This window comes from Streptomyces sp. CB09001 (genome assembly GCF_003369795.1).
Classification (GTDB): domain Bacteria; phylum Actinomycetota; class Actinomycetes; order Streptomycetales; family Streptomycetaceae; genus Streptomyces.
In genome coordinates, this window is sequence record NZ_CP026730.1 from 4,281,346 (window position 1) to 4,731,489 (window position 450,144).

Annotated in this window: 423 protein-coding genes, 4 tRNA genes, 3 pseudogenes and 3 riboswitches (1 of these 433 only partly in view); of the genes and pseudogenes, 273 read left to right on the forward strand and 157 right to left on the reverse strand. The window is 71.7% G+C overall.

Going from position 1 to position 450,144, the window contains the following annotated elements:
• The 10 genes in view from nuoE to nuoN are tightly spaced (at most 14 nt apart) and all read left to right on the forward strand, a layout consistent with a single transcriptional unit that may run on beyond the window.
• A protein-coding gene (gene nuoE / locus C4J65_RS19975; protein WP_115743628.1) for an NADH-quinone oxidoreductase subunit NuoE crosses the window boundary here: on the forward strand, positions 1 to 183 show its end. Its footprint begins 690 nt before the window's first position; 183 of the gene's 873 nt are visible here — the last part of the coding sequence; its start codon lies off the left edge, out of view; the stop codon is at positions 181 to 183.
• On the forward strand, positions 180 to 1,529 hold the full coding sequence (gene nuoF / locus C4J65_RS19980; RefSeq protein WP_205351039.1) for an NADH-quinone oxidoreductase subunit NuoF: 1,350 nt from the start codon (positions 180 to 182) through the stop codon (positions 1,527 to 1,529). Before nuoE ends, nuoF begins: the two co-directional genes overlap by 4 nt.
• The gene (locus C4J65_RS19985) at positions 1,526 to 4,030 is read left to right on the forward strand and encodes an NADH-quinone oxidoreductase subunit G (RefSeq protein WP_115743630.1); all 2,505 of its coding nucleotides are present in this window, start codon (positions 1,526 to 1,528) and stop codon (positions 4,028 to 4,030) included. Before nuoF ends, C4J65_RS19985 begins: the two co-directional genes overlap by 4 nt.
• Complete coding sequence (nuoH, locus tag C4J65_RS19990) at positions 4,027 to 5,436, forward strand: NADH-quinone oxidoreductase subunit NuoH (RefSeq protein WP_115743631.1); 1,410 nt, start codon at positions 4,027 to 4,029, stop codon at positions 5,434 to 5,436. Before C4J65_RS19985 ends, nuoH begins: the two co-directional genes overlap by 4 nt.
• Complete coding sequence (gene nuoI / locus C4J65_RS19995; RefSeq protein ID WP_162833256.1) at positions 5,429 to 6,106, forward strand: NADH-quinone oxidoreductase subunit NuoI; 678 nt, start codon at positions 5,429 to 5,431, stop codon at positions 6,104 to 6,106. The genes nuoH and nuoI overlap by 8 nt, the downstream gene beginning before the upstream one ends.
• Complete coding sequence (locus C4J65_RS20000; RefSeq protein ID WP_115743632.1) at positions 6,103 to 6,957, forward strand: NADH-quinone oxidoreductase subunit J; 855 nt, start codon at positions 6,103 to 6,105, stop codon at positions 6,955 to 6,957. Before nuoI ends, C4J65_RS20000 begins: the two co-directional genes overlap by 4 nt.
• Complete coding sequence (nuoK, locus tag C4J65_RS20005; RefSeq protein ID WP_059299944.1) at positions 6,954 to 7,253, forward strand: NADH-quinone oxidoreductase subunit NuoK; 300 nt, start codon at positions 6,954 to 6,956, stop codon at positions 7,251 to 7,253. Before C4J65_RS20000 ends, nuoK (C4J65_RS20005) begins: the two co-directional genes overlap by 4 nt.
• 14 nt (positions 7,254 to 7,267) lie before the next feature.
• Entirely contained in the window at positions 7,268 to 9,232 is a 1,965-nt protein-coding gene (nuoL, locus tag C4J65_RS20010) for an NADH-quinone oxidoreductase subunit L (protein ID WP_115743633.1), read from the forward strand.
• A gap of 5 nt (positions 9,233 to 9,237) precedes the next feature.
• The gene (locus tag C4J65_RS20015) at positions 9,238 to 10,809 is read left to right on the forward strand and encodes an NADH-quinone oxidoreductase subunit M (protein ID WP_115743634.1); all 1,572 of its coding nucleotides are present in this window, start codon (positions 9,238 to 9,240) and stop codon (positions 10,807 to 10,809) included.
• Positions 10,806 to 12,464: an NADH-quinone oxidoreductase subunit NuoN gene (gene nuoN, locus C4J65_RS20020; protein ID WP_115743635.1), complete on the forward strand. Its 1,659-nt coding sequence runs from the start codon at positions 10,806 to 10,808 to the stop codon at positions 12,462 to 12,464. Before C4J65_RS20015 ends, nuoN begins: the two co-directional genes overlap by 4 nt.
• A gap of 85 nt (positions 12,465 to 12,549) precedes the next feature.
• Here the strand turns inward: nuoN and C4J65_RS20025 are convergent, their stop codons facing one another.
• Positions 12,550 to 13,149: a Uma2 family endonuclease gene (locus tag C4J65_RS20025; RefSeq protein ID WP_115743636.1), complete on the reverse strand. Its 600-nt coding sequence runs from the start codon at positions 13,147 to 13,149 to the stop codon at positions 12,550 to 12,552.
• Positions 13,150 to 13,381: 232 nt separating this feature from the next.
• On the opposite strand from C4J65_RS20025, the gene recQ reads away from it, so the two are divergent.
• Positions 13,382 to 15,406: a DNA helicase RecQ gene (gene recQ, locus C4J65_RS20030; protein ID WP_115743637.1), complete on the forward strand. Its 2,025-nt coding sequence runs from the start codon at positions 13,382 to 13,384 to the stop codon at positions 15,404 to 15,406.
• A gap of 44 nt (positions 15,407 to 15,450) precedes the next feature.
• Here the strand turns inward: recQ and C4J65_RS20035 are convergent, their stop codons facing one another.
• From C4J65_RS20035 to fahA, 8 genes are all read right to left on the reverse strand, one after another.
• Positions 15,451 to 18,189, reverse strand: a complete 2,739-nt coding sequence (locus C4J65_RS20035; protein ID WP_115743638.1) for a fumarate reductase/succinate dehydrogenase flavoprotein subunit — start codon at positions 18,187 to 18,189, stop codon at positions 15,451 to 15,453.
• Between the two features lie 11 nt (positions 18,190 to 18,200).
• Positions 18,201 to 19,019, reverse strand: a complete 819-nt coding sequence (locus C4J65_RS20040) for an ABC transporter ATP-binding protein (protein WP_115743639.1) — start codon at positions 19,017 to 19,019, stop codon at positions 18,201 to 18,203.
• Positions 18,997 to 19,893, reverse strand: coding sequence for an ABC transporter permease (locus C4J65_RS20045; protein ID WP_115743640.1), 897 nt, complete (start codon positions 19,891 to 19,893; stop codon positions 18,997 to 18,999). Before C4J65_RS20045 ends, C4J65_RS20040 begins: the two co-directional genes overlap by 23 nt.
• Entirely contained in the window at positions 19,890 to 21,248 is a 1,359-nt protein-coding gene (locus C4J65_RS20050) for an ABC transporter substrate-binding protein (RefSeq protein ID WP_240330640.1), read from the reverse strand. The genes C4J65_RS20045 and C4J65_RS20050 overlap by 4 nt, the downstream gene beginning before the upstream one ends.
• Positions 21,249 to 21,307: 59 nt before the next feature.
• Positions 21,308 to 21,535 (reverse strand): ferredoxin family protein, encoded by a 228-nt coding sequence (locus tag C4J65_RS20055; protein WP_030145386.1) that lies wholly within the window; start codon positions 21,533 to 21,535, stop codon positions 21,308 to 21,310.
• 41 nt (positions 21,536 to 21,576) lie between these two features.
• The gene (locus tag C4J65_RS20060) at positions 21,577 to 22,365 is read right to left on the reverse strand and encodes a GntR family transcriptional regulator (RefSeq protein WP_115743642.1); all 789 of its coding nucleotides are present in this window, start codon (positions 22,363 to 22,365) and stop codon (positions 21,577 to 21,579) included.
• Between the two features lie 172 nt (positions 22,366 to 22,537).
• The gene (locus tag C4J65_RS20065) at positions 22,538 to 23,476 is read right to left on the reverse strand and encodes a M56 family metallopeptidase (RefSeq protein WP_115743643.1); all 939 of its coding nucleotides are present in this window, start codon (positions 23,474 to 23,476) and stop codon (positions 22,538 to 22,540) included.
• 324 nt (positions 23,477 to 23,800) lie between these two features.
• Positions 23,801 to 25,039, reverse strand: a complete 1,239-nt coding sequence (gene fahA, locus C4J65_RS20070; RefSeq protein ID WP_115743644.1) for a fumarylacetoacetase — start codon at positions 25,037 to 25,039, stop codon at positions 23,801 to 23,803.
• A gap of 490 nt (positions 25,040 to 25,529) precedes the next feature.
• Between fahA and C4J65_RS20075 the strand changes: the two genes are divergently transcribed.
• Complete coding sequence (locus C4J65_RS20075; protein ID WP_115743645.1) at positions 25,530 to 26,339, forward strand: HAD family hydrolase; 810 nt, start codon at positions 25,530 to 25,532, stop codon at positions 26,337 to 26,339.
• Positions 26,340 to 26,376: 37 nt separating this feature from the next.
• Here the strand turns inward: C4J65_RS20075 and C4J65_RS20080 are convergent, their stop codons facing one another.
• On the reverse strand, positions 26,377 to 26,868 hold the full coding sequence (locus C4J65_RS20080; protein WP_003974365.1) for a transglycosylase SLT domain-containing protein: 492 nt from the start codon (positions 26,866 to 26,868) through the stop codon (positions 26,377 to 26,379).
• A gap of 4 nt (positions 26,869 to 26,872) precedes the next feature.
• Positions 26,873 to 27,041, reverse strand: a riboswitch (cyclic di-AMP (ydaO/yuaA leader).
• 675 nt (positions 27,042 to 27,716) lie between these two features.
• On the opposite strand from C4J65_RS20080, the gene C4J65_RS20090 reads away from it, so the two are divergent.
• From C4J65_RS20090 to C4J65_RS20105, 4 genes are all read left to right on the forward strand, one after another.
• Positions 27,717 to 28,727, forward strand: a complete 1,011-nt coding sequence (locus C4J65_RS20090) for a polyprenyl synthetase family protein (RefSeq protein WP_115743646.1) — start codon at positions 27,717 to 27,719, stop codon at positions 28,725 to 28,727.
• Positions 28,728 to 29,043: 316 nt separating this feature from the next.
• Positions 29,044 to 30,288 (forward strand): outer membrane lipoprotein carrier protein LolA, encoded by a 1,245-nt coding sequence (locus tag C4J65_RS20095; RefSeq protein ID WP_115743647.1) that lies wholly within the window; start codon positions 29,044 to 29,046, stop codon positions 30,286 to 30,288.
• A 52-nt stretch (positions 30,289 to 30,340) separates the two neighbouring features.
• Positions 30,341 to 31,324 carry an ABC transporter ATP-binding protein gene (locus C4J65_RS20100; protein WP_115743648.1) on the forward strand — a complete coding sequence of 328 codons (984 nt, stop codon included), beginning with the start codon at positions 30,341 to 30,343 and terminating at the stop codon, positions 31,322 to 31,324.
• Positions 31,311 to 32,249, forward strand: coding sequence for an ABC transporter permease (locus tag C4J65_RS20105; RefSeq protein WP_240330475.1), 939 nt, complete (start codon positions 31,311 to 31,313; stop codon positions 32,247 to 32,249). Before C4J65_RS20100 ends, C4J65_RS20105 begins: the two co-directional genes overlap by 14 nt.
• Before the next feature lie 36 nt (positions 32,250 to 32,285).
• Here the strand turns inward: C4J65_RS20105 and C4J65_RS36740 are convergent.
• Positions 32,286 to 32,480 (reverse strand): annotated as a pseudogene (locus C4J65_RS36740) (flavodoxin); the annotation flags it as partial.
• Between the two features lie 193 nt (positions 32,481 to 32,673).
• Here C4J65_RS36740 and C4J65_RS20115 point away from each other — a divergent pair.
• A complete protein-coding gene (locus C4J65_RS20115; RefSeq protein WP_115743649.1) occupies positions 32,674 to 34,098 on the forward strand; it encodes a tetratricopeptide repeat protein in 1,425 nt (474 codons plus the stop codon).
• 118 nt (positions 34,099 to 34,216) lie between these two features.
• On the opposite strand, the gene C4J65_RS20120 is transcribed toward C4J65_RS20115, so the two are convergent.
• Entirely contained in the window at positions 34,217 to 34,687 is a 471-nt protein-coding gene (locus C4J65_RS20120) for a VOC family protein (RefSeq protein ID WP_115743650.1), read from the reverse strand.
• A gap of 93 nt (positions 34,688 to 34,780) precedes the next feature.
• Between C4J65_RS20120 and C4J65_RS20125 the strand changes: the two genes are divergently transcribed.
• Positions 34,781 to 35,362 (forward strand): CGNR zinc finger domain-containing protein, encoded by a 582-nt coding sequence (locus C4J65_RS20125; protein ID WP_205351040.1) that lies wholly within the window; start codon positions 34,781 to 34,783, stop codon positions 35,360 to 35,362.
• 24 nt (positions 35,363 to 35,386) lie between these two features.
• On the opposite strand, the gene rarD is transcribed toward C4J65_RS20125, so the two are convergent.
• The 7 genes from rarD to C4J65_RS20160 form a co-directional block, all read right to left on the reverse strand.
• Positions 35,387 to 36,466: an EamA family transporter RarD gene (gene rarD / locus C4J65_RS20130; RefSeq protein ID WP_115743651.1), complete on the reverse strand. Its 1,080-nt coding sequence runs from the start codon at positions 36,464 to 36,466 to the stop codon at positions 35,387 to 35,389.
• 155 nt (positions 36,467 to 36,621) lie between these two features.
• Positions 36,622 to 37,476 carry an SDR family oxidoreductase gene (locus C4J65_RS20135; RefSeq protein WP_115743652.1) on the reverse strand — a complete coding sequence of 285 codons (855 nt, stop codon included), beginning with the start codon at positions 37,474 to 37,476 and terminating at the stop codon, positions 36,622 to 36,624.
• 179 nt (positions 37,477 to 37,655) lie between these two features.
• Positions 37,656 to 38,714, reverse strand: coding sequence for a 2-oxoacid:ferredoxin oxidoreductase subunit beta (locus C4J65_RS20140; protein WP_115743653.1), 1,059 nt, complete (start codon positions 38,712 to 38,714; stop codon positions 37,656 to 37,658).
• Positions 38,707 to 40,644: a 2-oxoacid:acceptor oxidoreductase subunit alpha gene (locus tag C4J65_RS20145; RefSeq protein WP_115743654.1), complete on the reverse strand. Its 1,938-nt coding sequence runs from the start codon at positions 40,642 to 40,644 to the stop codon at positions 38,707 to 38,709. The genes C4J65_RS20140 and C4J65_RS20145 overlap by 8 nt, the downstream gene beginning before the upstream one ends.
• 304 nt (positions 40,645 to 40,948) lie before the next feature.
• Positions 40,949 to 41,608 (reverse strand): response regulator transcription factor, encoded by a 660-nt coding sequence (locus tag C4J65_RS20150; protein WP_275898184.1) that lies wholly within the window; start codon positions 41,606 to 41,608, stop codon positions 40,949 to 40,951.
• 263 nt (positions 41,609 to 41,871) lie between these two features.
• The gene (locus C4J65_RS20155) at positions 41,872 to 43,239 is read right to left on the reverse strand and encodes a sensor histidine kinase (protein ID WP_115743655.1); all 1,368 of its coding nucleotides are present in this window, start codon (positions 43,237 to 43,239) and stop codon (positions 41,872 to 41,874) included.
• A 113-nt stretch (positions 43,240 to 43,352) separates the two neighbouring features.
• Positions 43,353 to 44,579 (reverse strand): sensor domain-containing protein, encoded by a 1,227-nt coding sequence (locus C4J65_RS20160; protein ID WP_115743656.1) that lies wholly within the window; start codon positions 44,577 to 44,579, stop codon positions 43,353 to 43,355.
• A 195-nt stretch (positions 44,580 to 44,774) separates the two neighbouring features.
• Here C4J65_RS20160 and C4J65_RS20165 point away from each other — a divergent pair, with 195 nt between their 5' ends.
• From C4J65_RS20165 to C4J65_RS20225, 13 genes are all read left to right on the forward strand, one after another.
• Positions 44,775 to 45,215, forward strand: coding sequence for an NADH-quinone oxidoreductase subunit A (locus C4J65_RS20165; protein WP_059299971.1), 441 nt, complete (start codon positions 44,775 to 44,777; stop codon positions 45,213 to 45,215).
• On the forward strand, positions 45,206 to 45,907 hold the full coding sequence (locus C4J65_RS20170) for an NADH-quinone oxidoreductase subunit B (RefSeq protein ID WP_115743657.1): 702 nt from the start codon (positions 45,206 to 45,208) through the stop codon (positions 45,905 to 45,907). The genes C4J65_RS20165 and C4J65_RS20170 overlap by 10 nt, the downstream gene beginning before the upstream one ends.
• A complete protein-coding gene (locus tag C4J65_RS20175) occupies positions 45,904 to 47,394 on the forward strand; it encodes an NADH-quinone oxidoreductase subunit C (RefSeq protein ID WP_115743658.1) in 1,491 nt (496 codons plus the stop codon). Before C4J65_RS20170 ends, C4J65_RS20175 begins: the two co-directional genes overlap by 4 nt.
• Entirely contained in the window at positions 47,391 to 48,359 is a 969-nt protein-coding gene (locus C4J65_RS20180) for a complex I subunit 1 family protein (RefSeq protein WP_115743659.1), read from the forward strand. The genes C4J65_RS20175 and C4J65_RS20180 overlap by 4 nt, the downstream gene beginning before the upstream one ends.
• The gene (locus tag C4J65_RS20185; protein WP_115743660.1) at positions 48,359 to 48,955 is read left to right on the forward strand and encodes an NADH-quinone oxidoreductase subunit I; all 597 of its coding nucleotides are present in this window, start codon (positions 48,359 to 48,361) and stop codon (positions 48,953 to 48,955) included. Before C4J65_RS20180 ends, C4J65_RS20185 begins: the two co-directional genes overlap by 1 nt.
• On the forward strand, positions 48,952 to 49,605 hold the full coding sequence (locus C4J65_RS20190) for an NADH-quinone oxidoreductase subunit J (RefSeq protein ID WP_115743661.1): 654 nt from the start codon (positions 48,952 to 48,954) through the stop codon (positions 49,603 to 49,605). Before C4J65_RS20185 ends, C4J65_RS20190 begins: the two co-directional genes overlap by 4 nt.
• A complete protein-coding gene (nuoK, locus tag C4J65_RS20195; protein ID WP_115743662.1) occupies positions 49,605 to 49,997 on the forward strand; it encodes an NADH-quinone oxidoreductase subunit NuoK in 393 nt (130 codons plus the stop codon). Before C4J65_RS20190 ends, nuoK (C4J65_RS20195) begins: the two co-directional genes overlap by 1 nt.
• Positions 49,994 to 51,988 (forward strand): NADH-quinone oxidoreductase subunit L, encoded by a 1,995-nt coding sequence (locus C4J65_RS20200; protein ID WP_115743663.1) that lies wholly within the window; start codon positions 49,994 to 49,996, stop codon positions 51,986 to 51,988. Before nuoK (C4J65_RS20195) ends, C4J65_RS20200 begins: the two co-directional genes overlap by 4 nt.
• Positions 51,989 to 51,994: 6 nt before the next feature.
• Positions 51,995 to 53,593 carry an NADH-quinone oxidoreductase subunit M gene (locus C4J65_RS20205; protein WP_115743664.1) on the forward strand — a complete coding sequence of 533 codons (1,599 nt, stop codon included), beginning with the start codon at positions 51,995 to 51,997 and terminating at the stop codon, positions 53,591 to 53,593.
• On the forward strand, positions 53,590 to 55,140 hold the full coding sequence (locus C4J65_RS20210; RefSeq protein WP_115743665.1) for an NADH-quinone oxidoreductase subunit N: 1,551 nt from the start codon (positions 53,590 to 53,592) through the stop codon (positions 55,138 to 55,140). The genes C4J65_RS20205 and C4J65_RS20210 overlap by 4 nt, the downstream gene beginning before the upstream one ends.
• A gap of 223 nt (positions 55,141 to 55,363) precedes the next feature.
• Entirely contained in the window at positions 55,364 to 56,227 is an 864-nt protein-coding gene (gene htpX, locus C4J65_RS20215; protein WP_115743666.1) for a zinc metalloprotease HtpX, read from the forward strand.
• On the forward strand, positions 56,224 to 56,640 hold the full coding sequence (locus C4J65_RS20220; protein WP_115743667.1) for a YccF domain-containing protein: 417 nt from the start codon (positions 56,224 to 56,226) through the stop codon (positions 56,638 to 56,640). The genes htpX and C4J65_RS20220 overlap by 4 nt, the downstream gene beginning before the upstream one ends.
• Positions 56,641 to 56,737: 97 nt before the next feature.
• Positions 56,738 to 57,331, forward strand: a complete 594-nt coding sequence (locus C4J65_RS20225) for an SMI1/KNR4 family protein (RefSeq protein ID WP_115743668.1) — start codon at positions 56,738 to 56,740, stop codon at positions 57,329 to 57,331.
• A 79-nt stretch (positions 57,332 to 57,410) separates the two neighbouring features.
• Here the strand turns inward: C4J65_RS20225 and C4J65_RS20230 are convergent, their stop codons facing one another.
• Positions 57,411 to 58,655, reverse strand: coding sequence for an APC family permease (locus tag C4J65_RS20230; protein ID WP_115743669.1), 1,245 nt, complete (start codon positions 58,653 to 58,655; stop codon positions 57,411 to 57,413).
• A 139-nt stretch (positions 58,656 to 58,794) separates the two neighbouring features.
• Between C4J65_RS20230 and C4J65_RS20235 the strand changes: the two genes are divergently transcribed.
• Entirely contained in the window at positions 58,795 to 59,061 is a 267-nt protein-coding gene (locus tag C4J65_RS20235; protein WP_115743670.1) for a GlsB/YeaQ/YmgE family stress response membrane protein, read from the forward strand.
• A 100-nt stretch (positions 59,062 to 59,161) separates the two neighbouring features.
• On the opposite strand, the gene C4J65_RS20240 is transcribed toward C4J65_RS20235, so the two are convergent.
• On the reverse strand, positions 59,162 to 59,650 hold the full coding sequence (locus C4J65_RS20240) for a YajQ family cyclic di-GMP-binding protein (RefSeq protein ID WP_059299986.1): 489 nt from the start codon (positions 59,648 to 59,650) through the stop codon (positions 59,162 to 59,164).
• Between the two features lie 235 nt (positions 59,651 to 59,885).
• Between C4J65_RS20240 and C4J65_RS20245 the strand changes: the two genes are divergently transcribed.
• The 3 genes from C4J65_RS20245 (at position 59,886) to C4J65_RS36745 (ending at position 63,443) form a co-directional block, all read left to right on the forward strand.
• Positions 59,886 to 59,967, forward strand: a tRNA-Tyr gene (locus C4J65_RS20245).
• A gap of 162 nt (positions 59,968 to 60,129) precedes the next feature.
• Positions 60,130 to 63,156 carry an FxSxx-COOH system tetratricopeptide repeat protein gene (fxsT, locus tag C4J65_RS20250; RefSeq protein WP_115743671.1) on the forward strand — a complete coding sequence of 1,009 codons (3,027 nt, stop codon included), beginning with the start codon at positions 60,130 to 60,132 and terminating at the stop codon, positions 63,154 to 63,156.
• 68 nt (positions 63,157 to 63,224) lie between these two features.
• Positions 63,225 to 63,443, forward strand: a complete 219-nt coding sequence (locus tag C4J65_RS36745) for a hypothetical protein (protein ID WP_087807771.1) — start codon at positions 63,225 to 63,227, stop codon at positions 63,441 to 63,443.
• Between the two features lie 8 nt (positions 63,444 to 63,451).
• On the opposite strand, the gene C4J65_RS20260 is transcribed toward C4J65_RS36745, so the two are convergent.
• Entirely contained in the window at positions 63,452 to 64,108 is a 657-nt protein-coding gene (locus C4J65_RS20260) for an SDR family oxidoreductase (protein ID WP_115743672.1), read from the reverse strand.
• A gap of 89 nt (positions 64,109 to 64,197) precedes the next feature.
• Positions 64,198 to 65,502 carry a hydrolase gene (locus C4J65_RS20265; RefSeq protein ID WP_115743673.1) on the reverse strand — a complete coding sequence of 435 codons (1,305 nt, stop codon included), beginning with the start codon at positions 65,500 to 65,502 and terminating at the stop codon, positions 64,198 to 64,200.
• 223 nt (positions 65,503 to 65,725) lie between these two features.
• Between C4J65_RS20265 and C4J65_RS20270 the strand changes: the two genes are divergently transcribed.
• From C4J65_RS20270 to C4J65_RS20290, 5 genes are all read left to right on the forward strand, one after another.
• Positions 65,726 to 65,798, forward strand: a tRNA-Thr gene (locus C4J65_RS20270).
• 46 nt (positions 65,799 to 65,844) lie between these two features.
• Positions 65,845 to 65,917 (forward strand) — tRNA-Met (locus tag C4J65_RS20275).
• 91 nt (positions 65,918 to 66,008) lie between these two features.
• Positions 66,009 to 66,173, forward strand: coding sequence for a 50S ribosomal protein L33 (gene rpmG, locus C4J65_RS20280; RefSeq protein WP_003948671.1), 165 nt, complete (start codon positions 66,009 to 66,011; stop codon positions 66,171 to 66,173).
• Positions 66,174 to 66,284: 111 nt separating this feature from the next.
• Positions 66,285 to 66,737 carry a MaoC family dehydratase N-terminal domain-containing protein gene (locus C4J65_RS20285; protein WP_115743674.1) on the forward strand — a complete coding sequence of 151 codons (453 nt, stop codon included), beginning with the start codon at positions 66,285 to 66,287 and terminating at the stop codon, positions 66,735 to 66,737.
• A 19-nt stretch (positions 66,738 to 66,756) separates the two neighbouring features.
• Positions 66,757 to 67,185 carry a MaoC family dehydratase gene (locus C4J65_RS20290; protein WP_115746549.1) on the forward strand — a complete coding sequence of 143 codons (429 nt, stop codon included), beginning with the start codon at positions 66,757 to 66,759 and terminating at the stop codon, positions 67,183 to 67,185.
• An 88-nt stretch (positions 67,186 to 67,273) separates the two neighbouring features.
• Here C4J65_RS20290 and C4J65_RS20295 read toward each other — a convergent pair whose 3' ends face one another.
• Entirely contained in the window at positions 67,274 to 68,107 is an 834-nt protein-coding gene (locus C4J65_RS20295; RefSeq protein ID WP_115743675.1) for a class I SAM-dependent methyltransferase, read from the reverse strand.
• Between the two features lie 63 nt (positions 68,108 to 68,170).
• Between C4J65_RS20295 and C4J65_RS20300 the strand changes: the two genes are divergently transcribed.
• The 5 genes from C4J65_RS20300 (at position 68,171) to C4J65_RS20320 (ending at position 72,572) form a co-directional block, all read left to right on the forward strand.
• Positions 68,171 to 68,776, forward strand: coding sequence for a TetR/AcrR family transcriptional regulator (locus C4J65_RS20300; protein WP_115743676.1), 606 nt, complete (start codon positions 68,171 to 68,173; stop codon positions 68,774 to 68,776).
• A gap of 65 nt (positions 68,777 to 68,841) precedes the next feature.
• A complete protein-coding gene (locus C4J65_RS20305) occupies positions 68,842 to 69,414 on the forward strand; it encodes a TetR/AcrR family transcriptional regulator (protein ID WP_115743677.1) in 573 nt (190 codons plus the stop codon).
• Between the two features lie 110 nt (positions 69,415 to 69,524).
• Entirely contained in the window at positions 69,525 to 71,003 is a 1,479-nt protein-coding gene (locus C4J65_RS20310; RefSeq protein ID WP_115743678.1) for an MFS transporter, read from the forward strand.
• A 32-nt stretch (positions 71,004 to 71,035) separates the two neighbouring features.
• Entirely contained in the window at positions 71,036 to 71,416 is a 381-nt protein-coding gene (locus tag C4J65_RS20315; RefSeq protein WP_115743679.1) for a DUF3291 domain-containing protein, read from the forward strand.
• Positions 71,417 to 71,516: 100 nt separating this feature from the next.
• Positions 71,517 to 72,572, forward strand: coding sequence for a UDP-N-acetylmuramate dehydrogenase (locus C4J65_RS20320; protein WP_115743680.1), 1,056 nt, complete (start codon positions 71,517 to 71,519; stop codon positions 72,570 to 72,572).
• Positions 72,573 to 73,016: 444 nt separating this feature from the next.
• On the opposite strand, the gene C4J65_RS20330 is transcribed toward C4J65_RS20320, so the two are convergent.
• Positions 73,017 to 74,048, reverse strand: coding sequence for an adenosine deaminase (locus tag C4J65_RS20330; protein ID WP_115743681.1), 1,032 nt, complete (start codon positions 74,046 to 74,048; stop codon positions 73,017 to 73,019).
• Positions 74,049 to 74,172: 124 nt separating this feature from the next.
• A complete protein-coding gene (locus C4J65_RS20335) occupies positions 74,173 to 75,399 on the reverse strand; it encodes a pyridoxal phosphate-dependent aminotransferase (protein ID WP_115743682.1) in 1,227 nt (408 codons plus the stop codon).
• A 239-nt stretch (positions 75,400 to 75,638) separates the two neighbouring features.
• Between C4J65_RS20335 and C4J65_RS20340 the strand changes: the two genes are divergently transcribed.
• The 12 genes from C4J65_RS20340 to C4J65_RS20400 all read left to right on the forward strand — a co-directional run bounded on the left by C4J65_RS20340 (position 75,639) and on the right by C4J65_RS20400 (position 90,473).
• Positions 75,639 to 75,711 (forward strand) — tRNA-Trp (locus tag C4J65_RS20340).
• A 108-nt stretch (positions 75,712 to 75,819) separates the two neighbouring features.
• Positions 75,820 to 76,107, forward strand: coding sequence for a preprotein translocase subunit SecE (gene secE / locus C4J65_RS20345; RefSeq protein ID WP_007443916.1), 288 nt, complete (start codon positions 75,820 to 75,822; stop codon positions 76,105 to 76,107).
• An 80-nt stretch (positions 76,108 to 76,187) separates the two neighbouring features.
• Positions 76,188 to 77,063 carry a transcription termination/antitermination protein NusG gene (gene nusG / locus C4J65_RS20350; RefSeq protein ID WP_115743683.1) on the forward strand — a complete coding sequence of 292 codons (876 nt, stop codon included), beginning with the start codon at positions 76,188 to 76,190 and terminating at the stop codon, positions 77,061 to 77,063.
• A gap of 186 nt (positions 77,064 to 77,249) precedes the next feature.
• Positions 77,250 to 77,684, forward strand: coding sequence for a 50S ribosomal protein L11 (rplK, locus tag C4J65_RS20355; RefSeq protein ID WP_003974315.1), 435 nt, complete (start codon positions 77,250 to 77,252; stop codon positions 77,682 to 77,684).
• Between the two features lie 82 nt (positions 77,685 to 77,766).
• Positions 77,767 to 78,492 carry a 50S ribosomal protein L1 gene (gene rplA, locus C4J65_RS20360; RefSeq protein ID WP_109034190.1) on the forward strand — a complete coding sequence of 242 codons (726 nt, stop codon included), beginning with the start codon at positions 77,767 to 77,769 and terminating at the stop codon, positions 78,490 to 78,492.
• A gap of 160 nt (positions 78,493 to 78,652) precedes the next feature.
• Complete coding sequence (locus tag C4J65_RS20365; RefSeq protein WP_115743684.1) at positions 78,653 to 79,510, forward strand: hypothetical protein; 858 nt, start codon at positions 78,653 to 78,655, stop codon at positions 79,508 to 79,510.
• A 154-nt stretch (positions 79,511 to 79,664) separates the two neighbouring features.
• Positions 79,665 to 80,513 (forward strand): DUF1396 domain-containing protein, encoded by an 849-nt coding sequence (locus C4J65_RS20370; protein ID WP_115743685.1) that lies wholly within the window; start codon positions 79,665 to 79,667, stop codon positions 80,511 to 80,513.
• A gap of 317 nt (positions 80,514 to 80,830) precedes the next feature.
• Complete coding sequence (gene rplJ, locus C4J65_RS20375) at positions 80,831 to 81,361, forward strand: 50S ribosomal protein L10 (RefSeq protein ID WP_007443924.1); 531 nt, start codon at positions 80,831 to 80,833, stop codon at positions 81,359 to 81,361.
• A gap of 118 nt (positions 81,362 to 81,479) precedes the next feature.
• On the forward strand, positions 81,480 to 81,869 hold the full coding sequence (gene rplL / locus C4J65_RS20380; protein ID WP_115743686.1) for a 50S ribosomal protein L7/L12: 390 nt from the start codon (positions 81,480 to 81,482) through the stop codon (positions 81,867 to 81,869).
• A 588-nt stretch (positions 81,870 to 82,457) separates the two neighbouring features.
• Positions 82,458 to 85,943: a DNA-directed RNA polymerase subunit beta gene (gene rpoB, locus C4J65_RS20390; RefSeq protein WP_115743687.1), complete on the forward strand. Its 3,486-nt coding sequence runs from the start codon at positions 82,458 to 82,460 to the stop codon at positions 85,941 to 85,943.
• A gap of 97 nt (positions 85,944 to 86,040) precedes the next feature.
• A complete protein-coding gene (locus C4J65_RS20395) occupies positions 86,041 to 89,940 on the forward strand; it encodes a DNA-directed RNA polymerase subunit beta' (protein WP_115743688.1) in 3,900 nt (1,299 codons plus the stop codon).
• Between the two features lie 131 nt (positions 89,941 to 90,071).
• Positions 90,072 to 90,473 carry a DUF3592 domain-containing protein gene (locus C4J65_RS20400; RefSeq protein ID WP_115743689.1) on the forward strand — a complete coding sequence of 134 codons (402 nt, stop codon included), beginning with the start codon at positions 90,072 to 90,074 and terminating at the stop codon, positions 90,471 to 90,473.
• Between the two features lie 24 nt (positions 90,474 to 90,497).
• Here the strand turns inward: C4J65_RS20400 and C4J65_RS20405 are convergent, their stop codons facing one another.
• Positions 90,498 to 91,790, reverse strand: a complete 1,293-nt coding sequence (locus C4J65_RS20405) for a hypothetical protein (RefSeq protein WP_205351153.1) — start codon at positions 91,788 to 91,790, stop codon at positions 90,498 to 90,500.
• A 100-nt stretch (positions 91,791 to 91,890) separates the two neighbouring features.
• Here C4J65_RS20405 and C4J65_RS20410 point away from each other — a divergent pair, with 100 nt between their 5' ends.
• From C4J65_RS20410 to tuf, 5 genes are all read left to right on the forward strand, one after another.
• Positions 91,891 to 92,928 carry a glycosyltransferase family 2 protein gene (locus C4J65_RS20410; protein WP_115743691.1) on the forward strand — a complete coding sequence of 346 codons (1,038 nt, stop codon included), beginning with the start codon at positions 91,891 to 91,893 and terminating at the stop codon, positions 92,926 to 92,928.
• 288 nt (positions 92,929 to 93,216) lie between these two features.
• On the forward strand, positions 93,217 to 93,588 hold the full coding sequence (gene rpsL / locus C4J65_RS20415; RefSeq protein ID WP_003948652.1) for a 30S ribosomal protein S12: 372 nt from the start codon (positions 93,217 to 93,219) through the stop codon (positions 93,586 to 93,588).
• Between the two features lie 2 nt (positions 93,589 to 93,590).
• Positions 93,591 to 94,061: a 30S ribosomal protein S7 gene (gene rpsG / locus C4J65_RS20420; protein ID WP_003974303.1), complete on the forward strand. Its 471-nt coding sequence runs from the start codon at positions 93,591 to 93,593 to the stop codon at positions 94,059 to 94,061.
• A 39-nt stretch (positions 94,062 to 94,100) separates the two neighbouring features.
• Positions 94,101 to 96,227 carry an elongation factor G gene (gene fusA, locus C4J65_RS20425; protein WP_115743692.1) on the forward strand — a complete coding sequence of 709 codons (2,127 nt, stop codon included), beginning with the start codon at positions 94,101 to 94,103 and terminating at the stop codon, positions 96,225 to 96,227.
• Between the two features lie 173 nt (positions 96,228 to 96,400).
• Entirely contained in the window at positions 96,401 to 97,594 is a 1,194-nt protein-coding gene (tuf, locus tag C4J65_RS20430; protein ID WP_115743693.1) for an elongation factor Tu, read from the forward strand.
• 109 nt (positions 97,595 to 97,703) lie between these two features.
• Here tuf and C4J65_RS20435 read toward each other — a convergent pair whose 3' ends face one another.
• Together C4J65_RS20435 and C4J65_RS20445 are read right to left on the reverse strand one after the other, a co-directional pair.
• The gene (locus C4J65_RS20435; RefSeq protein WP_162833257.1) at positions 97,704 to 100,187 is read right to left on the reverse strand and encodes an FtsX-like permease family protein; all 2,484 of its coding nucleotides are present in this window, start codon (positions 100,185 to 100,187) and stop codon (positions 97,704 to 97,706) included.
• Positions 100,181 to 100,921 carry an ABC transporter ATP-binding protein gene (locus C4J65_RS20445; protein WP_115743694.1) on the reverse strand — a complete coding sequence of 247 codons (741 nt, stop codon included), beginning with the start codon at positions 100,919 to 100,921 and terminating at the stop codon, positions 100,181 to 100,183. The genes C4J65_RS20435 and C4J65_RS20445 overlap by 7 nt, the downstream gene beginning before the upstream one ends.
• A gap of 180 nt (positions 100,922 to 101,101) precedes the next feature.
• Here C4J65_RS20445 and C4J65_RS20450 point away from each other — a divergent pair, with 180 nt between their 5' ends.
• The 3 genes from C4J65_RS20450 to C4J65_RS20460 all read left to right on the forward strand — a co-directional run bounded on the left by C4J65_RS20450 (position 101,102) and on the right by C4J65_RS20460 (position 104,343).
• A complete protein-coding gene (locus C4J65_RS20450) occupies positions 101,102 to 102,397 on the forward strand; it encodes a sensor domain-containing protein (RefSeq protein ID WP_115743695.1) in 1,296 nt (431 codons plus the stop codon).
• Positions 102,397 to 103,029: a response regulator transcription factor gene (locus C4J65_RS20455; RefSeq protein WP_115743696.1), complete on the forward strand. Its 633-nt coding sequence runs from the start codon at positions 102,397 to 102,399 to the stop codon at positions 103,027 to 103,029. Before C4J65_RS20450 ends, C4J65_RS20455 begins: the two co-directional genes overlap by 1 nt.
• Positions 103,030 to 103,200: 171 nt before the next feature.
• Entirely contained in the window at positions 103,201 to 104,343 is a 1,143-nt protein-coding gene (locus tag C4J65_RS20460; protein WP_115743697.1) for a hypothetical protein, read from the forward strand.
• 84 nt (positions 104,344 to 104,427) lie between these two features.
• On the opposite strand, the gene C4J65_RS20465 is transcribed toward C4J65_RS20460, so the two are convergent.
• The 3 genes from C4J65_RS20465 to C4J65_RS20480 form a co-directional block, all read right to left on the reverse strand.
• A complete protein-coding gene (locus C4J65_RS20465; RefSeq protein ID WP_115743698.1) occupies positions 104,428 to 105,798 on the reverse strand; it encodes an alpha-lytic protease prodomain-containing protein in 1,371 nt (456 codons plus the stop codon).
• A 182-nt stretch (positions 105,799 to 105,980) separates the two neighbouring features.
• Entirely contained in the window at positions 105,981 to 106,928 is a 948-nt protein-coding gene (locus tag C4J65_RS20475; RefSeq protein ID WP_115743699.1) for a LysR family transcriptional regulator, read from the reverse strand.
• 64 nt (positions 106,929 to 106,992) lie between these two features.
• Complete coding sequence (locus C4J65_RS20480; RefSeq protein ID WP_240330477.1) at positions 106,993 to 107,958, reverse strand: YafY family protein; 966 nt, start codon at positions 107,956 to 107,958, stop codon at positions 106,993 to 106,995.
• A 75-nt stretch (positions 107,959 to 108,033) separates the two neighbouring features.
• On the opposite strand from C4J65_RS20480, the gene C4J65_RS20485 reads away from it, so the two are divergent.
• Positions 108,034 to 108,426, forward strand: coding sequence for a VOC family protein (locus tag C4J65_RS20485; RefSeq protein WP_115743701.1), 393 nt, complete (start codon positions 108,034 to 108,036; stop codon positions 108,424 to 108,426).
• A 69-nt stretch (positions 108,427 to 108,495) separates the two neighbouring features.
• Here the strand turns inward: C4J65_RS20485 and C4J65_RS20490 are convergent, their stop codons facing one another.
• The 5 genes from C4J65_RS20490 to C4J65_RS20510 all read right to left on the reverse strand — a co-directional run bounded on the left by C4J65_RS20490 (position 108,496) and on the right by C4J65_RS20510 (position 112,627).
• On the reverse strand, positions 108,496 to 109,425 hold the full coding sequence (locus C4J65_RS20490) for a hypothetical protein (protein WP_162833258.1): 930 nt from the start codon (positions 109,423 to 109,425) through the stop codon (positions 108,496 to 108,498).
• Positions 109,422 to 110,006, reverse strand: a complete 585-nt coding sequence (locus C4J65_RS20495) for a hypothetical protein (protein ID WP_115743703.1) — start codon at positions 110,004 to 110,006, stop codon at positions 109,422 to 109,424. Before C4J65_RS20495 ends, C4J65_RS20490 begins: the two co-directional genes overlap by 4 nt.
• A gap of 137 nt (positions 110,007 to 110,143) precedes the next feature.
• Positions 110,144 to 111,007 (reverse strand): hypothetical protein, encoded by an 864-nt coding sequence (locus C4J65_RS20500; protein WP_115743704.1) that lies wholly within the window; start codon positions 111,005 to 111,007, stop codon positions 110,144 to 110,146.
• A 56-nt stretch (positions 111,008 to 111,063) separates the two neighbouring features.
• Positions 111,064 to 111,939, reverse strand: coding sequence for a helix-turn-helix domain-containing protein (locus tag C4J65_RS20505; protein WP_115743705.1), 876 nt, complete (start codon positions 111,937 to 111,939; stop codon positions 111,064 to 111,066).
• A gap of 253 nt (positions 111,940 to 112,192) precedes the next feature.
• Entirely contained in the window at positions 112,193 to 112,627 is a 435-nt protein-coding gene (locus C4J65_RS20510; protein WP_115743706.1) for an ATP-binding protein, read from the reverse strand.
• 112 nt (positions 112,628 to 112,739) lie between these two features.
• Between C4J65_RS20510 and C4J65_RS20515 the strand changes: the two genes are divergently transcribed.
• Positions 112,740 to 113,588: a helix-turn-helix transcriptional regulator gene (locus C4J65_RS20515; RefSeq protein ID WP_115743707.1), complete on the forward strand. Its 849-nt coding sequence runs from the start codon at positions 112,740 to 112,742 to the stop codon at positions 113,586 to 113,588.
• Positions 113,585 to 113,776 (forward strand): DUF397 domain-containing protein, encoded by a 192-nt coding sequence (locus C4J65_RS20520; protein WP_115743708.1) that lies wholly within the window; start codon positions 113,585 to 113,587, stop codon positions 113,774 to 113,776. Before C4J65_RS20515 ends, C4J65_RS20520 begins: the two co-directional genes overlap by 4 nt.
• Here the strand turns inward: C4J65_RS20520 and C4J65_RS20525 are convergent.
• Positions 113,727 to 114,635 carry a helix-turn-helix transcriptional regulator gene (locus C4J65_RS20525; RefSeq protein WP_205351041.1) on the reverse strand — a complete coding sequence of 303 codons (909 nt, stop codon included), beginning with the start codon at positions 114,633 to 114,635 and terminating at the stop codon, positions 113,727 to 113,729. The genes C4J65_RS20520 and C4J65_RS20525 overlap by 50 nt on opposite strands.
• A 77-nt stretch (positions 114,636 to 114,712) precedes the next feature.
• On the opposite strand from C4J65_RS20525, the gene C4J65_RS20530 reads away from it, so the two are divergent.
• The 4 genes from C4J65_RS20530 to C4J65_RS37080 all read left to right on the forward strand — a co-directional run bounded on the left by C4J65_RS20530 (position 114,713) and on the right by C4J65_RS37080 (position 117,623).
• Positions 114,713 to 115,471, forward strand: coding sequence for an SDR family oxidoreductase (locus C4J65_RS20530; RefSeq protein ID WP_115743710.1), 759 nt, complete (start codon positions 114,713 to 114,715; stop codon positions 115,469 to 115,471).
• 1 nt (position 115,472) lies between these two features.
• Positions 115,473 to 115,682 carry a 4-oxalocrotonate tautomerase family protein gene (locus tag C4J65_RS20535; RefSeq protein ID WP_115743711.1) on the forward strand — a complete coding sequence of 70 codons (210 nt, stop codon included), beginning with the start codon at positions 115,473 to 115,475 and terminating at the stop codon, positions 115,680 to 115,682.
• 174 nt (positions 115,683 to 115,856) lie between these two features.
• Positions 115,857 to 117,215 carry an NADP-specific glutamate dehydrogenase gene (gdhA, locus tag C4J65_RS20540; RefSeq protein WP_162833259.1) on the forward strand — a complete coding sequence of 453 codons (1,359 nt, stop codon included), beginning with the start codon at positions 115,857 to 115,859 and terminating at the stop codon, positions 117,213 to 117,215.
• A gap of 273 nt (positions 117,216 to 117,488) precedes the next feature.
• Positions 117,489 to 117,623 (forward strand): hypothetical protein, encoded by a 135-nt coding sequence (locus tag C4J65_RS37080; protein WP_275898163.1) that lies wholly within the window; start codon positions 117,489 to 117,491, stop codon positions 117,621 to 117,623.
• A 36-nt stretch (positions 117,624 to 117,659) separates the two neighbouring features.
• Here the strand turns inward: C4J65_RS37080 and C4J65_RS20550 are convergent, their stop codons facing one another.
• Positions 117,660 to 118,019 (reverse strand): hypothetical protein, encoded by a 360-nt coding sequence (locus tag C4J65_RS20550; protein ID WP_115743713.1) that lies wholly within the window; start codon positions 118,017 to 118,019, stop codon positions 117,660 to 117,662.
• Positions 118,020 to 118,068: 49 nt separating this feature from the next.
• Positions 118,069 to 118,425, reverse strand: a complete 357-nt coding sequence (locus C4J65_RS20555; RefSeq protein ID WP_115743714.1) for a MerR family transcriptional regulator — start codon at positions 118,423 to 118,425, stop codon at positions 118,069 to 118,071.
• Between the two features lie 515 nt (positions 118,426 to 118,940).
• Between C4J65_RS20555 and C4J65_RS20560 the strand changes: the two genes are divergently transcribed.
• The 37 genes from C4J65_RS20560 to truA all read left to right on the forward strand — a co-directional run bounded on the left by C4J65_RS20560 (position 118,941) and on the right by truA (position 144,786).
• Complete coding sequence (locus C4J65_RS20560; protein WP_115743715.1) at positions 118,941 to 119,273, forward strand: cupin domain-containing protein; 333 nt, start codon at positions 118,941 to 118,943, stop codon at positions 119,271 to 119,273.
• Between the two features lie 165 nt (positions 119,274 to 119,438).
• Positions 119,439 to 120,617, forward strand: coding sequence for an acyltransferase (locus tag C4J65_RS20565; protein ID WP_240330478.1), 1,179 nt, complete (start codon positions 119,439 to 119,441; stop codon positions 120,615 to 120,617).
• Between the two features lie 84 nt (positions 120,618 to 120,701).
• Entirely contained in the window at positions 120,702 to 121,349 is a 648-nt protein-coding gene (locus tag C4J65_RS20570) for a hypothetical protein (RefSeq protein WP_115743717.1), read from the forward strand.
• Entirely contained in the window at positions 121,346 to 121,813 is a 468-nt protein-coding gene (locus C4J65_RS20575; protein WP_115743718.1) for a hypothetical protein, read from the forward strand. Before C4J65_RS20570 ends, C4J65_RS20575 begins: the two co-directional genes overlap by 4 nt.
• A 90-nt stretch (positions 121,814 to 121,903) precedes the next feature.
• Positions 121,904 to 126,457: a DUF6531 domain-containing protein gene (locus tag C4J65_RS20580; protein ID WP_115743719.1), complete on the forward strand. Its 4,554-nt coding sequence runs from the start codon at positions 121,904 to 121,906 to the stop codon at positions 126,455 to 126,457.
• A 106-nt stretch (positions 126,458 to 126,563) separates the two neighbouring features.
• The gene (locus C4J65_RS20585; RefSeq protein ID WP_115746551.1) at positions 126,564 to 126,911 is read left to right on the forward strand and encodes a hypothetical protein; all 348 of its coding nucleotides are present in this window, start codon (positions 126,564 to 126,566) and stop codon (positions 126,909 to 126,911) included.
• A 413-nt stretch (positions 126,912 to 127,324) separates the two neighbouring features.
• Complete coding sequence (rpsJ, locus tag C4J65_RS20590; protein WP_003948644.1) at positions 127,325 to 127,633, forward strand: 30S ribosomal protein S10; 309 nt, start codon at positions 127,325 to 127,327, stop codon at positions 127,631 to 127,633.
• 17 nt (positions 127,634 to 127,650) lie between these two features.
• On the forward strand, positions 127,651 to 128,295 hold the full coding sequence (gene rplC, locus C4J65_RS20595; protein ID WP_007443982.1) for a 50S ribosomal protein L3: 645 nt from the start codon (positions 127,651 to 127,653) through the stop codon (positions 128,293 to 128,295).
• Between the two features lie 7 nt (positions 128,296 to 128,302).
• Positions 128,303 to 128,962, forward strand: a complete 660-nt coding sequence (rplD, locus tag C4J65_RS20600) for a 50S ribosomal protein L4 (protein ID WP_115743720.1) — start codon at positions 128,303 to 128,305, stop codon at positions 128,960 to 128,962.
• Positions 128,962 to 129,381, forward strand: a complete 420-nt coding sequence (rplW, locus tag C4J65_RS20605) for a 50S ribosomal protein L23 (protein ID WP_003974265.1) — start codon at positions 128,962 to 128,964, stop codon at positions 129,379 to 129,381. The genes rplD and rplW overlap by 1 nt, the downstream gene beginning before the upstream one ends.
• Before the next feature lie 40 nt (positions 129,382 to 129,421).
• A complete protein-coding gene (gene rplB / locus C4J65_RS20610) occupies positions 129,422 to 130,258 on the forward strand; it encodes a 50S ribosomal protein L2 (RefSeq protein WP_030400225.1) in 837 nt (278 codons plus the stop codon).
• A 12-nt stretch (positions 130,259 to 130,270) separates the two neighbouring features.
• Entirely contained in the window at positions 130,271 to 130,552 is a 282-nt protein-coding gene (gene rpsS / locus C4J65_RS20615) for a 30S ribosomal protein S19 (protein ID WP_003974263.1), read from the forward strand.
• Between the two features lie 41 nt (positions 130,553 to 130,593).
• On the forward strand, positions 130,594 to 130,941 hold the full coding sequence (rplV, locus tag C4J65_RS20620) for a 50S ribosomal protein L22 (RefSeq protein ID WP_003974262.1): 348 nt from the start codon (positions 130,594 to 130,596) through the stop codon (positions 130,939 to 130,941).
• The gene (rpsC, locus tag C4J65_RS20625; protein WP_115743721.1) at positions 130,941 to 131,771 is read left to right on the forward strand and encodes a 30S ribosomal protein S3; all 831 of its coding nucleotides are present in this window, start codon (positions 130,941 to 130,943) and stop codon (positions 131,769 to 131,771) included. The genes rplV and rpsC overlap by 1 nt, the downstream gene beginning before the upstream one ends.
• Positions 131,772 to 131,776: 5 nt before the next feature.
• Positions 131,777 to 132,196, forward strand: a complete 420-nt coding sequence (gene rplP, locus C4J65_RS20630; protein WP_004927269.1) for a 50S ribosomal protein L16 — start codon at positions 131,777 to 131,779, stop codon at positions 132,194 to 132,196.
• Complete coding sequence (gene rpmC, locus C4J65_RS20635) at positions 132,196 to 132,420, forward strand: 50S ribosomal protein L29 (protein WP_003974259.1); 225 nt, start codon at positions 132,196 to 132,198, stop codon at positions 132,418 to 132,420. The genes rplP and rpmC overlap by 1 nt, the downstream gene beginning before the upstream one ends.
• A complete protein-coding gene (gene rpsQ / locus C4J65_RS20640) occupies positions 132,420 to 132,707 on the forward strand; it encodes a 30S ribosomal protein S17 (RefSeq protein ID WP_003974258.1) in 288 nt (95 codons plus the stop codon). The genes rpmC and rpsQ overlap by 1 nt, the downstream gene beginning before the upstream one ends.
• Positions 132,708 to 132,814: 107 nt before the next feature.
• The gene (gene rplN / locus C4J65_RS20645; RefSeq protein WP_003974257.1) at positions 132,815 to 133,183 is read left to right on the forward strand and encodes a 50S ribosomal protein L14; all 369 of its coding nucleotides are present in this window, start codon (positions 132,815 to 132,817) and stop codon (positions 133,181 to 133,183) included.
• Between the two features lie 2 nt (positions 133,184 to 133,185).
• Positions 133,186 to 133,509 carry a 50S ribosomal protein L24 gene (gene rplX / locus C4J65_RS20650; RefSeq protein ID WP_003974256.1) on the forward strand — a complete coding sequence of 108 codons (324 nt, stop codon included), beginning with the start codon at positions 133,186 to 133,188 and terminating at the stop codon, positions 133,507 to 133,509.
• Positions 133,509 to 134,066 carry a 50S ribosomal protein L5 gene (gene rplE / locus C4J65_RS20655; protein ID WP_003974255.1) on the forward strand — a complete coding sequence of 186 codons (558 nt, stop codon included), beginning with the start codon at positions 133,509 to 133,511 and terminating at the stop codon, positions 134,064 to 134,066. The genes rplX and rplE overlap by 1 nt, the downstream gene beginning before the upstream one ends.
• A gap of 5 nt (positions 134,067 to 134,071) precedes the next feature.
• The gene (locus C4J65_RS20660) at positions 134,072 to 134,257 is read left to right on the forward strand and encodes a type Z 30S ribosomal protein S14 (RefSeq protein ID WP_003948630.1); all 186 of its coding nucleotides are present in this window, start codon (positions 134,072 to 134,074) and stop codon (positions 134,255 to 134,257) included.
• A gap of 235 nt (positions 134,258 to 134,492) precedes the next feature.
• On the forward strand, positions 134,493 to 134,891 hold the full coding sequence (gene rpsH, locus C4J65_RS20670) for a 30S ribosomal protein S8 (RefSeq protein ID WP_003974254.1): 399 nt from the start codon (positions 134,493 to 134,495) through the stop codon (positions 134,889 to 134,891).
• A 24-nt stretch (positions 134,892 to 134,915) separates the two neighbouring features.
• Entirely contained in the window at positions 134,916 to 135,455 is a 540-nt protein-coding gene (rplF, locus tag C4J65_RS20675) for a 50S ribosomal protein L6 (RefSeq protein ID WP_003974253.1), read from the forward strand.
• Positions 135,456 to 135,458: 3 nt separating this feature from the next.
• Complete coding sequence (gene rplR / locus C4J65_RS20680) at positions 135,459 to 135,842, forward strand: 50S ribosomal protein L18 (RefSeq protein WP_003974252.1); 384 nt, start codon at positions 135,459 to 135,461, stop codon at positions 135,840 to 135,842.
• A 43-nt stretch (positions 135,843 to 135,885) separates the two neighbouring features.
• Positions 135,886 to 136,491, forward strand: a complete 606-nt coding sequence (gene rpsE / locus C4J65_RS20685) for a 30S ribosomal protein S5 (protein ID WP_003974251.1) — start codon at positions 135,886 to 135,888, stop codon at positions 136,489 to 136,491.
• Between the two features lie 2 nt (positions 136,492 to 136,493).
• Positions 136,494 to 136,676 (forward strand): 50S ribosomal protein L30, encoded by a 183-nt coding sequence (gene rpmD / locus C4J65_RS20690; RefSeq protein WP_003974250.1) that lies wholly within the window; start codon positions 136,494 to 136,496, stop codon positions 136,674 to 136,676.
• A 2-nt stretch (positions 136,677 to 136,678) separates the two neighbouring features.
• Positions 136,679 to 137,134 (forward strand): 50S ribosomal protein L15, encoded by a 456-nt coding sequence (rplO, locus tag C4J65_RS20695; protein WP_031041533.1) that lies wholly within the window; start codon positions 136,679 to 136,681, stop codon positions 137,132 to 137,134.
• A 257-nt stretch (positions 137,135 to 137,391) separates the two neighbouring features.
• A complete protein-coding gene (gene secY, locus C4J65_RS20700; protein ID WP_115743722.1) occupies positions 137,392 to 138,705 on the forward strand; it encodes a preprotein translocase subunit SecY in 1,314 nt (437 codons plus the stop codon).
• Positions 138,705 to 139,358, forward strand: coding sequence for an adenylate kinase (locus tag C4J65_RS20705; RefSeq protein WP_115743723.1), 654 nt, complete (start codon positions 138,705 to 138,707; stop codon positions 139,356 to 139,358). The genes secY and C4J65_RS20705 overlap by 1 nt, the downstream gene beginning before the upstream one ends.
• A gap of 165 nt (positions 139,359 to 139,523) precedes the next feature.
• A complete protein-coding gene (map, locus tag C4J65_RS20710) occupies positions 139,524 to 140,360 on the forward strand; it encodes a type I methionyl aminopeptidase (RefSeq protein WP_003974246.1) in 837 nt (278 codons plus the stop codon).
• A 162-nt stretch (positions 140,361 to 140,522) separates the two neighbouring features.
• Complete coding sequence (gene infA / locus C4J65_RS20715; protein ID WP_003948620.1) at positions 140,523 to 140,744, forward strand: translation initiation factor IF-1; 222 nt, start codon at positions 140,523 to 140,525, stop codon at positions 140,742 to 140,744.
• A 68-nt stretch (positions 140,745 to 140,812) separates the two neighbouring features.
• Entirely contained in the window at positions 140,813 to 140,926 is a 114-nt protein-coding gene (gene rpmJ / locus C4J65_RS20720) for a 50S ribosomal protein L36 (protein ID WP_003974245.1), read from the forward strand.
• Positions 140,927 to 141,129: 203 nt separating this feature from the next.
• The gene (gene rpsM, locus C4J65_RS20725; RefSeq protein WP_003974244.1) at positions 141,130 to 141,510 is read left to right on the forward strand and encodes a 30S ribosomal protein S13; all 381 of its coding nucleotides are present in this window, start codon (positions 141,130 to 141,132) and stop codon (positions 141,508 to 141,510) included.
• Positions 141,511 to 141,577: 67 nt separating this feature from the next.
• Positions 141,578 to 141,982, forward strand: a complete 405-nt coding sequence (gene rpsK / locus C4J65_RS20730; protein ID WP_003948617.1) for a 30S ribosomal protein S11 — start codon at positions 141,578 to 141,580, stop codon at positions 141,980 to 141,982.
• 138 nt (positions 141,983 to 142,120) lie between these two features.
• Positions 142,121 to 143,143: a DNA-directed RNA polymerase subunit alpha gene (locus tag C4J65_RS20735; protein ID WP_003966937.1), complete on the forward strand. Its 1,023-nt coding sequence runs from the start codon at positions 142,121 to 142,123 to the stop codon at positions 143,141 to 143,143.
• A gap of 116 nt (positions 143,144 to 143,259) precedes the next feature.
• A complete protein-coding gene (gene rplQ / locus C4J65_RS20740) occupies positions 143,260 to 143,766 on the forward strand; it encodes a 50S ribosomal protein L17 (protein ID WP_115743724.1) in 507 nt (168 codons plus the stop codon).
• Between the two features lie 165 nt (positions 143,767 to 143,931).
• Complete coding sequence (gene truA / locus C4J65_RS20745; RefSeq protein WP_115743725.1) at positions 143,932 to 144,786, forward strand: tRNA pseudouridine(38-40) synthase TruA; 855 nt, start codon at positions 143,932 to 143,934, stop codon at positions 144,784 to 144,786.
• A 19-nt stretch (positions 144,787 to 144,805) separates the two neighbouring features.
• On the opposite strand, the gene C4J65_RS20750 is transcribed toward truA, so the two are convergent.
• Positions 144,806 to 145,717 carry a hypothetical protein gene (locus C4J65_RS20750; RefSeq protein ID WP_115743726.1) on the reverse strand — a complete coding sequence of 304 codons (912 nt, stop codon included), beginning with the start codon at positions 145,715 to 145,717 and terminating at the stop codon, positions 144,806 to 144,808.
• 139 nt (positions 145,718 to 145,856) lie between these two features.
• On the opposite strand from C4J65_RS20750, the gene C4J65_RS20755 reads away from it, so the two are divergent.
• The 4 genes from C4J65_RS20755 to glmM all read left to right on the forward strand — a co-directional run bounded on the left by C4J65_RS20755 (position 145,857) and on the right by glmM (position 149,852).
• Positions 145,857 to 147,062 carry a glycosyltransferase family 87 protein gene (locus tag C4J65_RS20755; protein WP_240330479.1) on the forward strand — a complete coding sequence of 402 codons (1,206 nt, stop codon included), beginning with the start codon at positions 145,857 to 145,859 and terminating at the stop codon, positions 147,060 to 147,062.
• A 208-nt stretch (positions 147,063 to 147,270) separates the two neighbouring features.
• Complete coding sequence (rplM, locus tag C4J65_RS20760) at positions 147,271 to 147,714, forward strand: 50S ribosomal protein L13 (protein ID WP_031041507.1); 444 nt, start codon at positions 147,271 to 147,273, stop codon at positions 147,712 to 147,714.
• A 42-nt stretch (positions 147,715 to 147,756) separates the two neighbouring features.
• The gene (rpsI, locus tag C4J65_RS20765; protein WP_003974238.1) at positions 147,757 to 148,269 is read left to right on the forward strand and encodes a 30S ribosomal protein S9; all 513 of its coding nucleotides are present in this window, start codon (positions 147,757 to 147,759) and stop codon (positions 148,267 to 148,269) included.
• 224 nt (positions 148,270 to 148,493) lie between these two features.
• Positions 148,494 to 149,852, forward strand: coding sequence for a phosphoglucosamine mutase (glmM, locus tag C4J65_RS20770; protein ID WP_115743728.1), 1,359 nt, complete (start codon positions 148,494 to 148,496; stop codon positions 149,850 to 149,852).
• A 110-nt stretch (positions 149,853 to 149,962) separates the two neighbouring features.
• On the opposite strand, the gene C4J65_RS20775 is transcribed toward glmM, so the two are convergent.
• Both C4J65_RS20775 and coaA read right to left on the reverse strand, forming a co-directional pair.
• On the reverse strand, positions 149,963 to 150,904 hold the full coding sequence (locus C4J65_RS20775) for a DUF389 domain-containing protein (RefSeq protein WP_115743729.1): 942 nt from the start codon (positions 150,902 to 150,904) through the stop codon (positions 149,963 to 149,965).
• 62 nt (positions 150,905 to 150,966) lie between these two features.
• Positions 150,967 to 151,956, reverse strand: a complete 990-nt coding sequence (gene coaA / locus C4J65_RS20780; RefSeq protein WP_003974235.1) for a type I pantothenate kinase — start codon at positions 151,954 to 151,956, stop codon at positions 150,967 to 150,969.
• Between the two features lie 273 nt (positions 151,957 to 152,229).
• Between coaA and C4J65_RS20785 the strand changes: the two genes are divergently transcribed.
• Positions 152,230 to 153,036 (forward strand): hypothetical protein, encoded by an 807-nt coding sequence (locus tag C4J65_RS20785; RefSeq protein WP_115743730.1) that lies wholly within the window; start codon positions 152,230 to 152,232, stop codon positions 153,034 to 153,036.
• Between the two features lie 111 nt (positions 153,037 to 153,147).
• The gene (gene glmS, locus C4J65_RS20790) at positions 153,148 to 154,995 is read left to right on the forward strand and encodes a glutamine--fructose-6-phosphate transaminase (isomerizing) (RefSeq protein ID WP_115743731.1); all 1,848 of its coding nucleotides are present in this window, start codon (positions 153,148 to 153,150) and stop codon (positions 154,993 to 154,995) included.
• A 31-nt stretch (positions 154,996 to 155,026) separates the two neighbouring features.
• Here the strand turns inward: glmS and C4J65_RS20795 are convergent, their stop codons facing one another.
• Both C4J65_RS20795 and C4J65_RS20800 read right to left on the reverse strand, forming a co-directional pair.
• Positions 155,027 to 155,539, reverse strand: coding sequence for an ASCH domain-containing protein (locus tag C4J65_RS20795; RefSeq protein WP_115743732.1), 513 nt, complete (start codon positions 155,537 to 155,539; stop codon positions 155,027 to 155,029).
• A 41-nt stretch (positions 155,540 to 155,580) separates the two neighbouring features.
• Positions 155,581 to 157,038 (reverse strand): NAD(P)H-hydrate dehydratase, encoded by a 1,458-nt coding sequence (locus C4J65_RS20800; protein ID WP_115743733.1) that lies wholly within the window; start codon positions 157,036 to 157,038, stop codon positions 155,581 to 155,583.
• A gap of 169 nt (positions 157,039 to 157,207) precedes the next feature.
• Here C4J65_RS20800 and C4J65_RS20805 point away from each other — a divergent pair, with 169 nt between their 5' ends.
• Positions 157,208 to 157,819: an XRE family transcriptional regulator gene (locus tag C4J65_RS20805; protein ID WP_115743734.1), complete on the forward strand. Its 612-nt coding sequence runs from the start codon at positions 157,208 to 157,210 to the stop codon at positions 157,817 to 157,819.
• Positions 157,820 to 157,828: 9 nt separating this feature from the next.
• Here C4J65_RS20805 and C4J65_RS20810 read toward each other — a convergent pair whose 3' ends face one another.
• Positions 157,829 to 158,200: a holo-ACP synthase gene (locus tag C4J65_RS20810; RefSeq protein WP_115743735.1), complete on the reverse strand. Its 372-nt coding sequence runs from the start codon at positions 158,198 to 158,200 to the stop codon at positions 157,829 to 157,831.
• Positions 158,201 to 158,272: 72 nt separating this feature from the next.
• On the opposite strand from C4J65_RS20810, the gene alr reads away from it, so the two are divergent.
• The 4 genes from alr (at position 158,273) to C4J65_RS20830 (ending at position 161,807) form a co-directional block, all read left to right on the forward strand.
• Positions 158,273 to 159,448, forward strand: coding sequence for an alanine racemase (gene alr / locus C4J65_RS20815; RefSeq protein ID WP_115743736.1), 1,176 nt, complete (start codon positions 158,273 to 158,275; stop codon positions 159,446 to 159,448).
• A 119-nt stretch (positions 159,449 to 159,567) separates the two neighbouring features.
• Entirely contained in the window at positions 159,568 to 160,824 is a 1,257-nt protein-coding gene (locus tag C4J65_RS20820) for an alpha/beta hydrolase (RefSeq protein ID WP_162833261.1), read from the forward strand.
• Positions 160,825 to 160,924: 100 nt separating this feature from the next.
• The gene (gene tsaE / locus C4J65_RS20825) at positions 160,925 to 161,395 is read left to right on the forward strand and encodes a tRNA (adenosine(37)-N6)-threonylcarbamoyltransferase complex ATPase subunit type 1 TsaE (protein WP_275898185.1); all 471 of its coding nucleotides are present in this window, start codon (positions 160,925 to 160,927) and stop codon (positions 161,393 to 161,395) included.
• Between the two features lie 148 nt (positions 161,396 to 161,543).
• Positions 161,544 to 161,807, forward strand: a complete 264-nt coding sequence (locus tag C4J65_RS20830) for a hypothetical protein (protein WP_115743738.1) — start codon at positions 161,544 to 161,546, stop codon at positions 161,805 to 161,807.
• A 33-nt stretch (positions 161,808 to 161,840) separates the two neighbouring features.
• Here the strand turns inward: C4J65_RS20830 and C4J65_RS20835 are convergent, their stop codons facing one another.
• Complete coding sequence (locus C4J65_RS20835; RefSeq protein ID WP_115743739.1) at positions 161,841 to 162,395, reverse strand: hypothetical protein; 555 nt, start codon at positions 162,393 to 162,395, stop codon at positions 161,841 to 161,843.
• A gap of 182 nt (positions 162,396 to 162,577) precedes the next feature.
• Between C4J65_RS20835 and tsaB the strand changes: the two genes are divergently transcribed.
• The 8 genes from tsaB (at position 162,578) to C4J65_RS20875 (ending at position 169,267) form a co-directional block, all read left to right on the forward strand.
• A complete protein-coding gene (gene tsaB / locus C4J65_RS20840; RefSeq protein WP_115743740.1) occupies positions 162,578 to 163,231 on the forward strand; it encodes a tRNA (adenosine(37)-N6)-threonylcarbamoyltransferase complex dimerization subunit type 1 TsaB in 654 nt (217 codons plus the stop codon).
• A 44-nt stretch (positions 163,232 to 163,275) separates the two neighbouring features.
• The gene (gene rimI / locus C4J65_RS20845; protein ID WP_205351154.1) at positions 163,276 to 163,761 is read left to right on the forward strand and encodes a ribosomal protein S18-alanine N-acetyltransferase; all 486 of its coding nucleotides are present in this window, start codon (positions 163,276 to 163,278) and stop codon (positions 163,759 to 163,761) included.
• Positions 163,754 to 164,872: a tRNA (adenosine(37)-N6)-threonylcarbamoyltransferase complex transferase subunit TsaD gene (tsaD, locus tag C4J65_RS20850; RefSeq protein ID WP_115743742.1), complete on the forward strand. Its 1,119-nt coding sequence runs from the start codon at positions 163,754 to 163,756 to the stop codon at positions 164,870 to 164,872. Before rimI ends, tsaD begins: the two co-directional genes overlap by 8 nt.
• Entirely contained in the window at positions 164,869 to 165,141 is a 273-nt protein-coding gene (locus C4J65_RS20855) for a hypothetical protein (RefSeq protein WP_115743743.1), read from the forward strand. Before tsaD ends, C4J65_RS20855 begins: the two co-directional genes overlap by 4 nt.
• 84 nt (positions 165,142 to 165,225) lie before the next feature.
• The gene (locus tag C4J65_RS20860) at positions 165,226 to 166,293 is read left to right on the forward strand and encodes a LacI family DNA-binding transcriptional regulator (RefSeq protein WP_115743744.1); all 1,068 of its coding nucleotides are present in this window, start codon (positions 165,226 to 165,228) and stop codon (positions 166,291 to 166,293) included.
• A gap of 138 nt (positions 166,294 to 166,431) precedes the next feature.
• The gene (locus tag C4J65_RS20865) at positions 166,432 to 167,469 is read left to right on the forward strand and encodes an LCP family protein (protein WP_115743745.1); all 1,038 of its coding nucleotides are present in this window, start codon (positions 166,432 to 166,434) and stop codon (positions 167,467 to 167,469) included.
• Between the two features lie 119 nt (positions 167,470 to 167,588).
• Positions 167,589 to 167,945, forward strand: coding sequence for a YciI family protein (locus C4J65_RS20870; RefSeq protein WP_115743746.1), 357 nt, complete (start codon positions 167,589 to 167,591; stop codon positions 167,943 to 167,945).
• Positions 167,946 to 168,007: 62 nt separating this feature from the next.
• On the forward strand, positions 168,008 to 169,267 hold the full coding sequence (locus C4J65_RS20875; RefSeq protein WP_115743747.1) for a sigma-70 family RNA polymerase sigma factor: 1,260 nt from the start codon (positions 168,008 to 168,010) through the stop codon (positions 169,265 to 169,267).
• 5 nt (positions 169,268 to 169,272) lie between these two features.
• Here the strand turns inward: C4J65_RS20875 and C4J65_RS20880 are convergent, their stop codons facing one another.
• The gene (locus C4J65_RS20880) at positions 169,273 to 170,454 is read right to left on the reverse strand and encodes a class I SAM-dependent methyltransferase (protein ID WP_162833262.1); all 1,182 of its coding nucleotides are present in this window, start codon (positions 170,452 to 170,454) and stop codon (positions 169,273 to 169,275) included.
• A 90-nt stretch (positions 170,455 to 170,544) separates the two neighbouring features.
• Here C4J65_RS20880 and C4J65_RS20885 point away from each other — a divergent pair, with 90 nt between their 5' ends.
• The 4 genes from C4J65_RS20885 (at position 170,545) to groL (ending at position 174,599) form a co-directional block, all read left to right on the forward strand.
• The gene (locus tag C4J65_RS20885; RefSeq protein ID WP_205351042.1) at positions 170,545 to 171,465 is read left to right on the forward strand and encodes a polysaccharide deacetylase family protein; all 921 of its coding nucleotides are present in this window, start codon (positions 170,545 to 170,547) and stop codon (positions 171,463 to 171,465) included.
• Positions 171,462 to 172,208: a polysaccharide deacetylase family protein gene (locus tag C4J65_RS20890; protein WP_115743750.1), complete on the forward strand. Its 747-nt coding sequence runs from the start codon at positions 171,462 to 171,464 to the stop codon at positions 172,206 to 172,208. The genes C4J65_RS20885 and C4J65_RS20890 overlap by 4 nt, the downstream gene beginning before the upstream one ends.
• A gap of 342 nt (positions 172,209 to 172,550) precedes the next feature.
• Positions 172,551 to 172,859, forward strand: a complete 309-nt coding sequence (groES, locus tag C4J65_RS20895) for a co-chaperone GroES (protein WP_003974211.1) — start codon at positions 172,551 to 172,553, stop codon at positions 172,857 to 172,859.
• Between the two features lie 120 nt (positions 172,860 to 172,979).
• Positions 172,980 to 174,599, forward strand: a complete 1,620-nt coding sequence (groL, locus tag C4J65_RS20900) for a chaperonin GroEL (RefSeq protein ID WP_115743751.1) — start codon at positions 172,980 to 172,982, stop codon at positions 174,597 to 174,599.
• A 228-nt stretch (positions 174,600 to 174,827) separates the two neighbouring features.
• Here groL and C4J65_RS20905 read toward each other — a convergent pair whose 3' ends face one another.
• From C4J65_RS20905 to C4J65_RS20915, 3 genes are all read right to left on the reverse strand, one after another.
• Positions 174,828 to 175,772 (reverse strand): hypothetical protein, encoded by a 945-nt coding sequence (locus tag C4J65_RS20905; protein WP_240330480.1) that lies wholly within the window; start codon positions 175,770 to 175,772, stop codon positions 174,828 to 174,830.
• 488 nt (positions 175,773 to 176,260) lie between these two features.
• On the reverse strand, positions 176,261 to 177,034 hold the full coding sequence (locus C4J65_RS20910; protein ID WP_115743753.1) for an SDR family oxidoreductase: 774 nt from the start codon (positions 177,032 to 177,034) through the stop codon (positions 176,261 to 176,263).
• Positions 177,035 to 177,043: 9 nt separating this feature from the next.
• Positions 177,044 to 177,757 (reverse strand): MOSC domain-containing protein, encoded by a 714-nt coding sequence (locus tag C4J65_RS20915; protein WP_205351155.1) that lies wholly within the window; start codon positions 177,755 to 177,757, stop codon positions 177,044 to 177,046.
• Between the two features lie 96 nt (positions 177,758 to 177,853).
• Between C4J65_RS20915 and C4J65_RS20920 the strand changes: the two genes are divergently transcribed.
• Complete coding sequence (locus C4J65_RS20920) at positions 177,854 to 178,774, forward strand: LysR family transcriptional regulator (protein ID WP_115743755.1); 921 nt, start codon at positions 177,854 to 177,856, stop codon at positions 178,772 to 178,774.
• 46 nt (positions 178,775 to 178,820) lie between these two features.
• On the opposite strand, the gene C4J65_RS20925 is transcribed toward C4J65_RS20920, so the two are convergent.
• On the reverse strand, positions 178,821 to 179,159 hold the full coding sequence (locus tag C4J65_RS20925) for a WhiB family transcriptional regulator (RefSeq protein ID WP_029394253.1): 339 nt from the start codon (positions 179,157 to 179,159) through the stop codon (positions 178,821 to 178,823).
• A gap of 381 nt (positions 179,160 to 179,540) precedes the next feature.
• Between C4J65_RS20925 and C4J65_RS20930 the strand changes: the two genes are divergently transcribed.
• From C4J65_RS20930 to C4J65_RS20945, 4 genes are all read left to right on the forward strand, one after another.
• Positions 179,541 to 180,152 carry a response regulator transcription factor gene (locus C4J65_RS20930; RefSeq protein WP_003948568.1) on the forward strand — a complete coding sequence of 204 codons (612 nt, stop codon included), beginning with the start codon at positions 179,541 to 179,543 and terminating at the stop codon, positions 180,150 to 180,152.
• A 282-nt stretch (positions 180,153 to 180,434) separates the two neighbouring features.
• Positions 180,435 to 181,022 carry a sigma-70 family RNA polymerase sigma factor gene (locus C4J65_RS20935; protein WP_003974204.1) on the forward strand — a complete coding sequence of 196 codons (588 nt, stop codon included), beginning with the start codon at positions 180,435 to 180,437 and terminating at the stop codon, positions 181,020 to 181,022.
• Between the two features lie 139 nt (positions 181,023 to 181,161).
• A complete protein-coding gene (gene guaB, locus C4J65_RS20940) occupies positions 181,162 to 182,667 on the forward strand; it encodes an IMP dehydrogenase (protein WP_115743756.1) in 1,506 nt (501 codons plus the stop codon).
• A gap of 140 nt (positions 182,668 to 182,807) precedes the next feature.
• A complete protein-coding gene (locus C4J65_RS20945) occupies positions 182,808 to 183,932 on the forward strand; it encodes a GuaB3 family IMP dehydrogenase-related protein (RefSeq protein WP_052839813.1) in 1,125 nt (374 codons plus the stop codon).
• A 631-nt stretch (positions 183,933 to 184,563) separates the two neighbouring features.
• Here the strand turns inward: C4J65_RS20945 and C4J65_RS20950 are convergent.
• Positions 184,564 to 185,781 carry a nucleotide sugar dehydrogenase gene (locus C4J65_RS20950; RefSeq protein WP_115743757.1) on the reverse strand — a complete coding sequence of 406 codons (1,218 nt, stop codon included), beginning with the start codon at positions 185,779 to 185,781 and terminating at the stop codon, positions 184,564 to 184,566.
• A 302-nt stretch (positions 185,782 to 186,083) separates the two neighbouring features.
• On the opposite strand from C4J65_RS20950, the gene C4J65_RS20955 reads away from it, so the two are divergent.
• The 8 genes from C4J65_RS20955 to C4J65_RS20990 all read left to right on the forward strand — a co-directional run bounded on the left by C4J65_RS20955 (position 186,084) and on the right by C4J65_RS20990 (position 201,800).
• Positions 186,084 to 187,790, forward strand: a complete 1,707-nt coding sequence (locus C4J65_RS20955; protein ID WP_115743758.1) for a glycerol-3-phosphate dehydrogenase/oxidase — start codon at positions 186,084 to 186,086, stop codon at positions 187,788 to 187,790.
• Between the two features lie 100 nt (positions 187,791 to 187,890).
• Positions 187,891 to 190,014 carry a serine/threonine-protein kinase gene (locus tag C4J65_RS20960; protein WP_115743759.1) on the forward strand — a complete coding sequence of 708 codons (2,124 nt, stop codon included), beginning with the start codon at positions 187,891 to 187,893 and terminating at the stop codon, positions 190,012 to 190,014.
• Positions 190,015 to 190,187: 173 nt separating this feature from the next.
• The gene (locus C4J65_RS20965) at positions 190,188 to 193,070 is read left to right on the forward strand and encodes a protein kinase (RefSeq protein WP_115743760.1); all 2,883 of its coding nucleotides are present in this window, start codon (positions 190,188 to 190,190) and stop codon (positions 193,068 to 193,070) included.
• 145 nt (positions 193,071 to 193,215) lie between these two features.
• Positions 193,216 to 195,039: a serine/threonine-protein kinase gene (locus C4J65_RS20970; protein ID WP_162833263.1), complete on the forward strand. Its 1,824-nt coding sequence runs from the start codon at positions 193,216 to 193,218 to the stop codon at positions 195,037 to 195,039.
• A 96-nt stretch (positions 195,040 to 195,135) separates the two neighbouring features.
• A complete protein-coding gene (locus tag C4J65_RS20975) occupies positions 195,136 to 196,323 on the forward strand; it encodes a serine/threonine-protein kinase (RefSeq protein ID WP_115746554.1) in 1,188 nt (395 codons plus the stop codon).
• A gap of 92 nt (positions 196,324 to 196,415) precedes the next feature.
• Positions 196,416 to 198,131 (forward strand): serine/threonine-protein kinase, encoded by a 1,716-nt coding sequence (locus C4J65_RS20980; RefSeq protein WP_240330481.1) that lies wholly within the window; start codon positions 196,416 to 196,418, stop codon positions 198,129 to 198,131.
• A gap of 139 nt (positions 198,132 to 198,270) precedes the next feature.
• Complete coding sequence (locus C4J65_RS20985) at positions 198,271 to 199,884, forward strand: succinic semialdehyde dehydrogenase (RefSeq protein ID WP_115743762.1); 1,614 nt, start codon at positions 198,271 to 198,273, stop codon at positions 199,882 to 199,884.
• Positions 199,885 to 199,982: 98 nt separating this feature from the next.
• Positions 199,983 to 201,800, forward strand: a complete 1,818-nt coding sequence (locus C4J65_RS20990; protein WP_115743763.1) for a GMC family oxidoreductase — start codon at positions 199,983 to 199,985, stop codon at positions 201,798 to 201,800.
• 119 nt (positions 201,801 to 201,919) lie between these two features.
• Here the strand turns inward: C4J65_RS20990 and C4J65_RS36375 are convergent, their stop codons facing one another.
• The gene (locus C4J65_RS36375) at positions 201,920 to 202,732 is read right to left on the reverse strand and encodes an LPXTG cell wall anchor domain-containing protein (protein ID WP_240330482.1); all 813 of its coding nucleotides are present in this window, start codon (positions 202,730 to 202,732) and stop codon (positions 201,920 to 201,922) included.
• On the opposite strand from C4J65_RS36375, the gene C4J65_RS36750 reads away from it, so the two are divergent.
• Positions 202,731 to 202,955: a hypothetical protein gene (locus tag C4J65_RS36750; protein WP_162832948.1), complete on the forward strand. Its 225-nt coding sequence runs from the start codon at positions 202,731 to 202,733 to the stop codon at positions 202,953 to 202,955. The genes C4J65_RS36375 and C4J65_RS36750 overlap by 2 nt on opposite strands.
• A 366-nt stretch (positions 202,956 to 203,321) precedes the next feature.
• Here C4J65_RS36750 and C4J65_RS21005 read toward each other — a convergent pair whose 3' ends face one another.
• On the reverse strand, positions 203,322 to 203,609 hold the full coding sequence (locus C4J65_RS21005) for a chorismate mutase (RefSeq protein ID WP_162833264.1): 288 nt from the start codon (positions 203,607 to 203,609) through the stop codon (positions 203,322 to 203,324).
• A gap of 345 nt (positions 203,610 to 203,954) precedes the next feature.
• Here C4J65_RS21005 and guaA point away from each other — a divergent pair, with 345 nt between their 5' ends.
• Complete coding sequence (guaA, locus tag C4J65_RS21010; RefSeq protein ID WP_115743767.1) at positions 203,955 to 205,535, forward strand: glutamine-hydrolyzing GMP synthase; 1,581 nt, start codon at positions 203,955 to 203,957, stop codon at positions 205,533 to 205,535.
• Between the two features lie 15 nt (positions 205,536 to 205,550).
• Here guaA and C4J65_RS21015 read toward each other — a convergent pair whose 3' ends face one another.
• On the reverse strand, positions 205,551 to 206,036 hold the full coding sequence (locus tag C4J65_RS21015) for a pyridoxamine 5'-phosphate oxidase family protein (protein ID WP_240330483.1): 486 nt from the start codon (positions 206,034 to 206,036) through the stop codon (positions 205,551 to 205,553).
• A gap of 127 nt (positions 206,037 to 206,163) precedes the next feature.
• Between C4J65_RS21015 and C4J65_RS21020 the strand changes: the two genes are divergently transcribed.
• From C4J65_RS21020 to C4J65_RS21030, 3 genes are all read left to right on the forward strand, one after another.
• Positions 206,164 to 206,967: a class II aldolase/adducin family protein gene (locus tag C4J65_RS21020; protein ID WP_115743769.1), complete on the forward strand. Its 804-nt coding sequence runs from the start codon at positions 206,164 to 206,166 to the stop codon at positions 206,965 to 206,967.
• 211 nt (positions 206,968 to 207,178) lie between these two features.
• On the forward strand, positions 207,179 to 208,474 hold the full coding sequence (locus C4J65_RS21025; protein WP_115743770.1) for a hypothetical protein: 1,296 nt from the start codon (positions 207,179 to 207,181) through the stop codon (positions 208,472 to 208,474).
• A 149-nt stretch (positions 208,475 to 208,623) separates the two neighbouring features.
• Entirely contained in the window at positions 208,624 to 209,139 is a 516-nt protein-coding gene (locus tag C4J65_RS21030; protein WP_115743771.1) for a DoxX family membrane protein, read from the forward strand.
• Here C4J65_RS21030 and C4J65_RS21035 read toward each other — a convergent pair.
• Both C4J65_RS21035 and C4J65_RS21040 read right to left on the reverse strand, forming a co-directional pair.
• Complete coding sequence (locus tag C4J65_RS21035) at positions 209,136 to 209,363, reverse strand: hypothetical protein (protein ID WP_115743772.1); 228 nt, start codon at positions 209,361 to 209,363, stop codon at positions 209,136 to 209,138. The two genes, C4J65_RS21030 and C4J65_RS21035, sit on opposite strands and share 4 nt — an antisense overlap.
• On the reverse strand, positions 209,350 to 210,744 hold the full coding sequence (locus C4J65_RS21040; RefSeq protein WP_115743773.1) for a PspC domain-containing protein: 1,395 nt from the start codon (positions 210,742 to 210,744) through the stop codon (positions 209,350 to 209,352). The genes C4J65_RS21035 and C4J65_RS21040 overlap by 14 nt, the downstream gene beginning before the upstream one ends.
• A gap of 190 nt (positions 210,745 to 210,934) precedes the next feature.
• On the opposite strand from C4J65_RS21040, the gene C4J65_RS21045 reads away from it, so the two are divergent.
• Complete coding sequence (locus C4J65_RS21045) at positions 210,935 to 212,227, forward strand: ATP-binding protein (RefSeq protein ID WP_115746555.1); 1,293 nt, start codon at positions 210,935 to 210,937, stop codon at positions 212,225 to 212,227.
• The gene (locus tag C4J65_RS21050; RefSeq protein ID WP_115743774.1) at positions 212,224 to 212,970 is read left to right on the forward strand and encodes a response regulator transcription factor; all 747 of its coding nucleotides are present in this window, start codon (positions 212,224 to 212,226) and stop codon (positions 212,968 to 212,970) included. The genes C4J65_RS21045 and C4J65_RS21050 overlap by 4 nt, the downstream gene beginning before the upstream one ends.
• A gap of 21 nt (positions 212,971 to 212,991) precedes the next feature.
• On the opposite strand, the gene C4J65_RS21055 is transcribed toward C4J65_RS21050, so the two are convergent.
• The 3 genes from C4J65_RS21055 to C4J65_RS21065 form a co-directional block, all read right to left on the reverse strand.
• Entirely contained in the window at positions 212,992 to 214,035 is a 1,044-nt protein-coding gene (locus C4J65_RS21055) for a TIGR03086 family metal-binding protein (protein WP_115743775.1), read from the reverse strand.
• On the reverse strand, positions 214,032 to 214,394 hold the full coding sequence (locus C4J65_RS21060; protein WP_115743776.1) for a metalloregulator ArsR/SmtB family transcription factor: 363 nt from the start codon (positions 214,392 to 214,394) through the stop codon (positions 214,032 to 214,034). Before C4J65_RS21060 ends, C4J65_RS21055 begins: the two co-directional genes overlap by 4 nt.
• Before the next feature lie 141 nt (positions 214,395 to 214,535).
• Positions 214,536 to 215,576 (reverse strand): C40 family peptidase, encoded by a 1,041-nt coding sequence (locus C4J65_RS21065; protein ID WP_115743777.1) that lies wholly within the window; start codon positions 215,574 to 215,576, stop codon positions 214,536 to 214,538.
• A 308-nt stretch (positions 215,577 to 215,884) separates the two neighbouring features.
• On the opposite strand from C4J65_RS21065, the gene C4J65_RS21070 reads away from it, so the two are divergent.
• Entirely contained in the window at positions 215,885 to 216,238 is a 354-nt protein-coding gene (locus C4J65_RS21070) for a hypothetical protein (protein WP_115743778.1), read from the forward strand.
• Here the strand turns inward: C4J65_RS21070 and C4J65_RS21075 are convergent.
• Together C4J65_RS21075 and C4J65_RS21080 are read right to left on the reverse strand one after the other, a co-directional pair.
• Entirely contained in the window at positions 216,216 to 217,232 is a 1,017-nt protein-coding gene (locus C4J65_RS21075) for a tellurite resistance/C4-dicarboxylate transporter family protein (RefSeq protein WP_115743779.1), read from the reverse strand. The genes C4J65_RS21070 and C4J65_RS21075 overlap by 23 nt on opposite strands.
• A gap of 27 nt (positions 217,233 to 217,259) precedes the next feature.
• The gene (locus tag C4J65_RS21080) at positions 217,260 to 218,438 is read right to left on the reverse strand and encodes a C40 family peptidase (protein WP_115743780.1); all 1,179 of its coding nucleotides are present in this window, start codon (positions 218,436 to 218,438) and stop codon (positions 217,260 to 217,262) included.
• A gap of 6 nt (positions 218,439 to 218,444) precedes the next feature.
• Positions 218,445 to 218,626, reverse strand: a riboswitch (cyclic di-AMP (ydaO/yuaA leader).
• Positions 218,627 to 218,879: 253 nt separating this feature from the next.
• On the opposite strand from C4J65_RS21080, the gene pcrA reads away from it, so the two are divergent.
• Positions 218,880 to 221,372, forward strand: coding sequence for a DNA helicase PcrA (gene pcrA / locus C4J65_RS21085; RefSeq protein WP_115743781.1), 2,493 nt, complete (start codon positions 218,880 to 218,882; stop codon positions 221,370 to 221,372).
• Positions 221,373 to 221,471: 99 nt separating this feature from the next.
• Here pcrA and C4J65_RS21090 read toward each other — a convergent pair whose 3' ends face one another.
• The gene (locus tag C4J65_RS21090; RefSeq protein WP_115743782.1) at positions 221,472 to 223,112 is read right to left on the reverse strand and encodes a M23 family metallopeptidase; all 1,641 of its coding nucleotides are present in this window, start codon (positions 223,110 to 223,112) and stop codon (positions 221,472 to 221,474) included.
• A 196-nt stretch (positions 223,113 to 223,308) separates the two neighbouring features.
• On the reverse strand, positions 223,309 to 224,304 hold the full coding sequence (locus C4J65_RS21095; protein WP_115743783.1) for an alpha/beta fold hydrolase: 996 nt from the start codon (positions 224,302 to 224,304) through the stop codon (positions 223,309 to 223,311).
• Positions 224,305 to 224,700: 396 nt separating this feature from the next.
• Between C4J65_RS21095 and C4J65_RS21100 the strand changes: the two genes are divergently transcribed.
• A complete protein-coding gene (locus tag C4J65_RS21100) occupies positions 224,701 to 225,117 on the forward strand; it encodes a cobalamin B12-binding domain-containing protein (protein WP_003974171.1) in 417 nt (138 codons plus the stop codon).
• A gap of 29 nt (positions 225,118 to 225,146) precedes the next feature.
• Here the strand turns inward: C4J65_RS21100 and C4J65_RS21105 are convergent, their stop codons facing one another.
• Complete coding sequence (locus C4J65_RS21105) at positions 225,147 to 226,949, reverse strand: DUF5691 domain-containing protein (RefSeq protein WP_115746556.1); 1,803 nt, start codon at positions 226,947 to 226,949, stop codon at positions 225,147 to 225,149.
• Positions 226,950 to 226,984: 35 nt separating this feature from the next.
• Entirely contained in the window at positions 226,985 to 228,124 is a 1,140-nt protein-coding gene (locus C4J65_RS21110) for a hypothetical protein (protein WP_115743784.1), read from the reverse strand.
• A gap of 83 nt (positions 228,125 to 228,207) precedes the next feature.
• On the opposite strand from C4J65_RS21110, the gene C4J65_RS21115 reads away from it, so the two are divergent.
• The 6 genes from C4J65_RS21115 (at position 228,208) to sucD (ending at position 237,181) form a co-directional block, all read left to right on the forward strand.
• A complete protein-coding gene (locus C4J65_RS21115; protein WP_115743785.1) occupies positions 228,208 to 229,329 on the forward strand; it encodes an AAA family ATPase in 1,122 nt (373 codons plus the stop codon).
• Between the two features lie 102 nt (positions 229,330 to 229,431).
• A complete protein-coding gene (locus C4J65_RS21120; protein WP_115743786.1) occupies positions 229,432 to 231,876 on the forward strand; it encodes a DUF5682 family protein in 2,445 nt (814 codons plus the stop codon).
• 140 nt (positions 231,877 to 232,016) lie between these two features.
• A complete protein-coding gene (locus C4J65_RS21125) occupies positions 232,017 to 233,204 on the forward strand; it encodes a VWA domain-containing protein (RefSeq protein ID WP_162833607.1) in 1,188 nt (395 codons plus the stop codon).
• Between the two features lie 170 nt (positions 233,205 to 233,374).
• On the forward strand, positions 233,375 to 234,379 hold the full coding sequence (locus tag C4J65_RS21130; RefSeq protein ID WP_115743787.1) for a hypothetical protein: 1,005 nt from the start codon (positions 233,375 to 233,377) through the stop codon (positions 234,377 to 234,379).
• Between the two features lie 704 nt (positions 234,380 to 235,083).
• A complete protein-coding gene (gene sucC / locus C4J65_RS21140) occupies positions 235,084 to 236,268 on the forward strand; it encodes an ADP-forming succinate--CoA ligase subunit beta (protein WP_030145559.1) in 1,185 nt (394 codons plus the stop codon).
• 28 nt (positions 236,269 to 236,296) lie between these two features.
• Positions 236,297 to 237,181, forward strand: a complete 885-nt coding sequence (gene sucD, locus C4J65_RS21145; RefSeq protein WP_003974163.1) for a succinate--CoA ligase subunit alpha — start codon at positions 236,297 to 236,299, stop codon at positions 237,179 to 237,181.
• Between the two features lie 104 nt (positions 237,182 to 237,285).
• On the opposite strand, the gene C4J65_RS21150 is transcribed toward sucD, so the two are convergent.
• Positions 237,286 to 238,422, reverse strand: coding sequence for a helix-turn-helix domain-containing protein (locus tag C4J65_RS21150; protein ID WP_162833265.1), 1,137 nt, complete (start codon positions 238,420 to 238,422; stop codon positions 237,286 to 237,288).
• A gap of 96 nt (positions 238,423 to 238,518) precedes the next feature.
• Here C4J65_RS21150 and C4J65_RS21155 point away from each other — a divergent pair, with 96 nt between their 5' ends.
• On the forward strand, positions 238,519 to 240,159 hold the full coding sequence (locus tag C4J65_RS21155; RefSeq protein ID WP_115743788.1) for a DUF6350 family protein: 1,641 nt from the start codon (positions 238,519 to 238,521) through the stop codon (positions 240,157 to 240,159).
• Between the two features lie 130 nt (positions 240,160 to 240,289).
• On the opposite strand, the gene C4J65_RS21160 is transcribed toward C4J65_RS21155, so the two are convergent.
• Positions 240,290 to 241,087 (reverse strand): hypothetical protein, encoded by a 798-nt coding sequence (locus C4J65_RS21160; protein ID WP_115743789.1) that lies wholly within the window; start codon positions 241,085 to 241,087, stop codon positions 240,290 to 240,292.
• Positions 241,088 to 241,381: 294 nt separating this feature from the next.
• Between C4J65_RS21160 and purN the strand changes: the two genes are divergently transcribed.
• Together purN and purH are read left to right on the forward strand one after the other, a co-directional pair.
• Positions 241,382 to 242,029 (forward strand): phosphoribosylglycinamide formyltransferase, encoded by a 648-nt coding sequence (gene purN / locus C4J65_RS21165; RefSeq protein ID WP_115743790.1) that lies wholly within the window; start codon positions 241,382 to 241,384, stop codon positions 242,027 to 242,029.
• Entirely contained in the window at positions 242,026 to 243,597 is a 1,572-nt protein-coding gene (purH, locus tag C4J65_RS21170) for a bifunctional phosphoribosylaminoimidazolecarboxamide formyltransferase/IMP cyclohydrolase (RefSeq protein WP_115743791.1), read from the forward strand. The genes purN and purH overlap by 4 nt, the downstream gene beginning before the upstream one ends.
• A 65-nt stretch (positions 243,598 to 243,662) precedes the next feature.
• Here the strand turns inward: purH and C4J65_RS21175 are convergent, their stop codons facing one another.
• The 9 genes from C4J65_RS21175 to C4J65_RS21220 form a co-directional block, all read right to left on the reverse strand.
• A complete protein-coding gene (locus C4J65_RS21175; RefSeq protein WP_162833266.1) occupies positions 243,663 to 244,256 on the reverse strand; it encodes a peptidoglycan-binding domain-containing protein in 594 nt (197 codons plus the stop codon).
• A gap of 316 nt (positions 244,257 to 244,572) precedes the next feature.
• A complete protein-coding gene (locus tag C4J65_RS21185; RefSeq protein ID WP_115743794.1) occupies positions 244,573 to 245,220 on the reverse strand; it encodes a hypothetical protein in 648 nt (215 codons plus the stop codon).
• A gap of 11 nt (positions 245,221 to 245,231) precedes the next feature.
• Entirely contained in the window at positions 245,232 to 247,418 is a 2,187-nt protein-coding gene (locus C4J65_RS21190; protein ID WP_115743795.1) for a glycoside hydrolase domain-containing protein, read from the reverse strand.
• An 85-nt stretch (positions 247,419 to 247,503) separates the two neighbouring features.
• Positions 247,504 to 248,838 carry a protein kinase gene (locus C4J65_RS21195; RefSeq protein WP_115743796.1) on the reverse strand — a complete coding sequence of 445 codons (1,335 nt, stop codon included), beginning with the start codon at positions 248,836 to 248,838 and terminating at the stop codon, positions 247,504 to 247,506.
• Positions 248,835 to 249,578: an FHA domain-containing protein gene (locus tag C4J65_RS21200; RefSeq protein WP_115743797.1), complete on the reverse strand. Its 744-nt coding sequence runs from the start codon at positions 249,576 to 249,578 to the stop codon at positions 248,835 to 248,837. Before C4J65_RS21200 ends, C4J65_RS21195 begins: the two co-directional genes overlap by 4 nt.
• Positions 249,579 to 249,790: 212 nt before the next feature.
• Positions 249,791 to 250,261, reverse strand: coding sequence for a hypothetical protein (locus C4J65_RS21205; protein WP_115743798.1), 471 nt, complete (start codon positions 250,259 to 250,261; stop codon positions 249,791 to 249,793).
• A gap of 98 nt (positions 250,262 to 250,359) precedes the next feature.
• Positions 250,360 to 252,183, reverse strand: a complete 1,824-nt coding sequence (locus tag C4J65_RS21210) for a protein kinase (RefSeq protein WP_115743799.1) — start codon at positions 252,181 to 252,183, stop codon at positions 250,360 to 250,362.
• Entirely contained in the window at positions 252,180 to 252,926 is a 747-nt protein-coding gene (locus C4J65_RS21215) for an FHA domain-containing protein (protein ID WP_162833267.1), read from the reverse strand. The genes C4J65_RS21210 and C4J65_RS21215 overlap by 4 nt, the downstream gene beginning before the upstream one ends.
• A 125-nt stretch (positions 252,927 to 253,051) precedes the next feature.
• A complete protein-coding gene (locus C4J65_RS21220; protein WP_115743800.1) occupies positions 253,052 to 253,642 on the reverse strand; it encodes a hypothetical protein in 591 nt (196 codons plus the stop codon).
• A 295-nt stretch (positions 253,643 to 253,937) separates the two neighbouring features.
• Between C4J65_RS21220 and C4J65_RS21230 the strand changes: the two genes are divergently transcribed.
• The 9 genes from C4J65_RS21230 (at position 253,938) to C4J65_RS21270 (ending at position 265,990) form a co-directional block, all read left to right on the forward strand.
• Positions 253,938 to 254,792: a bifunctional methylenetetrahydrofolate dehydrogenase/methenyltetrahydrofolate cyclohydrolase gene (locus C4J65_RS21230; protein WP_115743801.1), complete on the forward strand. Its 855-nt coding sequence runs from the start codon at positions 253,938 to 253,940 to the stop codon at positions 254,790 to 254,792.
• Complete coding sequence (locus tag C4J65_RS21235) at positions 254,782 to 255,339, forward strand: DUF3017 domain-containing protein (protein WP_115743802.1); 558 nt, start codon at positions 254,782 to 254,784, stop codon at positions 255,337 to 255,339. Before C4J65_RS21230 ends, C4J65_RS21235 begins: the two co-directional genes overlap by 11 nt.
• 453 nt (positions 255,340 to 255,792) lie before the next feature.
• On the forward strand, positions 255,793 to 257,133 hold the full coding sequence (locus C4J65_RS21240; protein ID WP_205351045.1) for an XRE family transcriptional regulator: 1,341 nt from the start codon (positions 255,793 to 255,795) through the stop codon (positions 257,131 to 257,133).
• Between the two features lie 383 nt (positions 257,134 to 257,516).
• Complete coding sequence (locus C4J65_RS21245; RefSeq protein WP_115743804.1) at positions 257,517 to 258,506, forward strand: malate dehydrogenase; 990 nt, start codon at positions 257,517 to 257,519, stop codon at positions 258,504 to 258,506.
• A gap of 229 nt (positions 258,507 to 258,735) precedes the next feature.
• Entirely contained in the window at positions 258,736 to 260,265 is a 1,530-nt protein-coding gene (locus C4J65_RS21250; protein WP_115743805.1) for an aldehyde dehydrogenase family protein, read from the forward strand.
• 56 nt (positions 260,266 to 260,321) lie between these two features.
• Positions 260,322 to 261,854: a GMC oxidoreductase gene (locus C4J65_RS21255; RefSeq protein WP_115743806.1), complete on the forward strand. Its 1,533-nt coding sequence runs from the start codon at positions 260,322 to 260,324 to the stop codon at positions 261,852 to 261,854.
• Positions 261,851 to 263,056 (forward strand): glycine betaine/L-proline ABC transporter ATP-binding protein, encoded by a 1,206-nt coding sequence (locus C4J65_RS21260; RefSeq protein WP_115743807.1) that lies wholly within the window; start codon positions 261,851 to 261,853, stop codon positions 263,054 to 263,056. Before C4J65_RS21255 ends, C4J65_RS21260 begins: the two co-directional genes overlap by 4 nt.
• Positions 263,056 to 265,002, forward strand: coding sequence for an ABC transporter permease subunit (locus C4J65_RS21265; RefSeq protein WP_115743808.1), 1,947 nt, complete (start codon positions 263,056 to 263,058; stop codon positions 265,000 to 265,002). Before C4J65_RS21260 ends, C4J65_RS21265 begins: the two co-directional genes overlap by 1 nt.
• Positions 265,003 to 265,039: 37 nt before the next feature.
• On the forward strand, positions 265,040 to 265,990 hold the full coding sequence (locus tag C4J65_RS21270) for an ABC transporter substrate-binding protein (RefSeq protein WP_162833268.1): 951 nt from the start codon (positions 265,040 to 265,042) through the stop codon (positions 265,988 to 265,990).
• A 3-nt stretch (positions 265,991 to 265,993) separates the two neighbouring features.
• Here the strand turns inward: C4J65_RS21270 and C4J65_RS21275 are convergent, their stop codons facing one another.
• From C4J65_RS21275 to C4J65_RS21285, 3 genes are read right to left on the reverse strand one after another with little or no spacing between them, the layout of a single operon-like run.
• Positions 265,994 to 266,725 carry an isocitrate lyase/phosphoenolpyruvate mutase family protein gene (locus tag C4J65_RS21275; RefSeq protein ID WP_115743810.1) on the reverse strand — a complete coding sequence of 244 codons (732 nt, stop codon included), beginning with the start codon at positions 266,723 to 266,725 and terminating at the stop codon, positions 265,994 to 265,996.
• Positions 266,722 to 267,168, reverse strand: a complete 447-nt coding sequence (locus tag C4J65_RS21280) for a carboxymuconolactone decarboxylase family protein (RefSeq protein ID WP_115743811.1) — start codon at positions 267,166 to 267,168, stop codon at positions 266,722 to 266,724. The genes C4J65_RS21275 and C4J65_RS21280 overlap by 4 nt, the downstream gene beginning before the upstream one ends.
• Positions 267,165 to 267,674 carry a carboxymuconolactone decarboxylase family protein gene (locus C4J65_RS21285; protein ID WP_115743812.1) on the reverse strand — a complete coding sequence of 170 codons (510 nt, stop codon included), beginning with the start codon at positions 267,672 to 267,674 and terminating at the stop codon, positions 267,165 to 267,167. The genes C4J65_RS21280 and C4J65_RS21285 overlap by 4 nt, the downstream gene beginning before the upstream one ends.
• Before the next feature lie 46 nt (positions 267,675 to 267,720).
• Here C4J65_RS21285 and C4J65_RS21290 point away from each other — a divergent pair, with 46 nt between their 5' ends.
• Complete coding sequence (locus tag C4J65_RS21290; protein ID WP_115743813.1) at positions 267,721 to 269,109, forward strand: PLP-dependent aminotransferase family protein; 1,389 nt, start codon at positions 267,721 to 267,723, stop codon at positions 269,107 to 269,109.
• 318 nt (positions 269,110 to 269,427) lie between these two features.
• A riboswitch (ZMP/ZTP riboswitch) is annotated at positions 269,428 to 269,516 on the forward strand.
• 35 nt (positions 269,517 to 269,551) lie between these two features.
• A complete protein-coding gene (locus tag C4J65_RS21295) occupies positions 269,552 to 270,997 on the forward strand; it encodes a glycine hydroxymethyltransferase (protein ID WP_115743814.1) in 1,446 nt (481 codons plus the stop codon).
• Between the two features lie 15 nt (positions 270,998 to 271,012).
• On the opposite strand, the gene C4J65_RS21300 is transcribed toward C4J65_RS21295, so the two are convergent.
• Positions 271,013 to 271,681, reverse strand: coding sequence for a hypothetical protein (locus tag C4J65_RS21300; RefSeq protein ID WP_115743815.1), 669 nt, complete (start codon positions 271,679 to 271,681; stop codon positions 271,013 to 271,015).
• A 103-nt stretch (positions 271,682 to 271,784) separates the two neighbouring features.
• Here C4J65_RS21300 and trpS point away from each other — a divergent pair, with 103 nt between their 5' ends.
• Together trpS and C4J65_RS21310 are read left to right on the forward strand one after the other, a co-directional pair.
• Positions 271,785 to 272,804, forward strand: coding sequence for a tryptophan--tRNA ligase (gene trpS, locus C4J65_RS21305; RefSeq protein ID WP_115746560.1), 1,020 nt, complete (start codon positions 271,785 to 271,787; stop codon positions 272,802 to 272,804).
• Between the two features lie 189 nt (positions 272,805 to 272,993).
• Positions 272,994 to 273,572 carry a 2'-5' RNA ligase family protein gene (locus tag C4J65_RS21310; RefSeq protein ID WP_115743816.1) on the forward strand — a complete coding sequence of 193 codons (579 nt, stop codon included), beginning with the start codon at positions 272,994 to 272,996 and terminating at the stop codon, positions 273,570 to 273,572.
• A 7-nt stretch (positions 273,573 to 273,579) separates the two neighbouring features.
• Here C4J65_RS21310 and C4J65_RS21315 read toward each other — a convergent pair whose 3' ends face one another.
• Positions 273,580 to 274,335 carry a decaprenylphospho-beta-D-erythro-pentofuranosid-2-ulose 2-reductase gene (locus tag C4J65_RS21315; RefSeq protein WP_115743817.1) on the reverse strand — a complete coding sequence of 252 codons (756 nt, stop codon included), beginning with the start codon at positions 274,333 to 274,335 and terminating at the stop codon, positions 273,580 to 273,582.
• Positions 274,336 to 274,371: 36 nt separating this feature from the next.
• Positions 274,372 to 275,745 carry an FAD-binding oxidoreductase gene (locus C4J65_RS21320; RefSeq protein ID WP_115743818.1) on the reverse strand — a complete coding sequence of 458 codons (1,374 nt, stop codon included), beginning with the start codon at positions 275,743 to 275,745 and terminating at the stop codon, positions 274,372 to 274,374.
• Between the two features lie 143 nt (positions 275,746 to 275,888).
• Here C4J65_RS21320 and C4J65_RS21325 point away from each other — a divergent pair, with 143 nt between their 5' ends.
• Genes C4J65_RS21325 through C4J65_RS21340 form a run of 4 tightly spaced genes read left to right on the forward strand, consistent with a single transcriptional unit; the run spans position 275,889 to position 278,746 of the window.
• Complete coding sequence (locus C4J65_RS21325) at positions 275,889 to 276,398, forward strand: phosphatase PAP2 family protein (RefSeq protein WP_115743819.1); 510 nt, start codon at positions 275,889 to 275,891, stop codon at positions 276,396 to 276,398.
• Entirely contained in the window at positions 276,391 to 277,359 is a 969-nt protein-coding gene (locus tag C4J65_RS21330; RefSeq protein ID WP_115743820.1) for a decaprenyl-phosphate phosphoribosyltransferase, read from the forward strand. The genes C4J65_RS21325 and C4J65_RS21330 overlap by 8 nt, the downstream gene beginning before the upstream one ends.
• Positions 277,320 to 277,826: a GtrA family protein gene (locus C4J65_RS21335; RefSeq protein WP_205351046.1), complete on the forward strand. Its 507-nt coding sequence runs from the start codon at positions 277,320 to 277,322 to the stop codon at positions 277,824 to 277,826. The genes C4J65_RS21330 and C4J65_RS21335 overlap by 40 nt, the downstream gene beginning before the upstream one ends.
• Positions 277,814 to 278,746, forward strand: coding sequence for a YihY/virulence factor BrkB family protein (locus C4J65_RS21340; RefSeq protein ID WP_240330484.1), 933 nt, complete (start codon positions 277,814 to 277,816; stop codon positions 278,744 to 278,746). The genes C4J65_RS21335 and C4J65_RS21340 overlap by 13 nt, the downstream gene beginning before the upstream one ends.
• Here C4J65_RS21340 and C4J65_RS21345 read toward each other — a convergent pair.
• Complete coding sequence (locus tag C4J65_RS21345; protein ID WP_240330485.1) at positions 278,694 to 279,968, reverse strand: D-alanyl-D-alanine carboxypeptidase; 1,275 nt, start codon at positions 279,966 to 279,968, stop codon at positions 278,694 to 278,696. The genes C4J65_RS21340 and C4J65_RS21345 overlap by 53 nt on opposite strands.
• Before the next feature lie 91 nt (positions 279,969 to 280,059).
• Here C4J65_RS21345 and C4J65_RS21350 point away from each other — a divergent pair, with 91 nt between their 5' ends.
• Entirely contained in the window at positions 280,060 to 280,299 is a 240-nt protein-coding gene (locus C4J65_RS21350; protein ID WP_115743824.1) for a hypothetical protein, read from the forward strand.
• A 54-nt stretch (positions 280,300 to 280,353) separates the two neighbouring features.
• A complete protein-coding gene (locus C4J65_RS21355) occupies positions 280,354 to 281,679 on the forward strand; it encodes a metallophosphoesterase (RefSeq protein WP_115743825.1) in 1,326 nt (441 codons plus the stop codon).
• Here the strand turns inward: C4J65_RS21355 and C4J65_RS21360 are convergent.
• The 9 genes from C4J65_RS21360 to C4J65_RS21405 all read right to left on the reverse strand — a co-directional run bounded on the left by C4J65_RS21360 (position 281,670) and on the right by C4J65_RS21405 (position 288,291).
• Entirely contained in the window at positions 281,670 to 282,425 is a 756-nt protein-coding gene (locus C4J65_RS21360) for a TetR family transcriptional regulator (RefSeq protein WP_115743826.1), read from the reverse strand. The genes C4J65_RS21355 and C4J65_RS21360 overlap by 10 nt on opposite strands.
• 11 nt (positions 282,426 to 282,436) lie before the next feature.
• On the reverse strand, positions 282,437 to 282,925 hold the full coding sequence (locus tag C4J65_RS21365; RefSeq protein WP_115743827.1) for a DUF393 domain-containing protein: 489 nt from the start codon (positions 282,923 to 282,925) through the stop codon (positions 282,437 to 282,439).
• Between the two features lie 4 nt (positions 282,926 to 282,929).
• A complete protein-coding gene (locus tag C4J65_RS21370; RefSeq protein ID WP_115746561.1) occupies positions 282,930 to 283,337 on the reverse strand; it encodes a hypothetical protein in 408 nt (135 codons plus the stop codon).
• A gap of 96 nt (positions 283,338 to 283,433) precedes the next feature.
• Positions 283,434 to 283,844, reverse strand: a complete 411-nt coding sequence (locus C4J65_RS21375; protein WP_115743828.1) for a VOC family protein — start codon at positions 283,842 to 283,844, stop codon at positions 283,434 to 283,436.
• A gap of 243 nt (positions 283,845 to 284,087) precedes the next feature.
• A complete protein-coding gene (locus tag C4J65_RS21385; RefSeq protein ID WP_115743829.1) occupies positions 284,088 to 284,861 on the reverse strand; it encodes a succinate dehydrogenase iron-sulfur subunit in 774 nt (257 codons plus the stop codon).
• Positions 284,861 to 286,615 (reverse strand): succinate dehydrogenase flavoprotein subunit, encoded by a 1,755-nt coding sequence (gene sdhA / locus C4J65_RS21390; RefSeq protein WP_115743830.1) that lies wholly within the window; start codon positions 286,613 to 286,615, stop codon positions 284,861 to 284,863. Before sdhA ends, C4J65_RS21385 begins: the two co-directional genes overlap by 1 nt.
• 19 nt (positions 286,616 to 286,634) lie before the next feature.
• Complete coding sequence (locus C4J65_RS21395; protein WP_115743831.1) at positions 286,635 to 287,117, reverse strand: succinate dehydrogenase hydrophobic membrane anchor subunit; 483 nt, start codon at positions 287,115 to 287,117, stop codon at positions 286,635 to 286,637.
• A gap of 5 nt (positions 287,118 to 287,122) precedes the next feature.
• On the reverse strand, positions 287,123 to 287,503 hold the full coding sequence (gene sdhC / locus C4J65_RS21400; protein ID WP_003974113.1) for a succinate dehydrogenase, cytochrome b556 subunit: 381 nt from the start codon (positions 287,501 to 287,503) through the stop codon (positions 287,123 to 287,125).
• Between the two features lie 254 nt (positions 287,504 to 287,757).
• A complete protein-coding gene (locus tag C4J65_RS21405) occupies positions 287,758 to 288,291 on the reverse strand; it encodes a 2-oxo-4-hydroxy-4-carboxy-5-ureidoimidazoline decarboxylase (RefSeq protein ID WP_205351157.1) in 534 nt (177 codons plus the stop codon).
• Between the two features lie 227 nt (positions 288,292 to 288,518).
• Here C4J65_RS21405 and C4J65_RS21410 point away from each other — a divergent pair, with 227 nt between their 5' ends.
• From C4J65_RS21410 to C4J65_RS21445, 8 genes and pseudogenes are all read left to right on the forward strand, one after another.
• Positions 288,519 to 290,090, forward strand: coding sequence for a glycoside hydrolase family 20 protein (locus C4J65_RS21410; RefSeq protein WP_115743832.1), 1,572 nt, complete (start codon positions 288,519 to 288,521; stop codon positions 290,088 to 290,090).
• A 108-nt stretch (positions 290,091 to 290,198) separates the two neighbouring features.
• A pseudogene (locus C4J65_RS37200) lies at positions 290,199 to 290,591 on the forward strand (hypothetical protein); the annotation flags it as partial.
• Positions 290,592 to 290,900: 309 nt separating this feature from the next.
• Positions 290,901 to 291,500: a hypothetical protein gene (locus C4J65_RS21420; protein WP_115743834.1), complete on the forward strand. Its 600-nt coding sequence runs from the start codon at positions 290,901 to 290,903 to the stop codon at positions 291,498 to 291,500.
• 179 nt (positions 291,501 to 291,679) lie between these two features.
• Positions 291,680 to 292,105: a hypothetical protein gene (locus C4J65_RS21425; protein ID WP_240330641.1), complete on the forward strand. Its 426-nt coding sequence runs from the start codon at positions 291,680 to 291,682 to the stop codon at positions 292,103 to 292,105.
• Positions 292,106 to 292,239: 134 nt separating this feature from the next.
• A complete protein-coding gene (locus tag C4J65_RS21430; protein ID WP_162833271.1) occupies positions 292,240 to 292,857 on the forward strand; it encodes an RNA polymerase sigma factor in 618 nt (205 codons plus the stop codon).
• Positions 292,854 to 293,738 (forward strand): hypothetical protein, encoded by an 885-nt coding sequence (locus tag C4J65_RS36125; RefSeq protein ID WP_205351047.1) that lies wholly within the window; start codon positions 292,854 to 292,856, stop codon positions 293,736 to 293,738. Before C4J65_RS21430 ends, C4J65_RS36125 begins: the two co-directional genes overlap by 4 nt.
• Positions 293,739 to 294,101: 363 nt before the next feature.
• On the forward strand, positions 294,102 to 294,764 hold the full coding sequence (locus C4J65_RS21440) for an RNA polymerase sigma factor (RefSeq protein WP_115743837.1): 663 nt from the start codon (positions 294,102 to 294,104) through the stop codon (positions 294,762 to 294,764).
• Positions 294,764 to 295,930, forward strand: coding sequence for a hypothetical protein (locus C4J65_RS21445; protein ID WP_115743838.1), 1,167 nt, complete (start codon positions 294,764 to 294,766; stop codon positions 295,928 to 295,930). Before C4J65_RS21440 ends, C4J65_RS21445 begins: the two co-directional genes overlap by 1 nt.
• Before the next feature lie 237 nt (positions 295,931 to 296,167).
• Here C4J65_RS21445 and C4J65_RS21450 read toward each other — a convergent pair whose 3' ends face one another.
• Entirely contained in the window at positions 296,168 to 297,025 is an 858-nt protein-coding gene (locus C4J65_RS21450) for a L,D-transpeptidase family protein (RefSeq protein ID WP_115743839.1), read from the reverse strand.
• Between the two features lie 250 nt (positions 297,026 to 297,275).
• Between C4J65_RS21450 and C4J65_RS21455 the strand changes: the two genes are divergently transcribed.
• Positions 297,276 to 298,856, forward strand: a complete 1,581-nt coding sequence (locus tag C4J65_RS21455) for a methylmalonyl-CoA mutase family protein (protein WP_115743840.1) — start codon at positions 297,276 to 297,278, stop codon at positions 298,854 to 298,856.
• Positions 298,857 to 298,911: 55 nt separating this feature from the next.
• On the opposite strand, the gene C4J65_RS21460 is transcribed toward C4J65_RS21455, so the two are convergent.
• Entirely contained in the window at positions 298,912 to 300,351 is a 1,440-nt protein-coding gene (locus tag C4J65_RS21460) for an FAD-dependent oxidoreductase (protein WP_115746562.1), read from the reverse strand.
• 96 nt (positions 300,352 to 300,447) lie between these two features.
• On the opposite strand from C4J65_RS21460, the gene C4J65_RS21465 reads away from it, so the two are divergent.
• A complete protein-coding gene (locus tag C4J65_RS21465) occupies positions 300,448 to 301,098 on the forward strand; it encodes a TetR/AcrR family transcriptional regulator (protein ID WP_115743841.1) in 651 nt (216 codons plus the stop codon).
• Here the strand turns inward: C4J65_RS21465 and C4J65_RS21470 are convergent.
• The 6 genes from C4J65_RS21470 to C4J65_RS21495 all read right to left on the reverse strand — a co-directional run bounded on the left by C4J65_RS21470 (position 301,083) and on the right by C4J65_RS21495 (position 309,659).
• Positions 301,083 to 302,090, reverse strand: a complete 1,008-nt coding sequence (locus tag C4J65_RS21470; protein ID WP_115743842.1) for a class I SAM-dependent methyltransferase — start codon at positions 302,088 to 302,090, stop codon at positions 301,083 to 301,085. The two genes, C4J65_RS21465 and C4J65_RS21470, sit on opposite strands and share 16 nt — an antisense overlap.
• Before the next feature lie 77 nt (positions 302,091 to 302,167).
• The gene (locus tag C4J65_RS21475) at positions 302,168 to 303,319 is read right to left on the reverse strand and encodes an acyltransferase (RefSeq protein WP_115743843.1); all 1,152 of its coding nucleotides are present in this window, start codon (positions 303,317 to 303,319) and stop codon (positions 302,168 to 302,170) included.
• A gap of 44 nt (positions 303,320 to 303,363) precedes the next feature.
• Complete coding sequence (locus C4J65_RS21480; RefSeq protein ID WP_115743844.1) at positions 303,364 to 304,311, reverse strand: class I SAM-dependent methyltransferase; 948 nt, start codon at positions 304,309 to 304,311, stop codon at positions 303,364 to 303,366.
• Positions 304,312 to 304,495: 184 nt separating this feature from the next.
• Complete coding sequence (locus tag C4J65_RS21485; RefSeq protein WP_115743845.1) at positions 304,496 to 307,162, reverse strand: glycosyltransferase family 4 protein; 2,667 nt, start codon at positions 307,160 to 307,162, stop codon at positions 304,496 to 304,498.
• Between the two features lie 185 nt (positions 307,163 to 307,347).
• Positions 307,348 to 308,682: a polysialyltransferase family glycosyltransferase gene (locus C4J65_RS21490; RefSeq protein ID WP_115743846.1), complete on the reverse strand. Its 1,335-nt coding sequence runs from the start codon at positions 308,680 to 308,682 to the stop codon at positions 307,348 to 307,350.
• On the reverse strand, positions 308,679 to 309,659 hold the full coding sequence (locus tag C4J65_RS21495) for a glycosyltransferase family 2 protein (RefSeq protein ID WP_115743847.1): 981 nt from the start codon (positions 309,657 to 309,659) through the stop codon (positions 308,679 to 308,681). The genes C4J65_RS21490 and C4J65_RS21495 overlap by 4 nt, the downstream gene beginning before the upstream one ends.
• Positions 309,660 to 309,857: 198 nt before the next feature.
• Between C4J65_RS21495 and C4J65_RS21500 the strand changes: the two genes are divergently transcribed.
• From C4J65_RS21500 to C4J65_RS21565, 13 genes and pseudogenes are all read left to right on the forward strand, one after another.
• Positions 309,858 to 311,198, forward strand: a complete 1,341-nt coding sequence (locus C4J65_RS21500) for a DUF6716 putative glycosyltransferase (protein WP_115743848.1) — start codon at positions 309,858 to 309,860, stop codon at positions 311,196 to 311,198.
• 332 nt (positions 311,199 to 311,530) lie between these two features.
• On the forward strand, positions 311,531 to 312,829 hold the full coding sequence (locus C4J65_RS21505) for an N-acylneuraminate cytidylyltransferase (RefSeq protein WP_115743849.1): 1,299 nt from the start codon (positions 311,531 to 311,533) through the stop codon (positions 312,827 to 312,829).
• Between the two features lie 13 nt (positions 312,830 to 312,842).
• The gene (locus C4J65_RS21510; RefSeq protein ID WP_115743850.1) at positions 312,843 to 313,781 is read left to right on the forward strand and encodes an N-acetylneuraminate synthase family protein; all 939 of its coding nucleotides are present in this window, start codon (positions 312,843 to 312,845) and stop codon (positions 313,779 to 313,781) included.
• Positions 313,782 to 313,824: 43 nt separating this feature from the next.
• Positions 313,825 to 314,892, forward strand: a complete 1,068-nt coding sequence (locus C4J65_RS21515) for a hypothetical protein (RefSeq protein WP_115743851.1) — start codon at positions 313,825 to 313,827, stop codon at positions 314,890 to 314,892.
• 239 nt (positions 314,893 to 315,131) lie between these two features.
• Positions 315,132 to 316,370, forward strand: coding sequence for a M20 family metallopeptidase (locus C4J65_RS21520; RefSeq protein ID WP_115743852.1), 1,239 nt, complete (start codon positions 315,132 to 315,134; stop codon positions 316,368 to 316,370).
• A gap of 195 nt (positions 316,371 to 316,565) precedes the next feature.
• Positions 316,566 to 317,609, forward strand: coding sequence for a BMP family ABC transporter substrate-binding protein (locus tag C4J65_RS21525; protein ID WP_115743853.1), 1,044 nt, complete (start codon positions 316,566 to 316,568; stop codon positions 317,607 to 317,609).
• Positions 317,610 to 317,882: 273 nt separating this feature from the next.
• Complete coding sequence (locus tag C4J65_RS21530; RefSeq protein ID WP_115743854.1) at positions 317,883 to 318,929, forward strand: BMP family ABC transporter substrate-binding protein; 1,047 nt, start codon at positions 317,883 to 317,885, stop codon at positions 318,927 to 318,929.
• Positions 318,930 to 319,165: 236 nt separating this feature from the next.
• Positions 319,166 to 320,806, forward strand: coding sequence for an ABC transporter ATP-binding protein (locus C4J65_RS21540; RefSeq protein WP_115743855.1), 1,641 nt, complete (start codon positions 319,166 to 319,168; stop codon positions 320,804 to 320,806).
• Entirely contained in the window at positions 320,806 to 321,930 is a 1,125-nt protein-coding gene (locus C4J65_RS21545) for an ABC transporter permease (protein ID WP_115743856.1), read from the forward strand. The genes C4J65_RS21540 and C4J65_RS21545 overlap by 1 nt, the downstream gene beginning before the upstream one ends.
• Positions 321,927 to 323,201: an ABC transporter permease gene (locus C4J65_RS21550; RefSeq protein WP_115743857.1), complete on the forward strand. Its 1,275-nt coding sequence runs from the start codon at positions 321,927 to 321,929 to the stop codon at positions 323,199 to 323,201. The genes C4J65_RS21545 and C4J65_RS21550 overlap by 4 nt, the downstream gene beginning before the upstream one ends.
• Positions 323,198 to 323,590 (forward strand): cytidine deaminase, encoded by a 393-nt coding sequence (locus C4J65_RS21555; protein WP_115743858.1) that lies wholly within the window; start codon positions 323,198 to 323,200, stop codon positions 323,588 to 323,590. The genes C4J65_RS21550 and C4J65_RS21555 overlap by 4 nt, the downstream gene beginning before the upstream one ends.
• 38 nt (positions 323,591 to 323,628) lie before the next feature.
• Positions 323,629 to 324,906, forward strand: a complete 1,278-nt coding sequence (locus C4J65_RS21560) for a thymidine phosphorylase (protein WP_205351159.1) — start codon at positions 323,629 to 323,631, stop codon at positions 324,904 to 324,906.
• Positions 324,907 to 324,981: 75 nt separating this feature from the next.
• Positions 324,982 to 325,571, forward strand: a pseudogene (locus C4J65_RS21565) (Uma2 family endonuclease).
• A gap of 1 nt (position 325,572) precedes the next feature.
• On the opposite strand, the gene C4J65_RS21570 reads toward C4J65_RS21565, so the two are convergent.
• Positions 325,573 to 326,493, reverse strand: coding sequence for an AEC family transporter (locus C4J65_RS21570; RefSeq protein ID WP_115743860.1), 921 nt, complete (start codon positions 326,491 to 326,493; stop codon positions 325,573 to 325,575).
• 144 nt (positions 326,494 to 326,637) lie between these two features.
• On the opposite strand from C4J65_RS21570, the gene C4J65_RS21575 reads away from it, so the two are divergent.
• Complete coding sequence (locus C4J65_RS21575) at positions 326,638 to 327,024, forward strand: STAS domain-containing protein (protein ID WP_115743861.1); 387 nt, start codon at positions 326,638 to 326,640, stop codon at positions 327,022 to 327,024.
• Here C4J65_RS21575 and C4J65_RS21580 read toward each other — a convergent pair.
• Both C4J65_RS21580 and C4J65_RS21585 read right to left on the reverse strand, forming a co-directional pair.
• Complete coding sequence (locus C4J65_RS21580; protein WP_115743862.1) at positions 326,917 to 327,921, reverse strand: sigma-70 family RNA polymerase sigma factor; 1,005 nt, start codon at positions 327,919 to 327,921, stop codon at positions 326,917 to 326,919. The genes C4J65_RS21575 and C4J65_RS21580 overlap by 108 nt on opposite strands.
• A 111-nt stretch (positions 327,922 to 328,032) precedes the next feature.
• Positions 328,033 to 329,343 carry an MFS transporter gene (locus tag C4J65_RS21585; protein ID WP_115743863.1) on the reverse strand — a complete coding sequence of 437 codons (1,311 nt, stop codon included), beginning with the start codon at positions 329,341 to 329,343 and terminating at the stop codon, positions 328,033 to 328,035.
• A gap of 63 nt (positions 329,344 to 329,406) precedes the next feature.
• Here C4J65_RS21585 and C4J65_RS21590 point away from each other — a divergent pair, with 63 nt between their 5' ends.
• Positions 329,407 to 330,360, forward strand: a complete 954-nt coding sequence (locus C4J65_RS21590; protein ID WP_115743864.1) for a LysR family transcriptional regulator — start codon at positions 329,407 to 329,409, stop codon at positions 330,358 to 330,360.
• Between the two features lie 92 nt (positions 330,361 to 330,452).
• On the opposite strand, the gene C4J65_RS21595 is transcribed toward C4J65_RS21590, so the two are convergent.
• Entirely contained in the window at positions 330,453 to 331,034 is a 582-nt protein-coding gene (locus tag C4J65_RS21595; RefSeq protein WP_115743865.1) for a TetR/AcrR family transcriptional regulator, read from the reverse strand.
• Positions 331,035 to 331,144: 110 nt separating this feature from the next.
• Here C4J65_RS21595 and C4J65_RS21600 point away from each other — a divergent pair, with 110 nt between their 5' ends.
• Positions 331,145 to 332,023: a hypothetical protein gene (locus C4J65_RS21600; RefSeq protein ID WP_115743866.1), complete on the forward strand. Its 879-nt coding sequence runs from the start codon at positions 331,145 to 331,147 to the stop codon at positions 332,021 to 332,023.
• Between the two features lie 87 nt (positions 332,024 to 332,110).
• Here the strand turns inward: C4J65_RS21600 and C4J65_RS21605 are convergent, their stop codons facing one another.
• Positions 332,111 to 332,872, reverse strand: coding sequence for an alpha/beta hydrolase (locus tag C4J65_RS21605; protein WP_115743867.1), 762 nt, complete (start codon positions 332,870 to 332,872; stop codon positions 332,111 to 332,113).
• Between the two features lie 135 nt (positions 332,873 to 333,007).
• On the opposite strand from C4J65_RS21605, the gene C4J65_RS21610 reads away from it, so the two are divergent.
• Both C4J65_RS21610 and C4J65_RS21615 read left to right on the forward strand, forming a co-directional pair.
• Positions 333,008 to 334,198: an adenosine deaminase gene (locus C4J65_RS21610; protein ID WP_115743868.1), complete on the forward strand. Its 1,191-nt coding sequence runs from the start codon at positions 333,008 to 333,010 to the stop codon at positions 334,196 to 334,198.
• Between the two features lie 140 nt (positions 334,199 to 334,338).
• Entirely contained in the window at positions 334,339 to 334,707 is a 369-nt protein-coding gene (locus tag C4J65_RS21615) for an ATP-binding protein (RefSeq protein ID WP_115743869.1), read from the forward strand.
• A gap of 88 nt (positions 334,708 to 334,795) precedes the next feature.
• Here the strand turns inward: C4J65_RS21615 and C4J65_RS21620 are convergent, their stop codons facing one another.
• The 5 genes from C4J65_RS21620 to afsQ1 form a co-directional block, all read right to left on the reverse strand.
• The gene (locus C4J65_RS21620; RefSeq protein ID WP_003974070.1) at positions 334,796 to 334,999 is read right to left on the reverse strand and encodes a PspC domain-containing protein; all 204 of its coding nucleotides are present in this window, start codon (positions 334,997 to 334,999) and stop codon (positions 334,796 to 334,798) included.
• A gap of 95 nt (positions 335,000 to 335,094) precedes the next feature.
• Positions 335,095 to 335,646: a VanZ family protein gene (locus C4J65_RS21625; protein WP_115743870.1), complete on the reverse strand. Its 552-nt coding sequence runs from the start codon at positions 335,644 to 335,646 to the stop codon at positions 335,095 to 335,097.
• A gap of 127 nt (positions 335,647 to 335,773) precedes the next feature.
• Positions 335,774 to 336,385: a hypothetical protein gene (locus C4J65_RS21630; RefSeq protein ID WP_115743871.1), complete on the reverse strand. Its 612-nt coding sequence runs from the start codon at positions 336,383 to 336,385 to the stop codon at positions 335,774 to 335,776.
• Positions 336,385 to 338,019, reverse strand: a complete 1,635-nt coding sequence (gene afsQ2, locus C4J65_RS21635) for a two-component system sensor histidine kinase AfsQ2 (protein WP_115743872.1) — start codon at positions 338,017 to 338,019, stop codon at positions 336,385 to 336,387. The genes C4J65_RS21630 and afsQ2 overlap by 1 nt, the downstream gene beginning before the upstream one ends.
• The gene (afsQ1, locus tag C4J65_RS21640) at positions 338,016 to 338,693 is read right to left on the reverse strand and encodes a two-component system response regulator AfsQ1 (RefSeq protein ID WP_003974066.1); all 678 of its coding nucleotides are present in this window, start codon (positions 338,691 to 338,693) and stop codon (positions 338,016 to 338,018) included. The genes afsQ2 and afsQ1 overlap by 4 nt, the downstream gene beginning before the upstream one ends.
• A 211-nt stretch (positions 338,694 to 338,904) precedes the next feature.
• Here afsQ1 and C4J65_RS21645 point away from each other — a divergent pair, with 211 nt between their 5' ends.
• Positions 338,905 to 339,645, forward strand: a complete 741-nt coding sequence (locus C4J65_RS21645) for a SigE family RNA polymerase sigma factor (protein WP_162833272.1) — start codon at positions 338,905 to 338,907, stop codon at positions 339,643 to 339,645.
• 231 nt (positions 339,646 to 339,876) lie between these two features.
• Here the strand turns inward: C4J65_RS21645 and C4J65_RS21650 are convergent, their stop codons facing one another.
• Positions 339,877 to 340,479 carry a uridine kinase gene (locus C4J65_RS21650; RefSeq protein ID WP_162833609.1) on the reverse strand — a complete coding sequence of 201 codons (603 nt, stop codon included), beginning with the start codon at positions 340,477 to 340,479 and terminating at the stop codon, positions 339,877 to 339,879.
• Between the two features lie 192 nt (positions 340,480 to 340,671).
• Here C4J65_RS21650 and C4J65_RS21655 point away from each other — a divergent pair, with 192 nt between their 5' ends.
• Positions 340,672 to 341,076, forward strand: a complete 405-nt coding sequence (locus C4J65_RS21655; protein WP_115743874.1) for a hypothetical protein — start codon at positions 340,672 to 340,674, stop codon at positions 341,074 to 341,076.
• Positions 341,077 to 341,234: 158 nt separating this feature from the next.
• On the forward strand, positions 341,235 to 343,346 hold the full coding sequence (locus C4J65_RS21660) for a bifunctional serine/threonine-protein kinase/glutamate ABC transporter substrate-binding protein (RefSeq protein ID WP_115743875.1): 2,112 nt from the start codon (positions 341,235 to 341,237) through the stop codon (positions 343,344 to 343,346).
• 69 nt (positions 343,347 to 343,415) lie between these two features.
• Here the strand turns inward: C4J65_RS21660 and C4J65_RS21665 are convergent, their stop codons facing one another.
• The 3 genes from C4J65_RS21665 to deoC are packed head-to-tail and all read right to left on the reverse strand — an operon-like array spanning position 343,416 to position 346,763.
• Positions 343,416 to 344,315: an aldehyde dehydrogenase family protein gene (locus tag C4J65_RS21665; protein ID WP_162833273.1), complete on the reverse strand. Its 900-nt coding sequence runs from the start codon at positions 344,313 to 344,315 to the stop codon at positions 343,416 to 343,418.
• On the reverse strand, positions 344,308 to 345,750 hold the full coding sequence (locus C4J65_RS21670; protein ID WP_115743877.1) for an aldehyde dehydrogenase family protein: 1,443 nt from the start codon (positions 345,748 to 345,750) through the stop codon (positions 344,308 to 344,310). The genes C4J65_RS21665 and C4J65_RS21670 overlap by 8 nt, the downstream gene beginning before the upstream one ends.
• 5 nt (positions 345,751 to 345,755) lie before the next feature.
• Positions 345,756 to 346,763 (reverse strand): deoxyribose-phosphate aldolase, encoded by a 1,008-nt coding sequence (deoC, locus tag C4J65_RS21675; protein WP_115743878.1) that lies wholly within the window; start codon positions 346,761 to 346,763, stop codon positions 345,756 to 345,758.
• Positions 346,764 to 346,899: 136 nt separating this feature from the next.
• Between deoC and C4J65_RS21680 the strand changes: the two genes are divergently transcribed.
• A complete protein-coding gene (locus tag C4J65_RS21680; RefSeq protein ID WP_115743879.1) occupies positions 346,900 to 347,607 on the forward strand; it encodes a PH domain-containing protein in 708 nt (235 codons plus the stop codon).
• Positions 347,608 to 347,989: 382 nt separating this feature from the next.
• Here the strand turns inward: C4J65_RS21680 and C4J65_RS21685 are convergent, their stop codons facing one another.
• The 3 genes from C4J65_RS21685 to C4J65_RS21700 all read right to left on the reverse strand — a co-directional run bounded on the left by C4J65_RS21685 (position 347,990) and on the right by C4J65_RS21700 (position 351,407).
• Positions 347,990 to 349,630, reverse strand: coding sequence for a phospho-sugar mutase (locus tag C4J65_RS21685; protein WP_115743880.1), 1,641 nt, complete (start codon positions 349,628 to 349,630; stop codon positions 347,990 to 347,992).
• Between the two features lie 409 nt (positions 349,631 to 350,039).
• Complete coding sequence (locus tag C4J65_RS21695) at positions 350,040 to 350,876, reverse strand: purine-nucleoside phosphorylase (RefSeq protein WP_115743881.1); 837 nt, start codon at positions 350,874 to 350,876, stop codon at positions 350,040 to 350,042.
• Between the two features lie 93 nt (positions 350,877 to 350,969).
• Positions 350,970 to 351,407 carry a gamma-glutamylcyclotransferase gene (locus C4J65_RS21700; RefSeq protein ID WP_115743882.1) on the reverse strand — a complete coding sequence of 146 codons (438 nt, stop codon included), beginning with the start codon at positions 351,405 to 351,407 and terminating at the stop codon, positions 350,970 to 350,972.
• Between the two features lie 86 nt (positions 351,408 to 351,493).
• On the opposite strand from C4J65_RS21700, the gene C4J65_RS21705 reads away from it, so the two are divergent.
• Both C4J65_RS21705 and C4J65_RS21710 read left to right on the forward strand, forming a co-directional pair.
• Positions 351,494 to 352,942, forward strand: coding sequence for an NAD(P)H-quinone dehydrogenase (locus tag C4J65_RS21705; RefSeq protein ID WP_162833274.1), 1,449 nt, complete (start codon positions 351,494 to 351,496; stop codon positions 352,940 to 352,942).
• A gap of 178 nt (positions 352,943 to 353,120) precedes the next feature.
• On the forward strand, positions 353,121 to 354,116 hold the full coding sequence (locus C4J65_RS21710) for a DeoR/GlpR family DNA-binding transcription regulator (protein WP_115743883.1): 996 nt from the start codon (positions 353,121 to 353,123) through the stop codon (positions 354,114 to 354,116).
• A 108-nt stretch (positions 354,117 to 354,224) separates the two neighbouring features.
• On the opposite strand, the gene C4J65_RS21715 is transcribed toward C4J65_RS21710, so the two are convergent.
• Positions 354,225 to 355,997, reverse strand: a complete 1,773-nt coding sequence (locus C4J65_RS21715; RefSeq protein ID WP_115743884.1) for a biotin carboxylase N-terminal domain-containing protein — start codon at positions 355,995 to 355,997, stop codon at positions 354,225 to 354,227.
• Between the two features lie 374 nt (positions 355,998 to 356,371).
• Between C4J65_RS21715 and C4J65_RS21720 the strand changes: the two genes are divergently transcribed.
• Positions 356,372 to 356,854 (forward strand): hypothetical protein, encoded by a 483-nt coding sequence (locus C4J65_RS21720; RefSeq protein WP_115743885.1) that lies wholly within the window; start codon positions 356,372 to 356,374, stop codon positions 356,852 to 356,854.
• Here the strand turns inward: C4J65_RS21720 and C4J65_RS21725 are convergent.
• The 4 genes from C4J65_RS21725 to C4J65_RS21740 form a co-directional block, all read right to left on the reverse strand.
• Positions 356,823 to 357,443 (reverse strand): nucleoside triphosphate pyrophosphatase, encoded by a 621-nt coding sequence (locus C4J65_RS21725; RefSeq protein WP_115743886.1) that lies wholly within the window; start codon positions 357,441 to 357,443, stop codon positions 356,823 to 356,825. The genes C4J65_RS21720 and C4J65_RS21725 overlap by 32 nt on opposite strands.
• Before the next feature lie 32 nt (positions 357,444 to 357,475).
• A complete protein-coding gene (locus C4J65_RS37085; protein ID WP_109033116.1) occupies positions 357,476 to 357,604 on the reverse strand; it encodes a hypothetical protein in 129 nt (42 codons plus the stop codon).
• A gap of 110 nt (positions 357,605 to 357,714) precedes the next feature.
• Positions 357,715 to 357,924 carry an acyl-CoA carboxylase subunit epsilon gene (locus tag C4J65_RS21735; RefSeq protein WP_115743887.1) on the reverse strand — a complete coding sequence of 70 codons (210 nt, stop codon included), beginning with the start codon at positions 357,922 to 357,924 and terminating at the stop codon, positions 357,715 to 357,717.
• Positions 357,925 to 357,933: 9 nt separating this feature from the next.
• Positions 357,934 to 359,526, reverse strand: a complete 1,593-nt coding sequence (locus C4J65_RS21740; RefSeq protein ID WP_115743888.1) for an acyl-CoA carboxylase subunit beta — start codon at positions 359,524 to 359,526, stop codon at positions 357,934 to 357,936.
• A 110-nt stretch (positions 359,527 to 359,636) separates the two neighbouring features.
• Here C4J65_RS21740 and C4J65_RS21745 point away from each other — a divergent pair, with 110 nt between their 5' ends.
• Both C4J65_RS21745 and C4J65_RS21750 read left to right on the forward strand, forming a co-directional pair.
• Positions 359,637 to 360,512 (forward strand): biotin--[acetyl-CoA-carboxylase] ligase, encoded by an 876-nt coding sequence (locus tag C4J65_RS21745; protein WP_115743889.1) that lies wholly within the window; start codon positions 359,637 to 359,639, stop codon positions 360,510 to 360,512.
• Positions 360,513 to 360,627: 115 nt separating this feature from the next.
• The gene (locus C4J65_RS21750) at positions 360,628 to 361,770 is read left to right on the forward strand and encodes an adenylate/guanylate cyclase domain-containing protein (protein ID WP_115743890.1); all 1,143 of its coding nucleotides are present in this window, start codon (positions 360,628 to 360,630) and stop codon (positions 361,768 to 361,770) included.
• Positions 361,771 to 361,810: 40 nt separating this feature from the next.
• Here the strand turns inward: C4J65_RS21750 and C4J65_RS21755 are convergent, their stop codons facing one another.
• Positions 361,811 to 362,467 (reverse strand): hypothetical protein, encoded by a 657-nt coding sequence (locus C4J65_RS21755; RefSeq protein WP_115743891.1) that lies wholly within the window; start codon positions 362,465 to 362,467, stop codon positions 361,811 to 361,813.
• Positions 362,468 to 362,677: 210 nt separating this feature from the next.
• Between C4J65_RS21755 and C4J65_RS21760 the strand changes: the two genes are divergently transcribed.
• From C4J65_RS21760 to hutH, 3 genes are all read left to right on the forward strand, one after another.
• On the forward strand, positions 362,678 to 363,478 hold the full coding sequence (locus C4J65_RS21760; protein WP_115743892.1) for an enoyl-CoA hydratase-related protein: 801 nt from the start codon (positions 362,678 to 362,680) through the stop codon (positions 363,476 to 363,478).
• A gap of 156 nt (positions 363,479 to 363,634) precedes the next feature.
• Positions 363,635 to 364,783: a sensor domain-containing diguanylate cyclase gene (locus C4J65_RS21765; protein ID WP_162833275.1), complete on the forward strand. Its 1,149-nt coding sequence runs from the start codon at positions 363,635 to 363,637 to the stop codon at positions 364,781 to 364,783.
• A gap of 128 nt (positions 364,784 to 364,911) precedes the next feature.
• Entirely contained in the window at positions 364,912 to 366,450 is a 1,539-nt protein-coding gene (gene hutH / locus C4J65_RS21770; protein ID WP_115743893.1) for a histidine ammonia-lyase, read from the forward strand.
• A 139-nt stretch (positions 366,451 to 366,589) separates the two neighbouring features.
• On the opposite strand, the gene C4J65_RS36130 is transcribed toward hutH, so the two are convergent.
• Positions 366,590 to 366,919 (reverse strand): hypothetical protein, encoded by a 330-nt coding sequence (locus C4J65_RS36130; protein WP_174855143.1) that lies wholly within the window; start codon positions 366,917 to 366,919, stop codon positions 366,590 to 366,592.
• Between the two features lie 157 nt (positions 366,920 to 367,076).
• Here C4J65_RS36130 and C4J65_RS36135 point away from each other — a divergent pair, with 157 nt between their 5' ends.
• Both C4J65_RS36135 and C4J65_RS21780 read left to right on the forward strand, forming a co-directional pair.
• Positions 367,077 to 367,382, forward strand: a complete 306-nt coding sequence (locus tag C4J65_RS36135) for a hypothetical protein (protein WP_231908971.1) — start codon at positions 367,077 to 367,079, stop codon at positions 367,380 to 367,382.
• Between the two features lie 230 nt (positions 367,383 to 367,612).
• The gene (locus tag C4J65_RS21780) at positions 367,613 to 368,857 is read left to right on the forward strand and encodes an Ig-like domain-containing protein (protein WP_115746567.1); all 1,245 of its coding nucleotides are present in this window, start codon (positions 367,613 to 367,615) and stop codon (positions 368,855 to 368,857) included.
• A 75-nt stretch (positions 368,858 to 368,932) separates the two neighbouring features.
• Here C4J65_RS21780 and C4J65_RS21785 read toward each other — a convergent pair whose 3' ends face one another.
• On the reverse strand, positions 368,933 to 369,454 hold the full coding sequence (locus C4J65_RS21785; RefSeq protein ID WP_115743895.1) for a carboxymuconolactone decarboxylase family protein: 522 nt from the start codon (positions 369,452 to 369,454) through the stop codon (positions 368,933 to 368,935).
• Between the two features lie 182 nt (positions 369,455 to 369,636).
• Between C4J65_RS21785 and sigJ the strand changes: the two genes are divergently transcribed.
• A complete protein-coding gene (gene sigJ, locus C4J65_RS21790) occupies positions 369,637 to 370,551 on the forward strand; it encodes an RNA polymerase sigma factor SigJ (RefSeq protein WP_115743896.1) in 915 nt (304 codons plus the stop codon).
• A 30-nt stretch (positions 370,552 to 370,581) separates the two neighbouring features.
• On the opposite strand, the gene C4J65_RS21795 is transcribed toward sigJ, so the two are convergent.
• Positions 370,582 to 371,364 carry an MBL fold metallo-hydrolase gene (locus tag C4J65_RS21795; RefSeq protein ID WP_115743897.1) on the reverse strand — a complete coding sequence of 261 codons (783 nt, stop codon included), beginning with the start codon at positions 371,362 to 371,364 and terminating at the stop codon, positions 370,582 to 370,584.
• 102 nt (positions 371,365 to 371,466) lie between these two features.
• Between C4J65_RS21795 and C4J65_RS21800 the strand changes: the two genes are divergently transcribed.
• A complete protein-coding gene (locus C4J65_RS21800; protein WP_115743898.1) occupies positions 371,467 to 372,069 on the forward strand; it encodes a TetR/AcrR family transcriptional regulator in 603 nt (200 codons plus the stop codon).
• Positions 372,070 to 372,075: 6 nt separating this feature from the next.
• Here C4J65_RS21800 and C4J65_RS21805 read toward each other — a convergent pair whose 3' ends face one another.
• Entirely contained in the window at positions 372,076 to 372,489 is a 414-nt protein-coding gene (locus C4J65_RS21805) for an ATP-binding protein (protein ID WP_162833276.1), read from the reverse strand.
• On the reverse strand, positions 372,486 to 372,704 hold the full coding sequence (locus tag C4J65_RS21810) for a hypothetical protein (protein ID WP_115743899.1): 219 nt from the start codon (positions 372,702 to 372,704) through the stop codon (positions 372,486 to 372,488). The genes C4J65_RS21805 and C4J65_RS21810 overlap by 4 nt, the downstream gene beginning before the upstream one ends.
• A 115-nt stretch (positions 372,705 to 372,819) precedes the next feature.
• Between C4J65_RS21810 and C4J65_RS21815 the strand changes: the two genes are divergently transcribed.
• Both C4J65_RS21815 and C4J65_RS21820 read left to right on the forward strand, forming a co-directional pair.
• Positions 372,820 to 373,692 carry a helix-turn-helix transcriptional regulator gene (locus C4J65_RS21815; protein WP_115743900.1) on the forward strand — a complete coding sequence of 291 codons (873 nt, stop codon included), beginning with the start codon at positions 372,820 to 372,822 and terminating at the stop codon, positions 373,690 to 373,692.
• Positions 373,652 to 373,879, forward strand: a complete 228-nt coding sequence (locus tag C4J65_RS21820) for a DUF397 domain-containing protein (protein ID WP_115743901.1) — start codon at positions 373,652 to 373,654, stop codon at positions 373,877 to 373,879. The genes C4J65_RS21815 and C4J65_RS21820 overlap by 41 nt, the downstream gene beginning before the upstream one ends.
• On the opposite strand, the gene C4J65_RS21825 is transcribed toward C4J65_RS21820, so the two are convergent.
• Positions 373,869 to 374,750, reverse strand: coding sequence for a helix-turn-helix transcriptional regulator (locus tag C4J65_RS21825; RefSeq protein ID WP_115743902.1), 882 nt, complete (start codon positions 374,748 to 374,750; stop codon positions 373,869 to 373,871). The genes C4J65_RS21820 and C4J65_RS21825 overlap by 11 nt on opposite strands.
• 167 nt (positions 374,751 to 374,917) lie before the next feature.
• Between C4J65_RS21825 and C4J65_RS21830 the strand changes: the two genes are divergently transcribed.
• The 6 genes from C4J65_RS21830 to narI all read left to right on the forward strand — a co-directional run bounded on the left by C4J65_RS21830 (position 374,918) and on the right by narI (position 383,925).
• Positions 374,918 to 375,958, forward strand: a complete 1,041-nt coding sequence (locus tag C4J65_RS21830; RefSeq protein WP_115743903.1) for an NAD(P)-dependent alcohol dehydrogenase — start codon at positions 374,918 to 374,920, stop codon at positions 375,956 to 375,958.
• 161 nt (positions 375,959 to 376,119) lie between these two features.
• Positions 376,120 to 376,908 carry an NAD(P)H-binding protein gene (locus C4J65_RS21835; RefSeq protein WP_115743904.1) on the forward strand — a complete coding sequence of 263 codons (789 nt, stop codon included), beginning with the start codon at positions 376,120 to 376,122 and terminating at the stop codon, positions 376,906 to 376,908.
• Between the two features lie 216 nt (positions 376,909 to 377,124).
• On the forward strand, positions 377,125 to 380,832 hold the full coding sequence (locus C4J65_RS21840; protein ID WP_162833277.1) for a nitrate reductase subunit alpha: 3,708 nt from the start codon (positions 377,125 to 377,127) through the stop codon (positions 380,830 to 380,832).
• Positions 380,832 to 382,520: a nitrate reductase subunit beta gene (gene narH, locus C4J65_RS21845; RefSeq protein ID WP_162833278.1), complete on the forward strand. Its 1,689-nt coding sequence runs from the start codon at positions 380,832 to 380,834 to the stop codon at positions 382,518 to 382,520. The genes C4J65_RS21840 and narH overlap by 1 nt, the downstream gene beginning before the upstream one ends.
• 80 nt (positions 382,521 to 382,600) lie before the next feature.
• Positions 382,601 to 383,215, forward strand: coding sequence for a nitrate reductase molybdenum cofactor assembly chaperone (gene narJ / locus C4J65_RS21850; protein ID WP_240330487.1), 615 nt, complete (start codon positions 382,601 to 382,603; stop codon positions 383,213 to 383,215).
• Positions 383,212 to 383,925: a respiratory nitrate reductase subunit gamma gene (gene narI, locus C4J65_RS21855; RefSeq protein WP_115743905.1), complete on the forward strand. Its 714-nt coding sequence runs from the start codon at positions 383,212 to 383,214 to the stop codon at positions 383,923 to 383,925. Before narJ ends, narI begins: the two co-directional genes overlap by 4 nt.
• A gap of 18 nt (positions 383,926 to 383,943) precedes the next feature.
• On the opposite strand, the gene C4J65_RS21860 is transcribed toward narI, so the two are convergent.
• On the reverse strand, positions 383,944 to 384,981 hold the full coding sequence (locus C4J65_RS21860) for an aldo/keto reductase (RefSeq protein ID WP_115743906.1): 1,038 nt from the start codon (positions 384,979 to 384,981) through the stop codon (positions 383,944 to 383,946).
• A gap of 146 nt (positions 384,982 to 385,127) precedes the next feature.
• Here C4J65_RS21860 and C4J65_RS21865 point away from each other — a divergent pair, with 146 nt between their 5' ends.
• Positions 385,128 to 385,724 carry a TetR/AcrR family transcriptional regulator gene (locus C4J65_RS21865; protein WP_115743907.1) on the forward strand — a complete coding sequence of 199 codons (597 nt, stop codon included), beginning with the start codon at positions 385,128 to 385,130 and terminating at the stop codon, positions 385,722 to 385,724.
• A 72-nt stretch (positions 385,725 to 385,796) separates the two neighbouring features.
• Here the strand turns inward: C4J65_RS21865 and C4J65_RS21870 are convergent, their stop codons facing one another.
• Entirely contained in the window at positions 385,797 to 386,192 is a 396-nt protein-coding gene (locus C4J65_RS21870; RefSeq protein ID WP_115743908.1) for a helix-turn-helix domain-containing protein, read from the reverse strand.
• 120 nt (positions 386,193 to 386,312) lie between these two features.
• On the opposite strand from C4J65_RS21870, the gene C4J65_RS21875 reads away from it, so the two are divergent.
• Positions 386,313 to 387,140 carry an enoyl-CoA hydratase/isomerase family protein gene (locus tag C4J65_RS21875; RefSeq protein WP_115743909.1) on the forward strand — a complete coding sequence of 276 codons (828 nt, stop codon included), beginning with the start codon at positions 386,313 to 386,315 and terminating at the stop codon, positions 387,138 to 387,140.
• 324 nt (positions 387,141 to 387,464) lie between these two features.
• Positions 387,465 to 387,977 carry a peptide-methionine (S)-S-oxide reductase MsrA gene (gene msrA / locus C4J65_RS21885; RefSeq protein WP_115743911.1) on the forward strand — a complete coding sequence of 171 codons (513 nt, stop codon included), beginning with the start codon at positions 387,465 to 387,467 and terminating at the stop codon, positions 387,975 to 387,977.
• Between the two features lie 70 nt (positions 387,978 to 388,047).
• Here the strand turns inward: msrA and C4J65_RS21890 are convergent, their stop codons facing one another.
• Positions 388,048 to 389,166, reverse strand: coding sequence for a hypothetical protein (locus C4J65_RS21890; RefSeq protein ID WP_115743912.1), 1,119 nt, complete (start codon positions 389,164 to 389,166; stop codon positions 388,048 to 388,050).
• 96 nt (positions 389,167 to 389,262) lie between these two features.
• On the opposite strand from C4J65_RS21890, the gene C4J65_RS21895 reads away from it, so the two are divergent.
• On the forward strand, positions 389,263 to 390,417 hold the full coding sequence (locus C4J65_RS21895) for a cystathionine gamma-synthase (RefSeq protein ID WP_115743913.1): 1,155 nt from the start codon (positions 389,263 to 389,265) through the stop codon (positions 390,415 to 390,417).
• A gap of 16 nt (positions 390,418 to 390,433) precedes the next feature.
• On the opposite strand, the gene C4J65_RS21900 is transcribed toward C4J65_RS21895, so the two are convergent.
• The 3 genes from C4J65_RS21900 to C4J65_RS21910 all read right to left on the reverse strand — a co-directional run bounded on the left by C4J65_RS21900 (position 390,434) and on the right by C4J65_RS21910 (position 391,896).
• A complete protein-coding gene (locus C4J65_RS21900) occupies positions 390,434 to 390,691 on the reverse strand; it encodes a hypothetical protein (RefSeq protein WP_115746572.1) in 258 nt (85 codons plus the stop codon).
• Between the two features lie 46 nt (positions 390,692 to 390,737).
• Positions 390,738 to 391,244, reverse strand: coding sequence for a sigma factor-like helix-turn-helix DNA-binding protein (locus C4J65_RS21905; RefSeq protein WP_115743914.1), 507 nt, complete (start codon positions 391,242 to 391,244; stop codon positions 390,738 to 390,740).
• 145 nt (positions 391,245 to 391,389) lie between these two features.
• Positions 391,390 to 391,896 carry a MarR family transcriptional regulator gene (locus C4J65_RS21910; RefSeq protein WP_162833614.1) on the reverse strand — a complete coding sequence of 169 codons (507 nt, stop codon included), beginning with the start codon at positions 391,894 to 391,896 and terminating at the stop codon, positions 391,390 to 391,392.
• Between the two features lie 163 nt (positions 391,897 to 392,059).
• On the opposite strand from C4J65_RS21910, the gene ilvA reads away from it, so the two are divergent.
• The 3 genes from ilvA (at position 392,060) to C4J65_RS21925 (ending at position 395,311) form a co-directional block, all read left to right on the forward strand.
• Positions 392,060 to 393,289: a threonine ammonia-lyase gene (gene ilvA, locus C4J65_RS21915; RefSeq protein WP_115746573.1), complete on the forward strand. Its 1,230-nt coding sequence runs from the start codon at positions 392,060 to 392,062 to the stop codon at positions 393,287 to 393,289.
• Positions 393,290 to 393,449: 160 nt separating this feature from the next.
• Positions 393,450 to 394,457, forward strand: a complete 1,008-nt coding sequence (locus tag C4J65_RS21920; protein ID WP_115743916.1) for an ATP-binding cassette domain-containing protein — start codon at positions 393,450 to 393,452, stop codon at positions 394,455 to 394,457.
• A complete protein-coding gene (locus C4J65_RS21925; protein WP_115743917.1) occupies positions 394,454 to 395,311 on the forward strand; it encodes an ABC transporter permease in 858 nt (285 codons plus the stop codon). The genes C4J65_RS21920 and C4J65_RS21925 overlap by 4 nt, the downstream gene beginning before the upstream one ends.
• 56 nt (positions 395,312 to 395,367) lie before the next feature.
• On the opposite strand, the gene greA is transcribed toward C4J65_RS21925, so the two are convergent.
• The gene (greA, locus tag C4J65_RS21930) at positions 395,368 to 395,865 is read right to left on the reverse strand and encodes a transcription elongation factor GreA (RefSeq protein WP_115743918.1); all 498 of its coding nucleotides are present in this window, start codon (positions 395,863 to 395,865) and stop codon (positions 395,368 to 395,370) included.
• Between the two features lie 180 nt (positions 395,866 to 396,045).
• Entirely contained in the window at positions 396,046 to 396,444 is a 399-nt protein-coding gene (locus tag C4J65_RS21935) for a DUF4307 domain-containing protein (protein WP_115743919.1), read from the reverse strand.
• Between the two features lie 147 nt (positions 396,445 to 396,591).
• Between C4J65_RS21935 and mca the strand changes: the two genes are divergently transcribed.
• Entirely contained in the window at positions 396,592 to 397,452 is an 861-nt protein-coding gene (mca, locus tag C4J65_RS21940; RefSeq protein WP_162833615.1) for a mycothiol conjugate amidase Mca, read from the forward strand.
• Positions 397,445 to 397,681, forward strand: coding sequence for a hypothetical protein (locus C4J65_RS21945; protein WP_174855371.1), 237 nt, complete (start codon positions 397,445 to 397,447; stop codon positions 397,679 to 397,681). Before mca ends, C4J65_RS21945 begins: the two co-directional genes overlap by 8 nt.
• Positions 397,682 to 397,736: 55 nt before the next feature.
• Here C4J65_RS21945 and C4J65_RS21950 read toward each other — a convergent pair whose 3' ends face one another.
• Positions 397,737 to 401,003, reverse strand: a complete 3,267-nt coding sequence (locus C4J65_RS21950; protein ID WP_115743921.1) for a tetratricopeptide repeat protein — start codon at positions 401,001 to 401,003, stop codon at positions 397,737 to 397,739.
• Between the two features lie 581 nt (positions 401,004 to 401,584).
• Here C4J65_RS21950 and C4J65_RS21960 point away from each other — a divergent pair.
• The 5 genes from C4J65_RS21960 (at position 401,585) to C4J65_RS21980 (ending at position 409,171) form a co-directional block, all read left to right on the forward strand.
• Positions 401,585 to 403,111, forward strand: coding sequence for an FAD binding domain-containing protein (locus tag C4J65_RS21960; protein WP_115743923.1), 1,527 nt, complete (start codon positions 401,585 to 401,587; stop codon positions 403,109 to 403,111).
• Complete coding sequence (gene xdhB / locus C4J65_RS21965) at positions 403,108 to 405,528, forward strand: xanthine dehydrogenase molybdopterin binding subunit (protein ID WP_115743924.1); 2,421 nt, start codon at positions 403,108 to 403,110, stop codon at positions 405,526 to 405,528. Before C4J65_RS21960 ends, xdhB begins: the two co-directional genes overlap by 4 nt.
• Position 405,529: 1 nt before the next feature.
• Positions 405,530 to 406,339 (forward strand): xanthine dehydrogenase accessory protein XdhC, encoded by an 810-nt coding sequence (gene xdhC / locus C4J65_RS21970; protein WP_115743925.1) that lies wholly within the window; start codon positions 405,530 to 405,532, stop codon positions 406,337 to 406,339.
• Positions 406,340 to 406,529: 190 nt separating this feature from the next.
• Positions 406,530 to 407,033 (forward strand): nucleoside deaminase, encoded by a 504-nt coding sequence (locus C4J65_RS21975; protein WP_115743926.1) that lies wholly within the window; start codon positions 406,530 to 406,532, stop codon positions 407,031 to 407,033.
• Positions 407,034 to 407,128: 95 nt separating this feature from the next.
• The gene (locus C4J65_RS21980; RefSeq protein WP_162833280.1) at positions 407,129 to 409,171 is read left to right on the forward strand and encodes a thioredoxin domain-containing protein; all 2,043 of its coding nucleotides are present in this window, start codon (positions 407,129 to 407,131) and stop codon (positions 409,169 to 409,171) included.
• Between the two features lie 32 nt (positions 409,172 to 409,203).
• Here the strand turns inward: C4J65_RS21980 and C4J65_RS21985 are convergent, their stop codons facing one another.
• The 4 genes from C4J65_RS21985 to C4J65_RS22000 form a co-directional block, all read right to left on the reverse strand.
• Positions 409,204 to 409,554 (reverse strand): hypothetical protein, encoded by a 351-nt coding sequence (locus C4J65_RS21985; RefSeq protein WP_162833281.1) that lies wholly within the window; start codon positions 409,552 to 409,554, stop codon positions 409,204 to 409,206.
• 49 nt (positions 409,555 to 409,603) lie between these two features.
• Positions 409,604 to 410,335, reverse strand: a complete 732-nt coding sequence (locus C4J65_RS21990; protein ID WP_115743929.1) for a Mut7-C RNAse domain-containing protein — start codon at positions 410,333 to 410,335, stop codon at positions 409,604 to 409,606.
• Positions 410,336 to 410,368: 33 nt separating this feature from the next.
• A complete protein-coding gene (locus C4J65_RS21995; protein ID WP_162833282.1) occupies positions 410,369 to 411,061 on the reverse strand; it encodes a TetR family transcriptional regulator in 693 nt (230 codons plus the stop codon).
• Between the two features lie 72 nt (positions 411,062 to 411,133).
• Positions 411,134 to 411,838 (reverse strand): hemolysin III family protein, encoded by a 705-nt coding sequence (locus C4J65_RS22000; protein ID WP_115743931.1) that lies wholly within the window; start codon positions 411,836 to 411,838, stop codon positions 411,134 to 411,136.
• Between the two features lie 307 nt (positions 411,839 to 412,145).
• Here C4J65_RS22000 and C4J65_RS22005 point away from each other — a divergent pair, with 307 nt between their 5' ends.
• A complete protein-coding gene (locus C4J65_RS22005; RefSeq protein ID WP_115743932.1) occupies positions 412,146 to 413,975 on the forward strand; it encodes a phosphoenolpyruvate carboxykinase (GTP) in 1,830 nt (609 codons plus the stop codon).
• Positions 413,976 to 414,210: 235 nt separating this feature from the next.
• Here the strand turns inward: C4J65_RS22005 and C4J65_RS22010 are convergent, their stop codons facing one another.
• From C4J65_RS22010 to C4J65_RS22030, 5 genes are all read right to left on the reverse strand, one after another.
• Positions 414,211 to 414,828, reverse strand: a complete 618-nt coding sequence (locus C4J65_RS22010; protein ID WP_205351048.1) for a hypothetical protein — start codon at positions 414,826 to 414,828, stop codon at positions 414,211 to 414,213.
• Positions 414,815 to 416,392, reverse strand: coding sequence for a VWA domain-containing protein (locus tag C4J65_RS22015; RefSeq protein ID WP_115743933.1), 1,578 nt, complete (start codon positions 416,390 to 416,392; stop codon positions 414,815 to 414,817). The genes C4J65_RS22010 and C4J65_RS22015 overlap by 14 nt, the downstream gene beginning before the upstream one ends.
• Positions 416,389 to 417,591, reverse strand: a complete 1,203-nt coding sequence (locus C4J65_RS22020) for a toxic anion resistance protein (RefSeq protein WP_240330642.1) — start codon at positions 417,589 to 417,591, stop codon at positions 416,389 to 416,391. The genes C4J65_RS22015 and C4J65_RS22020 overlap by 4 nt, the downstream gene beginning before the upstream one ends.
• An 80-nt stretch (positions 417,592 to 417,671) precedes the next feature.
• On the reverse strand, positions 417,672 to 418,751 hold the full coding sequence (locus C4J65_RS22025) for a substrate-binding domain-containing protein (protein WP_115743935.1): 1,080 nt from the start codon (positions 418,749 to 418,751) through the stop codon (positions 417,672 to 417,674).
• Between the two features lie 139 nt (positions 418,752 to 418,890).
• Positions 418,891 to 419,847, reverse strand: a complete 957-nt coding sequence (locus C4J65_RS22030; protein WP_115743936.1) for a hypothetical protein — start codon at positions 419,845 to 419,847, stop codon at positions 418,891 to 418,893.
• Between the two features lie 220 nt (positions 419,848 to 420,067).
• Here C4J65_RS22030 and C4J65_RS22035 point away from each other — a divergent pair, with 220 nt between their 5' ends.
• Entirely contained in the window at positions 420,068 to 420,250 is a 183-nt protein-coding gene (locus tag C4J65_RS22035; protein WP_115743937.1) for a hypothetical protein, read from the forward strand.
• Positions 420,251 to 420,343: 93 nt separating this feature from the next.
• On the opposite strand, the gene C4J65_RS22040 is transcribed toward C4J65_RS22035, so the two are convergent.
• Positions 420,344 to 420,766 carry a hypothetical protein gene (locus tag C4J65_RS22040; RefSeq protein ID WP_115743938.1) on the reverse strand — a complete coding sequence of 141 codons (423 nt, stop codon included), beginning with the start codon at positions 420,764 to 420,766 and terminating at the stop codon, positions 420,344 to 420,346.
• 86 nt (positions 420,767 to 420,852) lie between these two features.
• The gene (locus tag C4J65_RS22045; protein ID WP_115743939.1) at positions 420,853 to 422,064 is read right to left on the reverse strand and encodes a pyridoxal phosphate-dependent aminotransferase; all 1,212 of its coding nucleotides are present in this window, start codon (positions 422,062 to 422,064) and stop codon (positions 420,853 to 420,855) included.
• A 234-nt stretch (positions 422,065 to 422,298) separates the two neighbouring features.
• Between C4J65_RS22045 and C4J65_RS22050 the strand changes: the two genes are divergently transcribed.
• Positions 422,299 to 423,144 carry a serine protease gene (locus C4J65_RS22050; RefSeq protein WP_115743940.1) on the forward strand — a complete coding sequence of 282 codons (846 nt, stop codon included), beginning with the start codon at positions 422,299 to 422,301 and terminating at the stop codon, positions 423,142 to 423,144.
• A 49-nt stretch (positions 423,145 to 423,193) separates the two neighbouring features.
• Here C4J65_RS22050 and C4J65_RS22055 read toward each other — a convergent pair whose 3' ends face one another.
• Positions 423,194 to 424,804: a D-aminoacylase gene (locus C4J65_RS22055; protein ID WP_115743941.1), complete on the reverse strand. Its 1,611-nt coding sequence runs from the start codon at positions 424,802 to 424,804 to the stop codon at positions 423,194 to 423,196.
• A gap of 46 nt (positions 424,805 to 424,850) precedes the next feature.
• Entirely contained in the window at positions 424,851 to 426,158 is a 1,308-nt protein-coding gene (locus C4J65_RS22060) for an amino acid deaminase (protein ID WP_115743942.1), read from the reverse strand.
• A gap of 136 nt (positions 426,159 to 426,294) precedes the next feature.
• On the opposite strand from C4J65_RS22060, the gene C4J65_RS22065 reads away from it, so the two are divergent.
• From C4J65_RS22065 to C4J65_RS22090, 6 genes are all read left to right on the forward strand, one after another.
• Positions 426,295 to 427,350 carry a sugar kinase gene (locus tag C4J65_RS22065; RefSeq protein WP_115743943.1) on the forward strand — a complete coding sequence of 352 codons (1,056 nt, stop codon included), beginning with the start codon at positions 426,295 to 426,297 and terminating at the stop codon, positions 427,348 to 427,350.
• Positions 427,347 to 428,111, forward strand: coding sequence for an IclR family transcriptional regulator (locus C4J65_RS22070; RefSeq protein ID WP_115743944.1), 765 nt, complete (start codon positions 427,347 to 427,349; stop codon positions 428,109 to 428,111). Before C4J65_RS22065 ends, C4J65_RS22070 begins: the two co-directional genes overlap by 4 nt.
• Positions 428,108 to 428,518 carry a RidA family protein gene (locus C4J65_RS22075; RefSeq protein WP_115743945.1) on the forward strand — a complete coding sequence of 137 codons (411 nt, stop codon included), beginning with the start codon at positions 428,108 to 428,110 and terminating at the stop codon, positions 428,516 to 428,518. The genes C4J65_RS22070 and C4J65_RS22075 overlap by 4 nt, the downstream gene beginning before the upstream one ends.
• A 121-nt stretch (positions 428,519 to 428,639) precedes the next feature.
• Positions 428,640 to 430,118 (forward strand): gluconate:H+ symporter, encoded by a 1,479-nt coding sequence (locus C4J65_RS22080; protein ID WP_115743946.1) that lies wholly within the window; start codon positions 428,640 to 428,642, stop codon positions 430,116 to 430,118.
• A gap of 89 nt (positions 430,119 to 430,207) precedes the next feature.
• On the forward strand, positions 430,208 to 430,849 hold the full coding sequence (locus C4J65_RS22085) for a hypothetical protein (protein ID WP_115743947.1): 642 nt from the start codon (positions 430,208 to 430,210) through the stop codon (positions 430,847 to 430,849).
• A 67-nt stretch (positions 430,850 to 430,916) separates the two neighbouring features.
• The gene (locus C4J65_RS22090) at positions 430,917 to 432,242 is read left to right on the forward strand and encodes an Nramp family divalent metal transporter (protein ID WP_162833283.1); all 1,326 of its coding nucleotides are present in this window, start codon (positions 430,917 to 430,919) and stop codon (positions 432,240 to 432,242) included.
• Between the two features lie 619 nt (positions 432,243 to 432,861).
• Here C4J65_RS22090 and C4J65_RS22095 read toward each other — a convergent pair.
• Both C4J65_RS22095 and C4J65_RS22100 read right to left on the reverse strand, forming a co-directional pair.
• Positions 432,862 to 434,124: a hypothetical protein gene (locus tag C4J65_RS22095; protein ID WP_115743949.1), complete on the reverse strand. Its 1,263-nt coding sequence runs from the start codon at positions 434,122 to 434,124 to the stop codon at positions 432,862 to 432,864.
• Between the two features lie 79 nt (positions 434,125 to 434,203).
• Positions 434,204 to 434,713 carry a SigE family RNA polymerase sigma factor gene (locus C4J65_RS22100; protein ID WP_115743950.1) on the reverse strand — a complete coding sequence of 170 codons (510 nt, stop codon included), beginning with the start codon at positions 434,711 to 434,713 and terminating at the stop codon, positions 434,204 to 434,206.
• Between the two features lie 346 nt (positions 434,714 to 435,059).
• Between C4J65_RS22100 and C4J65_RS22110 the strand changes: the two genes are divergently transcribed.
• A complete protein-coding gene (locus C4J65_RS22110; RefSeq protein WP_240330488.1) occupies positions 435,060 to 435,962 on the forward strand; it encodes a hypothetical protein in 903 nt (300 codons plus the stop codon).
• A 70-nt stretch (positions 435,963 to 436,032) separates the two neighbouring features.
• Here the strand turns inward: C4J65_RS22110 and C4J65_RS22115 are convergent, their stop codons facing one another.
• Positions 436,033 to 437,751, reverse strand: a complete 1,719-nt coding sequence (locus C4J65_RS22115) for a glycoside hydrolase family 18 protein (RefSeq protein WP_115743952.1) — start codon at positions 437,749 to 437,751, stop codon at positions 436,033 to 436,035.
• 317 nt (positions 437,752 to 438,068) lie between these two features.
• Between C4J65_RS22115 and C4J65_RS22125 the strand changes: the two genes are divergently transcribed.
• From C4J65_RS22125 to C4J65_RS22185, 13 genes are all read left to right on the forward strand, one after another.
• Complete coding sequence (locus tag C4J65_RS22125) at positions 438,069 to 439,016, forward strand: hypothetical protein (RefSeq protein ID WP_115743953.1); 948 nt, start codon at positions 438,069 to 438,071, stop codon at positions 439,014 to 439,016.
• A gap of 152 nt (positions 439,017 to 439,168) precedes the next feature.
• Entirely contained in the window at positions 439,169 to 439,876 is a 708-nt protein-coding gene (gene cpaB, locus C4J65_RS22130; RefSeq protein WP_115743954.1) for a Flp pilus assembly protein CpaB, read from the forward strand.
• A gap of 7 nt (positions 439,877 to 439,883) precedes the next feature.
• On the forward strand, positions 439,884 to 441,158 hold the full coding sequence (locus C4J65_RS22135) for a P-loop NTPase (protein ID WP_115743955.1): 1,275 nt from the start codon (positions 439,884 to 439,886) through the stop codon (positions 441,156 to 441,158).
• Complete coding sequence (locus tag C4J65_RS22140) at positions 441,155 to 441,550, forward strand: TadE/TadG family type IV pilus assembly protein (protein ID WP_115743956.1); 396 nt, start codon at positions 441,155 to 441,157, stop codon at positions 441,548 to 441,550. The genes C4J65_RS22135 and C4J65_RS22140 overlap by 4 nt, the downstream gene beginning before the upstream one ends.
• A 1-nt stretch (position 441,551) precedes the next feature.
• Entirely contained in the window at positions 441,552 to 441,944 is a 393-nt protein-coding gene (locus tag C4J65_RS22145) for a TadE/TadG family type IV pilus assembly protein (protein ID WP_115743957.1), read from the forward strand.
• 18 nt (positions 441,945 to 441,962) lie between these two features.
• Positions 441,963 to 443,300, forward strand: a complete 1,338-nt coding sequence (locus C4J65_RS22150; protein WP_115743958.1) for a CpaF family protein — start codon at positions 441,963 to 441,965, stop codon at positions 443,298 to 443,300.
• Between the two features lie 9 nt (positions 443,301 to 443,309).
• Positions 443,310 to 444,260 carry a type II secretion system F family protein gene (locus C4J65_RS22155; RefSeq protein WP_115743959.1) on the forward strand — a complete coding sequence of 317 codons (951 nt, stop codon included), beginning with the start codon at positions 443,310 to 443,312 and terminating at the stop codon, positions 444,258 to 444,260.
• A gap of 19 nt (positions 444,261 to 444,279) precedes the next feature.
• A complete protein-coding gene (locus C4J65_RS22160) occupies positions 444,280 to 445,182 on the forward strand; it encodes a DUF5936 domain-containing protein (protein ID WP_115743960.1) in 903 nt (300 codons plus the stop codon).
• Between the two features lie 262 nt (positions 445,183 to 445,444).
• Positions 445,445 to 445,645, forward strand: coding sequence for a hypothetical protein (locus C4J65_RS22165; protein WP_115743961.1), 201 nt, complete (start codon positions 445,445 to 445,447; stop codon positions 445,643 to 445,645).
• The gene (locus C4J65_RS22170; protein WP_115743962.1) at positions 445,645 to 446,241 is read left to right on the forward strand and encodes a pilus assembly protein TadG-related protein; all 597 of its coding nucleotides are present in this window, start codon (positions 445,645 to 445,647) and stop codon (positions 446,239 to 446,241) included. Before C4J65_RS22165 ends, C4J65_RS22170 begins: the two co-directional genes overlap by 1 nt.
• A gap of 32 nt (positions 446,242 to 446,273) precedes the next feature.
• Positions 446,274 to 446,852: a hypothetical protein gene (locus tag C4J65_RS22175; RefSeq protein WP_115743963.1), complete on the forward strand. Its 579-nt coding sequence runs from the start codon at positions 446,274 to 446,276 to the stop codon at positions 446,850 to 446,852.
• Positions 446,853 to 446,860: 8 nt separating this feature from the next.
• Positions 446,861 to 447,481: an OmpA family protein gene (locus tag C4J65_RS22180; protein ID WP_115743964.1), complete on the forward strand. Its 621-nt coding sequence runs from the start codon at positions 446,861 to 446,863 to the stop codon at positions 447,479 to 447,481.
• A gap of 18 nt (positions 447,482 to 447,499) precedes the next feature.
• The gene (locus C4J65_RS22185; RefSeq protein WP_240330489.1) at positions 447,500 to 448,027 is read left to right on the forward strand and encodes a hypothetical protein; all 528 of its coding nucleotides are present in this window, start codon (positions 447,500 to 447,502) and stop codon (positions 448,025 to 448,027) included.
• A 20-nt stretch (positions 448,028 to 448,047) separates the two neighbouring features.
• On the opposite strand, the gene C4J65_RS36380 is transcribed toward C4J65_RS22185, so the two are convergent.
• Positions 448,048 to 448,401 carry a hypothetical protein gene (locus tag C4J65_RS36380; RefSeq protein ID WP_205351049.1) on the reverse strand — a complete coding sequence of 118 codons (354 nt, stop codon included), beginning with the start codon at positions 448,399 to 448,401 and terminating at the stop codon, positions 448,048 to 448,050.
• Positions 448,402 to 449,074: 673 nt separating this feature from the next.
• On the opposite strand from C4J65_RS36380, the gene C4J65_RS22195 reads away from it, so the two are divergent.
• A complete protein-coding gene (locus C4J65_RS22195) occupies positions 449,075 to 450,085 on the forward strand; it encodes a helix-turn-helix domain-containing protein (RefSeq protein ID WP_162833284.1) in 1,011 nt (336 codons plus the stop codon).
• The last annotated feature ends 59 nt before the right edge of the window (positions 450,086 to 450,144 follow it).

The following is a 450,144-nucleotide window of genomic DNA, read 5'->3' on the forward strand; positions in this document are numbered from 1 at the left end:
GGCGAAGTGCCCGCCGCACGCGTGGTGCACCCGCGGGACGGCGGACCGCACGACGCGCCGCAGGACCGGGCTGTGCACGACCCGTCCCCGACGGAACACCTCAGCTCGCACGACGCGCCGCAGGACACATCGGCATCCGACCCTTCCAACCCGGCAGGGCCTACCGCCGAGGAGGGGGAGTGATGACCGTGGCAGCCGAGATCAGGGGCAGCAGCCCGGAGAAGCTGCTCGCACCCGTGCTGTCGGCCTTCTGGGACGAGGACGAGTCGTGGACTCTCGACGTCTACCGGAGGCACGAGGGGTACGAGGGACTTCGCAAGGCGCTGGCGATGGCGCCGGACGACCTGATCGCGTACGTCAAGGAGTCCGGTCTGCGTGGACGCGGCGGTGCCGGGTTCCCGACGGGGATGAAGTGGCAGTTCATTCCTCAGGGGGACGGCAAGCCTCACTATCTAGTTGTCAACGCCGACGAATCGGAGCCGGGAACCTGCAAGGACATCCCGCTCCTCTTCGCGAACCCGCACAGCCTCATCGAGGGCATCGTCATCGCGTGTTACGCCATCAGGTCTTCGCATGCCTTCATCTATCTGCGTGGTGAAGTCGTCCCAGTGCTGCGGCGGTTGCACGAGGCCGTGCGCGAGGCCTACGCGGCCGGCTTCCTCGGCGAGAACATCCTGGGCAGCGGACTCGACCTCACCCTCACCGTGCACGCGGGCGCGGGCGCGTACATCTGCGGTGAGGAGACCGCACTGCTCGACTCGCTCGAAGGCCGCCGGGGTCAACCGCGGCTCCGTCCCCCCTTTCCTGCCGTCGCGGGCCTCTACGCGTGCCCGACTGTGGTGAATAACGTCGAATCCATCGCTTCAGTTCCCGCGATCCTGAACAAGGGCAAGGACTGGTTCAGGTCGATGGGCAGCGAGAAGTCCCCGGGCTTCACGCTCTACTCGCTCAGCGGCCACGTCGCGGGCCCCGGCCAGTACGAGGCCCCGCTCGGCATCACACTGCGCCAGCTCCTCGACATGAGCGGCGGCATGCGCCCCGGCCACCGCCTCAAGTTCTGGACGCCCGGCGGTTCCTCGACGCCGATGTTCACCGAGGAGCACCTCGACGTCCCCCTCGACTACGAAGGAGTGGGCGCCGCCGGTTCCATGCTCGGCACCAAGGCGCTCCAGTGCTTCGACGAGACGACCTGCGTCGTGCGCGCCGTCACCCGCTGGACCGAGTTCTACGCCCACGAGTCCTGCGGCAAGTGCACACCCTGCCGCGAAGGCACCTACTGGCTCGTCCAGTTGCTGCGCGACATCGAGGCCGGCAAGGGACAGATGTCCGACCTCGACAAGCTGAACGACATCGCCGACAACATCAACGGCAAGTCCTTCTGCGCCCTCGGCGACGGTGCCGCCTCGCCGATCTTCTCCTCGCTCAAGTACTTCCGCGAGGAGTACGAGGAGCACATCACGGGCCGCGGCTGCCCCTTCGACCCGGCCAAGTCGACGGCCTGGGCCGACCGCACGGAGGTGAAGGCATGACAGTGACCACCAATGCTCCCTCGGGAGGGGGAGAGGCGGCGGTCCCGCCGGAGGACCTCGTATCGCTGACGATCGACGGCGCCGAGATCAGTGTCCCCAAGGGCACGCTGGTCATCCGGGCCGCCGAGCAGCTCGGCATCGAGATCCCCCGGTTCTGCGACCACCCCCTCCTCGACCCGGCCGGCGCCTGCCGCCAGTGCATCGTCGAGGTCGAGGGCCAGCGCAAGCCCATGGCGTCCTGCACCATCACCTGCACCGACGGCATGGTGGTGAAGACACAGCTCACCTCCCCCGTCGCCGAGAAGGCACAGCACGGTGTGATGGAGCTGCTGCTCATCAACCACCCGCTGGACTGCCCGGTCTGCGACAAGGGCGGCGAGTGCCCCCTGCAGAACCAGGCGATGTCGCACGGCCAGGCCGACTCCCGCTTCGAGGGCAAGAAGCGGACCTACGAGAAGCCGGTGGCGATCTCGACGCAGGTGCTGCTCGACCGCGAGCGCTGCGTGCTGTGCGCCCGCTGCACCCGGTTCTCCAACCAGGTCGCGGGCGACCCGATGATCGAGCTGATCGAGCGGGGCGCGCTCCAGCAGGTCGGTACCGGCGAGGGCGACCCCTTCGAGTCGTACTTCTCCGGCAACACCATCCAGATCTGCCCGGTCGGCGCCCTGACCTCGGCGGCCTACCGGTTCCGCTCCCGGCCCTTCGACCTGATCTCCTCGCCGTCGGTGTGCGAGCACTGCTCCGGCGGCTGCGCGACCCGCACCGACCACCGGCGCGGCAAGGTCATGCGGCGCCTCGCGGCCAACGAGCCCGAGGTCAACGAGGAGTGGATCTGCGACAAGGGGCGTTTCGGCTTCCGGTACGCCCAGCAGCGGGACCGGCTCACCACGCCCCTGGTGCGCAACGCCGAGGGCGAGCTGGAGCCGGCCTCCTGGCCGGAGGCGCTGCAGATCGCCGCGCAGGGACTGCTTGCCTCCAGGGGCCGCACCGGCGTCCTGACCGGCGGGCGGCTCACCGTCGAGGACGCCTACGCGTACAGCAAGTTCGCGCGCGTGGCGCTCGACACCAACGACATCGACTTCCGCGCGCGCGTGCACAGCGCCGAGGAGGCCGACTTCCTGGCCGCCCGGATCGCCGGACGCGGCCGCGACCTGGACGGCACCGGCGTCACGTACACGTCGCTGGAGAAGGCGCCCGCGGTCCTGCTGGTCGGCTTCGAGGCCGAGGAGGAGGCGCCCGGCGTCTTCCTCCGGCTGCGCAAGGCCTGGCGGGGGCACGGGCAGAAGGTCTTCTCGCTGGCCACGCACGCCACGCGGGGCCTGGAGAAGGCGGGCGGCACCCTGCTCCCCGCCGCCCCCGGCACCGAGACCGAGTGGCTGGACGCCCTCGCGAGCGGCGTCGGCCTGGAGGAGGGCGGCGCCCAGGCGGCCGAGGCCCTGCGCGCCGAGGGCGCCGTGATCGTCGTCGGCGAACGGCTGGCGTCCGTGGCCGGCGGCCTCACCTCCGCCGTACGGACCTCGACGGCGACCGGCGCCCGGCTGGTGTGGATCCCGCGCCGGGCCGGAGAGCGCGGCGCGATCGAGGCGGGCGCACTGCCGTCGCTGCTGCCCGGTGGGCGCCCGGCGACCGACCCGCGCGCGCGTGAGGAGGTCGCCGCCCTGTGGGGCCTGGCCGACCTCCCGCACCGCTACGGCCGCGACACCGGCGAGATCATCGAGGCCGCGGCCCGGGGCGAACTCCAGGCGCTGCTCGTGGCGGGCGTGGAGGTCGCCGACCTGCCCGACCCCACGCGCGCGCGTGCGGCACTCGACGAGGCCGGGTTCGTGGTGTCGCTGGAGCTGCGGCCCAGCGAGGTCACCGAACGCGCCGACGTCGTCCTGCCCGTCGCCGCGGTCGCCGAGAAGCCCGGCACCTTCCTGAACTGGGAGGGCAGGGTGCGCTTCTTCGAGGCCGCGCTCAAGCCCGACCAGATGACCCGCCGCCTGGCCCCCGCCGACGCCCGCGTCCTGCAGATGCTGGCCGACGCCATGGACGTCCACCTCGGCCTGCCCGATCTGCGCACCACGCGCGCGGAGATCGACCGGCTCGGTGCCTGGGACGGGCCGCGGGCCGGTGAGCCGCTGCAGACCGCGAGCGCGCTGCCGCGGCCGGCCGCCGGAGAGGCCGTACTGGCCGGGCACCGGCTCCTGCTCGACCAGGGCCTGTTGCAGCAGGGCGACGAGGCGCTCGCAGGCACCCGGCACGCCGCCCGCGCGCGGCTGTCGGCCGCCACGGCAGCCGAGGCGGGCGTCAAGGACGGCGACGTCCTCGCCGTGACCGGCCCCGCCGGAGTCGTCGAACTCCCGCTGCAGGTCACCGAGATGCCCGACCGGGTGGTCTGGCTTCCGCTGAACTCGGCCGGCTCCGGTGTCGCCTCCGACGCCGGGGTACTGCCCGGAACCCTCGTCCGCATCGGTCCGGCGACGCCCGCGGGCGCCGCCCCCAAGGAGGTGGAGGCATGAGCCCGTACCTCGCCGCTGAAGACCTCTCGATGTTCGGCACCGACCCCTGGTGGCTGGTGGTCGTCAAGGCGGTGTTCTGCTTCGCCTTCCTGATGGTGACCGTGCTGTTCTCCATCGTGTGGGAGCGCAAGGTCGTCGCCTGGATGCAGCTGCGCATCGGTCCGAACCGGCACGGCCCCTGGGGCATGCTCCAGTCGCTCGCCGACGGCATCAAGCTGATGCTCAAGGAAGACCTCGTCGTCAAGCGCGCCGACAAGGCGGTCTACATCCTCGCGCCGATCGTGGCGGCCATCCCGGCCTTCATGGCGATCGCGGTGATCCCCTTCGGACCGGCCGGCAACGAGGTCTCGATCTTCGGCCACCGCACCGCCATGCAGCTCACCGACCTGCCGATTGCCATGCTGTTCATCCTGGCGGTCGCCTCGGTCGGCATCTACGGCATCGTGCTCGCCGGCTGGAGCTCCGGATCGACGTACCCGCTGCTCGGCGGCCTGCGCTCCTGCGCCCAGATGATCTCCTACGAGATCGCGATGGGGGCCGCGTTCGCCTCGGTGTTCCTCTACTCCGGGTCGATGTCCACCTCGGAGATCGTTGCCCAGCAGGACGACCGCTGGTACATCGTGCTGCTGCCGGTCTCCTTCATCCTCTACATCGTCACGATGGTCGGCGAGACCAACCGCGCCCCCTTCGACATGCCCGAGTCCGAGGGCGACCTGGTGGGCGGCTTCAACACCGAGTACTCGTCGATCAAGTTCGCGATGTTCATGCTCGCCGAGTACGTGAACATGGTGACGGTCTCGGCGGTCGCCACCACGCTGTTCCTCGGCGGCTGGCGGGCCCCCTGGCCGATCAGCACCTTCTGGGAGGGCGCCAACCACGGCTGGTGGCCGCTGCTCTGGTTCGTGATCAAGGTCCAGTTGCTGCTGTTCTTCTTCATCTGGCTGCGCGGCACTCTTCCCCGGGTCCGCTACGACCAGTTGATGAAGCTCGGCTGGAAGGTCCTCATCCCGGTCTCCCTGGTCTGGCTGATGCTGGTCGCGACCGTGCGGGCCCTCAGGAACGAGAACTACGGCTTCAGCGACATCGCCCTCTACATCGGCGGCGGCGTCCTGGTCCTGCTGCTGTTGTCTTTCCTCGTCGACATGTACCGCGACAAGGGCGGCAAGGCCGCCGACCGGCCTGCCGAGACCGAGACCGAGACCGGGACCGGGACCGGGACCGAGGCCGCCTTCGACCCGATGGCCGGCGGATTCCCCGTCCCGCCGATGCCCGGACAGCAGGTGCCGCCGGTGCCCAGGCGCCGTCCCCGCCGGGAGCGGGAGCTGATTGTCAGTGGTGGGCCCGATACTCACAGTGACGGACCTGCGGGCGGACCTACGGATGGAAAGGAGGCGTCCGATGGCTGAGGAACGCGAAGAACACAGGGACAACACGGAACACGTGGACCACAAGGGGACCGACCCCGGTTTCATGAATCCCGTGGCCGGCTTCGGCGTGACCTTCAAGGCCATGTTCAAGAAGCGGCTGACCGAGCAGTACCCGGAGCAGCAGAAGACCACCGCTCCACGCTTCCACGGACGGCACCAGCTCAACCGCCATCCGGACGGCCTGGAGAAGTGCGTCGGCTGCGAGCTGTGCGCCTGGGCCTGTCCCGCCGACGCCATCTACGTGGAGGGCGCGGACAACACCGACGAGGAGCGCTACTCGCCGGGCGAGCGGTACGGCCGCGTCTACCAGATCAACTACGCCCGCTGCATCCTGTGCGGCCTGTGCATCGAGGCGTGCCCCACGCGCGCGTTGACGATGACCAACGAGTTCGAGCTGGCCGACTCCAGCCGTGCCAACCTCATCTTCACCAAGGACCAGCTGCTCGCCGGTCTGGAGGAGGGCATGGTCGACTCGCCCCACGCCATCTACCCGGGCACCGACGAACAGGACTACTACCGGGGCCTGGTCACCGAGGCCGCGCCCGGCACGGTCCAGCAGGTCGCCCACTCCAAGGGCGAGGTGGTCCAGGAGGGCGACTCGACCTTCGGCGCGACGGAGCCGGCGTCGGAGGAGGTGATCCGCCGATGAGCGCGCAGCTCGCCGCCGCGGCCACTCTCTCCGCCGGTACCTCCACCGGAGAGGCCGTCCAGTTCTGGATCCTCGGCACGGTCGCGGTGATCGGCGCCCTGTGCACCGTCTTCATGAAGAAGGCCGTGCACAGCGCGCTGTGCCTCGCCGGGACGATGATCGTCCTGGCGGTGTTCTACCTCGCCAACGGCGCCTACTTCCTGGGCATCGTGCAGATCGTCGTCTACACCGGCGCCATCATGATGCTGTTCCTGTTCGTGGTGATGCTCGTCGGTGTCACCGCGGCGGACTCGTTGAAGGAGACCATCAAGGGCCAGCGCTGGCTGGCCCTGCTGTCCGGGCTCGGCTTCGGCATCCTGCTGATCGCCGGCATCGGCAACGCCTCCGTCTCGGAGTTCACCGGCCTCGCCCAGGCCAACGCGAACGGCAACGTGGAGGGCATCGCGTCCCTCATCTTCACCAAGTACGTCTTCACCTTCGAGATCACCGGTGCCCTGCTCATCACGGCCGCCGTCGGTGCCATGGTGCTCACCCACCGCGAGCGCACCGAGCGCGCCCGAACCCAGCGCGAGCTGTCCGAGCAGCGCATCCGCGAGGGCAGGCACCTGCCGCCGCTGCCGGCACCCGGCGTGTACGCCCGGCACAACGCGGTCGACATCGCGGGGCTGCTGCCCGACGGCACCCCCTCCGAGCTGACGGTCAGCAAGACGCTGCGCGAGCGGGGCCAGATCCGTGACGTGTCGATGGAGGCCCTGGGCGACCTGAAGGCGCTGGAGCAGCGGGCCGAGGACCGGCTGGAACGCAAGGCGGCCGGTCCCGACTCCAAGCAGTCCGAGGAGGCGTCGAAGTGAACCCCGTCAACTACCTCTACCTCGCGGCGCTGCTGTTCACGATCGGTGCCACCGGCGTGCTGGTCCGGCGCAACGCGATCGTGGTCTTCATGTGCATCGAGCTGATGCTCAACGCCTGCAACCTCGCGTTCGTCGCCTTCTCCCGCATGCACGGCAACCTCGACGGCCAGATCATCGCCTTCTTCACGATGGTCGTCGCCGCCGCGGAGGTCGTGGTCGGGCTCGCGATCATCGTGTCCCTGTTCCGTTCCCGCCACTCGGCCTCGGTCGACGACGCCAGCCTGATGAAGCTGTGAGGGGCTGCTGAAACGTGGAGAACCTGATTGCGCTGCTGGTGGCGGCGCCCCTGCTCGGAGCGGCGGTCCTGCTGTGCGGCGGACGCCGGCTGGACCGCGTCGGCCACTGGATCGGCACGCTGCTGGCCGCCGTGTCCTTCGTGATCGGCGTCGTCCTCTTCGCCGACCTGCTCGGCAGCGGCGCCGAGGACCGTACCCTGACGCAGCACCTGTTCAGCTGGATCCCGGTGGAGGGATTCCAGGCCGACGTCGCCTTCCGGCTCGACCAGCTGTCGATGACGTTCGTCCTGCTGATCACCGGCGTCGGCTCGCTCATCCACCTGTACTCGGTCGCGTACATGGAGCACGACGAGCGCCGCCGCCGTTTCTTCGGCTACCTGAACCTGTTCCTCGCGGCGATGCTGATCCTCGTCCTCGCCGACAACTACCTGCTGCTGTACGTCGGCTGGGAGGGAGTCGGCCTCGCTTCGTACCTGCTGATCGGCTTCTGGCAGCACAAGCCCAGTGCCGCCACCGCCGCGAAGAAGGCATTCCTGGTCAACCGCGTCGGCGACATGGGCCTGTCCATCGGCATCATGCTGATGTTCCTGTGGTTCGGCACCTTCGCCTTCGGACCGGTGCTCGGCGGCCACGGGGAGGCCGGGCTTGCGGCCGGGGCGGACGAGGGCAAGCTCACCGCGATCGCCCTGATGCTGCTGCTCGCCGCCTGTGGCAAGTCGGCCCAGGTGCCGCTGCAGTCCTGGCTCGGCGACGCGATGGAGGGCCCGACCCCGGTCTCGGCCCTCATCCACGCCGCGACCATGGTGACGGCGGGCGTGTACCTGATCGTCCGTTCCGGCGCCATCTTCAACGGCGCGCCGGACGCGCAACTGGTGGTCACCATCGTGGGCGCGGTCACGCTGCTCTTCGGTGCGATCGTCGGTTGTGCCAAGGACGACATCAAGAAGGCCCTGGCCGGTTCGACCATGTCGCAGATCGGCTACATGGTGCTCGCCGCGGGCCTCGGCCCGATCGGCTACGTCTTCGCGATCATGCACCTGGTGACGCACGGCTTCTTCAAGGCCGGCCTGTTCCTCGGCGCCGGTTCCGTCATGCACGGCATGAACGACGAGGTCGACATGCGCCGCTACGGCGGACTGCGCAAGTACATGCCGGTCACCTTCGTCACCTTCGGTCTCGGCTACCTCGCCATCATCGGCTTCCCGGGCCTGTCCGGCTTCTTCTCCAAGGACAAGATCATCGAGGCGGCGTTCGCCAAGGGCGGCACCGAGGGCTGGATCCTCGGCGCCTGCGCCCTGCTCGGCGCGGCCATCACCGCGTACTACATGACACGCGTGATGCTGATGACGTTCTTCGGCGAGGAGCGCTGGCGCAACGCCCCGACGCCGTCGCCCGCGAAGCCGGACGTGGAGCCCGCCGCCAAGACAGGCGGCGAGTACGAACCGCCGCACCCGCACGAGTCGCCGGGCCTCATGACGATCCCGATGATCGTGCTGGCCGTCGGATCGGTCGGGGCCGGTGCCTTCTTCAGCATCGGCGACCGTTTCATGCACTGGCTGGAGCCCATCACCGGGCACAGCCACGGCGACTCGCCGATCAGCGCCGGGGCGGTCACCGGGGCGACGGTGGCCTGCATGGTCATCGGCGTCGCCGTCGCCTGGGCGCAGTACGGGCGCCGTCCGGTCCCGGCCGTCGCCCCGCGCGGATCGCTGCTCACCCGGGCCGCCCGGCGCGACCTGCTCCAGGACGACTTCAACCACGTCGTCCTGGTCCGTGGCGGCGAGCACCTGACGCGCTCCCTGGTCTACGTCGACCACACCGTGGTCGACGGAGTCGTCAACGGGACGGCGGCCTCGGTCGGCGGCCTGTCCGGGCGGATGCGCAAGCTGCAGAACGGCTTCGCGCGCTCGTACGCGGTCTCGATGTTCGGCGGTGCGGCACTCCTCGTCGCCGCGACCCTGCTGATGAGGGCGGTCTGATACCGATGTCCTTTCCCCTGCTGACAGTCACGGCGGCCCTCCCGGCCGTCGGGGCGATCGCCACGGCAGCCGTGCCGGCCGCGAAACGCACCGCGGCCAAGTGGCTGGCGCTGCTGGTCTCGCTGGCCACGCTCGGGCTGGCGATCGCGGTCCTGGTCCGCTTCGACCCCGACGGCGACCGCTACCAGCTCACCGAGTCCCATTCCTGGATCGCGGACTTCGGCGTCCGCTACGAACTGGGTGTGGACGGCATCGCGGTGGCGCTGATCGCGCTGACCGCCCTGCTGATCCCGTTCATCATCCTCGCGGGCTGGCACGACGCCGACCCGCTGGAGACCGGCAGCAGCCGGTGGCGGCCGACGCAGGGCTTCTTCGCCCTGATCCTGGCCGTCGAGGCGATGGTGATCATCTCCTTCGAGGCCACCGACGTCTTCCTCTTCTACATCTTCTTCGAAGCGATGCTGATCCCGCTGTACTTCCTGATCGGCGGCTTCGGGGACCGGGCGCACGAGCACGGCGAGAAGACGGCGGCGACCCAGCGGTCGTACGCCGCGGTGAAGTTCCTCCTCTACAACCTGGCCGGCGGTCTGATCATGCTGGCCGCGGTGATCGGGCTGTACGTGGTCGCCGGGAACTTCTCGCTCACGGAGATCGCCGAGGCCCGGGCCAACGGCTCGCTGGACATGGCGACCAGCACCGAGCGCTGGCTCTTCCTCGGCTTCTTCTTCGCCTTCGCGGTGAAGGCGCCGCTGTTCCCGCTGCACACCTGGCTGCCCAACGCCATGGGGGAGTCGACCGCGCCGGTCGCCGTGCTCATCACGGCGGTCGTCGACAAGGTCGGCACCTTCGCGATGCTCCGCTTCTGCCTCCAGCTCTTCCCGGAGGCCAGCAAGTGGGCGACGCCGGTCATCCTGGTCCTGGCGGTCATCAGCATCATCTACGGCGCGCTGCTCGCGGTCGGCCAGCGCGACATCAAGCGGCTGATCGCCTACGCGTCGATCTCGCACTTCGGCTTCATCATCATGGGCATCTTCGCGATGACCAGCCAGGGCCAGTCCGGCGCCACGCTGTACATGGTCAACCACGGCATCTCGACCGCCGTGCTGATGCTGATCGCCGGATTCCTGATCTCGCGGCGCGGCTCGCGGCTCATCGCCGACTTCGGCGGTGTGCAGAAGGTCGCCCCGATCCTGGCCGGCACCTTCCTGATCGGCGGCCTCGCGACCCTCTCCCTGCCGGGCCTCGCGCCCTTCGTCAGTGAGTTCCTGGTCCTGGTCGGCACGTTCACCCGCTATCCGGTGATCGGCATCATCGCCACCTTCGGCATCGTCCTCGCCGCCCTCTACACCCTCGTCCTCTACCAGCGGACGATGACGGGCCCGGTGAAGGCCGAGGTGAACGGGATGCCCGACCTGCGGGTGCGTGAGCTGGTGGTCGTGGCACCGCTGGTGGCGCTGCTGATCTTCCTGGGCGTCTTCCCGAAGCCCGTGACGGACATCGTCAACCCGGCGGTGGAGCAGACCATGTCCGACGTACACAAGACGGACCCCCAGCCTGAGGTGGAGGCGGCCAAGTGAGCGCATCAGCCGTCCACAGCCTGTGGACAACGGCGGCGACGGCGGCCGACCCGATCGCCAAGATCGACGCGCCGAAGATCGAGTACGGGCAGCTGTCGCCCGTCCTCATCGTCCTCGGCGCGGCGATCATCGGAATCCTGGTCGAGGCCTTCGTGCCGCGCAGGTCCCGCTACTACGCGCAGATGTTCGTGTCCGCCGTCGCCCTGATCGCGGCGTTCGCGGCGATCGTCGCGCTCGCGGCGGGCGGGTACGGCACGACCAAGGCCGGGATCGCGGCGATGGGCGCCGTCGCAGTCGACGGACCGGCCCTGTTCCTGCAGGGCACCATCCTGCTGACCAGCCTGGTCGGCCTGTTCACCTTCGCCGAGCGCCGCCTCGACCCGGAGGTGCACGGCAACCGCGTCGACTCCTTCGCCGCGCAGGCGGCCGCGGTGCCCGGCAGCGAGAGCGAACAGAAGGCGGTCAAGGCCGGCTTCACCACGACGGAGGTCTTCCCGCTCCTCCTGTTCGCCGTCGCCGGCATGCTGGTCTTCCCGGCGGCCAACGACCTGCTGACGCTCTTCGTGGCGCTGGAGGTCTTCTCCCTCCCGCTGTACCTGCTGTGCGCCCTGGCCCGCCGCAAGCGGCTCATGTCGCAGGAGGCGGCGGTCAAGTACTTCCTGCTGGGCGCCTTCGCCTCCGCGTTCACCCTGTTCGGCATCGCCCTGCTCTACGGCTACGCGGGCTCGATGTCGTACGGCACGATCGCCCAGGTCGTCGACGGCACCGTGCAGAACGTCACCCCGGCGCTCGCCGACACCATGGGCAACGACGCGCTGCTGCTCGTCGGCTCCGCGCTGATCGTCATGGGCCTGCTGTTCAAGGTGGGCGCGGTGCCGTTCCACATGTGGACGCCGGACGTGTACCAGGGCGCGCCGACGCCCGTGACCGGTTTCATGGCGGCGGCGACCAAGGTGGCCGCCTTCGGCGCCCTGCTGCGCATCCTCTACGTCGTCCTGCCGGGCCTGCGCTGGGACTGGCGGCCGGTGATGTGGGGCGTGGCGATCGTCACGATGCTGGCCGGCGCGATCGTCGCGATCACGCAGACCGACATCAAGCGGCTGCTGGCGTACTCGTCGATCGCGCACGCGGGCTTCATCCTCGCCGGTGTCATCGCGACCACGCCGGAGGGCATCTCGTCCGTCCTCTTCTACCTGGCCGCGTACTCCTTCGTCACGATCGGCGCCTTCGCGGTCGTCACGCTGGTCCGCGACGCGGGCGGCGAGGCGACGCACCTGTCGAAGTGGGCCGGGCTCGGCCGCAGGTCACCCCTGGTGGCGGCGGTATTCGCGGTGTTCCTGCTGGCCTTCGCCGGTATCCCGCTGACCTCCGGGTTCTCGGGGAAGTTCGCCGTGTTCAAGGCGGCGGCGGAGGGCGGTGCGGCCCCGCTGGTCGTGGTCGGTGTGATCTCGTCGGCGATCGCCGCGTTCTTCTACATCCGGGTGATCGTGCTGATGTTCTTCAGCGAGCCGCGCCCGGAGGGCCCGACCGTCGCGGTGCCGTCACCGCTGACGATGACGGCGATCGGCGTGGGCGTGGCGGTCACGGTGGTGCTCGGTGTGGCGCCGCAGTACTTCCTGGACCTTGCGGGGCAGGCGGGGGTGTTCGTGCGCTGACGCGAGGTTTGCGGCTTTGTGGCTTCGCGGTTGTGGTCCGGCCCCTCTTCGAGGGGGTGCCGGACCACAGCCGTGTGTGCCGGGACTACTCGCCGCCGCGGCGCGGTTTGATGGCCGTCAGGTCCAGATCCATCGGGAAGGGCGCGCTCATCTTCATGCGTTCGCGGAAGATGCCGACGCTGGTATAGGCGCCGGTGGTGGGCTCCAGCTCGAAGGCGTGGACGACGGCGAGGCCCTTCTCGTTCTCCACCCGCCAGTAGTGGGCGATGCCCGCCCGGGCGTACTTCAGGGGCTTGGTCTCGCGGTCGCGGGACACCGATTCGGGGGAGACGACCTCGACGGCCAGAGTGACGGCCTCGGCGGGGTAGCGGGTCTGCTCCGGGTCGTCCACCACGTCGCCTCGCACGACGATCACATCGGGCTCGGGCCGGTTCTGCCGGTCGATGTCGATGGTGAACTCCCGGATGACCTCGAACTCCGCCGGGGCGAGTGACTGGAGCTGCCATTCGAAGAAGCTCACAGCGCGTGAGTGGAAAAGAGTCTGCGGACTCACGAAGACGAGGCTCCCGTCGATCAGCTCCGTATGCGGAGGCAGGTTCGGAAGCCGGTCCAGGTCGTCCGCGGTCCAGCCGCCCTCCGGCGGGGTCGGCCAGTCGGGCGTGGACGCCTTCGGTGCGACGCTCATCAGTGCTCCCATGGGACGGAGTCTCGCGGGTGCAATCAGACTATCCGCCGGAAACGGGCGGGTCTCCCGCGAACGTGTGAACGATCGTCGTGTCCTTGACGCGGGCGGTGCCGGGCAGCCTGTGGATAACTCTCGGGCTGTCGGTGCGGACCCCTATCGTTGAGGCAGTGGTCGGGGCAGGACGGACCAGGCAGGCCGGACGGGCGAGGTAGTACGTACGGGGGACCAGACGATGGGCGGGACGGGCGTGATCGGCGAGATGGCAGGGACGGCGCAGGTGAGGGACGGGGACAGCGAGGCGCTGGCCACCCTGCACCGGGTCTTCGGGTACGACGCCTTCCGCGGTGAGCAGGAGGCGGTCGTCGAGCACGTGATCGCCGGCGGGGACGCCGTGGTGCTCATGCCGACCGGCGGCGGGAAGTCGCTGTGCTACCAGATCCCGTCCCTGGTCAGGCCCGGCACGGGCATCGTGGTCTCGCCGCTGATCGCGCTGATGCAGGACCAGGTCGACGCGCTGCGGGCGCTCGGCGTGCGGGCCGGGTTCATGAACTCCACGCAGGACTTCGACGAGCGGCGCGTGACCGAGGCCGAGTTCCTGGCCGGCGAGCTGGACCTGCTGTACCTGGCGCCCGAGCGGCTGCGGCTGGACAGCACCCTCGACCTGCTCTCCCGCGGCAAGATCTCCCTGTTCGCCATCGACGAGGCGCACTGCGTCTCGCAGTGGGGCCACGACTTCCGGCCCGACTACCTCGCCTTGTCGCTGCTGGGCGAGCGCTGGCCGGACGTGCCTCGGCTCGCGCTCACGGCGACGGCCACCGACGCCACCCACCGCGAGATCACCGAGCGGCTGCACATGCCGTCGGCGCGGCACTTCGTGGCCAGCTTCGACCGCCCCAACATCCAGTACCGGATCGTGCCGAAGTCCGACCCCAAGAAGCAGCTCCTGGGCTTCCTGCGCGAGGAGCACCCCGGCGACGCGGGCATCGTCTACTGCCTCTCGCGCAACTCGGTCGAGAAGACCGCGGAGTTCCTGTCGCGCAACGGCGTCGAGGCGGTGCCGTACCACGCGGGACTGGACGCGGGGACCCGCGCGGCGCACCAGTCGCGGTTCCTGCGCGAGGAGGGCCTGGTGGTCGTGGCCACCATCGCCTTCGGCATGGGCATCGACAAGCCTGACGTGCGATTCGTCGCCCACCTCGACCTGCCGAAGTCGGTCGAGGGCTACTACCAGGAGACCGGCCGCGCGGGGCGGGACGGCCTGCCCTCCACGGCCTGGATGGCGTACGGCCTCAACGACGTCATACAGCAGCGCAAGCTGATCCAGTCCGGCGAGGGCGACGAGGCGTTCCGCCGCCGGGCCCAGTCCCACCTGGACGCCATGCTCGCCCTGTGCGAGACCGCCCGGTGCCGCCGGGGCCAGCTCCTCGCCTACTTCGGCCAGGACCCGGACGGGTCCGCCTGCGGCAACTGCGACACCTGCGTGACCCCGCCCGAGACCTGGGACGGCACGGTGGCGGCGCAGAAGGTGCTGTCGACGGTGGTGCGGCTGAAGCGCGAGCGGGGGCAGAAGTTCGGCGCCGGGCAGATCATCGACATCCTGCTGGGCAAGCGCACCGCCAAGGTCATCCAGTTCGATCACGACCAGCTCTCCGTGTTCGGCATCGGCGAGGAGCTGACCGAGGGCGAGTGGCGGGGCGTCGCCCGGCAGCTGCTGGCCCAGGGCCTGCTCGCGGTCGAGGGGGAGTACGGCACGCTGGTGCTGACCGAGACCAGCGGTGAGGTCCTGCGGCGGGAGCGGGAGGTGCCGCTGCGCAAGGAGCCCAAGAAGCCCGCCGTGGCCAAGTCGGCGGGCGGCGGACGTGGCGAGCGCAAGGCGAAGGCGGCCGTCGCCGAGCTGCCCCAGGAGCTGGCCCCCGCCTTCGAGGCCTTGCGCGCCTGGCGCGCGGAACAGGCCCGCGAGCAGGGCGTCCCGGCGTACGTCATCTTCCACGACGCCACCCTGAGGGAGATCGTCACCGTGTGGCCCACCTCGGTCGGGCAGCTCGGGGGCATCAGCGGGGTCGGCGAGAAGAAGCTGGCGACGTACGGGGAGGGCGTGGTCGAGGTGCTGGCGGGGCTGGAGGGACCGGGCTCCGCCCCGGCGCCCGCCCCCGCCCCGTCGGACGGACCGGGAACCGGTTCGGGTGCGCAGGCCGGTGCGGACGACTGGCCCGAGCACGAGCCGGAGCCCGAGCCCGAGCCCGACGACTGGATATAGGGACACAGGGCCGGGCCGAGGCCGGCCCTCGCGCCCGCCACGCGTCAGAGCGCCCGTGCCGCGTACGCCCTGACATCGGCGTCCGGGTCGCCCGTGACCGTCGCGAGAGCCGTCCGGGCGTCCTCGGTGGCTGCCGTGTGCCGGGTCAGGGCGAGAACGGCCGCCTTGCGGACGTCGGCGTTCCGGTCGGCGAGGGCCTTGGCGAGGACGGGGACCGCGAGGTCGGGCCCGGCGGCGGACAGCGCGGTGGCCGCGCCCGCCCGTACCTGCCAGGCGGGGTCGGACAGCGCGGTGACCGCACGGGCCGCCAGGGGGGCGGGGCAGCCCGTGTCCGCCAGGGCCGCGAGGGCGGCGCCGCGGACCAGGGCGTCGGGGTCCTCGGTGAGCCGGTCGAGGGGGCTGCCGGTACGGGGCGCCGCCCGCAGCGTCCCCAGCGCCTTGGCGACCGCGACCCGCACCTCGCGGGACGGATCCTCGGCGGCCGGGGAGAGCGCCTCCGCGGCGTCCAGCGAGACCAGCCCGCGCACCGCCTCGATGCGCACCGGGGCGTCGGGGTCGCGGAGAGCGGCGGCGAAGGTGCCGGCGGGACCCAGCCGCAGGATGCGCAGCAGGTCGAGGGCGGTGGCGCGGACGACGGGGTCGGGCCGGGCCAGGGCTTCGGCGAGGAGCTCACCCAGGGCGGGTTCGGGCGTCAGTGTCTCGGCCAGTTCACGCAGGGAGGCGGCCGCGGCGGCGCGCACCTCGCCGTCGGGGTCGGACAGGGCGGCGGCGAGAGCCGGGCCGGTACCGGCCGGGACGGTCTCGGTGAGCACGGTGACCGCCGTGCGCCGGATGCCCGGTGCGGGATCGGACAGGTACGGACGGAGGGCGGAGAGGTCGGGTTCGTTCTCGGCCAGTGAGAGCAGTTCCAGCAGCCTGGGGGATCCGGCGGCGCCGGGCTCGGCGGCCGCGGCGGTCGCGGTGACTGCGGTGACCGGGGTGGCCGTGGGGCGGGCCCCGGTGGCGAGGGGCGCGGCATCGCGGTCCCCGGCCGTCGCCACCTGCTCCGGGTGCACCTCGCCGAGGTGCCGGGAGGGGCCGCCGACCGGTGTGAACTCGTCGATCGGAACCAGATAGGGAGCCACGGGACGTGCCGTGAACTCCATCGCACCAGAGGGGGACTTGTGCAGATCGAGGTGGTGGAACCAGGACGCGTCGTCGCGCTCGGGGATGTCGACGCGCTCGTGGTACAGGCCCCAGCGGGATTCCGTGCGGGCCAGGGAGGACCGGGCGGCCATCTCCGCGCAGTCGCGGATGAAGGTGACCTCGGCGCAGCGCATCAGCTCGTGCGGGGTACGGGCGCCCATGGCCGCGATGTCCGTGCGCATCCGCTCGAAGGACTCCAGGGCGAGCGACAGCCGGGCACCGGACTTCGGCGGCGCCACGTAGTCGTTGACGAGGCGCCGCAGCTTGTACTCGACCTGGGGCTGCGGCGGGCCGTCGGGGTTGCGCAGCGGGCGGTAGACCAGCTCGTGCGCCTCGCGCAGCTGTTCCGGCGGCAGTTCACCCGCGTAGGCCGTGTACCGGGCGGCGTCCGCGCCCGCCAGATCGCCGAAGACGAACGCGCCGATCATGTAGTTGTGCGGCACGCAGGCCAGGTCACCGGCGGCGTAGAGGCGGGGGACGGTGGTGCGGGCGTGGTCGTCGACGCGGACGCCCGAGGCGGAGTGGCCGCCGCACAGCCCGATCTCGGAGATGTGCATCTCGACGTCGTGGGTGCGGTAGTCGTGCCCGCGGCCGGCGTGGAAGGTGCCGCGCGTGGGACGTTCGGTGGAGTGCAGGATGGATTCCAGGGCGGAGACCGACTCCTCCGGGAGGTGGCTGAGCTTCAGGTAGACCGGCCCCCGGTCGCTGGCGACCTCTGCCGCGAACTCGGCCATCATCTGGCCCGACCAGTAGTCGGAGTCGACGAAGCGTTCGCCGTGCCGGTTGACCTGGTAGCCGCCGAAGGGATTGGCGACGTACGCGCACGCCGGGCCGTTGTAGTCCTTGATCAGCGGGTTGATCTGGAAGCACTCGATGCCGGTCAGTTCGGCACCGGCGTGGTAGGCCATGGAGTAGCCGTCACCGGCGTTGGTGGGGTTCTCGTAGGTGCCGTAGAGGTAGCCGGAGGCGGGCAGACCGAGCCGGCCCGCGGCGCCGGTGGCGAGGATCACGGCACCCGCGCGGACGGTCACGAACCGCCCGGTGCGGGTGTTGAAGCCCGCCGCGCCCACCGCCCGTCCCTCCGCCGTCAGGACCCGCACCGGCATCACGCGGTTCTCGACGCGGATGCGCTCGCGCATCTCACGCCGCCGCAGTTGCCGGTACAGGACCTTCTTGACGTCCTTGCCCTCGGGCATCGGCAGCACGTAGGAGCCGGACCGGTGCACCTGGCGGACGGCGTAGTCGCCGTGCTCGTCCTTCTCGAACTTCACCCCGTACGACTCCAGCCGCTGGACCATGGCGAAGCCGCGGGTGGCGGTCTGGCGGACGGTGGACTGGTCGACGATGCCGTCGTTGGCGCGGGTGATCTCGGCGACGTAGTCGTCGGGTTCGGCGCGGCCGGGGACCACGGCGTTGTTGACGCCGTCCATGCCCATGGCGAGGGCGCCGGAGTGGCGGACGTGGGCCTTCTCCAGCAGCAGTACGTTCGCGCCGTGCTCGGCGGCGGTCAGCGCGGCCATGGTGCCGGCGGTGCCGCCGCCGATGACGAGGACGTCGCAGGAGAGCTCTTCGGCGTCGGTGCGGGCGGGGATCTCCACCAGGGGGCCTTTCAGGTGCCGAGGGATGTCAGGACGTCGCGCCGCAGCGCCACGCGGGCCGGGTCGTCGTGCGCGGTGCGGTCCCGGGGGCGGGGCACGTCGCGCACGTCGGTCAGGTGGCCGGTGCCGAGCAGCGCGACACGGTCGCCGAGGTACAGGGCCTCGTCCACGTCGTGGGTGACGAAGACGACGGTGGCTCCCGTGCCGTGCAGTACCTCCACCAGCAGGTCCTGCATGCCGGCGCGGGTCTGGGCGTCGAGCGCACCGAAGGGCTCGTCCATCAGGACGGCGCGGGGCCGCCCGGCCAGCGCGCGGGCCAACTGGGCGCGCTGGCGCTGGCCCCCGGAGACGCGGTGCGGCAACTGCCGGGCCTGGGTGGCGAGTCCGACCCGTTGCAGCCAGGCCGCCGCCTGGTCCCGACGCTCGGCGCGGGGCAGGCCCTGGACGGCGAGCGGGAGTTCGATGTTGGCGCGCAGGGTGCGCCACGGCAGGAGGGCGTCCTCCTGGAAGACCAGTGCGCGGTCCGCGCCCGGGCCGACGATCGGGCGCCCGTCCTGTTCCGCCGTCCCGGCCAGCGGCGGCAGCAGGCCGGCCAGCGTGCGCAGCAGCGTCGACTTGCCGCAGCCCGAGGGTCCGACCACGGTGAGTATCTCGCCGGGGGCGACGTCGACGTCCACACCGCTCACCGCGGCGGCGTCCGGGCGGCCGAGGGTGGCGTCGCGCAGGGTGAGCCGGGTGCCGCGAGGAGACGCCCCGGCTTCCGTCTCGGTCTCGGTCTCGGTCTCGGTTTCGGTTTCGGTTTCGGTCTCAGTCTCGGACGAGGTACTCATCGCGTGCCTCCTCGGGACGGGCGCGGGGGTCCTTGCGTACGGCGGCGCGGGCGGGCGACGGCGCCGCACCGGCCCGTGCGGGTTTCGGACGGGCGGCGGGACCCTGTGCCGTGCGCGGCAGCCAGCGGGTCAGGCGGCGGCCCAGCAGTTCCACGGCCGTGGACGTCAGCCAGCCGAGTACGCCGATGGTGACCATGCCGACGAAGACGCCCGGGTAGTCGACGACGGTGTAGTCCTGCCAGGTGCGGTACCCCACGCCGTACTGACCGGAGATCATCTCGGCGGAGATGACGCAGATCCACGAGACGCCGATGCCGACCGACAGGCCACCGAAGACACCGGGCAGCGCGCCCGGCAGGACCACCGAGCCGAGGACCCGCCACCGGCCGCCGCCCATGGTGCGGACCGCCTCCTCCCACACGGGCGTCAGCGCGCGTACCGAGTGCCGGGTGGAGACCAGCACGGGAAAGAAGGCGGCGGCGCAGGTGATAAAGACGATGCCCTGCTCGTTGGAGGGGAACAGGAGGATCGCCACGGGGACGAGGGCGATGGCGGGAATGGGCCGGATCACCTCGAGGACCGGGCCGAGCAGGTCCTCGGCCAGCCGCGAGCGGGCCACGAGCACACCGGTGGCCACACCCAGGACGGCGGCGAGCAGGAAGCCGCTGAGGATGCGGGTCAGGCTGTCGGTGAGGTCCGTCCAGTAGTCGGGCCCCGTCAGCCGGTCGGCGAAGGTGTGGGCCACGTCGGTGACGGTCGGGAACTGCGAGAAGCGCAGCCACAGGTCGATGTCCTGGCTGGTCAGCACCTGCCACAGGCCCAGGGCCAGCGCGAGCGAGGCGATCCGCAGCGCGTATCGGGCGGAGCGGTTCACGACGCCCGCTCCAGTGCCTCGGCGTACGGGACGACGCGCGCTCCGCCGTGCCCGGCGACGTACGTCTGCGCGGTCTCCGGTGTGACGAAGGGCAGCAGGTCGCCGCCGTCCGCCACCCACACCGCCCGGTCGGCGAACCACAGGGTGCCGGTGGTGGTGTCGGGGACGTAGGCGGCGCGGACCTCGTCGCGATGTCCGGCCACGTGTCGCAGCAGCGCCGTGGGGGAGGAGAAGGCCAGGGTCTTCTGAGCGCCCTCGGGCCAGACCTCGCCGGCCGGTTTCGGGGGCGCGGAGGCGAGCCGCTCGGCGTACTCGGCCGGGCCGAGCGCCTTCTTCACGTACTGGTCGTCGACGAAGGCGTCCACGTCCACGTCGCCGGTGAGCTTCGCGTCCTTGAGGACCGAGACGTCCTTCTTGAGGGCCGCGACGAGCTGCGGCTTGATCGCCGGGTCGAAGGTGGCGATGCCCTGGGCGCCGTTGTAGAGGTAGACGGTCTCCGCAGGCAGGCCGGTGGCCTTCGCGACCTTCTCGGCGGCGGCCACGGGGTGCGTGTCCAGGTAGTCGGTCGCCTGCGTCTGAGCCTTCAGGAAGGCCTCCAGCACGGCAGGGCGTTGCTTAGCGAAGTCCTCGGCAGCGGTGACGCCGTGGAACGTGGGCAGGTTCAGCTGCGCTCCGTCGTACAGCGCCTTCGCCTTGCCCTGGTGGGCGAGCAGGCCGGGCCAGGCGACGAACTGCGAGAGGGCGTCCGCGCTCCCCGAAGCCAGGGCCGAGGCGCCCACCGCGGGCTGCTGGTTGAGCTTCTCGATGTCCTCGGCGGCGTCGAGGCCGGCGCGTTGCAGCGCGCGTACGAGGGTGCCGTCGGCGGCCGAGCCGACGCTCGTCGAGACCTTCCTGCCCTTGAGGTCCTTCAGGGAGGTGAGGGAGGAACCGGGCGCGACGACGATGGTGTTCAGGCCGCCGCGGAGGTTGTAGCCGGTGACCGAGACCAGGCGGGTCGGCTTGCCCAGTTGCTTGCCGCGGGCCGCGTTGATGAGCAGGGGGAAGTCGCCCATCGAGCCGATGTCGATCTTCCCGGCGGTCATCTGGGCGGTGATGGGCGCGCCGGTCGCGTAGTCCTGCCAGTCGACCTTGTAGGTGACGCCGTCGCCGAGGGAGTTGAGCTGCTTCTCGAAGTAGCCGAGGGAGCGCAGCAGGGTTCCGGCGGTGACGGTGTTGATGGTCCTCGACTGGTAGCCGACGGTCACGGTGACCGTGGAGCCGTCCCCGCCGGCGGAGGCGTCGCCGCCGCATGCGGTGGCGGAGAGGAGCAGGGCCACGGCGGCAGCGGCGGCGGGGAAGACGGACGAGGATGACAAAGCGGGCAAGGCGGGCAAGGGGAGGGTGATGCGTTTCGGTTTCATGGGGAGTCGGCCTCTCACCGGAGCAGGTAGGGCATGTTGACCGTGACCGCCCCGGTGGGGCAGCGGGCGGCGCACGGGCCGCAGTACCAGCACTCGTCGACGTGCATGTAGGCCTTGCCGTTGCGCTCGTCGATGGCGAGGGAGTCCAGCGGGCACATGTCCACGCAGAGCGTGCAGCCTTCGATGCACTTCGACTCGTCGATGGTCACGGGCACGTCGGCCCGCTGGGGCGCCAAAGGCATGGCTGTCTCCAGGGAGGGTGCGCAAAATGGGGTGGAAGGGGTTACAGGGAACGGTGCAGCAGGCCGCTCATCGCGATGCGGTCGCCGCGGAAGCGGACGAACTCCAGGTCGACGGGGCGGCCGTCGGCGAGATGGGTGAGCCGTTCCAGCATGAGGACCGCCGTGCCGCGCGGAGCCTCCAGCACGGCGGCGGAGTGCGCGTCGGCGGTGACGGCCTCCAGGGTGATCTCGGCGTGCCCGAGTGGCCGGCCGGTGACGGACTCCAGGAGCCGGAAGACGTCGGTGTTCTCCAGGTCGGCGCCGAGCAGGGCGGTCCCGATGTCGAGGGGGAGGTAGGTGAGGTCCAGGGAGAGGGGCACGCCGTTCAGGCGGCGCAGGCGCTCGACGTAGAGGACGTCGGCGCCGGGTGGGACGCGAAGGCGTTCGGCGACCGGGCCGGGGGCCGGGACGGGGACCGTGGTGCGGACCTCGTTGGTGACGCGTCCGTGTTCGTGCAGGGTCTCCGCGAGGCCCATCAGACGGTCCAGCCCGTGGGCGTACTTGCGGGCCACAACCACCGTGCCGATGCCGGGCTGCCGGGCCACCAGGCCTTCGGCGCGCAGCAGGTCGAGTGCCTGGCGGACGGTGTTGCGGGTCGTGTCGTAGTCGGTGGCGAGGGTGTCCTCGTGGGGGAGGGTGCCGTCGGGGAAGGCGTCGTCGAGGAGTTGGCGGCGGAGCAGGTCGGCGAGTTGACGGGCCCGGTCGGCGCGCAGCCGGCGCCGCGTGCGGTGGGCGGCGACGGTGGTCGCGCCCTGGCCGGCGTGGTCTCGGATGCGGTCGGTGGGCGGCATGGCTGGAACCATACCTATCCGGTCGGATTAGTGGTGTTGCTGGAATGTTGCGCCACCGGGAGCTTCGCCGGCTGCGCGGGTGAGCTGGGGTTTCTCATGGGGGTGGGGGAGTTCCGCCACCGGGTCCTCCTGCCGGGGGGCGCGAGGTGCCCGCAGTCGGGGCGGGCGCCAATCAGGCCAGGGCCGTCAGGCCGGGGGCGAAGGTGATCAGGAGGGGGATGAGCGGGACCAGGGCCGCTGTCGCCGTGGTCAGGGCCCGGTGGCGGCGGGGCAGGCGAGGGCGCGGTTCCAGGAGGCGGTCGACGCGTTCGCCGAGGAGGCGGTGGCTCGAGGCGCAGGAGAGGACTCCGCGGTGCTGGTTCAGCTCGATCAGGGCCAGCGCGGTGGTCAGGTGGCCGCAGCGGCGGGAGGCGGTGTCGTCGGCCGAGAGCTCGACCAGGCGGTGGGTCTGGTCGCAGAAGTGCGCGAAGAGCGGGACGCTCGGGAAACCGGTGGCCAGGGCGGTCGACAGGTGCAGCAGCCAGTCGTGGCGGGCCCGGGCGTGGCCGCGCTCGTGGGTGAGGACGGCGTCCAGCTGATGGTCGGTGAGGCGGTGCAGCGCACCGGTGGTGACGATCAGCTGGGGCGGGCTGCCGGGCATCCACCAGGCGTCCGGGTACTCGTCCTCCAGGACCAGCAGCGGACCACGGGCCGCCGGGAGCCCGGCGGGCAGGTCGGGGGCGCGCTCGCGCAGGTGGGCGCGGGACCGGGCGCGCCGACGGCGGGCCTCGACCAGCTCGCGGGCGAGCATCGCGGTCGTCCACGCGGCGCCGGCCGCCAGCAACAGGGTGAGGACGGCCGCCCAGACCGGGCCGGCGGAGAGGTTGTACGCCGCGGTCACCGCGGGCGGTGCCGGCGCGAAGAGCTGGGCGCGGACGGTCCCGAAGACGGCGGTGGCGCCGAGGGCGAGTGCCGTCAGACAGCACAGCAGCACCGTAGCGACCAGGCACTGCCACACCCACAGCCCCACCACCGGATCCCGCTCGGGCCACGCGGAACGGGTCAGCGCGCGGGGCACCGGCACCGCGGCGGTCACGGCGACGACGAACAGCAGGAGCAGGCAGACGGTCATGCCACTGGCTCCGGATCCTGGTCGAAGGATGGGCGGCTCTGGCTGTACAGGGGTGGTGCTCTGGGCCGGGCCGTGCGCGCACACCGCCCGACGCCAGTATGACGGGGCCGGGCGGTGTGAGTCAGGTGTCGGCGGACACCGGTTCCGGAACCTGGGCGTACGGAACCTGGGCGTACGCGGCTCGAACGTACCGGCCTGGGGCGTACGGGTCTCGAACGTACCGGCCTTGGGCGTACGCGGCTCGAATGTACCGGCCTGGGGCGTACGGGTCTCGAACGTACCGGGCTTGGACGTACGGGCCCCGCATCCCGCCCGGGCGTACCGTCAGACGCCTCGTCCGGCCCCCGGACCGACCACCCGCCCGGTCGCCTCTCCCAGCCCCACCCGGACACCGTCCGGGCCCGGGGCCCAGGCCGACAGGGTCACCACGTCGCCGTTCTCCAGGAACGTCCGCTTGCCGTCGGGCAGTTCCAGCGGGTCGCGGCCGTTCCAGGTCAGTTCGAGCAGCGACCCGCGCTCCCGCTCGGTCGGCCCGCTCACCGTGCCCGAGCCGTAGAGGTCGCCGGTGCGCAGCGAGGCGCCGTTGACCGTCATGTGGGCCAACTGCTGTGCGGCCGTCCAGTACATGGTGGAGAACGGCGGCTCGGAGACGACGTGGCCGTTGACGGCGACGGAGATCCGCAGGTCGTAGCCGCCGGGGTCGTCCTGATCGGGGTCCGTGTCGTCCAGGTAGGGCAGCAGTTCGTGCGTGCGCTCGGGCGGCGCCACCCGGGCCTCCTCCAGGGCGTCCAGCGGCGTGATCCACGCCGACACCGACGTGGTGAAGGACTTGCCGAGGAACGGGCCGAGGGGGACGTACTCCCAGGCCTGGACGTCCCGCGCGGACCAGTCGTTGAGCAGGCAGAGCCCGAAGACGTGCTCGCGGAAGTCGCCGAGCGCGACCGGACTGCCCAGTTCGGACGGCACTCCCACCACGAAGCCGACCTCCGCCTCGATGTCGAGGCGTACGGACGGGCCGAAGACGGGTGCGGCGTCGGCCGGGGCCTTGCGCTGCCCCGACGGGCGTACGACGTCCGTGCCCGAGACGACGACCGTGCCGGAGCGGCCGTGGTAGCCGATCGGGAGGTGCTTCCAGTTCGGGGTGAGGGAGTCGGCGGCGTCGGGGCGGAAGATCTGGCCGACGTTGCGGGCGTGGTTCTCGGAGGCGTAGAAGTCGACGTAGTCGGCGACCTCGAAGGGCAGGTGCAGGGTCACCGACGACAGTGGGTGGAAGAACGGCTGAAGGGCCTCGCGGTGGGAGGGGACCGTCACCCACGCCGTCAGTGCGCGCCGCACGTCCGACCACGCCGTGCGCCCGGCCGCCAGCAGCGGGTTGAGAGTGGGCCGCGCGAGGAGCGACCCGTACGGCGAGCCGAGCGCGTGGGCCGCCGCACCCGCGTCGAGGACGTGGTCGCCCAGCCGTACGCCCACCGTCCGGTCGACCGAGCCGGGGATCGAGAACACGCCGTACGGAAGGTTGTGCGGGCCGAAGGGGTCGCCCTCGGGGACATCGAAGGGGGGCATCGGGTGCTGCCTCGCTTTCGTGCTCGCCATGTGCGCCGTGCGCGCCGTGTGCGCCACGTGATCGGTGTGCGTCGCGTGACACGTGGTCGGGCCACACGTTACGGGTGACGTGCCGCTCTTGGGCAGTGCGGCCGGAGGCGGCGGCGCCCGGGACGCGGTCTTGGCGCAGTGGCGCGAACGGGGACACTCTGGGCGGTGCCGGAAGGTCTTGGGGAGGAGTTCTCGGGGGAGGGGCCTTCGACGGCAGGCGCGCCTCCCCGGTCAAGCCCCCCTGAACAAAAGGAAGTACCGCGGGAGGGTGGGCAGCGCCCCATCCCGATGCCAACCGGGGCACAGGCCCTGAATCGGCTTTAGCCGATGATGTGTCAGGATCCGGACATGATCGGGCGTCCTCGTGCAACCCCGTGCGGGTTCGAGCGCACTCGTTACGCCCTCGTTCGGAAGCGGTCACGGGTGAGTCCGGCGGGTGCGGTGTCCGTATTCTCTGATCATGGACCGCACCGCATACTCACTCGTCGCCACCGACCTGGACGGCACGCTGCTCCGAGGCGACGACACCGTCTCCGACCGGTCGCTGGCCGCGCTGGCGCGGGTCGCCGGTGCCGGTGCGCGGCACCTGGTGGTGACGGGACGGCCGGCACCCAGGGTGCGCCCCCTCCTCGACCGGCTCGGCTGCACGGGGCTCGCGGTGTGCGGACAGGGCGCGCAGGTGTACGACGCCGGCGCGCACCGGATGCTGTGGTCGGTCACCCTGGACCGGGAGCTGGCCGAGACCGCGCTCGGCAAGATCGAGGCCGAGGTGGGCCAGGTGCACGCCGCCGTGGACCAGGACGGCGTCGAGGGGCTGACGCTCATCGAGCCGGGCTACCTGATGCCCCACCCGACGCTGCCCGCGGTGCGCGTCGAGCGGCGTGAGCAGCTGTGGTCCACGCCGATCAGCAAGGTGCTGCTGCGCCACCCCGAGCTGACCGACGACGAACTGGCGGCGACGGCTCGCGCGGTGGTCGGTTCGCTCGCGACGGTCACCATGTCGGGGCCCGGCACGGTGGAGCTCCAGCCCTGCGGCATCACCAAGGCCACCGGCCTGGCGCTGGCCGCCGAGCACCTGGGTCTGGAGCGGCGGCGGACGATCGCCTTCGGGGACATGCCCAACGACATCCCCATGTTCCATTGGGCGGCCCACGGTGTCGCCATGGCCGGCGCCCACCCCGAACTCAAGGCGGTGGCCGACGAGGTCACCACGACGAACGAGGACGACGGCGTGGCCGTCGTCCTCGAGCGGATCTTCGGTACCTCTTGATGCGCTACCGCTTGGTGCGCTGCCGCGGCGGCGCGGCTCAGTACGCGCTGAAGACGTTGTCCATCGAGCCGTAGCGGTCGGCCGCGTAGTTGCAGGCGGCGGTGATGTTGGCGACCGGGTCGTACGGGTCCCAGGAGGTGCCCTCCACGTGGTACGCCTGGAAGGTCGGGTCGATCACCTGGAGCAGACCCTTGGACGGGGTGCCGTTGATGGCGTTGATGTCCCAGTTGTTGATGGCGAGCGGGTTGCCGGAGGACTCACGCATGATGTTGCGGTGAATGCCCTCGTAGGTCCCGGGGATGCCGTGCTGGGCCATGATGTCGAGCGACTCGCGGATCCAGCCGTCGAGGTTGTCCGGGTAGGCCGTGGCCGCCGTGGTGGCGGTCGTGGCGGCGGCCGGGGTGGCCGCGGAAGCGGTGGTGGCGCCGATGAGCGGCAGCGCGAGCACCGCGGCACCGGTGCCGGCGACGGCGAGCTTTCGGGCGAGGCGGCTGGTGCGGGCGTGACGGTTCTGACCGTTGGCAGACATGCGGTGTCCCTCTCCTTACGCCTACGAGGTGAGCTGTCGGGTTCGGGCGGGGAGGTGCCCGGCCGTGCCCTGACGGGTACGGCTTCACCCCGAGCCGCTCCGGTGGTGACCGGTGCGGCGACTTACCTGGGTCCCCCGCTCCTGCCTGCGAGTTTGTTGGGTGGATGACTGTGCGACGGGCGGTGGCAGGATTCGGCGTCCACCCGACAGGCCGGGAACGTATGCGAGAGCACATGTCCGGAACAAGTGCAGGAATCACCCAACATGCCTGTTGACCTTGGTCTGACGTCTTTGGGGCCCTTGATCCTTTGCTGTTGCCAATCCCCAACTGGCTTGCGGGGCAAAGGGAGGGCACAGGTTTCGGTGGGGTTGCCTGCGGGGCGCCCGGAGTGAGCCAACTCACTGGCTTCAACAAGCACGGCAAATAGGGCATTAACCCCAACTAGGAGCCAACCGGCCGCGGGTGGGGACGGCTTCGGGTGTCGAGCGGGGAGGGGAGGGAAGCGGGGAGGGGGAGGAGGTGGGGAAGGGGGCGGGAGAGGGGTGGGTGCGTCTGTCGGGTGACGTTCTCGAAGTGCGGGCCGTTGGGAGGAGTGATGGGATCTTCGGTGGCGGCTCCGGCCCGTTCGCCCTCCGGCTCCGGCTCGTCCCCTCTGGCGATATCAATCAAAATCTGCTCATATCACCTGATCAAAAACATACCGTTCATGATCCGATACCGACCAGCCTGTAACGGTGGGCGCTAGCGGTGATCGAAACGTGACCGGATACGCTGACTTGAGTGGTGGCAGCGACCTATCGACAAACCAGGTAATCGCCAGTAGACACCAGCAGACAGGAGACCCCTCGTGACCGTCGTCGGGCCGTTCGGGCTGAGCGTGCGGGACCAGGCTCTGGAAGCCGATGTCCAGGCCGGATTGGTTGCTGTCGAGGAAGGGTTGCTTGAGGCAACCAAAAGCGAGGTGCCGTTCATCACGGAGGCCGCCCAGCACCTGGTGCGGGCCGGCGGGAAACGGTTCCGGCCGCTGCTGGTGATGCTCTCGGCCCAGTTCGGAGACCCCTACGCCCCCGGGATCGTGCCCTCGGCCGTGGTCGTGGAGCTGACCCACCTCGCCACGCTGTACCACGACGACGTGATGGACGAGGCCGCCGTGCGGCGCGGGGTGTCCAGCGCGAACACCCGCTGGGGCAACTCGGTCGCGGTCCTCACCGGCGACTTCCTGTTCGCCCGAGCCTCCCAGATCCTCGCCGACCTCGGTCCCGAGGCGGTCCGCGTCCAGGCCCTCGCCTTCGAGCGGCTGGTCACCGGTCAGATCCTGGAGACGGCCGGCCCGCAGGACGGCCGCGACCCGGTCGACCACTACCTGGACGTGCTGGGCGGCAAGACGGGCTCCCTGGTGGCGGTCTCCTGCCGGTTCGGCGCGATGATGTCCGGCGCCGACGAGACGGTGGTGGACGTCCTCACCCAGTACGGCGAGCGGCTCGGCGTCGCCTTCCAGCTCGCGGACGACGTCCTGGACATCGCCTCCGACTCCGACGAGTCCGGCAAGACGCCCGGCACGGACCTGCGCGAGGGCATCCCCACCCTGCCCGTACTGCGGCTGCACGAGCGGGCGGCCCGGCTGGGGCTCGCCGAGGACATCGCGCTGTGCGAGCTGCTGGACTCCGACCTGAGCGACGACGCGCGGCACGCCGAGGCGCTGCGCCTGCTGCGCGCCCACCCCGCGCTGGAGCAGGCCCGCCGGGACACCGTCCGGTACGCCGAGGAGGCCCGGGCCGCGCTGGCCCCGCTGCGGGAGTGCGATGCGAAGGCCGCGCTGGTGGAGCTGTGCGACGCCGTGGTCCACCGGGCCGGCTGACCGCCCCCGGCGGTCCGTCGCCGCCTCCACGGCCAGTGGTCGGCCCCACGGTCCGTCGCTGTCTCCACGGCCAGTGGTCGGCCCCACGGTCCGTCGTCGGCCCCTACGGGCCGGAGGAGTCGGCACCCCTGCGTGTCATCCCGCAGGAGTAGGCGGAGTTGAGCCCGCGGTCTGACGCGTGTGCTCCGGCGATTTGGTCAGATGGACACCACGGAAAAACACCAATCCTCACCGATTCGGGTGAGAATGGCGGCTCACGGGTGAACGAGTGCGAGGTCGCGAGACAGCCGCCGCCGACGACGGAGGTAGGGCACACATGGCACCGATCGATTCCGACGACAACACGACCGCCGGGGAGGGCGAGGAGCTGCGGGCCGGACGGCGCAAGGCCGCGCGGTACGTCGTCCCGGTCGCGGTGATGGGAGTGGCGGCCGCGACGATCGGGCTCGTCCCCGCACTCGCCGACTCCGGGGACCCCGACCTGCCGAAGGTCACCGCGGAGCAGCTCATAGAGAAGATCGCCAAGTCGGACGTCCAGCAGCTGTCCGGCACGGTGCGTATCAACACCGACCTGGGTCTGCCGGACCTCGGCGGGCTGGAGAGCGGCCTGATGTCCGGGATGTCCGGAGGTTCGGGCTCCGGCGACGACGAGGGCTCCGCCGCCGACCCGTCGGCCAAGCTCACCGAGCTGGTGTCCGGCAGCCACACCTTGCGCGTCGCGGCCGACGGCCCCGACCGGCAGAAGCTGTCCCTGCTGGAGAACGCCGCGGAGTACAGCCTGATCCACAACGGCAAGGACGTCTGGGGCTACGACAGCCGGTCCAACGAGGTCTACCACTCCACCGCCGCCGGCAGCGCCGAGCGGCCGGAGAAGGACGTGTCGGGCCAGGACGTGCCGGCCACCCCGAAGGACTTCGCCGACCAGGCGCTCAAGGCGGTCGACGACACGACGTCGGTGACCGTCGGCGGCACCGCGCAGGTGGCGGGCCGGGACGCCTACCGCCTGGTCGTCGAGCCCAAGCAGGACGGGTCCACGGTCGGCGCGATCACCGTGGCCGTGGACGCCGAGACCGGCACGCCGCTGAAGTTCACCCTGACCCCGGCGAGCGGCGGCGCCGCCGTCGTGGACGTGGGCTTCACCAAGGTCAGCTTCGCCAAGCCGGACGCGTCGACGTTCGACTTCATGCCGCCCGAGGGGGCCAAGGTCACCGAGGCCGACGAGGCCGGCGAGCGGGCCAAGGTCCCGGAGCGCGGGCGCGGGGCCGAGGGCGGTCTCGCCAAGGGGATGGACGGCCTCGAGGTCATCGGCGAGGGCTGGAACGCGATCGCCGCCTTCGACACCGGGGCCGGGGGCGGCCTGCCCACGGCGTCCGCGGGCGGCGACCTCGGCGACCTCGGTGGCTTCCTGGGCTCCTTCGGCGACCCGGTCAAGGGCGACTTCGGCTCGGGCACGGTCTTCAAGACCCGCCTGGTCAACGCCCTGATCACGGACGACGGCAAGGTCTACGCCGGTGCGGTCACCAAGGACGCCCTGGTGAAGGCGGCCGACGCCGCGAAGTAGAACGCACGCAGCACCCCACCCGTACGGCCAAGAGGACGAAAAGAGGGAGCCGATGGCCGAAGCGTCCGCCACGGAGCCGGAGCGCCCGGGCCTGGACCGCGCGGATGACGCCGTCATCGCCACCCGCGGGCTCACCAAGCGCTACCGCGGCGGACAACTCGCCGTCGACGGTCTGGACCTGACCGTCCCGGCGGGCAGTGTCTTCGGCTTCCTCGGGCCCAACGGCTCCGGCAAGACCACCACCATCCGCATGCTGATGGGGCTGATCGAACCCACCTCGGGCAGCGCCCGGGTTCTCGGCCGGCCCATGCCGCGCGCGTCCCGCGTCGTACTGCCCCGGGTCGGCGCCCTCATCGAGGGCCCGGCCCTGTACGGCTTCCTGTCCGGGCGGGACAATCTGCTGCGCTACGACGCCGCCGACCCGACCGCCGACCCGCGCACCCGTCGCGAGCGCGTCGCTGCGGCGCTGGACCGGGTGGGCCTCGCGGCCGCCGGCGGCAAGAAGGCGAAGGCGTACTCGCTCGGCATGAAGCAGCGGCTGGGTCTCGCCGCGGCGCTGCTCCAGCCGCGCCGGCTGCTGGTTCTGGACGAGCCGACCAACGGACTCGACCCGCAGGGCATGCGCGAGATCCGCACCCTCGTGCGCGAACTCGCCTCCGACGGCACCACCGTCTTCCTCTCCTCCCACCTGCTGGACGAGATCGAGCAGGTGTGCACCCACGCCGCCGTGATGGCACAGGGACGGCTGATCACCCAGGGCTCGGTCGCCGACCTGGCGGCCGGGGCGCGCGGCCGGCTGGTGGTCACCACGCCGGACGCGGGCGACGCCGCCCGGGTGCTGAAGGAGCAGGGGGCCGCGGACGTGGTCGTCGACGGGGACCGGGTGACGGCGGAGCCGCCGGAGCGCGACCTCGCCGAGCTGAACGCGGCGCTGGTCGCGGCCCGCGTCCGGGTCCGGGGCTTCGTTGTGGAACGGGCCTCGCTGGAGGACGCGTTCGTGGCACTGACCGGGGAGGGTTTCGATGTCGCGGGCTGAGGTACGGGGCGAGCCGGTGGGAGAGTCCGAGGCCACGGTGTCGCCTGCGGTGCCGGACCCGGTTGCCGCGCGGGCCCCGAGTCCGCTGTGGTCCCTCGGGCTGTTCCGCAGCGAACTGCTGACCACCTTCCGGCGCTGGCGCACCCTCGCCCTGCTGGCCGTGCTCGCCGCCGTGCCGGTCCTGGTCGGCATCGCGGTGAAGATCGAGACGAGCGACGGGTCCTCGCTCGGTGGCGGTGGCGGCGGTGGCGAGGGACCGGCGTTCATCTCCCAGATCAGCAACAACGGGCTGTTCCTGGTCTTCACCGCGCTCGCCGCGACCCTCCCGTTCTTCCTGCCGATGGCCATCGGCGTCGTCGCGGGCGACGCGATCGCGGGCGAGTCGAGCGCGGGCACGCTCCGCTACCTCCTGGTCGCCCCGGCGGGCCGCTCCCGGCTGCTGCTCACCAAGTACGCGACGGTGATCGCCTTCTGCCTCGCCGCCACCCTGGTGGTCGCGGTCTCGGCGCTGGCGGTCGGCGCGCTGCTGTTCCCGGTCGGCGACCTGACCACCATCTCCGGCACCCGGATCACCTATGCCGAGGGTCTGGGACGGGCGCTGCTGATCGCCGTGGTCGTGGCCGCCTCACTGGTCGGCATCGCGGCTCTCGGCCTGTTCGTCTCCACTCTGACCGGCAGCGGCATCGCGGCGATGGCCACCACGGTCGGACTGCTGATCACGGTCCAGATCCTCGACCAGATCCCCCAGCTCGACGCCCTCCAGCCGTACTTCTTCTCGCACTACTGGCTCTCCTTCGCCGACGTGATGCGCGAACCGGTCTACTGGGACGACCTGGTGAAGAACCTCGGTCTCCAGGCCCTCTACGCGGCGGTCTTCGGCTCGGCGGCCTGGGCCCGGTTCACGACGAAGGACATCACCGCGTAGTCACGACGCGGTCAAGGGCCGGGAGTGGGGGAGCCTGCCCATGTGCGCCGCGGAGTTGTTCAGGGCGCCGGTCAGCGGGTCGGCGACCTCCCGCTCCTCGTGGGCGAGCGCGGTGACGCCCCACAGGGTGCGGCCGGCCAGGTTCGCCTTGAAGTCGAGGCCGGGGGTGCGCAGCAGGCCGGCGTTGCCCTCCGTGGGGCGTGTGTGGTCGCTGTCGGGCCGCAGGTCCTCATGAGGACCCCAAGGTTGATGTGGGTGCGGTCATCGCGCGGCGTGACCTCCTGGAACGAGCCTGTGACACCCCGGTGACGTGAGAATCGGGAGCGAGCGGAGAGACTCGACAGTAGGTGCACAACAGGCATGACAGGCTCTGGACGGCAGGAACGGAAACCGCCGACGGAAGCCGCCGATGAGTGGGGGAACGATGTCTCGACTCGGCCGCGACGAGCAGCGGGAACACGAGCGCGCCGACGGCTCGCCCGGTCCCGCGACGACGCCGATCGACGTCCGCGTGCCGGACGGCGACTCCGGCACACGCGGTGCCGCCTCGGTCGACGGTTCACTGGTCGTCGCGGCCCCGGGCGAGGAGATCCAGAACGCCGTCCTGAACCGCCTCCACCGCCTCGCCCTCGCCGCCGGTCATCCTGTCCTCGCCACGATCCACGACCGGCGCATCGGCTATTCCGTCCCCCTCCGGGTCGACCCGGACGGCTCGAGTCACCTCGCCGCGGACCCGGTGCCGACGGCATCGGAGGAGGCGCACGAGGAGGCTGCCATGGAGGCTGCCATGGAGGCGCCCGTCGAGGCATCCGTCGAGGCACCCGTGCGGTACGACCGGCCCACGCACGTCCTGCGCTCGGTGGTACCGGTCCGGGACGGCACGCCGACGTTTCCGCTGCCGGCGGTGCCCGGGCCGGAGCGGGAGCGGTCCGGCAGCGCCTCCGCGCCGACCTTCACGCTGCGCGCCCTGCCGGAGCCGGCCCGGGTGACGCCGCCCGGCACGGTGGCGCCGCCGACGGGTGAGTTCGGGCCGCCGCCCCGCATGGACGGTGCGTCCACGACCGGCGCCGCGCAGGACGCGTCGCCGCGGCCGATGTACGGTCCGTTCGCCGCACCGGAGCCGACGCCGGTGCCCGAGCCGGCATCCGTGCCGGAAGCCACGCCCAAGCCCGCCCCCGCCCCCGCTCCCGCTCCCGCTCCCGCTCCCACGCCCGCCCCCGCTCCCACGCCCGCCCCCACGTCCACGCCCGCCCCCGCCCCGGACCTCGGCCCCCGCCCCGACCCGTACTCCGACCCCGACCCCAGGCCCACTCCGGCGCGCGGCTTCGACGCCGTGGCCGAGGCCGTGCTCGGGGACGCGCCGCTCACCGCACCCGGCGACGCCACCGTCCCCGCCCTGCTCGCGGAGCCGACGGCCCGTATCAACGAGGCCGTCAAGGAGGGGCGTACGGAGGTCGCGGCGCGGCTGGCGGAACAGACGGTGGCGGATTCCTCGCGCACGCTGGGGCCGGAGCACGCCGAGGTGCTCCGGCTCCGTGAACTCACCGCGTACATCGCCTACTTGTCCGGCGACCCGGACCGCGCCTTCCAGCTCTCCCTCGACCTGGCCCGGATACACCGGCGCTCGGGCGACGCCGAGGCCGCGTACGGCAACGTCCAGAGCGCCGCGACCGCCTGGCGTGCCGTACGCGACCCCGCACGGGGCCTGGAGCTGGGGACCGACCTGGTCGGCCTGTGGGCCGAACTGGCCGCCGAGGACGGCCCGGCCGCCGAGGACGCCGAGCAGCTGGAGTCCGCCCGCACCCGCATGGGCCGCCTCACCGAACGCGCCCGCGCCCAGGTCGGCTGACGTCGACGGGCCGGTGTCCGCGCGGGACCGCTCGCCCTACTGCGACAGTTCCCGGACCGCGTGGGCGATGGCGTCGCCGTTGCGGTCCAGGGCCGTGTCGTCGATGACGGCCTCGGCCCTAGTGGACGCAGAACTCGTTCCCCTCGGGGTCCGTCATCACCACCCACTCCCCGCCCGGCTCCTTCACCTGCCGCTGCACGCTCGCCCCCAGTGCCTGGAGCCGGGCCACCTCCTCCTCGCGCCCGCCGTCCGGCGCGTGCACGTCGAGGTGGACCCGGTTCTTGACGGACTTGGCCTCCGGCACGCGCTGGAACAGCAGTCGGCGTCCCAGCCCGGCGCCGCTCTCCTCCTGGAAGGGGTCGTCGGGGTGGCGCACGGCGGCCAGGTCGCGCCAGGCGCGGCGGCCGTGGGACTCGACGGTCAGCTCCGCCGGTACCGCCCCGAAGCCCAGCAGCCTCTCGACGAGGGCACTGTTGTCCTCCACCTCGTAGTGGAGGGCCGAGGCCCAGAAGTCCGCCTGCGCGTGCGGAGCCGCCGCATCGACGACGATCTTGATGTGCAGGGGAGCGGGACGTGGGGTCGAAGTCATGTAACCACTTATACTGGTTGCATGAGCGAGCGGGTAGGGGAATCGCTGGAACTCCCACAATCGCCGAAGCCGGCCCCGGACCGTCCTCCCGGAATGACGCTGGTGTCGCGCGAGGGCAGGCCGTACCGCTTCGACCCGGGTGCGCTCTGCCTCGAACTGCTGACGACAGGAGGGCCGGGCGCCTTCGCGCGCTGGGAGGTGCTGCACGAGCCCGCCGACCTGATGACCTGGGCCGGGCGCAGCCGACTGCCGGACGGGCTGGACCTGTCCATGGACGGGACGGACGTGGCACGGGCCAGGACCCTGCGCGACGCCCTCTTCCTCCTCGCCGCCGACCGCGCCCACGGACGGCCGCCGCAGCGAGACCACCTGGAAGCCGTGAACGCCGCCGCCGCCGGACCCCCGCTCGTCACCCGCCTCGAACCGGACGGCACTCGCGGCTGGGCGCCGGGCGCCACGGGGTCGCGCCTGCTGTCGACGGTGGCCCGCGACGCGATCGAGCTGTTCACCGGCCCGTACGCGAACCGCATCCGTGAGTGCGGTGCCCACAACTGCTTCCTGCTGTTCGTCGACACCTCACGTCCCGGCCGCCGCCGCTGGTGCGCGATGGAACACTGCGGCAACCGGGAGAAGGTCCGTGCGCACCGCGCCCGGCGGGCGCCCGACAAGCGCTGATCCGGGCAGCGTACGAAGGGGCCGCTACGGCTTCCCGGCTCTGGTGCCGGGCTGCGCCTGCGCCTGCGGCTGCTGCGGTGGGCCCGGCGCGTCGCTGGAGCCCGGCACCGGAGTCCCGGAGGCCACGACCCCCGGTTCCCGCGCGGCGGCGGCCTCCTTGAGCGGCGGTACGCCCGTGCCCGCCCGGTCCAGTTGGTCCCTCAGCGCCCGCGCGGTCCGGCGGGCGGTGCGCAACGCGTCCCAGGTGAGCAGCGTCAGCGCCAGCCAGACCAGCCCGAAGCCGGCCCAGCGCTCGGGCGGCATGGCCTCGCCGAAGTACAGGATGCCGAGCAGGAACTGGAAGACCGGTGCCAGGTACTGCAGCAGCCCCAGTGTGGACAGCGGCACGCGGATCGCCGCCGCGCCGAAGCAGACCAGCGGGATCGCCGTGACGACGCCGGTCGCGGCGAGCAGGGCCGAGTGCCCGGCGCCCTCCGTGGTGAAGGTCGACTCGCCCTGCGCGCCCAGCCACAGCAGGTAGCCGAGCGCCGGCAGGAACTGGATCGCCGTCTCGGCGGCCAGCGACTCGACCCCGCCGAGGTTGACCTTCTTCTTCACCAGTCCGTACGTGGCGAAGGAGAAGGCGAGGCAGAGCGAGATCCACGGCGGCTGGCCGTAGCCGACGGCGAGCACGAGCACGGCCGCGAAGCCGGTGCCGACCGCCGCCCACTGCGCGGGCCGCAGCCGCTCCTTGAGCAGCAGCACGCCCATCGCGATGGTGACCAGCGGGTTGATGAAGTACCCGAGCGAGGCCTCGACGACATGGCCGCTGTTCACGGCCCAGATGTAGACGCCCCAGTTGACGGTGATGACCGCGGCGGCCACCGCGACCAGGGCGAGCCTGCGCGGCTGCCGCAGCAGCTCGCCGGCCCAGGCCCAGCGCCGTACGAAGAGCAGGGCGACGGCGACGAAGGCGAGGGACCACACCATCCGGTGGGCGAGGATCTCCCCGGCCCCGGCGGGCTTGAGCAGCGGCCAGAACAGCGGGACGAGCCCCCACATCCCGTACGCCGCGAAGCCGTTCAGCAGGCCTACTCGCTGCTCACTCCTGGACGACCCGGCCACGGGCACCTCCTTCTCGCACACGGCATGCCGGGGACGGGGAGGCATGCCAGGACGAAGGTAGCGCCGCACCCGGCCGCCTGTCATGCCCGTATCGCAATACGGTCATGACAGGCGGGGTGGAGCCGGTACGGGACGGAGTCCGGGGGGTGTGAGGGTCAGCCCTTGAGCGCGGCGGCGACGGCCTCGGCCAGCGGTGTCGTCGGGCGGCCGGCCAGCCGGGACAGGTCACCGGTCGAGACGACCAGCTCGCCCTTGGCGATGGCGGCGTCCACGCCCGCGAAGACGTCCGCGAGCGGTCCGGGCACCCCGGCGCCGGTCAGGATGCCGGTGTAGGCCTCGGTGGAGACGGGGTTGTAGACGATCTCCTTGCCCGTCTGCCGGCTCAGCTCGGCGGCGTACTCGGCGAAGCTCCAGGCCTCGTCGCCGCCCAGCTCGTACGCGGTGTTCTCGTGGCCCTCGCCGGTCAGTACGGCGACGGCGGCGGCCGCGTAGTCGGCGCGGGAGGCGGAGGAGACCCGGCCCTCGCCGGCCGCCTGGACGACGGCGCCGTGCTCCAGGGCCGGGGTGAGCTGCTCGGTGTAGTTCTCGTGGTACCAGCCGTTGCGCAGCAGCGTGTACGGCACGCCCGAGCCGACCAGCACCTCCTCGGTGGCGCGGTGGTCGTCGGCGAGCGTGGCCTTGAGGCTGCTGGGGGCGCTGGTGTAGGCGAGCAGGGCGACGCCGGCCTTCCTCGCCGCCTCGATCACGACCGTGTGCTGCCGTACGCGGCCCTTGTCGAACTCGTTGCCGGAGATCAGCAGGACCCGGTCGCCGGCCGCGAACAGGGCGTCGAAGGTCTCGGGGGAGTTGTAGTCGGCGACCGCGAGCCGTACCCCGAGGGCGGAGAGGTCGGCGGCCTTGTCGCGGTCCCGGACGACCGCGGTGACCTGGTCGGCCGGCACCTTCTCCAGCAGCTGCCGCACGACGTGGCGGCCGAGGTGTCCGGTGGCTCCGGTGACGACGATGCTCATGGTTTCAGTGCTCCTTGTGGGGGTGCGTTGTCACTAACCCTAAAAGCTGCGCTAACCAAAGGAAAGTGCCCACTTTGAAGTAAGGTACTTACCCTTGGGTAAGCGGGAGGGGCCCGGACGACAGTCGTCCGGGCCCCTCCCGTGCGCCTTGAACACGCGTGCGGTGAACGGCGGTCTCGTCAGCCGACGACCGTCCACGTGTCGTTGCCGGCCAGCAGCGCGGCGAGGTCGCCCTTGCCGTTCTGCTCGACGGCGGTGTCCAGCTGCTCGGACATGAGCGTGTCGTAGACCGGTCGCCCGACCGAGCGCAGGACGCCGATCGGGGTGTGGTGCAGGGTGTCCGGGTCGGCGAGGCGGGAGAGCGCGAACGCCGTGGTCGGGGACGCGGCGTGGGCGTCGTGGACCAGGATGTCCGCCTCGTTGTCCGCGGTGACCGTGACGATCTCCAGGTCACCGGTCCTCGGGTCCCGTACGACACCCTTGGCACCGTCGGCGCCGAAGCGGATCGGCTGCCCGTGCTCCAGACGGATCACCGCCTCCTCGGCCTGTTCCCTGTCCTTGAGGGCCTCGAAGGCGCCGTCGTTGAAGATGTTGCAGTTCTGGTAGATCTCGATCAGGGCCGTGCCCGGGTGCTCGGCGGCCTGGCGCAGCACCTCGGTCAGGTGCTTGCGGTCCGAGTCGACCGTCCGCGCGACGAAGGACGCCTCCGCGCCGAGGGCCAGCGAGACCGGGTTGAAGGGCGCGTCCAGCGAACCCATCGGGGTCGACTTGGTGATCTTCCCGACCTCGGAGGTCGGGGAGTACTGGCCCTTCGTCAGGCCGTAGATCCGGTTGTTGAACAGCAGGATCTTGAGATTGACGTTGCGGCGCAGCGCGTGGATGAGGTGGTTGCCGCCGATGGAGAGCGCGTCGCCGTCCCCGGTGACGACCCAGACCGACAGGTCGCGCCGGGAGGAGGCGAGCCCGGTGGCGATGGCGGGGGCGCGGCCGTGGATGGAGTGCATCCCGTAGGTGTTCATGTAGTACGGGAAACGGGAGGAGCAGCCGATGCCGGAGACGAAGACGATGTTCTCCTTCGCCAGCCCGAGCTGGGGCATGAAGCCCTGCACGGCGGCCAGGATCGCGTAGTCGCCGCAGCCGGGACACCAGCGCACTTCCTGATCGGACTTGAAGTCCTTCATGGACTGCTTGCCCTCGGCCTTGGGGACGAGCTGGAGCAGTGCGTTGGCGTCAGCCATCGATGGCCTCCTTCAGGACCGTGGCGAGCTGTTCCGCCTTGAACGGCATGCCGTTGACCTGGTTGTACGACTGGGCGTCGACCAGGTACGTCGCCCGGATCAGGGTGGCGAGCTGACCGAGGTTCATCTCGGGGACCACCACCTTGTCGTACCGCCCGAGCACGGCGCCGACGTTGGGCGGGAAGGGGTTGAGATGCCGCAGGTGGGCCTGGGCGACCTGCTCCCCGGCCGTACGCAGCCGGCGCACGGCGGCGGTGATGGGCCCGTACGTCGAGCCCCAGCCCAGCACCAGCGTCCGCGCGCCGTCCGGGTCGTCGACCTCCAGGTCGGGGACGTCGACGCCGTCCACCTTGGCCTGCCGGGTGCGGACCATGTAGTCGTGGTTGGCCGGGTCGTAGGAGATGTTCCCGGTGCCGTCCTGCTTCTCGATGCCGCCGATCCGGTGCTCGAGCCCCGGTGTGCCCGGCACCGCCCAGGGGCGGGCGAGGGTCTGCGGGTCGCGCTTGTACGGCCAGAACACCTCGGTGCCGTCGTCCAGGGTGTGGTTGGGACCCTGTGCGAACCGCACGGCCAGGTCCGGCAACTCGTCCGGCTCGGGGATCCGCCACGGTTCGGAGCCGTTGGCCAGGTAGCCGTCGGAGAGCAGGAAGACCGGAGTCCGGTACGTCAGCGCGATCCGTGCCGCCTCCAGGGCGGCGTCGAAACAGTCGGCCGGAGTGCGCGGAGCGACGACTGGGACCGGTGCCTCGCCGTTGCGCCCGTACATCGCCTGCAGCAGGTCGGCCTGCTCCGTCTTGGTCGGCAGACCGGTGGAGGGACCGCCGCGCTGGATGTCCACCACCAGCAGCGGCAGCTCCAGACTCACCGCGAGCCCGATCGTCTCGCTCTTGAGCGCCACCCCCGGGCCGCTCGTCGTCGTCACGGCCAGCGAGCCGCCGAAGGCCGCGCCGAGCGCCGCGCCGATCCCGGCGATCTCGTCCTCCGCCTGGAAGGTGCGCACACCGAAGTTCTTGTGGCGGCTCAGCTCGTGCAGGATGTCCGAGGCCGGGGTGATCGGGTACGAGCCCAGGAAGAGCGGCAGGTCCGCCTGCCGGGACGCGGCGATCAGGCCGTAGGCCAGGGCCAGGTTCCCGGAGATGTTGCGGTAGGTGCCGGGCGGGAACGCCGACGCCGCCGGTGCCACCTCGTAGGAGACCGCGAAGTCCTCCGTGGTCTCACCGAAGTTCCAGCCCGCGCGGTAGGCCGCGATGTTGGCGGCCGCGATGTCGGGCTTCTTCGCGAACTTCGACTTCAGGAACTTCTCCGTGCCCTCGGTGGGCCGGTGGTACATCCAGCTCAGCAGCCCGAGCGCGAACATGTTCTTGCTGCGCTCGGCCTCCTTGCGGCTGAGGTCGAACTCCGTGAGCGCCTCGACGGTCAGCGTGGTCAACGGCACCGGATGCAGGTGATAGCCGTCGAGGGAACCGTCCTCCAGCGGAGAGGTGTCGTAGCCGACCTTCTGCATCGCCCGCCTGGTGAACTCGTCCGTGTTGACGATGATCTCGGCGCCGCGCGGCAGGTCGCCCACGTTCGCCTTCAACGCCGCGGGGTTCATCGCCACCAGCACGTTGGGGGCGTCGCCCGGCGTGAGGATGTCGTGGTCGGCGAAGTGCAGCTGGAAGGAGGAGACGCCCGGCAGGGTGCCGGCGGGCGCCCGGATCTCGGCCGGGAAGTTCGGCAGCGTCGACAGGTCGTTGCCGAACGACGCCGTCTCCGAGGTGAAACGGTCACCGGTGAGCTGCATCCCGTCGCCGGAGTCCCCCGCGAACCTGATGATCACCCGGTCCAGCCGGCGGACATCCTTCGCCCCGACCGGTTTGCGCTGCGCTCCCACGACGGTCTCGTCGGTTCCGTCTGCCTGCTCCGCTGGGCTGCTGACCTGGCTGGTCACTTAACTGGACCTCCCTCGGGACGGCTGTCCGGGGACTGGTCTCCCACCGACCGTCCCAGGATCAACCCTACGTCCGCGCGCCGTGACTTCCGGTGGACATTCGCATGATGGACACGACTTCGAGATGGCCCACAGCCCCGGAATACCAAGGCGTTCGGGCCCGCCGACACGGGTACGGACGCACCCCGCCCGTCCTCCGGATTCTCATTCGTCCGGATGAGTGTCCGCTGAGCATCCGCTGAACGTCCGCCGAGCGTCCGCACCACGGACCGGACCGGTGCTTCCGAGGCGTGGGCCGCCGGTGTCAGGAGTTGAGATACGTCAGCACCGCGAGCACCCTGCGGTGATCACCGTCGCTCGGGGACAGCCCCAGCTTCATGAAGATGTTGCTGACGTGCTTCTCGACGGCCCCGTCGCTCACGACGAGCTGCCGGGCGATCGCCGAGTTCGTCCGTCCCTCGGCCATGAGTCCCAGCACCTCCCGCTCACGCGGGGTGAGCCCGGCGAGGACGTCCTGCTTGCGGCTGCGCCCGAGCAGCTGCGCGACCACCTCCGGGTCCAGCGCCGTACCGCCCTGCGCCACGCGCACCACCGCGTCCACGAACTCCCGCACCTCGGCCACCCGGTCCTTGAGCAGATAGCCGACGCCTCGACTGGAACCGGCCAGCAACTCCGTCGCGTAGCGCTCCTCCACGTACTGCGACAGCACCAGCACGCCGAGACCGGGATGCGCCTTGCGCAGCCGCACCGAGGCCCGCACCCCCTCGTCGGTGTGCGTGGGCGGCATCCGTACGTCCGCCACCACGACGTCCGGCAGTTCGCCCTGGGCGTCCAGCTCGGTGATGGTCTTGACCAGCGCCTCACCGTCGCCGACACCGGCCACGACCTCGTGCCCGCGGTCGGTCAGCAACCGGGTCAGCCCCTCTCGGAGCAGCACTGAATCCTCGGCGATGACCACCCGCACCCTGTCCTCCACGATCCTCGGCCCCCCACAGCCCCGTGCACCTCACGGCCCGCGCGGCACGCGCCGCGTCCACGAACCGTCCGTGCGACAGGTCCAGCATCCCAGCATCGGAGGCCGGATGCCCCAGGGCAACGGGAAGAGAACGGGAAGTCCCGGGTATCGGTCCCGTATGGGTTCCGGTATCGGTCCGGGTTCGGCCACTCGATGGCCGGTTCTCGACGGGCGGTCCCCGTCGCGGCACCGGAGGGCCGCCGCTGTGCCGGTCAGCCGGTGAGCGGCTCGTTCCGCCAGGGCAGCTCCGCCGTGATCCGTGTCGGGCCTCCGGCCGGCGAGTCCACCACGAGGATCCCGTCCACCGCGTCGAGCCGCTCCGCCAGACCGGCCAGCCCGGACCCGGCCGACGCGTCGGCCCCGCCCACGCCGTTGTCGACGACCTGGAGCATCAGCCGGTTCTCCACCCGCCACACCTCCACGGCGGCCGACGTGGCCCGCGAGTGCTTGCTGACGTTCTGGAGCAGCTCCGAGACGGTGAAGTAGGCGATGCCCTCGATCGCCGAGGCCGGCCGCTCCGCCAGGTCGACCTCCACCCGCACCGGCACGGTGCAGCGCGAGGCCACCGAGGAGAGCGCCGCGTCCAGACCGCGGTCGGTCAGCACCGCGGGGTGGATGCCCCGGGCCAGATCCCGCAGCTCCTGGAGCGCCGTCTTCACCTCGCCGTGCGCCTCGCCCACCATGACGGCCGCGGCCCGGGGGTCCTCCTTCAGCTTCTCCTTGGCCAGACCCAGGTCCATGGCGAGGTTGACCAGGCGGGCCTGTGCCCCGTCGTGCAGGTCGCGCTCGATGCGACGCAGGTCGGCGGCGGCCGTGTCGACCACGACCCCCCGGTCGGACTCCAGCTCCACGACCCGCGTCGCCAGCCGCGACGGTCCGAGCAGCCCGTGCACCATGACCCGGTCCACCGTCGTCAGCGCCCGCACCAGCCACGGCGTCGCCAGCGTGAACAGCAGACCGACCAGCGCGGTCACGGCGATCTCGAAGGGGTTGTCCAGGTAGACCTGGTGCGTCTCGTCGCCGTACAGCTGGAGCCCGTCCTGGCCCCCGTACATCGGGAACACCCAGAACCACAGCGGGTACGTCAGCATCGCCCACCCGAACGCCCAGACGTTCACGGCGACGACGAACGAGAACACCGACCACGGGAACTGCAGCACCGCGTACAGCAGGCTCCGCCAGGAGGCGCCGCTCTTGAGCACCGCGCCCATCCAGCCCATCGCGCCCTGCTTCTTCAGCCGCAGCGGCTCCGGCTCGGACACCCGCAGGCCCAGCAGGGCACGGGCCCGCGCCCGCTCCATCGCCCCGAAACCCCTGCACCCGGCGAGGGCGGCCGCCAGCACCGGCACCCCCAGGAACGTCACCAGCAGGCCCGCCCCCAGCGACACCATCGTCACGGCGTACGTGAAGAGCAGGATGCCGACCGGCAGGCCCACCAGGACGTAGCCGAACTCCCGCCAGCTGCGCGCCTCGAACGGTGCCCGCAGCCCCGCCGGCAGCCGGTGGCGCCGCTCACCGGTGTGCCCGGGGAAGCCGGACCCGTTCCCGAGCCCGTAACCCTGTCCGTATTCCGTGGCCATCGGTGCCGTCCCTCTCCTCGTCGCGCTACGGCTGTGCTGTCGTAACTCCACCCTCCTCGACCGCGACGCCACGGCCCATGGAGCCCGTCGGCGTCTGCGGAGTGGGGTTTTCCCTACCCCCTGGGGCGCGAGCCGGCCGGGTCGGCTCCCGTGCGGTCCCGCCACGGCAGCTCGGCCGTGATCGTGGTCGGGCCACCCTCCGGCGAGTCCACGACGAAGAGACCGTCGACGGCGGACAGCCGGTCGGCGAGGCCCTTCATCCCCGTACCACCATCGAGGAGCGCGCCGCCGTGGCCGTTGTCCTCCACCTGTATGAGCAGCCGGTCGGACGACCGCCACACCTCCACGGAGGCCGAACTCGCCCCACTGTGCTTGCTCACGTTCTGGAGCAGCTCCGAGACCGTGAAGTAGGCGATGCCCTCGATGGCGGCCGCGGGGCGCTCCGCCAGGTCGGCGGTCACCTTGACCGGCACGGTGCAGCGGGAGGCGACCGAGGAGAGCGCCGCGTCCAGACCGCGGTCGGTCAGGACGGCCGGATGGATGCCGCGAGCCAGATCCCGCAGCTCCTGCAGGGCCAGCTTCACCTCGCCGTGCGCCTCGTCGACCATGGCCGCCGCCGCGTCGGGGTCCTCCAGGAGCTTCTCCTTCGCCAGGCCGAGACCCATGGCGAGGTTGACCAGCCGGGCCTGTGCCCCGTCGTGCAGGTCGCGCTCGATGCGCCGAAAGTCGGCGGCGGCCGTGTCGACCACGACCCCCCGGTCCGACTCCAGCTCGGCGATCCTCCGCTCCAGCTCGTCGGACGGGGACAGCAGCCCGCGCACCATCGCCCGGTCGGCGTTGGCCAGGCCCCGCGCGACGAACGGCAGCACGGGCCACAGCACGAACAACGACGTCAGGGTGACGAGAAAAGTGGCGACGCCCCAGGGGAACCGGATGAACGCGTACAGGACCGTGCGCCAGCCCACCGGGTCCTTCAACGACATCCACAACTGTGCGAAGAAGCCGCGCCCGCTCCGCAACGGCAGCGGGCTCGGCTCGTCCACCCGCACCCCGAGCAGCGCCCGGGCCCGCGCCCGCTCCAGCTTGCCCAGCTGCCGCGCGCCCAGCAGGCCGCCCGCCAGCAGCGGGAGCCCGATCACCGTGACCGTCAATCCGATGCCGACGGACAGCATCGTCACCACGTAGGTGAAGCCGAGCAGCGCCGCCGGGAAATTCGCCAGCAGATGGGCGATCTCCTTCCAGGTGTGCCGGTCGTAGGCGAAACGGGCCGGCGGCAGGCGGTCGCCGGCCGCTGCGCCGGTGGTCCCGGCGAGACTGGATGTCGAGAGGCGTTCGGTCATACACGTCAGCGTGCCGTGCGGGGCGGCGCCGCGCCATGAGGTGGACCGCCGGGATGCACTGAGGAAAACCCCACCCCCGCGTCTCAAGGTGCGACGGGCTGCTTACCGTCCCTTTATCAGGCTCTAGACTCCCGTGCGTACGGATCGTCGAACGGCAGCGTTCACGAGGTTCACGACAGGGAGCGAGGGGCGCACGTGCCGGAACCGACCGTGGGTGACGCGACCGCCGGCGCCGTGACCACCGCCGATGCGACCGTCGGGCTCGCCGCGGACTACTTCCAGTCCTACTCGGTCGTCGGCCTGCTCGCCGTCGTGGGGGTGCTCTTCGTCGCCGTGGCCTTCGGTGCCGGGCGACTGCTGCGACCGGTGGTCCCGACGCCCGAGAAGCTGCTCACGTACGAGTGCGGCGTCGACCCCGTCGGAGAGGGCTGGGCGCACACCCAGGTCCGCTACTACGTCTACGCGTTCCTCTACGTCATCTTCGCGGTCGACTCGATCTTCCTCTTCCCCTGGGCGACGGTCTTCGCCGACCCTGGTTACGGGGCCACGACCCTCGTGGAGATGTTCATCTTCCTCGGCTTCCTCGCCGTGGGTCTGTTGTACGCATACAAGAAGGGCGTCCTGTCGTGGACGTGAACCCCGCCGAACCCGTACCCGTGCCGCTCCCCGAGCCCAAGAGGCTGGGCACGCTCGCCCGCCTCGCCCCGGAGCCGATGAAGGTCGTCCTGAACTGGGGCCGCCGCTACTCGCTCTGGGTCTTCAACTTCGGCCTCGCCTGCTGCGCGATCGAGTTCATCGCCGCGTCGATGGCCCGCCACGACTTCATCCGGCTCGGTGTCATCCCGTTCGCGCCCGGCCCCCGCCAGGCCGACCTGATGGTCGTCTCGGGCACGGTGACCGACAAGATGGCTCCGGCCGTCAAGCGCCTGTACGAGCAGATGCCCGAGCCGAAGTACGTCATCTCCTTCGGCGCCTGCTCCAACTGCGGCGGCCCCTACTGGGACTCCTACTCCGTGACGAAGGGCGTCGACCAGATCATCCCCGTCGACGTCTACGTCCCCGGCTGCCCGCCGCGCCCCGAGGCGCTGCTCCAGGGGATCCTCAAGCTCCAGGAGAAGATCGCGCGGGAGTCCCTGGGGGAGCGGTACGGCGTCTCGCCCCGGCCGTCGACGGCCGCGCTGCGGAGCGGCCTGGTACGACCGCCGGCCCCGGACCAGGACTCGGCCCAGGACCCGGCCCCGGACCAGGACTCGGGCCCGGCCCCGGCCCCAGGCCCGGACTCGGATCCGGACCCGGACCCGGGCTCGGATGCGGGGCGAGGCCGATGACGGCGGTCGGCTGGCTGCCCGCAGGCGTCGAGGACCTCTTCGGCACGGACGCCTCGGCGGAGGAGTCGTACGGCCTCCTGACCGTCGACGTGCCGCCCACCTCCTGGATCACCGCCCTGGAGACGGCGCGCGACCGGCTGGGCTGTACGTACTTCGACTGGCTGAGCGCGGTCGACGAACCGGGCACCGGATTTCGTGTCGCGGCACATGTCGCGGCGCTGGGGCCGGTACGCAGGCTGCTGCTGCGCACGACCGTCCCGCACGACGCCCCGGCCCTGCCCAGCGCCGTCGGGGTGTACGCGGGCGCGGCCTGGCACGAGCGCGAGACCCACGAGATGTTCGGTGTCGCCTTCGAGGACCACCCCGCGCTGGACCACCTGCTCCTTCCTGAGGGCTTCGAGGGCCACCCGCTGCGAAAGGACTTCGTCCTCGCCGCACGCGTCGCCAAGGCCTGGCCCGGGGCCAAGGAGCCCGGCGAGTCCGAGCACGGCGGTCCCCGTCGCCGTCAGATGCTGCCGCCGGGCGTCCCCGACCCCAACGAGTGGGGCCCGCTGAAGGGCCAGCTGCCGCCCGCTCCGGCCCGCCCGGCACGCGGTGCGGGCCGGGCGGCGGGGGAGCGCCCGGTCCGCGGGGCAGGCGAACGCCCGGCCCGCCGGACCCGTACCGCCGCCGAGGGCTCCGTCGGCCAGACGGCTCCCGGCGCCGAGACCCCGGCCGCGCCGCGCCGCTCCCGCACGGCGGCCGAAGGCTCGGCCGCCCAGACCTCCCCGGCCGACGAGCCGACGGCACCGGCGCCCGCACCGACGAGCGCACCTGGCCCCGCACCGACGCCGCGGCGGTCGCGCAGTGCGAGCCAGGGCTCCGCCTCCCAGCGAGCGGCCGGTCCGGCGGACGGGCCCACCGCCGACACGACTGCCGGGCAGGGAGACGTCACCGACACCGGTGCCCCGGCGACCGGACGGACGCCCGGCACCGACGTCGCCTCGGACCCGCAGCGGGAGCGGCCGGGCGGGACGGGCCGGTCGGCCGGGACCGCCGGCCCCCGTCGCAGCCGGAGCGCGTCGCAGGGTTCGGCGAGCCAGCGGGAGGCCGCCCCCGCCGGGCAGCCGGACGACGCGGGATCCGGAAGCGCCCCCGAGGGCGGCGACGACACCACCTCCTCAGGCGCCTCCGAGGGCGGCGACGACACCGCCTCCTCGCCCGCGGCGGAACCCGCCCCGAAGCCGGTGCCCTCGACACCGCGCAGCCCGGACGCCCCGTGGCACCACGCCCGCCCGGCGTTCGACGAGCCCGACGCGGCGGGGGATCCGGAGGCGGCGGGCGAGCCGGAGGCGGCGGGCCATGCGGAGGCGGCGGGCGAGCCGGAGGCGGGAGAGGAGCCGGAGGCGTCCTCCGAGTCACCGGAAGCGGAGTCGGACACCCCGGGCGACACCGACGCCCCCGGTAACCCCCCGAACCCACCCAACCCCCCAGGAGGCCGGCAGTGAACGACGCACTCGACGTCACCCTGCGCCTTCTGGTCGTCTTCGTCGTCTTCCTCGCGTTCCCCTTGATAGTCGGCCAGACCGAGCACAAGGTGATGGCCCACATGCAGGGCCGCCTGGGCCCGATGTACGCGGGTGGCTTCCACGGCTGGGCCCAGCTCGTCGCGGACGGCGTGAAGTTCGCGCAGAAGGAGGACGTGGTCCCCGCCGAAGCGGACCGCCGCATCTTCCAGCTCGCTCCGGCGGTGGCCCTGCTGCCGTACCTCCTGGTTCTCCTGGCCATCCCGGTGGGGCCCGGAGAGGGCGCGGTCGGGCAGGCCGTCGACGCGGGAGTCTTCTTCGTCCTCGCCGTCATGGGCGTGGGCATCCTCGGCTCGCTCATGGCCGGCTGGTCGTCGGCCAACAAGTTCTCCCTCCTGGGCGGACTGCGCACCGCCGCCCAACTCCTCGCCTACGAACTCCCGATGCTGCTGACCGCCGCCTCCGTCGCCATGGCGGCCGGCACGGTCTCCCTCGTCGGCATCCTCGACGCCTTCGAGTGGTGGTGGCTGCCCTGGCAGATCGTCGGCGCGATCGTCTTCTTCGTCGCCGGGCTCGCCGAACTGCAGCGGCCCCCGTTCGACATGCCCGTCGCCGACTCGGAGATCATCTTCGGTGCCTACACCGAGTACACCGGCCTGCGCTTCGCCCTGTTCCTCCTGGCCGAGTACGCCGGAATCGTCGTCCTGTGCGGTCTGACCACCGTCCTCTTCCTGGGTGGCTGGCACGGTCCCTGGGGCGCCGACGGACTCGGCTGGGTGTGGACCCTGCTCAAGGCGGCCGTCCTCGCCTTCGTCGTGATCTGGCTCCGCGTGACCTACCCGCGCCTGCGCGAGGACCAGCTCCAGAAACTGTCCTGGACGCTCCTCGTCCCCCTCTCCCTCGCCCAGATCGCCCTCACCGGCATCGTCAAGGTGGTGATCGCGTAATGGCCCCCGTCCCCGGCAGCGGCCTGGCCAAGGGCCTGGCCGTCACGCTGCGCACGATGACGCGGAAGACCGTCACCGAGCAGTACCCGGACGCCCAGCCGGAGCTGCCGCCCCGTACCCGCGGCGTGATCGGCCTGTTCGAGGAGAACTGCACGGTCTGCATGCTGTGCGCCCGTGAGTGCCCCGACTGGTGCATCTACATCGACTCCCACAAGGAGACGGTCCCCGCGGCCACCCCCGGCGGACGTGACCGCAGCCGCAACGTCCTCGACCGCTTCGCCATCGACTTCTCCCTGTGCATGTACTGCGGCATCTGCATCGAGGTCTGTCCTTTCGACGCCCTGTTCTGGTCCCCGGAGTTCGAGTACGCGGAGACCGACATCCGCGACCTCACCCACGAGCGCGACAAGCTCCGCGAGTGGATGTGGACCGTGCCGGCCCCGCCCGCCCTGGACCCCGGCTCGGAGGAGCCCAAGGAACTCGCCGCCGCCCGTAAGACCGCCGACAAACTGGCCGCGCAGCAGCAGCCGGACCAGCCCGGGCAGCCGGACCAGCCCGGGCAGCCGGACCAGCCCGGGCAGGAGGACCGGACATGACCCTCGCCGCCGCATCCCACGGCTTCCTGTCCCCGACCGGCGTGGAGATCGCCTTCCTCCTCGTCGGCCTGGTCACCCTCGCGGCAGCCGTCGTCACCGTGACCACCCGCCAACTCGTCCACGCGGCCCTGTGGCTGGTGGTGGCCCTCGGCGGCCTCGCCGTCGAATACCTGCTGCTCACCGCAGAGTTCATCGCCTGGGTCCAGGTCCTCATCTACGTCGGTGCCGTCGTGGTCCTCATCCTGTTCGGGCTGATGCTCACCAGGGCGCCCATCGGCCGGTCGCCTGACGCCGACTCCGGCAACCGCTGGGCCGCCCTCACCGTGGCCGTGGCCTCCGCGGCGGCCCTGGTGTGGGTCGTCGTCGACGCCTTCCGCACCACCTGGATCGACCTGGACGGCCCGGCCGCGGGCTCCACCGCCGTCACCGGGGCGAGCCTGTTCCAGAACTGGGTTCTCCCCTTCGAAGCACTCTCCGTCCTCCTCCTCGCCGCCCTGGTCGGCGCCATCGTACTGTCCCGCAAGGCCAAGGCGGCCCGCGCCGACGAAGGGTCCCAGCCCGGAACCCCCGAGCCGGGAACCCGCGAGCCCGGCACCTCCGAACCAGGCACATCCCGGCCCGGAACCTCCCGGACGGGCGGTGCCCGCTGATGCACCTCGCCTATCCCGCCGTCCTCTCCGCCCTCCTCTTCTGCACGGGTCTCTACGGCGTCCTCGCCCGCCGCAACGCGATCCTGGTCCTGATGTCCGTCGAGCTGATGCTCAACGCCGTCAACCTCAACCTGGTCGCCTTCGACGTCTGGCTCAGCAGGACCGCGGAGGAGACCCTGCACTCCGGCCAGGCCCTGACCCTGTTCACGATCGCCATCGCGGCCGCCGAGATCGGCATAGGCCTGGCGATCGTCCTCGCCGTCCACCGCAACCGCGGCACCTCGGACATCGACCAGCTCCGTGACACCGCCGAGGGCCACGAGCCGGACGGCCCCGACACCGACACCCCCGCGACCGGGACGGCCGCCGAGAAGGCTGAGGCCACCGCGTGACCACGACCACCCTCGCCGTCCTCGTCCCCCTCCTTCCCTTCCTCGGGGCAGCCGCCGTTCTCCTCCTGGGCCGGTCGGCCCCCGGATTCGTCCGTCCCCTCGCCGTCCTGCCGACGCTGGCGGCCCTCGTCCTCGCCGCCCTCGTCGCGGCTCATCAGGGCGGTGGCCGCGCCCTCGATGCCGTCACCGAGCTGACGCCCACCGGTTCGGTCCCCGTCGAACTCGCCCTGCACATCGACGGCTTCGCCGCCCTCGTGGCCGTCCTGGTCGGCACCGTCGCCACCTGCGTGCAGATCTACTCCACGGGTTACCTGCGCGACGACCCGCGCTACGCCTCGTACGCCGCTCTCGTCTCCCTGTTCACCTCCGCCATGTTCCTCGTCGTCTACTCCGGCGACCTGATGGTGCTGCTGGTCGGCTGGGAAGTCATGGGCATCTGCTCGTACTTCCTGGTCGGCCACTACTGGGAGACCCCGGAGGCGCGCGCCGCCTCCCTCAAGGCCTTCCTGGTCACCAAGCTCGGCGACGTCCCTTTCCTGATCGGTCTGCTGGCGCTGGCCACCGAGGCGGGCTCCTTCCGCATCACCAAGATCCTCGGAGCGGTCGCGAGCGGCTCGCTCGACCACCCGACGCTGATCGCGCTGCTGCTCCTGGCCGGTGTCGCGGGCAAGTCGGCGCAGTTCCCGCTGCACACCTGGCTCCCGGACGCGATGGCGGGCCCGACGCCCGTCTCCGCGTTGATCCACGCCGCGACGATGGTCGCCGCCGGCGTGTACTTCGTCGCCCGGCTCCTTCCGCTCTTCGAGGCCTCGCGGGCCGCGATGGTCGTCCTCGCCGTCATGGCCGCCGTCACGATGGTCGGCTCCGCGCTCGCCGCCCTCGCCCAGGACGACATCAAACGTGTCCTGGCCTACTCGACGATCGGACAGCTCGGCTACATGACCGGCGCCCTCGCCACCGGCGACCGGGGTGCCGCCGTCTTCCACCTCCTGTCCCACGGCGCCTTCAAGGCGCTCCTGTTCCTCGCCGCCGGGGTGATCATCCACGCCGCCGGAACCAACTCGCTGGCCGCCATGTCCCGCATGCGGGACCTGCGCGACCGCGTCCCCGACGCCTACTGGACGATGACCGTGGCCCTGCTCGCGCTCGCCGCGATCCCGCCCTTCAGTGGCTTCTTCTCCAAGGAGTCGGTCCTCGGCGCCGCGGAGCACGTCGCCACCGGTCACACCGCGCACGCGCCCGGCGCCGCGGGCTGGACCGTGCTCGTCGCCGGCCTGATCACGGCCCTGCTCACCGCCGCCTACGCGACCCGCCTGTGGCTGCTGGCCTTCCGCGGCCGCGGCGCCGAGGCCCCCGACCACGGCAGGCAGCCGCTGGTCATGAACGCCGTGCTCTGGGTGCTCGCCCTCCCCTCACTCGCGCTGGGCGGACTCGCCTTTCGCCTGCTGCCCGACTGGTTCGACGGCCAGGACCTCACCCCGACCCTCACCACCTCCGTGCTCGGCACGGGTGTGGCCCTGGTCGGCGGCGTCATCACCTACGCCGCCTGGCGGCACACCACGGCGCTCGCCGACCGCACGCCGCTGGGTGCCGTCGCGGCCCACCCCGAGGGCGACGCCGGCCTGGTCGAGGCCGAGGCGATCGCCGCCCACCGGGCCGCCTACGGAGACCTGGCCTCCGCGCCCGACCCGTCGGATCCGGGACGGCTCCTGTTGGGCCCGGTGCACCGGCACGCGGCCGCGGGCTTCCACCTGGACGCGGTCTACACGACCCTCTTCGTCCGCCCGGTCCAGGCAGGCGCAAGCCTCGTCCGGTTCCTCGACCGCGAGGTCGTCGACACCTACGTACGCGCGGCGGGCGTCCTGCCCCGCCTGCTCGGGGCCGCCGTACGACGTGCCCAGACCGGCAATGTGCAGACCTATGTGAGCGCGCTGCTCGCCGGCACCGTCGTCCTCGCGGTCGCCGCCGTCCTCGTCGCCACGGGAGCGTGAGCAGACGTGATCGATATCAACGAGTCCGTGATGCAGGTCCTTCTCGCGTTCCTCGTCGTCGGCCCGCTCCTCGGTGCCGTCGCCGCCCTTCTGCCGGCCCCGCCCGGACTGAAGGGGAAGTCACCCGAGCAGGCCGTGCTCCGGCACGGTGTCACCGTCACCGGCGCCGTCCTCCTCGCGGCGATCGTCCTCGTGCTCGGCTTCGACCACGACCATCCGTCGAAGATGCAGGCCAGCACGGACATCAGCTGGATCCCCGCACTCGACGTACGCATCCACCTGGGCATCGACGGCATCTCCCTCCCCCTGCTGGTCCTGACCGCGCTGCTGACCTTCCTCTGCGCGCTCTACTCCTACTTCAAGCAGCGACACGAGCGGCCGACGCCGCGGGCCTCAGGCCCGAGCCCGAAGGCGTTCGTCGCCCTGCTGCTCGTTCTCGAGTCCGGGACCCTCGCGGCCTTCGCCGTCCTCGACCTGATCCTCTTCTTCCTCGCCTTCGAGATGGTCCTCATCCCGATGTACTTCCTCATCTCCCGCTGGGGCGGCGAGGGACGGGCCGGGGCCGCCTGGAAATTCATCCTCTTCACGCTCCTCGGCTCCGTCGTCATGCTGCTCGGCCTGCTCCTGATCGGAATCACGGCGGGCACATTCGACATGGTGGCACTCGCCACTGACAACGGCCGTTCGCTGACCACATCCGTGCAGGTCATCGCCGTTCTGGCGATCGGGATCGGGCTCGCGGTGAAGACCCCGATGTGGCCGCTGCACAGCTGGCTGCCCGACGCCCACACCGCCGCGCCGACCGTCGGCTCGGTCCTGCTGGCCGGCGTCCTGCTGAAGATGGGCACGTACGGGTTCATCCGCATCCTGCTCCCGGTCGCACCGGACGGCTTCCGCACCTTCGCGCCCTACCTCGCCGCCTTCGCCGTCGTCGGCATCATCTACGGCTCCCTGGCCTGCCTGGCCCTCGCCAGAAGAGGCGCGAAGGGCGACCTCAAGCGCCTCATCGCCTACTCCTCCGTCGGCCACATGGGCTTCGTCCTGCTCGGCGTCGCGACCATGACCCCGACCGGCGTCAACGGAGCCCTCTTCGCGAACATCGCCCACGGCCTGATCACCGGCCTGCTCTTCTTCGTGGTCGGCGCGCTCAAGGACCGCACCGGAACGACCGACCTCGACACCCTCGCCGAGGAGTCCGGTCACGCCCTGTACGGCAAGGCACCGCGCCTCGGCGGACTGCTCGCCTTCGCCGCGGTCGCCTCGCTCGGTCTGCCGGGCCTGGCCGGGTTCTGGGGCGAGATGCTGGCCCTGTTCGGCGCCTTCGACCCGCACGACGACCTCAGCCGCCCCGCCTTCCTCACCTTCATGGCGATCGCCGCCTTCGGCACCCTGCTGACCGCCGCGTACATGCTGATCGTGGTCCGCCGCGTCTGCATGGGCGCCGTACCCCGGGACACCCCCCGCCTCGCCGACGTGCGCACCTACGAGTTCGCCGCCTGGACGCCGCTCGTCGCCCTCACCGTCGTCGCCGGACTGTGGCCCAGGACCCTCCTCGGGCTGACCGACCCGGCCGTGCAGCAGCTCCTCTCAGGAGGCACCCGATGAGCTCCTCGGCCCAGCCCCTCGCCGAGGCGGCCCTGGCGCAGCCCCCGGCCCAGAACCTCGTCCAGTCCGTCGACTGGCTCGCCATCGCACCGCCCACCATCACGGCGGTCGTGGGACTCGCCGTCCTCGTCACCGACCTGTTCGTCAAGGACGCCCGCAAAGGCCTGCTCGGCTGGATCTCGGTCGCCGGACTCGCCGCCTCCGCCCTCATGCTGCTGCCGCTCGTCAACGACGACCGCTCGACGTTCTGCCTGACCGGCGAGCCCGGCGCCTGCAGCTACACCGCGGACACCTTCACCCTCGCCATCCAGTTCCTGGTCCTGGGCGGCGCCCTGCTGACCGCGCTCCTGTCCGTCACCGCGGTGAAGGACGCCGACCGGAGGCTGCCCGAGGGCGAGTTCTGGTTCCTGCTGCTGTCCTCCGCGGCGGGCGCCGCCCTCCTGCCCGCCTCCCGCGACCTCGCGACCCTGATCGTCGCCCTGGAGGTCGCCTCGCTGCCCGCCTTCGCCCTCGTCGGCCTCCGACAGGGCGACCGCAAGTCCTCCGAAGCGGCCCTGAAGTTCTTCCTGTCCTCGGTCACCGCGACCGCTGTCAGCCTCATGGGCATCAGCTTCGTCTACGCCACCACCGGCACCCTCTACCTCACCCAGGTGGCCGACCGCATCCAGAACGTCGACGGGCAGTTCACCACTCTCGCCCAGACCGGCGTCGTCCTCACCCTCGTCGGTTTCGCCTTCAAGACGGCCGCCGTCCCCTTCCACTTCTGGGTGCCCGACACCTATGTCGGCGCCCCCCTGCCGATCGCGGCCTACCTGTCCGTGATCGGCAAGGCGGTCGGCTTCTCCGGCCTCATCCTGGTCACGGTCGTCGCCCTGCCGTCCTACGCCGACGTCTGGGGCCCCGCCCTCGCGGCACTCGCCGCACTCACCATGACGGTCGGCAACGTCGGCGCCCTCCGGCAGCAGGCCACGCGCGCGTACAGCGCGGTACGCCTGCTCGCCTGGTCGTCCGTCGGCCAGGCCGGCTACCTCCTGGTGCCGATCGCCGCCGCCGCGTACTCCGACGACCCCGAACACTCCGTCGGCTCCACCGTCGCCTACGCCCTCATGTACGCCGCGGTGAACCTGGGCGCCTTCGCGGTGGCCGCGCTCGTCGGCCGCACGAAAGCCCGGAACCGCGTGGCGGACTACCGCGGCCTGTACGCGTCCAACCCCCTCACCGCGCTGCTTCTGGCCTTCTTCCTGCTCTGCCTCGCCGGACTGCCGCCCGGCATCATCGGCCTCTTCGCCAAGGTCACGGTCTTCTCCGCGGCCGTCGACGCCGGACTCGGCTGGCTGGCCGTCGTCATGGCCGTCAACGTCGTGATCGCGCTCTTCTACTACCTTCAGTGGACCGCGCTGCTGTTCCGCGCCCCCGAGGACGCGACCGCCGGTCACCGCGCCCCCGCCCCCCTCACGGCCGCGATCACCGTGACGGCGGTCCTCGCCGTCGCCCTCTCCGGAGTACCCCAGCTGATCCTGCGCTTCGCCGACAGCGGGCTCTTCTGAACGCAGCCGCGCGTGCCGCCCACCGCGGCCGTCACCCGTACGGACCACACGCCCCGCGCCGGGCGCCGGGGAACTGGTGGCCCTCGCCTGGCGTTGACCAGTACGGAAGGGTCCACTGGACGTGTCACCACGACACCGGTGGCACCGGAGACCAGGAAGCAGCCACAGCGAGCGAGACCAGCAAGCAAAGGGTTCCCCTGCTGCACGACTTGGAGGGCGTACCGTGCACCGCCGGCACAACGGGCTCAGGACCGCAGTACTCCTCGGGGGACTGTCCGCGCTCATCATCGTCATCGGCAGCTTCTTCGGCCGAGCGGGGCTCGTCGTCGCCGTCCTCGTCGCCCTGGGCACCAACGCGTACGCGTACTGGAACAGCGACAAGCTCGCCCTGCGCGCGATGCGCGCGCGCCCGGTCAGCGAGTTCGAGGCCCCGGCGCTGTACCGCATGGTCCGCGAGCTCTCCACCCAGGCCCGGCAGCCGATGCCCCGCCTGTACATCTCGCCGACGGACGCCCCGAACGCCTTCGCGACCGGCCGCAACCCGCGCAACGCGGCCGTGTGCTGCACCGAGGGCATCATGCGCCTGCTGGACGAGCGCGAACTGCGCGGCGTCATCGGGCACGAACTGAGCCATGTCTACAACCGCGACATCCTGATCTCCTCCGTCGCCGGCGCCCTCGCCTCGGTGATCATGTTCCTGGTCAACTTCGCCTGGCTGATCCCCGTAGGACGGTCCAACGACGATGACGGACCCGGTCTGCTGGGCATGCTCCTCATCATGCTGCTCGGACCGCTCGCCGCCACCGTCATCCAACTGGCGATCAGCCGCTCCCGGGAGTACGAGGCCGACGCCTCCGGCGCCCAGCTGACCGGCGACCCGATCGCCCTGGCCGGCGCCCTGCGGAAACTGGAACTCGGCACCAAGCAGCTTCCGCTGCCCCCGGAGCCCCGGCTCGAGACCGCCAGCCACATGATGATCGCCAATCCCTTCCGCCCGGGGCAGGGGCTCTCGAAGATGTTCTCCACCCATCCGCCCATGGCGGAGCGAATCGCCCGACTCGAAAAGATGGCAGGTCGTCAGCAGTGAAGACCATCCTCAACGTCATTTGGCTCGTGCTCAGCGGCTTCTGGCTGTTCCTCGGCTACCTGCTCGCGGGCGCGCTCCTCTGCATCACGATCATCGGCATCCCCTTCGGCATAGCGGCCTTCCGCATCGGCGTCTACGCCCTGTGGCCCTTCGGATACACGACGGTCGAGCGGCGCGGCGCCGGAGCACCCTCCTGCATCGGGAACGTGCTGTGGCTCGTCCTCGCCGGCTGGTGGCTGGCCCTCGGCCACATCGTCACCGGCATCGCGCTGTGCGTCACGATCATCGGCATCCCGCTCGGCGTCGCCAACTTCAAGCTGATCCCCGTCTCACTGCTCCCGCTGGGGCGCGAGATCGTGCGCACGGACCAGCCGTTCACCGCCGCGGCAACGACGCAGCGGACCGGTTGGTAGGGGGCCGTTCGCGGACCCTCGCGGCCCTCGTTGTCCACAGCTTCCGGGTTGTCCACAGGCCCGCCCGGATGTCAGTGGCGGTCTGCATCATGAATCCATGACCGAGAGCGAGCAGTTGCTGGAACGGGTGGCCGCCAAGGCGCGGAGCACCCGACCGTGGGGCTGGGGTTCCCTGCCCGCGCCCGTGGACGGGGAGGCGCCGGGCCGCGCCGAGGCCGCCCTGGGCTTTCCTCTCCCCGTACTGCTCGCCGAGCTGTACCTGCGCATAGGAGACGGCGGATTCGGCCCGGAGTACGGCCTGTTGCCGCTGCTCGACAACGCGCCCTCGGGCGAGCCCGCCGCCGTGGCCCAGTACCTGGCCAACCGGGACGGCGGTGCCAAGGACCCCGACTGGCCCTGGCCCGAGGGCGTCCTGCCCATATCCCACTGGGGTTGCGCGATGTACGCGTGCGTCGACTGCCGCTCCCCCGAGGCCACCGTCCTCCTCTTCGAGCCCAACGCGGGCGACGCCGACCATGCCTGGTACGTCGACGCGCCGAGCCTCGTCGACTGGTTGGACACGTGGATCGAGGGCACGGGCTGGTACGAGGAGGGCCACGAGGGCCCGGAACCGACCCCGTGGGCCGCTCTCCCCCTGCGCACCGGAAGACGGCCCGCCCCGACCGGCACGTCGCCCGCACAGGCGTCCTGAGGCAGACCGGCCGAGCCCCTCCCGTCGGGACCTGCCTGGAGGCACCGACGCGCAGCCACCGGGACACCCCGGCCGCCCTTCACCGCGGGACCTGCTGCCCCCGCACCCCGTACGCCACCACACCCACCGCCAGCACCCCCACACCCACGACGACCGACAACGCCGGAAGCGAGAAAGCGAGCACCACGCACCCGATCAGCCCCAGCGCCGGTACGACCCGCGACAGCCTCGACGGGTCGAGCGTCCAGGCCGACGCGTTGGCCACCGCGTAGTACGCCAGCACACCGAAGGAGGAGAAGCCGATCGCCCCACGCACGTCCACCGTCGCCGCCAGGACCGCGACCACCGCGCCCACGGCCAGCTCCGCCCGGTGCGGCACCTGGAATCGCGGGTGCACCGCGGCCAGCGCCTGGGGCAGATGACGGTCCCGGGCCATGGCCAGCGTCGTCCGGGAAACACCCAGGATCAGCGCCAGCAGCGAGCCCAGCGCGGCCACGGCGGCGCCGGCCCGCACGAGGGGCACCAGCCCCGGCAGGCCGGCCGCCCGTACCGCGTCGGCCAGGGGTGCCGTCGCCTGCCCCAGACCGGCCGGGCCCAGCACGGAAAGGACAGCCACCGCGACACACGCGTACACCGCCAGGGTGAGGCCCAGCGCCAGGGGGATCGCGCGCGGAATGGTGCGCCGCGGGTCCCGCACCTCCTCACCGAGGGTCGCGATGCGCGCGTAGCCCGCGAACGCGAAGAACAGCAGGCCGGCCGCCTGCAGGACTCCGCCCGCTCCGCCCGACAAGCCGATGTCCAGCCGTCCCGCGTCGGACCGCCCGGACCCGAGACACACCACCACCACGGAAGCGAGGACAGCGAGGACCACCGCCACGATCACCCGCGTCAGCCAGGCGGACTTCTGGATCCCGCCGTAGTTCACCGCGGTCAGCGCCACCACGGCGCCGACCGCCACGGTGTGCGCCTGCTCCGGCCAGACGTACGCGCCCACAGTGAGCGCCATGGCAGCACAGGAGGCCGTCTTCCCGACGATGAAGGACCAGCCCGCGAGATAGCCCCAGAACTCCCCGAGCCGTTCACGCCCGTAGACGTAGGTGCCGCCCGAGGCCGGATACCGGGCGGCCAGCCGCGCCGAAGACGTGGCATTGCAGTAGGCGACGACGGCTGCCGCGGCGAGGGCGAGGAGCAGACCGGAGCCGGCGGCGTGGGCCGCCGGTGCCAGAGCGGCGAAGATCCCGGCGCCGATCATGGAACCGAGCCCCACGACGACGGCGTCGCCCAGGCCGAGGGTGCGACGAAGCTCCGAACCCGCAGGTGTCATGGGCCGCACCCTACTGATCAGCGCAACCACCCGGCGCGGTCGGAACGTCCTCTCCACCAAGAGGACATGAACACCGCGGAGGAACGGGCCCGCAGCACTGGCACAGTGTGGGCACAGAAAGAAAGGGCAGGGTCACGGCATGACCGTCATCAGCTGGATCATTCTCGGACTGTTGGCCGGAGCCATCGCCAAGTTCCTGCTTCCGGGCCGCGACCCCGGAGGGCTCATCGGCACCACCCTCATCGGCATCGCGGGCGCTTCCCTCGGCGGCTGGATATCGGCCCGCTGGCTGGACCACCCGATCAGCAAGGACTTCTACGACGGCGCCACCTGGGCTGCGGCGATCGGCGGTTCGCTGGTGCTCCTGGTCGCCTACCGGCTCCTGTTCGGCAACTCGCGCGACTGAACGCGCGCGGACCGCAGCCGAGGAGGGGTGGGCACCGTCGGGTGCCCACCCCTCCTCGTCGACGGAGGCGTACATGCCACCGCGTCGCCCGCTCAGCAGCTCACCGGTAGTTGACGAACTGCAGCGCGAAGTCGAAGTCCTGGCCCTTCAGCAGAGCGATCACGGTCTGCAGATCATCCCGGCTCTTCGAGGAGACCCGCAGCTCCTCGCCCTGCACCTGGGCCTTCACGCCCTTGGGGCCCTCGTCGCGGATGAGCTTGGCCACCTTCTTCGCGTTCTCCTGGGAAATGCCCTCCTCGATCGACGCGAAGATCTTGTACTCCTTGCCGGAGAGCTGGGGCTCGCCCGCGTCCAGAGCCTTGAGCGAGATGCCGCGCTTGATCAGCTTGGACTGGAAGACGTCGAGGACCGCGGTCACCCGGTCCTCGGAGTTGGCCTCCATGAGGATCTTCTCCCCGGACCACGAGATCGAGGCGCCCACGCCCTTGAAGTCGTAGCGCTGCGAGATCTCCTTGGCGGCCTGGTTGAGGGCGTTGTCGACCTCCTGCCGCTCGACCTTCGAGACGATGTCGAAACTGGAGTCGGCCATGTCCTGTGGCTCCTTGTATCTGGGTGCGTGTCGGGCCGCGTAGCGGGTCCGTACCGGCATACGTCGGCGGCCGCCGGGCCCGGCGGGGACCTCGGCCGCATCCGGACAAGCCTAGTCACCCGCCGCCGTCCGAGCGGCGATCAATCGGGTGGCGAAGCACCCCTCCACATCAGGTATTGTTTACGTCGTTGCCACGGAGCGCCACCGAAGAGCGGCTCGACGGGCAGCAAACCCCGGCGGTGTGCCCGAGCGGCCAAAGGGAGCAGACTGTAAATCTGCCGGCTCAGCCTTCCCAGGTTCGAATCCTGGCGCCGCCACACGACCGAAAGGGTCTGTGACCAGCAGCAATGCTGATCACAGACCCTTTCGTCGTTCACGGGGTCCACGAGATCTCGGCGTTCTCTGCCCTGGCCCGCGCTGTACGCGAGATCATGGCCCGTGCTCCACGTTGTGAGCGTCAGGGGATTCGGGGGGCAACGGTGACCGACACCACGCAACGTATCTTCGTCAGCTACGCAGGCCCGGACCAGGCCTGGGCGGAGTGGGCCGGCTGGCAGCTCCAGCAGGCCGGGCACCAGGTCGAGCTGGACCGGTGGCACTGGCGCACCGGAGACGACTTCGTCCAGAAGATGAACCTGGCTCTCGGCAAGGCGGACGCGGTGGTGGCCCTGTTCTCCAGGCACTACTTCGACCCCAGACGATGGACCAGGGAGGAGTGGTCGGCCGCCGTGGCCCTGCGGGGGCGCCTCGTTCCGGTGGCGATCGAGCTCCTGACCGACGACGACATCCCCGCCCTCCTGGCCGGAATACTGCGCACAGACGTTCACGGGCTGGACGAGACCGCCGCCACCGCCGCCCTGCTCGAAGCCGTTCACGGACCAGTTCCCCCTACCGGTCCGGTCGGCTTCCCCGGTGCCGCCTCCGCCGACACGCCCACGCCACCCGATGCACAGCGTCCACGACTGCCCAGTAGCGTCGGCCTGCCCGAGGTGTGGAACGTCCGTCGCCGCAACCCCGACTTCTCCGGCCGCGAGGCGGTCATGGGGCAGCTGCGTACCGGGCTGCTCAGCGGACGCCAAGCAGTGGTACAGGCGCTCCACGGCATGGGCGGCATCGGAAAAACCCAGATCGCCCTGGAGTACGCCCACCGTTTCGCCAGCCAGTACGACCTGGTGTGGTGGGTCGATGCCGAACAGGCCGACCAGTTGCCCGTCCGCTACACCGAACTCGCCGACCGCCTCGGCATGGCCAAATCCGACGCCGGCTCCGAACCCAACGCCCGTGCCCTCCTCCAGCACCTGCGGACGCGGCACCGCTGGCTTCTCGTCCTCGACAACGCCGAACACCCCGATCAGATCGAGCCCTGGCTCCCCGAGGGGCCGGGCCACGTTCTGATCACCTCACGCAACCCCGACTGGCACGGGATCGCTCACCAGAGTGACCTGGACGTGTTCACCCGCACCGACTCCCTCGCCTATCTCAAGGGTCGTATCTCGGGAATGACCACCGAGCACGCCGATCTCCTCGCGCAGGACCTCGGCGACCTGCCGCTCGCGCTCGCCCAGGCTTCGGGAGTTCTGCGCAGCGGCATGACCCTGGACCGCTACCGTCGCCTTCTGACCACGGACACCGCACGCCTCCTGCAGGAGAGTGACGTGCGTGACTATCCCGCGCCGCTGGCCGCGACCGTCAACATCGCCGTCACCCGCCTCGTGGACGAAGGCCACGCCGACGCCACCGCTCTGCTCCGCCTCGGCGCGTTCCTCGGCCCCGAACCCATCCCCACTGCCTGGCTGGAGACGGCCCGCCCCCGGCTGGCCACCATCCCCGGCGACCCGGACGATCCGATGTGGCTGCGCAACGCCCTCCAGCCCCTCGGCCGCTTCGGACTGGCCCGCACCGACTACGACGCCTTCCAGATCCACCGGCTGACCCAGGCCATCCTCCGCACCCAGACCGGTCCCGATCCGGTCGCCGCGATCCGCGACGACGTCACCGCCGTCCTTGCCGCAGTCGACCCGGGAGACCCGCAATCTCCCGCCGACTGGCCGGCCTGGGCCTCTCTCACCGCCCACCTCACCGCTCCCCACGTCACCACGGCGGTCGCCAACCAGGCCGCACTGCGCGCCACGTTCTCGAAAGCGGCTCACTTCCTCATCTGCAGCGGCCTGCCACGCGCCGCCCACGACCTCAGCGCAGCGCTGCACCAGGCCTGGAGCACCGATCTGGGGCCGGATCACCCCGACACCCTCACCTGCGCACAGTTTCTGGGCCACGCGGCCGTCGAACTGGGCGACTACGCCCAAGGACGCCTCATCATCGAGGACGCCCTTGCCCGTCGCCGCCGGGTTCTGGGCGAGGACCACCCCGACACACTCCACTCGGCCAACGACACGTCCACCAACCTGTCGTTCCTGGGGGAGCATGTGGAGGCCCGCCGCATCCAGGAGGATGTTCTCGCGCGTCGCCGACGGGTTCTGGGCGAGGATCATCCCGATGCGCTCACGTCCGCGGGCAACCTCGCCAGCATCCTGAACGCCTTGGGGGAGCATGCGGAGGCCCGTCGCATGGAGGCGGATGTTCTCGCGCGTCGCGGCCGGGTTCTGGGTGAGGATCACCCCGACACCCTGAGTTCCGCGAACAACCTCGCCGGCATCCTGAACGACCTGGGGGAGTACGCGGAGGCCCGCCGTATGAATGGGGATGTTCTCGCGCGCCGCCGCCGGGTTCTGGGTGAGGATCATCCCGACACCCTGAGTTCCGCGAACAACCTCGCCGGCACCCTGAACGCCTTGGGGGAGCATGTGGAGGCCCGCCGCATGCATGGGGACGTTCTCGCGCGTCGTGAGCGGGTCCTCGGTGTGGATCACCCCAACACCCTCGGTTCCGCCAACAACCTCGCCACCACCCTGAACGACCTGGGGGAGCGCGTGGAGGCCCGCCGCATGCACGAGGACATCCTCGCGCGTCGCGGCCGCCTCCTGGGCGAGGACCATCCCGACACCCTCACTTCCGCCAACAACCTGGCCAGCACCCTGAACGACCTGGGGGAGCACGCGGAGGCGCGCCGGATGCAGGAGGACGTTCTCGCGCGTCGTGGCCGGGTTCTGGGTGAGGATCATCGCGACACCCTCACTTGCGCCAGCAACCTGGCCAGCACCCTGAACGACCTGGGGGAGCATGCGGAGGCGCGCCGGATGCAGGAGGACGTTCTCGCGCGTCTTGGCCGGGTTCTGGGTGAGGATCATCCCGACGCCCTCATCTACGCCAACAATCTCGCCAGGACCCTGCACACCCTCCGTCAGTACCCGGAGGCGGCACGTCTCTTCAAGGAGGTGCGTGCCGGCTACGCACGCCTCTTCGGCGCGAACCACCCCAGAACCGAGCGCGCCACCCGGAATCTCGCCGCCGTATTGACCGCGATGGGAAAGACGCATGAGGCACAGCAGCTGACCGGCCGGAAGCCGAACAAGGGCAAACGCCGCTTCGGCCGCAAACGCCGTTGACGAGACAGCCGTTGACGACGCCCCGTGGGCGCGGCTCATGGTGTCGCCCGGGCGGGCAGACTGGTGGCATGGCCTCGTCCTCCCGTCGCAGAACCTGCCCAGAGTGCCGTCGCGAGATCGCCGTCGTCGCGGGGCGGTACGCGCGCCATGACCCCCCTGGGGCGCGGGGGAGCGGTGAGCTGGTGTCCTGTCCGGGCTCGCGCCGATCGGCCCAACTCGGCGCGGCGCAGCCGTCCTTGGACGGGTACGTCGTCCCCGACTTCCCCGGACAGCTGCCCCTCTTCTAGCTGCGCCGTCAGTTCCCGGCCACCGACTTCACCGCCACCGACACGGGTGCCGAGCCGCTGATCAGCTCCAGGGTCAGCCCGTTCGTGGCCGGGGTGTCGACCAGTTCCGCCAGGACCGCGGCGACGTCGTCGCGCGGAACGGGGCCGCGGCCGGTGTGCGCCTCCAGACGCACCAGGCCCGTGCCCGCGTCGTCCGTCAGGGCGCCGGGGCGCAGGATCGTCCAGTCCAGGGCGCCCAGTGAGCGGACGTACGCGTCCGCCTCGCCCTTGGCGCGCAGGTAGACGTCGAAGATCTCGTTCCCCTGGTGCGCCGGGTCGGCGCCCATGGACGACACGATCAGGAAGCGCCGTACGCCCGCCCGGACCGCCGCGTCCGCGAAGAGGACCGCCGCCGCCTTGTCCACCGTGTCCTTACGGGCCACCTCGCTTCCGGGCCCCGCCCCCGCCGCGAAGACCGCCGCGTCCGCACCCCGCAGCCGCTCCGCCACCTCCTCGACCGAGGCCGACTCCAGGTCCAGCACGACCGGTTCGGCGCCCGCCGCACGCAGATCGTCGGCCTGTTCGGCCTTGCGGACGATGCCCGCCACCTCGTCACCGCGCGCGGCGAGCAACCGCTCCAGCCGCAGCGCGATCTGACCATGACCACCAGCGATGACAATGCGCATGTCTTCGACCGTACGCCCCGGCGACCGCCCGCGCCGCACGGCTTCGGCCACCCCGGCGCCGGGGCCGCCCGCCCTCCGCCCGGCCCCCTTCAGCCCGTGTCCCCACGCCGGCCAGGCCCGCCGCGCCCGTCACGCCGGCCCCGCCCCGCACCGCCCTGCCGCGGCAGCCCCAGGTCGGACGCGGTGGTCGAGTCGCCGTACTCCCGTACCGCGCTGGTCCGCGCCACCACGCGCCCCCGGTGTACGACGACCCGGCTGTACGCGAGGGACAGCGCGCCCGCCAGCCGGTCCCCGCGTACGGCGACCAGTTCGGCCGGGAAGCCCGCCTCCACCCGCACCTCCGGCAGGCCGAGGGCCGACCGCGCCGCCGCGCTCACCGCGTCGTACGCCTCCTCGGGGCGCAGCCCGTGCCGGGAGGCCAGCAGGTACGCCGCCTCCAGCGGATCGCCTCGCCCGACCGGGTTGGCCACGTCCCGCAGCGCGCCGCTCCCGGCGGCGACCCGCACCCCGGCCGCTCGCAGCAGCCGTACGGGAGCCGTGCCGTCGGGGTGGTCCACCGTCCCGCAGGCGCCCTGCGGCAGGCAGACCACCGTCACGCCGGCCGCCGCGAGCCGGTCCGCGGCCCGCGAGGCCGCCTCGGCGGGCAGCCGGCCCAGGCCGTCGCAGGGGCCGATGGCCACGCCCGGGCGCAACCCGCCCGCCGTGGCCGCCAGACGGGCCAGTCGCGCCGGGTCGGCGGCGTCCGTGTGCAGGTCGACCGGGCAGCCGTACTCGGCGGCGACCTCCAGGACGGTCTCCACGTACCCCGCCGGATCGGGGTCCAGGTCCGGGCACCCGCCCACCACGTCCGCGCCCATCTTGACCGCGTCCCGCAGTATCGCCAGCCCGTCGGCACCGGCCACCCCGGTCAGCACCCTCGGCATCGCCACCGCGCTCAGTTCGGCGAGGCCGCGCAGGGAGCGCCGGGTCCGCAGTACGGCGGTCAGCGCACCCAGGCCCGCGACGTCCCCCACCCGCACGTGCGCCCGCAGCGCGGTGGCACCGTGTCCCAGCTGGAGCAGGGCGGCCTCGGTGGCCCGGCGCTGGACGTCCTCGGGGTCGTAGGAGACGGGGCCGGGGACGTCGGCCGTGAGGGCGGTGTCGGCGTGGACGTGGGGATCGGCCGGGGCGGGCAGGAGCAGGTAGCCGCCCAGGTCCAGGTGGCCGCCGGGGCCGGACGCGCGGCCCGGGGTCAGGCTGCCGGCCGTGCCGACCGCCTCGATGCGTCCGCCGTGGAGCCGTACGTCCACGGTCCTGCCGTCGGTGAGCCGCGCCCCGGAGAGCAGGAGTGAGCCGCGGTCGGCGGGGCCCGAGGGGGAGGGCGAGTGGGGCGGCTGCGGCTGGCTGTCGGGCATCGCGCTCCTCTGGGCTCGGGGCTGCGCAGTGGGGACGCAAGATCACGCAGAGTGAGTCGAGCCTAGGACGGTGATCAGCCCGTGGCGCGGAGGAGCGCAATAGTCGTACCGGTGCCGTCCGCGCGGTCGGGCCGCCCAGCTGTGCGGTCCGGACGGGACGGGGCAGGGGCGGCGAAACGGATTTGGGCGAACGGCGGGCGACCGTGTAATGTCTTCATCGCTCGCCCCAATAGCTCAGTCGGCAGAGCGTCTCCATGGTAAGGAGAAGGTCAACGGTTCGATTCCGTTTTGGGGCTCTGGTGTGAGAGGTTCCCGTCGCGAGGCGGGGCCCGATCGCATCACAGCGGTGTAGCTCAGTCGGTAGAGCAAGCGGCTCATAATCGCTGTGTCACCGGTTCAAGTCCGGTCACCGCTACTCTCAGTAGCCGATTGCGGGGTCGGTCCTTCAATCGGCTACTCTTTCTTGCGTTAATACCATCAATCCGTTCGTCAAGGAGTGCACTCACGTGGCTGCCACCGACGTCCGCCCGAAGATCACGCTGGCCTGCGTGGAGTGCAAGGAGCGGAACTACATCACCAAGAAGAACCGGCGTAACAACCCGGACCGACTGGAGATGAAGAAGCACTGCCCGCGTTGCAACGCGCACACCGCGCACCGCGAAACGCGATAGAAACAGGCTCGTACACGAGGCCGTCCCCGAGGTTTGGGGGCGGCCTCGTGTCGTTGTCCCAGGCATTCGTTGGCACCGCTACGAAGAGCAGCAGCAGGAGGTTGCGAGCCCATGGCGCTCGACCAGTCGTTCGTGGGGCGGAGTTATCCGCCCACCGCGCCCTACGAGGTGGGCCGGGAGAAGATTCGCGAGTTCGCGGAAGCGGTGGGGGACGCCAACCCGGCGTACACCGATGCGGAGGCCGCGAAGGCGCTCGGCCATCCGGATGTGATCGCCCCGCCGACCTTCGTGTTCTCGATCACGTTCAAGGCGGCCGGTCAGGTCATCGAGGACCCGCAGCTCGGGCTGGACTACAGCCGCGTGGTGCACGGCGACCAGAAGTTCGCCTACGCCCGCCCGGTGCGGGCCGGTGACCGGCTCACGGTCACCTCGACCATCGAGGCGATCAAGTCGATGGCCGGCAACGACATCCTGGACATCCGCGGCGAGGTCCACGACGAGGCCGGCGAGCACGTCGTGACCGCCTGGACCAAGCTCGTGGCCCGCGCGGCCGAGGAGGCGTGAGCGCCGCATGACGAATCCCCTGACGGCGAAGGTCGCGTACAGCGACGTCGAGGTCGGCACCGAACTGCCCGCGCAGAGCTTCCCCGTGGACCGCGCCACGCTCGTGCGGTACGCGGGTGCCTCCGGCGACTTCAACCCGATCCACTGGAACGAGAGGTTCGCCAAGGAGGTGGGCCTGCCGGACGTCATCGCGCACGGCATGTTCACCATGGCCGAGGCGATCCGCGTGGTCACCGACTGGACCGGCGACCCGGGCGCGGTCGTGGAGTACGGCGTCCGCTTCACCAGGCCCGTCGTCGTCCCGAACGACGACCGGGGTGCCGTGATCGAGGTCAGCGGCAAGGTGGCCGCCAAGCTCGACGACAACACCGTCCGCGTCGACCTCACGGCCACCAGCGCCGGCCAGAAGGTCCTCGGCATGTCCCGCGCGATCGTACGACTGGCCTGACGGTCCGTCTCCCGGCGCCCACCGCCGGTCCCCTGGCCGGGCTCTGAGCGACCCGGCCAGGGCGGGTCGGCGCGGGCCGGGGGGCGGGTCAGTGCGTGCCGGCGCGTACCGCCGTGGTCGCCAGCGTCGTGTACCGCATCGTGAAGCGGCCGCCCAGAGCGTCGACGGCGCGGCCGACCGCGCCGAGTATTCCGGCCAGTTGACCGGGGCGGAGCCGGGTGAGGCGGCCGGTGGTGGGGAGCAGCTCCAGCCACTGGTCGCGGGTGTACGACCGCTCCCAGTCGAATCGCCACTGCTCCGGTTCGTGGAACCGCCCGGACTCGCGGATCCGGTCGGCGATCTGCGCGTACCCCGCCAGGTACATCTCCAGCGGACGTCGCGCCGGCTGATCGCTGAACGGTGATTCCGGTGCCGCCCGACGGTAGGCGTCCGCGAACGGCTCGGCCACCTCGGCCGGCGGCTCGAACACGTGCCCGAAGACTGCCAGGCGCCCCTCGGGGCGCAGCACCTGGGCCGCCTTGGCGGCACCGGCGACCGGGTCCACCCAGTGCCACGACTGGGCGGCGATCACGGCGTCGAAGGCTCGGCCGGCGGGCTCCCAGGCCTCGAAGGCCGCCACCTCGACCGGCAGACCGCGGTCCCGGGCGAAGCCGGCCATCCGCGCGTCCGGCTCGACACCGAGTACGGCGCAACCGGCGGCCTGGAACTGACGGGCCGCGATGCCCGTGCCGCAGCCGACGTCGAGGACGTCGGACCCCGGGCTCCCCGCGACGACACGCGTCACCAGGTCGTCGGGGTAGGGCGGTCGGGCCCGGTCGTAGCGCTGCGCGTCGGCACCGAAGGACTCGGCCGTCCGCCTGGCCTGATGCGGCGGCATCGGTTCCGGCTGTTCCGGCTGTTCCGGCGAGGGTAGAGTGGGCATGCGTTCACTTTAGTGGGCGAGCGCCCACAAGCCAATGAGTGGGCATCGAGAGAGGAACCGCGAGTGCCGACCGGAGTGCACCTTCGCGACGCGCGGCAGCAGCTGTTCGACGCCGCCGAGCACGTACTTCTGCGTGCCGGCCCGAACGGGCTGACCAGCCGGGCCGTCACGGACGAGGCGGGCTGCGCCAAAGGCGTCCTGCACCGCCACTTCACGGACTTCGACACCTTCCTCGCCGAACTCGTGCTCGACCGGGCCGCGCAGCTCGACGCGCAGGCGCTGGCGCTGCGGGAGGCGGTGGGCTCCGGCACCGTGTCCGACAACCTGACCGGCGCGCTGACCACCCTGTTCGGGCCGGTTCCCGTGGCGATCATCCCGCTCATCACCTTCCGGGACGAGTTGCGCGCACGGCTGCGGCAGGTCATGCCCAACGGGGGAATCGCGATCCTCGCCCAGGTCACGGCCGCGGTCTCCGGCTATCTGACCGAAGAGCGCGCGAGGGGCCGTATCTCGGCCGACGCGGACATCGACTCGCTCACCCTCTCCCTGGTCGGAGGGAGTCATCTCCTGTTCGCGGACCGCGACCCCGGCCGCCCGCCGGCCCCGGCGGCCGTCGGCAAGCTGGTCGACACGGTGCTCGCCGACGTCGTCCAGCGACGCCCGCGCTGACGCGGCACTGCCCGCCGCGCGCGTCACCCTTGACGAAGTTAGTGATTGAGTACTAACTTACTTCCATGGTCAGGATGAGCGCAGAGGAGCGACGCGAGAGCGTCATCCGCGCGGCGACGAGCGAGTTCGCCCGGGGCGGCTATCACGGCACGTCCACGGAGGTCATCGCGAAGCGGGTGGGGGTCTCCCAGCCGTACCTCTTCCGTCTTTTCCCGGGCAAGAAGGCGATCTTCCTCGCGGTGGCCGAGCGCTGCCTGCGGGAGACGCGCGAGGTCTTCGAGAAGGCGTCCGAGGGCCTGCGCGGCGATGAGGCTCTGCACGCCATGGCCGACGCCTACACGCGGCTGATCGCGGAGCATCCCGAGAAGCTCCAGATGCAGTTGCAGGTGTACGTCACCGTCGCCGCCGCCGAGGCGGCCGGGGACCACGAGTTCGGCGAGATGGTGCGCAAGGGCTGGCTCGAACTCTGGGACGCCGTGCACCTGCCCCTGGGGGCCGACATCGGTCAGACGACGACCTTCCTGGCGTACGGCATGCTGATCAACACTCTGGTCGGCATCGGGTTCCCGCCGGGTCACCGCGTCTACGGCGGTATCTACGAGTCGGGGCAGGCCAAGACCCGCCCGGAAAACGCGTAGGGGCGCGCGGAGGAACATGCGGAAGCGGTGCTTTGCCGGTTCTGCACGCCCCGCGAAGTTAGTTATCAATTACTAATCACGCATGGCAGTGCACGCCCTCTGGGGGAGAGATGTCACAGCAGAGAGCACGTCGGAACACCCGCGGCGGGGGAGCGGCCTGGGCCCTCGTCATCACCAGCGTCGCCGGCTTCATGGCGGCCCTGGACAACCTCGTCGTCACCACCGCTCTGCCCTCCATCCGCAAGGACCTGGGCGGCGCGCTGCACGACCTGGAATGGACCGTGAGCGCCTACACGCTCACCTTCGCCGTCCTCCTGATGTTCGGCGCGGCCCTCGGCGACCGCTTCGGCCGCCGCAGGCTCTTCCTGGTCGGCCTCACCGTCTTCACCGGGGCGTCCGCCGCCGCGGCCATGGCGCCGGGCATCGACTCGCTCATCGCCGCCCGCGCGGTGCAGGGCGTCGGCGCGGCGATCATGATGCCGCTGACGCTGACCCTGCTCACGGCCGCCGTACCCGCCGAACGCCGGGGGATGGCGTACGGCATCTGGGGGGCCGTCAACGGGCTCGCCGTGGCCTCCGGGCCGCTGGTCGGCGGCAGCCTCACCGAGCACATCTCGTGGCAGTGGATCTTCTGGCTGAACGTTCCGCTGGGCCTGGCCCTGCTGCCCCTCGCCCGCCTCCGCCTCGCCGAGTCGCACGGCACCGGCGCCCCGCTCGACATACCCGGCACCCTGCTGGCCAGCGGCGGACTCTTCGGCATCGTCTACGGCCTGGTCCGCGGCCCCGTCGACGGCTGGACCGGCACGCTCGTGCTGACCTCCCTGTTCGCCGGGACCGCGCTGCTCGTCGGCTTCGTCCTCTACGGCACCCGGGCCAGGAACCCCATGCTCCCCATGCGGCTGTTCCGCTCCCGTGCCTTCGCGGGAGTCAACGCGGCGAGCCTGCTGATGTTCCTGGGCATGTTCGGCTCGATCTTCCTCCTGAGCCAGTACATGCAGGGCGTCCTCGGCTACTCGCCCACCGAGGCGGGCCTGCGCATGCTGCCCTGGACCGGCATGCCGATGCTGGTCGCGCCGATCGCCGGCATCCTCTCCGACCGGATCGGAGGCCGCCCGGTCGTCGCGACCGGACTCTTCCTCCAGGCGGCCGGCCTCGGCTACCTGGCCTCCGTGATCACGGCCGACGCCTCCTACGCCGTTCAACTGCCCGGTCTGATCATCAGCGGAATCGGCATGGCCCTCTACTTCGCCCCCGCCTCCGCCCTGGTGATGACCAGCGTGGCCGCCAAGGAGCAGGGCATCGCCTCCGGCGCCAACAACGCACTGCGCGAGGTGGGCGGCGCGCTCGGCATCGCGGTCATGTCGTCCATCTTCGCGGCGCAGGGCGGCTACGAGTCCGCGCAGACCTTCGTGGACGGACTGCGGCCCGCGATCGCCGTGGGTGCCGCGGTGGTGGCCCTCGGCGGCATGGCGGCCCTGGCGATCCCGGCACGCCGCCGCACCGGCGGACAGGGCCCCACGGCCGCGCCGAAGACGGAGCCGGCCCCCGAACCGGCCCTCGCCACGACGGCACCGACGCCCCGGCACTGACCGCACGACACAGCACACGAGAGGAGTACGACATGCCCACCCTTCCCTGGACCGTGCCGAACGAGACTCCCCGCGCCACCGAGGTCCACGTCTTCGCCTCCCGCTTCGAGACCCGCACCCTGTGGGGAGCGCTGAAGTTCCTCGCGCGCACGCCGGGCGTGTGGCGGCAGGTCGGCGGCGCACCCGGAGCGTACGGGGCCGCACTGAAGGCGGAACCCTTCAAGCGGACCTTCTGGACGCTCTCCGCCTGGGAGTCGCCCGAGGCCCTCAGGACCTTTGCCCGCTCCGGCACCCACGCACCGACGTCGCGCGGGCTGTCGGCGCAGATGCGGGACTCGAAGTTCGCCTCCTGGCCGGCGTCGAGCGACGAGCTCCCGGTGAGCTGGGCGGAGGTGCGCAGGCGCCTGTCGTGAGGGCACGCCCCGCCACGCCCCGGCCGACCGGTCGGGGCGTCGCCGTGTTTCCCCTTCCCGCGGCCCGGGGCTGTCGGTGCCGTCTCGTAGTCTTGAGCGCGTGCAGGAACTCCACGACGCCCCCCTCGCCCCCCTGACCACCTTCCGCCTGGGCGGGCCCGCGACCCGGCTGCTCACGGCCACCACCGACGCCGAGGTGATCGCCGCCGTCCGCGAGGCCGACGACGCCGGGACCCCGCTGCTGCTCGTAGGCGGCGGATCCAACCTGGTCATCGGCGACAAGGGCTTCGACGGCACCGCCCTGCACATCGCCACGCGAGGCTTCCGCCTCGACGGCACGACGCTCGAGCTGGCGGCCGGCGAGATCTGGACCGACGCCGTCGCCCGCACCGTGGAGGCGGGCCTGGCGGGCGTCGAGTGCCTGGCCGGCATCCCCGGCTCGGCCGGCGCGACCCCGATCCAGAACGTCGGCGCGTACGGCCAGGAGGTCTCCGCCACGATCACCGAGGTCACGGCGTACGACCGCCGCAGCCGCGAGACCGTCGCCCTCTCCAACGCCGACTGCTCCTTCTCCTACCGCCACAGCCGCTTCAAGGCCGAGCCCGAGCGGTACGTAGTCCTGCGTGTCCGCTTCGAGCTGGAGAACGCCGACGGGCTCTCCGCGCCCCTCCGCTACGCCGAGACGGCCCGCGCCCTCGGTGTCGAGGCGGGCGACCGGGTGCCGCTGACGGCCGCCCGGGAGACGGTGCTGAAGCTGCGTGCCGAGAAGGGCATGGTGCTGGACCCCGAGGACCACGACACCTGGTCGGCCGGGTCGTTCTTCACCAACCCGATCCTCACGGACGACGAGTTCGCCGCGTTCCGCTCCCGCGTCGCCGGGCGCCTCGGTGCCGCCGCGGAGCCGCCCGCCTTCCCGGCCGGGGAGGGCCGCGTCAAGACGTCCGCGGCCTGGCTGATCGACAAGGCGGGCTTCACCAAGGGGTACGGCACGGGCCCCGCCCGCATCTCCACCAAGCACACCCTCGCCCTCACCAACCGGGGCGAGGCGACGACCGAGGACCTGCTCGCGCTGGCCCGCGAGGTCGTCGCCGGGGTCCACGAGGCCTTCGGCGTCACGCTGGTCAACGAACCGGTGACGGTGGGCGTCGCCCTGTAGCCCGACCCCGCGTCCACGTGCCGGCGGTAGGCGCCGTGCCCCGGCGTTGCGGGGTGCCTCCCCCAGTGCCTGAACGGCCTGGGAGGTACCCCCACCGCCCACCCGTGCCGCCCCAGCGGCACGACTGCCCGCAGCTGGGCCGCGTGGCGACGGCCCGCAGCTGGGGCGGGGGCGACGCGGCGGCAGCCGCGTACGGCGAGGAGCGGAACGCGGAGAGTGGGCGGGCGGCAGTCGCGTACGGCGAGCAGGGGTCGTGTCGGGGGGTGTCCACCCGCAGCGGTTGGCGCGTCAACGGAGTTCGCTTCTGTGGCCGACCGATTCCGCGCCGTTCCGAGGACGGACACCCCCCGGCGCGGCCCCGACCCACCCACCGGAGATACCGCGCTACGCGCACCCCCACCGAACCCGCGCAGGCCGCCGCAGGCATCCGCCGCAGCCCACCGCCTACGCCGCAAGCCAGTCGTCCACCCCCGCCAACAGCTTCCCCTTCACCTCCTCCGGCGCCGCCGACCCCCGCACCGACTGCCGCGCCAGCTCCGCCAGCTCCGCGTCCGTGAACCCGTGGTGCTCGCGCGCGATCTCGTACTGGGCGGCCAGCCGGGACCCGAACAGCAGCGGATCGTCCGCGCCCAGCGCCATCGGCACCCCCGCCTCGAACAGCCGACGCAGCGGCACGTCCTCCGGCTTCTCGTACACCCCCAGCGCGACGTTCGACGCCGGGCACACCTCGCACGTCACCTGCCGGTCCGCCAGCCGCTTCAGCAGCCGGGGATCCTCCGCCGCCCGCACACCGTGCCCGATCCGGTCCGCCTCCAGGTCGTCCAGGCAGTCCCGCACCGACGCCGGACCGGTCAGCTCACCCCCGTGCGGCGCGCTCAGCAACCCCCCGTCCCGCGCGATCGCGAACGCCCGGTCGAAGTCCCGCGCCATCCCGCGCCGTTCGTCGTTCGACAGCCCGAAGCCCACCACGCCCCGCTCCGCATACCGCACCGCCAGCCGCGCCAGCGTCCGCGCGTCCAGCGGATGCTTCATCCGGTTCGCGGCGACCAGCACCCGCATCCCGACCCCGGTGTCCCGCACGGTCGTCTCCACCGCGTCCAGGATGATCTCCAACGCCGGGATCAGCCCGCCCAGCCGCGGCGCGTACGACGTCGGATCGACCTGGATCTCCAGCCACCCCGACCCGTCCCGCAGATCCTCCTCTGCGGCCTCCCGGACCAGCCGCTGGATGTCCTCCGGCGTCTGCAGACACGACCGCGCCGCGTCGTACAGCCGCTGGAAACGGAACCAGCCGCGCTCGTCCGTCGCCCGCAGCTTCGGCGACTCGCCGCGGCCCAGGGCCTCGGTCAGCGTCTCGGGCAGCCGCACGCCGTGCTTGTCGGCCAGTTCCAGCAGGGTGGCGGGCCGCATCGACCCGGTGAAGTGCAGGTGGAGATGGGCCTTGGGCAGTTCAGAGACATCACGTACACGCTCCATTCGGTGATCCTGCCGCACGACACGCCCGGCCGGACAGCACTTTCCCCGTACGTGGTCTTGCTCGCACAAACAAACAGGGCCACCCCTCAACGTTGAGGGGTGGCCCCGCGGGACGACGGAACGGTCAGTCCCGCGCCTCCGCCAGCAGCTTCTGGATCCGGCTCACGCCCTCGACGAGGTCCTCGTCACCGAGCGCGTACGACAGCCGCAGGTACCCCGGTGTGCCGAACGCCTCACCCGGCACCACCGCGACCTCGGCCTCCTCCAGGATGAGCGCGGCCAGCTCGACCGAGTCCTGCGGACGCCTGCCGCGGATCTCCTTGCCGAGCAGCGCCTTCACCGACGGGTAGGCGTAGAACGCGCCCTTCGGCTCGGGGCACAGCACGCCGTCGATCTCGTTGAGCATCCGCACGATCGTCTGGCGGCGCCGGTCGAAGGCCTCCCGCATCTTCGCCACGGCGTCCAGGTCGCCCGAGACCGCGGCCAGCGCCGCCGCCTGGGACACGTTGGCCACGTTGGACGTGGCGTGCGACTGGAGGTTGGTCGCGGCCTTGACGACGTCCTTCGGGCCGATGACCCACCCGACCCGCCAGCCGGTCATCGCGTAGGTCTTCGCCACGCCGTTGACCACGATGCACTTGTCGCGCAGCTCGGGCAGCAGCGCCGGCAGCGACACGGACACGGCGTCGCCGTAGACGAGGTGCTCGTAGATCTCGTCGGTCAGCACCCACAGGCCGTGCTCGACGGCCCACGTGCCGATCGCCTCGGTCTCGGCCTCGCTGTACACCGCCCCCGTCGGGTTCGACGGCGACACGAAGAGGACGACCTTGGTCTTCTCGGTGCGCGCGGCCTCCAGCTGGTCCACCGTCACCCGGTAGCCGGCCGTCTCGTCGGCGACCACCTCGACCGGGACACCGCCGGCCAGCCGGATGGACTCGGGGTACGTCGTCCAGTAGGGCGCCGGGACGATGACCTCGTCGCCCGGGTCGAGGATCGCGGCGAACGCCTCGTAGATGGCCTGCTTGCCGCCGTTGGTGATGAGGATCTGCGACGGGTCGACCTCGTAGCCGGAGTCGCGCAGCGTCTTCGCGGCGATGGCGGCCTTCAGCTCGGGCAGCCCGCCGGCCGGCGTGTAGCGGTGGAACTTCGGGTTCTTGCACGCCTCGACGGCGGCCTCGACGATGTAGTCCGGCGTCGGGAAGTCGGGCTCACCCGCGCCGAAGCCGATCACGGGACGTCCGGCGGCCTTGAGGGCCTTGGCCTTGGCGTCCACGGCGAGGGTCGCGGACTCGGAGATCGCGCCGACTCGGGCGGAGACCCGGCGCTCGGTGGGAGGGGTTGCAGCGCTCATGACCCCATCGTTCCAGACCGGAAACCTCACGAGCACAGGGGTTTCACGGACTGAACCGAACCGGTCCAGGACCTGAACGCCAGTCCGGTCCACGGCCTGAACATCAGTCCGGACATGCTTTCTGTTCGACGCCCGGCCCGTGAGCACGTACACTCTCACCTCGTTGGCCTTCAGCGGTCCGCGATCACCCGGTGCACACCAAGCATCCGGGCGGATGCGGTACGTTGGGGGACGAACAAAGGGTCGTAGCTCAATTGGTAGAGCACTGGTCTCCAAAACCAGCGGTTGGGGGTTCAAGTCCCTCCGGCCCTGCTACACACACCATCGCCAGGATGTGTGCGCATGTACGTACAGCAATGCACCGCCGTGCGGCTCCAACCGGGCGCGGCACGGCCACGACCCGGAATCAGGTGAGGACGAGTGACGGACGCCGTGGGCTCCATCGACATGCCTGATGCCCAGGACGAGGCGCCGGACTCCAAGAAGAAGTCCCGCAAAGGCGGCAAGCGCGGCAAGAAGGGCCCGCTGAAGCGGCTCGCGCTCTTCTACCGCCAGATCGTCGCCGAGCTGCGCAAGGTCGTCTGGCCCAGCCGCAACCAGCTGACGACGTACACCACCGTGGTGATCATCTTCGTGGTCATCATGATCGGCCTGGTGACTCTGATTGACTATGGCTTCTCTCACGCCGCCAAGTACGTCTTCGGCTGAGTCGAGAGCGAAGGGCGCCGAGGTACCCGGCGCCCCTTTCGCGTGTTCCACCCCTATGTATCCAGGAAGAAGCAGCCACAGTGTCTGACCCGAACGTGAACGACGCCATCGAGCCGGTCGAGTCCGTCGAGGACGAGCCCGGCACCGTCGAGGGCGCCGACAACGAGGACACCGAGGCCTCCGCCGAGGCCGAGGCTGCCGACGACACGGTCGTCGCGGAGACGGACGAGGACGCGACGGACGCGGAGGCGGACGAGACCGCCGAGGCGACCGACGCAGAGGCCGAAGCCGACGCCGACGCGGCGGAGTCCGAGGAGCCCGCGGCCGAGGAGCCCGACCTCGACCCGATCGAGAAGCTCCGCCAGGAGCTGCGCGTCCTGCCCGGCGAGTGGTACGTCATCCACACCTACGCCGGTTACGAGAACCGCGTGAAGACCAACCTCGAGCAGCGCGCCGTCTCCCTCAACGTCGAGGACTACATCTTCCAGGCCGAGGTGCCGCAGGAAGAGGTTGTCCAGATCAAGAACGGCGACCGCAAGACGATCCGTCAGAACAAGCTGCCGGGTTACGTCCTGGTCCGCATGGACCTGACCAACGAGTCCTGGGGCGTCGTCCGCAACACCCCCGGCGTCACCGGCTTCGTCGGCAACGCCTACGACCCGTACCCGCTGACGCTGGACGAGATCGTCAAGATGCTCGCCCCGGAGGCCGAGGAGAAGGCCGCCCGCGAGGCCGCCGAGGCCGAGGGCAAGCCGGCTCCGCAGCGCAAGGTCGAGGTCCAGGTCCTGGACTTCGAGGTCGGCGACTCGGTCACCGTCACCGACGGCCCCTTCGCCACCCTCCAGGCCACGATCAACGAGATCAACGCCGACTCGAAGAAGGTCAAGGGCCTCGTCGAGATCTTCGGCCGCGAGACCCCGGTCGAGCTGAGCTTCGACCAGATCCAGAAGAACTAGTACCCACCGGTACTCCGTACTCCTCTGGACGTACTACTTCCGACCAGGTCAGGCGCCCGCTCGCGCGGCGTCTGACCTGCTCGGTTTTTGGCCGCGCATCCATACCCGTTATCGTTGTGCGGTATGCCTGTGTCCGGGTAGCTCCCGAGCGCGGGCAGGACCCGAATCGAAAGGACCCGGAGAGCTATGCCTCCCAAGAAGAAGAAGGTCACGGGGCTCATCAAGCTCCAGATCCAGGCCGGTGCCGCGAACCCGGCTCCGCCGGTCGGCCCCGCGCTGGGTCAGCACGGCGTCAACATCATGGAGTTCTGCAAGGCCTACAACGCCGCGACCGAGTCGCAGCGCGGCTGGGTCATCCCGGTGGAGATCACGGTCTACGAGGACCGCTCCTTCACCTTCATCACCAAGACGCCGCCGGCCGCCAAGATGATCCTCAAGGCCGCGGGCGTGGAGAAGGGCTCCGGCGAGCCGCACAAGACCAAGGTCGCGAAGATCACGCGTGACCAGGTCCGTGAGATCGCCACCACCAAGATGCCCGACCTCAACGCCAACGACCTGGACCAGGCGGAGAAGATCATCGCCGGTACCGCCCGTTCCATGGGCGTCACGGTCGAGGGCTGACCTCCACCCCCGTAACCAAAGCAGTAGTGGCAGGGCCTGCTCGGCCCATACCACGACTCCTCAGAAGCCACCAGGAGCAGTAGTGAGCAAGCGCAGCAAGTCTCTCCGCGCTGCGGACGCCAAGATCGACCGGGACAAGCTCTACGCCCCGCTCGAGGCCGTCCGTCTCGCCAAGGAGACCTCCACGAGCAAGTTCGACGGCACCGTCGAGGTCGCCTTCCGCCTGGGTGTCGACCCGCGCAAGGCCGACCAGATGGTCCGTGGCACCGTGAACCTCCCGCACGGCACCGGTAAGACCGCCCGGGTCCTGGTCTTCGCGACCGGTGACCGTGCCGAGGCCGCGACCGCCGCGGGCGCCGACATCGTCGGCTCCGACGAACTGATCGACGAGGTGTCGAAGGGCCGTCTGGACTTCGACGCCGTCGTCGCCACCCCGGACCTCATGGGCAAGGTCGGCCGCCTCGGCCGCGTGCTCGGTCCCCGTGGTCTCATGCCGAACCCCAAGACCGGCACCGTGACCCCGGACGTCGCCAAGGCTGTCAACGACATCAAGGGCGGCAAGATCGAGTTCCGCGTCGACAAGCACTCGAACCTGCACTTCATCATCGGCAAGACGTCGTTCGACGACACCAAGCTGGTGGAGAACTACGGCGCGGCGCTGGAGGAGATCCTCCGTCTGAAGCCGTCCGCCGCCAAGGGCCGCTACATCAGGAAGGCCGCCCTCAGCACCACGATGGGCCCGGGCATCCCGCTCGACTCCAACCGCACCCGCAACCTCCTCGTCGAGGAGGACCCGGCCGCGGTCTGAGCGAACAGCTCGCCCCACCGGTTCACGGGCCCCGCACCTACCGAGGTGCGGGGCCCGTCCCTTTTGGCCCGTCCCCTTTTCGGACGCCCTGGGTTAGCGTGCGGGCAACGGACCCGCGCACGGGGCGCGGTGGGCCGTACGGGGCGCAAGGGGTGGGCGGATGACGGGCAGGACGGCACGCCGTACGGTCGTCTCGGTCGCGGTGTCGGCCGCGCTGGCGTGCGCCACCGCGTGCACCGGCCCCGGGGGATCCGACGACTCCGGCGATGCCACCGGTCCCACCGGCTCGGCCCGGCCGTCCGCCTCCGCTTCGGCCTCCTCCCGCGCCCCGGCCCTCACCGGGCCCTCGGCGGACGCGCTGCGGTCCGTCGAGCGGGCCACCGGGCGGGCGGGTTCCGCGCGGGTGGAGTCCACGACCGTGATGGGCCGCGAGCTGTCCCTGGAGGCCGCGGGCGCCCTCGGCTGGGACGACGGCCTCACCGGCACCCTGACGATCACCTACACGGGCGGCACCACCGCCGAGACCATGCGCCGCCTCGGCACCACCGCGATGGAGGCCAGGTACCTGCCCGACGCCTACTACGCCAGGATGGGCGACGAGTTCGCCGAGCGGGTGGGCGGCCGGCACTGGATCAGGTACGTGTACGAGGACCTGGAGGAGCTCGACGGCGGCGCGGGCGCCGGATTCGCCGACCAGATGCGCAACACCACGCCCAACCAGGCCGTGAAGCTCCTGCTGACCGCCGAGGACGTGCGCAGGGTGGGCGAGGAGACGACGCGCGGCCGGCGCACCACGCACTGGTCCGGCACGATGGGCGGGGCCACCGCCCAGACCGTCGACATCTGGGTCGACGACCGGGACCTGCTGGTCAAGAAGGTCGAGCGGGGCCGCACGGAGACCGGGGAGCTGACCCAGACCGCGTACTACAGCGACTACGGCGTCAGGGTCTCCACCGAACGCCCGCCGGCCGCGGACACGGCGGACTTCAAGGAGCTGCTGGCGTCTCAGGGACGCTAGCCGGGGGTCCGTCCGGCGGAGAAATCACAAAATCGTTCGAACCGATTCGGATACGATCGCGTCCTTGTTTCAAAACGAATGCTGTGGAGCGGCGGTGCGTCTCCTGTGCCCCTCATGCTCCTGTGCGCACCTTGAATCCCGTGGGGGGATATCGATGAAGACTTCCGTACGTGTGCCCGTGGGCGCCTCACTCGCCGCGCTGCTGCTCGCCGCGGGGGCGGTCGGCTGCTCCAAGGAGGACCAGGCCTCCGAGTCCCCGGAGATGACGCCTGCGGCCGCCGTCGCCAAGGCGGCGAAGAACACGGAGGAGATCAACTCCCTCCACTACCGCATGACCGGCAAGGTCCCCGAGGAGGGCCGGGTCAAGGCCGAGGCCCAGATGCAGATCAAGCCCACGCTGGCGATGAGCATGAAGATGACGGCGCTCGACCAGGGCGCCGAAGGGACCGCGGAGATCCGGCTCGTCGACAAGGCCATGTACATCGGCGGCGGCCCCGAGGCGGCCAAGGAGATGGACGGCAAGAGCTGGATCAAGTTCGACCTGGCCGCGATGGGCGCCGGCGACGAGCTGAACCAGCTGGGCGGCGCCTCCCAGGCCGACAAGAACCCGGCGACCGAGTCCACCTTCCTCACCGGGGCCAAGGACGTCGAGAAGGTCGGCTCCGAGACGGTCGACGGCGTGAAGACCACCCACTACAAGGGCACGGTCACCCTCGCCGACCTGGAGAAGTCCCTCGGGGACGAGGACAAGGCCACCCGGGACAAGCGCCAGAAGAGCATCGAGCAGTACGAGAAGATGGGCCTCGACAAGCTCACGATGGACATGTGGGTCGACGGCGACGACCAGACCAAGCAGTTCCGCATGCGCGGCGACGCCGAGAAGGGCCCGCTGGACATGACCATCACCTTCCTCGGCGTCAACGAGCCCGTGAAGGTCACCGCCCCTCCGGCCGGGGAGGTCGCCGACCTGGCCGACATGATGAAGGAGGCCCAGCAGGGCTGAGGGGCCGCACGCCCGGCCGCTCCGGTCGCCGCGGGGGCGGATTTGCTTGACGCCGCCCCGTTCACGTACGCTTCCACAGAAGCCAAAGACCGCTGGTCGTTGCCGTGTGTTCGAAAGAGGACACGGTGGCCGAAGGATCCGCTGAACTGCGGACGACCCGCGCAGGTGACTGTGGATGAGCTCCCGGAAGTCCCCGCCCCGTGCGGATGACGAACGGTCGAGCCACGCCCCGAGCGCCTGCGCCGGGGCGTTTCGTTTTTCCCAGTCCTCCTTCGGGTCCGCGCGGTCCGAATCACCCGGAAGGAGGCCGAGGCTCTATGGCGACGCCCGAGAAGGCTGCCGCGGTTGCCGAGCTGACGGACAAGTTCCGCAGCTCCAACGCCGCTGTGCTGACCGAGTACCGCGGTCTCACCGTGGCGCAGCTCAAGACGCTGCGCCGGTCGCTCGGTGAGAACGCCCAGTACGCCGTGGTGAAGAACACGCTGACCAAGATTGCGGCCAACGAGGCCGGGATCACGCTCGACGACCAGCTCTTCGCTGGTCCGACGGCCGTCGCCTTCGTCACCGGTGACCCGGTGGAGTCGGCGAAGGGTCTGCGCGACTTCGCCAAGGACAACCCGAATCTCGTCATCAAGGGCGGTGTCCTTGACGGCAAGGCGATGTCCGCCGACGAGATCAAGAAGCTTGCGGACCTCGAGTCCCGCGAGGTTCTGCTCTCCAAGCTGGCCGGTGCCATGAAGGGCAAGCAGTCCCAGGCTGCCTCTGTCTTCCAGGCGCTGCCGTCGAAGCTCGTCCGCACCGTGGACGCGCTCCGTGCCAAGCAGGACGAGCAGGGCGGTGCCGAGTAATTCGGCTCGCTTTCTGATCCGGGCCGCCTGAGCGCGGCACGGATCGCAGCGGGCCCGACGTACGCCCGCCTCACCCCGTACACCCGGCACCTGCCGAATTAGTGGAAGGACCGCCATCATGGCGAAGCTCAGCCAGGACGACCTGCTCGCCCAGTTCGAGGAGATGACCCTCATCGAGCTCTCCGAGTTCGTGAAGGCCTTCGAGGAGAAGTTCGACGTCACCGCCGCCGCGGCCGCCCCGGTCGTCGTCGCCGGTGGCGGTGCCGCCGCCGGTGGCGCCGAGGCCGCCGAGGAGAAGGACGAGTTCGACGTCATCCTCACCGGTGCCGGCGACAAGAAGATCCAGGTCATCAAGGTCGTGCGCGAGCTGACCTCCCTGGGTCTGAAGGAGGCCAAGGACCTCGTGGACGGCGCCCCGAAGCCCGTCCTCGAGAAGGTCGCCAAGGACGCCGCCGAGAAGGCCGCCGAGTCCCTCAAGGGCGCCGGCGCCTCCGTCGAGGTCAAGTAAGACCGCACCGGCACCACGGATCCGTCAGGGTCTGTAACGCCGTAGCACCGAAGAGCGATCATCCATCCGGGTGGTCGCTCTTCGGCGTATCCGGAGTCCGGCGGCGGTCGCCTTGCACGTGTGACGGTGAAGAGTAGGGTGATCTTCGTCGTGCCGTCGCCGGGGCCCTGAGAGCCCCTTGCGGCAACCGGTTTGGGCAAGGGGGGCCTTGACGAACCGCACGCAGCGCGCAATTCTCAGGGCGTCGTCACAAGGATCCGAATCCGAGGCATGGATCGACGGCGAAGAGGGCAGTATCTGGGTGCGTTGAGGGCGAGGCCTTGCCGCACAGGTGGTGAGAACAACGAGGAGTGAACACGGTCCCCGAGAACCGCACTGGACATCAGTGTGCCAAGTGGCTACACTGACCCTTTGCGCTGCCTGTTAGCTGCCCCCTGCCCGTCACCAGGGGTCTGCCCTCGCCCGAGCACTGACGACCAGAGCATGCCCGACCTGGCTCTTTAGCCACATCTGGCACCCCCTGTCTTCGTGCACGGAAGAGGGGCCGGTACGCGCGTAGTGAGTCCGAGCCCTCGGAAGGACCCCCTCTTGGCCGCCTCGCGCAATGCCTCGACCGCGAATACGAACAACGCTGCCAGCACCGCCCCGCTGCGCATCTCCTTTGCAAAGATCAAGGAGCCCCTCGAGGTTCCGAACCTTCTCGCGCTGCAAACCGAGAGCTTCGACTGGCTGCTCGGCAACGACGCGTGGAAGGCTCGCGTCGAGTCGGCTCTGGAGTCCGGTCAGGACGTCCCCACCAAGTCCGGTCTGGAAGAGATCTTCGAGGAGATCTCGCCGATCGAGGACTTCTCCGGGTCGATGTCGCTGACGTTCCGCGACCACCGCTTCGAGCCCCCCAAGAACAGCATCGACGAGTGCAAGGACCGTGACTTCACGTACGCGGCCCCGCTCTTCGTCACCGCCGAGTTCACCAACAACGAGACCGGCGAGATCAAGTCCCAGACGGTCTTCATGGGCGACTTCCCGCTCATGACCAACAAGGGCACCTTCGTCATCAACGGCACCGAGCGTGTCGTCGTGTCGCAGCTGGTCCGTTCGCCGGGTGTCTACTTCGACTCCTCCATCGACAAGACGTCCGACAAGGACATCTTCTCCGCCAAGATCATCCCGTCCCGGGGTGCCTGGCTGGAGATGGAGATCGACAAGCGCGACATGGTCGGTGTGCGCATCGACCGCAAGCGCAAGCAGTCCGTGACCGTCCTGCTCAAGGCCCTCGGTTGGACGACCGAGCAGATCCTCGAGGAGTTCGGCGAGTACGAGTCCATGCGCGCCACCCTGGAGAAGGACCACACCCAGGGCCAGGACGACGCGCTGCTCGACATCTACCGCAAGCTGCGTCCGGGCGAGCCCCCCACGCGTGAGGCCGCGCAGACGCTGCTCGAGAACCTCTACTTCAACCCGAAGCGCTACGACCTCGCCAAGGTCGGCCGCTACAAGGTGAACAAGAAGCTCGGCGCGGACGAGCCGCTGGACGCCGGCGTGCTCACCACCGACGACGTCATCGCCACCATCAAGTACCTGGTGAAGCTGCACGCCGGTGAGACCGAGACGGTCGGCGAGTCGGGCCGGGAGATCGTCGTCGAGACCGACGACATCGACCACTTCGGCAACCGCCGCATCCGCAACGTCGGCGAGCTGATCCAGAACCAGGTCCGTACGGGTCTCGCCCGTATGGAGCGCGTCGTGCGCGAGCGCATGACCACCCAGGACGTCGAGGCGATCACGCCTCAGACCCTGATCAACATCCGGCCGGTCGTCGCCTCCATCAAGGAGTTCTTCGGCACCAGCCAGCTGTCCCAGTTCATGGACCAGAACAACCCGCTGTCGGGGCTGACGCACAAGCGTCGTCTGAACGCCCTCGGCCCGGGTGGTCTCTCCCGTGAGCGGGCCGGCTTCGAGGTCCGCGACGTGCACCCGTCGCACTACGGCCGCATGTGCCCGATCGAGACGCCCGAAGGCCCGAACATCGGTCTGATCGGCTCGCTCGCCTCGTACGGCCGCATCAACCCCTTCGGCTTCATCGAGACGCCGTACCGCAAGGTCGTCGAGGGCCAGGTCACCGACGAGGTCGACTACCTGACCGCCGACGAGGAGGACCGCTTCGTCATCGCGCAGGCCAACGCCGCGCTGGGCGACGACATGCGGTTCGCCGAGGCCCGCGTCCTGGTCCGCCGCCGTGGCGGCGAGGTCGACTACGTCCCCGGTGACGACGTCGACTACATGGACGTCTCGCCGCGCCAGATGGTGTCGGTCGCGACCGCGATGATCCCGTTCCTGGAGCACGACGACGCCAACCGTGCCCTCATGGGCGCGAACATGATGCGTCAGGCGGTGCCGCTCATCAAGAGCGAGTCCCCGCTGGTCGGCACCGGCATGGAGTACCGCTCCGCCGCCGACGCCGGTGACGTGGTCAAGGCCGAGAAGGCGGGTGTGGTCCAGGAGGTCTCCGCGGACTACATCACCACGACCAACGACGACGGCACGTACATCACGTACCGCCTGGCCAAGTTCTCCCGGTCCAACCAGGGCACCTCGGTCAACCAGAAGGTCATCGTCGCCGAGGGCGACCGGGTCATCGAGGGCCAGGTCCTGGCCGACGGTCCGGCCACCGAGAACGGCGAGATGGCGCTCGGCAAGAACCTGCTGGTCGCGTTCATGCCGTGGGAGGGTCACAACTACGAGGACGCGATCATCCTGTCGCAGCGCCTCGTGCAGGACGACGTCCTCTCCTCGATCCACATCGAGGAGCACGAGGTCGACGCCCGTGACACCAAGCTCGGCCCCGAGGAGATCACCCGGGACATCCCGAACGTCTCCGAGGAGGTCCTCGCCGACCTCGACGAGCGCGGCATCATCCGCATCGGTGCCGAGGTCGTCGCCGGCGACATCCTCGTCGGCAAGGTCACGCCCAAGGGCGAGACCGAGCTGACCCCGGAGGAGCGCCTGCTCCGCGCGATCTTCGGTGAGAAGGCCCGCGAGGTCCGCGACACCTCGCTGAAGGTCCCGCACGGCGAGATCGGCAAGGTCATCGGCGTCCGCGTCTTCGACCGCGAGGAGGGCGACGAGCTTCCCCCCGGTGTGAACCAGCTGGTGCGCGTGTACGTCGCGCAGAAGCGCAAGATCACCGACGGTGACAAGCTCGCCGGCCGCCACGGCAACAAGGGCGTCATCTCCAAGATCAACCCGATCGAGGACATGCCGTTCCTGGAGGACGGCACCCCGGTCGACATCATCCTGAACCCGCTGGGTGTCCCGTCCCGAATGAACCCGGGGCAGGTCCTGGAGATCCACCTCGGCTGGCTCGCCAGCCGCGGCTGGGACGTCTCCGGCCTCGCGGAGGAGTGGGCGCAGCGCCTCCAGGTGATCGGCGCCGACAAGGTCGAGCCCGGCACCAACGTCGCCACCCCGGTCTTCGACGGTGCGCGCGAGGACGAGCTGGCCGGCCTGCTCCAGCACACCATCCCGAACCGCGACGGCGAGCGCATGGTGCTCCCGTCCGGCAAGGCGCGGCTGTTCGACGGCCGCAGCGGTGAGCCGTTCCCGGAGCCGATCTCGGTCGGCTACATGTACATCCTCAAGCTCCACCACCTGGTCGACGACAAGCTGCACGCCCGGTCGACCGGCCCGTACTCGATGATCACCCAGCAGCCGCTGGGTGGTAAGGCCCAGTTCGGTGGCCAGCGCTTCGGTGAGATGGAGGTGTGGGCGCTGGAGGCTTACGGCGCCGCGTACGCCCTCCAGGAGCTGCTGACCATCAAGTCCGACGACGTGACCGGCCGCGTGAAGGTCTACGAGGCCATCGTCAAGGGCGAGAACATCCCTGAGCCCGGCATCCCCGAGTCCTTCAAGGTGCTCATCAAGGAGATGCAGTCCCTGTGCCTCAACGTGGAGGTGCTGTCCTCGGACGGCATGTCCATCGAGATGCGTGACACCGACGAGGACGTCTTCCGCGCAGCGGAGGAGCTCGGCATCGACCTGTCCCGGCGCGAGCCGAGCAGCGTCGAAGAGGTCTGACGGGAGTCAGGCGGGGCCTTCCACCCGGAGGCCCCGCCGATCCCGCGACCCCCGTTTCAGACCACAGACTTACAACCCTGAGAGGGATTGACGCATAGTGCTCGACGTCAACTTCTTCGACGAGCTCCGGATCGGTCTGGCCACCGCTGACGACATCCGTCAGTGGAGCCACGGCGAGGTCAAGAAGCCCGAGACCATCAACTACCGCACCCTCAAGCCCGAGAAGGACGGACTCTTCTGCGAGAAGATCTTCGGTCCGACCCGGGACTGGGAGTGCTACTGCGGCAAGTACAAGCGCGTCCGCTTCAAGGGCATCATCTGTGAGCGCTGCGGCGTCGAGGTCACTCGCGCCAAGGTGCGCCGTGAGCGGATGGGCCACATCGAGCTGGCCGCCCCCGTCACCCACATCTGGTACTTCAAGGGCGTCCCGTCGCGCCTGGGCTACCTGCTGGACCTGGCGCCGAAGGACCTCGAGAAGGTCATCTACTTCGCCGCGTACATGATCACGTTCGTGGACGAGGAGCGCCGCACCCGCGACCTGCCCTCGCTGGAGGCCCACGTCTCCGTCGAGCGTCAGCAGATCGAGCAGCGCCGCGACTCCGACCTGGAGGCCCGCGCCAAGAAGCTCGAGACGGACCTCGCCGAGCTGGAGGCCGAGGGCGCCAAGGCCGACGTGCGCCGCAAGGTGCGCGAGGGTGCCGAGCGTGAGATGAAGCAGCTGCGCGACCGTGCGCAGCGCGAGATCGACCGCCTCGACGAGGTGTGGAACCGGTTCAAGAACCTCAAGGTCCAGGACCTGGAGGGCGACGAGCTGCTCTACCGCGAGCTGCGCGACCGCTTCGGCACCTACTTCGACGGCTCGATGGGCGCCGCCGCGCTGCAGAAGCGCCTGGAGTCCTTCGACCTCGACGAGGAGGCCGAGCGCCTCCGCGAGATCATCCGCACCGGCAAGGGCCAGAAGAAGACCCGTGCGCTCAAGCGCCTCAAGGTCGTCTCCGCGTTCCTGCAGACCAGCAACAGCCCCAAGGGCATGGTGCTGGACTGCGTGCCGGTCATCCCGCCGGACCTGCGTCCGATGGTGCAGCTGGACGGTGGCCGCTTCGCGACCTCCGACCTGAACGACCTGTACCGCCGTGTCATCAACCGCAACAACCGCCTGAAGCGGCTTCTCGACCTCGGCGCGCCCGAGATCATCGTGAACAACGAGAAGCGCATGCTCCAGGAGGCCGTCGACGCGCTCTTCGACAACGGCCGCCGCGGCCGCCCGGTGACGGGCCCCGGCAACCGTCCGCTGAAGTCGCTGTCCGACATGCTCAAGGGCAAGCAGGGCCGCTTCCGGCAGAACCTGCTCGGCAAGCGAGTCGACTACTCGGCGCGTTCCGTCATCGTCGTCGGCCCGCAGCTGAAGCTGCACCAGTGCGGTCTGCCCAAGGCCATGGCGCTGGAGCTCTTCAAGCCGTTCGTGATGAAGCGCCTGGTCGACCTGAACCACGCGCAGAACATCAAGAGCGCCAAGCGCATGGTCGAGCGCGGCCGCACGGTCGTGTACGACGTGCTGGAAGAGGTCATCGCGGAGCACCCGGTTCTGCTGAACCGTGCGCCCACCCTGCACCGCCTCGGCATCCAGGCCTTCGAGCCGCAGCTGGTCGAGGGCAAGGCCATCCAGATCCACCCGCTCGTCTGCACCGCGTTCAACGCGGACTTCGACGGTGACCAGATGGCCGTGCACCTGCCGCTGTCCGCGGAGGCGCAGGCCGAGGCCCGCATCCTGATGCTGTCCTCGAACAACATCCTCAAGCCGGCCGACGGCCGTCCGGTGACGATGCCGACCCAGGACATGGTCCTCGGTCTGTTCTTCCTCACCACCGACTCCGAGGGGCGTGGCCCCAAGGGCGAGGGCCGTGCCTTCGGGTCCGCCGCCGAGGCGATCATGGCGTTCGACGCGGGAGACCTGACGCTCCAGGCGAAGGTCGACATCCGCTTCCCGGTGGGCACCATCCCGCCCCGCGGGTTCGAACCCCCGGCCCGCGAGGAGGGTGAGCCGGAGTGGCAGCAGGGTGACACCTTCACCCTGAAGACCACGCTGGGCCGCGCGCTCTTCAACGAGCTGCTGCCCGAGGACTACCCGTTCGTCGACTACGAGGTCGGCAAGAAGCAGCTCTCCGAGATCGTCAACGACCTCGCCGAGCGCTACCCGAAGGTCATCGTGGCGGCGACGCTCGACAACCTGAAGGCGGCCGGCTTCTTCTGGGCCACCCGTTCCGGCGTCACCGTCGCCATCTCCGACATCGTCGTCCCCGACGCGAAGAAGGAGATCGTCAAGGGCTACGAGGCGCAGGACGAGAAGGTCCAGAAGCAGTACGAGCGCGGTCTGATCACCAAGGAAGAGCGCACGCAGGAGCTCATCGCGATCTGGACCAAGGCGACCAACGAGGTCGCCGAGGCGATGAACGACAACTTCCCGAAGACCAACCCGGTCTCCATGATGGTGAACTCGGGTGCTCGCGGAAACATGATGCAGATGCGTCAGATCGCCGGTATGCGCGGTCTGGTGTCGAACGCCAAGAACGAGACGATCCCGCGTCCCATCAAGGCGTCCTTCCGTGAGGGTCTGTCCGTGCTGGAGTACTTCATCTCCACGCACGGTGCCCGTAAGGGTCTGGCGGACACCGCTCTGCGTACCGCCGACTCGGGTTACCTCACGCGTCGTCTGGTCGACGTCTCCCAGGACGTCATCATTCGCGAGGAGGACTGCGGCACCGAGCGCGGTCTGCGGCTGCGGATCGCCGAGCGCGGCGCCGACGGCGTGCTGCGCAAGGCGGAGGACGTCGAGACCAGCGTCTACGCCCGCATGCTCGCCGAGGACGTCGTCATCGACGGCAAGGTCATCGCGCCGGCCAACGTCGACCTCGGTGACGTGCTCATCGACGCCCTGGTCGCCCACGGCGTCGAGGAGGTCAAGACCCGCTCGATCCTGACCTGCGAGTCCCAGGTCGGCACCTGCGCCATGTGCTACGGCCGCTCGCTGGCCACCGGCAAGCTGGTCGACATCGGTGAGGCGGTCGGCATCATCGCCGCCCAGTCCATCGGTGAGCCCGGCACCCAGCTGACGATGCGTACCTTCCACACCGGTGGTGTGGCCGGTGACGACATCACGCAGGGTCTGCCGCGTGTCGTCGAGCTCTTCGAGGCCCGTACCCCGAAGGGTGTCGCCCCGATCTCCGAGGCCTCCGGCCGCGTCCGGATCGAGGAGACCGAGAAGACCAAGAAGATCGTCGTCACCCCCGACGACGGCAGCGACGAGACGGCGTTCCCGATCTCGAAGCGTGCCCGTCTGCTGGTGGGCGAGGGCGACCACGTCGAGGTGGGCCAGAAGCTCACCGTGGGTGCCACCAACCCGCACGACGTGCTGCGCATCCTGGGTCAGCGTGCCGTCCAGGTCCACCTGGTCGGCGAGGTCCAGAAGGTCTACAACTCGCAGGGCGTGTCGATCCACGACAAGCACATCGAGATCATCATCCGGCAGATGCTGCGCCGCGTGACGATCATCGAGTCCGGCGACGCCGAGCTGCTGCCCGGCGAGCTGGTCGAGCGTACGAAGTTCGAGACCGAGAACCGTCGCGTGGTCCAGGAGGGCGGTCACCCGGCCTCCGGTCGTCCGCAGCTGATGGGTATCACCAAGGCCTCGCTGGCGACGGAATCCTGGCTGTCGGCCGCCTCCTTCCAGGAGACGACCCGAGTGCTGACGGACGCGGCGATCAACGCCAAGTCCGACAGCCTCATCGGCCTCAAGGAGAACGTCATCATCGGTAAGCTCATCCCGGCCGGTACGGGCCTGTCCCGCTACCGCAACATCCGGGTGGAGCCGACCGAGGAGGCCAAGGCCGCGATGTACTCGGCCGTCGGCTACGACGACATCGACTACTCGCCGTTCGGCACGGGCTCCGGCCAGGCCGTTCCGCTGGAGGACTACGACTACGGTCCGTACAACCAGTAAGCGGGCAGGTTGAACGAAGGGCGGTCACCCCGTGGGGGTGGCCGCCCTTCGGCGTGTTCGGGCCGCGGGGCAGAATCACGTGCGTCGTTCGATCCGCGCACCATCCGCCCTTCGGCCCCGGGAGTTGTCACGTGCTTGCGATAGGAATCATCCTCGTCGTCCTGGTGTGCGGCTCGACATTGGTGCTGGGCACCAATCTGTACGCCCTGCGGAAGGCGAGGCGGCTGGAGTCCGCGGGCACCCGCGTCGAGGGTGAATGCGTCGGCCACTACTGGCCGAGCGGCGGCTACGTGGGCGCCGTCTGCACGTACTCCACAGGAACCGGGCAGGAGCTCACGGTCCGCTCGTCGAGGTACTCCGTCCCCCCGGTGGAGGTGGGTGACGTGGTGGAGGTCGTCCACGAGCCGGGGAGGCCGGAGCGCGCGATGCTGCTGTTCGAGGCGACCCGGCGGGTGGGGTACGACACGGCCCTGACGGCCGTCATGGGCGCGCTGTGGGCGGCGGCGGTGACGGGGCTGCTCTTCGCGCTGTGACGGCGCCGCCGCACCGCGCGGTGGCTAGGGCACGCCCAGTTCGAAGATGACGTAGTGGGCGTACCAGCCGGAGGCGATCGACGCCGTGGCGAAGAAGACGATCAGGCTCGGCAGCCTCAGGCGGCTCAGGGCCACGGCCGGGGCCAGGAGGAGGGGGAAGGCGGGGAGCAGGTAGCGCATGGTGTTGCCGAACATCTGCTGGGTGCCCAGGACCGTGACGATCGTCGCCAGGGTGTAGGCGACCAGGACCAGTGGGGGCCTCTTGCGCAGCATCAGGGCGATGAGGAAGGGCAGCGCTAGGACCAGCTGGAGGGAGAGCAGGTCCGGGGTGGAGAAGGCGAAGGGGTAGTCGCCGCGGCCCACCGCGAGGTTGCGCAGCACGTCCCAGGTGTAGGCGCCGTAGTCGAAGAAGTGGGCCCAGCCCTCGCGCTGGAGGGTGAAGTACGCCGTGGCCTCGCCGGTGCTCCAGCCGACCCAGGCGATGTAGGAGAGCAGGCCGAGCGGTGCGACGAGCATCGCGTACACCGGGCCGCGTACGCCGTGCTCGCGCCGGGACGCGGGGCGGGCCAGCGTCACCAGCGCGGCCAGTCCCACGGCGCCTATGAGGACGGCGGACGTGGGCCGGTTCAGGCCGACCGTGAAGGCCAGCAGGCCCGCCGTCGCCCAGCGCCCCTTCATCACGGCGTAGCAGGTCCAGGCGGCGATGGCGACGAACAGGGACTCGGAGTACACCGCCCACTCGACGCCCGCGCCCGGCGCCACCGCCCACAGTCCGGCCGCCACGGTGCCCGCCCGCGCGCCCGCGAGCAGCGAGATCACGGCGTAGATCCCCGCCGCCGCGATGAACGACGAGACGACGGAGACCAGGATCCCGGAGCCGTACAGGCCGAGGCCGGTGGACTCCGAGACCATGCGGATGAGCGCCGGGTAGAGCGGGAAGAACGCGACCGAGTTCTGCTGGACGGTGAACAGGCCGTCCGAGTCCAGCCGGACCAGGGCGGGGCTGTAGCCGTGCTCCGCGACCTGGAGGTACCACCAGCCGTCCCAGGTGGCCAGTACGTCCCACCAGTGGGCGCCGCCGCCGAAGCGCGGGTTCTTCCCCCGGAAGTCCCCGGCGTGGGTGAGGAGGGAGGCGAAGACCCCGAGGCCGACGAGTTTGGTGACGCCGTACAGCACCAGGGGGGCGAGGTAGGGCCGGGCACCGGGCGGGAGGGCGGGGAGCCGGCTCCGCCAGGAGTGTGCCGCCCCCTCGCCGGCCGGCCGTTCGCCGGTACCGTCCGGCCCGTCGGTCACCGTGTCGTCGGCAGCCGTGTCCATGGCTGTCATCCCCCTCGGGCCACCCTCAACCGTCCATTGCTGCCATAAGATCGCACAAGAGTCGCACATCTGTACTCAAGGTCATGAGGAGGGAGGCGCGGTGCCCGAGGGACGGGACGCGGAGCAGCACGGACCGGTCGTGCTGTCGGTCGTCATTCCGATGTTCAACGAGGAAGACGTCCTGCCCGCGCTGGTCACCAGACTGCGTCCGGTCCTCACCGAGCTGGGCGTCCCCCACGAGGTCGTCGCCGTCGACGACGGCAGCGGCGACCGCACGGCGGAGCTGCTGGACGCCTTCCGGCTGGGCTGGCCGGAACTGCGCGTGGTGGCGCTGCGGCGCAACTCCGGTCACCAGGCGGCGCTCACGGCGGGCCTCGACCGGGCCCGCGGCGCCTACGTGGTCAGCCTGGACGCCGACCTCCAGGACCCGCCGGAGAAGATCCCCGAGATGCTGGCGCTGGCCCGCGCGGAGGGCCTCGACATCGTCTACGGCGTGCGCGCCGACCGCAGCAGCGACTCCGGGTTCAAACGGTGGTCGGCGGGCGTGTACTACCGGCTGATGCGGCGCCTGGCGGGCCCCTCGGTGCCGGCCCAGGCGGGCGACTTCCGGTTGCTCAGCCGGGCCGCCGTGGACGCCCTCAAGGCCCTGCCCGACCAGCAGCGGGTGTACCGGCTCCTGGTGCCGTGGCTGGGCTTCCCGAGCGGGCAGGTGACGTACGAGCGCGCGCCGCGTACGGCGGGCCGCACGAAGTACCCGCTGGGCCGGATGATCCGGCTGGCGGTGGACAGCGTCACCGGCTTCTCCGCGGCGCCGCTGCGCATCGCGACCTGGCTGGGCGCCGGGGCCTTCGTGGTCTGCCTGGGGCTGCTGGTCTACACGCTGACCGCGTTCGCCCTGGGCCGTACGGTGCCCGGGTGGACCTCGCTGTTCACCGGCATCGTGTTCATCGGGGCCGTACAGCTGGTCTGCGTCGGCCTGCTCGGCGAGTATGTCGGGCGCATATACACGGCCGTGCAGAACCGGCCGACCTATTTCGTCCGCCACGACACGGCGGCACCCGGGCCCCCACCCGGCCCCGCACCCGTGCCCGCCGACGTGGACGACGACAAGCCGGGTGTTCCGCTCCCGAGGGCCTGAGAAGGCTCATGTCGATCACGGCAAAGTGGGATGAACCGGGCGGCGGTGCCGGTGCCGCCCATTTGTTTTGACCGCAGCGAATGCGCTAGGTACGCTCAGACCTTGTGCCTGGGGTGTGCCCTGGCCCTCGTGCGTGTCTACAGCCGCATCGGGGCCGTGTGTGGCCACCGCATTTCGCGTCTCCTTCCGCCTCGCGGACGGAGTTCGCGGCTTCGACACACCCGACCGCGTGGGTCGGTGACGTTCCAGGTTAGCTCCACCATTCGGCACACAGAAACCGGAGAAGTAGTGCCTACGATCCAGCAGCTGGTCCGGAAGGGCCGGCAGGACAAGGTCGAGAAGAACAAGACGCCCGCACTCGAGGGTTCGCCCCAGCGCCGTGGCGTCTGCACGCGTGTGTTCACGACCACCCCGAAGAAGCCGAACTCGGCCCTGCGTAAGGTCGCGCGTGTGCGTCTGACCAGTGGGATCGAGGTCACCGCTTACATTCCGGGTGAGGGGCACAACCTGCAGGAGCACTCCATCGTGCTCGTGCGCGGCGGCCGTGTGAAGGACCTGCCGGGTGTTCGCTACAAGATCATCCGCGGTTCGCTTGACACCCAGGGTGTGAAGAACCGCAAGCAGGCCCGCAGCCGCTACGGCGCCAAGAAGGAGAAGTAAGAATGCCTCGTAAGGGCCCCGCCCCGAAGCGCCCGGTCATCATCGACCCGGTCTACGGTTCTCCTCTGGTGACCTCCCTGATCAACAAGGTGCTGCTGAACGGCAAGCGCTCCACCGCCGAGCGCATCGTCTACGGCGCCATGGAGGGTCTGCGCGAGAAGACCGGCAACGACCCGGTCATCACGCTCAAGCGCGCTCTCGAGAACATCAAGCCGACCCTCGAGGTCAAGTCCCGCCGTGTCGGTGGTGCGACGTACCAGGTGCCGATCGAGGTCAAGCCCGGTCGCGCCAACACCCTCGCGCTGCGCTGGCTCGTCGGCTACTCCCGCGCCCGTCGCGAGAAGACCATGACCGAGCGTCTGCTCAACGAGCTCCTCGACGCCTCCAACGGCCTCGGTGCCGCTGTGAAGAAGCGCGAGGACACGCACAAGATGGCCGAGTCCAACAAGGCCTTCGCGCACTACCGCTGGTAGTCGCTACCCACATCGAGACCGAGAGAAGACTGAAGCCTTATGGCTACCACTTCACTTGACCTGGCCAAGGTCCGCAACATCGGGATCATGGCCCACATCGACGCGGGCAAGACGACCACCACCGAGCGGATCCTGTTCTACACCGGCGTCTCGTACAAGATCGGTGAGGTCCACGACGGCGCCGCCACGATGGACTGGATGGAGCAGGAGCAGGAGCGTGGCATCACGATCACGTCTGCTGCGACCACCTGTCACTGGCCGCTCGAGGACAACGACTACACGATCAACATCATCGACACCCCGGGGCACGTCGACTTCACCGTCGAGGTGGAGCGTTCCCTGCGTGTGCTCGACGGTGCCGTGACCGTGTTCGACGGTGTCGCCGGTGTCGAGCCGCAGTCCGAGACGGTGTGGCGTCAGGCCGACCGTTACGGCGTGCCCCGCATCTGCTTCGTCAACAAGCTGGACCGCACCGGCGCCGAGTTCCACCGCTGCGTGGACATGATCTCGGACCGCCTGGGCGCCCAGCCGCTGGTCATGCAGCTCCCGATCGGTGCCGAGGCCGACTTCCAGGGCGTCGTGGACCTGGTCCGCATGAAGGCGCTCGTGTGGTCCGCCGACGCGGCCAAGGGCGAGATGTACGACGTCGTCGACATCCCGGCCACGCACACCGAGGCCGCCGAGGAGTGGCGCGGCAAGCTGGTCGAGGCCGTCGCGGAGAACGACGAAGAGGTCATGGAGCTGTTCCTGGAGGGCCAGGAGCCCACCGAGGAGCAGCTGTACGCGGCGATCCGTCGCATCACCATCGCCTCCGGCAAGTCCGAGGACACCACGGTCACCCCGGTGTTCTGCGGCACCGCGTTCAAGAACAAGGGCGTCCAGCCCCTGCTCGACGCGGTCGTGCGCTACCTGCCGACCCCGCTCGACGTCGAGGCCATCGAGGGCCACGACGTCAAGGACCCCGAGGTCGTCGTCAAGCGCAAGCCGTCGGAGGACGAGCCGCTCGCCGCGCTCGCCTTCAAGATCATGAGCGACCCGCACCTCGGCAAGCTCACCTTCGTCCGGGTGTACTCCGGCCGCCTGGTGTCCGGCACCGCGGTGCTGAACTCCGTCAAGGGCCGCAAGGAGCGCATCGGCAAGATCTACCGCATGCACGCCAACAAGCGTGAGGAGATCGAGTCGGTGGGCGCCGGTGACATCGTCGCCGTCATGGGCCTGAAGCAGACCACCACCGGTGAGACGCTGTCCGACGACAAGAACCCGGTCATCCTGGAGTCCATGGACTTCCCGGCGCCGGTCATCCAGGTCGCCATCGAGCCCAAGTCGAAGGGCGACCAGGAGAAGCTCGGCGTCGCGATCCAGCGCCTGGCCGAGGAGGACCCCTCCTTCCAGGTCCACACCAACGAGGAGACCGGCCAGACCATCATCGGTGGTATGGGCGAGCTGCACCTCGAGGTGCTGGTCGACCGCATGCGCCGTGAGTTCAAGGTCGAGGCCAACGTCGGCAAGCCCCAGGTCGCCTACCGTGAGACGATCCGCAAGACCGTCGAGCGCGTGGACTACACCCACAAGAAGCAGACCGGTGGTACCGGTCAGTTCGCCAAGGTGCAGATCGCGATCGAGCCGATCGAGAGCGGCGACGCCTCGTACGAGTTCGTGAACAAGGTGACCGGTGGCCGCATCCCGAAGGAGTACATCCCTTCGGTCGACGCCGGTGCGCAGGAGGCCATGCAGTTCGGCATCCTGGCCGGCTACGAGATGACGGGCGTCCGCGTCACGCTCATCGACGGTGGCTACCACGAGGTCGACTCCTCCGAGCTCGCCTTCAAGATCGCCGGTTCGCAGGCCTTCAAGGAGGCCGCGCGCAAGGCTTCGCCCGTGCTCCTCGAGCCGATGATGGCCGTCGAGGTCACCACGCCCGAGGACTACATGGGCGACGTCATCGGTGACATCAACTCCCGCCGTGGCCAGATCCAGGCCATGGAGGAGCGGATGGGTGCCCGCGTCGTGAAGGGCCTCGTGCCGCTGTCGGAGATGTTCGGCTACGTCGGGGACCTCCGCAGCAAGACGTCGGGTCGCGCAAGCTACTCGATGCAGTTCGACTCCTACGCCGAGGTTCCCCGGAACGTCGCCGAGGAGATCATCGCGAAGGCCAAGGGCGAGTAACGGGCTACTCCGTTTAACGGACCCCGTTCTCACGCTTTAGGCTTGACCCCGGAGCCTGCATGGGGCATTCCGCCGCGAACCCGGCGGAATGCCCCCGGCACCCGGGCTTTCCAGCAAAGATCACCTGGCGCCGATGAGTAAGGCGTACAGAACCACTCCACAGGAGGACCCCAGTGGCGAAGGCGAAGTTCGAGCGGACTAAGCCGCACGTCAACATCGGCACCATCGGTCACATCGACCACGGTAAGACGACCCTCACGGCCGCCATTACCAAGGTGCTGCACGACGCGTACCCGGACATCAACGAGGCGTCGGCGTTCGACCAGATCGACAAGGCTCCCGAAGAGCGCCAGCGCGGTATCACCATCTCGATCGCGCACGTCGAGTACCAGACCGAGGCGCGTCACTACGCCCACGTCGACTGCCCCGGTCACGCCGACTACATCAAGAACATGATCACGGGTGCCGCGCAGATGGACGGCGCCATCCTCGTGGTCGCCGCCACCGACGGCCCGATGCCGCAGACCAAGGAGCACGTGCTCCTGGCCCGCCAGGTCGGCGTTCCGTACATCGTCGTCGCCCTGAACAAGGCCGACATGGTGGACGACGAGGAGATCCTGGAGCTCGTCGAGCTCGAGGTGCGTGAGCTCCTCTCCGAGTACGAGTTCCCGGGCGACGAGCTGCCGGTCGTCAAGGTCTCCGCTCTGAAGGCCCTCGAGGGCGACAAGGAGTGGGGCAACTCGGTCCTCGAGCTCATGAAGGCCGTGGACGAGTCCATCCCGGAGCCCGAGCGCGACGTCGACAAGCCGTTCCTGATGCCGATCGAGGACGTCTTCACCATCACCGGTCGCGGTACGGTCGTCACCGGCCGCATCGAGCGTGGTGTCCTCAAGGTCAACGAGACCGTCGACATCATCGGCATCAAGCAGGAGAAGACCACCACCACGGTCACCGGCATCGAGATGTTCCGGAAGCTCCTCGACGAGGGCCAGGCCGGTGAGAACGTCGGTCTGCTGCTTCGCGGCATCAAGCGCGAGGACGTCGAGCGCGGCCAGGTCATCATCAAGCCGGGCTCGGTCACCCCGCACACCGAGTTCGAGGCCCAGGCCTACATCCTGTCGAAGGACGAGGGTGGCCGTCACACCCCCTTCTTCAACAACTACCGTCCGCAGTTCTACTTCCGTACGACGGACGTGACCGGCGTCGTGACCCTCCCCGAGGGCACCGAGATGGTCATGCCGGGTGACAACACCGAGATGAAGGTGGAGCTCATCCAGCCCGTCGCCATGGAAGAGGGCCTGAAGTTCGCCATCCGCGAGGGTGGCCGGACCGTGGGCGCCGGCCAGGTCACCAAGATCAACAAGTAAGCTCCGCTTGCTTGTCGGTCGACCCGACCTGACATGGGCTGATGCCTGAAAGGGCCCGTACGACTTCGGTCGTACGGGCCCTTTCGTCGTGCGGGCGGCCGTGACGGCGTCACTCACGGGCGACGACCGGGCGGCGGCGTACCAGCACGGCGGCGGAGGCGAGCGACGCCGTCACGGTGAGGGCCGCGCAGGTGATCGCGGTCATGGCGACGGCCGTCCATGGGACGACCGGTGTGGCGGGTACCGCGAGCAGGTGCAGGGCCGCCCCCATGCCGGCGAGGTTGAGACCGGTGACCAGCAGGCCCAGCAGGGTGCCCACCGCGGTGACCGTCAGGGACTCGGCGGCGAGCAGCCGCAGCACCTGCCCGCCGGTGGCGCCCGTGATCCGCAGGACCGCCAGGTCGCGGACCCGGTCGGACGTGGCCGTCAGCGTCGTGTTGACCACGGAGATCCCCGTGTAGAGCAGGGCGATGCCCAGGACCAGGAAGAGGCCCGTCCGTGTGGTGCCGCCGGACTCGGCGGAGGCCGCTTCGGCCCACTCGTCGCCGCTCGACACCCGTCCGCCCACCGACGCGACCGCCCCGCGCAGCCCGGCGGCCACCGCGTCGGCGTCGGCGCCGTCGGCGAGGGCGACGTCCACCCGGTCGACGGGGGCGCCGGCGGCATTGGCAGCGGTGACGTAGACGCCGTTGTCGCCGGTGCCGGTGTGCATCACGGCGGCGATGCGCAGGGTCTTGTACGTGCCGTCCCCGAGCCAGACCCGCACCCGCCGGCCGACCGTGTGCTCCTCCCACTCCTCGTTCACGATGATCGAGTGGTCGTCGAGGTCGGACGCCTTCCCCGCGGCGAGCGGGAGGCGGGTCGTGGCGGTGAGGGGCTCGGGGGCGGCGACGGCACGCGCGTCGGACCTGATGAGGGCCACACCGTCCTCCAGGACGTACACCGCGCTCGACGAGGTCGGGGAGATCTCCGCCCCGGACACCGCGCGCAGGCGGTCCACGGTCGCCGCGTCGAAGCCCGCACCGGACGGGGCGGTGACCACGAAGGCGGCGGCGGTCCGCTCCCGGACCTCGGCGGCCTTCGCCCCGTTCAGGGTCGCGACGGCGCCGAGCAGGGAGCCCGCGAGCGCGACCGTGACCAGCACCGGCGCCGCGACGGCGGCGGTACGGCGGACACCGGCCACCGTGTTCTCCCGGGCCAGCAGACCCGTGGCGCCCGGCAGGCGGGCCGGCAGCCAGGTGAGCAGGCGCACCGACGGCCGCACCACGACCGGCGCGAGCAGCGCGGCCGCGGCGATCAGCGGCATCGGGCGGCTCACGTACGTCTTGCGGTGCAGCAGGTCCCCGGGGTCGCCGGCCAGGGCGAGTACGAGCGTGACCAGCGCGGTCAGCAGCAGCCCCGCCCCGCACACCCACCGGCCCCGGGTCATCGTCCCGGTGTCGACGGAGGCCTCGCGCAGGGCCTCGACGGGACCGGTGCGCCCCGCCCGCCACGCCGCCGCCGTCGCGCCGCACAGGGCGACGACGAGCCCCGTCCAGAAGGCCAAGTGGTACGGCCAGGTGTGGTCCCCGATGGCGAACCAGGTGGGTGCCAGACCCTCCTCCACCACCCGGGCCGCCAGATGCGGCGCGGCGTACGCGCCGAGCACGCAGCCGGCCGCGGAGGCGAGCACGCCGACCCCGAGGGCCTCGGCCAGCACCGTCCGGCGCAGCTGTCCCGGCGTCGCCCCGGCCGTGCGCAGCAGCCCGAACTCCCGGCGCCGCCGGTCCACTGCGAAGGCGAACGTGGACGCCACGACGAACACCGACACGAACGCGGTGACGCCGCCGGCCGTGCCGAACAGGGCGTTCAGACCGGTCAGCGCCTCGCGGTCCCGCTCGGGGTCCGCGTCCGCGTACCGCCGGTCGTCCCCGGCGAGCACCCGGACGCCCGCACTGCCCGGCACCGAGTCCCGTACGGCGTCCCGTACCGCCTTCCGTACGGCGGACACCTCCGCGTCGACCGCCGCCTGCACGCCGACCGGGGCGAGCCGGGCGGCCCGCGCGTCGGTGAAGAAGACGGCGTCCTCGAACCCGCGGCCGGGCACCGTGCCCACCACCCGCAGGGTGCCCCGGTCCGTGCGCACCCGCTCGCCCGGGGCGGCCCAGCCGCCGGTGACGACGACCTCGTCGGCGGCGCGCGGCGCGCGACCGGCGTCGATCCGGTACGGGGCGAACGCCGCGGTGGACCAGGGGTGGCCCACCAGCTCACCGGGGCCGTGCCCGCCGCCCCGTACCCGCACCGGGAAGGACCGGTCCTCGACGACGGTGCCGAGCCGCTTCAGCCGGGCCACGACGGCGTGGGGCACGGCACGCGGCCGCGCCAGCTCCTCCGTACGCTCCCCGGAGGCCGTCGGCACCCGCAGGGTGTCCTGCCCCCGGACCACGACCGGCGCGGCGGCGAACCGCTCCGGTTTCCGGTCGGGCGCGTCCAGCGTGGAGGCCAGCGCCAGCCCCGACACGGACAGCAGGGCGACACCGAGCGCCAGCGCGACGAAGCTGCCGGTGAAGGCGGCCCAACGGGTGCGCAGGGTGTGCAGGGCGGTGGTCAGCACGGGGCCGTCTCCAGGCGGGTCAGGTGGGCGGCGACGGTGTCGGCGGCCGGGGCGGACAGTTCGCCGTGCACATGGCCGTCGACGAGGAACAGCACGCGGTCGGCGTACGAGGCGGCGACCGGGTCGTGGGTGACCATGACGACCGTCCGGCCCTCGCCGTCGGCCATGGCGCGCAGCAGGGTAAGCACCTCGCGGCCGGCGCGCGAGTCCAGCGCCCCCGTCGGCTCGTCGGCGAACAGCACCTCCGGGCGGGTGATCAGCGCGCGGGCCAGGGCGACGCGCTGCTGCTGGCCGCCGGACAGCTCGGTCGGCCGGTGCCTGGCGCGGTCGGCCAGACCGACCTGGCGCAGCGCCTCGCGCACCCGGTCCCGCGGCGGGCGGCGTCCGGCCAGCCGCAGGGGGAGCGCCACGTTCTGCGCGGCGGTCAGGGACGGCAGCAGGTTGAACGCCTGGAAGACGAAGCCGACGCGTTCCCGGCGCAGCAGGGTCAGCCGCCGCTCGCTCAGCCCCGTCAGCTCCGTGCCGCCGACGACGACCGATCCCGACGTGGGCCGGTCCAGTCCGGCGGCGCACTGGAGCAGTGTCGACTTGCCCGAGCCCGAGGGGCCCATGACGGCGGTGAAGCTGCCGCGGGGCAGGGAGAGGGACACGTCGTCGAGGGCGGTCACGGTGCCGTCGCCCGCGCCGTACCGTCTGCTGACGGAACGCAGTCGGATCGCGTCGTCGCTGGTCATCAGTCTCCACTTCCCGATGTCCGAGCTGTTCGATGGGATGCCCGGTGCGCCAACGAAACCGTGCGGGGCGGCACCGGCGCAGTGCGGCAGGGGCTAGAGCGGGGGTATGGCCTGCCCTACCTCCGTTGCTCCGCCTGGGCCGATGGCCGCGCCGCCCGTCGCGGTCCTACGGTGAGCCGCATGCGCTCTCGCGACCTGTGGCAGGCCCTGTCCGCCCGCCGCTACCTGCTCTCCGCCTGGCCGTGGCGGGCGACCGCCTACCTGGTGACCGGGGCGGCGGCCGGCGCCGCGACCCTGGTGGGGCTCGCGGCCGCCCTCGTCGTCGGCGGTGTCCTCACCGTCGTGCTGGTGGGACTGCCGCTGCTGGTGCTCACCGTCCTCGCCGGCATCCCCCTGGCCCGCCTGGAGCGGCACCGGCTGCGCCTGATCGACCCCGCCCCCGCCCCCGCCCGGCCGGTACGGCAGCCGCCCGCCACCGGGCCGTGGCCCTGGCTGCTCACCCGGCTGCGGGAGCGGGCGACCTGGCGGGAGCTGGGCCACGCGCTGCTGTTCGCCCTTCTCCTGTGGCCGCTGGACGCCCTGGCCGTGGCCCTCGCCCTGGCGGCACCGCTGCACCTGGCCGCCACCCCGTTGGTGATGGCCACAGCGGGCGGCGGCGAGGAGGCGAAGGTCCTCAAGCAGTGGACGGTCACCACCTGGCCGGCCGCGTCCGGCGTCGCCGCGCTCGGGCTGCTCCTCCTCGCCCTGGGCGGCTACGCGCTGGGCCTGGCGGCGGGCGTGCGGGCCGAGCTGGCCCGGGTGCTGGTGGGCGTCCCGGGCGAGGGCGATCCGGAGGCCAGGGTCGTCGAACTCACCCGCTCACGGGCCCGGTTGGTGGACGCCTTCGAGGCCGAGCGGCGCCGCATCGAACGCGACCTGCACGACGGCGCCCAGCAGCGCCTGGTCGCCCTGACGATGGCCCTCGGCCTGGCCCGCCTGGACGCGCCGCCGGGACCGCTGGCCGACCAGCTGGCCAAGGCGCACGGCGAGGCGGGCAGGGCGCTGGAGGAACTGCGCGAGCTGATCCACGGCATCCACCCCAAGGTCCTCGCCGACTACGGACTGCCCGCGGCGGTCGCCGACGCCGCCGACCGCTCCGCCGTCCCCGTCGACGTCGCCCTGGAACTGCCCGGACGGCTGCCCCGGGCGGTGGAGGCCGCCGCCTACTTCGTGGTCTGCGAGGCCCTCGCCAACGTCGGCAGGCACAGCGGCGCCGACCGCGCGGAGGTGACCGGCGGCCACCGCGACGGACGGCTCCTCCTCTGCGTCCGCGACGACGGCCGGGGCGGGGCCGACGTCGCGGCGGGCAGCGGGCTGACCGGACTCGCCGACCGGGTGTCGGTCCTCGATGGCAGACTCTCCCTGTCCAGCCCGCCGGGTGGACCGACCCTGCTGAGCGTGGAGATTCCTTGCGAGTGGACCGAACGCTTCGGGTAGTGCTCGCCGAGGACAGCGTGCTGCTGCGGGACGGCCTGACCGGCCTGCTGGCCCGCTTCGGCCACCAGGTCGTGGCGGCTATCGGCGACGCGGAGGCACTCGTCGCCGCGGTCACGGAGCACGCCCCGGACATCGTCGTCACCGACGTCCGTATGCCGCCCGGCTTCCAGGACGAGGGCCTGCACGCGGCCGTCCGCCTGCGCGAGGAGCGGCCCACCCTGCCCGTCCTGGTCCTCAGCCAGTACGTGCAACGGGCCTACGCGGCCGAGCTGCTGGACTCCGGCGACGGCACCGGCGTCGGCTATCTGCTCAAGGACCGCGTCGGCCAGGTCGAGGAGTTCGTCGACGCGCTGGCCGAGGTCGCGGCGGGCGGCACGGTCGTCGACCCGGAGGTGGTGCGCCAGTTGCTGCGCCGCCGCCGGGATCCGCTGGAGCGGCTCAGCCCGCGCGAGCGGGAGGTGCTCGCCCTGATCGCGGAGGGCAGGTCCAACGCGGCGATCGCCCGGCAACTCGTCGTCTCCGAGGCGGCCGTGGGCAAGCACATCGGCAGCATCCTCGCCAAGCTCGACCTGCCCCCGGCGACCGAGACGCACCGCAGGGTGCTGGCGGTACTGACGTATCTGCGGGGCTGACGCGGTCCGGGCGTCGCGGGGCGAACGAAGGTGTACAGATTTTGTCACGAATCCTGCACGGGGCGGCACTTCATCTCCACATGGCGGCACGATTGATCGCCGCAAGCCCCGCCCCGGCGGTAGCCCCGGCCGCCCGTACCCACTTGGTACCGCTACCAGGAAAGTGAGCCCGTGAGTTCCGTCCCGCCTCCCGACCGTTCCGACGACGAACCGGCCCCCTCGATCTCCGACGAGCAGTTGGAGGCGTTCCTGCGGGAGGCCGCCGAGGGCGGTGGCCGCCCCGCGCCCAAGGAGCCCTCGGCGCGGGCGCGGATGGTGGCCCGGCGGTTGCGCGAGGAGAAGGAGCCGACGCCCTGGCGAGCCCCGCAGGGCAGCCCGAGGGGCGACGGCCGCGGCCGTCGGCGCCTGGTGGGCGCGGTGGTCGGTGTGGTGGTGCTGGCGGCGCTCGCCGTCGTCGCCGTACGGCCCTCCCTGGTCCTGGACCGGCTGCCCGGCGGGGGCGACGACGCCCCGGCGTCCCCGACACTGGCGGCCGAGTCGGCGCGGCCGACCGGCGCCCCCGGGGAGGCGGCCGGGGCCGAGCGTGCCACGCGCGAGCACCCGTTCCGCGGCTCACCCGCCGAGCGGTGGGCCGAGGGCGCCGACGCCATCGAGGTGCCGGCGGCGAAGGCGCTGTCCGGCATGAGCAAGGAGGACGTGGCGTTCGCGCTGCGCCGCACCAAGGAACTCCTGGTCGCCGCCAACCTGGACCCCGCCGTACTGCGCGGGGAACGGCCGGACGAGGCGCTGGACGTGCTCGACCCGAAGCAGCCGGAGCTGCTGCCCAAGCTGCGCCGCTCACTGAGCGACCCGGACGCCGACCACGACCCGCTCCGGCTCTTCACCCGCTTCGACCCGGCCGAGACCCGCCTGGCCGGTGACGTCGTCAAGGTCCGTGGCCGCATGACGCTCGCCGCGGGCGAACCGGGCGTGGTGAAGGTCGACGCGGACTACACCTTCGTCTACCCGCTGGTCCGGGCCGACGACACCGACGGGCCGGTCGCCCGCACGATCATCCGCCGCGAGCTCACCCTGACCCTGAACGACCCGGCGAAGTGGAACGTGACCGAGGGCAAGCTCCTGGTGGAGAAGTACTTCTCCGAGTACGGCAACACCGACTGCGACGTCTACGACGGCTACCTGCACCCCGGCTTCCCCGACGACGACGGTCCCGGCGGCGCGCGGCCCACCGGCCCGCTGACCGACCCCTACGACCGGAGCCGACCCCTCTCCGGCTCCGGTTCGGAAGGCTGCGGCCAGGTCACCCGTACCTGACCCGGACGTGACCGGGCCCGGGCGCTCTCCCTCACGCACGCCCGGACCCGTCCCCCGTTGTCCCCTGTGGGGGTCAGTGGGGTGTCACACTCGCTGCCACAGCGCCGGGACGTTCGGCGGCTCCCAGCCCGCGTAGGCCTGGTGGCCCTGCAGGCAGCGGAAGGTGGCGCCGCCGTAGGTCACGGTGTCGCCCGGCTGGTAGACGGTGCCGGCCGCCCAGGTGCCGCCGGGCTCCCCGGGCTCCTCGCCGCCGTCGTCGCCGCCGGTGGTCTTGAGCGTGAGCCCGTAGTTCTGGAGCAGCGCGTTGATCGGCTGGAAGAAGGTCTCGCCGCCGGTGCGGCAGTCGCCCGAACCGCCCGAGGTGACGCCCTGCGCCTGGCTGCCGGAGATGTAGGAGCCGCCGGAGTCACCGGGCTCCGCGCACACCGTGGTCTTGGTGACCGGGGAGATGGTGCCTTCCTGGTAGGTGACGCTGGTGTTCAGCTGCGTGACGGTGCCGCAGTGCCAGCCCGTCGTCGAGCCGGACCGGCACACGGACGCGCCGACCGGGGACGCCGTGGAACCGGTGACCTGGACGTTCTGCCCACCGGCGCCGAGCACGTACGGGGTCGCCGTCCACTGGGAGTTGGTGGCCACCCACGCCATGTCGCGGCCCGGGAAGATCGAGCCCTGGAAGGTGCCCTGGGCCACCCGGTTGGCGCCCGTCGTACTGGCGCCGGCCCGGCCGCAGTGGCCCGCGGTGGCGAAGCCCTGCTGGGTGCCCTTGGTGATCGGGAAGCCGATCGAGCAGCGGCTGCTGTTGTTGATGTAGTACGCCTCGCCGCCGCGGAGGTCGTAGAAGGTGCGGGGCCGCTCGGTGCGGTTCTTCACGCGGGCGAGGGAGTCGTCGACACCGGCCGCCGAGAGCAGCTTGCGGGCCGCGGCGGGACGGATCGCCTCGACGACGACGGTGTTGGTGCGCGTGTCGACGTACCAGACGGGCGCGTCGGCGGTGTTCACACCGGCCGCCGCCTTGTCCAGGCGGGCCTTGGCCGCGTCCAGGTCGGCGAGCGAGTGGCGCACGACCTTCGCCTCGGCGCCCCGCGCCTCGATCGCGGCGACGTCGCCCGCGTCGGTCGTCGCCACGGCCAGGGTGCCGGACTCGGCACCGCGCACCCACGCGCCCGCGAAGTCGCCGCCGAGCGCGGCCCGCAGCCGGCCCGCCGTGGCGCCCGCCTCGGCCTCGTTGACGAGGCGGCGCTCCGCCTGCCGGCGGTCGAGGCCGAGGTCCCGTTGCATGGCCTTGAGGAGAGCGGGGGGCGCGGCGTCGGTGCGCAGCGTCTCGGCCGCGGTGGGGGCGGGGTCGGCGGGTGCCGTTCCGGCGCTCGCGGAGCCGCTGAGCCCGGCCACGAGCAGGGCCGCGGTCGCGGCGACGGCGGCACCCACGGCTCTGTGGTGTCGGTGTCGATGGGACATGGGGGATCTCCTCGGTCTCGGTGGGGAGGTGCCGAAACCGTAGGGAGGGGCGACCGGCCGGCATAAGAGGTCAGCCGTCCCTCTCCCCGGCGTTATGGAACCCGGTCTTACGGAACCCGGTCTTACGGAACCCGGTGTTACGGAACCCGGCCTTACGGAACCCGGCCTTACGGAACCCGGTGTTACGGAACCCGGTGGGCCGACATCCACTCCGTGTAGCTGTCGCTGCTCGCCGCCACGCTCGCGTGCGCCATGCGCGCCTGCGAGAGGACCGCGGCGGCGGTGTCCTGCCGCTGCGTCGCCGCGTGCCAGCCGAGCAGGTGCCGCCAGGTCAGCGGGGTGTCGGCCAGGGGCCGGGTCACGATTCCGGGCGTGGTCGGGAAGGTCGCCCGGCACAGCCCGACCGCCCGCCCCACCTGCACCAGGTGCACGAGGGACGCGGTGTCCGTCTCGTACATGCGGCGCGGGGTGAAACCGGACCGGGCGCACGACGCGGTGAAGCAGTCGCCGAAGCAGCCGTCGCCGGGTACGCAGGCCCACTCCTCGTCGGCCAGCGCGGTCAGGTCCACCTCCGCGCGGTGGGCCAGCGGGTGGCCGTCGGTCATCATGACGAACACCGGGTCGACGGCGACCTCCCGCCACACCAGTCCCTCACCGGAGGGCGGCGACGCGGTGCCGCAGGTCCCGGCCAGCGCGAAGTCCAGCCGCCCCTCGGCGAGCTGCCCGGCCAGCTCCCGCTCGGACCAGGAGGTGCAGGTCGTCATCCGGGCGTCCGGCGCCACACCGGCCAGCCGGTCGAGCAGGGCGCCCAGTAAGGGGCCGTGGGTGCCGCCGATCCGCAGCCGCTCCGCCGTGCGCGGCGCGCGGGCGAACCGGGCCGCCTCCTGCTGCAGCTCGGTCACCGCCGGGAGCACGATCCGGCTCCGCTCCAGCACCAGTTCGCCCAGTGCGGTGGCCCGCACACCGTGCCGGCCGCGGACGAACAGCGCGCCGCCCAGGGCTCGTTCGATCCGCTTGAGCTGTGCGCTCAGCGCGGGCTGCGCGAGACCGAGAGCCGTCGCCGCCCTGGTGAGGCTGCCGGCGTCGGCGATGGCCCGGACCGTCTTGAGATGCCGCAACTCCAGCTCCATGAGGGGAGCTTGCGACGCGGGGAGGGCGGGGGCAAGAGGTTGGTACGGACCTCTGGAGGAAACTTCAAGTACTTGCGTCGCCGTTCGCCGCGAGCAGCTCCCGGGTCCGGCGCAGCAGCGCCTCCCGCACGGAGTCCGGCGCCAGCACCCGCAACGGCGTGGCGAGGCTGAACAGATACCGGGCCAGCCCCTCCGTGCTCGACCCGCCGATCTCGACGACCGTGGCGTCCGGCCCGTCGGCCCGGTGCAGTCCGACCGTGGCGGGAACGGACCGCAGCGCCTGCTCCATGGGCACCGGCAGGCGGACGGTGGCCAGCACGGCGTACGGCCCGGTCGCGCTCGCGCGGGACACGAGCAGCGCCGGATCGGGCAGCGGTTCGGTGAACTCGACGGGCCGCCCGCCCGGCTGCACCCGCTCGACCCGGTCCGCCCGGAACGTCCGCCACTCGCCCCGCTCGACATCCCGTGCCACGAAGTACCAACGCCGCCCGGTGTGCACGAGCCGGTACGGGTCGACGTCCCGCACACTGGCCCGCCCTTCCCAGTCCCGGTACGCCATCCGGGCCCGCTCGCCCCGCCGGCACGCGGCCGCCAGCTCCAGCAGCATCCCCGCGGCGACCTGCGGCTCACCGGCCCGCGGCGTCTGCACGAACGCGGCGTCCATGTCCCCGAGCCGGTCGCCCAGCCGCTTGGGCAGCACCTGCCGCAGCTTCAGCAGCGCCGACAGCGCCGCCTGGTCCCCGCCGAGCGCTCCGCTCAGCGCGGCCTCCCGCAGCCCGACGGCCACGGCGAGGGCCTCCTCGTCGTCGAGGATCAACGGCGGCGTGCGCGTCCCCGGCCGCAGCCGGTACCCGCCCCACGGTCCCGGGTCGGAGTCGACGGTGTACCCCAGCTCCCGCAGTCGCGCGACGTCCCGCCGCACCGTCCGCTCCGTGACCTCCATCCGCTCGGCCAGCTCGCCGCAGGTCCAGGCGGGGCGGACGGCGAGCAGGGAGACCAGCCGCAGCAGCCGGGCGGAAGTACTGAGCACGGTGGGGAAGTCTGCCACGATCCACCGACGTGACCAGGACCGAACCTGTCCTGGTCACGTCCTACGGTCTCTCCCATGACGACAACGCAGAATGCCTCGGCACCGACCTTCCGCTACTCGGCCGTCACCTTCGACTGCTCCGACCCCGCCGCGCCGGCCCGCTTCTGGGGCGCGGCCCTCGACCTCCCCGTCGCCTTCAACACCGACGACTTCTACCTCCTCGGCGGCAAGGACGGCGCGCCCGGCCTCGGCTTCTACCGCCTCCCCGACTACCGCCCGCCGACCTGGCCGGGCACCGACCAGGAGAAGCAGGCCCACATCGACGTGGGCGTCGAGGACCTGGACGCGGGGGAGGCCCGCCTGCTCGCCCTGGGCGCCACGAAGCCCGACTTCCAGCCGTCCCCGGACCGCTGGCGAGTACTGCTGGACCCGGCGGGGCACCCGTTCTGTGTGTCTACGGTGGCGTGACAGCGGTCGGTACGGTTCGGTACGGCGCCGGTGATGTACGGCCCCCGGCCGCCGTGGCGCCGCCCGGGCTCAGGAATCCAGCGTTAGAGGCACCTGCTCCGCGGCTGGGCCCAAGTAGGTGTACTCGGTGGCCCGTGCGATACCCACGGCATCCAGGCTCTGTCTGAACCGGACCCGGAAGTGGACGTTGTCCCCAAGGCCGGGGCGCATACGCAGCAGTGCCTCGGGCTCCTCGAAGTGGACGTCGTAGGCGGGCGCGTTCTTGGCCGTGCCCGTCTTCACCTTGACCCACCCGCTCTCTCGCAACTCTGTGATGCGGCCGGAGATGGTGAGCTCTTGGTCTCGGGGCTGGGTCTCGCGGAGACGGGCGACGAAGTGTCGGCCACGTTCGCTCAGGCGGGCGCTGCGCACACCACCATTGGCGTCGTACCAGGTCACATCCAGGTTCAGCGCGTACTTGTCCAAGGCGCGTGCTACGGCATCCACGGAGTCGAAGAGCCGTGACCACTCCTGGACGTCCTCCTCGGACTCCAGCGCGTCCAGGAGCCGGGTGAAGGCATGCATGCCCGTGCTGGTCGCGGAGGTGGCCGGGACATCGAGTACCGCCTCGTCCGTGGCGTGTGCGGAGACAGGGCGGGCATGGATCACGGTGCTTCCCGCCGAGAGGCCGGTGAGTTCCAACTGGACCGGGGTTCGCGCGGCTGCGGAGACGGCCCGCTCCACGGGATCCAGCAGGGCATCACCCCACTGGAAGCGGAGTGCACCGCTCCCAGTGTCCGGTCCGGTGAGGCGGAGCCGCAACTCCTCGTCGAGGCGGGCGTTCGGCTCGTACTCGCGTGCCGCGGCAAGGCGGCTCGCCCGGTGATCGGCCTCGATCGCGTCGTCGTGGCGTTCCTCTGTGCCCATGTCCGCCAACAGGCGTTCTGCGGCCTCTGCGGCTCCGGGGTCATCCCTCAGAAGCGCGCGTCTGCGCTTACGCCAGCTGTCACTACTGGTCACAGTCGCACCTCCAGATACCCGCGCGCCGGGACAGCACTGTCCTCCGAGGGGGAACGGACCGCGTGGTCGGGCAACCGGCAACGCTGCCACCAGTCGTCCCACACACCCCTTTCCATAAAGTATGTCCGTTCCTCAGGGGTCATGCGCTCAGGCCGGAAGACGTTGCCGACGGGGCGGTACCCGACTCTCGTAGGCGAAACGCCGTACCTTTCCTTCACGCTGTCCCTGCTCTTGAACGCGACGGTGAGCCACTTGGAGCCGGGTTTACCGCGTACCGCGCGCTCGGCCCTGGTGTCGATCAGCAGAGTCGCATCGATGTTCTGTGGGTCGATCTTTGCGCTGACGTAGCTGCCGCCCAGCCACAGCCTGTGGACGAGGACGAGTCCGCCGAGTTCGTCGGCGTATGTGTCCTCAAGGGTGAGGAATCGCTCCAGATAGCCGTGTAGCCCGTCCCACAGTTGGGTGCGGGTGGCGGACTCGCGGAACTCGGGCGCGCTGACCAACGTGGATTCTGCTTCGTCGAAGGAAACCGAGTACCGGCCCAGCGGCAGGAATCCGTTGGGAGCGAAGGAAGGCAACACGGGCTGTGGTCCTGTCGGTGCGTTGGCGTCCAGGGGGAGTCACGACGTGCCGTGCGGTCCATCCTGCCGTCACGGGAGGTGGGCCGACGGCGTTTTCGCCGACGTGACTCGTCCTACGGAGCACGCCGGGCAGTACGTCACTCGTCGTCAAAGATCTCTTCTGTGGTGGACGCCGTGACGGCGCGGAGAAGCCAACGGAGCTGGGTCTCAGGGTCCTGACAGTCCGCGACCTCTTTGCGGGTGGCCTCAGAGAGGACGAGCCCCCGCTCTCCCAGAAGCAGCAGGAGATGCTCCGTGCGGAACTTCGTGATGCGCTCAACACGGTCCTTCTCGCGGTCCCGCTCAAAAATGATCGTGCTCACGAGATGCTTCCAGACGATCCCGGTCGGGTGGGTGTGAAGACCCTGGGCCGTCAGAGCGATGAGAGGGTTGGCGTTCACGACGGGGAGATCCCGCAAAGCGGTGGACAACGTGTCCAACGCAAGCCCGATGCCCCGTGTGGCCGGATGCATGATGGCCGACAGCGCGGTCAGGGCCGGGTCGGCGCGGATTTTGTCGGGGTCGGTGATCAGCGGCAGATTGTCGGGTCCTGCGACGAAGGGGTGGAGAGTGAGGGCGGGCGGCTGAACCGGCCCGCTGGCCACGGGCTGCGCGGCCCAACGCGCTGTGTCCTGGTCGGGGCACATGATCAGCAGAGCCGTAGGTAGCCGAAACTCGGTCCACAGGTATGCGACGTGGTGCGCCCAGTGCGCGGGCCGTCGGCGATCCTGCCGGTCCTGTGCCTCGATCAACAGGAGAAAGTTCTCCTGCCCTGCGGTTTCCAGCTGTAGCACCGTGCTTCCCCGGCAGGCGAGAGCGCTCCAGTTGCCTGCGCCCGAGAACAACACAGTCGCCTGAGTGATGGTGGGAACGGCGATCCCCAGCTGTGGTGCTACGCGAGCGAACAGACCGGGATCCTGATGGAACAGGCGATGCATCGCGTCGACGGGTGGGCTGGGCATGGGGACACCGGGTTTCTGGGGAGAAGCGTTGAACGAGATGGGCCGGACTGTGCACTTCAAGCGATTACCCCTGCCGTCCGGCAGTCGCGGCAGCGGTTTTCAGCCTCGGGGGCCCGGAAGCCGCGGTCGCAGCCCTCGCAGTTCTGGAGTGGGTGCCGCGGCGGCGGTACGGCGGCCGACGGCGTACGGAACGGGGGCGGCGGTGGCAGCCGGTCGGTGAGGCGGTGGGCCAGGAGGGCGGCCGGGCGGCGCAGGGGCTCGTCGGGGAGGTCGGTGGTCAGGGCGTGGCGTACGGCGCCGGGGGCGACGTCGCGCTCCAGCCAGGCGGCGACGCCCGGGACCAGGTGGGCGGTGTCGGTCGCGGAGAGCAGCAGCCGGGAGTCGTGGCGGCGCAGGGTGGCGAGGAGGTCGAGTGCCTGCTGGAGGAGCGTGGGGGCGGTGCTGCTCGGCTGCGGTACGGCGGGGAGTGCCTTGTGGACCGTACGGCGTGGCGGCGGGGGCGTGCGCTTCGCGGGTGGGCATCCCGTGTCGGCCGGTTCGCGGCGGCGGTCCGCGTGGGGCTGGTTGCAGGAGACCGTGCGGGTGACGATGCGGCCGGTCTGCGTGCGGTGGCGTTCGCGGCGCAGGTAGCCGTGGGCCTCCAGTTCGCGCAGGGCGGCGGCGATACGGGTCGGCCCCTCCGGGAAGCGGGCGGCGAGCGATTTGATGTCGGCGCCCGCGCCGGTGGGCAGCGACTGGAGGTGGCAGCCGAGGCCGATCGCGAGGAGCGACAGGTCCTTGTGCTGGACCAGGTGGTTGCCGATCACCACGAAGCGGGTGGTGTGGCGGGTGTTGTCGTGGGTGATGCCGCCGCCGTGGCGACGCGTACGGGTCGGATTGTCGGCTGGGGCTGACTGGGCGCGCGAGGGCGCGCTAGGGTCTTCGGTATCCATCGGGAAGGTTCTGTTCCTTGCTTCCTGGGTGGTAGGCCCTCGCACCGGGATGCCAGTCCCAGCGGGGGCCGATGTCTTTTCGGTTGTGCTTGCTTGCGCTGAGAGTAGGGGAGTTGGGGACCCGGAAATCCAGCTCAACCGGCGATGTTCACCCACCCGAGTGACGAAGCGCCTCGGGCGGGAGGGGTGGGGCTTGGTAGGGGTCATTTCCCCGGGTTTTTTGTCTTGGTAGGGCACCGACGGCACCGGAACCTCAGAACGTGGGTTCCGGTGCCGTACAGCGCAGTTCGGCCCACACGGTCTTGCGCGGGAAGCGGCCCTCCGTCACTCCCCAGCGGTGCGCCAACGCCTCGACCAGCAGCAGGCCCCGGCCGGATTCGGCGTCGGAGGCCGGCTTTTGAGGGGCGGGGAGTTCCTGGCCCCGCGTGTCGGTGACCTCGATGCGGAGGATGTCGCCGACGACGTACAGGGTGAGCCGGAAATCGCGGCCGGGGACGCGTCCGTGGTCCGCCGCGTTGTTGGCCAGCTCGGCGACGAGGAGGCGTGCCGGGTCCAGGGGTAGGCCCCAGGAACGCAGCTGCTCGGTCGCGAGCAGGCGGGCGAGGCGGGCGCCGCGTGGGGTGGGAGAGAGCTGCACGCTGAAGTTGCGGACGGACGCGGTGAGTTCGGTGGTGGATTTCTGGTTCACGTCACTCAGCGTGGCGATGTGTGCGTACCGTGAGAAGTGACTCAGCGGGTACGTACGGTGACTGTCCGGCGCTTGTCCAGTGGTGTCGGCGCTGTCGGGGAAGGGGCACGGGATGACGGTCGAGACGGACGAGTCGGGGTGGGAGGTCGACCCCGACGACGAGTGGGGCGTCGCGGTCATCACCACGGTGGGACGGCAGTTGAAGCTTCGCCGGGAGGCGGCGGGGATGCGCGCCGGCGACTTCGGAGTGGCGGTCGGGTACGGGGAGGACCTCGTCTACAAGGTCGAGGGCGGCAAGCGGATTCCCCGGCAGGAGTATCTGGACAGGGCCGACGAGGTGCTGGGGGCCGGTGGGCTCCTCTCGGCGGCCTGGGAGGACGTGAAGAAGGTCCGGTACCCGAAGAAGGTGCGGGAGCTGGGGAAGCTGGAGGCGAATGCGGTTGAGATCGCGCTGTACGAGTGCCACATCATCCCGGGGCTGTTGCAGACGCGGGAGCACGCACGCGCTGTGATCGGAGCGGCTCAACCGCCGTACTCGCCGGATGACGTGGAACGCATGGTGGCCGCGCGTCTGGCCCGGCAGTCGGTCTTCGAACGCTCACCCGCACCCGCGCTCAGCTTCGTCCTGGAAGAGGGCCCTCTGCGACGGCCCATCGGCGGCACAATGGTCTGGCGTGAGCAGCTTGAACGCCTGCTGGAGGTGGGTCGGTTGCACAACGTCGTGCTTCAGGTGATGCGGACGAACTGCGACACCCATTCCGGCTTGGACGGGCGGATCGAGCTGCTGAAGTTCCCGGACGGCACGGCGGTGGGGCGCTCCGACGGAGCCTTCAACAGCCGACCGATCGCCGAGCCCAGACACCTGCGCATCCTCGAACTGCGGTATGGCACGATCCGGGCTCAGGCACTCTCACCGGGGGAGTCGCTGGCGTTCATCGAGCAACTGCTGGGAGAAACATGATCCGCAAGACCGAACTGGTCTGGTTCAAGAGCAGCTACAGCGGCGGAAACGACGGCAACTCCTGCGTAGAACTGGCGTTGACCCCCGCCACCATCCACATCCGGGACTCCAAGCACACCGACGGCCCCCGCCTCACCCTCACCCCTGCCGCCTGGGCGAGCTTCCTGCCGTACGCGGCGCAGCGCTGACCTCGCTGACCTCCTGCGTGCCGACGACCGACAGCAGCTCCAGCAGACCCGCGCTGTCGGTCCCGACGGCCGGGGTGAACCACAGGAGCCGCTGGCGGCCGTCCTCGCTGAAGAGGTTGAGGCAGTTGACCTCGACCAGGCCGATCACCGGGTGGACGAGCCGTTTGCGGTCGTGGCGCCGGAACGCCACGTCGTGGTCGGCCCACAGCGCGGCGAACTCGGGGGAGACGCCGAGCAGCGTACGGATCATCGCGCCGGCCTCCGTGTCCTTCGCGTCCCGCCGGGCGGCGGCGGCCCGCAGGTCGGCGACGAAGGAACGGGACTGGTACGCGTGGTCGGCCTCGGGATAGAGCAGCCGGGCCTCCGGCTCGGTGAACCACCGGTGCACGAAGCTGGCCCTGGGCCCCCGGTAACCCGACTGGTCCCCGAGCAGCGCCACGGCCAGCGGATTCTGTACGAGGGTGACGTGCAGGTCGGTGATCACCTGTGCCGGGGTCGAGTCCAGTTGCCCCAGCAGGTCCAGCATGCCGGGGTGGACGTGCGACGCGGCGCCGCCCTGCACGGGTACCGGCCGGTCGGCGAGCCGGTACAGGTAGTCCCGCTCGTCGGCGGACAGCCGCAGCGCACGCGCCAGGGCGGCGATCATCTGCTCGGACGGCTGGGACCCGGCGCCGCGCTCCAGCTCGTTGTAGTAGTCCACGGACGCCCCCGCGAGGTGGGCCACCTCCTCGCGGCGCAGCCCCGGCACCCGGCGGCGCGGTCCGGCCGGGAGTCCGACGTCGGCCGGGCGGATGCGCTCGCGCCGCGACCGCAGGAACGATCCCAGCTCGGCGTACTTCACAGCGCTCATGCGGTCCATTCTGCGCCGGGCCGGGCCGCCGACCCAGGGGATGGCATCCCCTGGCTGCGGCGGCCGACCGGGCGCATCGTGGAGCCATGACCACGCACACGAATCAACAGACCGCCGTCGAACGGGTCGCCGTCGTCACCGGCGGATCCCGCGGCATCGGCCGGGCGGTCTCCCAGAAACTCGCCGAGGACGGCCTGGCCGTCGTCGTGAACTACGCCAGTGACGCCTCGGCCGCCGACGAGACGGTGGCGGCGATCACCGACGCCGGTGGACGGGCGATCGCCGTACGGGCGGACGTGGCGGAGGAGAAGGAGGTCGCCGCCCTGTTCGACCGGGCGGAGGAGGAGTACGGCGGTGTCGACGTCGTCGTGAACGCGGCCGGGCGGATGACCCTCTCGCCGATCGCCGACCTGGACCTGGCGGCGCTGGACGCCATGCACCGCACCAACATCCGCGGCACCTTCGTCGTCGCCCAGCAGGCGGCACGGCGACTGCGTACCGGGGGGTCGTTCGTGGGCTTCTCGACGTCCGTCGTCGGCACGCAGTTCCCCACGTACGGCGCCTACGCGGCGAGCAAGGGCGCCGTGGAGGCCATGACCATGATTCTCGCGCGTGAGCTGCGCGGCCGGGACATCACCGTGAACACGGTCGCGCCCGGACCGACGGCGACCGACCTGTTCCTCGACGGCAAGACCCCCGAGCAGGTGGACAGGCTCGCGAAGACCCCGCCCCTGGAGCGGCTGGGCACCCCGGAGGACATCGCCGCGGTGGTCGCCTTCCTCGGCAGCCCCGCCGGGCACTGGGTGAACGGCCAGATCCTGCGCGCCAACGGAGGGATGATCTGACATGCCTTTCGCCCACTTCAAGGTCCCCGCGGGCACTCTCTCGGCGGAGGACAAGAAGAAGATCGTCGAACGCACCACCGACCTCTACGCGGAGATCTACGGGGAGCGCGCCCGTCCGACCACCGTCGTCCTGGTCGACGAGGTCCCGGACGGCGGCTGGGGCGTCGCGGGCAACGTCCTCACCGCCGCGATGCTGAACGGGGAGGGGTAGCGTCACGGGGAGGCCGGCGTCGCCGGGAGGCCTTCGTCTCATCCAGTGATCGGGTGCTGGCCATGGGGTTTACATGCGCGTAACACTTAAGTGTCCCGCGCGCGGCAACGGCGCCGAGCGCCTCCCACCGGTCGCTGTATGCGACCGGTGCCCGCCGTGCCAGAAAGGGCCCCTGTGACGACGCGAAGCGAGACGCAGACCACCCTCGACCACCTGCTCACCGAGATCGAGCACCGCAATCCGGCCCAGCCCGAGTTCCACCAGGCGGCCCACGAGGTCCTGGAGACCCTGGCGCCGGTCGTCGCGGCCCGCCCCGAGTACGCCGAGCCGGGGCTCATCGAGCGGCTGGTCGAGCCGGAGCGCCAGGTGATGTTCCGGGTGCCGTGGCAGGACGACGAGGGCCGCGTCCGCGTCAACCGGGGCTTCCGCGTCGAGTTCAACAGCGCGCTGGGCCCGTACAAGGGCGGTCTGCGCTTCCACCCGTCCGTCAACCTGGGCGTCATCAAGTTCCTGGGCTTCGAGCAGATCTTCAAGAACGCGCTGACCGGCCTCGGCATCGGCGGTGGCAAGGGCGGCAGCGACTTCGACCCGCACGGGCGCAGCGACGCGGAGGTCATGCGGTTCTGCCAGTCCTTCATGACGGAGCTGTACCGGCACATCGGCGAGCACACGGACGTCCCGGCGGGCGACATCGGCGTCGGGGGCCGGGAGATCGGCTACCTCTTCGGCCAGTACCGCCGGATCACCAACCGCTGGGAGTCCGGCGTCCTGACCGGCAAGGGCCAGGGCTGGGGCGGCTCGCTGATCCGCCCGGAGGCGACCGGTTACGGCAACGTGCTCTTCGCGGCGGCGATGCTGCGTGAGCGCGGCGAGGACCTGGAAGGCCAGACCGCGGTCGTCTCCGGCTCCGGCAACGTGGCGATCTACACCATCGAGAAGCTGACCGCCCTCGGCGCCAACGCCGTCACCTGCTCGGACTCCTCCGGCTACGTCGTCGACGAGAAGGGCATCGACCTCGACCTGCTGAAGCAGATCAAGGAGGTCGAGCGCGGCCGCGTCGACGCGTACGCCGAGCGCAGGGGCGCCTCTGCCCGCTTCGTGCCCGGCGGCAGCGTCTGGGACGTTCCGGCCGACCTCGCCCTGCCGTCCGCCACGCAGAACGAGCTGGACGAGAACGCCGCCGCCACCCTCGTCCGCAACGGCGTGAAGGCGGTCTCCGAGGGCGCGAACATGCCGACCACCCCCGAGGCCGTCCACCTGCTCCAGCAGGCGGGCGTGGCCTTCGGCCCCGGCAAGGCGGCCAACGCGGGCGGCGTCGCGGTCAGCGCCCTGGAGATGGCGCAGAACCACGCCCGTACGTCGTGGACGGCGGCGCGGGTCGAGGAGGAGCTGGCGGACATCATGACCAGCATCCACACCACCTGCCACGAGACCGCCGAGCGCTACGACGCCCCCGGCGACTACGTCACCGGCGCGAACATCGCCGGCTTCGAACGCGTGGCCGACGCGATGCTGGCCCAGGGCGTCATCTGACGGACCTGACGGACCTGACGGACCTGACGGACCCGACGGACCCGACGGCCGAGAACATCGTCCTCGCCTGACGCCGGCGCGTCATCCGGCGCGCACTTTGCAGCTGGGGCCCGCATCCCTCGGGGTGCGGGCCCCAGCTGCATATACGTTTCGCAGCTGCTCCAGCCCCTGGGACCACTGCGAGGAATTCGCAGTTCCGAGAACACGGATTCCCGCTCATGCGGAATCCTCGTGCAATTCTCCACGCGCCCTGCGCTGCGGAAATTCCTTGATATGTGCCGCGCAAAGCCGTCCCATCTCCGGCTGACCGCCGTACGGAACGGTTCCGCGTACACGGACCGGGTCCGCCTGCGCGACATCACCGACGAACTCGGCAACGCCCTGGGCGCCCCCGTCCTCTCCCGCTGAACCGCCCCACCACGGCGGGTCGCCCAGGGAGCGGCCTCAGTGGTCGGAGTAGCTGAAGTCGCCCACGGTCCAGGCACTGACGTCCTCGAGCGCCACGCGGTACATCCCGCCCGTCTCCGGGATCCCCATCGTGCCCTGGAGGATCCGGGCGACATGGAAATGCAGGTGCGTGGGCGGTCCGTCGGGTTTCGCGGGGGCCTCGAAGACGGTGGAGAAGTCGCCCAGGTCGGCGGAGTCCGTCAGCACTTCCGAAACCCTCTGCCTCCACACCCTCTCGGGGGCCAGGCGACCGGTGATGACAGCACCGTGGGTGATCACGGTCAAGGACATCCGGCTGCTCTGTCCGGACTCCACGAGAGCAGCGATGTCAATGAGCAGCTCGTCAGGCTTCGACATGAGGACGGATTTTATCCGCCTCTCCTCCCGGGTGGAGCGGTCGGTGGCCCTACCGCGGGGGACGGCCGCTCCCGGAGCCGTCGCCGGAGGCTTCGGCGCCACCGCGTCGCAGTTCCTCGTTGATGCGCTGGGCCTCTTCGAGCTGGTCCTCCAGGATGATGATGCGGCAGGCTGCCTCGATGGCGGTCCCCTGGTCGACCATCTCGCGGGCGCGAGCGGCGATACGCAGCTGATAGCGGGAGTAGCGGCGATGGCCGCCCTCCGAACGCAGTGGCGTGATCAGCCGCGCTTCACCGAGGGCCCGCAGGAAGGCGGGCGTCGTGCCGAGCATCGCGGCGGCTCGTCCCATGGTGTACGCGGGGTAGTCGTCGTCGTCGATTCGGTCGAGCGGTGTACCTGCGGTCATCTGCACCTCTGTTCGGGGAATGCGTCGAGGGGCCTTGGTGCCGAACGGCACCAAGGCCCCGAGGGATTTGTAACACCATCTGTCGGCCTACTGTGCCGACCTTCTGATTCCGCGCCGCCCCTTCAGGGGGGACGGGCAGTTGAGGGATCGCGGATGCGTGACCGTGGGACCACCTTCCGTTCCGGGGCCTGCGGTACCCGGTGAGAACCTTCTCGCCCGGGCGATCCTGATGGCGTCCTCCTCCTTCTCTGCCGTACCTGTCGGTGTCCTTGTTCTGCGTGTTGCCGACGGGCAGTTCGTCTCTGCCGCGCCTTGCCGACTTCTTGGCTACGACAGAACACTAACCGCGACGACGGCCACATGTCTACATCAGCCACTACAGTTTTTACTCCATGAGAGTGAGCGACTTTCTGTAACGGGTCCACTCGCGAGTCCACTTGTACGGGCCACCCCGGCGGTGGTGTACCCCGTCCGGCCCTGGTGGCGGTCCCGGGCCCGCGGCGAGACTTGCGCGCATGCAGAAGCTCTCCCTCGACGCCCTAGCCCGCGAGCACCTCGAACGCGCCGCCGCCGGTTCCAACGGCCGCAGCGCCACCACGGTCCACGGCGGCCACGAGCTGGTCCTGCGGCAGACCCTCCTCGCGCTGACCACCGGCACCACCCTCGCCGAGCACGAGAACCCCGGTGAGGCGACCGTCCAGGTCCTGCGCGGCCGGGTCCGCCTCACCAGCGGCGACACCTCCTGGGACGGCCGCGCCGGTGACCTCATCCTGATCCCCCCGGCCCGCCACAGCCTGGAGGCGCTGGAGGACTCGGCGGTCCTGCTGACGGTGGCCAAGACCGGCTGACCGGCTGACCGGCCGGCCGGCCGGCCGGCGGGCCGGCGGGCCGGGGGCGCCGGCTGAACCGGAGGCGAACAGCCCGGGAACACACCACGGAGTCCGGGCGGCGGCTTGCCGAACCCCCTACCGTTCGCGTGCGCACTGTTCTTGTCTGTTCGAATGGTGCGTGCAGTGGACAACGGAACATCGGTGCCCGAGCGGGCGGAGGTCCGGCTGAGACAACCGCTCCCCCCGCTCGTCGTCGCCCCGCCGGACCCGAAGCCCTCGGGGCGCCGGCGGGCGGGCGGGCGGCTGTACGTCATCGACGGCATCCGCCTGCTGGCCGCGCTGATGGTGGCCGCGCACCACTACGCCGGGACCTGGCGGGCCGACCGCCCCGGCAACCTGATCTGGGACCGCCCGGTCTCCGAGATCATGCCCACGGTGTTCCGCTTCGCCTCCTACGGCTGGATAGGCGTCGAGATCTTCTTCGTCATCAGCGGCTTCGTGATCTGCATGTCGTGCTGGGGCCGCAGCCCGCGCCAGTTCTTCGTCTCCCGGGTGATCCGGCTCTACCCGGCGTACTGGTTCGCGGTCCTGTTCACCACGGCCGCGCTGATCGCCGTACCCGGCGTGTGGGAGCGCCTCCGGCTGCGCGAGGTCCTGCTCAACCTGACCATGCTCCAGTCCGGCTCCGGCGTCCCCAACGTCGACGGCGTCTACTGGACCCTCTGGTCCGAGCTGCGCTTCTACCTGCTCTTCCTGGTCGTCGTCGCCATGGGACTGACGTACCGCAGGGTCGTGGTCTTCTGCTGCGTGTGGGGCGCGGTCGCGATGCTCGCGCCGGTCGCCCGCCTGCCCCTGCTCGAACTGGTCGCCAACCCGGACGGCGCCTGGTACTTCATCGCGGGCCTCGCCCTCTACCTCATGCACCGCTTCGGCCAGGACCTGCTCCTGTGGGGCATCCTCGCCATGGCCTGGCTGATGGGCCAGCTGGAGCTGGGCAACCGCATCGAGGAGGTCGAACGCGTCTCCGGCTGGCGCGGCAGCGTGGCGATCTTCACGGTCTTCCTGCTCTTCATGGTCGCCGTGGCGCTCGGGTACACCGACCGGATCCGCTGGAAGTGGCTGGTCACGGCAGGCGCCATGACGTACCCCCTCTACCTGGTCCACTACGCGGCCGGCACGGCCCTCATCGCCCGCCTCCACGACACGATGGACGCCCGCCTGCTGATCGCCGTACTCATCACGGGCTTCCTGCTCCTGAGCTACCTGATCCACCGCTTCGTGGAACGCCCGCTGTCACGACTTCTGAAGAAGGGCCTGGACACGTCCTTCGCCCGGCTGCGCAACGCGGACAACCGCCCCTGAGGCACCGCTGACCGGCCTCCCGATCGATGGGACCATGTCGGAACATCGGATCGAACGACGACGCACGGGGAGGCCGCGCACGACATGGCCCGGTACACGGAGGCACTGACCGTCGAGCGGGGCGGTTTCCGGATCAAGGTTCCGGAATCCTGGTGGGAGTTCGACGTACGCCCGGAGTCCCGGGACGACTCCATCCGCCGCATGGTCGACGACCGCATACGCCAGCACCCCGAGCTGAAGCCCTCCCGCGCCGCCTACGTCACCTTCCTCCAGAAGGCGGCCTCCGACGCGTGGAAGTCGGGCGCGCTGTACTGCGGCTGCATGGCCGAGAGCTTCGGCGGCGACACCCCGATCACCGGCTCGGTCACGGTCTCCCTGATCGGCGGCCGCACGTCCACCGGCGACCCCCTCCCCACCGACCCGGGCGCCATCGCCGCCCAGCTCGCGGTCAAGGAGGCGAAGAAGCCCGGCGACTCCTGGCGCGAGGTCACCACGGTCGACATCCCCGGCGTGGGCCCCGCCGCACGCACCCAGGGCGTCGAGGACATCCCGATCCCGGACGACGCCCTGAACCGCACGGTCCGCGCCGTGCTCATGCAGACGTACATCCCGGTCCCCGGCCAGGAGGGCAAGGTCGCCCTGGTCGCGGGCAGCAGCCAGGTCCTCGACCTCGCGGACTCCTTCTTCGACATCTTCGACGCGATCACGTCGACGTTCCGGTTCGCGGGGTGACGAAGGACTGGGACTGGCGGACCGGCGATCGGCTGTTGGCTCTCGACGACCCGGCGGAGTGGGACGCCGCTTTCGCGCGCGGCGAGCGCGGCCTTGGTACGGCGGCCATCGGACTCGCCTTCAACTGCTCGCTGGAGGAGGCGTCACCCCGGATCGTCAGGGCGATGCGACTCCCGGACGTCGCCCAGCGAGGCTTCGCCTTCACCGCGGCGGGGACGGCGGCCCGACTCAACGGCACGCTGACGCCGGAGCTGTACGCCGCACTGCGGGCGGAAGGACCGGGCCGCAGGAGCATCGCCGTGAACGCCATCGACGACACCCTGACCTTCGTACCCTTCCGACGACTGCCGACGTGGCTGAAGTGCTGGAGCGTCGTCTCAACGGTGCGGAACAAGCTGGACGCGTGGCGGCTGAGCCTCGCCTACGCGGCGAGCGACGCCTGGAGAGCAGTACGCAGACGCTGAGTACCTTTCTTCGAGCGATCGCGTCTTGTAAATTCACGTGTGCGTACGGGTGGTTGCTGATGCGACGCGTGAGCTGACGGGGGTTGCGGGATGGTGGGCCACAGGCCTAGTGACTGGCATGTCCTGGACCTGGAAAAGGACCCCACTCCGGGGGATCCGCAGCGGGTACGCACCCTCGCCAAGACGCTGCACGACTTCGCCGACGACGTGTCCGAGGCGTTGCGTCTGGTGAAGGGGATGGCGGGGGAGTCGACACTCGCTGAGTGGGCGGGCAAGTCGGCGACCGTCTTCAAGGAGGAGTTCTCGGGCGTTCCGAAGAACTTGACGAAGCTGGAGAAGTCGTACGGGATGTGCGGCGACGCTCTCGCGGACTTCTGGCCGAAGCTGGAGCGGGCGCAGGCGCTGGCGGACAAGGCCCTGGTCAAGGCGAGGGAAGCCCGCCAAGACCTGACCTCGGCGCAGTCCCGGCTGACCTCGGCGGACTCGTGGATGGCGCGGGCGTCGAAGGAGGCGGACAAGTACAAGGACGATCCGACCGGCAGCAAGTCGGACGCGGACAAGCCGGACGAGGCGAAGGTCCGTGCCGCCACCCGGGATGTTCAGCACGCCAAGACCGCTCACGCCAACGCTCAGTCGGCCGTCGACTCGGCGCAGAGCGCGCTGGACGCGGCGAAGAAGATGGCCGAGGACGCGCGCAAGATGCGTGAGGGCGCGGCGCGGGAGGCCAAGGGCAAGATCGACGAGGCGTCCGACGCCGGTATCCAGAACCGGTCCTGGTGGGAGGACGTCGGCGACTGGTTCTCCGACAACTGGGACACCATCGTCGCGGTCTGCAAGGTCGTCGTCGCGGTCGTCGGCATCGTCGCGATGATCATCGGCGGGCCGATCCTCGGCGCGATCGTGCTGGTCGCCGCCCTCGTCGTCCTTGCGGACACGCTCTACAAATACAGCAAAGGGCAAGCATCCCTGTGGGACGTGGGACTGGCGGCCCTGGACTGCATACCCGGCATGAAGGGCCTGACCACCCTCGGGGGACTCGCCAAGGGGCTCAAGGGGGGTATGGCAGCAGTCAAGGGGCTCAAGGGGGGCCTGAAAGCGGCGGCACTCGGAGTCCGTGGTCTCGCCAAGAGCGGCCGGACAGCTGTCGTCGACGGTGCGAAGGGGGCCTACAACCGGGTCAAGTCCCAGATCAAGCGCTGTGGTGACCCAGTAGACCCGGCCACCGGCTACATGTTCATGGAGCAGGTCGACATCGCGCTGCCCGGGACGCTTCCACTCCTCTTCACGCGACGTGTGTCATCCGGATACCGCAGTGGCTGGTGGTTCGGTCCTGGCTGGGCTTCTACGATCGACCAGCGTTTGGAGGCCGACGACCGCGGAATCGTGTTCGTGACTGAAGACGGCATGCTGCTCACCTACCCTCATCCCGAGGGTGCGGACGGCACCGTCCTCCCTGAATCCGGTCCTCGGTGGCCGCTCATGCGCCTGGACCAAGGCGGATACCGGATTGTCGACCCAGGCACGGGCCACAGCCGTGATTTCGCACCGGTCAGTGACGGATGGTCGCCTTTGGTCTCCATCACCGACCGCAACGGCAATTCGATCGCTTTCACATACGACTCCGACGGTGCGCCCTCCGCCGTCGAGCACTCAGGCGGCTACCGCCTTGCTTTCACTGTCGATGAGCAGCGTGTCACCTCGCTGCGTCTGGGGGTTCGGCATGAGGCCGGACCGGACGAGGAGATCACGCTCAGGCGCTACGGCTACTCCGATGGCTCCCTGACCGAAGTGATCAACGGCTCGGGCAGGCCGACGCGGTTCACCTACGACGAACGTCTGCGCATCACGTCGTGGGAGGACACGAACAACTCCCGCTATCACTACGCCTACGACTGCAATGACCGTTGCGTGTGGCAGGGCGGCGTCGCAGGGCACCTCGTCAACACCTTCTCCTACGGACACGTCGATTCAGCATGGCCTGGCTGCTCGATCACCGAGGTCACCACAGCCGACGAAGCGGTCTCTCGATACGCAGTCGATCAAGCCTGCCTGGTCGTCGGTGAGGTCGACCCCGTGGGTCGCATCACACGCCATGGATTCGACAGTCGTAACCAGCTGATTACACGTACTGATCCTCTCGGACACCTGACTCACTACACCTGGGACGGACACAGCAATCTGACCGCCGTCGAACACGCTGATGGCGCTCGTACCACCATGATCTACGACAGCTTCGATCGACCCACCGAAGTCGTGGAGCCCGGAGGTGCCACGTGGCGGTACACGTACGACGATCGCGGTAACCACCTGACGACGTGCAGTCCGGAGTCGGCGGTCACCCACTTCTCGTACGACGCCATGGGACGGCTGACCGCTGTCACGGACGCCTGCGGCAGCACCGTGACGGTCGAGTGCAATCCCGCCGGCCTGCCCATCCGTGTGACGGACCCGGCGGGCGGTACGACCCACTACGGCAGGGACGCCTTCGGGCGCCCGGTCAAGGTCACCGATCCCTCGGGTGCCGTCACGTGCCTCTCCTGGACGGTGGACGGAAAGATCGCGTGTCGGGAGACAGCAGATGGCAGCACCGAGTCGTGGACGTATGACGGTGAGGGGAACTGCACAAGTCACACCGACGCGCTAGGGGGCGTGACCACATTCGAGTACACGCACTTCGACCTGCTGGCGGCTCGCACCGAGCCGGACGGCACACGTCAGTTCTTCGAGCACGATGCAGAGCTCAGGCTCCGTAAGGTAGTCAGCCCACTCGGTCTGGAGTGGACCTACGATTACGACCCCAGTGGCCGCCTGGTGGCGGAGCAGGACTTCGACGGCCGGACGCAGCGCTTCGTACACGACGGGGTTGGCCGGCTGGTCTCCGTGACGACCCCGTCGGGTCAGACGATTCGCTATGAGCGGGACGCCATGGGACGTGTGACAGCCAAGGATGTGGCGGGTGCGGTGACCACGTACGCGTACGACGAGGCGGGAGCCCTGACCGCGGCCGCCGGCCCTGAGGCGGTGCTCGCCTTGCAACGCGACCGTGAGGGACGCGTGGTGGCGGAAACGGTCAATGGACGGACCACGACGTACAGCTACGACGCGGTGGGTCGCCGGACGGACCGCATGACCCCCTCCGGCGCAGTGAGTCAGTGGTCCTACGACGTCGTCGGCAACCTCACCGCTCTGGCCGCTCTTGACCAGCGCCTGTGTTTCACCCATGACGTGGCTGGCCGCGAGGTGGCCCGACGCATCGGTGAGCATGCCGTGCTGGAACAGACTTACGACGTCATGGGCCGTCTGGAACGGCAGGAACTGGTTGCCGGTCCGGACAACTCGGTCGTGCGGAGCCGCACGTATGCCTACCGTCCGGACGGGTACCTCGTCGCCAGTACCGATCGGCTCAACGGGGACCGTCACTATGACGTGGACGCCCGGGGACGAGTTACTGGAGTTCGGGCGGCTGACTGGTCCGAGGAGTACGCGTATGACGCGGCCGGCAACCAGAGCCAGGCCTCGTGGCCTTCCGGCTCGCCGGGGCACGAAGCCGTCGGCCCGCGCGAGTACCTGGGAACTCGACTGAGTCGCGCCGGGGGTGTCCGCTACGAACACGACGACGCGGGCCGGATCACGGTACGCCGCAAAAGACGGCTGTCACGCAAACCGAGCGTCTGGCGCTACACCTGGGACGCCGAAGACCGACTGACGTCCGTGGTCACCCCGGACGGCGCATGCTGGCGATACCGGTACGACCCGCTGGGGCGCCGAATAATGAAGGAGCGCTTGGCAGCATCCTCCGAGGCCGTGATCGAGCAGGTGTATTTCGTCTGGGACGGGAGCACTCTGTGCGAGCAAACCAGCACCAGCTGGGAGAGCCCGGAAGCGATCACGCTCACATGGGAACACGACGGCCTTCGCCCTCTGACCCAGACCGAACGCAAGACGACGTCTGACTCGGGCGTGGCACAGCGCGAGATCGATCGCCGCTTCTACGCAATCGTGACTGATCTGATCGGTACGCCCACGGAGCTCTTGGACGACCAAGGCAACATCGCTTGGCGTACCCGCTCGACAGTGTGGGGCCTTACGGCCTGGAACAGCGACGCCGCGGCCTATACCCCGCTTCGCCACCCCGGGCAGTACCACGATCCTGAGACCGGTCTCAACTACAACTACTTCCGCTACTACGATCCGGAGACGGCGCGCTATCTCAGTTCCGACCCACTCGGACTGTCCGCCGGACCGAATCCCGACACCTACGTTCACAACCCGCACACCTGGGCGGATCCACTCGGCCTGGCCCCTTGCCAGAACGACGAGATCCTTCCTGAGGGATACACGCCGTCTCCGGCTCTGGAGAAGGACCCATATCACCCGGACATGGTCAAGCGGCGGCGAGCGGAGAACGCCGAGCTGTACGCCGCCAGCCCAGCGGACAGGGCTGCGGAACTGGGCTACAAACGTCGTATCTCACCTCAGAAGGCGCCCTTCCACTCGCATGGGCAAGAGGTCTTCTTCAACGGCAAGAACTACATCACGCCAGATGTGGACGGCCACAACGTGTCCGACGGCTGGAAGATGTTCAACAAGAAGGGACAGAGGATCGGTACCTATGACGCGGACCTCAACTACATCAAGAAGTGAGAACTTCGCCGTCAGGGTGCTGGCCACCCCGCCACCGGGCGGGACCGAAGGCGCCGGCGAAGCATGGGGCTGTATCAGGGTGGGGGAGTTCGAGGAGCGTTTCCCCATGAGCCTGAGCTACTGGAACGTCGCCCGGTACGAAATGAGCTGGCGACGATGTCTGGAGCTACTCGTCGAGGGTGGGCCGGACACGACATCGTGCCTCGTCACGTCGATCACAGACCCGGCGAACAGCAACTTTGTCTTCTGCTGGCCGCTGTACAGATCCGGAAGCATCGTCCACGTACAGAACTCGATCATGTTCCTGGACGAACTGGAAGAGGAGTTCGCGCCCGACGAGCCCTGGCGCTTCGTGGAGCAGAGGTCCACGGTCGATGAGGACGGGCAGGAGATCTCCGAGTGGCGGACGACCGTCCAGGACGTGGAGAGGTTCCTCCAGGCTGAGGCGCGCTGAGGCGCGTCGGCATACCGCCCGGTGACGTGGGGTACAGTCATCCGCTTCGATTGGCCAGGCCCGCGCCCCGTATGGCAGACTAGCGGGGTTGCTCGGTCGAGTGCCGATGCTGCGCGCCTCCCGCCGGGGGGACCGGAAGCGAGTCCCACAGTACTCGTCGCTCCTGCTCAGGGGCGGACGTACGGGAATCTTCCGGGAAGCGTCAGCGGGGTGCAGGCCAGGCGCCCGGTGGGCCTCTCGCCCCCGGCCCGCGGTTCCGGAAGGGTCCGCACTCCCAGGCAGGGAAGTCCCGAAAAGGGACATCCATGTCAGCGAGGGTGCGACACGCCCGACCGCGTGGGTCGGAGGGGGAGCGGAATGGACAAGGGCCACCGGGTCCAGAGCGTTACGAGAGACAGGACTACTGAGTAGCCATGGCGGGACAGAAGATCCGCATCCGGCTCAAGGCCTACGACCACGAGGTCATCGACTCTTCGGCGAAGAAGATCGTCGAGACGGTGACTCGCACTGGTGCGTCGGTCGCGGGCCCGGTGCCGCTGCCCACTGAGAAGAACGTGTACTGCGTCATCAAGTCGCCGCACAAGTACAAGGACTCGCGCGAGCACTTCGAGATGCGCACGCACAAGCGCCTGATCGACATCCTCGACCCGACCCCCAAGACCGTTGACTCTCTGATGCGACTCGACCTCCCGGCCGGTGTCGACATCGAGATCAAGCTCTGAAGGCCGGTGATCTGAGAATGGCTAAGCAGATCAAGGGCATCCTGGGCGAGAAGCTCGGCATGACGCAGGTGTGGGACGAGAACAACCGTGTTGTTCCGGTCACCGTCGTCAAGGCCGGCCCCAACGTCGTCACCCAGGTCCGCACGAACGACGTCGACGGCTACGAGTCCGTCCAGATCGCGTTCGGCGAGATCGACCCGCGCAAGGTGAACAAGCCCCTCAAGGGCCACTTCGCCAAGGCCGACGTCACCCCCCGCCGCCACCTCGTCGAGATCCGTACGGCCGACGCCTCCGAGTACACGCTCGGTCAGGAAGTCAGCGCCGAGGTCTTCGAGTCCGGCGTGAAGGTCGACGTCACCGGCAAGAGCAAGGGCAAGGGCTTCGCCGGTGTCATGAAGCGTCACAACTTCAAGGGCCTCGGCGCCGGACACGGCACCCAGCGCAAGCACCGCTCGCCCGGTTCCATCGGTGGCTGCGCCACCCCGGGCCGCGTGTTCAAGGGCCTCCGCATGGCCGGCCGCATGGGCAACGAGCGGGTCACCACCCAGAACCTGACCGTCCACGCCGTTGACGCGGAGAAGGGTCTGCTGCTCATCAAGGGCGCGGTTCCCGGTCCGAACGGCGGCCTCGTCCTGGTCCGCACCGCGGCCAAGGGGGCCTGAGGTACCGATGAGCACTGTTGACATCCTTTCGCCTGCCGGCGAGAAGACCGGAAGCGTCGAGCTCCCCGCGGAGATCTTCGGCGTGGAGAAGATCAGCATCCCGCTGATCCACCAGGTCGTCGTCGCGCAGAACGCCGCTGCCCGCCAGGGCACGCACAAGACCAAGCGTCGCGGCGAGGTCCGTGGTGGCGGCAAGAAGCCGTACCGCCAGAAGGGCACCGGCCGCGCCCGCCAGGGTTCGACCCGTGCGCCGCAGTTCGCCGGCGGTGGCGTCGTCCACGGCCCGCAGCCGCGTGACTACTCGCAGCGGACCCCGAAGAAGATGAAGGCCGCGGCCCTGCGCCACGCCCTCACCGACCGGGCCCGCCACAACCGCATCCACGTCGTCACCGGCGTCATCGAGGGCGACAACCCGTCCACGAAGGCCGCCCGGACGCTGTTCGGCAAGATCTCGGAGCGCAAGAACCTGCTCCTGGTCGTCGACCGCGCCGACGAGGCCGCGTGGCTGTCCGCCCGCAACCTGCCCCAGATCCACATCCTGGAGCCGGGCCAGCTGAACACGTACGACGTTCTCGTCTCGGACGACGTGGTCTTCACCCAGGCCGCGTTCGAGTCCTTCGTGTCTGGCCCCGACAAGGCCGCTGACACCGAAGGGAGCGAAGCCTGATGGCTACGCGTCACCCGAGCATCGCCTCCAAGGCGGCCAAGGCCGCCAAGGCCGCGCGCGTCGCCAAGGCGCGCCGCCACGAGGCCGAGGGCAAGAACACCGTCGTCACCCCGGCCAGCAAGGCGTTCACGGACCCCCGTGACGTGCTGCTGAAGCCGGTCGTGTCCGAGAAGAGCTACGCGCTCCTCGACGAGAACAAGTACACGTTCGTCGTCGCGCCGGGCTCCAACAAGACCCAGATCAAGGAGGCCGTCCAGGCGGTCTTCTCGGTCAAGGTCACCGGGGTCAACACGATCAACCGCCAGGGCAAGCGGAAGCGGACCCGCACGGGCTTCGGCAAGCGTGCCGACAGCAAGCGCGCGATCGTGACCCTCGCCGAGGGCGACCGTATCGACATCTTCGGCGGTCCGACCTCCTGACGGAGGTCCGGATCGTCCGGAATCGGACGAGGACTGAGAAATGGGAATCCGCAAGTACAAGCCGACTACGCCGGGCCGTCGTGGCTCCAGCGTCGCCGACTTCGTCGAGGTCACGCGGTCCACGCCGGAGAAGTCGCTGGTCCGCCCGCTGCACAGCAAGGGCGGCCGTAACAACGCCGGTCGTGTGACCGTTCGCCACCAGGGTGGCGGACACAAGCGCGCCTACCGTGTCATCGACTTCCGTCGGCACGACAAGGACGGCGTGCCGGCGAAGGTCGCGCACATCGAGTACGACCCCAACCGCACCGCGCGCATCGCGCTGCTGCACTACGCCGACGGCGAGAAGCGCTACATCCTCGCCCCGCGCAACCTGCAGCAGGGTGACCGCGTCGAGAACGGTCCCGGGGCCGACATCAAGCCGGGCAACAACCTGGCGCTCCGCAACATCCCGGTCGGTACCACGATCCACGCGATCGAGCTCCGTCCCGGTGGCGGCGCCAAGTTCGCCCGCTCCGCCGGTGCCTCCGTGCAGCTGCTCGCGAAGGAGGGCTCGATGGCCCACCTGCGCATGCCGTCCGGAGAGATCCGCCTGGTCGACCAGCGCTGCCGCGCCACGGTCGGCGAGGTCGGCAACGCCGAGCAGAGCAACATCAACTGGGGCAAGGCGGGCCGCAAGCGGTGGCTGGGCGTTCGCCCGACCGTCCGTGGTGTGGTCATGAACCCGGTGGACCACCCGCACGGTGGTGGTGAGGGCCGGACCTCCGGTGGTCGTCACCCCGTGTCCCCGTGGGGCAAGAAGGAAGGCCGTACTCGTTCGCCCAAGAAGGCGTCGAACAAGTACATCGTCCGCCGCCGCAAGACGAACAAGAAGCGCTAAGGACGGGTTGAGATGCCTCGTAGCTTGAAGAAGGGACCCTTCGTCGACGACCACCTGATCAAGAAGGTGGACACGCAGAACGAAGCCGGTACCAAGAACGTCATCAAGACCTGGTCCCGTCGCTCGATGATCGTCCCGGCGATGCTCGGCCACACGATCGCGGTGCACAACGGCAAGACCCACATCCCGGTGTTTGTCACCGAGTCCATGGTCGGCCACAAGCTCGGCGAGTTCTCGCCGACGCGCACCTTCCGGGGTCACGTCAAGGACGACCGGAAGTCGAAGCGCCGCTAACGCGGGGTGGAATGACCATGACAAACACTGAAGGGACAACCATGGAAGCCAGGGCCCAGGCGCGGTACATCCGCGTCACGCCCATGAAGGCCCGCCGCGTGGTGGACCTCATCCGTGGCATGGATGCCACGGAGGCTCAGGCGGTCCTGCGTTTCGCCCCGCAGGCCGCGAGCGTGCCGGTCGGCAAGGTGCTGGACAGCGCCATCGCCAACGCCGCGCACAACTACGACCACACCGACGCCGACAGCCTCTTCATTTCCGAGGCGTACGTCGACGAGGGCCCGACCCTGAAGCGGTTCCGTCCGCGTGCCCAGGGCCGCGCCTACCGGATCCGCAAGCGGACCAGCCACATCACCGTGGTCGTCAGCAGCAAGGAAGGAACCCGGTAATGGGCCAGAAGGTAAACCCGCACGGGTTCCGGCTCGGTGTCACGACCGACTTCAAGTCGCGTTGGTACGCCGACAAGCTGTACAAGGACTACGTCAAGGAAGACGTCGCCATCCGTCGGATGCTGACGTCCGGCATGGAGCGCGCCGGCATCTCCAAGGTCGAGATCGAGCGCACCCGTGACCGCGTCCGCGTGGACATCCACACGGCTCGTCCGGGCATCGTCATCGGCCGCCGCGGTGCGGAGGCCGACAAGATCCGCGGTCAGCTCGAGAAGCTCACCGGCAAGCAGGTCCAGCTGAACATCCTCGAGGTCAAGAGCCCCGAGACCGACGCTCAGCTGGTTGCCCAGGCCGTCGCCGAGCAGCTCTCCTCCCGCGTCTCCTTCCGTCGCGCCATGCGCAAGAGCATGCAGGGCACGATGAAGGCCGGCGCCAAGGGCATCAAGATCCAGTGCGGTGGCCGCCTCGGTGGCGCCGAGATGTCCCGCTCGGAGTTCTACCGCGAGGGCCGTGTGCCCCTGCACACGCTCCGCGCGAACGTGGACTACGGCTTCTTCGAGGCCAAGACGACCTTCGGCCGCATCGGTGTGAAGGTCTGGATCTACAAGGGCGACGTCAAGAACATCGCCGAGGTCCGCGCCGAGAACGCCGCCGCCCGTGCCGGCAACCGCCCGGCCCGTGGCGGCGCCGACCGCCCGGCCCGCGGTGGCCGCGGTGGCGAGCGTCGTGGGCGCAAGCCGCAGCAGCAGTCGGCTCCGGCCGCCGAGGCTCCCAAGGCCGACGCGCCCGCCGCTGCCGCTCCGGCTGAGAGCACCGGAACGGAGGCCTGACCGAAATGCTGATCCCCCGTAGGGTCAAGCACCGCAAGCAGCACCACCCGAAGCGCCGTGGTCAGGCCAAGGGCGGTACGACGGTTGCGTTCGGCGAGTACGGCATCCAGGCCCTCACGCCGGCGTACGTGACCAACCGCCAGATCGAGGCGGCCCGTATCGCGATGACCCGCCACATCAAGCGTGGCGGCAAGGTCTGGATCAACATCTACCCGGACCGCCCGCTCACGAAGAAGCCGGCCGAGACCCGCATGGGTTCCGGTAAGGGTTCTCCCGAGTGGTGGATCGCGAACGTGCACCCGGGTCGGGTCATGTTCGAGCTGTCCTACCCCAACGAGAAGATCGCCCGTGAGGCGCTGACCCGTGCGGCCCACAAGCTGCCGATGAAGTGCCGGATCGTCAAGCGCGAGGCAGGTGAAGCGTGATGTCGGCCGGTACCAAGGCGTCCGAGCTGCGCGAGCTGGGCAACGAGGAGCTTCTGGCGAAGCTCCGCGAGGCCAAGGAAGAGCTGTTCAACCTCCGCTTCCAGGCGGCGACGGGCCAGCTCGAGAACCACGGTCGGCTCAAGGCCGTCCGTAAGGACATCGCCCGGATCTACACCCTGATGCGTGAGCGCGAGCTGGGCATCGAGACGGTGGAGAGCGCCTGATGAGCGAGAGCAACGTGACTGAAGAGACGAAGGCCGCGCGCGGCTTCCGCAAGACCCGGCAGGGTCTGGTCGTCAGCGACAAGATGGACAAGACCGTCGTCGTCGCCGTCGAGGACCGCGTGACCCACGCCCTGTACGGCAAGGTCATCCGCCGTACCGAGAAGCTCAAGGCTCACGACGAGCAGAACGCCGCGGGCGTCGGCGACCGTGTCCTCCTCATGGAGACCCGGCCGCTGTCCGCGACGAAGCGCTGGCGCGTCGTCGAGGTCCTCGAGAAGGCCAAGTAAGAAATCTCCTGCGGGGCATTCCTCGCAGGACAGTTCCGCCAGGCTCCGGGAGTCGTTCACCACGGTGACCGACTCCCGGGGAACCGGCAGACATTCAGGAGATAGACGTGATCCAGCAGGAGTCGCGGCTGCGTGTCGCCGACAACACGGGTGCGAAGGAAATCCTGACCATCCGTGTGCTCGGTGGCTCGGGCCGCCGCTACGCGGGTATCGGTGACGTCATCGTCGCCACCGTCAAGGACGCGATCCCCGGTGGCAACGTGAAGAAGGGTGACGTCGTCAAGGCGGTCATCGTTCGCACCGTCAAGGAGCGCCGCCGTCCCGACGGCTCGTACATCCGCTTCGACGAGAACGCCGCCGTCATTCTGAAGAACGACGGCGACCCTCGCGGCACCCGTATCTTCGGCCCGGTGGGCCGTGAGCTGCGCGAGAAGAAGTTCATGAAGATCATCTCCCTCGCGCCGGAGGTGCTGTGAGCATGAAGATCAAGAAGGGCGACCTGGTCCAGGTCATCACCGGTAAGGACAAGGGCAAGCAGGGCAAGGTCATCGCGGCCTTCCCCCGCGAGGACCGCGTCCTGGTCGAGGGTGTCAACCGGGTCAAGAAGCACACCAAGGCCGGGCCGACCGCTCGCGGTTCGCAGGCCGGCGGCATCGTGACCACCGAGGCCCCGATCCACGTCTCCAACGTCCAGCTGGTCGTGGAGAAGGACGGCAACAAGGTCGTCACGCGCGTCGGTTACCGCTTCGACGACGAGGGCAACAAGGTTCGCGTTGCCAAGCGGACGGGTGAGGACATCTGATGGCTACCACCACCACTCCGCGTCTCAAGACGAAGTACCGCGAGGAGATCGCGGGCAAGCTGCGTGAGGAGTTCTCCTACGAGAACGTCATGCAGATCCCCGGTCTCGTGAAGATCGTGGTCAACATGGGTGTCGGCGACGCCGCCCGTGACTCGAAGCTGATCGAGGGCGCGATCCGCGACCTGACCACCATCACCGGTCAGAAGCCGGCCGTCACCAAGGCCCGCAAGTCCATCGCGCAGTTCAAGCTGCGTGAGGGTCAGCCGATCGGTGCCCACGTCACGCTCCGTGGCGACCGCATGTGGGAGTTCCTGGACCGCACCCTGTCGCTGGCGCTGCCGCGCATCCGCGACTTCCGCGGCCTGTCCCCCAAGCAGTTCGACGGCCGTGGCAACTACACCTTCGGTCTCACGGAGCAGGTCATGTTCCACGAGATCGACCAGGACAAGATCGACCGCACCCGGGGTATGGACATCACCGTGGTGACCACGGCGACCAACGACGCCGAGGGCCGCGCGCTCCTCCGTCACCTCGGCTTCCCCTTCAAGGAGGCGTGAGCGAGATGGCGAAGAAGGCTCTGATTGCCAAGGCTGCTCGCAAGCCCAAGTTCGGTGTCCGCGGCTACACGCGCTGCCAGCGCTGCGGCCGTCCGCACTCCGTCTACCGCAAGTTCGGCCTGTGCCGCGTGTGCCTTCGTGAGATGGCTCACCGTGGCGAGCTGCCGGGCGTGACCAAGAGCTCCTGGTAATCCGGTAATTCCGGGTTATTCAGGCTCTCGGTAAGCAACTGGGTCGGCAGAGGCCCGGCTCCGCATGCCTTAGGCTTGTGGGGTTGGGCGTCTGCCACCCGTACGCCCGCAGGCCACGCCTGCAAATATTTGCTTACTACGCCGTAGGTCCACCGCGCCGCACCCGTCCCGTCTCGGATCGGGGAGAGGGATGGCGCACCAGGAAACCCCGGCGAGAGAGGCCGAAGGCCAATTCATGACCATGACTGATCCGATCGCAGACATGCTTACGCGTCTGCGGAACGCGAACTCGGCGTACCACGACTCCGTGACGATGCCGGCGTCCAAGATCAAGTCTCACATCGCGGAGATCCTCCAGCAGGAGGGCTTCATCACCGGCTGGAAGACCGAGGACGCCGAGGTCGGCAAGAACCTCACCCTCGAGCTGAAGTTCGGCCCGAACCGTGAGCGCTCCATCGCGGGCATCAAGCGGATCTCCAAGCCCGGTCTCCGGGTGTACGCGAAGTCCACCAACCTGCCCAAGGTGCTGGGTGGCCTCGGCGTGGCGATCATCTCCACGTCCCACGGGCTCCTCACCGACAAGCAGGCCGGCAAGAAGGGCGTAGGCGGAGAAGTCCTCGCCTACGTCTGGTAACGGAAGGGAACGGAGGAAACAGCTATGTCGCGCATCGGCAAGCTCCCCATCGCGGTTCCCGCCGGCGTGGACGTCACCATCGACGGCCGTACGGTCTCGGTCAAGGGCCCCAAGGGCTCGCTGACCCACACCGTCGTGGCGCCGATCGACATCGCCAAGGGTGAGGACGGCGTGCTGAACGTCACCCGCCCCAACGACGAGCGTCAGAGCAAGGCCCTGCACGGCCTGTCCCGCACGCTGGTGGCGAACATGATCACCGGCGTGACCCAGGGTTACGTGAAGAAGCTCGAGATCAGCGGTGTCGGTTACCGCGTGCTCGCCAAGGGTTCGAACCTGGAGTTCTCCCTCGGCTACAGCCACCCGATCCTCGTCGAGGCCCCCGAGGGCATCACCTTCAAGGTGGAGAACCCGACCCACTTCTCGGTCGAGGGCATCGACAAGCAGAAGGTCGGCGAGGTTGCGGCCAACATCCGCAAGCTGCGCAAGCCCGACCCGTACAAGGCCAAGGGCGTCAAGTACGAGGGCGAAGTCATCCGCCGCAAGGTCGGAAAGGCGGGTAAGTAAGCCATGGCATACGGACAGAAGATCCTCAAGGGCGACGCCTACAAGCGCGCCGCGATCAAGCGCCGCCACATCCGGATTCGCAAGAATCTCTCGGGTACGGCGGAGCGTCCCCGTCTGGTCGTTACCCGCTCGAACCGCCACATCGTGGCCCAGGTGATCGACGACATCAAGGGTCACACCCTTGCGTCGGCGTCCACCCTGGACACCTCGATCCGTGGTGGCGAGGCCGACAAGTCCGCACAGGCCAAGCAGGTCGGCGCCCTGGTCGCCGAGCGCGCCAAGGCTGCCGGCGTCGAGGCCGTCGTGTTCGACCGTGGTGGTAACCAGTACGCCGGGCGCATCGCAGCCCTGGCGGACGCCGCCCGCGAAGCCGGACTGAAGTTCTGAGCCGGTTCCGTAACGCTAGCGGAAACAGAGAGAGGTAATTCCAATGGCTGGACCCCAGCGCCGCGGCAGCGGTGCCGGTGGCGGCGAGCGGCGGGACCGGAAGGGCCGTGACGGTGGCGCAGGTGCCGCCGAGAAGACCGCTTACGTTGAGCGCGTCGTCGCGATCAACCGCGTCGCCAAGGTTGTGAAGGGTGGTCGTCGCTTCAGCTTCACCGCGTTGGTCGTGGTGGGCGACGGTGACGGCACCGTGGGTGTCGGATACGGCAAGGCCAAGGAGGTGCCGGCCGCCATCGCCAAGGGTGTGGAGGAGGCCAAGAAGCACTTCTTCAAGGTCCCCCGCATCCAGGGCACCATCCCGCACCCCATCCAGGGTGAGAAGGCTGCCGGCGTCGTGCTGCTCAAGCCCGCGTCCCCCGGTACCGGCGTTATCGCCGGTGGCCCGGTGCGCGCCGTGCTCGAGTGCGCCGGTATCCACGACGTGCTGTCGAAGTCGCTCGGCTCCGACAACCAGATCAACATCGTGCACGCGACCGTGGAGGCCCTCAAGGGCCTGCAGCGTCCCGAGGAGATCGCGGCCCGCCGTGGTCTGCCGCTCGAGGACGTCGCCCCCGCGGCCCTTCTCCGTGCACGTGCCGGGGCGGGTGCGTAATCATGGCGCAGCTCAAGATTACGCAGGTCAAGTCCTACATCGGCAGCAAGCAGAACCACCGTGACACCCTGCGTTCCCTTGGTCTCAAGGGGATCAACACGCAGGTCGTCAAGGAGGACCGCCCCGAGTTCCGCGGCATGGTGCACACCGTCCGCCACCTCGTGACGGTCGAGGAGGTCGACTGATCATGGCGGAGAACAACCCGCTCAAGATCCACAACCTCCGTCCCGCCCCGGGCGCCAAGACCGCCAAGACCCGTGTCGGTCGTGGTGAGGCGTCGAAGGGTAAGACGGCCGGTCGTGGTACCAAGGGCACGAAGGCCCGTTACCAGGTTCCGGAGCGCTTCGAGGGTGGCCAGATGCCCCTCCACATGCGTCTTCCGAAGCTGAAGGGCTTCAAGAACCCGTTCAAGACCGAGTTCCAGGTCGTGAACCTCGACAAGCTGTCCGCGCTGTACCCCGAGGGTGGCGAGGTCACCGTCGAGGGCCTCGTGGCCAAGGGTGCCGTTCGCAAGAACAGCCTCGTCAAGGTCCTCGGCCAGGGCGAGATCTCCGTGGCGCTGCAGGTGACGGTCGACGCCGTCTCCGGTTCCGCCAAGGAGAAGATCACCGCTGCCGGCGGCACCGTCACCGAGCTCGTCTGAACCACTCAGGCGTGTCGATGACATGAGCGATCCCGACCGGGGATGCCCCACAAAAGGGGTATCCCCGGTTGGTCGTTCCAAGGGGAGTACTCCCGCCGGTAAGGTGGCCTGCGCTGCCCTCTTTCACGGGTGCGTCACATGAGGCACTCTTGACGGCGGTTCAGCGTTACTCCCTTAGCCGTCCACTTCATCAGTCGTCAGTCGAACCTCAAGACCGTCACCCTTGACGCAGTAGCGCGGGGGTCGCAGGAGGCACCGTGCTCACCGCGTTCGCCCGGGCGTTCAAGACGCCCGACCTGCGCAAGAAGCTGCTCTTCACGCTCGGCATCATCGTGGTGTACCGACTCGGTACCCACATCCCCATTCCAGGCGTCGACTACAAGAACGTCCAGGAGTGCGTGGACCAGGCGTCCGGCAACCAGGGCCTCTTCGGCCTGGTCAACATGTTCAGCGGTGGCGCCCTGCTGCAGATCACGGTCTTCGCGCTCGGCATCATGCCGTACATCACGGCGAGCATCATTCTGCAGCTGCTGACCGTCGTGATCCCGCGCCTGGAAGCCCTCAAGAAGGAGGGCCAGGCCGGTACGGCGAAGATCACGCAGTACACCCGCTACCTGACCGTCGCGCTCGCCATCCTGCAGGGCACCGGCCTGGTGGCCACCGCCCGCAGCGGCGCCCTCTTCTCCGGCTGCACCGTCGCCGGTCAGATCGTGCCCGACCAGGCGATCTTCACCACCGTCGTCATGGTCATCTGCATGACCGCCGGTACCTGTGTCGTCATGTGGCTCGGCGAGCTGATCACCGACCGCGGCATCGGCAACGGCATGTCGATCCTGATGTTCATCTCGATCGCCGCGACCTTCCCCTCGGCCCTGTGGGCCATCAAGAAGCAGGGCGAGCTGGCCGACGGCTGGATCGAGTTCGGCACGGTCATCCTCGTCGGCCTGGTCATGGTCGGCCTGGTGGTCTTCGTGGAGCAGGCCCAGCGCCGCATCCCGGTGCAGTACGCGAAGCGCATGATCGGCCGCCGCTCCTACGGCGGTACCTCGACGTACATCCCGCTCAAGGTGAACCAGGCGGGTGTCATCCCCGTCATCTTCGCCTCGTCGCTGCTCTACATCCCGGCACTGATCGTCCAGTTCTCGAACTCGACGTCGGGCTGGGCCACCTGGATCACGAAGAACCTCGCGGACACCGCGGCGACGCCGCACATCATCCTGTACTTCTTCCTGATCGTGTTCTTCGCCTTCTTCTACGTGGCCATCTCGTTCAACCCCGAGGAAGTCGCGGACAACATGAAGAAGTATGGTGGCTTCATCCCGGGCATCCGGGCTGGCCGACCGACCGCTGAGTATCTGAGCTACGTACTCAACCGGATCACCTGGCCGGGTTCGCTGTACTTGGGTCTGATCGCTCTCGTCCCGACAATGGCGTTGGCTGGTTTCGGGGCAAACCAGAACTTCCCGTTCGGTGGCACCAGCATCCTGATCATCGTGGGTGTCGGTCTCGAGACGGTGAAGCAGATCGAGAGCCAGCTCCAGCAGCGCAATTACGAAGGGTTCCTCCGCTGATGCGAATCGTCCTCGTCGGGCCTCCGGGTGCCGGAAAGGGAACGCAGGCCACCCGCCTTGCCGAGACGCTGCACATTCCGCACATCTCCACGGGCGACCTGTTCCGCGCGAACATCAGCCAGCAGACCGACCTGGGCAAGCTCGCGAAGTCCTACATGGACGCCGGCAATCTCGTGCCGGACGAGGTCACCATCGCCATGGCGAAGGACCGCATGGAGCAGCCCGACGCCGAGGGCGGCTTCCTGCTGGACGGCTTCCCGCGCAACGTCTCCCAGGCCGAGGCGCTGGACGAGCTGCTCGAGACCGAGGACATGAAGCTCGACGCGGTGCTGGACCTGGAGGCCCCGGAGGACGAGGTCGTCAAGCGGATCGCCGGCCGGCGCGTCTGCCGCAACGACTCGGCCCACGTCTTCCACGTGACGTACACGCCGCCGAAGAAGGAAGGCGTCTGCGACGTCTGCGGCGGCGAGCTGTACCAGCGGGACGACGACTCCGAGGAGACGGTCCGCAAGCGGCTCGAGGTCTACCACACGCAGACCGAGCCGATCATCGACTACTACAAGTCGCAGGGCCTGGTCGCCACCATCGCCGCGACGGGACCCGTGGACGAGGTCACCCGCCGTGCGCTGGAGGCGCTCAAGCGCGACCAGTAGTACTCCGCCCGGCTGCAGCCGCGGTCCCTCGCTCAGGGGGCCGCGGCTGTGCTGTGGGGTGGGACGGCCGCGCCCCGTATCGTGGAACCGCGCCCCGTTCCTCCTTCCCTCCCCGTCCTCCCCGTCCTCCCTTCTCCGGTCCAGTCCAGAAAGGCCGCAGCCCCCATGGTGCAGATCAAGAACCCCGAGCAGATCGCCAAGATGCGCGAGGCGGGGCTGGTCGTCGCCGCCATCCACGCGGCCACGCGCGAGGCCGCCGTGCCCGGCGCCACGACCAAGGACCTGGACCAGGTCGCCCGCAAGGTCCTCGCGGAGCACGACGCCAAGCCGAACTTCCTCGGGTACGGCGGCTTCCCGGCCACCATCTGCACCTCGGTGAACGAGGTCGTCGTCCACGGCATCCCGTCCGACGACGTGGTCCTCAAGGACGGCGACGTCATCTCCATCGACTGCGGCGCGATCATCGACGGCTGGCACGGCGACGCCGCCTACACGGCCTTCGTCGGCTCCGGTCACTCCCCGGAGCTGGTCGAGCTCTCCCGAGTGACCGAGGAGTCGATGTGGGCGGGCATCGCCGCCATGAAGCAGGGCAACCGCCTGGTGGACGTCTCCCGCGCCATCGAGACCTACATCCGCCGCCAGCCCAAGCCCGGCGGCGGCAAGTACGGGATCATCGAGGACTACGGCGGCCACGGCATCGGCACCGAGATGCACATGGACCCGCACCTGCTGAACTACGTCGACCGCCGCCGCGGCAAGGGCCCGAAGCTCGTCCCCGGCTTCTGCCTCGCCATCGAGCCGATGGTCTCCCTCGGCACCCCCCGCACCGAGGTCCTCTCCGACGAGTGGACGGTCATCACCACGGACGGCACCTGGTCCTCCCACTGGGAGCACTCGGTGGCCCTGACGGAACAGGGCCCGCTGGTCCTGACGTCCCCCGACGGGGGCAGGGCCAAGCTGGCCGAGCTGGGGATCACGGCGGCGCCGGATCCCCTTGCATAACGATCTCGCATCCGGGGCAGACTTCCTCGTTTCGCCTTTCCGGGTTTGCTGACGTAGACTGACTCGTCGGCTCTCGTGCATACGCATGTCCTCACAGGTTGCACCCGTGGGACACGGGAAAGCACAGGAGTCGATCAAGGTAGTCGATTCGAAGGGCGAAGCGTGGCCAAGAAGCAAGGTGCCATCGAGATCGAGGGCACTGTCGTCGAGTCTCTTCCGAACGCCATGTTCAAGGTCGAGCTCCAGAACGGCCACCAGGTCCTGGCACACATCAGCGGCAAGATGCGTATGCACTACATCCGCATCCTCCCTGACGACCGGGTCGTGGTGGAGTTGTCTCCGTACGACCTGACCCGTGGCCGGATCGTCTACCGGTACAAGTAGATCTTGCCCACGTCCCGCGTGCCCCGCACGCGGGTCCGCCGGCAACTGACCCGGAGAACCTCACACCCATGAAGGTCAAGCCGAGCGTCAAGAAGATCTGCGACAAGTGCAGGGTGATCCGCCGTCACGGTCGGGTCATGGTCATCTGCGACAACCCGCGCCACAAGCAGCGCCAGGGCTGAAGCCTGACCGTTCCCTCCGCGATTCGCATGACTTCGCGCGACGCGAGCTGAACATGTTCATACGCAGGACCCGGGCGCCCAGGCGTCCGACACCCCCGGTTCGGAGGCCGGGGACCCGATCCGTACCAACTCTGGATGTCCAGAGGCCGGCGGTCGGGGTCCGGTCCTGTGGAAGACCTCCGACAATCAACTGGAGCCATTGAATGGCACGCGTTTCCGGTGTTGACATCCCGCGTGAAAAGCGCGTCGAGATCGCCCTCACCTACGTGTTCGGCATCGGCCGGACCCTCTCGCAGCAGACGCTCGCCGCCACCGGCGTGGACCCGAACACCCGTGTTCGGGACCTCTCCGAGGAGCAGCTCGTCGCGATCCGCGAGTACGTCGACAACAACATCAAGACCGAGGGTGACCTCCGTCGCGAGGTGCAGGCCGACATCCGCCGCAAGGTCGAGATCGGCACCTACCAGGGTCTGCGCCACCGTCGCGGTCTGCCCGTCCGCGGTCAGCGCACCAGCACCAACGCCCGCACCCGCAAGGGCCCGCGTCGCGCCATCGCCGGCAAGAAGAAGCCGGGCAAGAAGTAGTCCGCAGCGGACTTCGCCGTCCAGCGGTCTTCGCTGTAGGACCGACCACCTCCCGTAGGAGAACGACATGCCCCCCAAGGGACGTCAGGGCGCTGCCAAGAAGGTGCGCCGCAAGGAAAAGAAGAACGTCGCTCACGGCCACGCGCACATCAAGAGCACGTTCAACAACACGATCGTGTCCATCACGGACCCGACCGGCAACGTGATCTCCTGGGCCTCCGCCGGCCACGTCGGCTTCAAGGGCTCCCGGAAGTCCACGCCGTTCGCCGCGCAGATGGCCGCCGAGTCGGCTGCCCGCCGCGCGCAGGAGCACGGCATGCGCAAGGTCGACGTCTTCGTCAAGGGCCCGGGTTCCGGTCGTGAGACCGCCATCCGCTCCCTGCAGGCGACCGGCCTCGAGGTCGGCTCCATCCAGGACGTCACGCCCACCCCGCACAACGGCTGCCGTCCGCCGAAGCGTCGTCGCGTCTGATCCCGCTTCACCGCGGCATCGCTTCATCGCTTCACCAGGGTTTCCGGGCGGTACGGCTCTTTCGGGTCGTATCGCCCGTACCCTTGCAGTACTGGTCGGGCGTCAAATAGCGGGCGCCCCTGACTGAAGGATCACCACATGCTGATCGCTCAGCGTCCCTCGTTGACCGAAGAGGTCGTCGACGAGTTCCGCTCCCGGTTCGTCATCGAGCCGCTGGAGCCGGGCTTCGGCTACACCCTCGGCAACTCCCTGCGTCGTACCCTCCTGTCGTCGATTCCCGGTGCCGCTGTCACCAGCATCCGCATCGACGGCGTCCTGCACGAGTTCACCACCGTGCCGGGCGTCAAGGAGGACGTCACCGACCTGATCCTCAACATCAAGCAGCTGGTCGTCTCCTCGGAGCACGACGAGCCGGTCGTGATGTACCTGCGCAAGCAGGGCCCGGGTCTGGTCACCGCCGCCGACATCGCGCCCCCGGCCGGTGTCGAGGTGCACAACCCCGACCTCGTCCTCGCCACGCTCAACGGCAAGGGCAAGCTGGAGATGGAGCTGACCGTCGAGCGCGGTCGCGGCTACGTCTCCGCCGTGCAGAACAAGCAGGTCGGTCAGGAGATCGGGCGCATCCCGGTCGACTCGATCTACTCGCCGGTTCTCAAGGTCACGTACAAGGTCGAGGCCACGCGTGTCGAGCAGCGCACCGACTTCGACAAGCTGATCGTCGACGTCGAGACCAAGCAGGCGATGCGTCCGCGCGACGCCATGGCCTCCGCCGGCAAGACCCTCGTCGAGCTGTTCGGCCTCGCCCGCGAGCTGAACATCGACGCCGAGGGCATCGACATGGGTCCGTCCCCGACGGACGCCGCGCTGGCCGCCGATCTGGCGCTGCCGATCGAGGAGCTGGAGCTCACCGTTCGGTCGTACAACTGCCTCAAGCGCGAGGGCATCCACTCCGTGGGTGAGCTCGTGGCTCGTTCCGAGGCCGACCTGCTCGACATCCGCAACTTCGGTGCGAAGTCGATCGACGAGGTCAAGGCGAAGCTGGCCGGCATGGGCCTGGCGCTCAAGGACAGCCCGCCCGGATTCGACCCGACCGCCGCCGCGGACGCCTTCGGCGCCGACGACGACGCGGACGCCGGTTTCGTGGAGACCGAGCAGTACTGATCGGTACCACTTCCGGGGGCCTCGTGCAGGCCCCCGGATCTCCGACGGGCGACCGCCCGCTCGGATACTGACTCCGGTACCTGATACGGCCGGGGCAGACACCTAGGAGAAACATCATGCCGAAGCCCACCAAGGGTGCCCGTCTGGGCGGCAGTGCCGCGCACGAGAAGCTGCTCCTCGCGAACCTGGCGAAGAGCCTCTTCGAGCACGGCCGGATCACCACCACCGAGGCGAAGGCGCGCAAGCTGCGTCCGTACGCCGAGCGCCTGGTCACCAAGGCGAAGAAGGGCGACCTTCACAACCGCCGTCAGGTGCTCCAGGTGATCACGGACAAGAGCATCGTCCACACGCTCTTCACCGAGATCGGCCCGCGCTACGAGAACCGTCCCGGTGGCTACACCCGGATCACCAAGATCGGCAACCGCCGTGGCGACAACGCGCCCATGGCCGTCATCGAGCTGGTCGAGGCGCTGACCGTGGCGCAGCAGGCCACCGGCGAGGCCGAGGCCGCGACCAAGCGTGCCGCCAAGGACGCGGAGGGCTCCGCCGAGGTTTCCGAGGCCAAGGTCGACACGACCAAGGCCGACGACGAGGCTGCGGCCGAGGAGTCCAAGGACGCGTAAGCGTCTGCCGGGGGCTGTGCGTCGGCGGCTGCGGGTTGGTGGTGGCTCGTCGCGCCCACGCGGCGGAGCCGCATGTCGAGCACAGCCCCGCGCCCCTTTACGGCGTTTGCGGGCCCGTCCTTTTCAAGGGCGGGCCCGCTTTCGTTTGGCTGAGAGGATCTCTGGGTGAGTGACGAAGTTGAGGCCGGGTTCGTGCGGGTGCGGCTGGATCTCTCCTACGACGGGAGCGAGTTCTCCGGGTGGGCCAAGCAGGCCGGGGGGCGGCGGACCGTACAGGGGGAGATCGAGGACGCGTTGCGGACCGTGACGCGGTCGCGGGAGACGTACGAGCTGACCGTGGCGGGACGGACCGACGCCGGGGTGCACGCACGGGGGCAGGTCGCCCATGTCGATCTGCCGCGCGAGGTGTGGGCCGAGCATCACGTGAAGCTGCTCAAGCGGCTCGCGGGACGGCTGCCCAGGGACGTGCGGGTGTGGGCGCTGCGCGAGGCGCCCAGCGGCTTCAACGCCCGCTTCTCGGCGGTCTGGCGGCGCTACGCCTACCGGTTCACCGACAACCCGGGCGGCGTCGACCCGCTGCTGCGCGGGCACGTGCTGTGGCACGACTGGCCGCTCGACGTGGACGCCATGAACGAGGCCGCCCGCGGGCTGCTGGGCGAGCACGACTTCGCCGCCTACTGCAAGAAGCGCGAGGGGGCCACCACCATCCGGACGCTGCAGGAGCTGAGTCTCCTGCGGGGCGAGGACGGGATCGTCACCGCCACCGTGCGGGCCGACGCCTTCTGCCACAACATGGTGCGCTCGCTGATCGGGGCGCTGCTGTTCGTCGGCGACGGGCACCGCGGGCCCGAGTGGCCGGCCAAGGTGCTCGCCGCCGGCGTACGGGACTCGGCCGTGCACGTCGTACGGCCGCACGGGCTGACGCTGGAGGAGGTCGGTTACCCGGCCGACGAGCTGCTGGCCGCCCGGAACAAGGAGGCGCGCAACAAGCGGTCGCTGCCGGGAGCCGGCTGCTGCTGACGGGGCGGGCGGTGGGCCGTCAGCCCGCCTCCGCCGCCGCCGACGCCTGGGTTTCACCGCGCCGGCGGATCTGCCGGAAGGCGAACTCGGCCAGGTCGTCACCGGCCCGGAACACACCGGTGGACTTCTCCGTGACGTCCTTGGCGCCGGTGAAGCCGGCCACCGTGAAGTAGGCGTAACGGCCGTAGGAGTTGGTGGTGGAGCGGCAGACGGCGCCGGTGCAGAAGGACTTGACGCCGCCGCCGGACAGGGAGCGCACGATGCTCTTCTTGTCGGCGTCCTTCTTGGCCTTCACGGCCTGCGCCTCGGTGTCGAAGACGGCCACGCCTACCGTCACGGCGGTGTCGCCCTTGGTGTAGGTGACGCGGATCAGGCGCGTGCACTTGTTGGCGTCGAGGACCTTCGGCAGGGTGCCCTGGACGGCGGAGCCGCAGGTGCGGGTGTCGGCCGTCGGGCCCTTCTTGTAGACCGTCTCGCCCATGGTCAGCTGGGTCCCGGGGAAGAGCAGGTCCGGGCTGAGCGGCGCCTTGTCCTTCTGGGCGCTGGAGACGAAGTCCTTCGGGTCCAGCGGCGGCGGCGCGCTGGTCGGCGCGAAGGACGGCTCGGTGGCCGTCGCGCTGGGTATCTCCGCGGTCGTGGGGAGCTGGGAGGCACCGCCGTCGGACGCCTGGTCCGAGCCGTTCGCCGAGACCACGGCCACCGCGACGGCACTGGCTATCGCCACGGTGGCCAGCGCGCCGCCGCCGATGAAGAACAGCCGGCGCCGCTTGGCACGGGCCTCGGAGGCCTCGGCGAGAGCGGCCCAGTCCGGCGTGTTGTCACTGTTGCCGCTGTTCCAGGGCTGCTGTGACTGCTGCTGCGGCGGCTGCTGCTGCGATTGCGGTGTCCAGGGATCCCACTGCGACTGAGGTCCCCCCTGCCCAAAGCTCATGGGCGGCATCTTAGGCCCTGTCGTCAGTCTCCCGTCGTCCGCCCGAAGGGCAGGCGGGAGACTGACGACAGGGCCTGTGACGGGCCTGTGGGCGTGCTGGTGCCGGGACTTGGGGGTGGCAGGGCCTAGCGTTCCGTGCATGCGGACGGGCAAAAGCGACATCTCCGGGTGGTTGGTGCGGCCGGCGGGAAGGTACCCGTGGGCGGTGCTCGTGACGGTGCTGGCGGCGTCCGCCGTGCACGCGGCACGGACGACCTCGGACGGCGGGATGGACAACGCGATCGTCGTGCGGGCAGCCCGCACCTGGCTGGCCGGCGGTTCCCCCTACGACGACCCGCACTTCCTCTACCTGCCGAGCGCCGTCCTGGCCGCCGTCCCGCAGGCGCTGCTGCCCGGGGCCGTGCTGCGGGTCCTGGTGCCCTGCGCGGTGACCGCCCTGCTGGCCCTGGCCTGGGCCTGCGCGCTGCGCCTGCACCGGGTGCCGCTGGGCAGCCGGCTCGCGGTCCTCGGGCTGACCGGGCTCGCGCTGGGCTTCGCGCCGTTCGGGCACCTGGTGCGGCTCGGCAACTGGACGGTGACGGCGACGGTGGCGTTGCCGCTGGCCCTGCTGCTGGCGAGCCGGGGGCGCTGGACGGGGGCGGGGGTCGTCATCGGGGCGGCCGTGGCGCTCAAGCCGCTGCTCGCGCCCGTCGTCCTGCTCTTCCTCTTCGCCGGGCGGTGGCGGGCGCTGGCCGCGGCCGTCCTGGTGCCCGCGCTGGCCTCCGCCGCGGCGGCGCTGGCGATGCCCGACCCGGCGGGCTTCTTCACCCGCACCCTGCCCTTCCTGCTGCACGGCGACGACGGCTTCGTACGGCTCTACGAGGCCTCCCCGGCGGCCGTACTGCCCCGGCTCGGGGTGCCGCCGGCGCTCGCGCAGGGGCTCGCGGTGGCGGCGGCCTCGGCCGGGGTGCTCTGCGCGTACCGGCGCTGGCGCCGCGCCGACCCCGGTCCGCTGCGGCTCGCGGAGACCGGTGCGGGGCTGATGCTCTCGGCGTTCCTCGTCTCCCGGCCGTCCTACGACCACTACCTCCTGGTCGCTCTGCCGCTGCTGCTGGCCGGGCTGCCGTACGCCGGGTCGGTGGCCCGCGGAGTCTGGTTCTGGATCGCCCTGGTGCCCCAGGCGCCCGGCCTGACCTGGCCCTGGCTGGAGGGGGAGCGGCGGCGTGCCTTCCGGGACGCGTTCACGCTGTGCGTCCTCGCGGTGACCGTCGCCCGGCAGGCCCGCACCGGTCCGACGGGCCCCGGAGGACGGGTGCCCCCGGGGCGGGCGGCGGAGCCGGAGCGCGCCCCCGCGGCCCCGTTTTGACCCGGCAGCCGGGGCCCGGGTATTCTGCACAGTCGTATGTGTATTGGCTTGCTCATTCTCACGTGAGGGGCCCTTACACCGGTCCACCGGGACCGATGACCAGCGACCTGCACGCGGTATGCGTCACCGCGGTGCGGTCAGGGCTGTCGTGATCGTCTTCGGTGACCAATGTCAGGACCACTCACTGAAGAAGCGAAGGCTACGAACCGTGCGTACGTACAGCCCCAAGCCCGGCGATGTGACGCGCCAGTGGCACGTCATCGACGCCCAGGACGTCGTCCTGGGGCGTCTGGCCTCCACCACGGCCTCCATCCTGCGCGGCAAGCACAAGCCGATCTACGCGCCCCACGTCGACACCGGTGACTTCGTCATCATCATCAACGCCGACAAGGTGCACCTCTCCGGCAACAAGCGGACCCAGAAGATGGCGTACCGCCACTCCGGCTACCCGGGCGGCCTGCGCTCCGTGCGCTACGACGAGCTGCTCGACAAGAACCCGGAGAAGGCCATCGAGAAGGCCGTCAAGGGCATGCTCCCGAAGAACTCCCTGGGCCGTCAGATGCTCTCGAAGCTGAAGGTCTACAAGGGTGACCAGCACCCGCACGGCGCGCAGCAGCCGCAGCCGTTCGAGATCACCCAGGTCGCGCAGTAGTTCCGGCCACCCTTTAAGACTGAAGAGAATCTGAGGAGCATCGTGGCCGAGACCACTCCCGAGCAGCCGCTCGAAGAGATCGACATCGACAGCTACACCACCGAGTCCGAGGTGCCCGTCGAGGGCGAGTACACCTCGGAGTCCATGGCCTCCGCGTTCGGCGAGCCCCAGCCGGCCGCCGGCCTGGGCCGTCGCAAGAACGCCATCGCCCGCGTCCGGATCGTCCCGGGCACCGGCAAGTGGAAGGTCAACGGGCGCACGCTCGAGGACTACTTCCCGAACAAGGTGCACCAGCAGGAAGTCAACGAGCCCTTCAAGGTGCTCGAGCTGGACAACCGCTACGACGTCATCGCCCGCATCTCCGGCGGCGGCGTCTCCGGCCAGGCCGGTGCGCTCCGTCTCGGTGTCGCCCGCGCGCTGAACGAGGCCGACGTGGACAACAACCGCGGCGCTCTCAAGAAGGCCGGTTACCTCAAGCGTGACGACCGTGCGGTCGAGCGCAAGAAGGCCGGTCTGAAGAAGGCCCGCAAGGCCCCGCAGTACAGCAAGCGCTAAGTCGTACCGGCTGGTACCGGCTGTACTCCGAACGCCCCGGCGGCACGCCACTGTGCTGCCGGGGCATTCGTTTATCCCTGCCGTTGGGCGTATAACGGCACAAGACGTTCTAAGGCTTATGTGATCGATGGTCGGGCGCTGCGTGCCCGGGCCTTCGGGAGCCGACTGCGTGGGCCGCACTCAGGGCAGCCGCTTCCGGAATTGACGTTTCCTCAGGAGGACAAGTGGGACGACTCTTCGGCACGGACGGCGTGCGCGGTGTCGCCAACGCGGATCTGACGGCCGAGCTGGCGCTGGGCCTCTCCGTCGCCGCGGCGCACGTACTGGCCGAGGCGGGCACCTTCGCCGGGCACCGGGCGACCGCGGTGGTCGGCCGGGACCCACGTGCCTCCGGGGAGTTCCTGGAGGCCGCGGTGGTCGCGGGCCTGGCCAGCGCCGGTGTGGACGTGCTGCGGGTCGGCGTGCTGCCGACGCCCGCGGTGGCCCACCTCACCGGCGCGCTCGGCGCCGACCTCGGCGTGATGCTGTCCGCCAGCCACAACGCCATGCCCGACAACGGCATCAAGTTCTTCGCCCGCGGCGGCCACAAGCTCGCCGACGAGCTGGAGGACCGCATCGAGTCCGTCTACGCCGACCACCGCACCGGCGCCCCCTGGGACCGCCCGACCGGCGCCGGCGTCGGCCGCGTCCGGGACTACGACGAGGGGCTCGACCAGTACGTCGCCCACCTCGTCGGTGTCCTCCCGAACCGCCTCGACGGACTGAAGATCGTCCTCGACGAGGCGCACGGCGCGGCCTCCCGGGTCTCGCCGGAGGCGTTCGCGCGGGCCGGTGCCGAGCTGGTCACCATCGGCGCGGTGCCCGACGGCCTCAACATCAACGACGGCTGCGGCTCCACCCACCTCGACCTGCTCAAGGCCGCCGTCGTCGAGCACGGCGCCGACCTCGGCATCGCCCACGACGGCGACGCGGACCGCTGCCTGGCCGTGGACCACACCGGTGCGGAGGTCGACGGCGACCAGATCCTCGCCGTGCTCTCCCTGGCGATGCGGGAGCGCGAGGCGCTGCGCTCGGACACCGTCGTCGCCACCGTCATGTCCAACCTGGGCTTCAAGCTCGCCATGGAGCGCGAGGGCATCCGGTTGGTGCAGACCGGGGTCGGCGACCGGTACGTCCTGGAGGAGATGAAGGAGCACGGCTACGCCCTCGGCGGCGAGCAGTCCGGCCACGTCATCATCCTCGACCACGCCACCACCGGCGACGGCACGCTGACCGGCCTGATGCTGGCCGCGCGGGTCGCGCAGACCGGCCGTACGCTGCGGGACCTCGCGTCCGTGATGGAGCGGCTGCCGCAGGTGCTGATCAATGTGCCGGACGTGGACAGGTCGCGGGTGACGAGCTCGGCCGAGCTGGCCACGGCGGTGGCCGAGGCGGAGCGGGAGCTGGGGAGCACCGGGCGGGTGCTGTTGCGTCCCTCCGGGACGGAGCCTCTTGTGCGGGTGATGGTGGAGGCCGCCGACATCGAGCAGGCCCGGTCTGTGGCGGGGCGGTTGGCCGATTCGGTGAAGTCCGCGCTCGGATAGTTTTTGGGGCCGGGTTCGGGGTGGGGGGTGCTGTGCGATGCGGGCCGCGGGTTCGTCGTGGCTGGTCGCGCCCGCGCGGCGGAGCCGCAAATCAGCAGGGCCCCGCGCCCCTAGGTCGGCTTGCTCATCCGGCGTCGTTGGGTTGACCACAACGCCTTCTGCGCCAGCAAGGTGAGGGTTCCGGCGACCACGATGCCTGCCAGGTTGAGCAGGAGCTGTTCGGTGGAGCCCACCGTCTGGTCGGTGTCGCCGAAGCTCAGGGCGACGGCTGCGTTCGCGGCCGCCGGGACCGTGGTGACGGAGATGGCGACGCCCACCAGGGCGCCGGACTTCGCCGAGGTGAGGGACAGCGTGCCCGCGATGCCGGCGAGGACCGCCACCACGAAGGAGAAGGCGTCGGGGGCGTAGACGAAGCCGGTGTTGGGGCGGTCGCCCTCCAGCTTGCCCTCGCTGAACAGGTCGAGGGCGGCCATGATCCAGCTGAAGCCCACCGTCACCGCCATCGCCACGGCGAAGCCCACCAGCAGGGCGATCGCCGAGCGCAGGGCGAGCCGCGGGGCTCGCTGGACGACCGCTGTGCAGATCCCGGCCAGCGGGCCGAACTCCGGGCCGACCGCCATCGCGCCCACGATGAGGATCGCGTTGTCGAGGACGACACCACAGGCCGCGATCATCGTGGCGAGCGTGATGAAGGCGATGTAGGTGATGGAGAGCGTCGACTCCTCGTGCGTCGCCTCCTCCAACTGCTCCCACAGCACCGCGTCGGCGGCCTCGCCCGGCGCGTCCCGTTCCGCCCGGTCGGCGCGGTCCGACAGCGACAGGTCGATGTTCTCGGCGGTGATGGCGCCGTTGCTGTCGATGCCCAACGCCCGTAGTCCGTTGATGAGTTGGTCCCCGGCCTCGCGGGCCACGTCGCACATGACGACGTCGCCCTCGGGTTCCCGGGCGGCGCCCGGCAGGACGACGAGGTGGGTGGTCCCGACCGTACGGTCGATCAGGCGGACCACCTCGTCGGTGCGGTCGGCCGGAGTGATCAGGCGCAGATGCAGCATCCGGTATTTCTATCGCGCCGCCCGCCCCACGTGCCCAGCCCGTCCGTCAGGTGCCGCCCGCCTCACAGCTTGCGCAGGCTCAGGCGTTGCACCTTGTGGTCGGGGCCCTTGCGCAGCACCAGGGTGGCCCGGCCCCGGGTGGGGGCCACGTTCTCCACCAGGTTGGGCTTGTTGATGGTGCGCCAGGTGGTGCGGGCGTAGTCGAGGGCCTCCTCCTCCGACACCTGCGTGTACTTGCGGAAGTACGAGGACGGGTTCTGGAAGGCGGTCGCGCGCAGCTTGCGGAAACGGTTGAGGTACCAGCGCTCGATGTCCTCGGTGCGCGCGTCGACGTACACGCTGAAGTCGAAGTAGTCGGCGAGTCCGACCCTGGTGCGGCCGTCCTTGCCGGGCAGCGCGGGCTGGAGCACGTTGAGGCCCTCGACGATCAGGATGTCGGGGCGGCGGACGACGAGCCGCTGGTCCGGGACGATGTCGTAGATGAGGTGGGAGTAGACGGGGGCGGTCACCTCCGCCTTGCCCGCCTTGATGTCGGCGACGAAACGGGTGAGCGCCCGGCGGTCGTACGACTCGGGGAAACCCTTCCGCGACATCAGGCCGCGCGCCTCCAGTTCCCGCGTCGGCAGCAGGAAGCCGTCGGTGGTCACCAGTTCCACGCGGGGGTGCTCGGGCCAGCGGGAGAGCAGCGCCTGGAGCAGGCGGGCGACGGTGGACTTGCCGACCGCGACCGAGCCCGCGACCCCTATGACGAAGGGGGTGCCGGACTGGGAGCCCTGCTCGCCGAGGAACGTGTTCAGCGCGCCGCGCAGACCGTCGGTGGCGCCGACGTAGAGGTTGAGGAGCCGGGAGAGCGGGAGGTAGATGTCCCGCACCTCGTCGAGGTCGATGACGTCGCCGAGGCCGCGCAGCTTCTCGACCTCCTCGGCGGTCAGCGGCAGCGGCGTCTTGTCGCGCAGTGCGCTCCACTCGGGGCGGGTGAGGTCGACGTAGGGAGTCGCCTCCGGCCGTTGCCGGTGGGCGCTCCGGGGAATCGAGGGGACCGGAGAGATCACAGTCCATTGTTAACGGAGTACGAACGGGGCGGCAGGTGGGCTGTGTCACGTCGGCCGGCCCACCCGCGGCCCACCACGGCCCGGCGGGGCCGCGGCCGGGGTCCGGCGAGATCACGGTCGGGTCTCGGATGGCCGGTTATCGATCGTACGTACGAATGCCGTAGGTATGGTGCGGGCAAAGTCGACCGGATCTCATCGCGTACCTCGACGCGACTCGACAGATTCCGACGCAGGTCGACCTCCCCTGAAGTGAACCGACGAAAGAGTGCCGACGTGAGTTCGACCGCTGTCCGCCGTACCGCCCTCGCGGCCTCCGCCGCCGCCCTGGCCCTGCTCGCCACCGCCTGCGGCGGGTCGTCCGACGACGACGGCGCGGCCGCCGAGGAGACGGCCAGGACGGAGCAGTCCGCACCGGCGGAGGGCGCCGGGGCGTCCGCACCGGCGGGCAAGGCGCTGACCGCCGCCGAACTGGAGAAGGTCGCCCTGGCCCAGGCCGACGTCAAGAACGGCGAGGTCGCCACCGAACTGTCGGCGGACGACCAGGTGGCCAAGGACCAGATCTCGGTGGACAACGAGGCCTGCCTGCCGCTGGTCCACGTCCAGGGCGCGGTGGCCCAGGGCGAGCCGGCCGCGGACGTGCAACGCTCCTGGCAGGGGCAGACGGAGTCGCCCTCCGCGAGCAAGGGCCCGGACGGCCAGGACATGACCGACATCGACGTGAACAAGATCATGCTGAACGTCGCCTCCTACGCGGACGGCGGCGCCGAGCAGGCGATGGCGGGCCTGAAGACGGCCGTCGAGAAGTGTGCGGGCGGCTTCGTCGCCACCGTGGGCAGCGACAAGATGCGGGTCACCGAGGTGAGCGGCCTGGACCGCCTCAAGGCCGGTGACGAGGGGCTCACCGTCAACGTCGGTGTGGCCACCGGCGGGGACGGCAGCGGGCTCATGAAGCTCGTCGCGGTCCGCAAGGGCGCCACCCTCGCCACCTTCGGCGCCGTCAACCTCTCCTCGATGGTGACCGGCGCGGAATTCGAGGTCCCCGCCGAGGTCGTCGACGCGCAGGTCGCCAAGCTCGGCTGACGCACCGGCCCGCGGACGGCGTTCGTACCCCGGTGGGAATTTCCGATATCGGGCACAGGAAGCCCGCTTTGCGGCCGCCACGCGGTCGATCCTGCTCGTAGGCTGCCGCTTATGTGCGGAATCGTGGGATACGTAGGGCCTCAGTCGGCACTCGATGTCGTGATGGCCGGACTGAAGCGGCTCGAATACCGGGGATACGACTCGGCGGGCGTCGCCGTGCTCGCGGACGGCGGCCTCGCCACCGCCAAGCGGGCCGGCAAGCTCGTCAACCTCGACAAGGAACTGTCCGAACACCCGCTGCCGTCCGCCGCCACCGGCATCGGCCACACCCGTTGGGCCACCCACGGCGGCCCCACCGACGCCAACGCCCACCCGCACCTCGACAACGCGGGCCGGGTGGCCGTCGTCCACAACGGCATCATCGAGAACTTCGCGCCGCTGCGCGCCGAGCTGGCGGAGCGCGGCCACGGACTGCCCTCCGAGACCGACACCGAGGTCGTCGCCCACCTGCTCGCCGAGGAGTACTCGGCCTGCGCCGACCTCGCCGAGGCGATGCGGCTGGTGTGCCGGCGGCTGGAGGGCGCGTTCACCCTGGTCGCGGTGCACGCGGACGCGCCGGACGTGGTCGTCGGCGCGCGCCGCAACTCGCCGCTCGTGGTGGGAGTGGGGGAGGGCGAGTACTTCCTCGCCTCGGACGTCGCGGCCTTCATCGCCCACACCCGGGACGCCGTCGAGCTGGGCCAGGACCAGGTCGTCGAACTGCGCCGGGACGGCGTACGGGTCACCGCCTTCGACGGCACCCCGGCGGACGTCCGCTCCTACCACGTCGACTGGGACGCCTCGGCCGCCGAGAAGGCCGGCTACGCCTCCTTCATGCTCAAGGAGATCGCCGAGCAGCCGAAGGCCGTCGCCGACACCCTCCTCGGCCGCATCGACGGCTCCGGCACGCTGAGCCTGGACGAGGTACGCATCCCGCCGGGGGTGCTCCGGGAGGTCGACAAGGTCGTCGTCATCGCCTGCGGCACGGCGTACCACGCCGGGCTGATCGCCAAGTACGCCATCGAGCACTGGACGCGGATCCCCTGCGAGGTGGAGCTGGCCAGCGAGTTCCGCTACCGCGACCCGATCCTCGACCAGCAGACCCTGGTCGTCGCGATCTCCCAGTCCGGCGAGACCATGGACACCCTCATGGCCCTGCGACACGCCCGCGAACAGGGCGCCAGGGTGCTCGCCATCTGCAACACCAACGGCTCGACGATCCCCCGCGAGTCCGACGCCGTGCTCTACACCCACGCGGGCCCCGAGGTCGCCGTCGCCTCCACCAAGGCCTTCCTCACCCAGCTCGTGGCCTGCTACCTGGTCGCCCTCTACCTGGGCCAGGTGCGCGGCACGAAGTACGGGGACGAGATCGGCGACGTCGTCCGCGACCTGTCCGGCATCTCCGGCGCGGTCGAACGGGTCCTGGGGACCATGGACCCGGTGCGCGAACTGGCCCGCTCCCTCGCCCACAAGAACACGGTCCTCTTCCTCGGCCGGCACGTCGGCCACCCCGTCGCCCTCGAAGGCGCCCTCAAGCTCAAGGAGCTGGCGTACATGCACGCCGAGGGCTTCGCGGCGGGCGAGCTGAAGCACGGGCCGATCGCGCTGATCGAGGAGGACCTGCCGGTCGTGGTCGTGGCGCCGTCCCCGCGCGGCCGCTCGATCCTGCACGACAAGATCGTGTCCAACATCCAGGAGATCCGCGCCCGCGGCGCCCGCACCATCGTCATCGCCGAGGAGGGCGACGAGGCGGTCGTCCCCTACGCCGACCACCTCGTCCGGATCCCGGCCACCCCGACGCTGCTGCAACCCCTGGTGGCCACGGTGCCGTTGCAGGTCTTCGCCTGCGAACTGGCCACGGCCCGCGGCAACGAGGTGGACCAGCCGCGGAACCTGGCGAAGTCGGTGACGGTGGAGTAGGTCCGCCCGGCGCGCGCCCCGCGGCGGTCCCTCAGCGGGCGGTCGCGGGCAGCACGGTGACGACCCGGAAGCGTTCCAGGACCACCGGTGTCGCGTCGTCCACCGTGAACTCCGGGTCGCCCAGCGCCGCGCGCATCTCCGCGCCGTGCCAGAACCGCTCGTGGCCCGCCCGCCACTCGGCCACACTCGTGTCCCCCTCGCCCTCGTCGACCGCGTGGGCGAGGTCCACCTCGGCCAGCGGGACGACGCGCACCTCCGTCACCTCGATGACGGCGACGGGGAGTTCGCGCGAGTCGACGACCACCTCGCGGCGTCCGGCCTCCGGCAGCGGTTCGCCCTCGTGCTCGTAGTCGGCGACGAGCCCGGTCGTGGAGGTCTTCGTCCCGTCGAGGACCGCCGCGACGAGCCGGTCGCGCAGGGGTCCGGGGAAGCCGAACTCGGCCCTGGGGAGCGAGCCGACACCGGGGACGGGCGGGCCGGGGACGGCCGGGGCGGGGGCGGGCGCGGCCGGGAAGGAAGGGGTCGGGTCCGGTTCGAGGGCCACGTGATCACCGTACCGGCGAGGCCCGCGCCCGGAGTCCCGGTTCAGTCCCCGCGCACATCCCGCCAGGCCCGCGGGATCGCCGTCGCCACGTCGTGTGCTCCCGTGGGGGCCCCCTCCGCCGCGAAGCGGCCCGCCAGGCCGTGCAGGTATGCGGCCACGCTCCCCGCGTCCACCGCCGGCAGGCCCGCCGCGAGCAGCGAGCCCGCCAGGCCGGACAGCACGTCCCCGCTCCCCGCTGTGGCGAGCCACGACGTCCCCGTGGCGTTGACCCGGACGGGGCCGCCCTTCGCACTGGCCACCAGCGTCGTCGAGCCCTTCAGCAGCACCGTCGCCCCGTACCGCGCCGCCAGTTCGCGCACCGAGGCCAGCCGGGCCCCCTCGACCTCCTCCCGGCCCACCCCGAGCAGCGCCGCCGCCTCCCCGGCGTGCGGGGTCATCAGCGTCGGTGCCGTGCGCGCCCGTACCGCGGCCGCGTCGGCCAGCCGCAGGCCGTCCGCGTCGATCAGGACCGGCACATCCGCCGCCAGCACCTCCGCCACCGTCGCCGCGTCGTCACCGGCACCGGGTCCGACCACCCACGCCTGCACCCGCCCGGCCCGCTTCGGCCCCTGGTCGGACACGAGCGTCTCCGGGAAGCGGGCGATCACCGCGTCCCCCGCCGGACCGACGTACCGCACCGCCCCGGCCCCGCCCCGCAGCGCACCCGCGACGGCGAGTACGGCCGCGCCGGGGTAGCGGGCCGACCCGGCGGCGATGCCCACGACCCCGCGCCGGTACTTGTCGCTCTCGCCCGCCGGGACCGGCAGCAGGCGGGCCACGTCCGGATGCTGCAACGCCTCCAGCTCGGCCGCCTCGGCGGGCAGCGGCAGACCGATGTCCACCAGGCGTACGGAACCCGCGTACTCCCGTGCCGGATCGATCAGCAGCCCCGGTTTGTGCGTCCCGAACGTCACCGTCAGGTCGGCCCTGACCACGTCCCCCCGCACCCGGCCCGTGTCCGCGTCGACCCCGCTCGGCAGGTCGACGGCGACGACGGCGGCCCGCGACCGCGCGGCCGCGTCCGCCAGCGGAACGGCCTCCTTCCGCAGCCCGCCGCCGCCACCGATCCCGACGATGCCGTCGAGGACGAGATCGGCCCGCGCGATCAACTCCTCGGCAGAACCGGAAGCGCCGCCTCCGGCGACCCGTCCGCCCGCGCGCCGCAGCGCCGTCAGGCCGCCGCCGTGCGCCCGCTCCGGCGCGAGCAGCACCGCCGTCACTCCCGCGCCCCGCCGGGCCAGCCGCGCGCCCGCGTACAGGGCGTCGCCGCCGTTGTCGCCGCTGCCGACCAGCAGCACCACCCGGCTGCCGTAGACCCGCCCGGCCACCCGGGCCAGCACCTGGGCGCAGGCGGCGGCCAGCCCGGCCGCGGCCCGTTGCATCAGCGCCCCCTCCGGCAGCCGTGCCATCAGCTCCCGTTCGGCGTTCCTGACCGTTTCCACGCTGTACGCAGTCCGCATGCCGTCGAGTCTTCCCCGTACGCCGGGAACACGCACGGTCCGGAACGCGCACGGTCCGGAACGCGCTTGGTCCGGGACACGCACGGTCCGGACCGCGCACGGACCCCCGGCCCGCGCACGGACCCCGGCCCGCGGTCCCCCGGGACGTGCGATGGGGGACAGTTGTCCCATGAGGAGCGGCGGTGACGACGAGACGGCACAGGTGATGACCTCGCTCGGGGCCCGCCTGCGCGCCATCCGGCAGGCCCGCGGGCTCACGCTGGCCCAGCTCGCCGCCGCCACCGGCATCTCCGTGAGCACCCTGTCCCGGCTGGAGTCGGGGCAGCGCGAGCCGGGGCTGCGGCACCTGCTGCCGCTGGCCCGGGCGCACCGGCTGCCCCTGGACGAACTCGTGGGCTCCCGCACCGGCGACCCCCGCGTCCATCCCCGCCCCTTCACCCGGCACGGACAGACCTGGGTCCCGCTCACCCGGAACCCGAACGACGGACTGCACGCCTACAAGCAGATCCTCCCCGCCCCGGCCACCCCGCGGACCGAGTGGACACCGCGCCCCGAACAGGGGGCGCACGAGGGCCACGAGTGGCTCTACGTGCTCTCCGGCCGCCTGCTCCTCGCCCTCGGCGAGCACGACCTCGTCCTGACGGCCGGGGAGACGGCGGAGTTCGACACCCGCGTCCCGCACGGCATCGCCAACGCCGGGGACCAGCCCGTCGAGTGGATCGCCCTGTACGGCGCACAGGGCGAGCGCATGCACATCCGGGTCCGGCCGACCGCCGGCTGACCCCGGCGGCTATCCCTCCGCGATCACCACCGCCGACGCGATCCCCGCGTCGTGGCTCAGCGACACGTGCCACGACGCCACGCCCAGCTCCGCCGCCCGCGCCGCCACCGTCCCCGTGACCCGCAGCCGCGGCTGCCCGCTGGCCTCGACCCACACCTCGGCGTCCGTCCACAGCAGCCCCGCCGGTGCGCCCAGCGCCTTGGCCAACGCCTCCTTCGCCGCGAACCGGGCGGCGAGCGAGGCCACCCCCCGGCGCTCCCCGCCGGGCAGCAGCAACTCGCTCTCCAGGAACAGCCGCCCCGCCAGCGCCGGTGTGCGCTCCAGCGACGCCCCGAACCGCTCGACCTCGGCCACGTCGATCCCGACCCCGATGATGCTCATGCCGGGAACCCTAGCCACTGCCAGGCGGCGTGCGGCGGGTGCGGCCGGGTGCTCTGAGAGACTGGGGGCACGATGAGCGAGACAACTGCTCGGCGGGACGCGGACGCGGTACTGCGCGCCCGGGCCGAGATCGACCTGGCCGCCCTGCGGGCCAACGTACGCGCACTGCGCGAACGGGCCCCCGGGGCGGCTCTCATGGCCGTCGTCAAGGCGGACGCCTACGGCCACGGCGCGCTCCCCTGCGCCCGCGCGGCCGTCGCGGCCGGTGCGACCTGGCTCGGCACCGCCACCCCGCAGGAGGCCCTCGCCCTGCGGTCGGCGGAGCCCGGGCTGCCCGACGACGTACGGATCATGTGCTGGCTGTGGACGCCCGGCGGGCCCTGGCGCGAGGCGGTCGAGGCCCGCATCGACGTGTCCGTCAGCGCGATGTGGGCCCTGGAGGAAGTCGTCGAGGCGGCCCGGGCGGCCGGGGCGCCCGCACGCGTGCAGCTCAAGGCCGACACCGGCCTCGGACGCAACGGCTGCCAGCCCGGCGAGGACTGGGAAGAGCTGGTCGGGGCCGCGCTGCGGGCCGAGGGGGAGGGGCTGCTGCGGGTCACCGGGCTCTGGTCCCACTTCGCCTGCGCCGACGAGCCCGGCCACCCCTCCATCGCCGCCCAGCTCACCCGCTTCCGGGAGATGACGGCCCACGCCGAGCAGCGGGGCCTGCGCCCCGAGGTGCGGCACATCGCCAACTCGCCCGCCACCCTCACCCTCCCCGACGCCCACTTCGACCTCGTACGGCCCGGCATCGCGATGTACGGCGTCTCACCCAGCCCCGAGATCGGCACCCCGGCCGACTTCGGGCTGCGCCCCGTGATGACGCTGGCCGCCTCGCTGGCCCTGGTCAAGCAGGTCCCCGGCGGCCACGGCGTGAGCTACGGGCACCACTACACCACCCCCGGCGAGACCACCCTCGGCCTCGTCCCGCTCGGCTACGCGGACGGCATCCCCCGGCACGCCTCCTCCAGCGGCCCCGTGCTGGTCGACGGCAAGTGGCGCACGGTCGCGGGGCGGATCGCGATGGACCAGTTCGTCGTCGACCTGGGCGGGGACCGGCCCGAGCCGGGCGCCGAGGCGGTGCTGTTCGGGCCCGGCGACCGCGGCGAGCCCACCGCCGAGGACTGGGCCCAGGCGGCGGGCACCATCGCGTACGAGATCGTCACCCGGATCGGAACCCGCGTTCCGCGCGTCTACGTAAACGAGTGAAACGAGCGACAGGAACGACCGACAGGAACGACCGAGAGGTCCGTACCGACGCGCGTCCAGCGATGAGCAGCGGGTGGCGCACAGCGGCCCGGTGAACCCGGCGAAGAGGAGCGGTGCACGTGAGCGAGAGCAGCGGGGAGGCCGTCGCGGCAGCCGTCGCCTCCGCCACGGAGGCCGCCGCCGGCAGCGGCTGGCGCCGGGCGACCGGTATCGCCGGAGTCGCGATAGGCGTGGTCGCGGCGGGCGCCGCGGCCGGCGTGGCGATAGAACGGCTCACCGTCGGCCGCGGAATGCGACAGAAGGCCCGCCTCGCCCTCGACTCGGCGGGCCCGTACGGCGGACTGCGCGGCACCCCGGGCACGGCGCACGCCGAGGACGGCACCGAGCTGTACTACGAGGTCGACGACCTGGACCCGGAGGCCGAGGCCGCCCGCGCCCCGCGCCGTACGCGGCTGTTCGGCCGGAAGGCGCCCGCGCCCGTCACCGTCGTCTTCAGCCACGGCTACTGCCTCAACCAGGACTCCTGGCACTTCCAGCGGGCCGCCCTCAGGGGCGTCGTCCGCACCGTCTACTGGGACCAGCGCAGCCACGGCCGGTCCGGGCGGGGCGTGGCCCAGACGCGGGACGACCGGCCGGTCAGCATCGAGGAGCTGGGCCGCGACCTCAGGGCCGTCATCGACGCGGCCGCGCCCGAGGGCCCGCTCGTGCTGGTCGGGCACTCCATGGGCGGCATGACCGTGATGGCCCTGGCCGACGCCTTCCCCGACCTGATCCGCGAGCGCGTCGTCGCCGTCGCCCTCGTCGGTACGTCGTCCGGACGGCTCGGCGAGGTCAACTTCGGGCTGCCGGTGGCCGGTGTCAACGCGGTGCGCCGGGTGCTGCCGGGCGTGCTGAGGGCGCTGGGGCAGCGGGCCGAGCTGGTGGAACGGGGGCGGCGGGCGACGGCCGACCTGTTCGCCGGGATCATCAAGCGGTACTCGTTCGCGTCCCGGGACGTGGACCCGGCCGTGGCCCGGTTCGCGGAGCGGATGATCGAGTCGACGCCGATCGACGTCGTCGCGGAGTACTACCCGGCCTTCAACGACCACGACAAGACCGAGGCCCTCGCCCACTTCGCGGGCCTCCCGGTGCTGGTCCTGGCCGGGGTGCGGGACCTGGTGACGCCGAGCGAGCACAGCGAGGCGATCGCCGACCTGCTGCCGGACGCGGAGCTGGTACTGGTCCCCGACGCGGGGCACCTGGTGATGCTGGAGCACCCGGAGCTGGTCACCGACCGCCTCGCCGACCTGCTGGCCCGCGCGGGCGCCGTGCCGACAGCGACTACCGTGGACGGCTATGGAAGCACCAGCAGCAGCGCAGGGCCGGGGCCCGGCTGAGCCCTCCGGTCCCTCCTCCGGCCCGTCCGCCGACGCCGCGTCCCCCGACGCCGCGTCCCCCGACGTCGCGTCCGCCGAGGCCGCGTCCCCCGACGTCGAGATCACCGTCACCTCGCCCGAGCAGATGCGGGAACTGGGCCGCAGGCTCGCCAAGCTGCTGCGCGCCGGTGACCTGGTGATGCTCAGCGGGGAGCTGGGCGCGGGCAAGACGACGCTGACCCGCGGTCTCGGCGAGGGGCTCGGCGTGCGGGGCGCCGTCACCTCCCCGACCTTCGTGATCGCCCGCGTGCACCCCTCGCTCGGTGACGGACCGCCGCTCGTCCACGTGGACGCCTACCGGCTCTCCGGGGGTCTCGACGAGATGGAGGACCTCGACCTCGACGTGTCGCTGTCCGACTCGGTGATCGTGGTCGAGTGGGGCGAGGGCAAGGTCGAGGAGCTGACCGAGGACCGGTTGCGGGTCCGGATCGACCGGGCCGTCGGCGACACCACGGACGAGGTGCGGCACGTGACGGTGACCGGCCTCGGTGAGCGGTGGGCCACGGCCGACGTGAGCGTCCTCGCCGGCTGAGCAGCGCAGGCGCTCTTCTCTCCCGCCGGATTTTCCGACAAAGCGTCGGCAAAAGATTGCGTTCCTGGTCTTGCGCGTGGTCACATGGTACTCGGCTCGTAGTTAGGTATGCCTTACTGCGCCCGCCCCCGAGCTTCAGGAGGCGTCCATGTCGTCCGTGTCCCAGGCCCAGCCGCAGGGCCGTCCGAGCCACCAGCCGCCCGCGCCCGCCGGGGTGTCGATGCGTGATCTGCTCGCCTCCTGCGCCGCCGCGACGGCGGTCTCGACGCCGCCCCGCGCCCCCGAGCCGGAGGCGCGCGGGCCGGTCCGCGACCAGGACCATCACCGGCAGAACCAGAACCAGAACCAGAACCAGAACCAGAACCAGAACCAGAACCAGCAGGGCCGGCAGGGCCACCGCGAGGCCGCCTGACGCCCCGCGGGGAGCCGCACGTACCACCCGTCGTCAGGGGACGACGACGACCTGCCGTCCGATCGTCGCGAATTTCCACATCGCGGCGCCGTCCGCGCGTGACTCGCGGATCCCGCCGGTGGGCCGGTCCGGGTCGGGCGCGGCCGTCGAGCCGTCGACCGCCGCGCTGAAGCCGACGGCCACGCCCTCGGCGCTCGCGAAGCGCACCACGTGCTCGACCGGGACGCCGTCGGACCCGGTGACCCGGTTCGACCGGGACGTGACCGTGTAGGCGCCCGGTGCCGGATCGACCGTGCTGGGCGTGACCTCGAAGGTGCGCCGCACCTTGTTCCCCGGGCCGACCAGCCACACGCGGTCGTCGTCCACCGAGTACACCACCCGTTCACCCTGTCCGGACAGGGCGGGCAGCGCGTCCGGATGCCGCCGGTCGCGCGGTGCCTTGGCGGCGCCCGGGGCGGGACTGGTGGTCGCGTGGGTCCGGCCGAGGTCGGCGGGGACGCTCACGGAGGCCTGGTGGGCCAGGGCGCCGATGGTCACGAGGGCCGCCGTGGTGAGGCCGGTGACGATACCGGCGCTGCTGCTTGCCACTGGCGACCACCTCGGCGTCGTACTCGTGCGTGTCCTGCGTGCCGTACCCGGGGCGACGGTAGCAGTACGTGAGCGAGTGAACGCGCTGTGCGACACGGGATGGTCGAGTCGTGCCGGTCGAGCACCCCCGGGGTTGTCCACAGGGCGTCCGGCGCGGCGCCGCGGCGCCGTAGGCTGTTTGCGTGCTCTTGCTCGCTCTGGATACCGCCACGCCCGCCGTCACCGTCGCGCTGCACGACGGTACGGACGTCATCGCCTCGTCGAGCCAGGTCGACGCCCGTCGGCACGGTGAGCTGCTGCTCCCCGCCGTCGACCGGGTGCTCGCGGAGGCAGGCCTGCGGCTCGACGCCGTCACCGGCATCGTCGCCGGCACCGGCCCCGGCCCGTACACGGGGCTGCGCGTCGGCCTGATGACCGCGGACGCGTTCGGGCTCGCGCTCGGCGTGCCGGTGCACGGCGTGTGCACGCTGGACGGCCTCGCGTTCGCCGCCGACCTGGAGAGGCCCTTCGTGGTGGCGACCGACGCCCGCCGCAAAGAGGTCTACTGGGCGCGGTACGCCGACTCCCGCACCCGGCTCACCGACCCGGCGGTCGATCGCCCCGCCGACATCGCCGGTCAGGTGGCCGGGCTCCCGGCCGTCGGCGCGGGCGCGCTGCTGTATCCGGACACCTTCCCCCGGGCGCACGAGCCGGAGCACGTGTCCGCCGCCGCCCTGGCCGGGCTGGCCGCCGAGAAGCTGGCGGCGGGGGAGGAGCTGCCCGCGCCCCGGCCGCTGTACCTGCGCCGGCCCGACGCCCAGGTCCCCAAGAACTACAAGGTGGTCACCCCGAAGTGACCGAGTCAGCCACTGCCGAGTCCGCACCCGCCGTACTGCGCGAGATGCGCTGGTGGGACATCGACCCCGTGCTGCGCATGGAGCGGGAGCTGTTCCCGGAGGACGCCTGGTCGCGAGGGATGTTCTGGTCCGAGCTGGCGCACGCGCGCGGGCCCGGGGCGACCCGGCGGTACCTGGTCGCCGAGGAGGACGGCCACGTCGTCGGCTACGCGGGCCTGGTCACCGCCGGGGAGCAGGCCGACGTGCAGACCATCGCCGTCGCCCGCGACCACTGGGGCACCGGCCTCGGCGCGCGGCTGCTGACCGAGCTGCTGCGCGCGGCGACCGACTTCGAGTGCGCCGAGGTGCTGCTCGAGTGCCGGGTGGACAACACCCGCGCCCAGCGGCTGTACGAGCGCTTCGGCTTCGAGCCCATCGGCTTCAGACGCGGCTACTACCAGCCGGGGAACGTGGACGCCCTGGTGATGCGCCTGACCGACCCGTCCACCTCCGTACCGGGAACCGAACGAGGAACCGAGAACCATGGCTGACTCACACGACGAGCCTCTCGTCCTGGGGATCGAGACCTCCTGCGACGAGACCGGCGTCGGTGTCGTGCGCGGCACCACCCTGCTGGCCGACGCCGTCGCCTCCAGCGTCGACGAGCACGCCCGCTTCGGCGGCGTCGTGCCGGAGGTGGCCAGCCGCGCCCACCTGGAGGCGATGGTGCCGACCATCGAGCGCGCCCTCAAGGAGGCGGGGGTGAGCGCGCGCGACCTCGACGGCATCGCCGTCACCGCCGGGCCCGGCCTCGCGGGTGCCCTGCTGGTCGGCGTCTCGGCCGCGAAGGCGTACGCCTACGCGCTCGGCAAGCCCCTGTACGGCGTCAACCACCTCGCCTCGCACATCTGCGTCGACCAGCTCGAACACGGCGCGCTGCCGGAGCCGACGATGGCCCTGCTGGTCTCCGGAGGGCACTCCTCGCTCCTCCTGTCGACGGACATCACCTCCGACGTCCGCCCGCTGGGCGCCACCATCGACGACGCGGCCGGCGAGGCCTTCGACAAGATCGCCCGCGTGCTCAACCTGGGCTTCCCCGGCGGTCCCGTCATCGACCGGTACGCGCGCGAGGGCGATCCGACCGCGATCGCCTTCCCGCGCGGGCTGACCGGTCCGCGCGACGCGGCGTACGACTTCTCCTTCTCCGGTCTCAAGACGGCCGTGGCCCGCTGGATCGAGGCGAAGCGGGCGGCGGGCGAGGAGGTGCCGGTGCGCGACGTGTCGGCCTCCTTCCAGGAGGCGGTCGTGGACGTACTGACCCGCAAGGCGGTCCGGGCCTGCAAGGACGAGGGTGTCGACCACCTGATGATCGGCGGCGGCGTGGCCGCCAACTCCCGGCTGCGGGCGCTGGCCCAGGAGCGCTGCGAGGCGGCCGGCATCCGGCTGCGGGTGCCGCGCCCCAAGCTGTGCACGGACAACGGCGCGATGGTCGCCGCGCTCGGCGCCGAGATGGTCGCCCGGGGCCGCGCCGCCTCCGACTGGGACCTCTCCGCGGACTCCTCCCTGCCGGTGACGGAACCGCATGTGCCGGGACAGGGCCACGGCCACACGCATACGCACGACCACGTGCACGAGGTCAGCAAGGAGAACCTCTACTCGTGACCGTCGCGCTGATGTGGGAGGCGCGTGCCGTGCCCGGCCGCGGCGGCGAGCTGCTGGCCTGGGCGCGGCGGCAGGAGCTGCCGCGGCGGCCGCTGCGCCGGGAGACCCTGCGCGCCCCGCAGGACCGCGTCCTCGTCATCACCTGGTGGGACGCCGCGTACGACGCCGTACTCCCGGAACTGCCCGAACCGGACGAGGCTCTGGTGACGCGGGCGGTGCACCGTTGGCGGTTCGAGTCGGTCGAGAGTGGCCACGGCCGGGTCGAATGATTCGGCGTAAGAACCGAATGTTCCGATGGGTCTCGGTTCACCGGCCCCTTCGTCAGGCGGCCACATGGGGTTACGATCGCCGCCATGACATCCCCGCAGCCCGCTGAGACCCGGACACAAAAGCGGTCCGCCCAGACCGCGACCCTCGCCGAGATCGCGCGTGAGGCCGGTGTGTCGGCGCCGACTGTTTCGAAGGTGCTCAACGGCCGTGCCGACGTCGCCCCGTCGACCCGGGCCCGCGTCGAGGAGCTGCTGCGCGTGCACGGCTACCGGCGCAGGCGGGCCGAGTCGACCCGGTCGCCCCTGATCGACCTGGTCTTCCACGAGCTGGAGAGCGCCTGGGCGATGGAGGTCATCCGCGGCGTGGAGAACGTGGCCAGGGACACTGGGCTCAGCGTCGTGCTCTCCGAGAGCGCGGGCCGCCTCACGCCCGGCCGGACCTGGGCCGACCAGGTCGCCGCCCGCCGCCCGCACGGCGTGATCCTGGTCCTGTCCGGCCTCGACGAGTCCCAGCGGGCCCTGCTCACCAGCCGCTCCATCCCGTTCGTGGTGATGGACCCGGCCGGCGACCCGGGCGCCGACGTGCCGTCCATCGGCGCCACCAACTGGCAGGGCGGCCTCGCCGCCACCCGGCACCTGGTCGACCTCGGGCACACCCGCATCGGCGCCATCAGCGGACCCACCCGGATGATGTGCAGCCGCGCCCGCGTCGACGGCTACCGGGCCGCCCTGGAGACGGCGGGGCTGCCGGTCGACCCCGGCCTGATCGTGACCGGCGACTTCCACCACGAGGCCGGCTACCGACAGGGTCTCGAACTGCTGCGCCGCCCGGACCGGCCGACCGCCGTCTTCGCCGGCAACGACCTCCAGGCGCTCGGGCTCTACGAGGCCGCCCGTGAGCTGGGGCTGCGCATCCCGCACGACCTGAGCGTGGTCGGGTTCGACGACCTGCCGGTGGCCCGCTGGGTGGGCCCGCCGCTGACGACCGTACGGCAGCCGCTGATGGAGATGGCCGAGGCGGCGGCCCGGCTGGTCCTGGACCTCGGGCGGGACGACGGCTCCTCGACGGCGACCCGCGTGGAGCTGGCCACCAGCCTGGAGGTGCGCAGCAGCACGGCGCCGCCCCGGGATGGCCAGGCCGCGGCGGGATGAGCGGATAAGCCCTCAGTCTGAGAATTTCCGCAGAAGCCCGACCCACCTGTTCCAGTTTCAATAATTCGGACTTATGTTCCTTCCGGTGGGGCATCCGGGTGGGGACGCGGACGGGACTGGCAGGGCGGGGGCTGACGCATGGCGGCGCGGGGCGGACGGGACGGGCGGCGCAGCCGCCGGAAGGGGCTGAAGGTGGCCGGCCTGGCCCTGGCCGGCTCCCTGCTGCTCGGCGCCGGGGCGGCGGGCTGGGCCTACTGGCACCTGAACGGCAACATCAAAAGCGTCGACATCAACGGCGCGCTCGGAGACGACCGCCCCGCGCGACCGGTCGCCGTCCCTTCCGCCTCGCCCTCCGCCTCACCGGTGCCCACCGGCGCCCTCAACCTCCTCGTCCTCGGCTCCGACTCGCGCAGCGGCGAGGAGAACCAGGAGCTGGGCGGCGGCGACAGCGGGGGAGCCCGCTCGGACACGGCGATGGTCGTCCACCTCGACGCGGGCCGCACCGCCGCCACCGTCGTCAGCATCCCGCGCGACACCCTCGTCGAGCGGCCCTCCTGCCCGCTGCCGTCCGGCGGTACGACCAGGGCGGCGAGCGGCGCGATGTTCAACACCGCCTACGAACTGGGCGGTCCGGTCTGCGCCGTGAAGACCGTCGAGTCGCTCACCGGCGTGCGCATGGACCACTACGTCGAGGTCGACTTCTCCGGCTTCGCCGGCCTGGTCGACGCGCTCGGCGGGGTCACCGTCACCACGGACGTGGACATCGACGACGACAAGAGCCACCTGCACCTGGACGCCGGCACCCACCACCTCGACGGCACCGAGGCCCTCGGCCTGGCCCGCACCCGGTACGGACTGGCCGGCGGCAGCGACCTCGCCCGGATAGAGCTCCAGCACAAGCTCGTCAAGGCGCTCCTCGAGCAGATCTCCGCCACCGACCTGCTCACCGACCCCGCCAGGCTCTACCAGGTCGCCGACGCCCTCACCGGCAGCCTCACCACCGACACCGGCCTGGACTCGCTGGGCGAGCTGACGAACCTGGGCCGCAGCCTCGGGGACCTCGCCGCGGACGACGTACGCACGCTGACGATGCCGGTGCTGCCCGCCCCCTCGGACCCCAACCGGGTGGTGGCAGATCAGCCGGACGCCGCCGAGCTGTGGGAATCGCTGCGCTGAGATGCGCCGAGAGAGGTCCCGGAAATCTTGCCGGCGTGTGTCGATCCGCGGCCGGCCCGTTCGACGCAAGGGTGAGAGGCCGGGAGAAGCCCGGCAGCCGGACCACCCGAGGAGTCACCATGCCCCGCTACCTGTCCCTCATCCGCATCGAGGAGTCCGACGCCCTCGCCGGCGGCCCCAGCCCGGAGCTGATCCAGCGGATGGAGAAGCTGATGGAGGAGATGACCAAGGCCGGCGTCCTGCTGGACACGGCCGGCCTGACCCCGACCGCCCAGGGCACCCGCGTCCACTACGAGGGCGGACAGCTCTCCGTCACCGACGGGCCCTTCACCGAGACCAAGGAGGTCATCGGCGGCTACTCCCTCCTCCAGGCCAAGGACCTGGCCGAGGCCGTCGAGTGGACCAAGCGGTTCCTGAAGGTGCACGAGGAGTACTGGACGGTGACCTGCGAGGTCCGCGAGCTGATGGAGGGCTGAGCCGACGCGGGGCACCGGTTCCCGCTTTGTCCCGGCGCCCCGAGGGTGTTGCATGGTGGGCTGTGGAAGCACAGCCCACCGCAGCCTTCGAAACCGTCTTCCGGCTCGAGTCGCCCCGCGTGATCGCCGGGGTCGCCCGGCTCGTCCGGGACGTCGGCATCGCCGAGGAACTCACCCAGGACGCCCTGGTCGCCGCCCTGGAGCAGTGGCCGAGGGACGGCGTGCCCGACAACCCGGGCGCCTGGCTCATGACCACCGCCCGCCGCCGCGCCGTCGACCTGATCCGGCGCCGGGAGACCTACGCCCGCAAGCTCGCCGAGATCGGCCGGGACCTGCCCGCCTCGGCGCCCCCGCCCGAGGAGCCCGCCGACCCCGAGGACATCGACGACGACCTGCTGCGGCTGGTCTTCACCGCCTGCCACCCGGTGCTGTCCGCCGAGGCCCGCATCGCCCTCACCCTCCGCCTGCTCGGCGGCCTGACCACCCCCGAGATCGCCCGCGCCCGGCTCGTCCCCGAACCGACCGTCGCCCAGCGCATCGTCCGCGCCAAACGCACCCTGGCCAGGAAGAACGTCGCCTTCGAGGTGCCGTACGGGCCGGACCGCGCGGCCCGGCTCGGCTCGGTCCTCGAGGTCATCTACCTGATCTTCAACGAGGGCTACGCGGCCACCGCCGGCGACGACTGGCTCCGCCCCGCCCTGTGCGAGGACGCCCTGCGCCTGGCCCGCGTCCTGTCCGCCCTGATGCCGAAGGAGCCCGAGGTCCACGGCCTGACCGCACTGCTGGAGTTCCAGTCCTCCCGCACCGCCGCCCGTACCGACCCCGACGGCGAGCCGGTGCTGCTGCGGGACCAGAACCGCCGCCGCTGGAACCGCCTGCTCATCGCCCGCGGCGTCACCGCCCTCGGCCACGCCCACGCCACCACCGGCGTCGGAGGGCCGGGCCCGTACGCCCTCCAGGCCGCGATCGCCGCCTGCCACGCCACGGCCCTCACCTACCAGGAGACCGACTGGCCGCGCATCGCCACGCTCTACGGCCTGCTCGCGGCCCGTGCCCCGTCCCCGGTCGTCGAACTCAACCGCGCCGTCGCCGTCTCGATGGCCGAGGGCCCGGCCCCCGCCCTGGCCCTCGTCGACGCCCTCGCCGCGGAACCGGCCCTGCGCGACTACCACCTGCTCCCCAGCGTCCGGGGCGACCTCCTGCTCCGCCTGGACCGCACGGCGGAGGCCCGCGAGGAGTTCGAACGGGCCGCCTCCCTGACCCGCAACGCCCGCGAACGCGCGCTCCTGCGGCGCCGGGCGCGGGAGGCGGAGGCCCGCTAGCCGTCCTACCGGACGGGGTGCCCGATCAGCATCGTCGGCGCCCCCGCGACCCGGGTCAGGAACACCGTCGCGGCGTTCGGCCCCTGCGGCTTGACCTTCTTCCGCAGCTCCTCCGGCTCGACCGCCGAGCCCCGCTTCTTCACCGTCAGCGTCCCGACCCCGCGCTCCCGCAGCAGCGCCTTCAGCTTCTTGACGTTGAACGGGAGCTGGTCGGTGATCTCGTAGGCGGTGGCGTACGGCGTGCGGTGCGCTTCGTCGGCGGTGACGTAGGCGATGGTCGGGTCGATCAGCCCGCCGTCCAGGTCCTCGGCCACCTCGGCGACCAGGTGGGCGCGGATGACGGCACCGTCCGGCTCGTACAGGTACCTCCCGACCGGGCGGGCTTCGGGGTCCGGCAGCATGGTCGCGGGCGTCGCGTAGATCCCCGCTCCGGCGGGCAGCAGCGTCGCCCGCCGCGCCCCCGGCGTCACGTCCGGGCCGAACCACAGCACGGCCTCCTTGACGTCCCCGCCGTCCGAGACCCACTCTGCCGTCGCCTCCGGGGGGATCGCCTCGTGCGGAATGCCGGGCGCGATCTTCAGCAGGCCGAGCGGCGCCCCGAGCGCGGCGGACACCGCCCAGGACAGGGGCGGGGAGTACGCCTCCGGGTCGAAGATCCGGCCGCGTTTGGAGGAACGCCGGGCGGGGTCGACGAACACGGCGTCGTATCCGGCCGTGTCCACCTCCGTCACGTCGGCCTCGCGCACCTCGATCAGGTCGGCGAGCCCGAGCGCGTCGGCGTTGGCGCGGGCCGCCGCCGCGGTGACCGGGTCGTGGTCGACGGCGAGGACCCGGATCCCGGCGCGGGCGAACGCGATCGCGTCGCCGCCGATCCCGCAGCACAGGTCGGCGACGGACCGTACCCCGAGCGCCCGGAGGCACTCCGCCCGGTGCACCGCCACACTCGCCCGCGTCGACTGCTCGACCCCGTTCGGAGTGAAGAACATCCGCCCGGCGTCCTCGGCCCCGAACTTCGCCACCGCCCGCTGCCGCAGCCGCGCCTGCCCGAGTGCCGCCGAGACCAGCTCGGCGGGATGCGTGCGCCGCAGCCGGGTCGCGACCGCCAACTCCCGGGCGGGGTCGGTGTCGCGCACCTCGTCGAGGAGCGCGCGGCCTTCGGGGGTGAGGAGGAAGTCGAGGTCGTTCACCGGGTCATTGTGGGCCAGTCGGTGGATGGTGTGCCTCCGGCGCGGTGTCGGGCCGGGTTCGGCCGGGGGCGGCTGCGAGGATCCGGCACCATGCGAGCAGTCGTACAAAATGACAAATATCGGGCATCGCGTCGCGTGTCCCGGGCCTCTCGTGCCACCGCGGTCCTCGCCATCGCCGCCCTCGCCGGCGGCTGTGCGCAGGCAGAGGACCAAAGCGTGCGGGGCGCCCCCGGTCAGCAGGCGCCCCCGGCCCACGCGGTCGACGGCGCGGCGAAGGCTCGCGAGGCCCGGGCGGCTCTGGCCGCCGCCGCCAAGCGCTGGGACCTCAAGAAGGTCCCGCTGACGGCCCCCGCGCCCCCCGCGAAGAAGCCGGAGATCGAGGCCCGCGAGGGCTTCGAGGTCGACGGCCAGGAGGAGGACGGCCTCCCGCCGGTGTTCACCACGGTCCCCACCAAGGAGAAGGTCGTCTTCCTCACCATCGACGACGGCGCCGAGAAGGACCCGGCGTTCCTGAGGATGATGAGCGAGCTGAAGATCCCGTACACCGTCTTCCTCACCGACGAGGAGATCAAGGACGACTACGGCTACTTCAAGAAGATGCAGGCCCGCGGCGTCACCCTCAACAACCACACCCTGAGCCACCCCTACCTCCCCGGGCTCTCCTACGCGCAGCAGAAGCGGGAGATCTGCGGCATGCAGGACGTGATGGAGAAGCACTACGGCAAGCGCCCCGTCCTCTTCCGCCCGCCCTACGGCAACTACAACGGCGACACCCTGCGCGCCGCCAAGTCCTGCGGGATCAAGTACGCCCCGATCTGGAGCGAGGAGGTGTACGTCGACCACTGGGAGTACCGCGAGTGGGACCAGGATCTGCACCCCGGCGACATCGTCCTCACCCACTTCCGGGGCGAGGACGACTGGGACGGCACGATGACCGACATGGTCCGCCGCTTCCTGGACCGGATCACCGCCGACGGATACGCGGTGGCCCGCCTGGAGGACTACCTGTGAGGCGAGGGCGGTCCCGCCCGGCCGGCGCTGCCCCGGCCGCCCTCCTGCTCCCGCTGCTCCTGCTGCTCCCGCTCACCGGCTGCGACCGGATCGCCGCCCCCGCCGAACACGCGGCGGCGGCCGGGGACCCCGCCCAGGACGCCGACCGGGGCCGTCACCTGCCGCCCGTCGTGGACCACGTCCGCACCGACGACCCGGTCGTCTTCCTCACCTACGACGACAGCGCCGAGCGCGACCCCGCCTTCGCCGGCCTGATCCGCGAACGGCGGCTCCCGGTCACCCTGTTCCTCACCGACACCGTCGCCGGACCGGCGTACGGCGACCTCGCCCGGCTGCGCCCGTTCGGCGCGAGCCTGCAGAACCACACCCTCGACCACCGCTCCCTGCGCGGCCTGCCCTACGCCGGCCAGCGCGCCGAGATCTGCGGCCAGCAGACCAAGCTCAGGTCCCGCTTCGGCGTCCGCGCCCGCCTCTTCCGCCCGCCGCACGGCACGTACGACACCACGACCCTGCGCGCCGCCGCCGACTGCGGCATCACGGCCCTGGTCCTGTGGCGCGCCACCCTCGACGCCGACGGCACCCTCACCTACACCCGCGGCGGCCACCGCCTCCACCCCGGCGACATCGTCGCCGTTGACCCGGACCACCCGACGGCCACGAACCTGACGGCCCGCACGGAACGTTTGCTGGAGACGATCGAGGAGCAGGGGCTGAGGGTGGGCGACCTGGAAAATTACCTGTGACTTCTCGATGCCGACCGGCACAATCCAGCCCGTCCGGCGCTTGAGGACGAGGCCGGCCAGGCCGAAAAGGGGGGCCTGGGGGCGCAGCCCCCAGCGAGCCCGGCACCAACGCGGGGGTGCCTCCACGAACCGGCGTTCACCCGAAAACCCCGCCGACGCGCCGCCGGCATTGGCACTCCGCTTGACCGAGTGCTAATCGCAGTCATAGTCTCGGCCCTGGCACTCCCCACTGGAGAGTGCCAACTACGCGACGGGCAGGTCCGGCACCCGCGACGACGGATCCACCTGGTCGCCACCTCAGACAGTTAACCCCGTGAGATCTCCGAAGGGGGAGGTCGGATCGTGACGACCACCAGCTCCAAGGTTGCCATCAAGCCGCTCGAGGACCGCATTGTGGTCCAGCCGCTCGACGCCGAGCAGACCACGGCTTCGGGCCTGGTCATTCCGGACACCGCCAAGGAGAAGCCCCAGGAGGGCGTCGTCCTGGCCGTCGGCCCGGGCCGCTTCGAGGACGGCAACCGCCTTCCGCTCGACGTCAGCGTCGGCGACGTCGTGCTCTACAGCAAGTACGGCGGCACCGAGGTGAAGTACAACGGCGAGGAGTACCTCGTCCTCTCGGCCCGCGACGTGCTCGCGATCGTCGAGAAGTAGTTCACCCGAAGCACCTTGCTTTCCAGCTGCGCCCCTGGCTCCCGCGACCATAAAAAGCCGGGCGTCGGGGGCGCAGTTGCCGTATAACCCCAAGATTTCCGGAAGAGGGCTCACGCTCCCATGGCGAAGATCCTGAAGTTCGACGAGGACGCCCGTCGCGCCCTCGAGCGCGGCGTCAACAAGCTCGCCGACACCGTGAAGGTGACGATCGGCCCCAAGGGCCGCAACGTCGTCATCGACAAGAAGTTCGGCGCCCCCACCATCACCAACGACGGCGTCACCATCGCCCGCGAGGTCGAGGTCGAGGACCCGTACGAGAACCTCGGCGCCCAGCTGGTGAAGGAGGTGGCGACCAAGACCAACGACATCGCGGGTGACGGCACCACCACCGCCACCGTGCTCGCCCAGGCGCTCGTGCGCGAGGGCCTGAAGAACGTCGCCGCGGGTGCCTCCCCGGCGCTGCTGAAGAAGGGCATCGACGCGGCCGTCGCGGCCGTGTCCGAGGAACTCCTCGCGACCGCCCGCCCGATCGACGAGAAGTCCGACATCGCCGCCGTCGCCGGTCTGTCCGCCCAGGACCAGCAGGTCGGCGAGCTGATCGCCGAGGCGATGGACAAGGTCGGCAAGGACGGTGTCATCACCGTCGAGGAGTCCAACACCTTCGGTCTGGAGCTGGACTTCACCGAGGGCATGGCCTTCGACAAGGGCTACCTGTCGCCGTACTTCGTGACGGACCAGGAGCGCATGGAGGCCGTCCTCGACGACCCGTACATCCTGATCAACCAGGGCAAGATCTCCTCCATCGCGGACCTGCTGCCGCTGCTGGAGAAGGTCATCCAGGCCAACGCCTCCAAGCCGCTGCTGATCATCGCCGAGGACCTGGAGGGCGAGGCGCTCTCCACCCTCGTCGTCAACAAGATCCGAGGCACCTTCAACGCGGTCGCCGTCAAGGCCCCCGGCTTCGGCGACCGCCGCAAGGCGATGCTGCAGGACATGGCCGTCCTCACCGGCGCCACGGTCATCTCCGAGGAGGTCGGCCTCAAGCTCGACCAGGTCGGTCTGGACGTGCTCGGCACCGCCCGCCGCATCACCGTCACCAAGGACGACACCACGATCGTCGACGGTGCCGGCAAGCGCGACGAGGTCGAGGGCCGCATCAACCAGATCAAGGCCGAGATCGAGTCCACGGACTCCGACTGGGACCGCGAGAAGCTCCAGGAGCGCCTCGCGAAGCTGGCCGGCGGCGTGTGCGTGATCAAGGTCGGCGCCGCCACCGAGGTGGAGCTGAAGGAGCGCAAGCACCGTCTGGAGGACGCCATCTCCGCGACCCGCGCCGCGGTCGAGGAGGGCATCGTCTCCGGTGGTGGCTCCGCGCTGGTCCACGCCGTCAAGGTGCTCGAGGGCAACCTCGGCAAGACCGGCGACGAGGCCACCGGTGTCGCGGTCGTCCGTCGCGCCGCCGTCGAGCCGCTGCGCTGGATCGCCGAGAACGCCGGCCTGGAGGGTTACGTCATCACCTCCAAGGTCGCCGAGCTCGACAAGGGCCAGGGCTTCAACGCCGCCACCGGCGAGTACGGCGACCTGGTCAAGGCCGGCGTCATCGACCCGGTGAAGGTCACCCGCTCCGCCCTGGAGAACGCCGCCTCCATCGCCTCCCTCCTGCTGACGACCGAGACCCTCGTCGTCGAGAAGAAGGAAGAGGAAGAGCCGGCCGCCGCGGGCCACGGCCACGCCCACTGAGCGCCGCGCTGAGCTGAGCGAACGGTGCCCGGTCCCCTGCGGGGGCTGGGCACCGTTCTCCTGCGGGGGCTGGGCACCGTTCTCTTTTTGGTCGCCGGTTCCGGTGCCCGTGCCGGGCCGGCGTCTGCCCCGTCGGGTTCGTTGCCGGGTGCGGCGCCGTTGTGGCCGGTCGCGCGGATCCCCGCGCCCCTTGGGGCGTTGCACCTGACGAACCTCAGAACAGCGCCGTCACAGCAGTCCGCTCAGCGGCAGTACGCGCTCGGCGAGCCGCCCCCGCAGCCACCCCCCGGCCGTGTCGGGCTCCTCCGCGAGCCAGCCGGCGGCGACCAGCAGCCCCGTGTGCTCGGCGACGTCCTCGGGCCGCAGACCGCAGAACTGGGCGACGTCGTCCAGCGCCAGACCGGCGTCCTCGCCGACGTCTCCCAGGCACCCGTCGGGGCGGCTGTGGGCCGCGGTGTACACCGCGAGGAGCCTGGTGGCAGCCCCCGCCTTCTTCTTCCGCAGCTTCCGGTCGCCCACCACCTTCTGCGCCCACCCCGACAGCCGCGCCCGGGTGACCTTGCCGAAGAAGAACGGGCGGGGCCGCGTGGGAATCAGCGTGGGCACCGTGATCGGGGTGGGTTCCTCGGGCCGGGACGTCAGCGCGTCGTCGGCGGTGACGTCCTCCGGCAGCAGCAGCCAGCCCACGTCGACAAGCTCCTGGAGCACCCGCTCGGCGTCGCCCTGCAACCAGCCGCCGAGGTCCTGCCCGGTGACGTTCCCGGTACCGGCGCGCGCGGCCCGCAGGGTGAGCATCAGCACCGCGAGCCGCGCCTCGGCCCCGGGGAGCGGGGAGCCGGTCCGGACGTGCTCCAGCACGTTGCGGGCATGGACGCCCTGGCCCCGGGTCAGCAACCGCTCGACCACCGGCCCCTCCCCGTCCACCGGGACGCCGCGGCGGTTGGCGTCCATCTCACGGGTGGTCCGCGCGGCAGCCGCGGCCCGGTCCGCCTCCTCCCGCAGGGCGGCGTCGTCGGTGACGTCCGCCCACAGGGCGAAGGCGCGGGCCTTGCGGTCGTGCAGATCGGCGAGGACGGCGAGGTCCGGTTTCGGGCGCCGCTGGTACGCGCGGAACGCGTCCCCGAGCTCGGTCAGCTCCACGCGCAGCACCTCGGGCTGAAGATCGTCCGGCACGATCCGCTGCGCGACCTTCGCCCATCGACCCGCCTTCCGGGCCCGGGCGGGGACACCGCCGGGCTGGGGGCGCGGGGCGGGCCGGATATACGGGACGGAGACGGCCCCGGCGTCACCGTGGCGGGCCGGGGCGGGGACCGGGGCCACCGAAGGCGCCCCACCGCCGGGAGCGTCGGAGAACATCACCGCCCCACCCACGGCCCCCAAGCCCCTGTTCCCCCTGTCCGTACGCCCCTCGTCCGTGCCGTCGACGAACACTTCGCCCCGGTCACCAGCGCCCGCGTTCACGCGATGCCGCCCTCTCCCTCGCCGAACCTGCGACCTCCCGCCCGCTGCGGGCGCAGCCACCCGACGCTACGTCGCACCGGCAGCCCGCCAGGAAAGGTCCGGGATGGACCACACGTTCGGGTGACGATTCAGCCGGTCGGCGACCTGCAAGACGCCCCGGACCACTGCCCCTGTCCGGGGACCGCGGAACAAGCCTGCCCCTACCGCGGCCCGTACTTCCGCCCCGTCCGCGACGTGATCCCGCCCAGCAGCCCCCGCGGCACCAGCTTCGCCGCGCCCATCAGGGTCTTGTAGCGGGGGTCGGGGATCGACAGGGACTTCCCGCGCGACAGGTCGGCGAGGGCCGCCGCGACGACGTTGTCCGCGTCGAGCCACATCCAGTTCGGGATGTTGTCCGTGCCCATGCCGGCCCGCTCGTGGAACTCCGTGCGCACGAAACCGGGGGCCAGGGCCATCAGCCGTACGCCGCTGCCGGCCAGGTCCTTGGCCACGCCCTGGGTGAACTGCACGACCCACGCCTTGGAGGCGCCGTAGGTGCCGCGCGGGAGGAAGGCGGCGACCGAGGCCACGTTGACGACACCGCCCCGGCCCCGTTCCCGCATCGCCTCCACCGCCGCGGAGGTCAGCCGGAGCACCGCCTCGCAGTGCACCTTGAGCATGGTCAGCTCGTCGGCCATGGGGACGTCGAGGAAGCGGCCCTTGTTGCCGAAACCGGCGTTGTTGACCAGCAGGTCGACGGGGTTCCTGCGGTCCGACAGCCGGGCTGCCACCGCGTCGATGCCGGCGTCCGCCGACAGGTCCGCCGTCAGCACCTCCGCCTCGATGCCGTGCCGGTCGTGCAGCTCCGTGGCCTGCTCGCGCAGCCGCTCGGTGTCGCGGGCGACCAGCACCAGGTCGTGTCCGTCGGCCGCCAGCCGCCGGGCGAACGCGGCGCCGAGGCCCGCCGTCGAGCCCGTAATCAATGCCGTTGTCATGGCGCAAGGTTAGGGCGCGGGATCGTGGCTGCGGACCGAGCCGGTCCGCTTCGCTCGGGCGCCGTACTGCGCCACGTACTTCCGCGCCGACGCCAACGCCTCCGGGTGCAGCGCGTCGCCCGCCGCGAGCAGCCGGGGGAGCAGGTCCCGCTGGGTCGTCACCGCGCGGAACTGCAGGGCCACCGTCACCTCGTGCGCGGGCCGGTGCACGATCCGCACCGGATCGCCCGCCCGGATCTCACCGGCTTCCAGGACGCGGAAGTAGGCGCCCGGCGCACCCTTCTCCGTGAAGCGCTTCACCCAGCGCTGTTCACCCATGTGGCCCTGGAAGGTGCGGCAGGGGATGCGCCCGGACGTCACCTCGAGGAGCAGCTCGGGACCGACCCGCCAGCGCTCGCCGATGAGGGCACCGGCGAGGTCCAGGCCCGTGGTGGTGAGGTTCTCGCCGAACGAGCCGTTCGGCAGCTCGCGGCCCAGCGCGTGTCCCCAGTCGTCCAGGTCCTCGCGCGCCATCGCGTAGACCGCCTGGTCGGTGCCGCCGTGGTGCCGCGTGTCGCAGACGGTGTCGCCGGCCAGGCCACTCGCCCCGAACCCCTTCGATCCGGGTGCCGCCACCCGCACGGGCCCGTCGGCCGGCCGCTTGTCGATGCCGGTGACGCCCTCGGGCTGGTCCGTGTACGGCACGGCCTTCGCGCGCCCCAGATTGACGGACAGGAGCCTCATGGCGGAAAGGTGCATGCCGGAACGGTAGGTCATGCGCGGTCAAAGCGGCGACGCATTATTCGGCGTCCGGTCAAAGGGTCGCTTATCCTCGGGGGTGTGATCGAGGCTCGTCATCTCCGCGTGCTGCGCGCCGTGGCATCCACCGGTTCCTTCTCCGCCGCGGGGCGCGAGCTGGGCTGCACCCAGCCCGCCGTCAGCCAGCAGATGAAGGCCCTGGAGTCCTCCGTCGGCACCCCCCTGCTCGTGCGCACCGGTCGCGAGATGCGGCTGACCCAGGCCGGGGAGGCGCTGGTGCGGCACGCCGCCGGGATCATCGCCGGGCTCACCGCGGCCGAGGAGGAGGTCGCCGCGATCGCCGGGCTGCGCGCCGGGCGGGTCCGGCTGGTCTCCTTCCCCAGCGGCAGCTCCACCCTCGTACCGACGGCCCTGGCCGCGCTGCGCGCCGCGCACCCCGGCACCCGGGTCTCCCTGGAGGAGTCCGAGCCGCCGAAGTCCGTCGAGCTGCTGCGCGAGGGCGACTGCGACGTGGTGCTCGCCTTCCGCTACGAGGGTGCGGCCGGTGCCGAGGAGTGGGACGACCTCGTCGTACGGCCGCTGCTCACCGACCGGCTGGTGGCGCTGGTCCCCGAGGGGCACCGGCTCGCCCGGGCGCAAGGGGTCGGATCCGTGGCGATCGGGGAGCTGGCCCGGGAATCCTGGATCGCGGGCTGCCCGCGCTGTCGCGGCCAGTTGGTCGAGGTGTGCGAGGGGGCCGGTTTCACCCCGCGCATCGACTTCGCGACCGACGACTACCCGGCGGTGGTCGGCCTGGTCGGCGCGGGCCTCGGCGTGGCCGTGCTGCCCCAGCTCGCCGTCGAGTCCGTACGGCCCCGGGGCGTGCGGACGGTCACGCTGGAGCCGGCCGTGCGGCGGGAGATCGTCGCGCTCACGCTGCCCGACCTGGCCCAGGTGCCGGCGGTGACGGCCACCCTGGACGAGCTGGCCCGGGCGGGGGCGCGCCAGTCGGCGACGCGCTGACCGCTTCGGGGGACCGTGCTTCGGGTTCTTCCAGAGAAACGTTCCTTCAGTGAGGGGCGGCCGCCTCCCCGCCGGCCGACGCCGAGGCCGTAGCCGCCACCAGGCGGTTGCGGGCCCGTCCCATGAGTTCTTCGCGCTCGTCCTCGGTCAGCCCGCCCCACACGCCGTACGGCTCACGCACCGCCAGCGCGTGCGCCGCGCACTCGGCGCGGACCGGGCACCTCATGCAGACCTCCTTGGCCGAGTTCTCGCGAGCACTCCGTGCCGCACCGCGTTCGCCTTCCGGATGGAAGAAGAGCGAGCTGTCCACCCCGCGGCACGCGGCCAGGAGCTGCCAGTCCCACAGGTCCGCGTTCGGTCCGGGAAGGCGGGAGAAATCTGCCATTGCGTGACCCCTTGTAGCCGTTCTGGGTGGATACGGTGTCCACGACCGTACAACTACGATCTAAGGAGATGAAAATATGACTCATTGCGAATCTAGCCGCAGACACCAGCGAAGCGGAAGAAAAGCGGCTGAATGGGGCACCGCTTGTGATGAAACGGCGCGGGTCCCACGCGCATGTCTGCTGCGTGGCCGCCCCCTCACGTAGAGTGCCGAAGACGACACACAGCCCCGTAACTCTTTCGAGTGACCATCGTTGAGAGTGCGGAGGCGGTTGAAGGAACAAGTGCTCGGGCGGGCGTCCGGGACGGTCGACCGCACAGGTGACGATTTCGTACCAGCCTGGAGGCTCAACGTGACGCGCATCAGCTGCGGAGGACGGCCATGACTTCCGTCCTCGTCTGCGACGACTCCCCGCTTGCCCGAGAGGCGCTCCGCCGCGCGGTCGCGACCGTGCCCGGCGTCGAGCGCGTGACGACGGCCGCCAACGGCGAGGAAGTCCTCCGCCGCTGGGGTGCCGACCGCTCGGACCTGATTCTGATGGACGTGCGCATGCCCGGGCTGGGCGGCGTCGAGACCGTCCGGCGGCTGCTGTCCGCCGACCCCGGCGCGCGCATCATCATGCTCACCGTCGCCGAGGACCTGGACGGCGTGGCCCTCGCGGTAGCCGCCGGTGCACGTGGCTATCTGCACAAGGACGCCTCGCGCGCCGAGCTGCGCGCCACCGTGACCCAGGCCCTGGCCGACCCGACCTGGCGGCTCGCCCCGCGGCGGCTGCGCTCGGCCGAGATGGGCGCCGCGCCCACGCTCACCGCGCGGGAGATCCAGGTCCTGGAGGGCATGAGCCACGGCCGCTCCAACGCGGAGATCGGCCGTGAGCTGTTCCTCTCCGAGGACACCGTCAAGACCCACGCCCGTCGGCTCTTCAAGAAGCTCGGCGCCTCGGACCGGGCGCACGCGGTCGCGCTCGGCTTCCGGTGGGGCCTGGTCCGCTAGGGGGTGCCCCCGTGCGATGGAGTCCGAGAGGGCCCGTCGGGGACGTGACGATCCCCGCTTATCGCGAGGTGAGCGGGGGTGACAAGACGACCCGCCGGAGGCCCGCTGCTCGTTTCGCCGCGGATGACGCATCCTTGAGGTGTGGAGTTCCTCGGGGACGAGTCGGTCGAGCGGAAGGGGAGGGCGCAGGGGATGAGTTCCGGCGCACCTGCTCATAACGCTTCGGTGCACAACAACGGGCACGGAGCCACGGATCGGACGGCCGCAAGGCACCATGGACCGATGCGTGACGACGATGCGCCCCCGGACCAGGGGACGGTCGGTGGGCTCGTCCACCGCGCCGTGGACGGGGACGAGCAGGCCACGCACGACCTGCTCGCCCATGTCCACCCCCTGGCGCTGCGCTACTGCCGCACGCGCCTGTCCCGGCTGCCCGGCGACGCCCGGCACTTCGTCGAGGACCTCGCCCAGGAGGTCTGCGTCGCGGTGCTGCTCGCGCTGCCCCGCTACAAGGACACCGGACGCCCCTTCGAGGCGTTCGTCTTCGCCATCGCCGCCCACAAGGTCGCCGACCTCCAGCGCGCCGCGATGCGCCACCCCGGCTCGACGGCCGTCCCGTCCGACGAGATGCCCGAGCGGCCGGACGACTCGCTGGGCCCCGAGGAGCGGGCGCTGCTCAACAGCGACGCCGCCTGGGCCAAGAAGCTGCTGGCCAACCTGCCGGAGAACCAGCGCGAGCTGCTCCTGCTGCGCATCGCGGTCGGGCTCACGGCCGAGGAGACCGGACAGATGTTGGGAATGTCACCGGGCGCCGTGCGGGTCGCACAGCACCGGGCGCTGAGCCGGCTGCGGGCACTGGCGGAGCAGTAGTCCGGGCGACCACCCGCGCGGCGGCCCCTCTCGTACAAAAGCACGAAGGTCGCACGCTTCCTTGATCGTGGAATGAGCCACGTCCACTTCCCGTTAGCATGGACATCCGCACCGATCAAGGCCATTTGGGGAAGGTGTCATGACTGCCAACGTCGACGGAGTGCCCGAGAAATTCGCGACACTCGGGCTGACCTACGACGACGTGCTGCTGCTGCCGGGCGCCTCCGCGGTGCTTCCGAACGCGGTCGACACCTCGTCCCGCATCTCCCGCAACGTGCGGGTCAACATCCCGCTGCTCTCCGCGGCCATGGACAAGGTGACCGAGTCCCGGATGGCCATCTCCATGGCCCGCCAGGGCGGCGTCGGCGTCCTGCACCGCAACCTGTCCATCGAGGACCAGGCCAACCAGGTCGACCTGGTGAAGCGCTCCGAGTCCGGCATGGTGGCCAACCCCATCACCATCCACCCGGACGCCACCCTCGGCGAGGCCGACGCCCTGTGCGCCAAGTTCCGCATCAGCGGCGTCCCGGTCACCGACGGCGCGGGCAAGCTGCTCGGCATCGTCACCAACCGCGACATGGCCTTCGAGACCGACCGCACCCGGCAGGTGCGCGAGGTCATGACGCCGATGCCGCTGGTCACCGGCCAGGTCGGCATCTCCGGCGTGGACGCCATGGAGCTGCTGCGCCGCCACAAGATCGAGAAGCTTCCGCTGGTCGACGGCGACGGCATCCTCAAGGGCCTGATCACGGTCAAGGACTTCGTCAAGGCCGAGCAGTACCCGCACGCCGCCAAGGACGGCAAGGGCCGCCTGCTCGTCGGCGCCGCCGTGGGTGCCAGCCCCGAGGCGCTCGACCGCGCCCAGGCCCTCGCCGAGGCCGGGGTGGACTTCCTCGTCGTCGACACCTCGCACGGCCACAACAGCAACGCGCTGAGCTGGATGTCGAAGATCAAGTCGAGCGTCGGCGTCGACGTCGTCGGCGGCAACGTCGCCACCCGCGACGGCGCCCAGGCCCTGATCGACGCCGGCGTCGACGGCATCAAGGTCGGCGTCGGCCCCGGCTCCATCTGTACGACCCGCGTCGTCGCCGGCATCGGCGTCCCGCAGGTCACCGCGATCTACGAGGCCTCCCTCGCCGCCCGCGCCGCCGGCGTGCCCCTGATCGGCGACGGCGGTCTCCAGTACTCCGGCGACATCGGCAAGGCGCTCGCCGCCGGTGCCGACACCGTGATGCTGGGCAGCCTGCTCGCGGGCTGCGAGGAGTCGCCGGGCGAGCTGCAGTTCATCAACGGCAAGCAGTTCAAGTCGTACCGCGGCATGGGCTCGCTGGGCGCCATGCAGTCCCGCGGCCAGGGCCGGTCGTACTCGAAGGACCGCTACTTCCAGGCCGAGGTCGCCTCCGACGACAAGCTCGTGCCCGAGGGCATCGAGGGCCAGGTCCCCTACCGGGGTCCGCTGGCCAACGTCCTGCACCAGCTCGTCGGCGGCCTGCGCCAGACCATGGGCTACGTGGGCGCCGCCACCATCGAGGAGATGGAGTCCAAGGGCCGCTTCGTCCGGATCACCTCCGCGGGCCTCAAGGAGAGCCACCCGCACGACATCCAGATGACGGTCGAGGCGCCGAACTACAGCCGCAGCAAGTAAGCGGCCGTAGCAAGCAAGCACACGGGCAGCAGCCTCCCGAGGGCGGCTCCGGAGCATCCGGGGCCGCCCTCTGCGGTGCCCCGGCGCACCCGTCGGGGATACTGGAAGGCGCTGCAACGCATCAGGGAAAGGCCACAGACGTGACTGAGATCGAGATCGGGCGCGGCAAGCGCGGCCGCCGGGCGTACGCCTTCGACGACATCGCCGTCGTCCCCAGCCGCCGTACGCGGGACCCGAAGGAGGTCTCGATCGCCTGGCAGATCGACGCCTACCGCTTCGAGCTGCCGTTCCTGGCCGCTCCCATGGACTCGGTCGTCTCCCCGGCCACCGCGATCCGCATCGGTGAGCTGGGCGGCCTCGGCGTCCTCAACCTGGAAGGGCTCTGGACCCGGCACGAGGACCCGCAGCCGCTGCTCGACGAGATCGCGGAGCTGGACACCGACAACGCGACCCGCCGCCTCCAGGAGATCTACGCGGCTCCCATCAAGGAGGAGCTGATCGGGCAGCGCATCAAGGAGGTGCGCGACTCGGGCGTGGTCACCGCCGCCGCGCTCTCCCCGCAGCGCACCGCCCAGTTCTCCAAGGCCGTCGTGGACGCGGGCGTCGACATCTTCGTCATCCGCGGCACCACCGTCTCCGCGGAGCACGTCTCCGGCTCGCACGAGCCGCTGAACCTGAAGCAGTTCATCTACGAACTCGACGTCCCGGTGATCGTCGGCGGCTGCGCCACCTACACCGCCGCCCTGCACCTGATGCGCACCGGCGCCGCGGGCGTCCTCGTCGGATTCGGCGGCGGCGCCGCCCACACCACCCGCAACGTGCTGGGCATCCAGGTGCCCATGGCCACCGCGGTCGCCGACGTGGCCGCGGCCCGCCGGGACTACATGGACGAGTCCGGCGGCCGGTACGTCCACGTCATCGCCGACGGCGGCGTCGGCTGGTCCGGCGACCTGCCCAAGGCCATCGCCTGCGGCGCCGACTCCGTGATGATGGGCTCCCCGCTGGCCCGCGCCACCGACGCGCCGGGCAAGGGCAACCACTGGGGCATGGAGGCCGTCAACGAGGAGCTGCCGCGCGGCAAGAAGGTCGACCTCGGCACGGTCGGCACCATCGAGGAGATCCTCACCGGCCCGTCCCGCAACCCCGACGGCTCGATGAACTTCTTCGGCGCCCTGCGCCGCGCCATGGCCACCACCGGCTACAGCGAGCTGAAGGAGTTCCAGCGCGTCGAGGTCACGGTCGCGGACTCGCAGCACCGGCGGTAGCCACCACGGCATGTGAAGGGGCCGGTCACCTGATGGGTGACCGGCCCCTTTCGCGTGCTCGGGGGCTCTTGAGGGGGCGCGTGGCGTGGTGCGGGGGCGTGCGGTGGTGTTCGGGGCGAATACGCGGGGCAGGGCCGTGCCGGATCGGTAATGTCCCTGCTCGGCGACCCCGTCTTCGGGGCGCCCCCTTCCAAGGAACCGTTCCGGACCCCGCTCCTCGGGGCCCGGCCCGAATTCCAGACGGACCGCCTCACCGGGATATGGGCGGCATCGTGGAAGGGGGCGCGCCATGGGCCGTCACCGCAAGCCCACCCGCTGGGACCGGATCCGTCTGCGGATGGTGAAGTTCCGGAGGAGGTGGATCCTGCGGATTTACGGGAAGTGAGCGGCCACCCCTATAAGACGTAGGGGTGGACACTCCGTTCACTTCTCTGGAGCCTGCCTCAGTATCCGGCTGCGGTGGGCTCCACCCTTTGCGGATGGTGAGCGGCCGTCCCTAGAAGACATAGGGGCGGACACCCGTAACCGGCCGCACATCCCTGCGGAGGGCGCCATCCGCTCCCCACCGTACCGGCGCAGCCGCCCTCCCACCACCAACCCCGTGGCACGGTCACCCCCGTGCGCCCCCGGCTCACAACCGGTGCGCCGCCCCCGTCGGTGTGGCGCCCCGGGTGTCCAGAAGGAGCTGGGCCTTGACTGAGAGGCCCTGGAGGTCGTACGTGCGGTGCTGCTGGAGGAGGATCGTGAGGTCGGCGTCGGCGGCGGCCTCGTAGAGGGAGTCGGCGCGGGGGACGGGGCGGTCGGCGACGTTCCAGGACGGGACGTGCGGGTCGTGGTAGCTCACGGCGGCGCCCATCGACATCAGGCGGGTCGCGATCTCCTCGGCCGGGGTGGCCTGCTGGTCGGCGAGGTCGGCCTTGTAGGTGACGCCGAGGAGGAGGATGCGGGCGCCGCGCGCGGACTTGCCGTGCTCGTTGAGGAGGGCGGCGGCGCGCTGCACGACGTAGCGGGGCATCTGGGCGTTGACCTGCTGGGCCAGCTCCACCATGCGCAGGCTGTGCGGGGCCCGGCCGGTGAGGTCCTGGGGGACGGAGTGGCCGCCGACGCCGGGTCCGGGGCGGAAGGCGTGGAAGCCGAAGGGCTTGGTCTCCGCGCAGCGCAGGACGTCCCACAGGTCGACGCCGAGGTCGTCGCAGAGCACGGCCATCTCGTTGACCAGGGCGATGTTCACGTGCCGGAAGTTGGTCTCCAGGAGCTGCACCGTCTCCGCCTCCCGCGGGCCCCGTGCGCGGACCACCTTGTCGGTGAGGCGGCTGTAGAACGCGGCGGCCGACTCCGTGCAGGCGGGGGTGAGGCCGCCGATGACCTTCGGGGTGTTGGCCGGGGTGAAGTCGCGGTTGCCGGGGTCCACGCGGCTGGGGGAGTAGGCGAGGTGGAAGTCGCGGCCGGCGCGCAGCCCGGAGCTCTGCTCCAGGATCGGGCGCAGGAATTCCTCCGTCGTTCCGGGCCGCACCGGCGACTCCAGGATGACGGTGGTGTGCGGGCGCATGTGGGCGGCGAGGGTGCGGGCCGCGGCCTCCACCTGGGTGAGGTCCAGGCCGCCGTCCGCGCCCGGCGGGGTGGGCGCGCAGATGACGGCGGTGCGGACCCGGCCCAGCTCGGCCGGTCCTGCCGGTCCGGCCGGGGTGCGGAAGCCCGTGGCGAGCATCCGGCGCACCTCGGCGGGGGTGAGCGGGTCGGCCTCGGGGCCGGTGCGGTAGCCGAGGGTGGGGATGCCGGCGGCGACGGCGGCCTGGGCCAGGGGCAGGCCGTACGGGCCGAGTCCGATGACGGCGAGATCTGCGGGCATGGCGTGGGCCGTCCTTCCCAGTAACCGAAGCGGGACAGGTGCGCAAGCCCGGTGGACAGGACGGGCGAGCACAACGTCAGACTAGGAGTAAATATGACCGATTTGCGGTATTGATCTGCGGAGTTTCGGCGAGTGTCGACGGCTCGGTGCCTGCCGGTACGGGCCCGTGGGCAGGTTGTCCACAGGTTCGGGCCCGCGGCTGCCGAAGTCGGGCGGGCCGGTCAGAATCTGGGCATGGTGGGTACCAGGAACGGGGCTCGCCCGACGGGCGCGGCCGACGCGACCGACAGCGGGAGGCAGCAGTGAGGACAGCGACCCTTGGGCCGGCGCAGCGCGCCGAGTCGCTCGCGGCCATGGCCGAGCGCGAGCTCGACGTCCTGGTGGTGGGTGCCGGCGTGGTCGGTGCGGGCACCGCGCTCGACGCCGTGACGCGTGGTCTGTCCGTGGGCCTGGTGGAGGCGCGGGACTGGGCCTCGGGCACCTCCAGCAGGTCCAGCAAGCTGATCCACGGCGGCCTGCGCTATCTGGAGATGCTCGACTTCGTGCTCGTGCGGGAGGCGCTGAAGGAGCGCGGGCTGCTGCTCGAACGGCTCGCGCCGCACCTGGTGAAGCCGGTGCCGTTCCTGTACCCGCTCCAGCACAAGGGGTGGGAGCGGCTGTATGCCGGATCGGGCGTCGCGCTCTACGACGCCATGTCCATGGCCCGCGGGCACGGGCGCGGCCTGCCGCTGCACCGGCACCTGAGCCGCCGTCACGCCCTGCGCGTGGCGCCCGCGCTGAAGAAGGACGCGCTGGTCGGCGCGTTGCAGTACTACGACGCCCAGATGGACGACGCCCGCTTCGTCGCCACGCTGGTGCGCACCTCGGCGGCGTACGGCGCCAAGGTCGCCAACCGCGCCCGGGTCACCTCCTTCCTTCGCGAGGGCGAACGGGTGGTCGGCGCGCGGGTGCAGGACGTCGAGGCGGGCGGCGAGTACGAGGTCCGCGCCAAGCAGGTGGTGAACGCGACCGGGGTGTGGACCGACGACACCCAGGCGATGGTCGGTGAGCGCGGCCAGTTCCACGTGCGGGCCTCCAAGGGCATCCACCTGGTCGTGCCCAAGGACCGCATCCACTCCAGCACCGGGCTGATCCTGCGCACCGAGAAGTCCGTGCTGTTCGTCATCCCCTGGGGCCGGCACTGGATCATCGGCACCACGGACACCGACTGGGACCTCGACAAGGCCCACCCGGCCGCGTCCAGCGCCGACATCGACTACCTGCTGGAACACGTCAACTCGGTGCTGTCGGTGCCCCTCACGCGCGACGACGTCGAGGGCGTGTACGCCGGACTGCGGCCGCTGCTGGCCGGCGAGTCGGACGCCACCAGCAAGCTGTCGCGCGAGCACACCGTCGCCCACCCGGTGCCCGGCCTGGTCGTCGTGGCGGGCGGCAAGTACACGACGTACCGGGTGATGGCCAAGGACGCCGTGGACGAGGCCGTGCACGGGCTCGATCTGCGGGTCGCCGACTGCGTCACCGAGGAGACCCCGCTGCTCGGCGCCGAGGGCTACCACGCGCAGTGGAACGCGCGGGCCCGGATCGCCGCGCGCACCGGACTGCACGTCGTACGCGTCGAGCATTTGCTCAACCGCTACGGCTCGCTGACGGAGGAACTGCTCGAACTCGTCGCCGCCGACCCCTCCCTGGGCGAGCCCCTCACCGGGGCCGACGACTACCTGCGCGCCGAAGTCGTCTACGCGGCCTCGCACGAGGGCGCGCGGCATCTGGACGACGTACTCACCCGGCGCACCCGCATCTCCATCGAGACCTTCGACCGGGGCACGCGCTGCGCCCGCGAGGCCGCCGAGCTGATGGCGCCGGTGCTCGGCTGGGACAAGGGCCAGGTAGACCGGGAGATCCAGCACTACGAGAAGCGGGTCGAGGCCGAGCGCGAGTCGCAGCGCCAGCCGGACGACCTGACCGCCGACGCGGCGCGACTGGGGGCACCGGACATCGCGGCGCGGTAAGGAGGGCGGGGAGGGAACCCTGCGGGCCCCCTGGGCGTAGAGCACTTGTCGGGTGAGGGACAATGAAGGCTCTGTCAGGGCGGGTTGCATGAGGGGACGCATGTCGGAGGCGGAGCGGGCGGGGACATCCCGTACGGACAAGAGCGCACGTCTCCTCGCCGGGCGGTACCGGCTGGGAGACGTGCTCGGCCGCGGCGGCATGGGGACGGTGTGGCGGGCGGAGGACGAGACCCTCGGACGCACGGTCGCCGTCAAGGAGCTGCGGTTCCCGGGGAACATCGACGAGGAGGAGAAGCGGCGCCTGATCACGCGCACGCTGCGCGAGGCGAAGGCGATCGCGCGGATCCGCAACAACAGCGCCGTCACGGTCTACGACGTGGTCGAGGAGGACGACCGGCCGTGGATCGTGATGGAACTCGTCGAGGGCAAGTCGCTCGCCGAGGCCATCCGTGAGGACGGACTGCTGGAGCCCGGGCGCGCCGCCGAGGTCGGCCTCGCGGTCCTGGACGTGCTGCGCTCGGCGCACCGCGAGGGCATCCTGCACCGCGACGTGAAACCGTCGAACGTCCTGATCGCCGAGGACGGCAGGGTCGTGCTCACCGACTTCGGCATCGCCCAGGTCGAGGGCGACCCCTCCATCACCTCCACCGGCATGCTCGTCGGCGCCCCCTCCTACATCTCCCCCGAGCGTGCCCGAGGCCACAAGCCGGGCCCGGCCGCCGACCTGTGGTCGCTGGGCGGACTGCTGTACGCCGCCGTCGAGGGCACCCCGCCCTACGACCGGGGCTCGGCCATCGCGACGCTCACCGCGGTGATGACGGAGAACCTGGAGGAGCCGAAGAACGCCGGCCCGCTGCGGGACGTCATCTACGGGCTGCTCACCAAGGACCCCGACCAGCGGCTCGACGACGCGGGCGCCCGCGCGATGCTCAACAAGGTCATCCACGCGCCCGAGCAGGCGGCCGCGACCGAACCGGTCGACGCGACCAAGGTCGTGCCGTTGCCCCCGCAGCCGGACGGGCGCAGGCGCCGCGGCGGTGCCCAGGGCCCCGGCGGCAAGCTGGGCGAGGAGGCCGGGGAGAAGCTTCGCGGAGCGCTGCGTTCCGTGCGCAAGGCCGCCGTCGGGGCCGGTGCGGCGGGCGCCGCGGCCGCCTCGCGGGCCAAGCCCGGCGACGGCGGCCGGACCGGAGCGGGAGCCGCGGGGACCGTCGCCGCCCGCGGGTCCGCCGCTCATGGGTCCGCCCACGGGCCCGGCGGGACGGCCGCCGCCCCGCCGGCGCCGAGGTCGGGATCGGCCGCGGGACCTGGCGTGGGCGCGCGTGCGGGCACGCGTCCCGGTGCCGTCGGCGCTGCCGGGGCCGTCGGTCCGGGGGCCGGTGCGGCGAACGCGGCCGGGGAAGCGCGGAGTTCCGGCTGGCCCGTCGTGCCGCCGCCGGACCTGCCCGCCCGGCCCGTGCCCCGGGCCCCGCTCACCGACGTGGTGCCGCGCCGGACGCTGGTCATCATCGCGGTGGTCGTGGCGCTGGCCGTGCTCGGCACCGTGCTGGCACTCACGCTCGGCGGTGGCGACGACGACGAGGGCGCCAAGGGCGGCAGCGGCGGCAAGGCGGTCGCCTCCGCCGGCGCGAGCGGCGACACCAAGCAGGACCAGGAGAGCGGCACGGGCACCGACGGCTCCGCCTCCGACCCCGCGGCGAACGGGGACCAGACCGGCGCCCCGGACCCCGGGGCGAGCGCGTCCGGCAAGACCGACGGCGCGTCGGCCGGCGCCGGGAAGTCCGACGACGACGAGGACGTGGCCACCACCCACCAGGGCGGCCAGGGCTACCGCATCGGACTGCCCGAGGGCTGGAAGTTCGCCTCCACGGGCTCCTCGGGCGACCGGTTCACCGGGCCCCGCGGGCAGAAGCTGCTGGTCGCCTGGACCTCCACGCCCAAGGGCGACCCCGTCGCGGACTGGAAGAGCCAGGAGCAGTACATGGTCCGCTCGAACTACCAGAAGGTCCGCATAGAGAAGGTGGGCTACCGGGGCTGGAACACGGCCGACTGGGAGTTCACCTACACCGACGGCGGCACCAAGTACCGCACCGTGGACCGCGGGTTCGTCGTCAACGACCACCAGGGCTACGCGCTCATGTACACCGCGAAGGCCGCCGACTGGGGCGACGACCTGCGCCGGGACACCTGGCGGACCCTGTCGAAGACCTTCGAACCCAAGTCCTGAGCGGAGGGGCCCGGACCCCGGGGCGACGGGGCCCGGGTTTGAGCCGCCCGAGATCTGGCATCAGCTCATTGCGGGTTGCCTCCGGCACGTATCGTGAGTGGTTGCGGACCGTACGCAGCCGGAACGGCCCGCCGGGCGAACGGAATTGACCGACGGCTGCCGGGGGTGGCGACGTGGACGACTACGCGGGACGGGTACTCGCCGACCGCTACCGCCTGCCCCTGCCGCCGTCCGACGAGTACGAACTCACCGAGACCCGGGCCTTCGACACCTACAGCGGCCAGGAAGTCCTGGTCCGCCAGGTGCCGTTGCCGGAGGTCGTCGAGGCCGAGGTGCTCGACGCGGACGGTCTGCCCGACGGCTTCACCGCCCGGGACGGCGGTGTCCGGCACCCCGGCAGGCGGCCCCCCGCCGCGGGCGGCGGCCCCAGGCATCCGGCCGATCCGGTCGTACGGCGTGCCGTCGAGGCCGCGCAGGCCGCCGCGGCAGTGCCCGACCATCCGCGCCTGGACCAGGTCTTCGACGTCTTCGCCGAGGGCGGTTCACTGTGGATCGTCAGCGAGCTGGTGGCCGCGAGGCCGCTGGCCGCGCTGCTCGCCGAACAGGCCATGACGCCGTACCGGGCGGCCGAGGTGGCCTCCGACGTCCTCCTGGCGCTGCGGGTGCTGCACTCGTACGGCTGGGTGCACCGCAACATCACCGCGCGCACCGTGCTGGTCTGCGACGACGGGCGGGTCATGCTGACCGGCCTGGCGGTCGGGGCGGCGGAGGAGGCGCTGTGCGGGTACGACCCGGTGCCCCCGCCGCCCGACGGGGAACCGGACGGCGCGCCCGAGCCCGGCGGAATCTCCGGTGCGGGCGGCGGTGTTCCCCGCGCCGGGGTCTTCGGTCCGGGGGACGCCGACCCCGAGGCCGCCCGCCGGGCCGCCATCGAGGCCCGGGGCGTCGGCGGGCTCCCGGTGCCCGGGGCCCCGGTGCCGGGCACCGCCCCCGCCGGACTCGCACCCGCCTCGCTGGACGCCGCCGCGGACGCCCGCGCCGCCCGGGCCGGCGCCATCGCCGCCTACCGAGCCGGAGCCAGGGCCGCGGCCCGCGTCCAGGAGGCCCAGAACGGCCGCGCGGCCCTGCCGGGCGCCCGCCCCGCCCCCGACGACCCCCCGGGCCTCGCCACCGGTCCCGGCTCCTCGTACGACGACGGCGACGACGGCGACGACGGCGACGACGGCGACGGCCGGTCGTCGCACGCCACCGGGACGGGCGGGGCCCGGTCCGGTCCGGGAAGCGGCCGGGCGGCCTTCGCCGCCGGTTCCGGCCAGGCTCCGTATGCCATAGGGTCCGACGCCGCGTCCGGCGCACCGTGGGACGAGGAGAGCGCCGGCGACCCCGCCCCGTCGGGTGCCGCCGTGCCGCCGGGGCAGATCACGGACCCCTACGGCGTACGCACCACCGCCTGGCACGGCGCCACGCCCCGTACCCCCGGTGACCCGGCGTCCTCCGCCGCACGTCCCACGGGTGACCCGGCGTTCCCCGCCCCCCGCCCGGCCGGGGAACCGGCGGCCGGTACCGGCCCGGCGGCAGGGCGGGCCCGGCCCGGCGCGCGGCCAAAGGACACCGCGGGGCCCGCCGCCCCGTGGCGGGAGACCGCCTCCGGGCCCGCCGCCCGGTCGCGGGAGGTCGCTTCCGAGGGCGCCGCCGGGACGTGGCGGGCAGCACCCCCCGGGGCAGCCGATCCGGAGCGGGAGGACGGGTCCGGGCCCGCCGCGGGCTGGGACGACCCGGCCGGCCGGACAGCGGTACGGCGAGGTCCGGCCACCGCGCTCGCCGCCGAGCGGGCCCGGCAGACGCGGATGGCCGTGGTCGGGCCCGTGACCGAGCGCTGGGCGCCGGAACAGGCCGGCCCGGTGCACGAGAACTGGCAGCTGGCCGCGCCCATCGGTCCCGCCACCGACCTGTGGGCCCTGGGCGCGCTGCTCTTCCGTGCCGTACAGGGGCACGCGCCCTACCCGGAGGAGTCGACCGCCGAGCTGGTGCAGATCGTGTGCGCGGAGCCGCCCGCGTTCGCCGAGGAGTGCGGGCCGCTCCGGCCGGTCGTGGAGTCGCTGCTGCGTCAGGACCCCATAGAGCGCATCGACTTCGAGGAACTGAGCGGCTGGCTGCGCTCCCTCGTCCGGTCCGCGCCCGAGCCGGAGGCCGGCCTGCACGTCGTCTCGGCGCCCCCCGTCGAGACCGGCCGGCTGCCGATCGTGCGCCGCCGCGGCGAGCTGGTGCGCAGGCGGCGCGCCGGGCTGCCCGCGCACCACGGACGGCACAAGCGGGGCAGGCCGGAGACCGACCGCTCGGCACGCAGCCTCGGCCGGACCCTGCTCCTGCTGATACTGCTGGCGATGGCCGGCGCGGTCGCGTACGCCATGTTCTTCATGCCGAAGAGCGACACGAGCGGGGCCGGGGCCGCCGACCGTACCGCCGCCGCCGGAGGGGCGAGCCAGGCGCCGCCCGAGAAGTCGCCGGACGCCGGCGGCGAGCCCCGGCCGGACCGGACCTCCCCGGAGCCCGACCCGGGCGCCTCGCGGACGGCGGGCGGCTCCACCGAGCCCCAGTCCAACGTCGCCGAGGGATTCACCCTGCGCAAGGACGCCGAGGGCTTCCGCGTAGCCGTCGCCGAGGGCTGGAACCGCACGCCCCGCAACGGCAGCGGCCAGGTCGTCTACGACAAGGGCGACTTCGAGCTGATCGTCGTGCCCGGCCGCGACCGCGCCTCCGAGTTCGGCGACGACCCGATGGCCTACCAGCGCGACAGCGAACCCGAGTTGGCCTCGTACCGCGCCTCCAGCTGGGCCACCTCCAGCGGCCTGAAGACCATCGAGGTCGGCGGACGGACCATGGCGGAGGGGCAGTTCACCTGGACCGGCGCCGACGGCGAGCTGTACGTGCGCAACGTCGCCATCCTCATCGACGGGCGTTACCACGTGGTGCAGGTCCGCGGTCCGGAGGCGGAGCGTGACGAGGTGACCCGGCTGTTCGAACAGGCCTCGGCCACCTACCAGTACACGCGCTGAACGCAGTTCGGCCCGATGGTTGCCTCTCGTCACGGAAAGCGACAACCGTCACAGAGCGGTTTCCATACCACCCCACCCGTTCCTTCGACGGGAGCCGGTCCCTAGTGTGGCCCTGACAAGACCATTGCGGGGCAACGTGAATCAGATGCAGGGCCGGCTCGTCGCGGGACGCTACCGGCTCGGGGAAGCCATCGGCAGCGGCGGCATGGGCCGGGTGTGGCGCGCACACGACGAGGTGCTGCACCGGACCGTCGCCATCAAGGAGTTGACCGCCGCGCTCTACGTCTCGGAGAGCGACCAGGCCATCCTCCTGGCGCGCACCCGGGGCGAGGCGCGCGCGGCGGCACGGATCAACCACTCGGCCGTCGTCACCGTGCACGACGTACTCGAGCACGACGGCCGGCCGTGGATCGTGATGGAGCTGGTCGAGGGCCGCTCGCTGGCCGACGCCGTCAAGGAGGAGGAGCGGGTCGACCCGCGGGAGGCGGCCCGGATCGGCCTGTGGGTGCTGCGCGCCCTGCGCGCCGCGCACACGGCCGGAGTCCTGCACCGCGACGTCAAACCCGGCAACGTGCTGCTCGCCGACGACGGCCGCGTCCTGCTCACCGACTTCGGCATCGCGCAGATCGAGGGCGACTCCACCATCACCCGGACCGGAGAGGTCGTCGGCTCCGTCGACTACCTCGCACCCGAGCGCGTCCGTGGCCACGACCCCGGCCCGTCCTCCGACCTGTGGGCGCTCGGCGCGACGCTGTACACCGCGGTGGAGGGCAGGTCGCCGTTCCGCCGGACCTCACCGCTGACCACCATGCAGGCGGTCGTCGAGGAGGAGGCCGGCGAGCCCCGGTACGCCGGTGCGCTCGCGCCCGTCATCAGCGCACTGCTGCGCAAGGACCCTGCCGAGCGGCCGGACGCGACCGAGGCCGAGCACCTGCTCGCCCAGGCGGCCGAGGGCCGACGCCCGGACGCGGCCCAGGCGTACGTGCCGACCACCCAGTACGCGGGACCGCCACCGCGGGCGGGCGACCCGGCTCACCAGGGGATGCCTGGGGCACCGGGGCCGACCGGCGGGACGACCGCCACGCCGTACCAGCAGGCGGGCGGGACCACCGCCATGCCGTACCAGCAGGCGGGCGGGACCACCGCCATGCCGTACCAGCAGGCGGGCGGGACCACCGCCACGCCGTACCCGCCGACGACCGGCCCCACCGCGGTCGGCCCCGCCCCGGCCGGACACACCGCGCCGGGCTACGCGGTGGCCCCGGCGACGGGCGGCGCCGCTCCCGGACGAGCACGGCGGGCCCGCATGCGCACCCTCGCCCTGGTCGTCGCCGTCGCGGCGCTGATCGGCGCGGGTACCGCAGTGGTGCTGCAACAGCGCGGCGAGGGCGGCTCGTCGGCCGGCGCCGACCCGACCCACGGGCCGAGCGGTTCGGCCGCTCCTTCCCCCTCCGCCTCCGCAACGACCGGCAAGGGCCCGGGCGGTTCCGTCCCGGCCGACTGGACACGCCGCGAGGACCCGCTGGGTTTCAGCCTCTACCTGCCCGAGAACTGGCAGCGGAGGGACTTCGACGGCGACAGCGGCGAACTCCGGCAGATCGACTACACCCCCGACGGCGGCAAACACGTCCTGCGCATATCAGTCGACACCGCGCCCGACTACAACGACCCGTACGCGCACCAGCAGGACCTGGACGCGCAACTGCTCCAGCGGCTCGTCGACTACCAGCGCGTCAAGCTCGAACGCGTCGGCTACCGCGACCGTGACGGCGCCCGCTGGGAGTACACCTGGAACGCGCTGCCCAAGGACACCGAGTTCCCCGGCCCGCGCCGCGCCGTGTCGCAGATGTACATGTCCCGCGACGGCGTCGAGTACGCCCTCAACATGACGGGACCGGCGGGCGACTGGCCGACCACGCAACGGCGGTTCAAGGCGGTGCTGCAGAGCTGGCAGGAGAGGACCGGCTGAGCCGGGCCGCCCCGGCCGCGACGCGGACCGCCCGCCCGTCGGTTGTCGGCCACCCGTGTGACAGCGGTCCGGAGCCGGTGCGTCCGGTGGGGCATGATGGGGCGCATGGTGACCGAGGGGGCGGGCGGGCGTGTCATCGCGGGCCGTTACCGGCTCCATGAGCGGCTCGGCCGCGGCGGCATGGGCATCGTGTGGCGGGCCACCGACCAACTGCTCGCCCGCGAAGTGGCCGTGAAGGCCCTCCCCCTCGACGAGACCCTCTCCGCGGCCGAGGCCCGACGGCGCCGCGAACGCACCCTGCGCGAGGCCCGCGCGGTCGCGCAGCTGCGGCATCCGCACGTCATCGTCGTGCACGACGTGGTCGAGGACGACGAACGCGCGTACATGGTCATGGAACTGGTCGACGGCGGCTCGCTCGCCGACCGCGTCCTCACCCACGGTCCGGTCGACGCCGCCGAGGCCGCCCGCATCGGCGTCGCCCTGCTCGACGCCCTGGGCACGGCCCACGCGTCCGGGATCCTGCACCGGGACGTGAAGCCGTCGAACGTGCTGGTCGCCGACCACGGCCGGGTCGTCCTCACCGACTTCGGGGTGGCCCAGGTCGCGGGCGCCACCACGCTCACCGAGAGCGGTTCCTTCGTCGGTTCCCCCGAGTACACCGCGCCGGAGCGGATGTCCGGTGCCGGGACCGGTCCCGAGTCCGACCTGTGGTCGCTTGGCGTGCTGCTGTGCGCGGTCCTCAGCGGCGCGTCCCCCTTCCACCGGGACTCGCTGGGCGGTGTCCTGCACGCCGTGGTCACCGAGGAGATCCGCCCGCCCGCACAGGCGGGGCCGCTCCTGCCGGTCGTACGCGGCCTGCTGGAACGCGATCCGCGACGGCGGCTGGACGCGGCGTCGGCCCAGCGGATGCTGCGCGCCTTCCTCGGCACGGGCCGTACGCCCGCGACACCGGCACAGGCCGTGGCCCCCGGGCCCCTGCGGGCGCGGCGGAGCGTGAAGCGGAGCGTGCTCCTGGCGGTGCTGCTGGTCGTCGCGGCGGCGGGCGCGGGCGTCACGGCGGCCGCGCTGTTCGCCGACGGAGGCGACGACGGGGGCGGCACGCCGAACAGTTCGGTGCCCGCCACGCCGACGTCGACCGCGCCGACGTCGACCGCGCCGACCTCGACCACGCCGACGTTGACCGCGCAGACATCACCAACGCGGACATCACCAACGCAGACATCGACAACGCCGAGCGCGGATCCCGCCTCCCCGGCCGCCTCCGGTTCCGGCAACGGCACCTAAACGGGAGATAAGCGGCATCATGCGTCACGGGTCTGTGACCACCGGGCATCCACGGTGGAAAGGGGCACGCCCGGCGCGATATGGATGGACCCATGAGCAGCAACGGGGGGCCCCGCAGTGGGGCGGACGAGCCGACGAGTTTTGACCTGCAACCGCCGAACCGGCCGGCCGCGGTGCCACATCCCGGCAATCCGTACGCGACACCGACCCAGGTCGTACCGACGCGGTCGCAGAGTCAGTCGCCCACCCCTCGGGCGGCTCCTTCGGCGCCCCCGTCGGCCACTCCTCCCGCCGCCGCGCCGGACCCGGGCGCCGGGCGGCTGATCGCCGGCCGCTACCGGCTGCTCGCGAAGCTCGGGCACGGCGGCATGGGCACCGTCTGGCGGGCCAAGGACGAGACCGTCGACCGCGAGGTCGCCGTCAAGGAGCCCCGCGTCCCCGACCACCTTCCCGAACGCGAACGGGACAACGCCTTCGAGCGGATGCGCCGCGAGGCGCGCGCCGCGGCCCGGCTCGACCACCCCGCGGTGGTCGACGTGCACGACGTGGCGGTCGTGGACGACCAGCCGTGGATCGTGATGGAACTCGTGCGCGGACGCTCGCTCGGCGACGCCCTCCAGGAGGGCACCCTGAGCGCCCGCGAGGCCGCCCGGATCGGCCTGGAGGTGCTCGGCGCGCTGGAGGCCGCGCACGCCGCCGGTGTCCTGCACCGGGACGTGAAGCCGGACAACGTCCTGCTCGGCCGGCACGACCGGGTCGTCCTCACCGACTTCGGCATCGCCCAGATCGAGGGCGAGACCAGCCTGACCGACACCGGCGGCTTCGTCGGCTCGCCCGAGTACATCGCCCCGGAGCGGGTGCTGGGCCAGCGCCCCGGCCCGGCGAGCGACCTGTGGTCCCTGGGCGTGGTGCTGTACGCCGCGACGGAGGGCGTCTCGCCGTTCCGCCGCAGCAACACCCCCGCCACGCTCCAGTCGGTGCTCAACGCCGCGCCCGCGCCGCCCGCCTCCGCGCAGGGCCCGCTGGCCGAGGTGATCACGGGCCTGCTGGACAAGGACCCGGCGCGCCGTCCGGACGCCGCCCGGGTCCGCGCCCTGCTGGACGCCGCGGCGAACCCGCCCGCGCCGCAGCCCACCCAGGTGGTCCGGCTCGACGGTCCCGGGGAGCCGGGCACGGCGCCCGCGTCCCGCTGGAGCGTCCGGCTGGGCCGCAACGCGTGGCTCACCCTCGGTGCGGTGGTCGTCGCGGCGGCGGTCGCCGGATACCTGGTGCTCGCGGACCCCTTCGCGGGGCCGCTGCCCGACGGTTGGAAGACCCCGCACGAGAAGCGGCTCGCCGCGACCCTGGCGGTGCCCGAGGGCTACAAGCGCACCGTTCCCGAGGAGGCCGACCAGCACTGGGTCACCTACACCGACGAGAGCGGCGCCGTCTGGATCGGCCTGACCCTGGACAAGAAGGCGGAGGACACCGCCGGCAACATCGCCGGGTCCGCCGCGGCCGAGATGTACGACGACGACGGCAAGTTCAAGGCGAGCGGGGAGTACGAGCTCTCCATGCCCGAGAACCCGAAGACCGACCCCAGGGAGACCGAGTACCGGGGTGGGAAGTCCGCCGAGAACACGGTCGTCTACACCACCACCGACAGTCAGAACCCCCGCCCGCGCGAACTGCGGATCTTCTACTACCGCACGTCCGCGGGCGACATGTACAAGCTCACCGTCAGCTACCCGGGCAAGGGCGACTTCACCGAGCGGGGGCGTGAGGTGGCCAGTACGGCCGTCACCCATCTGGACATCGACGGCACCTGAGCGCCCCGCTCGCACAACGCCCTGATCAGCGGGTTTGTTGCCAGCGATCACTGGCGTTGTGTGAGCACTCGGTGAATCGTGGTGAATCCCCATTACCGACGGGTACACAAAGCCCGCCCGGCGTCATACCCTGCGGCTCATGACGGACGCGCAGGCCCCGGAACTCACCGGCACGAACCCCCTCGCCCCCACCCCGGAGGGCGCCCGCACGGCTGCCGACGTGGTCACGCCCGAGCTGGTCGCCCAGCTCACCAAGGGCGTGACCGGCTCCGGCCGCACCGCCAACCACACCCCGTTCACCGGCGAGAAGCTGGCCGACCTGCCCGAGGCGACGCCCGAGGACGTGGCCGCCGCCTTCGAGCGGGCCCGCGCCGCCCAGGCCGTGTGGGCGCGGGTGCCGGTACGGCAGCGCGCCGCGGTCCTGCTGCGCTTCCACGACCTGGTCCTCGCGCGTCAGGCCGAGGTCCTCGACCTCATCCAGCTGGAGACCGGCAAGGCCCGCCTGCACGCCCACGAGGAGGTCCAGGCCGTCGCCGTCGCCGCCCGGCACTACGGCCGCAAGGCCCCCGCCTACCTGCGCCCCAGGCGGCACACCGGCGCCGTACCGACCCTCACCAAGGTCACCGAGCTGCGCCACCCGCGCGGCGTGGTCGGCCAGATCGCCCCCTGGAACTACCCGCTGGAGCTGTCCGTCGGCGACGCCCTCCCCGCCTTCGTCGCGGGCAACGCCGTCGTCATGAAGCCCGACACCGAGACCTGCCTGACCGCCCTGTGGGCGCGTGACCTGCTCATCGAGGCCGGGCTGCCCGCCGAGGTCTTCCAGGTCGTCCTCGGCGAAGGACCGGTCGTCGGCCCCGAGGTCGTCAAGCACGCCGACTACGTCTCCTTCACCGGCTCCACCCGCACCGGCCGCGAGGTCGCCCAGGGTGCCGCCGCCCGCCTGGTCGGCGTCTCCCTGGAGCTCGGCGGCAAGAACGCCATGCTGGTCCTCGAGGACGCCGACATCGAGAAGGCCGCGGCGGGCGCCGTCCGCGCCTGCTTCTCCTCGGCCGGCCAGCTCTGCATATCCATCGAGCGGCTCTACGTCCACGCGTCCGTCGCCGACGCCTTCCTGGAACGCTTCGCCGCCCGCACCAGGGCCATGCGGCTCGGCACCTCCCTCTCCTACGGCGCCGACATGGGCTCGCTGGTGGGGGAGCGGCAGCTGGCGACGGTGAAGGCGCACGTGACGGACGCCGTGGAGCGGGGCGCCAAGCTCGTCGCCGGTGGCGTCGCCCGCCCCGACATCGGCCCGTACTTCTACGAGCCGACCATCCTCGACGGCGTCGTGGCCCCCATGACGGTGTGCACCGAGGAGACCTTCGGCCCGGTCGTCTCCGTCTACCGCTTCACGACCGAGGACGAGGCCGTCGAGCACGCCAACTCCACGCCGTACGGCCTGAACTCCTCGGTGTGGACGAAGAACGCCCGGCGCGGCCACGAGGTCGCCGCGCGGATGCGCACCGGGACCGTCAACATCAACGAGGGGTACGCCCCCGCCTACGGCAGCGCCCAGTCCCCGATGGGCGGCATGAAGGACTCCGGCCTCGGCCGCCGGCACGGCTCCGAGGGCATCCTCAAGTACACCGAGGCCCAGACGGTCGCCCACCAGCGCCTGCTGCCGATGGCGCCCTCGCTCGGCATGGACGACGAGAAGTACGCGGCGTTCATGAGCCGGAGCCTGCGGCTCATGAAGACTCTCCGGTTCCGGTAGCCGACGTAAGGGCGCGGGGCCGCATCGACATGCGGCTCCGCCGTCCGGGCGCGACCAGCCACGACTCACCCGCACGCGACACTCAACGAGGAGCCCCCGTGCCCCAGGATGCATACGACTACGACGTCCTCGTCGTGGGATCCGGCTTCGGCGGCTCCGTCTCCGCCCTCCGCCTCACCGAGAAGGGCTACCGCGTCGGCGTCCTGGAGGCCGGCCGCCGTTTCACCCGGGAGTCGCTGCCCAAGAACTCCTGGGACCTGAAGAACTACCTCTGGGCGCCGAAGCTCGGCATGTTCGGCATCCAGCGCATCCACCTGCTCGGGAATGTCATGGTCCTGGCAGGAGCCGGGGTCGGCGGCGGCTCGCTCAACTACGCCAACACCCTGTACGTGCCGCCGAAGCCCTTCTTCGACGACCCCCAGTGGCGCGGCATCACCGACTGGCACGAGGAACTGACGCCGTACTACGACCAGGCCCGGCGCATGCTCGGGGTCCGTCTCAACCCGACGATGACCCCCTCCGACGTGCACCTGAAGGCCGCCGCCGAGCGGATGGGCTGCGGCGACACCTTCCACATGGCCCCGGTCGGCGTCTTCTTCGGCGACGGCGAGGACGCCGACGGCACGGCGAAGGCCGGGCCGGGCCAACAGGTGCCCGACCCGTACTTCGGCGGCGCGGGCCCCGACCGCAAGGCCTGCAACGAGTGCGGCGAGTGCATGACCGGCTGCCGGCACGGCGCGAAGAACACCCTCAACGAGAACTACCTCTACCTCGCCGAGAAGGCCGGCGCCGTCGTGCACCCGATGACCACGGCCGTCTCCGTCACGGACGACTCGCGCGGCGGCTTCGCGGTCGCCACCCTCCCCACCGACCGCAAGAAGGGCGGAAAGCGAGGGAAGCGCGGGAACAAGGACGCGGGCCGCACCTTCACCGCCCGCCGCGTCGTCCTGGCCGCCGGCACCTACGGCACCCAGACCCTGCTGCACCGCATGAAGGCGGGCGGCCAGCTCCCCTACATATCGAACGCGCTCGGCGAGCTGACGCGCACCAACTCCGAGGCACTGGTCGGCGCCCAGACCGACGACCGGCGCTACCGCAGCGCCACCGGCGAGCCACGGGCCGACTTCACGCGCGGCGTCGCCATCACGTCGTCCATCCACCCGGACGCCAACACCCACATCGAGCCGGTGCGTTACGGCAAGGGCTCCAACTCGATGGGCGGCCTGTCCATCCTCCAGGTCCCCTACGCCGGGCAGACCGCCTCGGGTGCCTCCCGCGTCCTGGGCTTCCTCGGCCACGCGGCCAAGCACCCGCTGCTGGTCCTGCGTTCGCTCTCCAACCGCAAGTGGTCCGAGCGGACCATCATCGGCCTGGTCATGCAGTCCCTGGACAACTCCCTGACCACGCACCTGAAACCGACGGGCGTCGGCAAGGGCCTGCTCACCGCCCGCCAGGGCCACGGATCGCCCAACCCCAAGCAGATCAAGGCCGCCACCGAGGGCGCCGCCGCGCTCGCCGCCGAGATCAACGGCTTCGCCGGATCCAACGTCGGCGAGCTGATGGGCACCCCGCTCACCGCCCACTTCCTCGGCGGCTGCCCCATCGGCGCCTCCCGCGAGACCGGCGTCATAGACCCCTACCACCGCCTCTACGGCCACCCCGGCATCTCGGTCGTCGACGGCGCCGCCGTCTCGGCCAACCTCGGCGTCAACCCGTCCCTGACCATCACCGCGCAGGCCGAGCGCGCGATGTCGTACTGGCCCAACAGGGGCGAGCGCGACCCGCGCCCCGCGCAGGGCACCGGGTACGAGCGGGTGGCCGCCGTCGCGCCCCGGTCGCCGGCCGTCCCGGAACAGGCCTTCGGCGCGCTGCGCCTGCCGTTCGTGGAGATGCCGAGGGTGCCGCCGAAGAAGTAGCGGCCACGGAGGAACGGCCGCAGCCCCGGGCATGAGAAGGCGAAGAGGACCCGCACCCCCCTCCGAGCGCGGGTCCCCCTCACCCAGCCTGAGTCACGCCGCTCCCGCGAGCGTGGGCGTCAGGTGTCCGAGCCGGCCCTGCGCCGCCGGACCACGAACACCGCACCGCCGCCGGCCACCACGGCGAGCCCGCCGACGAGGCCGATCACCGGCAACGCCGAGCTGGAGCCGGTCGCGGCGAGGCTCCCGGTGACCTCCGGGGTGTCGGCGGCCGGCTTCCGGACGGTCACGGGCGCCTTGCCGCCCTCCTGCGGCCGGGTGCCGTCCGTGTCCGTGCCGGGGGCCACGATCCGGAACCGGTAGGCGACGTCGCCGAAGCCGGTGCACTCGCCGTCCGCGTCGCCGTAGATCGTCGCGCCGAGCGTGAAGCCGGCGCCGGCCGGGGCACCGGCCCGCACGTTGATCCGCATCGGGATGGCGACCTCGTAGTCGGGCGCCAGTTCGTCGGTGTAACCGATGTAGCCCACCGCGTAGCCGAGTTCGTCGAGGTTCTCCCAGGTCCGGTCCTCGGGGTTCCAGGCCTGGAGAGCGACCGCCTCGCTCTCGAACAGGTCCTCGCCGTCGCGGTCGGCGGAGGCGCCGGCCAGGTACTCGAGGTTCTGCAGCGTGGAGCCGGAGTCGTTCGCCACGTTCAGCGAGAACGCGTGCCAGCCGCTGCCCGCCGCGATCTCGCCGGGCAGGCCCTCGATGCCGACGTCGACCTTGGTGTCCTCGCACACGGACGGTTCGGGATCCGGGCTCGCGGTCTCCTCCGGCTCGGAGGTGCTCGGCGAGGGGTTCGCGGGGACGGACGTGGCCGTCTGCGTGCCGTCGGGGGCGAGAGTGCCCGCGCCCGTCGTGCTCGGGGAGGCCGGGGAGGCGGCGGAACCCATGGACGGGCTCGTGGAGTCGCTCGGGGCGGGCGAGGCCCCGCTCGTCGACCCGCCCTGGGACGGCGACCCGCCCTGGGACGGCGAGCCGTCCGACGAGGCGGACGGGGTCGGCGGGGTACTGCCGCTCGCGGAGGCCGCCGGGGCCGCGAGCAGTGCCACGGGGGAGATCACTGCCGTGGCGGCGGCTGCGGCCAGGGCGCGACGAAGCTTCATGCCCCTTTGATCACTGGAACCTGTGAATGGTTGTCTCCGTATTCACAGAATCCTTATGTGTCCTGTGTCACTACATGCGTCCTGTGTCACTACTCGTTCCGTCGGCCGGCCCCGGGCGTCCCCGGAGCCGGCCGTTCTCTTGGGTGACCGGGCTGCTGTCCCCTGCCGTCCGGTCACTTCCTGGAGCGAGGTCCCACGACGCACGGCACGATCCGTACGTCTCATCGCTCCAGCGAGCCACGCGTGGTTCTTTCGGGCCCGCCCCTGGCTGACACGGACACCGGGACCAACGAAGCCGCTCGCCTGCCGGTCACGCGCCGTACGGGTGAGAAGGGGCCCGAACTCGGATACGACCACCCGGGCCGCGCGGCGACCCTCAGACGCGGCCGCGACACAGCTCCAGCATCGTCATCGCCAGCGCCGTGCCCGGCTTGCCCAGCGCCTCCCGGTAGTGGTCCAGCACCTCCATCTCGCGGGAGAGGTTGACGCGCCGGCCGCCGGAGGTGATCCGCGCCTCCTGGATGACCGCGGAGACGGCCATCCGTTCCTGGATCAGCCCGATGATCCGGTCGTCCAGGGAATCGATCCGCTCCCGGGCGCCGGTGATCACGTCGGCGGCCTCGGAGGTGCGGGCGCCGGTCTTGTCTGCTGCGGTGACGGTCATGTCGGTGGCTCCTCGCCGAAGGCTGGTGGCACCCCGGACCGGCACGGTCCGCAAACGCCAGGCGCCCCGGACCTTGTCGGCCCGGGGCGCCTGGGAAGTCGCTTGTCAGTTGCTCAAGCAGCACGACCATGGCAGCCGGTGGGCCGGTTGCCATAGGTAAACAGGAACGCCTGGTGCTTGAGCATGCGCCCAGTATGCCCCGGCGACGGTCGGTGTCCAAGCCGGTTCGGATGGTGAGACACGAGGGGGCCGGGAGAGGCGGGCGAACGCCGGGGCCGGGGCACCTGCCCAGCTCGGTAGAATCGGGGGTACAAGCCCCCCGCCCGACCCGCCGGAAGGCACCCCGTGTCATCAGCGACTCCCGCTGCCGCCGCCCCCGACACCGTCCTGGTCGTCGACTTCGGCGCGCAGTACGCCCAGCTCATCGCCCGTCGTGTCCGCGAGGCGCGGGTCTACAGCGAGATCGTGCCGAGCTCCATGCCGGTCGAGGAGATCCTCGCCAAGAACCCGGCGGCCATCATCCTCTCGGGCGGCCCCTCGTCGGTGTACGAGCCGGGCGCCCCCACCCTGGACCGCTCCCTGTTCGAGGCCGGCGTCCCCGTCTTCGGCATGTGCTACGGCTTCCAGCTGATGGCGCAGACCCTCGGCGGCACCGTCGACAACTCCGGCGCCCGCGAGTACGGCCGCACCGACCTCACGGTCTCCAAGCCGTCCTCCACCCTCTTCGAGGGCACCCCCGCCGAGCAGGCCGTGTGGATGTCGCACGGCGACGCCTGCTCCGCCGCCCCCGAGGGCTTCACCGTCACCGGCTCCACGGACGTCGTCCCCGTCGCCGCCTTCGAGAACGACGAGAAGAAGCTCTACGGCGTCCAGTACCACCCCGAGGTCATGCACTCCACGCACGGACAGCAGGTGCTGGAGCACTTCCTGTACCGGGGTGCGGGCCTGAGCCCCGACTGGACCACGGGCAACGTCATCGAGGAGCAGGTCGCGGCCATCCGCGCGCAGGTCGGCGACAAGCGGGCCATCTGCGGGCTCTCCGGCGGCGTGGACTCGGCCGTCGCCGCCGCCCTCGTGCAGAAGGCCATCGGCTCCCAGCTGACCTGCGTCTACGTGGACCACGGCCTGATGCGCAAGGGCGAGACCGAGCAGGTCGAGAAGGACTTCGTCGCCGCGACCGGCGTGCAGCTGAAGGTCGTGGACGCCAGCGAGCGGTTCCTGGGCGCGCTGGCCGGCGTCTCCGACCCCGAGCAGAAGCGGAAGATCATCGGCCGGGAGTTCATCCGGGTCTTCGAGCAGGCCCAGCTGGAGATCATGCGGGAGGACGGCCCGGAGGTCGCCTTCCTCGTGCAGGGCACGCTCTACCCGGACGTCGTCGAGTCCGGCGGCGGCACCGGCACCGCCAACATCAAGTCCCACCACAACGTGGGCGGGCTCCCGGACGACATCGAGTTCGAGCTGGTCGAGCCGCTGCGCCAGCTGTTCAAGGACGAGGTCCGGATGGTCGGCGCCGAGCTGGGCCTGCCGGACGAGATCGTCCAGCGCCAGCCCTTCCCGGGCCCGGGTCTCGGCATCCGGATCGTCGGCGAGGTCACCAAGGAGCGGCTCGACCTGCTGCGCGAGGCCGACGCCATCGCCCGCGAGGAACTGACCGCGGCCGGCCTCGACCGCGACATCTGGCAGTGCCCGGTGGTGCTGCTCGCCGACGTCCGCTCCGTCGGCGTCCAGGGCGACGGCCGCACCTACGGCCACCCGATCGTCCTGCGGCCGGTCTCGTCCGAGGACGCCATGACGGCCGACTGGTCCCGGCTGCCGTACGAGGTGCTCTCCAAGATCTCGACCCGGATCACCAACGAGGTCACCGACGTCAACCGCGTCGTCCTCGACGTGACCTCGAAGCCGCCGGGGACGATCGAGTGGGAGTGATCCCAGCGGCGCTCCCTAGGCGCGCCTGACGGTGCGCAGGGGCTTTCCGGGCCGCCAGATCTCGACGACGAGGTACTTGTCGTCCTCGACGCGGGTGCGCACGACCTCCGTCAGCTCGGTGCGGAAGAGGTGGAACGGCTCCGGCGGTTCCACCTCCCGCACGTATCCGGCCTTGGTCCGCGGGTCCTCGACCTCGATCGCCCGCCCGGCGATCCGCACGTCCCCGCCGCCCATGCCGGTGCCGTCCCCCGGGTTCGCCTGCAGCGCGAAGCGCGGGTCGCGGCGCAGGTCGAGCGCCTTCAGCGAGTCCGGCATCATGCCCAGCCACAGCTCGCCGGTGAGGAAGCGCACCTCCAGGCCGGTGGTGCGGGGCGAGCCGTCCTTGCGGAGGGTGGCGAGGACGTGATGCGTGTACGCGCCGAAGCGCGCCTCGACGGTGTCGGCCAGTTCGGGTTCGGCGGCGGCGAAACCGGCCCAGTTCACAGGGGTGCCTGAAGTCATGCACCGAGTGTGAACGCCAATACCGACACCCTCTGTCGCGTTTTGGCCCCCGAACCTGTCCTCCCGGCCGCACCGCCGGTAACTTCCGGCACGTAGGGCACATCCGGCGCCGAAGGACAGAGAACACATGCACGGGACGCCCGGGGCCAGCGAGCCCCCGCCGCTGCCCACCGACCGGCTGCGGTTCGCGATGCCGCCGCGGCACGACTCGGTGGAGGACGAACGCCGGCACCGCAGGGAGCGGCTCGCGTGCGCGCTGCGCCTCTTCGGGCGGTACGGGTTCGAGGACGGGGTCTCCGGTCACATCACGGCCCGCGACCCCGAGTACACCGACTGTTTCTGGGTCAACCCGTTCGGTGTGCCCTTCGCCCACATCACGGTGAGCGACCTGGTGCTGGTCAACTCCGAGGGACAGGTGGTGGAGGGCGGTCACCACGTCAACCAGGCCGCCTTCACGGTGCACTCCCAGGTCCACGCCGCCCGTCCGGACGTCGTCGCGGTCGCCCACTGCCACTCGGTGCACGGACGCGCCCTGTCGGCCCTCGGTGAGCTGCTCGAGCCGATCACCCAGGAGAGCTGCGCCTTCTACGAGGACCACGCCCTGTACGACTCCTACTCGGGCGTCGCCGTCGACGCCGAGGAGGGGCGGCGCATCGCCCGGGCGCTCGGCTCCGGCAAGGCCCTCGTGCTGCGCAACCACGGGCTGCTGACGGTCGGCGACTCCGTGGACGCGGCGGCCTGGTGGTTCCTGTCGCTGGAGCGGTCCTGCCAGGTGCAGCTGCTCGCGAAGGCGGCGGGGCGGCCGGTGCCGATCGGCCACCGGCAGGCCGTGGCGACCCGGGAACAGCTCGGCGGCGACCTGGTGGCCTGGATCAACTACCAGCCCTTGTGGCAGGAGGTCACCCGCCGCGAACCGGACCTGTTCGACTGACCGCGTCCGAGGCGGTGCGGGGCGGGGCGGGGCGGTGCGGGGCGGCGCGGGGCGGCGCGGGGCGGCGCGGGGCGGCGTCAACACGGCGATCCGCGCATCACCCGCGCTGAGCGGACGTTGGGCGGGGCGGCGCGCGGGCGCGGGCCGGGATACGGCACAATTCGCTGTCGTTCCAAGGGACTTAGCGGGTGCGGGAAGGCGGTCGTCGGGCGTGGCGGTGCAGGAGGCGAGACGCGGAAGCGGCTCGGACAGGGACGCGTACGAGGCGGCGCACGGCGGCGGCTGCACCTGCGGGGACTGCCCGCACGGCGCCCGCGAGGGACACCGCCGGGCGGTCGCCGCCTTCCTGCTGCGGCGGGACGAGTTCGCGGCCGGTCAGGGGCTGCCCGCCGCGGTGGCCCACTCGGCCTCCGCCTCCCGCCAGTGGGTCTCGGAGGAGCTGACCCAGTCCGCGGAGGCCGTCGCCGAACGCGGCCGCGCCGAGGGCGACGCGTGGCTCGCGGCGCTGGGCCGGCGTACGGCGGCCGTCGTGTGGGCGGCGGTCGTCCTCCTGCTGCTCGGGCAGTCGCTCACCGCGGTCGGCACCGGCTGGTCCGCCGTGCGCACCGCCGGACTCGCGGCGGCGCTGGTGGTGGCCGGCGCGCTGACGGCGGCGTCCTGGTTCCACCGGGCCCGGGGCGGCGCGCTGGCCCCGGTCATCGGCGAGGACAACCGCCTGTCCACCTCCCGTGCCGTGGCGGCCGCCTGGGTCCTCTTCGTCGCCTACGCCGTGCTGGTGCTCGCCGGGCAACTGGCCGTCGCCTCGGGGCACGACCGGCGGGACGCGCTGATCTCCGGTCTCGAACTCGGCCGCGGCACCGGCGCGGTGACCGTGCTCGCGGTGGTCTGCGGGATCGCGGTCCTGGTACGGCGGGTGGTCGGCCTCAGGGTGCTGGGACAGCGGCTGCAGAAGGTGCGGGCCGACCGGCCGCGCGCCTCCGACCTGCTGACCGACGATGCGGGCCGCGGGACCTTCGCCGACATCCAGTACGTCGTGATCAGCACCGTGGCCCTGGTGTTCGCGGCCGTACGGCTGGCCCGGCGACCGGAGCAACTGCCCGACCTGCCCTGGGGACTCGCGGTCGTGGTGCTGGTGTCGGCGGCGACCTACGTGGCCGGGAAGTACGCCGAGGGCGGCCGGCCGGTGATCCTCTCCGTGGTCCGGGCGCGCGAGGCCGGTGATCTGGACGCGCCGATCCGCACGGGCGACGACATCGAGATCCGGGGGGCGGGCTTCGTGCCGCCCGGTGCCCAGCGGGCGGACCGGCTGTCCCGCATGGTCGTCCGCATCGGCGCGGTCAACGTCCACGTCCCCCTGGTGCCGGTGACGGGCGGCTTCAGCAACCCCGCGGACGACCTGCTGACGGTCCCCGTCCCGGCGGACGTGGAACCGGGCCGGGTGGACGTCCAGGTGGTCACGGGCGCGGGCGTGGAGACCAACCGGTACGCGATCGACGTGACGGACTGACACCGCGTCCGCCCTGCTCGGCAACCAGTCGGGGCCGACGACGAGAAACCGGTCGCGAGGATTGAGCCGGTCCGGCGTTCCGTACGTATGGTCTGGTGAGGGGTCTGGGCACGCGCGGCGAGAGGCGACTGGCAGTGACGACGCACGGTATGCGCACGGATGTGGACATCTCGCCCGCGGGCGGGGGCGGCTGGCGAGACAACGCCGCCCGGTACGCCCTCCTGCCCCTGCGGATCTTCCTCGGCGTCACCTTCGTCTACGCCGGTCTGGACAAGCTCACCGACAGCGCCTTCATGAAGGACTCCGGTGCCGGTTCCATCGGCGACATGATGCGTGCCGTCCGCGACTCCTCGGCCGTGCCCGCCCTGGTCGACCTCGCCCTGAAGAACCCGCCCGGTTTCGGCTACGCCATCGCCCTGGGCGAGCTGGCCGTCGGCATCGGCACCCTGCTCGGGCTGCTCACCCGCCTGGCGGCGCTGGGCGGTGCGCTGATCTCGCTCAGCCTGTGGCTGACCGTCAGCTGGGCCTCCGACCCCTACTACTACGGCAACGACCTCGCCTATCTGATGGCTTGGCTCCCCCTCGTCCTCGCCGGCGCCCCGCTGTTGTCACTGGACGCCGTACTGCGTTCCCGGCGCGGGCGGCGGACGGGCGGGTACCGCTAGGGGGTGTCCGGCGGCGCCGTGCGGAGCGCCGCGCGGCGCCGGTGTGCGGACCGGGCCACCATCCCGACCACGCCCGCCAGGCAGAGCCCGCCGTTGACCACGGGGACCACCACGAACCACGGCGTCTCCCAGAGACCGCCCGCGTCGCCCGCGTAGAGGACGCCGGCCAGCATCAGGAAGACACCGGCCACCAGGCGTCCGGGCTGGAACCTATGACGCAGCACGGGACACCTCCGCCTGGCCGACGCCGACCTGGAGGTCGAGGTCGAGGGTGCCGGATTTCTTGCCGCCCTCGGTGGGGGACAGGGTGATCTCCTCGCGCTTGCCCGGTGCCACGTCCACGTCCCTCTCGTTGTCGCCGGGCAGCTGGATGTCGCCCACGCCCACCTCTACGTGCAGCCGCACGGTCACGTCCGGCGGCACGACGACCCGTATCCGGCCCAGGCCCACGTCGGCCCGGGTGGTCACCGTCTGCCCCTCGGCCAGGTCGAGGCGGGACAGGTCGAGGGTGCCGCTGCCCGTGCCGAGGTCGTACTGGTCGCGCACGTCGGCCGCGACCACGGGCTTCCAGGTGGTCCGGACCCATTCGGTGCCGACGTCGTCCGGGACGGCGGCCGAACCGGCCAGCAGACCCGCCGTGATGACCGCCAGGAAGATCGAACCGGCTCCGGTACGCCCGAGGAAGGAACTGACCGCGATACCGAGGCCGAGGACGGCCAGCGCGCACGCCAGGCCGGTCTGCAGACTGGTGCCGAGCGGGTGGTCGTCCCAGGTCAGCCGGGTCCCGAGGAAGCCGGCGAGCAGGGCGAGGAGGAACACCCAGCCGCCGATGCCGAGGGTCTGCGGGGACCGGGAGCGCCGGTCGCCCGCGGTGGCGCGGTCGCGGCGGCCCGGGATGCCGCGGCCGATGTTGACGGCCGCCGCGATGTCACGCTCCGCGGAGTCCGGCGGCCCCCACATGTAGCCCGTCCCGCCGTCGTGGGTGCCGTCCTTGACGATGGGGTCGCGCCACCAGGAGGGCCACGTGTACATGATCGGCGGTGCCTTTGCCTCCGGCGGGGCGTCCGCGACGGCCTGCGCCGACAGCGGGTCCGGTTCGGGCGCCCCGCGGTGCCGCGACCAGTACCCGGCGCCCGCCAGGAGCAGGGAGAGGACGACGGCGAAGGTCAGCACCCCGCCGTTGTGCAGCATGGTGAGGAACACCCCGCAGCCGACCAGGGCGAAGAGCACCGCCGCCAGTGCCTGGCCGTCGACCCGGCCGGTCAGCAGCTTGCGCACCTCGTTCTCCTCCTCGTCCTCGTAGGGGACGAAGAGCCAGGCGAAGCCGTAGAAGATCAGACCGATGCCGCCGGTCGCGGAGAGTACCGCGAGCGTGATCCGGAAGATCACCGGGTCCAGGTCGCACTGCCGGCCGAGGCCGGCGCACACGCCGGCCAGCGCCTTGTGCCGCCGGTCGCGCCGGAACCGGTGCGGCGGCCCGGGGGCGTCCGCGCCGCCGACGGCACCCGGGCCGGCCGCACCGGCATCCCGCGGCCCCGCGCCCCCCGTGGGGCGCGGGCCGGAGCCGGGTCCCGGACCCGTCGCGGCGTGCTCGTGATCGGTCATGAGTCCATGGTGACGGGCGCGGCGCCCCGACGGCAGCCGGTTCTACCCTGGTCGGACCCTGATATCGGCCCTGACTCCGGGCCGGGGGAGTGTTCGAGACCCGCACGGCCTCCCGCGGTCCGAAGATCAGGGGTGATTGGGGGAACGACCCTGATGCTCCGCCTCCCGCACCCGTGTGACCATCGGTGTCATGCCGGAAGCCGCAGCAGCACCCGTCGTCGGACCGCGGCCGCCGCGCAAGCTCTACCGGAGCAGCGACGGACGCTGGCTCGGTGGGGTGGCGCGGGGGCTCGCCGGGCATCTCGGGCTGCCCGTCGTCTGGGTCCGGTTCGCCTTCGTCGGGCTGTTCATGGCCGACGGCCTGGGCGCGCTGCTGTACGCGGCCTTCTGGTTCTTCGTGCCGCTGGGCGTCGGGGGAGTGGAGGCGCAGAAGCCGCCGTCCCTCGTCACCTCCGAGACCGCGCCGGACGGCCGCCGCAGACTCGTCGCCCGCAAGCCGGACAAGGGGCAGATGGTCGCCCTGCTCCTCATGGTCGTCGTCGCCCTGGTCTTCGTGGGCAACGTCGACCTGGGCGGCGGCGCCAAGGCCTACCTCTGGCCGACCGTGCTCGTCGGCGCCGGCGTCGCCCTCGTCTGGCGCCAGGCGGACAACGCGCGACGGGCCCGCTGGGCCGAGGTGGGACGCCACCGCCGCACGGTCACGCTGCTGCGCTCGGTGGGGGGCGTCCTGCTGGTGACGGCCGGTGCCACCGGCATCTTCGTCCTCCAGGGATCCGCCGCCCACCTCGGCTCCGTCCTCCAGGCGGCCCTGGCCGTCCTCGTCGGCACCACCCTCCTCGCCGGTCCCTACCTGGTGCGGATGACGCAGGACCTCTCCGAGGAGCGGCTGATGCGCATCCGCGCGCAGGAGCGCGCCGAGGTCGCCGCACACGTCCACGACTCGGTGCTGCACACCCTGACCCTGATCCAGCGCAACGCGGAGAACGCGGGCGAGGTGCGCCGCCTGGCCCGGGCCCAGGAGCGGGACCTGCGCTCCTGGCTCTACAAACCGGAGGGCAACGGCAAGGACGAGGACGACGAGCCCACCACCCTCGCCGAGGCCGTGAAGCGCAATGCCGCGGAGGTCGAGGACAAGCACGGCGTTCCCCTCGAGGTGGTCGTCGTCGGCGACTGCCCGCTCGACGAGCGGATCAGCGCACAGATGCAGGCCGCGCGCGAAGCGATGGTGAACGCGGCCAAGTACGGTGGCGAGGGCGGCGCCGTACAGGTCTACGCCGAAGTCGAGGGCAGGACGGTCTTCGTGTCCGTCCGGGACCGCGGTCCCGGCTTCGACCTCGACTCGATACCCGCCGACCGCATGGGCGTCAGAGAATCGATCATCGGCCGCATGGAGCGCAACGGCGGCACGGCGCGGCTGCGCGCGGTGCCGGACGGCGGCACGGAGGTCGAACTGGAAATGGAGAGGGCGGAGAAGACGTCATGAGCGACCCGACCGAGGCGAACGGAACGGCGGGAGCGGGCGGGGTGGCCGAGCCCGCACAGCCGACGAGTGGCGGCGCGGAGGAGCGCCGCGTGCGCGTGGTGCTCGTCGACGACCACCGCATGTTCCGCACCGGCGTCCAGGCCGAGATCGGCCAGACCGCCGTGACCGGGGTCGAGGTCGTCGGCGAGGCCGCCGACGTCGACCAGGCCGTCACCGTCATCACCGCGACCCGCCCCGAGGTGGTGCTCCTCGACGTCCACCTCCCCGGCGGCGGCGGGGTCGAGGTGCTGCGCCGCTGCGCGCCCCTGATGAGCGACGCCGAGCGGCCCGTCCGCTTCCTCGCGCTGTCCGTCTCGGACGCGGCGGAGGACGTGATCGGAGTGATCCGCGGCGGTGCCCGGGGCTACGTGACCAAGACCATCACCGGCACCGACCTGGTCAACTCCGTCTTCCGCGTCCAGGAGGGCGACGCCGTCTTCTCCCCGCGCCTGGCCGGCTTCGTCCTCGACGCCTTCGCCTCCACCGACGCCCCGCCGGTCGACGAGGACCTCGACCGGCTCACCCAGCGCGAGCGCGAGGTGCTGCGCCTGATCGCCCGCGGCTACGCGTACAAGGAGATCGCCAAGCAGCTCTACATCTCGGTCAAGACCGTCGAGTCCCACGTCTCGGCGGTCCTGCGCAAGCTCCAGCTGTCCAACCGGCACGAGCTGACCCGCTGGGCGACGGCACGCCGCCTGGTGTGACGGTCCGGGGGCGGGGGTGTGTCAGGGGGTGCGGCCGATGAAGGCGAGCAGGCGAATCTGCACGTCGGCGCCGTCGGGGACCTCGACCCGCGGGCCGTACTGACCGCTGGAGCGCAGTACGTCGTCCAGCGGCAGCATGCCGTCGAGCAGCTGGGCGCACTTGTCGGGGTCGAGACGCTCGTCCTGGCCGGTGGCCCGTGCCAGGTCCCAGGTGTGCATGAAGACGTCGGCGGTGTAGAAGCGGTCGACCGCCCGGTCCAGCGGGACCTCGCCGATGTGCGGGTTCGACAGGACCCCCCGCGCCGTGGCGGGGTCGTCGAGAAGTGCCTGGACGCCCTCGCTGTGCACCGTCCAGGCCGCCTCGGGGTCGTCGTCCACCGACGGCCCCTGCGGCAGTTCGATCCCGGCGCCGGACTTCAGGAAGGCCGGGAACCACTCGACCAGGTGGCGCACCACGTCCCGGGCGACCCATCCCTCGCACGGAGCCGGACTCTCCCATGCATCCCCGGCCACCCCGCGCACCCGTTCCGTGAAGGCCCGCGCGATCCTTCGGTGCTCATCGGCCGCCGCCCTGCCCCGGAGCAGTTCGTCGAGGCGCTCGTATCCCTCTCGGACACCGCCCTCCATGCCGCTGGCGAGCATCGCGTCGCGGGCCTCGACGGAGTCCATGAGGGACTTGGCGATCAGCCGGGTGCGGCGGTCGCCGAGGCCCTCGAAGACCACCGTCTCCAGACTGACGTCGTCCGGCGCGCCCTCGTAGGTGAAGGTCTGGACGATCCGCTCGCCCGGCCGTACCTCGTGGAACACGCCGTGGAAGCCGTACTCGGTCCCGTCGTCCGCGCGATGCACGTACCGGTACGATCCGCCGCTGCGCGCGTCGTACCGGTCGATGCGCATGGTGAGCCGACGCGGGCCGAGCCACTGGACGACCAGGTCGGGATCGGTGTAGGCCTGGAACACCCGCTCGGGCGGAGCGTCGAACTCCCGGGTGATCAGGATGGTCGGCACAACCGGGTCGGCCTCGATCCGGGCTTCGCCACGATGGGCGGCGTTCGTGCTGCTCATGATGCTGCTCCCTCCGTCGTGGTGCGCGTCGCCGGCTGCTCGTCCATCCGCTCCAGGACGGCGTCCAGGCGGCGGAAACGGTCCTCCGCCTCCTGCCGGTAGCGCTCGATCCACTTCGTCATCAGGTCGAGGACCTTCGCCTCCAGGTGGCAGGGCCGTCGCTGGGCGTCCTTGCTGCGACTGACCAGACCGGCGCCCTCCAACACCCTGATGTGCTTGGAGACGGCCTGCACGGTGATGTCGTACGGCTCGGCCAGTTCGTTGACCGTGGCGTCGCCTGCGGACAGCCGGGCCACGATGTCGCGCCGGGTCGGGTCGGCCAGTGCGGAGAACACCTGGGACAGCCGGTCGTCGGGCACCTCACACCTCACATGGTCAACCGATTGGTTGAATACACGGTACATGTGTCCCCGGGTATGGTCAACCGCTCGGTTGAATACCGCTGCCCCGTTCACGTCCGGCGCGGGACCTCATGCCACCTCACGCCACCTCCTTCCACTTCACGCCACCCGCGCGGCCCCCGCGAACGGCATCTCGTCGACCGGGGCGACACGCACCGGTGCCGACGGGTTCGGGGCGTGGATCATCCGGCCGTTGCCGACGTAGATGCCGACGTGACTGATGCCCGAGTAGAAGAAGACCAGGTCGCCGGGGAGCAGTTCGGACCGTGGGACGCGGCGGCCCGCGTCGATCTGGGCGTAGGTCGTGCGGGGGAGGGAGACGCCGGCGGCGCGGTAGGCGGCCTGGGTGAGGCCCGAGCAGTCGAAGGCGTTCGGGCCGGTCGCGCCCCAGACGTAGGGGCTGCCGAGCTTCTGGTAGGCGTAGGCGACGGCCGCCGCGGCACGGGAGTTGGGGGCCTCGGCGGTCGCCGACAGGCCCTCCCGGGGGCCCGGCGCCGAGCGGGACGCCCGGTCGCCGACGTCGGCGCGTTCCTCGGTGGTCAGGCGGGAGAGCAGGCTGCGGGCCTTCTCCAGCTTGCCGGTGACGGTCTCGCGGTGACGTTTCAGCTCGGCCCGGCGCGACTTCAGCGAGGCCACCTCGACGCGGGCGGCGCCGCGCAGTTGCTCGATGTCGCGGAGTTCCTTGCGTACGCGGCCCACCTCGGCCTGCTGCCGGCTGCCCGCGCGCTCGGCGAACGCGGCGCCGTCGAGGTACCGGTCCGGGTCGGAGGAGAGCGCCAGTTGCAGCGCCGGGTCCAGGCCTCCGCTGCGGTACTGCGCCGCCGCGACCGAACCCAGCGCCTCCCGTGCCGAGTTCAGCCGGTCCTCCTTGCGGGCTGCCTCGTCGCGCAGGTCCTCCAGGCGCCGTTCGGCGGCGTCGGCCTTCTCCTTCACGCCGTTGTACTTCTCCGTGGCCACCTCGGCCTCCTGGTAGAGCTGGTCCACCTTGGCCCTGACCTGTGCCGCCGTCGGCTGCGGGTCGGCGTGTCCGGTGCCGCCCAGACCCGTCGCGGTGGCCGCCCCCGCCAGGGTGATCGTGGCCGCCGTACGGGCTCTGCCGCCGCCCTTCGCGCGCTGTCGCGGCCTGCGGTGCGTTCCCACCTGCGATCCACGTCCTTCCGTACGACTCGACTCCGGCCGACGCCGGGTCGGCTCCGGTCCGTTCCGGCTGCCTGGGCCAGGACGCTAGGCGCGTCGGTAACGGTCCGGTGACGGGATGCGCGGAAGTGGCGGCAGGGGATCAGGCGGCGACCGTATGTGATCGTCGCGCGCTCCGAGGCCCGGCGTCTTCACGCAGGGTGATGACCGATATGCCGGACCGGGGGCGGATGGGGGACGTGAGCTGTTATGGGAGCGCCGGGGCGGGCCGGTGTCCGTGCGGTTCCGGCCCCTCATTAGGCTCCGGCCCCATGGACGTACTCATCCACCTCTTCGTCGGCCTGCACGTCATCGGCATCGCCGCGCTCCTCGGCGGCTTCCTGACCCAGATGAAGGCGATGGGCCAGGGCACGGCCCGGTTCACCCCCGCGATGCTGCACGGGGCGCTGACGATGCTGGTCACCGGTGCCGTCCTGGTCGGCCTCAACCAGGCCCAGGACTACTCCGTCGACAACGTCAAGATCGGCGTGAAGCTCGCCGTGCTGATCGTGATCCTCGGCCTGGTCTACGTGAAGCGCGACGACGAGAAGGTGGACAAGCCGCTGTTCGGCCTGGTGGGCGCGCTGACGGTGGTGAACATCTTCATCGCGGTGCTGTGGACCTGACCGTCGCCCCGGAGCCCTCGCCCGCGGACCGCAGCCCGGCCCGGGCCCGGCCGACCGCCCCCGCCGCGACCGCCAGCCACCCGGCCACCGCGATCCACAGCAGCGCCCGGCCCGGCGCGTCCAGCCACGGGACGTCGACGACGGCGGCCACCGACAGCGTCGCCGCCGCCGTCATGCCGAGCGGGAAGACGGTCGACCAGCGGCGCACGTCGTAGCGCAGGCGGGGCCAGACGATCTCGGCGGCCAGGAGCACGGCGTACCAGGCGAGGTCGAGCGTGAGCAGGAAGACGGTCACGTCGTGCAGGACGGCCTGGTCGTCGGCGTTCCACAGGTACATTCCGGTCCCGGCCGCCGCGAGCAGCTTGGCACCGGCGAGCGCCGAGATGGCGAGCGCGCCGCCCGCCACCCAGTGGTCCCCGGAGCCCCGGGCCACCTGCCGCAGGTCGAAGCGGAACAGCGCGATCAGGTAGAGCACGATCCCCAGCCAGAACGGCACCAGCGCCGCATGCGCCAGCCACGGCGTCGAGGTGGCCGCGGCCAGCGTGGCGGCGAGCACGGTGAGCCCCTCCGTGGCCACGCAGCCCAGGAACACCGCCCCGGGCATCCTCCGCCCCCAGTGCCGCACCACCAGGAACAGCAGCCACGGCCACAGCAGGGCCGCCAGCGCCAGCAGCACCGCCGCCAGGAGCGACCAGCCGAGCAGGGAGAAACGGGTGCCGAGCACGGTCGTCGCGGCGACGGCGGTGAGCGCGCCAGGCGTCCCGGCCCGCTTCACCCACTGCGCCCGGTCGGCCAGCAGCAGGTAGACGAAGTTCGCCGCCAGTATCAGCCAGGCGCCGCAGGCCAGCGCCAGGGCGATCCGGGACAGGACCTCGCGGCCCGTCAGGTGCAGCGCGACCGACACGATGCCGGTCGCCATCACCGCGGCCCCGGCCGCCGGTGGGCGCTGCGCCCACCAGGCGCGCAATGCGGAGGGATGGGTGGCCGATGACATGCGCCCGATGCTAAAGACCCTCGCCGATCAGGCCGGGCGCACCACGCTGTAGATCGACGACTCGCCGTCGTAGAAGATCGACTCCTCGCGGACGTACGCGCCGGGCTTCGGGGCGTGGATCATCATGCCGTCGCCGATGTACAGGCCGACATGGCTGATGTCGTCGTAGAAGAAGACCAGGTCACCGGGTTGCGCCTGGGAGACGGAGACGGTCGTGCCGGCGTTGACCTGGTCGTAGGTGACGCGCGGCAGCGTCACGCCGGCGGCCTTCCAGGCGGCCTGGGTGAGGCCCGAGCAGTCGTAGGAACCCGGTCCCGTGGCGCCCCAGACGTACGGCTTGCCGATCTGGGCGCGGGCGAAGGCGATCGCCTTCTCGGCCTTGGTGCCGGTCGAGGTGTCCGGCGTCGACGAGTCCGAGGACTCCGACGAGCCGGTGCCGCCGGATCCGGAGCCGGTCTCCTGCTGGGCGGCCTCCCGACGCTTGCGCTCGGCCTCCTCCTGCGCCGCCTGCTGCTTCGCCAGCTCGGCGGCCTTGCGCTCGGCCTCCTCCTGCTTCTTCCTCTCGATCGCCGCGAGCCGGGCCTTCTCCTCGGCGGTCAGTTCCGAGAGCAGCTCCCGCGCGGTGGCCAGCTTCTTCTGGACGGTCGACTTGGCCGTCTTCAGATCGGTCTGCGAGTCGGTGAGCGTGTCGAGGCTCTCGGTGGCCTCCCGGCGCTTCTTCATCGTCTCGGACTGCTGCGTGACGTAGTCGTCGACGGCGGTCTTCTGCCGGCCGGTGAGCCGGTTCATCAGCTGGTTCTGGTCGAAGTAGTCCTGCGGCGAGTCCGCGAGCAGCAGCGTCGCGGTCTCCGGGACCGAGGCGCCCGTGCGGTACTGGGCGGAGGCGAAGGAACCCAGCTCCTCGCGCGCGTCGTTGAGCCTCTGGGTGCGCTGGGCGACGTCGTCGAGGAGGGTGTCGACCTTCTTGCGCTGCTTGGTGGTCTTCTCCTTGGCCGCGTTGTACTTCTCGGTCGCCGACCCGGCCTGGCGGTAGAGGTCGTCGACCTTCTTCTCGACCTCCTCCAGGGTCGGCCGGTCGTCCGACGGCGTGGCGTTCGCCGTCTGGGACAGCAGCGCGACGGAGGTGAGGGCCGCGGTGGCGAGGGCCGGGGTCCGTATGCCCGCGACGCGGGTACCGGTGGGGCGCGACTTGCGGTGCGACGCCAAGGAGGCGACTCCTTCCAGTGCTCCGCCTACCGGGTTAGCTGTCGGGTTCGGGCGGTGGTTCGGAAGGGTTGCCCTACGGCGTGACCGTCCCTCGTCGAGGACGGTACGGCCGATTCACCCCAAAGTTCTCGGTTGGGTCCCCGGCTCCGGGTGCCGTGCGGGCACGTCGGACTCGGCGGAGGCCGCGCGGCCCGGCGAGGTTCGCCGGAGGGGGTCGAGCGGCCTGCCCCGCACCGTAGCCAACTCGTGTGGCCGCTGTGAAGGTTGGTGGGTGATATGCCCGATACATTTTCGTGACCTTCTGTGCGGGCGTCACCGGGCGGTCGTGGGCGTCACTCTTCGTGGTCCCGCTGGTCGCAGGGCGTGCCCGTGCTGGAGGGTGCCGGGCATTTTCCGGGGTGGCACCGGGTTGTCGGTGGGGCGCCCTAGACTCGGAGAGCGATGAGCAGCCTCTTTGACGACAGCTTCCTGGCGAGCCTCCAGACCCCCCGGGGTCACGAGGAGGAACCCCCGCCGCCCGAGGACGATCACGGACCGGAGCCGGTCCCGCACGATCTGTTCGGCGGGAAGTTCGACGCGCCCCCGGACCGGGACACCCACTACCGGGACGGCGCCCCGCGCCCCGCCCTGGACGCCGCCGCGCTCCTGGAGGGGCTGAACGAGAACCAGCGCGCCGCCGTCGTCCACTCCGGCTCCCCGCTGCTCATCGTGGCCGGTGCCGGCTCCGGCAAGACCCGCGTGCTCACCCACCGCATCGCCCACCTGCTGGCCGAGCGGAGCGTCCACCCGGGCCAGATCCTCGCGATCACCTTCACCAACAAGGCCGCGGGCGAGATGAAGGAGCGCGTCGAGCAGCTCGTCGGCCCGCGCGCCAACGCGATGTGGGTGATGACCTTCCACAGCGCGTGCGTCCGCATCCTGCGCCGCGAGTCGAAGAAGCTCGGCTTCACCTCGTCGTTCTCGATCTACGACGCCGCCGACTCCAAGCGGCTCATGGCGCTGGTCTGCCGCGACCTGGACCTCGACCCCAAGAAGTTCCCGCCGAAGTCCTTCAGCGCCAAGATCTCGAACCTGAAGAACGAGCTGATCGACGAGGAGGACTTCGCCGGGCAGGCGGCCGACGGTTTCGAGAAGACCCTCGCCCAGGCCTACGCCATGTACCAGTCGCGGCTGCGCGAGGCGAACGCCCTCGACTTCGACGACCTGATCATGACGACGGTCAACCTGCTGCGCGCCTTCCCGGACGTCGCCGAGCACTACCGCCGCCGCTTCCGGCACGTCCTGGTCGACGAGTACCAGGACACCAACCACGCGCAGTACGCGCTGGTGCGCGAGCTGGTCGGCGTGGCTTCGGAGCACCCCGTCGACGTGCCGCCGGAGGCCGAGGTGCCGCCCGCCGAGCTGTGCGTGGTGGGCGACGCCGACCAGTCGATCTACGCCTTCCGCGGGGCCACCATCCGCAACATCCTCCAGTTCGAGGAGGACTACCCGGACGCGACGACGATCCTGCTGGAGCAGAACTACCGCTCCACCCAGACCATCCTCAGCGCCGCCAACGCGGTCATCGAGCGCAACGAGTCCCGCCGCCCCAAGAACCTGTGGACCAACCAGGGCAGCGGCGCGCAGATCACCGGGTACGTCGCCGACACCGAGCACGACGAGGCGCAGTTCGTCGCCGACGAGATAGACCGCCTCACCGACGCGGGCGAGGCCAGGGCCGGCGACGTCGCGGTCTTCTACCGGACCAACGCGCAGTCCCGTGTCTTCGAAGAAATCTTCATCCGCACCGGCCTGCCCTACAAGGTCGTCGGCGGCGTCCGCTTCTACGAGCGCAAGGAGGTCCGGGACGTCCTGGCCTACCTGCGGGTGCTGGCCAACCCGGAGGACTCGGTGCCGCTGCGCCGCATCCTCAACGTCCCCAAGCGCGGCATCGGCGACCGCGCCGAGGCGATGATCGACGCCCTCTCCCAGCGCGAGAAGATCAGCTTCCCGCAGGCGCTGAAGCGCGTCGACGAGGCGTACGGGATGGCCGCGCGCTCCGCGAACGCCGTCAAGCGGTTCAACACGCTCATGGAGGATCTCCGTACGGTCGTCGAGTCCGGCGCCGGACCCGCGACCGTCCTCGAGGCCATCCTCGAACGCACCGGGTACCTCGCCGAGTTGCAGGCCTCCACCGACCCCCAGGACGAGACCCGCATCGAGAACCTCCAGGAACTGGCGGCCGTCGCCCTGGAGTTCGAGCAGGAGCGGGCCGAGGGGGAGGAGGCCGGGACGCTGGCCGACTTCCTGGAGAAGGTCGCGCTCGTCGCCGACTCCGACCAGATCCCGGACGAGGAGGACGGCGGCGGCGTCGTCACCCTGATGACCCTGCACACCGCCAAGGGCCTGGAGTTCCCGGTCGTCTTCCTCACCGGCATGGAGGACGGCGTCTTCCCGCACATGCGCGCCCTCGGCCAGGCCAAGGAGCTGGAGGAGGAGCGCCGCCTCGCCTACGTCGGCATCACGCGCGCCCGTGAACGCCTCTACCTGACCCGGTCGACGCTGCGCAGCGCCTGGGGCCAGCCGTCGTACAACCCGCCCTCCCGGTTCCTGGAGGAGATCCCGGCCCCGCACCTGGAGTGGAAGCGGACCGGGGCGAACGGTCCCGCGCCCTCGGCGCCGGTCTCGGGCGTGGCGGCCTCGCTGTCGTCGTCCCGGTCGCGGTCCCGGTCCTCGGCATCGGGTGCGTCCGGCTTCGCCACGGGCAGGTCGGCCGGCGCCGAGCAGCCCACGGTCTCGCTGGCGGTCGGCGACCGCGTCACGCACGACCAGTTCGGGCTCGGCACGGTGGTCGGCGTCAAGGGCATCGGGTCGAACGCCGAGGCGACGATCGACTTCGGTGACACCAAGCCGAAGCGGCTGCTGCTGCGGTACGCGCCGGTGGAGAAGCTCTAGCGGCGGCACGGTGCGGACGGCGGCGGGCCTGGGCGTAGACCCGGGCCCGGGCCCGGCTCGGGCTGCTGCGACCATACGGCGAAAGGTGGGGTTACGGCGTCACGTCGGGCTGATGCCATGGCTGCGCAGCCACGGAAGCGGGTCGATCGACGAACCGCCCGCGGGGCGCACCTCGAAGTGCAGGTGCGGACCGGTGGAGTTGCCCGAGTTGCCGGAGAACGCGATCGCGTCGCCCGCCTTCACCGTCGTACCGGAGGGGACCTGGTAGCTGGAGAGGTGGCAGTACCACGTCTCCGTGCCGTCCTTCGCGGTCACGATCATCATGTTGCCGTAGGCGCTGTTGTACTGCGTCCGCACGGTGCCGTCGGTCGCCGCCATCACCTTCGTCCCGTACGACACGGGGAAGTCGATGCCGGTGTGGACGGACATCCAGTTGATGCCGGCCTGCCCGTAGTACGCGCTGAGGCCGTGCTGCTCCACCGGGAGCGCGAACTTGGGGCGCAGCCGTTCCTTGCGGGCCGCTTCCTGGGCCGCCCGCTTCTTCTCGGCGTCCTGCTGGGCCTTGAGGTCGATGCGCTCCTGCGTCCGGCTGGCCCGGTCGGCGAAGTCGTCGGCCCCGGCGGCCAGGCTGGTGAGCTGGGTGTCCAGCTTGTTGTTGGCGGCGGACGGTTTCACCGGTGCGGCCGCGGCGTTGCCCGGGTCCGGCGCGGCCGCCGCGCTCTCCGTGCCCTCGTCGCCGGTCAGGCTGCCGACCGAGGCGGCCGCGATACCGGCGACGCTCATCACGCAGGCCGACGGCACGGCGATGGTCAGCAGTGCGGAGCGCTTGGCGGGCTGGCGGCGACGGGAACGCGCCCCGGCGCGGGAGGCGGTGCGCGAGCCGGCGCGGGCGGCCGGGATCCGCGCGGCCGGCGTGACCTCTTCCTGGTCGTCCAGCAGGTCCTGGTCGTCCAGCAGGGCGGTCACGGCGGGGAGTTCACCCGTGGCGGCCAACTCGCCGTCGTACGGGGAGGGTTCGGTGCCGTGGTCGAGGGGCGCGGCGTCGTCCGGTGCGGGGTGCTCGGCCGGGCGAGCCGGGTCCTCGACGGCGTCGGGGGCCGCCGGGCCCGCGTTCCACTGCGTGGCGTCGTAGGCGCCGGTGTCCACGGGGCCGCCCGCGAACGCGCCGGTGTGGAAGGTGCCGGTCGCGAAGGTGCTCGTCTCGTGGGCGCCGGTGTCGAAGGTCTGCGTGCCCCAGTCCCACTGCTGGGTCGCGTCGGCCGGAGCGGCGGACTGGTCCGGGTGGCTCCAGGCGCCGGTGTCCCACTGCCCGGTGGCCTCCGCGCCCGTGCCGTGCGGCGGTACGGCCTCGTGCTGCTGGTAACCGGCCGTCCACGTCGTCGTGTCGTAGGCGCCGGTGTCGTAGGTGCCGGTGTCGTAGGCGGCGTGGTGCTGGGCCGCGTACGCGTCGTAGTGCGGGGACTGCTCGCCGCCGGCGGACCACTGGGTGGCGTCGTACGAACCCGTCGTCTCGGGGGTCCCGCCGTAGTGGCCCGGCATGCTGCCGAAGAGGGGGTCCGCGTCGAAGGCCGAGCTGTCGGCGCCGCCGGTGGAGAAACCGGTGGAGGCGTAGCCGCCGCCGTACGTGGTGAGGTCGCCGTACTGGGCTTCCCCCGTGCCGTACGACGCGTAGTGCGCCGAAGCGGCGTCGGAAGCCGAAGCCGGGGCGGTCCTTGTCCCCGACGGGTGACGGTCGTTCACCAACTTCTCTTTCGCCTCGACAACAGGGGCTGCCAGAGCAGTGCGGCGACTGTACCCGGCGGTATACGGGCACGACAATCTTCGTCAGGTTTCGCGAGCGAAGGAAACGGGCAATCGGCCGTGTTTTGGGGGACGGCGGGCACGAGTTTGGCTTTGTGTTCGAGAATTGTTCGAGTCCGAACGGGTTGCTTCGGTCTCAGGCCACGGTCAGCCCGCCGGAGTGTTTGCCCGCTTCCGTATCCGTTTGCCCGGCTGTCTCCGGTCCTGTGGTGTCGAGCGCCTGCCGTATCCCCGTGGCCACGGCGGGGTGCACGGGCAGGGCGAGGTGGCCGATGCCGCTCACCCGTACGTTCTCCACGCTCAGGTCGGGGTGGTCGAGGCAGGCCGTCTCCAGCGGGTCCATCACGCGGTCCAGATCGCTCCAGAAGCTGACGAAACGGGTGCGGCAGCCGGGTGCCGGGCGGGCCAGCTCCTCGATCACGGCCGACCCGGGGCGCATCTGGCGCACGATCGGGTGCGCGTTCGCCAGCGGGACCACCTTGGTCCCGGTGTGCGGGGTACCGAGCGTCACCAGCGTGCGCACGCGGAGGTCTCCGCCGAGGCGCTGTACGTAGTAGCGGGCGATCAGCCCGCCGAGGCTGTGCCCGACGACGTCGACCTGCTCGCTGCCCGTCCGTTCGCAGATCTCCTCGACGTGCCGTCCGAGAAGCTCGGCCGCGGTACGGATGTCGCAGGTCAGGGGGGAGTAGTTCAGTGATTCGATCTCGTGCCTGCCGTGCTGGGCCAGGCTGCGGCGCAGCAGCAGGAAGACCGAGCGGTTGTCGATGAAGCCGTGCAGCAGCACGACCGGGTGGCTGGCCGGCGCCGGGAGCCTCGGGGGCGGAGGGGACGGCTGCGGCTCCTGGGCGCCCGCCGGTCGCAGGGCCTGGACCGGGTGGCGCTCCTGGATGATCCCAGAGGGGTAGAGGAGGAGGTGCCCGGCGAGGATCGCGGCCTCCAGGGCACTGGCCTTGAGCAGGGTCAGGGAGAGTCCGGTCAGCCGGCCCGGAAGGCTTGCCAGCTCCGGCAGTCCCGGGACCGCGGGGAGCCCTGGAAGGCTGGGGAGCCCTTGCAGGCCGGGAAGTCCCGGGAGCCCGGGCAGGAGACGCTGGAAGAGCGGGAGAAGGGGCAGTGCTGCCGTGGTGACCTTCATGGGCCGACCTCCTGTCGGCACGCGCAGGGACGCCTCTGTCCCCTCGTGTGCCCTCGTGGAGCGCCGTGACACCAGTGACTGGTGCTGTTTGCGAGGTTTATGCCTACCCGTGTTTTGGCATGCCGTATCAGAGACCGGTGGGTCTTGTGAGGTCTGTGCGGCTCACGGCTCCCCGTGCGCGTGTGGCCGCCGCGCCCTGGAGCGGTGCGCGGCGAACGTGTCCCACGGTGTGATTTCCCCCTCTGTATCCACCGTGAAACTGCCGGTTGCGGGATGCTGGCGATAACGTTCGTTCACTTCCCCCGGACGCTGTGGTGCGGGGATCGGCGCCGCGAGGACGTGAAGTGTGCGGTACTTGTCGGTACGGATGGATGTAGTCGCTTCATGGAGGCAGTGATGGGTGTGGCAGCCGGTCCGATCCGCGTGGTGGTGGCCAAGCCGGGGCTCGACGGCCACGATCGCGGGGCCAAGGTGATCGCGCGGGCCCTGCGTGACGCCGGTATGGAGGTGATCTACACCGGGCTCCACCAGACGCCCGAGCAGATCGTCGACACCGCGATCCAGGAGGACGCCGACGCGATCGGGCTGTCCATCCTCTCCGGTGCGCACAACACGCTCTTCGCCGCCGTGATCGAGCTGCTCCGGGAGCGGGACGCCGCGGACATCCTGGTCTTCGGCGGCGGGATCATCCCCGAGGCGGACATCGCCCCGCTGAAGGAGAAGGGCGTCGCGGAGATCTTCACGCCCGGCGCCACCACGGCATCCATCGTGGACTGGGTCCGGGCGAACGTGCGGGAGCCCGCGGGAGCGTAGGCCCGGGCGGTGGCGCGCGGGGTGGTGGCTCACGGCCCCGCCCCGAGTTCCCCGGCCATCGCCGCCCGCAGCCGCAACGTGGTGACGAGCCGCTGGAACGCCTCCGCCCAGTACCCGCCGGCCCCCGGCGACGCGTCCTCCGGCTCGTCGGGTATCGCCAGCAGGCCGTCGAGCCGGCCCGCCTCCGAAGGGTCGAGGCAGCGTTCGGCCAGGCCCATGACGCCGCTGAAGCTCCACGGGTAGCTCCCGGCGTCCCGCGCGATGTTGAGCGCGTCGACCACGGCCCGGCCGAGCGGCGTGGCCCATGGCACCCCGCACATGCCGAGCAGCTGGAACGCCTCGGACAGCCCGTGCGTCGCGATGAACCCGGCGACCCACTCGGCGCGTTCACCGGCGCTCAGCGTGCCGAGCAGTTTGGCCCGCTCGGCCAGGGAGACCGCGCCCGGACCACCCGCCTCCGGTGCGGTGGGCGCGCCGAGCAGCGCCCTCGCCCACCCGCCGTCGCGCTGCCGTACGGCGGCGCGGCACCAGGCCGCGTGCAGCTCGCTCCGCCAGCCGTCGGACACCGGCAGGGCGACGATCTCCTCGGCCGTGCGTCCCGCCAGCCGGGCCGGCCAGGTGGCCAGCGGGGCCGCCTCCACCAACTGGCCGAACCACCACGATCGTTCCCCCCGTCCGGCCGGCGGCTTGGCCACCACGCCGTCCCGCTCCATGCCCGCGTCGCACTCGTGCGGCGCCTCGACGACGATCGCCGGCGGGGTGAGGGTGCGGTCGAGGGACACGCACGTCGCGGCCCGCGCAGCCATCCGCGCGGCCAGCGCCGAACGCGGCAGCGCCGACAGCAACTCCGCCGCCGTGGCCCGTACGTTGCGGCTGCGGTCGGCCAGCGCCTGCTCCAGGAACGGCTCGTCCGCCGCCTCCAGTCCCGTCCGCAGCGAATCGAGGAACATCAGCCGGTCCTCGGCCCGCTCGGCCGCCCAGGTCGACGCCAGCAGCTCGCGGGCGCCGGCCGGGTCGCGGGCGCGCAGGGACGCCAGGAGGGTGACCCGTTCGGCGAACAGGCCCTCGCCCCAGAGCCTCCGCACCCGCTCCGTGGCAGCGGAACCCGGGAGCGCGGCCCCGCCGCCGGGCGTCGCGCGCAGGGCGAACCGCCAGTCCGGATTCAGCCGGGCCAGCCACAGGGCTCGGGGCCCCGCGAACGTCAGCGCCGCCGGCCGCAGGTCCGTACGGCCCCGGGCCGCGTCCAGCAGCGCCGGAAGCGCCTGGGGCGGCGCCGCGAAACCGCGGGCGTTCGCCGTCGCCAGCCACTGGGGCAGCAGCTCCATCAGAGCGGGCGCGCTGCCTCTGCGGCCACCGCCCGCCGGGCCGGGACGGTCGGCGAGCAGCGTCGTGAGCCGACGGGCGGCGGCGGCCGGCAGCGGCGGGCGGGGGTCCTCGGGTGCGGGCTCGGGGCGCCGGGCCGCGCGGGCCGGTCGCAGCCCGGCGCGGCGGCGGACCGTCTCCGCGGCCGCCGCGTCCAGCAACGCGGCCGCGGCCCGCGGCCCGCGCTCGCCACCCGGCGGCGTACGCCGGTCCGTACCCAGCAGCGCCGAGGTGACCAGCGCCTCCCACGCCCCGGGGCCGTCCCCGGCTCCGGAGTCGGGATCGTTGGCGGCGGTTGCCGGGGAGGCGGCGTCGGGTTCGGCGTCGGCCCGGGGACCGGTGTCCCTCCCGGGTGTCGTGGGGTGCGTCGGCGCGGTGGCCGGTGGGGAGTGCCCGGGCTCGGCCGTCGGGCCCGGAAGGGTGGCCGGCGCCGGTGCGGACGTGTCCGTGGGGACGGGTGTCCTGGTCATGTCGTACGCCTCCGATTCGAAAGGCCCCGGACGGGTCAGCACAGTGGCACCGCCGGGCCCGGTCCGGCCGGCCAGGCCGTGAGCGGCGTGAAGCCCCGGTGGCCGCACTCGCCGAAGACCGTGACGGGCGCACCGCCCGCCAGCGCGACCAGCCGCCACAAACCCGGTTGGCTCCCGCCGGCCCCGGCGAGCGGCAGCGCCCTGTCCCCGTCGGCGTCCGCCAGTTGCCAACCCTCGCCGTCCGGTACCGGAACCACCCGTTCCAGGGTCACCGGCACCGAGTCCAGCCACGGGTCGTCGCGGAGGGCCTCGCCGTACCGGGCGGCCGCCTGCGACGTCGTCACCCCCCTCGGGCGGGTCCGCGCGGGCTCGGGCGGTGCGAACCGGCGGCCGAGGGCCGCTCGTTGCCGCCCCGCACCCGGATACCCGGAGGTCTCGGCATCCAGCGCCGTCCCCACCGGCAGCGTCAGCTCGGGGGCCCGGCCCGCGGCGCCGTAGGAGAGGAGCAGCACCGTGCGGTCCGACTCCGCGCCGTACAACCAGACACGACGGGTCGTCAGCCGGGCGTCCGTGGTGTCGTACTGGGCGAGGACCAGCCAGTGGTCCCGCGTCGGAGGGCCATCCGCGGACGTGGGCAGACCCACGCGTGAACGGACCGTCGCCGCCAGGTCGTCCGGCAGTCGCTCGCGGCCCAGCCACCCCCGGTCGAGCAGGTGGAGCAGAGCGCACTCCTCGAGCAGCCGCACCGGCCAGCCCGGACCCGACGACGGTATGGCGCCCAGCTCCCGCACGCGCGAGGCCAGCCCCGGTGCCTGGGCGTCGACCATGCGGGCCGCCGTCTCCTCCCACAGCCCGTACCCCGCCCGTTCGGCGCCGGCCAGGCCGGTGCGCAGGAGATCCGCGAGCCGCTGCTCCAGCTCCGTCGCGCCCGCGGTGACCCGCTCGGCCCGCCGCTCCGCCCGGCGTCGCGCCGCCTCGGGGTCGGCCGTGGCCGCGGGCGCGGACGGGCCCGCGATCCCCTCCTCCGCGGGCCCGCCCTCGCCCTCCCCGCCCGGCCCTCGCACTGCTGTCCCCACGCCGCCCCCTCCTCGCAACTCCCCACCCCGGCGCACCCCGTGCCGAGCCATGCCATCGAAGGTAGATCCCCCCACTGACAATGACCTGCCCGAGGTTATTTCCGCAGGTCAGAGCGATTGTCAGTGGCGTGGTGCACCGTGGATGGCAGATCGGACCGGCCTAGCTGGAGGGGGAATCGGCCATGCCTGCATTCGTTGAACGGACGTCCGGGGCCGAAGTGCCGCGGCAGGTGTTGCGGCCACACGCCGAGCACGCCTTCGCGGCCGAACTGGCCTCGCTGGCCGTGCGGGACGACCGTCCGCGTCCGGCCCGCTGGAAGCTGTCGCCGTGGGCCGTCGCCACCTACCTGCTCGGCGGCACCCTGCCCGACGGCACGGTGATCACTCCGAAGTACGTGGGCCCGCGCCGCGTCGTCGAGGTCGCCGTCACCACGCTCGCCACCGACCGGGCCCTGCTCCTGCTGGGCGTGCCCGGCACCGCGAAGACCTGGGTGTCCGAGCACCTCGCCGCGGCCGTCAGCGGCGACTCGACCCTGCTGGTGCAGGGCACGGCCGGCACCCCCGAGGAAGCGATCCGCTACGGCTGGAACTACGCGCGGCTCCTCGCCCACGGCCCCAGCCGGGACGCCCTCGTGCCCAGCCCGGTCATGCGGGCGATGGCGGAGGGCGCGACCGTCCGGGTCGAGGAGCTGACCCGCGTCCCGGCCGACGTGCAGGACTCCCTGATCACCCTCCTGTCGGAGAAGACCCTGCCGATACCGGAACTCGGCGAGGAGGTGCAGGCGGTGCGCGGCTTCAACCTGATCGCCACCGCCAACGACCGCGACCGCGGGGTCAACGACCTGTCCAGCGCCCTGCGCCGCCGCTTCAACACCGTCGTGCTGCCGCTGCCGGAGAGCGCCGAGGCCGAGGTCGACATCGTCACGCGTCGCGTCGACCAGATCGGCCGCTCCCTCGACCTGCCGTCGGCGCCCGACGGCACCGACGAGATCCGACGCGTGGTCACCGTCTTCCGCGAGCTGCGCGACGGGCTGACGGGCGACGGCCGTACGAAGGTCAAGTCGCCCAGCGGCACGCTGTCCACGGCCGAGGCCATCTCCGTCGTCACCGGCGGTCTCGCGCTGTCCGCCCACTTCGGCGACGGGGTGCTGCGGGCCGGCGACCTCGCCGCCGGGGTCCTCGGCGCGGTCGTCCGCGACCCCGGCACCGACCGCGTCGTCTGGCAGGAGTACCTCGAGACGGTCGTGCGCGAGCGCGAGGGCTGGCAGGACTTCTACCGGGCCTGCCGGGAGGTGACCTCGTGAACGGTACGGGGATGCGGACGCGAGGCCGGGCGGACGCGGCGGTGGCCCGCACCGCGGGGGACCACGGGGACTCGAGCTGGAGCCGCGGGCGAGGGGGACGGTGTGACGGGCACTGACCGCGCCGGGAGCGGCGGGCCCGGTGGGCCGGGCGGCGCGGGGGAGCCCGGCGGCCGGCCGCTGCTGCTCGGGGTGCGCCACCACGGGCCGGGGTCGGCCCGGGCGGTGCGGGCCGCGCTGGAGTCGACCCGGCCGGGGGTCGTGCTGATCGAAGGGCCGCCGGAGGCCGACGCCCTGATCCCGCTGGCCGCCGACGAGGAGATGCGGCCGCCGGTCGCGCTCCTCGCCCATGCCGTGGACGAGCCGGGCCGCTCGGCGTTCTGGCCGCTGGCCGAGTTCTCCCCGGAGTGGGTGGCCGTCCGCTGGGCCCTGGAGCACGATGTCCCGGCCCGCTTCATCGACCTCCCGGCCGCGCACACGCTGGCGTGGCGGGCGGCGGACGACGATGCGGACGGCCACCCGGCAGACGACGCGGTCGGCCGGGACCCGGCCGGCCGGCCCGGTACCGCACCCGCCGATGTCCGGGGCGATCCGCTCGCCGCCCTCGCCGCGGCCGCCGGGCACGACGATCCCGAGCGCTGGTGGGAGGACGTGATCGAGCACCGGGGCAGGGGAGCGGGGGACGCGCTCGCACCGTTCAGGGCGCTGGAGGAGGCCATGACGGCGCTGCGCGAGACGGAGGAGGGCGGCGAAGCGGACGGTGAGGAGGACCGGGAGGGGGGCGGTGGTGACGTACGGGACCTCGTGCGGGAGGCCCACATGCGGCTCCAGGTCCGGGCGGCGCGACGGGAGTTCGCCGAGGGCGTGGCCGTGGTCTGCGGGGCGTGGCACGTGCCCGCGCTGCGCCGCAGAGCCACCGTGGCCGCCGACCGGGCCCTGCTGAAGGGGCTGCCCAGGACCAAGGTGGACATGACCTGGGTGCCCTGGACCCACCGCAGACTGTCCCGGGCGGGTGGGTACGGGGCGGGTATCGAGTCACCCGGCTGGTACGGGCATCTGTTCGCCGCGGTCGACCGGCCCGTCGAGCGCTGGCTGACCAAGGTGGCCGGTCTGCTGCGGGAGGCGGACAGGATCGTCTCCCCGGCGCACGTCATCGAGGCGACGCGGCTGGCCGAAACGCTCGCGGTGATCCGCGGACGCCCGCTGCCCGGGCTGACCGAGACGACGGACGCGGCGCGGGCGGTGATGTGCGACGGCTCGGACGTGCCGCTGGCGTTGGTGCAGGACCGTCTGGTGGTCGGGGACGTGCTGGGGGAGGTGCCGGAGGGAGCGCCCGCGGTGCCGTTGCAGCGGGACCTCGCCCGGGCCCAGCGGCGGCTGCGGCTGCGGCCCGAGGCGCCGGAGCGTGAGCTGGAGCTGGACCTGCGCAAGGAGACGGACGCCGGGCGCAGCACACTGCTGCACCGGCTGCGGCTGCTCGGCGTCGGCTGGGGCGAGCCGGTCGCGTCGCACAGCACGGGCACGTTCCGGGAGACCTGGCGGCTGCGGTGGGAGCCGGAGCTGTCGGTGCGGGTGGCCGAGGCCGGGGTGTGGGGCACGACCGTGCTGTCCGCCGCGACCGCCAAGGCCGAGGCGGACGCCGTCACCGCGCGGGGCCTGGTCGAGGTCACCGCGCTCGCCGAACGCTGCCTGCTGGCCGAACTGCCGGACGCGCTCGCGCCGGTGATGCGGATACTCGCCGACCGGGCCGCGCTCGACACGGACGTCGGCCACCTCGCCCAGGCCCTGCCGGCCCTCGTCCGCTCGTTGCGCTACGGCGACGTGCGCGGCACGGACACCGGCGCCCTGGCAGAGGTCGCCGCGGGGCTCGCCGAGCGCGTCTTCGTCGGCCTGCCCGCGGCCTGTGCCGCCCTGGACGCCGACGCGGCCGAGGAGATGCGCCGGCACGTGGACGCCGTGCACACGGCCGTCGGCCTGCTCGGTGACGCCCCCGCACCGGGCCACGGCGACCTGCGCTCCCGCTGGCGATCCGTGCTGGAGACCCTTGCCGCGCGGGACACGGTGCCCGGCGTCGTCCGCGGGCGTGCCGTACGGCTCCTGCTGGACGACGGCGGGCTGGCAGCGGACGAGGCGGCGCGGCTCATGGGCCTGGTGCTGTCCCCGGGGACGCCACCGGCGGACGCGGCGGCCTGGATCGAGGGCTTCGTCGGCGGCGGCTCGGGCGGCATGCTCCTCCTGCACGACGAGGGGCTGCTGGCCCTGGTCGACGCCTGGCTGACCGGCGTGCCCGCGGACGCGTTCACGGACGTACTGCCCCTGCTGCGCCGCACCTTCTCCGCCTACGAGCCGGGAGTGCGCCGCGGCCTCGGCGAGCTGGTCAGGCGCGGACCGGAGGCGCGGGGGAGTGTGACGGCGGCCGGTTCCGGCGTACGGGGCTTCGCGGCGGGCCTCGACACCGCGCGGGCCGACGTGGTGCTGCCGGTGGTCCGGATGCTGCTGGGCCGGCACCCGGCGCCGGACGACAACGACCTGGTGGGGGCGGACACATGACCGGAGGCGCGATCGGAGACACGACCGGACGCATGACCGGAGACACGACCGGCCACATGACCGGGGGAACGACCGGCCACATGACCGGGCGCATGACCGGAGACACGACCGGCCACATGACCGGAGGCATGACGGGGTCCATGACGGGACGTGTGTCGGCGAGCGAGCCGCCAGTGGACGCCGACGCGGCACAGGAGCGGCTGCGACGGTGGCGCCTCGTACTCGGCGGTGACCAGGCCGACGGCACCGGCCACGTGCTCTCCGGACGGGACGCCGCGATGGACGGGGCACTCACCGCGCTGTACGGAAGAGGGGGCGCCCCACGGGCGGGCCGGGACCGGGCGGCGGGGCTCGGGGCCTCCGCGCCGGCCGTGGCGCGCTGGCTGGGGGACATCCGGACCTATTTCCCGTCCTCCGTGGTCCAGGTGATGCAGCGGGACGCGATCGACCGGCTCGGGCTCGCCACGCTTCTGCTGGAGCCGGAGATGCTCGAGGCCGTGGAGGCCGACGTACACCTCGTCGGCACCCTGCTCTCCCTCAACAGGGCGATGCCGGACACGACGAAGGAGACGGCACGCGCCGTCGTGCGCAAGGTCGTCGAGGACCTGGAGAAGCGCCTCGTCACCCGCACCCGTGCCGCCCTGTCCGGCGCCCTGGACCGCAGCGCCCGCACCGGCCGCCCCCGCCCCCACGACATCGACTGGAACCGCACGATCGGGGCCAACCTCAAGCACTACCTGCCGGAGCACCGCACGGTCGTACCGGAGCGGCTCGTCGGCTACGGGCGGGCATCCCGTTCGGTGCGGAAGGAGATCGTCCTGTGCGTCGACCAGTCCGGGTCGATGGCGGCTTCCCTCGTGTACGCCTCCGTGTTCGGCGCGGTGCTGGCGTCCGTGCGCTCCATCGACACCCGGCTCGTCGTCTTCGACACGGCGGTCGCCGACCTCACCGACCAGCTCGACGACCCGGTCGACGTGCTCTTCGGCACGCGCCTCGGTGGCGGTACGGACATCAACCGCGCGCTGGCGTACTGCCAGTCGCGGATCACCCGGCCCGCGGACACGGTGGTCGTGCTGATCAGTGACCTGTACGAGGGCGGCATACGGGACGAGATGCTCAAGCGGGTCGCGGCGATGCAGGCGGCGGGGGTGCGGTTCGTGACGCTGCTGGCCCTGTCCGACGAGGGCACGCCTGCCTACGACCGGGAGCACGCGGCGGCCCTCGCGGCGCTCGGCGCACCGGCCTTCGCCTGCACGCCCGATCTCTTCCCGGAGGTGATGGCGGCGGCGATCGAGGGGCGGCCCCTGCCGATACCGGATGCCGGGTGACGATTTGTCGATGCGAGGTGACCCGATTCCCGCGTACAAAAGGGATATGAGGGGCCGTCGGAGGGACCGGGCTTGCGCAACCTCCGGATCCCCGTGCGAGTATCGCGCGGCGTGTCGATGCGTTGTTCGACGCGCGGCCCGTTCCGCCGCACGGGAGGAAGCTCCCCCTCTTGATCTCGTCAGCAGTCCTGCCCGGTGCCGCTCTGCGCGTTCTGCGCACGGCGGCCGGCCGGCGTGCGCTGCACGTGGCACTGCTGGCGGGCGGGCTGTTCCTTCTCGGGCTGCTCTGTGGAGGGCGGGCCCAGGCGGCCGACGGAGCGACGGGACCTTCGAAGGACACGGTCGGCCGGATCCTCGACCTCCCCGCGCGGGCGCAGGCCGGGCTGGACGCCGGTTCCGTCCCGGACGCCGTGGCCGTATCGGGTGGACGCCCCGGCGCGGTGCTTCCGGGTCTGCGCCCCGCCTCCGAGAAAGCCGTCCGGGCCGTGAGGGACCGGGTGGCGCGACCCGTCGGTGCCGCCGTGGAGACGGTGACCGAGGAGGTCGAGGGCGCCGAGGCGGTCCTGCGGACCGAGGTGCCGCCGCTGCGGGTGCTCCCCGGCCTGTCCGGCCTGTCCGGCTTGTCCGACCTGACAGACGCGTCGGGCCTGGCAGACCGGTCGGGCCTGGCTGACCGGTCGGGCCTGACGGATTCGCCGGACCCGAGCGGTGCCGTGCAAGGCCTCAGCGATGGTTCCGGTCGTTCGTCGTCGGCCGTCCCGGATCCGCGGGCCGAGCCCGCCCCCGCGGTGGCCGACGCCTCCGGCGGCGAGGCCGCCCCGTCCGACGACACCACCGGCTCCCGGGCCGTCGAAGGAGCCGGAAGCCCGGTACGCGTCGTCGGCTACGGGCCGGAGGCCGGCGCCGCGGCGGCACCCGCCCCACCCGCACGCACGCACCCGGCCGGGACCGCGCACACCGAGTACCCCCCCGCCCGCCCCGCGCCCACCGGCGACCCCGACGGCGCGCTCGGTACCGCGTCCGGTGCCGACCAGGGAACGCCGCGTCACGGGGAGGCCCGCGCGGTCACCCCGCTGCACCGGATCACTTTCCGGCTCGTGCCCGGCATCGCGGAGCGGGCCCACGCGGCCGGGGTCCGGGAGGCGTACCGGGCCATTCCCGTCTCTCCCGCCTAGAACGCCGCTTCCTGCGCCGCGCACCCGCGACACATCGCCGCACCCGCCGAATCCGCCGAATCCGCCGCACTCGCCGAATCCGCCGCACCGCCCGTGAGGCCTGCTCGCCGTCCGTACGCCACCCGCGTCCGCCGCCCACGAGCGCGTCCCACGGGTCGGCGTCCACTCCCGGCGTACCGGGCACTCCCCGCCCGGTGTCCGGCGCTCGGCGCCGGCAGCTCGCGGCAACCGGGTGCGCGGCGGGCACGGACCCCGCGGGGCGGCAGGCCCCGGACGGCCGAAAGCCGTCGGCCTCCGTCCGGCCGAAACCCCGCGGTCCGGTCCGGCTGGTCCCCATTGGGGTGGGGATCAGCCGGACCGCACCCCGGCGGACCGCACCCGTGCGGCCCGCCGGGAGCACATGGGCCTCACCGGGTCCACCCCAGCCCGGTGAGGCCCTTCACCGGTGTGCGGAGCGGCCCTTATCCGCCTCACGCACGGCACCGCGTGCCAGTGAGCACGGCATCATGTGACAGGCATCACCGCTCAGGTGTGACCCACGATTTAGAGACCTCCGGGAAGCGGCGATAACCTGCGAGACGGACATGCCGCGCGCTCGGACACCGTGTGCGCCCCCCTTGTGACTCACGGCGGACGTCACGTTGCCCTCGCGGCACGCCCACGCATCCAACGAACCGCGAGATCACTGATAGGGACGGAAGCGCGTGGACCTGTTCGAGTACCAGGCGAGGGACCTCTTCGCCAAGCACGATGTACCGGTGCTGGCCGGTGAAGTCATCGACACGCCTGAGGCGGCGCGCGAGATCACCGAGCGTCTGGGCGGCAAGTCCGTCGTCAAGGCCCAGGTGAAGGTCGGTGGCCGCGGCAAGGCCGGTGGCGTGAAGCTGGCCGCCTCGGCGGACGAGGCCGTCGCCCGCGCGACGGACATCCTCGGCATGGACATCAAGGGCCACACGGTCCACAAGGTGATGATCGCCGAGACGGCCCCCGAGATCGTCGAGGAGTACTACGTCTCCTTCCTCCTCGACCGTGCCAACCGCACCTTCCTCTCCATCGCCTCCGTCGAGGGCGGCATGGAGATCGAGGAGGTGGCGGCCACCCGTCCGGAGGCCGTGGCCAAGACCCCGATCGACGCGATCGACGGTGTGACGCCGGAGAAGGCGCGCGAGATCGTCGAGGCCGCGAAGTTCCCGGCCGAGGTCGCCGACAAGGTCGCCGACATCCTGGTCAAGCTGTGGGACACCTTCATCAAGGAGGACGCCCTCCTGGTCGAGGTCAACCCGCTGGCCAAGGTCGTCTCCGGGGACGTCATCGCCCTGGACGGCAAGGTGTCGCTGGACGACAACGCCGAGTTCCGGCACCCCGACTTCGAGGCCCTCCACGACAAGGCCGCGGCCAACCCGCTCGAGGCCGCCGCCAAGGAGAAGAACCTCAACTACGTCAAGCTCGACGGCGAGGTCGGCATCATCGGCAACGGCGCCGGGCTCGTCATGAGCACCCTGGACGTCGTCGCGTACGCCGGTGAGGCGCACGGCAACGTCAAGCCCGCCAACTTCCTGGACATCGGTGGCGGCGCCTCCGCCCAGGTCATGGCGAACGGCCTGGAGATCATCCTCGGCGACCCGGACGTCCGCTCCGTGTTCGTCAACGTCTTCGGCGGCATCACCGCCTGCGATGAGGTCGCCAACGGCATCGTCCAGGCGCTGAAGCTCCTGGAGGACCGCGGCGAGAAGGTCGAGAAGCCGCTCGTCGTCCGTCTCGACGGCAACAACGCCGAGCTGGGCCGCAAGATCCTCACCGACGCCAACCACCCGCTGGTCCAGCGCGTCGACACCATGGACGGCGCCGCCGACAAGGCCGCCGAGCTGGCTCACGCCGCCGCCAAGTAAGCACTCAGGACGAGGACACCAACACACCATGGCTATCTGGCTCAACAAGGACAGCAAGGTCATCGTCCAGGGCATGACCGGTGCCACCGGCATGAAGCACACCAAGCTCATGCTGGGTGACGGCACCGAGGTCGTGGGCGGCGTGAACCCGCGCAAGGCGGGCACCTCCGTGGACTTCGACGGCAACGAGGTACCGGTCTTCGGCACCGTCAAGGAGGCCATCGAGAAGACCGGCGCCAACGTCTCCGTCATCTTCGTGCCGGAGAAGTTCACCAAGGACGCCGTCGTCGAGGCCATCGACGCCGAGATCCCGCTGGCCGTCGTCATCACCGAGGGCATCGCCGTGCACGACTCGGCCGCCTTCTGGTCGTACGCCGGCAAGAAGGGCAACAAGACCCGGATCATCGGCCCGAACTGCCCCGGCATCATCACCCCGGGCCAGTCCAACGTCGGCATCATCCCGGGCGACATCACCAAGCCGGGCCGCATCGGCCTGGTCTCGAAGTCCGGCACGCTGACGTACCAGATGATGTACGAGCTGCGCGACATCGGCTTCTCGACCGCCGTCGGCATCGGTGGCGACCCGATCATCGGCACCACGCACATCGACGCGCTCGCCGCGTTCGAGGCCGACCCCGAGACCGACCTGATCGTCATGATCGGCGAGATCGGCGGCGACGCCGAGGAGCGTGCGGCCGAGTACATCTCGAAGAACGTGACCAAGCCGGTCGTCGGCTACGTCGCGGGCTTCACCGCGCCCGAGGGCAAGACCATGGGCCACGCCGGCGCCATCGTCTCCGGTTCGTCCGGCACTGCCCAGGCGAAGAAGGAGGCCCTGGAGGCCGCCGGCGTCAAGGTCGGCAAGACGCCGACCGAGACGGCGAAGCTCGCCCGCGCCATCCTGGCCGGCTGACACCGCCGCACCACCGGCCCGTTTCACACCGAGTGGCCCGCCCTCTGTTCACAGGGGGCGGGTCACTCGGCGTGCCGGGCGCCCTGCCCGCCGGTCGGGCCGCCTCATTCGAGCCTCGGCAGCAGCCGTTCCGGACCGTCCTGCACCTGGTCCCGCAGCTTCTGCCGCAGCTCCAGCTCCTCGTCCGACAGCGCCCCCGGCGCCACCCGGTGCGGCACACCGCGTACCGCCTGCCCGGGTGACACGGGCGGTTCGTAGTGCGTGGGCGCGGTGCGCACGGTCAGGGCCGTGGCCCCGACCAGGGCGACCGTGAACGCGATCGCGGCCCGGGTCCGCAACCGTGCCCGGCGTTCGCCGCCCCTGCGGACCGTCGGCGGCTCGGCCGCGCACAGCCGCTCGTTCGACGCCAGCTCGGCCAGCCTCCGGTGCAGCACCCGCGGGTCGGCCAGCGCGGGCAGCCGCGCGGCGACGGCCTCGCGGGCGTGCAGCAGCCGGTTCGCCGCCGCAGGGGTACTCGCCTCCGTCTCCGCCGCCGTCTCGGGCAGGTCCAGGCCCACACCGTCGTACAGCACGAGCGTGCGGCGGTGCCTCGCGGGAAGCCTGAGCAGGGTGTTGAGCAGCGTGCGGTCGCCGGGGTCGGCGGGCGGCGGCTCCGGCTGCCGGTGCCGCGGCCGGAACCGCTGCCAGGGTGACAGCGCGTACTCGTACGCCGTCGCCCGCACCCAGCCCACCGGGTCCCGGTCGCGGGCCACCTCGGGCCAGCGCTCCCAGGCGGCCTGGAAGGCCCGTTCCACCGACTCGCGCGCCTGCTCGCGCCGGCCGGTCAGCAGGAAGGTCTGCCGTACGAGGGCGGGGGCGCCGAAGGCGTACAGCGCGTCGAAGGCCTGAGCGGGAGTCAGCGCCGCGGGCTCGGGCACCACATCGGGCTGCGGCTGCGGCTGAGGCTGTGGTTGTGGCTGCGGTCCCGCCTCAAGTTCCGGCTCCGGCTCCGGCTCCGGTGCCTGTGCCTGTTCCTGGGCCTGTTCCTGTGCCGTCTCCTCCTCGGCCAGCGTCTTGAGCAACTTCGCGTATGCCTCCCGTTTCCGGCCTCGCGGAGTCGTACGGCCGCTCTCCCACGCACGGACCGTCCCCGGGGCGACGGCCACCCGTGTCGCGAGCTGAGTCTGTGTCAGTGCGGCGGACTCACGCAGACGTCGGCGTTCCTTGGGAGGGGGGAGGGGGGTTGCGGGGCTGCGTGTCACAGGACACCCCTTCGTACGAAAAAGTACATAAACATATATTGAGCGACACAGCGGAGCTTGGCGCGTTACACCCGGAAAGCGCGTGTCGTTGGGAGCATGGCGGGCGTGATTCAGACGACCGCGCGTCCAGCCCCGCTCTCCCTGCTGCGCACCCGGTGGCGGGACCGGTCGCCCGGGCTGGCCGCCGGCCTCCTGGGCGGCGTGGTCGCCGCGGTGCTGGGGCTGGCGGCGTGCGCCGCGCTCGTGACGCTGCTCTGGATCAGTTCGCCGTACCCCGACAGCGGGCCCGGCGGCGCCCTCCACGTCGCCGCGGCGCTGTGGGTGCTGGCGCACGGGGCCGAACTGGTGCGCGCCGACACGCTGTCCGGCACCCCCGCGCCCGTCGGCGTCACCCCGTTGCTGTTCCTCCTCCTCCCGGTGTGGCTGCTGCACCGCGCCGCCCGGGACGCCACGGACCCCGGGGACGGTGTGGGCGTGGCCGTCGGGGCGGCTCCGAAGGCGGGGCCCGGGGCGCGCCCGGCGTGGCTGGCGGGCGCCCCGGACACCGGGCCGCCGCCCGTCTCGGCACGGGTGGCCTGGACAGGGGTCGTGCTCGGCTATCTCGCCGTCGCCGCGCCCGTCGTCCTGTACGCGCAGGGCGGCGCGCTGCGGCCGTCGTCGTGGTGGGCGGCGGTGTGTCTGCCCCTGGTCGCCATGGGAGCGGCGGGCGCCGGTGTGTGGACGGCGTTCGGCCGGCCGGGCGGGCCCGTGGGACGGGCACTGCGCGTGCTGCCCCGGAAGCTGCGAGAGCTGATGGTGGAGCCGGACGCGCGCCTGGGCGCCGCGACGCGCGCCGCGGGCGCCGGTGCGGCGGTGCTCGTCGGGGGCGGCGCGCTGCTGCTCGCGCTGTCGCTCGTGTGGCACTCGCACGCCGCGGGAGAGGCGTTCCTGCGGCTGACCGAGGGATGGTCGGGGCGGCTCGCCGTACTGCTGCTCTGTCTGACGCTGGTGCCGAACGCGGCGGTGTGGGCCGCGGTGTACGCCCTCGGCCCCGGCTTCGTACTCGGGGCGGGGCATGTCGTGGCCCCCGCCGCCTCCGCTCCCGCACCGCTGCTGCCGCCGTTCCCGCTGCTCGCGGCGGTGCCGGACGCGGGGCCCGGTACGCCGTTGCACTGGGCGGCCGGGGCGGTGCCGTTGACGGCGGGGGTGGTGGTGGGGTGGTTCACGGCGCGTGCCGCCACGGCGGGCGGGCCGAAAGAGCGGGGAGCGGGCTCGGCCGCCGCGGTGTGGTCGTGGCGGCGGACCGCTGCCGCCGCCTCCGTGGCGGCCGTTCTGTGTGCCGTGCTCGTCGCCCTGCTGGCCGCGTTCGCCGGCGGCCCGCTGGGCAGCGCCGCGCTCGCCCGGTTCGGGCCGGTCTGGTGGCAGGCCGGGGGCGCGACGCTGGCGTGGATCGGAGCGGTGGCGGTGCCGGTGGCCGTGCTGGCGCGGGCGTGGTGGCGGCGGAGCGCAGCCGGGCGGGAGGCGTTGGTGGAGGCGGCCGGGGCCGATGAGGTGCCCGGCGCTGGTGGGCGCCGGCGCCGGTGGGTGCGGGTTCCGGTGCCGTCCGTGGGGCGGTGGTGGAGGCGGGGGGCGAAGGACGCCGAGAGCGGGGCGGGGGTGGCTGAGGATGCGGACGCGGTGCCGTTCGGGTTGTACGACGACGGTGGGGGCGTGTACGACCTGCTGCCGGCCGACGGGCGTGGGGAGTCGCCTGGGTGACGACGGGGTTTCTCCGCCCCCGCCGCCCCTTCCCGTGCCCGTCCCCGGGGGCTGCCGCCCCCAGGCCCCCGCTTCGGCCTGAACGGCCTCGTCCTCAACCGCCGGACGGGCTCACGGTGATCGGGACTGGTCAGTCCTCCGAGCCCAGCAGCGGGCGGAGCTGCTCCGGCAGGTGGCGCTCGCAGGACTGTTCCGCCGCGTTGGTCAGGGCGTCCTCGCGGCAGGTGTAGTAGTCGCTGTAGATCAGCTGGGCGCCGAAGGACGCGGCGACCAGGAGGATGGCCAGGGACGACGTGACCAGGCCGCTGATCGCGGCGGTGCGCTGCGGGCGGCCGGTCTGCTCGGCGGGCGGGGCGGGAGTGTCCGGGTCGGCGGCGGACCGCGGCTTGGCGCGCAGCGCGCTGATGCCCCAGTACAGGGCCAGGGCGCCGAGCAGCAGGGCCACGTACGGCCAGGTGAAGAGGGCGAAGAACAGGGCCCACATGCCGCTCAGCAGGGCGTAGCGGGCACGCCGCTGGGCGGGGTCCGTCGGGTCCCAGCGCGGGCCCGGGCCGCTGCCCGACCCCTCGGGACCGCCCGTACCGCTGGGCCGCTCGCCGAAGCCGCCGGGGGACCGGCCGGGCTGCCGGTCGCTCCACTGACCGCCCCAGGGGGAACGGCCGCCCTCGCCCTGGGAGCCGGAAGCGCCCTGGGAGTCGCCGTCGCCCGACGGGTGCCGCGGCTGCCACGGGCTGTCCGGGGTGCCCTCCGGGGGCGGTGCGAACGGATTGTCCTGGTCGGTGGAGCCGTCCCGCCCGTCGCCGTTCCTCCGGTCCGAGGGCGTGTCGGGCGGTGACGAGGGGCGCTCCCGCAGCAACACGGTGCTGCGCTCCCCTGGCTGCGCCGACTGCTGGGGGAGTGTGAGCAGTCGCAGGCTGCGGTCCGGCATCAACTGAGCGTCTTCCCCTTGGCGACGATGAACGGGCGGCTGGTGGAACGGGCGAGCTGGTGGAGCGGGCGAACTGGTCGGTACGTCTGGTGAACGCCCGACGCACGGGCCGCGTTCCCGTTCCGGCTCCACGCAGACGCTACCTTCCGGCCACGCCCCCGTCCCGAGGGGGCCGTCCGGTGTGCCGGTATCGTTGCTGACGGTCGGCCGCTTCGTAGGCTTCCCCGTATCCCGGGGCACGAAGCATTCGTACGACCGTACAAACAGATCCGTTCTCCGAGAAAGGCCCCCACCGTGGCCGCCAAGCCCGTGGACCGGCGAGCCAAGCGCCTCGTCGTGCTGGTCTCCGGATCCGGCACCAACCTCCAGGCGCTCCTCGACGGGATCGCCGCCACCGGCGCCGAGACCTACGGTGCCGAGATCGTGGCGGTCGGCGCCGACCGCGACGGCATCGAGGGGCTCGCCCGCGCCGAGCGGGCCGGGGTGCCGACCTTCGTCCGCAGGGTCAAGGACTACGCGACCCGCGAGGAGTGGGACGCGGCGCTCGCCGGGGCCGTCGCGGCCCACGAGCCGGACCTCGTCGTCTCGGCCGGGTTCATGAAGATCGTGGGGAAGGAGTTCCTCGCGCGGTTCGGCGGGCGGTTCGTCAACACCCATCCCGCCCTCCTCCCCAGCTTTCCGGGGGCCCACGGGGTGCGGGACGCGCTCGCGTACGGGGCCAGGGTCACCGGCTGCACCGTCCACTTCGTCGACGACGGCGTCGACACCGGTCCGATCATCGCGCAGGGCGTGGTGGAGGTCCGGGACGAGGACTACGAAGACGAAGGTGCCGCTCTGCACGAGCGCATCAAGGAAGTCGAGCGAAGGCTGCTCGTCGATGTCGTGGGGCGGCTCGCCCGCAACGGCTATCGCATTGAGGGACGAAAGGTAGTTATCCAGTGACCGCCACCGCCGGAAGCAACAAGCGGGCCATCCGTCGCGCACTCGTCAGCGTCTACGACAAGACCGGGCTCGAGGAGCTCGCGCGCGGGCTGCACGACGCCGGCGTCGAACTCGTCTCCACCGGGTCCACCGCCGGGCGGATCGCCGCCGCCGGCGTCCCGGTCACCAAGGTCGAGGAGCTGACCGGGTTCCCCGAGTGCCTGGACGGCCGGGTCAAGACCCTGCACCCCAAGGTCCACGCGGGCATCCTCGCCGACCTGCGCCTGGACAGCCACCGGCAGCAGCTCGACGAGCTGGGCGTGGCCCCGTTCGACCTGGTCGTGGTCAACCTCTACCCGTTCCGCGAGACCGTCGCCTCGGGCGCCACCCCCGACGAGTGCGTCGAGCAGATCGACATCGGCGGCCCGTCGATGGTGCGCGCCGCGGCCAAGAACCACCCCTCCGTCGCCGTCGTCACCAGCCCCGCCCGGTACGCCGACGTGCTCTCCGCGGCCAAGGACGGCGGCTTCGACCTCGCCGCCCGCAAGCGTCTGGCCGCCGAGGCCTTCCAGCACACCGCCGCGTACGACGTGGCCGTCGCCTCCTGGTTCGCCGCCGAGTACGCCCCCGTCGACGAGTCCGGCTTCCCGGACTTCCTCGGCGCCACCTACGAGCGCGCCCACACCCTGCGCTACGGCGAGAACCCGCACCAGCCGGCCGCCCTGTACACCTCCCCCGAGGGCGGCGGCCTCGCGCAGGCCGAGCAGCTGCACGGCAAGGAGATGTCGTACAACAACTACACGGACACGGACGCCGCCCGCCGTGCCGCGTACGACCACACCGAGCCCTGCGTCGCGATCATCAAGCACGCCAACCCGTGCGGCATCGCGATCGGCGCGGACGTCGCCGAGGCGCACCGCAAGGCGCACGACTGCGACCCGCTCTCCGCGTACGGCGGCGTGATCGCGGTCAACCGCCCGGTCTCCAAGGAGATGGCCGAGCGGGTCGCCGAGATCTTCACCGAGGTCATCGTCGCGCCGGACTACGAGGACGGCGCACTCGAAGCGCTCACCAAGAAGAAGAACATCCGCGTGCTGCGCGCCCCCGAGGCCCCCACCGCCCCGGTGGAGGTCAAGCCGATCGACGGCGGTGCCCTCCTCCAGGTCACCGACCGGGTCCAGGCCGAGGGCGACGACCCCGCCACCTGGACGCTGGCCGCCGGCGATGCCCTCTCCGAGGCGGAGCTGGCCGAGCTGGCCTTCGCCTGGAAGGCCTGCCGGGCCGTCAAGTCCAACGCGATCCTCCTCGCCAAGGACGGTGCCTCCGTCGGCGTCGGCATGGGCCAGGTCAACCGCGTCGACTCCGCGAAGCTCGCGGTGGAGCGCGCCGGCGCCGAGCGCGCGCAGGGGGCGTACGCGGCCTCCGACGCCTTCTTCCCCTTCCCCGACGGCCTGGAGATCCTCACCGGAGCCGGCGTGAAGGCCGTGGTCCAGCCCGGCGGCTCGGTCCGCGACGAGCTGGCCGTCGAGGCGGCGAAGAAGGCCGGCGTGACGATGTACTTCACGGGGACGCGGCACTTCTTCCACTGACGCGTACGCCGCTGTCCCGGGCCGGTCGGCCGACCGGCCCGGGACACTGTCGAGCCCGGTGCCGCTCAGTAGTGGCTAACGGTCTTGCTGCGGTGGTAGACGCGCGTCCCCGTCTCGAAGACGTACACCCCGTCGCCCTGCATGATCTTGTGGAGATGATAGGCGCCGCCGTCGTGGTACTTGGAGCTGTCTCCTCTGTGGAACTCGACGAAGCCGAAGGGTCCTCCGCTGCTGTATCTCACGGAGGAGCCGCTCCACCGGAGCCGGTCGTCGGCCTTGCTCCACGTGGCGTCGCCGACCATGCCGTCGTCGTCGAGGCCGTGGCGCTGCTGCCACTTGATGGTGGCCGCCTTGGTCTGCGAACCGAAGTACCCGTCGACGTCCTGGAAGTCGAGCAGGTGCTCGGAGACCAGGATGCTCTGCCAGAGCATGACGATGTCGGTGTTCGAGGATTCTCCGCAGCCGTTGCAGAGGGAGTTGCCGAGTTCGTCGAAGTGGTCGCCGAAGTCGTCGGTGAGCGAGCCGGCACCGTCCACGAACGAGGTGCCGTACGCCCCGGAGTTCTGTGAGTACGCGGCTTGCGCGGGGACGACGGCGAGAACCGTGGCCATCCCTGAGGCCAGCGCGGCGAGGCCGATCTTCCATCGCTTCTTCAACACGGGGTTCCTTCCGCAGGAGTCGTGTGCTCAATGTGGCGGATCTGCGGGAGCGGGAGTACCTGCAAAGTTCGAGGGCGCGGCCGCTCCGAGCAGCAGGAGGCCGCGGCCCGTCCCGCCTTCGGGTGTGCGAGCAGTCCGAGCGTGAGCGCCCTGGATCACTGGCCTGCCGCCTTGCGCAGGACGGCGACCAGGGCGCGGGCGTTCCCGAGGGAGGGGATCGTCATGCCGTTCGTGGCCGACGCAGGTGGCGGTGTCGTCGTGGGGGTGCATGCGGTACGCCTCTCCGTACCGTGAGAGCCCCTTCGGTGCGGTGGGCTCAGCTACGGCGGGCCGAGGATGCGCTGATGGCACCGGCCCCGGCGCCCAGTCGGTTGGCGCGCTCCTGGAACGTCGGGGCGACGCGCAGCAGCTCTCCGCTGTCCGGGCCGGCGGTCAGGTAGTAGAGGGACTCGTCCACGGAGTCGTCGTCGCCGCCCCAGCGGACCGTTCCCGCACAGTCCGCGACGATGTCACGGATGCGCTCGACCTGTTGCGGGAAATAGCTGCCGCTGGACCTGGCGCCGGGAACGATCCGCAGGGCCGTGCCCGACGAGAGGTTGGAGGCGGGGTCCGTCCTCGGCGTGCGGCCGATTGCGCACCAGCCCAGTAGCTCGCCGACGCGGAGTTCCTGAACCTCGTAGTGGAAGCGGCGCGCTACGTGGAGGAGCAGGAGCTCCGGAAGTCCGATCCGCACGTCGACGCGGAGCCCGGTTCCGGAGACGGAGCGGGTCAGGACCGTCGAGACGTGATTGGCCCGAGTCTGGATCTGCCAGCCGTTCTGTGAGAGCGGGATGCCTGCCGGCCGGGGGCGAGGTGCCGGCGTGCTGCGGTCGGCCGCCCCGGCCGCGCCGACCGGCAGGAGAACCGCGGCTGTGGCCGCCGTGCCGACGGCAAGGACGGAACGTCGGTTCAGGTGTGCGCTCATGTCGAAGCCCTTCAGCTCGTCCGGATCGTCCCGTTGTACTGCTCCAGGACCTGGTACAGGCCGATCAGCTCGCGCCCGTACTTCTCCGCTCCGTCGCCCGTGCCGTTGTAGCGGGCGAGGATGGCCTGCGAGTCGCTGTCGCTCGTGTTGAGGCCGGGGCGCGCGACCCCGATCTCGGCTGCGTCCCAGAGGGTGACGTAGGCGGCCGTGGTGATGTTGTAGATCGTGTCCTCGTGCAGGCGGTTCCACACGGAGGCCATGTCCGCGTCGGTGAGGCGGGAGCCGTTGATGATGCCCTGGTCGATGCAGTGGTTACGGGCCTTGATGGCCGTCGCGGCGAAGATCTGCCCCCAGCCGGTGCTGGAGTCGTCCCGGTCGCCGTCCTTGACCGCGTCGTCGGCGAACTTGTCCAAGGGATTCCACTTGCGCAGTTCCCACAGGACAGGAGCCTGCACGAGAGCCTTGCGCACACGCAGCACCCTGGCGAGGTCGGTGAACAGCGGGTCCATCCTGATGACGGATTCGAACGCCTCGGTGGTCGAGATACCGCCGATGGTGGCCCAGTCGTCGTCGTTCCATTCGTCGCCGCCGGTCTCGGGGACCCCGATCGACACCAGGTAGTCCTGGACATCCTTCAGAGCGGCGTCGTGGTAGGAGTCGTCGAAGTCGGTGTCGAGGCCGGTGGGGTCCAGCGGCGTGTCGAAGGAGTCCTGGCCGTCGTCGCGGCCGGAGACGATGTCGACGTCGATCTCGATCCTGCCCTCACCGGAGCCGACCCACTTGGTGACGATCTGGTCGAAGGCCCAGTTGCTCGGCAGGGGGTAGCCGAGGTTTCCGGAGAATCCGCTGGACATGTCGGACACGAAGCTGGTGACGGCGTACCCCTGGTTGTGGACCCGCCGGCACACATTGCGCGGCCCGTAAATGCCCACGTTGTAACTGGAGTTCTCTCCGATCGCCCGGAAGATGCCCTTGAAGTGGGGGATGATGTACTCGGTGACCTCCCAGTCGACGGCGTCGTAGTCGACGGCGAAGTAGATGGTGGTGCCGTTCTTGAAGCCGTAGAACTTCGCCCAGTCGATGGCCGCGAGCGCGGCGTGTACGCCGGCACCGTAGTAGAAGTCGTCCGCGGAACGGTTCCACGTCTGGTATATCGGGAAACAGCGCAGGTCGTTGAAGGCGATGGTGTCCAGTTCGCCGCTCTGGATCTGCTTCTCCGGCAGGGAGCTCCCTCCCGGGGTGAGGTAGCGGCCAACGATCCTGATGCCCTCGGCCTTGAGCGTCGCGGCGCGGGCGTTGGTGATCCTCGTGGTGCAGTCGCACGCGCCTCCCTTGCGGTCCTGGTCGCCGTAGGAGACCAGGAGCGAGGCCCAGGTCCGCACGTCGGCCTTCCCGGTCTCCTCCAGCGCCGCGAACCTCTGGAAGGACCTGACGGCGGTGGCCAGAGTGCTCTCGAAGGCCGCGGTGAAGGCGTCGAATCGCTGATTGAACATCATGGCGGCGGAGAAGAGCCGCACCCAGTTCCCCGCCGCTCCGACGGTCAGGACGTGCTCGCCCAGCCCGGCTTCGGTCTGGTTGCCGAACCAGCCGTCCGCGACGCCGTCGGCCATGCCGATCTCGTACTGGACGGCGTAGATCATGGATTTGGCGACGTCGCGGGAGAAGTGACCGTCGCACGGCATGACGAAGAAGTCTCTGCGCCCGGTGTACCGGCCGTTGAGCCACTGCTGGATCGCACGGACCGTGTCCGACCCGTTGTTCACCACCACGTAGGCGTCCATGGTCAGCAGGGCCTTGAAGACCTTGGGCACCAGGTCCGAGCCGGGGAAGGCGGCGGTGACGCCCATCCGGCGCTTCATGAGGGCGACCGCCGCCTCGGTGCGTTCGTCGTAGATCCCGTTGATCCCGCTTCCGTCGTAGCCCTTGGCGTACAGCGCGGACTGGATGATCATGGTGACGTTGGCGGGGGTGTCGCGGAAGCCGATGCTCGGCCAGGTCGCCTCCAGGGTGGACAGGGTCGTCGGCCCGAAGTTGTTCGACAGATCGGTGATGCCGAGTTCGTACTGGAGGGCACGGGTCAAGGCATACATCAGCTGCCAGCCGGTCTTGCCGTCCTCCTCGACCTTCACGCCGATCTTGTTCTCGCCATAAACGGTGTTCACGAATCTCTGTGCACTGCGGACCATCTCGTCTTCCACGTGACCGCCCCTTCCAGAGGGTTAGGGGGTCCACCGTGGCGAGGATCCGAGTGCAGGGGTACCTCCAAAGTTGCAGGGCGAGGGGTCAGAGACCCAGGGTGCGCAATGCCCGCCACGTGGCCGGCCCCACCATCCCGTCCGCGTCCAGGCCTGCCCGCTTCTGGAAGATCAGGACCGCGCTCTGGGTCTTCGGGCCGAAGTCGCCGTCCACCTCGCCGACCTCCGTGATCCCGTGGAGGTGGCGGAGCAGGCACTGGAGTTCTCTGACCTGGCTGCCACCGTCGCCGCGCTTGATGGTGAAGTCCCAGGTGCCGCTGTGGCCGGCCATGTGGCCGCGGCCGTCGGAGCTCTCGTACACGACGGGCTGCTCGCAGGTGGGAGGCGCGGCGGCGGCGGGGGCCGACTCCCACGGGGTGGTGTAGGCCAGGCTGGCCGCCCCGAGGATCCCTGCCGCGAGCGCCGCCGCCAGGGCCGGGCGGCGCCACCGCCGGGGTCGGAGCCGCGGGAGCCGGACGGACCGGGAGGCGCCCGCCGCCTCTTCCACGCGGCGCAGCAACGTGGCGGTGCCGATGTCGCGCTCCGCGTGGGCCGGGGCCAGGCAGTCCCGCAGGATGTCCTGCCACGCGTCGGGCAGGCTGGGGGACAGGCGCAGTTCCTCACGGCCGCGGGCGTAGCGCATCGCCGCGTCGGAGCGTGCCTCCGAGGTGCCGCCGGGCAGCGGGAAGGCACCGGTCAGGACGACGTGCGCGAGGACGCCGAAGGCCCACACGTCGGCCGACGGGCGGATGCGGGTGCCGCGCTCGTCGACCTCGGGCCACAGCAGCTCGGGCGGGGTGTAGTCCGGGGTGGCGAACGCGGGCGTGTAGGCGTGGGTGCCCTCCAGCTCGGCGGCCATGTTGAAGTCGGCGAGGCGGGCCGAACCGTCCGCCATCAGCAGCACGTTGGCCGGTTTCAGGTCGCCGTGCACCCAGCCCGCGTGGTGCAGCTGGTGCAGGCCCTCGCAGATCTGGGCGAGCAGGGCGGGCCCGGCCTCCGGGGCCGGCGTCCTGGCCAGCACCGCGTCCAGGGAGCCCTCGGCCCGCTCCAGCACCAGGACGGTCGCGCCGTCCAGCTCCGGGTGGTCCGGGTCGTCGACCGTCAGCGTGTCGTACATCCGGATCAGTCGGGGGGAGCGGAGCCGTCGCAGCAGTTGCACCTCGCGTTCGGCCAGGTCGCGCAGGTGGTGCAGCCGGCGCGGGGTACGGGTGCCGGTGGGCAGGAACTTCAGCGCCGCCCGGCGCGGCAGTTCGTCACCGTCGAAGGTGCGCAGGGCCGCGTCGTAGACCGTGGCGAACGCTCCGGAGGCGAGCGGCTCGCGCACCTCCCACGGTCCGATCCGGTAGCCCTTCGGTACGGGGACCGCGTACGGCCGCCCGGTCATCGCTTCGCCTCGCTCGGGACCGGCGCGAGCACCACCAGATCGTCCTCGCGGACGAGGTCGAAGCGGAGGGCGAGGGAGGCCAGGGATTCCTTCTTGCCGTGCGTGCGTCTGCCCGGCTCGGCCGTGTCCGGGCCCGGTCTCAACCGTAGTTTGACGGCGAGGTAGTCGATGTTCCAGTACACGGCGGAGCGGCTGGCCTTGGGCCAGCTGGGGCGCAGCCGCTCCACCATTTCCTCGACCGCGGGCAGCGGCGCCCGGGGTTCACCGCGCAGGCGCCGCTCGCACAGGGCCGCCAGCACCGCGAAGTACCGTTTGGTGCGGTCCAGGGCGAACGCCGGTACGGTACCGGCCCCTTCCAGGCCCCCGCGCTCGACGCTGCGGAAGGCGTGCCGCGGCGCCCAGACGTCGAAGCTGAGCAGGTCCCCCGCGGCGGGCAGGGTCACCCGCGCCAGCTCGAACGGCACCGGTGCCTCCACGCGGCCCGGCGCGACCTTGACGTGCTCGCCGGCCCCCTCCGGGTTCTCCACCACGTAGGTCTGGTCCTCGCTGAGATTGCTCAGCAGCCAGAACGTCCGGTGTGCCGTGATCTCCCCGGCGACCCGCGGCACTCCCGCGTGCGCGATGGCGAGTCCGCCGTCCCGGGCCGGTGCCCTGCCGAACTCGACGCGCTCGCCCGCACTGATCCTCAGCTGCTCTGCGACGCTGCCGCACGACGGCGGTACGACGATGACGCTGTACATGGAGTCGTCCCCCTCCCCCGATCCCCTCGGGGTCAACTTTCCCCAGTCCAACAGGGGGCAGCGTAAGGGAGGGGGATGAGGGCGGCCCAAGCATTCGGACGCCACGGCGGGTCGGTGCGGCGGGTCGGTGCGGCGCGGACGGCGAAACGGCGGCCCCCGGTTCCCTCCGCGGAGGGAACCGGGGGCCGCCGCGGGCGGATCCGGTGGGGGGATCAGCAGGGGCGCAGCGACCAGATCGGGTCCCAGGTCGCGGTGCCCGCCTGGTAGGCCGTCGACGTCCAGCGGACGCTGCCGTCCTTGTTGAAGAACTTGGCGACCGTGCCCCGCGTCTGGTTGTTGGTGAAGGGCCCGTCGCCGGTCCAGTTGGTGAGGTTCCAGGTCTGGCACTTGTAGAAGTCGAACTTCGTGCCCTTGACGACCATGCACAGGTGGCCGTAGTCGCAGGCCAGGTCCTGGGCGCCCTTGGTCACGGGCGCGTCCGTCAGGGTGAGGCCCTCGTACTCGACCGCGTCCGCGGTCACGCGCAGGGGCTTCGGGCTGTCGGCCAGTACCTGGTCGGCCGTCTGCTGGAGGCCGGTCACCCGGGTGCCGCCCGGGCTGTCGGCGGCCGTGGCCGCGACCGTGGAGCCGGCGGCCAGGGCAGTGGCCGCGAGGAGGAGTGCTGCGGGCTTGACGATGTTCATTGTCGTTCCCCCGTGAACGTCGGTGTCGTACCGCCGAGGCGGTGTGCGCACACCGTGCCCCGGGGCGCCCGCCGTGCGGAACCTCGGAACTCCCAGGGTCACCTCCCCGGCCGGGGCGTGTACTCCTTGAGGTGGTGAGCGACGCGGTCGGCGTAGTCGCGGTACTTCGGGGGAACTCCGCCCGCGTCGTTCACCTTCCGGTACGACGTGCGGTAGGCGACGGCGACCAGCACGCTGCGGTCGCCCGCCAGGCCGGCGTCGAGACGGGGTGTGATCCAGCACAGGTAACGGCCCATCGCCGGAATGGACTCGGCGGGCGGGAACGGGGGCTGCGGCACGGTCTCGCCCGGTGTGCCGTCCTCGTTCATCCACCAGCGCAGCACGCTCGGCGTCCAGCGGGCGATGCCGTACTCGTCCTTGGCCGGGTCGGCGAGATCCGGGTCGAAGCCGCTCTCGACCTTCAGCATGGCCGCGATCAGGGCCGGGCTGACCTCCTCGTGTCCGCAGTCGTGCGCCGTCTCCACGATCAGCAGGCGGTAGGCGGGCGGTACGTCACGGTCGGTGCGCAGTTCGGCGGCCCCGTAGGAGGCGGCGGCGACGCTCGCGGTGCCGCCGGGGCGCGGGCCCGCGGCGGGCTCCCGGCCGTCACCGGCCCAGCGGACGACGCCGTAGCCGAGCGCGGCGAGGGCGAGGAGCCCCGCGGTCGCGGCGGCCAGGAGCTTGCGCCTCGGGCGTGCGCGGGGCCGCAGCGAGAACCTCGCCGTGCCGCTCACGCCCCCCGTCACGGCCGTCACCCGGTGCAGCAGCGCGTCGGTGCCGATCCGGTCGGCGTGCGTACGGGTCAGGCACGCCCGCACGATCTCCCGCCATGCCGACGGCAGTTCGGGGGACAGGCGCAGCTCGTCGCCGCCCCGGGCGTACGCGACGGCGGCGTCGCGGCGGGCCGTGGGGGTGCCGCCGGGCAGCGGGAAGGACCCGGTGAGCACCAGGTGGGCCAGCACGCCGAAGGCCCACACGTCGGCGGAGGGGCGGATCCGGCGGCCCCGTTCGCCCACCTCGGACCACAGCAGCTCGGGGGGCGTGTAGTCCGGGGTGGAGAAGGCGGGCGTGTAGGCGTGGGTGCCCTCCAGCTCGGCGGCCATGTTGAAGTCGGCGAGCCGGGCCGAACCGTCCGCCATCAGCAGCACGTTGGCCGGTTTGAGGTCGCCGTGCACCCAGCCCGCCCGGTGCAGTTGCCGCAGGCCCTCGCAGACCTGCGCGAGCAGCGCGGGCCCGGCCGGCGGGCGGGGCGTGGCGGCGAGCAGGGCGGACAGCGAGCCCTCGGCCCGCTCCAGGACGAGGACGGTGGCGCCGTCGAGCCGGGGGTGGGCGGGGTCGTCGACGGTGAGGGTCTCGTACATCCGGATCAGCCGGGGCTGCCGCAGCCGGCGCAGCAACTCGACCTCGCGCTCGACCAGGTCCCGCAGGTGGGACAGCTGCCGCGGGGTGCCGGTGCCGGTGGGCAGGAACTTCAGCGCGACGGTGTCGGGGAACTCCCCGCCCGCACCGCCACCGCGACCGGCGCCGTCCGCGCCGGGTCGGCCCGGGTGCCGAGGTGTGCCGTCCCCGCCCGCGTGCCCCCGCTCTCCGGTGTCGTCCTCGGCCGGGTGGGCCGTGCCGGTGTGCGCGCGGCTCGGGTTGTCGGTGTCGGTGTCGGTGTCGGTGCCGTCGCCGCGGGCGGGGCCGTCGGTGCCTGTCGTGCCGGGGCGGCTCGGGTGGTGCTCCGTTCCGTCCCCGCCGGGTTGCGTCGGCGAGGGCATCGCGGCGCCGGTGCGGCGCGCCGCGTACACGCTGCCGAAGGCGCCGGTCGCGATCGGGGCGTGCACCTCCCAGGCGCCCACCCGGTACCCGCTGGGGACCGGGACGGCGTACGGCTCGGTCATCGCAGGGCCCGGCCGGACGGTGCCGCGAGGACCACCAGGTCGTCCTCGCGGACCAGGTCGAAGCGGAGCGCCAGCGAGACCAGCGACTCCTTCTTGCCGTTCAGCCGGGGGCCCGGCTCGGCGGTCTCCGGGCCCGGCTTCAGCCGCAGCTTCACGGCGAGGTAGTCGATGTTCCACTGCACCGACGTACGGGAGGCGGCCGGCCAGGCCGGACGGAGCCGTTCGACGACCTGGTCCGTGGTGGGCAGCGGCGCGTGCGGCGCCCCGCGCAGCCGCGGCTCGCACAGCGCCGCCAGCACCGCGAAGTACCGCTTGGTGCGGTCGACGGAGAAGGCCGGGGCGGTCGGCTCGCCGTCGGTGCCGTCCTCGCCGCGCAGATAGTCGTGGCGCGGCGCCCACACCTCGACCGGCAGCAGGTCACCGGCGGCGGGCAGCACGATCCGCGAGAACTCGAAGGGCACCGGGGCGTCGAGGCGGCCGGGCGCCACCTTGATGTGCTCGCCCGCGCCCTCCGGGTTCTCCACCACGTAGGTCTGGCGGGCGGAGAGGTTGCTCAGGGTCCAGAAGGTGCCGTGCGCCGCGATCTCACCGGCTCTGCGGGACACCCCGTCGTGCCCGATCCGCAGCCCGCCCCCGGACACGGACCGCCCGAAGACGAGCCGTTCGCCGGGCGCGAGCCGGTACTGGGTGCTGGTGTCTTCGTCCTCCGTGGTCGGCGGAGGTACCACGATGATGCTGTACAAGGTGCGTCTCCCCGTGCCTGACGGCTACCCACGCCAGACTAGGGCGACGCACCAGGGCCGTGCCCCCCTCGTACGGGTGAGACACGGCCCTGTGACGTGATTGGCGAGAAAGCGCTCCGCGCCGGTCAGTAGCGGGGTCGCCTGAACCACTCGGCGCTGGCGCGCTTGGCGGCGAACACGATCAGCAGGATCGAGACGATCATGATGAGCAGGCCGAGGCCGTAGATGGCCAGGGTGAAGATGCCGGTCACGATCGCGAGGGAACCGTAGACGATCGAGCAGACCCGGACCGCGTTGCTGCCCTTGGCGTACTGCAGCACCAGGACGAGACCGAGTACGGCGTAGACCGCGGCCAGCGCGAGGAAGAAGACGACGATGCCCTTGCCCAGCTCGAGGAAACGTTCCGCTTCGGCGTCCCCGGTGACGCCGGCCTCCAGCATCACCTCGTCCCACTGGGACAGGTTGTAGCCGTAGACCGCGGCGACGATCAGGTGGGCGGCGGCGATCACGGCGAGCATGATCTGCGCCGCGCGCGTGATGCCCGGCATCTCCGTCGGTCCCGGCCCGTAGCCTCCGCCGTACGGCTGCTGCACCGGAGGCGCCGCCGGGTACCCGTAACCGGGCTGGCCCTGGGGCTGCTGCTGCGGGTAGCCGTAGTTCGGCTGCTGGCCGCCCTGCGGGGGGCCGTAGGGGTTGTTCGGGTCGCCGAAACTCATGGCGGGTCTTCCTCCGTCGCTGTCAAGTGCGGGGACGACGCGCGGCTCGACTCGGAGGAGATTCTTCTCGAGCGGTTCGTCCCCCCGGTACGGCCCCGCGGCACTGTGCTGCCCAATCGTTCTTGACCGAACTCTGACTTGTCCAGCCCGCCCACAAGGCGTTGTGCAAGTGCAACAACATCGATCATGAGCGGATAGGGCGGGACGTGTCCCGCGGCGTCCGGAAGGTTCCCGCGCGGTGCCCGCATGCCGACCTGATTGGAACCCGGGGCAGGTCATCCGCGAGGATGGGGGCATGACCGCCCAGATTCTCGATGGCAAGGCCACCGCAGCCGCGATCAAGTCCGAACTGACCGCCCGCGTGGCGGCGCTGAAGGAGAGGGGTGTCACGCCCGGCCTCGGCACCGTCCTGGTCGGCGACGACCCTGGCAGCCAGAAGTACGTCGCCGGCAAGCACCGCGACTGCGCCCAGGTCGGCATCGCCTCCATCCAGCGCGAACTGCCGGCCACGGCCACGCAGGAGGAGATCGAGGCGGTCGTCCGCGAGCTGAACGAGGACCCGGCCTGTACGGGGTACATCGTCCAGCTGCCGCTGCCCAGGGGCATCGACGAGAACCGCATCCTCGAACTGATGGACCCGGACAAGGACGCGGACGGCCTGCACCCGATGAACCTGGGCCGCCTCGTCCTGAACGAGCCGGCGCCGCTGCCCTGCACCCCCAACGGCATCCTCACCCTCCTGCGCCGCTTCGGCGTCGAGATCAAGGGCGCCGAGGTCGTGGTCGTCGGCCGCGGTGTCACCATCGGCCGCCCGATGCCGCTGCTGCTCACCCGGCGCAGCGAGAACGCCACCGTGACCCAGTGCCACACCGGCACCCGGGACCTGGCCGCGCACCTGAAGCGCGCGGACATCGTGATCGCCGCGGCGGGCTCCCCGCACCTGGTCCGGCCCGAGGACGTCAAGCCGGGCGCGGCCGTCCTCGACGTCGGCGTCTCCCGCAACGCCGAGGGCAAGATCATGGGCGACGTGCACCCCGGCGTGGCCGAGGTGGCCGCCTGGATCTCCCCGAACCCCGGCGGCGTCGGCCCCATGACCCGGGCCCAGCTGCTCGTCAACGTGGTGGAGGCGGCGGAGCGCAGTGCCGGCTGAGAACACCGACGCCGGGCGTCCGGGCGACGCGCGGGTCCCGGAGAACAGCGCCGGTGACCGGGCGGCCCCGGCCCCGCAGGCATCACAGGTCTCCGAGGACGCGGACGGCATCACCGTCCGCGACCCGGTCAGCGCGCCCGACGCCAAGGGGCGGCCGCGGCGCACCACGCGCCGGTTCCCGCTCTTCACCCGGGACACCGCCCGGCCCGAGGGCGGCGGCCGAGCCGCGACCGGCGACGCGCCGGCGCCCGCCCGGCAGTGGCCGGTGCTCACCGTGACACTGCTGGTCGGCGTGGGGCTCCTGCTGACCGCGCTGGACGTGTTCCGCTGGGGGCTGGTCCTCGTCGGCGCCGCGTTGCTGCTCGGTGCCGCGCTCCGCTGGACGATGCCCCGCGTCGGCATGCTCGCCGTGCGCTCGCGCTTCACGGACATCGTGACCTACGGCGTCCTCGGCCTCTCCATCGCCCTGCTGGCGCTGATGGCCCAGCCGAACCCGGTGCTGGAGATCCCGTTCCTCAAGGACACCCTGCACTTCACGGTCAGCTAGGGCCCGTCCCCGTCCCCCGGCGCGGTCGCCGCGACGCGGGACGGCGGCCCGTTCTGGGTCGCCGCGACGCGGGACGGCGGCCCGTCCTCACCCCCGTGAAAGGACGGGCCGCCGCCGGGAACAACCTTGCTGCACTTCGAACGCCCTGTTCAACGCCTGGCAGGGCGCTGTGGCACGGAAGTGACCGTTCCGCTACTCCGCTACGCGACCACTTCTCGGGGGTTCCGTTCCGGTCACGGGAACGCCGGTGGGACACTGGACCCCGGGTCGGTGGGCGTGCGACGGTGCACGTTCGCGGGCTCTGTGCTCCTGTGCGCCCCCACCCCGGGAACTGAGATCCTGACCGGGCGCATCCCTGTGGGTAGCCAGAAACGGGTGCCGCGCGGGGGGACGCCGCGCGCGAGGACCAGCGGGGAAACGACCAGCACGTCACCGGGGGAAGAGGGGGAAGCAGTGCCTCGTTGGAAGGCCTTGCCGGAGGAACTCGATCCGCAGATCAGAGAGTTCGCCAGTCAGCTGCGCCGGCTCGTGGACCGCAGTGAGCTGAGCGTCGCGTCGGTGGCCGACGCCACGGGCTACAGCAAGACGTCCTGGGAGCGCTATCTGAACGGCCGGCTGCTGGCGCCGAAGGGCGCCATCGTGGCCCTGGCCGAGGTGACGGGGACCAACCCCGTCCACCTGACCACCATGTGGGAGCTGGCCGAGCGCGCCTGGAGCCGCTCGGAGATGCGCCACGACATGACCATGGAGGCCATCCGGATCTCCCAGGCCCGAGCGGCGCTCGGCGAACTGGGCACGCCCGCGGCCAGGTCGGGCAACCCCGCGGCCAAGTCGGGCCACGGCGGCAGGGGGAGCCGGACCGGCCGCCACGGCGGCGGCGCGTCGGCCGCGGCCGGGGTCGCCGGGCCCGCGGGTGTGTCGCCCACGCTGCCGCCGACGGTGCCGGCCCAGCCGACGGCCGCCGACAGCCCCGACTCCGCCCTCGGCGCGGTCCGGGACGACGGCGGACCCGGTGCGTCGTCCGCCCCGTCCCCCGGCGGAGCGACCGACGGCAACTCGTGGGGTCTCGCCGGGTACCGGGGCCCCGCGCCGACCGGTGACCGCGCGGCCCGCTCCGGCGTCCGGACCGGCACCGGGGAGCCGATGGCGCCGGCCGGACCCGCCGAGCCGAACGGCCCCGCCTCCTCCGGCAGGTACGGCGAGCCCTCCTCCGGGGCGTACGGCGAGCCTCCGTTGGGCGCGTACGGCGAGCCACCGCACGGTGACCCCCGTGCGTCCCGCCGGACCCCCTCGGGCGGCGGCAACAAGCGCGTGACGACCCTCGTCGCGGGCGTCGTCGGTGCCCTCGTCGTGGCCGCGGGCGCCTTCTTCCTCCTGAAGGACGGCGGCGACAAGAAGAACGAGGGCACCAAGCCCTCTCCGTCCCCCACGGTGAGCAGCAGCCCGAAGCTGCCGCCGGGCGTGAAGTGCAGCGGCGACGCCTGCACCGGCAAGGACCCGGAGGTCATGGGCTGCGGCGGCGACCTGGTGACCACCGGCGCGAGGGCCGTGGTCGGCACGGCCGCCGTCGAGGTCCGCTACAGCGAGGTCTGCGGTGCCGCGTGGGCCCGCGTCTCCCAGGCCGCTCAGGGCGACGAGGTCCAGGTGAACGCCGGTGGTGCCAATGAGCAGCGGGCCACGGTCGGGAACGCCGGCGCCACCGTCGCGTACACCCCGATGGTCGCCGTGAAGTCCGCGGCCGACGCCACGGCGTGCGCGACGCTGGCGGCCGGACCGCAGGGCTGCACGAAGTAGCGGCGAGCGGGCCCGAGGGGAGTGCCGGGCCGGCCGGCGGGCCGGCGAAGAAAGTTCGCCCGCGGCAGGCATGGCCGGCGGCGCCACGGGCACGCGAGAAGTACCCCCACGGGAGTCCGGCAACGGTATCCCCGGACGGCGGTCGCCTTCGTCCACCCTCTCCCGGACCAGGCGGCCGCCTTCTTTCGCGTGCACCTCCGCTCCGCTTTCGCGTGCACCTCCGCTCCGCGCCCCGGTCCTGTGGGCCGGGCCACACCGACCCGGACGTGCCGGACACCACGGGCGCGATAGCCTGACGGCTGGATCGATCTCTTGATACCAAGAGATCGATCAAACGCCCGGGGCCGGGACGCCCCACCGCCAGCTGTCATACGGAGAACGCCATGACTCGCACTCCCGTGAACGTCACCGTCACCGGCGCGGCCGGCCAGATCGGTTACGCCCTGCTCTTCCGCATCGCCTCCGGCCAGCTGCTCGGCGCGGACGTGCCGGTCAAGCTGCGCCTCCTGGAGATCACTCCGGCGCTCAAGGCCGCCGAGGGCACCGCGATGGAGCTGGACGACTGCGCGTTCCCGCTCCTCCAGGGCATCGAGATCACCGACGACCCGAATGTGGCCTTCGACGGCGCCAACGTCGCCCTCCTCGTCGGCGCCCGCCCCCGCACCAAGGGCATGGAGCGCGGCGACCTCCTGGAGGCCAACGGCGGCATCTTCAAGCCGCAGGGCAAGGCCATCAACGACCACGCCGCGGACGACATCAAGGTCCTCGTCGTCGGCAACCCGGCCAACACCAACGCCCTGATCGCCCAGGCCGCCGCCCCGGACGTACCGGCCGAGCGCTTCACCGCGATGACCCGTCTGGACCACAACCGCGCGCTGACCCAGCTGGCGAAGAAGACGGGCTCGACGGTCGCCGACATCAAGCGCCTGACCATCTGGGGCAACCACTCCGCCACCCAGTACCCGGACATCTTCCACGCCACGGTCGCCGGCAAGAACGCCGCGGAGGCCGTGAACGACGAGAAGTGGCTGGCCGAGGACTTCATCCCGACCGTCGCCAAGCGCGGCGCCGCCATCATCGAGGCCCGCGGTGCCTCCTCGGCCGCGTCCGCCGCCAACGCCGCCATCGACCACGTGTACACGTGGGTCAACGGCACCGCCGAGGGCGACTGGACCTCCATGGGCATCCCGTCGGACGGCTCCTACGGCGTCCCGGAGGGCATCATCTCCTCCTTCCCGGTCACCACCAAGGACGGCACGTACGAGATCGTCCAGGGCCTGGACATCAACGAGTTCTCCCGCGCCCGCATCGACGCCTCCGTCAAGGAGCTGTCGGAGGAGCGCGAGGCGGTCCGCGGTCTCGGCCTCATCTGAGCCCGCCCCGACGCCCGCACGGGCCCCGTTCCGGTTCAGGCCGGGACGGGGCCCGTGTCCGTTTCTGTACGCCCATAAGACCCTTTTGCCGCTTTCCTTCGTGATGCGCCGCACTTTCGGCCGGCGAACAGGCATGCAATCGGGGCCGCGGGGCAGGGGCTCACGGTCCCCGAGAGCGACACCCGGGTGACGCAGGGGGACCGATCAGGAACGGAAGGCAACACCGACCATGGCGAACAGCACGCACACTCCGGCGGAGCGGGCGCACCGGACCATCCACGCGGGAGGCGAGTGGCTCGCGGCGTCCTCCGGCGCCACGCGCGAGATCCTCGACCCCGCGGACGCCCTGCCGTTCGCCGTGGTCGCGGAGGGCGACGAGAAGGACACCGACCTCGCGGTGTCCGCCGCCCGCCGTGCCTTCGACGCGGGCGACTGGCCGCACACCCCGGTCGCCGAGCGCGCCGCCCTGCTGCGCCGCGTCGCCGGCCTCCTCGTACGCGACCGCGAACAGCTGGGCCTGCTGGAGAGCCGCGACGCGGGCAAGACCGTCGAGGAGGGGCGCGTCGACATCGACTGCGTCGCCGACGCCTTCCGCTACTTCGCCGACCTGGTCGCGGGCGAGGCACCCGGCCGCGTCGTCGACGCGGGCTCGCCCGAGATCCACAGCGTCGTCGTGCACGAGCCGGTCGGCGTCTGCGCGATGATCACGCCCTGGAACTACCCGCTCCTCCAGGCCAGTTGGAAGATCGCCCCGGCGCTCGCCGCCGGCAACACCTTCGTGGTCAAGCCCAGCGAGATCACCCCGCTCACCACGGTCGCCCTGATCGGCCTGCTCGTCGAGGCCGGCCTCCCCACCGGCGTCGCGAACATCGTCACCGGCCCCGGGCACACCGTCGGCGCCCGGCTCGCCGAGCACCCCGACGTCGACCTGGTCTCCTTCACCGGCGGCCTGACCAGCGGTATCAAGGTCGCCCAGGCCGCCGCCGTCACCGTCAAGAAGGTCGCCCTCGAACTCGGCGGCAAGAACCCCAACGTGGTCTTCGCCGACGCCTGCGAGACCGAGGAGGGCTTCGACACCGCCGTCGACCAGGCCCTCAACGCCGCCTTCATCCACAGCGGGCAGGTCTGCTCCGCCGGCGGCCGCCTCATCGTCGAGGAGTCGGTCCGCGAACGCTTCGTCGCCGAACTCGCCCGCCGCGCGGAGCGGATCCGCCTCGGCCGCGGCACCGAGGAGGGCGTCGAGTGCGGCCCGCTCGTCTCCGCCCAGCAGCGCGCCAAGACCGAGGACTACGTCGCCTCCGCCCTCGCCGAGGGCGCCGAACTCCGCTGCGGCGGCCGCCGTCCCGAGCCGTCCCCCCAGCGGCCCGAGTCCGGCTACTTCTACGAGCCGACCGTCCTCGACCACTGCCACCGCGAGATGCGGGTCGTACGGGAGGAGGTCTTCGGACCGGTCCTCACCGTCGAGACCTTCCGCACCGAGGACGAAGCCGTAGCCCTCGCCAACGACACCGAGTACGGTCTGGCCGGTGCCGTCTGGACCGCCGACGCGGGACGGGCCCGCCGGGTCGCGGGCCGGCTGCGGCACGGCACCGTGTGGATCAACGACTTCCACCCCTACCTGCCGCAGGCGGAGTGGGGCGGCTTCGGCAAGAGCGGCGTGGGCCGCGAACTGGGCCCCGCGGGCCTCGCCGAGTACCGCGAGAGCAAGCACGTCTACCAGAACCTGGCGCCGAAGCCCGTCCGCTGGTTCTCCGGCTGACCACTCCCGCCCCCGTACGTCCCCGCACCATCCGCTCGCCCCACTGGAGTACCCCCATGCCAGAAACCACCCACGTCTACGACTACGTCGTCATCGGCGGCGGCACCGCGGGCTCGGTGATCGCCTCCCGGCTCACCGAGAACCCGGACGTCACCGTCGCCGTCATCGAGGGCGGCCCCAGTGACGTCGGCCGCGACGACGTGCTGACCCTGCGCCGCTGGATGGGCCTGCTCGGCGGCGAGCTGGACTACGACTACCCCACCACCGAGCAGCCGCGCGGCAATTCGCACATCCGGCACAGCCGCGCCCGCGTCCTCGGCGGCTGCTCCTCGCACAACACCCTCATCGCCTTCAAGCCGCTGCCCTCCGACTGGGACGAGTGGGAGGCGGCCGGAGCCAAGGGCTGGGGCGCGGTCCAGATGGAGGCGTACTTCGCCCGCCTGAAGAACAACGTCGTCCCGGTCGACGAGAAGGACCGCAACGCCATCGCCCGCGACTTCGTGGACTCGGCGCAGAAGACACTGGACGTCCCCCGGGTCGAGGGCTTCAACAAGAAGCCGTTCACCGAGGGCGTCGGCTTCTTCGACCTCGCCTACCACCCCGAGAACAACAAGCGTTCGTCGGCGTCGGTGGCCTACCTGCACCCCGTGATGGACGAGCGCGCCAACCTCACGCTGATGCTGGAGACGTGGGCGTACCGGCTCGAACTCGACGGCACCCGCGCCGAGGGCGTGCACGTCCGCACCAAGGACGGCGAGGAGATCCTGGTCAAGGCACGCAACGAGGTGGTCCTCAGCGCCGGCGCCGTCGACTCCCCGCGCCTGCTGCTGCACTCCGGCATCGGCCCCAGGGACCAACTGGAGGCCCTCGGCATACCCGTGGCGCTCGACCTGCCCGGCGTCGGCGAGAACCTGCTCGACCACCCCGAGTCGGTGATCGTGTGGGAGACCGAAGGCCCCATCCCGGACAACTCCGCGATGGACTCCGACGCCGGTCTGTTCGTGCGCCGCGACCCCGAACACGCGGGCCCCGACCTGATGTTCCACTTCTACCAGATCCCGTTCACGGACAACCCGGAGCGCCTCGGCTACGAGCGCCCCGAGTTCGGCGTCTCCATGACCCCGAACATCCCCAAGCCGAAGTCCCGCGGCCGCCTCTACCTGACCAGCGCCGACCCGTCGGTGAAGCCCGCCCTGGACTTCCGCTACTTCACCGACGAGGACGACTACGACGGCCGCACCCTCGTCGACGGCATCCGCATCGCCCGCGAGATCGCCAAGTCGCAGCCGCTGGCCGGCTGGCTCAAGCGCGAGGTCTGCCCCGGCCCGGACATCACCGGCGACCAGGAGCTGAGCGAGTACGCCCGCAAGGTCGCCCACACCGTCTACCACCCGGCCGGCACCTGCAAGATGGGCGCCGCCACCGACGAGACGGCCGTCGTCGACCCGGAGCTGCGCATCCGCGGCCTTCAGGGCATCCGCATCGCCGACGCCTCCGTCTTCCCGACCATGCCCGCCGTCAACCCGATGATCGGGGTCCTCATGGTCGGCGAGCGCGCCGTCGAGCTGATCGGCGGTGACGCCCGATGAGCACCACTGACAAGGACACCACCACCACCGCCGCCGCGACCGACACCGTGACCGAGCGCCCGCCGGTCTTCTCCGTCGACGGCCTGTGGAAGGTCTTCGGCCCGAAGGCCGCCCGCGTTCCCGCCGACCCGGACCTCACCACCCTGAGCCCGGCCGAGCTGCGCTCCCGCACCGGCTGCACGGCCGCCGTCGCCGACGTCTCCTTCGACGTGCGCAAGGGCGAGGTCTTCGTCGTCATGGGCCTGTCCGGCTCCGGCAAGTCCACCCTCGTACGCTGTCTGACCCGCCTCATCGAGCCGACGGCCGGGTCCATCGCCATCGACGGCGAGGACGTCCGCGCGATGGACAGGTCCCGGCTGCGCGAACTGCGCCGGCACCGGGCCGCGATGGTCTTCCAGCACTTCGGCCTGCTCCCGCACCGCACCGTCCTGGACAACGTCGCCTACGGCCTGGAGGTCCAGGGCATGGGCCGCGCCGAGCGCCGCGAGCGCGCCGCCGCGATCGTCGCCAAGGTCGGCCTGGAGGGCCTGGAGCAGCGCCGCCCCGGCCAGCTCTCCGGCGGCCAGCGCCAGCGCGTCGGCCTCGCCCGCGCCCTCGCCGTCGACCCCGAGGTGCTGCTCTTCGACGAGCCGTTCAGCGCCCTGGACCCGCTGATCCGGCGCGACATGCAGGAGGAGGTCGTCCGGCTGCACCGCGAGGAGGGCCGCACGATGGTCTTCATCACCCACGACCTCCAGGAGGCCCTCAAGCTCGGCGACCGCATCGCCCTGATGCGCGACGGCCGGGTGGTGCAGCTCGGCACGCCGGAGGAGATCGTCGGCTCGCCCGCCGACGACTACGTCCGCGAGTTCGTCCGCGACGTGCCGCGCGAACAGGTCCTCACCGTCCGCACGGCGATGCGCCCCGCCACCTCCGCCGACGAGGCGGGCACGGGCCCGGCGATCCGCCCGGACGCCACGGTCTCGGAAGCCATCGAGGCGGTGGCGAGAGCGGGCTCGGCGGCCCGCGTCATGGACGAGGGCCGCTGCCTGGGCGTGGTCGACGCGACCGACCTCCTGTCGGTGGTAGCAGGCACAGCAGACGAGCCCGCCCCCGCTGCGGGCAGTCGTGCCGCTGGGGCGGCACGGGTGGGCGCAGCGGCAACCGGCGAGCGCCGTGAGCCGACCGACCCTCGCCCAGCCACGACCGAGGAGCCGGTCTGATGGCAACGATCACCGCAGCGCCCCGAAAGGCCACCCCGCCGGGCATCCTCACCCACCCCGCAACCCGCAAGCTCCTCGCCCTGGCGGCACTGGCAGCCATCCTCATCCCCATAGCCGCCACGCAGTGGCCCGGCGCCACCTGGCCCACCGCCCTCACCGTCGACGTTTCCGAACCCCTCGGCAGGGCCAGCGACTGGATCATCGACAACAGGGACAGCCACCCCCTGTTCCTCTACTTCTTCGGCCACGTCAGCAACGTCGTCGTCATCGCCGTCCGTGCCGTGTACCTCGCCCTCCTCGCCGTCGGCTGGGCCGGGGTCACCGCGATCGGCGCCCTGGTCGCCTGGCGGGTGGCCGGTGCGAGGCTCGCGGCGGGCACCGCGGCCGCGTTCCTGGCCTGCGGCCTGCTCGGCATGTGGGTGCCGACGATGCAGACCCTCGCCCTGATGGTCGTGGCCGTCCTCGCGTCCGTCGCGGTCGGCGCCCTGCTGGGCCTCGCCGCGGGCCTGTCCGACCGGATGGACCGCGTCCTGCGCCCGGTGCTGGACACCATGCAGGTGCTGCCCGCCTTCGCCTACCTCCTCCCCGTCGTCCTGGTCTTCGGCATCGGTGTCCCCGCCGCCGTGCTGGCCACCGTCGTCTACGCCGCCCCGCCCATGGCCCGGCTCACCTCGCTGGGCCTGCGCGGCGCGGACCGGGAGGTCCTGGAGGCCGTCGAGTCCCTCGGCACCACCGCCCGCCAGCGGCTGCTGACCGCCCGTATCCCGCTGGCCCGCAAGGAACTCCTCCTCGGCGTCAACCAGACGATCATGATGGCGCTGTCCATGGCCGTCATCGCCTCGGTCATCGGCGCCGGCGGCCTCGGCGACCGCGTCTACCAGGCGCTCGCCTCGGTCGACGTCGGCGCGGCCCTCGCGGCCGGCATCCCGATCGTGCTGCTCGCGGTCGTCCTGGACCGGGTGACCGGCGCGGCCGGGGAACGGCTCGGCGAGTCCGGAAAGTCCCCGGTGACCTGGCTGTACGCCCTGGCCGTCGCCGCGGCCGTCGCGCTCGCCGGACGCCTGGCCGGTTTCCTCGACTGGCCCAACGGGTGGGACGTGGACATCGCCGAGCCCGTCAACCGGGCCGTCGACTGGATGACCGCCCACCTGTACTCCGGCGTCCCCGTCGTCGGCGGCACCGCCGACTGGGCCGCGCACTTCACCAGCTGGGTGCTCAACCCCCTCCGCGACGGCCTCCAGTGGCTGCCCTGGTGGTCCGTGCTCCTGATCGTCGCCGCCCTGGCCTGGCTGATCGGCACCTGGCGTACCGCGCTCACCGCCGTCCTCGCGATGGCCGCGATCGGCGTACTCGGCGTGTGGAACCCGTCCCTGGACACGCTTTCCCAGGTGCTCGCCGCCGTCGCCGTGACCCTCGTCCTGGGCTTCGCCACCGGCATCGCCGCCGCCCGCAGCGACCGCTTCGAGCGCCTGCTGCGGCCCGTGCTCGACGTCTTCCAGACCATGCCGCAGTTCGTGTACCTGATCCCGGTCGTCGCCCTGTTCGGCGTGGGCCGCGCGCCCGCCGTGGCGGCAGCCGTCGTCTACGCCCTCCCGGCCGTCGTCCGCATCACCGCCCAGGGCCTGCGCCAGGTCGACCCGGCCGCCATGGAGTCGGCCCGCTCGCTCGGCGCCACCAGTGGCCAGCAACTGCGCCAGGTCCAGCTTCCGCTGGCCCGCCGGGCCCTGCTGCTCGCCGTCAACCAGGGCGTCGTCCTGGTCCTCGCCGTCGTCATCATCGGCGGCCTGGTCGGCGGTGGCGCGCTCGGCTACCAGGTGGTCTTCGGCCTGGCCCAGGGCGACCTGGCGACCGGCCTGGTCGCGGGCGCCGCGATCGTCTGCCTCGGCCTGATGCTCGACCGCGTCACCCAGCCCACCGAACGCCGTACGACGAAGAAGGGAGCCTGACATGCGACTGCGACTGCGACTCCGACCGCGACCGCGTATGCGTACGACCTCCGCCGTCGCGGGGGTGGCCGCGCTGACGCTGCTCACCGGCTGCGGCGCCGCCGACATGACCAAGCAGGCGTCCCCGTACGCCAACGCCCAGGGCGCCAGGACCGTCACCCTGTCCGTGCAGTCCTGGGTCGGCGCCCAGGCCAACGTGGCCGTCGCCCAGTACCTGCTGGAGCACGAGCTGGGCTACCGCGTCGACACCGTCCAGGTCGACGAGGTCCCCGCCTGGGACGCGCTCAGCCAGGGCCGCGTCGACGCCATCCTGGAGGACTGGGGCCACCCCGAGCAGGAACAGCGCTACGTCGAGGACAAGAAGACCATCGCCGCGGGCGGCGACCTCGGCGTCACCGGGCACATCGGCTGGTTCGTCCCGACGTACTTCGCGAAGAAGCACCCGGACGTCACCGACTGGAAGAACCTGGACAAGTACGCCGACCTGCTGCGCACCGCGGAGAGCGGCGGCAAGGGCCAGCTCCTGGACGGCTCCCCGTCCTACGTCACCAACGACAAGGCCCTGGTGCAGAACCTGGACCTGGACTACCAGGTCGTCTTCGCCGGTTCGGAGGCCGCCCAGATCACCCAGATGCAGCAGTTCGCCAAGGAGAAGAAGCCCTTCCTCAGCTACTGGTACACCCCCCAGTGGCTGATGGAGAAGGTGCCGATGACCGAGGTGAAGCTGCCGCCGTACGAGGAGGGCTGCGACGCCGACCCGGAGAAGGTCGCCTGCGCCTACCCCGTCACCCCGCTGCAGAAGTACCTCAACGCCGGCTTCGCGAAGGACGGCGGCAAGGCGGCGGAGTTCCTCAAGCGGTTCAAGTGGACGACGGAGGACCAGAACCAGGTCTCCCTGATGATCGCCGAGCAGAAGATGCGGCCCGAGGAGGCGGCGAAGAAGTGGGTGGACGGCCACGAGTCCGTCTGGAAGCAGTGGCTGCCCTGACCCTCACTCCGCGGGTCGGCCCGCGAGCCCTGCCGCGGCCTCCCGCACCGCCTGCTCCGCCTGCCGCTGCAGGCCGGGCCCGAACGTGATCCGGGTGGCCCCGAGCCCGCCGAGCTCGACGGGACCGGGGCCCTGCCCGGGCCGCGCGAACACGTTCACCGGCCCCTGGATCCCGGCCCGCAGCAGCGGCAGCAGGGCGGTCGGGGCGGCGATCGGGTACACGCAGTCGGCGCCCGCGGCGACGTACGCGGCGGCCCGCTCGATCGCCGCTCCCGGATCGTCGACGCCCCGGATGAACGTGTCGATCCGGGCGTTCAGGAAGAGCCGGTCACCGGCCTCCTCCCGCACCCCGGCCAGCCACTCGGCGTGCTCCGCCGGGTCCCTGAGGCCCTCGTCGGTGGAGTCCTCCAGGTTGCAGCCGACCACGCCCACCTCGAGGAGCCGCTCCACCAGCTCCTTCGGCGCCAGTCCGTAGCCGCCCTCGACGTCCGCCGACACGGGTACGTCCACGGCGCGCACGATCCGCGCGACCGCCGCGAACATCTCGTCGGCCGGGGTCTGCCCGTCCTCGTACCCGAGCGAGGCCGCCACCCCGGCGCTCGGCGTCGCGAGCGCAGGGAACCCGGCCTCCACGAACACCCGGGCGCTCGCCGCGTCCCAGGGGCCCGGCAGGACGAGGGGGTCGTCCGGAACCCGGCCGTGGTGCAGGGCGCGGAACGCGGCGGCACGACTCACGGTGTGTAACCCCCCGGTGGGACCCTGCGGCTGACCATCAGCCGGTTCCAGCTGTTGATGACGGTGATCAGCCCGATCAGGTGGGCCAGTTCGCCGTCGTCGAAGTGTACGGCGGCCTCCTCGTACACCGTGTCGGACACGAAGCCCTCGGTCAGCACGGTCATCGCCTCGGTCAGCGCGAGCGCGGCCCGCTCCCGCCCGTCGTACAGGCCCTCCGCCTCCTCCCAGGCGGCGAGCAGACCGAGGCGCTCCTCACCCTCCCCGTTCCTGCGGGCCAGGGAGAGGTGCATGTCCAGGCAGAACGCGCAGTGGTTGAGCTGCGAGGCCCGGATCATCACCAGCTCGGCGAGCACGGGGTCGCCGAGCCCCTTCTTGGCCGCCGCGCTCAGCGCCGACAGCGCCTTGCCGACCTCCCGGTCCAGGAGCTGCGTGCGTGCCGTCACGCGTGCCCGCCGGGCGTGTAGTGGCCCGGCGTCATCCGGCAGGTCACGCCGAACCGGTTCCAGGCGTTGATCGTCGTGATCGCGGCGATCAGCTGCGCCAGTTCCGGCTCGTCGAAGTGCTTGGCGGCCTTCTCGTACACCTCGTCCGGCACGAAGCCGTCGGTCAGCACGGTGACCGCCTCGGTCAGCTCGACCGCCGCCAGCTCCTTCTCCGTGTAGAAGTGCCGCGACTCCTCCCAGGCCGCCAGCTGCACGATCCGCTCCACGCTCTCGCCGGCGGCGAGAGCGTCCTTGGTGTGCATGTCGAGGCAGAAGGCGCAGTGGTTGATCTGCGAGGCGCGGATCTTCACCAGCTCGTACAGCGCCGGATCCAGACCCCGCTTGGCGACGGTCTCGAGCCGGATCATCGCCTTGTAGACCTCGGGGGCGTGCTGCGACCAGTTCAGCCGGGCGGGCAGCTCGGCGGCGTAGGCCGTGGTCTTCGTGTCATCGGTGGGTGTCGTCATGCCTCGACCCTAGGAAGGAAACAGCCCAGCGGTATGGTCCATTTCCATGGCGAATTCCTGGGCCACTCTCGGCGTCGACCTGCACCTGGAACCCACCGGTCCCGGCCTGCGCCGCGGCCTCACCGACGCGTTGCGCGAGGCCGTCCGCACCGGCCGCCTGGGCCCCGGCACCCGGCTGCCCTCCTCCCGCGTCCTCGCCGCCGACCTCGGCATCGCCCGCAACACCGTCGCCGACGCCTACGCCGACCTCGTCGCCGAGGGCTGGCTCACCGCGCGCCAGGGCTCGGGCACCCGCGTCGCCGACCGCGTCGCCGCCCCGCCCGCCGGAGCCTCGGTCCGGCGCCCCCGGGAGCCCGCCCGCCCCGTCCACGACCTGCGCCCCGGCAGCCCGGACCTCGCCGGCTTTCCGCGCGTCGAGTGGCTCAGGGCCGCCCGCCGCGCCGTCACGGCCGCCCCCAACGACGCCTTCGGCTACGGCGATCCCCGCGGCCACCCCGAACTGCGCGGCGCGCTGTCCGCCTACCTCGCCCGTGCCCGTGGCGTGCGCGCCGCCCCCGACCACCTGCTCGTCTGCGGCGGCGTCGCGCACGCCCTGGCGGTGCTGGCCGCGGTGCTGCTGGCGCGTGGCGTGCGCACCGTGGCCGTCGAGTCGTACGGCCTCCACGTCCACCGCGACCTGCTCGAAGCAGCCGGTCTGCGGACCGTCCCGCTGCCCGTCGACGACCGGGGTGCCGACCCCGGGGCGCTCACGGACGAGGGCGCCGTACTGCTCACCCCCGCCCACCAGTTCCCGACCGGCGTGCCGCTGCACCCCGACCGCCGGGCGGCCTTCGTGGACTGGGCACGGCGCACCGGCGCCCTGATCCTGGAGGACGACTACGACGGCGAGTTCCGCTACGACCGCCAGCCCGTCGGCGCCCTCCAGGGACTCGCCCCCGACCACGTCGTCTACCTCGGCACCGCCAGCAAGTCCCTCGCCCCCGGCCTGCGACTGGCCTGGGCGGTGCTCCCGCCGGGGCTCGCCGACGAGGTCACGGCGACCCGCGGCGGCTCCGACACCTGCGGCGTGCTGGAACAGCTCACCCTGGCCGAGTTCCTCACCTCCGGGGCCTACGACCGTCACGTCCGCGCCTGCCGCCTGCGTTACCGGCGCCGCCGGGACGCCCTGGTAGCGGCCCTCGCCGGCCGGGTCCCCGAGGTGCGGGTCGCCGGCATCGCGGCCGGTCTGCACGCCGTACTCGGTCTGCCGACCGGCACCGAGCAGCAGGTACTCAGATCGGCGGCCTGGCACGGCCTGGGCCTGCACGGCCTGTCCGTCTTCCGCCACCCGAGGGCCACGGCCGACCCGCTGGACGCGGTGGTCGTCGGCTACGGCACCCCGCCCGACCACGCCTGGACGGGCGCCCTGGACGCACTGTGCCGGGCGCTGCCCTAGGGAGTGTCGTTCGGATCTTGCCCGGGTCGCGGGGTCCGGCACGCACTCCCCACTGCCCGAAGCGCGTGGGAAGTGCCCCCAGCGGCGTTGTCGCCGGGCTGCCAGGGCTCCGCCCCGGCGCCCCTCCTCCGCTTTGCAGCCGCACGCACCAGACCCCGCCCGGGCCGGCAACAAGGCAGCGTTGCCTGGAGCCGGCCTGATCCAAACGGCACCCCCTGGCGTCCGCCGCCGATGCCGGCCGGGCCCACGACCGGTTCGACCGGCGCCCTTCCGCATCACGGACACCCACGGCATGCCCCCGCCCCACCCGGTAGCCTGGCCCCGGGCCGTGACTGGCGCGCTGGGATGGGATGGACCATCGGGGAGCGGTCCCGGAACACCGAGAGCCGTGCGCCTGGGCCATCCGTACCGCGAACGCTGAAACCGACGTCCGGAGGACCCCTTGCCCGCCGAAATCTCCCCCGAGTCCACCGCCTACCGAGCCGCGCTCGACGTCATCCGAGCCGTCGAACCCCGCGTCGCGGACGCCATCGGCCAGGAGGTCGCCGACCAGCGCGAGATGCTCAAGCTGATCGCCTCCGAGAACTACGCCTCCCCGGCCACGCTCCTGGCGATGGGCAACTGGTTCAGCGACAAGTACGCCGAGGGCACCATCGGCCGCCGCTTCTACGCCGGCTGCCGCAACGTCGACACCGTCGAGTCCCTCGCCGCCGAACACGCGCGCGAGCTGTTCGGCGCCCGCCACGCCTACGTCCAGCCGCACTCCGGCATCGACGCCAACCTGGTCGCCTTCTGGGCCGTCCTGGGCGCCCGCGTCGAGGTGCCCTTCCTGGAGAAGACCGGCGCCCGCCAGGTCAACGACCTGACCGACGCCGACTGGGCCGAGCTGCGCCAGGCCTTCGGCAACCAGCGGATGCTCGGCATGTCCCTGGACGCCGGCGGCCACCTCACCCACGGCTTCCGGCCGAACATCTCCGGCAAGATGTTCGACCAGCGTTCCTACGGCACCGACCCGGCCACCGGCCTCATCGACTACGAGGCCCTGCGCGCCTCCGCCCGCGAGTTCAAGCCGCTGATCATCGTCGCGGGCTACTCCGCGTACCCCCGGCTGGTGAACTTCCGGATCATGCGCGAGATCGCCGACGAGGTCGGCGCGACCCTCATGGTCGACATGGCGCACTTCGCCGGCCTGGTCGCGGGCAAGGTCCTCACCGGCGACTTCGACCCGGTCCCGCACGCCCAGATCGTGACGACCACCACGCACAAGTCGCTGCGCGGACCGCGCGGCGGCATGGTCCTGTGCGACGACTCGCTCAAGGACCAGGTCGACCGCGGCTGCCCGATGGTCCTCGGCGGCCCGCTCCCGCACGTCATGGCCGCCAAGGCCGTGGCCCTCGCCGAGGCCCGCCGGCCCGCGTTCCAGGACTACGCCCAGCGCATCGTCGACAACGCCCGCGCCCTCGCCGAGGGCCTGACCAAGCGCGGCGCCACCCTGGTGACCGGCGGCACCGACAACCACCTCAACCTGATCGACGTGGCGTCCTCCTACGGCCTCACCGGCCGCCAGGCCGAGGCCGCCCTGCTCGACTCCGGCATCGTCACCAACCGCAACGCCATCCCGGCCGACCCGAACGGCGCCTGGTACACCTCCGGCATCCGCATCGGCACCCCGGCGCTGACCACGCGCGGCCTCGGCACGGCGGAGATGGACGAGGTCGCGGGCCTCATCGACCGCGTCCTCACCGCCACCGAGCCCGGCACCACCAAGTCCGGCGCCCCGTCCAAGGCCTCCCACGTCCTCGACGCGAAGGTCGCCGACGAGATCTCGCACCGCGCGACCGACCTGGTGTCCGGCTTCCCGCTGTACCCGGAGATCGACCTCGGCTGAGAGGCCGGCAGGGCCCTAGAGGTCGATCAGCTCCTGACGCGGCTCCCCGCGCGGCGGCCCGGCACGGTACCGGTCCGCCGCGCGGCGTATCAGCAGCGTCCCCGCGACGCCCGCCCCGAGCCCGGCGGCGCCCCACCACACCCCGTCCGGCCCGCCGCCGTCCCCTCCGCCCCCGGCGCCGGGCCCGGTCCCGTCCTTCGCGAAGAAGCCCTCGTCGACCAGCCAGGCGTAGGTGCGCCGGTCCACCCGGTGCCAGCGGATGTCGTCGTCCGCCACGTCCGGTGCCGGATCGGTGCGCACCCACGGCGTGCCGTCCCCGGCCAGGAACAGCTGGTCCTGCCGCAGCATCGCCACGTCCCCGCCCGGCGCCCGCTCCGTCTGCGGCCACCCCCCGACCCCGGTCAGCCCCCACAGCACCGTGAACCGCACCGGCGGACGGCGGTCCCGCGTCCAGTCCTCCGGCACCGGCTCGGTCTCCGAGCGCGACGGGTCGAGCAGGCTCCGCAGCCGGTCGAAGTCCCGCTCACCCGCGTGCCAGGACGTGGTGCGCCCCGTGCCCGTCCACACGATCACCGCCACGTCCGGATCCACCAGGGGCGCCGTACCGTCCGCCACCGCGGTCCCCGGCACCCCCGCCCACAGCACCGCGGCCAGCGCCGCCCCCGCTCCCGCCCACCACCGCACGCCGTACCCCCTCCGTCCCCGCCCTTGTTACACCGCCGGGCCCGGAATGGAGCCCCCCTGTTCCCAACCAGTGCCCGACCGCCCCGCGCGGCCTGAGAGAATGGTGAGCATGGCCTCTGAACGTCCCCGCGTGCTCTCCGGTATCCAGCCGACCTCCGGCTCGTTCCACCTCGGCAACTACCTCGGCGCCGTCCGCCAGTGGGTCGACATGCAGGACACCCACGACGCGTTCTACATGGTCGTCGACCTGCACGCGATCACGGTCCCGCAGGACCCGAAGGAGCTGCGCGAGAACACCCGCGTCGCCGCCGCCCAGCTCCTCGCGGCCGGCCTCGACCCGGACCGCTGCACCCTGTTCGTGCAGAGCCACGTCCCCGAGCACGCCCAGCTCGGCTGGCTGATGAACTGCATCACCGGCTTCGGCGAGGCCTCCCGGATGACCCAGTTCAAGGACAAGTCGGCCAAGCAGGGCAACGACCGCACCACCGTCGGCCTGTTCACGTACCCGATGCTGATGGTCGCCGACATCCTGCTGTACCAGGCCGACCAGGTCCCCGTCGGCGAGGACCAGCGCCAGCACCTGGAGCTGACCCGCGACCTCGCGGACCGCTTCAACCAGACCTACGGCGACGCCTTCACCGTGCCGACCGCGTACATCCTCAAGGAGACGGCGAAGATCTACGACCTTCAGGACCCGACCGCCAAGATGAGCAAGTCGGCGGCCACCCCGAAGGGCCTGATCAACCTCCTCGACGAGCCGAAGGCCACCGCGAAGAAGGTGAGGAGCGCGGTCACGGACACCGACACCGTGGTCCGCTTCGACCGCGAGCACAAGCCCGGCGTCAGCAACCTCCTGACGATCTACTCCACCCTCACCGGCGCCGAGATCGCCGAGCTGGAGCGCAAGTACGAGGGCAAGGGCTACGGCGCGCTGAAGACGGACCTCGCCGACGTCGTCGTGGAGTTCGTCACCCCCTTCCGGGAGCGGACCCGGCAGTACCTGGACGACCCGGAGACGCTCGACGCGATCCTCGCCAAGGGCGCGGAGAAGGCCAGGCGCGTCGCCGCGGAGACCCTCGCCCGGGCGTACGACGAGGTGGGCTTCCTCCCCGCCAAGCACTGACCCGCGGCAGCGCCCGGGGCGCCGCCGCCGCAGGACCCCGGGCACCTTCCGTGCGCCCCGGCATGCCGCCGTAGCGCCGCACATCACTCCGGTTGCGCCTGCCCAGGGCACGGCGGTGGCCGTACAGTCGATATCCGGGTGTCCGGCACGGCGACACCCGACGAGCGACACACAACGACAGGAGACGAAGTGGGGACCGTAACGATCGGCGTGTCGATCGCGGTCCCGGAGCCTCACGGCAGCAAGCTCCAGCAGCTGCGCGCGGGCTTCGGCGACGCCGCCGCTCACGGCATCCCCACGCACGTCACCCTGCTGCCGCCGACCGAGGTCGACGGTGCCGCGCTGCCCGCGGTCGAGGCGCACCTGGCGGAGGTGGCGGCGCGCGGCCGGCCCTTCCCGATGCGACTGTCCGGCACCGGGACCTTCCGCCCGCTGTCGCCCGTCGTCTTCGTCCAGGTGGTCGAGGGCGCGGCGGCCTGCTCCTGGCTGCAGAAGCGGGTGCGCGACGCGTCCGGCCCCGTCCCACGGGAACTGCAGTTCCCGTACCACCCGCACGTCACCGTGGCGCACGGCATCGAGGAAGCGGCGATGGACCGCGCCTACGAGGAGCTGTCCGACTACGAGGCCCAGTGGCCCTGCACCGGCTTCGCGCTGTACGAACAGGGCGCCGACGCGGTCTGGCGCAAGCTGCGCGAGTTCCCCTTCGGCAGCGCCACCGTGCCCCCGCAGTCCGGGCGCGTGGAGACCGGCTCGCTGCCCACCCGGTAGCCGCGCCTCACACCGGCAGCCGCCGGAACACCGCCCGCGGCAGGTGCCGCATCGCCGACATCACCACCCGCAGCGCGCCCGGCACCCACACCGTCTCCGAACGCCGCCGCAGCCCCAGCTCGATGGCCGTGGCCACCGCCTCGGGCGTCGTGGCGAGCGGCGCCTCCTCCATCCCCTCGGTCATCCGCGACCGCACGAACCCGGGCCGTACGACCATGACGTGCACGCCCGTGCCGTGCAGCGCGTCGCCCAGGCCCTGCGCGAAGGCGTCCAGCCCTGCCTTGCTGGAGCCGTAGATGAAGTTGGCGCGGCGCGCCCGCTCACCGGCGACCGAGGAGAGCACCACCAGCGAGCCGTGCCCCTGCGCCTGGAGGGAACGGGCGGCGACCAGCCCGGCCGAGACCGCGCCGGTGTAGTTGGTCTGCGCGACCCGTACGGCGTTCAGCGGCTCGCGCTCGTCGTGCGCCTGGTCGCCCAGGATGCCGAAGGCCAGCAGCACCAGGTCGATGTCGCCCTCGGCGAAGACCTTGCCGAGCGCCGCCTCGTGGGACTCGGGGTCCAGCGCGTCGAAGGCGACCGTGCGCACCTCGGCGCCGAGCCCGCGCAGCTGCCCGGCGGCCGCGTCCAGCGCGGGGGAGGGCCGCCCGGCCAGCCACACCGTACGGGTGCGGCGGGCCACCAGACGGCGCACGGTGGCGAGCGCGATCTCGGACGTACCGCCGAGGACGAGGAGGGACTGGGGGAGGCCGAAGGCGTCCTTCACGACTGGCTCCAGACAGGTCAGGGGGCGGCTGGTGTGTCACAGGGCGAGGCGGCGGGACAGGTCGGACACGAACACCCCGCGCGGGTCCAGCTCCGCGCGCAGGGCGCGGAAGTCGTCCAGGCGGGGGTACATCGCGGGGAGCAGTTCCGGGCGCAGCCGGGAGTCCTTGGCGAGGTAGACCCGGCCGCCCGCGTCCGCGACCTCCTCGTCCAGCTCGTCCAGGAAGGCCCCGAGCCCGGGCAGACCCGCCGGGATGTCCAGGGCGAGCGTCCAGCCCGGCACGGGGAAGGAGAGCCAGCCCGGGTCGGCCGCGCCGAAGCGTTTGAGGACGGCCAGGAAGGAGGGGCAGCGGCGGGCGGAGATGCGCCGCACGATCCGGCGCAGCGCCTCCTCCCGGCCGTGCCCGACGACGAACTGGTACTGCACGAAGCCCCCGCGGCCGTAGACCCGGTTCCAGTGCGGGACGCCGTCCAGCGGGTGGAAGAAGGCGGAGATCCGCTGGAGGCGCCCCCGGCTCTCCCTGGGGGCCTTGCGGTACCAGACCTCGTTGAACAGGCCGACCGTCGTACGGCTGAGCAGTCCGCCCGGCAGGAAGTCGGGGGTCGCGGGCAGGCGCGAGGTGCGGAAGGCCAGCGGCGCGCGCCGGGCGCGGGAGCGGGCGGGCAGCGCGTCCAGCGGGGCGTGGTCGCCGCGGGTGAGCACCGCGCGGCCGGTCGCCCGGCCGCGCGCGAGGAGGTCGATCCAGGCGACCGAGTAGCGGTAGCGGTGGTCGGTGGCGGTCAGCCGGGCCATCAGGTCGTCCAGGTCGCCGGCCCGCTCGGTGTCGACCGACATCAGCGCCGTCTCGACCGGCTGGAGCCGCAGCGTCGCGGTGAGGATCACCCCGGTCAGCCCCATGCCGCCCGCCGTCGCGTCGAACAGGGGCGTGCCCGGGGCGACGGTGCGGACCCGGCCGTCGGCGGTGAGCAGCTCCAGGGAGAGCACGTGCCGCGTGAAGGACCCCGACACGTGGTGGTTCTTGCCGTGGATGTCCGCGCCGATCGCCCCGCCGACCGTCACATAGCGGGTGCCGGGCGTCACCGGCACGAACCAGCCGAGCGGCAGCAGCACCTCCATCAGCCGGTGCAGGGAGACGCCCGCGTCGCACAGCACGGTGCCGCCCGCGACGTCGACGGCGTGCACGCGGTCCAGGGCCGTCATGTCGAGCACGGCACCCCCCGCGTTCTGCGCCGCGTCCCCGTACGCCCGCCCGAGCCCCCGCGCGATGCCGCCGCGGACCCCGCAGTCCCGGACGGCGACGGCCGCCTCCTCGTACGTCCGCGGACGGACGACGAGTGCCCCGGTGGGCGCCGTACGGCCCCAGCCGGTGACGGTGCCCCAGTCGGCGTCGGGAACGGTGTCGGCAGACATGGCGGTGACCGTATCGCCCCTGTCTCCCCCTGTGTGAATGATTAGTTCCAAAACATTCGGAGCATCCCTGAAACGGGTGATTAATGGTATGTCGCTCCGGCGTGCCCGCCTTCGCGCGCCGCGGGCGTGGACAGTGAGTCCACATGGACGACCTCGACGACATGGACCACCGGATCGTCAGCGCGCTCAGGGCCCGCGGAACCGACCCGCGCGTGGCCGGCGCCGCGCGCGCACTGTCCTGGGCGGGGGAGCACGGGGCGCTGTGGCTCGCGGCGGGCCTCGCCTCGGCCGCCGTGGACGCGCCCCGGCGCACGGCCTGGCTGCGCGGCACCGCCCTCACCGCGGGCGCCCACGTCGCCAGCATGGGGGTCAAGCGGGTCGTGCGCCGCCCCCGCCCCGCGCACGTCGTCCCCCTGGTACGCACCGCCGGCCGGCACTCCTTCCCCAGCTCGCACGCCACCTCGGCCGCCGCGGCCGCCGTCGTCTTCGGCACCCTCGGGGTGCGCGCCGCCTGGCCGCTCGCCGCCGCCGTGTGCGCCTCCCGGCTGGTCGTCGGCGTCCACTACCCCTCCGACGTCGCCGCGGGTGCCGCCCTGGGCGCGCTCACGGCCCGGCTCGGCACCGGCTGGATGCGCGGAGGCACCCGTGACTGACACGGCCGTCACCGACACCGCCGTCCTGCGCCAACGCGCCCCCGAACAGCAGCGGGAGCCCGACCCGCCGCGCCGGGCGAGACGGGTCCCGGCCGGGCTGCTGCGCACCGCGCGCCCCCGCCAGTGGGTCAAGAACGTCCTGGTCGTCGCCGCCCCGGCCGCCGCCGGCGAGCTGTTCTCCGCGCCCGCCCTGGGCCGGCTCGCCCTGGTCTTCGTCCTGTTCACCGCCTGCGCCGCCGCCGTCTACCTGGTCAACGACGCCCGCGACGCCGAGGCCGACCGCGCCCACCCCGTCAAACGGCACCGCCCGGTCGCCGCCGGAGACGTCCCGGTGCCGCTCGCCTACGCCGTCGGAGGCGTCCTGGGCGTCCTCGCGCCCGCCCTCGCCGCCTGGCTGTGCCCCGGGCCCGTCGCGGCCCTGCTGACCGCCTACCTCGCCATGCAACTGGCGTACTGCGTCAGCCTCAAGCACGTCCTGGTCGTCGACCTCGCCGTCGTCACCACCGGCTTCCTGATGCGGGCGATGATCGGCGGACTCGCGCTCGGCATCCCCCTGTCGCGCTGGTTCCTCATCACGACCGGCTTCGGCGCCCTGTTCATGGTCGCCGCCAAGCGGTACTCCGAAGCCGTCCAGATGGCCGGGAAGGACGGTGCCACGCGCGCGCTGCTCACCGAGTACACCACCGGCTACCTGCGCTTCGTCTGGCAGCTCGCCGCCGGGGTCGCCGTCCTCGGCTACTGCCTGTGGGCCATGGAGGAGGGCGGCGTACCGCACACCAGCGTGCTGCCCTGGCGCCAGCTCTCCGTGATCCCCTTCGTCCTCGCCGTCCTGCGCTACGCCGTCTTCGCCGACCGCGGCACCGCGGGCGAACCCGAGGACGTCGTCCTGCGCGACCGCGCCCTCGCGCTGATCGGCGTCGTATGGCTCGCGATGTACGGCCTGGCGGTGGCCAATTGGTAGCCGGCCGGCGCGAACTGCTGGGCTTCGCCTCCGCCGGCCTGCTCGCCTACGCCGTCGACCTCGGCCTCTTCACCTGCCTGCGCGGCGCGGCCGGACTCGACCCGCTCACCGCCAAGGCCCTCTCCTTCGTCGCGGGCTGCTCGGTCGCCTACGCGGGCAACGCCCTGGGCACCTACCGCCACCTCGGCCGCCCCCGGGGCCTGCGCCCCTACGCGGTGTTCTTCGCCGTGAACGCCGCCGGTGCCGCCGTACAACTGCTCTGCCTGGCCGTCAGCCACTACGGGCTCGGTCTCACCTCGCAGCGCGCCGACACGGTCTCCGGCGCCGGCGTCGGCATGCTCCTGGGCACGATCCTGCGCTTCTGGGGCACAAGAACACTGGTCTTCCGGTCCGCGGCCGGATCCGGAGGGCCCCCGGGATCATGGAACGCGACGAGCGGGGGCAGGGTCGGATCATGGACTGGCTGAAGAAGCGCCCCGTCGTGGGACCGTGGATCGCCCGCCTGACCACCACGCACGCGTGGCGCTCCTACGAGCGTCTCGACCGGGTGAAGTGGTCCCGGCTGGCCGCCGCCATGACCTTCACCAGCTTCGTCGCGCTCTTCCCGCTGCTGAGCCTGGCCGCCGCCGTCGCCGCCGCCACGCTCAACAAGCAGCAGCAGGACAAGCTCCAGGACAAGCTCGCCGAGCAGATCCCCGGCATCTCCGACCAGCTGAACATCCAGGGCCTCGTCGACAACGCGGGCACCGTCGGCGTCATCGCCGCCCTCCTGCTGCTGTTCACCGGCATGGGCTGGGTCGAGGCCACCCGGGGCTGTCTGCGCGCCGTGTGGGAGCTGCCCGACGAGGAGGAGAACCCGGTCCTGCACCGGGCCAAGGACGCGGGCGTCCTCGTCGGTCTCGGCGGCGCGCTGCTGATCACCGTCGGCATCTCCACCGTCGCCTCGGCGCTGGTCGGCTGGATCATCCGCACGATCGGTCTCGCCCAGGGCGGGGTCGGCGGCGTCCTGCTCTACGTCGCCGCCTTCGCCGTCGCCGTGCTCGCCGACTTCCTGCTGCTCCTCTACGTCCTGACCCTGTTCCCCGGCGTCCAGCCCGAGCGCCGCCGCCTGGTGGTGGCCGCGCTGATCGGCGCGGTCGGCTTCGAACTGCTGAAGCTGCTGCTCAGCGGCTACATCCAGGGCGTCGCGGCGAAGAGCATGTACGGCGCCTTCGGCGTCCCCGTCGCGCTGCTGCTGTGGATCAACTTCACCGCGAAGCTGGTGCTGTTCTGCGCCTCCTGGACGGCGACGGGCAGCAAGGCGCAGGAGCTGGCGGAGCCGGGCGACAAGAACGTCACGGACGGGTCCGGCGACGGACCAGGTCCGGCAGCGGCCACTTCCGGTTGATCAGGTACGCGCCGCCCGCGAGCAGCACCAGCACCCCCGCGGCGATTCCGGCCGCGACCCCGGCCCCGCCGGCGCCGTTCCCGGCCGTGGCGCCCGCCACCGGCTTCGTGCCCTCTGCGCCCTTCCCGGTGCCGCCGGCCTCACCGGAGGCCCCGGCCGAGGGGCTCGCCGTTGTGGCGCTCCTCGGACCCACCAGTTCCCCCACCGGCCGCACCTTGCCGGCTGCCCGGAAGCCCCAGTCGAAGAGGCGGGCGGTCTCCTTGTAGACCTCGTTGTGCTTGTCCTCCGCCGGGTGCATCACGGTGACGAGCAGCACCTTGCCGCCCTGCTCGGCCACGCCCGTGAAGGTGTTGCCCGCGTTGGTGGTGTAGCCGTTCTTGACGCCGGCGATGCCCGGGTAGACCTCCACGTCCGCATCACCGGCCAGGAGCCGGTTGGTGTTCTGGATCTCGAAGGGCCTGCGGCTGGTCTTTCCCTTCTTGTCCTTCTTCGTCTCGCCCGGGAACTTGGCGCGGACCGTCGAGGCGTACTCGCGGAAGTCCTTCTTCTGCAGCCCCGAACGGGCGATGAGCGTCAGGTCGTACGCGGAGGAGACCTGCCCCGGCATGTCGTAGCCGTCGGGGCTGACCACGGTGGTGTCGCCGGCCCGCAGTTCCTTGGCGTGCGCGTTCATGTCCGCGACGGTCTTCTCGACGCCGTCGTTCATCGCCGACAGGACGTGCACGGCGTCGTTGCCCGAACGCAGGAAGACACCGAGCCACAGGTCGTGGACGGTGTACGTCTCCTCCTCCTTGATCCCCACCATGCTGGACCCCGAGCCGATGCCCGCGAGGTCCGCGACCTCGACCTTGTGCTTCGTCGTCTTCGGCCACTTCGGCAGCAGGGTGTCCGCGAACAGCATCTTCAGGGTGCTCGCCGGGGCCAGCTCCCAGTGCGCGTTGTGCGCGGCCAGTACGTCGCCCGACTCGGCGTCCGCGACGATCCACGACCGGGCCGTGAGGTCCTTCGGCAGCACGGGCGCCCCGCCCGCCAGGTCCACCTGCGTTCCGGGCTTCCCGAGCCGCGCACCGCCCACGACCGACATCGACGCCGGCGGAGTGGCCGACGGGCTCGTCGACGGGCTCGGGGCGGCGAGCGCGGCGGGGGAGAGGAGGGCGAGAGCGGTCAGGGCGGCGGAGGCGACCGACAGGGATCGCCTGAGGGCCTTCTTGGGAGCGGGCACGAGCGGAAACGTACCGTTCGCGAGCGGCGCCTTCCCACCCCCCTCCCCACCCCGGGCACGGATCCGGACACGCGGCGGAGATACTGAACCCATGAAGCTCAGCCGCCCCGTCTCCTGGTTCCTGCTCGCTTTCGGGGTGTGGAGCTGGATCATCTGGATCACTTTCGTCAAAAACCTGGTCAAGGACGGCAGCGGGCTCGCCTTCGAGGACGGCGACCCCACGGCGTACTTCTGGGTGCACCTGCTGCTCGCGATCGTCTCCTTCGTATTGGGGACGGTCGTCGGGGGCATCGGGTTGCGCGGTGTGCGCGCACTGCGCCGAACGTCATAGGCGACGAGGACGTCACAGACGCCCTGGGCGTCACGAACGAGGGGATACGACGGCATGGTGGTCGTCTTCGTGCTGGTCGCGTTGCTGATGGTGGGCGTCCTCGTGACGGCCAACTGGTACGTGTGGCGGCGCCTGTTCCGTGACACGACCAGCGCGCCGGGCCCCGTGCGCCGGATCGGCGCAGCAGTGATCGCCGGGGGCTGGCTGCTGGCCGTCGGCGCGCTGGTCGCCGAGCGCGCGGGCGCCCCGTTCTGGCTCCAGCGGGTCCTCGCCTGGCCGGGCTTCCTGTGGCTGGCCCTGTCGATCTACCTGCTGCTCGCGGTGCTCGCGGGCGAGGTCGTCCGGCCCCTGCTGCGGCGGTTCCTGGAACGCCGGGCAGCCGCGCGGCACACGACGGAGGCGGAGCCCTCGGTCGCGCCGGCCACGGACACCTCGCGCATACCGGCGGGAACGGCCCCGCCGAAGACGCCCGAGACGTCCGAGGCACCCGTGAGGCCCGAGACGCCCGTGACGCCGGGTGCCGAAGCTCCGGCCGAGGGCAGCACCCTCGCCGTCCCCTCCCGCCGCCTCTTCGTCTCCCGCGTCGTCGCCGGTGCCGCCGCCGCGGCCGCCGTCGGCACGGTCGGCTACGGCACGTACGGCGTGCTGAGCGGCCCGAAGGTGAAGCGGGTCACCGTGCCGCTGGCCAAGCTCCCGCGCGCGGCGCACGGTTTCCGCATCGCCGTCGTCAGCGACATCCACCTGGGGCCGGTGCTCGGCCGGGGCTTCGCGCAGAAGGTCGTCGACACCATCAACTCCACGCAGCCCGACCTCGTCGCCGTCGTCGGCGACCTGGTCGACGGCAGCGTGAAGGACCTCGGCCCGGCCGCCGCCCCGCTGGCCCAGCTGAAGGCCCGGCACGGCGTGTACTTCGTCACCGGCAACCACGAGTACTTCTCCGGCGCCGAGCAGTGGGTCGCCGAGGTGCGGCGGCTCGGGCTGCTCCCGCTGGAGAACGCCCGCACCGAGCTGCCCCACTTCGACCTGGCCGGCGTCAACGACGTTGCGGGCGAGGACGAGGGCCAGGGCCCCGACTACGCCAAGGCCCTCGGTGACCGGGACCGCTCCCGCGCCTGCGTGCTGCTGGCCCACCAGCCGGTGCAGATCCACGACGCCGTCGACCACGGCGTCGACCTCCAGCTCTCCGGCCACACCCACGGCGGCCAGCTCTGGCCCGGCAACCTCATCGCGGGCGCCGCCAATCCGACGCTGGCGGGCCTGGAGCGCTACGGCGACACGCAGCTGTACGTCAGCCGCGGCGCGGGCGCCTGGGGCCCGCCCACGCGCGTGGGGGCGCCCTCGGACATCACGGTGATCGAGCTGGCGTCCCGTCAGGCCTGAGGACCGGCGTCCCGCGTCGGCTTCTTCGCGGGGTCCGGCATCATCTTCGTCATGCCCGGCAGGAAGTCCGTGAACAGCTCGTGCACCTCGCGCACCAGCGGGCGCAGTACCCGGAAGCGGGCCAGCACGACGCCCCGCGCGGTGAGGCGGGCGCCGCGTTCGGCGAGGCGGTAGCTGCGCTCGCGGCCCTCGGTGCGGTCGAAGATCCAGTACAGGACGAGGCCCATCTGGGAGAGCCACATCAGCTCGGGCAGGATGTCCCGCAGCTCCTCGGGCACCTTGGTCTTCGCCCCGGCGAGCACCGCGCGGTGGATGCTGATGGCCTCCACGCGCGCGTGCTCCGACTCCGGGGAGAAGGGGCTGAGCGGGCTGTCCGGGTCGGCGGCGTTCTTGAAGAACTGCACCGCGAACTCGTGGTACGGCGTGGCGATGTCCAGCCAGACCTTCAGCACGCCCGCCAGCCGCGCCTCCAGGTCGGTCTCCCTGGCCAGCACCTCGCGGACCGCCGCCCGGTGCTCGGCGGCGATCCGGTCGTAGAAGCCCTGGATCAGGTGTTCCTTGCCGGCGAAGTAGTAGTACGCGTTGCCGACGGAGACCCCGGCCTCCTGGGCGATGGCCCGCATCGTGGTCCGGTCGTAGCCGCGTTCCTGGAACAGCCGCATGGCCGTCTCCAGGATCAGCGCGCGGGTCTGCTCGGACTTGCTGAGGTGGGCGCCGTCGTCGGGGCCGTCGTTGGTCGCAGGCACGGGTCCAGAGCCTATCCAGTGGCGCAGGTGCCGTCGTCACAGCCCGGCCCGGCATAGATCCAGCCGAGCCCCGGCTCGTACACCCAGCCGTCGGCCCGCCGGTACCCGTTGCCGCCCCACTGCCGCTGCCCGGCGCGCCACTTGGCGGCGGCCAGGACGGCGCCCCGGGCCAGCAGGGCGCCCTTGGGCGTGCTGAGCCGGTGGGCGAGCCTGCGGTACCCGCGCAGCGCCCACAGGACGACCACCCAGGCGGCGGCGCCCCGGTACACCTGCCCGGCGTCGCCGATCGCGGTGACCTCGTCCAGGGTGGCCCCGTGGTCGAGGCCGGGGAAGCGCCGGCGCGCCTCCTCCGACGCGGCCGGGACCAGTTCCAGCGGCACCAGCCGGGGCTGGCGCAGCAGCCAGTCCCGTACATGCGTGCACAGGGCGCACTCGGCGTCGTAGAGGACGGTGAGCCGGCGCACGGGGGCGCCGGCCGTCGTCCCGGGAGCGGGAGCCATCGGCTCAGGCCCCGGCCGTCGGGGCCACCCAGCCCTGCGGCGGGACCGGGGGCAGCTGCTCCCGCTCCATCAGGCCGCGCCGCCGGATCTTGTTGAGCACGTACACGTTGCCCAGGTGCATCACGCCGAGCACCAGCAGCACTACGCCCAGCTTGGTCGAGAGCGCCTCGAAGATGCCCCGGGTGTCGGTGATGGTCTCGTCGTCGCTCAGGTAGAGGGCGACGAAGCCGAGGTTGACGAGGTAGAAGCCCACCACCAGGAGGTGGTTGACGGCGTCCGCGAGCTTCTCGTTGCCGTGCAGGACGTCGGCCAGGAAGACCCGTCCGTTGCGGCTGAGCGTGCGGGCCACCCAGACGGTCAGACCGATGCTGACGGCCAGGTAGATGACGTAGGCGATGACGGTGCGGTCCATGCCCCACCCCTTCTTGAACGCGTTCAAAACGCTGACAGGACTGACTGTAGACCTGTTTTTGAACACGTTCAAGCCGGATGCGGGATCGCCTGCGGCTCAGGGACGGCGGCCCAGCTCCGGGCGCTTGGAGTAGTCCGTGAGGCCGATGACGTTGCCCCACGGGTCGGTGAACTCGACGGTCCAGCCGGTGGCCACGGGGAACGGCTCGTCGAGCGGCGGCACCCCGGCGTCCCGTAGCATGCGGGCGGCGACCCGGGCGTCGGTCACCTCCAGCCACACCCGCGCGGAGGGCCACATCGGCGGCTGCCGCCCGAACTCCTCCTCCGCCCGCAGCAGGAGTCCCGGCGTCTCGACGCCGACCTTCAGCAGGGCGATCCCGGCCTCGTCGAGCCGGTAGGCGACCGGGAAGCCGGCCCGCTCGTAGAACCCGACGGCCTCGGCGAGGTCCCCGACGGGCAGCAGCACGTTGTCGAACCCGAGCAGTTCGTACGACTCGTCACCTGACATGGCGTCATGCTAGGACGATCGTCGCCCGGAACGGCTGATTGTCAGCCCTCGCCGGGCGCGCTCTTCGTCCGTCCGGCGGCAAGGATCGCGGCGACGTCCAACGTGACCTCGGCGCCGAGCGAGTCGGGGAGGGTGACCGTCCGTTGCCGACGGGTTCACCCGATGGTGTGGCATATGCCGGAGGGCCCCGCTTCCAGGGGAAACGGGGCCCTCGCGGCCGTCAACCGGCGTACACCGACGGAGTCAGAAGCGGCGCGTGATGAGCGCTCGCTTCACCTCCGCGATGGCCTTGGTGACCTCGATGCCGCGCGGGCAGGCGTCCGTGCAGTTGAAGGTCGTACGGCAGCGCCACACGCCGTCGCGGTCGTTCAGGATCTCCAGCCGCTGCTCGCCGGCCTCGTCGCGCGAGTCGAAGATGAAGCGGTGGGCGTTGACGATCGCGGCCGGCCCGAAGTACTGGCCGTCGTTCCAGAACACCGGGCACGAGGACGTGCACGCGGCGCACAGGATGCACTTGGTCGTGTCGTCGAAGCGCTCGCGGTCCTCGGCGGTCTGGAGGCGCTCACGCGTCGGCTCGTTGGTGTCCTTCGTGATCAGGAAGGGCATCACGTCCCGGTACGCCTGGAAGAACGGCTCCATGTCGACGACCAGGTCCTTGAGGACCGTCAGGCCCTTGATGGGCTCGACCGTGATCGGCTTCTCGGGGCTGAGGTCCTTGATCAGCGTCTTGCAGGCGAGACGGTTCTTGCCGTTGATCCGCATGGCGTCCGAACCGCAGATGCCGTGCGCGCAGGAACGGCGGAAGGTCAGGCTTCCGTCCAGCTCCCACTTGATCTTGTGCAGCGCGTCGAGGACACGCTCCTTCGGGTCGATCTCCAGCTGGAAGTCTTCCCAGGTCGCGTCGGCCGCGACCTCCGGGTTGAACCGCCGGACGCGGAAGGTGACCGTGATGTACGGGGAGTCGGCGAACCCGGGCTCGGGGGCCGAGTCGTTCTTCTCCATGACAGGGGTAGCCATCAGTACTTACGCTCCATCGGCTGGTAGCGGGTCTGGACGACCGGCTTGTAGTCGAGCCGGATGGACTCGGCGCCGTCGTCGCCCACCTCGCGGTACGCCATGGTGTGGCGCATGAAGTTGACGTCGTCGCGGTTGGGGAAGTCCTCGCGGTAGTGACCGCCGCGCGACTCCTTGCGGGCGAGGGCGGACACCGCCATCACCTCGGCCAGGTCGAGCAGGTTGCCCAGCTCGACGGCCTCCAGCAGGTCGGTGTTGAAGCGCCGGCCCTTGTCCTGGATCGACACGTTCTTGTAGCGGGCGCGCAGTTCGGCGATCTTCTCGACGGCCGTCTTGATCGTCTGCTCGGTGCGGAACACCATGACGTTGGCGTCCATGCACTCCTGCAGCTCGCGGCGGATCGTCGCCACCCGCTCGGTGCCGGTGGACGAGCGCAGCCGCTCGATCTGCTCGACGACCTGGGTCTCCGGGTCCTCGGGCAGCTCGACGAAGTCGGCCTTCTGCGCGTACTCCGCGGCGGCGATGCCCGCGCGGCGGCCGAAGACGTTGATGTCGAGCAGCGAGTTGGTGCCCAGGCGGTTGGCGCCGTGCACGGACACGCAGGCCACCTCGCCGGCCGCGTACAGGCCCGGGACGACGGTGGTGTTGTCGCTGAGGACCTCACCCTCGACGTTGGTCGGGATGCCGCCCATGGCGTAGTGCGCGGTCGGCTGGATCGGGATCGGGTCCGTGTAGGGCTCGATGCCGAGGTAGGTCCGCGCGAACTCCGTGATGTCGGGCAGCTTGGCGTCCAGCTGCTCCGGCGGGAGGTGGGTGAGGTCCAGGTAGACGTGGTCGCCCTCGGGACCGCAGCCGCGGCCCTCGCGGATCTCCGTGTAGATGGAGCGCGAGACGACGTCACGGGACGCGAGGTCCTTCATGACCGGCGCGTACTTCTCCATGAAGCGCTCGCCGTCCTTGTTGCGCAGGATGCCGCCCTCACCGCGGGCGCCCTCCGTCAGCAGGATGCCCATGCGCCAGATGCCGGTCGGGTGGAACTGGAAGAACTCCATGTCCTCCAGCGGCAGCCCGCGCCGGTACACGGCCGCCTGACCGTCACCGGTCAGGGTGTGCGCGTTGGACGTCACCTTGAAGAACTTGCCGGTGCCGCCGGAGGCGTAGATCACGGACTTCGCCTGGAAGACGTGGATCTCGCCGGTCGCCAGCTCGTAGGCCACCACACCGGCCGAGCGCTTGACGCCGTCGACCTCGGTGATCAGCTGGTCCAGGACGTAGAACTCGTTGAAGAACTCCACGCCCTCCTTCACACAGTTCTGATACAGCGTCTGGAGGATCATGTGACCGGTGCGGTCGGCCGCGTAGCAGGAGCGGCGGACCGGGGCCTCGCCGTGGTTGCGGCTGTGACCGCCGAAACGGCGCTGGTCGATCGTCCCGTTGGGCGTCCGGTTGAACGGCAGGCCCATCTTCTCCAGGTCGAGGACCGAGTCGATGGCCTCCTTCGCCAGGATCTCGGCGGCGTCCTGGTCGACCAGGTAGTCACCGCCCTTGACCGTGTCGAAGGTGTGCCACTCCCAGTTGTCCTCCTCCACGTTGGCCAGCGCGGCGGCCATGCCGCCCTGCGCGGCGCCCGTGTGGGAGCGGGTGGGGTAGAGCTTCGTCAGCACGGCGGTGCGGCTGCGCTTGGTCGACTCGATGGCCGCGCGCATGCCGGCGCCACCGGCGCCGACGATGACGGTGTCGTACTTGTGTACCTTCATGATTTTCGCAGCCCCGTGCCTAGCGGATGTTCGGGTCGAAGGTGAAGATCACCAGCGTGCCCAGCAGGATGGTGAACACCGTGGCGGTGTAGAGCAGGCCCTTGAGCCACAGGCGGGTGTTCGCGCGCTCCGCGTAGTCGTTGATGACCGTGCGCAGGCCGTTGCCGCCGTGCAGCATCGCGAGCCAGAGCATCAGGAGGTCCCAGACCTGCCAGAACGGCGAGGCCCAGCGGCCCGCCACGAAGGCGAAGCCGATCTTGGAGACGCCGCCGTCGAGCACCAGCTGGATCAGCAGGTGGCCGAGGACCAGGACGACCAGCACGACGCCGGACAGGCGCATGAACAGCCAGGCGGCCATCTCGAAGTTGCCCCGGGTGGACCTGGGGGACTTCTTCGTGCGGGCGCGGGGCGCCTCGATGAGCGGCGCCGGGTTGTCGACCGAGTACAGGGAGGCGCCCTCGACGGGGCCGATCCCGGAAGCGGGGGATTCAGTCGTGGACATTGGCGTCAGCTCCCGAACAGTTCACGAGCGGCGTGGCCGAGGACGGGGTAGATCGCCCCGAGCATCAGCACGACCCACAGGGCGACGACGGTCCAGAGCATCTGCTTCTGGTAGCGGGCGCCCTTGACCCAGAAGTCGACGGCGATGACACGCAGGCCGTTGAGCGCGTGGAAGAGGATGGCGGCGACGAGGCCGTACTCCAGCAGCGCGACGATCGGCGTCTTGTACGTGGCCACGACGGTGTCGTAGGCCTCGGGGGACACCCGCACGAGAGCGGTGTCCAGCACGTGAACGAACAGGAAGAAGAAGATGAGGACGCCGGTGACTCGGTGAGCCACCCAGGACCACATTCCTTCCCGGCCGCGGTACAGCGTTCCAGCCGGCACGGAAATTTCCTCCGGGAGCGGGGATTGGGGCCGCGCCGGCTTTCCTTGTCGGTCGGGCCCGGCCGGGTACGGTCCACCGGCCCCCAGCATGGTAGCGACGGTTGCCTGCGGCGCTTACGGGGGGCCTGCCGTTGTGATCAAACTTGCACTCAAAGGAGCAGTGGGTCTGAGCGGGGGCGGCTACGGGGGTGGGGGTTTGTCCTTGAATGCCGGGTGCGGGCCGCCTGTGGCTGGTCGCGCAGTTCTCCGCGCCCCTAGAGGGCGTTGGTCAGACGTGTCTTTGCCAGGTGGCGGAGTTCCTCTGCCGTTACCAGGCGTTCTTCGTCCGGGTCGTTGTTCAAACGTGACCGGATGGCTGTCAGGACGTGGTTCAGGGTCTCGTCCGGGGACAGGCCGGCCAGGCTGATGACGAACACGTGTCCGAAGCGGGACTCGTAGGCCGCGTGGGCCGCGTTCAGGGCGGTGTGGGCTGCCGCGTAGGTGTCCTCGGGCAGGGCGGGCAGCGTCTCCGCGGCCAGGGCCTCGGTCAGGTCGTCCGGGGAGAGGTCGTAGGCCGCCTCGTCCGCTGCCGCCAGGAGGGCGGCGAGGTCCGGGTAGGGGCGGTGGGTGATGAGGCGCTGGGCCCAGCCGTGGCTGTTCAGACAGGCGAGGAGGGTCTGGGCGGCCTCGTCGGCGGGGGCCGCGTTGAAGCGCTCCAGCGGGGTGGCCGTTGCCGGTGTGGCGCGTGTTTGCACCGGTACGGGTATGGCCACTCGGCGGGGGAGGTCTGGGAGACGGTGCGCAGGCAGCGTGGGTCCTCGTGGGCTTCACGTGTGTGTCGGCAGGGGATTGTGCGAAAGGTGTGGCGTCACGTTATCGAGTGACGGCAACGCGTGTCCGTCCGATGCCCGAATTTCACCCGAACGGGAGAGTTTCAGAACATGTGGTGGACGCATGACGGCAACGGCGACCTTAGGTTGGCGCTGTGAGCCAGCACAGAGGCCGGATACCGGCGCCCAAGGTGAGACAGCGGGCCGTGATCGCCGGCGCGGTGGTCGCCGCGCTCGGCGTGGGGGTCGGCCTGTGGGCCACCGACGGCGACGGCGGCGACGGTGACCGGGAGGGCTCGGCGGCCCGGTCCTCCACCGGCGAGGCGGCCGCCCCCAGCCCCAGCCGGTCCTACCCGCTGTCCAAGGAGCCGCGCACCATACCCGCCGTGCGCGAGCACACCGCAGCGCGCGGCCCCGGCTGGCAGCCCGAGAAGGGGAACCGGGTCGTCGTCGCAGACTCCGGCCTCGCCGACGAGGGCAAGCAGATCGCCGGCGACCTGGGGATGACGTACGCGGGGGAGAAGGACGACGAGCGCGCCGGGGACCTGCTGCTCGACGTGAAGGCCGACAAGGGCGCGAACCCGGAGTCGTACACCATGACCGTGCGGGACGGCCGGGTCACCGTCACCGGGCCCGCCGAGGCCGGCGTCTACTACGGCACCCGCACCCTGAAGCAGGCGGTGGACGGCGGCGGCACCGCGCCGGAGGGCGTGGTCAAGGACGAGCCCGCGAAACCGAAGCGCGGCTTCTCGCTCGACATCGCCCGCAAGCACTACAGCGCCGACTGGATCAAGGACCGGATCCGCGAGCTGGGCGACCTCAAGTTCAACGAGCTGGGCCTGCACTTCTCCGACGACCAGGCCTTCCGCATCGAGTCCGACTCGCACCCCGAGATCGTCTCGGACGAGCATCTGACCAAGGCCGAGATGAAGGAGATCATCGATCTCGCCGCCTCGCGCCACGTCACCGTCGTCCCCGAGATCGACTCGCCGGGCCACCTCGGCGCCGTGATCGCCGCGCACCCCGACCTCCAGCTGCGCAACGCGCAGGGCACGGCCACCCGCGGCGCCATCGACATCTCCAAGCCGGAGGCCGCGGAGATCGTCGACGACCTGCTGAACGAGTACGCCGACCTCTTCCCCGGCTCCCAGTTCCACCTGGGCGCCGACGAGTACCAGGCGCTCGTGGTACCGAACCCGGAGGCGTCCTACCCGACGCTGGCCGCCGCGGCCCGCAAGGCCTACGGTTCCGGCGGCACCGTCGCCGACCTCACCACCGGCTGGCTCAACGGCCGGGCCAAGACGGTCATGGCCCACGACCGCACCCCGCGCGCGTGGAACGACGGCTTCTTCAAGGACACGTCGGTCGAGCCGCTCAAGGACATCAAGGTCGCCTACTGGACCGGCAAGGAGATCGGCGCCCGCCCGCCGACCGAGTACCTGAGGGAGGGCCGCCAGGTCCTCAACTACAACGACGAGTTCCTCTACTACGTGCTCGGCCAGCCGCAGACCTTCGTCTACCCGACCGGCGAGCGCATCTACGAGCAGTGGACCCCGCGCGTCCTGCGCGGCACCACGCCCGTCGACGCCAAGTACGACGACCAGATACTCGGCGGCAGCTTCGCCGTCTGGGGCGACTTCCCGAACGCCCAGACCCAGGCCCAGGTCGCCGAAGGCATCCGGCTGCCACTGGCCGCTACGGTCCAGAAGCTGTGGGACCCCGGCAAACCCGAGCTGTCCTGGACGGACTTCGCGGCGCTGGCGAACCGGCTCGACTGACCTCGACCGGCGCGGCCAACACGCCGATTGGCCGATCCTGCTGCGAACTCCCGTACGGCTGTGGTGGTCTTTTGCCCAGCCGAACCGACACGCCGGGGGGACCGGGACATGGGCTACTGGGGGTACTTCGTCGTCGGCCGCGCCGAGCGGCCGCTCGCGGAGCTGGAGGCGCTGGCCGGCGCCGGGGACATGACCCTGTGCCGGTCCGCGCCGGACGGCTGGCAGGTGTGGGAGTTCCCGGGCGGTGACGGCGACGTCGGGAACATGAACGACCTGGCGGGGCAGACCGGCGCGCCCGCGCTGTTCGGCTACGTGATGGACAGCGACTGCGTGGTCGTGGAGGCGGCGGCGCCCGAGAGCGGGGCGTGGACGACCTGCCTGGCGCGTACCGCCATGGCCGGGTACCTGGGTGCCGAGCGGGACGGGCTCACCCTGGAGGACTACTTCCTCGAACCCCGGGACGCCGCCGAGCGCGCCGTCGCCTGGGCCGCCGAGGCGGGGCGTGCCGCGAGCGCCGCCGAGCTGGCGGGGGTGCTGTCGGACGACCCGGCTGCGGACGAGAACGAGAACGAGAACGAGGACGAGGACGAGGACGAGGAGGAGGAGGGGGCGGCTGCGGGCGGGGAGCCCGACGCGGGCGCCGACCGGGTCCCCGCTCCCGGTCCGGTGGCCGAAAACCTCTTCTTCCGGTTCCTCGACCGGCTGGGCGTCGTGCCCCTGTGACACTCCCGGGCCGTCGCACGCAGTAAGGGTCAGTGCGGGCTCCGTGGTGGTGAGCGGGGCGAAGCGGCCGGAACAGGGAGGCACCCGATGAGCCTGGTGGAACTGATCGCGCGGGCCGACACACGCGGACTCGCCGCGAGCGGCCTGGCTTGTTTGGACCGCTGCGTCCCGCTCCTCGACGGCGACGACGAGGCCCTCAGACCCCTGTGGGCGATCCTCGCCGACGCGACTGCCGACGCCGCCGATGCCGCCGACGCCACCGGCGACGCGACCGGGCCCGGCTGGGCCGCGGGGCTCGCGCAGGTGCGGGACAAGCTCGCCGGCCCCGACACCACGGGCGAGGACGAGGCCGTGGTCCTGGCCCGCCGCATGCTCGCGGCCGCGCCGGCCGAGTGCTCGGGACCGGCGCTGCGGACGTGGGCCGACGCCTGTTCCGTCGCCTCGCTCCGCATCCACCGGCTGCTCGACCCGGCGGCGGGCGCGACCCCGGCGGGCGACGTTCCCCGCGACGCGGGCACGGAGGGACTTCCCCCGCTCGTCGCCGCCGAACTGCGCCGCCAGACCGGCGTCCTGGAACTGCTCGCCGGACACGGCGCGGCGGGGCTGCGTCCGGCCCTCGAGGTCTCCACGGAGGGGCGCCGCGTGCTGCGTGCGGTGGTCTCCCGCCGGGCACGGGGGCGGGGCTGAACGCCGGGGCAGCCGTCGGGGCAGCCGTCGGGCCGTGCCTGTGACCGCCGTGCGGGGAACGCGCGGTGGCGGTGCGGCGGACGTGGCGGAGGTGGGGTGGTCCTGCGCCGGTTGCGGAACGACCGCTTCCGACGTGTGACGCAATGCCGTGCCACGGCGCTATAGCCCATGTGACGACTGTGACGACCAACGGATTGACCAGCGGATTGACGAGCGGGACGACGAGCCCGCGGCAGACCCGGCCGTCGGCCGCCGCCAAGCCGGTGCGGTGGGCGGCGGACGCGGTGGCCACGATGCGCGAGGGCGCGAGGCTGCGCCTGGACTACTCGGCGCAGAGCCTGTGGCGAGTGGACCGGATGATCGACGGCATCCGGGCCGAGGAGGCCCCCTACGCCGCCGTGGAGACGGAGCTGCGCGGACTCGGCGCGTACGCCGGAGAAGTGATCGTCCGTCAGGCGGGCGGCGAGTGGTGGACGACCGGTGGCGACCACTGGGTCCGCACCCCGGACGGGCGCCTGTGGGACCCGATCGACGAGGCCCGCCGCTGTTTCGCCGGCCACGGGTCGCTCCGTCTGCTGTGCCGGGACGCGACGGCGGCCCGGTGACACGGTGACGCCCGGCGGCCGGGACCACCACGGCCCCGGGCGTTCCTGTGACACTTCCGTGCGCGCAGACGCTGATGACCTTGGGGGGCGCTCACCCGAGCGCGCGGAGGACTCGGTACGGACGAGGACGGTTCTTGGGCCAGCGAGGGGAACCCCGCCGTGTACAGGCGTACGACGGGGAACTGGGCGCGGCGGTCGCGCGGGCCCAGGAGGGTGACGAGGCCGCCTTCGCGGTCGCCTACCGGTTCGTGCAGCCCGGGCTGCTGGGCTATCTGCGCGGGCTGGTCGGGGAGGACGCCGAGGACGTCGCCGGGGACGCGTGGCTGGAGATAGCCCGCGACCTGCGGCGCTTCCGGGGCGACGGCGCCGGCTTCCGGGGCTGGACGGCGACGATCGCCCGGCACCGGGCCCTGGACCACCTGCGGCGCCAGAAGGTGCGGCCCCGGCCCACGGCGCTGGAGCAGGACGTCCTGGACCTGCCCGGCCCGCACAGCACGCACGACCAGGTACTGGAGTCACTCTCCACCCAGGCCGCGCTCGCCCTGGTCTCGGCGCTGCCGCGCGACCAGGCGGAGGCCGTGCTGCTGCGGGTCGTCGTCGGTCTCGACGGCCCCTCCGCCGCGCGTGTGCTCGGCAAGCGGCCGGGCGCGGTGCGTACGGCGACGTACCGGGGCCTGAAGCGGCTCGCCCGGCAGCTGGGGGCGGACGGTGTGACGGATGACGGTCCCAGGACGCTGGGGGAGTCGACATGAGGGGCGCCGAGGGCGGCGGCCCGGCGGACCGGGCGGGAGCGGAGGCGGGCATGGGTGCACGGCACGGGGAGGACGACGGCCGTCGGCCCGCCGCGCTCGGCGGCTCCCGCCACGCGGAGGCGCTGCTCGCCGCGGCGCTGCGCGGGGAGCTGGCCGACGCCGAGGGCGAGCGGCGCGCCGTGGCCGCGTTCCGGACCGCCAGGGAGGCGGAACCGGCCCGGGCCGTGCGCACCCGGCGGCGGGACGACTGGCGGCCGCGCGCCGGGCGAAGGACGGGGCGCACGCTGAAGACCGCGCTCTCCGTCCTGCTGGCGAGCCTCACCCTGGGCGGGGTCGCGTACGCGGCCATGGGCGGGGGCGGCTCCGCCGCGGACGACGGCGGCCGGGACCGGGTGCGCCCGCCCGCCCCGGCCGACGGCGCCTCGGTCCGGCCCGTCGCCACCCCGCGCGCCGCCACGCCCGCCCCCGCCACCACGCCCCCCGGTGCCTCCCCGCCGCCGGAGCGCCCGGACACCGCCGGGGACACCGAGGCCCAGTGCCGTGCCTACGAGCGACTGGACGGCCGAGGCGGGGCCCTGGACGCCACGGCCTGGCAGCGGCTGCTCACGGCGGCGGGCGGCGCGGAGCACGTCGAGGCCTACTGCGCCGGGCAGTCCGCCCGGGAGACCGGAACGAACCGGTCGAACGGCGAGGGGAACGGCGAGGGAAACGGCGAGGGGAACGGCGAGCGGAACGGCGGCGCCGGTGACAGCGGCCAGGAAAACGACGGCCAGGAGAACGGCGACCAGGGAAGCGACGGCCAGGGAAGCGGCGACCGGGGCAAGGGTGTTGGCGGCGAGGTCGGCGGCGCTGCGGAACCGACCCCCGGCCGGGGTCAGTAGCCCACCACCAGCGACGATCGCGGCGGCCAAGGCAACGGCCGAGGCCGCCACCCCCCACAGGAGAGGCCCCGGCCGTCGCGCGGCACGGGCCGCGCGGCGGCCCGTACTCCCTTCAGCGTCGCGACTGCGTTTTCTGTCACACCTCACCGCGTCACGGGTTAGTTGCATCCTGTACGGCAATGCGAGGAGGACATGGACGAGTGGCGGTTTCAAGACGTAACGTGCCATTCGCGCCGATGCTGCGGGGGGCCCGCTCCCGCGACGGAGTCGCGGGCGACCACCGCGACGATCGACGGAGCAACCACGACGGCGAGGACCACGTCCGCGAGAGCGGCGCCGGCTCAGGCGCAGAAAGGCTTCTCGGTGCTGGGGGACGACGCGGAGCTGACCGCCGCGGTGATTGCGGCACAGGACGGGGACGAGGCCGCGTTCCGGACCGTGTACCGCGCCGTGCATCCGCGACTGCTCGGATACGTGCGTACGCTCGTCGGCGAACACGACGCCGAGGACGTGGCGTCCGAGGCCTGGCTCCAGATAGCCCGTGACCTGGAACGGTTCGACGGCGACGCCGACCGGTTCCGCGGCTGGGCCGCCCGTATCGCCCGCAACCGCGCGCTGGACCAGATCCGCATGCGCGGCCGCCGGCCGGTGATCGGCGGCGACGAGACGGAGCTGACCGGCAAGCCCGCGGAGTCCGACACCGCGGGTGAGGCCATGGAGGCGCTGGCCACCGGCAGCACCCTCTCCCTCATCGCCCGGCTGCCCCAGGACCAGGCCGAGGCGGTCGTGCTGCGCGTGGTGATGGGCCTCGACGCCAAGAGTGCCGCCGAGACCCTCGGCAAACGGCCCGGTGCGGTCCGTACGGCGGCGCACCGTGGCCTGAAGCGCCTGGCCGAACTGCTCGGCGGCGATCCGGAATCGGGCGGCGGGCTCGACGCCCTGCCGCCGCAGCGAGAACCGCGCGGTCGTGCGGTGACGTCCGCGAGTGTGACGCATACGCGTGCGCGGACGCAGAAGGACATGTGATGGCCGACGAGCAGGACAAGTGGCTGGACCGCGAAACGGCGGAGTTCCTGCTGCGCGGAGAGCCACTGGAGGGCGCCGACCCCGCGGTTCGCGACCGCGCCGAACGACTCGTCGCGGCCTTGGGCGCGCTCACTGCCCCGTCGGCACCGAACGGCGAGGAACTCCCCGGCGAGGCCGCCGCGTTGGCCGCTTTCCGCAAGGTGCGCGCCGAACGGGCGGACACGTCGGCGGGAGCCTCGGCCGCCGTCGCAGACGGTGCCGCCGGCCGGACCGCCGGCGCCGGTCCCGTCCGCATCGGCTCGCGTGGCGAGGGCGCCCGGCGTCCGCGCCGGGGCCGCCCCCTGCGGCTCGGGCTGGCCGCCGCGCTGACCGTCGGCATGATCGGCGGCGTGGCGGCGGCGGCCGGAACCGGAGTGCTGCCGACGCCGTTCGACCGCACCGAACCGGAACCCGCCGCCACCGTCTCTGCCGCGGCCTCCCCCCACCGTCCCTCCGCCCCGCCCTCGCCGCTCGACGGCGTGCAGGGCGGGTCGGTGCCGGGCGCCACCCCGGGCGCGCCCGACGGAGGCACCGCGCGGGACGGCGGCGAGGCCCGGGACCGCGGCGCCGACGGCCAGGACCCCGGCGGCTCCGACGGCCGGCGGTCGAGCCTCGCCGCGTCCTGCCGCGAGGTGCGCGCCGGCAAGGAACTCGACACCGTCCACCGCCGTGCGCTGAAGGACGCGGCCGGGGGAGCGTCGCGGGTCGGGAAGTACTGCGGCGGTCTCCTCGCCGGAACCGGCACCGGCGGCCGGGACGGCGCCGACCGGACCGTCCCCGGAGGGCCGGTCCGGGAGGGCGAGCTTCGCGGGGACACCGGCGACGGCGACAGCCAGGGCCAGAAGGGCGACGAAGGCGGCAAGGGCGGCAAGAGCGACGAGGGCGAAGGCCAAGACAAGGGCGACGGCAACGGCGACGGCAACGGCAAGGGCCAGGGCCAGGGCAAGGGCGACGACGGTGACGACGGCGGCAACGGCCAGGACGACGCCGATGCCGACATAGCCCCGCCCGTGCGAGGTCCCCACCACCCCGCTCGCCCCCACCACCCCGACCGGGTCCACGGCCCGCAGATCTCCTCGGCCGCTCGGCCGCAGCCGCGGCACACCGGCGCACCCCACGCCGCGTAGCCCCGCGAGCCCGTCCGACCTGCGCTTTCGTGATCTGCCAGGACTCTCCCTCGCCGCGGGTGTGACACTTTCGGCCCCCGTGACGCAGTAATGAGTGAGCCGACTGGTCATCGGCTTTCGCACCGAGCCGGGGTTCCCCCCGTACCCGTGGCTCGTGCACCTCGGCGCGGGCGGGACACGTTCCCCCGGTCCCGCCCGCGCCCCATTCGCCGTCCGGCGGTCCGGCCGGACACCCGCTCACCAGTACACGACGACCTTGTCGCCGGTCTTCACCTGCGCGTACAGAGCCGCGATCGCCGCCTCGTCCCGCACGTTGACGCAGCCGTGCGAGGCACCCGCGTACCCGTGGGCCGCGAAGTCGTAGGAGTAGTGCACGGCCTGGCCGCCGCTGAAGAACATGGCGTACGGCATGGCCGAGTCGTAGAGCGTCGAGACGTGGTGACGGGACTTCCAGTAGACCTGGAAGACGCCCTCCCGGGTCGGCGTGTACTGCGAGCCGAAGCGCACGGACATCGTCGACACGGTCCGCCCGTCGATCATCCAGCGCAGCGTCCGGCTCGACTTGCTGACGCAGAGCACCCGGCCGGTCGTGCAGCGCGGGTCGGGTGCGGCGGCGGGCTGGCCGCCCATCAGGTACAGGTCCCACTTGCCCGGCTCGTGCGACATCCCGAGCAGCCGCTGCCAGGTGACGGAGTCCGTCCGGCCGGTCCGCGGCAGCCCGCGCTTGCCCTGGAATCCGCTGACCGCGCGCTCGGTCAGGTCGTCGTAGGTCCCGGTCGGCCCGTCCACGAGCCACTCCACCTGGCGCAGCCGGGCCTGCAGCTCACGGACGTCCCGGCCGGTGTCGCCCCGCCTCCACAGCACCCTGGGCGCCTCCGGCCCGGCAGCGGGCGCACTCGGCGGCGCACTCGACGGCCGGTGCCGGTCCTGGGACGGCGTGCTCCTCGGCGGGTGGCCGGTGACCTCTATGCGCACCGGCGCGTGGCCCTTGCCGTCCGGCCCGGTGCCCTGCACGGTGCAGCCGCCCGCCACCAGTACGGCCCCCAGCGCGACGGCGACCACCCGTCCCGTGCTCCCCATGCCCCTCATACGCATCACGGCCCCCCGTCGTCTCACGGCCCCGCACGGACGTCCCCAGAGATGTTCCCCGGGATGACGCGCCGCGAACGGCACGGCATCGTTGTGACGGGGCCCTCTCCGGGGCTGTGAGGAAGGTCCCAGCGTGCGCCTCTCCACCGGGTGCACGCGCGCGGATACAGTCCGTCGAAGGATCGGCCCGTACCGGCGGGCAGGTGACGGGTAGTTCGAGCAGGTCGAACATGTGCTCAGCGGGAGGCATCACACCATGACGCGCGAGTCCGAGTCCGGGCTGCCCATCGAACCGGTCTACGGGCCCGACGCCCTGGCGGACTGGGAGGCGGCCGAGAAGCTGGGCGAGCCCGGGAAGTACCCCTTCACCCGGGGTGTCTACCCGTCGATGTACACGGGCCGGCCGTGGACGATGCGCCAGTACGCCGGTTTCGGCACGGCGACCGAGTCCAACGCCCGCTACAAGCAGCTGATCGCCAACGGCACCATGGGCCTGTCGGTCGCCTTCGACCTGCCCACCCAGATGGGCCACGACTCCGACGCGCCGATCGCGAGCGGCGAGGTCGGCAAGGTCGGCGTCGCCATCGACTCCATCGACGACATGCGGGTGCTGTTCGGCGGGATCCCGCTGGACAAGGTCTCCACGTCGATGACGATCAACGCCCCGGCCTCGCTGCTGCTCCTGCTCTACCAACTGGTCGCCGAGGAGCAGGGCGTGAGCGCCGACCGGCTCACCGGCACGATCCAGAACGACGTGCTGAAGGAGTACATCGCGCGCGGGACGTACATCTTCCCGCCCAAGCCGTCGCTGCGCCTGATCGCGGACATCTTCAAGTACTGCCGGGCCGAGATCCCGAAGTGGAACACCATCTCGATCTCCGGCTACCACATGGCCGAGGCCGGTGCCTCGCCCGCGCAGGAGATCGCCTTCACCCTCGCCGACGGCATCGAGTACGTGCGTACCGCGGTCGCGGCCGGCATGGACGTCGACGACTTCGCGCCCCGCCTCTCCTTCTTCTTCGTGGCCCGCACGACGATCCTGGAGGAGGTCGCCAAGTTCCGCGCGGCCCGCCGGATCTGGGCGCGGGTGATGAGGGAGGAGTTCGGCGCGAAGAACCCCAAGTCGCTGATGCTGCGCTTCCACACCCAGACGGCCGGCGTGCAGCTGACCGCCCAGCAGCCCGAGGTGAACCTGGTCCGCGTCGCAGTGCAGGGCCTGGGCGCGGTCCTCGGCGGCACCCAGTCGCTGCACACCAACTCCTTCGACGAGGCCATCGCGCTGCCCACCGACAAGTCCGCGCGCCTGGCCCTGCGCACCCAGCAGGTGCTCGCCTACGAGACGGACGTGACGGCGACCGTCGACCCCTTCGCCGGCTCCTACGTCGTCGAGACGATGACCGACGACGTCGAGGCGGCGGCGCTGGAGCTGATGCGCAAGGTCGAGGACCTCGGCGGCGCGGTCAACGCCATCGAGCACGGCTTCCAGAAGAGCGAGATCGAGCGCTCCGCCTACCGCATCGCCCAGGAGACCGACTCCGGGGAGCGGGTCGTGGTCGGCGTCAACCGCTTCCAGCTCGACGCGGAGGAGCCCTACGAGCCGCTCCGCGTCGACCCGGCCATCGAGGCCCAGCAGGCCGACCGCCTGGCCAGGCTCCGCGCGGAGCGCGACCGGACGGCGGTGGACTCGGCCCTGGCGGCCCTGAAGAAGGCGGCCGAGGGCGAGGACAACGTCCTGTACCCGATGAAGGACGCCCTGCGCGCCCGCGCCACGGTGGGCGAGGTGTGCAACGCGCTGCGGGAGGTCTGGGGGACGTACGTCCCGTCGGACGCGTTCTGACAGCCGCTGAGCCGGGCTGTTGCCTCGCCCGGGTGATCGGGGCGAAGACGTCCCGTCAGGCGGCGGCGGACCGGTTCGGGCCTCGGCCGCCCAGTCCGAACCGGCCCAGGTAGGTGTCGAGGCCCGCCGTCGACTCCCCGGACCACCCCACGTACCCGTCCGGCCGTACGAGGAACAGCCCCGCCCCGTACGCCCCGTGCGCGCCCCCGCGCACCACCCGTACCGACTCCCCCACGCCACCGCCGGGCGCGTCGACGCCCAGCGCCAGCAGTGTCCAGTGCGGCCCCCGGAACGCGTCGAAGAGCCGTACGCCGTCCACCTTCCCGTCGGGCGCACGGTCCCCGGCCCGCACCGGCTCCTCGCCGACGGCGCCCCGCGCCTCCACCGTCAGCGACGACTCGCGGTACCCCAGCCCCAGCTGCCGGGTCGCCCCGCCGCGCCGCACCTCGCCGCGGTGGACGCCGGTCGACAGGTCGAGCATCTGCGCCGCGATCGGGCGCCGTTCCTCCTCGTAGCTGTCCAGGAGCCCGGCCGGGGCGGCGCCCGTCAGCACCGCCCCCAGCTTCCAGCCCAGGTTGTAGGCGTCCTGGACGCTGGTGTTCAGGCCCTGGCCGCCCGCGGGCGAGTGCACGTGCGCCGCGTCCCCGGCGAGGAAGACCCGGCCCGCGCGGAACCGGTCGGCCAGGGCGGCCCGCGGCCGGAAGTCGGAGGCCCAGCGCACCTCGGTCACGTCCTCGGCCGCGATGTGCGAGCGCTCCGCGACGACCTTGCGGACGCCGTCCGGGGAGACGTCCACGTCCGCGCCCTCCGGGAACCGCGCCATCACCTGGAAGTCCTCGGTGCCGGCCAGGGGGCAGACGACGAGGAAGTCGGCGCCGTCGCCGGGCGGGAAGACGTGCCAGTTGTCCCGGTCCAGGCCACGGATCCGGGCGTCCGCGACCAGCGTCGGATTCGGGTCGACGGTCTCGCCGGTCATGCCGATGCCCAGGGCGCGGCGCACCGCCGACCGGCCGCCGTCCGCGGCCACCAGGTAGCGGGCGCGGACCGTTGCGCCCGAGGACAGGTGCGCGGTGACGGATTCCGCGTCCTGCGTGAGACCGGCGACCTCCTGGCCGAAGGCGATCCTGCCGCCCAGCTCCGCGAGCCGCCCCGCGAGGATCTCCTGCGTGCGCCACTGCGGCACCATCCACGGCTCGTTGTACGGCGAGTCCTCGATCGGCTCCGCCGGGTCGAACATGGGGTGCTCACCCACCCGCTCGCCGTTCCGCCAGACCATGGCGACCGGGTAGGTGCCGCCCGCCGCGTGGATCGCGGCGAGGACGCCGAGGTCGTCGAACACCTCCATGGTCCGGGGTTGCAGGCCCTTGCCCCGTGAGCCGGGGAACAGTCCGTCCGCGCGCTCCAGGATCAGTGCGGGGACCCCGCGCCGGGCCAGGTCGACACCGAGGGCGAGACCGGTGGGACCCGCGCCGACGATCAGAACATCCGCGTCCAGGGCGGGCGCATCCGTGACATTCACGGCAACTCTCCTTAACGACGTTAAGTACCGTTCGGGTTCAAGAATGGCCTTAACGCCGTTAAGCTGTCAAGCGTGAGTACAGAACGACGCGCCCCCCTCGACCGCCGACGGGTCGCGGACACGGCGCTCAAGCTGCTGAACGACGTCGGCCTGGAGGGCCTGACCCTGCGCGCCATCGCCAGGGAGCTGGACGTCAAGGCGCCCGCCCTGTACTGGCACTTCAAGGACAAGCAGGCCCTGCTGGACGAGATGGCCACCGAGATGTACCGGCGGATGGTCGCGGCCACCGCCCTCGACCCGGCCGCCACCTGGCGGGAGCGGCTGCTCGAGGCCAACCGCGGCCTGCGCGCCTCGCTGCTGGGCTACCGCGACGGCGCCAAGGTCTTCAGCGGCTCACGCTTCACCGGCGCGGTGCACGCCGAGGAGATGGAGAAGAGCCTGCGGCTGTTCACCGCCGCCGGACTCACCCTCGCCCAGGCGGTCCGGGCGAACACGACGACGTACCTGTTCACCCTGGGCTTCGTCACCGAGGAACAGGGCGTCGAGCCCCTGCCCGGCGAGCGCCGGGAGGGCTTCGACGTGGAGGAGCGCGCCCGCCTGCTGGCCGACTATCCTCTGACGGCCGCGGCGGGCGCGGAGATCTTCACGGACCACGACCGGCACTTCGAGGAGTCGCTGGCCCTGGTGATCGCGGGCATCGCGGCGTCCTACGGCCTCGACTGAGCCGCCCCCGCGGCCCCGCCCGCCCTCGACCGCCGCTCCGCCCGGTACCGGCGCACCGCGCGCGTGACGAGGGGCGGCAGCAGGTCCAGGGCGAGCCGCCGGGTACGGTCCCGCCGGGCCGACGGCCGGGCCGTGCGGGCCGCGGTCCGCGCCGGACGGGCCTGCACGGTCTGCTCGGGCACCGGCGCGGCGTCCGGCCGGCCCCCGTCGGCGGCGGGAACGGCGGCGGGGTGCCGCGACGACGGCAGCGACGGCGGCCGCAGCCGCTTGCCCCGGGCGCGGGTCCGCACCAGCCGGTGTCCCGCGGCCGGCTCCACGGTCACGGCGATGTCGTCGCGCCCGCGCAGCGCCGCGAGCAGCTCCTCCTGCACGGGCTCCGGGTCGCCCCAGGTGCCGTACAGCTTCTGGCTGCTCAGGCAGACCGGGCGCAGCCCGCCGCCCAGTACCGCCTCCCAGGCCGCGACGGCGACGCCCGGGGTGTGTTCGCTGCGGAAGTCGTCCAGGACGACGATGCCGTCGGGTCCCAGCAGCTCCCTGGCCGCACGGATGTCGCCCGCCACGTGCTCGTACAGGTGCGAGGCGTCGATGTGGACGAAGCGGCAGGTGCCCGGCGCGACCTCGTCGACGACCGCGGAACTGGGCGCCTGGATGATCCTCGGCAGGGTGTCGTGGAAGGAGAGGTAGTTGCGTTCGAAGGCCTGGCGGGTGAGCGAGGAGTACGACTTCGCCGCCTCCGCCCGGTTGGCCGCGTCCGGCGGCTCGGCGCCGAACAGGTCGCAGACGGTGAGCGTCTCGCCGTCCCGCAGCCGGTGCCCGAGCAGGATCGCGCTCTTGCCCAGGTAGGCGCCCAGTTCCAGCAGGTCGCCGCGGGTGTCCAGGCGCTCCTGCCGCTCCAGGAACCAGGAGAACAGCACCTGGTCGAGCGGCCAGAACCAGCCGGGGACGTCGTTCAGCTCACCGGGGTACTCGTGCGTCTCTTGCGCAGTGGCCATGAGGCGAGGATGCCCCCTCGGCACCCGAAATGGAGGGGGCGCGCGCCATACGACGGTCAGAAAATCGCACGTATCGCTCAATGTGTCCGGGACAGCGCGTTCCGCAGCCGGGGAGTGAGCGTGTTCTCGACGTACCGGTTCAGCAGCCGGGCCAGCACGAGCATCGCCGCGACGGTCAGCAGGAAGGTGGCGTACGACGGGACGCCCAGATCCTGGTGGAGCGCCTCGATGACGACCCAGCCCAGGTGCTCGTGGACGAGGTAGAAGGGGTAGGTCAGCGCACCCGCGACCGTCAGCCAGCGCCAGTCGGCCCAGTGCAGCCAGCCGAGCGCGATGACGGCGACCAGGGCGAAGCCCAGCGTGACGATCAGGATGATGCCGAACGACGTCCGGTTGGCGAAGGCGTCCGGGGAGGGCGGTCGCCACAGGTCCTGCACGGCCCAGTACTGGCCGATCAGCCAGCTCACGGCGACGATGCCCCACGCGTACGCGTCCCGCCGGTCCCGGTGCACCAGGTACAGGCCGATGCCGCCGATGAAGAACGGCGCGTACTGCGGCATCAGGACCAGGTCGAGCAGCGGCTCCTCGGCCGCCTGCGCGATCGCCGCCCCCAGCGTCCAGCAGGCGCAGAAGAGGATGACCCGCCGCCGGCTCGCGCCCGGCAGGACGACGCAGAGGGCGAACAGGGCGTAGAAGCGGATCTCCGCCCACAGCGTCCAGTCCACACCGAGGACCCGATCGGCGCCGAGGGGCTGGTGCAGCAGCGTCAGGTTCAGCAGCCCCTCGCTCGGCGAGACCGCCTCGTAGGCGACGACCGGCAGGGCGAACACGGCCGTCACGAGGACGACCGCCACCCAGTAGGCGGGCAGCAGCCGGGAGGCGCGCGAGGCGAAGAAGGAACGCGGCGACCGTCCCCACCCGCTCATGCAGATGACGAATCCACTGATCACGAAGAACACCTGCACGCCCAGGCAGCCGTACGCGAACAGCGAGTGCAGGGTCGGGAACTGGAACTTCGGCGACGACCCCCAGGCCGTGGTCACGTCACCGCCGCGCCCGCCGTAGTGGTACGCCGCCACCATCAGCGCGGCCACCAGCCGCAGTCCGTCCAGGGCGCGCAGCCGCCCCTTCGTGGACCTGGGCGGCGCCGGTGCCGGACCGGACGGGGCCGGAGGGGAGACGCTCTCCTCCGGCCGCGGTATGGACGTGCTCACGACCGTCTTGGTCACGCTCGTACTACTCCTTCGACCGCTGTCCGGTCGTTCATCGGTGGTCAGGACGCGCGCAGGTATGCGGAGTGCGCGGCCTTGCCCAGGTAGGTGAAGCGGGTCTCGCCCTTCAGGTGGTCGTCCAGGGCGGTCTTGATGCCCGGCCAGTGGGGGTCGCCGTAGTCGTCCAGGACGACGATCCCGCCCGGCGCGGAGATCTCCTCGGCCCACTCCAGGTCCTGGGCGACGCCCTTGGCCGAGTGGTCGCCGTCCACGACGATCACCCCGTAGCGGCGGTCCGAGACGGCGGCCCGGGTCCCGGGGTCCTCGGAGTACCCGCGCTGGATGCGCGCCGCCGCGCCCGCCGGACCGGCCAGACCCAGATTGGTGCGTACGGCGTGCTCGTCGACCGGGGTCCCGGTGGGGTCGGGGCGCTGCTCGGTGCCGGGCTGGAGCTGGACGCCGGCGAACGGGTCGACGATGGTCAGGCTCGGGCCGCGGCCGTCGCGCTCCAGCATCCGCACGAGCCCGGCGGAGAACATGCCGTACAGCGTGCCGATCTCCAGGACCTCGTCGTTCGGCGGGTCGAGCAGCGGGATGGTGCCGAGCTTGCCGCAGATGTTCATGGTGCCGCCCGCGATCCGGCCGACGCCCAGCGACTCCAGCGCGACCAGCAGCCGGAACGCGGCGGAGACGTTGCGCACCGCCGCGTCGCGGTCCCCGGACAGGGCCGTGACCTCGGCGTACAGACGTTCCAGCGGAGCCTCGGCCACCATGCGCGAGATGCCGCGGCCACGGGGGCCGCAGAGCAGCTCGAAGGTGAGCTGCCGGCGCTTGAGCACCTCGACGTCCCGCACCAGCCGCTCGGTGTCCGGGCCGCCCGGCGCCCCCTGGGCGTCGGCGCCCCGGGCGGCCGAACGGACCCGCCGCTCGATGCGCTCGTCGATCAGGTCGGCGACCGGGCGCAGCAGGCGCCGGGCCGCCGGACCGCGGAGGAGGGAACGGCTGTTCATGGGTCAAGGACCTCAATCCGTCACGGAGTTGAACGTGAGTACGAGGAACACGGGTGGGGGTGGGGCAAGGCTAGGCATGCGCACGGCCGGGAGAAGAACAGCCGAGCGGGCCATCGGGAGAACTTCTGGGGAACTCCGGCTGTCCGGCAGGGGACGGCCGCCCCGGCCCCGGCCGGTCCGGCGCTCAGTCCCCCTTGCGCAGCCGCGCCGAGTGATGGGTCACCTGGGCCCTGACCGACTCCCTGCGGGCCAGCTGGCGGATGGCCCGGCCGCGCGGGCCGAGCAGGGCCGCCACCCGGGCGATCTCCGACCACACCCGGCCCCGGTCGCCACCGGCGATGGCCGCGGCGGCCAGGAGCCGGCACGCCTCGCCGGTCCGGCCCCGGGCGGCCTGCAGTTCGGCCATGCCGATCAGCACGTCCACCGGCTGCCGGCGGCGCAGGATCTCGGTGCCCACCCGCAGGGCGTCCTCGACGTTCCCCGTGCTGACGTGGCGCTTGAAGTCCTCGTTGAGGTGCCGGATCTGCTGCGGGATCACCGCCCGCAGCTCCCCGGGAGCGTCGCCGTCCGCCGTGCCCAGGTCCTCCTCGGGCGCGGTGTCCCGCGCGTGCGGCACCCGGTCGGGGCCGGGGAGCCCCAGGGCGGCCGTCATCCGGGCGGTGAACGCGGGGATGGCGAACAGCTCCTCGACCTCCCGGTAGTCGCCCTCCGAGACCTGCTCGCCCAGTACCGCCCGCAGGGCCTCGAACGCCGCCTCGGGGGTGTAGTCGGCGAAGGAGCGGTAGCCCGGCACCCCGTCGAGCACCTCGTGGGAGCCGACCCGACGGTAGGTGGCCACCCGCAGCCGCTGCTGGACGGCCTCGACCACCGACAGCGGCATCGGGTCGTCCACGGAGGAGAGGAAGAAGACGTCCGACGCGGCCAGTTCCTCCCGCACCCGCGGCCGGGACAGTGCGCCCGTCCACGTCACCCGGTCGGAGATCAGGGTCGACGAGGCGATCCGGGGGGTGCGGTGGCCGATCCACGTGAACCGCCACGGCAGGCCCTCGGCGTGGGCGAGCTCCGCGACCCGGGAGAAGAGGTCCAGGCCCTTGCGGTCCTGCATGGAGCCGACCATCACGATCCGCGGCCGCGCCCCCGGCACCGCCCGGGCGCGGACCCGGTGGGTGTCCTGCGGAACGGAGTTGTAGACGACGACGGGATCGGTGACCCCGAGCCCGCGGAACATGTCGGCCTGGGCCGTGGAGACGCACAGCACGCTGAGCTCCGGCAGCAGCTTCAGCATTTCCTTGTGCCGCAGCCCGCTGTGCTCGGCCTCGTAGGCCATCACGTGCTCGGTCTCGTGCGCGTACAGGAAGACCGGCCGGGCCTCGGCGAGCAGGGTGCCGACGAGGTCGTTGCCGATGGCCGAACGCCACAGCGGCGCCAGGCTGTTGACCAGGACCACGTCGATGTCCCGCAGCGCGTCGAGCACGTCCTCGGTACGGCAGTACGCGCTCAGGTCGATGTAGCGGACGTCCACGGGGGAGTGCGCGAGCAGCGCCTGGGTGTACGTCAGGACCGGGATCGCCACGCCCGTGACATAGCCGAAGCCCAGGCCCAGCACGGCCAGTGAGCGGGGCGGCCGTTGCCGCTCCCGTACCGCCCGCAGCGCGCGCTCGGCGCGGGTGCCGACCGGTGCGCGGGAGGCCTCGCCGGACTCCGGGGCGGCCCGCGGCGCACGGACCTTCGCCTCCTGGACCACCGTGAGGATCCGCTCCGCCACGTCGTCGTGGAAGGTGAGGAAGTGGGTCAGCGGCTCCCCGGTGTTGTTGCCGGCGAACTTGCCCGTACGGTGCAACTGCCCCACCAGGTCCACGAGCTCCCCCACGCTGCCGACGTTGCGCAGCAGCGCGTGATTGACGGCGGGGAAGACGATGTTCAGCGGCGGCGGGCTGAACAGCACCAGCGGGACGCCGGCCCGCAGGGTCTGCAGATAGGTCGTGGAGAAGAACGTGAGGGCCAGGTCGTAGGACTCCAGGCCCGCCGCGTCCACCAGCGTCGACTCGTCCAGGACCGTGACCCCGGGCAGCGTGCCCAGCCAGTTCAGGTGACCGGAGAGGGTCGAGGGATGCGGCTTGACCGCGACCTCACCGAACTCGGCGAGCGCCTCGCAGGCCGCCCGCAGGTACTCGCGGTGCTGACCGGCCGCCAGTTTGCGCTGGTCACCCAGAGGCTGGTCGAGGACGATGATCCGCAACGGCTCCCGCGAGGAACGCGCGGGCCGCGGCGCCGGATTGAGCGTGGCGCGCAGCAGGTCCGGGTCGTCGCTGTGGCCGAGGGCGCCGGTGATGTGGACCACCGGGTCGTCGTCCGCCCTGCGGTACAGCAGGTGCTGGGCGGGCGAAGGGCCCCAGACGCAGACCGCGGCGGGCCCCGATGCACCGTAGTACCAGTTCTGGTCGCGGAGCCCGGGGCCGAGCCTCTTGTAGTGGAAGTCGAGATGACCGTCCTGGACGAGGACCACCGGCAGCGTCTCGGTGAGGGCCTGGGCGATCCTGCTGCCGCGCTGCGAACGGTCGTTGAAGAGGACCAGCCGGTCGACGGACTCGGTCCGCACGAAATCCGATATTCGGGGACTTATCTCCTCCAGGAACTGCGCGTGCGCGAGCGCCTCCTCCTCCCGGAACAGGTTGTCCACCCGCGCCCCGTCGAGCCGGGCCAAGGCCTCCTCCTCGATCCACCGCCCCACGTCCCCTTCGAGGTCGGCGGTGACCAGCAGGAACGTGTGCTCCCGTGCCCCCGGCGCGTTCATGATCCCTGCGGTGAGACCGACACCGTTGCGGTTCTCGATGAAAACGGCGATACGCATAGACGACCAGCCCAGTCCCAAGGGTCTGTGGTGCACAGATGCACAGAGTTGTGATTTTTCTGGGGAGATTTCCCGTGGGGATCATCGCACGGGAAGTGGCGTCCAATGAGTGAAGGGAAAATGAACGGAAAGGGGCAGGGCGGCCCAGGGATTCCACGTCCATGTTCCCGACACCGGAAGTTTTCTCAGCGTTTGACCGACCGTCGAATACTGCGCGCCCGGCGCACGACCCTGCGTGCCGTGGCGTTGCGCGGCAGGAATGCCAGCCGCTCCGGAATTCCGCCGGGCAGCCCCAACGACGTGAGCCGCCGCTTCTTGAAGTACCGCCGGGTGCGGGCGTCGAGACTGCTCCGCAGGTACTCCTCGGCGGCCGGCCGCAGCTCCGGCAGGATCTTGGACTGCATCGCGAAACCGACCGCCCGCACCAGCGCCGCCAGGGCCTCGGTGTCCAGGCCCGGACGCCCCTCGGCGACGGCCTCGGCGTCGTCCGGTCCGGGCAGCAGCGCGTCGACGATGGTGACCGGGACGCGGTTGCTGTTCTCGTACGGCGTCAGCCGGTCCAGCAGGGTGTCGGTGCCGACCCGGGCCACCGGCAGGCGGTACAGGGCGGACGCGGTGAGCAGGGCCGTGGAGAAGCAGCCGACGACGAGCGCCGGGCGCATCCGCTGGTACAGCACCTCCGCCAGGACCGGCGTGTCCAGCACGGTGAGTTCGACACCGAGCCGCTCCGCCTCCTGCTCCAGGGAGCGGATGAAGCGCGCCGGGGCCGTGGGATGCGGCTTGAACACCACACGGGTGTGGCCGAGCCCGACGGCGCCCGTCAGCATCCGCACGTGCAGGGACTCCTCCTCCTCGGCGGAGAGGATGCCCAGCGCCGACAGGTACTGACCGAGCAGCAGCGCCGGTTCCTCGACGTCCGGCAGCCCGGCCCCGGTGCCCGCCAGCTCGGCCAGCACCTTGGTGAACGCCTGCGTCGGCACGATCTCCGGCGCGACACCGAACTCGGTGAGCAGCAGCGGCGTCAGGCCCGGCACCAGGTCGAGGTGGAGCAGCCGCTCCACGCGCGAGCCGACCAGCGCGTCGAGCTTGTTGCGGGTGGGCCCGTAGCTCATCAGACCGTCCGCGTAGACGGTCAGCGGCGCGTCGGTGAAGATCTGCGCCACGCCCAGCGCCGGGTGCACCTGGATCGACTCCACGACGAGCTCCACGTCGTCGTCGCCGAGCCCCCAGGCCAGCCGCAGATACCGCTCCCACATCGGTGCGTCGTCCACCCGCGGCGACCAGCCGCCCGGATGGAAGGGGAAGATCGTCTCGTTCCACGACACCACGTCGTCGAACCGCGACCGCAACTGCTCGAATCCGGGCATCTCGTCCACGGCGGGCGTCGTCTCGGGCGTCGTCGCGTTGTTGGAGACCAGCAGGATCCGCCGGTCGGACGCGTCGAAGCAGCCCGCGTCCAGGGCCGCGGCGAGCGTGGCCGTGCCGTACAGCGTCGACGCCAGGAAGATCTGCGTGCTCACGCGGCCACCCCCGCGCCCGCGACCGCACGCCGGCGCAGCCGCCGCAGCCGAGTGGCGCGCTCGGCGTCCATCGAGCCGAGCACCTGGTCGAGCGCGTCCTGCGGCATCCGCCGCAGTGCGGCGGAGCTCATCGTCTTCAGTTTCCGGGCCACGGCAGGCTCGAACCTTTCGATGGAACCGAGATGGTGGGAAATGATCGCGCAGTACGTGCGCACGGCCTTCGGGAGCAGATCGGCGGCGTCGGGGTCGGCGGCCGCCCCCGCGACGACCTCGTCGAAGGCGCGGAGGAAGTCCAGCTGGCGGACGTCCCCGATCTGGGTGAGCGAGGACGCCACACCGCGCCGGTAGAAGACCCCGAGCAGTCCGGTCACCGCGAAGGACTCCGCCTCCCGGTGCAGCTTCCAGATCCACGGCCGGTCCTCGGCCGTACGCAGCCCGTCGGTGAAGTGCAGCAGGCCCCGCTCGACCAGCCGGCGGTGGTAGATCCCGGCCCAGGCGTAGGCGTAGTCGACGGACGTGGACCGGTGGGCGGGCAGGATCGCGTCCCGCGGCCGCAGGACCACGCCCCTGCGGCCGTGCGGCACCCGGTACACGGTGCGGGCCCGCGCCGTGCACTGGACGTGGTCCGTGCGCACGAAGTCGCAGCCCAGCTTCTCGATCGTGGCGACCAGCCGGTCGTAGTGGCCGGGCGCCAGCCAGTCGTCGCCGTCGAGGAAGGTGACGTACTCGCCGCGCGCCCGGCCGATGCCGGTGTTGCGGGCGGTCGCCAGGCCGCCGTTCCGCTCGTGTCGGACCAGGACCGCGCCGGGCAGCTCGTGCTCCGCGCGCGCGAGGAGGTCCGCGGTCCCGTCGGTCGAGCAGTCGTCGACGAGAATGAATTCGAAGTCGTCCCGCGCGTTCGCGCGCAGACTCCGCAGGGTGTCGGGTGCGTATTGCCGCACGTTGTAGAACGGCACGATGACGGAGAGAGTTGGCACGTGGGGAACGTTAGGCGGGGCTCCGGCATGCGGCTTTACCCGTGGCTTGATACGAGGTGAACGAGGCGTGGCGAAGCGGTGAAGCGGATACTTTTCCGCGGCCCGGACAGGCCGGTTCCCCATTCGGCGATGTGCTGTTCACCCTTTGTTGGATTCCGGTTGGGCGGTTCCTAGAAATGGCTTCCTAGCGTCTACGGCGTGCCAGCAAGTGCAACGAAGGCCCTGCGAGTCGCCGTCCTGGCGGACTCCGACACCCGGTGGAAATGGGGCGCGCTCACCGCGACCCGCCTCCGCCCCGGGGACACGGAGATCCACCTCGACGGCTACCTCCTGCGCGGCCGAGCCACCCCCACCGCCCGCCAGCTGCGCGAGGTCGGCGTCAGCGCGGACACGCTCCGCGAGGTGACCGCCGTCGAGTTCCTGAGCGCCATGGACGGGGCGCGCGGCGAGGACTCCTACGACGTCCTCGTCCTCGCCCTGGTCGGCGGCGGCGTCCAGGCGATGCTGCACGGGCTCGGCCGGGTCTGGCAGGACCGTGCCGAACGGCCCGTGGTCGTCACCGGCTACGTCGGCGTCGTCTACGAGAAGCTCGCCGACGGCCTGCTGCTGCGCCACGGCGCCGACCTCGTGCTCGCCAACTCCCGCCAGGACGCGGAGCGTTTCCGCACCGTGTACGAGGGGGTCGGCGCCGACGCCGCCGCGGTGACCGAGGTCGCCCTGCCCTTCCTGGGCGGGGCCGCCTACGCCGGTGAGCCGGGCGACGCGGGCGACCGCCCCTACACCGTGGTCTTCGCCGCGCAGCCCTCCGTGCCGGACAGCCGCAGGGACCGTACGTACCTCCTCGAACGGCTGATCAGGCACGCCCGGCTGCACCCCGAGCGGGAGGTGCTGCTCAAGCTGCGCTCCAGGCCCGGCGAGCACACCACGCACATCGAGGAGCTGCCCTACCAGAAGCTGGTGCAGCGGGCCGACCCGCCGGTCAACTTCCGCCTGGTGTACGGCCACATGGGCGAGGTCCTGGACCGCACCGACCTCCTGGTCACCATCAGCTCCACGGCGGCCCTGGAGTCCCTGCACCGCCGCATCCCCACCGTCGTCCTCAGCGACCTCGGGGTGCGCGAGGCGCTCGGCAACCACCACTTCGTGGGCTCCGGCTGCCTCGCCTCCTGGGACCAGCTCGACGCCGGCCACCGTCCCGCCCCCGACCCCGGCTGGGTCGCCCGGCAGGGCGTGGCGGCGGACGGCGGCTACGAGACCGCCTTCGACCAGGCCCGCTCCCGCATCGCCGCCCTGCTGGTCCGGCCCGGCGGCCTGCCGCCGCTCGCCCCCTACTACACCCTCACCACCGCCCCCGGGTACCTCCCCGGCATCCTCGCCCGCCACCACCTCGCCCCCGACGGCACGCCGCTGCCCGGCGCGCCCGCCGCCGACCGCGCGCCCGGCCCGGTCCGCCAGGTCGTCCGCCGCGCGGCCCGCGGCGCCTACCGGCACGGCGTCCAGCGAGTCGCCCCGGTGATCCGCCGGATGGGGGAGCTGTGACGACCCCGATCCCCGGACCGGCCCCGGCACCCGCGTCGGTCCCGATTCCTGGACTGGCCTCGGCGGCCGCGTCGGTCCCGGTCCCCGGTCTGGCCTCGGTGCCCGCGTCGATGCCGAGCCCCGGTCCGGCCTCGGCGCCCGTGCCGGTCCTGGTTCCCGGTCCGGCCTCGGGCTCCGGGTCCGTCCCGGCGCCCGGGGCTGCTCCGGCGGGCGGGCCGGCCCCGGTCCTCGGCGGCGCCGCAGTCCCCGGGCCCGTCCCGACACCCGAGACCCCTGCGGTCCCGTCCGCGGCGTCCGCGGTCCCCGCGACACCTGTGCAAGGAGCAGTTGCCATGTCCAACAGTCAAGCGAGTCCGGGCGCTTCGGTGCGCCGGGTGCTCGCCGTGATTCCCGCCCGCGGGGGCTCCAAGGGAGTTCCCGCGAAGAACCTCGCCCCCGTCGGCGGCGTCCCGCTGGTGGTCCGCGCGGTGCGCGAGTGCCGGGCCGCCCGCCTCGTGACCGACGTCGTCGTCTCCACCGACGACCAGGCCATCGCCGCGGCGGCCCGCGAGGCCGGCGCCGAGGTCGTGCTGCGGCCCGCGGCCATCGCCGGGGACACGGCCACCTCGGAGGCCGCCGTGCTGCACGCCATGGACGCCCACGAGGCCCTGCACGGCGCCGCCGTCGACGCGGTCCTCCTCGTCCAGTGCACCAGCCCCTTCCTGGTCCGCGAGGACGTCGACGGGGTGGCCGGCGCGGTCGTCGAGGACGGCGCGGACACGGCCGTCACCGTCGCCCCCTTCCACGGCTTCGTCTGGCGGGACGGCGCCGACGAGACGGGCGGGGCCGACGGCGGCCACGGCGTCAACCACGACAAGGCGTACCGCCCCCGCCGCCAGGACCGCCCCCAGGACCTGCTGGAGACCGGCGCCGCCTACGCCATGGCCGCCCCCGGCTTCCGCAAGCACCAGCACCGCTTCTTCGGCCGCACCGAACTGGTCCGCACCGACCCGGCCCGCGTCCTGGAGATCGACGACCCGCACGACCTCGCCCGCGCCCGAGCCCTGGCCCCGCACTTCGACACGGCCCGGCCCGGCGCCCTCGCGGTCGGTCCTCCCACCCGCCTCCCCGCCGCGGCCGACATCGACGCCGTGGTCCTCGACTTCGACGGCACCCAGACCGACGACCGGGTGCTGATCGACTCCGACGGACGGGAGTTCGTCTCCGTGCACCGCGGCGACGGACTCGGCATCGCCGCCCTGCGCCGCAGCGGCCTGACGATGCTGATCCTGTCCACGGAGGTGAACCCGGTCGTCGCCGCCCGCGCACGCAAGCTCAAGCTCCCCGTGCTGCACGGCATCGACCGCAAGGACCTCGCCCTCAAGCAGTGGTGCGAGGAACAGGGCATCGCGCCCGAACGCGTGCTCTACGTCGGCAACGACGTCAACGACCTCCCGTGCTTCGCCCTCGTCGGCTGGCCCGTGGCGGTCGCGAGCGCCCACGACGCCGTACGCGGCGCGGCCCGCGCGGTCACCACCGTCCCCGGCGGCGAAGGCGCCGTACGGGAGATCGCGACCTGGTTGCTCGGCCCGTCCCTGGACGTCCTCGACCCCGCTCTCGAAACCACCCCCACGCTCACCCAGTCCAAGTAAGGAACCCCCTGCCATGAGCACCAACTCCCGCATCCGCACCTTCGGCACCCGCGAGGCCGGCCCCGGCCGCCCCGTCTACGTCACCGGCGAGATCGGCATCAACCACAACGGCGAGCTCGACAACGCGTTCAAGCTGATCGACGCCGCCGCCGAGGCCGGCTGCGACGCCGTCAAGTTCCAGAAGCGCACCCCGGAGATCTGCACCCCGCGCGACCAGTGGGACATCGAGCGCGACACCCCCTGGGGCCGGATGACGTACATCGACTACCGCCACCGCGTGGAGTTCGGCGAGGACGAGTACCGGCAGATCGACGACTACTGCAAGTCCAAGAACATCGACTGGTTCGCCTCCCCGTGGGACACCGAGGCCGTCGCCTTCCTGGAGAAGTTCGACGTCCCCGCCCACAAGGTCGCCTCCGCCTCCCTGACCGACGACGAGCTGCTGCGCGCCCTGCGCGCCACGGGCAAGACGGTCATCCTCTCCACCGGCATGTCCACCCCGAAGCAGATCCGCCACGCGGTCGAGGTCCTCGGCAGCGACAACATCCTCATGTGCCACGCCACCTCCACCTACCCGGCGCAGGCCGAGGAGCTGAACCTCCGCGTCATCAACACCCTCCAGCAGGAGTTCCCGAACGTCCCGATCGGCTACTCCGGCCACGAGACCGGCCTCCAGACCACGCTGGCCGCCGTCGCCCTCGGCGCCACCTTCGTCGAGCGCCACATCACCCTCGACCGCGCCATGTGGGGCTCCGACCAGGCCGCCTCCGTCGAGCCGCAGGGCCTGACCCGCCTGGTGCGCGACATCCGCACCATCGAGGCCTCCCTCGGCGACGGCGTCAAGAAGGTCTACGACTCCGAGCTCGGCCCGATGAAGAAGCTGCGCCGCGTCACCGGCGTCGTCGCCGAGGCGGAGATCGCCGCCGCCGCGGGCGAGCCCGTCACCGTCTGATCCCCGGCCACCGAGTCACTCACCACGGGACGGTCCCCCACCGATGAGCCCCCGCGCCGGGAACGCCGGCCCCCGCACTCTCGCCTTCGTCGAGAGCCCGGTACAACTGCTGAACGTGCTGGAGTGGGCGCACAGCCGCGCACCCGGCGCGGAGCTCACCCTCGTGGTCCTCTCACCCGTCGACCCGATGACCCGCGGCCAGCTGCGCCGCATGGCGGAACTGGCCCGCAAGGAGGGCCACGAGATCCGCTGGGAGGAGGCGCGCGGCGGCGCCACGGCCCCCTTCCGCACGGTCGGCGGCCTGACCACCGCGCTGCGCCAGGCGGACCGGATCGTCATGGGCGACCCCTTCTCCCGCTACGTGCAACTGCTCCTCACCATCACCCGCGCCCACGACCTCGTCGTCGTCGACGACGGGACGGCCACGATGGAGTTCGTCACCCAGCTGGCCCACGGCGAACGCCTGGTGCGCTGGCACCGCAAGGGCAGCCGTCCCGGCGCGCGCGACCTGCTCTTCGCCCCGGTCTCCCGGTCCGCCCGCCACCGCCTCACCCCGACCCCCGACCGGCAGGTCTCCGTCTTCTCCTCCATGCCCATCGAGGACGTCCCCGACGGCGTCACCGTCACCGCGAACGACTTCGCCTGGACCAGGTCCCGCTTCGGCCCGCCCCGCATCACCAAGGGCGCCGACATGGTCGGCACCTCCCTGGTGGAGACCGGCGTCGTCGACGCCGACCGCTACGTGGACGCCGTACGCGCCCTGGCGAAGAGCCACGGGGCGGCCCGCTACTTCGCCCACCGCCGCGAGAGCGCCGTGAAACTGCACCGGCTGGCCGTGGAGACGGGCCTGCAGATCGTCCGGCCCGACCTCCCGCTGGAGCTGATCGCCCGCCGCGGCCCGATCGGCCGCACCATCCTCAGCTTCCCCTCCACCGTCGTCCACACCCTCCCGCTGGCCCTGGCCGGCACCGACGTCCGCGTCACCGTCTGCGACATCGACCCCGCCTGGCTCACCGAGACGGCCTCACCGCGGGCCCGCGGATTCCTGAGCGGCGTCACCGGCTCGGCACGGGACGTGCACCGGCTGTCGACGGTGGCGGGCACGGCGTAGGGCGCGTGGAGCGGGCCACGCGTGGTAACCGTGAGAAAGAGGACGGGTGCCGTGGAGCGGTCGGACCACTCCCGGCGATCTCATGATCGGCTCGGTCGGAAAGGCGGCCCAGTTTACCCAAGCGAGACGATGGCTATGCGTAGGGCGGCCGAGTTTTCTCCCCCTAACGGGCTGAATTTTATTGATCGTGGGTCCATCGATCGCCCGGGAGCCCTACGCTGCAAAGGGTGAACGTGTTGATGTCCCCAGAGTCCGAGGCCGGCACTCCCGGTCAAGCCGCGCTGCCCGGCACCCTGCCCGACGCGCTGCGCGCGGAGCTCGTGGCCTTCCGCCGCGACCTCCACATGCACCCCGAGCTGGGCAACCAGGAGTTCCGCACCACCGCCGCGATCAAGGAACGGCTGGAGCGGGCCGGTCTCAAACCGCGCGTGCTGCCCATCGGCACCGGGCTCGTCTGCGACATCGGCACCGGCACCGACTCGGGACAGTGGTCCGGCGGACCGCGCATGCTCGCCCTGCGGGCCGACATCGACGCCCTGCCCATCCCCGACACCAAGAGCGAGTGCGCCTACCGCTCCCAGGTGCCGGACCGCGCCCACGCCTGCGGGCACGACGTGCACACCACCGTCGTCCTCGGCGCCGGCCTCGTGCTCGCCGCCCTGCACGAGCAGGGCCTGCTGCCCCGGCCCGTGCGGCTGGTCTTCCAGCCCGCCGAGGAGGTGCTGCCCGGCGGCGCCGCCGACGCCATCGAGGGCGGTGCGCTCGACGGGGTGCGCCGCATCCTGGCCGTGCACTGCGACCCCCGGGTGGACGCCGGGAGGATCGGTCTCAGGGTCGGGCCCATCACCTCCGCCTGCGACCGGCTGGAAATCGCCCTGAACGGCCCCGGCGGCCACACCGCCCGCCCGCACCTCACCACCGACCTGGTCACCGCGACCGCCCGGGTGGTCACCGACGTGCCACCGCTCGTCGCCCGGCGCGTGGACAGCCGCAGCGGGCTCGCGCTCACCTGGGGGCGGATCGAGTCCGGCCACGCCCCGAACGTCATCCCGCAGCACGCCGAACTCGCCGGGACCGTGCGCTGCCTCGACCTGGACGCCTGGCGGCAGGCGCCCGACCTGGTGATGGGCGCCATCGACGAGATCGCCGACCTGTACCGGGCCAAGTCCGAGATCACCTACGTCCGCGGCGTCCCCCCGGTCGTCAACGAGGTCACCAGCACCGAGCTGCTCCAGGCCGCCATGGTCGCCCGGCGCGGCACCGACGCCGTGGAGGGAACCGAGCAGAGCCTGGGCGGCGAGGACTTCTCCTGGTACCTGGAGCACGTGCCCGGCGCCATGGCCCGCCTCGGCGTCCGCCCGCCCGGCGAGCGCACGGTCCGCGACCTCCACCAGGGCGACTTCGACGTGGACGAGCACGCCATCACGGTCGGTGTGGAGATGTTCACCGCGGCCGCCCTCATCGACGCCGTGCAGTAGGCGGTGCGGCGGGCGGCGCGGCGGGCGGTGCGGTGGTAAGTCCCCCTTCGATCCGGTCGTTGACAGGGCGGTAACCGGCCAGCGGCACGAATGGATAACGGCGCCGCGCAACCCCGTTCCCAGGAGTTTCTACGCGCGTTACTGTGCGCCGAACCGAGCGCCCGCTGCGGGGCTTTGGAGAATGGGGAGCTTCAGATGCGTCGGACATCAAGACTGATCCGCGTCGCGGTGGGGGTCGCGTCGCTCGCACTCGCCGCCACGGCCTGCGGCGGCACCAGCGGCGAGAGCGGCGACGACGGCGGTGACGACAAGGGTCTCGCCATCGCGTACGACGTCGGCGGCAAGGGCGACCAGTCCTTCAACGACGCCGCGTACGCCGGTCTGGAGCGGGCGAAGAAGGAGTTCGGCTACAAGACCGCCGACATCGAGCCCACCGACGGCGAGACGGACGCGGACAAGGAACAGCGCCTGACGTCCCTGGCCAAGCAGGGCTACAACCCGGTGATCGGCGTCGGCTTCGCCTACGGCCCGGCGATGAAGGCCGTGGCGGCCAAGTACCCGGACACCACCTTCGGCATCGTCGACTCCGTGGTCGAGGGCAAGAACGTGGCGTCCCTCGTCTTCGCCGAGAACGAGGCCTCCTACCTGGCCGGCGTCACCGCAGCCAAGGCCACCAAGACCAAGACCGTCGGCTTCGTGGGCGGCGTGGACGTCCCGCTGATCCACAAGTTCGAGGCCGGATTCGAGCAGGGCGTCAAGGACACCGACCCCAAGGTCAAGGTCGTCTCGCAGTACCTGACGCAGACCGCGGAGGAGGGCGGCTTCTCCAGCCCCGACAAGGGCAAGGCCGCCGCCGAGGGCCAGATCGAAAAGAAGGCCGACGTCGTGTACGCGGCGGCCGGCCTCTCCGGCCAGGGCGTGATCGAGGCGGCCGCCAAGGCGAAGATCTGGGCGATCGGCGTCGACTCCGACCAGTACAAGCAGGAGGCCCTCGCCGCCTACAAGGACTCCATCCTGACCTCCGCCCTCAAGGACATCAACGGCGCGGTCTTCGCCCTGGCCAAGTCCGTCGAGGACGGCAAGCCGCTGACCGGCACCCACACCTTCGACCTGAAGTCCGACGGCGTGGGCCTGTCCGACAGCAACCCGAAGTTCGCCGAGGTCCCGGGCGCCAAGGAGGCCGTGGAGAAGGCCAAGGCCGGAATCGTCGACGGCTCCATCAAGGTCGCCACGGAGTAGCCGCCACCACGGCACACACTCGCACGAAGCGGACGGGCGCCCCCGGGTGCCCGTCCGCTTCCGCGTGCCGCGCCCGAGGCCCGGGCGTCACACTCCGCCACCCCGCGTTTGCGCCCGGCAAGCCCCGTACGGCCATCCGCGTCACCTTGCTCACGGGCGGATAACAAGGTGGACAGAAGGGGTTTTCAGGCAGGTCTACGCGCGTTAATCTGCGGCAAAGCCAGCGCCGCAGCCCGAACCGTCCCCGGCGCTTGTACGACAGGAGCACCAGACATGCGCCGGATTTCCCGGATCACGGTCGCAGGCGCAGCGACCGCCTCCCTGGCCCTCGCACTCGCCGCCTGCGGTGGTACCTCGACCGACTCCGGTTCGGAGTCCAAGGGCGACAAGGGTCTCGCCATCGCGTACGACGTCGGCGGCAAGGGCGACCAGTCCTTCAACGACGCCGCGTACGCCGGTCTGGAGCAGGCCAAGAAGGAGTTCGGCTACGAGACGGCCGACGTCGAGCCCACCGACGGTGAGACGGACGCCGACAAGGAGCAGCGGCTGTCCTCGCTGGCCAAGCAGGGCTACAACCCCGTCATCGGCATCGGCTACGCGTACGCCTCCGCCATGAAGAACGTCGCGGAGAAGTACCCGGACACCACCTTCGGCATCGTGGACGACGCCACGATCGAGGCCGACAACGTCGCGGACCTGGTCTTCAACGAGCAGGAGGCGTCCTACCTCGCCGGTGTCGCCGCCGCCAAGAGCACCAAGACCAACACGGTCGGCTTCGTGGGCGGTGTGGACGTCCCCCTGATCCACAAGTTCCAGGCCGGCTACGAGCAGGGCGTCAAGGACACCGACCCCAAGGTCAAGGTCATCTCGCAGTACCTGACGCAGACCGCGGAGGAGGGCGGCTTCTCCAGCCCCGACAAGGGCAAGACCGCCGCCGAGGGCCAGATCGAAAAGAAGGCCGACGTCGTGTACGCGGCGGCCGGCCTCTCCGGCCAGGGCGTCATCGAGGCCGCGGCCGCCAACAAGGTCTGGGCGATCGGCGTCGACTCCGACCAGTACAAGCAGGAAGCCCTCGCGAAGTACAAGGACTCGATCCTGACCTCGGCCACCAAGGACGTCGCCAAGGCCGTATACAACCTGTCGAAGTCGGTCGAGGACGGCAAGCCCGAGACCGGTATCGTTCGGGGCGATCTGAAGTCCGGCGAGGTCGGTCTCTCGGACTCGAACCCGAAGTTCGCGGACGACGCCGAGCTCCAGGCAGCCATCAAGACGGCCAAGGAGAAGATCATCAGCGGCGAGATCAAGGTCAAGAGCAGCTGAGCAGCACCAGCAGCACCAGCAACACCTCGAACAGCGTGTAACCGCGTCGGTTGCGCCGCTCGGCGGGGTACGGGGAGAGCGTCTTGGGGGCGCCCTCCTCGTACCCCGTCGTGTCGATGTGCCGCCGCTTTTAGATGCCGTAGGGGCGCTACGCGCGTAGACGGCCCCCGTCCTCAGGAGAGTGCGCCATCAACGCGTCCAGCAGCCCTCCGGCGAAAGCGGCGGTCAACGAATCGGTGACCGCCGTCGAACTCGCCGGGATCACCAAGCGTTTCCCCGGAGTCGTGGCCAACCACGACATCCACCTCACCGTCCGCAAGGGCACCGTCCACGCCTTCGTCGGCGAGAACGGCGCCGGCAAGTCGACGCTGATGAAGATCCTCTACGGCATGCAGAAGCCGGACGAGGGCACCATCGCGGTCGACGGCGAGCAGGTGGCCTTCTCCTCGCCCGCCGACGCCATCGCCCGCGGCATCGGCATGGTCCACCAGCACTTCATGCTCGCCGACAACCTCACGGTCCTGGAGAACGTGGTCCTCGGCAGCGAGAAGCTGTACGGCATCGGCGGCAGGGCCCGCCGCAAGATCAAGGAGATCTCCGAGCGGTACGGCCTCGGTGTGCGCCCCGACCTCCTGGTCGAGGAGCTGGGCGTCGCCGCCCGCCAGCGCGTGGAGATCCTCAAGGTCCTCTACCGCGGCGCCCGCACGCTGATCCTCGACGAGCCGACCGCCGTCCTGGTGCCGCAGGAGGTGGACGCCCTCTTCGACAACCTGCGCGAGCTGAAGGCCGAGGGCCTGTCCGTCATCTTCATCTCCCACAAGCTGGGCGAGGTCCTCTCGGTCGCCGACGAGATCACCGTCATCCGCCGCGGCACGACGGTCGGCACGGCCGTCCCCGCCGAGACGACGCCCCGTCAGCTCGCCGAGCTGATGGTCGGCAGCGAACTGCCCACGCCGGAGACCGCCGAGTCCACGGTCACCGACCGCGCGGTCCTCGCCGTCGACACGCTGCGCCTGGCGGCACCGGGCGGCAAGGCCCTGCTCGACGACATCTCCTTCACCATCCACGCCGGTGAGGTGCTGGGCATCGCCGGTGTCGAGGGCAACGGCCAGACCGAGCTGGTCGACGCGCTGATCGGCCTGAAGCACGCCGATTCGGGCACCATCCGCTTCCTCGACCAGGACATCACCGCGCTGCCCACCCGCAAGCGCCGCGAGCAGGGCGTCGGCTACATCCCCGAGGACCGCCACCGCCACGGCCTGCTCCTGGAGGCCCCCCTCTGGGAGAACCGCATCCTCGGCCACGTCACCGAGAAGCCCAACAGCAAGGGCGTCTGGCTGGACCTCAAGAGCGCCCAGGAGGACACCCGCCGCATCGTCGAGACGTACGACGTCCGCACCCCCGGCATCGACGTCACCGCGGCCTCCCTGTCCGGCGGCAACCAGCAGAAGCTGATCGTCGGCCGCGAGATGACCCACAAGCCGCGCTTCCTCATCGCCGCCCACCCCACGCGCGGCGTGGACGTCGGCGCCCAGGCCGCCATCTGGGACCACATCCGCGAGGCCCGCCGCGAGGGACTGGCCGTGCTGCTGATCTCCGCCGACCTGGACGAGCTGATCGGCCTCTCCGACACCCTCCGGGTGATCTACGACGGCAAGCTGGTCGCCGACGCCGACCCCGCCACCATCACCCCGGAGGCGCTCGGCTCCGCGATGACCGGCGCCGCCTCCGGCCACCTGGAGGACGAGGAGACCCCCAAGGCCCCGGCCGAGGTGTCCAAGTCCCCGGAGTCGCCGGAGTCCCCGGACACCCCCAAGTCACTCAAGTCCCCCGAGACTCCTGAGTCCCCCGAGTCTCCGGAAGACGAGGCCCGCTGATGAAGAAGTTCGACAAGGAGCGCGTGCTCCTCGCGGTGGCCGGACCGGTCATCGCGCTCGCCGTGGCCTTCGTGCTCAGTGCGATCGTCCTGATCGCCTCGGGCAAGAACCCGGTCGAACCGTTCGCCCTGATGTTCGAGCAGGCCGGGTTCTCCGACATCCAGGTCCTGATCATCAACCAGGCGTCGCTGTACTACATCGCGGCCCTCGCGGTGGCCATCGGCTTCCGGATGAACCTCTTCAACATCGGCGTGGACGGCCAGTACCAGCTCGCCGCCATGATGGCCGCGATCGTCGGCGCCCACGCCAACCTGCCGGCCGGCCTCCAGGTCCCGCTGCTGCTCCTGACCGCCGTCCTCACCGGCGCCTTCTGGTCCGGCATCGCCGGTGTCCTCAAGGTGACCCGCGGCGTCAGCGAGGTCGTCGCGACGATCATGCTCAACGCCATCGCCACCTCCGTCATCGGCTACCTGTGGCTGCCGGACGTCTTCGGCGTCAAGATCGGCAACAACAACACCACCGGCGAGATGCACGAGTCCGGCTGGGTTCCCGGCATCGACATGGGCGCCTCCGGCGAGATCTACGGCCTGGTCATCCTCGCCGTGCTCCTCGGCATCGGCTACTGGGTCGTCCTCAACCGCACCCGCTTCGGCTTCGACCTGCGCGCCTCCGGCGCCTCCGAGTCCGCCGCAGCGGCCAGCGGCGTCGACCCCAAGCGCATGGTGCTCACCGCGATGCTCATCTCCGGCGGCCTCGCCGGACTCGCGGGCCTGCCCATCCTGCTCGGCGACACCCACACCTACAGCCTCAACTTCCCCACCGGCATCGGCTTCCTCGGCATCGGCATCGCCCTGCTCGGCCGCAACAGCCCGGTCGGCATCGCCTTCGCCGCTCTGCTGTGGGCCTGGCTGGACAAGGCCTCGCCCGAGCTGGACTTCCACGGCTACGACAAGGAGATCGCGGTCATCATGCAGGGCCTGATCGTCCTCTCGGTCGTCGTCTCCTACGAGGCCGTCCGTGAGTGGGGCCTGCGCCGCCAGCAGCGCCGGGTCGGCGCGGAGCTGGCCGCCGGTCACGTCCTGGGTGCCACCGACAACTCGAAGAAGGAGGTGGCCGGCCGATGACCGCTCCGACCACAGCGACCGACGTCAACCAGCCCTCGCTGCAGCCCGGGGCGCCGACCGGCCGCCGCCTGTCGCTGCCCGTCCTGATGCTGGTCATCGCCGGTGCCCTGGCGCTGACCTCCATCGTGCGGCTGATCACCGGCGCCAACGGCATCACCAACGTCAGCCAGATGTCCACCGCGCTCCAGCTCGCGGTGCCGATCGGCCTCGCCGGCCTCGGCGGCCTGTGGGCCGAGCGCGCGGGCGTCGTCAACATCGGCCTCGAGGGCATGATGATCCTCGGCACCTGGTTCGGCGCCTGGGCCGGCTTCCAGTGGGGCCCGTGGACCGGCATCCTCGTCGGCATCATCGGCGGCGCGCTCGGCGGCCTGCTGCACGCCATCGTCACGATCACCTTCAACGTCAACCACATCGTCTCCGGTGTGGCCATCAACATCCTCGCTCTCGGCGCCACCCGCTACCTCGCCCCGCTCGCCTTCGAGGGCCATCAGGGCGGCTCGGCCAAGCAGTCCCCGCCGGTCGACTCCCTCGGCCACTTCTCGGTCCCGGGGCTGTCCAGCGGCCTCGACAGCCTCAACAACCAGCACTGGTTCTTCGTCTCGGACCTCGCGGGGCTGCTCGGCGGCCTCGTCACCGACGTCTCCTGGCTGACCCTGATCGCCGTCGCGCTGATCCCCGCCACCTGGTGGATCCTGTGGCGCACCCCGTTCGGCCTGCGGCTGCGCTCCTGCGGCGAGAACCCGATCGCCGCCGAGTCCCTCGGCGTCAACGTCTACAAGTACAAGTACATGGCCGTGCTCATCTCCGGCGGTCTGGCCGGCCTCGGCGGTGTCTTCCTCTCCATCGTGGCCAACCCCTTCTACCTGGAGGGCCAGACCAGCGGCCGCGGCTACATCGGCCTCGCCGCGATGATCTTCGGCAACTGGATGCCGGGCGGCCTCGCCATCGGCGCCGGTCTCTTCGGCTACACCGACAGCCTCAACCTGCGCGGCGGCTCCGCCAACGTGCACGCCCTGCTGCTGCTCGGCGCGCTGCTGCTGGTCGCCGGCGCCATCTGGCTGGCGATCCGCAAGAAGTACGTCAAGGCCGTCATCACGTTCGTCGTCGGCGCCCTGGTCTTCGCCTGGTACGCCGGCACCAACGAGGTTCCCAACCAGGTCGTCTCCGCCACGCCGTACGTCGTCACGCTCGTCGTCCTCGCCCTGTCCGCGCAACGGCTGCGGATGCCCAAGGCGGACGGCATGCAGTACCGCAAGGGGCAGGGCAAGTGACCGGCGTCGACTGGGAGGCGCTGCGCACGGCGGCCCGGGACGCGATGTCCCGGGCGTACGCCCCGTACTCCGGGTACGCCGTGGGCGCCGCCGCCCTGGTCGACGACGGCCGCACCGTCACCGGCTGCAACGTGGAGAACGCCAGCTACGGCATCGGCCTGTGCGCCGAGTGCGGTCTCGTCTCCCAGCTGCAGGTGACCGGCGGGGGCCGGCTGACGCACTTCGTCTGCGTCGACGGCGAGGGCGAGGTCCTCGTCCCCTGCGGCCGCTGCCGGCAGCTGCTGTACGAGTTCGGCGGCCCGCGGATGCTGCTGGAGACCCCGGCGGGGATCCTCCCCCTCTCGGAGATGCTCCCGCAGGCCTTCGGCCCCGACCACCTCACCAAGTAACTCCCGCGCAACTCCCGTAAGGAAAGCCAGACATGGCCATGGACGTCATCTCCGTCATCCGCACCAAGCGGGACCGCGGCGAACTCAGCGGCGAGCAGATCGACTGGGTCATCGACGCGTACACGCGCGGCGAGGTCGCCGACGAGCAGATGGCGTCGCTCGCGATGGCGATCCTGCTCAACGGCATGAACCGCGGCGAGATCGCCCGCTGGACGGCTGCGATGATCGCCTCGGGCGAGCGCATGGACTTCTCGTCCCTGTCCCGTCCGACCGCCGACAAGCACTCCACGGGCGGCGTCGGCGACAAGATCACCTTGCCGCTCGTACCCCTGGTGGCGGCGTGCGGCGCGGCCGTCCCGCAGCTCTCCGGCCGCGGCCTCGGCCACACCGGCGGCACCCTCGACAAGCTGGAGTCCATCCCCGGCTGGCGCGCCCTCCTCTCCAACGAGGAGATGCTGAACGTCCTGGACACCACCGGCGCCGTGATCTGCGCGGCGGGCGACGGCCTCGCGCCCGCCGACAAGAAGCTCTACGCCCTGCGCGACGTGACGGGCACGGTCGAGGCGATCCCGCTCATCGCCTCCTCCATCATGTCCAAGAAGATCGCCGAGGGCACCGGCTCCCTGGTCCTCGACGTGAAGGTGGGCTCCGGCGCCTTTATGAAGACCATCGAGGACGCCCGCGAGCTGGCGTCCACCATGGTCGGCCTCGGCACCGACCACGGCGTGAAGACGGTCGCCCTCCTCACCGACATGGCCACCCCCCTCGGCCTGACCGCGGGCAACGCCCTGGAGGTCCGCGAGTCGGTCGAGGTCCTGTCCGGCGGCGGCCCCTCCGACGTCGTCGAGCTGACGCTCGCCCTGGCCCGCGAGATGCTCGACGCGGCGGGCCTGAAGGACGCCGATCCGGCGAAGGCGCTGGCCGACGGCTCGGCGATGGACGTCTGGCGCCGCATGATCGCGGCCCAGGGCGGCGACCCGGACGCGGAGCTGCCCACGTCGAAGGAGCAGCACGTGATCAAGGCGGGTGCCTCCGGTGTCCTGACCCGCCTCGACGCCTACGACGTCGGCGTCGCCGCCTGGCGCCTGGGCGCGGGCCGCGCCCGCAAGGAGGACCCGGTGCAGGCCGCCGCGGGCGTCGAACTCCACGCCAAGCCCGGCGACACGGTCACCGCGGGCCAGCCCCTCCTCACCCTCCACACCGACACCCCGGACCGCTTCGAGTACGCGCTGGCGGCGGTGGAGGGCGCGTACGACGTCGCTCCGGCGGGCACGGCCTTCACCGCCTCGCCGGTGGTGCGGGAACGTATCGCCTGATCAGGAGGTTTCCTCGATCGAGTGAACGGGACCGGTGCACCTCCACCGGTCCCGTTCGGCATGTTGACTGCCCGCATGCGGGAACTTGAGGGTGACTACGTCCTGGCCGACAACATGTGGGACGAACTCGTCCGGGTCCGGCGCCGGACGGAGGCACCTAAGGCCTGCAAGGTGGAGATCGTCGAAGGGCTGATCACGGTCGCCCCCCTCTCCTCGCTCGCGCACAACGTGGCCGCCGAACGCGTACAGCGACGCCTCTACGACGTGATCCCGCAGGGGTGGGGCGTCTACCAGCGGCTGCCCCTGCCGTACCGGCCCGGCTCGGCCTGTACGTGCCGGACCTCGCGGTCGTGGCCGGCGAGGCGCTGCGCGCGGGGGACGATCAGCTCATCCCCGCCTCCACGGCCGAACTGGTCGGGGAGATCACCTCCACGGCCACGGCGACCCACGACCGAACCCACAAACTTGCGGGCTACGCGGAAGCAGGCGTCCCCCTGTACCTCCTCATCGACTGCCTGGCCCCGGGCGGCCCCACCGCGACCCTCTACGGCGAACCGAAGGGTGACGTCTACCGGGTACTGAGCGCCGCGAAGTTCGGCGACCCCGTCAAGCTCCCCGCCCCCTTCGACCTGACCATCGACACCGGCGAGTTCCCCGAGGCCTGACTCACCCCAGCACCGCCGCCACCCCCACCAGTACCGGCACGGACACCACCGTCGAGACCAGGATCGCGTCGCGGGCCAGGCGCTCGCCCACCCCGTAGGTCGACGCGTACGTGTACAGGTTCTGCGCGGCGGGCAGTGCCGACGTCACCACCACGTCGAGGAGTTGGGGGCCCCGCAGACCGAAGACTCCCGACGCCAGCGCCCAGGCCACCGCCGGCTGGCCCACCGCCTTCAGCGCGACCGCGAGCAGCACCGGCCGCCGTTCCACGCCCCGCAGCGGCATCGTGGAGCCGCACAGGCCGATGCCGAAGGCCAGCAGCACCGCGGGGACGGACATGTTGCCGATCAGGGTCACCGGGTCCATGACCGGGTCGGGCACGTCGAGGCCGCTCGCGGCGACCGCGACCCCGGCGAGCGAACCCAGCGCGATCGGATTGCGCAGCGGCGTCAGCAGCCGACGCCACAGCGGGCCCTTCGCGCCCCCTCCCGACAGGTCCAGGATCGTCACCGCCACCGGCGTCACCAGCACCAGCTGGAACAGCAGCACCGGCGCCACCAGCGAGGCGTCGCCCAGGACGTACACGGCGATCGGGATGCCGAGGTTGCCGGAGTTGACGTACCCGGAGCAGAGCGCGCCGATCGTCGTACGGCCCACGCCCCAGCCGCGTACGACGCCCACCGCGACGAACGCACCGGCCACCGCCAGCGTGGACAGGGCCGTCACCAGCAGCCGGGCGGAGAAGACCACCGACAGGTCGGCCGTCGCCAGGGTGGTGAACAGCAGGGCGGGGGAGGCCACGTGGAAGGCGAGCTTGGTCAGCACCTCGCGGCCCTGGGGGCCGAGGTGCCCGCGCAGGCCGAGGACGTAGCCGACGCCGATCACCACGGCGATGACCGCGAACCCGGTCAGCACCCCCTGCACGGCACCTCCCCGCCGAGCGGGCGGACCAGGGACGATATGGCAGGGGGAGACGGACGGGACGCGTGGGGCATGCAGCAAACCCTCCGGGGCGGAGTCCGCGCACGTCAATGTGATCTCTGCTGCGATCTCCGACGGCGGGCACCGATGATTTCCCGGCCGACGCCCGGTCTACCGCACGTGGACGCCGTGACACCCGCCGTACTCGTGCTGCCGGGGCCCGTCTCCCGAGGGGAGACGCCCCGGTTCTGCGACGAGGTGCGCGCGCTGCTGGAAAGCACCCGGGCCGGGGTGGTCGTCTGTGACGTCGGCGGTCTCGGGCCGCCGGGGCTCGCCGTGGTCGACCTGCTGGCCCGACTGGAGCTCACCGCCCGGCGGGCCGGGGGCCGGATCCGGTTGCGCGACCCCGATCCGGCCCTGCACGCCCTACTGAACCTCGTCGGCCTCCGCTTCGAGACGGAGCGGCAGGTCGAACAGCGGGAACCACCGCTTGGTGTCGAGGAAGCAGTGGAACCCGGTGATGCGGCCGTCTGAGATCTCCAGCACCTGGACCGCCCACGGCGCGAAGCCGCCCGCCTCCGGGTCCGGCTTGTAGTGCGCGAAGGCCGGCAGTCCGTTGGCCTGGACCGGCAGCAGCCGGGACCCGGCGCACGCGGCACCCAGCGTGGTCATGAAACCGGTGATGTCCGCCGGGCCGGCCAGCCACAGGTCGAACGGCGGCATCGTCATGACCGCGTCCTCGTGCAGCAGCGCCGTCAGCGCCGTCATGTCGTAGCCCTCGAAGGCCGCGACATAACGCTCCAGCAGCTTCTGCTGCTCCTCGTCCAGCGGGTCCGACACCGCCGCGTCGGCCCCCCGGTCCGCCCGCTCGGCGAGCGTCGCGCGGGCGCGCTGCAGCGCGCTGTTGACGGAGGCGACCGAGGTGCCGAGCAGCTCGGCGACCTCGCTCGCCTTCCACGCCAGCACCTCGCGCAGGATCAGCACCGCCCGCTGCTTGGGCGGCAGCTGTTGCAGGGCGGCCATGAACGCCAGCCGCACGGACTCCTTGGCGACCGCGGCCTCGGCCGGGTCGGCGGTCTGCGGCAGCACGCGGGCGTCCGGCATCGGCTCCAGCCAGGTGTGGTCCGGGCGGGGGGACAGTGCGGCCCGGGCGAGCGGCGTCGCCTCCGTCAGGTCCATCGGACGCGCCCGCTTGTTGCCCGCGGTCAGCATGTCCAGGCAGACATTGGTCGCGATCCGGTACAGCCAGGAGCGCAGACTGGAGCGGCCCTCGAACTTGTCGTAGCTCCGCCAGGCGCGCACCAGGGTGTCCTGCACCGCGTCCTCGGCCTCGAAGGAGGAACCGAGCATGCGGTAGCAGTACCCCGTCAGCTCGGGCCGGTGCTTCTCCAGCGCCGAGTCCAGCTCCGGCGTCACGGTGCCGTTGGTCATCGTCCGTCCACCCACCCCTGTGGCGTCCCGTCGTGCGCGTCTTCGCGCCTCGCACTTCGGAAGCTACCGCAGGGGACTGACAATGGCCTGTGCAGTCAACAAAGGCGCAGGTCAGCGCGGCAGGCTCAGAGCCCTCACCGGCGCGCCCGCGGCCTGGCGGCGGGCCGCCAGCGACCCGGAGACCGTGATGACCACGACGCCCAGCACCGCGAGCACCCCCACCGCGACCGTCCCGGCCCAGCCGCCGGAGTGGAAGGCCACCGCCCCGACCGTGCTGCCCGCGCTGGAGCCCACGTAGTAGGCGGACTGGTACAGCGCCGAGGCCTGGGCGCGGCCGTGCTGCGCGGTCTTGCCGACCGCCGAGGAGGCCACCGCGTGCCCGGCGAAGAAGCCCGCCGTGATCAGTACCAGACCCAGCAGGACCAGCGGCAGGGACGGCGCCAGGGACAGGAGCAGGCCCGCCGCCGTCGTCCCCGCGCCGAGATAGAGCGCCCCGCGGCGGCCGAGACGGCCCACCAGGCGGCCCGCCGTCGAGGCCGAGACCGTGCCGACCAGGTAGACCAGGAAGATCGAGCCGACGAGACCCTGCGGGAGGGAGAAGGGCGCCTCGGTCAGGCGGTAGCCGATCACCGTGTAGACGCCGCCGAACACCGTCATGAACAGCGCGCCGATCGCGTACAGGCGGCGCAGCAGCGGGTTGGCGAGGTGGTCGCGCACCGTGCGGACCAGCACGCGCGGACGCAGCGAGCCCGGGGTGAAGTGCTTCGGCGCCGGCAGCAGCAGCCGGAAGGCCACCGCGCACGCCACCGCGACGAGGCCGATGACCCCGACGGCGACCCGCCAGCCCCACTCCTGGGCGACCCAGCCGGTGATGACCCGGCCGCTCATCCCGCCCACGCTGTTGCCCGCCACGAACAGGCCGATCGCGGTGACCAGCGCCCGCGGCCGCACCTCCTCCGCGAGATACGCCGTCGCCGAGGCCGGCAGCCCGGCCAGCGCCGCGCCCTGCACCGCCCGCAGCGCGACCAGCGCCGGCAGCGACGGCGCGAACGGCACCAGCAGCCCGACGGTCACCGCGACCGCCAGCGACGCCGTCATGACCGTACGCCGTCCGAACCGCTCCGACAGCGCGCTCATCGGCAGCACGAACACCGCGAGGCCGCCGGTCGCGGCGGCCACGGTCCAGCTCGCGTCGCTCGCCGTGACACCGAGGTCGCCCGAGATCAGCGGCAGCAGGGCCTGAGTGGAGTAGAGGAGCGCGAAGGTCGCGACGCCCGCCAGGAACAGCGCGAAACTCATCCGGCGGTAGCCGGGGCCGCCCGGTGCCATGCGCGAGCCGGAGGAGCCGGTGGAGTCGGGGACCGCGGAGGCGGCGGATGCGGCGTCCACGACCGTGGACGCCCCGGTATCGGCGGGAGTCATGCCACGAAGGTACGAAGCCCCTTACTCATCCGTCCAATGCATGGAACGGCCATAATCGTTCCCATGGTGCATCAGCGAAGCTCACGGCCCCGCCTGTCACCCTCCGGTGACACAGAAGACATCGTCGCGCTGCTCGCGCCCCGCCTCGCGCACTTCGCCGGTGTGGCCCGCACCGAGCACGTCACCCGGGCCGCCCAGGAGATGAACGTCCCCCAGTCGACCCTCTCCCGCGCCCTCGTCCGCCTGGAGGAGGACCTCGGCGTCGACCTGTTCGTCCGCCGCGGCCGCACCCTCGCGCTGACCGTCGCCGGGCGGACCTTCCTCGGCTCCGTCGAGCGCGCCCTCGCCGAGGTCGAGCGCGCCGCCGACGAGGTCCGCGCCGACGCCGACCCGGCCACCGGCAAGGTCGCCTTCGGCTTCCTGCACACCATGGGCGCCGAGACCGTCCCCGGCCTGCTGCACGCCTTCCGCGCCGACCACCCCCGCGTCCGCTTCAGCCTCGTGCAGAACTACGGCGAGGCCATGCTGGAGGGCCTGCGCGCGGGGGAGCTGGACCTGTGCCTCACCTCCCCGGTCCCCGACGCCCCCGACCTGGTCGCCCGCCGCCTCGACGAGCAGAAGCTGCGCCTGGTCGTCCCGGCCGACCACTCCCTGGCCGGGCGCAGACGCATCCGCCTCGCCGAGGCCGCCGACGAGATCTTCGTGACCCTGGAGCCCGGCTACGGCCTGCGGCGCATCACCGACGCGCTGTGCAAGGAGGCCGGTTTCCGGCCCAGGGTGGCCTTCGAGGGAGAGGAGGCGGAGACGCTGCGCGGCCTGGTCGCGGCCGGTCTCGGCGTCGCCCTGCTGCCGCCGCCCGCCGTGCCCCGCCCCGGCGTGGTCGAACTGACGGTCACCGCCCCGCGCGCCGCCCGCGAGATCGGCGTGGCCTGGCTGGCGGGACGCACGGACACACCACCCGTGGCGGCGTTCAAGAGGTTCCTGCTGTCGAGGAGGGGCAGCCTGCTGCCGTCCTGATCCTCCGCGACCGGCGCGGCCGCCCGTACCCGGAGGTGAACCTCGGCATGGGCACCCGCGCACCCCGTCGCGGTCGCCCGGAGGGCGCTCGGCTACGGAAGCCGCACGACGAGGCGGTCGGCGACGAGCGCGCGAAAGGTTTCGGCCGGGTCGTCGTCCAGCGACGGGAGACTTCCGCCGAGCTGCAGGGTGGCGAAACCGTGGGCCAGCGACCAAGCGGTCAGGCCGGCCCGCCGGGCATCAAGACCGGCCCTCACGCCAGGGAGGTCCTCGACGCCCGACGCCAGCGCCCGGGAGGCGTGCTCCCTGGCCGCGGTCAGCTCCGGGTCGCCGGCGTGGAGCAGTTGGGGCCGGAACATCACCTCGAAGTGGGCCGGATGGTCCAGGGCGAACTCCACGTACCGCACGCCCATTTCGCGCAGCCGGTGCGTGGAGCCGGCCGGCACCGCGGTCAGGGCGGCGGCCAGCAGCTCGAAACCCTCCGTGGCGATCGCGGTCAGCAGCCCGGCCTTGTCCTTGAAATGGTGGGCGGGGGCGGCGTGGGAGACCTCGGCGCGGCGGGCGAGGTCGCGGAGGCTGATCGCGGCGACGCCGTCGCTCCGGATGACCTCCAGCGCGGCGGAGAGGACGGCTCGGCGCAGGTCTCCGTGGTGGTAAGCGCGGGTCGCGGCCATGGCCCCAGGCTATCCCATATCTAGTCATTGACAAGACGGTGGCGGCGCCCGCAATCTGGTCGGTGTCAAGTTCCGGTGGGGCGCTCGGCAGTGACAGCGGAGGAAGCGACATGAAGCACAGCCTGAGCACGGTCCGGCAGATGTGGCAGTTGCTGGAGCCGGTGCATGCCACGCTCTATTACGCGCCGGAGGCCTTCGAGGAGGCCGCGGCCCTCGGCTACGCCACTGACGAGCGCTGGCCGAGCTACTTCGCCTACCGCGCCGCGCCGCTCGGTCCGGCCGGCCCGCGGCTGGTGAACGCGCTCTTCTACAGCCTCAGCCCGCAGATGGTCGAGCGCTACACCGCACCGGCCTGGCGGACCGCCGCGCCCGAACGGGTCCTGGAGGCCCGGGGCGTGGCGGTGAACCGCGCACTGCGCAAGCTCCTCGGTGACCGGATCGGCTCGCCCGAGCTGCGCGAGGCCGCGGACCTGGCCCGCCGCGCCGCCGAGGCCGCGGACACCGCGGGCCGCCCCCTGGCCGCCGCCAACGCCTCGCTGCCCTGGCCCGACGAGTCGCACCTGGTGCTCTGGCAGGCGGCCACCGTCCTGCGCGAGCACCGCGGCGACGGCCATGTCGCCGCCCTCCAGGCCCACGGCATCGGCCCCGTCGAGTCCCTGGTGTCGCACGCCGCCGTCGGAGCCGCGCCCGAGGAGGTGTTCCGCAGCAGGCAGTGGAGCGACGCGGACTGGGCCGCCGCCCGCGCACGCCTCGCCGCCCGCGGCCTGGTGGAGGCCGACGGCGGGGCCACCGACGAAGGGCTCCGGGTGCGTACCGGAGTCGAGAAGCTCACCGATGAGCTCGCAGCCGCCCCCTGGGAAGCCCTCACGCCCGGCGAAACGGCCCGGCTGGCCGAACTGCTCGTACCGCCGGTGCTCGACATCGTCGGCGCCGGTCTCCTCCCCTCGCAGAGCACCCTGGGCATCGGCCTGAAGTACGACTACCGGTGAGTGGCGACGCGCGCGACGGGAACCGCGCGCTTCGGCCGTGACGGTCCACCCCCGGCACGCGGTCCGCCCCGCCGCAGGAGCCGCGTGCTACCGCCGCAACGACTTCCCGAACCCCGCCGCCAGCGGCATCCGCAGCCCCAGCGGCGGGGGAGCGGCCAGGGCGTCCTCCACCGGGCGCGAGAAGGACTGCCCGAACAGCACCCCCATCATGAAGTCCTCGGCCAGCGCCGCGACTTCGTCCCGGTACTGGCGCAGCCCGTGGCCGTCGGAGTGCACCTCGAACCGGCACACGGAGCGGTTCGCCTTCTTCGCCCGGGAGGCGAGCCGGAAGGACAACTCCGGGTCGCTGTGACCGTCGTTCGTGCCGTGCACGATCAGCACCTGCCGTCCGGCGAGCTGCTTCACCGGTTCGGGTGGCGCGGCCACATCGTCGTCCGGCAGCCAAGGGGCGATCGCCAGGGCCGAGTTGACCGCCTCGTGCCCCGCCGCCCGCAACGCCGCACGACCGCCCATGCCGACGCCGGCCAGGCAGACCGGCACGTCGCCGTAGCGCCGTACGGCCTCGTCGGCGGCCCATTCCGCGTCCCGGGCGAGATGCGCCTCGGCGCCGTTCCAGCCGCGGTAGCGGTAGTGCACGACGTGCGTGGCCAGCCCCTCCTCCCGGCCCGCGCGCGCCAGCCTGCGTCCCAACGCGCGCACGGACGCGGCCGCGAGCAGCGCGGAGGGCCTGCGGTCGGAGACCTCGTCGCCCTCGGGGAGCAGCAGCACCACGCCGCTCACCGCCGTCCCCTCCGGACCGAGCGTCCGCCCCAGCCGGGCCCGACGGACCGGCGTCGCTTGCTGTGCCATGTCAGAAGATTCTCAGAAGACCGGGTGTACGGAACCCGTCCGGGCAGTCACCGTTACATATCGGGGAGTCCGTACACCGCATCGGGTCTTGGCGTTCACCCGGCGTTCTACGCGCGTAGGAGTTAGAGTGCGCGCATGACGAGCCAGAGCACCGAGAAGAGCGCCGCGGCCACCACCGCGACGGTCTCGAAGACCCCGTCGCCGGACCGGATCCGCCGGGCGCCCAAGGTCCTGCTGCACGACCACCTCGACGGCGGGCTGCGGCCGGGCACGGTCGTCGAACTCGCCCGCGAGACGGGCTACGGGGACCTTCCCGAAACCGACGCCGACCTGCTCGGCACCTGGTTCCGGCAGGCCGCCGACTCCGGGTCGCTGGAGCGGTACCTGGAGACCTTCTCCCACACCGTCGGCGTCATGCAGACCCGCGACGCCCTGGTCCGGGTCGCCGCCGAGTGCGCGGAGGACCTCGCCGAGGACGGCGTCGTGTACGCCGAGGTCCGGTACGCCCCCGAGCAGCACCTGGAGAAGGGGCTGACCCTCGAAGAGGTCGTCGAGGCCGTCAACGAGGGCTTCCGGGAGGGCGAGCGGCGGGCCCGGGAGAACGGCCACCGCATCCGGGTCGGCGCCCTGCTCACCGCCATGCGGCACGCCGCCCGCTCCCTGGAGATCGCCGAACTCGCCAACCGCTACCGCGACCTCGGCGTGGTCGGCTTCGACATCGCGGGCGCCGAGGCCGGCTACCCGCCCACCCGGCACCTGGACGCCTTCGAGTACCTGAAGCGGGAGAACAACCACTTCACGATCCACGCCGGCGAGGCCTTCGGGCTGCCCTCCATCTGGCAGGCCCTGCAGTGGTGCGGCGCCGACCGGCTCGGGCACGGGGTGCGCATCATCGACGACATCCAGGTCCACGAGGACGGCTCGGTCAAGCTCGGACGGCTCGCCTCCTACGTCCGGGACAAGCGGATCCCGCTGGAGCTGTGCCCCAGCTCCAACCTCCAGACCGGCGCCGCCGACTCCTACGCCGAGCACCCCATCGGGCTGCTGCGCCGGCTGCACTTCCGGGCCACCGTCAATACCGACAACCGGCTGATGTCCCACACCGGCATGAGCCGGGAATTCGAGCACCTGGTCGAGGCATTCGGTTACACGCTCGACGACATGCAGTGGTTCTCCGTCAATGCGATGAAATCAGCGTTCATTCCTTTCGATGAACGACTGGCCATGATCAATGACGTCATCAAGCCCGGATATGCCGAGCTGAAGTCCGAATGGCTGTTCCAGCAGACGGCTTCGACCAGCGGTTCTTCGGAATCCGACAGCTGAGTGCGGGACGACGGTAATACGGAAACGCGGACGGGCATTCACCATCCGTCCGCATTTCGATGTTTGCCGCGGAGGCCGGGGCGTGTTTACGGTCAAGGACCGCTCACATCCCCGTCACCCCATTACGAGGACGCATCTTCATGAAGCAGTCTGCTGCCAAGACCCTCGGTGTCGCCGCCCTCGGCGCCGCCTTCGCCGCCGCCGGCGCGGGCGCGGCCACCGCGGCCCCCGAGCTCCCGGACACCGCGCAGACGGTGGACTCCGTCGCCCGCACCCTCCCCGCGGAGACCGTCTCCCAGGTGGCGCCCGGCGCGGGCAACGTGCTGGAGCAGGGCCGCAGGATCTCCCACACCGGTCTGACCGTCGCGCAGCCGGTGGTCGAGCAGGTGGTCGCCGAGCAGCTCGCCGAGGGCCCGACCGAGCCGGTCGCCAAGCTGCTCGGCGGCGTGCCGCTGCAGGGGCTGCCCACCCAGGGCCTGCCGGTCAACGGCCTCCCGCTGGGCGGCTGAGCACCACCGCCTCCCCCGTACGCGCCGAAGGGGCGCACCCGGTCGCCGGGTGCGCCCCATCGGTGTACCAGAGGGGGTGGTACGTCTTTCACCAGGCCGTGCGGGCGGCCTTCTCCTCGGACGGGAGCAGGATCCACAGGGCCAGGTAGAGCAGGAACTGCGGGCCGGGCAGCAGGCAGGAGACCAGGAAGATCACCCGCATCGTGCCGGCGGAGGTGCCGAAGCGCCGGGCCAGCGCGGCGCACACTCCGCCGATCATGCGGCCGTGGGTGGGGCGGGCGAGGCTGGACATCGCGGCTCCTTCGTGAGCGTGTGGGCGGGGCTGCCCTCCGGCTTCCCCTTCATCTGCCTTCCACGCTACGGAGACGAACCGCGCAAAGCGTCGCTCTACGGGGCGATACCGACCCTGGGAATCGTCGGGGTCCGACCCTGAGCGGGCTCCTCCTGGAGGACACCCTCCCGCCCGCTCTGCCGGTACCAGCGGCGGAGCCGGGCCCGGCCCGCCGGGACGACGGCGAGGTGCGCGAGGGCCACGCCCACCGTGTTCAGCAGCACCGAGTCGATGTCGACGACCTGACCGGGCACCCCGGTCTGGAGCAGCTCGATGCCCACCGACAGCAGGGCGGCCGCGGCCGTGGTGCGCAGCAGGGACGCCAGCGGCGAGACGTGCAGCCGCCCGCCGGCCATCGGCAGCAGGACGCCGAGCGGTGCCAGCAGGGCCAGCGAGCCGCCGAGCGAACGGGCCGCCGCGCGCCCGCCCAGCGCCAGGTCGGCGCGGATCCCGGCGAACGGCTCCAGGTTGGGCGGCAGTACCCAGGGGACGTCCAGCGGCCGCAGCGCGTACCAGGCGACGAACACGAGATGTGCGACCAGGAGAACACTTCCTGTCACACGGATGCGGAGCGCGGCGCTGCCGCCGAGGAACCCATGACGCTGCACGTCCCCCTAGACGCGCCCCCCGCCGTGCGCGGTTCCGGGCTCCTGCACGCAAGGGTGAGGCTTGCGCCACATGGCCCCCTCGGGGCCTTCGCGCGGCACGCGCCCCGTGCCGCGCGGGGGCGGCCCGTCAGCCGCCCGTGACCTCGTCGGCGGGCGGTTCGTTGCTGCCCGGCCGGGCCCGGACCTCGTCGGTGCAGGAGTAGCGGCGGGCGGTCCGGTCGGCGGGCCCGGCCAGGATCACCGAACCGTCGCCCTCGGCCGCGGCGGAGTCGGAGAAGGTGCACACCACCTGCGCGAGCGCGTACGAGGTCAGGTCGTCGGGATCGGTACTCAGCCGCAGCGTGTCCTCGGGGTCGCCGGAACGCGGTCCCGTCACCCTGATCCCGCGCCGCACGTCCGACGTGTGACCGGCCTCCTTCTCCGCGGCCGACGGCTGTGCCGCCAGCTCGTCCAGCAGTCCCTGGGCCACCAGCACCCGCCGCCCCGAGTCCGAGGCGCCGTCCGGCACCCGCACCGTGCGGTCCACGGCCACCAGCGACGAGCCGCACAGCAGGAACACCTGCGCCGGCAGTCCGGGCGTGGTCCGCGTCGACACGTCCGGCTCGGCGATCGAGCAGCGCACCCGCGACGGCGCGGGACCGTAGTCGGTGGGCACCTCGGTGGCGCGGATGCCGCACCCGGTCAGCAGCACGGCCACTGCCGCGAGCCCGGAGAGGGCCGGCAGACGGCGTACGGTCATCAGACCTGTCCCTTCGCGTCCTTGCCCCGGTCGTCGGTCTCCTCGTCGGCCCCGCCGGCCCCGCCGGCCCCGTCGACCTCGTCGTCCTCGTCGACGGGCGGCGACGGGTCCTGCGGCAGCCGCAGGGTGAACACCGCACCACCCTCCGGGGCGTTCTCCGCGGTGATCTCGCCGCCGTGGATGTGCGCGTTCTCCAGGGCGATGGACAGGCCGAGCCCGCTGCCCTCGGACCGCGGCCGGGAGGCGCTCGCCTTGTAGAAACGGTCGAAGACGTGCGGCAGGACGTCCTCGGGGATGCCGGGACCGTTGTCCCGCACCCGGATGACGATCTCGTCGTCCGCCCGCGCCACGGACACCCTGACCGGCGACCCGCCGTGCTTGAGCGCGTTGCCGATCAGGTTGGCGAGGATGACGTCCAGACGGCGCGGGTCGAGGCGGGCGTGGACGCCGCGCTCGGCCTCCAGGTCGACGGCGTCCAGCCAGGCCCGGGCGTCGATGCAGGCGGTGATCTGGTCGGCGACGTCGACGTCGTCCAGGACCAGCCGGGCGGTGCCCGCGTCGAAGCGGGTGACCTCCATCAGGTTCTCCACCAGGTCGTTCAGCCGCCGCGTCTCACTCACCACCAGCCGCACGGCGGGCTCGACCATCGGGTCGAAACTCCCGCCCTCCCCCTCGCCCTCGCCCGCGTACTCCAGCTCCTCCTCCAGCACCTCCGTCACCGCGGTGAGCGCCGTCAGCGGGGTACGCAGCTCATGGCTCATGTCCGCGACGAAGCGCCGGGAGGCCTGCTCCCGGCCCGCCATGTCCGCGACCCGCTTCTCCAGGTTCTCGGCGGCGCTGTTGAACGTCCGGGACAGATCGGCCAGTTCGTCGGTGCCGGACACCCGCAGCCGGGTGTCCAGCTTCCCCTCGCCCAGCCGCCGCGCCGCGACCCCGAGCCGGTGCACCGGTTTCAGCACGGTCGTCGCCAGGGCCTGCGCGAGCAGTGCGGAGCCGAGCAGAGCGAGCGCGGTGGCGATCCCCAGCGACCAGGCGAGCGAGTTCAGGTCCTTCGCCTCCGGTTCCAGTGACTTGAGCATGTAGCCGGTCGGCCCGCCGCCGATCACCTTCGTGCCGGCCACCAGGTACGGGGTGCCGTCGTCGGTGATCCGCTGCCAGTACAGGTGGTACGGGTGCTTGTTGGCCGAGGTGACCTTCTGCTCCTTGTTCACCGCCGTGCGCAGCGACTCCGGCACGTCGGTCAGCGCGAAGCCGCCCAGACCGCCGGAACTGCCGTACACGGCGGTGCCGTCGGCGTTCTCGGCGACCAGCAGCACCGAGAACCGCTGGCTGCTGTTGGCCATCTGCCCCGCGGTGTGCTGCACCTCGTCCTGCGTGGGGTGCTCGGGCAGCGCGCCCGCCCGGTTCTGCATCTCCTGCTCGAAGTCCCGCAGCACGGCGTCCTGGGTACGGGTGAGCACCGCCTCCCGGTTCAGCCAGTACGCGATGCCGGACGCGGACACGGCGGCGGTCAGCGCCACCAGGCCGAAGACGAGGACCAGCCGGAGACGCAGGCTGGTGAAGCGCAGCCCGGACCAGAAACCCTTGCGCGCCGCGGCCAGGCCGCGGGTGCCCCCCTGGTGTTCCCGTGTCACTGAGGCGGATCCAGCCGGTAGCCGACACCCCGCACGGTACGGATCAGGGTCGGGGACGACGGCACGTCCTCGACCTTGGCGCGCAGCCGCTGCACGCACGCGTCCACCAGCCGGGAGTCGCCGAGGTAGTCGTGCTCCCACACCAGCCGCAGCAACTGCTGCCGGGACAGCGCCTGTCCGGGCCGCCGGCTCAGCTCCAGGAGCAGCCGCAGCTCGGTGGGCGTCAGCTGGAGGTCCTCGCCGTTCTTCGTCACGGTCATCGCCGAACGGTCGATGACCAGGCTGCCGAAGCTCGCCGAGTCGGTGGACTCCCGTTCCCCGCGCCGCAGCACGGCCCGGATCCGGGCGTCCAGGACCCGGCCCTGGACGGGTTTGACGACGTAGTCGTCGGCGCCCGACTCGAGACCGACGACCACGTCGATGTCGTCGTTGCGCGCGGTCAGCAGGATGATCGGCAGCTGGTCGGTGCGCCGGATGCGACGGCACACCTCGAAACCGTCGATGCCGGGCAGCATCACGTCCAGCACGATCAGGTCCGGCCGCTGCTCGCGCAACAGCTTCAGACCGTCCTCGCCGCTGGCAGCGGTGGCCACCCGGTGGCCCTGGCGGGTCAGGGAGAGCTCCAGGGCCGTACGGATGGCGTCGTCGTCCTCGATCAGCAACAGGGAAGGCACGCGCTCATTCTGGCCCATGAAGGGGCCGGTGTTCGACCTGCGGGTGCGGTTGGGGCCCGAGCACCCCGCCGGACCCTGTGAAGGAACGGTGGCGCAGCGGTGACGGACCCCTGTGACAGCTCTGTGACAGTCGGCGGACACGGCCATGAAGTCGCCGGGGCAAGCTTCTCGTCACAGGCAACACCGGGCAGTCCACGACGGGGGGCGCGAGATGAACACGCTGAAGGGCACCAACACCAGCGCAGTGCTCACGCGTCTGCACGACGTGCACGCACACCGGGGTTCCGAGAAGTCCGGTGCCGTGAGCGGGCGGGGGTGCGCTCGCGGCACCGGGCGTCAGCACACCGCGTACATGACGGTGGTTGACGCGAACACGGGGGAAACGGGAGACGCGGGGACCGCGGGGGACCGGGGGGAGCGCCGATCCCTGTCGGAGGCGGAGTTCACCGCCTACGTCCAGGAGCGCCGCTCCTCCCTGTACGCGACCGCCTACCACCTCACCGGCGACCGCTTCGAGGCCGAGGACCTGCTGCAGAGCGCGCTGTTCTCGACCTACCGGGCGTGGGACCGGATCAGTGACAAGGCGGCGGTCGGCGGGTACCTCCGCCGCACCATGACCAACCTGCACATCAGCGCCTGGCGGCGCCGCAAGCTCAACGAGTACCCGACCGAGGAACTGCCGGAGACGCCCGGCGACATGGACGCGATGCGCGGCACCGAGCTGCGCACCGTCCTGTGGCAGGCGCTCGCCCGGCTGCCCGAACTCCAGCGCACCATGCTGGTCCTGCGCTACTACGAGGGCCGCACGGACCCGGAGATCGCGGACATCCTCGACATCAGCGTCGGCACGGTGAAGTCCAGCATCTGGCGCTCGCTGCGCCGGCTGCGCGAGGACGAGGTCCTCAGCTTCGGCCGTGACCAGGAGGACGCCTTCGGCGAGCTGGTCGCCTGAAGGTAAGGGCCGGGGGGACCGGCCCGAGGGGGCGGGGCCCCGTGAAAAAAGTTTCGAGCCGGGGTGTATCAGGGGGAGGGATCCGGGCTCTTACTCACGGGGAAGCACCACGGGGGAACAACGGGGGACACGGGGGACGGGGATCACGGGGGATCCACGGGGGTGGAAAGGGAGCGGGACTGGAGGGCCGGGGGGTCTGTCCAGTCCCGCTTTCACGTGCGGGGGCAGGCGTTACGCGGCCGTACGGCTGGTGGCGCACCGGCCCGCCGCCGCGGCGGCCAGCCGGCCCATCGCCTCGTCCCGGTCGCAGGCGTGGGCGCCCAGAGCCGTCTGCCGGGCGATGACCGACCGCTCGAGACGCATCAGCCGCCAGCCCCTGCGCAGCAGGAACGGCACCGACTTGCGGCCCTCGCGCAGGTCCCGCAGGAAGCGGCGGCGGAACGTCGTCAGCGGGCCCCGGCTCAGGCACAGCGCGTCGGCCAGCACGCCCAGTTCCCGGCAGCGGTCCACCAGTTCCGCGGCGAAGATGCCCTCCGCGAGGAACAGCGGCGTCCGCCCGATGTCGACCGTCTCCTCGCCGGTGCGGGCGCTCAGCGAGATGTCGTAGACGGGCACGTCGGTATGCCCCGTGCGGCACAGCTCCCCGATGGCGGCGACCGCCGCGTCCGCGTCCCAGGACGCCGGGTGGTCCCAGTCGATGTCGGAACTGAGCGGCACCGTCGGCAGCGTCGGGTCGGTGCCCTCCTTGTAGAAGTCGTCGAGGCGCAGCACCGGCAGGCCGGAGTGCGCGGCGAGGAGGGACTTGCCGGAGCCGGAGGGGCCGCAGAGCAGCACGACTCGCGTCGGTATGGGCGGATGGGAGCTCACGGGACACCAGTCTGAGGCATCCGACGGCCGCCGTACGACCCCGCGGGTGGACTTTGCCGCCTGCGTCACATCTCGGTCGCGCTGCGCGGTGACCTGATCACGGTGTGCGCTGTTGTCAGGGCAGTCCGTAGCAACCCACACCAAGAGGTGGCAGCAGCGATGGCCCGACATGCGTCCCCCCGCACCCCGCACGCACAGCGCGCCCTGGTCGCCCTCGCGACCGCCGGGGCCGCCCTGGCAGCAGGAGCGGCGACGGCTTCCGCGGAGGGCGGCGAGACCATCGCCGGTCTGGCGCACACCCGTCCCACGTCCCTGGGCAACATCGACCCGCAGGCGGGCCTGGCGGCCGTGACCGGCACCGTCGGCTACGTCACCGGCCCGGTCGCCGACCTGAAGCCCAACCCGCTGGCCGGCACGGGCGTCGACCCGCTGGACAACGGCGTCGGCACCAAGGTCGCCGACTTCCAGCCGCTGACCTCGACGGCCCTGACCGGCCCGGTCGCCCAGGCGCAGTCGCTCGGCAGCGTGCCGGTGGTGGGGGAGGTGACGGAGCTGCTGCGCTGACGCGGTCTGCGCACGCCGGGCCGCGATCCCTCCGAGCGGGGGGCGCGGCCCGTTTCCGTCGCGGTGGTTCGCCCTGCCCGTTCGTCGCGGGGGCTTTGCGGGGCGGCCGTCTAATCTGTGGTCACTCACGTTTCGCGGAAATGGTGCTAGGGGGCCGAGTGCACAACGACGACGGATTCAACGGGGCCGGCGGCGGAGCCGGCGGGCATCCCGAGGATCGTCCCCCCGCCCCCCACACCGTGATCGAGGGCCGCTACGAGCTGCTGGAGCCGATTGGCAGCGGCGGCATGGGCGAGGTCTGGAAGGCCCACGACCGGCGGCTGCGCCGGTTCGTCGCCGTGAAGGGGCTCCTGGACCGCCGGGCCATGACCCCGGACACGCAGAAGGCGGCGATGCAGCGCGCCCGTCGCGAGGCGGAGGCGCTGGCCAAGATCGAGCACCAGAACGTGGTGACGGTCCACGACCAGATCGAGACCGCCGACCAGGTCTGGATCGTGATGAAGCTGCTGGAAGGGCGGTCGCTGGCCGACTTGTTGAGCCGTGACGGGGTCCTCGGCGTGCCCAGGGCCGCGGACATCGGTCTCCAGATGGCCCAGGGCCTGCGGGCGGTCCACGAGGCGTCGGTCCTGCACCGCGACGTCAAGCCGGGCAACGTCCTGGTGCGGGACGGCGGCCAGGTGGTCCTGGTGGACTTCGGCATCGCCACCTTCGAGGGCGCGGACCGGGTGACCCGGCACGGTGGCATCATCGGCACGCCGCCCTACCTGGCGCCCGAGCTGTTCGCCCCCGTCACCCCGGGCCCCACGCCCGCCTCCGACCTGTGGGCGCTGGGTGTCACGCTGTACGAGATGGTCGAGGGACGCCTGCCCTTCGCCGGCAACGAGGTCTGGGAGGTGCAGGCGAACATCCAGCAGTCGCCCGCCCCCGTCCTGCGGTACGCGGGCCCCCTCGGCCCCGTCATCCAGGCGCTGTTGGTCACGGACCCCGAGCGTCGCCCGGACGCGGCGTCGGCGGAGGAGATGCTCCGGGAAGTCCTCGCGGACCCCGGCACGCCGACCCCCGCGCCCGCCGCCTCCACCCCCGTACACCCGCCCACGGCCCGGCCCACGCCGCCCACGCCGCCCACGGCCGGGTCCACTCCGCCCCCCTCACGGCCCACGCCCGCGGTGGCCGCATCGGAGCCCGCCCTGCCTGCGGTGCCTGCCGCGACCTCCGGCGGAGCCGGAGCCGACACCGGAGCCGGAGCCGAGTTCGTCCCGACCGGGGCCGGCCCCTCCGGTGCCGGCCCCTACGGCCCCTCCGAACCTCCGGCGCCGTCGCGCGCGGGGCGCGGCCGGTTCCGGGGCTGGAAGGTGGCGGCGGCCGCGGCCTGTGTCGTGCTGCTGGCAGGCGGCGGCTGGCTCGTCTCGCGGGGCGACTCCGGGGGCAAGCAGGACGATGCCTCCGGGCAGCAGGAAGGGGGAGCCGCCGGGGGTGACGCGGAGCAGGCGTGGGAGCAGTGGAAGAGCGCCCGGAAGAGGCTGACGATCGGGGCGAAGGAGGATCAGCCCGGTCTGAGCTTCTACAACAAGGACACCGGCGTGTGGAGCGGGTTCGACGTCGACATCGCCTATGCCCTCGCCGACAGACTGGGCTACGACAAGGCACAGGTGGACTTCTACGGGGTGACCACGGCCAACCGGGCGAGCAAGCTGAGGAACGGGGAAGTGGACCTGGTCGTCGCCTCGTACAGCATGACGCCCGAGCGCGAGAAGCAGGACGGCATCAGTTTCGTCGGGCCCTACTACAAGGCGGGCAGCAGCCTCCTCGTCCGCAAGAACTCCGCGAAGTACGACCTCGACGAAGCCGTCGACGTGAAGCGGAACCACGTCGAGGTGTGCACGGCGCGGGACTCCACGTACGCGGACAGGCTGAAGGACGACGGCTACACCACGGGGCAGTGGCAGCCCGACACCTACAAGGAGTGCGTGGAGAGACTGCTGGACAAGCGTTCGAGCGTGTACGCGGTCGCCTCGGACGACGTTCTTCTCGCCGGGTACGCCCAGAACGATCCGGCGCATCTGAAGCTGCTGCCCAGCGGCGCGGGCACGGAGCCCTACGGGGTGGCGATGCGGAAGGACGACCCGCTCCTGAAGAGCAAGGTGTGCTCGGGGCTCCGGGAGATCCTGGCCGGAAGGGAGTGGTCGGAGATGTACATGAAGGACCTGTCCCCGCTGACGGGACGGAAGACCGCGCCGAGCAGGCCGGAGCTGAGGCCGTGCTCGACCTGAGGCCGTGCTCGGGCGAGTGAAGACCGCGGCTCCTCCGGACGGGGAGGAGCCGCGGCCCGTCGGCGTCGGTCAGTAGGACGAGCCCGACGCGCCCAGTGCGCCCGTCGGGTGCCAGACCGTCTTCGTCTCCAGGAACGCCGTCATGCGGTCGGTGCCCGGCGTCGCGGACCAGTCCGCGTTCGCGTCGTCCACAGGCTGTGGACGCAGGACGCGCTTGAGGTTGTCGGCGGCCGCGATCTCCAGTTCCTTCGCCAGCGTCTCGTCGGCACCCGCGAGGTCGATCGCGTTGACGTCCTGGTGGGCGGCGAGCGGGGCGGCGATCTCCGCCGTACGGCCGGAGAGGATGTTGACCACGCCGCCGGGCAGGTCGGAGGTGGCCAGGACCTCGCCCAGGGAGAGGGCGGGGAGGGGGGACTTCTCCGAGGCCACCACGACCGCCGTGTTGCCCGTCGCGATGATCGGGGCCACGACGGACACCAGGCCCAGGAAGGACGACTTCTGCGGGGCCAGGACGGCCACGACGCCGGTCGGCTCCGGGGAGGAGAGGTTGAAGAAGGGGCCCGCGACCGGGTTGCCGCCACCGACCACCTGGGCGATCTTGTCGGTCCAGCCCGCGTACCAGACCCAGCGGTCGATGGCGGCGTCCACCTGCGCCGCCGCCTTCGACTTCGACAGGCCCTCCGCGTCGGCGACCTCCGCGACGTACTGGTCGCGGCGGCCCTCCAGCATCTCGGCGATCCGGTAGAGGATCTGGCCGCGGTTGTACGCCGTCGCGCCGGACCAGCCGCCGAACGCCTTGCGCGCGGCGACCACCGCGTCGCGGGCGTCCTTGCGGGAGGAGAGGGGGGCGTTCGCCAGCCACTTGCCCTTTGCGTCGGTCACCTCGTACACCCGGCCGCTCTCGGAACGCGGGAACTTCCCGCCGACGTACAGCTTGTAGGTCTTCAGCACGCTGAGTCGCTCAGACATCGAGGTACGCCTCCAGGCCGTGGCGGCCGCCCTCGCGGCCGAAGCCCGACTCCTTGTAGCCGCCGAACGGCGACGTCGGGTCGAACTTGTTGAACGTGTTGGACCAGATCACACCCGCACGGAGCTTGTTCGCGACCGCCAGGATGCGCGAGCCCTTCTCCGTCCAGATGCCCGCCGACAGGCCGTACGGCGTGTTGTTGGCCTTGGCGACCGCCTCGTCCGGCGTACGGAAGGTGAGGACGGACAGGACCGGGCCGAAGATCTCGTCGCGGGCGACCGTGTGCGCCTGAGTGACGTTCGTGAAGAGCGTCGGAGCGAACCAGTAGCCGGAGGAGGGAAGTTCACAGGCCGGGGACCAGCGCTCGGCGCCCTCCGCCTCGCCCTGGTCGGCGAGGGCGGAGATACGGGCCAGCTGCTCGGCGGAGTTGATCGCGCCGATGTCGGTGTTCTTGTCCAGGGGGTCGCCCAGGCGGAGGGTGGTGAGCCTGCGCTTCAGGGAGTCGAGCAGCTCGTCGTGGATCGACTCCTGGACCAGGAGGCGGGAGCCCGCGCAGCAGACCTGGCCCTGGTTGAAGAAGATGCCGTTGACGATGCCCTCTACGGCCTGGTCGATCGGGGCGTCGTCGAAGACGATGTTGGCGCCCTTGCCGCCGAGTTCGAGGGTGAGCTTCTTGCGGGTGCCCGCGACCGTGCGCGCGATCTGCTTGCCGACCGCCGTGGAGCCCGTGAAGGCGACCTTGTTCACGTCGGGATGCGCGGTGAGCGCCGCCCCGGCGCGGCCGTCGCCGGTGATGATGTTGACCACGCCCTTGGGCAGCCCGGCCTGGCGGCAGATGTCCGCGAAGAACAGGGCGGAGAGGGGGGTCGTCTCGGCGGGCTTCAGGACCACCGTGTTGCCGGTGGCCAGGGCCGGGGCGATCTTCCACGCCAGCATCAGGAGGGGGAAGTTCCAGGGGATGACCTGGCCCGCGACGCCCAGGGGGCGGGGGCCGGCGCCGTAGCCCGCGTGGTCCAGCTTGTCGGCCCAGCCCGCGTAGTAGAAGAAGTGCGCGGCGACCAGGGGGAGGTCCGCGTCGCGGGTCTCCCTGATCGGCTTGCCGTTGTCGAGGGTTTCCAGGACGGCCAGCTCGCGGCTGCGCTCCTGGATGATGCGGGCGATGCGGAAGAGGTACTTCGCACGCTCGCTGCCCGGGAGCGCCGACCACGTGCCGAAGGCCTTGCGGGCCGCCTTCACGGCGCGGTCGACATCGGCCTCTCCCGCCTCGGCCACCTCGGAGAGGACCTCCTCGGTGGACGGGGAGACCGTCTTGAAGACCTTGCCGTCGGCCGCCTCGGTGAACTCGCCGTCGATGAACAGGCCGTAGGACGGCGCGATGTCGACGATCGCGCGGGACTCGGGTGCCGGTGCGTAGTCGAATGCGGGTGCAGATGCCATGGGGATCAGTCCACCGTCACGTAGTCGGGGCCGGAGTAGCGGCCTGTGGCCAGCTTCTGGCGCTGCATCAGCAGGTCGTTCAGCAGCGAGGAGGCGCCGAAGCGGAACCAGCGGTTGTCCAGCCAGTCCTCGCCCGCCGTCTCGTTGACCAGGACCAGGAACTTGATCGCGTCCTTCGCGGTGCGGATGCCGCCGGCCGGCTTCACGCCCACCTGGACGCCGGTCTGCGCGCGGAAGTCGCGGACCGCCTCCAGCATCAGGAGGGTGTTGGCCGGTGTGGCGTTGACCGCCACCTTGCCGGTCGAGGTCTTGATGAAGTCCGCGCCCGCCAGCATGCCGAGCCAGCTGGCGCGGCGGATGTTGTCGTACGTCGACAGCTCGCCGGTCTCGAAGATGACCTTGAGGCGGGCCGATGTGCCGCACGCCTCGCGCACCGCGGTGATCTCGTCGTACACCTTCATGTAGTTCCCGGCGAGGAACGCGCCGCGGTCGATGACCATGTCGACCTCGTCCGCGCCCGCCGCCACGGCCTCGCGCACGTCGGCCAGCTTCACGGCGAGGGAGGCCCGGCCGGCCGGGAAGGCGGTGGCGACCGAGGCTACCTTCACGCCGGAGCCGGCGACGGCTTCCCTGGCGGTGGGCACCATGTCGGGGTAGACGCAGACGGCCGCCGCCGACGGGGCCGTGCGGTCGGTCGGGTCGGGGCGGACCGCCTTCGCGCCGAGCGCCCGGACCTTGCCCGGGGTGTCCGCGCCTTCCAGCGTCGTCAGGTCGACCATCGAGATGGCCAGGTCCAGGGCGTACGCCTTCGCGGTGGTCTTGATGGAACGGGTGCCGAGGGAGGCGGCGCGCGCCTCCAGGCCGACGGTGTCGACGCCGGGCAGTCCGTGGAGGAAGCGGCGCAGCGTGCTGTCGGACGCGGTGACGTCGGCGAATCCGTGTGCGGGTCCGTTTACGGGTCCGTTTACGGGGCCCCGTGCGGGTCCGTTTTCGGCGGGTGCAGTGGTGGGCATGGTCACCAGACGAGCATATCTACGCGCGTAGCGGTCTGTACAGCCCCGCGGGCCGGTCCGGGTACGGGCGCCCGTGCCCGCGTCGTACCGGCACCGCATGCGAGCGTAGGGCGGGGCGTCGGGCACAATCGGCAGCATGACCACCCCGGAGCCCCAGTCATCCTCGCCGCAGCCCTCGGGACCCGTGTCCAAGGACCGGGCCTACCGCTCGCCCGCGGGTATCTCCGGAGGGGTGCTGGTACTCGCCCTCGCGCTGTGGCTCGGCATCGACGCCCTGGTCACGGGCGAGGGGGACACCCGCTGGAAGGCGCTCGCGGCCCTGGTCTTCCTCGTGCCGCTCGTCGCCGCCTACACCGTGCGGCCCGCCGTCTTCGCCAACGACGACCGGATGCGGGTGCGCAATCCCTTCCGCGTGATCGTCCTGCCCTGGGCGCAGGTCGAGTCGTTCCGGTCCGCCTACTCGAACGAGGTCTTCACCGAGGGCGGCGACAAGTTCCAGCTGTGGTCCATTCCCGTCTCGCTGCGGGGGCGGAAGAAGGCCGCGCGGCAGGAGGACCGGCGGGCCGCCGGTCGTGTCGGTGGGGGGCGCAGGCGCGGCAGCGTGTTCGGGGGCGTGGGGCAGTTCGGTTCGCGGGGTGGTGCCGCGGACTCCGCCGCCGTCGGGGCGGACGGGCCGGTGCGGGCCGAGGCCGACAAGGTCATGGACGAGCTGCGTGAGCTGTGGGAGGCGCGGAAGGACGCCGCGGGCTCCCGGGGCGGGGTGACCGTGCGGTGGGCCTACGAGATCGTCGTGCCGGTGGTGGCGGGGGCGGTGGCGCTGGCGGTGCTGTTCGGGGTGGGGTGAGCCGGGTCCGGGGGTCGGTGACCGGCCCGGTCGGTCTTCGGTCCGTCGGTGCCCGGTCCGTGCTCTGCGGGCCGTGGTGGTGGGCCGGACCTCGCACGGTGGGAGCGTTTCCCCTTTGCCCTCCTAGGGGTTGCCGAGGGGATACTTCGACATGAACCGTGGCCCCGCGGCCCGGATTGACCTGTCTGCCGTCACTGCCGTCTCACTGGATTGCCTCTGTCGCCCATAGCTCGTTACCTGCGTCTACTCGTTCCTGGGCGAAAGAGCGTGCGGGACGTCGAGGGCGTCTTCGGCGAGCGGGCCGCCGCGTCTTCCGCCCCCTTCACCCCGGAGCGCCCCGGTGGACGGGACGACGACCGGGGCGCTCCGGGCGTTCCGGACGTTACAGGCCCGCCGACTGTGCCAAGTCCCGCTTGAGCGCCGTCAGCAGGTCCGTCGCCTTCGCCCGGGCCGACGGGAGGCCGGCGTGCTCGGCCACCGGGACGACCACCTCCAGGTAGCACTTCAGCTTGGGCTCCGTGCCGCTCGGACGGACGATGACCCGGGCACCGTCGAGCGTGTAGCGCAGGCCGTCGGTGGGCGGGAGGGTGTCCGTGCCCCGGGTGAGGTCCTCCGCGGTGGTGACGGGGAGGCCCGCGAGGGTTGCCGGGGGCTGTTCGCGCAGGCGGTTCATCGCCGCGGCGATGAGGGAGAGGTCCTCCACGCGGACCGAGAGCTGGTCCGTGGCGTGCAGGCCGTGTTCCACGGCGATGTCGTCGAGCAGGTCGAGGAGGGTGCGGCCGGCCTGCTTGAGGGTGGAGGCCAGTTCCGTGACCAGGAGGGCCGCGGTGATGCCGTCCTTGTCGCGGACGCCCTCCGGGTCGACGCAGTAGCCGAGGGCTTCCTCGTAGCCGTAGCGGATGTTCTCGACGCGGGCGATCCACTTGAAGCCGGTGAGGGTCTCGACGTGCGGGAGGTTCGCCTTCGCCGCGATGCGGGCCAGGAGGGACGACGAGACGATCGACTCCGCGAACGTGCCGTGCGCTCCGCGGGTGACCAGGTGGGCGGCGAGGAGGGCGCCCACCTCGTCGCCCCGGAGCATGCGCCAGCCGGTGGCCTCCGCGGCGTCGGGTACGGCCACTGCCAGGCGGTCCGCGTCCGGGTCGTTGGCGATGACCAGGTCCGGGTTCGCCGCCCTCGCCGTCGCGAAGGCGAGGTCCATCGCGCCGGGCTCCTCCGGGTTGGGGAAGGCGACGGTGGGGAAGTCCGGGTCGGGGTCGGCCTGCTCGGCGACGAGGGTGGGGCGGGGGAAGCCGGCTCGGGCGAAGGCGGCGAGGAGGGTGTCCTTGCCTACGCCGTGCATCGCCGTGTAGACCGTGCGGGCGGTACGGGGGGAGCCGGGGGACAGGACGGCGTCCGTGCGGGTGAGGTAGGCGTCGAGGACGGCGTCGTCGAGGGTCTGCCAGCCGGAGTCGGGGCGGGGGACGTCGTGGAGGGTGCGCACGGCGTCGATCTCGGCGGCGATGCCGGCGTCTGCGGGGGGCACGATCTGGGAGCCGTCGCCCAGGTACACCTTGTAGCCGTTGTCCCGGGGCGGGTTGTGGCTGGCGGTGACCTCCACTCCGGCGACCGCGCCGAGGTGGCGGATCGCGAAGGCGAGCACCGGGGTGGGGAGGGGGCGGGGGAGTACAGCCGCCCTGAGGCCGGCGCCGGTCATGACGGCGGCGGTGTCGCGGGCGAAGTCGGCGGACTTGTGACGGGCGTCGTAGCCGATGACCACCAGGCCGTCGGTGTGGCCCTGCTTCTTCAGGTACGCGGCGAGGCCCGCGGCGGCGCGGATGACGACCGAGCGGTTCATGCGCATCGGGCCGGCGCCCAGTTCGCCGCGCAGGCCCGCGGTGCCGAACTGGAGGGTGCCGGAGAAGCGTGCGGTGAGCTCGGCGCGGTCCTCGGCGTCGATGAGGGCGGCGAGTTCCGCGCGGGTGTCCGCGTCGGGGTCCTCGGCCAGCCATGCCTCGGCTCGTGCGAGGAGGTCGTCTTGCACGTCGGTCAGCCTCTCGGGTGCGGGTGCGGGTGCGGGTGCGGGTGCGGGTGCGGGTGCGCGGGGTGCCTGCGGCGGCCTGTGGGGGTGTGGTGGGGGTGCGCGTGGCGCCGTTTGTGCGGTGGGTGGGTCGGGGCCGCGCCGGGGGGTGTCCGTCCTCGGAACGGCGCGGAATCGGTCGGCCACAGAAGCGAACTCCGTTGACGCGCCAACCGCTGCGGGCGGACACCCCCCGACACGACCCCTTCTCGCCGTACGCGGCTGCGGCCCGCCATCGCTCCGCCTTCCGCTCCTCGCCGTACGCGGCTGACCGTCCGTCCCGCCGCCCCAGCTGCGGGCAGTCGTGCCGCGTCCCCCTCGCGCCCGCACCCACGCCGGGTGCCAAGCCCACGCCGGACCACTGGGCCTCGGTCTACAGCCGGCCCAGGACCTGGGTCAGCAGGGTCCCCATGCGCGCGGCGGAGTCGCGGCCCGCCTGGAGGACCTCCTCGTGGTTGAGGGGCTCGCCCGTCATGCCCGCGGCGAGGTTGGTGACCAGGGAGATGCCCAGGACCTCCGCGCCGGCCTCGCGGGCCGCGATCGCCTCCAGGACCGTCGACATGCCCACCAGGTCGGCGCCGATCACGCGGGCCATGCGGATCTCGGCCGGGGTCTCGTAGTGCGGGCCGGGGAACTGGGCGTAGACGCCCTCCTCCAGCGTGGCGTCGACCTCCTTGCACAGCGCCCGCAGGCGGGGCGAGTAGAGGTCGGTGAGGTCGACGAAATTGGCGCCCATGATGGGGGAGGTGGCGGTGAGGTTGATGTGGTCGCTGATCAGGACCGGCTGGCCGGGGCGCATGCCCTCGCGCAGGCCGCCGCAGCCGTTGGTCAGGATGATCGTCTTGGCGCCGGCCGCGACCGCGGTGCGGACGCCGTGGGAGACGGCGGCGACGCCGTGGCCCTCGTAGTAGTGGGTGCGGCCCAGGAAGACCAGTGCGCGCTTGTCGCCGAGGGTGTACGAGCGGACCCTGCCGCCGTGGCCCTCCACCGCGGGCTTGGGGAAGCCCGGCAGGTCGGTGACCTGGAGATCGGCCTCGGGGGCGCCCAGGGCGTCCACGGCCGGTGCCCAGCCGGAGCCCATCACGAGGGCGACGTCGTGGGTCTCGGCACCGGTGAGTTCGCGCAGGCGGGCCGCGGCGGCGTCGGCGGCGGCCCCCGGGTCAACTGGGGTGGCGCCCTGGATGTCGTCCGGAAGAAGAGATGCGTTCACGCCGAAGAGGGTAGCCGGTTTATGGCTACGCGCGTAGATGGTGGAGGTCACGGGATGGTGGTTTTTGGGTTGGAGGTTTTGACGGGGCGGCGCTCAGCAGGGGCGTTTGCGGAGTTCCATCACGTAGTCGTGGGGGGCCCCGGCCGATTCGGCGGCGTCCGCGACCTCGCCCAGGTAGCGGGCGGAGGGCAGGCCGCCCTCGTAGGCGTTCAGGACGTAGGTCCAGGCGCCCTCCTCGCCCTCCAGGGTGTGCGCGCGCACCCTGGTGCGGCGGTATATGTCCAGGCCCACGCCCTCCCAGCGGTCGAGGGACTCCTCGTCCATGGGGGTGACGTCGTAGAGGGACACGAAGACCTGGGAGATCGGGTCCTCGACCAGGGTCGCGAGTGCGCCCTCCCAGCCCATGTGCTCGCCCCCGAAGGTCAGCCGCCACCCGTTCAGCCAGCCGGTGGCGCGCAGCGGCGAGTGCGGGGCGCGGCGGGTCATCAGCCGCGCGTCGAGGTTGCCGGCATAAGCGGCGTAGAGCGACATGAGGGGAAGGGTACGGCAGGGGTGCCGGGCGTCGCTGTCGTCACGGTGGTGGCCCCGGGCGGCCTCTCGTTGAAGGGTGCGGGACAATGGGGTACGTGACTCGGATCGTGATCATTGGCGGCGGACCCGGCGGATACGAAGCGGCGCTGGTGGCCGCGCAACTCGGCGCGGAGGTGACCGTCGTCGACTGCGACGGTCTGGGCGGGGCGTCGGTGCTGACCGACTGCGTGCCGTCCAAGACCCTCATCGCCACGGCTGAGGTGATGACCACCTTCGACTCCTCCTATGAGGAGCTGGGGATCATCGTCGCCGACGACACTCCGCCCATGGAGCAGGCGGCCCGGGTGGTGGGCGTGGATCTGGGCAAGGTCAACCGCCGTGTGAAGCGGCTCGCACTGGCGCAGTCGCACGACATCACCGCCTCCGTGACGCGCGCCGGTGCGCGGGTCGTGCGCGGGCGCGGGCGGCTGGAGGGCATGCAGGGACTGGACGGCTCGCGCAAGGTCGTGGTGCGGGCCGCCGACGGGACTGAGGAGACGCTGACCGCGGACGCGGTGCTCATCGCCACCGGTGGGCATCCGCGGGAGCTGCCGGACGCGCGGCCCGACGGCGAGCGGATCCTGAACTGGACCCAGGTGTACGACCTGGATGAGCTGCCCGAGGAGCTCATCGTGGTGGGGTCCGGTGTGACCGGTGCCGAGTTCGCCGGGGCCTATCAGGCGCTCGGGTCGCGGGTCACGCTCGTGTCGTCGCGGGACCGGGTGCTGCCGGGTGAGGACCCGGATGCGGCGGCTGTTCTGGAAGACGTGTTCCGGCGGCGTGGGATGAACGTCATGTCGCGGTCGCGGGCCCAGTCCGTCAAGCGGGTGGGGGACCGGGTCGAGGTGACGCTGTCGGACGGGCGGGTCATCGGAGGGTCGCACTGTCTGATGGCCGTCGGCGCCATTCCCAACACGGAGGGGATGGGCCTGGAGGAAGCGGGCGTCCGGCTCAAGGACTCCGGGCACATCAAGACCGACCGGGTCTCGCGGACCTCGGCTCCCGGGGTGTACGCCGCCGGTGACGTCACCGGTGTCTTCGCGCTGGCCTCGGTGGCGGCGATGCAGGGGCGGATCGCCATGTACCACTTCCTCGGGGACGCCGTGACTCCGCTGAACCTGAAGACCGTGTCCGCCAACGTCTTCACCGATCCCGAGATCGCCACCGTCGGGTACTCGCAGGCCGACGTGGACGCCGGCAAGATCGATGCCCGCGTGGTGAAGCTGCCGCTGCTGCGCAACCCGCGCGCCAAGATGCAGGGCATCCGGGACGGTTTCGTCAAGATCTTCTGCCGGCCCGGTACCGAGATCGTGGTGGGCGGGGTTGTGGTGGCGCCGCGGGCCTCGGAGCTCATCCATCCCATCTCCATCGCCGTCGACAACAACCTGACGGTCGAGCAGATCGCCAACGCCTTCACCGTCTACCCCTCGCTCTCGGGGTCGATCGCCGAGGTGGCACGCCAGTTGCACACCCGGAAGGCGAGCGGGGAGCAGTAGCCCGGCGGGCGCGGCCGGAAATGACTCCCCGCTGGTCACGGGGAGTTGCGGTGCTTGCGGGTGGCATAGGCGGTCGGGGTAGGCCCGTATACCACTTCCGGTGGTGGCATGCGAACAACTTCTGTTATTCGGCGCATACTGCTGAAAGCAGACGGTCGTTGGGGTTACTGTCAGTTTCGTGTTCGCTGCAGAACGTCGCCAATTGATCCTCGAAATGGTGCGAGCGAACGGGGCCGTGTCGCTCCGTGAGCTCGCCCGCGTCGTCCAGACCTCCGAAGTGACCGTACGGCGGGACGTGCGCGCACTGGAGGCAGAAGGACTCCTCGACCGCCGGCACGGCGGTGCGGTACTGCCGGGCGGGTTCACGCGAGAGTCCGGCTTTCCGCAGAAATCCCATCTCGCGACCGCCGAGAAGACGGCCATCGCCGATCTCGCCGCGGGCCTCGTCGAAGAGGGCGAAGCCATCGTGGTGGGGGCGGGTACGACGACGCAGGAGCTGGCCCGCCGGCTCGCGCGGGTGCCCGGGCTGACCGTCGTCACCAATTCGCTGTTGGTGGCCCAGGCCCTTGCCCATGCCAACCGGGTCGAGGTGGTGATGACCGGGGGCACGCTCAGGGGGTCCAACTACGCCCTGGTGGGGTCGGGCGCCGAGCAGTCCCTCCAGGGGCTGCGGGTCTCCAAGGCCTTCCTGTCCGGGAGCGGGCTGACCGCCGAGCGGGGGCTGTCCACCTCCAACATGCTGTCGGCGTCCGTCGACCGGGCGCTGGTCCAGGCCGCCGCCGAGGTCGTCGTCCTCGCCGACCACTCCAAGCTGGGCACGGACACCATGTTCCAGACCGTGCCCACCGATGTCATCACCCGTCTGGTCACCGACGAGTCGCCGGGCCACGACGACCGCGCCGCCACCGAGCTCCAGGCCCTGGCCGACCAGGGCGTGCAGATCTCCGTGGCCGGAGCGTCGGGGGGTGGTACGGCGAACGGCACCGGGGCTTCGGGGGCCCCGGGGGCCTCGGGGGGTGATTCCGTGGCGCGTCAGCAGCGTCGGGACGTGCCGCTTCCGGGACCACGCCGTCAGGTTCCGGGTGCGGGCGCGGGGCTGCGGTCCGCCACCGCCCTGGGTGAGCAGGGGGGCGGGGCGGAGCGGGCGCGCGTCGCCGACATACGTCGACGGTAGGGCCTCGTCCGGCGGGGAGTGACATCCGTCCGGCGGGCAAGTGACAGGGGCGCCCGGCGGACCGTGTGAGGTGGTCCGTCGGGCGCCCCTGTCGTGGTGCGGGACGCGTCAGTCCTTGATTTCGCAGATGGCGGCGCCGGAGGTGAGGGAGGCGCCGACTTCGGCGGTGAGGCCCTTGATGGTGCCGGTTTTGTGGGCGTTGAGGGGCTGTTCCATCTTCATGGCTTCGAGGACGACGATCAGGTCGCCTTCCTGGACTTCCTGGCCCTCCTCGACGGCGATCTTGACGATGGTGCCCTGCATGGGGGAGGCGAGGGTGTCGCCGGAGGCGGCGGGGCCGGACTTCTTCGCCGCGCGGCGCTTGGGGCGGGCGCCGGCGGCCAGGCCGGTGCGGGCCAGGGACATGCCCAGGCTGGAGGGCAGGGAGACCTCCAGACGTTTGCCGCCGACCTCGACGACGACCGTCTCCCGGCCGCTCTCCTCGTCCGCGTCGGTGCCGGCGGGGGCGGTGAAGGGTGTGATCTCGTTGACGAAGCCGGTCTCGATCCACCGGGTGTGGACGGTGAAGGGGTCGGTGGAGCCGGTGAGTTCGGGGGCGAAGGCGGGGTCGCGGACGACGGTGCGGTGGAAGGGGAGGGCGGTGGCCATGCCCTCGACGGTGAACTCGTCCAGGGCGCGGGCGGCGCGCTGGAGTGCCTCGGCGCGGGTGCGGCCGGTGACGATCAGTTTGGCCAGGAGGGAGTCCCAGGCGGGGCCGATCACGGAGCCGGATTCGACGCCGGTGTCGAGGCGGACGCCGGGGCCGGTGGGTGCGTCGAAGCGGGTGACGGTGCCGGGGGCGGGCAGGAAGCCGCGGCCGGGGTCCTCGCCGTTGATGCGGAACTCGAAGGAGTGGCCGCGCAGGGCGGGGTCGTCGTAGCCCAGTTCTTCGCCGTCGGCGATGCGGAACATCTCGCGGACCAGGTCGATGCCGGCGACTTCCTCGGTGACGGGGTGTTCGACCTGGAGGCGGGTGTTGACCTCCAGGAAGGAGATGGTGCCGTCTGCTCCGACGAGGAATTCGACGGTGCCGGCGCCGACGTAGCCGGCTTCCTTGAGGATGGCCTTGGAGGACGCGTACAGCTCCTCCACCTGGGTGTCGGAGAGGAAGGGCGCGGGGGCCTCCTCGACGAGTTTTTGGTGGCGGCGCTGGAGGGAGCAGTCGCGGGTGGAGACGACGACCACGTTGCCGTGGGTGTCGGCCAGGCACTGGGTCTCCACGTGGCGGGGCTGGTCGAGGTAGCGCTCGACGAAGCATTCGCCGCGGCCGAAGGCGGCCACGGCCTCGCGGACGGCGGAGTCGTAGAGTTCGGGGACCTCTTCGAGGGTGCGGGCGACTTTGAGGCCGCGGCCGCCGCCGCCGAAGGCGGCCTTGATCGCGATGGGCAGGCCGTGTTCCCTGGCGAAGGCGACGACCTCGTCCGCGCCGGAGACGGGGTCGGGGGTGCCGGCGACCAGGGGGGCGCCGGCCCGCTGGGCGATGTGGCGGGCGGCGACCTTGTCGCCCAGGTCCCGGATGGCGTGCGGGGGCGGGCCGATCCAGATCAGACCGGCGTCCCCGACCGCCTGCGCGAACTCGGCGTTCTCGGAGAGGAATCCGTAGCCGGGGTGGATGGCGTCCGCGCCCGACTCGCGGGCGGCGTTGAGGACCTTGGCGATGTCCAGATAGCTGGTCGCGGGGGTGTCACCACCCAGGGCGAACGCCTCATCAGCGGCACGGACATGCAACGCGTCCCGGTCCGGATCCGCGTAGACGGCCACGCTCGCGATCCCGGCGTCCCGGCAGGCCCGGGCCACACGGACAGCGATTTCGCCACGATTGGCGATGAGCACCTTGCGCACGATTGAGGCTCCCTCCTTGAAACAAGCCGAGTTTAGGGACTGCCGACACGGCACTTCGACCCGTCCCCAATGGTGAGCTTGCCCACACGGAGCGTGATTCGAGGCTCGCTCGACCCCCGAAAGCCCTTGTAGTACCGCGGTACGCAGGGCTCCTGGGAGAAACCCTAGCCCGCCCGTGTGGTCAAGGTCTCTGTAAGGGCGTGCTGCGGGCCACTCGGTTTCTTTGTGGAGTCCCTACTAATGGCCCAATGATTCTTTGCTCGTGCCGGAACCCTTGTGGCGAGGTTTACCCGTTAGTAGCGTTCCTCTGGTCTCGAACGTACTTGAGGTAACAGCTGTCCTGTGCGGCAGCGGTCGAAGGTGGGTGGGGGCCGGTGTCAGTGCGCAGGCCGGTGGCGTGGACCGTGGCGGTCGTGCTCTTCGTGGAGGCGGTCGGCGTCGCGGCGCTGAACTGGTTCCTGGCGATCGTCGTCGACCGTCAGGACATGTCCCTGGCCGGTCTGGACCCGGACATGATGTCCGTGTCCTCGAAGATCGGCGGGGTGGTCTTCGGCCTGTACTTCGCGCTGTGCGCCCTGGTCGCCCTGCTCGTGGCGCTGCGCGACCGCGCGCCCGCGGGGCTCGGCCGGATCCTGCTGATCAGCGCCGCCGTGGTGCACGGGCTGCTCGGGGCCTTCACCTGGGGGCTGGTCGGACCCGGCGCCTTCATCTTCATGATCGTCGTACTGGCTCTGATCGTGCTGCTGCTGATGACGTACGACGCCAGGGAGGAGCCTACGGCCCGGCAGCGGTCCGAGGGCGGCAAGGGCGACGACGGCTCCCCGGTCAGCCCTCCGCCGGCGCCCACAACTCCGTGATACCCGTCCCGAGGTCGGCGAGCAGGCGGCGCAGCAGGGGCAGGCTCAGGCCGATGACGTTCCCGTGGTCGCCGTCGATGCCGTCGATGAACGGGGCCGAGCGGCCGTCCAGGGTGAACGCCCCGGCGACGTGGAGGGGCTCCCCGGAGGCCACGTAGGCGGCGATCTCGTCGTCGGTCGGCTCGCCGAAGCGGACGACCGTGGACGCGGTCGCCGAGACGTGGCGGCCGGAGACGGTGTCCCAGACGCAGTGGCCGGTCTGCAGCGTGCCCGCCCGGCCGCGCATCGCCTTCCAGCGGGCGGTGGCCTCCTCCGCGTCCGCCGGCTTGCCGAGCGCCTGGCCGTCCAGGTCGAGCACCGAGTCGCAGCCGATCACCAGGGCGCCCTGCACCTCCGGCTTCGCGGCCACCACGGACGCCTTGGCCTCGGCCAGGGCGAGGGCCAGCTCGGCGGGGGTGGGGGCGGTGACGGCCTCCTCGTCGACACCGCTCACCAGGACCTCCGGGGCGAGCCCCGCCTGGCGCAGCAGGCCGAGCCGGGCCGGGGACTGGGAGGCGAGGACGAGTCGGCGGCGGGACTGAGCAGTCATGGGGCCAGGTTAGTCACCCGGGCGGGGCCGGCTCATCCCAGGCCGAGGACGATCATCGCGAGGACCATGGCCAGGGCCAGGAACACGCTCAGCCGCCGCAGCATGTCCTGCGTGTCGCGCAGTTCCTTGGGCGGCTCGTTCTCGGGGTCGGACCACAGCATGTCACTAGCGTGGGGCTTGGCGGGCGGCGGCGACTTGAGTACGGGTACTTAAATCGGGGCGCGGGGTTGCCGTTCCGTGCGCGGTTCCCCGCGCCCCTGGGTATTCGACCTCACCCGGGCCAGTACGTGCGGGTCCATGACACCGGGCCCGGGTGGGGGAGGCGGGTCGTCGCGATGCGGGACGGGTCCGACCACGCGTCGCGCGGCGACTGGGGGCCGGACGGCTCCGCTTCCGTCGCTGCCGCGCGGGCTCTGACCACCGTGAGGGCGGCGGCGAGTTCTTCGGGGGTGGGGTTGCCCCGGAGGACCTTGATGGTCACAGCGGCTCCTTACAGGGGGATGTTGCCGTGCTTCTTCGGGGGGAGGTTCTCGCGCTTGGTGCGGAGCTGGCGCAGGCCGCGGACGATGTGGCGGCGGGTGTCGGAGGGCATGATCACGGCGTCGACGTAGCCGCGTTCGGCGGCGGTGTAGGGGTTGAGGAGGGCGTCCTCGTACTCCTGGATCAGGCGGGCGCGGGTGGCCTCGGCGGTGTCGCCGGCGGCGGCGATGGTGCGGCGGTGCAGGATGTTGACCGCGCCCTGGGCGCCCATGACGGCGATCTGGGCGGTGGGCCAGGCCAGGTTGAGGTCGGCGCCCAGGTGCTTGGAGCCCATGACGTCGTAGGCGCCGCCGAAGGCCTTGCGGGTGATGACGGTGATGAGGGGGACGGTGGCCTCGGCGTAGGCGAAGATCAGTTTGGCGCCGCGGCGGATGATGCCGTCGTGTTCCTGGTCGACGCCGGGCAGGAAGCCGGGGACGTCGACGAAGGTGAGGACGGGGACGTTGAAGGCGTCGCAGGTGCGCACGAAGCGGGCGGCCTTCTCGGAGGCGGTGATGTCCAGGCAGCCGGCGAACTGCATGGGCTGGTTGGCGACGATGCCGACCGGGCGGCCCTCGACGCGGCCGAAGCCGGTGAGGATGTTCGGCGCGAACAGGGGCTGGGCCTCGAGGAACTCGGCGTCGTCCAGGACGTGTTCGATGACGGTGTGCATGTCGTAGGGCTGGTTCGCCGAGTCGGGGACGGTCGTGTCCAGTTCGGCGTCCTCGTCGGTGACCGCGAGGTCGGCCTCCTCGGGGAAGGCGGGGGGCTCGGAGAGGTTGTTGGAGGGCAGGTACGACAGGAGCTGTTTGACGTACTCGACGGCGTCCTTCTCGTCGCCGGCCATGTGGTGGGCGACGCCGGAGGTGGAGTTGTGGGTGCGGGCGCCGCCCAGTTCCTCGAAGCCGACGTCCTCGCCGGTGACGGTCTTGATGACGTCGGGGCCGGTGATGAACATGTGGCTGGTCTGGTCGACCATCACGGTGAAGTCGGTGATCGCGGGGGAGTAGACCGCGCCGCCCGCGCAGGGGCCGACGACCAGGCTGATCTGCGGGATGACGCCGGAGGCGTGGGTGTTGCGGCGGAAGATCTCGCCGTAGGCGCCCAGGGAGGCGACGCCCTCCTGGATGCGGGCGCCGCCGGAGTCGTTGATGCCGATGACCGGGCAGCCGGTCTTCAGCGCGAAGTCCATCACCTTGACGATCTTCTGGCCGTAGACCTCGCCCAGCGCGCCGCCGAAGACGGTGAAGTCCTGGGAGAAGACGGCGACGGGGCGGCCGTCGACGGTGCCGTAGCCGGTGACGACGCCGTCGCCGTAGGGGCGGTTGGCGTCCAGGCCGAAGTTGGTGGAGCGGTGCCGGGCGAACTCGTCCAGCTCGACGAACGAGCCCTCGTCGAGGAGGAGGTCGATGCGTTCACGAGCCGTCAGCTTGCCCTTGGCGTGCTGCTTCTCGACGGCGCGTGCGGAACCGGCGTGCGTCGCTTCCTCGATACGGCGCCTGAGATCCGCGAGCTTGCCCGCGGTCGTGTGGATGTCGGGCTGCTGCTCTTCCGGCTCGGACATCGGGATGCGGCTCCCTGCCTGCTCAAAAGGGGGGACGGTTACTCGTTCGTAGAGTAGTAGGGGGCCTTCCGTTCGGCAGTGCGGTGTTTCCCACACCTAGGGTGGGTTGCATGACGCCCCGAGATTCCTCCGACTCCCCAGGTTCCCCGCGCAACAGGTGGTCCGACCTGGACCGGCCGCCCCTCAGCAGCACGGCCCTGCGCCGGGGCCTGGTGCGGGACGGAGGCCTGTGGCGGCAGGTGGACGTCGTGCAGCGCACCGGCTCCACCAACTCCGACCTCGTGGCCCGGGCCGCCGAGGGCGACCTGGCGGAGGGGGTCGTCCTCGTCGCCGAGGAGCAGAGCGCCGCGCGGGGGCGGCTCGACCGGCAGTGGACGGCGCCCGCCCGCTCCGGGCTGTTCTTCTCCGTGCTGCTGCGGCCCGCCGAGGTCCCCGTGACCCGCTGGGGCTGGCTGCCGCTGCTCACCGGCGTCGCCGTGGCGACCGGACTGTCCCGGGTGGCCGGGGTCGACACCGCCCTGAAGTGGCCCAACGACCTGCTGGTGACCGTCGGCGACGAGGAGCGCAAGGCCGGTGGCATCCTCGCCGAGCGGGCCGGGGACGACGGCGTCGTCATCGGCGTCGGCATCAACGTCTCGCTCCGTGCCGAGGAACTGCCGGTCCCGCGGGCCGGGTCGCTGGCGCTGGCCGGGGCCGTGAACACCGACCGGGACCCGCTGCTGCGCGGCGTGCTGCGGTCGCTGGAGGACTGGTACGGGCGCTGGCGCGGGGCGGGCGGCGACCCGGCGGCCAGCGGGCTCCAGGAGACGTACGCGGCGGGCTGCGCGACGCTCGGGCGCATGGTGCGGGCGGAGCTGCCGGGGGACCGGTCGCTCGTGGGGGAGGCGGTGGCCGTGGACGGCGACGGGCGGCTGGTCCTTGCGACCGAGGCGGGGGTGCAGGAGCCGGTGGGCGCCGGGGACATCGTGCACCTGCGGTTGGCGTGAGCGCGGCCCCGGGGCACTCTCGGAGTGCGGACCGCACGGGAGTGAGCTGGGGCACACCTGACGTAAAGTTGGGGCCGGTCGAACCTGACCGCGGCAGATCGGAAAGGCAGCAGGCGTGACCGTCGACGACACCGGTTCCGGCGCGGACGGGGACGGCCGGGTGGACCCCGAGCCCGCCCCGGACTCCGCCGACCCCGGCGAGGACCCGCTCGCGCTGCGCCTCGAAGGGCTCATCCTGGGCGCCGAGCGCCGCTACACCCCCTTCCAGGCCGCCCGCAGCGCGGGCGTCTCCATGGAACTGGCCTCCCGCTTCTGGCGGGCCATGGGCTTCGCCGACATCGGCCAGGCCAAGGCGCTCACCGAGGCCGACGTCCTCGCCCTGCGGCGACTGGCCGGTCTGGTGGAGGCGGGACTGCTCAGCGAGGCGATGGCCGTCCAGGTCGCCCGGTCCACGGGGCAGACCACCGCCCGGTTGGCCGAGTGGCAGATCGACTCCTTCCTGGAGGGCCTGACCGAGCCCCCGGAGCCGGGGATGACGCGCACCGAGGTGACGTACCCCATCGTCGAGCTGCTCCTGCCCGAGCTGCAGGAGTTCCTCGTCTACGTCTGGCGGCGCCAGCTCGCCGCCTCGGCCGGCCGGGTCATCCAGGCCGGGGACGACGAGGAGATGGTGGACCGGCGGCTCGCCGTCGGCTTCGCGGACCTGGTCGGGTTCACGCGGCTGACCCGGCGGATGGAGGAGGAGGAGCTGGGCGAGCTGGTCGAGGCCTTCGAGACCACCTCCGCCGACCTGGTGGCCGCGCGCGGCGGACGGCTGGTCAAGACCCTCGGCGACGAGGTGCTCTACGCCGCCGACGACGCCGGTACGGCCGCCGAGATCGCGCTGCTCCTCGTCGAGACGATGGCGCACGACGAGACCATGCCGGAACTGCGCGTCGGCATCGCCTTCGGCACGGTCACCACCCGGATGGGCGACGTCTTCGGCACCACCGTCAACCTGGCCTCCCGGCTCACCTCGATAGCCCCCAAGGACGCGGTCCTCGTCGACACCGCCTTCGCGGAGGAGCTGATCCGTACCCGGGACGCCCCCGCCTCGGAAGCCGCGGCAGCGGAGGAGGCCGCCGCGGCGGAGAAGGAGGGCGAGGAGCCGCCGGTGTACCGCTTCGCACTCCAGCCGATGTGGCAGCGGCCGGTACGCGGACTCGGCGTGGTCGAGCCGTGGCTGCTCACCCGCCGGGACGGCGGCGGGGAGTCGTAGGCCGCGGCCGTAGGTCGTCGTAGGGCGCGGCCTTCGTCCGTCAGCCGCGGAGCAGGTCCACGCAGAGGCCGATGACCGGCACACACAGGCCGGGGTCCTCGGGTTCCGGCTCCGGATCGGACGTCGGTGGCGTGCCGCGGTCCGGTGGCGGCGCGGGACGGTCGGACCGCGACGGCTGGGGTGTCGGTGTCCCTCGGGCGGGAGCCCGGTCGCCGGTGTGTTCTCCCGGTTCCCGTCTCCCTTCCCTGTCTCCCTCCCCCGGCCTCCGGGTGTCGGGGACGCCCGGGGTGCGCACGGTCGTTGCGGCGGGGAGCGGGACCGCCGGGCCGCTCGCGGAGGGGCCGGGCACGAGACCGGGTATGCGGCCCGGACCGGGGGAGCCGCTCAGGCCGCCCATGGCGGAGGTCGCGGAGGGACCGGCTCCGGGCGGCTCGCCGACGGTGGCCGCGGTGGCGGGGCCCGTCGCCCGGTCCGGGGCCGCGTGCCGGCCGCCGCCCTCCACGCGCGGTTCCGCCTCTGCGCCGAGGCCGCCGACGTCGCCGCCGGGTCCGGGCAGCAGGCGTACGGCGCTCAGGGTGCCCGCCGCCAGGGCGAGGCCGCCCACGGCCAGCAGCAGCTTGCGGGGACGGGGCCTGCGGTGCCGGCCGCGGCGGCCCCACGCGTACCGCGGCTCCGTCGGTGTGCCGGTCGTCGTCATGATCCCTCCCCGGTGCGCACGCGCCCCCGCTGCGCCATGGCGGAGCGAGGCTACGGTCTGCCGTCGGTCGGGGTACGGCGGTCGGCCGTATGTCACTCGAACGGGTGCGCGGGGTCGGTCGGGGCCGGGCGTGCCCGGCCTTCCCCCGGGCGAGCCCGCCTGCGATGATCGGGCGGTCTACTTGTTAACACGCGTTAACCGGAGGGTGTCATGAGCGAGGAGCGGTTCGGAGAGTTCGTCCTGGTGCGGCGGCACGGGGACGGACATGTCGCGGAGCTCGCGCTCGACCGGCCGAAGGCCATGAACGCCGTGTCGACCGCGATGGCCCGGTCCGTGAGCGCGGCCTGCGCGGCGCTGGGCGCGGACCGGAGCGTGCGGGTGGTGGTGCTGACCTCGACGCACGAGCGGGCGTTCTGCGTCGGGGCGGACCTGAAGGAGCGCAACTCCTTCACCGACGCCGATCTGCTGCGGCAGCGGCCGGTGACGCGCGGGGCGTACACCGCGGTGCTGGAGCTGCCGGTGCCGACGGTGGCGGCCGTGCACGGGTTCGCGCTGGGCGGCGGGTTCGAGCTGGCGCTGTCGTGCGACGTGATCGTGGCCGACCCCACGGCCGTGGTGGGGCTGCCGGAGGTGTCGGTGGGTGTGATCCCGGGCGGCGGCGGTACGCAGTTGCTGCCGCGCCGGGTGGGCGCGGCGCGAGCGGCCGAGCTGGTGTTCACGGCACGGCGGGTGGCGGCCGAGGAGGCACGCGCGCTGGGGCTCGTGGACCAGCTGGTGGAGGAGGGCCGGGACCGGGAGGAGGCGCTGGAGCTGGCCTCCCGGATGGCCGCGAACTCGCCCGTGGGTCTGCGCGCGGCCAAGCGTGCGCTGCGCCTCGGCCACGGGCTGGATCTGCGCGCGGGACTCGAGGTCGAGGACGCGGCGTGGCGGTCGGTGGCGTTCTCGGGGGACCGCGCGGAGGGCGTGGCGGCGTTCAACGAGAAGCGGGCACCGCGGTGGCCGGGCGAGTGAGCCGACCGCGCGGGCGTGCGGACGGCTGAGCGGAAGGCCCGGACGAGCCCGCCGCCCACCCCGCCGGCGCCCGCCGGTCCTGCCGCCCCGGTTGAAAATCGCCCGGTTCGACCCGTTTGAGTAACGTTTCTTCGCGAATCTCCCTAGCCTGGAGTGATGGGTGACGACAGGCGGCTCGCGGCCGTGGTGGCGCTTGCGCAGGGGATGGCCGCCGCGCACAGTGCGCGTGAGGCGTGGCGGGCGGCGGCCGTCGGCGGGTGCCTGGCGCTGGGCGGCAGCTTCGCCGCGCTGTCGGTGTGGGAGCGGGAGCTGGGGCGGCTGCGGGTCCTCGTGAACGTCGGGCGGCGGGCCGAGGACGAGGAGGAGTTCCCGGAGGACGAGTCCTACCCGGTGCACCAGTTCGCGGAGATCACCGAGTTCCTGCACGAGCGCTGGGCCGGCGGCGGTGAGCCCGACGCCTGGGTCGAGACGGCCGCGGGGCCCGCCGCCGGGCGTCCCGGGTACGTCCACCAGCGCGTCGCCGCCCTGCGTCGCCGGGGCCGCGGCTGCTGCGTGGTCGCGCCGATCGTGCTGCACGGGCGGGCGTGGGGCGAGCTGTACGTGGCCCGGCCCGTGGGGGAGCGGGTCTTCGAGCGGGGCGACGCCGACTTCGCCACCGTACTGGCCTCCGTCGTCGCCGCCGGGATCGCGCAGACCGAGCGGCTGGAAGAGGTCAGGCGGCTCGCCTACACCGACGCGCTCACCGGGCTGGCCAACCGCCGCGCGGTCGACACCGCGCTGGACGAGGCCGTGGAGCGGCACCGCGAGGAGGGTGTCGTCGTCAGCCTCGTCGTCTGCGACCTGAACGGCCTCAAGCGGGTGAACGACACGCACGGCCACGCCGTCGGGGACCGGCTCCTGGAGCGGTTCGGGTCGGTGCTGTCGCTGTGCGGGGCGATGCTGCCGGGCGCGCTCGCCGCGCGGCTCGGCGGGGACGAGTTCTGTCTGCTCGCGGTCGGGCCGCCCGCCGACGCGGTGGTCAAGGCGGCCGACGAGCTGTGCCGCCGGGCGGCGGAGCTGGAGCTGGGGGACGGCGTGGCCTGCGGGGTCGCGTCCACCGAGGACCCGGTCGGGTCGGTGCGTTCCGCCCGTCGGCTGTTCCGGCTCGCGGACGCCGCCCAGTACCGCGCCAAGGCCGAGCGGGCGGCCGGGCCGGTCGTCGCGGGGCGCGAGGGGCCCGACGACCCCGTCGTACGGCTCGCGGACGAGCCCTCTCGGGAGGAGGACGGGGAGCGGAGGAGGTTCCGCGGCCGACACTCCCCGTGACGCCGGCCCGGTGAGGAGATCACCAAGGGGTCCACCGGGAGGCCGGTAAGGGGCGCAGCCCGCTCGCATCCGTGACGCATCCCCTCGTGACATCATCGAATTCACTGCGTACGCTCCTGAATATGGATATGCACACTGTGGTGGTGGGGACGTCGGGGGTCACCGCGTCCGACGTTCTCGCCGTGGCGCGCGCGGGCGCCCGGATCGAGCTTTCCGAGGAGGCGGTGGCGGCCCTCGCCGCGGCCCGCTCCATCGTGGAGGCACTGGCCGCCAAACCGGACCCCGTGTACGGCGTGAGCACCGGCTTCGGCGCCCTGGCGACCCGGCACATCAGCCCCGGCCTGCGCGCGCAGCTGCAGCGCAACATCGTCCGCTCGCACGCCGCCGGGATGGGCCCGCGCGTCGAGCGCGACGTGGTCCGCGCGCTGATGTTCCTGCGGCTGAAGACCGTCTGCTCCGGTCACACCGGCGTCCGCCCGGAGGTCGCGCAGACCATGGCCGACGTGCTCAACGCCGGGATCACCCCGGTCGTGCACGAGTACGGCTCGCTCGGCTGCTCCGGCGACCTCGCCCCGCTGTCGCACTGTGCGCTCACCCTCATGGGCGAGGGCGACGCCGAGGGCCCCGACGGCACCGTACGGCCGGCCGGTGAGCTGCTCGCCGCGCACGGGATCACGCCGGTCGAGCTGCGCGAGAAGGAGGGCCTCGCCCTCCTCAACGGCACCGACGGCATGCTCGGCATGCTGGTGATGGCCCTCGCCGACCTCGACACCCTCTACAAGAGCGCCGACATCACCGCCGCGCTGACCATGGAGGCCCTGCTCGGCACCGACCGCGTGCTCGCCCCCGAGCTGCACGCCATCCGCCCGCACCCCGGGCAGGCCGCCAGCGCCGCCAACATGGCCGCCGTGCTCAAGGGATCCGGCCTGACCGGACACCACCAGGACGACGCCCCCCGCGTCCAGGACGCCTACTCGGTGCGCTGCGCCCCGCAGGTCGCGGGCGCCGGGCGCGACACCATGGCCCACGCCGGCCTCGTCGCCGAGCGCGAGCTGGCCGCGGCCGTGGACAACCCGGTCGTCCTGCCCGACGGCCGCGTGGAGTCCAACGGCAACTTCCACGGCGCCCCGGTCGCCTACGTCCTGGACTTCCTCGCCGTCGCCGTCGCCGACCTCGGCTCCATCGCCGAGCGCCGCACCGACCGGCTCCTCGACAAGAACCGCAGCCACGGACTGCCGCCGTTCCTCGCCGACGACGCGGGCGTCGACTCCGGTCTGATGATCGCCCAGTACACCCAGGCGGCCCTGGTCGGCGAGCTGAAGCGGCTCGCCGTACCGGCCTCGGCGGACTCCATCCCGTCCTCCGCCATGCAGGAGGACCACGTGTCGATGGGCTGGTCGGCGGCGCGGAAGCTGCGCACCGCCGTCGACAACCTGGCCCGCGTCATCGCCGTCGAGCTGTACGCCGCCACCCGCGCGATCCAGCTCCGCGAGGGCCTGACCCCGGCGCCCGCGTCGCAGGCCGTCATCGACGCCGTGCGGGCGGCGGGAGTGGAGGGGCCGGGCCCGGACCGCTACCTGGCGCCCGACCTCGCCGCGGCGGACGCGTTCGTGCGCGCCGGGCACCTGGTCGCGGCGGCGGAGACCGTCACGGGGCCGCTGCGCTAGCGGGCGGCCGTGACAGGTCCGAGGGGGCCCGGCGCGGTGCCGGGCCCCCTCGGACCGTCTCCGGGCGCACCGGACGGCCCGGCAGATCTTCCAAGGGGCCTTCCGGAGGTCAAGAAAGCCAAAATAACGTCAAGTTCTCTCAAAGGCCCAGGCGTTCCCGGCGGACCGAGTAGCCCACGAAGCCGGCGCCCAGGCCGAGGCAGAGGGCACCGCCGACGACGTACGGGGTGCTGTCGAAGCTGCCGGTGTCGGCCAGCCGGGTGGTGCCCTCGCCGGTGGCCGCCGTGTCCGTGGACGCGTCGGCGGAGGCGGCTCTTGCCTGGGCCGTGACCTGCGGAGACGGGGTCGCGGCGGCGGATTCGAGCACAGGTGTCTCGGGTGTCGCGTTCGCCGACGGGACGAACCACAGGGCACAGAGCAGGCCGCCCGCGGCGGCGGCGGTCAGCAACGAACGGCGAGCGGATGACACGGAATATCGATCCCCTTGTGGCGCTGGCGAATTGGCCGTGTGGGCAGATGTTAGTGAAAGGCGCGGGTCACAGGAAAGTCACGGGAGCGGTCGGCCTTACGCTCCGGGCATGAGCACTCCAGAGACATCACGGTTTGTACGTATTCGCGTCGAGCTGGTGCTAGAGATCGACGACGAGGAGGCCGTCACCGGGGCCGCCCTGCAGGCCCTCGCCGACGACACCGACCTGTCCGACGCGGAACGGGCCGACTCCGAGCGCGCTGTGACGGAGGACACCGCCGAGGCCCTGGCCCATCTGGTGGACCCGTTCGACCTGGTCAGCGTGGTGCCCGGGGTCGAGCTCCAGCAGGCCTCCTGGAGCAGTGAGCAGATCGACTACGACCCCGACTCGCCCGAGTGGGACCTCGACGAGGATGATGGCGGCGAGAACGACCCGGAAGACGAGGAAATGACGGTCGGCTGACGCGGTGTGGGGAAATTCCCGACCCCGGGCGGCAACCGCCGCCCGGGGTTTCGTCGTCTCACGGTGCGCACTGACCGACACCTCTCCGCATGGCGTCCGCCCCCTGGGGCAAACGTGGTATGCCCCACACCCGTGAGCGATGTGGAACGGGACGAACCGGTCGTAGCGTTGAAAGTTATTGACGGGGTATCTCGGGGTTTCGGGAATCGGCAACGATGGAGAAGCGTGTGATGACGGACGGTAAGCGGCGCAAGGGTCTGGCGGCCGCGTCCGCACTGCTCGGCGGTGTGCTGGTGCTCTCGGCATGTTCCAGTAGCGACGCCGACACCTCCGGGGGTGGGGACAAGACCTCGCAGGCCGAGGTCGACGAGGCGGCGGCCAAGAAGACGTCCGAGGCCCAGATCAAGATCACGCCCAAGGGTGGCTCGGACAACGCCTCCATCAACAACTCCGCCGGCGTCACCGTGAGCAAGGGCACGCTCACCGAGGTGAAGATGACCGCCTCGGACGGCACCGAGGTCAAGGGCGAGATATCCGCCGACAAGACCAGCTGGAAGCCCGGCGGCCAGCTGGAGCGCGCCACCAAGTACCAGATCACGGCGACCGCGCAGGACTCCGAGGGCCGCGCCGCCCACGAGAACGCGTCGTTCACCACGGTCTCCCCGGAGAACAGCTTCATCGGGACCTTCACCCCGGACGACGGCAAGACCGTCGGCGTCGGGATGCCCGTGTCGATCAATTTCGACAAGCAGATCACCGACAAGGCCGCCGTCCAGAAGGGCATCACGGTCAACAGCAGCAGCGGCCAGGAGGTCGCCTGCCACTGGTTCTCCACCCAGCGCATGGACTGCCGCCCCGAGAACTACTGGCAGGAGGGCTCGACCGTCACCCTCAAGCTGGCGCTCGACGGGGTCGAGGGCGCCGACGGCGTCTACGGCGTCCAGCAGAAGTCGGTCACCTTCAAGATCGGCCGCAACCAGGTCTCCTACGTCGACGCGAAGACCAAGCAGATGAAGGTCACGCAGGACGGCAAGACGGTCAAGACCATCCCGATCTCGGCCGGCTCCCCGGAGAACAAGACCTACGAAGGCCAGATGGTGATCTCCGAGAAGTTCAAGGAGACCCGGATGGACGGCTCGACCGTCGGCTTCACCGACGACGACGGCAAGGGCGAGTACGACATCAAGGACGTGCCCCACGCCATGCGCCTGAGCACCTCCGGCACCTTCATCCACGGCAACTACTGGGGCAAGGGCATCTTCGGCAGCGTCAACACCAGCCACGGCTGCGTGGGCCTGGAGGACGCCAAGGGCGCCAACGACCCGAACACGCCGGGCTCCTGGTTCTACGACAACTCGATCATCGGTGACGTGGTCGTCGTCCAGAACACCGGCGACAAGACCATCGCCCCGGACAACGGCCTCAACGGCTGGAACATGGACTGGGCCCAGTGGAAGGCGGGTTCGGCGGTCTGACGGCCCCGGCCCCCTGTTCTCCGAGCCACCCAGCGCCTGTCGCCCCCCCCGGGGGGCGGCAGGCGCTGTCTCGTTTCAGTCCGTGTAGTTCTTCCCCGGGGGCCGGCCGGGCACCGGCTTGCCGACGAGGGCGACCGGGGTGAACAGGCTGATGTGGCCCAGGGACAGGGTGAGGTGCCAGATCCCGTCGGTGTCGTAGTGCCGGGACAGCCGGGCGAACAGGTCGTCACTCACCCGGTCCCCGAACGGGTTCGGGGTGAGGACGGCCTCCGCGAGTTCCAGCGCCGCACGCTCGGGACCGGTGAAGCAGGGGGCGCTCTGCCAGGTTGCCACGGCCGTGATGCGCCGCTCCTCCTCGCCGGCCTTGCGCAGGGCGTCGGTCGCCGCGACGCCGTGGTAGGTGCTGCCGATGAGCTGTGCGGTGCGCAGGCGCATCAGAGCGAGGGTGGCCTGCGGGACCGGACCGTTGCGGAGTGCCTTCTGCACGGCCGCGGAGAGGGCCAGCAACTCCGGGTAGAGCCCGGTGGGGTCGGGCAGGCGCGACCGTGTCCGGTCCTGCCCCGCGGTGGTGGTCGTCGTGTCCTCGGTGGTGGTCATGGCGGAGTCGCTCCTCGGAGTCGGTTCGGACGTCGTTCCACCTCTCCGACACCCTGGCGGCCCGAAGTGTGAGCCCCCGTCCCGGACCGGGGGTTCCGGCCCGCATGTCACACATGGCCGCGCTGTCGCGTCGTAGGGGGGTGAGGACACGCGCGCACGCGGCAGAAGGAGCGTCGGAAGCAATGACCACCCGATCCGCGCCGGTCACCGGCGAGCGGCGGCAACTGATCAACGTGGCCTACCGGATGCTCGGCTCGCTGGCCGACGCGGAGGACGCCGTCCAGGAGGCGTACGCCCGCTGGTACGCGATGCCGGCGGGCCGGCGGGAGGCCGTCGGGACCCCGGGGGCCTGGCTCACCACGGTCGTCAGCCGGGTCTGCCTCAACCACCTGCGTTCCGCCCGGGCCCGGCGGGAGCACTACGTGGGGCAGTGGCTCCCCGAGCCGCTGGCCGACCCCGCCGAGCGGAACGCCGCACGGACCCCCGGTATCGCTTCCGACCCGGCCGATCTGATCACCCTCGACGAGTCGGTCGGCATGGCCTTCCTGGTCGTCCTGGACTCGATGTCCCCGGCCCAGCGGGTCGCCTTCGTCCTCCACGACGTCTTCCGCTATCCGTTCCCCGAGGTGGCCAGGATCGTCGGCCGCACGCCCGCCGCTTGCCGTCGGCTGGCCTCCACGGCGCGCCGGGGGATCCGCACCGCACGGGAGTCCGCCGCCACGTCGACGGCCGAGGACGCGGCCGTCGTACGCGATCTCAAGCGGGCCTGGGAGACCAACGACGTCGATGCGCTCATCCGGCTCCTCGACCCCGAGGCGACCGCGGTCGGCGACGGAGGCGGCGTGGTGCGCGCCCTGGAGCACCCAGTGCGGGGCAGCGAGCGGATCGTGCGCGGCCTGCTGCACTTCGGCCCGCGGCAGTCCGGGCAGACGCTGCTCGAACGCACGGTCAACGGGCGGCCGGGACTGGTCGGTTGCCAGGACGGCGCGGTCGTGACGGTGTACTCCTTCGGCGTCTCGGACCACCGCGTCCGCCACCTGTGGGCGATGCGCAACCCCGAGAAGCTCCGCTCCTGGACGACGGCCCCGGCCGCGTGAGCCGGGGAGGCCGGGCGGGACGGTGCCCGGTCACGTGGCCAGGTCGAGCCACTCCCCGACGGCCAGTACGTGTGCGCGCCGCCCGGCGTACGCGCGGAACCCGGCCTCCGGGTCGGCCACCTCGACGTAGCCTGCGATCTTGTCCGGCTGCTCCGGCTCGTAGTGGATCGGCACCGCGTACCGGCCGTCGAGGATCTCCGCCACCGCGGCGGCCTGCCTCGGGTCCAGCGCGGCGGGCACCGGGCTCGGGGGCTGCAGGTGCGGTGCGTCGACCACGGCGCCGTTGGCGGGCAGGAACACCGCGTCGAACGGGCTGAACCGGCGCGCGACCAGCCACCAGAAGCCGTGGAACATCGTGTCGCCGCCGTGGAAGATCCGCTGCCCGTCGGCCTCCACCACCCAGTTCACCTGCGGGTCGCCCAGCCCGTCCACGGCGGGGACCGCCGTGACGCGGAACGGCCCGAGGTCGCGCGTGGACCAGACGTCCACGGCCTCGGCCGCCAGCCGGTGCCGGACCAGCTCGCGCTCGGCCAGGAGGGTCGTCACGTTGTCCACGTCGTCGCCGTGACCGGTCGCCGGCCGCAGCACCGGCGCGCCCGGCGTCAGCACGTCCGCGAGGGCGGACGCGTCGGTGTGGTCCCGGTGCAGGTGGGTGACGAGTGCGGCGGACGCCCTCCCATCCGGCACCGCCACGTTCTCGCCGGGCTTCCACCCCGTGAACAGCGGCGTGAGGTCCCGTACGTAGTCGATCACCAGCCGCTCGCCGCCCGCCTCGACCTCCAGTCCGGCCCAGCCCAGTCGTCGCACCCGCATCCCGCACTCCTTCGTTCCGGCTTCGTTCCGGTGGAGCTCAGGACGTTAGCGTACGGGCGTTCGCTAAATCAATAGCGAACGCCCGTACGCTATAGTGCTCGTATGTCACCACGTCGCTCAGCGGCCGAAGCGCAGGCCACCCGGGGCCGGATCCTCGGCCGTGCCGCCGAGATCGCCTCCGAGGAAGGGCTGGACGGCATCACCATCGGCCGGCTCGCCGAGGAGCTGGAGATGAGCAAGTCCGGGGTGCACAAGCACTTCGGCACCAAGGAGACGCTGCAGATCTCCACGCTGGACAAGGCGTTCGTGGACTTCTGGCACCGCGTGGTCGAGCCGGTGCTGGGCGAGCCGCCGGGCCTGCGGCGGCTGCGCGCGGTGTGCGCCAACTCCGTGGGCTACCTGGAAGAACCGCTGCTGCCCGGCGGCTGCCTGATGACCGCGGCACTCTCCGAGTACGACGGCCGCCCCGGCCGGGTCCGCGACGCCGTGGCGGAGGTGTGGTCGCGCTGGCGGGAGCAGCTGCGGGCGGACCTGGCCACGGCGGTGGACGACGGCGAGTTGCCCGCAGGCTTCGACGTCGACCAGGCGCTGTTCGAGATCGTCGCGGCCGGGCTGGCGCTCAACGCGGCCATGCAGCTCCAGCACGACCGGACGGCCGCGGACCGGGCCCGCCGCGCGATCGAACGGGCCCTGGACCAGTCCTGACCGTCGTCACCGACTGCTCCGGACCGCCGGGGCGGCGGGCGCCCGGACGTCGTCGAGCGGCGGCTCTCCCGCCAGCTCGCACCAGACCGTCTTGCGGTCCCCGTGCTGCTCCACGCCCCACCGCAGCGCCAGCGCGTCGAGGAGGGCGAGGCCGCGCCCGGACTCGTCGGCGACACCGGCCGGTCCGGTGAGCAGGGGCAGGGCGCGCGGGTCGGGGTCGGTGACCTCCACGCGCGTGTGGCCGGTGGGCAGTACGGCGACGCCGACGGTCGCGGGGGTGCCCGCGCCCACGTGGTCGATGACGTTCGTCAGCAACTCGGTCACGCACAGGCGGACGTCGTGGTCGTAACGGTGGAGAAGGCGGCGCACCTCCGGTACGGCCTCCGGCGTGGCGAGCAGGCTCAGTTCCCAGGTCGTCACGGCGCCGCCCGACGCAGGACCGCGGCGAGCGCACGGGCGGTGGCGGCGTTGCAGTTGCCGAGCGAGACGAGACCGGCGGGCGGGGCGTACGCGCCGGCGAACGTCGGCAGGTCCAGACCGAGGGAGGGGAGGGCGATGCCGTGCAGGGCGAGGGCGGCGCGGAGCTCCTCCACGCAGCGGGGCATGTCGTCCTGCGGACGGGGCGGTTGGGTCATGAACGGGCACCTTTCCGTGTGCGCTCTGCGACGAACGCCTCACACAGTGACGTTTGGCGCCCTACCGTGAAAGGGATCTCGCGTCGGCAGCCCGGAGTGCGGAAGGAGTTGTGCGGTGGCACAGCGCAAGGACATCGACGGTTCGACGAGCGTCCCGACCTTCTACGGCAAGGAGTTGAGGTACCAGCGGGAGCGGGCCGGACTGTCGCTGGAGGCGCTGGTCGAGGGCAGCTTCTACGGCAAGTCGCACCTGAGCGACATCGAACGCGGCGAGCGGCGCATGCCGTTGGACCTGGCCCGGCACGCGGACCAGGTGCTGGGGACGGACGGGTTCTTCGAGCGGCGCTGCGAGGATGTGCGGAAGGCGCGGCGGGGAGGCCATGCCGAGTACTTCGTGGACGTCGCGGAGATGGAGAAGCGCGCGCAGGAGATCGAGGAGTGGGACCCGACGCTCATCCCGGGGCCACTACAACTGGCGCCGTACATCAGGGCTGTCGTGCTGGCCGCTCACCCATCGGACTCGGAGGAGACGGTGGCCGGGAAAATCGAGGCGCGGCGATCACGAGCGTGGCTCTTCGAGGACCGGCAGGCACCCGAAAGTTGGCTCGTGCTGCACGAGTCGGTTCTGCGGCAACCGATCATTCCGCCCGACACGATGGCCGACCAGCTCGCTCATATCGCCGAGGTGGCACGCGAGCGCCGGACCGTTCCGCAGATCCTTCCGCTGAATTCAGGCGCCCACCCCTTCATGATGGGCACGACAAGGTTCATGACCTTTGCCGATGCCCCGCCGGTCATGTACACGGAGGGGATGTACAGCGGGCAATTGGTCGATGATCCGGGGCTCGTGAGGCAGTATGCGAAGGCGTACGGTCGTCTCAGGGCCGCAGCGCTTCCTCCCGAACCGTCCCTCAAGCTCATTGAGCAAGCAGCAGAGGACTACCGAAATGGCAAGTACCCGGAGCGTTTCCTGGGTGGCATGGCGTAAGAGCAGCTACAGCAACGGTGACGGCGGCCACTGCGTCGAGGTCGCCGACGGCATCCCCGGCCTCGTCCCCGTCCGGGACTCCAAGGTCTCCCCCGACGACGACGGGAACGGCCCCGTCCTCCTCCTCACCGCCCGCGCCTGGGCACCCTTCGTCACCGCGCTGAGCCGGGGCACGCTCACGGCGTGACCGAGGTCGCCGCCGCGTCCGTCCCCCAGCTCGCCAGCAGGCGCAGTGCGTCCGCCGACGGGGAGCCGGGCTCCGCGTGGTACGTGATGAAGGCCTGCTCGTCGTCGTCGACCAGGCGGAACGTCTCGAAGGACAGGGTCAGGTCGCCGACCAGCGGGTGCCGCATCCGCTTGACGCCGTAGCTCTTCTCCTTGACGTCGTGCGTGGCCCACAGGCGGCGGAACTCCTCGCTCTTCACGGAGAGTTCCCCGACGAGCGCGGACAGTCGCGGGTCGTCCGGGTGCCGGCCCGCGTCCATGCGCAGGAAGCTGACCATGTCGTACGCCTTCTGGTCCCAGTCGACGAACAGCTCGCGGTAGTCCGGGTTCAGGAAGACCAGCCGCGCCCAGTTCCGCTCGGCGGCCGGGAGCTTGCCCCAGTCGCCGAAGAGGGCCGCCGCCATCCGGTTCCAGGCGAGGATCTCCGAGCGGCGGCCGGTCACGTATGCCGGAACCGTGTCGATCGACTCCAGGAGCTGGAGCAGCGCCACCCGCACCGGTCGCTGCTGGCTCCGGCCCGCCGACGGCCGCCTGCGCTGCTGCTTCGGCTTCGCCAGGTGCGTCAGGTGCGCCTGCTCCGCGTCGGTCAGCCGCAGCGCCCGGGCGATGGCGTCCAGGACCTCCGCCGACACGTTCTGCCCGTTGCCCTGCTCAAGGCGTGTGTAGTACGCCACCGACACCCCGGCCAGCTGCGCCAGCTCCTCGCGCCGCAGCCCGGGCACCCGGCGCTGCCGCCCGTACGACTCCAGGCCCACGTCCTCCGGCTTCAGCCGAGCCCGCCGGGTGCGCAGGAACTCGCTCAGTTCGGCCCGCCGGTCAAGCTGTCCGTCCATGCTTCCAGTATCACCGCACGTATTCCCGGTCGTACGCCTACGAGCCTGTCCCCGTCGGTAGTACGCACGCCGGTCGTACGCAAAGCCGTGGTCTGGGTGGATCCGCAGGTCGCAGGCAGGGTGGAAGCATCACCCAGTCACGTCAAGAGAATCCCGGAGAACCCGGCATGACCACTGTCGCCGCGTACGCAGCACCCGCCGCCAAGGCACCGCTGGAGCGCACCACCATCGAGCGGCGCGAGGTGCGTGAGCACGACGTCCTGATCGACATCAAGTTCGCCGGCATCTGCCACTCCGACATCCACCAGGTCCGCGAGGGCTGGGGCGAGGCCATCTTCCCGATGGTGCCCGGCCACGAGATCGCGGGTGTCGTCGAGGCCGTCGGCCCCGGCGTCACCAAGTTCGCCGTCGGCGACCGGGTGGGCGTCGGCTGCATGGTCGACTCCTGCCGCGAGTGCGAGAACTGCAAGGCCGGCCGCGAGCAGTACTGCACGGGCGGCAACGTGATGACGTACAACGGCATCGGCAAGGACGGCGAGCCCACCTACGGCGGCTACTCCGAGAAGGTCGTCGTCGACGAGAACTTCGTCCTCGGCATCCCCGAGGGCATCTCCCTGGACGAGGCCGCGCCCCTGCTGTGCGCCGGCATCACCACGTACTCCCCGCTCAGGCGCTGGAACGCGGGCCCCGGCAAGAAGGTCGCCGTCGTCGGCCTGGGCGGCCTCGGCCACATGGCCGTCAAGCTCGCGCACGCCCTGGGCGCCGAGGTGACCGTGCTCTCGCAGTCCCTGCGCAAGAAGGACGACGGCCTGAAGCTGGGCGCCGACCACTACTACGCCACCAGCGACCCGGCCACCTTCGAGCAGCTGGCGGGCACCTTCGACCTGATCGTCTCCACGGTCTCCGCGCCGCTCGACTTCGCCGCCTACCTGGGACTGCTGAAGACGGAGGGCACGCTGGCCAACGTCGGCGCCCCCGAGGAGCCCGTCTCCCTCAACCTGTTCGCGCTGCTCGGCGGCGGCAAGTCCCTGACCGGCTCCATGATCGGCGGCATCGCCGAGACCCAGGAGATGCTGGACTTCTGCGCGGAGCACGGCATCGGCGCCGAGATCGAGCTGATCGCCGCGTCCGAGGTCAACGAGGCCTACGAGCGGGTGCTCGCGAGTGACGTGCGGTACCGCTTCGTGATCGACACCGCGACGATCTGACCCCCGGGGAAGATTCTTTCGGATTCCTCCCCCTCTCCTGTCACACCGCCGCCCCGCCCCGGGTCATACCGCCACCACACACGGCGGACGTCCCGGCGGGGCGGTCCCACATCGGCCCCCACCCCGCCTCCCGGACGCCACGGACACCGGGAGCAGCAGCCATGACCCACCACCCCTCGACCTCCACGACGCCCCTCCTCGTCACCGGCGGCACCGGAACCCTCGGCGGCCATGTCGTCCCGCTGCTGCGGGCGGCCGGTCAGGACGTACGCGTCCTCACCCGACGCCCCCGCCCCGACGCGGACGGCATCACGTACGTCACCGGCGACCTCAGCACCGGCGAGGGCGTCGAGGCCGCCGTCGACGGCGTGCACACCGTGCTGCACCTGGCGGGCGGCCCCAAGGGCGACGACGAGGCGACCGGCACCCTGGTGCGCGCCGCGGTCGGTGCGGACGTACGGCACCTCGTGTACATCTCGGTCGTGGGCGCCGACCGCGTCCCGCTGGCCTGGCTGCGCACCAAGCTGGAGTCGGAGCGGGCGATCGCCGCCTCGGGGATCGGCTGGACGGTGCTGCGGGCGGCCCAGTTCCACGAGCTGACGCTGACGATGATCGAGAAGATGACCCGGCTGCCGGTGCTCCCGGCCCCGGGCGGGCTGCGTCTGCAACCGGTCGCCGCCCGCGAGGTCGCCGCGCGCCTGGCCGAGCTGACGCTGGCCGGGCCGTCCGGCCGCGTGCCCGACATGACCGGACCCGAGGTCCACGATCTGGCCACGCTGGCCCGTTCCTACCTCGATGCGCGCGGCGGACGCCGACGCCCGAAGCTGCCGGTGCGCATTCCCGGGAAAGCGGGGCGCGCGTACCGTTCTGGCGAGAACCTCACCCTGGAAGACGCGCTGGTCGGGAAGCTGACGTGGGCCGAATTCCTGGCGGAGAGGGCGGCCGGATGAGTTCTCCCGGCATTTCTGGCCGAAAGTCGGCGCAGTCGAAGAATATGCGCATGACAACTATTGCAAAGCGAATGAAAACCTTCGCCCCCACCTCCGCAAAGGGCGCTGAAATACCGTTTCTGCAGCGAATTTCGGCGAGATCCTGAAAGCGGCACACAGCATGCCCGCCGGAACCCGGTGGGCATTGCTCCGTCGCGTTCGCAAGGAGATGGCAACGTGGTGCGAAGCAGGGCGAAGGCCGCGGCCGACGCCGCCGACCGGCTGCTGAAGGCCGGTCAGCTGCTGCGGAAGTCCCCGACCACCCTCGACCTGAGGGCCGTGTACCGCACGGACCAGAAAGTCAATGACAGTCCTTATCGGGAGCGGTGGGCGCATGACAAAGTCGTGCGCTCCACGCACGGCGTCAACTGCACGGGTTCCTGCTCGTGGAAGGTGTACGTCAAGGACGGTCTGATCACCTGGGAGACCCAGCAGACGGATTATCCGAGCGTCGGCCCCGACCGGCCGGAGTACGAGCCGCGCGGCTGCCCGCGCGGCGCCTCCTTTTCCTGGTACACCTACTCGCCCACCCGCGTTCGCCATCCGTTGGCCCGCGGTGTCCTCGTCGAAATGTACCGGGACGCCAAACGCCGGCACGGCGGCGACCCCGTGGCCGCCTGGGCCGAGCTGACGTCCGACCCCGACAAGCGGCGCCGCTACCAGCGCGCCCGCGGCCACGGCGGCTTCGTCCGCGTCGACTGGGACGAGGCGCTGGAGATCGCCGCCGCCGCCCAGGTGCACACCATCGCCGAGTACGGCCCCGACCGGGTGGCCGGTTTCTCCCCGATCCCCGCCATGTCGATGGCCTCGCACGCGGTCGGCGCCCGCTACCACTCCCTCATCGGCGCCCCGATGATCTCCTTCTACGACTGGTACGCCGACCTCCCGATCGCCTCCCCGCAGGTCTTCGGAGACCAGACCGACGTACCGGAGTCGGGGGACTGGTGGGACGCGGCCCACCTGATGCTGTGGGGTTCCAACGTCCCCGTCACCCGCACCCCGGACGCCCACTGGATGGCGGAGGCCCGCTACCGGGGCCAGAAGGTCGTCGTGGTCTCGCCCGACTACGCGGACGCCACCAAGTTCGCCGACGAGTGGCTGCACCCGCATCCCGGTACGGACGGTGCGCTCGCCATGGCGATGGGGCACGTGCTGCTCACCGAGTTCTTCGTGCGCCGGCAGGTGCCCTACTTCACCGACTACGTGAAGCGCTTCACCGACCTGCCCTTCCTGGTCGCCCTCGACGAGCACGCGGAGGGCCGACGGACACCCAGCAAGTTCGTCACCGCCGCCGACCTCGGGCTCGGCCGGCACGCCGACGCCGGGGCGCGGGCCTGGATGCCGGTGCTGATCGACGCCGACACCGACGACGTCGTCGTCCCGAACGGCACCCTCGGCGACCGGTGGGGCAAGGGTGGCGCGGGGCGCTGGAACCTCGACCTCGGCGGGGTCGATCCGCTCCTCACCCTGCACGGGCACACGGACGGCCGCCGCGGCAACGGTGTCGAGGTGGTGCTGCCCCGCTTCGACGAACCCGGCGCCACCGTCGTGCGCGGTGTCCCGGCCCGGGAGATCGGCGGCCGGCTCGTCACCACCGTCTACGACCTCCTCCTCGCCCAGTACGCCGTCGCCCGCCCCGGACTCACCGGGCAGTGGCCCACCGGCTACGACGACGCCGAGGAACCCTGCACCCCCGCCTGGCAGGAACGCATCACCTCGGTCCCGGCGGACGCGGCGATCCGCACCGCCCGGGAGTTCGCGCGCACCGCCGAGCAGACCCGGGGCCGCTGCATGATCGTCATGGGCGCCGGAACCAACCACTGGTTCCACTCCGACACCATCTACCGCTCCTTCCTCTCCCTGCTCATCCTCACCGGCTGCCAGGGCGTCAACGGCGGCGGCTGGGCGCACTACGTCGGCCAGGAGAAGGTCCGCCCGTACACCGGCTGGCAGCAGCTGTCCACGGCCGCCGACTGGGTCCGGCCCTCGCGGCAGATGGCGGGCACCCCGTACTGGTACCTGCACACCGGCCAGTGGCGGTACGAGTCCCACGCCGCCGACGCCCTCGCGTCGCCCACCGCGCCCGGCACCCTCGCCGGGCTCCACACCGCCGACCTGGTCGCCCAGTCCGCCCGGCTCGGCTGGATGCCGTCGTACCCGACCTTCGACGCCAATCCGCTCGACCTCGGCCGCCGGGCCCGGGAGAGCGGGCAGGAGCCGGCCGACTGGATCGCGGAGCAACTCGGCTCGGGCGCCGTCGACTTCGCCGGCGAGGACCCCGACGCGCCCCGCAACTGGCCGCGCGTCCTGACCGTGTGGCGGGCCAACCTGATCGGCTCCTCCGCCAAGGGCAACGAGTACTTCCTGCGCCACCTGCTCGGCGCCCGCGACGGTGCCACCGCCGACGAGGCGCCGCCCGGGCACCGGCCGCGCTCCGTGGCCTGGCGGGACGACGCCCCCGAGGGCAAGCTCGACCTGCTGCTGAGCCTCGACTTCCGGATGACCTCCACGACGCTCTTCTCCGACCTCGTGCTGCCCGCCGCCACCTGGTACGAGAAGCACGACCTGTCCTCCACGGACATGCACCCCTTCGTGCACGCCTTCAGCCCCGCGATCAACCCGCCCTGGCAGGCCCGCACCGACTTCGAGATCTTCCACTCCCTCGCCCGCCGACTGAGCGAACTCGCCGCCGGACGCCTCGACACGGCCCACGACCTGGTCGCCACCGCCCTCCAGCACGACACCCCCGGCGAGACGGCCCAGCCCGGCGGCCGGGTCACCGACTGGCGCGACGGACGCACCCCCATCGAGCCGGGCCGCAACGCCCCTCAGGTCTCCGTGGTGGAACGGGACTACACGGCCGTCGCCGACCGGCTCGCCGCCTTCGGGCCGCTGGCCGAGGAACACGGCATGACCGTCAAGGGCGTGACCGTCAACCCGCACGAGGAGTCGCGCTGGCTCGCCGCCCGCTGCGGCACCGCCGCCGCCGGAGCCGCCCGCGGGCGCCCCCTGCTCGACACCGACGTCAAGTTCTGCGAGGCGGTCCTCGCCCTGTCCGGCACCACCAACGGCCGCCTCGCCGCCGAGGGCTTCGACCGCCTCGCCGACCGCGTCGGCGCCGGCGCCGGGCTCGCGGAGCTGGCCGCGTCGGTGCGGGAGCGGCGGGTGGTCTTCTCCGACACCCAGGAGCGGCCCGTACAGGTCGGGGCGAGCTTCGAGTGGTCCGGCAAGGAGGCGCCCGACCGGCGCTACTCGCCCTTCACCGTCAACACCGAGCACAAGAAGCCCTGGCACACCCTCACCGGCCGCCAGCACTTCTACGTCGACCACGACTGGTTGGCCGAGCTGGGCGAGCAACTCCCCGTCTACCGGCCCCCGCTGAACCTGGCCGAGCTGGGCGACACCCCGACGCCCACCGGCGACGGCCGCGCGGTGACCGTCCGCTACCTCACCCCGCACGCCAAGTGGTCCATCCACTCCGAGTACCAGGAGAACCTGCTGATGCAGACCCTGGCCCGGGGCGGCCCCGTCATCTGGATGAGCCCCGCCGACGCCGCCGCGATCGGCGCCGCCGACAACGACTGGGTGGAGGCCGTCAACGCACACGGCGTCGTCGTCGCCCGCGCAATCGTCTCGCACCGCGTCCCGGACGGCACGGTGCTGATGTACCACGTCCAGGAACGCCTGGTGAACGTCCCCAAGTCGGAGGCGAACAGCCGCCGCGGCGGCGTCCACAACTCCCTCACCAAGCTGCTCGTCAAACCCACCCACCTGATCGGCGGTTACGGCCAGCTCTCCTTCGCCCCCAACTACTACGGCCCGACCGGCAACCAGCGCGATGCCGTCACCACGATCCGGCGCCGCTCCCAGGAGGTCACGTACTGATGCGCGTCATGGCACAGGTGGCGATGGTCATGAACCTCGACAAGTGCATCGGCTGCCACACCTGCTCGGTCACCTGCAAACAGACCTGGACCAACCGCACCGGCACCGAGTACGTCTGGTTCAACAACGTCGAGACCCGCCCCGGACAGGGCTACCCCCGCGGCCACGAGGACCAGGAGAAGTGGAAGGGCGGCTGGCACCTCAAGGGCGGGCGCCTCGTCCCGCGCACCGGCGGCCGCGCCCGCCGCCTCGCCCGCCTCTTCGCCAACCCCGAACTCCCCACCCTCGACGACTACTACCAGCCCTGGACCTACGACTACGAGAACCTCACCACCGCACCCCTCGGCGACGACATCCCCACCGCCCCGCCCCGCTCGGCGATCGACGGCCACCCCACCGCCATCACCTGGGGCCCCAACTGGGACGACGACCTCGGCGGCGGCCCCGACCAGCTCGCCGCCGACCCGCTGCTCGCCCGGATGAGCGAGCAGGTCCGGCTCGACTACGAGCGGGCGTTCATGTTCTACCTGCCCCGCATCTGCGAGCACTGCCTCAACCCGTCCTGCGTCGCCGTCTGCCCCTCCGGCGCCCTCTACAAGCGCGTCGAGGACGGCATCGTCCTGGTCGACCAGGACCGCTGCCGGGGCTGGCGGATGTGCGTCAGCGGCTGCCCGTACAAGAAGGTCTACTTCAACCACGCCACCGGCAAGGCCGAGAAGTGCACCTTCTGCTACCCGCGCATCGAGGCCGGGGATCCCACCGTCTGCTCCGAGACCTGCGTCGGCCGGCTCCGCTACCTCGGCGTCATGCTCTACGACCCCGACAAGGTCGGCGCCGCCGCCTCCGTCACCGACGAGCAGGACCTGTACGAGGCCCAGCTCGGCTGCTTCCTCGACCCCGACGACCCCGAGGTGGCCCGCGCGGCGGAGGCGTCCGGCATCCCGCACGACTGGGTCGAGGCCGCGCGCCGCTCCCCGGTGCGCGCGCTGATCACCCGCTACCGCGTCGCGCTCCCGCTGCACCCGGAGTACCGCACGATGCCGATGGTCTGGTACGTCCCGCCGCTCTCCCCGGTCGTCGACGCCCTCACCGGCAGCGGCCACGACGGGGAGGACCCGGCCGCGCTGTTCGGCGCGATCGACACGCTGCGCATCCCCCTCGGCTACCTCGCCGAGCTCTTCACCGCGGGCGATCCGGGTCCCGTCGAAGCGGCCCTGTGCCGGCTGGCCGCGATGCGCTCCCACATGCGGCGCGTCAACCTCGGCGAGGAACAGGACCCGCGGATCGCCGAGTCGGTCGGTCTTGACGAGCCCGGAATCCTGGAGCTGTACCGGCTGCTCGCCCTCGCCAAGTACGACGAGCGGTACGTCATCCCGACCGCCTACACCGGCTCCGTCCCCGACCCCGGCGGCACCGGGGCGGGCTGCAGCCTGGACGGCGTCGGCGGGCCGGGGATGATGCCGGAGGGCGCGGGCGGCGGCCCCGGCCCCGGCTTCGGCTCCGGCTCCGGCTCCGGATCCGGGGAGTTCGACCCGGACGCCTTCCACGCGCCGCCGACCGCCGGGTCCGGAACGTCGTCGTCCGCGCTGCGCGGCCGGGTCAACCTCCTGAACTGGAACGGGAAGGGACGCCCGAACGGCCTCTTCCCGCGCGCCCGCGGCACCGTCCGGACGGAGCCCGAGCTGTGAGCCGTAGCCATAGCCATAGCCATAGCCATAGCCATAGCCGGATCCGTAGCCGTACCGGAACGACCAGCACCGCCCCGGTCGTGTTCCAGGCCGCCGCCCTGCTGCTGGCGTACCCGGACCGGGACTGGCCCCGCCGCCCGCGCACCGTCCGCGAGACGGTCGCCGCGCTTCCCGGCCCCGAGATCCAGCTCCTGCTCTCCTTCTGCGACCGGGCGGAGCGGGAGGACCCCCTCGCCGTGGCCGCCCGCTACGTGGCCACCTTCGACCGCAGCCGCCGGCGCTGCCTCTACCTCACCTACTACACCGACGGCGACACCCGCCGCCGCGGCGCCGCACTGGCCCGAATCAAGTCCGTGTACCGCACCCACGGCTGGCTGCCGCCCGACGACGAACTGCCCGACTTCCTGCCGCTGATGCTGGAGTTCGCCGCCCGCACCCCCGGGGCGGGCACCGCACTGCTGACGGAACACCGCGCGGCGATCGAGGTCCTGCGCTACGCCCTCGAAGCCCACCGCAGCCCCTACGCCGCCCTCCTCCAGGCCGTCGGCCGGTGCCTGCCGGGCCAGGCACCGGCCAGCCGCGAGGAGGCCCTGCGCCTGACCCGTACCGGCCCGCCGGCCGAGGCGGTGGGCCTCGACGTCCTTGGACCCTTCCCCGCCCAGCCCCGGCCGCACGACGACGGAGCCCGCCGATGAGGCACCTGCACATCGCCCTGTGGGGCGTCCTGCCGTACCTGACGCTGGTGGTGCTGGTGGCGGGCACCGCCTGGCGCTACCACTACGACCGCTTCGGCTTCACCACCCGCTCCAGCCAGCTGCACGAGAGCCGGCTGCTGCGCATCGCGGGACCGCTCTTCCACTACGGCCTGCTGTTCGTGATCGCCGGTCACGTGGCCGGGCTCCTGGTCCCCGAGTCGCTGACCGACCGCCTCCACGTCGGCGAGCACCTCTACCACGCCAACGCCCTGATCGCGGGCGGCACGGCGGGCCTGGCCACGCTCGCGGGCCTCGCCCTCCTGCTGTACCGCCGTCTGCGGACCCCCGCGATCAGGGCCGCGACCAGCAGGAGCGACCGCGTGGTCTACCCCGTGCTGATCACGGTCGTCCTCGCCGGACTGACGGCCACCGCGTCCGGCGCGACGGCGGCGTCCACGTACGACTACCGGCTCGGCGTCTCCGTCTGGTTCCGCAGCCTGTTCGCCCTGGACCCGGACGTGACCGCCATGGCCGAGGCCCCGCTGGTCTACCGCCTGCACGCACTCCTCGCCATGGCCCTCTTCGCCCTGTGGCCCTTCACCCGCCTGATCCACGCCTTCACGGCGCCGCTGGGCTACCTGGTGCGGCCGTACGTCGTGTACCGCTACCGGGGACGCGGCGAAGTGGGCGCGGGCCGGCCGGGGCGCTGACGGCTCGGTGGCCGCCGTTCAGTGGGCCGCCGGACGGCGCCGACGGCGCAGCGCCGGGTCGAGCAGCGCGGGCGGGGCGTCGAACTTCTCGTGTGCGGCGAGGTCGGTCCCCGGCGCGACGATGGCGTCGATCGCGTCGAGGACGTCGTCGGAGAGCACGGTGTCGGCGGCGGCGAGCTGGGAGCGCAGGTGGTCCAGGGTGCGGGGCCCGACGAGCGCGGCGGTGACGGCCGGGTGCGCGGTGACGAAGCCCAGCGCGAGCTGGATCAGGCTCAGCCCGGCCTCGTCGGCCACCGCGGCGAGCTTCTCGACGGCGTCGAGCCGGGCCCGGTTGGCGGGCAGCGTGGTGTCGAAGCGCTCGGGCAGGATCTCGGACCGGTGCGTGGCGACCTCCCGCCCCGCGCGCACCGCGCCCGACAGCCAGCCCGAGGCCAGCGGGCTCCACACCAGCACGCCGAGCCCGTACTGCTCGGTCACCGGCAGCACGTGGCTCTCGATCCCGCGCTGGAGGAGGGAGTAGCTGGGCTGCTCGGTGACGTAGCGGCCCAGCCGGTGCTCGCGGGCGGCCCACTGCGCCTCGACGATCCGATACGCGGGGAAGGTGGAGGACCCGAAGTACCGGATCTTTCCGGCGCGCTGCAGATCGGTGAGCGCGGACAGCGTCTCCTCGTCGCTCGTGGTCGGGTCCCACCGGTGGACCTGGTAGAGGTCGACGTGGTCGACGCCGAGGCGGCGCAGGCTGTTGTCCAGCTCGGTGACCAGCCAGCGGCGCGAGGAGCCCTGGTGGTTGGGCTCGTCGCTCATCGGCATGTTCGCCTTCGTGGCCAGCACGATGTCGTCGCGACGCCCGGCGATCGCCTTGCCGACCATCTCCTCCGACTCGCCGCGGCCGTACATGTCGGCGGTGTCGATGAGGTTGATGCCGCCCTCCAAGGCGGCGTCGACGATGGCGGTGGCCTCGTCCTGGGTGGTGCGCCCGATGCTGCCGAAGTTCATGGCGCCGAGCGCGAGCGAGCTGACCTGCACACCGGTGCGGCCCAAGGTGCGGTACTGCATGACGGTTCCTCCGTTGGGGGCATGACTTGGTGGCGGGTTCGGTGCTCTGGCATCATGAGGAGACACCAAGCGGAACGCCGTCCCGTTTACTCGTCCAACAATACGGAACGGTGTCCCGTTTATCAATCGGTGAAGGGAACGGCACGGTGAAGGACGGCGAAGCGGCGACGGGACAGGCGGCCTCCCGGCCCAAACGCGCGGACGCCCGGCGCAACGAGAAGAGCCTGCTCGACGCGGCCGCCGCGGTGTTCGTCAGATCGGGCGTGGAGGCCCCCGTGCGCGACATCGCGGCCGAGGCCGGGGTCGGAACGGCCACGATCTACCGTCACTTCCCGACCCGGGCGGACCTCATCATCGGCGTCTACCGGCACCAGGTGGAGGCCTGCGCCGAGGCCGGCCCCGCCCTGCTGGCGAGCAGCCCGACCCCGTACGCCGCACTCGCGAGCTGGATCGACCTGTTCGTCGACTTCCTGGTCACCAAGCACGGCCTCGCCGCGGTCCTCCAGTCCGACAACGCCGGTTTCGAGACCCTCCACGCGTACTTCCTCGACCGTCTCGTCCCCGTCTGCACCGACCTCCTCGCCGCCGCGACGGACTCCGGCGAGATCGACACCGACGTGCCGGCACTGGCCCTCATGCGCGGCGTCGGCAACCTCTGCATCGGCGCGGAAACCCCCAACCCGAGCTACGACGCGCGGCAACTGGTGCGCATCCTGATCGCGGGGCTGCGCGGGGCGGGCTGATCACGCCCGCACCGCCACCGTCATGGCCGGGTCGGCCGCCGCTCGCTCCGGATCGGCTTCACGAGTTCGGTGTCAGCGCTGGGTGCGCCGGTCGTAATCGCGCTGGTGCGACTGGATCTCGGCGGCGTTCGCGACGGTCCAGTCGTAGAGGCGGGCGAACGGCTCGCGCAGGGACTCGCCGAGGGGAGTCAGCGAGTACTCGACGCCGACCGGCGAGGTCGGCAGCACACGGCGCTCGACCATCCCGTTGCGTTCGAGCCGGCGCAGGGTCTGGGTGAGGACGCGTTGCGTGACACCGTCGAGGCGGCGCTTGATCTCGTTGAACCGGCGTGGTTCGGCGAGGACCGCCATCACCATCATCGACCACTTGTCGGCGATCTGGTCGAGGATCGGCCGGCTCGGGCAGTCGGACCGGAACACCGCGCCATGCTCGGCGACGGCCCGGTAGACGGCTTCAGAAGTGGTCACAGCGGTATCCTCCACGATCCCTAGGATGCCCAAAGTGCGTTATTGACGCAGGTCACGGGCGCTTCCACGCTAGGTATTCATCAGGAACCAAGATCCTGCCGGATACCTACAGGGAACATCATGAGCCACGACACGTACCAGACCTTGAGGGTCAGCCGGAAGAACGGAATCGCCCACGTCACGATCGACAACCCGCCGATCAACGTCCTCGGCGTCGCGGTCATGACCGACCTGCGGCGCCTGCTCACCGGCTTGGCCGGGGACGACACCGTACGCGTGATCGTGTTCGACAGCGCGGACCCGGACTTCTTCCTCGCCCACGTCGACATGACCGCCACCCCGGACGCCGTCGCCGGACTCATGGCCGACCTGCCGGACGGCGTCAACGTCTTCCAGGCCGTGGGTGAGCAGCTGCGCCGCCAGCCGCAGGTGACCATCGTCAAGCTCGCGGGCAGGGCGCGTGGCGGCGGAGCCGAGTTCGTCGCGGCGGCGGACATGGCGTTCGCGGCCATCGGCACGGCCGGGCTCGGCCAGATCGAAGCCCTCATGGGCATCGTTCCCGGCGGCGGTGCCACGCAGTACCTCACCGAGCGCGTCGGCCGTCACCGCGCCCTGGAGATCGTGCTCGGCGCGGACCTGATGGACGCCGAGACCGCCGAGCGGTACGGCTGGGTCAACCGAGCCGTACCCGCCGACCGGCTCGACGAGTTCGTCGACCGCCTCGCCGCCAACATCGCCGCGCTGCCCGACGGCGTCGTCGCGGCGGCGAAGTACGCCATCCTCCCCCGCGATCATTCCGATGGCCTGGCGCGGGAGAACGACGCCTGGGCCGAGCTCGTATTCCGCCCCGCCACGGCACGGCTCATGGGCGCCGGGCTGGCCGACGGCGCCCAGACCCGGGACGGCGAACGGGACCTCGAGGGGCTGTTCCGCGGTCTCGCCGGGTGAACGCGGGCAGTGCCGCCGGCGTGATCTGCCTCACGGCTTGACGCAGCGCTGCCACCGTTGCGGGAGGCTGCGGGATGAGCGGTTGCCCGGCGGCGGAGGTGGTCATCGCTACTCCCATGGGCGCGATGCTGGTCCCGCGCATCAGGCTGTCCGGCGGGAGCGCCGTCGCACCGCTCGAACGGGTGAGGCAGAACCGATACGCCCGTCCGGTGGCGTGGAATCCTTGTGGACCCCCGCGTGTTGCACACAGGGTGGACATGGAGGCCGGTGACGTGCGGGCCGATGGGCCCGGACGACCGAGCCGAGAGATTTTGGAGGGCCGCGATGGCTGCGCAGACACAGAGGGCCGTGCTGGCGGGCGGATGCTTCTGGGGGATGGAGGAGCTGATCCGTCGGCTCCCGGGCGTGACCGCGACCCGGGTCGGATACACCGGGGGTGACGTGCCGAACGCGACGTACCGCAACCACGGCACGCACGCGGAGGCCATCGAGATCCTCTTCGACCCCGAGGCGACCGACTACCGCGCGATCCTGGAGTTCTTCTTCCAGATCCACGACCCGAGCACCAAGAACCGCCAGGGCAACGACATCGGCCTCAGCTACCGCTCGGCGATCTACTACGTGGACGACGAGCAGAAGCGGATCGCCGAGGACACCATCGCCGACGTGGACGCCTCCGGGCTGTGGCCCGGCAAGGTCGTCACCGAGGTGGAGCCGGTCGGCCCCTTCTGGGAGGCCGAGCCGGAGCACCAGGACTACCTGCAGCGTTACCCGGACGGGTACACCTGCCACTTCCCGCGCCCGGGGTGGCGCCTGCCCGTCCGCAGCGAGGGCTAGCGAGGGCTGAGAAGCTCACCGAGAAGCGGTCCGGCCGGTTGTGGCCGGACCGTTCGTCGTGGGGCGGCGCTCAGTGCGGCAGTGTGGCCGGGCTGCCGCCGTTCGCCTCGTACCCCGCCACCGCGAGCGCGCGGTACACCGCGAACTCCGCGGCCGGGTCGACGGACAGGGTCCAGGGCAGGGCGCCCACGTGGCCGTCTATGACCATCAACTGGTTCATGGCCTCGGCCCAGCGCTCGCCGCGGACCAGGAAGAACACCAGAAGGTGGCGGACATGCGCCTGCATGGGGTCGTCCGGGCGGGCCGAGTGGACCGCGTGCAGGGCGCCGTGGACGGCCTTGGTGACGACCTCGCTCTGGTAGAAGCCGCTGACCAGATTGACCTCGGGCAGGTGCTCGAAGACCGCGAACAGCGGCATCGCCGCCAGCAGAGAACCGCGCGGCGCACGGGCGGCCGCCGCCTCCGCGAAGGAGTACGCCAGCTGCCGCGAGCCGTGCCACTTCTCGCACCAGTACTGCAGGGCGGCCAGGTGCGCACCCATGTGGTTGGGGGCGCGGTCCAGGATCTTCAGCCAGAGCTGCTCGAACTCCTCGCGCGAGTAGCCGAGACCACGGGCCACCGACAGCTCGACGATGTACGGGACCGGGTCCCCGGGCGCGAGGAGGGCCGCCTCGCCGCAGGCGGCCTTCGCCTCCTCCATGATGATCCGGAAGTCGTCCGAGCCCGGCGCCGACGTCCGCCACGCCTGCTGCACCAGGAACTCGGCGTGCACCGCCGCGCCGCCCGCGTCCTTGGGCGCCTCGGCCCGCCACACCCGCAGCCACTGCCCGCCCGGCGTCTCCCCGACGCCGCAGGGCCGCTGCCGCAGCTCCAGCGAAGCGGCACCCGCGAAGGCCTGCACGCGCTGCCAGCGCCGCTCGCCCTCCGCCTCCGTGCCGGCCAGGAGCTGCCTCGCCCCCCGGTAGTCCTGGGTGCGCTGCACCAGGTCCAGGACGTCCAGCAGGTCCTGGTCGGGCCCCGGCATCCGGATGTCCAGCTCCTCCTCGCGCGCGAAGCCGTAGTTCGCGGGGTCGGCGGCGTCCGGGTGGCCGGGCTCGACCAGGCCGACCGCGCCGCGCCGCCGCCGCGAGACTTGGAGCAGCACGAAGCCGAGCATGACCAGTGCCATCAGGACCCAGAGAATCTCCATGCCTCAAGCGAACCAGACGCCGCCGACAATTGGCCAACCCGTCCCCCGCCCGGTGGAAAACGCGCGAAGCGTTCCGCACGGCTACCCTCGGTGCCCATGAGCGACAGGCACATCAGTCAGCACTTCGAGACGCTCGCGATTCACGCGGGCAACACCGCCGATCCCCTGACGGGCGCGGTCGTCCCGCCGATCTATCAGGTGTCGACCTACAAGCAGGACGGCGTCGGCGGGTTGCGGGGCGGCTACGAGTACAGCCGCAGCGCGAACCCGACCCGCACGGCGCTGGAGGAGAACCTCGCCGCCCTGGAGGGCGGCCGCCGCGGTCTCGCCTTCGCGTCCGGACTGGCGGCCGAGGACTGCCTGTTGCGTACGCTGCTGCGTCCCGGTGACCACGTGGTGATCCCGAACGACGCGTACGGCGGCACCTTCCGCCTCTTCGCCAAGGTCGCCACCCGGTGGGGCGTGGAGTGGTCCGTGGCCGACACGAGCGCCGCCGCCGCCGTGCGGGCCGCCCTCACCCCGAAGACCAAGGCGGTGTGGGTGGAGACGCCCTCCAACCCGCTGCTCGGCATCACCGACATCGCCCAGGTCGCCCAGGTCGCCCAGGACGCCGGCGCCCGGCTCGTCGTCGACAACACCTTCGCCACCCCGTACCTCCAGCAGCCGCTGGCCCTCGGTGCCGACGTCGTCGTGCACTCGCTGACCAAGTACATGGGCGGGCACTCGGACGTGGTCGGCGGCGCGCTGATCGTGGGCGACCAGGAACTGGGCGAGGAGCTGGCGTTCCACCAGAACGCGATGGGCGCGGTCGCCGGGCCCTTCGACTCCTGGCTGGTGCTGCGCGGCACCAAGACCCTCGCCGTGCGCATGGACCGGCACAGCGAGAACGCGACCAAGGTCGCCGAGATGCTCTCCCGGCACCCGCGCGTGACGAGCGTGCTGTACCCGGGGCTGCCCGGGCACCCGGGACACGAGGTCGCCGCCAAGCAGATGAAGGCGTTCGGCGGCATGGTGTCGTTCCGTGTCGAGGGCGGCGAGCAGGCGGCGGTCGAGGTCTGCAACCGCGCGAAGGTGTTCACGCTCGGCGAGTCCCTCGGCGGCGTCGAGTCGCTGATCGAGCACCCGGGCCGGATGACGCACGCCTCCGCGGCGGGCTCCGCCCTGGAGGTACCCGCCGACCTGGTGCGGCTGTCGGTCGGCATCGAGAACGCCGACGACCTGCTGGCCGACCTCCAGCAGGCGCTGGGCTAGGCCCGGCCGGGAGGGCTCACCAGCCCTCCCAGCCGGTCACGGGCGGGGTCGTCTCCGAGGGCGGCTCCACCCACGGCTGCACGGTCAGCGCCCACACCGTGAACGCCACGACCGCGGCGCCCAGCAGCAGCCACATCAGGCGGCGGGCGGCGCTCCTGCGCCGCAGCATGCGGCCGCCTCGGCGGACGGCCTCAGCGCAGAGGTCGGGCGGCACGCGCGGGGGCGACTGCTCCATGATCTGCCGCGCGGCGGCCTCCCGCCGGGGGCGGTTCACCGGCACCTCCCCGGGCGCCACGCGCGCGTGCCGCTCGCCGGGTCCGTCATGGCGTCGCCGCCTTCGCGTCCGCCGTCACCGGGCGGGCCGGGGACGGCGGTGGGCGCAGCAGAGCGGCGGTCGCCCGGTCGCAGATCGTCCGTACCCGTTCCACGGGCAGGCCAAGCAGCGCGGCCGTCTGCTCCTCGGCGACACCCTCGTACAGCCTCAGCACCAGGAGCAGGCGTTCCTGCGGGGCGAGCCCGCCCAAGGGGCCGGCGGAGCGACGGCGGGCCCGGCCGAGAACGCCGTACCGGTGCCAGGCCTCACGGGCGAAGCGCGTGGCGAGGTGCTGGCGGGCGCGGTCGTACGGGTCCTCCCCGTGCAGCCGGTCCCAGTCCGCGTACGTGTGGGCCAGACTCAGGGCCAGCAGGCGCCGGGCACGCGGGTTGGCGTCCGGGGCCTCGGCGGTGAGCAGCGTGGCCGCGTGCAGAAGCCGCCCGGCCGCACCCGCGACGAACGCCTCGAACTCGCGGGCCCGGCGGGCATTTCGGGACGCATGCCGTTCTCGCACCGCGCCTCCCGCCCAGACGGCGACGACCCCTGAGGTCTCATATCAGGCCAGGGGTGGGCCGCCGGTCAAGGGTTCGGTGCGAACCCCGCTCCGGAAAGCTCTGGAAACTCTGGGAAAGCTCTCCGAATGCGGCGGGAAGGGCCGTTCAGGAGCCCGAGGGCGCCTCGCTGGGCGACACGCCGGACGGGGCCATACGGGCGGACAGGGCGCCGTTGAAGCGCGCGAGGAGCGCGCAGAACGTCTCGCGCTCCTGCGGCGCCCAGTCGTGGGTCAGCTCGGCCATGAGCTGACGCCGGGAGGAGCGGACCTCCTCCAGCCGTGCCACGCCGCGCGGCGACAGCTGGAGGACCACCGCGCGTCCGTCCTCGGGGTGCGAGGTCCGCTTGACGAGTCCGGTGTCGACGAGCGGGGCCACCTGCCGGGTGACGGTCGAGGAGTCGATCCCCATGCTCGCGGCGAGCGCCTTCACGCCCATCGGGCCCTCTTTGTCCAGGCGGTTGAGCAGCAGGTAGGCGGCGCGGTCCATGGAGTTGCGCACCTGTCCGACCCCGCCGAGCCGGGTCTGTTCGGCACGTCGGGCGAAGAGCGCGACCTCGTGCTGGAGCGTCTCGAGAAGACCGGTGTCACCGGCGGTCGTCATGTCCATCGACATTTCAGGTGTTGTGGGCATGGCCGGGGGCTCACTTCGTGGAGGGCTGCTAATTGGGGGACAGGGTACGCGGCCGGGCGGCAAGGCGTACCGGCGCTGGGCAAAGCGGGTCTCGGAGGTTGGTCACAACGGCGCGCGGCGTCCGGGAACTGCGATGCTGGAAGGCATGAGCTACAGCACGGCGTCCCGCGTCGCTCCCGTCACCCTCGACGACGTGCGCGGAGCCCAGAAGATGCTCTCGGGCGTGGCGCGGGTGACGGCCATGGAAGGCAGCAGGCACCTCTCCCAGCTGGTCGGCTCCCCGGTGCACTTCAAGTGCGAGAACCTCCAGCGGACGGGCTCGTTCAAGCTGCGCGGCGCCTACGTGCGGATCGCCGGGCTGCTCCCCGAGCAGCGGGCCGCGGGCGTGGTCGCGGCGAGCGCGGGCAACCACGCGCAGGGCGTCGCGCTGGCCTCGTCGCTGCTCGGCGTGCGCTCGACGGTGTTCATGCCGCAGGGGGCACCGCTGCCGAAGATCAGCGCGACCCGGGACTACGGCGCCGAGGTGCGGCTGCACGGCCAGGTGGTGGACGAGACGCTGGCCGCCGCGCAGGAGTACGCGGAGCGGACCGGGGCGGTCTTCATCCACCCCTTCGACCACCCCGACGTCATCGCGGGCCAGGGCACGGTCGGGCTGGAGATCCTGGAGCAGTGCCCCGAGGTGCGGACCGTCGTGGTCGGCATCGGCGGGGGCGGGCTGGCGGCCGGGATCGCGGTCGCGGTGAAGGCGCTGCGGCCGGACGTGCGGATCGTCGGCGTGCAGGCCGAGGGCGCGGCCGCCTACCCGCCGTCGCTGGCCGCCGGGCGCCCGGTCGCCGTCGAGAACCCGGCGACGATGGCCGACGGGATCAAGGTGGGGCGGCCCGGCGACGTGCCGTTCGGGATCGTCGGCGAGCTGGTGGACGAGGTCCGCACGGTCTCCGAGGACGAGCTGTCCACCGCACTGCTGCTGTGCCTGGAGCGGGCCAAGCTGGTCGTGGAACCGGCCGGGGCGAGCCCGGTGGCGGCGCTGCTGAGCGAGCCGGACGCCTTCGAGGGGCCGGTGGTGGCGGTCCTGTCCGGCGGCAACGTGGACCCGGTGCTGATGCAGGGCTTGCTGCGGCACGGCATGGCCGCGCAGGGCCGCTACCTGGCGGTCCGGCTGCGGCTGACGGACCGGCCCGGGGCCCTGGCCACGCTCCTCGGGGTGTTGTCAGTGGTCGACGCTAACGTCCTCGACGTGAGTCACGTCCGAACCCATCCGCGGCTCGGGCTCACGGAGGCGGAGGTCGAACTGCACCTGGAGACGAAGGGCCCGGAGCACTGCACCGAGGTCGGCCGCGCGCTGCGGGAAGCGGGATACACCGTCATCGCCTGAGCCCGCCAGGGGCGGCGGCAGCCACTTCGTCACTCGTTCGAGCAACTGCATTGTGAGACGCGATACATCGCGTTATGGTGTGTCGTAAATCGCTCGCTGAGCGCGGCGAAACGTACAAACCTAGGCTTTCCGAAGAATCCCCGACGACGTGGAGACTCATATGCCAGGCGCCATCTATGCCGAAGGTTTGGTGAAGACCTTCGGTGACGTAAGGGCTCTGGACGGCGTCGACCTCGACGTTCCCGAGGGCACGGTCCTGGGCCTGCTCGGGCCGAACGGCGCGGGCAAGACCACCGCCGTCCGCTGCCTCACGACCCTGCTGCGCCCCGACAGCGGCAAGGCGGTCGTCGCGGGCATCGACGTCCTCAGTCAACCCAACGAGGTACGCCGCTCCATCGGCCTCTCCGGCCAGTTCGCCGCGGTCGACGAGTATCTGACCGGGCGGGAGAACCTGCAAATGGTCGGCCAGCTCTACCAGATGAAGGGCAAGGCCGCGAAGGCACGGGCCGCCGAGCTGCTCGACCAGTTCCACCTCTCGGACGCCGCCGACCGCCCCACCAAGACGTACTCGGGAGGCATGCGCCGCCGGCTCGACCTGGCGGCCGCCCTGGTCGTCTCCCCGCCCGTCATGTTCATGGACGAACCCACGACCGGCCTCGACCCCCGCAACCGGCAGGAGCTGTGGGAGGTCATCAAACAGCTGGTCGCAGGCGGTACGACCCTCCTGCTCACCACGCAGTACCTGGAGGAGGCCGACCACCTCGCGCACGACATCGCGGTCGTCGACCACGGCCGCGTCATCGCCCGGGGCACCTCCGACCAGCTCAAGGCCCGCACCGGGGGAGAGCGCGTCGAGGTCGTGGTCCACGAGCGCGGCCACATGGGGACCGCCTCCGAGGTGCTCGCCGGATTCGGCAAGGGCCCGACCACCGTCGAGGAACACACCCGCAAGCTGACCGTCCCCGTCACCGGTGGCGCGAAGCTGCTCGCCGAGGTCATCCGTGAGCTCGACGTCCGTGGCATCGAGATCGACGACATCGGCCTGCGCCGCCCCACGCTCGACGACGTCTTCCTCTCCCTCACCGGCCACGTGGCCGAGGTGGAGGACGAGACGAGCGCCCCGGCGGACGACGCCGACCACGAGCAGGAGAAGGAGACCGCCAAGTGAGCGCCGCCACCGACGCCGCGCCGGTCGCGGCGCCCGCCAACCCCTTCGGCCAGTCCGTCCGGGACTCGCTGGTCATCGCCCGCAGAAACCTGATCCGGATGACCCGGATCCCGGAGATGGTCCTGTTCGGGATCATCCAGCCGGTGATGTTCGTGGTCCTCTTCACCTACGTCTTCGGTGGCTCGATGAAGATCGGGAACACCACCGACGCGGGCGTCTACAAGGACTTCCTGATGGCGGGCATCTTCGCGCAGACCGTCACCTTCGCCACCGCGGGCTCGGCGGCCGGGATCGCCGACGACATGCAGAAGGGGCTCGTCGACCGCTTCCGCTCCCTGCCGATGGCCCGCGGCGCGGTCCTCACCGGCCGCACCGTCGCCGACCTCGTGCAGACGGCCGTCACCCTGCTCATCCTCGCGATAGTCGCGCTGATCGTGGGCTGGCGCACCGGCTCCGCCGACCCCACCAGCGCCGGTGAGATCCTGGCCGGGTTCGCGCTGCTGCTGCTCCTGGGATACGCCTTCACCTGGATCGGGGCGCTGATCGGGCTGTCCGTGCGTACCCCGGAGGCGGCGACCTCGGGAGGGATCATCTGGCTGTTCCCGGTGACGTTCATCTCGAACGCCTTCGTGGACTCCAGCCAGATGACGCCCTGGCTGCGCCACATCGCCGAGTGGAACCCGTTCAGCGCCACGGTGCAGGCCTGCCGCGAGCTGTTCGGCAACCCCGGCGTCGTGCAGTCCGACGCCTGGCCCATGCAGCACCCCGTCTGGGCCTCGGTGATCTGGTCCGTCCTGATCATCGCCGTCTTCCGGACACTGGCGGTGCGCAAGTACCGCTCGGCGGCCAGCTGACGACGAGCCCCCGGCGTCACGGGGACGTCGGGGGCTCGTTGACGGTGGGCTGCGGGTCAGCCGTTGTACGGCTCGGCCTTGAGGATCTTCACCGAGGCCGGCTTGCCGTTGGGCAGCTCGTACTGTGCGTCATCGCCGACCTTGTGGCCGAGGACGCCCGAGCCGAGCGGGGACTGCGGAGAGTACGTCTCGATGTCCGAGCTCGCGTACTCGCGCGAGGCGAGCAGAAAGGTCAGCGTGTCGTCCTCGTCGCCGTCGAAGGCGATCGTGACGACCATGCCGGGCGCCACGACGCCGTCGGCGGCCGGGGCCTCGCCCACCTTGGCGCTCTCGAGCAACTGGGTCAGCTGGCGCACGCGGAGCTCCTGCTTGCCCTGCTCCTCCTTCGCCGCGTGGTACCCGCCGTTCTCACGCAGGTCCCCCTCCTCGCGAGCCGCGGCGATCTTGGCAGAGATCTCGGTGCGCGCAGGACCAGTAAGGTATTCAAGCTCCTCCTTGAGCTTGTTGTACGCCTCCTGGGTCAGCCAGGTGACGTTCTCGCTGGTCTGGGTCACGGGTGCTCCTCGTTGGTACTGGGAATACAAATCAACGCCCTACCCAGAAGGATGTTCCTTCACGGAAGGGCGAAACCACGAGCCTAACAATTCAGTGGCCAAAGGGGGAGGACATAAGCCGCCAGATTCATGTCGGCGCAGGTCAGACGGCGGGTATTGGCGCCAGTGGGGCCCGCTGGATCACTCCGGGTGGCAGCCGAGCAGCTCGGCCGTCGTCCCGGCGGCCTTGGTCCGCAGCGTGACGACCTTGTCGACGCGGGTGTCGTCCCCGTCGAAGCGGAAGTCGGCCCGGCCCACCTCGTCGCCGTCCTCCGCCTGGGAGCGCACCGTGCAGTAGCCGGTGACGCCGGCGTCCTTGCGGACCTCCAGGTGCACCTGCACCGAGTCCTCGGCGAGCTCGAAGCCGATCAGCTCGCCGCTGATCTTGTTCTGGCCGACGTAGTGGTAGCCGAACCAGCCGATCAGTGCGAGCAGGAGCGCGCCGAGCACGGCGCCGACGACCTTGAGCGTGCGGTCGGCCTGCTCGTCCGAGGAGCGGCCGTACCGACCCTGGGGCGTCCGCGTGCTCGGCGTACTCATGATCGTCCTCTCCGCGGGAGCGGGGCTTCCCGGGCCCCGGAATTATTCCGCTCCCGATTCGGTCACTATAGAAGCCTGCGATTGCGCCGCTGCACGCCGGGGCGCCGACTGACCGAGGATTGAGTCTTGACTGACCAGCTGCGACTGATGGCCGTTCACGCCCACCCCGACGACGAGTCGAGCAAGGGCGCGGCCACCATGGCGAAGTACGTGTCCGAGGGGGTGGACGTGCTGGTGGTGACCTGCACGGGCGGGGAGCGCGGCTCCATCCTCAACCCGAAGCTCCAGGGGGACGCGTACATCGAGGAGAACATCCACGAGGTGCGCAGGAAGGAGATGGACGAGGCCCGGGAGATCCTGGGCGTGCGGCAGGAGTGGCTCGGCTTCGTCGACTCCGGGCTGCCCGAGGGCGATCCGCTGCCGCCGCTGCCGGAGGGCTGCTTCGCCCTGGAGGACGTCGACAAGGCGGCCGGCGAGCTGGTGCGGAAGATCCGCTCCTTCCGGCCCCAGGTGATCACCACCTACGACGAGAACGGCGGCTACCCGCACCCCGACCACATCATGACCCACAAGATCACGATGGTGGCGTTCGAAGGTGCGGCGGACACCGAGAAGTACCCGGAGGCCGAGTACGGAACGGCGTACCGGCCGCTGAAGGTCTACTACAACCAGGGCTTCAACCGGCCCCGCACCGAGGCGCTGCACCACGCGCTGCTGGACCGCGGGCTGGAGTCGCCCTACGAGGACTGGCTCAAGCGCTGGTCGGAGTTCGAGCGCAAGGAGCGCACCCTCACCACGCACGTGCCCTGCGCGGACTTCTTCGAGATCCGCGACAAGGCGCTGATCGCGCACGCCACGCAGATCGACCCCGAGGGGGGCTGGTTCCGGGTGCCGATGGAGATCCAGAAGGAGGTCTGGCCGACCGAGGAGTACGAGCTGGCCAAGTCCCTCGTGGAAACCTCCCTCCCCGAGGACGACCTCTTCGCGGGCATCCGCGACAATGCCTGACATGAGTGCAAGCGCAAGCCTGGCAATGACGCACCTCGTCACCCTCGCCGAGCTCGACGAGGACAAGGTCACCCCCGGTGTCCTCGGCTTCATCGTCTTCGCGGTGATGGCCCTGGCGGTGTGGGGTCTGATGAAGTCCATGAACCGGCACATGGGCAAGGTGGACTTCAAGGAGCCGGCGGAGCAGGACGCCTCCGGCGGCCCCGAGGCGAAGCCCCAGCGGGGCTGACCCCGGTAGCGGGGCCGACCCCGGTCAGCCGCGCCGAGGGCGGGCGGCCCCGGCCTCAGGCCGTGACCGCCACGCCCATCACCTCCCGCGCCTGGCGGCCCGGGACCATGCCCAGGCGCCAGGCCTGCCAGCCCGCCTCCAGCTGTACGCCGCGCTCCAGCAGGAGCTGGTAGGCGTCCACGTAGTCGTCCAGCTTGGGGTCGCGGACCGGATGGCGGGCGCGGGACAGCTGGGCCAGCTCCTCCTGCGCCACCGCCGTGCCGATCTCCACCCCGCCGGGGGCGGCGTAGGGCAGCAGCGTGCAGCGCAGGAAGCGGGCCCAGTCCTCGCCGCGCCGGTCGCCGTACCCGGCGAAGAGGGCGGCGGCCTCGTCGCACAGGGCCAGCGCCTGCGGGGTACGGGCGTTGCCCGCGTCCACGACCGCCAGCTCCAGGCACGTCCAGGCCTCGCCGTGCCCGACGCCGATGCGCTGGAAGTCGGCGCGCGCGTCGACCAGGAGCTGGCGGGCGAAGCCCGAGTTGCGCAGCGAGCCGGTCTGGGCGGCCCGCTGGTCCCGGGTGACCCGGGCCGAGTGGTGCCGGGCGCAGGCCAGGCCGTACACGTCCCGCATCCGGGAGAACATCGTGCGGGAGCGTTCCAGTGCGCGCACCGACTGGTCCAGGGCGCCCGTCTCCTCCAGTGCCTGGCCCAGGTAGTAGATGCTCCACGCCTTGCCGCGCGCGTCCGCGTTCTCCCGGTGCCGGGTCTCCGCCCGTCGCAGCCCCTCCACCGCCGCGGACACGTCCCCGTCCACCAGCCGGGCCCGCGCCAGCTGGGTCAGCGCCCAGGCCTCGCCGCGGGCGTCCTGGGTGCGCCCGTACAGGTCCAGGGCCTCCCGCAGGTCCGACTCCGCGCCCGGCACATCGCCCATCCGCAGGTGCAGCTGGCCGAGCTGGAAGTGGGCCCAGGCCTGGCCGTGCACCGACTCGCCCGCCCGGTGCAGCACCAGTGACTCGGTGAGCAGCTCCAGCGCCTCGGCCAGCCGGGCCCGGTCGCGCTGCACCGCCGCCAGCGCGTGCAGCGTCCACGCCCGGTCCGTGGCCAGCTCCGGCGGGGCCTGGAGGTCCAGCGCCTCCTGGAGCTTGGCCGCCGCGTCGGTCAGGTTGCCCTGGTGGTGCAGCGTGATCCCCAGCGAGCACAGGGCGCGCGCCGCGCCGGCGTCGTGGTGGGCGTCCCGGTACAGGTCGACCACGGAGGCCAGCGTCGTACGCGCCTTGTCCAGCTCGCCCAGCTGCCGGGCCGCGATACCGGTGCGCCACTGCACCGAGCGCACCAGCAGCCCCTGGTCCACGGACTGCGCCAGTTCGCTGATCTCACCCAGCCGGTACAGGTCGCCGCGCAGCAGGCAGTAGTCGCACAGCGCGCCCAGCAGGTTCAGGACCGTGCCCTGGTCGACGCCCTCCGCGTGCCGCAGTGCCGCCGTGATGAAGCTCGACTCGTCGTCCAGCCAGCGCAGTGCCTCGTCCAGGGACGTGAAGCCGTACTGGCCGAACTGGTTGGAGCGGGTCGACATGTTGCCGTCGACCAGGCGCAGTACGGAGTCGGCCAGCTCGGCGTAGTTGGCGATGAGCCGTTCCTGCGCGGCCGTCCGCTCGCCGGGCTCCTCCTCGTCGGCGAGGCGGGCGCGGGCGAAGGCGCGCACCACGTCGTGCAGGCGGTAGCGGCTGCCGCGGACGTGGTCGATCAGTCCCGCCCGCGACAGCGCCGCGAGCTGCCGGGTCGCCTCCGTCTCGTCCGTGGCCAGCAGCGCGGCGGCGGCCGCGGCACCCAGCGAGGTGCGCCCCGCGAGCGCCAGCCGGCGCAGCAGCCGCCGGGCCGGCTCCGACTGGTCGGTGTAGCGCAGCCACAGCGCCCGCTCGACCGGCTCCACCGGGCCGTAGGCGGCCAGGTCGGTCGCCAGCGCGCGCGGCGAGCGCGGGCCCAGCGACGACCCGGCGATCCGCAGCGCCAGCGGCAGCCCGCCGCACAGCTGCCGGATCTGCTCGCTCGACTCGGCGTCGTACGGCCCCGACGCGTCCTCGGCGGCGGCGCCCAGCAGCTCCTCCGCGCCCGCCGAGTCCAGCACCTCCACGGGCAGGTCGTACACCCGGGCGGGCAGGTCGGGCGGGAGCCGCAGCGCCTGGCGCGCGGTGACCAGCACCAGGCTGTCCGAGCGCTCCGGCACCAGCGTGCGCACCTGCTCGGGGTCCGAGGCGTCGTCGAGGACGACGGTGACCGGGACGCCGGTCAGATGCTGGTGGTACAGCTCGCTGAGCCGCTTGACCTGCTGGTCCGCGGAGGACCGCTCCCGGAACAGCAGCTGCTCGCGCGGCGCCCCGAGCCGGTTCAGCAGGTGCAGCAGGGCGTCCCGGGTGCTCAGCGGCGACTCCCCGCCCTCCACGGAGCCGACCGATCCGGAACCGCCGCCGGATCCGGGGCCGCCCGTCCCGGCGCCGCCCGCGGCGGACCCGGACCCGCGCAGGTCGACCAGGCAGGCCCCGCGGAAGTAGTCCCGCAGCTCGTGGACGGCCCGGACCGCAAGCGTCGTACGGCCGCTGCCGGGCGCCCCGTGCAGCACCACCACCGTCGGCTTGGTCTCGGTGCTCGCGCGGGCCGCCTGGACCCACTGCCGCAGCCGTGCCATCTCCGCCCGCCGGCCCGCGAACGCGCCCTCCGGTTCCGGTAGCTGCCCGAACGACTGCTCCAGCGCGCTGCGCCCCCGGGCGGCCGCGCTCTTGTCGGTACCCCGCAGCTTCGGCCCGGTCTTGGCCGGTGCGGTGGACGCGGCGAGCATCCGCTGCTGGTCCAGGAACGGCCGGATGCCGCGCACCTCCAGCGCGGTGAGCCACTGCAGCCGCAACTGCTCGGGCCCGCCGGGCTGGCCGACCGCCCCGGCCCGGTGGTGGGCGGCCGGCACATGGGCCCCGACCACCTTCACCACGGTCGCCGCCGCGCCGACGACCCCGACCGTCACCCCCGCGCCCACCGCGGTGCCGGTGCCGGTACCCAGCGCCACGTCGGCCACCACCGCGGCGACCGCGGCCACGGCGGCCACCAGCAGGGGAGTGCCGGCGCCCTCACGGGCGTAGCGCTGGCGGAAGGTGAGCTGTCCGGCCGCCGCCTCGTCGAGGGCGTGGGTGTAGGCCGTGTACTCCTCGCCCGCCGTCCCCGCCATCGCGTCCAGCGCCGCGCGCGCCCTGGAGAGCAGTACGTTCCCGTCCGTGCGTCCGCCCGAGCGCCGTACCTCCTCCTCCACGGCTCGCCTGAGCAGCCCTTCGGCCTCCACCCGATGACTGTCCCGCATGTCGCGCCCCCTCCGGCGGCATCGGTGTCCTGCCGGGTCGCCCCGGGCGCCCCGGTGGCCCCAAACGTCCCAGGGGCCCTCCCGGGCCCATCCCCGGGTCCTTCCCCGGTTATGCGTGGGTCAAGTGTCCTGCGACGAGGAGACCCTGGGGAGGGGTGGTCCGCACCGGGCGTGAGAATCGACGAATTCCACTCTTGACCCCGGTGACCGCAGCCACTAATTTGCGGGGGAAGCAGACCCATGACTACCGACAGGAGGCGACCGGCAGATGTACACCAACTCCGACCTGAGTCGCCTCGCCCGCCGCACGGTGTGGGTTTCGGGTCGGGTCGCGCACGGCTGCTGACACGCCGTTCCGCTGTGCCCCCGCGTGGCACATTCCGGGTTTTCCTTCACTTTCACCACTTCACGGCATGCCGTTGACGCGTGCCGATGTGCGCTCGCTCGACTTCCGCGGCGCGTCCGGACTCAGAAAGCTGCCTGAAATTGGCGAACATGATGAATCCACCTGTCCCGAATCGGCCTGTCCCGAATCGGCCTGTCCCGAATCGGCCTGCCCCGAGTCGAAATGAAGGTCTGTCATGGTGACGGCGCGGATCACGGTCAACGGAAAAGAAGCACCGATCGCACCGGCCGCCCCGCACACCACGGTGCTCGACTTCCTGCGCGAGCGCGGCCTCACCGGCACCAAGGAGGGCTGCGCGGAGGGCGAGTGCGGCGCCTGTTCGGTGCTGGTGGCCCGCCCGGGGGTGAACAAGCCCACCGACTGGGTGCCGGTCAACGCCTGCCTGGTCCCGGTCGCGGCGCTCGACGGGCAGGAAGTCGTCACCTCCGAGGGGCTCGCCACCGTCGAGGCGCCCGGTACACCGCCCGTCCTGCACCCGGTGCAGGAGGAGATGGCGGCCCGCGGCGGCTCCCAGTGCGGTTACTGCACGCCGGGATTCGTCTGCAGCATGGCGGCCGAGTACTACCGGCCCGACCGCTGCGCCCACGCGGACCGGGGCGCGGACCCGAGCGCTGCCGACAGCGCCGACAGCCACGACAGCGGTGACAGTCGCGACAGCGGCGACAGTCACGACGCCGAGCACGGCCCGAACGGCTTCGACCTGCACGCGCTCAGCGGCAACCTGTGCCGCTGCACCGGCTACCGGCCGATCCGCGACGCCGCGTTCGCCGTCGGCGCGCCCACCGACGAGGATCCGCTGGCCCGGCGCCGCGAGCAGGACCCGCCCGCGCCGGTCGCCACCGAATACCGCCAGGACGACAGCGCCTTCCTGCGCCGCAGCACCCTGGCCGAGACCCTGCGGCTGCTGCGCGAGCGGCCCGACGCCGTGGTGGTCGCCGGCAGCACCGACTGGGGCGTCGAGGTCAACATCCGCTCCCGGCGGGCGGATTGCGTGGTCGCCGTCGACCGGCTGCCCGAACTGCGCGAGCTGCGCGTCGAGTCCGACCACGTCGAGATCGGGGCGGCGCTGACACTCACCGAGATCGAACGCCGCCTCGACGGCGCCGTCCCGCTGCTGGCGCAGCTGTTCCCGCAGTTCGCGTCCCGGCTGATCCGCAACGGCGCGACCCTCGGCGGCAACCTGGGCACCGGCTCGCCCATCGGCGACAGCCCGCCGGTGCTGCTCGCGCTGGAGGCGTCGCTGGTGCTCGCCGACGCCGACGGCGAGCGCGAGGTCCCGCTGGCCGACTACTTCACCGGCTACCGGCAGAGCGTGCGCCGTCCCGGCGAGCTGATCCGCGCCGTGCGCCTGCCGCTGCCGCTTGCTCCGGTCACGGCCTTCCACAAGATCGCCAAGCGGCGCTTCGACGACATCTCCAGCGTGGCGGTCGCCTTCGCGCTCGACATCGAGGACGGCACCGTCCGCAAGGCGCGCATCGGGCTCGGCGGCGTGGCCGCCACCCCGGTCCGCGCGCTCGCCACCGAGGCCGCCCTGGAGGGACGGCCGTGGACCGCCGGGACCGCCGAGGCCGCGGCCGAGGTGCTGCGGGGCGAGGGCACGCCGATGAGCGACCACCGCGCCAGCGCCGACTACCGTTCCGCGATGCTCGGCCAGAGCCTGCTGAAGCTGTACGCACAGACCACCGAGGCGGTGCCGTCATGAGCCACCTGTCCGAGCGTCCCGAGAAGCCGGTCGTCGGCGTCGCGATGCCGCACGAGAGTGCCGTCCAGCACGTCACCGGCACCGCGCTGTACACCGACGACCTGGTCCAGCGCACCAAGGACGTGCTGCACGCCTACCCGGTCCAGGTCATGAAGGCCCGCGGCCGGGTCACCGCACTGCGCACCGGGCCCGCACTCGCGGTGCCCGGCGTGGTGCGGGTCCTGACCGGCGCCGACGTACCCGGCGTCAACGACGCCGGCATGAAGCACGACGAGCCGCTCTTCCCCGACGAGGTCATGTTCCACGGCCACGCCGTCGCCTGGGTGCTCGGCGAGACCCTGGAGGCGGCCCGGCTCGGCGCGGCGGCCGTGGAGGTGGACCTCGAGGAGCTGCCCTCGGTCATCACGCTCCAGGACGCCATCGCGGCGGACAGCTACCACGGTGCCCGCCCCGTCATGACGCACGGCGACGTCGACGCGGGCTTCGCCGACTCGGCGCACGTGTTCACCGGCGAGTTCCAGTTCTCCGGGCAGGAGCACTTCTACCTGGAGACACACGCGGCCCTCGCCCAGGTCGACGAGAACGGGCAGGTGTTCATCCAGAGCAGCACCCAGCACCCGTCCGAGACCCAGGAGATCGTCTCGCACGTGCTCGGCGTGCCCGCCCACGAGGTGACCGTGCAGTGCCTGCGGATGGGCGGTGGCTTCGGCGGCAAGGAGATGCAGCCGCACGGTTTCGCGGCCGTCGCCGCGCTCGGCGCCAGGCTGACCGGCCGCCCGGTGCGGTTCCGGCTCAACCGCACCCAGGACCTCACCATGTCCGGCAAGCGGCACGGATTCCACGCCACCTGGCGGATCGGCTTCGACACCGAGGGCCGCATCCAGGCCCTCGACGCCACGCTGACCGCGGACGGCGGCTGGAGTCTTGACCTGTCCGAGCCGGTGCTCGCCCGCGCGCTGTGCCACATCGACAACACGTACTGGATCCCCAACGCGCGGGTCGCCGGCCGCATCGCCCGGACCAACACGGTCTCCAACACCGCCTTCCGCGGCTTCGGCGGACCGCAGGGCATGCTGGTGATCGAGGACATCCTGGGCCGCTGCGCGCCCCGGCTCGGCGTGGACGCCAGGGAGCTGCGGGAACGCAACTTCTACCGGCCCGGCCAGGGCCAGACGACACCGTACGGGCAGCCCGTCACCCAGCCCGAGCGGATCGCCGCCGTCTGGCAGCAGGTCCAGGACAACGGCCGCGTCGCCGACCGCGAGCGCGAGATCGCCGCCTTCAACGCCGCGCACCCGCACACCAAGCGGGCCCTCGCGGTCACCGGCGTGAAGTTCGGCATCTCGTTCAACCTGACCGCCTTCAACCAGGGCGGCGCGCTGGTGCTGATCTACAAGGACGGCTCCGTCCTGATCAACCACGGCGGCACCGAGATGGGCCAGGGCCTGCACACCAAGATGCTCCAGGTGGCCGCGACCACGCTGGGCATTCCGCTGCACAAGGTGCGCCTCGCCCCGACCCGGACCGACAAGGTGCCCAACACCTCCGCCACCGCGGCCAGTTCCGGAGCCGACCTGAACGGCGGGGCGGTGAAGAACGCCTGCGAGCAACTGCGCGAGCGGCTGCTGCGGGTCGCCGCGAGCCAACTGGGCTCGGGCGCCGCGGACGTGCGCATCGCCGAGGGCGTCGCACGCACCCTGGGCAGCGACCGGGAGCTGGCCTGGGACGACCTGGTGCGCACCGCGTACCTCCAGCGGGTCCAGCTCTCGGCGGCCGGCTACTACCGGACCGAGGGGCTGCACTGGGACGCCAGGACGTTCCGGGGGTCGCCCTTCAAGTACTTCGCCATCGGCGCCGCCGCGACCGAGGTGGAGGTGGACGGCTTCACCGGCGCGTACCGCATCCGGCGGGTGGACATCGTGCACGACGTCGGCGACAGCCTCTCCCCGCTGATCGACATCGGCCAGGTCGAGGGCGGTTTCGTGCAGGGCGCGGGCTGGCTGACGCTGGAGGACCTGCGCTGGGACACCGGCGACGGCCCGAACCGCGGCCGCCTGCTGACCCAGGCCGCCAGCACCTACAAGCTGCCGAGCTTCTCGGAGATGCCCGAGGAGTTCAACGTCACCCTCCTGGAGAACGCCACCGAAGAAGGCGCGGTGTTCGGTTCCAAGGCGGTGGGCGAGCCCCCGCTGATGCTGGCGTTCTCGGTGCGCGAGGCGCTGCGTCAGGCGGCCGCCGCGTTCGGGCCGAGGGGGACCGCCGTCGAGCTGGCCTCGCCCGCCACCCCGGAGGCCGTGTACTGGGCGATCCAGTCGGCCCGGCGGGGTGACAACGCCGGAGACGGCCGGGCCGGCGACGCCGCGGCCTTCGACGACGGCGCGGTCCGCACCGGCGTGGAAGCGCTGAGCGGTGCCTGACATGACCTGGGTCGCCGCGGTCGCGCGGTTGCGGGCCCGCCGGGAGCCCGGCGTGCTGGTGACCGTCGCGACCGTGCGCGGCCACGCCCCACGGGCCGCCGGTGCCAAACTCGTCGTGGGACGGACCGGGACCTGGGGCTCGATCGGCGGCGGCAACGTCGAGGCCGTCGCCGTCGACCGGGCCCGGGAGATGATCGCCGCGGCCGCGCCGGAACCGGAGATGCTGGACTTCGCCCTCAACGACAAGGTGACCAACCGGCACGGCGTGCAGTGCTGCGGCGGCACCGTCGCCGTACTGCTCGAACCGCTGCCGGTGGTCCGGGCGGTGGCGGTCTTCGGCGTCGGGCACGTCGGCCTGGAACTGGCGCGCATCCTGGCCCGCCAGGACCTCGACCTGCACCTGGTCGACAGCCGCGCCGAGCTCCTGGCCGAGGAGCGGCTCGGCGTGCTGGCGGACGCCGTGGCGCAGGTGCGCACGCACCACACGCCGCTGCTGCCGGAGGAGGTGCTGGCCGAGCTGCCGCCCGGCACCCACGTCCTGATCATGACCCACGACCACGCCGAGGACGCCGCCCTGTGCGACGCCGCCCTGCGCACGGACCATCTGGGGTCCATCGGACTGATCGGCTCGGCGGCCAAGTGGGCGCGCTTCCGCAAGCGCCTCGCCGACGAGGGCGGCCACGACGACGCCGTCATCGACCGGATCAAGACCCCGATCGGGCTGGCCGACATCACCGGCAAGGAGCCCGCGACCATCGCCGTGAGCGTCGCGGCCGACCTGCTGCGCACCTTCGAGGCGGACCGGACCTGACCCCTCCGGGGCCCTCGCGGACCCTTGTGGGAATCTACGAAGCGCCGGTCGCGGCCGGTCCGTAGTTCATGTTTTCGGCCCCTGGCCGGGTCTCGCCGGCGAGCTGTGTACTGCTCCTGCGCATCCTCCCCGTGAAGCGCAGGCCCGCACGCCGTACTCCCGCACGCTGCCCGCCCAAGAAGGAGCACGCATGACCACCGACACCCTCGACGCCGGCATCCGCGAGTCCGAGCGCGCCTGGATGGACAAGGCCATCGAGCTGGCCACCACCAGCGTCCGCGACGGCGGCGGCCCCTTCGGCGCCCTGATCGCCAAGGGCGGTGAGATCGTCGCCCTCGGCAGCAACCAGGTGACCGCCGGCCTCGACCCCACCGCGCACGCCGAGGTCAGCGCCATCCGAGCGGCCTGCAGGGCGCTCGGCACGTTCAGTCTGGAAGGCTGCACCCTCGTCACGTCGTGCGAGCCCTGCCCGATGTGCCTCTCCTCGGCCCTGTGGGCCCGCGTCGACCGCCTCGTCTTCTCCGCCGACCGCCACGACGCCGCCGTGGCCGGCTTCGACGACCGCAAGTTCTACGACCTGTTCGAGAAGCGTCCGCAGGCGAACTGGCCCATGACCGTGGAACACCTCGACCTGCCCCACCGCACCCAGCCGTTCGACGCCTGGATCGCCAAGACCGACCGGGTCGACTACTGAGCACGAGCCTCCCCGAGGCTCCGGCCGCCCCACCCGTACGTCCCTCCACCCGTGGCGTATGGGCGGGGCGGCGGCACGTGCGCGAGGATGGACGCATGCCCAACCGACTTGCGCAGGCGACGTCCCCCTACCTCCTCCAGCACGCGGAGAACCCGGTCGACTGGTGGCCGTGGGAGGCCGAGGCGTTCGAAGAAGCCCGGCGGCGCGGCGTCCCCGTCCTGCTGAGCGTCGGCTACAGCGCGTGCCACTGGTGCCACGTCATGGCGCACGAGTCGTTCGAGGACGGGCCCACCGCCGAGTACCTCAACTCGCACTTCGTGAGCGTCAAGGTCGACCGCGAGGAGCGTCCCGACGTCGACGCCGTCTACATGGAGGCCGTGCAGGCGGCGACCGGGCAGGGCGGCTGGCCCATGACCGTGTTCCTCACGCCGGACGCGGAGCCCTTCTACTTCGGCACCTACTTCCCGCCCGAGCCCCGGCACGGCATGCCCTCCTTCCGTCAGGTGCTCCAGGGCGTCCAGCAGGCCTGGGCCGAGCGGCGCGACGAGGTCGACGAGGTCGCCGGGAAGATCGTCCGGGACCTCGCCGGGCGGGAGATCTCCTACGGCGACGCCGAGGCGCCCGGCGAGGAGCAGCTCGGGCAGGCGCTGCTCGGGCTCACCCGGGAGTACGACGCGCAGCGCGGCGGGTTCGGCGGGGCGCCGAAGTTCCCGCCGTCCATGGCGGTCGAGTTCCTGCTGCGCCACCACGCCCGCACCGGCGCCGAGGGCGCCCTCCAGATGGCGGCCGACACCTGCGAGCGGATGGCGCGCGGCGGCATCTACGACCAGCTGGGCGGCGGCTTCGCCCGCTACTCCGTGGACCGCGAGTGGGTCGTGCCGCACTTCGAGAAGATGCTGTACGACAACGCGCTGCTGTGCCGCGTGTACGCCCACCTGTGGCGGGCCACCGGCTCGGACCTGGCCCGCCGGGTCGCGCTGGAGACCGCCGACTTCATGGTGCGGGAACTGCGCACCGCCGAGGGCGGGTTCGCCTCCGCGCTGGACGCGGACAGCGACGACGGAACCGGGAGGCACGTCGAGGGCGCCTACTACGTGTGGACGCCCGCGCAGCTCACCGAGGTGCTCGGTGCCGAGGACGCGGAGCTGGCCGCGCAGTACTTCGGCGTGACCCAGGAGGGCACCTTCGAGCACGGCGCCTCCGTGCTGCAACTGCCGCAGCAGGAGGGCGTCTTCGACGCCGCGCGGATCGCGTCGGTCCGGGAGCGGCTGCTCGCCGCGCGGGACGGCCGCCCCGCTCCGGGCCGGGACGACAAGGTGGTCGCCGCCTGGAACGGCCTGGCGATCGCCGCGCTCGCCGAGACCGGCGCCTACTTCGAACGCCCCGACCTGGTCGAGGCCGCCGTCGCCGCCGCCGACCTGCTGGTGCGGCTGCACCTCGACGAGCAGGTCCGGCTCACCCGCACCAGCAAGGACGGCCGGGCCGGTGCCAACGCCGGCGTGCTGGAGGACTACGCCGACGTGGCCGAGGGCTTCCTCGCGCTGGCGTCGGTCACCGGGGAGGGCGTCTGGCTGGACTTCGCCGGTTTCCTGCTCGACCACGTCCTCGTCCGCTTCACGGACGAGTCCGGCTCGCTGTACGACACCGCGGCCGACGCCGAGCAGTTGATCCGCCGCCCGCAGGACCCCACCGACAACGCCACGCCGTCCGGCTGGAGCGCCGCCGCGGGCGCCCTGCTGTCGTACGCCGCCCACACCGGCTCCGCGCCCCACCGCACCGCCGCCGAACGCGCCCTCGGCGTGGTCAAGGCGCTCGGCCCGCGCGTCCCGCGCTTCATCGGCTGGGGACTGGCGGCCGCCGAGGCACTGCTCGACGGCCCGCGCGAAGTCGCCGTCGTCGCCGCGGAGCCGGCCGACCCCGCCGCGCGCGGGCTGCACCGTACGGCGCTGCTCGGCACCGCGCCCGGGACGGTCGTCGCCTTCGGCACCGAGGGGAGCGAGGAGTTCCCGCTGCTCGCCGACCGGCCCCTGGTGGGCGGGGCACCGGCCGCGTACGTCTGCCGGAACTTCACCTGCGACGCACCGACCACCGACCCGGAGCGACTGCGTGCGGCGCTGGGCGTCGCCCCGAGCGGCTGAGCCGGCGCGCACCGGCCCGGCCGGCAGGGGCGTCAGGCGTCGGCGAGGATCAGCGCGCCCAGCGTGAGCTGCGCGCCCCACTGCAGGACCACGGCCCCGCACCTGGCGGGCGTCCACCGGGTGCGGGGCAGGGCCAGGGCCAGTGCGCCCAGGGCGGCCGAGGCCCAGAAGCACGCCCACAGGGCGCCGCCGGGAACACGCGAGCACTGCTCGCCGTACGTCAGGCAGCGGCTGCCCCGCTCGGAGGCGAGCACGACGGTCCACGCGAGGACGACGGTCGGCAGGAGCAGGACGAGTCCGGCCACGGAGCCGGTGGTCAGGGCGCGGGCGGAGAGCTGCGTGTGGGTGAGCTCGGCGGCGGGGAGCCGCGACGCGGTGGTCATGGCGACCAGCACACCGTGCGGACCGGCCGCCGGTGATGGGCCGAACTGCTCAACCGCCCTGAGTACTCCTGCTCACGGCGCGCTCCACGATCGCCGCCAGCTGCTCGTGGTGCGCGCCCCGCCAGTAGGCGCGGCCGCACGCGGTGCACTGGGCGAAGACGTCGTACGACCGCTGCGTGCCGCCCTTGAGCTGCTCCGCCACCTCTTCCTTGGTGGCCGCCCCGAGCAGTCCGTTGCAGGCGGTGCACCGAGTCCAGGGGCGCAGGGCGGGCCGGAACCGGTCCAGGACCTCCTGGAGCTGCTCCTCGGGGCGGGTGCTGTAGACGTAGCCGCCGGCCCACAGCTCGCGTCGGCGCAGCAGTCCGCGGTCGCGGCTGAGCAGGACCCGCTTCTCGGCCGCGGACAGTGCGGCGAGCGCCGGGTCGCCGAGGTCCGTCGACTCGTACGCCGTGTCCACGCCGAGCAGCCGCAGCCGGCGGGCGAGGGTGCCGAGGTGCACGTCGAGCAGGAACCGCAGGGGAGCGCCGGGAACCTGCTGAGGGTGCTGGACGGGCCGCACGCGCACCGACTCGCCGCCCGCCGGGATGTGGCCGCGCGGGACCTCGCGGCCGTCGACGAGCAGGGCACCGACCTCGGTCAGCGGCACACCGAGGGACTCGACGAGATGGCCGAGGGTGGAGACGCCGTCGGTGGCCGCGCGGGCGACGCCGGTGGGGCGGGCGCGCGGGACGAACAGGTGCAGCTCGGGGGCGAACTCGACGTGGATCTCGGGACCGTTCACCCGGTCAGGATGCCACGGGGCGGGGCCCTGGCCTCAGCCTTTTCGAGGGCCTTCCCGGCGGCCTTCCCGGTGGCCCTCTCGGTGGCCTCCCCGGAGGGCGGGCAGCCCGTTCTCCAGGGCGTCCAGGGCGCGGTCGACCAGTTCGGCCAGGCTCTCCTCGTGGTCGTGCTCGGCCCAGTACCGGGAGACCTCCATCAGGCCGCCGACCAGGGACATCGACACGATCCTGACCTCGAGGCCGTCCGGGTCGAGGCCGGTGCGGTCGGCGATGGCGCGGGCGAGCATCCGGCCGGTGGCCGACATGTTCTCCAGCATGCGCGAGCGCACCGCGGGCACCTCGGCCAGCAGTCGCGTCCGCAGCCGGGTCAGTTCGGCCTCCTCGCCGGCGCCGAGGTCGAGGGCCTTGCGCAGCACGTGCCGCAGGGAGTCCGACCAGGGTTCCCCCGCGGGCCGGGCGGCGAGTTCCGCGGCCATGACCGGGTCGTACTCGTCCGTGAGGACGATGTCCTCCTTGGTCGGGAAGTAGCGCAGCACGGTCGACGGGGACACCTCGGCGCGCTCGGCGATCTGCTCGACCGTCGTGGTCTCATACCCCTGCTGACGGATCAGCCCGTAGGCCGCGGCGCGGATCGCCTCACGGGTCTTGATCTTCTTCCGCTCCCGCAGACCCGGCCGCGGCGTCTCGGCGGGGGAGGGGGCGGAACGTGCGGCGGTCATACGGATCATTCTCGGCCACGCGAGGACCGTGTGACGACCGTACGGCGGCGACCGGTGGCGACCGGTGGCGGCCCGGGCGGCCTAGTACGCCACCAGCGAGATCCCCACGTAGTGCGCGATGAAGGCGGCCAGGGTGAAGGAGTGGAACACCTCGTGGAAGCCGAACCAGCGCGGTGAGGGGTTGGGGCGCTTGAGGCCGTAGATCACGCCGCCCGCGCTGTAGAGCAGGCCGCCGACGATCACCAGGACGAGGACGGCGATGCCGCCGGCCCGCATGAACTCGGGCAGGTAGAAGACGGCCGCCCAGCCCATGGCGAGGTAGCAGGGGGTGTAGAGCCAGCGCGGGGCACCGACCCAGAAGACGCGGAAGACGATGCCGGCCGCGGCGGCCGCCCAGATGCCCCACAGCAGCCACTCGCCCTTGGCGCCGGGCAGCAGCAGCATCGTGAGCGGGGTGTAGGTGCCCGCGATGATCAGGAAGATGTTGGCGTGGTCGAGGCGGCGCAGTACGCCGTCCATGCGCGGGCTCCAGTTGCCCCGGTGGTAGAGCGCGCTGACGCCGAACAGCAGGCAGGCCGTCAGGACGTAGACACCGCAGGCTATCCGGCCCTCGGGCGACTCGGCGAGGGCGGTGAGCACCAGACCGGCGATCAGGACGGCGGGGAACATGCCGAGGTGCAGCCAGCCGCGCAGCTTCGGCTTGGCCGGATGCGGGAGGGGGAGCGCTACAGGCCCGCGGCCGCCGGCCGGCAGGTCCCTGGGCGCGTCGGGGACGGACGCAGTCATGGGCGCATCGTACCTACGGTTCCGTAAGTTACGTATCAGTACGGACGTATGGCGCATGGCGAGTGGCCATCGTCTCACGGGGAATCCGGCGTCGCACCCCGGCCCGCGCCCCCGTCGCACCCCCTGTGGGTACGTGGCGATCCTCACGCCGCTCAGTTGTGACGCCCTCTGGACAGATGGGCGCTCAGGTCGGATGATCAAATGAGTGCGGTCGACACCGGATGAGCGCCCACGAGGCACACGTCACGCGTCCGGGTCGCAGCCCCCACGGGGCCTCCAACAAAAAACCCCTCATTTAGGAGCAATCGTGGCGCGCGACATCGCTGCTCCCCCCGTCCCCACCAACCACCAGGAACTGATCTCGTGGGTGAACGAGATCGCCGAACTGACCCAGCCGGACGCAGTGGTCTGGTGCGACGGATCCGAGGCCGAGTACGAGCGCCTGTGCGGGGAGCTCGTCGAGAAGGGCACCTTCCGCAAACTCGACCCGATCAAGCGCCCCAACTCGTACTACGCGGCCTCCGACCCCACCGACGTCGCGCGCGTCGAGGACCGGACCTTCATCTGCTCCGCCAAGGAGGAGGACGCGGGCCCGACCAACCACTGGAAGGACCCCGCCGAGATGCGGGCCGTCTTTACCGGTGACAAGGGCGAGGGCGGTCTGTTCCGCGGCTCGATGCGCGGCCGGACCATGTACGTCGTGCCCTTCTGCATGGGCCCCCTCGGCTCCCCGCTCTCCGCGCTCGGCGTCGAGATCACCGACTCCGCGTACGTCGCCGCCTCCATGCGCACCATGACCCGCATGGGACAGCCGGTCCTGGAGGAGCTGGGCGAGACGGGCTTCTTCGTCAAGGCCGTGCACTCCGTCGGCGCCCCGCTGGAGCCCGGCCAGGCGGACGTCCCCTGGCCCTGCAACAGCACCAAGTACATCTCGCACTTCCCCGAGGACCGCGAGATCTGGTCCTACGGCTCCGGCTACGGCGGCAACGCCCTGCTCGGCAAGAAGTGCTACGCCCTGCGCATCGCCTCCGTCATGGCCCGCGACGAGGGCTGGCTCGCCGAGCACATGCTGGTGCTGAAGCTGACCCCGCCCACCGGCGCGCCCAAGTACGTCGCCGCCGCCTTCCCGTCGGCCTGCGGCAAGACCAACCTCGCCATGCTGGAGCCGACGATCTCCGGCTGGACCGTGGAGACCATCGGCGACGACATCGCCTGGATGCGCTTCGGCGAGGACGGCCGCCTGTACGCCATCAACCCCGAGGCCGGCTTCTTCGGCGTCGCGCCCGGCACCGGTGAGCACACCAACGCCAACGCCATGAAGACCCTCTGGGGCAACTCGGTCTTCACCAACGTCGCCCTCACCGACGACGGCGACGTCTGGTGGGAGGGCATGACCGAGGAGACCCCGGCCCACCTGACGGACTGGAAGGGCAACGACTGGACGCCCGAGTCCGCCGCGCCCGCCGCGCACCCCAACGCCCGCTTCACCACGCCCGCCGCGCAGTGCCCGATCATCGCGCCGGAGTGGGAGGACCCCAGGGGAGTGCCGATCTCGGCGATCCTCTTCGGCGGCCGCCGCGCCACCGCCGTACCGCTGGTCACCGAGTCCTTCGACTGGAACCACGGCGTCTTCCTCGGCGCCAACGTGGCCTCCGAGAAGACCGCCGCCGCCGAGGGCAAGGTCGGCGAGCTGCGCCGCGACCCCTTCGCCATGCTGCCGTTCTGCGGCTACAACATGGGCGACTACATGGGGCACTGGATCGACGTGGCCAAGGACAAGGACCAGTCCAAGCTGCCCAAGATCTACTACGTCAACTGGTTCCGCAAGGACGACGACGGCAGGTTCGTCTGGCCCGGCTTCGGCGAGAACGGTCGCGTCCTGAAGTGGATCGTGGAGCGCCTGGAGGGCAGGGCGGACGGCGTCGAGACCCCGATCGGCGTGCTGCCGACCAAGGAGTCCCTGGACACCGAAGGGCTCGACCTCGCCGACGCCGACCTGGAGTTCCTGCTCGGCGTCGACAAGGAGGTGTGGCGCGAGGAGGCGGCACTCGTCCCCGAGCACCTGAACACCTTCGGCGACCACACGCCCGCCGAGCTGTGGGACCAGTACCGGGCGCTGGTGCGGCGCCTGGGCTGAGCACCTCCCCACCCAGCTCCGTGGCCGGTCCGACTAGCCCTGACCCGCGAAGTCGTCACGAAGGCCGGTCACGAGGGGGTTTGCCCGCGCTCCAGTAGCTCTCCGCACCCCGGAGCGCGGGGAAGCCCCGCTCGGGCCGGGTCCCCGCACAACGGCGTGCGACGGACCCGGCCCTTCGGCGTACGACGGGCCCGGTCCCTCGGTGTGCGACGGGCCCGGTCCCTCGGTGTGCCGGTCAGTCCTCCGAGCGGTCCACGAGGTACCGCGTGTGCGACTCCTGGCGCCGGACCTCGGCGTCCCGCAGCCGGTCCGTCAGCCGCTCCGCCTCCTCCCGCAGCAGCGTCAACTGCCGCTCCAGGTGCCGCTCCGGCGGCTCCTGCCCCGGCGCCATCCGCGTCCACCAGCGGGTCCGCACATAGGCGTCCACCGCCTCCGGCACGTCCTGCCGCACCGCCCGGGACACCGTGTACAGACCGTCCGGGTCGGCCGCCAGCACCTCGGCGACCCAGCCGGGCTCCAGCAGCGCGGCCAGCAGCCCGGTCAGCTCGGCCAGCCGCTCCCCGGTGTCCGGCGGCAGCTCCACGTCCGCCAGATAGCCGCGCAGCCGTCCGAAGTCGCCGCGCACCCCCTCCAGCTGGGCCGACGGGTCCGGGAAGCCGGGCGGCGCGGGCCGCTCCGGCGGGGCGAGCAGCGCACCGGCGCCGTACAGTCCCGCGACGACCACCGGCCAGTACGGTCCCGCCACGCCCGTGAAGGTCAGCACCACGCCCGCCAGCCCGCAGGCACTGCCGGTCAAATTCTTGCGGGACTCCAGGTACGCGGCGACCCGGCCGCCGCCCCTACTGGTAGCCACGGATCTCCTCGAAGGCGCCGTCCAGGGACCCCTTTTGCGCGTCGAAGAGCCGGCCGCCGGTGAGTTCGGCGATGTGCGTCAGCTCCGCGCGGTCGGAGTCGCCGAACAGGATCGGGAACACCGGGATCTCCTGTCGCTCCTCGCTCAGCGAGCCGTAGAAGCGGTCGAAGCCGGCCGCGTCGGTACCGGTGGTGTTCTCGCCGTCCGTCATCAGCACGATCGACGTGAACGCGTCCCGCCCGCCGCCGAGATGGCCGTACGCCTTCTCCAGCGAGGTGTAGAGCGCGGTGTCGCCCTCGGCGGTCAGGCGCGCGGTGTCCCGGCGGATGCCCTCCAGGCCGGAGCCGGGGTCGGCGGGGTCCACCACATGGGTCGCCACCCGCTTCACCCGCGACCCGAACGGCATCAGCGTCACCTCCTCACGGTCGCGGAAGTCCCCGGTGAGGGCGGTGAGGGCGGTCTTCAGCCGCGCCAGCCGCTCACCCGCCATCGAGCCGGACGTGTCGAGGACGTACACCGTGCGGGACGGTCGGCGCAGGTCGTTCTCGTACGCGTCGAGCAGGCCGTCGGCGACGGAGCGCGAGCCCGGCGAGGGCAGTTCGCGCCGGCGGCTCGTGTCCAGGCCGGTGGCGGGCGGTACGGAGGTGAGGACCGGGCGGCGGTGCGTGGTGCGGGTGATCTCCCGCTGGATCTCCGGCGTGCGCAGTGCCTCGGCGAGGCGGCGGACGTCGTCGCGGGTCGCGTCGTCCGTCGCCGCGAGGGTGGAGAGCGGGTAGTCGGCGGTGAGGACGCCGTCGGTGGGGCGGATCACGGTGAGGCCCGGAATGCCCATGAGGACGGACTCGTAGTTCAGCAGCGCGTCCACGTTCCCGCGCCGCTGGTAGGCGGTCGCCAGCCAGCCGGACGAACCCGAGGTCAGCTTCTGCCCGGTGAAGAACTCCCGCAGCCTGGGCGTCGCCTTCGCCACGTCGGCGTCGGTGAGCGCGGACTGGGCGCCGGACAGCGCGGAGGCGACCGAGACGAGGGTGGCGAAGCCGGAGTTGGAGCGGGCCGGGTCGGTCATGCCGTAGGTGAGCTTCCCGTCGGCGACGGCCTGCTCGACCTGGGACCAGGTGACCGATCCGGGCCGCCAGCCCAGCCGCCGGGCGGTGGCGTCCTTGACGCCGACGGCGACCGGGCTGGCCATCACCGGCGTCTCGGAGACGATCCGCCCCGCCGCCTCCGGGCGCAGCCGCAGCGAGTCGTTGGAGGACAGCCACACGGCGTCGTACTGCCCGTCCGTCGTGCCCTTCGCCAGCATGTCCACGGCGTCGAGGGTGCCGATGGGGGTGAGCCGGACGGTGAGGCCGGTGTCCTCCCGGACCCGGTCGAGCACCGGCTTCATGTCGCTCAGCTCGCTGGAGGCCAGGACGCGCAGGGTGCCGGGCTCGGCGCTGCCCGGAACCCCGGGAGTCGGCACACCGCCCGACCCGTCCCCGTCCTTCTGCGTGGTGCAGGCGGTGAGGAGGGCGAGCGCGGTGAGGCAGACGGCGAGGGCGCGTCTCGTGCGACGGCCGTGTCTCATGCGAGGCCCCCGTCCCGGGAGGTGTCCAGGGCGCTCCGTGAACGGCTGCGCTCCAGGTACGCGTTCGCGTGCCTGAGTTCACCGGTCAGGGACTCCACGGTCGCCGCCATCGCCTCCGTCGCCTGGGCCTTGTAGGAGTCGATGGTGTCGAGGGTGCGGTAGATCTGCTGGAAGGCGGCGCGCAGGGTCTCCGCGCCCACCGCGGGGTCTGCGGCGATGCGCTGTATGTCACCGGTCTGGGTGGCGAGCATCTCCGCGTTGCCCCGGATCAGGTCCTCCGTCGTCCCGCGCAACGCGTCGACCTGCTCGACCACCTTCTTCTGGTGGTCCAGCGCGGTGGCCAGCATCACGGAGATCCGCAGGGCCGACACGGTGGTCGTGGCCGCCCGGTCGACGTCCTTGACCAGCTCCTCGTTGTTGCGGCGCACGACGTCCATCGCGAGGTAGCCCTGGGCGCACACCGCGAGCTGGGTGAGCAGGTCCTGGTGCTTCTGCCGGACCGGGAAGAGGACGTCGGCGCGCAGGGCGTCGGCGGCCTGCGGGTCGCCCGGCTCGACCCCGGCGACGTGCTCCTGCACCGCCGCGTCGAGGGCCTCGGTGAGCACGACGTACTCCTGGAGCTTGCCCATGGTCTCCCACAGGCGGACCCGCTCGGTCTGCAACGCCGCGTTGTCGCGCCGCAGTTCGTCCTGGCCGCCGCGCAGCGAGCCGACGATCCGGTTGAGGGTGCCCTGGGCGGAGGCGTACTTGGCGACGTGGTCGCGCAGCCGGTTGCCGCCGGGCAGCCGCGACAGGAGCCTGCGGCCCTTCGACGCGGGCAGGTCGCGCGGGTCCAGGTCCTCGACCACGCGCCGCAGCTCCACCAGGGAGCCCGCCACCCGGGTCTGGGCGTCGCCGCCCTTGTCGGGCAGGCTGCGCACCGTCCGTTCCAGCATGCGGTTGGACTGCGCGGCCGCGGTGCGCATCTCGGCGGCGCCGAGGCCGGTGATCTCGCCGACCTTGCCGGCGAACTCGGGCGAGCGGGCGTCGAGCGCGGCGAGTCCGTCCACGTAGGCGGCGGCCTTGCGGGCCAGGTCGGCGCGGGCCGCCTCGTCGACGGGCACGAGGCCCCCGGCCCGCTCCCTCGGTACGGGGGCGACGGGCTCGGGCGGGGTGAGGGTGAGTGTGAGGTCGTGGTCGGTGCCGTTCACGTGGCCGATTCCCCCTGTGGTCCGCTGGTGTTCCGCTGCCGGTCCGGTCCGGTCCGCCGGTGGCCGGGTCGGCCGGTGGTCGCGGGCCGTCATCGGCGTGCCCTGACGGCCATCTCGCGCAGCACCCCGGACGTGGGCACCGGCGCCTGCCGGACGCCGGTGAGACGCTGGTTGAGATACGCGGTGTGGGCCTCGGTGGCCCGGGTGAACTCGGCGGACGCGCCCTGCGGCCGGAACCCGTGCCGCACGGCCAGTCGCCGCAGCTCCGGGTCGGTGGAGAGGAGTTCGCCCAGCTCCCGGCCCGCGTCGGTGAGCGGTACGACGGTGTGGTCGCTGGTGGCGGTGGTGTCCGGGTACAGGACGACCAGGTCAGAGACGGCGTCCCCGCCCTCCCCGAGCAGTGCGGCCACCTGTGACTCGTAGGCCAGCACCAGCGGTTCGCCGACGCCGCTGGTGAAGTCCCGGAACGTGGCGTCCGAGCTGGACTTCTGGGCGCCCTGCGCCTGGACCAGCTCGCGCAGCAGGGGCGCCGTACGGTCCAGGTCGGCGTCGTTCGACACCACGCGGTCGCCGTTCGCGACGTAGGAGACGGCGGCCAGGTAGAGCGCGCCGGAGTTGGAGGTCTCCGGGTCCGTGGTCGCGACGTACAGCGTCCCGGTCAGCTCGGTGTGCCGGTCGGCGCCCTCCAGCTGCTGCCAGGTGCGGCCCGCGCGGGCCGCGTCGAGGTAGGCGTCCATCCTGAGGGTGCCGCCCCGGCTGCGCTCCAGCGTCGCGAGCCCGTTCGCCGCGAGGACCGCGGCCGTGGAGCGGTGGGCCACCACGACCAGCGGCGAGTAGAAGGGCCGGGGCAGCGGCTTTCGCACCCCGTAGGTGTCGGCGAGTTCGTCGGCCGGGGCCTGGCTGGACGGGAAGGCGAGGTCGTAGCCCTTGAGGTCCAGCTCCTCCATGGCCCAGGACCCGGAGGTCTCGGCCCGCACGGTGTAGCCCCTGGCGGCGAGGGCCTTCACCACTTCGGGGTCGGCGAAGAACTGCGCCTTCTCCGACCCGATGACCATGCGCACGGTCTTCGTTGCCGCGCCTGTCTCCTCGTTGTCCCGGCCCGTGACGGCGGCGGCCACCACGCCGCCGATCAGCAGGACCGCGAGGACGATTCCAGCGATTCGTCTCACGTGCCGAGCGTGCTCCCGGAATCAGACGTTCCTGGCGGGTCCCGGTGAACGGGAGGTGACCGCGTCATACCGGTATGCAACGGGAACCGCCCACTCCGCCCGCCCGCCCGGCACGGCGCGGACGGTGGCGATGGTGCCCTCAGTCCCCGCCGCCGTCCGAGGCCGCCGGTCCGTAGTCCTGGTACCAGTGGACGTCGAACCAGCGGGCCGTGGAGAACGGGTGGTCCGGCTCGGTGAGCATGCGGTGGACGAACTCCCCGGTCGTGCCCTCGAACCGCTCCCAGGAGTCGGGGACCTCCTCCTTCGCCAGTACGGGCCACCTGTCCGGGTCGGGGTCCCCGGTGAGCCAGTAGAACTCGTCCGCCTGCTCGGTGCTCGCCCACTGAAGCAGCCCGCCGGGCGCCGGATACACCGGGTACGGCTCCCACAGGCGGCTGTCGTGCGTGCGGGCCCACTCCCCGAGCCACTCGGTGTGCCGGACGAGGTCCGAGCTCCGGTCGTGCGCGTCGGGGACCTCGAGTTGCAGGTAGCCGTCGAAGGCTCCCGCGCCGCCGAAGATCTCGACGAGCCGCTTGTAGTCGCCGGGCAGCGGCGTCCCGAGCCGTCCCTCCACCGCCGGCCAGTCGACCGCGCGCGCCCGCGCCGTCTCCCACCCGGTGACGGTGACGATCCCGTCCACCCAGGTCGCGGGCGGGCCCGCTCCCGCGGCCGGGTCCTCCCGCTCGGCGACGAGCACCACGGGCCGGACGTCACCGTCCGCGTCCCCGGTGCCCGCCGTGCCGCAGCCGATCCACCGGTCCCCGTACGCCCACGCCCGCATCTCGACGACCCGCTCCCCGAACGGCGTGAGCAGCGGCAGCCCGGCCGCCGCGCCCGCCGCCTCCGCGGTGCCGCCGGTGACGAGGCGGAGCGGCTCCCCGAACCGCGAGGCGATCGCTTCCTCGATGCCGGGGAGGGCGGCCCACTCGGGCGGCACCAGGCACACGTGCCCCGCGCCGTGCCCGGTCGTTCCGCAGACCGGCGTGCCGGTGCGCTGCGCGGTCAGCCGGTGAACGGCCGACAGCAGCCCCTCCAGACCGTCGTGCATCGAGGACATCGGCGCTCTCCGTCCACTCGTTCGGTGGGCCGGCCGACCGCCGGGGGCCGCCGACGCCCCTGATCACCTTGACGCGAGGCGATCCTAGGCGCGGCCACCGACAACGCCCCGGCGGGCGTCAAGCATGCGCCGCCCTTCGCGCGGTACTCGGAGGAACGCGGCCGCGGAGAACTCGGAGGAGGGCGACCGCGGAGAACAGGGAAAGGGAGAGGGATCCGCCATGGCAGACGGTGATGACTTCTACACGCGGGACCGGCCGCGGGACCCCGACCCGCAGCTGAAGGAGGACCGCCCGCGCGGTGGCGGCCCGGAGGATCCGGACGGCCGCGGTACCTGGCCCGTGTGGGCGATCGTCCTCGTGATCCTCCTGGGCTTCGTCGTCCTGACGGTGCTCTTCGGCTGATCCGGCGGGCGGACGGGCGCGGGTGTGTGGCACCCGGTCCGCGCGTCGCTGCGGGTGCGCGCGGACCGGGGCCGTTCGGGGGCCCGGGAGGGCTCAGCGGGACGCCAGCGGTCGCGGCTCCAGGGTCGCGGAGTGCGCGTCCATGCGCTCGGCGGTCAGGATGGCGACCGCCGTGTCGGCGCGGGAGGCCGCGACCACCAGGGCACGGGCCGCCAGGGTGTGCGCCCGCCGGTGCAGGGCCGCCGGACGCGGCTCCTGGCGGGTGGCGGCGACCTTCGGCCGGACCGGCGCCTCACCTCCCCGCAGCCGGGTCACCTGCTCGGCGAGCCGCTCGGCGGCGGCGTCCAGGCCGGTGTCGGGTGCCAGCGCGCGCAGTTCGTCGGTGACCGCGAGCAGCGCCGCGAGGTGTCCCGCGAGCTGGATGTCCAGCTCCTCGTCCCGGGACCGGCGGGGGAAGTCCGTGGTGGGGCCGGCCATCGTGCTGTGGACCGACTTGCTGCGGATCGGCTCGTACATGGATGGCCTCCTGAGTGCTTCAGGAAACCATCCTACATTAGATCCAATCTAAAGTTGACGGTGTTCGGGATACTCGGCCGGGATGCTCAGTGCTGGCCGTACCCGTCCAGGAAGTTCCCGATCCGGCCCACCGCCTCGCGCAGGTCCGCGGCCGTCGGCAGGGTCACCACCCGGAAGTGGTCGGGCTCGGGCCAGTTGAAGCCGGTGCCCTGGACGACCATGATCTTCTCCTGGCGCAGCAGGTCCAGGACCATCCGCCGATCGTCCTTGATCTTGAAGACCTTGGGGTCGAGCCGCGGGAAGAGGTACAGGGCGCCCTTCGGCTTCACGCAGGTCACGCCGGGAATGCTGGTCAGCGCCTCGTGGGCGGCGTCCCGCTGCTCGCGCAGCCGGCCGCCCGGCAGCACCAGCTCGTTGATGGTCTGCCGCCCGCTGAGCGCCGCGACCACGCCGTGCTGGCCCGGCATGTTGGCGCACAGGCGCATGTTCGCCAGGACCGTCAGGCCCTCGATGTAGGACTCGGCGTGCGCGCGCGGCCCGGAGATCGACATCCAGCCGACCCGGTAGCCGGCCACCCGGTACGCCTTCGACATGCCGTTGAAGGTGAGGGTCAGCAGGTCCGGGGCGATCGCGGCGGTCGGGGTGTGCGTGGCGTCGTCGTAGAGGATCTTGTCGTAGATCTCGTCGGAGCAGACCAGCAGGTTGTGCCGGCGCGCGATGTCCGTCAGTCCGCGCAGCATCGCGTCGTCGTAGACCGCGCCCGTCGGGTTGTTCGGGTTGATGATCACCAGCGCCTTGGTGCGGTCGGTGATCTTCCGCTCCACGTCCGCGAGGTCGGGCATCCAGTCGGACTGCTCGTCGCAGCGGTAGTGCACCGCCGTGCCGCCGGAGAGCGAGACGGCGGCGGTCCACAGGGGGTAGTCGGGGGCCGGGACGAGGACCTCGTCGCCGTCGTCGAGCAGGCCCTGCATCGCCATCACGATCAGCTCGGAGACGCCGTTGCCGATGAAGACGTGCTCGACGTCCGTCTCGATGCCGAGGGTCTGGTCGTGCATGACGACCGCCCGGCGCGCCGCCAGCAGGCCCTTCGCGTCGCCGTAGCCGTGCGCCGTGGAGACGTTGCGGAGGATGTCCTCCAGGATCTCCGGCGGGCACTCGAAGCCGAAGGCCGCCGGATTCCCGGTGTTCAGCTTCAGGATGCGGTGCCCGGCCGCCTCCAGCCGCATCGCCTCCTCGAGCACCGGGCCCCGGATCTCGTAACAGACGTTGGCGAGCTTGGTCGACTGGATCACCTGCATGTCCGCGAGCTTACGACCCGGTTACGGCCCATGGGCCGTGTCTTCCACCACGTGAGACGCGCCCGTACGGGTGGTCGCGGCCGCTCGTGACGGTGCCCGGTGGGCCGGTTCGCGCCAACTGGCGGCCGGTTACCGGCCCTTGTCCACACCCCCCTCTGTCATGAGAATGCCCATGACAATTCGGCGCCGCCCGGACGATCTCCGGCCGGTGCCCTCCATAGAGGGGACCCCCACATGAACAAGCCTCTCCTTGCCGCGCTCGCCACCCTGGCCGTCACCGGGGTCGGCGTGGCACCGGCGGCCGCGTCACCCGCGGCTCCCGCCTCATCCGCGGCTCCCACCGCCCGCGCCGTGTCCTTCGCCGGCACCGTCGCGCTCAGCAACTGCTCCGGCTCGGTCGTGCGCCTGCCCGCCTCCGAGGACGACGACCCGGCGCTGGTCATGTCCAACGGCCACTGTCTGGAGACCGGCTTCCCGGCAGCCGGCGAGGTCGTCGTGGACCAGCCCTCCAGTCGCAGCTTCGGGCTGCTCAACGCCTCCGGCACCCGCGTCGGCACCCTGCGGGCCAGCAAGATCGCCTACGCGACGATGACCGACACCGACGTCTCGCTCTACCAGCTCACCAGCACGTACGCCCAGATCCGCGGCTCCTACGGGATCAGCCCGCTCACCCTCGACGACACCCGTCCCACGGCCGGCACCGCGATCACCGTCGTCTCCGGCTACTGGAAGCGCACCTACGCCTGCGACGTCGACGGGTTCGCGTACCGCCTGAAGGAGGGGGAGTGGACCTGGAAGGACTCGGTCCGCTACACCTCCGCCTGCCAGACCATCGGCGGCACCTCGGGATCGCCCGTCGTCGACAACGCGACCGGCGAGGTCGTCGCCGTCAACAACACGGGCAACGAGGACGGCGGGCGCTGCACCGACAACAACCCCTGCGAGGTCGCCGAGGACGGCACCGTGACGGTCCGCGAGGGCATCAACTACGGCCAGCAGACCTATCGGATCCCCGGCTGCTTCGGCCTCGACAACAAGCTGGACCTCTCGCGCAGCGGCTGCGTCCTGCCCAAGCCCTGACGACAGGGCATCGGGCCGGTCCGGCGGCTCCAGCCGGACCGGCCCGGGCTCAGCGCGGAACCCGGCGCACCGACCGCCCGGCCAGCACGTCGGTGCGCCGCCCGTCCTCCATCACGAAACGCCCGTCGACCAGGACGTACGGGATGCCCGTGGGCAGCACCCGCGGGTCCTCGAACGAACTGCCCGCGGCCACCGTCGCCGGGTCGAAGAGCACCAGGTCGGCCCGGTACCCCTCGCGGACCAGGCCCCGGTCGGGGAGCCGCAGCCGGGCCGCCGGGCGCGAGGTGAGGTGGGCGACGCACTCCTCCAGCGTGAGCACCCCCAGCTCGCGCACGTAGTGGCCCAGGTAGTGCGGAAACGTGCCGTACGCGCGCGGGTGCGGCTTGGCGCCCTGGAGGATGCCGTCCGAGCCGCCGGTGTGGACCCGGTGCCGCATGATCGCGCGGACGTTCTCCTCGTGGCCGACGTGCTGGAGGATGGTCGGCGCCAGCCGGTCGGCGAGCAGCAGGTGCCGGGCCACCGCCCAGGGGCTCTCGCCGCGCAGCCGCGCCGACTCCAGCACCGTCCGGCCGACGTACTCGGCGAGCGTTGGGTCGCCCGTGCCGGAGATCTCGATCGTCTCCCACTCCATGGGCACACCGTGGGAGCCGTCGGAGCCGATCTCCTCCATGTGGTGCCGGATCCGCTCGGCGGTGTCGTCGTCCGCCAGCCGCTTCAGGATCTGCTCCGGGCCGCCCTCGCTGGCCCAGCTCGGCAGCAGTGCCACGAGGGTGGTGCAGCCGGGCGTGTACGGGTAGGTGTCGAGGGTGATGTCGGCGCCGCCCGCGAGTGCCTCGTCGAGCAGGGTCAGCAGCTCGGGCGCCCTGCCCTTGTTCACGCCGAAGTTCATGGTGGCGTGCGCCAGGTGCAGCGGGCAGCCCGCCTCCCGGGTCAGCTCCACCATCTCCTCGTACGCCTTCAGGGCGCCCGCCCCGTACGAGCGGTGGTGCGGGCAGTAGTAGCCGCCGTACGACGCCACCACCCGGCACAGCTCGGTCAGCTCGGCGTCCTTGGCGTACATGCCGGGCGTGTAGGTCAGTCCCGAGGACATGCCGACCGCGCCCTGCTCCAGGCCCTCGGCGACCAGGCGCCGCATGTGCTCCAGCTCCGCCTCGGTCGCCTCCCGGTCGTCCCAGCCGACGGCGAGGGCGCGCACCGTGCCCTGCGGGATCAGGTACGCGGCGTTGACCGCGATGCCCCGGTCGAGCCGGTCCAGGTACTCGCCGACCGACCGCCAGTCGAAGTCGACGTCGTCCCCGTGGCCGTTCCACCCGGCGATCGCCCGGCGCACCTCGCCGAGGGTGCGGTCGTCGGCCGGCGCGTAGGACAGCCCGTCCTGGCCGATGACCTCCAGGGTGACGCCCTGGGCGGCCTTGGCGCTGTGGTCCGGGTCCCGCAGCAGCGCCAGGTCGCTGTGGGCGTGCATGTCGATGAAGCCGGGGGCCAGGACCAGGCCCTCGGCGTCCAGTTCCCGGCGCGCCTTGGGGCGCTGGCAGCCGGCGGCCGCCGCCTCCTTGACGATCGAGACGATCCGGCCGCCGTCGACCACGACGTCGGCGCGGTAGGAGTCGCCGCCGGAGCCGTCCACGACGTCGGCGTCCCTGATGACCAGCTCTTCCATGCCTGACTCCTCCTGGATCCGCTGCTCGGATCCTCTACCCGGTCTTCTAGAAGAACGTGCGGATGTAGTCGACGACCGTCCCGTCCGCCTCGGCGACCGGGATGAGCTGCCACTTGTCGAAGGAGGTGCACGGGTGGGACAGGCCGGTCCCGAGCCAGTCACCGACCTCCAGGTCCGCCTCCCCGGTCGTGCGCACCCACGCGTGCTGGTCGGACAGACCGGTCACCTCGATGCCGGTCGCCGGGCGCTCCGGGCCGCCGTCCGAGGGGCGCACCACCTGGGCGAAGGGCAGGTGGAGGTCGTACGCCGCGTCCCGCTTGCCCGCGTTGGTGAACGCCTGCTCGGGGGAGGGGCGGGAGACGACCTGGCTCCACAGCCGGAAGGCGGGCTCCAGGGCGCCCTCCTCGGGGACCCGGTTGAAGGGCGTCAGCTCGCGGTAGTGGCCGTCGTCGTGGGAGACGTACGCGCCCGAGCGCAGCAGCTTCAGCACGGGCAGCGAGAGGTCGGGGACCTCGGCGAACACGTCGGCCACCGCGTCGAACCAGGCGCTGCCGCCCGCGCTCAGCACGATCTCGTCGAGGCCGGTCCCGGCGAACCGCCCGGCCTTGTCGAAGTCGGCGGCCAGCGCGACCAGCCGCCGCAGCCAGGCGTGCACGCGCTCCGGGTCGGCGTCCGGCACCTCGCCCTCGTACCCGGCGACCCCGGCCAGCCGAAGCGTCCGGGTACCCGCCACCGCGTCGGCGACCGCCGCGCACCCGGCCTCGGTGCGCACACCGGTCCGGGCCCCCTCACCGGCGCCCAGCTCGACCACGACGTCCACCGGGCGGCGGGCCCCCGCCCCGGACAGGGCCGCGTCCATCAGCCCGACGCCGCGCACGGAGTCGACGTAGCAGACGAAACGGAACTCCGGGTCGGCGTCCAGCTCGGCGGAGATCCAACGCAGGGCGGCGGCGTCGACCAGTTCGTTGGCCAGGAAGACCCGCTGGATGCCGAACGCCCGCGCCACCCGTACCTGGTGCGGCACGGCGAGGGTGATGCCCCAGGCACCGTGCTCGAGCTGGCGGTGGAAGAGCTGCGGCGCCATGGAGGTCTTGCCGTGCGGCGCGAAGGCGAGGCCGTGCCGGGCGGAGTACATCTCCATCAGCTTCAGGTTGTGCTCCAGCCGCTCGGCGGACAGCGCCAGGACCGGGGTGGTGAAGCCGCCGGTGAAGAGGTTGCGGCGCTGTCCGGCCAGCTCGGCGAGGGTCAGACCGTACGCGTCCGGCGGGAGGCCCTTGAAGCGGTGGTCGACGTGCTCCCCGGCCAGCCTGGCGAGAGCGTCGCGGCCGTCGGTGGGGCCGGAGTCGAGGGCCATGGAGCCTCCCTGATCTGATGCGTTGCAATGTCTGCAACGACCATTGCGTATATCGCTTACTGCTGTCTAACATCTCGGCGAACGCGCGGTCAACGGAGCCGCCCCCCACGAGACGCGACGAGGAGCCCCCACCATCGTGACCGCCATCGGACGAACCAGCACCGCCCCCGACGTCGTGGACGTCGTCGCGCTCGGCGAGTCCATGGTCACCTTCCTGCCCTCCCGCCCCGGGCGCCTCGCCGACGTCCCCTCCTTCGACCGCGCCATCGGCGGCGCCGAGTCCAACGTGGCCTGCGTGCTCGCCGCCGCCGGGCACTCCGCCCGCTGGGTCGGCCGGATCGGCGCCGACGGCTTCGGCGACCACCTGGTCGAGGCGATCGGCGCCTACGGCGTCGACGTCTCCGCCGTACGCCGCGACCCCGCCCGCCCCACCGGCGTCTACTTCCGCACCGCGGGCGACCGCGCCACCGACGCCCACGAGGTGGCCTACTACCGGGCGGGCTCGGCCGCGTCCGCGATGTCCGTCGACACCATGGACCTCGACGCGATCCGCTCCGGCCGCGTCCTGCACGTGTCCGGCATCACCCCCGCGCTCTCCGCCGACTGCCTCGGCCTGATGCGCGAGCTGACCGCCCGCCGCCCCGGCCGGCCCCTCGTCTCCTTCGACGTCAACCACCGCCCGGGCCTGTGGCGCGACGCCGGTCACGGACACGGCCCCGAGGTGCTCCTGGAACTGGCCCGCGGCGCCGACCTCGTCTTCGTCGGCGACGACGAGGCACGGGACGCCTGGGGTCTCGGCGGACCCGAGGCGGTCCGCGCCGCGCTGCCCGAGCCGGAGCTGCTCGTCGTCAAACAGGGCGCGAGCGGCGCCACCGCCTTCCACGGCGCCGACGTCACCTCCGTGCCCGCCCTGCACGTCGACGTCGTCGCCGCCGTCGGCGCGGGCGACGCCTTCGCCGCCGGGTTCCTCTCCGCCACCCTGCGCGAGAAACCCGTACGCGAGCGCCTGCGCCACGGCCACCTCTGGGCCGCCGCGGCCCTCACCACCCCCGCCGACCTCGCCGCACCCCCCGCCCGCGACCGCGCCGACCGCCTTGTCGCCCTCGACGACACCGCGTGGGGGAGACTGCGACTCGGCCCCGGCTGGACACAGGACGTCCGAGGGGCCGACGAGGAGGTACGAACGCCATGAGCCAGACCGTCGACCGCGCGCTCAGCATCCTGCCGCTGCTCGCCGAGGGCCCCGCCGACCTGGGCCGGGTCGCCGAGCGCCTGGGCGTGCACAAGTCCACGGCCCTGCGGCTGCTGCGCACCCTCCACGAGCACGGCTTCGTCTACCGGCAGTCCGACCAGCGCTACCGCCTCGGCGCCCGGCTCATCTCCCTCGCCCAGGAGGCGATGGAGAACCTCGACGTCCGCGAGATCGCCCACCCCCACCTCGTACGCCTCAACGAACAGGTCGGACACACCGTCCACCTCGCCGTCCACGAGGAGGACGAGGTCCTCTACATCGACAAGGTCGAGAGCCGCTACCCGGTCCGCATGTACTCCCGGATCGGCAAGCCCGTCGCCATCACCGTCGCGGCCGTCGCCAAGCTGCTGCTCGCCGACCTCCCCGAGGACGAGCGCCGGACCGTGGCCGAGCAGCTCGACTACCCCATGTACACGGCCCGTTCGACACCGAACGCCGACGGGTTCCTCAAGGAACTCGCCAAGGTGCGCGAACAGGGCTGGGCCACCGACCTCGGTGGCCACGAGGAGTCCATCAACTGCGTCGCCGCGCCCATCCGGGGCGCCGACGGCCGGGTGGTCGCCGCCATGTCGGTCTCCGCGCCGAACGTCGTCGTCACCGCCGACGAACTCCTCACCCTGCTCCCGCTGGTGCGCCGTACCGCGGACGCCATCAGCGGCGAGTACTCCGGCAGGACCCCAGTCAAGGAAGTCACCGCATGACCGACAAGATCGCTCTCGTCCCCGCGACCCACACCGTTCCCCCGGCGAAGTTCAGCCACGGCGTGAAGAAGGGCAACATCCTCCAGGTCGCCGGCCAGGTCGGCTTCCTCCCCCACGAGGAGGGCAGGGCCCCCACCCCGGCCGGTCCGACCCTGCGCGAGCAGACCCTCCAGACCCTCGCCAACGTCAAGGCGATCCTGGAGGAGGGCGGCGCCTCCTGGGACGACGTGATGATGCTCCGCGTCTACCTCACGGACGTGGACCACTTCGCCGAGATGAACGAGATCTACAACGCCTACTTCGAGGAGCAGGGCCTCACCCAGCCGCCCGCCGCGCGCACGACCGTCTACGTCGGTCTGCCCGCCGGCCTCCTCATCGAGATCGACGCGCTCGCCGTCCTCGGCTGACCGTCCCACCCCTCGCCTGCCTGACTGTCTGTGAACGGCACGGCGTCCTCCACCCCCGGGGGCGCCGTGCCGTGCTCCTCCCTGCCCGAAAGCTCCATGTACTTATCCAGAGGACCCCCGTATGTCCTACTCCGCCATTCCCCTCGCCGCCGCCGAGACCCCACCCCACACCGGCGGCCTGCTCACGCTGATCGACGGTACGGCGGGCCTGCTGACCGTCGCCGCCATCGGCATCGCGCTGCTGCTCTTCCTCATCATCAAGGTGCGGCTCCAGCCCTTCGTCGCGCTGCTCGCCGTCTCCATAGCCGTCGGCCTGCTCGCCGGCCTGTCGGTCACCGAACTCTTCGGCACCGTCCAGAAGTCGGACGCCGTCTCGACGATCGAGTCCGGCATGGGCGGCATCCTCGGCCACGTCGCCATCATCATCGGCCTGGGCACCATGCTCGGCGCGATCCTCGAAGTCAGCGGCGGCGCCCAGGTGCTGGCCTCACGGCTCCTCGGTCTCTTCGGCGAGAAGCGCGCCCCGCTCGCCATGGGCCTCACCGGCCTGATCTTCGGCATCCCGGTCTTCTTCGACGTGGGCATCTTCGTCCTCGCGCCCATCGTCTACGCCGCCGCCAAGCGCTCCGGCAAGTCGATCCTGCTCTACTGCCTGCCGCTGCTGGCCGGCCTCTCCATGACCCACGCCTTCCTGCCGCCGCACCCCGGCCCGGTGGCCGCCGCCGGACTGCTGAACGTCAAGCTCGGCTGGATCATCCTCATGGGCATCGTCTGCGGCATCCCCGCCGTCCTCGCCGCCTGGGTGTTCTCCGCCTGGATCGGCCGCCGCATCTTCGTGCCCGTGCCGCAGGACATGGTCGAGGCGTCCGAGGAGGCCAAGCAGGCCGTCATCGAGGAGCAGCGCAAGGCGGGCGTCGCGCCCACCGAGACCCCGGTCGCGCTCGGCACGGTCCTCGGCATCATCGGCACCCCGCTGGTCCTGATCCTCGCCGCGACCTTCTCCTCCATCGCCCTGGACCCGTCCACCCTCCGCTCGGTGATCGAGTTCTTCGGCAACCCGTTCGTCGCCCTGACCATCGCCCTGCTCCTCGCCTACTACCTGCTCGGCATCCGGCGCGGCTGGTCCCGCAAGTCGCTGGAGACCGTCTCGACCGCCTCGCTGAAGCCGGTCGGCAACATCCTGCTGGTGGTCGGCGCGGGCGGGGTCTTCGGCGCCGTCCTCAAGGCCAGCGGCGTCGCCCAGGCCCTCTCCGACACCTTCAACGACGTCGGCCTGCCGGTGATCGTCCTCGCCTACCTGATCTCCGTGGTGCTGCGGGTCGCGCAGGGCTCGGCGACGGTGGCCATCGTGACGACGGCGGGCATCGTGGCACCGCTGCTCGCCGAGGGCGACCACTCGCAGGCCTTCGTCGCGCTGGTCATCATGGCCATCTCCGCGGGCTCCATCTTCGCCTCGCACGTCAACGACGGCGGCTTCTGGATGGTCGCCAAGTACTTCGGCATCAGCGAGCGGGACACGCTCAAGACGTGGACCGTGCTGGAGAGCGTCCTGTCGGTCGCCGGGTTCGTGGTGGCGGCGGTGGTGAGCCTGTTCGTGTAGGCGGCTCGTGTAGGCGGCTCGTGTAGGCGTCTGATAACGAAGTTGGGGCTGGCTGTGTCCGACACAGGATCGTCGACCATACTGCCCGCGTGGAGCAGCGCAGAGGATCGACGAGCCAGCCCCTGGAAGGCGCCGGATTCGACCCGGCATTCATCCCCGGGCTCACCGCACCCGTGTCCGGTGAGCCCGAGGACGTGAGACGCGACGAGGACGAGGCGGAGAAGGACGCCGACGCGGAGCCCGCGGAGTCCTCGCACTCCCCGGCCGTCGGTGAACCGTCCGCCGAGGACACCTCGGACGCCGGGGAGGCGGAGGACGACGCCCCCGTGGACGGCCCCGTCTTCGAGGCGTCCGACCGCCGCGCCAAGATCGTCGCCGACCGCAGGGGCGTACGTCTCTCCCTCGACGACCAGGGCTGTGAGTTCCGCTGGGACGAGGTCGGGGCCGTCGAGACGGAGACCGGCCGCTTCGGCAAGCGGTTCACGGTCACGGTGCACACGCCGGACCGCCGCTGGTACCCGATCGAGATCGAGGCCGCCTCCCGAAGCCGTTTCGCCGAGTGGGAATCGGCCCTGGACGAGGTCCTGGACGCGTACTTCGAGGACGGCGAGGCGCAGGCCGAAACCGAGGCGGAGGCCGACGCGGAGGCCGAAGCGGAGGCCGAGGAGACGGCGGACACTGCGGACGCGGCAGAGAAGGACGCCGAGGAGGCCAAGGCCCGCGCGGAGTAAGCGTTTCGGGTGAAGATCCGTGCACGCCCTCTTGTCGCACCGGCGGCCATGGGCTTTCTTGACCTCCATGGCGGACACCACGGGCAACACCTCAGACGCAGGCGTATCGGTCGGGGCCGACCAGGCCCCCCGTAAGTCCAGTTGGCGCCACATCGGTCCCGGCATCGTCGTCGCCGCGACCGGTGTGGGCGCCGGCGACCTCGTAGCCACCCTCATCGCGGGCAGCAACTTCGGTTACACCCTGCTGTGGGCCGCGGTCATCGGCTGCCTCGTGAAGATCTCCCTCGCCGAGGCGTGCGGCCGCTGGCACCTCGCCACCGGCCGCACCCTCTTCGACGGCTGGGCGAGCATCGGCCCCTGGACCACGTGGTTCTTCGCGATCTACGCCGTCATCTGGGGCTTCGTCTACGGCGCCGCGGCGATGTCGTCCAGCGCCCTCCCCCTCCAGGCCCTCTTCCCGGACGTCATGGACCTCGAATGGTGGGGCATCGCCTGCGGCCTGGTGGGCCTGGTCTTCGTCTGGTTCAACAAGTACAACGTCTTCGAGAAGGTCATGACGGTCCTGGTGGGCGTCATGTTCGTCGTGACGGTGTACCTGGCGGTCCGCGTCACGCCCAACCTGGGCGACGCCTTCGCCGGACTCCTCCCGGTCCTCCCCGACGAGAAGGACTCGGTCCTCAACACCCTGGGCCTGATCGGCGGCGTGGGCGGCACCATCACGCTGGCCGCGTACGGCTACTGGGTCAACGCCAAGGGCTGGACCAACACCGGCTGGATGAAGATCATGCGCCTGGACAACCGGGTCGCCTACGCCACGACCGGCATCTTCGTCGTCGCGATGCTCCTCGTCGGCGCCGAGCTGCTGCACTCGGCGAACATCGCGATCGCGAGCGGCGACAAGGGCCTGATCCAGCTCGGCGACGTCCTGGAGCAGGAGTACGGCACGGCGACCGGCAAGCTCTTCCTGATCGGCTTCTTCGCCACCTCCTTCACCTCGCTGATCGGCGTCTGGCACGGCGTGAGCCTGATGTTCGCCGACTTCCTGGCCCGCCGGCGCGGTGAACGGGAGGCGAGGGGCGACGAGTTGGCCTCGGGCCGCCGCGAACGCTCCTGGGCCTTCCGCGCCTACCTGCTGTGGCTCACCTTCCCGCCCATCATCCTGCTCTTCCAGGACGAGCCCTTCCGCCTGATCATCATCTACGGCGTCCTGGGCGCCGCCTTCATGCCCTTCCTCGCCCTCACCCTGATGTGGCTCCTCAACTCCTCCCGCACCCCGCGCGAGTGGCGCAACGGCAGCCTCAGCAACGGCATGCTCACCGTGGCCGGGCTGCTGTTCCTCGTCCTGTGCGTGAAGCAGGTCTGGGACCAGCCGTGGTCGGAGTTCTTCGGGTAGAGGTACCGGCGGTGCCGCATGCCCGGACGGGCGCCCCAAGGGGCAGGACTACTGCCCTGGAATACGTGGCAGCTGCAACTCGGTTCAGGTATGCCGGACGTATGCGCGCAAAGAACGAGGAGCGGAGGCCGACGTGGTTCGCCTTCGACCACCGTCGGACAGGAGGGAGCCCTCCCCGGGGGTCCGTCCCCCAGGGCCTGGCGGCATGGGGTTCGGCGCGGTGCGTGCCCTCCAGCGAAGTGTCGGCAACGCGGCCGTGTCCCAGGTGGTCGGGCGGCCCCGTGACGTCGTTCAACGGGCCACCGTCGCGCCCACGGGCGACGGTCCGGTGGTACAGCTGGACGACGGGGACAAGAAGAACTCCCGGGAAGCGATCCTGTATATCAGCGGATCGTATGTGTACAAGATGTACACCAAGGAAGCCACTGCGAAATCGGTGGGAGGGCGTGATGTTCTTCCTGGACATCCACACCGGCGGTACCGGCAGCGGGCTTGACGAGCTGATCAGCGCTGTGGACAAGAAGATCGACGACTTCACTCCCTGAGCGACTTCCGGCCCGGCTCAGGAAGCCGGAGGGGCATCGGCGCGGAGCCACGTGTCCCCGGCGGAGGAGGCGTCCTACCGCAGCGCGTCCCACTGCTCGCTGAGCGCGATCCCACGCAGCTGCTCCATGGTCAGGGCGGGGGCGTCGCGGGTGGCGTCCTTGTTCTGGTCGCCCGTGTTGAAGGCGCTGATCACCACGCGGAAGCCGGCGGGGCCGGGGCGCAGCGTGTCCACGGTCCACATCACCACGCCGGAACCGGCCTTCTCGCCGGGCCCCTGCCGGGTCGCGACGCGCGTGCCGTCGGGCAGGGTCTCGCCGTCGGCGTACAACTGCCCGGCGACGTCCCCCATGCCGTACTGCACGTTGATCTGGACCAGGCTGCGGCCCCGCCCGTCGTCCACGACGACGTAGGCGTACTCCGACTCCTGCCCGCCGTGCGCGACGACGTCCAGCTTCCCGGGGAGCAGCGCGGAGAGCGTGGCGCCGGCCGACTTCCCGGAGACCTCGGGCCGCTCGGTGCGGGGCGCGGCCGACCGCGACGGCTTCGGGCTCTTCGGAATGGCGTCGACCACCTCGCGCCACACCCCGGCGGTGACGAGCGCCCGCAGCCGCTCCGTCGACAGGGGAGGCTCGTCACGACTGACCGGCGCGTCCTTCTCCGCGGGGGAGTTCCACTCCAGGACGCTGACGTGCTGTCCCTCGGCCGTGACCAGGTCGGCGGTCCAGAGCTTGGTGTCCACGCGCAGGTCCGGATACTCGTAGCCCTGGTACAGCTTGAGCAGCGAGCCGTCGGGAAGCCGGTCGGAGGTGCAGTCGTCGTACGGTGTGACGTTGCGGTCGGGACACGCCATCAGCTCCCGCACCTGGGCGCTCCCCGGCTCCACCCGCGCGAAGCCCATGCCGATCGCGGCGGCCCCGGCCCCGTCGTCGTACACGAGGTGCGCGGCCGGGCCCAGCTGGTGATCCGAGCCGCGGGCCGACTCCTCGCCGTACGTCCCCCGGGGAAGCAGGCCCTTGAGCTCGCGCAGCAGGTCGTCGCCGGTGAAGACGGCCGCGGCGGCGGTCGCGGTGCCGGCGGAGGCGGCGGAGGCCGTGCTGGAACGGTCGGGGCCGGCCGGGTCGTCCGCCGGGAGGACCAGCACCCCGCCCACCCCGGCCAGCGCGACCGCGGCCACCCCGCTCACCACGGCCGCCCTGCGCCGCAGCAGGGCCCGCCGACCCCGGGCCCGCCCGGCGGTGACGAGGGCCGCCCGATCGGTCTCGAAGCGGTCACCGGCGTCGCGCAGGGCGATGCCCAGCCGGTCCTCGAAGGGGCCCTGACGATCGTTTTCGAGCATGGTGAACCACTCTTTCCACACGTGAGTCGAAATGAGCCGCGGAGAGCGGCGGACAGGAGACGGCCCGAGCCGTGGCCGTCTAGGGTCTGGCGTACTCCGAGAGGTCCTCGCCCAGCAGGGCCCGCAGCCGGCCGAGCGCCCGCGAGCAACGGGTCCGCACCGCCGCCGAACTGACGCCGAGCACGTCGGCGGTCTGCTCGACCGAACGGTCGTCCCAGTACCGCAGGACGACGACGGCCCGGTCCTTGGCGGGCAGCCGCGCGAGCGGGTCCAGCAGCGTCAGCCGCAGGGACGCGTCCCCGTCACCGGCGCCGGGCAGGTCGGGGAACACGTCGGTCGCCCGCTCCCCGCTGCTGCGCCGCCGCTGATGGGCGAGGAAGGCGCGGGTGAGCACGGTCTGGGCGTAGGCGGCCGGGTTCTCCGCCCGCGACACCCGCCCCCACCGCACGTAGAGCCGACCGAAGGTCTCCTGCACGAGATCCTCGGCCAGATGCGTGTCCCCGGCGGTGAGCAGGCACGCGGACCGGTACAGATGCCCCGCCCGCGCCACCGCGAACTCGGCGTACTCGTCCGCCCGCCCCTGCCTCATCCGCACACTCCCCCGAAGTCACCGCCGTGGGTGGACCGCCCTCACCTCATTGATGCGGTGGACCCCGGAAAATGTTTCATACGGACTTCACAGCAGGTGGTCGGTGGCGGCACACGCATGTGGCCGACCCTGCCGAGGGCGAGCGCGGCGGCGTACGGGGCACCTTGACGGGTGCGTCGGCGCGGCGGCAGCCGGGGCCCCTCCTCGTACGCGGTACGGGTGAATGGGCTCACGGTCCGGTTCGGGGCAGGTGGCGGGTCTTCTACGTTCTGTGATGGAGACTCCATGGCCTCAAGGAGGCCCTCGGGAGCGGGAGCGGGACCGGAACCGGCGAAAGGCGCACCTGATGTCGGGGTTGGGGAGCGCGGCGGCGCGGATGGTGGCGTTCGGGCCGTCCGTCGGATGCTGCCTGCTGGCGGTCTCGCTGGCGCTGCGCGCGCGGTGGGCCGACGGCCGTGTGCGCACACGACTGCTGCTGCTGGCGAGTTCGGCGGTGGCCGGAGGCGCGTACCGGCTGCTGGCCGGGGCGCTGTCGGTGCGCCCTTCGGACGCCGGGCAGGTCGAGCGGCCGCTGCTGGGGCCGGTGGTGGCCGTCGGAGCGCCGCTCGCGGTCGGCCTGGCGGCGGCCGGTCTGGTGGTCGCCGCCGACGCCGGCGCCGGTCGAGCCGTGTTGCTGCGGAGGGTGCTCGACGGGTTCGTCGCGGCGGGAGCCCTGTTCATGGCGGGATGGGTCCTGCTGAGCGGGGCCGGCGGGGGCTGGCGGCTGGGGGAGGGAATGGTGGGGTTTCTGTGGGCCGCAGAGTTGGTCTTCCTCAGCTTTCTGCTGGCCCTGTGCCGTCTCGTGCGCAGTGACCGGAGAGCCACCCTGTGGGCGGGGGTCGTCGGGCTGTCCCTCATGCTGCTCGGCGACACCATGCAGCTGTGGACGGTCGGGCCGCACCAACTCGGGTCGGAGGCCGCTCAGCTGGTCGTCGGTTGCAGGACCGCGGGCCTGCTGGTGATCGCCGTCGGTCCGTGGCTGCCCGGCGGGGCCAGCGTCCTCGGCATGGCCCGGCCCGCGCTGCGCTGGGGGCTGGAGGGTGCGGCGGCGTTCGTTCCCCTGACGGTCTGCACGGTCATGGCGCTGGGGCACGTGCTGGCCCCCACCGCCCGTGACCCGGTGCCGGTGCTGGTCGGCGGGACGGTGCTGCTGAGTCTGTGGGTGCGCCAGAAGTTTCTGCCGGGCGAGACCGTGGACCGGGGTGGCTGAGCCTCGTGCGGCCGCCCTCCCCGCCGTCGACGCGGTGGGAAGGGGCGGCCTCATGAGGCTCGGGCCTCGGCTACGGCAGGGCGTGCACGTGCGCCCCCACCGCGCTCGACCAGCCGTTGCCCGCCGTCGCGTCCCAGTTGGTGGACCAGGTCATCGCGCCCCGCAGGTCGGGGTACGTCTTCGAGGGCTTGAAGGAGCCGCAGTTGGTCGCCTTGGTGAGGCAGTCCAGGGCGGCGTTGACCACCGACGGGGAGACGTAGCCGCCGCCCGCCGCGCGGGTCGAGGCCGGCAGGCCGAGGCCCACCTGGGACGGGGCGAGGCCGCCCTCGAGCTGGATGCAGGCCAGGGCGGTGAGGAAGTCGACCGTGCCCTGGGCGTACACCTTGCCGTCGCAGCCGAGCATCGTGCCGCTGTTGTAGTACTGCATGTTGACGACCGTGAGGATGTCCTTCACGTTCAGCGCGGTCTGGAAGTAGCCGCCCTGCGTCGACTGCATGTCGATGGTCTGCGGGGCCATCGTGAGGACCATGTCCGGGCCCGCCTTCGCCGACAGGGCGCGCAGGGCCTGGGTCATGTAGGTCGGGTTGAGGCCGTTCTCCAGGTCGATGTCGACGCCGTCGAAGCCGTACTCCTGCATGACCGAGTAGACGGAGTTGGCGAAGTTCGTCGCGGAGGCGGAGCTGTTCACCGAGACGGTGCCCTTCTCGCCGCCCACCGAGATGATGACCTTCTTGCCCGCGGCCTGCTTGGCCCGCACGTCCGCCTTGAACTGGTCGACGGTGTAGCCGCCGAGCCCGGCCGAGTCGAGGTTGAAGGTGACCGCGCCCGGCGTCGTGGTCGCGTCGGCGAAGGCCACCGCGATGATGTCGTACGCGGACGGCACGTCGGAGATCTTCTGGACCGTCGCCCCGTTGTTGAAGTTCTGCCAGTAGCCGGTCACCGCGTGCTTGGGCAGGTCGCCGCCGTCCCCGCCGCCGTCGTCGGGCGCCGTGGTGCGGGCCGTGACCGCCGCCGACTTCGTGGACTCACCGGCCGCGTTCGACGCCGTGACCTGGAAGGAGTACGAGGTCGAGGCCGCGAGGCCGGTCACCGTCGCCGACGTGCCGGTGACCGCGGTCACCTTCGTGCCGTCGCGGTAGACGTGGTAGCCGGTGGCGCCGGACACCGTGTTCCAGGTGAGGGAGGCCGAGTTCGGGGTCGTGCCGGAGACGCTCAGGCCGGCCGGGGCCGACGGAACTGTGGGGTCGGGGTTCCCGTCGTCGCCGCCACCGCCGTCGGGGCCGAAGACCGACAGGTCGTCGACGTAGTACGCCGCCTGCCCGTACCAGCCGTGCGTGTACACGGACACGGAGGTCGTCGAGGAGCCGGTGCTGAAGGTGGTCTTCAGCTGCTTCCACGCCGTCGAGTCCGGGGTCCAGGTGGACACGTCCGTCGTGCCCGTGCCCGTCACGCCCAGATAGGAGTACCCGCCCTGCACCCAGGCGCTCAGCGTGTACGTCGAGTTGGGCTTCACCGCGACGCTCTGCGAACAGCGCGCGTTGTCCTGGCCCGCCGGGGTGGCCTTCAGCGCGGCGGATCCCGCGTGCGCCGGGGACGCGACCGTCGTGCCGCTGTTCGCCGAGCAGGTCCAGTTGCTCAGTCCCGACTCGAAACCGGCGTTCTTGGCGTTGTTGACGTCGGCGGCGGAGGCCGGGCCGACGGCCGTGAAGGCGAGTGCCAGGGCGGCGGTGACGGCGCCCGTCAAGGAGCCGAGACGTCTTCCGCGGCTGCGTCTGCGTACGGGGTCCACTGCTGCCTCCGGGGGTGGGGTGGGGCGGAATGGGGGACGGTGGCCACCGCTGACGTACAAGGTGGTCCAGACCAATTGAAGGTGTCAAGGGGTAGGTACGGACCAAGTTGACGGCCGGGTCGCGACGTCCGGAAAGCGGTGGCTCGCCCTCGAAAATGCTCAACCTGCCCTGATTTGGCGCATCTTGTGCAACACAAGTTGTTCCACAGGCTGGAGAAACGCTGTTCTCCGGTCACAGACGCGTGGATACAGTGCTCAGGTAGTCACGCAGTGAAGTCATCCGGGTGTGCCGGAGTAACACCGGCGGGCCGACGGGCATGGGAGACGGGGAGCCGCGCGTGCCAACTGCCATTGCCGTGACCAGTGCCGACCTGGCACTGCCGCCACAGGACGAACGGACCCTGCCCGCGGCCGTGCTCCAGGACGTCGACCGGCGCCCGCTGGAGCACGTCGTGGCCGAGTTGCAGACGCTGGTCGACCAGTGCGGGCACGTGATCGTCGTGTGCTCCCAGGCCGTCCCCGCGAGCGTGGAACGCCGCCTGCACACCGTCCGCGCCCTGCTGGAGACCGACCGCGTCGCCCTGTTCCGGCCGCCCCTGCCGCCGCTCGGCATCGCGGTGCTGGCCCGCCAGTTGCGCCAGCTGGCCTCCTGCGACCTCAGTCCCGGCGTCCTCGCCTCCGCCGGCCGGCTGCTCACCCACTACATCCACGCCGGTGCCCTGCTCGGCTCCGTCGCCCGGCTCGACCGCGTCCCCGTGGACCTGAAGGCGCACGCCAGGTCCTGGGTGCCCGGCAGCCAGTTCGGCGTCGTGGCGCACCCAGTGCCGCAACTGGTGAAGGTCGGCCCCGAAGCCGCCCTCGCCGGACCCGAGTTCGGCACCTGGCTGCTGGTCGCCAAGGGGCAGCACCCGGCCGACTGGGTCACCGGCTCCCTCGCCCCGTCCTGGCACGTCCAGGGGCTGCGCGAGACGGCCCTGCCCGCCGAGTCCGCCACCTGGTGGGGGACGGGGCGGCTGACCGAGTTCTGCGCGTACCTCCCCGACCTGTCGGTCCTCTACCAACTCGTCACGTCCGTACGGCGGAGTGCCTGCCACTGGTGCGGCATCGACGTCATCGGCGACCGCTGCGTGTTCTGCTCCGCGACGCCACCGGTCTACGACGACGGCGGCGTCGGCGTCGGCGTCGGCGGCCGGGACCGCGCGCTCGGCCACCGCCGCGACCCCGCCCTCGGCCGCCGTCGTGAGAGACGAGCTCTGACTGGGTAGGCCCCTAGCGCCCTGTCCGCGTCCACCCGTCCCGGCCCGTCCCGGCCCGTCCCGGCCCGTCCCGGCCCGGCCCGGTACCGCCCCCGTCCGCCCGTCCGCCCGTCCGCCCGTCCGCCCGGACATCCGAACCCCCCAATGAGGTTGCACGGCCCATGAACTCCCGTCAGCGCCGCGGCATCATCCTGCTGATCCTGTCGGTCCTCTGCGCCCTCGGCGCCTTCGCCGGCGTGCTGTCCGTCATCAACGACGTGAAGTCCAAGGTCGGCCCCGAGGTGACCGCGTACCGGGTGAAGTCCGACATCGAGCCCTACACGGAGCTCGGCGCGACGCAGTTCGAGAAGGTCGAGATGCCCGAGCGCTGGCTGTCCGAGAACGCCGTGACCGACCTGTCCCAGGTCCGCGGAAAGATAGCCGTGACCACGCTGGAGGCGGGCTCGCTGCTCCAGACCGACATGATCGTCGAGACGCCCGCCCTGCGGCCCGGGCAGCAGGAGGTCGCCATCATGATCGACGCGGCGACCGGCGTCGCCGGGAAGATCACCCCGGGTTCCACCGTCAACGTGTACGCCACCTTCGAGGGTCCGCGCGAGGGCGACCCCGACCAGTCGAAGATCATCGTGACCGGCGCCAAGGTCATCGACGTCGGCGAACTCACCTCGCTGGAGCCCGACGAGGACAGCCGCGACCGCGAACCCACCGACGCCGTCCCCATCACCTTCGCCCTGTCCACCATCGACGCGCAGCGCATCACCTACGCCGAGTCGTTCGCCCGGCGCGTCCGGCTCGCGCTGGTGGCCCCCGGCAGCGACACCGCGGTACCCGACAAGGACCGTACGTACGAACTCGCGAAGGACAAGTGAGAGCCGTATGGCCACGAGGATCCTCCCGGCAGTCGGCGACCCGGACGCCGTACGGTCCCTCACGACCCTGCTCAGCCAGCTGCCGGACGCCGAACCGGTCGCTCCGGTCACCGACTCCACCCAGCTCGTCGACACCCTCGCCCGCCTCGCCGCCGAGTCGGTCGACGAACTGCCCGAGGTCGTCGTCGTCCACGAGCGCATCGGACCGGTCCCGGCCCTTGAGCTGATCCGCGAGGTCGCGCTCCGCTTCCCGGCCGTCGGTGTCATCCTCGTCACCTCCGACCCCGGCCCCGGCCTCTTCCAGGCCGCCATGGACCACGGCGCCCGCGGCCTGGTCGCCCTCCCGCTCGGCTACGAGGAACTCGCCAGCCGCGTCCAGGCGGTGGCCCAGTGGTCGGCGGGCGTACGCCGGCACCTCGGCGGCGCCGTCGACGTGTTCACCGGAACCGGCGGCACCGTCGTCACCGTCAGCGGCGCGAAGGGCGGCGTGGGCGCCACCCTGACCGCCGTCCAACTCGCCCTGGCTGCCCAGGCGTCCGGCCGGTCCACGGCCCTGCTCGACATGGACCTCCAGACCGGCGACGTCGCCTCCTACCTGGACGTCCGGTTCCGCCGCTCCGTGGCCGACCTGGCCGCCATCACCGACCTCTCGCCGCGCGTCCTGGCCGACGCCGTCTTCCGCCACGACAGCGGCCTGGCCCTGCTGCTCGCCCCCGGCGAGGGCGAACGCGGCGAGGAGGTCACCGACCGCGCTGCCCGCCAGATCGTGGGCGCCCTGCGCTCCCGGTACGAGGTCGTCGTCGTCGACTGCGGCGCCCAGCTCGGCGGGGCCGGCGCGGCCGCCGTGGAGACGGCCGACACGGCGCTGCTGGTCACCACCCCGGACGTGGTCGCCGTACGGGGCGCCAAGCGGGCGGTGCGGATGTGGGAACGGCTGCAGATCCGCAAGGCGGCGGAGACCACCGTGGTCGTCAACCGGCACACGCGGGGCACGGAGATCCAGCCCGCGCTGATCCAGAAGATCACCGGCACGGCGATCGCCGCCACCACGGTCCCCGCCAACTTCAAGGAGCTCCAGGGCGCCGTGGACGCGGGCCGCGTCCACGAACTGGACGCCAGGAGCACCGTGAAGCAGGCCCTGTGGGCCCTCGCGGGCGAACTGGGCCTGGCCGGCGTGTCCGACGGGGGCCGCAAGGGGCACGGTCGCTTCCGCGGCGACCGGGGTGACCGGGGTGACCGGGGTGCGGCCGGCTTCCGGCGCCGGAAGGATGGTGCCGGGTGAGCGGGTTACGCGGGCGGGACCGTGCCCGGGACAGCGGTCAGGTCACCATCGAGTTCCTCGGCATGACGCCGGTGATCATCGCGACGCTGGTGGTGCTGTGGCAGCTCGTGCTCGTGGGATACACGTACACGCTCGCGGGGAATGCTGCGGACGAGGCGGTACGGGCGGCGACCGCGGCCGACCGCGGGGCGCGGCAGGGCGCCTGCCAGGAGGCGGGCCTGGACAAGCTGCCGGGCGCGTGGGAGGGAGGCGCCGGTGTGGACTGCGGCACCGCGGGCGGTTACGTCACCGCCGACGTGCGCATCGAGGTGCCCCTCCTCTTCCCGGGCACCCTCAGCGTCCCGTTCACCGTGCACGGCCACGCGGGGGCCGTGGAAGAGGAGGACGACTGAGATGCCGTACTCCCGCCGGAAGCCGACTGGGATGCCGTACTTCGGCAGGGGACGTGTGCGGGACCGGGGCCAGGTGGCCATCGAGTACCTGGGCTTCCTCCCGATCCTGGTCCTCGTCGGGATGGCCGTCGTACAGCTCGGCCTGATCGCGTACACCGCCCAGCAGGCCGGCACCGCGGCCCGCGCGGGGGCGCGCAGCGCCTCGCTCCAGGAGAGCGCCGCGGACGCCTGCGCGGCGGCCGTCAGCAGCTGGCTGGCGGACGGCACGGACTGCCCGGCGTCGTACGGCGGCGACGAGGTGACGGTCACCGCGACCGTCGACATCCCCTCGATCGTCCCCGGCTGGGACTTCGGCCCCGCCACCCGGACCGCCACCATGCCGCTGGACCACTGACCGAGGAGCAAGGGACGCATGAGCCTGCGCGCACGCATCCACTCCCCCGAGGAGCACGGCAGCCGGGGCGAGGACGGACACCTGGTCGCCTCCTACCGGGCCAAACTCCTGGAGGAGATCGACCTCGCCGAGATGAGCGCGCTCGCGATGGCCGAGCGCCGGGCCCGCCTCGAACGGGTCCTCGGGCACATCATCAGCCGCGAGGGCCCGGTCCTGTCGACGGTCGAACGCTCGCAGCTGATCCGCCGGGTCGTCGACGAGGCCCTCGGCCTCGGCATCCTGGAACCGCTCCTCGAGGACGCCTCGATCACGGAGATCATGGTCAACGGCCCGGACGCGATCTTCGTCGAACGCGCGGGCCGCGTCGAGCAGTTGCCGCTCCGCTTCGCCTCCCACGACCAGCTGATGCAGACCATCGAGCGCATCGTCTCGACGGTCAACCGCCGCGTGGACGAGTCGAACCCGATGGTCGACGCCCGCCTCCCCTCCGGCGAGCGCGTCAACGTCATCATCCCGCCGCTCTCCCTCACCGGCGCCACCCTCACCATCCGCCGCTTCCCCCGCTCCTTCACCCTCCAGGAGCTGATCGGCCTGGGCTCGCTCGACGAGAACATGCTCTACCTGCTGGCCGGTCTCGTGCAGGCCCGCTTCAACATCATCGTCTCGGGCGCGACGGGCACCGGGAAGACCACCCTCCTCAACGCCCTCTCCGGCCTCATCCCCGAATCCGACCGCATCATCACCATCGAGGACTCGGCCGAACTCCAGCTCCAGCAGGCGCACGTCATCCGCCTGGAGTCCCGCCCGCCGAACGTCGAGGGCCAGGGCCGCATCACCATCCGCGACCTGGTCCGCAACTCGCTGCGCATGCGCCCCGACCGCATCGTCGTCGGCGAGGTGCGCGGCGGTGAGTCCCTGGACATGCTCCAGGCCATGTCCACCGGCCACGACGGCTCGCTGGCCACCGTCCACGCCAACAGCGCGGAGGACGCCCTGATGCGCCTGCAGACCCTGGCCTCGATGTCCGACGTGGAGATCCCCTTCGTCGCCCTGCACGACCAGATCAACAGCTCCGTCGACGTCCTGATCCAGCTCACCCGCTTCGCCGACGGCGCCCGCCGCATCACCGAGATCGCCCTGCTGGCCAGCCACGGCGGCGAGCCGTACCGGCTGGCCACGGTCGCCCGCTTCAACGCCCGCCCGATGTCCGCCGACGGCCGCGTCGTCGGCGCGTACGAGTACCACCCCCTCCCGCACCGCACCGCCGAACGCCTCTACATGGCGGGCCAGCCCATCCCGCAGGCCTTCGGCGTCGCCCACACACCGGACCAGCTCACCACCCGAGAAGCCAGGTAGGACCGCCCGATGGAACCGGAACTCGACACGCTCGTCACGCTCACCACCGGCGTCACACTGCTGACCTGCGTCCTGGCGGTCATCGGCCTGCACTCCTACGCCGCCGGCAAGGCCCAGCGCGCGGCCCTGGTCGACCGCCTCACCGCGACCGGCCAGGCACCGTCGGCCGGACGCCGACGCCGCTTCCCGACCCTGGACCGCCGCCTGCGCCGCACCAAGCTCGGCCGGAACCTGGAACGCCGCCTGTCGGCCACCGGCCTGGACGTGACACCCGGCGAGTTCTTCGCGTACATGCTGGCGTCGGTCGCGGGCCTGTGGCTGATCGGCCAGGCGGCCCTGGCCCCCTTCTTCGGCCCCCTGGCCGGGCTGCTCGGCGTAGGAGCGGCGATCCAGTTCCTCAACTGGCAACGCCAGAAACGCATCGAGAAGTTCATCAACCAACTCCCCGAACTCGCCCGCATCCTCGCCAACGCCACCCAGGCCGGACTCGCCCTGCGCACCGCCATCGGCATGGCGGCGGAGGAACTGGAGGCCCCGGCCGGCGAGGAACTCGGCAAGGTGGCCGACCAGCTCGCCATCGGCGCCTCGATGGACGACGCCCTCGGCGAACTCGCCGGCCGCCTCCCCTCCCGCGAACTGGTGGTCCTCGTCACCACCCTCGTGCTGTCCAACCGCGCCGGCGGCCAGGTGGTCGGCGCGCTGCGCAACCTGACGGAGACCCTGGAGGAACGCAAGGAGACAAGGCGCGAGGTCCGCACCCAGCTCTCCCAGGTCACGATGACGTCGTACGCCGTCCCCGTCCTGGGCATCGGCTCGTTGCTCCTGATGAACGGGGTGAAGGACGGCGCCCTGGAACGCATGACGGGCTCCCCGGCCGGCCAGGCCGCCGTGATCACCGCCTTCGCGCTCTACGCCGTCGGCTTCGTCCTCATCCGCCGCCTGTCCCGCATCGACGTCTGAGAGGAGGGAAGAGACCACCATGCCCCCCGCACTCCCCGGATTCCTCCTGGCCCTCCTCATGGCCCTGGCCGTCTGGGGCGTCTTCGCCGGCATCCGCATGTACCGCGCCGACGCCAAGCTCCCCGACGACCTCGCCCTCGCCCTGGAGGTCGGCGCCACCCGCACCGGCGCGGCGCACTCCCTCATCGACCGCATGGGCATGCGCTACGCCCCCGCCGTACTGCGTCTGATGGGCCCGGCCCTGGTCGCCAGGTACCGCCGCAGGATCGACCTGGCCGGGAACCCCGGCGGCCTCACCATCGACCGCTACGCCGCCCGCCGCGCCGTCTACGGCTTCCTGGGCGCGCTCGGCTTCCTGGTCTTCGTCCTCCGCGGCCAGTACCTGGTGGCCCTCCTCCTGCTGGCCTTCGGCGCGTTCTGGACGGAGGTGGGCATCTGGTCGGCGATCCGCATCCGCAAGGACGTCATCGAGCGCACGCTCCCCGACTTCCTGGACGTCCTCGCGGTCGTGGTCAGCGCGGGCCTGGGCTTCCGCCAGGCCCTGGACCGGGTGTCCACGCGCTACGAGGGTCCCTGGGCCGACGAACTGCGCATCACACTCCGCCAGATGGACCTCGGCATGAGCCGCCGCGAAGCCTTCACGGAGCTGCGCCGCCGCAACGACTCCGAACAGGTGGCGATGTTCGTGACGGCACTCCAGCAGGGCGAGGAACTGGGCGCCCCCATCGTCGACACCCTGGTCTCGCTGGCCAAGGACATGCGCCGCACGGACGCCCAGAACGCCCGCCGCAAGGCCGCCCGCGCGGTCCCCAAGGCCACGCTGATGATCACGACGTTCATGGTCCCGGCCACGATGATCCTCCTCGGCGCGGGCCTGATCCTGGGCTCGGGCACGGACTTCGGAACGATCACGGGGGAGTAGGGAAGTGCGACTGCACATGAACGCGAGACGACAACTGTCGGCATCCATGGACTCATTGGCCTCACTTCGCTGCAATACCTTTCGCATTTGCAATCCATTGTGGGACAGTCGTCACCTGGTACTCCCGCCAGGTCGAGGTCCCAACCGAGCGCAAGGGAGGTGGAGATCGTGGACGCCCTGACGTCCGGCACGACCAGCCAGCAGATCACCGCCGCCCACCCGCACGAGGAACACGGCTTCGCCCACCCTGGAGGGGAACACCATGACCAACTGGCTTCACACCGCCGCCGCATACCTGCACTCCCGCACCGCCACCCGACACGACAGGGGCCAGACGGCGGTGGAGTACCTGGGAATCATCGCGGTGGTGGTGGCGATCGTCCTGGCGATCACGGGGACGGACATTGGGCAGACGATTTACAACGCGATCACGGACAAGATCACCGAGGTCACCGGCATCTGATGGGTCTCCGTGCGAACGGAGACGCTGGGCAGGCTTTCCCCATCTACATCACCGTGGTTGGGGGTCTGCTCTTTCTCGCGCTCGCGTACTTCGCGGTCGGCCAGGCCGCGGCGACTCGCAGTGAGGCCCAGACGGCGGCGGACGCCGCAGCGCTCGCGGCGGCTTTGGAGACGAGAGACCAGCTCACGGATGAGTGGATCACCCACGTTCTGGATCCGGATTCGTGGCAGGACATCTTCGAGGGCAAGGCCCCTGTACCCAGTGGATGCTGGCGGGCCCACGAGTTGGCAGCGCATAACGACGCGAGCGTGGACTGCGAGCCGGATGGCCTCTTGGGGTACACGATCGTCGCCGAGACGAACGGCACCGTCGGGGACACCATCGTGCCGGGCACAGAGGAACGGAAAGCGACACAGACCGCGACCGCCGTGATCGAAGCCCGTTGTCGGTTCGAGCCGCTTGCCGAGGACGCCGGCGACGATGTGCTGCCAAGCCTCTCCTGCAAGGGTGGCGGGGACTGGGACATCAATCCGAACGACCTCTCGGACCTACCGAAGCCCGAGGACCTGTTCGATGTCCATCTGGCCGACAGCTGACAAGCGAACGAAGAGCCCAAGGAAGCGGAGTCATGAGCATTCGGTTCACAACAAGGGCCCACGGCAGGTTGGTGGCGTGGCCCATCGCTGCCGTACTGGCCTTCGGTCTGGCTGGCTGTGGCGGTGGAGGTGGCGACGAAAAGCCGGAGGTGCCTACGAGTTCCTCCAAAGGCAGCGACTCCAAGCCGGATGCTCAGGAGGGAGACACAGGGGAGACTTTGGCGGAGCTCAGGGGGCCCAGTGGCCTGTTCCTCAAAGTCACCGAGGCGAAGCGGGACGGCGGGGGCTTCGTCACGGTCGGCGGAGATCTCAAGAACGACGGGGATGAGACGGTCAACATCCCTGCTCAACTGAGCGGTAACGAAACAGAGATCATTCGTAACGGCAAATCACTCGGCGGCGCCACCTTGGTGGACTCAAAGGGCAAGAAGCGTTATTACGTGCTGCGCGACACTGAGGGACGCCCGCTCACGACAACAAAGTTCCCGCCCTTGAAGGCGGGCGAGTCCCTGCCGGTATTCATGCAGTTCCCCGCGCCTCCCGCCGACACGGCCGAGGTGACGCTCCAACTGCCGATGTTCACGACCGGCACCATCGAGATCTCCGGGTGAGGCACCTCATGACCTCACCCCCGCGCCTGATGGCCGCAGTCACCCTCATGCTGGCCACGACCGTCTGCGGCACCACCACCGCCCACGCCGACGACGACCCCAACGACCCCCCCGGCACGGAGCCCTCCGCCTCCGCCCCCGTCGAGATGGACCCCAACGACCCCGACCTGAAGCTCCCGGACGGGGCCACGCTGGCGCAGGCGAAGGTGCTGGACATCAAGTCGGTGGTGGAGGAGCAGAGCGGCGACGAACGCCGTGAGGACACCAACACCAGCGTGACGCTCGCGCTGCAGGCCGAGGTGCTGTTCGGCAAGGACAGCTCGAAGCTCGGCGCGGAGGCGAAGTCCCGCATCAGGGGCATCGCCGACGAGATCAGAACCCAGAACGCCACAAGGGTCCGCGTCTTCGGCTTCACCGACGACCTCGGCTCCTCCGCCCACGGCGACGTACTCTCCAAACGCCGCGCCAACGCCGTACACGACGTCCTGTCCCAGTCCCTCGACGACGCCGGCATCACCTACGAGGTCCGCGGCTACGGCGAGCAGTACCCCATCGCCGACAACTCGACGGAGGCCGGCCGCAAGAAGAACCGCAGGGTCGAGGTCTCCTTCCCCCGCACCGAGCCCTGACCCCCCATGAGGAAGCGCATGCACCCTCGCTCACGTCCTGCCCGCACAGCCCTGATGGCCCTCGCCGCACTGACGGCCCTCACGACGACCGCGTGCGGCAGCACCCAGGAAACGGACGACGAGTCACCGCGAGCGCCCCAGGACCGCCCCACGACGTCCCGCCCCGCACCGGAGCCCCCCTCCTCCCCGTCACCGGCGGACGGCACCGACGTCAGCGCCTGCACCGACGGCGACTGCGAGATCGCGGTGACCGAGCCCGTGACCATCCACTTCCGGGGACCGGGCGACGACGGCCGGGCAACGCTCTTGGTGACGACCGTCGGCCCGAACGAGATCGAGTACGAGGTGAAGTCCGGCAACACCCGGTCCAAGGGCGGCGCGAGCGGCCCGGGCCAAGGCTGCCTCACCTACCTCCGCGATCGCGGCAGCGGCAACTCCTGCGGCACCCTCGACAGCGCCCGCCCGAGCCCGCGGCCCGACGCCGTGGTGATCCAGGCGACGACGGGCCCGGACGGCACGGCACTCCTCCACATCGTCTCGCCCTGAGAAAGTTCCCCTCGCGTACGTCACCCCGTGGTGACGTCGATCAGCAGGTTCTTCCGTGCGGTCGCGAACAGGCGGGTCTGCTCGGCCAGCCGCTGCGAGGTCGCCTCGGTGTCAACCAGCAGTTGGTACACGTGGCCTGCCTTCCCGGCGACGAAGACCTCCAGGCGCTTGCGCGGTTCGCTCTGCTTCTCCCAGTGGTAGTCGATCTCCAGCCAGAGAGCGTCCCGACCGTTCTGGCGCGTCTTGTGCGTGGTGACCTCCACGTCGGCCATCGACGACTCGGAGGTGTCGCGATACCAGTCCAGCTGCCCCGCGGAGGCCGCCCGAGCGGTTGAGCCGTACGTCCTGTCCCGCTTGACGGTCAGGTCGTACACGCCGTCCGGGGAACCCCAAGAGCTCTGCAGCTCACTGGCGGGCTTCTTGCCCCATCCGTCCGGTCGACCGAAGCAGACGGTCAGGGCGGGGACCTCGATCCGCCGCCACCCCTTGGGAAGAGACGACGAGCAGGACGAGGCGGCAGCCGAAGCCGAAGCCGAAGGCACCATCGAAGAAGGCGCCGCAGAGGAAGCCGTATCCGCATCCGAAGCCATATCCGAAGCCGAAGGCGAAGCCGTATCCCAAGTCGTATCCGAAGCCGAAGTCGTATCGGAAGCCGAAGGCGACGCGGCTGGGGCTGCATCGGAAGACGAGCCGGAGTTCGCCACGCTCCGACCGATCGGCGAAGAGTTCCCGATCAGAGGTATCCCGAAGACCGCCAGGAGGAGCCCCGCGACGGCCGTGATCGCCGAGACCACGGCCGCCACCTCCCCCATCCGCCGCCCTGGCGAGGCGCCGCCACCCGAACCGCTCAAAACTCCTACCGAGCCTCTCTGTCACCAATCGGGCTCACTACCGTCAGGTACACCCGCACCCCCTGTCCTCGGCCGAGCGTGCAGACTTCCTTGACGATCGGTGCACCACCGCCGGAACTGACCGGCCGAGCGCTCCCGCGGGGCCGGACAGCGGCGGACAATGCCGGGAGACGAGCGACAGCGGTGGGGGACAGCGATGGAGCAGACCGGAACGGGGGAGGCTTCGGTGTTCCTCTCCACGGACAACGTGAGCGGCCCGGAGGGGTTCGGCTGGTGGGGTGACATGGTCAGCAGGGCGGTGATGCCGGTGTCGATGGCCAGCGAACACGCAGACCGCTTCAAGGGCGAGGTCACCATGCTGGGACTGGTGGACACCGACTTCTCGGCCTTCTCCTTCTCCCCGATGTCGGCGCGCCGAACCCCGGACCACATCCGCGCGTCCGACCCGGAGAACTACTACCTCTTCCTCGTCCACGGCAGCCCGATCGGCCTGGAGCAGCGCCGCAACAACGCCCTCCTCCGCGCGGGAGACGTGGCCCTGTTCGACACCTCACAGCCGCTGGCCTGCGAGTTCCAGGATCAGGGCCGCCCCTCGCGGGTGAGCGTGCTGCGGCTGCCCCGAGCCGCCCTGCCCTTGCCCGGCGACAAAACGGACCGCCTGGTGGCCACGCCGCTGCCGGCCCGCACCGGTTCGGGCGCGCTGCTCACCGCCTACCTGGCCGGATTACGGGAGAACGCCGCGCACTGCGGTCCGACGGAGCTGCGCCGCCTGGGAACCACGGCCCTGGAACTCGCGGTCACCTTCCTCGCCGCCCGCCTCGACACACCTCCGGCGATACCGGTCGAGAGCCGCAGGCGGGTACTCCTCGCCCGTATAAACGCCTACATCGACCACAACCTGCACGATCCGGACCTGGGTCCGGCGACGACGGCCGCCCACCACCACATCTCGATACGCCTGCTGCACGCCCTCTTCGAGGAGGAGCCGGAAACGGTCAGCGCCACGATCCGCCGCCGCAGACTCGAACGCACCCGGACCGACCTCGGCGACCCCCGCCTACGGCACCGCACGATCGGCGAGACAGCCGCCCGATGGGGTTTCCGCCACCCCGCCGCCTTCAGCCGCACCTTCCGCGAGGCATACGGCATCTCCCCGACCGAAGCCCGGACTGCACTCCACGACAAACAGCTCCGCACTCCCCGCTGAGGACCGGGACGTCGATCCGCGTCACAGTGAAGCGGGCCGGGCGGCGACATGGCATCGAG

What these genes read in the sequence shown, in the direction of transcription:
- C4J65_RS20105 (WP_240330475.1), top strand. Translation starts at nt 31,311, where the DNA reads ATGTCGCGGGCTGAGGTACGGGGCGAGCCGGTGGGAGAGTCCGAGGCC.
- C4J65_RS21595 (WP_115743865.1), bottom strand. Translation starts at nt 331,034, where the DNA reads ATGGCCGCGACCCGCGCTTACCACCACGGAGACCTGCGCCGAGCCGTC.
- C4J65_RS21395 (WP_115743831.1), bottom strand. Translation starts at nt 287,117, where the DNA reads ATGTCCACGACTGAATCCCCCGCTTCCGGGATCGGCCCCGTCGAGGGC.
- C4J65_RS21630 (WP_115743871.1), bottom strand. Translation starts at nt 336,385, where the DNA reads ATGACCGTACGCCGTCTGCCGGCCCTCTCCGGGCTCGCGGCAGTGGCC.
- C4J65_RS21445 (WP_115743838.1), top strand. Translation starts at nt 294,764, where the DNA reads ATGGCCGACGAGCAGGACAAGTGGCTGGACCGCGAAACGGCGGAGTTC.
- rpsS (WP_003974263.1), top strand. Translation starts at nt 130,271, where the DNA reads ATGCCTCGTAGCTTGAAGAAGGGACCCTTCGTCGACGACCACCTGATC.
- C4J65_RS20225 (WP_115743668.1), top strand. Translation starts at nt 56,738, where the DNA reads ATGACCGAGAGCGAGCAGTTGCTGGAACGGGTGGCCGCCAAGGCGCGG.
- C4J65_RS19985 (WP_115743630.1), top strand. Translation starts at nt 1,526, where the DNA reads ATGACAGTGACCACCAATGCTCCCTCGGGAGGGGGAGAGGCGGCGGTC.
- C4J65_RS20550 (WP_115743713.1), bottom strand. Translation starts at nt 118,019, where the DNA reads ATGTCGAAGCCTGACGAGCTGCTCATTGACATCGCTGCTCTCGTGGAG.
- C4J65_RS21825 (WP_115743902.1), bottom strand. Translation starts at nt 374,750, where the DNA reads ATGGACGGACAGCTTGACCGGCGGGCCGAACTGAGCGAGTTCCTGCGC.
- C4J65_RS20860 (WP_115743744.1), top strand. Translation starts at nt 165,226, where the DNA reads ATGACATCCCCGCAGCCCGCTGAGACCCGGACACAAAAGCGGTCCGCC.
- C4J65_RS21285 (WP_115743812.1), bottom strand. Translation starts at nt 267,674, where the DNA reads ATGACGACACCCACCGATGACACGAAGACCACGGCCTACGCCGCCGAG.
- C4J65_RS22075 (WP_115743945.1), top strand. Translation starts at nt 428,108, where the DNA reads ATGACCGACAAGATCGCTCTCGTCCCCGCGACCCACACCGTTCCCCCG.
- glmS (WP_115743731.1), top strand. Translation starts at nt 153,148, where the DNA reads ATGTGCGGAATCGTGGGATACGTAGGGCCTCAGTCGGCACTCGATGTC.
- C4J65_RS21160 (WP_115743789.1), bottom strand. Translation starts at nt 241,087, where the DNA reads ATGCCGGACCGCAGCCTGCGACTGCTCACACTCCCCCAGCAGTCGGCG.
- C4J65_RS20405 (WP_205351153.1), bottom strand. Translation starts at nt 91,790, where the DNA reads ATGGACACGGCTGCCGACGACACGGTGACCGACGGGCCGGACGGTACC.
- C4J65_RS22135 (WP_115743955.1), top strand. Translation starts at nt 439,884, where the DNA reads ATGGCCACGAGGATCCTCCCGGCAGTCGGCGACCCGGACGCCGTACGG.
- C4J65_RS22100 (WP_115743950.1), bottom strand. Translation starts at nt 434,713, where the DNA reads ATGAGGCAGGGGCGGGCGGACGAGTACGCCGAGTTCGCGGTGGCGCGG.
- C4J65_RS21005 (WP_162833264.1), bottom strand. Translation starts at nt 203,609, where the DNA reads ATGACCGTCACCGCAGCAGACAAGACCGGCGCCCGCACCTCCGAGGCC.
- C4J65_RS20335 (WP_115743682.1), bottom strand. Translation starts at nt 75,399, where the DNA reads ATGAGCGCTGCAACCCCTCCCACCGAGCGCCGGGTCTCCGCCCGAGTC.
- C4J65_RS20295 (WP_115743675.1), bottom strand. Translation starts at nt 68,107, where the DNA reads ATGCCCACTCTACCCTCGCCGGAACAGCCGGAACAGCCGGAACCGATG.
- rplR (WP_003974252.1), top strand. Translation starts at nt 135,459, where the DNA reads ATGGCATACGGACAGAAGATCCTCAAGGGCGACGCCTACAAGCGCGCC.
- C4J65_RS20135 (WP_115743652.1), bottom strand. Translation starts at nt 37,476, where the DNA reads ATGAGCATCGTCGTCACCGGAGCCACCGGACACCTCGGCCGCCACGTC.
- C4J65_RS21355 (WP_115743825.1), top strand. Translation starts at nt 280,354, where the DNA reads ATGGTGGTCGTCTTCGTGCTGGTCGCGTTGCTGATGGTGGGCGTCCTC.
- C4J65_RS21030 (WP_115743771.1), top strand. Translation starts at nt 208,624, where the DNA reads ATGCGCACGGATGTGGACATCTCGCCCGCGGGCGGGGGCGGCTGGCGA.
- map (WP_003974246.1), top strand. Translation starts at nt 139,524, where the DNA reads ATGGTGCAGATCAAGAACCCCGAGCAGATCGCCAAGATGCGCGAGGCG.
- C4J65_RS20555 (WP_115743714.1), bottom strand. Translation starts at nt 118,425, where the DNA reads ATGACCGCAGGTACACCGCTCGACCGAATCGACGACGACGACTACCCC.
- C4J65_RS21530 (WP_115743854.1), top strand. Translation starts at nt 317,883, where the DNA reads ATGCGCCGGATTTCCCGGATCACGGTCGCAGGCGCAGCGACCGCCTCC.
- C4J65_RS21245 (WP_115743804.1), top strand. Translation starts at nt 257,517, where the DNA reads ATGACTCGCACTCCCGTGAACGTCACCGTCACCGGCGCGGCCGGCCAG.
- C4J65_RS22055 (WP_115743941.1), bottom strand. Translation starts at nt 424,804, where the DNA reads ATGGAAGAGCTGGTCATCAGGGACGCCGACGTCGTGGACGGCTCCGGC.
- C4J65_RS20530 (WP_115743710.1), top strand. Translation starts at nt 114,713, where the DNA reads ATGACCACGCACACGAATCAACAGACCGCCGTCGAACGGGTCGCCGTC.
- C4J65_RS22060 (WP_115743942.1), bottom strand. Translation starts at nt 426,158, where the DNA reads ATGGCCCTCGACTCCGGCCCCACCGACGGCCGCGACGCTCTCGCCAGG.
- C4J65_RS21340 (WP_240330484.1), top strand. Translation starts at nt 277,814, where the DNA reads ATGGACTGGCTGAAGAAGCGCCCCGTCGTGGGACCGTGGATCGCCCGC.
- C4J65_RS20025 (WP_115743636.1), bottom strand. Translation starts at nt 13,149, where the DNA reads ATGAGCGTCGCACCGAAGGCGTCCACGCCCGACTGGCCGACCCCGCCG.
- C4J65_RS21155 (WP_115743788.1), top strand. Translation starts at nt 238,519, where the DNA reads ATGGCGGGCGTGATTCAGACGACCGCGCGTCCAGCCCCGCTCTCCCTG.
- cpaB (WP_115743954.1), top strand. Translation starts at nt 439,169, where the DNA reads ATGAACTCCCGTCAGCGCCGCGGCATCATCCTGCTGATCCTGTCGGTC.
- C4J65_RS20935 (WP_003974204.1), top strand. Translation starts at nt 180,435, where the DNA reads ATGCGTGACGACGATGCGCCCCCGGACCAGGGGACGGTCGGTGGGCTC.
- C4J65_RS20980 (WP_240330481.1), top strand. Translation starts at nt 196,416, where the DNA reads ATGAGCAGCAACGGGGGGCCCCGCAGTGGGGCGGACGAGCCGACGAGT.
- C4J65_RS21700 (WP_115743882.1), bottom strand. Translation starts at nt 351,407, where the DNA reads ATGTCGCTCTACGCCGCTTATGCCGGCAACCTCGACGCGCGGCTGATG.
- C4J65_RS20960 (WP_115743759.1), top strand. Translation starts at nt 187,891, where the DNA reads ATGTCGGAGGCGGAGCGGGCGGGGACATCCCGTACGGACAAGAGCGCA.
- C4J65_RS22090 (WP_162833283.1), top strand. Translation starts at nt 430,917, where the DNA reads ATGGCGGACACCACGGGCAACACCTCAGACGCAGGCGTATCGGTCGGG.
- C4J65_RS37085 (WP_109033116.1), bottom strand. Translation starts at nt 357,604, where the DNA reads ATGCTGTGGTCCGACCCCGAGAACGAGCCGCCCAAGGAACTGCGCGAC.
- C4J65_RS20365 (WP_115743684.1), top strand. Translation starts at nt 78,653, where the DNA reads ATGACGGGCAGGACGGCACGCCGTACGGTCGTCTCGGTCGCGGTGTCG.
- C4J65_RS21255 (WP_115743806.1), top strand. Translation starts at nt 260,322, where the DNA reads ATGCCAGAAACCACCCACGTCTACGACTACGTCGTCATCGGCGGCGGC.
- ilvA (WP_115746573.1), top strand. Translation starts at nt 392,060, where the DNA reads ATGAGCTACAGCACGGCGTCCCGCGTCGCTCCCGTCACCCTCGACGAC.
- C4J65_RS20315 (WP_115743679.1), top strand. Translation starts at nt 71,036, where the DNA reads ATGCCCACCCTTCCCTGGACCGTGCCGAACGAGACTCCCCGCGCCACC.
- C4J65_RS21055 (WP_115743775.1), bottom strand. Translation starts at nt 214,035, where the DNA reads ATGAGCAGCACGAACGCCGCCCATCGTGGCGAAGCCCGGATCGAGGCC.
- C4J65_RS20475 (WP_115743699.1), bottom strand. Translation starts at nt 106,928, where the DNA reads ATGGAGCTGGAGTTGCGGCATCTCAAGACGGTCCGGGCCATCGCCGAC.
- C4J65_RS20235 (WP_115743670.1), top strand. Translation starts at nt 58,795, where the DNA reads ATGACCGTCATCAGCTGGATCATTCTCGGACTGTTGGCCGGAGCCATC.
- pcrA (WP_115743781.1), top strand. Translation starts at nt 218,880, where the DNA reads ATGAGCAGCCTCTTTGACGACAGCTTCCTGGCGAGCCTCCAGACCCCC.
- rpmC (WP_003974259.1), top strand. Translation starts at nt 132,196, where the DNA reads ATGTCGGCCGGTACCAAGGCGTCCGAGCTGCGCGAGCTGGGCAACGAG.
- C4J65_RS20465 (WP_115743698.1), bottom strand. Translation starts at nt 105,798, where the DNA reads ATGTCCCATCGACACCGACACCACAGAGCCGTGGGTGCCGCCGTCGCC.
- C4J65_RS20100 (WP_115743648.1), top strand. Translation starts at nt 30,341, where the DNA reads ATGGCCGAAGCGTCCGCCACGGAGCCGGAGCGCCCGGGCCTGGACCGC.
- rplL (WP_115743686.1), top strand. Translation starts at nt 81,480, where the DNA reads ATGGCGAAGCTCAGCCAGGACGACCTGCTCGCCCAGTTCGAGGAGATG.
- rpsH (WP_003974254.1), top strand. Translation starts at nt 134,493, where the DNA reads ATGACCATGACTGATCCGATCGCAGACATGCTTACGCGTCTGCGGAAC.
- sucD (WP_003974163.1), top strand. Translation starts at nt 236,297, where the DNA reads ATGGCTATCTGGCTCAACAAGGACAGCAAGGTCATCGTCCAGGGCATG.
- C4J65_RS21755 (WP_115743891.1), bottom strand. Translation starts at nt 362,467, where the DNA reads ATGACGACGACCGGCACACCGACGGAGCCGCGGTACGCGTGGGGCCGC.
- C4J65_RS20985 (WP_115743762.1), top strand. Translation starts at nt 198,271, where the DNA reads ATGACGGACGCGCAGGCCCCGGAACTCACCGGCACGAACCCCCTCGCC.
- C4J65_RS21545 (WP_115743856.1), top strand. Translation starts at nt 320,806, where the DNA reads ATGAAGAAGTTCGACAAGGAGCGCGTGCTCCTCGCGGTGGCCGGACCG.
- C4J65_RS21890 (WP_115743912.1), bottom strand. Translation starts at nt 389,166, where the DNA reads ATGGAGATTCTCTGGGTCCTGATGGCACTGGTCATGCTCGGCTTCGTG.
- C4J65_RS21370 (WP_115746561.1), bottom strand. Translation starts at nt 283,337, where the DNA reads ATGGACCGCACCGTCATCGCCTACGTCATCTACCTGGCCGTCAGCATC.
- C4J65_RS20000 (WP_115743632.1), top strand. Translation starts at nt 6,103, where the DNA reads ATGAGCGCGCAGCTCGCCGCCGCGGCCACTCTCTCCGCCGGTACCTCC.
- C4J65_RS20060 (WP_115743642.1), bottom strand. Translation starts at nt 22,365, where the DNA reads ATGCCGCCCACCGACCGCATCCGAGACCACGCCGGCCAGGGCGCGACC.
- C4J65_RS21645 (WP_162833272.1), top strand. Translation starts at nt 338,905, where the DNA reads ATGAACACGCTGAAGGGCACCAACACCAGCGCAGTGCTCACGCGTCTG.
- C4J65_RS21250 (WP_115743805.1), top strand. Translation starts at nt 258,736, where the DNA reads ATGGCGAACAGCACGCACACTCCGGCGGAGCGGGCGCACCGGACCATC.
- rplJ (WP_007443924.1), top strand. Translation starts at nt 80,831, where the DNA reads ATGGCGACGCCCGAGAAGGCTGCCGCGGTTGCCGAGCTGACGGACAAG.
- narI (WP_115743905.1), top strand. Translation starts at nt 383,212, where the DNA reads ATGAGGCACCTGCACATCGCCCTGTGGGGCGTCCTGCCGTACCTGACG.
- C4J65_RS21680 (WP_115743879.1), top strand. Translation starts at nt 346,900, where the DNA reads ATGACCACCCCGGAGCCCCAGTCATCCTCGCCGCAGCCCTCGGGACCC.
- C4J65_RS20230 (WP_115743669.1), bottom strand. Translation starts at nt 58,655, where the DNA reads ATGACACCTGCGGGTTCGGAGCTTCGTCGCACCCTCGGCCTGGGCGAC.
- C4J65_RS20775 (WP_115743729.1), bottom strand. Translation starts at nt 150,904, where the DNA reads ATGCTGCATCTGCGCCTGATCACTCCGGCCGACCGCACCGACGAGGTG.
- C4J65_RS21450 (WP_115743839.1), bottom strand. Translation starts at nt 297,025, where the DNA reads ATGCGTATGAGGGGCATGGGGAGCACGGGACGGGTGGTCGCCGTCGCG.
- C4J65_RS36745 (WP_087807771.1), top strand. Translation starts at nt 63,225, where the DNA reads ATGGCCTCGTCCTCCCGTCGCAGAACCTGCCCAGAGTGCCGTCGCGAG.
- C4J65_RS21200 (WP_115743797.1), bottom strand. Translation starts at nt 249,578, where the DNA reads ATGTACAGCGTCATCGTCGTACCGCCGTCGTGCGGCAGCGTCGCAGAG.
- rplW (WP_003974265.1), top strand. Translation starts at nt 128,962, where the DNA reads ATGGCTACGCGTCACCCGAGCATCGCCTCCAAGGCGGCCAAGGCCGCC.
- rplD (WP_115743720.1), top strand. Translation starts at nt 128,303, where the DNA reads ATGAGCACTGTTGACATCCTTTCGCCTGCCGGCGAGAAGACCGGAAGC.
- rplP (WP_004927269.1), top strand. Translation starts at nt 131,777, where the DNA reads ATGCTGATCCCCCGTAGGGTCAAGCACCGCAAGCAGCACCACCCGAAG.
- C4J65_RS22170 (WP_115743962.1), top strand. Translation starts at nt 445,645, where the DNA reads ATGGGTCTCCGTGCGAACGGAGACGCTGGGCAGGCTTTCCCCATCTAC.
- C4J65_RS21290 (WP_115743813.1), top strand. Translation starts at nt 267,721, where the DNA reads ATGGCGAATTCCTGGGCCACTCTCGGCGTCGACCTGCACCTGGAACCC.
- rpmJ (WP_003974245.1), top strand. Translation starts at nt 140,813, where the DNA reads ATGAAGGTCAAGCCGAGCGTCAAGAAGATCTGCGACAAGTGCAGGGTG.
- C4J65_RS20800 (WP_115743733.1), bottom strand. Translation starts at nt 157,038, where the DNA reads ATGCGGACTGCGTACAGCGTGGAAACGGTCAGGAACGCCGAACGGGAG.
- deoC (WP_115743878.1), bottom strand. Translation starts at nt 346,763, where the DNA reads ATGCCCACCACTGCACCCGCCGAAAACGGACCCGCACGGGGCCCCGTA.
- C4J65_RS21985 (WP_162833281.1), bottom strand. Translation starts at nt 409,554, where the DNA reads ATGACCACCGCGTCGCGGCTCCCCGCCGCCGAGCTCACCCACACGCAG.
- C4J65_RS20520 (WP_115743708.1), top strand. Translation starts at nt 113,585, where the DNA reads ATGATCCGCAAGACCGAACTGGTCTGGTTCAAGAGCAGCTACAGCGGC.
- C4J65_RS22000 (WP_115743931.1), bottom strand. Translation starts at nt 411,838, where the DNA reads ATGACTGCGTCCGTCCCCGACGCGCCCAGGGACCTGCCGGCCGGCGGC.
- C4J65_RS20870 (WP_115743746.1), top strand. Translation starts at nt 167,589, where the DNA reads ATGCCCCGCTACCTGTCCCTCATCCGCATCGAGGAGTCCGACGCCCTC.
- C4J65_RS21115 (WP_115743785.1), top strand. Translation starts at nt 228,208, where the DNA reads ATGCCTGCATTCGTTGAACGGACGTCCGGGGCCGAAGTGCCGCGGCAG.
- C4J65_RS21800 (WP_115743898.1), top strand. Translation starts at nt 371,467, where the DNA reads ATGTCACCACGTCGCTCAGCGGCCGAAGCGCAGGCCACCCGGGGCCGG.
- C4J65_RS20370 (WP_115743685.1), top strand. Translation starts at nt 79,665, where the DNA reads ATGAAGACTTCCGTACGTGTGCCCGTGGGCGCCTCACTCGCCGCGCTG.
- C4J65_RS21935 (WP_115743919.1), bottom strand. Translation starts at nt 396,444, where the DNA reads ATGAGTACGCCGAGCACGCGGACGCCCCAGGGTCGGTACGGCCGCTCC.
- C4J65_RS20065 (WP_115743643.1), bottom strand. Translation starts at nt 23,476, where the DNA reads ATGACCGTCTGCCTGCTCCTGCTGTTCGTCGTCGCCGTGACCGCCGCG.
- C4J65_RS21950 (WP_115743921.1), bottom strand. Translation starts at nt 401,003, where the DNA reads ATGCGGGACAGTCATCGGGTGGAGGCCGAAGGGCTGCTCAGGCGAGCC.
- C4J65_RS20515 (WP_115743707.1), top strand. Translation starts at nt 112,740, where the DNA reads ATGACGGTCGAGACGGACGAGTCGGGGTGGGAGGTCGACCCCGACGAC.
- C4J65_RS21210 (WP_115743799.1), bottom strand. Translation starts at nt 252,183, where the DNA reads ATGACCGAGCCGTACGCCGTCCCGGTCCCCAGCGGGTACCGGGTGGGC.
- C4J65_RS21015 (WP_240330483.1), bottom strand. Translation starts at nt 206,036, where the DNA reads ATGACTTCAGGCACCCCTGTGAACTGGGCCGGTTTCGCCGCCGCCGAA.
- mca (WP_162833615.1), top strand. Translation starts at nt 396,592, where the DNA reads ATGGCCGTTCACGCCCACCCCGACGACGAGTCGAGCAAGGGCGCGGCC.
- C4J65_RS21670 (WP_115743877.1), bottom strand. Translation starts at nt 345,750, where the DNA reads ATGGCATCTGCACCCGCATTCGACTACGCACCGGCACCCGAGTCCCGC.
- C4J65_RS21270 (WP_162833268.1), top strand. Translation starts at nt 265,040, where the DNA reads ATGCGTACGACCTCCGCCGTCGCGGGGGTGGCCGCGCTGACGCTGCTC.
- C4J65_RS21365 (WP_115743827.1), bottom strand. Translation starts at nt 282,925, where the DNA reads ATGGCTCCCGCTCCCGGGACGACGGCCGGCGCCCCCGTGCGCCGGCTC.
- C4J65_RS20095 (WP_115743647.1), top strand. Translation starts at nt 29,044, where the DNA reads ATGGCACCGATCGATTCCGACGACAACACGACCGCCGGGGAGGGCGAG.
- C4J65_RS21610 (WP_115743868.1), top strand. Translation starts at nt 333,008, where the DNA reads ATGACGAGCCAGAGCACCGAGAAGAGCGCCGCGGCCACCACCGCGACG.
- C4J65_RS20285 (WP_115743674.1), top strand. Translation starts at nt 66,285, where the DNA reads ATGGCGCTCGACCAGTCGTTCGTGGGGCGGAGTTATCCGCCCACCGCG.
- C4J65_RS21260 (WP_115743807.1), top strand. Translation starts at nt 261,851, where the DNA reads ATGAGCACCACTGACAAGGACACCACCACCACCGCCGCCGCGACCGAC.
- C4J65_RS21585 (WP_115743863.1), bottom strand. Translation starts at nt 329,343, where the DNA reads ATGACTCCCGCCGATACCGGGGCGTCCACGGTCGTGGACGCCGCATCC.
- C4J65_RS20660 (WP_003948630.1), top strand. Translation starts at nt 134,072, where the DNA reads ATGGCGAAGAAGGCTCTGATTGCCAAGGCTGCTCGCAAGCCCAAGTTC.
- C4J65_RS20525 (WP_205351041.1), bottom strand. Translation starts at nt 114,635, where the DNA reads ATGGACCGCATGAGCGCTGTGAAGTACGCCGAGCTGGGATCGTTCCTG.
- C4J65_RS20925 (WP_029394253.1), bottom strand. Translation starts at nt 179,159, where the DNA reads ATGGCAGATTTCTCCCGCCTTCCCGGACCGAACGCGGACCTGTGGGAC.
- C4J65_RS21040 (WP_115743773.1), bottom strand. Translation starts at nt 210,744, where the DNA reads ATGACCGATCACGAGCACGCCGCGACGGGTCCGGGACCCGGCTCCGGC.
- C4J65_RS22070 (WP_115743944.1), top strand. Translation starts at nt 427,347, where the DNA reads ATGAGCCAGACCGTCGACCGCGCGCTCAGCATCCTGCCGCTGCTCGCC.
- C4J65_RS22110 (WP_240330488.1), top strand. Translation starts at nt 435,060, where the DNA reads ATGTCGGGGTTGGGGAGCGCGGCGGCGCGGATGGTGGCGTTCGGGCCG.
- C4J65_RS21945 (WP_174855371.1), top strand. Translation starts at nt 397,445, where the DNA reads ATGCCTGACATGAGTGCAAGCGCAAGCCTGGCAATGACGCACCTCGTC.
- C4J65_RS20075 (WP_115743645.1), top strand. Translation starts at nt 25,530, where the DNA reads ATGGACCGCACCGCATACTCACTCGTCGCCACCGACCTGGACGGCACG.
- C4J65_RS22155 (WP_115743959.1), top strand. Translation starts at nt 443,310, where the DNA reads ATGGAACCGGAACTCGACACGCTCGTCACGCTCACCACCGGCGTCACA.
- C4J65_RS21665 (WP_162833273.1), bottom strand. Translation starts at nt 344,315, where the DNA reads ATGTCTGAGCGACTCAGCGTGCTGAAGACCTACAAGCTGTACGTCGGC.
- C4J65_RS21765 (WP_162833275.1), top strand. Translation starts at nt 363,635, where the DNA reads ATGGGTGACGACAGGCGGCTCGCGGCCGTGGTGGCGCTTGCGCAGGGG.
- C4J65_RS20160 (WP_115743656.1), bottom strand. Translation starts at nt 44,579, where the DNA reads ATGACCGAACGCCTCTCGACATCCAGTCTCGCCGGGACCACCGGCGCA.
- C4J65_RS20080 (WP_003974365.1), bottom strand. Translation starts at nt 26,868, where the DNA reads ATGTCTGCCAACGGTCAGAACCGTCACGCCCGCACCAGCCGCCTCGCC.
- C4J65_RS21810 (WP_115743899.1), bottom strand. Translation starts at nt 372,704, where the DNA reads ATGACCCAACCGCCCCGTCCGCAGGACGACATGCCCCGCTGCGTGGAG.
- C4J65_RS22040 (WP_115743938.1), bottom strand. Translation starts at nt 420,766, where the DNA reads ATGTACGAGCCGATCCGCAGCAAGTCGGTCCACAGCACGATGGCCGGC.
- C4J65_RS20910 (WP_115743753.1), bottom strand. Translation starts at nt 177,034, where the DNA reads ATGACAACGGCATTGATTACGGGCTCGACGGCGGGCCTCGGCGCCGCG.
- C4J65_RS21325 (WP_115743819.1), top strand. Translation starts at nt 275,889, where the DNA reads ATGGACGACCTCGACGACATGGACCACCGGATCGTCAGCGCGCTCAGG.
- rplX (WP_003974256.1), top strand. Translation starts at nt 133,186, where the DNA reads ATGAAGATCAAGAAGGGCGACCTGGTCCAGGTCATCACCGGTAAGGAC.
- C4J65_RS22015 (WP_115743933.1), bottom strand. Translation starts at nt 416,392, where the DNA reads ATGAGACACGGCCGTCGCACGAGACGCGCCCTCGCCGTCTGCCTCACC.
- C4J65_RS21095 (WP_115743783.1), bottom strand. Translation starts at nt 224,304, where the DNA reads ATGAAGGTCACCACGGCAGCACTGCCCCTTCTCCCGCTCTTCCAGCGT.
- C4J65_RS22150 (WP_115743958.1), top strand. Translation starts at nt 441,963, where the DNA reads ATGAGCCTGCGCGCACGCATCCACTCCCCCGAGGAGCACGGCAGCCGG.
- rpsG (WP_003974303.1), top strand. Translation starts at nt 93,591, where the DNA reads ATGCCTCGTAAGGGCCCCGCCCCGAAGCGCCCGGTCATCATCGACCCG.
- rpsE (WP_003974251.1), top strand. Translation starts at nt 135,886, where the DNA reads ATGGCTGGACCCCAGCGCCGCGGCAGCGGTGCCGGTGGCGGCGAGCGG.
- C4J65_RS21185 (WP_115743794.1), bottom strand. Translation starts at nt 245,220, where the DNA reads ATGAGCGCACACCTGAACCGACGTTCCGTCCTTGCCGTCGGCACGGCG.
- C4J65_RS36375 (WP_240330482.1), bottom strand. Translation starts at nt 202,732, where the DNA reads ATGGGTTCCGCCGCCTCCCCGGCCTCCCCGAGCACGACGGGCGCGGGC.
- C4J65_RS22030 (WP_115743936.1), bottom strand. Translation starts at nt 419,847, where the DNA reads ATGTCCTCGATGCACGACGGTCTGGAGGGGCTGCTGTCGGCCGTTCAC.
- nuoH (WP_115743631.1), top strand. Translation starts at nt 4,027, where the DNA reads ATGAGCCCGTACCTCGCCGCTGAAGACCTCTCGATGTTCGGCACCGAC.
- C4J65_RS22195 (WP_162833284.1), top strand. Translation starts at nt 449,075, where the DNA reads ATGGAGCAGACCGGAACGGGGGAGGCTTCGGTGTTCCTCTCCACGGAC.
- C4J65_RS21105 (WP_115746556.1), bottom strand. Translation starts at nt 226,949, where the DNA reads ATGACCAGGACACCCGTCCCCACGGACACGTCCGCACCGGCGCCGGCC.
- C4J65_RS20210 (WP_115743665.1), top strand. Translation starts at nt 53,590, where the DNA reads ATGAGCTCCTCGGCCCAGCCCCTCGCCGAGGCGGCCCTGGCGCAGCCC.
- C4J65_RS21705 (WP_162833274.1), top strand. Translation starts at nt 351,494, where the DNA reads ATGGGGTACGTGACTCGGATCGTGATCATTGGCGGCGGACCCGGCGGA.
- C4J65_RS21960 (WP_115743923.1), top strand. Translation starts at nt 401,585, where the DNA reads ATGGTGACGGCGCGGATCACGGTCAACGGAAAAGAAGCACCGATCGCA.
- C4J65_RS21795 (WP_115743897.1), bottom strand. Translation starts at nt 371,364, where the DNA reads ATGCGGGTGCGACGACTGGGCTGGGCCGGACTGGAGGTCGAGGCGGGC.
- rplC (WP_007443982.1), top strand. Translation starts at nt 127,651, where the DNA reads ATGGCTAAGCAGATCAAGGGCATCCTGGGCGAGAAGCTCGGCATGACG.
- alr (WP_115743736.1), top strand. Translation starts at nt 158,273, where the DNA reads ATGAGCGAGACAACTGCTCGGCGGGACGCGGACGCGGTACTGCGCGCC.
- xdhB (WP_115743924.1), top strand. Translation starts at nt 403,108, where the DNA reads ATGAGCCACCTGTCCGAGCGTCCCGAGAAGCCGGTCGTCGGCGTCGCG.
- tsaD (WP_115743742.1), top strand. Translation starts at nt 163,754, where the DNA reads ATGGCTGACTCACACGACGAGCCTCTCGTCCTGGGGATCGAGACCTCC.
- C4J65_RS21785 (WP_115743895.1), bottom strand. Translation starts at nt 369,454, where the DNA reads ATGACCACCACCGAGGACACGACGACCACCACCGCGGGGCAGGACCGG.
- C4J65_RS20155 (WP_115743655.1), bottom strand. Translation starts at nt 43,239, where the DNA reads ATGGCCACGGAATACGGACAGGGTTACGGGCTCGGGAACGGGTCCGGC.
- C4J65_RS21740 (WP_115743888.1), bottom strand. Translation starts at nt 359,526, where the DNA reads ATGTCCGAGCCGGAAGAGCAGCAGCCCGACATCCACACGACCGCGGGC.
- C4J65_RS20885 (WP_205351042.1), top strand. Translation starts at nt 170,545, where the DNA reads ATGCGAGCAGTCGTACAAAATGACAAATATCGGGCATCGCGTCGCGTG.
- C4J65_RS21020 (WP_115743769.1), top strand. Translation starts at nt 206,164, where the DNA reads ATGCACGGGACGCCCGGGGCCAGCGAGCCCCCGCCGCTGCCCACCGAC.
- C4J65_RS20810 (WP_115743735.1), bottom strand. Translation starts at nt 158,200, where the DNA reads ATGAGCATCATCGGGGTCGGGATCGACGTGGCCGAGGTCGAGCGGTTC.
- C4J65_RS21045 (WP_115746555.1), top strand. Translation starts at nt 210,935, where the DNA reads ATGCCGGAAGCCGCAGCAGCACCCGTCGTCGGACCGCGGCCGCCGCGC.
- C4J65_RS21830 (WP_115743903.1), top strand. Translation starts at nt 374,918, where the DNA reads ATGACCACTGTCGCCGCGTACGCAGCACCCGCCGCCAAGGCACCGCTG.
- C4J65_RS22180 (WP_115743964.1), top strand. Translation starts at nt 446,861, where the DNA reads ATGACCTCACCCCCGCGCCTGATGGCCGCAGTCACCCTCATGCTGGCC.
- C4J65_RS20705 (WP_115743723.1), top strand. Translation starts at nt 138,705, where the DNA reads ATGCGAATCGTCCTCGTCGGGCCTCCGGGTGCCGGAAAGGGAACGCAG.
- C4J65_RS22095 (WP_115743949.1), bottom strand. Translation starts at nt 434,124, where the DNA reads ATGCTCGAAAACGATCGTCAGGGCCCCTTCGAGGACCGGCTGGGCATC.
- C4J65_RS21265 (WP_115743808.1), top strand. Translation starts at nt 263,056, where the DNA reads ATGGCAACGATCACCGCAGCGCCCCGAAAGGCCACCCCGCCGGGCATC.
- C4J65_RS20750 (WP_115743726.1), bottom strand. Translation starts at nt 145,717, where the DNA reads ATGAGCTTTGGGCAGGGGGGACCTCAGTCGCAGTGGGATCCCTGGACA.
- C4J65_RS21350 (WP_115743824.1), top strand. Translation starts at nt 280,060, where the DNA reads ATGAAGCTCAGCCGCCCCGTCTCCTGGTTCCTGCTCGCTTTCGGGGTG.
- C4J65_RS20260 (WP_115743672.1), bottom strand. Translation starts at nt 64,108, where the DNA reads ATGCGCATTGTCATCGCTGGTGGTCATGGTCAGATCGCGCTGCGGCTG.
- C4J65_RS21910 (WP_162833614.1), bottom strand. Translation starts at nt 391,896, where the DNA reads ATGTCGATGGACATGACGACCGCCGGTGACACCGGTCTTCTCGAGACG.
- C4J65_RS20915 (WP_205351155.1), bottom strand. Translation starts at nt 177,757, where the DNA reads ATGAGGCTCCTGTCCGTCAATCTGGGGCGCGCGAAGGCCGTGCCGTAC.
- C4J65_RS22145 (WP_115743957.1), top strand. Translation starts at nt 441,552, where the DNA reads ATGCCGTACTCCCGCCGGAAGCCGACTGGGATGCCGTACTTCGGCAGG.
- C4J65_RS22175 (WP_115743963.1), top strand. Translation starts at nt 446,274, where the DNA reads ATGAGCATTCGGTTCACAACAAGGGCCCACGGCAGGTTGGTGGCGTGG.
- C4J65_RS21075 (WP_115743779.1), bottom strand. Translation starts at nt 217,232, where the DNA reads ATGTCATCGGCCACCCATCCCTCCGCATTGCGCGCCTGGTGGGCGCAG.
- C4J65_RS21485 (WP_115743845.1), bottom strand. Translation starts at nt 307,162, where the DNA reads ATGCGTATCGCCGTTTTCATCGAGAACCGCAACGGTGTCGGTCTCACC.
- rplF (WP_003974253.1), top strand. Translation starts at nt 134,916, where the DNA reads ATGTCGCGCATCGGCAAGCTCCCCATCGCGGTTCCCGCCGGCGTGGAC.
- C4J65_RS21320 (WP_115743818.1), bottom strand. Translation starts at nt 275,745, where the DNA reads ATGTCTGCCGACACCGTTCCCGACGCCGACTGGGGCACCGTCACCGGC.
- C4J65_RS22185 (WP_240330489.1), top strand. Translation starts at nt 447,500, where the DNA reads ATGCACCCTCGCTCACGTCCTGCCCGCACAGCCCTGATGGCCCTCGCC.
- C4J65_RS20970 (WP_162833263.1), top strand. Translation starts at nt 193,216, where the DNA reads ATGCAGGGCCGGCTCGTCGCGGGACGCTACCGGCTCGGGGAAGCCATC.
- rplB (WP_030400225.1), top strand. Translation starts at nt 129,422, where the DNA reads ATGGGAATCCGCAAGTACAAGCCGACTACGCCGGGCCGTCGTGGCTCC.
- C4J65_RS21070 (WP_115743778.1), top strand. Translation starts at nt 215,885, where the DNA reads ATGGACGTACTCATCCACCTCTTCGTCGGCCTGCACGTCATCGGCATC.
- C4J65_RS21860 (WP_115743906.1), bottom strand. Translation starts at nt 384,981, where the DNA reads ATGCAGTACCGCACCTTGGGCCGCACCGGTGTGCAGGTCAGCTCGCTC.
- C4J65_RS21835 (WP_115743904.1), top strand. Translation starts at nt 376,120, where the DNA reads ATGACCCACCACCCCTCGACCTCCACGACGCCCCTCCTCGTCACCGGC.
- C4J65_RS21220 (WP_115743800.1), bottom strand. Translation starts at nt 253,642, where the DNA reads ATGAGTTTCGGCGACCCGAACAACCCCTACGGCCCCCCGCAGGGCGGC.
- C4J65_RS37080 (WP_275898163.1), top strand. Translation starts at nt 117,489, where the DNA reads ATGTGCCGCGCAAAGCCGTCCCATCTCCGGCTGACCGCCGTACGGAAC.
- C4J65_RS21230 (WP_115743801.1), top strand. Translation starts at nt 253,938, where the DNA reads ATGACCGCCCAGATTCTCGATGGCAAGGCCACCGCAGCCGCGATCAAG.
- msrA (WP_115743911.1), top strand. Translation starts at nt 387,465, where the DNA reads ATGGCTGCGCAGACACAGAGGGCCGTGCTGGCGGGCGGATGCTTCTGG.
- fusA (WP_115743692.1), top strand. Translation starts at nt 94,101, where the DNA reads ATGGCTACCACTTCACTTGACCTGGCCAAGGTCCGCAACATCGGGATC.
- C4J65_RS21510 (WP_115743850.1), top strand. Translation starts at nt 312,843, where the DNA reads ATGAGCACCAACTCCCGCATCCGCACCTTCGGCACCCGCGAGGCCGGC.
- C4J65_RS21725 (WP_115743886.1), bottom strand. Translation starts at nt 357,443, where the DNA reads ATGACTGCTCAGTCCCGCCGCCGACTCGTCCTCGCCTCCCAGTCCCCG.
- C4J65_RS21920 (WP_115743916.1), top strand. Translation starts at nt 393,450, where the DNA reads ATGCCAGGCGCCATCTATGCCGAAGGTTTGGTGAAGACCTTCGGTGAC.
- C4J65_RS22125 (WP_115743953.1), top strand. Translation starts at nt 438,069, where the DNA reads ATGGGAGACGGGGAGCCGCGCGTGCCAACTGCCATTGCCGTGACCAGT.
- C4J65_RS21550 (WP_115743857.1), top strand. Translation starts at nt 321,927, where the DNA reads ATGACCGCTCCGACCACAGCGACCGACGTCAACCAGCCCTCGCTGCAG.
- hutH (WP_115743893.1), top strand. Translation starts at nt 364,912, where the DNA reads ATGCACACTGTGGTGGTGGGGACGTCGGGGGTCACCGCGTCCGACGTT.
- C4J65_RS20735 (WP_003966937.1), top strand. Translation starts at nt 142,121, where the DNA reads ATGCTGATCGCTCAGCGTCCCTCGTTGACCGAAGAGGTCGTCGACGAG.
- C4J65_RS21375 (WP_115743828.1), bottom strand. Translation starts at nt 283,844, where the DNA reads ATGTCAGGTGACGAGTCGTACGAACTGCTCGGGTTCGACAACGTGCTG.
- C4J65_RS21420 (WP_115743834.1), top strand. Translation starts at nt 290,901, where the DNA reads ATGAGCCTGGTGGAACTGATCGCGCGGGCCGACACACGCGGACTCGCC.
- C4J65_RS20865 (WP_115743745.1), top strand. Translation starts at nt 166,432, where the DNA reads ATGGCGGCGCGGGGCGGACGGGACGGGCGGCGCAGCCGCCGGAAGGGG.
- rpsQ (WP_003974258.1), top strand. Translation starts at nt 132,420, where the DNA reads ATGAGCGAGAGCAACGTGACTGAAGAGACGAAGGCCGCGCGCGGCTTC.
- recQ (WP_115743637.1), top strand. Translation starts at nt 13,382, where the DNA reads ATGGGCGGGACGGGCGTGATCGGCGAGATGGCAGGGACGGCGCAGGTG.
- C4J65_RS20015 (WP_115743634.1), top strand. Translation starts at nt 9,238, where the DNA reads ATGTCCTTTCCCCTGCTGACAGTCACGGCGGCCCTCCCGGCCGTCGGG.
- C4J65_RS21745 (WP_115743889.1), top strand. Translation starts at nt 359,637, where the DNA reads ATGACGCCCCGAGATTCCTCCGACTCCCCAGGTTCCCCGCGCAACAGG.
- C4J65_RS21575 (WP_115743861.1), top strand. Translation starts at nt 326,638, where the DNA reads ATGATTTCCCGGCCGACGCCCGGTCTACCGCACGTGGACGCCGTGACA.
- C4J65_RS20310 (WP_115743678.1), top strand. Translation starts at nt 69,525, where the DNA reads ATGTCACAGCAGAGAGCACGTCGGAACACCCGCGGCGGGGGAGCGGCC.
- narH (WP_162833278.1), top strand. Translation starts at nt 380,832, where the DNA reads ATGCGCGTCATGGCACAGGTGGCGATGGTCATGAACCTCGACAAGTGC.
- C4J65_RS22080 (WP_115743946.1), top strand. Translation starts at nt 428,640, where the DNA reads ATGTCCTACTCCGCCATTCCCCTCGCCGCCGCCGAGACCCCACCCCAC.
- rplK (WP_003974315.1), top strand. Translation starts at nt 77,250, where the DNA reads ATGCCTCCCAAGAAGAAGAAGGTCACGGGGCTCATCAAGCTCCAGATC.
- C4J65_RS21590 (WP_115743864.1), top strand. Translation starts at nt 329,407, where the DNA reads ATGGTGCATCAGCGAAGCTCACGGCCCCGCCTGTCACCCTCCGGTGAC.
- rpsC (WP_115743721.1), top strand. Translation starts at nt 130,941, where the DNA reads ATGGGCCAGAAGGTAAACCCGCACGGGTTCCGGCTCGGTGTCACGACC.
- C4J65_RS20305 (WP_115743677.1), top strand. Translation starts at nt 68,842, where the DNA reads ATGGTCAGGATGAGCGCAGAGGAGCGACGCGAGAGCGTCATCCGCGCG.
- C4J65_RS21655 (WP_115743874.1), top strand. Translation starts at nt 340,672, where the DNA reads ATGGCCCGACATGCGTCCCCCCGCACCCCGCACGCACAGCGCGCCCTG.
- C4J65_RS20830 (WP_115743738.1), top strand. Translation starts at nt 161,544, where the DNA reads ATGTCGTCCGTGTCCCAGGCCCAGCCGCAGGGCCGTCCGAGCCACCAG.
- nuoK (WP_115743662.1), top strand. Translation starts at nt 49,605, where the DNA reads ATGCACCTCGCCTATCCCGCCGTCCTCTCCGCCCTCCTCTTCTGCACG.
- C4J65_RS21505 (WP_115743849.1), top strand. Translation starts at nt 311,531, where the DNA reads ATGTCCAACAGTCAAGCGAGTCCGGGCGCTTCGGTGCGCCGGGTGCTC.
- nuoI (WP_162833256.1), top strand. Translation starts at nt 5,429, where the DNA reads ATGGCTGAGGAACGCGAAGAACACAGGGACAACACGGAACACGTGGAC.
- C4J65_RS20115 (WP_115743649.1), top strand. Translation starts at nt 32,674, where the DNA reads ATGTCTCGACTCGGCCGCGACGAGCAGCGGGAACACGAGCGCGCCGAC.
- C4J65_RS36750 (WP_162832948.1), top strand. Translation starts at nt 202,731, where the DNA reads ATGGACGGGCTCGTGGAGTCGCTCGGGGCGGGCGAGGCCCCGCTCGTC.
- C4J65_RS20190 (WP_115743661.1), top strand. Translation starts at nt 48,952, where the DNA reads ATGACCCTCGCCGCCGCATCCCACGGCTTCCTGTCCCCGACCGGCGTG.
- rpsJ (WP_003948644.1), top strand. Translation starts at nt 127,325, where the DNA reads ATGGCGGGACAGAAGATCCGCATCCGGCTCAAGGCCTACGACCACGAG.
- C4J65_RS20265 (WP_115743673.1), bottom strand. Translation starts at nt 65,502, where the DNA reads ATGCCCGACAGCCAGCCGCAGCCGCCCCACTCGCCCTCCCCCTCGGGC.
- rpmD (WP_003974250.1), top strand. Translation starts at nt 136,494, where the DNA reads ATGGCGCAGCTCAAGATTACGCAGGTCAAGTCCTACATCGGCAGCAAG.
- C4J65_RS20930 (WP_003948568.1), top strand. Translation starts at nt 179,541, where the DNA reads ATGACTTCCGTCCTCGTCTGCGACGACTCCCCGCTTGCCCGAGAGGCG.
- C4J65_RS20535 (WP_115743711.1), top strand. Translation starts at nt 115,473, where the DNA reads ATGCCTTTCGCCCACTTCAAGGTCCCCGCGGGCACTCTCTCGGCGGAG.
- C4J65_RS20950 (WP_115743757.1), bottom strand. Translation starts at nt 185,781, where the DNA reads ATGCCCGCAGATCTCGCCGTCATCGGACTCGGCCCGTACGGCCTGCCC.
- C4J65_RS20445 (WP_115743694.1), bottom strand. Translation starts at nt 100,921, where the DNA reads ATGACCAGCGACGACGCGATCCGACTGCGTTCCGTCAGCAGACGGTAC.
- C4J65_RS20500 (WP_115743704.1), bottom strand. Translation starts at nt 111,007, where the DNA reads ATGCCCAGCCCACCCGTCGACGCGATGCATCGCCTGTTCCATCAGGAT.
- sigJ (WP_115743896.1), top strand. Translation starts at nt 369,637, where the DNA reads ATGACCACCCGATCCGCGCCGGTCACCGGCGAGCGGCGGCAACTGATC.
- groL (WP_115743751.1), top strand. Translation starts at nt 172,980, where the DNA reads ATGGCGAAGATCCTGAAGTTCGACGAGGACGCCCGTCGCGCCCTCGAG.
- C4J65_RS20055 (WP_030145386.1), bottom strand. Translation starts at nt 21,535, where the DNA reads ATGCCTTTGGCGCCCCAGCGGGCCGACGTGCCCGTGACCATCGACGAG.
- C4J65_RS21050 (WP_115743774.1), top strand. Translation starts at nt 212,224, where the DNA reads ATGAGCGACCCGACCGAGGCGAACGGAACGGCGGGAGCGGGCGGGGTG.
- rplV (WP_003974262.1), top strand. Translation starts at nt 130,594, where the DNA reads ATGGAAGCCAGGGCCCAGGCGCGGTACATCCGCGTCACGCCCATGAAG.
- C4J65_RS21980 (WP_162833280.1), top strand. Translation starts at nt 407,129, where the DNA reads ATGCCCAACCGACTTGCGCAGGCGACGTCCCCCTACCTCCTCCAGCAC.
- C4J65_RS20450 (WP_115743695.1), top strand. Translation starts at nt 101,102, where the DNA reads ATGCGCTCTCGCGACCTGTGGCAGGCCCTGTCCGCCCGCCGCTACCTG.
- C4J65_RS21520 (WP_115743852.1), top strand. Translation starts at nt 315,132, where the DNA reads ATGTCCCCAGAGTCCGAGGCCGGCACTCCCGGTCAAGCCGCGCTGCCC.
- C4J65_RS20805 (WP_115743734.1), top strand. Translation starts at nt 157,208, where the DNA reads ATGAGGAGCGGCGGTGACGACGAGACGGCACAGGTGATGACCTCGCTC.
- C4J65_RS21605 (WP_115743867.1), bottom strand. Translation starts at nt 332,872, where the DNA reads ATGGCACAGCAAGCGACGCCGGTCCGTCGGGCCCGGCTGGGGCGGACG.
- C4J65_RS21515 (WP_115743851.1), top strand. Translation starts at nt 313,825, where the DNA reads ATGAGCCCCCGCGCCGGGAACGCCGGCCCCCGCACTCTCGCCTTCGTC.
- C4J65_RS21125 (WP_162833607.1), top strand. Translation starts at nt 232,017, where the DNA reads ATGACGGGACGTGTGTCGGCGAGCGAGCCGCCAGTGGACGCCGACGCG.
- C4J65_RS21335 (WP_205351046.1), top strand. Translation starts at nt 277,320, where the DNA reads ATGGCTCGCGATGTACGGCCTGGCGGTGGCCAATTGGTAGCCGGCCGG.
- C4J65_RS20485 (WP_115743701.1), top strand. Translation starts at nt 108,034, where the DNA reads ATGACGACAACGCAGAATGCCTCGGCACCGACCTTCCGCTACTCGGCC.
- C4J65_RS20585 (WP_115746551.1), top strand. Translation starts at nt 126,564, where the DNA reads ATGAGCCTGAGCTACTGGAACGTCGCCCGGTACGAAATGAGCTGGCGA.
- C4J65_RS20975 (WP_115746554.1), top strand. Translation starts at nt 195,136, where the DNA reads ATGGGGCGCATGGTGACCGAGGGGGCGGGCGGGCGTGTCATCGCGGGC.
- C4J65_RS21975 (WP_115743926.1), top strand. Translation starts at nt 406,530, where the DNA reads ATGACCACCGACACCCTCGACGCCGGCATCCGCGAGTCCGAGCGCGCC.
- C4J65_RS21820 (WP_115743901.1), top strand. Translation starts at nt 373,652, where the DNA reads ATGGCAAGTACCCGGAGCGTTTCCTGGGTGGCATGGCGTAAGAGCAGC.
- C4J65_RS21875 (WP_115743909.1), top strand. Translation starts at nt 386,313, where the DNA reads ATGAGCCACGACACGTACCAGACCTTGAGGGTCAGCCGGAAGAACGGA.
- C4J65_RS21580 (WP_115743862.1), bottom strand. Translation starts at nt 327,921, where the DNA reads ATGACCAACGGCACCGTGACGCCGGAGCTGGACTCGGCGCTGGAGAAG.
- C4J65_RS36125 (WP_205351047.1), top strand. Translation starts at nt 292,854, where the DNA reads ATGAGGGGCGCCGAGGGCGGCGGCCCGGCGGACCGGGCGGGAGCGGAG.
- C4J65_RS20505 (WP_115743705.1), bottom strand. Translation starts at nt 111,939, where the DNA reads ATGGATACCGAAGACCCTAGCGCGCCCTCGCGCGCCCAGTCAGCCCCA.
- C4J65_RS20120 (WP_115743650.1), bottom strand. Translation starts at nt 34,687, where the DNA reads ATGACTTCGACCCCACGTCCCGCTCCCCTGCACATCAAGATCGTCGTC.
- C4J65_RS21385 (WP_115743829.1), bottom strand. Translation starts at nt 284,861, where the DNA reads ATGGCTACCCCTGTCATGGAGAAGAACGACTCGGCCCCCGAGCCCGGG.
- C4J65_RS21560 (WP_205351159.1), top strand. Translation starts at nt 323,629, where the DNA reads ATGGACGTCATCTCCGTCATCCGCACCAAGCGGGACCGCGGCGAACTC.
- C4J65_RS21455 (WP_115743840.1), top strand. Translation starts at nt 297,276, where the DNA reads ATGACGCGCGAGTCCGAGTCCGGGCTGCCCATCGAACCGGTCTACGGG.
- C4J65_RS22050 (WP_115743940.1), top strand. Translation starts at nt 422,299, where the DNA reads ATGAACAAGCCTCTCCTTGCCGCGCTCGCCACCCTGGCCGTCACCGGG.
- rplO (WP_031041533.1), top strand. Translation starts at nt 136,679, where the DNA reads ATGGCGGAGAACAACCCGCTCAAGATCCACAACCTCCGTCCCGCCCCG.
- C4J65_RS21480 (WP_115743844.1), bottom strand. Translation starts at nt 304,311, where the DNA reads ATGAACAGCCGTTCCCTCCTCCGCGGTCCGGCGGCCCGGCGCCTGCTG.
- rpsM (WP_003974244.1), top strand. Translation starts at nt 141,130, where the DNA reads ATGGCACGCGTTTCCGGTGTTGACATCCCGCGTGAAAAGCGCGTCGAG.
- C4J65_RS21600 (WP_115743866.1), top strand. Translation starts at nt 331,145, where the DNA reads ATGAAGCACAGCCTGAGCACGGTCCGGCAGATGTGGCAGTTGCTGGAG.
- C4J65_RS20570 (WP_115743717.1), top strand. Translation starts at nt 120,702, where the DNA reads ATGGCCCGGTACACGGAGGCACTGACCGTCGAGCGGGGCGGTTTCCGG.
- C4J65_RS21995 (WP_162833282.1), bottom strand. Translation starts at nt 411,061, where the DNA reads ATGATCCGTATGACCGCCGCACGTTCCGCCCCCTCCCCCGCCGAGACG.
- rpsK (WP_003948617.1), top strand. Translation starts at nt 141,578, where the DNA reads ATGCCCCCCAAGGGACGTCAGGGCGCTGCCAAGAAGGTGCGCCGCAAG.
- C4J65_RS21895 (WP_115743913.1), top strand. Translation starts at nt 389,263, where the DNA reads ATGAGCGACAGGCACATCAGTCAGCACTTCGAGACGCTCGCGATTCAC.
- C4J65_RS21620 (WP_003974070.1), bottom strand. Translation starts at nt 334,999, where the DNA reads ATGTCCAGCCTCGCCCGCCCCACCCACGGCCGCATGATCGGCGGAGTG.
- C4J65_RS22165 (WP_115743961.1), top strand. Translation starts at nt 445,445, where the DNA reads ATGACCAACTGGCTTCACACCGCCGCCGCATACCTGCACTCCCGCACC.
- rplE (WP_003974255.1), top strand. Translation starts at nt 133,509, where the DNA reads ATGGCTACCACCACCACTCCGCGTCTCAAGACGAAGTACCGCGAGGAG.
- C4J65_RS20140 (WP_115743653.1), bottom strand. Translation starts at nt 38,714, where the DNA reads ATGGCTGACGCCAACGCACTGCTCCAGCTCGTCCCCAAGGCCGAGGGC.
- C4J65_RS20580 (WP_115743719.1), top strand. Translation starts at nt 121,904, where the DNA reads ATGGTGGGCCACAGGCCTAGTGACTGGCATGTCCTGGACCTGGAAAAG.
- C4J65_RS20755 (WP_240330479.1), top strand. Translation starts at nt 145,857, where the DNA reads ATGCGGACGGGCAAAAGCGACATCTCCGGGTGGTTGGTGCGGCCGGCG.
- C4J65_RS20330 (WP_115743681.1), bottom strand. Translation starts at nt 74,048, where the DNA reads ATGGAGCGTGTACGTGATGTCTCTGAACTGCCCAAGGCCCATCTCCAC.
- rplQ (WP_115743724.1), top strand. Translation starts at nt 143,260, where the DNA reads ATGCCGAAGCCCACCAAGGGTGCCCGTCTGGGCGGCAGTGCCGCGCAC.
- C4J65_RS21470 (WP_115743842.1), bottom strand. Translation starts at nt 302,090, where the DNA reads ATGGCCACTGCGCAAGAGACGCACGAGTACCCCGGTGAGCTGAACGAC.
- C4J65_RS20040 (WP_115743639.1), bottom strand. Translation starts at nt 19,019, where the DNA reads ATGAGTACCTCGTCCGAGACTGAGACCGAAACCGAAACCGAAACCGAG.
- C4J65_RS21615 (WP_115743869.1), top strand. Translation starts at nt 334,339, where the DNA reads ATGAAGCAGTCTGCTGCCAAGACCCTCGGTGTCGCCGCCCTCGGCGCC.
- C4J65_RS20560 (WP_115743715.1), top strand. Translation starts at nt 118,941, where the DNA reads ATGCAGAAGCTCTCCCTCGACGCCCTAGCCCGCGAGCACCTCGAACGC.
- guaB (WP_115743756.1), top strand. Translation starts at nt 181,162, where the DNA reads ATGACTGCCAACGTCGACGGAGTGCCCGAGAAATTCGCGACACTCGGG.
- C4J65_RS21205 (WP_115743798.1), bottom strand. Translation starts at nt 250,261, where the DNA reads ATGAACATCGTCAAGCCCGCAGCACTCCTCCTCGCGGCCACTGCCCTG.
- C4J65_RS20185 (WP_115743660.1), top strand. Translation starts at nt 48,359, where the DNA reads ATGGCCCCCGTCCCCGGCAGCGGCCTGGCCAAGGGCCTGGCCGTCACG.
- C4J65_RS22035 (WP_115743937.1), top strand. Translation starts at nt 420,068, where the DNA reads ATGGCAGACGGTGATGACTTCTACACGCGGGACCGGCCGCGGGACCCC.
- C4J65_RS21780 (WP_115746567.1), top strand. Translation starts at nt 367,613, where the DNA reads ATGACGGACGGTAAGCGGCGCAAGGGTCTGGCGGCCGCGTCCGCACTG.
- xdhC (WP_115743925.1), top strand. Translation starts at nt 405,530, where the DNA reads ATGACCTGGGTCGCCGCGGTCGCGCGGTTGCGGGCCCGCCGGGAGCCC.
- C4J65_RS21100 (WP_003974171.1), top strand. Translation starts at nt 224,701, where the DNA reads ATGGGTGTGGCAGCCGGTCCGATCCGCGTGGTGGTGGCCAAGCCGGGG.
- C4J65_RS20240 (WP_059299986.1), bottom strand. Translation starts at nt 59,650, where the DNA reads ATGGCCGACTCCAGTTTCGACATCGTCTCGAAGGTCGAGCGGCAGGAG.
- fahA (WP_115743644.1), bottom strand. Translation starts at nt 25,039, where the DNA reads ATGCCCCCCTTCGATGTCCCCGAGGGCGACCCCTTCGGCCCGCACAAC.
- C4J65_RS20125 (WP_205351040.1), top strand. Translation starts at nt 34,781, where the DNA reads ATGACGCTGGTGTCGCGCGAGGGCAGGCCGTACCGCTTCGACCCGGGT.
- C4J65_RS21195 (WP_115743796.1), bottom strand. Translation starts at nt 248,838, where the DNA reads ATGACCGGGCGGCCGTACGCGGTCCCCGTACCGAAGGGCTACCGGATC.
- rimI (WP_205351154.1), top strand. Translation starts at nt 163,276, where the DNA reads ATGCGCTGGTGGGACATCGACCCCGTGCTGCGCATGGAGCGGGAGCTG.
- C4J65_RS22045 (WP_115743939.1), bottom strand. Translation starts at nt 422,064, where the DNA reads ATGCAGGTGATCCAGTCGACCAAGCTCGCCAACGTCTGTTACGAGATC.
- C4J65_RS22160 (WP_115743960.1), top strand. Translation starts at nt 444,280, where the DNA reads ATGCCCCCCGCACTCCCCGGATTCCTCCTGGCCCTCCTCATGGCCCTG.
- C4J65_RS21760 (WP_115743892.1), top strand. Translation starts at nt 362,678, where the DNA reads ATGAGCGAGGAGCGGTTCGGAGAGTTCGTCCTGGTGCGGCGGCACGGG.
- C4J65_RS21525 (WP_115743853.1), top strand. Translation starts at nt 316,566, where the DNA reads ATGCGTCGGACATCAAGACTGATCCGCGTCGCGGTGGGGGTCGCGTCG.
- sdhA (WP_115743830.1), bottom strand. Translation starts at nt 286,615, where the DNA reads ATGAAGGTACACAAGTACGACACCGTCATCGTCGGCGCCGGTGGCGCC.
- C4J65_RS20175 (WP_115743658.1), top strand. Translation starts at nt 45,904, where the DNA reads ATGACGGCGGTCGGCTGGCTGCCCGCAGGCGTCGAGGACCTCTTCGGC.